Origin of the sequence: Paenibacillus sp. EKM301P (assembly GCF_011800295.1) — a bacterium.
In the GTDB taxonomy this organism is placed as follows: Bacteria; Bacillota; Bacilli; order Paenibacillales; family Paenibacillaceae; genus Paenibacillus; species Paenibacillus polymyxa.
Genome location: NZ_JAALFM010000001.1, coordinates 519,045 through 980,417 on the forward strand (window position 1 = coordinate 519,045; position 461,373 = coordinate 980,417).

At 44.9% G+C, this 461,373-nt stretch carries 389 protein-coding genes, 2 tRNA genes, 1 other RNA gene, 5 pseudogenes and 2 other annotated features (2 of these 399 running past the window's edge); of the genes and pseudogenes, 64 read left to right on the forward strand and 333 right to left on the reverse strand.

The window, feature by feature from the left end; genetic code table 11:
- The 11 genes from HFD99_RS02465 to HFD99_RS02515 all read right to left on the reverse strand — a co-directional run.
- Positions 1-3,007 carry the start of an SDR family NAD(P)-dependent oxidoreductase gene (locus HFD99_RS02465; RefSeq protein WP_167440795.1) on the reverse strand. Its footprint begins 10,400 nt before the window's first position, so the window shows 3,007 of its 13,407 coding nt (coding positions 1-3,007); the start codon lies at positions 3,005-3,007; its stop codon lies off the left edge, out of view.
- A gap of 50 nt (positions 3,008-3,057) precedes the next feature.
- Positions 3,058-22,797: an SDR family NAD(P)-dependent oxidoreductase gene (locus HFD99_RS02470; RefSeq protein WP_167440796.1), complete on the reverse strand. Its 19,740-nt coding sequence runs from the start codon at positions 22,795-22,797 to the stop codon at positions 3,058-3,060.
- The gene (locus tag HFD99_RS02475) at positions 22,781-33,910 is read right to left on the reverse strand and encodes a non-ribosomal peptide synthetase (protein ID WP_123797381.1); all 11,130 of its coding nucleotides are present in this window, start codon (positions 33,908-33,910) and stop codon (positions 22,781-22,783) included. Before HFD99_RS02475 ends, HFD99_RS02470 begins: the two co-directional genes overlap by 17 nt.
- Before the next feature lie 232 nt (positions 33,911-34,142).
- Complete coding sequence (locus tag HFD99_RS02480) at positions 34,143-34,892, reverse strand: polyketide synthase (RefSeq protein WP_031461756.1); 750 nt, start codon at positions 34,890-34,892, stop codon at positions 34,143-34,145.
- Between the two features lie 46 nt (positions 34,893-34,938).
- Entirely contained in the window at positions 34,939-35,700 is a 762-nt protein-coding gene (locus HFD99_RS02485; protein WP_019687993.1) for an enoyl-CoA hydratase/isomerase, read from the reverse strand.
- The gene (locus HFD99_RS02490; protein WP_016821483.1) at positions 35,697-36,959 is read right to left on the reverse strand and encodes a hydroxymethylglutaryl-CoA synthase family protein; all 1,263 of its coding nucleotides are present in this window, start codon (positions 36,957-36,959) and stop codon (positions 35,697-35,699) included. The genes HFD99_RS02485 and HFD99_RS02490 overlap by 4 nt, the downstream gene beginning before the upstream one ends.
- A 15-nt stretch (positions 36,960-36,974) precedes the next feature.
- Positions 36,975-38,222, reverse strand: coding sequence for a beta-ketoacyl synthase N-terminal-like domain-containing protein (locus tag HFD99_RS02495; RefSeq protein WP_019687994.1), 1,248 nt, complete (start codon positions 38,220-38,222; stop codon positions 36,975-36,977).
- Positions 38,200-38,439, reverse strand: coding sequence for an acyl carrier protein (locus HFD99_RS02500; protein ID WP_016821485.1), 240 nt, complete (start codon positions 38,437-38,439; stop codon positions 38,200-38,202). Before HFD99_RS02500 ends, HFD99_RS02495 begins: the two co-directional genes overlap by 23 nt.
- A gap of 25 nt (positions 38,440-38,464) precedes the next feature.
- Complete coding sequence (locus HFD99_RS02505; RefSeq protein ID WP_225164909.1) at positions 38,465-39,220, reverse strand: 4'-phosphopantetheinyl transferase family protein; 756 nt, start codon at positions 39,218-39,220, stop codon at positions 38,465-38,467.
- A 113-nt stretch (positions 39,221-39,333) separates the two neighbouring features.
- Complete coding sequence (loaP, locus tag HFD99_RS02510) at positions 39,334-39,855, reverse strand: antiterminator LoaP (RefSeq protein ID WP_016821487.1); 522 nt, start codon at positions 39,853-39,855, stop codon at positions 39,334-39,336.
- A 327-nt stretch (positions 39,856-40,182) separates the two neighbouring features.
- Positions 40,183-40,818: an MBL fold metallo-hydrolase gene (locus HFD99_RS02515; protein WP_019687996.1), complete on the reverse strand. Its 636-nt coding sequence runs from the start codon at positions 40,816-40,818 to the stop codon at positions 40,183-40,185.
- Between the two features lie 464 nt (positions 40,819-41,282).
- Between HFD99_RS02515 and HFD99_RS02520 the strand changes: the two genes are divergently transcribed.
- Entirely contained in the window at positions 41,283-41,843 is a 561-nt protein-coding gene (locus tag HFD99_RS02520; protein ID WP_019687997.1) for a carbohydrate binding domain-containing protein, read from the forward strand.
- 221 nt (positions 41,844-42,064) lie between these two features.
- Here HFD99_RS02520 and HFD99_RS02525 read toward each other — a convergent pair whose 3' ends face one another.
- From HFD99_RS02525 to HFD99_RS02535, 3 genes are read right to left on the reverse strand one after another with little or no spacing between them, the layout of a single operon-like run.
- Positions 42,065-42,337: a barstar family protein gene (locus HFD99_RS02525; RefSeq protein ID WP_016821490.1), complete on the reverse strand. Its 273-nt coding sequence runs from the start codon at positions 42,335-42,337 to the stop codon at positions 42,065-42,067.
- 13 nt (positions 42,338-42,350) lie between these two features.
- Complete coding sequence (locus tag HFD99_RS02530; RefSeq protein ID WP_017428096.1) at positions 42,351-42,791, reverse strand: ribonuclease domain-containing protein; 441 nt, start codon at positions 42,789-42,791, stop codon at positions 42,351-42,353.
- Positions 42,792-42,842: 51 nt separating this feature from the next.
- Positions 42,843-43,280 carry a GNAT family N-acetyltransferase gene (locus HFD99_RS02535; RefSeq protein ID WP_031461761.1) on the reverse strand — a complete coding sequence of 146 codons (438 nt, stop codon included), beginning with the start codon at positions 43,278-43,280 and terminating at the stop codon, positions 42,843-42,845.
- An 84-nt stretch (positions 43,281-43,364) separates the two neighbouring features.
- On the opposite strand from HFD99_RS02535, the pseudogene HFD99_RS02540 reads away from it, so the two are divergent.
- Positions 43,365-44,182: pseudogene (locus tag HFD99_RS02540) on the forward strand (MerR family transcriptional regulator).
- A gap of 394 nt (positions 44,183-44,576) precedes the next feature.
- Here HFD99_RS02540 and HFD99_RS02545 read toward each other — a convergent pair.
- Positions 44,577-44,662: transfer RNA gene (locus HFD99_RS02545), tRNA-Leu, on the reverse strand.
- Between the two features lie 248 nt (positions 44,663-44,910).
- On the opposite strand from HFD99_RS02545, the gene HFD99_RS02550 reads away from it, so the two are divergent.
- Together HFD99_RS02550 and HFD99_RS02555 are read left to right on the forward strand one after the other, a co-directional pair.
- Positions 44,911-45,069, forward strand: a complete 159-nt coding sequence (locus HFD99_RS02550) for a hypothetical protein (protein WP_013311032.1) — start codon at positions 44,911-44,913, stop codon at positions 45,067-45,069.
- A gap of 125 nt (positions 45,070-45,194) precedes the next feature.
- A complete protein-coding gene (locus HFD99_RS02555; RefSeq protein ID WP_025365320.1) occupies positions 45,195-45,386 on the forward strand; it encodes a hypothetical protein in 192 nt (63 codons plus the stop codon).
- A gap of 35 nt (positions 45,387-45,421) precedes the next feature.
- On the opposite strand, the gene HFD99_RS02560 is transcribed toward HFD99_RS02555, so the two are convergent.
- From HFD99_RS02560 to HFD99_RS02570, 3 genes are all read right to left on the reverse strand, one after another.
- Positions 45,422-45,574 carry a hypothetical protein gene (locus HFD99_RS02560; protein WP_164964474.1) on the reverse strand — a complete coding sequence of 51 codons (153 nt, stop codon included), beginning with the start codon at positions 45,572-45,574 and terminating at the stop codon, positions 45,422-45,424.
- A gap of 95 nt (positions 45,575-45,669) precedes the next feature.
- Positions 45,670-45,996 (reverse strand): YnfA family protein, encoded by a 327-nt coding sequence (locus tag HFD99_RS02565; RefSeq protein ID WP_013371956.1) that lies wholly within the window; start codon positions 45,994-45,996, stop codon positions 45,670-45,672.
- Between the two features lie 43 nt (positions 45,997-46,039).
- Entirely contained in the window at positions 46,040-46,222 is a 183-nt protein-coding gene (locus HFD99_RS02570) for a hypothetical protein (protein WP_016821496.1), read from the reverse strand.
- 663 nt (positions 46,223-46,885) lie between these two features.
- Here HFD99_RS02570 and HFD99_RS02580 point away from each other — a divergent pair.
- Complete coding sequence (locus tag HFD99_RS02580; protein ID WP_044785305.1) at positions 46,886-47,917, forward strand: glycosyl hydrolase; 1,032 nt, start codon at positions 46,886-46,888, stop codon at positions 47,915-47,917.
- 71 nt (positions 47,918-47,988) lie between these two features.
- On the opposite strand, the gene HFD99_RS02585 is transcribed toward HFD99_RS02580, so the two are convergent.
- From HFD99_RS02585 to HFD99_RS02610, 6 genes are all read right to left on the reverse strand, one after another.
- Complete coding sequence (locus HFD99_RS02585) at positions 47,989-48,204, reverse strand: hypothetical protein (RefSeq protein ID WP_013371960.1); 216 nt, start codon at positions 48,202-48,204, stop codon at positions 47,989-47,991.
- Between the two features lie 189 nt (positions 48,205-48,393).
- The gene (locus HFD99_RS02590) at positions 48,394-49,494 is read right to left on the reverse strand and encodes a glycerol dehydrogenase (protein ID WP_167440797.1); all 1,101 of its coding nucleotides are present in this window, start codon (positions 49,492-49,494) and stop codon (positions 48,394-48,396) included.
- A gap of 133 nt (positions 49,495-49,627) precedes the next feature.
- Positions 49,628-50,161, reverse strand: a complete 534-nt coding sequence (locus HFD99_RS02595; RefSeq protein WP_016821500.1) for a GNAT family N-acetyltransferase — start codon at positions 50,159-50,161, stop codon at positions 49,628-49,630.
- A gap of 216 nt (positions 50,162-50,377) precedes the next feature.
- Positions 50,378-51,364: a ketoacyl-ACP synthase III gene (locus tag HFD99_RS02600; RefSeq protein ID WP_016821501.1), complete on the reverse strand. Its 987-nt coding sequence runs from the start codon at positions 51,362-51,364 to the stop codon at positions 50,378-50,380.
- A gap of 31 nt (positions 51,365-51,395) precedes the next feature.
- Positions 51,396-51,746 (reverse strand): hypothetical protein, encoded by a 351-nt coding sequence (locus HFD99_RS02605; RefSeq protein WP_016821502.1) that lies wholly within the window; start codon positions 51,744-51,746, stop codon positions 51,396-51,398.
- Between the two features lie 186 nt (positions 51,747-51,932).
- A complete protein-coding gene (locus tag HFD99_RS02610) occupies positions 51,933-52,586 on the reverse strand; it encodes a cell wall hydrolase (protein ID WP_016821503.1) in 654 nt (217 codons plus the stop codon).
- Positions 52,587-53,042: 456 nt separating this feature from the next.
- Here HFD99_RS02610 and HFD99_RS02615 point away from each other — a divergent pair, with 456 nt between their 5' ends.
- Together HFD99_RS02615 and HFD99_RS02620 are read left to right on the forward strand one after the other, a co-directional pair.
- Positions 53,043-53,714: a cupin domain-containing protein gene (locus tag HFD99_RS02615; RefSeq protein WP_031461763.1), complete on the forward strand. Its 672-nt coding sequence runs from the start codon at positions 53,043-53,045 to the stop codon at positions 53,712-53,714.
- A 109-nt stretch (positions 53,715-53,823) separates the two neighbouring features.
- Positions 53,824-54,051 (forward strand): hypothetical protein, encoded by a 228-nt coding sequence (locus tag HFD99_RS02620; protein ID WP_016821505.1) that lies wholly within the window; start codon positions 53,824-53,826, stop codon positions 54,049-54,051.
- 187 nt (positions 54,052-54,238) lie between these two features.
- Here HFD99_RS02620 and HFD99_RS25890 read toward each other — a convergent pair whose 3' ends face one another.
- On the reverse strand, positions 54,239-54,367 hold the full coding sequence (locus HFD99_RS25890) for a hypothetical protein (protein ID WP_016821506.1): 129 nt from the start codon (positions 54,365-54,367) through the stop codon (positions 54,239-54,241).
- Positions 54,368-54,536: 169 nt separating this feature from the next.
- On the opposite strand from HFD99_RS25890, the gene HFD99_RS02625 reads away from it, so the two are divergent.
- Positions 54,537-54,803, forward strand: coding sequence for a DUF2642 domain-containing protein (locus HFD99_RS02625; RefSeq protein WP_016821507.1), 267 nt, complete (start codon positions 54,537-54,539; stop codon positions 54,801-54,803).
- Positions 54,804-54,873: 70 nt separating this feature from the next.
- On the opposite strand, the gene HFD99_RS02630 is transcribed toward HFD99_RS02625, so the two are convergent.
- Both HFD99_RS02630 and HFD99_RS02635 read right to left on the reverse strand, forming a co-directional pair.
- Entirely contained in the window at positions 54,874-56,418 is a 1,545-nt protein-coding gene (locus tag HFD99_RS02630; RefSeq protein WP_167440798.1) for a GH25 family lysozyme, read from the reverse strand.
- Positions 56,419-56,653: 235 nt separating this feature from the next.
- A complete protein-coding gene (locus tag HFD99_RS02635; protein ID WP_117288984.1) occupies positions 56,654-57,679 on the reverse strand; it encodes a YeiH family protein in 1,026 nt (341 codons plus the stop codon).
- Positions 57,680-57,796: 117 nt separating this feature from the next.
- Here HFD99_RS02635 and HFD99_RS02640 point away from each other — a divergent pair, with 117 nt between their 5' ends.
- On the forward strand, positions 57,797-58,684 hold the full coding sequence (locus HFD99_RS02640) for a LysR family transcriptional regulator (protein ID WP_031461764.1): 888 nt from the start codon (positions 57,797-57,799) through the stop codon (positions 58,682-58,684).
- Between the two features lie 58 nt (positions 58,685-58,742).
- On the opposite strand, the gene HFD99_RS02645 is transcribed toward HFD99_RS02640, so the two are convergent.
- The 7 genes from HFD99_RS02645 to HFD99_RS02675 form a co-directional block, all read right to left on the reverse strand.
- A complete protein-coding gene (locus HFD99_RS02645; protein ID WP_031461765.1) occupies positions 58,743-60,320 on the reverse strand; it encodes a glycoside hydrolase family 43 protein in 1,578 nt (525 codons plus the stop codon).
- A complete protein-coding gene (locus HFD99_RS02650; protein WP_025365330.1) occupies positions 60,314-61,294 on the reverse strand; it encodes a pectinesterase family protein in 981 nt (326 codons plus the stop codon). The genes HFD99_RS02645 and HFD99_RS02650 overlap by 7 nt, the downstream gene beginning before the upstream one ends.
- A gap of 25 nt (positions 61,295-61,319) precedes the next feature.
- Positions 61,320-62,204 carry a dienelactone hydrolase family protein gene (locus HFD99_RS02655; RefSeq protein WP_044785317.1) on the reverse strand — a complete coding sequence of 295 codons (885 nt, stop codon included), beginning with the start codon at positions 62,202-62,204 and terminating at the stop codon, positions 61,320-61,322.
- A 24-nt stretch (positions 62,205-62,228) separates the two neighbouring features.
- Entirely contained in the window at positions 62,229-63,590 is a 1,362-nt protein-coding gene (locus HFD99_RS02660) for a glycoside hydrolase family 28 protein (RefSeq protein ID WP_167440799.1), read from the reverse strand.
- Between the two features lie 134 nt (positions 63,591-63,724).
- On the reverse strand, positions 63,725-65,245 hold the full coding sequence (locus HFD99_RS02665; protein ID WP_019688014.1) for an extracellular solute-binding protein: 1,521 nt from the start codon (positions 65,243-65,245) through the stop codon (positions 63,725-63,727).
- Between the two features lie 28 nt (positions 65,246-65,273).
- Entirely contained in the window at positions 65,274-65,897 is a 624-nt protein-coding gene (locus HFD99_RS02670) for a YesL family protein (protein ID WP_016821516.1), read from the reverse strand.
- A gap of 21 nt (positions 65,898-65,918) precedes the next feature.
- The gene (locus HFD99_RS02675; RefSeq protein ID WP_016821517.1) at positions 65,919-66,884 is read right to left on the reverse strand and encodes an ABC transporter permease; all 966 of its coding nucleotides are present in this window, start codon (positions 66,882-66,884) and stop codon (positions 65,919-65,921) included.
- 269 nt (positions 66,885-67,153) lie between these two features.
- On the opposite strand from HFD99_RS02675, the gene HFD99_RS02680 reads away from it, so the two are divergent.
- Positions 67,154-68,053 carry a carbohydrate ABC transporter permease gene (locus HFD99_RS02680; protein ID WP_016821518.1) on the forward strand — a complete coding sequence of 300 codons (900 nt, stop codon included), beginning with the start codon at positions 67,154-67,156 and terminating at the stop codon, positions 68,051-68,053.
- Here HFD99_RS02680 and HFD99_RS02685 read toward each other — a convergent pair.
- Positions 68,050-70,311 carry a helix-turn-helix transcriptional regulator gene (locus HFD99_RS02685; protein WP_167440800.1) on the reverse strand — a complete coding sequence of 754 codons (2,262 nt, stop codon included), beginning with the start codon at positions 70,309-70,311 and terminating at the stop codon, positions 68,050-68,052. The two genes, HFD99_RS02680 and HFD99_RS02685, sit on opposite strands and share 4 nt — an antisense overlap.
- Before the next feature lie 165 nt (positions 70,312-70,476).
- Between HFD99_RS02685 and HFD99_RS02690 the strand changes: the two genes are divergently transcribed.
- From HFD99_RS02690 to HFD99_RS02700, 3 genes are all read left to right on the forward strand, one after another.
- Positions 70,477-71,973: a GDSL-type esterase/lipase family protein gene (locus HFD99_RS02690; RefSeq protein WP_123797383.1), complete on the forward strand. Its 1,497-nt coding sequence runs from the start codon at positions 70,477-70,479 to the stop codon at positions 71,971-71,973.
- 286 nt (positions 71,974-72,259) lie between these two features.
- Positions 72,260-72,592, forward strand: coding sequence for a hypothetical protein (locus tag HFD99_RS02695; protein ID WP_123797384.1), 333 nt, complete (start codon positions 72,260-72,262; stop codon positions 72,590-72,592).
- 429 nt (positions 72,593-73,021) lie between these two features.
- On the forward strand, positions 73,022-73,576 hold the full coding sequence (locus tag HFD99_RS02700) for a hypothetical protein (RefSeq protein ID WP_123797385.1): 555 nt from the start codon (positions 73,022-73,024) through the stop codon (positions 73,574-73,576).
- A gap of 71 nt (positions 73,577-73,647) precedes the next feature.
- On the opposite strand, the gene HFD99_RS25590 is transcribed toward HFD99_RS02700, so the two are convergent.
- The 13 genes from HFD99_RS25590 to lspA all read right to left on the reverse strand — a co-directional run bounded on the left by HFD99_RS25590 (position 73,648) and on the right by lspA (position 88,155).
- The gene (locus tag HFD99_RS25590; protein WP_238797207.1) at positions 73,648-74,595 is read right to left on the reverse strand and encodes a hypothetical protein; all 948 of its coding nucleotides are present in this window, start codon (positions 74,593-74,595) and stop codon (positions 73,648-73,650) included.
- 183 nt (positions 74,596-74,778) lie between these two features.
- Positions 74,779-75,843 (reverse strand): fibronectin type III domain-containing protein, encoded by a 1,065-nt coding sequence (locus tag HFD99_RS02710; protein WP_123797386.1) that lies wholly within the window; start codon positions 75,841-75,843, stop codon positions 74,779-74,781.
- A 1,050-nt stretch (positions 75,844-76,893) separates the two neighbouring features.
- A tRNA-Ile gene (locus HFD99_RS02715) sits at positions 76,894-76,967 on the reverse strand.
- A gap of 123 nt (positions 76,968-77,090) precedes the next feature.
- Positions 77,091-77,255, reverse strand: a complete 165-nt coding sequence (locus HFD99_RS02720) for a hypothetical protein (RefSeq protein ID WP_010345444.1) — start codon at positions 77,253-77,255, stop codon at positions 77,091-77,093.
- Between the two features lie 150 nt (positions 77,256-77,405).
- On the reverse strand, positions 77,406-78,047 hold the full coding sequence (gene pyrE / locus HFD99_RS02725) for an orotate phosphoribosyltransferase (RefSeq protein WP_123797387.1): 642 nt from the start codon (positions 78,045-78,047) through the stop codon (positions 77,406-77,408).
- Positions 78,044-78,838, reverse strand: a complete 795-nt coding sequence (pyrF, locus tag HFD99_RS02730; protein ID WP_123797388.1) for an orotidine-5'-phosphate decarboxylase — start codon at positions 78,836-78,838, stop codon at positions 78,044-78,046. The genes pyrE and pyrF overlap by 4 nt, the downstream gene beginning before the upstream one ends.
- A 66-nt stretch (positions 78,839-78,904) precedes the next feature.
- The gene (carB, locus tag HFD99_RS02735) at positions 78,905-82,120 is read right to left on the reverse strand and encodes a carbamoyl-phosphate synthase large subunit (protein WP_016821525.1); all 3,216 of its coding nucleotides are present in this window, start codon (positions 82,118-82,120) and stop codon (positions 78,905-78,907) included.
- Position 82,121: 1 nt separating this feature from the next.
- Positions 82,122-83,258: a glutamine-hydrolyzing carbamoyl-phosphate synthase small subunit gene (carA, locus tag HFD99_RS02740; RefSeq protein WP_016821526.1), complete on the reverse strand. Its 1,137-nt coding sequence runs from the start codon at positions 83,256-83,258 to the stop codon at positions 82,122-82,124.
- 61 nt (positions 83,259-83,319) lie between these two features.
- Positions 83,320-84,642, reverse strand: coding sequence for a dihydroorotase (locus HFD99_RS02745; protein ID WP_123797389.1), 1,323 nt, complete (start codon positions 84,640-84,642; stop codon positions 83,320-83,322).
- A gap of 60 nt (positions 84,643-84,702) precedes the next feature.
- Complete coding sequence (locus tag HFD99_RS02750; RefSeq protein ID WP_123797390.1) at positions 84,703-85,617, reverse strand: aspartate carbamoyltransferase catalytic subunit; 915 nt, start codon at positions 85,615-85,617, stop codon at positions 84,703-84,705.
- Positions 85,618-85,619: 2 nt separating this feature from the next.
- The gene (gene pyrR, locus HFD99_RS02755) at positions 85,620-86,180 is read right to left on the reverse strand and encodes a bifunctional pyr operon transcriptional regulator/uracil phosphoribosyltransferase PyrR (RefSeq protein WP_016821529.1); all 561 of its coding nucleotides are present in this window, start codon (positions 86,178-86,180) and stop codon (positions 85,620-85,622) included.
- A gap of 510 nt (positions 86,181-86,690) precedes the next feature.
- A complete protein-coding gene (locus HFD99_RS02760) occupies positions 86,691-87,662 on the reverse strand; it encodes an RluA family pseudouridine synthase (protein ID WP_123797391.1) in 972 nt (323 codons plus the stop codon).
- Between the two features lies 1 nt (position 87,663).
- The gene (lspA, locus tag HFD99_RS02765) at positions 87,664-88,155 is read right to left on the reverse strand and encodes a signal peptidase II (protein WP_123797392.1); all 492 of its coding nucleotides are present in this window, start codon (positions 88,153-88,155) and stop codon (positions 87,664-87,666) included.
- A 234-nt stretch (positions 88,156-88,389) separates the two neighbouring features.
- Here lspA and HFD99_RS02770 point away from each other — a divergent pair, with 234 nt between their 5' ends.
- Entirely contained in the window at positions 88,390-89,130 is a 741-nt protein-coding gene (locus HFD99_RS02770) for a TraR/DksA C4-type zinc finger protein (protein ID WP_016821531.1), read from the forward strand.
- 12 nt (positions 89,131-89,142) lie between these two features.
- Here HFD99_RS02770 and HFD99_RS02775 read toward each other — a convergent pair whose 3' ends face one another.
- From HFD99_RS02775 to HFD99_RS02955, 37 genes are all read right to left on the reverse strand, one after another.
- Positions 89,143-89,535: a DUF5665 domain-containing protein gene (locus HFD99_RS02775; RefSeq protein WP_026065489.1), complete on the reverse strand. Its 393-nt coding sequence runs from the start codon at positions 89,533-89,535 to the stop codon at positions 89,143-89,145.
- 140 nt (positions 89,536-89,675) lie between these two features.
- Positions 89,676-92,765 (reverse strand): isoleucine--tRNA ligase, encoded by a 3,090-nt coding sequence (gene ileS, locus HFD99_RS02780; protein WP_016821534.1) that lies wholly within the window; start codon positions 92,763-92,765, stop codon positions 89,676-89,678.
- Positions 92,766-92,843: 78 nt separating this feature from the next.
- Positions 92,844-93,122: a binding site (T-box leader), on the reverse strand.
- A 170-nt stretch (positions 93,123-93,292) separates the two neighbouring features.
- On the reverse strand, positions 93,293-93,802 hold the full coding sequence (locus tag HFD99_RS02785) for a DivIVA domain-containing protein (protein ID WP_013311075.1): 510 nt from the start codon (positions 93,800-93,802) through the stop codon (positions 93,293-93,295).
- A gap of 173 nt (positions 93,803-93,975) precedes the next feature.
- Positions 93,976-94,758, reverse strand: a complete 783-nt coding sequence (locus tag HFD99_RS02790) for a YlmH family RNA-binding protein (RefSeq protein ID WP_017428125.1) — start codon at positions 94,756-94,758, stop codon at positions 93,976-93,978.
- Positions 94,759-94,766: 8 nt separating this feature from the next.
- Entirely contained in the window at positions 94,767-95,024 is a 258-nt protein-coding gene (locus tag HFD99_RS02795; RefSeq protein ID WP_013372075.1) for a YggT family protein, read from the reverse strand.
- A 7-nt stretch (positions 95,025-95,031) separates the two neighbouring features.
- Positions 95,032-95,484, reverse strand: coding sequence for a cell division protein SepF (locus tag HFD99_RS02800; RefSeq protein WP_013372076.1), 453 nt, complete (start codon positions 95,482-95,484; stop codon positions 95,032-95,034).
- Complete coding sequence (locus tag HFD99_RS02805; protein ID WP_017428126.1) at positions 95,475-96,176, reverse strand: YggS family pyridoxal phosphate-dependent enzyme; 702 nt, start codon at positions 96,174-96,176, stop codon at positions 95,475-95,477. The genes HFD99_RS02800 and HFD99_RS02805 overlap by 10 nt, the downstream gene beginning before the upstream one ends.
- 8 nt (positions 96,177-96,184) lie before the next feature.
- Positions 96,185-97,069 carry a peptidoglycan editing factor PgeF gene (gene pgeF / locus HFD99_RS02810; protein WP_123797393.1) on the reverse strand — a complete coding sequence of 295 codons (885 nt, stop codon included), beginning with the start codon at positions 97,067-97,069 and terminating at the stop codon, positions 96,185-96,187.
- A gap of 82 nt (positions 97,070-97,151) precedes the next feature.
- Positions 97,152-97,496 carry a YlmC/YmxH family sporulation protein gene (locus HFD99_RS02815; protein ID WP_173426158.1) on the reverse strand — a complete coding sequence of 115 codons (345 nt, stop codon included), beginning with the start codon at positions 97,494-97,496 and terminating at the stop codon, positions 97,152-97,154.
- A gap of 112 nt (positions 97,497-97,608) precedes the next feature.
- Positions 97,609-98,391, reverse strand: a complete 783-nt coding sequence (gene sigG / locus HFD99_RS02820) for an RNA polymerase sporulation sigma factor SigG (RefSeq protein WP_013372080.1) — start codon at positions 98,389-98,391, stop codon at positions 97,609-97,611.
- A 96-nt stretch (positions 98,392-98,487) separates the two neighbouring features.
- On the reverse strand, positions 98,488-99,228 hold the full coding sequence (gene sigE, locus HFD99_RS02825; protein ID WP_123797394.1) for an RNA polymerase sporulation sigma factor SigE: 741 nt from the start codon (positions 99,226-99,228) through the stop codon (positions 98,488-98,490).
- A 104-nt stretch (positions 99,229-99,332) separates the two neighbouring features.
- The gene (gene spoIIGA, locus HFD99_RS02830) at positions 99,333-100,319 is read right to left on the reverse strand and encodes a sigma-E processing peptidase SpoIIGA (protein ID WP_123797395.1); all 987 of its coding nucleotides are present in this window, start codon (positions 100,317-100,319) and stop codon (positions 99,333-99,335) included.
- Between the two features lie 191 nt (positions 100,320-100,510).
- Positions 100,511-101,635 carry a cell division protein FtsZ gene (gene ftsZ, locus HFD99_RS02835; protein ID WP_013372084.1) on the reverse strand — a complete coding sequence of 375 codons (1,125 nt, stop codon included), beginning with the start codon at positions 101,633-101,635 and terminating at the stop codon, positions 100,511-100,513.
- Positions 101,636-101,702: 67 nt separating this feature from the next.
- Positions 101,703-102,974, reverse strand: coding sequence for a cell division protein FtsA (gene ftsA / locus HFD99_RS02840; protein ID WP_016821540.1), 1,272 nt, complete (start codon positions 102,972-102,974; stop codon positions 101,703-101,705).
- Positions 102,975-103,173: 199 nt separating this feature from the next.
- Complete coding sequence (locus tag HFD99_RS02845) at positions 103,174-103,938, reverse strand: cell division protein FtsQ/DivIB (protein ID WP_123797396.1); 765 nt, start codon at positions 103,936-103,938, stop codon at positions 103,174-103,176.
- Between the two features lie 56 nt (positions 103,939-103,994).
- The gene (murA, locus tag HFD99_RS02850; protein WP_013372087.1) at positions 103,995-105,305 is read right to left on the reverse strand and encodes a UDP-N-acetylglucosamine 1-carboxyvinyltransferase; all 1,311 of its coding nucleotides are present in this window, start codon (positions 105,303-105,305) and stop codon (positions 103,995-103,997) included.
- The gene (gene murB / locus HFD99_RS02855; protein WP_016821542.1) at positions 105,295-106,200 is read right to left on the reverse strand and encodes a UDP-N-acetylmuramate dehydrogenase; all 906 of its coding nucleotides are present in this window, start codon (positions 106,198-106,200) and stop codon (positions 105,295-105,297) included. The genes murA and murB overlap by 11 nt, the downstream gene beginning before the upstream one ends.
- A gap of 146 nt (positions 106,201-106,346) precedes the next feature.
- A complete protein-coding gene (murG, locus tag HFD99_RS02860) occupies positions 106,347-107,456 on the reverse strand; it encodes an undecaprenyldiphospho-muramoylpentapeptide beta-N-acetylglucosaminyltransferase (RefSeq protein ID WP_016821543.1) in 1,110 nt (369 codons plus the stop codon).
- Positions 107,457-107,462: 6 nt separating this feature from the next.
- On the reverse strand, positions 107,463-108,560 hold the full coding sequence (gene spoVE, locus HFD99_RS02865; protein ID WP_167440802.1) for a stage V sporulation protein E: 1,098 nt from the start codon (positions 108,558-108,560) through the stop codon (positions 107,463-107,465).
- A gap of 49 nt (positions 108,561-108,609) precedes the next feature.
- Positions 108,610-110,031: a UDP-N-acetylmuramoyl-L-alanine--D-glutamate ligase gene (gene murD, locus HFD99_RS02870; protein ID WP_123797397.1), complete on the reverse strand. Its 1,422-nt coding sequence runs from the start codon at positions 110,029-110,031 to the stop codon at positions 108,610-108,612.
- Between the two features lie 4 nt (positions 110,032-110,035).
- Positions 110,036-111,004, reverse strand: coding sequence for a phospho-N-acetylmuramoyl-pentapeptide-transferase (gene mraY, locus HFD99_RS02875; RefSeq protein WP_013372092.1), 969 nt, complete (start codon positions 111,002-111,004; stop codon positions 110,036-110,038).
- A gap of 22 nt (positions 111,005-111,026) precedes the next feature.
- On the reverse strand, positions 111,027-112,430 hold the full coding sequence (locus HFD99_RS02880; RefSeq protein ID WP_123797538.1) for a UDP-N-acetylmuramoyl-tripeptide--D-alanyl-D-alanine ligase: 1,404 nt from the start codon (positions 112,428-112,430) through the stop codon (positions 111,027-111,029).
- Positions 112,430-113,917: a UDP-N-acetylmuramoyl-L-alanyl-D-glutamate--2,6-diaminopimelate ligase gene (locus tag HFD99_RS02885; protein WP_019688028.1), complete on the reverse strand. Its 1,488-nt coding sequence runs from the start codon at positions 113,915-113,917 to the stop codon at positions 112,430-112,432. Before HFD99_RS02885 ends, HFD99_RS02880 begins: the two co-directional genes overlap by 1 nt.
- 55 nt (positions 113,918-113,972) lie before the next feature.
- Positions 113,973-115,889, reverse strand: coding sequence for a stage V sporulation protein D (locus tag HFD99_RS02890; RefSeq protein ID WP_016821547.1), 1,917 nt, complete (start codon positions 115,887-115,889; stop codon positions 113,973-113,975).
- A gap of 81 nt (positions 115,890-115,970) precedes the next feature.
- Entirely contained in the window at positions 115,971-118,325 is a 2,355-nt protein-coding gene (locus tag HFD99_RS02895; RefSeq protein WP_123797398.1) for a penicillin-binding transpeptidase domain-containing protein, read from the reverse strand.
- A 60-nt stretch (positions 118,326-118,385) separates the two neighbouring features.
- A complete protein-coding gene (locus tag HFD99_RS02900; RefSeq protein ID WP_013372097.1) occupies positions 118,386-118,766 on the reverse strand; it encodes a hypothetical protein in 381 nt (126 codons plus the stop codon).
- Between the two features lie 24 nt (positions 118,767-118,790).
- Positions 118,791-119,741 (reverse strand): 16S rRNA (cytosine(1402)-N(4))-methyltransferase RsmH, encoded by a 951-nt coding sequence (rsmH, locus tag HFD99_RS02905; RefSeq protein ID WP_025365345.1) that lies wholly within the window; start codon positions 119,739-119,741, stop codon positions 118,791-118,793.
- A 17-nt stretch (positions 119,742-119,758) separates the two neighbouring features.
- On the reverse strand, positions 119,759-120,196 hold the full coding sequence (mraZ, locus tag HFD99_RS02910) for a division/cell wall cluster transcriptional repressor MraZ (protein ID WP_013311099.1): 438 nt from the start codon (positions 120,194-120,196) through the stop codon (positions 119,759-119,761).
- 329 nt (positions 120,197-120,525) lie between these two features.
- Complete coding sequence (locus HFD99_RS02915; protein ID WP_017428137.1) at positions 120,526-121,791, reverse strand: adenosylhomocysteinase; 1,266 nt, start codon at positions 121,789-121,791, stop codon at positions 120,526-120,528.
- 43 nt (positions 121,792-121,834) lie between these two features.
- Positions 121,835-123,466 carry a bacillithiol biosynthesis cysteine-adding enzyme BshC gene (bshC, locus tag HFD99_RS02920; RefSeq protein ID WP_045244389.1) on the reverse strand — a complete coding sequence of 544 codons (1,632 nt, stop codon included), beginning with the start codon at positions 123,464-123,466 and terminating at the stop codon, positions 121,835-121,837.
- A 122-nt stretch (positions 123,467-123,588) separates the two neighbouring features.
- A complete protein-coding gene (locus HFD99_RS02925; RefSeq protein ID WP_016821552.1) occupies positions 123,589-124,527 on the reverse strand; it encodes an ABC transporter ATP-binding protein in 939 nt (312 codons plus the stop codon).
- A gap of 11 nt (positions 124,528-124,538) precedes the next feature.
- Positions 124,539-125,489, reverse strand: a complete 951-nt coding sequence (locus HFD99_RS02930) for an ABC transporter permease (RefSeq protein ID WP_016821553.1) — start codon at positions 125,487-125,489, stop codon at positions 124,539-124,541.
- Positions 125,490-125,493: 4 nt separating this feature from the next.
- Positions 125,494-126,426, reverse strand: coding sequence for an ABC transporter permease (locus HFD99_RS02935; RefSeq protein ID WP_016821554.1), 933 nt, complete (start codon positions 126,424-126,426; stop codon positions 125,494-125,496).
- Between the two features lie 197 nt (positions 126,427-126,623).
- Positions 126,624-128,324 carry a peptide ABC transporter substrate-binding protein gene (locus HFD99_RS02940; protein WP_016821555.1) on the reverse strand — a complete coding sequence of 567 codons (1,701 nt, stop codon included), beginning with the start codon at positions 128,322-128,324 and terminating at the stop codon, positions 126,624-126,626.
- A 153-nt stretch (positions 128,325-128,477) separates the two neighbouring features.
- Complete coding sequence (locus HFD99_RS02945; RefSeq protein ID WP_013372105.1) at positions 128,478-128,867, reverse strand: DUF3397 domain-containing protein; 390 nt, start codon at positions 128,865-128,867, stop codon at positions 128,478-128,480.
- 4 nt (positions 128,868-128,871) lie between these two features.
- On the reverse strand, positions 128,872-129,852 hold the full coding sequence (locus HFD99_RS02950) for a ketopantoate reductase family protein (RefSeq protein ID WP_123797399.1): 981 nt from the start codon (positions 129,850-129,852) through the stop codon (positions 128,872-128,874).
- 103 nt (positions 129,853-129,955) lie between these two features.
- On the reverse strand, positions 129,956-130,606 hold the full coding sequence (locus HFD99_RS02955) for an RsfA family transcriptional regulator (protein WP_016821557.1): 651 nt from the start codon (positions 130,604-130,606) through the stop codon (positions 129,956-129,958).
- 296 nt (positions 130,607-130,902) lie between these two features.
- Between HFD99_RS02955 and HFD99_RS02960 the strand changes: the two genes are divergently transcribed.
- Positions 130,903-131,988 (forward strand): coiled-coil domain-containing protein, encoded by a 1,086-nt coding sequence (locus HFD99_RS02960; RefSeq protein ID WP_025365348.1) that lies wholly within the window; start codon positions 130,903-130,905, stop codon positions 131,986-131,988.
- Between the two features lie 99 nt (positions 131,989-132,087).
- On the opposite strand, the gene HFD99_RS02965 is transcribed toward HFD99_RS02960, so the two are convergent.
- The 5 genes from HFD99_RS02965 to HFD99_RS02985 form a co-directional block, all read right to left on the reverse strand.
- Positions 132,088-133,419, reverse strand: coding sequence for a PhoH family protein (locus tag HFD99_RS02965; protein WP_019688036.1), 1,332 nt, complete (start codon positions 133,417-133,419; stop codon positions 132,088-132,090).
- Between the two features lie 301 nt (positions 133,420-133,720).
- Entirely contained in the window at positions 133,721-134,782 is a 1,062-nt protein-coding gene (locus HFD99_RS02970; RefSeq protein WP_123797400.1) for an LCP family protein, read from the reverse strand.
- Positions 134,783-134,907: 125 nt separating this feature from the next.
- A complete protein-coding gene (typA, locus tag HFD99_RS02975; protein ID WP_016821562.1) occupies positions 134,908-136,749 on the reverse strand; it encodes a translational GTPase TypA in 1,842 nt (613 codons plus the stop codon).
- A gap of 294 nt (positions 136,750-137,043) precedes the next feature.
- A complete protein-coding gene (locus HFD99_RS02980; RefSeq protein ID WP_016821563.1) occupies positions 137,044-137,535 on the reverse strand; it encodes a hypothetical protein in 492 nt (163 codons plus the stop codon).
- Between the two features lie 162 nt (positions 137,536-137,697).
- Positions 137,698-138,357, reverse strand: coding sequence for a TerC family protein (locus HFD99_RS02985; RefSeq protein WP_025365349.1), 660 nt, complete (start codon positions 138,355-138,357; stop codon positions 137,698-137,700).
- 217 nt (positions 138,358-138,574) lie between these two features.
- On the opposite strand from HFD99_RS02985, the gene HFD99_RS02990 reads away from it, so the two are divergent.
- The gene (locus tag HFD99_RS02990) at positions 138,575-139,270 is read left to right on the forward strand and encodes a TerC family protein (RefSeq protein WP_019688039.1); all 696 of its coding nucleotides are present in this window, start codon (positions 138,575-138,577) and stop codon (positions 139,268-139,270) included.
- A 68-nt stretch (positions 139,271-139,338) separates the two neighbouring features.
- Here the strand turns inward: HFD99_RS02990 and thiI are convergent, their stop codons facing one another.
- The 6 genes from thiI to HFD99_RS03020 all read right to left on the reverse strand — a co-directional run bounded on the left by thiI (position 139,339) and on the right by HFD99_RS03020 (position 144,093).
- A complete protein-coding gene (gene thiI, locus HFD99_RS02995; RefSeq protein ID WP_123797401.1) occupies positions 139,339-140,565 on the reverse strand; it encodes a tRNA uracil 4-sulfurtransferase ThiI in 1,227 nt (408 codons plus the stop codon).
- Position 140,566: 1 nt separating this feature from the next.
- Positions 140,567-141,715 (reverse strand): cysteine desulfurase family protein, encoded by a 1,149-nt coding sequence (locus HFD99_RS03000; RefSeq protein ID WP_123797402.1) that lies wholly within the window; start codon positions 141,713-141,715, stop codon positions 140,567-140,569.
- A gap of 155 nt (positions 141,716-141,870) precedes the next feature.
- Positions 141,871-142,569 (reverse strand): lytic transglycosylase domain-containing protein, encoded by a 699-nt coding sequence (locus HFD99_RS03005; protein WP_016821568.1) that lies wholly within the window; start codon positions 142,567-142,569, stop codon positions 141,871-141,873.
- Positions 142,570-142,732: 163 nt separating this feature from the next.
- Entirely contained in the window at positions 142,733-143,128 is a 396-nt protein-coding gene (locus tag HFD99_RS03010) for a hypothetical protein (RefSeq protein ID WP_016821569.1), read from the reverse strand.
- 41 nt (positions 143,129-143,169) lie between these two features.
- Positions 143,170-143,397: a DUF1540 domain-containing protein gene (locus tag HFD99_RS03015; RefSeq protein WP_025365350.1), complete on the reverse strand. Its 228-nt coding sequence runs from the start codon at positions 143,395-143,397 to the stop codon at positions 143,170-143,172.
- Positions 143,398-143,586: 189 nt separating this feature from the next.
- A complete protein-coding gene (locus tag HFD99_RS03020) occupies positions 143,587-144,093 on the reverse strand; it encodes a YpuI family protein (protein WP_016821571.1) in 507 nt (168 codons plus the stop codon).
- 185 nt (positions 144,094-144,278) lie between these two features.
- Here HFD99_RS03020 and HFD99_RS03025 point away from each other — a divergent pair, with 185 nt between their 5' ends.
- Positions 144,279-146,159, forward strand: coding sequence for a S8 family peptidase (locus tag HFD99_RS03025; protein ID WP_123797403.1), 1,881 nt, complete (start codon positions 144,279-144,281; stop codon positions 146,157-146,159).
- Positions 146,160-146,212: 53 nt separating this feature from the next.
- On the opposite strand, the gene HFD99_RS03030 is transcribed toward HFD99_RS03025, so the two are convergent.
- Together HFD99_RS03030 and pdxR are read right to left on the reverse strand one after the other, a co-directional pair.
- Positions 146,213-146,443, reverse strand: a complete 231-nt coding sequence (locus HFD99_RS03030; RefSeq protein WP_123797404.1) for a hypothetical protein — start codon at positions 146,441-146,443, stop codon at positions 146,213-146,215.
- Positions 146,444-146,531: 88 nt separating this feature from the next.
- Positions 146,532-148,007 (reverse strand): MocR-like pyridoxine biosynthesis transcription factor PdxR, encoded by a 1,476-nt coding sequence (pdxR, locus tag HFD99_RS03035; RefSeq protein WP_123797405.1) that lies wholly within the window; start codon positions 148,005-148,007, stop codon positions 146,532-146,534.
- 116 nt (positions 148,008-148,123) lie between these two features.
- Between pdxR and HFD99_RS03040 the strand changes: the two genes are divergently transcribed.
- Complete coding sequence (locus HFD99_RS03040) at positions 148,124-149,344, forward strand: aminotransferase-like domain-containing protein (RefSeq protein WP_019688045.1); 1,221 nt, start codon at positions 148,124-148,126, stop codon at positions 149,342-149,344.
- Positions 149,345-149,620: 276 nt separating this feature from the next.
- On the opposite strand, the gene rnpB is transcribed toward HFD99_RS03040, so the two are convergent.
- The 34 genes from rnpB to HFD99_RS03210 all read right to left on the reverse strand — a co-directional run bounded on the left by rnpB (position 149,621) and on the right by HFD99_RS03210 (position 191,582).
- An RNA gene (rnpB, locus tag HFD99_RS03045) (RNase P RNA component class A) lies at positions 149,621-150,019 on the reverse strand.
- Positions 150,020-150,098: 79 nt separating this feature from the next.
- Positions 150,099-150,665, reverse strand: a complete 567-nt coding sequence (locus HFD99_RS03050) for a flavin reductase family protein (protein ID WP_016821575.1) — start codon at positions 150,663-150,665, stop codon at positions 150,099-150,101.
- 62 nt (positions 150,666-150,727) lie between these two features.
- A complete protein-coding gene (locus HFD99_RS03055; RefSeq protein WP_025365353.1) occupies positions 150,728-151,843 on the reverse strand; it encodes a Nif3-like dinuclear metal center hexameric protein in 1,116 nt (371 codons plus the stop codon).
- Complete coding sequence (locus HFD99_RS03060; protein WP_025365354.1) at positions 151,819-152,580, reverse strand: tRNA (adenine(22)-N(1))-methyltransferase; 762 nt, start codon at positions 152,578-152,580, stop codon at positions 151,819-151,821. Before HFD99_RS03060 ends, HFD99_RS03055 begins: the two co-directional genes overlap by 25 nt.
- Positions 152,577-153,416 (reverse strand): hypothetical protein, encoded by an 840-nt coding sequence (locus tag HFD99_RS03065; protein ID WP_016821578.1) that lies wholly within the window; start codon positions 153,414-153,416, stop codon positions 152,577-152,579. Before HFD99_RS03065 ends, HFD99_RS03060 begins: the two co-directional genes overlap by 4 nt.
- 87 nt (positions 153,417-153,503) lie before the next feature.
- Positions 153,504-154,637 carry an RNA polymerase sigma factor RpoD gene (gene rpoD, locus HFD99_RS03070; RefSeq protein ID WP_007431230.1) on the reverse strand — a complete coding sequence of 378 codons (1,134 nt, stop codon included), beginning with the start codon at positions 154,635-154,637 and terminating at the stop codon, positions 153,504-153,506.
- 42 nt (positions 154,638-154,679) lie between these two features.
- Positions 154,680-156,554 (reverse strand): DNA primase, encoded by a 1,875-nt coding sequence (gene dnaG, locus HFD99_RS03075; RefSeq protein ID WP_017428152.1) that lies wholly within the window; start codon positions 156,552-156,554, stop codon positions 154,680-154,682.
- Positions 156,547-157,023 (reverse strand): YaiI/YqxD family protein, encoded by a 477-nt coding sequence (locus HFD99_RS03080; protein WP_016821580.1) that lies wholly within the window; start codon positions 157,021-157,023, stop codon positions 156,547-156,549. The genes dnaG and HFD99_RS03080 overlap by 8 nt, the downstream gene beginning before the upstream one ends.
- Before the next feature lie 122 nt (positions 157,024-157,145).
- Positions 157,146-159,221, reverse strand: coding sequence for a glycine--tRNA ligase subunit beta (gene glyS / locus HFD99_RS03085; RefSeq protein ID WP_016821581.1), 2,076 nt, complete (start codon positions 159,219-159,221; stop codon positions 157,146-157,148).
- Positions 159,214-160,101: a glycine--tRNA ligase subunit alpha gene (gene glyQ / locus HFD99_RS03090; protein ID WP_016821582.1), complete on the reverse strand. Its 888-nt coding sequence runs from the start codon at positions 160,099-160,101 to the stop codon at positions 159,214-159,216. The genes glyS and glyQ overlap by 8 nt, the downstream gene beginning before the upstream one ends.
- A 118-nt stretch (positions 160,102-160,219) precedes the next feature.
- Positions 160,220-160,366 (reverse strand): hypothetical protein, encoded by a 147-nt coding sequence (locus HFD99_RS03095; RefSeq protein WP_155399770.1) that lies wholly within the window; start codon positions 160,364-160,366, stop codon positions 160,220-160,222.
- Positions 160,367-160,504: 138 nt separating this feature from the next.
- A complete protein-coding gene (recO, locus tag HFD99_RS03100; protein ID WP_123797406.1) occupies positions 160,505-161,257 on the reverse strand; it encodes a DNA repair protein RecO in 753 nt (250 codons plus the stop codon).
- A 42-nt stretch (positions 161,258-161,299) separates the two neighbouring features.
- Entirely contained in the window at positions 161,300-161,437 is a 138-nt protein-coding gene (locus HFD99_RS03105; RefSeq protein WP_090889398.1) for a YqzL family protein, read from the reverse strand.
- A gap of 417 nt (positions 161,438-161,854) precedes the next feature.
- Positions 161,855-162,757, reverse strand: a complete 903-nt coding sequence (era, locus tag HFD99_RS03110; protein ID WP_016821584.1) for a GTPase Era — start codon at positions 162,755-162,757, stop codon at positions 161,855-161,857.
- A 56-nt stretch (positions 162,758-162,813) separates the two neighbouring features.
- Positions 162,814-163,188 (reverse strand): diacylglycerol kinase family protein, encoded by a 375-nt coding sequence (locus HFD99_RS03115; protein ID WP_016821585.1) that lies wholly within the window; start codon positions 163,186-163,188, stop codon positions 162,814-162,816.
- The gene (gene ybeY, locus HFD99_RS03120; protein WP_016821586.1) at positions 163,188-163,685 is read right to left on the reverse strand and encodes an rRNA maturation RNase YbeY; all 498 of its coding nucleotides are present in this window, start codon (positions 163,683-163,685) and stop codon (positions 163,188-163,190) included. The genes HFD99_RS03115 and ybeY overlap by 1 nt, the downstream gene beginning before the upstream one ends.
- Before the next feature lie 55 nt (positions 163,686-163,740).
- Positions 163,741-165,987 (reverse strand): HD family phosphohydrolase, encoded by a 2,247-nt coding sequence (locus HFD99_RS03125; RefSeq protein ID WP_123797407.1) that lies wholly within the window; start codon positions 165,985-165,987, stop codon positions 163,741-163,743.
- A gap of 95 nt (positions 165,988-166,082) precedes the next feature.
- Positions 166,083-167,054: a PhoH family protein gene (locus HFD99_RS03130; protein ID WP_016821588.1), complete on the reverse strand. Its 972-nt coding sequence runs from the start codon at positions 167,052-167,054 to the stop codon at positions 166,083-166,085.
- A 6-nt stretch (positions 167,055-167,060) separates the two neighbouring features.
- A complete protein-coding gene (gene yqfD / locus HFD99_RS03135; protein ID WP_167440803.1) occupies positions 167,061-168,254 on the reverse strand; it encodes a sporulation protein YqfD in 1,194 nt (397 codons plus the stop codon).
- Entirely contained in the window at positions 168,251-168,544 is a 294-nt protein-coding gene (yqfC, locus tag HFD99_RS03140; RefSeq protein ID WP_016821590.1) for a sporulation protein YqfC, read from the reverse strand. Before yqfC ends, yqfD begins: the two co-directional genes overlap by 4 nt.
- A gap of 403 nt (positions 168,545-168,947) precedes the next feature.
- Entirely contained in the window at positions 168,948-170,357 is a 1,410-nt protein-coding gene (locus HFD99_RS03145) for an amino acid permease (protein ID WP_017428159.1), read from the reverse strand.
- A gap of 422 nt (positions 170,358-170,779) precedes the next feature.
- The gene (locus tag HFD99_RS03150; RefSeq protein WP_031461799.1) at positions 170,780-171,358 is read right to left on the reverse strand and encodes a hypothetical protein; all 579 of its coding nucleotides are present in this window, start codon (positions 171,356-171,358) and stop codon (positions 170,780-170,782) included.
- 43 nt (positions 171,359-171,401) lie between these two features.
- Positions 171,402-172,403 carry a flotillin-like protein FloA gene (gene floA / locus HFD99_RS03155; RefSeq protein ID WP_016821594.1) on the reverse strand — a complete coding sequence of 334 codons (1,002 nt, stop codon included), beginning with the start codon at positions 172,401-172,403 and terminating at the stop codon, positions 171,402-171,404.
- 42 nt (positions 172,404-172,445) lie between these two features.
- Entirely contained in the window at positions 172,446-173,813 is a 1,368-nt protein-coding gene (locus HFD99_RS03160; protein WP_031461801.1) for an NfeD family protein, read from the reverse strand.
- Between the two features lie 280 nt (positions 173,814-174,093).
- Positions 174,094-174,537 (reverse strand): GatB/YqeY domain-containing protein, encoded by a 444-nt coding sequence (locus HFD99_RS03165; RefSeq protein WP_013372151.1) that lies wholly within the window; start codon positions 174,535-174,537, stop codon positions 174,094-174,096.
- Between the two features lie 16 nt (positions 174,538-174,553).
- Positions 174,554-174,727, reverse strand: a complete 174-nt coding sequence (gene rpsU, locus HFD99_RS03170) for a 30S ribosomal protein S21 (RefSeq protein WP_005547957.1) — start codon at positions 174,725-174,727, stop codon at positions 174,554-174,556.
- A gap of 170 nt (positions 174,728-174,897) precedes the next feature.
- The gene (locus HFD99_RS03175; protein WP_013372152.1) at positions 174,898-175,257 is read right to left on the reverse strand and encodes a histidine triad nucleotide-binding protein; all 360 of its coding nucleotides are present in this window, start codon (positions 175,255-175,257) and stop codon (positions 174,898-174,900) included.
- A 162-nt stretch (positions 175,258-175,419) separates the two neighbouring features.
- Positions 175,420-176,763 (reverse strand): aminotransferase-like domain-containing protein, encoded by a 1,344-nt coding sequence (locus HFD99_RS03180; protein WP_038978045.1) that lies wholly within the window; start codon positions 176,761-176,763, stop codon positions 175,420-175,422.
- 351 nt (positions 176,764-177,114) lie between these two features.
- The gene (locus tag HFD99_RS03185) at positions 177,115-177,519 is read right to left on the reverse strand and encodes a hypothetical protein (protein WP_017428162.1); all 405 of its coding nucleotides are present in this window, start codon (positions 177,517-177,519) and stop codon (positions 177,115-177,117) included.
- A 260-nt stretch (positions 177,520-177,779) separates the two neighbouring features.
- Positions 177,780-181,169 carry an AAA family ATPase gene (locus HFD99_RS03190; RefSeq protein ID WP_123797408.1) on the reverse strand — a complete coding sequence of 1,130 codons (3,390 nt, stop codon included), beginning with the start codon at positions 181,167-181,169 and terminating at the stop codon, positions 177,780-177,782.
- Positions 181,166-182,350, reverse strand: a complete 1,185-nt coding sequence (locus tag HFD99_RS03195) for an exonuclease SbcCD subunit D (protein WP_016821599.1) — start codon at positions 182,348-182,350, stop codon at positions 181,166-181,168. Before HFD99_RS03195 ends, HFD99_RS03190 begins: the two co-directional genes overlap by 4 nt.
- 28 nt (positions 182,351-182,378) lie before the next feature.
- Positions 182,379-186,398 (reverse strand): helicase-exonuclease AddAB subunit AddA, encoded by a 4,020-nt coding sequence (addA, locus tag HFD99_RS03200; RefSeq protein WP_123797409.1) that lies wholly within the window; start codon positions 186,396-186,398, stop codon positions 182,379-182,381.
- Entirely contained in the window at positions 186,395-189,961 is a 3,567-nt protein-coding gene (addB, locus tag HFD99_RS03205) for a helicase-exonuclease AddAB subunit AddB (protein WP_123797410.1), read from the reverse strand. Before addB ends, addA begins: the two co-directional genes overlap by 4 nt.
- A 241-nt stretch (positions 189,962-190,202) precedes the next feature.
- Positions 190,203-191,582 carry a class I SAM-dependent rRNA methyltransferase gene (locus HFD99_RS03210; RefSeq protein ID WP_090889417.1) on the reverse strand — a complete coding sequence of 460 codons (1,380 nt, stop codon included), beginning with the start codon at positions 191,580-191,582 and terminating at the stop codon, positions 190,203-190,205.
- 297 nt (positions 191,583-191,879) lie between these two features.
- On the opposite strand from HFD99_RS03210, the gene HFD99_RS03215 reads away from it, so the two are divergent.
- Entirely contained in the window at positions 191,880-192,902 is a 1,023-nt protein-coding gene (locus HFD99_RS03215) for a Na/Pi cotransporter family protein (RefSeq protein ID WP_102998824.1), read from the forward strand.
- Here the strand turns inward: HFD99_RS03215 and HFD99_RS03220 are convergent.
- The 21 genes from HFD99_RS03220 to gpr form a co-directional block, all read right to left on the reverse strand.
- A complete protein-coding gene (locus HFD99_RS03220) occupies positions 192,892-193,326 on the reverse strand; it encodes an NUDIX hydrolase (protein ID WP_016821604.1) in 435 nt (144 codons plus the stop codon). The two genes, HFD99_RS03215 and HFD99_RS03220, sit on opposite strands and share 11 nt — an antisense overlap.
- A gap of 103 nt (positions 193,327-193,429) precedes the next feature.
- A complete protein-coding gene (gene mtaB, locus HFD99_RS03225) occupies positions 193,430-194,773 on the reverse strand; it encodes a tRNA (N(6)-L-threonylcarbamoyladenosine(37)-C(2))-methylthiotransferase MtaB (RefSeq protein WP_039276144.1) in 1,344 nt (447 codons plus the stop codon).
- 1 nt (position 194,774) lies between these two features.
- Positions 194,775-195,539 (reverse strand): 16S rRNA (uracil(1498)-N(3))-methyltransferase, encoded by a 765-nt coding sequence (locus HFD99_RS03230; protein ID WP_039276146.1) that lies wholly within the window; start codon positions 195,537-195,539, stop codon positions 194,775-194,777.
- Between the two features lie 159 nt (positions 195,540-195,698).
- The gene (locus HFD99_RS03235) at positions 195,699-196,391 is read right to left on the reverse strand and encodes a site-2 protease family protein (protein ID WP_039276147.1); all 693 of its coding nucleotides are present in this window, start codon (positions 196,389-196,391) and stop codon (positions 195,699-195,701) included.
- 2 nt (positions 196,392-196,393) lie between these two features.
- Positions 196,394-197,359: a 50S ribosomal protein L11 methyltransferase gene (gene prmA / locus HFD99_RS03240; protein WP_039276149.1), complete on the reverse strand. Its 966-nt coding sequence runs from the start codon at positions 197,357-197,359 to the stop codon at positions 196,394-196,396.
- Between the two features lie 230 nt (positions 197,360-197,589).
- Positions 197,590-197,775: a YfhD family protein gene (locus HFD99_RS03245; protein WP_016821609.1), complete on the reverse strand. Its 186-nt coding sequence runs from the start codon at positions 197,773-197,775 to the stop codon at positions 197,590-197,592.
- A 24-nt stretch (positions 197,776-197,799) separates the two neighbouring features.
- Positions 197,800-198,174 (reverse strand): hypothetical protein, encoded by a 375-nt coding sequence (locus HFD99_RS03250; RefSeq protein WP_039276150.1) that lies wholly within the window; start codon positions 198,172-198,174, stop codon positions 197,800-197,802.
- 185 nt (positions 198,175-198,359) lie between these two features.
- Positions 198,360-199,556: an NAD(P)-dependent malic enzyme gene (locus HFD99_RS03255; protein WP_019688067.1), complete on the reverse strand. Its 1,197-nt coding sequence runs from the start codon at positions 199,554-199,556 to the stop codon at positions 198,360-198,362.
- A gap of 62 nt (positions 199,557-199,618) precedes the next feature.
- Positions 199,619-200,965: a 2-hydroxycarboxylate transporter family protein gene (locus HFD99_RS03260; protein WP_123797411.1), complete on the reverse strand. Its 1,347-nt coding sequence runs from the start codon at positions 200,963-200,965 to the stop codon at positions 199,619-199,621.
- A gap of 120 nt (positions 200,966-201,085) precedes the next feature.
- On the reverse strand, positions 201,086-201,793 hold the full coding sequence (dcuR, locus tag HFD99_RS03265) for a two-component system response regulator DcuR (RefSeq protein WP_044785372.1): 708 nt from the start codon (positions 201,791-201,793) through the stop codon (positions 201,086-201,088).
- Positions 201,786-203,441, reverse strand: coding sequence for a DcuS/MalK family sensor histidine kinase (dcuS, locus tag HFD99_RS03270; RefSeq protein WP_123797412.1), 1,656 nt, complete (start codon positions 203,439-203,441; stop codon positions 201,786-201,788). The genes dcuR and dcuS overlap by 8 nt, the downstream gene beginning before the upstream one ends.
- Positions 203,442-203,593: 152 nt before the next feature.
- Entirely contained in the window at positions 203,594-204,718 is a 1,125-nt protein-coding gene (gene dnaJ, locus HFD99_RS03275) for a molecular chaperone DnaJ (protein WP_016821615.1), read from the reverse strand.
- A gap of 248 nt (positions 204,719-204,966) precedes the next feature.
- Positions 204,967-206,802, reverse strand: coding sequence for a molecular chaperone DnaK (gene dnaK, locus HFD99_RS03280; protein ID WP_013372176.1), 1,836 nt, complete (start codon positions 206,800-206,802; stop codon positions 204,967-204,969).
- 87 nt (positions 206,803-206,889) lie between these two features.
- Positions 206,890-207,462 (reverse strand): nucleotide exchange factor GrpE, encoded by a 573-nt coding sequence (gene grpE, locus HFD99_RS03285; RefSeq protein ID WP_016821616.1) that lies wholly within the window; start codon positions 207,460-207,462, stop codon positions 206,890-206,892.
- 120 nt (positions 207,463-207,582) lie between these two features.
- Positions 207,583-208,614, reverse strand: a complete 1,032-nt coding sequence (hrcA, locus tag HFD99_RS03290) for a heat-inducible transcriptional repressor HrcA (RefSeq protein WP_013372178.1) — start codon at positions 208,612-208,614, stop codon at positions 207,583-207,585.
- 978 nt (positions 208,615-209,592) lie between these two features.
- On the reverse strand, positions 209,593-210,069 hold the full coding sequence (locus HFD99_RS03295; protein ID WP_017428176.1) for an N-acetyltransferase: 477 nt from the start codon (positions 210,067-210,069) through the stop codon (positions 209,593-209,595).
- 156 nt (positions 210,070-210,225) lie between these two features.
- A complete protein-coding gene (gene hemW, locus HFD99_RS03300) occupies positions 210,226-211,413 on the reverse strand; it encodes a radical SAM family heme chaperone HemW (RefSeq protein ID WP_016821619.1) in 1,188 nt (395 codons plus the stop codon).
- Positions 211,414-211,826: 413 nt separating this feature from the next.
- Complete coding sequence (gene lepA / locus HFD99_RS03305) at positions 211,827-213,641, reverse strand: translation elongation factor 4 (RefSeq protein ID WP_016821621.1); 1,815 nt, start codon at positions 213,639-213,641, stop codon at positions 211,827-211,829.
- Positions 213,642-213,712: 71 nt separating this feature from the next.
- Positions 213,713-214,222: a hypothetical protein gene (locus HFD99_RS03310; RefSeq protein WP_016821622.1), complete on the reverse strand. Its 510-nt coding sequence runs from the start codon at positions 214,220-214,222 to the stop codon at positions 213,713-213,715.
- Positions 214,223-214,249: 27 nt separating this feature from the next.
- On the reverse strand, positions 214,250-215,509 hold the full coding sequence (locus HFD99_RS03315; RefSeq protein WP_123797413.1) for a stage II sporulation protein P: 1,260 nt from the start codon (positions 215,507-215,509) through the stop codon (positions 214,250-214,252).
- Between the two features lie 232 nt (positions 215,510-215,741).
- Positions 215,742-216,743, reverse strand: coding sequence for a GPR endopeptidase (gpr, locus tag HFD99_RS03320; RefSeq protein ID WP_123797414.1), 1,002 nt, complete (start codon positions 216,741-216,743; stop codon positions 215,742-215,744).
- Positions 216,744-216,941: 198 nt separating this feature from the next.
- Here gpr and rpsT point away from each other — a divergent pair, with 198 nt between their 5' ends.
- Complete coding sequence (gene rpsT, locus HFD99_RS03325) at positions 216,942-217,220, forward strand: 30S ribosomal protein S20 (RefSeq protein WP_167440804.1); 279 nt, start codon at positions 216,942-216,944, stop codon at positions 217,218-217,220.
- An 83-nt stretch (positions 217,221-217,303) separates the two neighbouring features.
- On the opposite strand, the gene holA is transcribed toward rpsT, so the two are convergent.
- The 6 genes from holA to HFD99_RS03355 form a co-directional block, all read right to left on the reverse strand.
- Complete coding sequence (gene holA / locus HFD99_RS03330; protein ID WP_017428180.1) at positions 217,304-218,335, reverse strand: DNA polymerase III subunit delta; 1,032 nt, start codon at positions 218,333-218,335, stop codon at positions 217,304-217,306.
- A gap of 213 nt (positions 218,336-218,548) precedes the next feature.
- Positions 218,549-220,012 (reverse strand): anti-sigma factor, encoded by a 1,464-nt coding sequence (locus HFD99_RS03335; RefSeq protein WP_044785378.1) that lies wholly within the window; start codon positions 220,010-220,012, stop codon positions 218,549-218,551.
- The gene (locus HFD99_RS03340; protein WP_013311184.1) at positions 220,009-220,557 is read right to left on the reverse strand and encodes an RNA polymerase sigma factor; all 549 of its coding nucleotides are present in this window, start codon (positions 220,555-220,557) and stop codon (positions 220,009-220,011) included. The genes HFD99_RS03335 and HFD99_RS03340 overlap by 4 nt, the downstream gene beginning before the upstream one ends.
- Before the next feature lie 407 nt (positions 220,558-220,964).
- Positions 220,965-223,583: a ComEC/Rec2 family competence protein gene (locus HFD99_RS03345; RefSeq protein ID WP_123797415.1), complete on the reverse strand. Its 2,619-nt coding sequence runs from the start codon at positions 223,581-223,583 to the stop codon at positions 220,965-220,967.
- A gap of 202 nt (positions 223,584-223,785) precedes the next feature.
- Positions 223,786-224,304: a deoxycytidylate deaminase gene (locus HFD99_RS03350; protein WP_016821629.1), complete on the reverse strand. Its 519-nt coding sequence runs from the start codon at positions 224,302-224,304 to the stop codon at positions 223,786-223,788.
- A gap of 85 nt (positions 224,305-224,389) precedes the next feature.
- Positions 224,390-225,046 carry a ComEA family DNA-binding protein gene (locus HFD99_RS03355; protein ID WP_016821630.1) on the reverse strand — a complete coding sequence of 219 codons (657 nt, stop codon included), beginning with the start codon at positions 225,044-225,046 and terminating at the stop codon, positions 224,390-224,392.
- A gap of 289 nt (positions 225,047-225,335) precedes the next feature.
- Between HFD99_RS03355 and comER the strand changes: the two genes are divergently transcribed.
- Positions 225,336-226,181, forward strand: coding sequence for a late competence protein ComER (gene comER, locus HFD99_RS03360; protein WP_016821631.1), 846 nt, complete (start codon positions 225,336-225,338; stop codon positions 226,179-226,181).
- On the opposite strand, the gene leuS is transcribed toward comER, so the two are convergent.
- A complete protein-coding gene (gene leuS, locus HFD99_RS03365; RefSeq protein WP_016821632.1) occupies positions 226,162-228,600 on the reverse strand; it encodes a leucine--tRNA ligase in 2,439 nt (812 codons plus the stop codon). The genes comER and leuS overlap by 20 nt on opposite strands.
- Before the next feature lie 60 nt (positions 228,601-228,660).
- Positions 228,661-228,919 (reverse strand) — a binding site (T-box leader).
- Positions 228,920-229,098: 179 nt separating this feature from the next.
- Here leuS and HFD99_RS03370 point away from each other — a divergent pair.
- On the forward strand, positions 229,099-229,488 hold the full coding sequence (locus HFD99_RS03370; RefSeq protein WP_031461817.1) for a tautomerase family protein: 390 nt from the start codon (positions 229,099-229,101) through the stop codon (positions 229,486-229,488).
- A 72-nt stretch (positions 229,489-229,560) separates the two neighbouring features.
- On the opposite strand, the gene HFD99_RS03375 is transcribed toward HFD99_RS03370, so the two are convergent.
- The 15 genes from HFD99_RS03375 to spoVAC all read right to left on the reverse strand — a co-directional run bounded on the left by HFD99_RS03375 (position 229,561) and on the right by spoVAC (position 242,451).
- Positions 229,561-230,334: a class I SAM-dependent DNA methyltransferase gene (locus HFD99_RS03375; RefSeq protein ID WP_025365379.1), complete on the reverse strand. Its 774-nt coding sequence runs from the start codon at positions 230,332-230,334 to the stop codon at positions 229,561-229,563.
- 2 nt (positions 230,335-230,336) lie between these two features.
- Positions 230,337-231,245 carry a CvfB family protein gene (locus HFD99_RS03380; RefSeq protein ID WP_016821635.1) on the reverse strand — a complete coding sequence of 303 codons (909 nt, stop codon included), beginning with the start codon at positions 231,243-231,245 and terminating at the stop codon, positions 230,337-230,339.
- On the reverse strand, positions 231,242-231,589 hold the full coding sequence (gene rsfS / locus HFD99_RS03385) for a ribosome silencing factor (RefSeq protein WP_013372199.1): 348 nt from the start codon (positions 231,587-231,589) through the stop codon (positions 231,242-231,244). The genes HFD99_RS03380 and rsfS overlap by 4 nt, the downstream gene beginning before the upstream one ends.
- Positions 231,586-232,182, reverse strand: a complete 597-nt coding sequence (yqeK, locus tag HFD99_RS03390) for a bis(5'-nucleosyl)-tetraphosphatase (symmetrical) YqeK (protein ID WP_016821637.1) — start codon at positions 232,180-232,182, stop codon at positions 231,586-231,588. The genes rsfS and yqeK overlap by 4 nt, the downstream gene beginning before the upstream one ends.
- Entirely contained in the window at positions 232,166-232,756 is a 591-nt protein-coding gene (nadD, locus tag HFD99_RS03395) for a nicotinate-nucleotide adenylyltransferase (RefSeq protein ID WP_025365380.1), read from the reverse strand. Before nadD ends, yqeK begins: the two co-directional genes overlap by 17 nt.
- Positions 232,757-232,773: 17 nt before the next feature.
- The gene (yhbY, locus tag HFD99_RS03400; RefSeq protein ID WP_013372202.1) at positions 232,774-233,070 is read right to left on the reverse strand and encodes a ribosome assembly RNA-binding protein YhbY; all 297 of its coding nucleotides are present in this window, start codon (positions 233,068-233,070) and stop codon (positions 232,774-232,776) included.
- Positions 233,071-233,137: 67 nt separating this feature from the next.
- Positions 233,138-234,007 (reverse strand): shikimate dehydrogenase, encoded by an 870-nt coding sequence (aroE, locus tag HFD99_RS03405; RefSeq protein WP_016821639.1) that lies wholly within the window; start codon positions 234,005-234,007, stop codon positions 233,138-233,140.
- Between the two features lie 105 nt (positions 234,008-234,112).
- Positions 234,113-235,240 carry a ribosome biogenesis GTPase YqeH gene (gene yqeH, locus HFD99_RS03410; RefSeq protein ID WP_019688083.1) on the reverse strand — a complete coding sequence of 376 codons (1,128 nt, stop codon included), beginning with the start codon at positions 235,238-235,240 and terminating at the stop codon, positions 234,113-234,115.
- On the reverse strand, positions 235,233-235,763 hold the full coding sequence (locus HFD99_RS03415; protein WP_013372205.1) for a YqeG family HAD IIIA-type phosphatase: 531 nt from the start codon (positions 235,761-235,763) through the stop codon (positions 235,233-235,235). Before HFD99_RS03415 ends, yqeH begins: the two co-directional genes overlap by 8 nt.
- A 141-nt stretch (positions 235,764-235,904) precedes the next feature.
- Complete coding sequence (locus HFD99_RS03420) at positions 235,905-238,151, reverse strand: transglutaminase domain-containing protein (protein ID WP_123797416.1); 2,247 nt, start codon at positions 238,149-238,151, stop codon at positions 235,905-235,907.
- Positions 238,148-239,395, reverse strand: coding sequence for a DUF58 domain-containing protein (locus tag HFD99_RS03425; protein ID WP_025365384.1), 1,248 nt, complete (start codon positions 239,393-239,395; stop codon positions 238,148-238,150). The genes HFD99_RS03420 and HFD99_RS03425 overlap by 4 nt, the downstream gene beginning before the upstream one ends.
- 2 nt (positions 239,396-239,397) lie before the next feature.
- Positions 239,398-240,357: an AAA family ATPase gene (locus HFD99_RS03430; protein WP_016821643.1), complete on the reverse strand. Its 960-nt coding sequence runs from the start codon at positions 240,355-240,357 to the stop codon at positions 239,398-239,400.
- A gap of 215 nt (positions 240,358-240,572) precedes the next feature.
- Positions 240,573-240,929: a stage V sporulation protein AE gene (spoVAE, locus tag HFD99_RS03435; protein ID WP_016821644.1), complete on the reverse strand. Its 357-nt coding sequence runs from the start codon at positions 240,927-240,929 to the stop codon at positions 240,573-240,575.
- Entirely contained in the window at positions 240,926-241,948 is a 1,023-nt protein-coding gene (gene spoVAD / locus HFD99_RS03440) for a stage V sporulation protein AD (RefSeq protein ID WP_016821645.1), read from the reverse strand. Before spoVAD ends, spoVAE begins: the two co-directional genes overlap by 4 nt.
- Positions 241,945-242,451: a stage V sporulation protein AC gene (spoVAC, locus tag HFD99_RS03445; RefSeq protein WP_016821646.1), complete on the reverse strand. Its 507-nt coding sequence runs from the start codon at positions 242,449-242,451 to the stop codon at positions 241,945-241,947. The genes spoVAD and spoVAC overlap by 4 nt, the downstream gene beginning before the upstream one ends.
- 184 nt (positions 242,452-242,635) lie before the next feature.
- Between spoVAC and HFD99_RS03450 the strand changes: the two genes are divergently transcribed.
- Positions 242,636-243,715 carry a M42 family metallopeptidase gene (locus HFD99_RS03450; RefSeq protein WP_167440805.1) on the forward strand — a complete coding sequence of 360 codons (1,080 nt, stop codon included), beginning with the start codon at positions 242,636-242,638 and terminating at the stop codon, positions 243,713-243,715.
- Between the two features lie 95 nt (positions 243,716-243,810).
- Here HFD99_RS03450 and HFD99_RS03455 read toward each other — a convergent pair whose 3' ends face one another.
- Positions 243,811-244,527 carry a metal-dependent hydrolase gene (locus tag HFD99_RS03455; protein ID WP_025365385.1) on the reverse strand — a complete coding sequence of 239 codons (717 nt, stop codon included), beginning with the start codon at positions 244,525-244,527 and terminating at the stop codon, positions 243,811-243,813.
- A gap of 350 nt (positions 244,528-244,877) precedes the next feature.
- Between HFD99_RS03455 and HFD99_RS03460 the strand changes: the two genes are divergently transcribed.
- A complete protein-coding gene (locus tag HFD99_RS03460; protein ID WP_016821649.1) occupies positions 244,878-245,591 on the forward strand; it encodes an expansin EXLX1 family cellulose-binding protein in 714 nt (237 codons plus the stop codon).
- 230 nt (positions 245,592-245,821) lie between these two features.
- Positions 245,822-248,083 (forward strand): AraC family transcriptional regulator, encoded by a 2,262-nt coding sequence (locus HFD99_RS03465; protein WP_090889455.1) that lies wholly within the window; start codon positions 245,822-245,824, stop codon positions 248,081-248,083.
- Between the two features lie 71 nt (positions 248,084-248,154).
- Here the strand turns inward: HFD99_RS03465 and HFD99_RS03470 are convergent, their stop codons facing one another.
- The 5 genes from HFD99_RS03470 to HFD99_RS03490 all read right to left on the reverse strand — a co-directional run bounded on the left by HFD99_RS03470 (position 248,155) and on the right by HFD99_RS03490 (position 253,774).
- Entirely contained in the window at positions 248,155-249,696 is a 1,542-nt protein-coding gene (locus HFD99_RS03470) for an extracellular solute-binding protein (protein ID WP_123797417.1), read from the reverse strand.
- A gap of 109 nt (positions 249,697-249,805) precedes the next feature.
- Positions 249,806-250,699 (reverse strand): carbohydrate ABC transporter permease, encoded by an 894-nt coding sequence (locus HFD99_RS03475; RefSeq protein ID WP_016821652.1) that lies wholly within the window; start codon positions 250,697-250,699, stop codon positions 249,806-249,808.
- 18 nt (positions 250,700-250,717) lie between these two features.
- Complete coding sequence (locus HFD99_RS03480; RefSeq protein WP_016821653.1) at positions 250,718-251,710, reverse strand: ABC transporter permease; 993 nt, start codon at positions 251,708-251,710, stop codon at positions 250,718-250,720.
- A 232-nt stretch (positions 251,711-251,942) separates the two neighbouring features.
- Positions 251,943-252,719, reverse strand: a complete 777-nt coding sequence (locus HFD99_RS03485) for an NAD-dependent epimerase/dehydratase family protein (protein WP_123797418.1) — start codon at positions 252,717-252,719, stop codon at positions 251,943-251,945.
- A gap of 167 nt (positions 252,720-252,886) precedes the next feature.
- Complete coding sequence (locus HFD99_RS03490) at positions 252,887-253,774, reverse strand: DMT family transporter (RefSeq protein WP_123797419.1); 888 nt, start codon at positions 253,772-253,774, stop codon at positions 252,887-252,889.
- Positions 253,775-253,921: 147 nt separating this feature from the next.
- Here HFD99_RS03490 and HFD99_RS03495 point away from each other — a divergent pair, with 147 nt between their 5' ends.
- Entirely contained in the window at positions 253,922-254,671 is a 750-nt protein-coding gene (locus HFD99_RS03495; protein WP_123797420.1) for a YdcF family protein, read from the forward strand.
- 93 nt (positions 254,672-254,764) lie between these two features.
- Here the strand turns inward: HFD99_RS03495 and HFD99_RS03500 are convergent, their stop codons facing one another.
- Entirely contained in the window at positions 254,765-255,235 is a 471-nt protein-coding gene (locus HFD99_RS03500) for a DUF523 domain-containing protein (RefSeq protein WP_123797421.1), read from the reverse strand.
- A 155-nt stretch (positions 255,236-255,390) separates the two neighbouring features.
- Positions 255,391-255,617: pseudogene (locus HFD99_RS03505) on the reverse strand (sigma factor); the annotation flags it as partial.
- Positions 255,618-255,838: 221 nt separating this feature from the next.
- Here HFD99_RS03505 and HFD99_RS03510 point away from each other — a divergent pair.
- Together HFD99_RS03510 and HFD99_RS03515 are read left to right on the forward strand one after the other, a co-directional pair.
- Positions 255,839-256,468, forward strand: a complete 630-nt coding sequence (locus HFD99_RS03510; RefSeq protein WP_025365392.1) for a TetR/AcrR family transcriptional regulator — start codon at positions 255,839-255,841, stop codon at positions 256,466-256,468.
- Complete coding sequence (locus HFD99_RS03515) at positions 256,465-257,439, forward strand: alpha/beta hydrolase (protein WP_025365393.1); 975 nt, start codon at positions 256,465-256,467, stop codon at positions 257,437-257,439. Before HFD99_RS03510 ends, HFD99_RS03515 begins: the two co-directional genes overlap by 4 nt.
- Positions 257,440-257,782: 343 nt before the next feature.
- On the opposite strand, the gene sigK is transcribed toward HFD99_RS03515, so the two are convergent.
- A complete protein-coding gene (gene sigK, locus HFD99_RS03520; RefSeq protein WP_025365394.1) occupies positions 257,783-258,484 on the reverse strand; it encodes an RNA polymerase sporulation sigma factor SigK in 702 nt (233 codons plus the stop codon).
- Positions 258,485-258,762: 278 nt separating this feature from the next.
- Positions 258,763-259,134 carry a hypothetical protein gene (locus tag HFD99_RS03525; protein ID WP_123797422.1) on the reverse strand — a complete coding sequence of 124 codons (372 nt, stop codon included), beginning with the start codon at positions 259,132-259,134 and terminating at the stop codon, positions 258,763-258,765.
- A gap of 313 nt (positions 259,135-259,447) precedes the next feature.
- On the opposite strand from HFD99_RS03525, the gene HFD99_RS03530 reads away from it, so the two are divergent.
- Positions 259,448-259,915 (forward strand): discoidin domain-containing protein, encoded by a 468-nt coding sequence (locus HFD99_RS03530; RefSeq protein WP_225164785.1) that lies wholly within the window; start codon positions 259,448-259,450, stop codon positions 259,913-259,915.
- Between the two features lie 881 nt (positions 259,916-260,796).
- Here HFD99_RS03530 and HFD99_RS03535 read toward each other — a convergent pair.
- The 3 genes from HFD99_RS03535 to HFD99_RS03545 form a co-directional block, all read right to left on the reverse strand.
- On the reverse strand, positions 260,797-261,039 hold the full coding sequence (locus HFD99_RS03535; protein ID WP_167440709.1) for a hypothetical protein: 243 nt from the start codon (positions 261,037-261,039) through the stop codon (positions 260,797-260,799).
- Between the two features lie 56 nt (positions 261,040-261,095).
- Entirely contained in the window at positions 261,096-261,413 is a 318-nt protein-coding gene (locus HFD99_RS03540) for a hypothetical protein (RefSeq protein WP_225164786.1), read from the reverse strand.
- Between the two features lie 143 nt (positions 261,414-261,556).
- Positions 261,557-261,793, reverse strand: a complete 237-nt coding sequence (locus HFD99_RS03545) for a hypothetical protein (protein WP_238797211.1) — start codon at positions 261,791-261,793, stop codon at positions 261,557-261,559.
- Between the two features lie 175 nt (positions 261,794-261,968).
- Here HFD99_RS03545 and aiiA point away from each other — a divergent pair, with 175 nt between their 5' ends.
- The 5 genes from aiiA (at position 261,969) to HFD99_RS03570 (ending at position 266,490) form a co-directional block, all read left to right on the forward strand.
- Positions 261,969-262,727 carry a quorum-quenching N-acyl homoserine lactonase AiiA gene (gene aiiA / locus HFD99_RS03550; protein ID WP_123797423.1) on the forward strand — a complete coding sequence of 253 codons (759 nt, stop codon included), beginning with the start codon at positions 261,969-261,971 and terminating at the stop codon, positions 262,725-262,727.
- Positions 262,728-262,741: 14 nt separating this feature from the next.
- Entirely contained in the window at positions 262,742-264,064 is a 1,323-nt protein-coding gene (locus HFD99_RS03555) for an MFS transporter (RefSeq protein ID WP_123797424.1), read from the forward strand.
- Between the two features lie 45 nt (positions 264,065-264,109).
- On the forward strand, positions 264,110-265,498 hold the full coding sequence (locus tag HFD99_RS03560; RefSeq protein WP_123797425.1) for an amidase: 1,389 nt from the start codon (positions 264,110-264,112) through the stop codon (positions 265,496-265,498).
- Positions 265,499-265,527: 29 nt separating this feature from the next.
- On the forward strand, positions 265,528-265,746 hold the full coding sequence (locus HFD99_RS03565; protein WP_039276151.1) for a hypothetical protein: 219 nt from the start codon (positions 265,528-265,530) through the stop codon (positions 265,744-265,746).
- A 132-nt stretch (positions 265,747-265,878) separates the two neighbouring features.
- On the forward strand, positions 265,879-266,490 hold the full coding sequence (locus tag HFD99_RS03570; protein ID WP_167440806.1) for a TetR/AcrR family transcriptional regulator: 612 nt from the start codon (positions 265,879-265,881) through the stop codon (positions 266,488-266,490).
- 1,488 nt (positions 266,491-267,978) lie between these two features.
- On the opposite strand, the gene HFD99_RS03575 is transcribed toward HFD99_RS03570, so the two are convergent.
- The 3 genes from HFD99_RS03575 to HFD99_RS03585 form a co-directional block, all read right to left on the reverse strand.
- Positions 267,979-272,568 (reverse strand): fibronectin type III domain-containing protein, encoded by a 4,590-nt coding sequence (locus HFD99_RS03575; RefSeq protein ID WP_167440807.1) that lies wholly within the window; start codon positions 272,566-272,568, stop codon positions 267,979-267,981.
- Between the two features lie 231 nt (positions 272,569-272,799).
- Entirely contained in the window at positions 272,800-273,678 is an 879-nt protein-coding gene (locus tag HFD99_RS03580; protein ID WP_123797427.1) for a hypothetical protein, read from the reverse strand.
- A gap of 211 nt (positions 273,679-273,889) precedes the next feature.
- On the reverse strand, positions 273,890-275,356 hold the full coding sequence (locus HFD99_RS03585; protein WP_123797428.1) for an Ig-like domain-containing protein: 1,467 nt from the start codon (positions 275,354-275,356) through the stop codon (positions 273,890-273,892).
- Between the two features lie 337 nt (positions 275,357-275,693).
- On the opposite strand from HFD99_RS03585, the gene HFD99_RS03590 reads away from it, so the two are divergent.
- Positions 275,694-276,182, forward strand: coding sequence for a hypothetical protein (locus tag HFD99_RS03590; RefSeq protein WP_019688100.1), 489 nt, complete (start codon positions 275,694-275,696; stop codon positions 276,180-276,182).
- 37 nt (positions 276,183-276,219) lie between these two features.
- On the opposite strand, the gene HFD99_RS03595 is transcribed toward HFD99_RS03590, so the two are convergent.
- The 11 genes from HFD99_RS03595 to moaA (HFD99_RS03645) all read right to left on the reverse strand — a co-directional run bounded on the left by HFD99_RS03595 (position 276,220) and on the right by moaA (HFD99_RS03645) (position 284,659).
- On the reverse strand, positions 276,220-277,050 hold the full coding sequence (locus tag HFD99_RS03595; protein ID WP_123797429.1) for a siderophore biosynthesis protein: 831 nt from the start codon (positions 277,048-277,050) through the stop codon (positions 276,220-276,222).
- Between the two features lie 26 nt (positions 277,051-277,076).
- The gene (locus HFD99_RS03600; protein ID WP_013372243.1) at positions 277,077-277,514 is read right to left on the reverse strand and encodes an AAA family ATPase; all 438 of its coding nucleotides are present in this window, start codon (positions 277,512-277,514) and stop codon (positions 277,077-277,079) included.
- A 3-nt stretch (positions 277,515-277,517) separates the two neighbouring features.
- The gene (locus HFD99_RS03605) at positions 277,518-278,255 is read right to left on the reverse strand and encodes a tRNA(His) guanylyltransferase Thg1 family protein (protein WP_123797430.1); all 738 of its coding nucleotides are present in this window, start codon (positions 278,253-278,255) and stop codon (positions 277,518-277,520) included.
- Positions 278,256-278,354: 99 nt separating this feature from the next.
- Entirely contained in the window at positions 278,355-278,702 is a 348-nt protein-coding gene (locus HFD99_RS03610; protein ID WP_016821668.1) for a DUF2294 domain-containing protein, read from the reverse strand.
- A gap of 185 nt (positions 278,703-278,887) precedes the next feature.
- A complete protein-coding gene (gene modB, locus HFD99_RS03615) occupies positions 278,888-279,553 on the reverse strand; it encodes a molybdate ABC transporter permease subunit (protein WP_016821669.1) in 666 nt (221 codons plus the stop codon).
- A gap of 27 nt (positions 279,554-279,580) precedes the next feature.
- Positions 279,581-280,402, reverse strand: coding sequence for a molybdate ABC transporter substrate-binding protein (gene modA, locus HFD99_RS03620; RefSeq protein WP_123797431.1), 822 nt, complete (start codon positions 280,400-280,402; stop codon positions 279,581-279,583).
- A 75-nt stretch (positions 280,403-280,477) separates the two neighbouring features.
- Positions 280,478-281,557 (reverse strand): thiazole biosynthesis adenylyltransferase ThiF, encoded by a 1,080-nt coding sequence (locus tag HFD99_RS03625; protein ID WP_375761843.1) that lies wholly within the window; start codon positions 281,555-281,557, stop codon positions 280,478-280,480.
- 90 nt (positions 281,558-281,647) lie between these two features.
- A complete protein-coding gene (locus tag HFD99_RS03630; protein WP_123797432.1) occupies positions 281,648-282,352 on the reverse strand; it encodes a molybdenum cofactor biosynthesis protein in 705 nt (234 codons plus the stop codon).
- Positions 282,353-282,411: 59 nt separating this feature from the next.
- Positions 282,412-282,660: a MoaD/ThiS family protein gene (locus HFD99_RS03635; protein ID WP_123797433.1), complete on the reverse strand. Its 249-nt coding sequence runs from the start codon at positions 282,658-282,660 to the stop codon at positions 282,412-282,414.
- Positions 282,661-282,793: 133 nt separating this feature from the next.
- Positions 282,794-283,606, reverse strand: coding sequence for a formate dehydrogenase accessory sulfurtransferase FdhD (gene fdhD, locus HFD99_RS03640; RefSeq protein ID WP_123797434.1), 813 nt, complete (start codon positions 283,604-283,606; stop codon positions 282,794-282,796).
- A 39-nt stretch (positions 283,607-283,645) separates the two neighbouring features.
- The gene (gene moaA / locus HFD99_RS03645) at positions 283,646-284,659 is read right to left on the reverse strand and encodes a GTP 3',8-cyclase MoaA (protein WP_026065494.1); all 1,014 of its coding nucleotides are present in this window, start codon (positions 284,657-284,659) and stop codon (positions 283,646-283,648) included.
- 602 nt (positions 284,660-285,261) lie between these two features.
- Here moaA (HFD99_RS03645) and fdhF point away from each other — a divergent pair.
- Both fdhF and HFD99_RS03655 read left to right on the forward strand, forming a co-directional pair.
- Positions 285,262-288,204: a formate dehydrogenase subunit alpha gene (gene fdhF / locus HFD99_RS03650; RefSeq protein ID WP_039276153.1), complete on the forward strand. Its 2,943-nt coding sequence runs from the start codon at positions 285,262-285,264 to the stop codon at positions 288,202-288,204.
- 12 nt (positions 288,205-288,216) lie between these two features.
- The gene (locus HFD99_RS03655) at positions 288,217-288,699 is read left to right on the forward strand and encodes a DUF1641 domain-containing protein (RefSeq protein WP_025365415.1); all 483 of its coding nucleotides are present in this window, start codon (positions 288,217-288,219) and stop codon (positions 288,697-288,699) included.
- An 84-nt stretch (positions 288,700-288,783) separates the two neighbouring features.
- Here the strand turns inward: HFD99_RS03655 and HFD99_RS03660 are convergent, their stop codons facing one another.
- From HFD99_RS03660 to HFD99_RS03685, 6 genes are all read right to left on the reverse strand, one after another.
- A complete protein-coding gene (locus HFD99_RS03660; protein ID WP_016821678.1) occupies positions 288,784-289,137 on the reverse strand; it encodes a hypothetical protein in 354 nt (117 codons plus the stop codon).
- 170 nt (positions 289,138-289,307) lie between these two features.
- Positions 289,308-290,309 carry a 2-keto-3-deoxygluconate transporter gene (kdgT, locus tag HFD99_RS03665; RefSeq protein WP_017428226.1) on the reverse strand — a complete coding sequence of 334 codons (1,002 nt, stop codon included), beginning with the start codon at positions 290,307-290,309 and terminating at the stop codon, positions 289,308-289,310.
- Positions 290,310-290,357: 48 nt separating this feature from the next.
- The gene (locus HFD99_RS03670; protein ID WP_123797435.1) at positions 290,358-291,365 is read right to left on the reverse strand and encodes a tripartite tricarboxylate transporter substrate binding protein; all 1,008 of its coding nucleotides are present in this window, start codon (positions 291,363-291,365) and stop codon (positions 290,358-290,360) included.
- A gap of 126 nt (positions 291,366-291,491) precedes the next feature.
- Complete coding sequence (locus HFD99_RS03675) at positions 291,492-293,933, reverse strand: AraC family transcriptional regulator (protein ID WP_123797436.1); 2,442 nt, start codon at positions 293,931-293,933, stop codon at positions 291,492-291,494.
- Between the two features lie 198 nt (positions 293,934-294,131).
- Complete coding sequence (locus HFD99_RS03680; protein WP_123797437.1) at positions 294,132-295,805, reverse strand: methyl-accepting chemotaxis protein; 1,674 nt, start codon at positions 295,803-295,805, stop codon at positions 294,132-294,134.
- 27 nt (positions 295,806-295,832) lie between these two features.
- Positions 295,833-296,837 (reverse strand): BMP family lipoprotein, encoded by a 1,005-nt coding sequence (locus HFD99_RS03685; RefSeq protein WP_025365418.1) that lies wholly within the window; start codon positions 296,835-296,837, stop codon positions 295,833-295,835.
- A 289-nt stretch (positions 296,838-297,126) separates the two neighbouring features.
- Between HFD99_RS03685 and HFD99_RS03690 the strand changes: the two genes are divergently transcribed.
- Together HFD99_RS03690 and HFD99_RS25895 are read left to right on the forward strand one after the other, a co-directional pair.
- Positions 297,127-300,096 carry a bifunctional cytochrome P450/NADPH--P450 reductase gene (locus HFD99_RS03690; RefSeq protein ID WP_260148813.1) on the forward strand — a complete coding sequence of 990 codons (2,970 nt, stop codon included), beginning with the start codon at positions 297,127-297,129 and terminating at the stop codon, positions 300,094-300,096.
- Positions 299,990-300,304 carry a hypothetical protein gene (locus tag HFD99_RS25895; RefSeq protein WP_260148843.1) on the forward strand — a complete coding sequence of 105 codons (315 nt, stop codon included), beginning with the start codon at positions 299,990-299,992 and terminating at the stop codon, positions 300,302-300,304. The genes HFD99_RS03690 and HFD99_RS25895 overlap by 107 nt, the downstream gene beginning before the upstream one ends.
- Before the next feature lie 94 nt (positions 300,305-300,398).
- Here the strand turns inward: HFD99_RS25895 and HFD99_RS03695 are convergent, their stop codons facing one another.
- The 9 genes from HFD99_RS03695 to HFD99_RS03735 form a co-directional block, all read right to left on the reverse strand.
- Positions 300,399-300,986, reverse strand: coding sequence for a restriction endonuclease (locus HFD99_RS03695; protein ID WP_123797438.1), 588 nt, complete (start codon positions 300,984-300,986; stop codon positions 300,399-300,401).
- Between the two features lie 468 nt (positions 300,987-301,454).
- On the reverse strand, positions 301,455-302,837 hold the full coding sequence (locus HFD99_RS03700) for a lanthionine synthetase C family protein (RefSeq protein WP_123797439.1): 1,383 nt from the start codon (positions 302,835-302,837) through the stop codon (positions 301,455-301,457).
- A complete protein-coding gene (locus HFD99_RS03705) occupies positions 302,834-304,711 on the reverse strand; it encodes an ABC transporter ATP-binding protein (RefSeq protein WP_123797440.1) in 1,878 nt (625 codons plus the stop codon). Before HFD99_RS03705 ends, HFD99_RS03700 begins: the two co-directional genes overlap by 4 nt.
- A complete protein-coding gene (locus tag HFD99_RS03710; RefSeq protein WP_123797441.1) occupies positions 304,708-307,902 on the reverse strand; it encodes a lantibiotic dehydratase in 3,195 nt (1,064 codons plus the stop codon). The genes HFD99_RS03705 and HFD99_RS03710 overlap by 4 nt, the downstream gene beginning before the upstream one ends.
- Before the next feature lie 145 nt (positions 307,903-308,047).
- A complete protein-coding gene (locus HFD99_RS03715) occupies positions 308,048-308,224 on the reverse strand; it encodes an FDLD family class I lanthipeptide (protein ID WP_167440710.1) in 177 nt (58 codons plus the stop codon).
- Positions 308,225-308,749: 525 nt separating this feature from the next.
- Positions 308,750-309,340, reverse strand: coding sequence for a restriction endonuclease (locus HFD99_RS03720; RefSeq protein ID WP_123797442.1), 591 nt, complete (start codon positions 309,338-309,340; stop codon positions 308,750-308,752).
- Positions 309,341-309,506: 166 nt separating this feature from the next.
- A complete protein-coding gene (gene aspA / locus HFD99_RS03725) occupies positions 309,507-310,916 on the reverse strand; it encodes an aspartate ammonia-lyase (RefSeq protein ID WP_016821686.1) in 1,410 nt (469 codons plus the stop codon).
- A 199-nt stretch (positions 310,917-311,115) separates the two neighbouring features.
- A complete protein-coding gene (locus HFD99_RS03730; protein ID WP_031461863.1) occupies positions 311,116-311,646 on the reverse strand; it encodes a GNAT family N-acetyltransferase in 531 nt (176 codons plus the stop codon).
- Positions 311,647-311,752: 106 nt separating this feature from the next.
- Positions 311,753-312,157, reverse strand: coding sequence for a VOC family protein (locus HFD99_RS03735; RefSeq protein WP_044788053.1), 405 nt, complete (start codon positions 312,155-312,157; stop codon positions 311,753-311,755).
- A gap of 295 nt (positions 312,158-312,452) precedes the next feature.
- Between HFD99_RS03735 and HFD99_RS03740 the strand changes: the two genes are divergently transcribed.
- Positions 312,453-313,607: an aminotransferase A gene (locus HFD99_RS03740; RefSeq protein WP_019688116.1), complete on the forward strand. Its 1,155-nt coding sequence runs from the start codon at positions 312,453-312,455 to the stop codon at positions 313,605-313,607.
- A 526-nt stretch (positions 313,608-314,133) separates the two neighbouring features.
- On the opposite strand, the gene HFD99_RS03745 is transcribed toward HFD99_RS03740, so the two are convergent.
- The 7 genes from HFD99_RS03745 to HFD99_RS03775 form a co-directional block, all read right to left on the reverse strand.
- The gene (locus HFD99_RS03745) at positions 314,134-315,207 is read right to left on the reverse strand and encodes an ABC transporter substrate-binding protein (protein ID WP_123797443.1); all 1,074 of its coding nucleotides are present in this window, start codon (positions 315,205-315,207) and stop codon (positions 314,134-314,136) included.
- On the reverse strand, positions 315,204-316,025 hold the full coding sequence (locus HFD99_RS03750; protein WP_017428237.1) for an ABC transporter permease: 822 nt from the start codon (positions 316,023-316,025) through the stop codon (positions 315,204-315,206). The genes HFD99_RS03745 and HFD99_RS03750 overlap by 4 nt, the downstream gene beginning before the upstream one ends.
- The gene (locus HFD99_RS03755; protein WP_016821692.1) at positions 316,015-316,827 is read right to left on the reverse strand and encodes an ABC transporter permease; all 813 of its coding nucleotides are present in this window, start codon (positions 316,825-316,827) and stop codon (positions 316,015-316,017) included. The genes HFD99_RS03750 and HFD99_RS03755 overlap by 11 nt, the downstream gene beginning before the upstream one ends.
- Positions 316,817-317,926, reverse strand: coding sequence for an ABC transporter ATP-binding protein (locus tag HFD99_RS03760; RefSeq protein WP_016821693.1), 1,110 nt, complete (start codon positions 317,924-317,926; stop codon positions 316,817-316,819). Before HFD99_RS03760 ends, HFD99_RS03755 begins: the two co-directional genes overlap by 11 nt.
- A 75-nt stretch (positions 317,927-318,001) precedes the next feature.
- The gene (locus HFD99_RS03765) at positions 318,002-319,138 is read right to left on the reverse strand and encodes an N-acetyldiaminopimelate deacetylase (RefSeq protein WP_025365425.1); all 1,137 of its coding nucleotides are present in this window, start codon (positions 319,136-319,138) and stop codon (positions 318,002-318,004) included.
- A gap of 182 nt (positions 319,139-319,320) precedes the next feature.
- Positions 319,321-320,034: a 2,3,4,5-tetrahydropyridine-2,6-dicarboxylate N-acetyltransferase gene (gene dapD, locus HFD99_RS03770; protein WP_013372273.1), complete on the reverse strand. Its 714-nt coding sequence runs from the start codon at positions 320,032-320,034 to the stop codon at positions 319,321-319,323.
- A gap of 212 nt (positions 320,035-320,246) precedes the next feature.
- Positions 320,247-321,152 (reverse strand): hypothetical protein, encoded by a 906-nt coding sequence (locus HFD99_RS03775; RefSeq protein WP_123797444.1) that lies wholly within the window; start codon positions 321,150-321,152, stop codon positions 320,247-320,249.
- 232 nt (positions 321,153-321,384) lie between these two features.
- Between HFD99_RS03775 and HFD99_RS03780 the strand changes: the two genes are divergently transcribed.
- Together HFD99_RS03780 and HFD99_RS03785 are read left to right on the forward strand one after the other, a co-directional pair.
- Positions 321,385-322,329, forward strand: coding sequence for a DMT family transporter (locus HFD99_RS03780; RefSeq protein WP_019688120.1), 945 nt, complete (start codon positions 321,385-321,387; stop codon positions 322,327-322,329).
- A 79-nt stretch (positions 322,330-322,408) separates the two neighbouring features.
- Positions 322,409-323,272: a sulfurtransferase gene (locus HFD99_RS03785; protein ID WP_039276154.1), complete on the forward strand. Its 864-nt coding sequence runs from the start codon at positions 322,409-322,411 to the stop codon at positions 323,270-323,272.
- A gap of 142 nt (positions 323,273-323,414) precedes the next feature.
- On the opposite strand, the gene HFD99_RS03790 is transcribed toward HFD99_RS03785, so the two are convergent.
- The 19 genes and pseudogenes from HFD99_RS03790 to HFD99_RS26000 form a co-directional block, all read right to left on the reverse strand.
- The gene (locus HFD99_RS03790) at positions 323,415-324,419 is read right to left on the reverse strand and encodes a phosphotransferase enzyme family protein (protein WP_039276155.1); all 1,005 of its coding nucleotides are present in this window, start codon (positions 324,417-324,419) and stop codon (positions 323,415-323,417) included.
- 36 nt (positions 324,420-324,455) lie between these two features.
- On the reverse strand, positions 324,456-325,055 hold the full coding sequence (locus HFD99_RS03795; protein ID WP_102998871.1) for a YdeI/OmpD-associated family protein: 600 nt from the start codon (positions 325,053-325,055) through the stop codon (positions 324,456-324,458).
- A 203-nt stretch (positions 325,056-325,258) separates the two neighbouring features.
- Complete coding sequence (locus tag HFD99_RS03800; RefSeq protein ID WP_017428245.1) at positions 325,259-325,519, reverse strand: hypothetical protein; 261 nt, start codon at positions 325,517-325,519, stop codon at positions 325,259-325,261.
- A 146-nt stretch (positions 325,520-325,665) separates the two neighbouring features.
- The gene (locus HFD99_RS03805; RefSeq protein ID WP_123797445.1) at positions 325,666-326,289 is read right to left on the reverse strand and encodes a class I SAM-dependent methyltransferase; all 624 of its coding nucleotides are present in this window, start codon (positions 326,287-326,289) and stop codon (positions 325,666-325,668) included.
- A gap of 158 nt (positions 326,290-326,447) precedes the next feature.
- The gene (locus tag HFD99_RS03810) at positions 326,448-326,765 is read right to left on the reverse strand and encodes a hypothetical protein (protein ID WP_225164787.1); all 318 of its coding nucleotides are present in this window, start codon (positions 326,763-326,765) and stop codon (positions 326,448-326,450) included.
- A 79-nt stretch (positions 326,766-326,844) separates the two neighbouring features.
- Complete coding sequence (locus tag HFD99_RS03815) at positions 326,845-327,066, reverse strand: hypothetical protein (protein WP_123797446.1); 222 nt, start codon at positions 327,064-327,066, stop codon at positions 326,845-326,847.
- Between the two features lie 48 nt (positions 327,067-327,114).
- A complete protein-coding gene (locus HFD99_RS03820; protein ID WP_123797447.1) occupies positions 327,115-327,990 on the reverse strand; it encodes a class I SAM-dependent methyltransferase in 876 nt (291 codons plus the stop codon).
- Positions 327,991-328,038: 48 nt separating this feature from the next.
- Positions 328,039-328,536 (reverse strand): hypothetical protein, encoded by a 498-nt coding sequence (locus HFD99_RS03825; protein ID WP_123797448.1) that lies wholly within the window; start codon positions 328,534-328,536, stop codon positions 328,039-328,041.
- A gap of 87 nt (positions 328,537-328,623) precedes the next feature.
- Positions 328,624-329,064 (reverse strand): hypothetical protein, encoded by a 441-nt coding sequence (locus HFD99_RS03830; protein WP_031461876.1) that lies wholly within the window; start codon positions 329,062-329,064, stop codon positions 328,624-328,626.
- A gap of 71 nt (positions 329,065-329,135) precedes the next feature.
- Positions 329,136-329,759, reverse strand: coding sequence for a hypothetical protein (locus tag HFD99_RS03835; protein ID WP_123797449.1), 624 nt, complete (start codon positions 329,757-329,759; stop codon positions 329,136-329,138).
- A gap of 19 nt (positions 329,760-329,778) precedes the next feature.
- Complete coding sequence (locus HFD99_RS03840) at positions 329,779-330,273, reverse strand: hypothetical protein (RefSeq protein WP_225164788.1); 495 nt, start codon at positions 330,271-330,273, stop codon at positions 329,779-329,781.
- Between the two features lie 271 nt (positions 330,274-330,544).
- Positions 330,545-330,742, reverse strand: a complete 198-nt coding sequence (locus HFD99_RS03845; protein WP_225164789.1) for a hypothetical protein — start codon at positions 330,740-330,742, stop codon at positions 330,545-330,547.
- Positions 330,743-331,531: 789 nt separating this feature from the next.
- The gene (locus HFD99_RS03850; protein ID WP_123797450.1) at positions 331,532-332,317 is read right to left on the reverse strand and encodes an aminoglycoside phosphotransferase family protein; all 786 of its coding nucleotides are present in this window, start codon (positions 332,315-332,317) and stop codon (positions 331,532-331,534) included.
- 50 nt (positions 332,318-332,367) lie between these two features.
- A complete protein-coding gene (locus HFD99_RS03855; RefSeq protein ID WP_038978047.1) occupies positions 332,368-332,817 on the reverse strand; it encodes a hypothetical protein in 450 nt (149 codons plus the stop codon).
- A 108-nt stretch (positions 332,818-332,925) separates the two neighbouring features.
- Complete coding sequence (locus tag HFD99_RS03860) at positions 332,926-333,816, reverse strand: toll/interleukin-1 receptor domain-containing protein (protein WP_167440808.1); 891 nt, start codon at positions 333,814-333,816, stop codon at positions 332,926-332,928.
- A gap of 138 nt (positions 333,817-333,954) precedes the next feature.
- A complete protein-coding gene (locus HFD99_RS03865) occupies positions 333,955-334,401 on the reverse strand; it encodes a hypothetical protein (RefSeq protein WP_017428262.1) in 447 nt (148 codons plus the stop codon).
- A gap of 206 nt (positions 334,402-334,607) precedes the next feature.
- Entirely contained in the window at positions 334,608-335,210 is a 603-nt protein-coding gene (locus tag HFD99_RS03870; protein WP_225164790.1) for a DMP19 family protein, read from the reverse strand.
- A gap of 124 nt (positions 335,211-335,334) precedes the next feature.
- Entirely contained in the window at positions 335,335-335,748 is a 414-nt protein-coding gene (locus HFD99_RS03875) for a GNAT family N-acetyltransferase (protein ID WP_090889564.1), read from the reverse strand.
- A gap of 88 nt (positions 335,749-335,836) precedes the next feature.
- A pseudogene (locus HFD99_RS26000) lies at positions 335,837-336,285 on the reverse strand (GNAT family N-acetyltransferase).
- Positions 336,286-336,796: 511 nt separating this feature from the next.
- On the opposite strand from HFD99_RS26000, the gene HFD99_RS03885 reads away from it, so the two are divergent.
- The gene (locus tag HFD99_RS03885; RefSeq protein WP_017428266.1) at positions 336,797-337,204 is read left to right on the forward strand and encodes a hypothetical protein; all 408 of its coding nucleotides are present in this window, start codon (positions 336,797-336,799) and stop codon (positions 337,202-337,204) included.
- Positions 337,205-337,298: 94 nt separating this feature from the next.
- On the opposite strand, the gene HFD99_RS03890 is transcribed toward HFD99_RS03885, so the two are convergent.
- On the reverse strand, positions 337,299-337,868 hold the full coding sequence (locus HFD99_RS03890; protein WP_113049945.1) for a TetR/AcrR family transcriptional regulator: 570 nt from the start codon (positions 337,866-337,868) through the stop codon (positions 337,299-337,301).
- A gap of 241 nt (positions 337,869-338,109) precedes the next feature.
- Here HFD99_RS03890 and HFD99_RS03895 point away from each other — a divergent pair, with 241 nt between their 5' ends.
- Positions 338,110-338,859, forward strand: coding sequence for an SDR family oxidoreductase (locus HFD99_RS03895; RefSeq protein WP_167440809.1), 750 nt, complete (start codon positions 338,110-338,112; stop codon positions 338,857-338,859).
- A 378-nt stretch (positions 338,860-339,237) separates the two neighbouring features.
- On the opposite strand, the gene HFD99_RS03900 is transcribed toward HFD99_RS03895, so the two are convergent.
- From HFD99_RS03900 to HFD99_RS03935, 8 genes are all read right to left on the reverse strand, one after another.
- A complete protein-coding gene (locus HFD99_RS03900) occupies positions 339,238-339,588 on the reverse strand; it encodes a hypothetical protein (protein ID WP_123797452.1) in 351 nt (116 codons plus the stop codon).
- Positions 339,589-340,365: 777 nt separating this feature from the next.
- Positions 340,366-342,087, reverse strand: a complete 1,722-nt coding sequence (locus HFD99_RS03905; protein ID WP_123797453.1) for a helix-turn-helix domain-containing protein — start codon at positions 342,085-342,087, stop codon at positions 340,366-340,368.
- 108 nt (positions 342,088-342,195) lie between these two features.
- Positions 342,196-342,972, reverse strand: a complete 777-nt coding sequence (locus HFD99_RS03910; RefSeq protein ID WP_123797454.1) for a (2Fe-2S)-binding protein — start codon at positions 342,970-342,972, stop codon at positions 342,196-342,198.
- A gap of 1 nt (position 342,973) precedes the next feature.
- Positions 342,974-344,014 (reverse strand): ABC transporter substrate-binding protein, encoded by a 1,041-nt coding sequence (locus HFD99_RS03915; RefSeq protein WP_113049948.1) that lies wholly within the window; start codon positions 344,012-344,014, stop codon positions 342,974-342,976.
- 699 nt (positions 344,015-344,713) lie between these two features.
- A complete protein-coding gene (locus tag HFD99_RS03920) occupies positions 344,714-345,214 on the reverse strand; it encodes a hypothetical protein (protein WP_016821718.1) in 501 nt (166 codons plus the stop codon).
- Positions 345,215-345,439: 225 nt separating this feature from the next.
- Positions 345,440-345,868: a hypothetical protein gene (locus tag HFD99_RS03925; protein ID WP_107733220.1), complete on the reverse strand. Its 429-nt coding sequence runs from the start codon at positions 345,866-345,868 to the stop codon at positions 345,440-345,442.
- A 640-nt stretch (positions 345,869-346,508) separates the two neighbouring features.
- Complete coding sequence (locus tag HFD99_RS03930; RefSeq protein ID WP_107733219.1) at positions 346,509-346,841, reverse strand: hypothetical protein; 333 nt, start codon at positions 346,839-346,841, stop codon at positions 346,509-346,511.
- Between the two features lie 330 nt (positions 346,842-347,171).
- Complete coding sequence (locus tag HFD99_RS03935; RefSeq protein WP_010345194.1) at positions 347,172-347,375, reverse strand: helix-turn-helix domain-containing protein; 204 nt, start codon at positions 347,373-347,375, stop codon at positions 347,172-347,174.
- 170 nt (positions 347,376-347,545) lie between these two features.
- On the opposite strand from HFD99_RS03935, the gene HFD99_RS25605 reads away from it, so the two are divergent.
- Entirely contained in the window at positions 347,546-347,833 is a 288-nt protein-coding gene (locus tag HFD99_RS25605; RefSeq protein ID WP_107733218.1) for a hypothetical protein, read from the forward strand.
- Positions 347,834-347,965: 132 nt separating this feature from the next.
- Here HFD99_RS25605 and HFD99_RS03940 read toward each other — a convergent pair whose 3' ends face one another.
- The 9 genes and pseudogenes from HFD99_RS03940 to HFD99_RS03980 all read right to left on the reverse strand — a co-directional run bounded on the left by HFD99_RS03940 (position 347,966) and on the right by HFD99_RS03980 (position 356,812).
- A complete protein-coding gene (locus HFD99_RS03940; protein WP_107733217.1) occupies positions 347,966-348,559 on the reverse strand; it encodes a hypothetical protein in 594 nt (197 codons plus the stop codon).
- Between the two features lie 152 nt (positions 348,560-348,711).
- Entirely contained in the window at positions 348,712-349,278 is a 567-nt protein-coding gene (locus HFD99_RS03945; RefSeq protein WP_107733216.1) for a hypothetical protein, read from the reverse strand.
- A gap of 219 nt (positions 349,279-349,497) precedes the next feature.
- A complete protein-coding gene (locus HFD99_RS03950) occupies positions 349,498-349,914 on the reverse strand; it encodes a DUF2569 family protein (protein ID WP_058829979.1) in 417 nt (138 codons plus the stop codon).
- 169 nt (positions 349,915-350,083) lie between these two features.
- Positions 350,084-350,586, reverse strand: a pseudogene (locus HFD99_RS25610) (tyrosine-type recombinase/integrase).
- A gap of 23 nt (positions 350,587-350,609) precedes the next feature.
- Positions 350,610-350,879, reverse strand: a complete 270-nt coding sequence (locus tag HFD99_RS03960; protein ID WP_123797456.1) for a phage integrase N-terminal SAM-like domain-containing protein — start codon at positions 350,877-350,879, stop codon at positions 350,610-350,612.
- A gap of 79 nt (positions 350,880-350,958) precedes the next feature.
- Complete coding sequence (locus tag HFD99_RS03965; protein WP_167440810.1) at positions 350,959-351,114, reverse strand: hypothetical protein; 156 nt, start codon at positions 351,112-351,114, stop codon at positions 350,959-350,961.
- 218 nt (positions 351,115-351,332) lie between these two features.
- Entirely contained in the window at positions 351,333-353,396 is a 2,064-nt protein-coding gene (locus HFD99_RS03970; RefSeq protein WP_123797457.1) for a methyl-accepting chemotaxis protein, read from the reverse strand.
- 353 nt (positions 353,397-353,749) lie between these two features.
- Positions 353,750-354,289 carry a CueP family metal-binding protein gene (locus tag HFD99_RS03975; RefSeq protein WP_013372333.1) on the reverse strand — a complete coding sequence of 180 codons (540 nt, stop codon included), beginning with the start codon at positions 354,287-354,289 and terminating at the stop codon, positions 353,750-353,752.
- 135 nt (positions 354,290-354,424) lie between these two features.
- Positions 354,425-356,812, reverse strand: coding sequence for a polyprenyl synthetase family protein (locus tag HFD99_RS03980; protein WP_123797458.1), 2,388 nt, complete (start codon positions 356,810-356,812; stop codon positions 354,425-354,427).
- 178 nt (positions 356,813-356,990) lie between these two features.
- Between HFD99_RS03980 and HFD99_RS03985 the strand changes: the two genes are divergently transcribed.
- On the forward strand, positions 356,991-357,560 hold the full coding sequence (locus tag HFD99_RS03985; protein ID WP_123797459.1) for a TerD family protein: 570 nt from the start codon (positions 356,991-356,993) through the stop codon (positions 357,558-357,560).
- Between the two features lie 43 nt (positions 357,561-357,603).
- On the opposite strand, the gene HFD99_RS03990 is transcribed toward HFD99_RS03985, so the two are convergent.
- The 4 genes from HFD99_RS03990 to HFD99_RS04005 all read right to left on the reverse strand — a co-directional run bounded on the left by HFD99_RS03990 (position 357,604) and on the right by HFD99_RS04005 (position 361,845).
- Positions 357,604-358,524, reverse strand: a complete 921-nt coding sequence (locus tag HFD99_RS03990) for a hypothetical protein (RefSeq protein WP_123797460.1) — start codon at positions 358,522-358,524, stop codon at positions 357,604-357,606.
- 212 nt (positions 358,525-358,736) lie between these two features.
- The gene (locus HFD99_RS03995) at positions 358,737-359,678 is read right to left on the reverse strand and encodes an ADP-ribosylglycohydrolase family protein (protein ID WP_123797461.1); all 942 of its coding nucleotides are present in this window, start codon (positions 359,676-359,678) and stop codon (positions 358,737-358,739) included.
- Positions 359,679-359,761: 83 nt separating this feature from the next.
- On the reverse strand, positions 359,762-360,853 hold the full coding sequence (locus HFD99_RS04000) for a hypothetical protein (protein ID WP_225164794.1): 1,092 nt from the start codon (positions 360,851-360,853) through the stop codon (positions 359,762-359,764).
- Positions 360,850-361,845 (reverse strand): hypothetical protein, encoded by a 996-nt coding sequence (locus tag HFD99_RS04005; protein WP_123797462.1) that lies wholly within the window; start codon positions 361,843-361,845, stop codon positions 360,850-360,852. The genes HFD99_RS04000 and HFD99_RS04005 overlap by 4 nt, the downstream gene beginning before the upstream one ends.
- Positions 361,846-362,026: 181 nt before the next feature.
- Here HFD99_RS04005 and HFD99_RS04010 point away from each other — a divergent pair, with 181 nt between their 5' ends.
- Entirely contained in the window at positions 362,027-362,677 is a 651-nt protein-coding gene (locus HFD99_RS04010; protein WP_123797463.1) for a hypothetical protein, read from the forward strand.
- 34 nt (positions 362,678-362,711) lie between these two features.
- Entirely contained in the window at positions 362,712-363,281 is a 570-nt protein-coding gene (locus HFD99_RS04015) for a DUF1697 domain-containing protein (RefSeq protein WP_123797464.1), read from the forward strand.
- Positions 363,282-363,392: 111 nt separating this feature from the next.
- Here HFD99_RS04015 and HFD99_RS04020 read toward each other — a convergent pair whose 3' ends face one another.
- Complete coding sequence (locus HFD99_RS04020; RefSeq protein WP_123797465.1) at positions 363,393-365,138, reverse strand: methyl-accepting chemotaxis protein; 1,746 nt, start codon at positions 365,136-365,138, stop codon at positions 363,393-363,395.
- Between the two features lie 349 nt (positions 365,139-365,487).
- Between HFD99_RS04020 and HFD99_RS04025 the strand changes: the two genes are divergently transcribed.
- Entirely contained in the window at positions 365,488-366,072 is a 585-nt protein-coding gene (locus HFD99_RS04025; RefSeq protein WP_123797466.1) for an RBBP9/YdeN family alpha/beta hydrolase, read from the forward strand.
- Positions 366,073-366,221: 149 nt separating this feature from the next.
- Here HFD99_RS04025 and HFD99_RS04030 read toward each other — a convergent pair whose 3' ends face one another.
- From HFD99_RS04030 to HFD99_RS04075, 10 genes are all read right to left on the reverse strand, one after another.
- Complete coding sequence (locus HFD99_RS04030) at positions 366,222-369,014, reverse strand: alpha-mannosidase (protein ID WP_123797467.1); 2,793 nt, start codon at positions 369,012-369,014, stop codon at positions 366,222-366,224.
- A 38-nt stretch (positions 369,015-369,052) separates the two neighbouring features.
- Positions 369,053-372,208 carry a beta-galactosidase gene (locus HFD99_RS04035; protein ID WP_123797468.1) on the reverse strand — a complete coding sequence of 1,052 codons (3,156 nt, stop codon included), beginning with the start codon at positions 372,206-372,208 and terminating at the stop codon, positions 369,053-369,055.
- Positions 372,205-373,524 carry a glycoside hydrolase family 125 protein gene (locus tag HFD99_RS04040; protein WP_123797469.1) on the reverse strand — a complete coding sequence of 440 codons (1,320 nt, stop codon included), beginning with the start codon at positions 373,522-373,524 and terminating at the stop codon, positions 372,205-372,207. Before HFD99_RS04040 ends, HFD99_RS04035 begins: the two co-directional genes overlap by 4 nt.
- A gap of 67 nt (positions 373,525-373,591) precedes the next feature.
- Positions 373,592-376,705: an alpha-mannosidase gene (locus tag HFD99_RS04045; RefSeq protein ID WP_123797470.1), complete on the reverse strand. Its 3,114-nt coding sequence runs from the start codon at positions 376,703-376,705 to the stop codon at positions 373,592-373,594.
- Positions 376,705-379,008 carry a glycoside hydrolase family 3 N-terminal domain-containing protein gene (locus tag HFD99_RS04050; protein ID WP_123797471.1) on the reverse strand — a complete coding sequence of 768 codons (2,304 nt, stop codon included), beginning with the start codon at positions 379,006-379,008 and terminating at the stop codon, positions 376,705-376,707. The genes HFD99_RS04045 and HFD99_RS04050 overlap by 1 nt, the downstream gene beginning before the upstream one ends.
- 21 nt (positions 379,009-379,029) lie before the next feature.
- Complete coding sequence (locus tag HFD99_RS04055) at positions 379,030-379,950, reverse strand: carbohydrate ABC transporter permease (protein WP_117289288.1); 921 nt, start codon at positions 379,948-379,950, stop codon at positions 379,030-379,032.
- A gap of 23 nt (positions 379,951-379,973) precedes the next feature.
- On the reverse strand, positions 379,974-380,903 hold the full coding sequence (locus HFD99_RS04060; RefSeq protein ID WP_090889623.1) for an ABC transporter permease: 930 nt from the start codon (positions 380,901-380,903) through the stop codon (positions 379,974-379,976).
- 111 nt (positions 380,904-381,014) lie between these two features.
- Positions 381,015-382,493, reverse strand: a complete 1,479-nt coding sequence (locus HFD99_RS04065) for an ABC transporter substrate-binding protein (RefSeq protein WP_123797472.1) — start codon at positions 382,491-382,493, stop codon at positions 381,015-381,017.
- Positions 382,494-382,678: 185 nt separating this feature from the next.
- A complete protein-coding gene (locus tag HFD99_RS04070) occupies positions 382,679-384,202 on the reverse strand; it encodes a response regulator transcription factor (protein ID WP_123797473.1) in 1,524 nt (507 codons plus the stop codon).
- Complete coding sequence (locus HFD99_RS04075) at positions 384,195-386,039, reverse strand: sensor histidine kinase (protein WP_025365483.1); 1,845 nt, start codon at positions 386,037-386,039, stop codon at positions 384,195-384,197. The genes HFD99_RS04070 and HFD99_RS04075 overlap by 8 nt, the downstream gene beginning before the upstream one ends.
- Before the next feature lie 189 nt (positions 386,040-386,228).
- On the opposite strand from HFD99_RS04075, the gene HFD99_RS04080 reads away from it, so the two are divergent.
- Positions 386,229-388,976, forward strand: coding sequence for an endo-beta-N-acetylglucosaminidase (locus HFD99_RS04080; RefSeq protein ID WP_123797474.1), 2,748 nt, complete (start codon positions 386,229-386,231; stop codon positions 388,974-388,976).
- Positions 388,977-389,129: 153 nt separating this feature from the next.
- On the opposite strand, the gene HFD99_RS04085 is transcribed toward HFD99_RS04080, so the two are convergent.
- From HFD99_RS04085 to HFD99_RS04125, 9 genes are all read right to left on the reverse strand, one after another.
- Positions 389,130-389,666, reverse strand: coding sequence for an SMI1/KNR4 family protein (locus HFD99_RS04085; protein ID WP_123797475.1), 537 nt, complete (start codon positions 389,664-389,666; stop codon positions 389,130-389,132).
- Between the two features lie 53 nt (positions 389,667-389,719).
- A complete protein-coding gene (locus HFD99_RS04090) occupies positions 389,720-390,154 on the reverse strand; it encodes a hypothetical protein (protein ID WP_019688168.1) in 435 nt (144 codons plus the stop codon).
- 28 nt (positions 390,155-390,182) lie between these two features.
- The gene (locus HFD99_RS04095) at positions 390,183-390,842 is read right to left on the reverse strand and encodes a DUF2625 domain-containing protein (protein ID WP_019688169.1); all 660 of its coding nucleotides are present in this window, start codon (positions 390,840-390,842) and stop codon (positions 390,183-390,185) included.
- A gap of 35 nt (positions 390,843-390,877) precedes the next feature.
- A complete protein-coding gene (locus tag HFD99_RS04100) occupies positions 390,878-391,396 on the reverse strand; it encodes a hypothetical protein (protein ID WP_123797476.1) in 519 nt (172 codons plus the stop codon).
- 30 nt (positions 391,397-391,426) lie between these two features.
- Positions 391,427-392,587, reverse strand: coding sequence for an immunity 26/phosphotriesterase HocA family protein (locus HFD99_RS04105; protein ID WP_123797477.1), 1,161 nt, complete (start codon positions 392,585-392,587; stop codon positions 391,427-391,429).
- A gap of 56 nt (positions 392,588-392,643) precedes the next feature.
- The gene (locus tag HFD99_RS04110) at positions 392,644-393,678 is read right to left on the reverse strand and encodes a phosphotransferase (protein WP_019688172.1); all 1,035 of its coding nucleotides are present in this window, start codon (positions 393,676-393,678) and stop codon (positions 392,644-392,646) included.
- A 90-nt stretch (positions 393,679-393,768) separates the two neighbouring features.
- Positions 393,769-394,767: an AraC family transcriptional regulator gene (locus HFD99_RS04115; protein WP_123797478.1), complete on the reverse strand. Its 999-nt coding sequence runs from the start codon at positions 394,765-394,767 to the stop codon at positions 393,769-393,771.
- Between the two features lie 28 nt (positions 394,768-394,795).
- On the reverse strand, positions 394,796-395,989 hold the full coding sequence (locus HFD99_RS04120) for an MFS transporter (protein WP_123797479.1): 1,194 nt from the start codon (positions 395,987-395,989) through the stop codon (positions 394,796-394,798).
- A gap of 14 nt (positions 395,990-396,003) precedes the next feature.
- Positions 396,004-398,766 carry an alpha-L-rhamnosidase gene (locus HFD99_RS04125; protein ID WP_123797480.1) on the reverse strand — a complete coding sequence of 921 codons (2,763 nt, stop codon included), beginning with the start codon at positions 398,764-398,766 and terminating at the stop codon, positions 396,004-396,006.
- 278 nt (positions 398,767-399,044) lie between these two features.
- On the opposite strand from HFD99_RS04125, the gene HFD99_RS04130 reads away from it, so the two are divergent.
- A complete protein-coding gene (locus HFD99_RS04130; protein ID WP_017428311.1) occupies positions 399,045-400,046 on the forward strand; it encodes a hypothetical protein in 1,002 nt (333 codons plus the stop codon).
- A 130-nt stretch (positions 400,047-400,176) separates the two neighbouring features.
- On the opposite strand, the gene HFD99_RS04135 is transcribed toward HFD99_RS04130, so the two are convergent.
- From HFD99_RS04135 to HFD99_RS04145, 3 genes are all read right to left on the reverse strand, one after another.
- The gene (locus HFD99_RS04135) at positions 400,177-400,578 is read right to left on the reverse strand and encodes a hypothetical protein (RefSeq protein WP_017428312.1); all 402 of its coding nucleotides are present in this window, start codon (positions 400,576-400,578) and stop codon (positions 400,177-400,179) included.
- A gap of 22 nt (positions 400,579-400,600) precedes the next feature.
- A complete protein-coding gene (locus HFD99_RS04140) occupies positions 400,601-400,927 on the reverse strand; it encodes a hypothetical protein (RefSeq protein WP_017428313.1) in 327 nt (108 codons plus the stop codon).
- A gap of 220 nt (positions 400,928-401,147) precedes the next feature.
- Positions 401,148-402,347, reverse strand: coding sequence for an MFS transporter (locus HFD99_RS04145; protein ID WP_017428314.1), 1,200 nt, complete (start codon positions 402,345-402,347; stop codon positions 401,148-401,150).
- Positions 402,348-402,598: 251 nt separating this feature from the next.
- On the opposite strand from HFD99_RS04145, the gene HFD99_RS04150 reads away from it, so the two are divergent.
- Positions 402,599-404,359, forward strand: coding sequence for a methyl-accepting chemotaxis protein (locus tag HFD99_RS04150; RefSeq protein WP_123797481.1), 1,761 nt, complete (start codon positions 402,599-402,601; stop codon positions 404,357-404,359).
- Between the two features lie 302 nt (positions 404,360-404,661).
- Positions 404,662-406,239 carry an S-layer homology domain-containing protein gene (locus HFD99_RS04155; RefSeq protein WP_090889651.1) on the forward strand — a complete coding sequence of 526 codons (1,578 nt, stop codon included), beginning with the start codon at positions 404,662-404,664 and terminating at the stop codon, positions 406,237-406,239.
- Between the two features lie 88 nt (positions 406,240-406,327).
- Here HFD99_RS04155 and HFD99_RS04160 read toward each other — a convergent pair whose 3' ends face one another.
- The 30 genes and pseudogenes from HFD99_RS04160 to HFD99_RS04305 all read right to left on the reverse strand — a co-directional run bounded on the left by HFD99_RS04160 (position 406,328) and on the right by HFD99_RS04305 (position 436,974).
- The gene (locus HFD99_RS04160; protein ID WP_017426874.1) at positions 406,328-407,290 is read right to left on the reverse strand and encodes a helix-turn-helix domain-containing protein; all 963 of its coding nucleotides are present in this window, start codon (positions 407,288-407,290) and stop codon (positions 406,328-406,330) included.
- Between the two features lie 130 nt (positions 407,291-407,420).
- Positions 407,421-407,816: a hypothetical protein gene (locus HFD99_RS04165; protein ID WP_017426873.1), complete on the reverse strand. Its 396-nt coding sequence runs from the start codon at positions 407,814-407,816 to the stop codon at positions 407,421-407,423.
- A 39-nt stretch (positions 407,817-407,855) separates the two neighbouring features.
- Positions 407,856-408,839, reverse strand: coding sequence for a sensor domain-containing diguanylate cyclase (locus tag HFD99_RS04170; RefSeq protein WP_017426872.1), 984 nt, complete (start codon positions 408,837-408,839; stop codon positions 407,856-407,858).
- 24 nt (positions 408,840-408,863) lie between these two features.
- Positions 408,864-409,670: an alpha/beta fold hydrolase gene (locus HFD99_RS04175; protein WP_017426871.1), complete on the reverse strand. Its 807-nt coding sequence runs from the start codon at positions 409,668-409,670 to the stop codon at positions 408,864-408,866.
- 86 nt (positions 409,671-409,756) lie between these two features.
- Positions 409,757-410,107: a hypothetical protein gene (locus HFD99_RS04180; RefSeq protein WP_206704146.1), complete on the reverse strand. Its 351-nt coding sequence runs from the start codon at positions 410,105-410,107 to the stop codon at positions 409,757-409,759.
- Between the two features lie 106 nt (positions 410,108-410,213).
- A complete protein-coding gene (locus HFD99_RS04185; protein ID WP_017426869.1) occupies positions 410,214-411,050 on the reverse strand; it encodes a methyl-accepting chemotaxis protein in 837 nt (278 codons plus the stop codon).
- 227 nt (positions 411,051-411,277) lie between these two features.
- Positions 411,278-412,735: pseudogene (locus HFD99_RS04190) on the reverse strand (glycoside hydrolase family 1 protein).
- A gap of 28 nt (positions 412,736-412,763) precedes the next feature.
- Positions 412,764-414,680, reverse strand: coding sequence for a beta-glucoside-specific PTS transporter subunit IIABC (locus tag HFD99_RS04195; protein ID WP_017426867.1), 1,917 nt, complete (start codon positions 414,678-414,680; stop codon positions 412,764-412,766).
- A 116-nt stretch (positions 414,681-414,796) separates the two neighbouring features.
- Positions 414,797-415,624 carry a BglG family transcription antiterminator LicT gene (licT, locus tag HFD99_RS04200; RefSeq protein ID WP_016821780.1) on the reverse strand — a complete coding sequence of 276 codons (828 nt, stop codon included), beginning with the start codon at positions 415,622-415,624 and terminating at the stop codon, positions 414,797-414,799.
- Between the two features lie 397 nt (positions 415,625-416,021).
- Positions 416,022-417,038: a GTP 3',8-cyclase MoaA gene (gene moaA, locus HFD99_RS04205; protein WP_016821781.1), complete on the reverse strand. Its 1,017-nt coding sequence runs from the start codon at positions 417,036-417,038 to the stop codon at positions 416,022-416,024.
- Positions 417,039-417,107: 69 nt separating this feature from the next.
- A complete protein-coding gene (locus HFD99_RS04210) occupies positions 417,108-417,341 on the reverse strand; it encodes a MoaD/ThiS family protein (protein ID WP_016821782.1) in 234 nt (77 codons plus the stop codon).
- Positions 417,334-417,777: a molybdenum cofactor biosynthesis protein MoaE gene (locus tag HFD99_RS04215; RefSeq protein WP_026065414.1), complete on the reverse strand. Its 444-nt coding sequence runs from the start codon at positions 417,775-417,777 to the stop codon at positions 417,334-417,336. The genes HFD99_RS04210 and HFD99_RS04215 overlap by 8 nt, the downstream gene beginning before the upstream one ends.
- A gap of 86 nt (positions 417,778-417,863) precedes the next feature.
- Complete coding sequence (locus HFD99_RS04220) at positions 417,864-418,883, reverse strand: ThiF family adenylyltransferase (protein ID WP_017426865.1); 1,020 nt, start codon at positions 418,881-418,883, stop codon at positions 417,864-417,866.
- 108 nt (positions 418,884-418,991) lie between these two features.
- Positions 418,992-420,188 carry a nitrate/nitrite transporter gene (locus HFD99_RS04225; RefSeq protein WP_025365500.1) on the reverse strand — a complete coding sequence of 399 codons (1,197 nt, stop codon included), beginning with the start codon at positions 420,186-420,188 and terminating at the stop codon, positions 418,992-418,994.
- A 207-nt stretch (positions 420,189-420,395) separates the two neighbouring features.
- Positions 420,396-421,043, reverse strand: coding sequence for a response regulator transcription factor (locus HFD99_RS04230; RefSeq protein WP_038978085.1), 648 nt, complete (start codon positions 421,041-421,043; stop codon positions 420,396-420,398).
- A gap of 7 nt (positions 421,044-421,050) precedes the next feature.
- Positions 421,051-422,115 carry a PAS domain-containing sensor histidine kinase gene (locus HFD99_RS04235; RefSeq protein ID WP_017426863.1) on the reverse strand — a complete coding sequence of 355 codons (1,065 nt, stop codon included), beginning with the start codon at positions 422,113-422,115 and terminating at the stop codon, positions 421,051-421,053.
- A 1-nt stretch (position 422,116) separates the two neighbouring features.
- The gene (locus tag HFD99_RS04240; RefSeq protein ID WP_016821790.1) at positions 422,117-422,569 is read right to left on the reverse strand and encodes a GAF domain-containing protein; all 453 of its coding nucleotides are present in this window, start codon (positions 422,567-422,569) and stop codon (positions 422,117-422,119) included.
- A gap of 45 nt (positions 422,570-422,614) precedes the next feature.
- Positions 422,615-423,298, reverse strand: a complete 684-nt coding sequence (narI, locus tag HFD99_RS04245; RefSeq protein ID WP_013372381.1) for a respiratory nitrate reductase subunit gamma — start codon at positions 423,296-423,298, stop codon at positions 422,615-422,617.
- Entirely contained in the window at positions 423,295-423,861 is a 567-nt protein-coding gene (narJ, locus tag HFD99_RS04250; RefSeq protein ID WP_039276164.1) for a nitrate reductase molybdenum cofactor assembly chaperone, read from the reverse strand. Before narJ ends, narI begins: the two co-directional genes overlap by 4 nt.
- Complete coding sequence (gene narH / locus HFD99_RS04255) at positions 423,854-425,443, reverse strand: nitrate reductase subunit beta (RefSeq protein WP_016821792.1); 1,590 nt, start codon at positions 425,441-425,443, stop codon at positions 423,854-423,856. Before narH ends, narJ begins: the two co-directional genes overlap by 8 nt.
- Positions 425,433-429,107, reverse strand: a complete 3,675-nt coding sequence (locus HFD99_RS04260) for a nitrate reductase subunit alpha (RefSeq protein WP_123797483.1) — start codon at positions 429,105-429,107, stop codon at positions 425,433-425,435. The genes narH and HFD99_RS04260 overlap by 11 nt, the downstream gene beginning before the upstream one ends.
- Positions 429,108-429,306: 199 nt before the next feature.
- Complete coding sequence (gene modB, locus HFD99_RS04265) at positions 429,307-429,984, reverse strand: molybdate ABC transporter permease subunit (RefSeq protein ID WP_016821794.1); 678 nt, start codon at positions 429,982-429,984, stop codon at positions 429,307-429,309.
- Entirely contained in the window at positions 429,981-430,832 is an 852-nt protein-coding gene (modA, locus tag HFD99_RS04270; protein ID WP_031461948.1) for a molybdate ABC transporter substrate-binding protein, read from the reverse strand. The genes modB (HFD99_RS04265) and modA (HFD99_RS04270) overlap by 4 nt, the downstream gene beginning before the upstream one ends.
- A gap of 48 nt (positions 430,833-430,880) precedes the next feature.
- Entirely contained in the window at positions 430,881-431,588 is a 708-nt protein-coding gene (locus HFD99_RS04275; protein ID WP_017426859.1) for a DUF542 domain-containing protein, read from the reverse strand.
- A 108-nt stretch (positions 431,589-431,696) separates the two neighbouring features.
- Entirely contained in the window at positions 431,697-433,118 is a 1,422-nt protein-coding gene (gene hemY / locus HFD99_RS04280) for a protoporphyrinogen oxidase (protein WP_090889674.1), read from the reverse strand.
- Entirely contained in the window at positions 433,111-434,217 is a 1,107-nt protein-coding gene (locus HFD99_RS04285) for a TIGR04053 family radical SAM/SPASM domain-containing protein (protein ID WP_016821798.1), read from the reverse strand. Before HFD99_RS04285 ends, hemY begins: the two co-directional genes overlap by 8 nt.
- Before the next feature lie 15 nt (positions 434,218-434,232).
- Positions 434,233-435,021 carry a YwiC-like family protein gene (locus HFD99_RS04290; protein WP_044787712.1) on the reverse strand — a complete coding sequence of 263 codons (789 nt, stop codon included), beginning with the start codon at positions 435,019-435,021 and terminating at the stop codon, positions 434,233-434,235.
- 123 nt (positions 435,022-435,144) lie between these two features.
- Complete coding sequence (locus HFD99_RS04295) at positions 435,145-435,939, reverse strand: hypothetical protein (protein WP_044787713.1); 795 nt, start codon at positions 435,937-435,939, stop codon at positions 435,145-435,147.
- A 44-nt stretch (positions 435,940-435,983) separates the two neighbouring features.
- Positions 435,984-436,451, reverse strand: coding sequence for a hypothetical protein (locus HFD99_RS04300; protein ID WP_016821800.1), 468 nt, complete (start codon positions 436,449-436,451; stop codon positions 435,984-435,986).
- Positions 436,452-436,497: 46 nt separating this feature from the next.
- The gene (locus HFD99_RS04305; RefSeq protein WP_016821801.1) at positions 436,498-436,974 is read right to left on the reverse strand and encodes a DUF6097 family protein; all 477 of its coding nucleotides are present in this window, start codon (positions 436,972-436,974) and stop codon (positions 436,498-436,500) included.
- Between the two features lie 132 nt (positions 436,975-437,106).
- Here HFD99_RS04305 and HFD99_RS04310 point away from each other — a divergent pair, with 132 nt between their 5' ends.
- Positions 437,107-437,838 carry a hypothetical protein gene (locus HFD99_RS04310; protein WP_123797484.1) on the forward strand — a complete coding sequence of 244 codons (732 nt, stop codon included), beginning with the start codon at positions 437,107-437,109 and terminating at the stop codon, positions 437,836-437,838.
- A gap of 5 nt (positions 437,839-437,843) precedes the next feature.
- Here HFD99_RS04310 and HFD99_RS04315 read toward each other — a convergent pair whose 3' ends face one another.
- Complete coding sequence (locus tag HFD99_RS04315; RefSeq protein WP_031461955.1) at positions 437,844-438,545, reverse strand: DUF1963 domain-containing protein; 702 nt, start codon at positions 438,543-438,545, stop codon at positions 437,844-437,846.
- Between the two features lie 20 nt (positions 438,546-438,565).
- Positions 438,566-439,492 carry a cell division protein ZipA C-terminal FtsZ-binding domain-containing protein gene (locus HFD99_RS04320; protein ID WP_045244296.1) on the reverse strand — a complete coding sequence of 309 codons (927 nt, stop codon included), beginning with the start codon at positions 439,490-439,492 and terminating at the stop codon, positions 438,566-438,568.
- Positions 439,493-439,651: 159 nt separating this feature from the next.
- Here HFD99_RS04320 and HFD99_RS04325 point away from each other — a divergent pair, with 159 nt between their 5' ends.
- From HFD99_RS04325 to HFD99_RS04340, 4 genes are all read left to right on the forward strand, one after another.
- The gene (locus tag HFD99_RS04325; RefSeq protein ID WP_019688199.1) at positions 439,652-440,398 is read left to right on the forward strand and encodes a hypothetical protein; all 747 of its coding nucleotides are present in this window, start codon (positions 439,652-439,654) and stop codon (positions 440,396-440,398) included.
- A gap of 275 nt (positions 440,399-440,673) precedes the next feature.
- Positions 440,674-441,759 carry a WXG100 family type VII secretion target gene (locus HFD99_RS04330; RefSeq protein ID WP_123797485.1) on the forward strand — a complete coding sequence of 362 codons (1,086 nt, stop codon included), beginning with the start codon at positions 440,674-440,676 and terminating at the stop codon, positions 441,757-441,759.
- A 33-nt stretch (positions 441,760-441,792) separates the two neighbouring features.
- Positions 441,793-442,629 carry a hypothetical protein gene (locus HFD99_RS04335; RefSeq protein ID WP_045244295.1) on the forward strand — a complete coding sequence of 279 codons (837 nt, stop codon included), beginning with the start codon at positions 441,793-441,795 and terminating at the stop codon, positions 442,627-442,629.
- Positions 442,622-443,107: a DUF5381 family protein gene (locus tag HFD99_RS04340; RefSeq protein WP_090889697.1), complete on the forward strand. Its 486-nt coding sequence runs from the start codon at positions 442,622-442,624 to the stop codon at positions 443,105-443,107. Before HFD99_RS04335 ends, HFD99_RS04340 begins: the two co-directional genes overlap by 8 nt.
- Positions 443,108-443,151: 44 nt before the next feature.
- Here the strand turns inward: HFD99_RS04340 and HFD99_RS04345 are convergent, their stop codons facing one another.
- Together HFD99_RS04345 and HFD99_RS04350 are read right to left on the reverse strand one after the other, a co-directional pair.
- Positions 443,152-444,327 (reverse strand): aminotransferase class I/II-fold pyridoxal phosphate-dependent enzyme, encoded by a 1,176-nt coding sequence (locus HFD99_RS04345; protein WP_123797486.1) that lies wholly within the window; start codon positions 444,325-444,327, stop codon positions 443,152-443,154.
- A gap of 67 nt (positions 444,328-444,394) precedes the next feature.
- Positions 444,395-445,234 (reverse strand): MetQ/NlpA family ABC transporter substrate-binding protein, encoded by an 840-nt coding sequence (locus HFD99_RS04350; protein ID WP_123797487.1) that lies wholly within the window; start codon positions 445,232-445,234, stop codon positions 444,395-444,397.
- A gap of 288 nt (positions 445,235-445,522) precedes the next feature.
- On the opposite strand from HFD99_RS04350, the gene HFD99_RS04355 reads away from it, so the two are divergent.
- Positions 445,523-446,080 carry a YdhK family protein gene (locus HFD99_RS04355; protein WP_113049992.1) on the forward strand — a complete coding sequence of 186 codons (558 nt, stop codon included), beginning with the start codon at positions 445,523-445,525 and terminating at the stop codon, positions 446,078-446,080.
- Between the two features lie 147 nt (positions 446,081-446,227).
- Here HFD99_RS04355 and HFD99_RS04360 read toward each other — a convergent pair whose 3' ends face one another.
- The 5 genes from HFD99_RS04360 to HFD99_RS04380 all read right to left on the reverse strand — a co-directional run bounded on the left by HFD99_RS04360 (position 446,228) and on the right by HFD99_RS04380 (position 449,314).
- Complete coding sequence (locus tag HFD99_RS04360; protein WP_113049991.1) at positions 446,228-446,515, reverse strand: antitoxin Xre/MbcA/ParS toxin-binding domain-containing protein; 288 nt, start codon at positions 446,513-446,515, stop codon at positions 446,228-446,230.
- Positions 446,516-446,528: 13 nt separating this feature from the next.
- Positions 446,529-447,014, reverse strand: a complete 486-nt coding sequence (locus HFD99_RS04365; RefSeq protein ID WP_044787736.1) for a methylated-DNA--[protein]-cysteine S-methyltransferase — start codon at positions 447,012-447,014, stop codon at positions 446,529-446,531.
- 22 nt (positions 447,015-447,036) lie between these two features.
- Positions 447,037-447,597: a bifunctional transcriptional activator/DNA repair enzyme AdaA gene (locus HFD99_RS04370; RefSeq protein ID WP_019688208.1), complete on the reverse strand. Its 561-nt coding sequence runs from the start codon at positions 447,595-447,597 to the stop codon at positions 447,037-447,039.
- 131 nt (positions 447,598-447,728) lie between these two features.
- Positions 447,729-448,514, reverse strand: a complete 786-nt coding sequence (locus HFD99_RS04375) for an isocitrate lyase/PEP mutase family protein (protein ID WP_123797489.1) — start codon at positions 448,512-448,514, stop codon at positions 447,729-447,731.
- Between the two features lie 428 nt (positions 448,515-448,942).
- Positions 448,943-449,314, reverse strand: a complete 372-nt coding sequence (locus HFD99_RS04380; RefSeq protein WP_016821817.1) for a hypothetical protein — start codon at positions 449,312-449,314, stop codon at positions 448,943-448,945.
- Between the two features lie 183 nt (positions 449,315-449,497).
- Between HFD99_RS04380 and HFD99_RS04385 the strand changes: the two genes are divergently transcribed.
- Both HFD99_RS04385 and HFD99_RS04390 read left to right on the forward strand, forming a co-directional pair.
- Positions 449,498-449,677: a hypothetical protein gene (locus HFD99_RS04385; protein WP_013311365.1), complete on the forward strand. Its 180-nt coding sequence runs from the start codon at positions 449,498-449,500 to the stop codon at positions 449,675-449,677.
- 90 nt (positions 449,678-449,767) lie between these two features.
- Positions 449,768-450,577, forward strand: coding sequence for a GNAT family N-acetyltransferase (locus tag HFD99_RS04390; protein ID WP_017426840.1), 810 nt, complete (start codon positions 449,768-449,770; stop codon positions 450,575-450,577).
- Positions 450,578-450,670: 93 nt separating this feature from the next.
- Here the strand turns inward: HFD99_RS04390 and HFD99_RS04395 are convergent, their stop codons facing one another.
- The 3 genes from HFD99_RS04395 to HFD99_RS04405 form a co-directional block, all read right to left on the reverse strand.
- Entirely contained in the window at positions 450,671-451,843 is a 1,173-nt protein-coding gene (locus HFD99_RS04395; RefSeq protein ID WP_017426839.1) for an MFS transporter, read from the reverse strand.
- 77 nt (positions 451,844-451,920) lie between these two features.
- Positions 451,921-452,199 (reverse strand): ArsR/SmtB family transcription factor, encoded by a 279-nt coding sequence (locus HFD99_RS04400; protein WP_016821820.1) that lies wholly within the window; start codon positions 452,197-452,199, stop codon positions 451,921-451,923.
- A gap of 235 nt (positions 452,200-452,434) precedes the next feature.
- Positions 452,435-453,172 carry an SDR family oxidoreductase gene (locus HFD99_RS04405; protein WP_016821821.1) on the reverse strand — a complete coding sequence of 246 codons (738 nt, stop codon included), beginning with the start codon at positions 453,170-453,172 and terminating at the stop codon, positions 452,435-452,437.
- A gap of 258 nt (positions 453,173-453,430) precedes the next feature.
- Here HFD99_RS04405 and HFD99_RS04410 point away from each other — a divergent pair, with 258 nt between their 5' ends.
- Positions 453,431-454,360, forward strand: a complete 930-nt coding sequence (locus HFD99_RS04410; protein ID WP_123797490.1) for an AraC family transcriptional regulator — start codon at positions 453,431-453,433, stop codon at positions 454,358-454,360.
- Positions 454,361-454,457: 97 nt separating this feature from the next.
- Here the strand turns inward: HFD99_RS04410 and HFD99_RS04415 are convergent, their stop codons facing one another.
- Together HFD99_RS04415 and HFD99_RS04420 are read right to left on the reverse strand one after the other, a co-directional pair.
- Positions 454,458-455,102, reverse strand: coding sequence for a hypothetical protein (locus tag HFD99_RS04415; protein WP_123797491.1), 645 nt, complete (start codon positions 455,100-455,102; stop codon positions 454,458-454,460).
- 85 nt (positions 455,103-455,187) lie between these two features.
- Complete coding sequence (locus tag HFD99_RS04420) at positions 455,188-456,225, reverse strand: LacI family DNA-binding transcriptional regulator (protein ID WP_016821824.1); 1,038 nt, start codon at positions 456,223-456,225, stop codon at positions 455,188-455,190.
- A gap of 341 nt (positions 456,226-456,566) precedes the next feature.
- Between HFD99_RS04420 and HFD99_RS04425 the strand changes: the two genes are divergently transcribed.
- Positions 456,567-457,619 (forward strand): 2,3-butanediol dehydrogenase, encoded by a 1,053-nt coding sequence (locus HFD99_RS04425; RefSeq protein ID WP_016821825.1) that lies wholly within the window; start codon positions 456,567-456,569, stop codon positions 457,617-457,619.
- A 169-nt stretch (positions 457,620-457,788) separates the two neighbouring features.
- Here the strand turns inward: HFD99_RS04425 and HFD99_RS04430 are convergent, their stop codons facing one another.
- On the reverse strand, positions 457,789-459,783 hold the full coding sequence (locus HFD99_RS04430) for an AraC family transcriptional regulator (protein WP_123797492.1): 1,995 nt from the start codon (positions 459,781-459,783) through the stop codon (positions 457,789-457,791).
- Between the two features lie 332 nt (positions 459,784-460,115).
- On the opposite strand from HFD99_RS04430, the gene HFD99_RS04435 reads away from it, so the two are divergent.
- Positions 460,116-461,373, forward strand: the 5' portion of a protein-coding gene (locus tag HFD99_RS04435) for an amino acid permease (protein WP_016821827.1). Its footprint extends 86 nt past the window's final position; the window shows 1,258 of its 1,344 coding nt (coding positions 1-1,258); it begins with the start codon at positions 460,116-460,118; its stop codon lies beyond the right edge, outside the window.

The window sequence follows — 461,373 nt, forward strand, 5'->3', positions numbered from 1 at the left end:
CCCCAGGTAATGTCGGTTGGCCTATGACTCGGTGATCTGCTAGGAAAAATTCCCGGCCTGTAAAGGTGGAGTCGTAGCGCTGCCCGGAGAGATCGGAAGTATTTTGATGCAGCAAAGGGTGAATTTGGGCGGTCATAGCCGGGTTTATATTCTCCTGGCCCATGTCTGTCTCAGACAACCAATAGTGTTCCCTCTCGAAAGGATAGGTCGGCAGACTGATTCGCTGGGGCTTGGTTGCTCCATAAAGTGCATCCCATTCAATAGTTGCGCCATTAGTCCATAATTTGGCTACTTTATCAATTCTTTTATTCTGAAGCCAGGTCCGAACGAGGGTTCCAGTATCTTCGTCAGAATCAAAAAGTTCAATTTCGCCTCTAGCATCGTCCACTTGTCCAGTTAACACCTTGTCCGACGAGTTGCCATTCACAAAATGTTCCAGCTCATCGACCAGATTTTCTCTTGAATCCGCCAAAAACGCGAGGCGCCAGTTCATAGCCTCTCTGCCCACTTGCAGGGTATAAGTCAGGTCTGACAGCTTAGTGCTTTCGTGCAATTTAACAAATTCCATCATGTCGGCGGCATAGGATTTCAGGGCTTGTTCGCTTTTGGCAGAAAGTACAAATAGCACTGGGTTATCTTGATCGACTGGGTTCAGCTGCACCTCAGAGGCTACAGGCACATATTCTTCAATAACCATATGCGCATTAGTACCGCTAAACCCGAAAGCACTGACGCTTGCACGTCGAGGTATCCCCGGTTTGGACTCCCACTTTTGTAGCCCGGTGTTAATGTAAAACGGGCTTTCCTCCAAAGGAATATGTTCATTTAGGGATTCAAAATTGATGGTTGGCGGCAATTGCCGATGTTTCATGGCGAGGAGCACTTTCATTACGCCAGCTACTCCGGCCGCTGTTAGCATATGTCCCATATTGCTTTTCAGCGATCCCAGCGCACAATAGCCCTTTTTGTTCGTATAGGATCGGAAAGCTTCGGTAAGCCCTTCCACTTCGATCGGATCGCCCAGTTTGGTACCTGTCCCATGGGCCTCTACCATAGAGATCGTTTCAGGATTAATATTGAACCGCTGGTAAATCTCACTTTCAAGCGAAATCTGTGAATTTACACTTGGAGCGGTAATGCCGTTGGTTTTCCCATCCTGGTTCATTCCCCATCCCCGGATAACTCCATAGATGGAGTCCTTGTCCCTGATTGCATCAGAGAGCCGTTTTAATAAAATAACGCCAACCCCTTCTCCAGGGACAAACCCGTTTGCACGGGCGTCAAAAGTAAAGCATCGTCCATCCTTGGACAGCATTCCTGCTTTGCTGGTCATGACATGCATCCCTGGCCCTGCCATGATCATTACTCCGCCCGCCAAAGCAAGATCGCTTGTTTCTAAAACAAGGCTGTTGCAAGCTTCAGCTATAGCTACCAGAGAGGAAGAGCATGCGGTATCAATCGCCAGAGAAGGGCCCTTCAAATTAAGCAAATACGAAATCCGAGCCGATAAAATGGAAGGCGCTCCTCCCATAAGAACCTGCGCATTCAATCCCTGTCCGCTCATGGACCTTCCATAATCACTAGCTGCACAACCTACAAAAACACCGCAACGGCTCCCCGACAGTGAGGCTGGATTCAATCCAGCATCTTCAATGCATTTCCAGCTACTTTCCAGAAATAAACGCTGTTGAGGGTCCATCATCTCTGCTTCCGCAGGAGAAATATTAAAGAACAACGGGTCAAATCGATCTATATCCTCTAGCACACCCATCCACTTGCTATAGGTTTTCCCCTCAGCCTTGGGATCAGTATCATAATATTCATCAATGGACCAGCGTGTTGAAGGAATTTCCGATATACAATCCCTGCCCTGAGCCAGGTTATCCCAGAACTCAGTCAATGTCTTAGATTTGGGGAACTGACCCGCCATGCCAATAATTGCGATAGAATCCTTCTCCTGACCATGCGGCATACTGGGCACAGATTTTTTCATATCCGCCTGCTTGAGCAGTTTGTGCGTACCATCGCTATTCGGAAGTTGTCCGTAGGCCGTCTGAATCCGTTCCTTGACCTCTTGCTGATTCACAAACGTTTTGTCCTGCATTTTTATTTCTTTCTCAATCGTAGCCGCCAGCTTTTCTCTAATCGGCTGAGCCATATGGTTTTTCAGCTCAATCAATGACTCTCTTGGCGACTCGGACAGTTTCCTTGCCAGCTGCATTGCGTACGGCACCACTTCATTTCTCGGCAGAACAGGAAAAGGAGTCCCTTTGGACTCCAGCTCTGAACCGCTATATCTAGTACCAGTGAATAAAATTTCCTGCGCCATGCTAACTCCGAATTTTTCAGGAAAAATGAGGGTTGAGCCCGCACCGGGAGTAAAGCCGTATTTCATAAAATTAGTGGTGTAGATGCTTTCTCTACTCATCACGATAAAATCGCAAAACATCCCCATGCACCAGCCTGCGCCAATTCCATGTCCCTGCATAGCAGCAATGACTGGCAGCTTGCAATCCAGTGCAATCTTGTAAACATTGGTATCGCTATATTTCGCCTTTCCCTCATGAATGGCTAGCAATCCCTTCTGCGTACCCCCTGTGGCAAAATAGGTGTCATATCCCGTCAGAATCACGACTTTATAGTTCTCGTTAGCCTGCACCGTAGCGAACGCCTGGTTCAGGCCCACAATCAGTTCATCGGAAAATGTATTTTTGTGCACGGTATCCTTCATTGTTAACAGGACAATGCCATGCTCAAATTCCTGCAATTGAACCACCGGCGGCACTTCCGTTTCGCCGTTGCTCTCCTTCTCCGGTCCGTGAAAGCTGTCCAATGGCTGTAGCGAAAGAGACAATTCCTCTGAAGTTGATTCCTGTGACCGGACTTCCAATGATTCTTCCAAAGATTCATCCGAAAGCCCGCCCATCAATTGGCGCAATCGTGCTTCGGCATCTTCAGAATTTATTTCTCCTGTTTGTACCGCACGAAAAATATCTTTTGGATCCATAGAAATGCCCTCCTAGCCGTATGAAATAGGACGAATATCGTGTCGGCAATTTACGAGTGTAATTGCTTGAACAACTGATCGGCCTGCTCAACATTTAATTCACCTTGCAGCACCTTCTGGATCAACGCTTGCATGGGCTGCGTAGAAGTTGACTCTACAGGTACTTGGTTTGAGGCTCCCGCCGATTTGCTTAATTCCTTTGCTAAATATTTGGAAAATTCTTTGATGTTAGGATAGTCATATACTCTGGTTGCTGAAATAGCCGTTCCAAACCGTTTATTCACGTCCTGTACCCACTCTACGCCTATAATAGAATCCAGTCCCATATCGATAAATTTATCGTCTCGGCCAATATCCTTTTCATCCATACTCAAGGATTTAGCGAGACTTTTAATTAGTTCCTTCTCCAATGCATCCACCCGTACAGCCGTAGGTCCGTTAGCAGGTCGCTTGGCCTCATCCCTGACAGCGGGCTGCGGTGTAGAATTGATAGGTTTAGGCTGCGGGGGAGCAGGCTTCAATTCTGCAGGCTTAGCTGCCTTTTTGGGTGCGTCGGCTACCTTCTCGATATCAGAGACTGAGCGCAGCAAAATACCCTGCGGCTTTTCAGGTACCTTTGCCAATGTCTGTACCTGCACATTAGCGTTGACAGTAGGAGGGCTGAAAACAACGGGCTCTTGCTTTTGTGCTGGAATATCAACTACAGGGAGCTCCGTCTTGACTTCCTTGGACTGGCTTCCAAACGTAGAGATCCAATAGCTTTCCTTGGCAAATGGATAGGTTGGCAGACTCATCCGACGAGGTCTAACCTTTCCGTAAAGCCTGTTCCAATCAAATAGTAATCCCTGAACCCACAGCTCTGCCAGCTTTGAATACTTGCTCTTGCTTATCCAGATATCCACCAATTGTTCCATGTCCTCGTCTGCTTCAAGAACCATCAGAATATCTTTATTTTTCTTTGCCTGACCCGAATAGAGTCCGTCGATATCCTCGTTCCCCGCTAGGAAGCTCTCCAGCTTTCCTTCAAGCTCCGTCGTAGACTTAGCTATGACTGCTAACCGTTCCTCCATAGCTTCCCGTCCCACCTGAAGGGTAAATGCTATATCCTCCAAACTGGCATCCGCGTATTCCGGCGCTCTGAGTGCAGAAAGCAATCTTTGCACCTGCTCGTACAATCGCTCCTGATTTTTGGCTGACAGCACGACTATGGCCGAGTTTTGCAATATCATAGGAGCTTGTCTAGTCTCCTGTACCTCAGGGATGTATTCCTCAATAAGCACATGTGCGTTGGAGCCTCCAGCACCGAAAGAAGAAATACCTGCAATTCTTGGGTACTCAACGGTCTTCCCATTTATCGTGGCGACCGGTCTTTTCCAATCTTCAAGCTCCTGCTGAACTATAAAAGGGCTATTGCTAAAGTCGATGTTCGGGTTGAGTGTGCTTGAATGCAGCGAAGGTGCGATCTGTCCGTATTTGAGCTGCAGGAGCACCTTAGTCACTCCTGCAATCCCTGCTGCACTCTCGCAATGCCCTATATTGGATTTTGCCGAACCAATGGCGCAGAACTGGGTGTCTTCCGTGTATTCCTGGAAAACCTTTTGCAATCCAGCGATTTCAATGGGATCACCTAAAGATGTCCCGGTGCCGTGTGCTTCAATGTAACTGATTGTTCTGGGGTTTATACCAGCTTTCTTAAAGACCCTTCCAATTACACTAGCCTGCGCCTTAGGATTTGGAACTGAAAAGCCATTGGTCTTCCCGCCGTGATTCACAGCGGTTCCCTTGATGACCCCGTATATGTGATCGCCGTCTGCTATTGCTTTGGTCAGCGGTTTGAGCAACACGGCCCCTACGCCTTCACCCGGCACATACCCATCTCCGCCTTCTCCGAAGCTTTCGCATCGTCCCTTGCTTGATACGAATCTTCCCTGCCCAAGCATCAGGTATTTGTTCGGATGAATGGAGACATTGACACCGCCAGCAACGGCAAGCTCACACTCGTCTTGCTGTAAGCTCTGGCAGGCAAGATGTATGGTCGTCAATGAGGATGAGCACATCGTATCCACAGCCATGCTTGGTCCGTGGAAATTACAGAAATAAGAAACACGGTTTGCAATGGAGGCCGGATTCCCCGGAACGGCAATCATTTTGCCTCTAGCCTGCTCCTGCGCCCCGTAAAGCTGATATTCTTCGTACATAACGCCGACAAAAACGCCTACATTCCTTTCCAGTCCAAGCCCTTCCCGTGTATAACCTGCATCCTCGATCGTTTCATAGACGCATTTCAGAAACAAGCGCTCCTGTGGATCGATGATTTCTGCTTCCCTAGGAGAAATGTTGAAAAACTTCGGATCAAATTGATCCACGCCTTTGATAAAGCCTCCCCACTTGCTGTAAGCTTTTCCAGACTTGTTCCCTTCCTCGTCAAAGTATATGCTGTGATCCCAGCGCTCTTTGGGAATTTCCGTAATGCAGTCCTTTCCATTACGCAGATTGTTCCAGAATTCCTCAACATTCTCGGCCTCAGGATACATGCCTGACAAGCCGATAATAGCAATATCCCCCGTACCACCTGCTGCTTCCGGCTGCGGTTGGAGTTTTTTCTGATCCAGCAATTTTGCCTGAGCCGGCATTTCACGAGCTTGTCTTCGGCTGCTGGAAAGCGGCCTTTCCGGGTTCTCTTTCACAGTGGAAGACGTAAACGCTTGGACGGCGTTGACCTCTTCCTCCATTCCAAGCAGTTGAATCAGCTGCTTCTGGTGAACTTCAAGAAAATATTGGGTCAGCTCCCGGATACTCTGGTATTCAAAAAACAACGTTTTGGGTAATGTGCCGAATGTTTTCTCCAATTCACGTGTCAGCTGTCTGATCATAATGGAATCAATTCCATACTTCTCCATAGGGGCATCGGCTTCAATCTGCCTTGCTGGCAGTCTGATGGATGTTGCGAGCAATTGCTTTAAATAATTTGCAGCTTTTTCGACAAGCAGGTCTTGACCGATTCCCGACTCCTTTCTGCTCTCCATGATCATAGAGGAGGCATCTTCAACCTGATTCAGGGATGGCTGCTGCAGGAGCGTTTCTCTGAGCTGGCTGGCATGCCCTTCCAATACCATGACTTGATCTTTTCCAGAAGCCAGACTCTGGTACAAAGCCCGCATTCCTGTGTCGGTCCCCATAGCGAACATCCCCATTTCCTCCATGATTTGTTCCGTTTCACTATCAATACGCATTCCGCCTTCCTTCCATAGCGGCCAGTTGATTGAAAGCGTCTGCCCATAACGTTGCTTCTGTTCTACAAGTGTATTGCGATATCTGGCATAGGCATCCATAAAGGCATTGGCAGCAGCATAGTCAGCCTGTCCTATATTCCCAAGACTGCCTGCAACAGATGAAAATAGAATGAAAAAGTCCAGCGGAATATCCTTGCAGGCCTGATCCAGATTCGTTAACCCTGTAACCTTTGGCGCCAATACTTTCTGCAATTCCTCTTCTGTTTTTTTAATCATAAAATTATCGCTGGTTACTCCTGCACCGTGAATAATTCCGTCCAGTTTCCCAAACTCTTCCCGAATATCCCGAACCAAATCCTCAACCGCTCTGTTATCGTCGACATCGGCCTGCCGAAATACGACTCTTGCTCCTAGAGCCTCTATTTCCTCAATCCTTGCTTTGATGTGACCACGGAGCATAGATCGTCCGACGAGAATTAACGCGACATCTTTAGCCTGTCGTGCCATTTCTTCAGCCAGAATCAAACCGAGGCTGCCGGTTCCGCCAGTAATCAAATAAACCCCTTTGTCCTTCCAAGGAATACGGTTCACTTCCTGCGAGGATTTGATTTCCGTCCATGCGGCAGCATATTGTCTGCCCCACTGGTAGCGGATATGTGTACTCATGAAGTTGCGGCTATTTTCTTGCAGGATATTTATAATACCTGCTGCATCTTCCTCCATATCCACTTCGATCAGTTGGCCCACTAGTGTGGGATTCTCAAGCTGCGCTGTTTGCAAGAGTCCGTAAAGTCCGGAGAATACCTGTCTGTAATCCTGTACCGGAATGATAAGCTGAACCAATGTTTTGTGTTTGGATTGGGTTTTAAGCACCTGTTGAATTTGCTCAAACACCTGTGCTGCATAAGTTCTAAAGCGTGCATCCATGCTTCCCTCGTCGGATTGCAGGATAAGACAATGCACCCCGTTCATCTGTGATTCAATCATTTCCCCGGAAATATGAGCTGGTTCACATAAAATGACCAAATGCTGCCGATATTCAGGTGCTGTTCCTCCCGGGACAAGGGCTTGTTCCTCCCATACAGGCTCAAGCATCAAAGTCTCAGGTATCGTCCATTCATCTGATCCCCCTGTTCCTCCTTCTGCAATTCGTGATGAGAAGCCCTTCATGCTTACACAAACATTCCCCTGCATGTCGCACAAATCAATATCCAGTTTTTGCACTGGACCATCCTGTCTGCTACCTTCACGATTACGGACCCAAGCCCACATCTCTGATGTGCATCCACTAAACACCTCAAGCTCTTCCACAGCAAACGGTAAAGCCGGCTTTATTAAAACTTTACCGTCAGACATGGCAGCGCCGTATGTGTCCATCATCAGGCCTATGGACGCCTGCAAAGCGGAATCCATCAAGCTAGGATGCATCACAAACTGTCCCATGGTCTGGTAAACAGAGGTAGGCAAGGACAATTTGACAAGTACCTGGTCCACGCCAGTGTAGATCTTTTCAATTGCTTGATGCCCTGGCCCATAGGAAACCTGCATGGCTGCAAACGCCTCATAACACTGCTGGGATGAATAGGTACCCAGATTGCACTGCTCCAGCAGAGCTTCAATATCTATGGCAGGAATCTCAGCCAACGGAGCAATTGCTGCGCTGCCTTCACTATGCACAACTAACTCTGTATCCACTGATTCAGACTTGCTGTAGATTTCATAGGCAATTTCTCCGCCGTCTTGCGGGTAGAGCCCGATATTTATAGCAATCGGCCGCTCCCCAGCTACCACAGGCCGGAGCCATAATACATCTTTTAAACGAACACAAATCCGACTTTCTTCCGAAGATGTAGCGACTTGCTCTACTGCCGCTCGCGCCATTTCAAGGTAGGCCACTCCAGGCAAAAGCTTCTGTCCCTTGATCACATGGTCAGCGAGGAAAAATTCTCTTCCCGTAAATGTGGAGCTGAACTGAAGTCCATAAATATCGGACGTATTTCGCTGAAGCAAAGGATGAATGATGGCTGACTTCTCCTGCTTTGGCCCAATATCGTTTGCTCCACTCAGGTTATTGGTATCGGTTACGCAATATCGTTCTTTGGCAAAAGGATAGGTAGGCAGGCTGATACGGTTTGGCTTATGCTTTTCGTACAGCACGTCCCAGTCAAAAAATGCGCCTTTTACCCAAAGATGTGCGATTTGGGCGTAGTCGCTTTCACTAGCCAGCGACTCAATCGTCTCGGCCGCGCCCGCTCTTGTTTCCTGTTCTCTATAGCGTTTTGCCTGCCCTACATATAAGCTAGGGATGCCTTCTCGCCCTTCAACAAATCCCTTTAGCTTCTCCTCTAACTCAGAGAGAGACACCGCAGTGAAGGCCAAACGTTCTTCCATCGCTTCGCGCCCCATCTGCAGGGTATATGCTATATCTCCCAGACTGCCGTCTGTGAACTGGCGCTCCCGGATTGCAGACAACAATTGCCGTGCCTGATCTTGCAGCTGTCCTTCAGTCTTGGCTGACAGTACAACAATAGCCGGCTTTTGGGCACTGAAGGTAACTGGATCTTTCTCCTGATTTTCCGGAACATATTCCTCGATGATCAAATGAGCATTGACGCCGCCGAATCCAAAAGAGCTGACACCTGCTCTCCGAGGAATATTGTGCCCAGAAGCATCTTGCTGCTGCTTCCATTCACTCGTCTCCTGGACGATATAGAAAGGACTGTCTTCAAGTTTGATATAGGGATTAATGGCATGGCAATGAAGGCTTTTAACAAGCTTTTTATGCTTCAACTGAAGCAGAACTTTGATGACACCAGCGATTCCGGCAGCCAGCTCCAGATGTCCAACATTGGTCTTCACCGAACCTAGGCCACAATGGGGCTCTTTGATCCCGGGTCCCTTTGTACTCTCATATAGCTCTTTAAAGGCTGCTTTCAGTCCGTTGATTTCAATAGGATCACCCAACTCGGTGCCTGTCCCATGGGCCTCAATGTAAGAGACTGTTCTTGGGTCGATACCAGCCTTTGTATATGCATTTACCAGTAAATCCGCCTGTGCCCTCGGATTAGGTGCTGTCAGGGAATTAGCCCGGCCACCATGATTGACAGCTGTGCCTCGGATTACGCCGTAAATATGGTCTCCAGCCTTTTCTGCGTCCTTCAGCTTTTTCAGGAAAACCATGCCTGCCCCTTCACCACGCACATAACCGTTGGCTTGATCAGAGAAGGTTTTGCACCGGCCATCCTCACACAGCATCCCTGCTTTATTGAAACTGATATGAAGCTCAGGTGTGATAATCACATTGACACCACCTGCAATGGCCATTTCGCAGCTTCCATCTTCTATAGCCTTTACGGCCCGGTGAATGGCCACCAGCGAACTGGAGCAGGCAGTTTCGACAGGCTCGCTCGGACCATGAATATTAAGGAAATAGCTCATACGATTGGGTCCTACCGACGGCGCCATTCCGCTAGAGGAATACGCCTCCACACCCACATCTCCCTGATAGATCATTCCGCTGTAGCCGCTGTTTGCGGTTCCTGCAAAGATACCTGTATGGGTTCCAGATAACCCTGCTGCCGGAATCCCAGCATCTTCAATTGCCTTCCAAATATAAGTCATCAACAAACGCTGCTGCGGGTCCATGAGTGCAGCTTCCCTCGGTGAAATTCCAAAAAATAAAGGGTCAAACTCATAGATCCCGTCAATAAACCCGCCCCACTTGATGTTTGTTTTATTGGTCTCTTCCGCAGGGTCACCGTAATACGCCTTCCAATCCCAGCGATCTTCAGGTATTTCAGTGATACAATCCCTGCCTTCCTCAAGATTTTTCCAAAACTCATCTACATCCCGGGCCATGGGAAAGACACCGCTTATGCCTACAATTGCAATAGGTTCAGAACCAGCCTGGGTCTGTTGCGGCATAGCTAGCACATTCTCGTTTGCAAATCGGGAACGCTGGCTTCTACTGCGGATGCTGTCTTCCCTATCATCCTCTTCATTCTGCACGGCAGGCTCAGTCCGGGTCTGGACGACAAACTGCTCACCAAGCAAGGTGGCATATTCCTCCACTAAATACCTGCAGAAGTCATGAAGTGTAGTGTATTCAAAGAATACGGCAGGAGTCAGCTCAAGCCGATACAAGTGATTGATGTTGTTGGCAAATTGCGTGAGCAAGATCGAATCGAAGCCATACTCACTCAGTTCTACATAGGCATCAATATCTTCAAGCTTGACTTTCAGCAATTTCGATACCGCCTGCATCATGGCGATCTGCACCTTGTCCAGCAGGTCCGGCGCGGCATTCCCGTCAGTCGTGGAAATGGCTGAAATACTTGCTGAAGCACCCGCCGCCTTTTCAAGCTGTCTGGTTTCGGGAATCTCTAAGCCTATTGTTCTTTTCATTTTCTCGAGATTGCCTTCCAGCACCATAACCTGATTAGCATCCGTAAGCATGGCACGGTACAAAGCCTGAATACCAGAAGAAGTTGAAATACTGCCCATACCTGTGTGCTGCTTTACCAGCTTCTCTGTCTCCTCATCAATATGCATCCCGCCTTCTTTCCATAGTGGCCAATTGATGGATAGCGTTTGCCCCTGGCGTTGCTGTGATCCTGTCAATGTGCTCCGGTATCTGGCATAAGCATCCATAAACGCATTAGCGGTAGAATAGTCTGCCTGTCCCTGATTGCCCAGCCCTCCGGCAACCGACGAAAACATAATGAAGAAGTCAAGAGGCAGGTGCTTGCTCGCCTGATCCAAGTTCACTACTCCTAAAACTTTAGGAGCGAGAACCTCCAGCATTTCCTCGCTATTTTTTTGGAGTATGCGGTTGTCACGAATTACTCCTGCACTGTGAATGATGCCATTCAGGCTTCCGAATTCTGCCTCAATTCCCCGAATTAAATCAGCCACCACCTGCTCCCGGGTCACATCGGCCTGCTTATATGCTATTCGTGCTCCTAATGACTCCAATTTCTTTATCTCTGCCCGCTTGCCCTCATCCAGTGCTGAACGCCCCGTTAAAATCAACACGACATTATGAACTTTATTCGCTATCTCTTTGGCAAAAATAAGTCCCAAGCCACCGGCACCACCGGTAATGAGATATACTCCGTTCTCCTTCCACGGCATGTCCGCCGTTTCCGGAGAAAATGGAATCTCGTTCCAGCTGAAAATCCACCGTTTACCTTTCCCATACCGGATCTGGATGTCTCCAGGACTCCAGCTGTTTTCTTTTAAAATATCTATGATTGTATTCGGGGCCTTATCCTGTTCAAGTTCTATCAACTGCCCCACCAGTTTTGGATGTTCTATTCTGGAGGTTTTTAAAAGACCTGAGAGCCCTGATACAAGCTGCTGCTCCTCCTGGTCGTTAGTAACAATCTGGATTAACACCTTGCCATGGTTTTTTTCTCTAAAAATTCTTTGTATTAGCTCAAGTATCTGAACGGCGTAATACTGAAACTGTTCCCCGATTCCGTTTTGATCAGGTTGCAATATTATGCACTTTGCGCCGCTTATTTGAGCTTCTACTTGTTCACGAGAAATCTGGGACGGCTGGCAAAGGATCACGACATGGCGATCATATACAGGTAAATCGCCCTCTATGCTAACTCCCTGCTCTTTCCACACGGGTTCAAGCATCAAGGTACCAGAATTGGACTGCGCGTCTGTGGGAATAGAGTCTATATCCAGAATTCTTGATGAATAACCCTTTATCCTCACGCAGATCTCTCCGGTTTCGTCGCTCAGGTCAATATCTAGTTTCTGTGCCTTATCTCCTGCTGTACCATCTGCACTGTATCGAATCAGCGCCCACATGGTGGAGCTGCAATGTTTTATAATTTCAACTTCCTGAATGGCATACGGCAGAGCAGGCTTAATCTCGCGAGAGCCCAGCGTCAAGCCTATGGATGCCTGGAAAGCTGAATCAATCATGCTTGGATGCAGGACAAATTGACCGTGATTGTCAGAGACTGAGGAGGGCAAGGATAGCTTCGCCAGCACTTGACCCTCTCCGGCATATACCATCTCAATCCCCTGATGCCCAGGACCATAATCAATCCCCAGCTCTCTGAAAAGGTTATACAATGCTGCCGGATGGAAGCTTCTGCTGCATGTATCCTGCAAATCTTTAATATTCAATGCAGGAGCCCCCACCCCTGATCTCCGAACCGCATTGCCGTAGCTATATACCATAAGCTCTGTATCATCGGCTCCGTTATTTCCATAAATCTCATATGAAATTTCTTGATCTTCATTCTGGAAAAGCCCGATATGCAGCTGTATTGGGCCATCCTCTATCGCAATAGGCCGTGCCCAAACCACGTTTTTAAGGCACATTCCGACCAGGTCACCCTCATCCGTGCCTAGTGACTGCTCCACTGCCGCCCGGGCCATTTCAAGGGATGCGGCCCCAGACAGCACCTTGCGCCCATTCACCACATGATCCTTCAGGAAAAACTCCTGGCCTGTAAAGCTAGAACTGAATCGCTGCTCCGAAAAATCGGAGGTGTTTTGGTGCAGCAAAGGATGAATCGTTGCAGCCATGACAGAAGTTGTACCTTTGCCAACCTTACTGTCTAGCTCGGGCGCCCAGCACCGTTCTTTTGCAAAAGGATAGGTAGGCAGACTCATCCGGCGAGGCTTGATGTTCCCATACAGCTTGTTCCAGTCCATCGTTAGCCCCTGTACCCACAGCTCTGCAATTTTCCCCAATTTTCTCTTCTTGATCCAGGTTTCAAGCAAGGATTTGGCATCTTCATCTGCCTCAAAGAGCACGATCCCGTCCTTGCCCTTTTTCACCTGAGCCGTCAGGACTCCAGCTGGCCGTTGGTGATGAACCAAGCCATCCAGCGCTTGTAGTAGATTCTCTTTTGAATCTGCCACAAAAGCCAGACGGTGGTTCATCGGCTCACGGCTTACTTGCAGCGTATACCCCATATCTGTCAAGTTAAGGTTGGGCTGAGTGGCAATAAAGTTTCTCATGTTTTCGGCATAAGTTACTAGTTGCTGCTCATTTTTGGCAGACAAGACGAAAAGAACGGGACTATGTGACTCGTCGTCTGCTGGTGAAATTGCAGCCTCTGGACGATATTCTTCAATAATAAGATGGGCATTGGTACCGCTAAAACCAAAAGAGCTCACAGCGGCCCGCCTTTTGTTACCTTGAGAAGGTTGCCAGTCCTTCAATTGTGTATTTACATAAAATGGAGAATCATCGAAATCAAAATGTTCATTCGGGTTCTTGAAATTCAGTGTCGGTACCAGTTTCTTATGCTTCATGCATAACAGCACCTTTTGCATGCTTGCTACGCCTGCTGCTGCCGAAGTATGCCCGATATTACTCTTTACCGAGCCTATGGCACAGAACTTCTTCTGATCTGTTTTTTCTTTGAAAGCTGTGCATAAAGCCTCCAATTCAATAGGATCGCCCAGCTTGGTGCCTGTCCCATGCATTTCAACATAGCTAATACTTTCGGGTTCAATCTGATACTTATTGTATATCTCCTGCTCAAGCTCTATTTGGCTGTTCGTGCTTGGAGCGGTAATCCCGTTGGTTTTTCCATCCTGATTAATCCCAGTTCCGATAATAACCCCATAGATGTGATCCCGGTCAGCTTCCGCATCCTTTAGCCGCTTCAGAACCAGCACCCCTGCTCCTTCGCCTGGAACAAAGCCGTTGGCACTATTGTCAAATGTCTTACACTGACCATCTGGTGACAACATTCCGGATGCAGACATACCTATATAGGATTCAGGAGTCAGGTATAAGGACACACCGCCGACCAGCGCCATTTCAATCTCTTTATTTGATAAAGCCTGGCAAGCAAGGTGAGTTGCCACCAGCGATGAGGAGCATGCCGTATCTACGGATATGGCGGGTCCTTTCAAATTAAGGAAATAGGAAATACGAGCCGCTGCAATAGCGTTGCTGTTCCCGGTAGTATTGCTGAACTGTGCTTCATTTTTGTAGCGCATCATACTGTACTCATTATTTAAAATGCCAAGATAAACACCGCATTTTTTATTTCCCAACTGTGAGCCGCTATAACCTGCATCCTCAAAGGCTTTATAGGCTTCCTGCAAAAAGATGCGCTGCTGCGGGTCCATCCCTTCCGCCTCGGTAGGAGATATATTAAAAAATAACGGATCAAAATATTCTATATCCTTCAAGGCACCCAGCCACTTGCAATTTACTTTCCCCTCTTGTGCCGGACGCGGATCATACAACGGGTCTACGTCCCAGCGGTTCTTCGGGATTTCAACAATGGAGTTTTGACCTTGAGCGAGATTTTTCCAATATTGCTGTACATCTTCGGCACCAGGATATCTTCCCGAAATCCCAACAATTGCAATTGCATCTTGATTTTCCGAAGTTGCTGGCACTGATTCCTCTTCTGCTTTTACCCGACGCAATGGCACCGTTTCCTCCTTAGGGAGCTGCGCTGGAGAGCATTGGATCGTGTCTGGTCGCGGTAAATGGACTTCTGCTATAGGTTTGACCGTGTCCGAGACTGTGTTCAAGGGCTGCTGAATGAAGCTTTTCTTGCCCCCGTGCTTATTGATTTCTTGTGCCAAAAACTCGGTAAATTGCAGAATAGTCGGATAGTCGTAGACCTTGGTAGCTGCAATGGATGTGCCGTAGCGCTTATTCAAATTTCGAATCCATTCTACGCCTATAATCGAATCCAAACCGATGTCTATAAAGTTTCTATCTGCCTCAATCTCGCTTTGCTCCATGTACAAGGCTTCAGCTAGGCTTGCCGTCAGTTCTTTCCGTAATTGCTCTGTAGAGACACCAGACGGAATCGTGCCGAATTGCGGCTGCTTTTCAGGCGATATCGGCATTAAATTAATCTGAAGTGAGGCCTCTGTCTGCTTATCCGTTTCCAATGATACGAGCGGCGGTAAATGCTTTGCAGGCGCCTGATCCAGAATAGACGCAGCAGAAGACGGCATGATTAATTGGGCTACACGATTGCCCAATTCCTTTTCTAAAAATTTGCTAAACTCCCGTATGGTTGGATAATCGTAGACTTTTGTCGCTGTTATGGATGTGTCGTAATGTTTATTAATGTTTCGAATCCACTCTACGCCTATAATGGAATCCAATCCAAGATCAACAAAGTTTTTATCCTCATCGATCTCGTCCCGATCTATATATAAAGCTTGCGCCAGACTTGTTGTCAGCTCCTCCTGCAATATTTCTGACGATATGGATAGGGCAGAACTAGCAGGCACCTGCTCTTCCGTCTCGTTGTCATTATCTGACGTGTGCATTACCCCTTCCGGGGAAGTTAAAATAATCGGTGCTGTCTGCTGATTGGCAGACTTGCTAAGCTGCGGCTGACTGTCTGACAAATTCCGTAAAGAAATCCCGCTTGGTTTTTCAGAACTACTCGAAAAACTGGATGGCATTAAAGCTTCAGGAGGAGCAGACTGCATTACTTGAGACTGAACAAGAACTGCTTTTTCCTGAGATTCCATTGGAATTTTTTCTACAGATGGGATCGTAATATCTGTGACCCAATACCGCTCCTTTGCAAAAGGATAGGCTGGCAGGCTCATTCGCTGCGGCTTGGCATCTCCGTAAAGCATGCTCCAGTCCATCGCCAGTCCCTTCACCCACAGATCCACTATCTTCGCGTATTTCCGTTTCCCGATCCAGGCAGCGATTGTTTTCCCCATGTCTTCATCTTCTACCAGTGCGGATAGCGCATCTTTGTTTCGCTTGACCTGTCCTCGATACAGCTCGGAGATCCCCGTCTGGTCTTTCATGAATCCTTCCAGCTTTTCCACCAGCGCTGGCATCGATTCGGCAATGACTGCCAGGCGTTCTTCCATCGCTTCGCGCCCAACCTGAAGCGTGTAGGCTGCATCCGCCAGATTGCTTTCTGTGACCTCTCCTTTCTCGATCACGGACAGCAATCTCTCGACCTGCTGCTTCAGCCGTTCCTCATTTTTGGCTGACAATACGATAATCACAGGATTGTGAGCTGTCACACAGATTGGCGCCTGTTCTTCCGGAACGTACTCTTCGATGATGACATGAGCATTGGCGCCTCCTGCTCCAAACGATGAAATCCCCGCCATTCTCGGGTATTCCCGTGTCTCTCCATCGAGCTCAACCACTGGCCGCTTCCATTCCGCCAGCTCCTGCTGGACGACAAACGGCGTCTGCTCAAAAGGAATGTTCGGATTCAGTTCCTGGGCATGCAGACTGGGAACCAGTGTCCGGTTTTTCATCTGCAGGACAATTTTCCCAATCCCTGCGATGCCCGCTGCCGCCTCCAAATGTCCGATGTTGGACTTCACAGAGCCCACGGCGCAAAATCCCTTGTCTGCCGTGTCCTTTCTGAAGGCCTGGGTCAAACCGGTCACTTCAATGGGATCTCCCATTTCTGTGCCAGTTCCGTGAGCTTCGATATAGCTGATGGTCCGGGCATGTACCCCGGCTCGTTCCAGAGCCGACCGGATTAGCTCCCCTTGAGCAATCGGGTTAGGCACGGTATACCCGTTGGTCTTGCCTCCATGGTTGATGCTCGTTCCCCGGATGACCGCATGGATCGGGTCCCCATCTGCTATCGCCTTCGACAACGGCTTCAATAGCACAACCCCCACACCTTCTCCTGGGACAAAGCCGTTGCCTCCCTTTCCGAAGCTCTTGCACTGTCCGTCTACGGACAGCATCTGATTCGCACAAAGTCCGACATAACTCAGCGGATGCAGATACAGGTTCACTCCTCCTGCCATGGCCAACTCGCATTCTCCGCGGTACAGATGCTCACACGCTTCATGAATCGCGGTCAATGAGGATGAACACATCGTATCCACTGGCATGCTCGGCCCCTGCAAATTAAACAGGTACGAAATCCGGTTGGCTACTGAGCTAAAGGAAGTGTGAGGGAATATTTGCGCTCCCTTCCTCCACAGATCAAGACCATATAAATCAAATCCTGTTTTGGTAATTCCCGCAAACACACCTACACGGCTGTTATGTCGTACCGCAAGCTGTTCTCTGGTGTAGCCCGCGTCCTCCATCGCTTCCCAGCAGGCTTCAATAAACAGCCGTTCCTGAGGATCCATGCTAAGGGCTTCCCGCGGTGCAATATTGAAAAACAATGGGTCGAATTCAGCAAATCCCTCGATAAAGCCACCCCACTTGCTATAGCTTTTGCCATGTGAAGCCGCTTCCTCTTTATCAGGATGGAAGAATCCTTCTAGTTTCCAGCGTTCCTGCGGGATTTCGCTGACACAATCCTTCCCTGCCTTGAGATTTTCCCAATATTCATTCATATCCCTCGAACCTGGATACTTTCCTGCCATACCAATGATGGCGATCGGCTCTCGTGTTTCCTCTGCGACAGACTCCGCACAACTTCGAACAGGCTTCACATAGCTACGGCTGGACTTCGTTGCCACCGTCTCCGCAATCGTTTGCTCCGCAACTGGCGTGCTTTCTTCTTCAGCGTACCGGGCTGTCGCAGCCGTTTCCTCTACCCGTTCCTTGTCCGTGCTCATTCCAACCCACTGCATGCACTCCGGTGCGTATTCCGACACCAAATATTCCGCCAAGGCACGCAAGGTCTGATACTCATAAAACAGCGTCTTGGATAGCTCGCCAAAGGATTCTGCCAGCTTGGCATTGAGCTGGGTAATCATAATCGAATCAATCCCATAACGCTCTAGCGGTTCTTGGGCTTCAATGCTACCGACGCTCAGACGGGTCACCTCTCCCAATAGCGCCTTGAGATGATACAAGGTTTTATCGTACAGTAAACCCGCATCCAGCTTCGGCGCAGATGCCTGTATCGCACGGATACCGGCCTGCGAGACGGCTTTCGCCAGATAGGCCTCGATTTTCTCAGGCTCTCCTTCCAAGACCATCACCTGATCCTTGCTTGAGGTCAGGCATTGGTACAACGCCTGAATGCCCGACTCGGTCTGTAGAGGCGTAATGCCCATATTTTGTCTCATGAGCTTTTCCGTGTCCGCGTCAATCCTCATTCCGCCTTCTTTCCACAGCGGCCAGCGGATGGATAGCGTCCGGCCCCGCCGTTGCTGGGCTTCCACCAGGGTATTCCGGTATGCTGCGTACGCATCCATAAAGGCGTTGGCGGTGGCATAATCGGCCTGTCCCGGATTGCCCATACTGCCCGAGATGGAGGAAAAGAGCACAAAGAAGTCCAAATCCTGACCGCTGCTCACCTCATCTAGATGAACCAGCCCTTTAACCTTCGGACCCAGCACCTCGATAAATTCTTCCCTGCTTTTCTTGAGAATGAAGTTATCGTGAATGACCCCAGCGCAGTGAATAATCCCGTGAACACACCCGAATTCTTCCTGAATGCTTTCCAACAAGCTGGTAACCGTGTTCCTGTCGGTGATATCCCCCTGCTTGTACACTACTCTGGCTCCTGAGGACTCCAGCTCCTTCAGCCGGGTTTGTCTGTTGCCGTCCAGTGGCGAGCGGCCTGTCAGGATTAAGGTTGCTGCTCGGGTGCGCCGAACCAGTTCTTCGGCAACAAGCAGCCCCAGGCCGCCAGAGCCGCCGGTAATGAGATACACGCCACCGTCTCTCCATGGCAGCTTCTCTTCTGGCCGAGACGACTCGAACCTGCTCCAGCAAGCGGTTTTGCGTTGACCACCCTCATAGCGAATCCATCCATCCACCGGACTGCGGCTGTTTTCCTCCAGCTTCGCCAGTAGGCTTTCCGCAGATTCTCCCTGTTCCACTTCGATCAATTGGCCGATGAGTTTTGGATTTTCCAGTCGGGCAGTCTTCAGCAGACCCGAAAGTCCTGAAAAGAGCCGCCCTTCTCCAGCCGCCGTCACGACAAGCTGAACCAGCACCCTTCCGGCAGGCTTGTCTTTGAGCAGGCCTTGGATGCTCTCAAAGGCCTGAACTGCATAGGCCTGAAACCGCTCATCCACACGGCTCTTCCCAGATGAGAAAGCCAAGATCTGCGCTGCTCCGTTCACTCGCGCTTCGAGCCGTTCAGGTAAAGCCTTGTCCGGCTCACACAGCAAGATGATACGGCGGTCGTAGGTAGGTGCTTCCACCTCTGGCGATACGTCCTGCTCCTTCCAAACTGGCTCTAGCAACAGGGTATGACTAGCTGTAGCCACAGGTTTTGCCTCTGCTCTGGAAATCGTTGATTTGGTTTCACTTTCTATACTTATGCTTTTAGCCATTTGGGTTTCATTCCCAGGCGCCCAATACCGCTCTTTTGCAAAAGGATAAGTCGGTAGTGGGATTCTGCAATACGGTTCATTTGAAAACAAACGCTCAAAGTCTAACGGATATCCCTGAACATATAAATCCGCAATCGTAGTTAAAAGCTCCAAATACTCGCGGGCTTCACCTGCATTTTGACAGTTTTGAATACATTCATTTCCATATCTCTTCAATGACGTTTGAATGCGTTGGTCTTTTTCGTGTAGTTCAGAATAATAAACTTGAGAAGAATTGCCTTTTTCCAGCCACCTTTTAAGGGACATGACAAGCTCACCTTGATTGCGGGCAACACATGCAAGCCGATGATTGCAGTGCTTTCTCCCAAGCAATAATGTATAACTCATGTTACCGCAGTCTGCCTCAGGCTCCTGTTCGCAATAGGCAATCAGTTGCTCCACCTGACGGCGTAATTGTTGTGAAGTCCGGGCGGACAGCGGAATGAAATAAGCCGGCTTTTCGCAATGTCTTCGTTTCGTATGTGGAGCCTCTCCGATGACCAGGTGGGCATTAGTACCACTGGCACCAAAGGAGCTGACCGCAGCACAGCGTCTGGCTTCAGGCTCAATCAGCCAATTCTGCAACTGCGTATTGACATAAAAAGGACTGTCCGCAAACTGAATATTAGAATTGCCTGATTGGAAATGAAGTGAAGGCGGAATCTGCTCATGCTTTAATGACAATAACAGCTTAATTACTCCTGTGATTCCTGCCGCAATTTGCGTATGACCGATATTCGTTTTAATGGACCCGATCGCGCAAAATCCCTTCTTGTCCGTATACTTTCTAAATGTTCGCGTCAATGCCTGATATTCAATTGGATCTCCTAGCTTGGTACCAGTGCCATGTGCTTCCACCAATTGGATTTGCTCTGGATGGATATGAAAAGTATCGTACACATATTGCTCCAGTCGCTCCTGAGACTTCTGGCTTGGTGCAGTAAGTCCATTCGTGGTACCGTCCTGATTGATTCCTGAGCCTAAAATTACCCCATAGATGTGGTCACCATCGGCAACTGCTTCCTCAAGCCGTTTGAGTACAACAGCGCCAACAGCCTCTCCTGGAACCATTCCGTCCGCCCTGTCATCAAAGGTATAACAGTGCCCTGTGTGAGACAGCATTCCTGCTCTGTCACCGTATAAATAGCAACGAGGGGTTGTATGAATATACACCCCGCCAGCTAAAGCCATATCCGTTTCTCCAGACCATAAGCTTTGGCAAGCAAGATGGGTGGCAACTAGCGAACTCGAACAAGCTGTATCTACAGCTATTGCCGGTCCGTGAAGATTCAAGTAGTAGGAAATTCTGGCGGGAATCACGGAGCCCATATGGCCCCACAGTGCTTGCGGAGGCAGGTCTTCACCCAGCAATCGCTGGTAATCGCCTTCGGCACAGCCTACATAAACTCCGCACCGACGCCCATCCATCCCTGTACCCGCATAACCTGCATCCTCTAGAGCATGCCATGCTTCCTCGAGAAACAACCGCTGCTGCGGATCCATGTAAGTTGCTTCCAGTCCGGAAATATTGAAAAAAAGCGGATCGAACTTATCAACATCCTCCAAAAAGCTTCCATAATTGCAGTAACTCGCATTTTTTTCCTGGTATTTCGAAAGATCCCACCGAGTTACCTCTTTTACTAAATCGTCGCCATTCTTAAGGTGATTCCAAAGCTCATCTACATTGTCAGACCCGGCAAACCGCCCGCTCATTCCAATAATCGCAATCGGCTCTCTTTGCGCCAATCTTTTTCCTGTATTCTCCTGTTTAGGTCTTTCTGGCTCAATCGATGCACTTGCCGTTTGAACCGGATTAAACATATATTCCTTTTCCTTAGGCGCTTGGGTTTCACGGCTTGTATCTTTCCCATCCTCTATTGGATCAGCATTGTGTCCCAAAACTGGTAAAACGATGTCGCCGAATTGGCCTAAAATGTATAACGTCAGTTGTTTGACCGAACTGTAATCAAAGATGTCTGTAGTCTGCAAATGAATGCCCAGCCCCTGATTAACATCCTGTACAAAGTTGACGCCAAGAATAGAGTCCAGGCCATAATCTGCAAATGACTCATGGACATCAATCATAGAAAAGTCCACATTCAAGGCCTCTGCTAACTTCTCTACAATAAGCTCCCTGACATGCTCTTCAGCCATCTCATTGGATACATCAGCAGCTGATTGAATCCCTGTGTCACGCTGTTTCAATGGAGGCTTGCCAGGTTCAAGCTTCTGTTGATCCCGAAGTATACCATCGCTTTCAGCCACAATAATTTGCTGGCCTACTTCATGCGCTTCCTGAGCGGGGAAGAAGACCGACCGGAACCCCTCGCTTTCCAATACCTCCTGCCAACGTTCAGGGTATAAACCGGGAGAGCCTGGAATACGCAGCTCGGGGTCATTATAAAGCCACCATCCCTCCAACAGGCCAAAGGTCAGGTGGTTTAACAGCGAGTTTCCACTGATTTCATTGATAAGAATCAGGCCGTTTTTTCGCAGCGCTGCTTTGACATTGCCTAATGTCTGCCGAATGTTCCTCGTGGCGTGCAGGACATTGGTGGCAATTGCAATATCATATCCGCCCGTTTCGATGTCTTGTCCCACAGCCGACTCTTCCACATTAAAAATTTTATAAGTCAGGTAAGGATTTTGCGGGCCGTACTCTTTTTGCGCATGCAATAAAAATGCTCTTGATTTATCGGTATAGCAGTATTCACGAATATGCTCCTGATAAGGTCGAAGCTTCCGGAAGAGCATAGCGCTGGTTCCTCCAGTGCCTGCACCAATTTCAATAATTCGAATCGACCCTGACGGGTCATGCTTAAGCCGTTCATTCAAGTAGGAAACTACAATATCCCCCAGCACTTCATTAAAGTAATCTGCTGCAGGACTATTTTTATATATACCTTCTACCAGCTTCATAGAGGACTGAGGAAAAACAATGTCAGTGGCAGGTATGTTTCCGGTCAAAATTTCCGGTAGCTTGCGCAATGTTGATTCTACGAGTACAACCCAGGCCGAGAGATCCGGATTTTTCAGCCATTCCCCTTTCTTCAATTCCCATTCCTTCCATACAGCCTGCAGATCAACCAAAGCTGTATCCGTTACGCTATAAGAGTCTCCTTTACGGTAAAAATAATGATTCCGCGCCAATACCTCTATGCTTTCTTCAAGCCAGCGATCGTATAAATTCAGCAATGCTGTTTTGGTTTTAAAATCATTAATCATAGCTTTCTTGTCCATATGTGCATAGGGGCATAATCCCATCAACTGCAAATAACCCCATAGCAATTTGCATAAGACATCATTCATTTCCTTCATCTGTAAGCCTCCTCATCCGATTAGTCCCTCGCGTCGTCCCATCCTGTTTCGAGTAAGCTTGGTTGTCGACCATAGTCGAAGGAATTCTTTCGTATTCAGCCGCTAGATAAGAAATATCTGGCATCTTCTTCATTTTGACACTGGTGGAAATATGGCTCTGAATATTCTGGATATACGAAGGAATAGCTTCGGAATTTGGATCTTCGCTTTCTTTTCTATACTTTTGCGAAATATTTGCCGCTGTCTCAGGTGTTCTTTGATCAACAAATATATCTGTTGACTGTACAGATTTGGTAGATTCAATGGAAGCCTGCTTGGTTTTAATATCCGTGATCCAATACCGCTCCTTTGCAAAAGGATAGGCTGGCAAGCTTATTCTCTGCGGCTTGGCATCTCCATAAAGCATGCTCCAGTCCATCGCCAGTCCCTTTACCCACAGATCCACTATCTTCGCGTATTTCCGTTTCCCGATCCAGGCAGCGATCGTTTTTTCCATATCTTCATCTTCTAACAGTGCGGACAGTGCCTCTTTGTTTCGCTTGACCTGTCCTCGATACAGCTCGGAAATCCCGTCGTGGCCTTCCAAGAATCTTTGCAGCTTTTCCACCAGTTTCGGTAGCGATTCAGCAATGACCGCTAGGCGTTCTTCCATCGCTTCACGTCCTACCTGGAGCGTGTAGGCTGCATCGGCCAGATTGCCCTCTGTGACCTCTCCTTTCTCGATCACGGACAGCAATCTCTCGACCTGCTGCTTCAGCCGTTCCTCATTTTTGGCCGACAATACGATAATCACAGGATGGTGAGCTGTTACACGAATGGGCATCTTCTCTTCCGGAACGTACTCTTTGATGATGACATGAGCATTGGCGCCTCCTGCTCCAAACGATGAAATCCCTGCCATTCTCGGGTATTCCCGTGTCTCTCCATCGAGCTCAACCACCGGCCGCTTCCATTCCTCCAGCTCCTGCTGGACAACAAACGGCGTCTGCTCAAAAGGAATGTTCGGATTCAGTTCCTGGGCATGCAGACTGGGAACCAGCGTCCGGTTTTTCATCTGCAGGACAATTTTCCCAATCCCTGCGATGCCCGCTGCCGCCTCCAAATGTCCGATGTTGGACTTCACAGAGCCCACGGCGCAAAATCCCTTGTCTGCCGTGTCCTTTCTGAAGGCCTGGGTCAAACCGGTCACTTCAATGGGATCTCCCAATTCTGTGCCAGTTCCGTGAGCTTCGATATAGCTGATGGTCCGGGCATGTACCCCGGCTCGTTCCAAAGCCGACCGGATTAGCTCCCCTTGAGCAGTCGGGTTAGGCACGGTATACCCGTTGGTCTTGCCTCCATGGTTGATGCTCGTTCCCCGGATGACCGCATGGATCGGGTCCCCATCTGCTATCGCCTTTGACAACGGCTTCAATAGCACGACCCCCACACCTTCTCCTGGGACAAAGCCGTTGCCTCCCTTTCCGAAGCTCTTGCACTGTCCGTCTACGGACAGCATCTGATTCGCACAAAGTCCGACATAGCTCAGCGGATGCAGATACAGGTTCACTCCTCCTGCCATAGCCAGCTCGCATTCTCCGCGGTACAGATGCTCACACGCTTCATGAATCGCAGTCAACGAGGACGAACACATCGTATCCACCGGCATGCTCGGCCCTTGCAAATTAAACAGGTACGAAATCCGGTTGGCTACCGAGCTAAAGGATATTTGGGGAAATATTTTGGCCCCCATCTTCCATAATTCCGGCCCATAAAGCTCGTAGCCCGTTTTGGTAATTCCCGCAAACACACCTACACGGCTGTTATGTCGTACCGCAAGCTGTTCTCTGGTGTAGCCTGCGTCCTCCATCGCTTCCCAGCAAGCTTCAATAAACAGCCTTTCCTGAGGATCCATGCTGAGGGCTTCTCGCGGTGCAATATTGAAAAACAATGGGTCGAATTCCGCAAAGCCTTCGATAAAGCCGCCCCACTTGCTGTAGCTTTTGCCATCAGCTACCGCTTCCTGTTTGTCAGGCTGGAAGAATCCTTCCAGTTTCCAGCGTTCCTGCGGGATTTCGCTGACACAATCCTTTCCTGCCTTGAGATTTTCCCAATATTCGTTCATGTCCCTCGAACCTGGATACTTTCCTGCCATGCCAATGATGGCGATCGGTTCTCGTGTTTCCTCTGCGCCAAGCTCCGCGTAGCTTCGAATCGGCTCCACGTAGCTTCTGGACTTCGCTGTCGCCTCCTCCGCTATCGTCTGCCTCGCAATTTGCGTGCTTTCTTCTTCAGCGTACCGGGTTGTCGCAGCCGTTTCCTCTACCCGTTCCTTGTCCATGCTCATTCCAACCCACTGCATGCATTCCGGTGTGTATTCCGACACCAAATATTCCGCCAAGGCACGCAAGGTCTGGTACTCATAAAATAGCGTCTTGGATAGCTCGCCAAAAGACTCTGCCAGCTTGGCATTGAGTTGGGTAATCATAATCGAATCAATCCCATAACGCTCTAGCGGTTCTTGGGCTTCAATGCTACCGACGCTCAGCCGGGTCACCTCTCCCAATAGCTCCTTGAGATGATACAAGGTTTTATCGTACAGTAAACCCGCATCCAGCTTCGATCCAGCTGCCTCTACCGCACAGATGCCGGCCTGCGAGACGGCTTTCGCCAGATAGGCCTCGATTTTCTCTGGCTCTCCTTCCATGACCATCACCTGATCCTTGCTTGAGGTCAGGCATTGGTACAACGCCTGAATGCCCGACTCGGTCTGTAGGGGCGTAATGCCCATGTTCTGTCTCATGAGTTTTTCTGTGTCCGGATCAATCCGCATCCCGCCCTCTTTCCACAGCGGCCAGCGGATGGATAGCGTCCGGCCCCGCCGTTGCTGGGCTTCCACCAGGGTATTCCGGTATGCTGTGTACGCATCCATAAAGGCGTTGGCGGTGGCATAATCGGCCTGTCCCAGATTTCCCATACTGCCCGAGATGGAGGAAAAGAGCACGAAGAAGTCCAGATCCTGACCGCTGCTCGCCTCATCTAGATGAACCAGCCCTTGGACCTTCGGTCCCAGCACCTCGATAAATTCTTCCCTGCTTTTCTTGAGAATGAAGTTATCGTGAATGATCCCAGCGCAGTGGATAATCCCGTGAACACGCCCGAATTCTTCCTGAATGCTTTCCAGCAAGCTGGTAACCGTGTTCCTGTCAGTGATATCCCCCTGCTTATACACCACTCTGGCTCCTGAGGACTCCAGTTCCTTCAGCCGAGTTTGTCTGTTGCCGTCCAGTGTCGACCGCCCTGTCAGGATTAAGGTCGCTGCTCGGGTGCGCCGAACCAGTTCTTCGGCAACAAGCAGCCCCAGGCCGCCAGAGCCGCCGGTGATGAGATACACGCCCCCATCTCTCCATGGCAGCTCCTCATCTGACCGAGATGGCTCCAACCTGTTCCAGCAAGCGGTTTTGCGTTGACCACCCTCATAGCGAATCCATCCATCCAACGGACTGCGGCTGTTTTCTTCCAATTTCGCCAGCAGGCTTTCCGCAGATTCTCCCTGTTCCACTTCGATCAATTGCCCGATGAATTTTGGATTTTCCAGCCGGGCGGTCTTCAGCAGACCCGAAAGCCCTGAAAAGAGCTGTCCTTCTCCAGCCGCCGTCACGACAAGCTGAACCAGCACCCTTCCGGCAGGCTTGTCTTTGAGTAGGCTTTGGATGCTCTCAAAGGCCTGAACGGCATAGGTCTGAAACCGCTCATCCACCCGGCTCTTCCCAGATGAGAAGGCCAAGACCTGTGCCGCTCCGTTCACTCGCGCTTCAAGCCGTTCAGGTAAAGCCTCGTCCGGCTCACACAGTAAGATGATACGGCGGTCGTAGGCAGGGGCTTCGACCTCTGGAGGTACGTCCTGCTCCTTCCAGACTGGCTCAAACATCAGAGTTTGGCTGGCTGCAGTCGCAGGTGCTTCCGCCACTGCTCTGACCCTTGCTGCTCCAGCCTCAACCTCAGGAGCCCAGCAGCGTTGCTGAGCAAAAGGATACGTAGGCAGACTGATTCTTTTCGGTCGCATATCGTAATACAGCAATTTCCAATCGATATAGAAGCCTTTGGCCCATAGCTCTGCCAGCTTGTTCATTTCACGATTTGAGATCCATTTGCTCACTAATTCCTTGAACACTTCTTCCTGTTCAAACCATTGCATTGAATCTTGCTGGTTATTTTCTCCCCTCCAGCAATTCTCGATATGTTCTTGTCCATTCGCGAACGAATCCAATTTTTGCACCAGCTCGCTCGTATTCTTGACGATAAACGCTACCCGACATTTCATTGCCATTCGTCCTGTTTGAAGCGTAAAAGATACATCCGACAAATTGATTTCTTGAGAAGCTGTCAAGAAAGCCGAGAGGTCCCCAGCATATGCCTTAAGGCGCTGATCATTTTTGGCAGACAAAGGAACAAGATACTTAGCAGCATCGTTCACCAAACTGGATTTAGAACGTTCGGGTTCATCATTAGCTACAAATTGTTCGAAAATGGCATGAGCATTCGTTCCGCCTATGCCAAAAGAGCTCAGCGCCGCTCGATGGGGAGCCGACGCTTGTTCCCATTTCCGCAGTTTATCAACAACATAAAAAGGCGATTCAGACAAATGGATATCGGTATTGGGTGTATCATAATTAAGCGTAGGAGGAATCTCATTATGGTATAAGCTTAAAGCGACTTTAATACACCCCGCCAAACCTGCTGCAGTGTCCAAATGTCCGATATTGGTTTTGACCGATCCAATACCACAAAACTGTTTTTTGGCTGTATACTGCCTGAATGTATCATTCAGGGCAGCAAATTCAACCGGATCGCCCAATTTGGTTCCGGTTCCATGTGTCTCAATATAACTGATCGTTTCGGGATGAATTCCGGTTGATTCGATCGTCTTCTGAATAACTTCAGACTGACCCTTAACACTTGGAGCATAAAACCCTAGTTTGTCAGTCCCATCGTTGTTCACGCTAACCCCTCGTAAAATCGTATAAATATGGTCACCGTCTCTAATGGCATCCAGCGTTTTTTTCAGTAGAACAACTCCAACCCCTTCTCCGCCAATCATTCCGTCTGCCGAATCGTCAAAAGCTCTAATATGGCCATCACTAGAAAAGTTCAAGCCAGGCTGATACACATAACCTAAGCTGTTGAAAGGAAAGATTGTTGACGCTCCAACCAAGGCGTATTTTGCTTCACCAGACAACAGGCTTTGCGAAGCTAGACGAAGTCCGACTAACGAAGAAGAACAGTTGGAATGCACAAATAAGCTGGGACCTTTAAATCCTAATTTATGAGAGATCATAGTAGGAATGGTCCCGCCTTGTGCCAAAATCCAGGTTACATATTCATCCGCATTCCTCAGGACATTAGGTGATTGCGATGCCAAATTAGGAATAAAGGCTTGATAAAAGCTGCTGCTCGCCGACATATACACGCTGGTTTCAGGAATCTCTTTGGAAACATAGCCAGCATCTTCAACGGCCTTCCATGCATGCTGTAGCAGCAATTTCATCTGAGGATCCATAAATTCTGCATTTTTCTGGGACAAATTAAAAAACTCAGGGTCGAAATACTCTTTTCCCTCAATCGTGCATTGTCCGGGCACATAGTTTGGATGCTCGACAATCTCTCTCTCCAGCCCTAACTGGGCTAGTTCTTCCTCAGAAAAGTACCGGACACTTTCCACCCCTGCCCTCAAATTGCTCCAAAACTCAATGTGGTTTTTTGCACCCGGGAAATGGGACGAAATTCCTATAATTGCGATACTATCCTCATAATAATCAGGGTAGGATGGTTTATGTTCATCTTCCTCCGAGTCTAATCCCTGTGAAATGGTATTTTTAGCAGTATCTGTTTGTTCTGTTGCAGAAGCTGGTGCCTCGCCTTTTACTTTCGTAATATAGGCACTAAGTTCCCTAACCGTTGGATACTTGAACAATGCTGTCACCGAAATATCACATTCCAGCTTGTCCTTGATCCTTCTAATCATCTCTGCGGCTGAAAAAGAATTTCCGCCCACGTCGAAAAAAGCATCATCCGTACTTAGATGATCGATATCCAGAAGCTTTTTCCATATTGTTAAAACTTGTTGTTCAACATCCGATTGCGGCAAATGGATTTTTCTTGTTGCTGTCGCCAGCTCGACCCTACGACCCATTAATTCCTTCCGATCTATTTTGCCATTCGGGGTCAATGGCAGCTTGTCCAGTTCGATAAAGAATGCTGGAATCATATAATAAGGCAAGAATGCTTTTAAATAATTTCGTACTTCTTTCGGATCAAGTGAGGATTCCCCGAACTGAGAGTTGTTGCGTAAATAGTAGGCGACAAGCTGCTTATCCCCTCCTTGTTCCTTGGCGATCACGACACATTCATCAATTCCCGGATATGTTCTGACCTGACCTTCAACTTCACTTAGCTCAATTCGAAACCCGCGGATTTTCACTTGATAATCCATCCGACCCAAATATTCAATGGAACCGTCAGAAAGCCACTTGCATAAATCTCCGGTTCTATAGAGCTTAGTTCCGGGCTTGAATGGGTTGTCAATAAACTTTTCATCCGTAAGCACCGGCTGATTCAGATAGCCTCTGGCCAAGCCATTGCCCGAAATGAAAAGCTCACCCGGAAATCCGATAGGTACAGGTCTAAGAAGCTGATCCAAAATATAAATCTGGGTGTTGGCAATAGGCTTACCGATCGAAATCGGCTTGTCGGCGGTAATCGTTTGAATTGTAGACCAAATCGTCGTCTCAGTCGGACCGAACATATTCCATGCGTCACCGTTGTTATGCACAAAATAAGATTTCAATGTTTCCGAAAGTGCTTCTCCGCCACAGAGCATTTTCATATTTTCTTCGTTCTTCCAGCCAGCTTGAAAAAGCATGGTCCAAGTCACAGGTGTTGCCTGCATCATTGTCGGTTTTATTTTTTGAATCTCCTGCTTGAGTCTTTCGGCATCCTTAGCTTTTTCAGAACTGCAAACATAGCATTGAGCGCCTTTAATCAAAGGTAGATATAACTCCAGTCCCGCGATGTCAAAGCAATACGTTGTCACTGCAAGCAGTTTATCCTGCTCTGTTATGCCTGGCTTTTCTCCCATGGAAAGAAGAAAGTTGGTCAACGCTTTGTGTGGGATCATGACCCCTTTGGGTTTCCCTGTACTTCCAGAGGTATATATCACATATGCCAAATGGCTAGGCTGCACTTCCCGTTTGAGTGTCTTTCTCCCCTTTATACTACTTGTAAGAAGATCCCAATCGTTATCAAGAACAATGCAGTTCACATGACTCCCTGCCAGCCGAGATACTTTTTCCAACAATCCCGATTGCGTAATGACAAGGGATGCATTGGAATCCTGCAGCATATACTCCAATCGATCCTCGGGATAGTCCGGATCAAGCGGCACATAGGCTCCTCCCGCCAGAAGGATTCCCAACAGCCCAATGACCATTTCTAAAGACCGTTCCATGCAAATTCCTACCAGCGTATCAGGGGTAACGCCCTGATTTTGCAAATATAGAGCGAGCAATGTGCTCTTTTCTTTTAATTCCCGATAGGTAAGCGATTGTTCTTCATACACGACTGCAATAGCGTCAGGCGTTTTCCTTGCCTGTTTTATGAATAATTCAGGGAAGCATTTATCTGGATAACTTATTTCGGTCGCATTCCAGTCATAAAGGACGCTGTTCTTTTCCTCTTGCAAAAGTAATGAATAGTCCTGCAGGGCAGCTGTAGGATTGCTCATAAGTGCTTCCGCTAATCCGATGTAACGCTCAGCCATCTGTACGATGGTTGATTCATCGAACAAACCGGAACGGTATTTGATATTTAATGTCAGCTCTTCTTCCTGCTCCAGCAGCTCCAATACCAGCTCATATTCACCTTCCTGGTGAATTTCCTCTACCAACTCAACGGTAAAGCTATCGCTATACGGCGCACAAAGCTGCTGCAAGCTTGAAGTTTGCAGAAAATTTTGGTAAGAAAAAACTGCCTGAAAAACAGGCGAGCTCGCCTGCAAACGTGGCACATTTAATGCTCGAACCAGAGCCGGAAAAGGATAAGGAGCATGATCCATCCCATTGACTACGGTGATTTGCAATTTTTTCATAAAATCCAGGAATGTCTCTGTTTCCGACACTTGGCTGCGTATTGGAAGCATATTGACAAAATATCCGATTAATTGATCAAAACGCTCCTCTGGTCGTACCATAACTGGCATTCCAACGATGATGTCTTCCTGTTTCGAATACTGGTTAAGCAATATCACATACATACCTAACAAGACGGTAGACAAGCTCATATATTGCGTACGGGCGAAAGATTTTACCCGATTGACCCAATCAACTGGAAGCCGCTTGGTGTATGTTTGTCCTTCCATGCTCGGAGTCAGAAAACCTGAGCGGTTATATGGAAGCTCTAGAGTCGGTAAAGCATCCGACAGTTGTTGCTTCCAATAGGAAAAATGCTTTTCCCCTTCTGCACTCGCCAGCATCGTTTGTTCCCATTCCACAAAATCGTTATAGCTCGCGGCAGGTGGTAAAACGACTGGTCTCTTTCCTTGTCCCAAGTCCTTATATGCATCTAAAAAGCTTTGAATAAAAAGGATGAAAGAACTACCATCAAAAATAATATGATGGATGACCACCAGTATGAAATGTTCTTGTTCGGACCTGGACATCAGATAAACACGCATCAAAGGGTCCTGTTCCAGCGCGAATGGCTGCTTTGCCTTGCTCCGAATAAAGGGAATGATTTCATCCGCTTTCAAGCTTGAAATATCCTCTATCTGCATATTGAACGGCTGAGCAGACTCCAGCTTTTGATAAGGTGTCCCATTATCCTCTTCAATCACACTTTTTAGAATAGGATATTGCTCTAAAACGGTGTGGAAAGCCTGTTTAACGTTCTCTATCTCAACTTTCGTATTAAATCGGAGACATATTGGTACATTGTAAGCATTTATTTCAGGATACATTTTATGTAATAGCCACAACCCTTTTTGAACTTCAGAAAGTGGATTCTGTTGCAAACCATGCAGGATTGTTTCGGTCTTGATCTCTACAACCGGTTTATCTTTTTCAATCTTTTTGGCTAAATAAGCCGATAGTAGTTGAATCGTTGGGTACTCTAGAATTTCTCTTGCATTAACCTTGATCGGATAAGATTTTTCAATGCCGCGTATGAGCTTCATGATAAGAATGGAATCGATGCCATAACCGTGAATATTTTTATTCAAATCCATTGCCTCGGACTCCAAATTCAGTTCCCGTTGCAAAAATTGCACCATATATTCCTGAATCTTCAGCTGTATCAACGAAACAGCGTCTACAGTAGCATCCGTTTCTCCAATACCCGAATACGCTGTTGAGAGTGCACTCCGATATTGATAAAGTGCCCTAAGCTCTTGTTTGATGTAAGCATTACGGCAAACCTTTCTTTGGATTTTCCCGCTCCCCGTTTTGGGAATACTACCTTTTGGCAGCAAATATATATCATAAATCTCAAGTTGATGTGTCCCAGATACGGCATTTAACATCTTTTCGACCAGTCGTTTATATTCCTGCTTATGAAGGGACGTTTCAATCTCTTGTACGACGATTACCTTTTCCTGGCCTTTGACTTCAGAGGCAAATACAGCGATAGGCAAGGTCAACTCCGGCATATTCTTTTGGATGGTCCATTCAATATCGACAGCATGATGATTTTTGCCGTGAATGATAATGACTTCCTTCTCTCTGCCGATGACATAAATATGATTGTCTGCAATAAAGCCAAGGTCACCTGTACGGAAAAAACCGCCTTCTCGTGTACTGGAAAGTACCGCCTCAAAAGTGCTGTCCGTTTCTTGCTTCCTATTTAAATAACCCTCTGCCATCCGATCGGATTTAATCCAAATCTCGCCGATTTCCTCTGGCAGGCATAGCATATGACTTTCAGGATGAACAATCCGTATTTCTGTCGGAGCTTCGATCTCCCCGCAACTGACAACGGACTTCGATGGGTTCTTCTCATCTGTGTATTGGACTCTTCTTTGCTCCAAGCTAGGAATATCCAAATTAAGAAATCTCATCGACTGGCCCGGTTTTACACTGGTAACAGGACACAGCTCAGATAAGCCAAGAAGAGGACAAAATATATCTTCTTTAAGCCCCAATGCCCGGAAATGATGGACAAAATTTTCGTAACTTTCCTTCCGAATGGGCTCACCTGCACATATAATAGCTTGAAGATGGTGCAAAGAATATTCCTGTAGTAAAGCTACGTCCAAGGTGGAGCAGCAGTAATCGAATGCAAAGTTTGGCGCAGCCGTATGGGTAGCCTGATACTTGTCAATCATCTGAATCCAGTGCTCCGGATTTTTAGCAAAGCTTTCTGGCGGGAGAATAATGCTTGAGGCGCCATTCAATAGCGGTACCAAAATATTGTTTTGCAGTCCAAAAGCATGGAATTGCGGCATCCAGGAAACGATACGGCTATTTTGGTCAATTCTCCATTGCTCAGCCTTAACCTGATTCATCAAACATCTATGGCTGAGAATTACACCTTTAGGCAGTGATGTAGAGCCTGATGTGTACAGCAAAAGGGCCATATCTTCAGGTGCTGGCATTCTCATCTTTATATCTTCGTGGGCGGCGCTCTCTTGAAGAATCTCATCAATATTTAGGATACGAAACGTTCTATACTCCGGTTGTGTTTGGAGAAAAGCTTTGAAGGCAGTATTTGTTATGATACATACAGCCCCGGAATCCGTTTGAATAGGCTTTATTTTCTCAAGCATTTTTTCATCTGGCTCTGCTGCTGTAATGGGTGTAGGGATGGCTACGATGTTTGCATAAAAACATGCCAGCATGCTGCTGATATATCCCAGACCCTGAGGAAATACAAGGAGCGCTCTTTCCTGCGCAGCCAGTTCTTTCATTAGAATGTTGCCCAAAGTTTGCACTTGCAGCAAAAGCGTGGTCCCCGTAAGAACGTGAGGATGCTCTCCTTCATTCTCAAAAGTAAACAACTCTGTTTCAGGAAATTGCCGGCAAGTTTCCATAAAAGAAAGGATCGGGATATTAAAGTCTGATCTTTGATCATGTTTACGTGTCATTCATCCACCAACTCCTCAAACACAAAATTTAAATACAACATGAGCCAAATGCTTATCACGATGTCTATTTTGAGCTACTGTTTCACGCTTGAAGCGTTGCCTAACGAAAGTAGCAAAGAAAAAACGAGTGATGAGAAAGGCTATGCGCCCCTTTCACACTCGTTTCCAGATTCCCATGAAAAACCGTAAAAGCGTCCAACAAATATAAATAAATAAGGATGTGAAAAAGTTATTATTTTCCAAACAGGTTGATGATTCGTTCTTTAACCTCGGCTTGGTGAAAGGTCTTCTCATGCATAATCAGCTCTTGTTCTACGATTTTGGGAAGCTGAGCACGGAGTGAAGCAACCAGATGATCCTTTAATGTGATTAATGAAAATCTGGGTTTCTCGGCCAGCTGTCTAGCAAGATCCAATCCATAGCTCATCACTTCTTTGCGAGGCAAAACTGGAAACGGCACTCCTCGCTTCTCCAGTTCTGCGCCTCGGTAATTCCCCCCATTTAACAATAATTCTTCTCCCAGGCTGAACCCGAGTTTTTGGGGAAGAATGAACGTCGCACCCATTCCTGGTGTAAATCCGTATCTCATAAAATTAGTCGTGTACATACTTTCCTTACTCAGGATTACGAAATCAGAAAATAGCCCCATGACAAAGCCCCCACCAACCGCATGGCCCTGCATAGCAGCTATCACTGGAACTTTGCAGTTCAATGCTAGAGAGTAAATATTTTCATCAGTAAACTTTGATGTTCCTTCATGTATAGCCAATAGTCCTTCTTGCGTTCCACCCGTGGCGAAGTAGTTGTCATACCCTGTTATAATTACGACTTTGCAGGTCGAGTCATCCTGGATCGTACGGAACGCTTCTCTAAGTCCATGAGTCATTTCAAGTGTAAATGTATTTTTATGAACTCTATCTTGCATTGTTACTTGGATAATCCCTCGCTCGATCTCAAGTAACTCAACCACAGATTGTGACATGATGATCTACTTCCCCCTCAGCATCCCGTCTTGTGGCAAACGCCCATCAGTCCATCCACGGAAATTGACCTGTTTCGACATATCGGAAAATGCCCTTCAGATTTTGAGCGTCTGAAAACACCTCTTGATTGGACGCCAGCGCCAGTGATTTATACTGACGCAAATCGCTGAGTTCGTCCATAAAGCGTTTGTAGCGTAAAATACCCGTTTTGGACAATCGTCTGAGGCGTAATAAATGCTTGCGCAGCACCGTATCACTCTGGGCATCATATGCATCGACTAATCCCCATGTAAGAGCCTGCTCAACCATAATCGGCTGTGTCATTAATGTCAAATAATTCGCTTTTTGGAATCCAATTCTGCGTACTAAAAAGGGCAGAACACAAGCAGGGAAAAGCCCAAATAACAATTCCGACAGACTGAACTGTGCTGTCTGATCTGCTATCACAATGTCGCTGGCAGCAATAAATCCAATGCCGCCAGCGTTTGCCTTTCCTCGCACATGAGAAATCGTGATATAGGGCCCTGTCGCCAGTTTTAACCACAGATCATATAGAGGTTCTGGATTCTGTGCATGCTCATGTTCATTTGCCATTTTTTCGTACATTCCTTGAAAATCCGCTCCAAGACAAAACACCTCCGGCAGGCCTTCCAAAACAACGATCGTAACCGACTCCTCACACAGTGCAAGCGCATGCATGCATTCCTCAATGAGGGTGTTATTAATCGTGTTATTTGCCTCTGGTCGGTAAAACCGTAAGTAACAAATCGATTCTTGAAACCGAACCTGAATTGTTTGATAATTCATGATTCCCACCGATATTTGCGGTGGAATTCATAGATTTCCTCCAGATATAATCGCTGTCTCCCTTTCCCGGAATCGATCACTCCAGGAACCAATTGAAAATCAAGTTTGGTGTTGCGGGTTCCAAAACGTACAGCGCCACTGCCTTTCAGCAAGGATTCATATTCATCCATGGATAATTGATACCGATCATTCAAATTACGCTCGATCTCAAAACGACGCAGATATTCCTGGCTTTGCGGCATCACTACCCCGCTATAAAATTCCGAGCAGCAGCCTGATCCATAGGAAAAGCAACCAATCCGCTTCGGAGAATCAAATGTGCCCTTATCAATCGTGCCTGCCAAGGACAGGTACAAGGTCGCACCCATAATATTGCCGACTCGTTGGCAATACTCCAATCCTGGCTTGACACGTTGTACATAATCCGCCTCAATCTCATTGGGCTTGGCCTGAGTAATCCTTCGCATCATCGTGCGATGAGCTCCTTTTACCATTCCACCGAATGGAGTATGGAAGGAAAGATACTGGAAGGTATCTTTATAGTCCACTCCTTGTACCCGTTTCTGGTATTCCAAAAATGCTTGCTCGCAGCAGTCCAGATAGGACATTAAAGACAAGTCCGCATCTCCGGCCTCGCTATCTGGTATCGGCCGGCAAGTATCCATCACCTCATAGCCATAATATCCATTAGCGCCCGCATCGACTTGGAATATATGAGGATTTTCACTAATGAGCATGGCCACAGCCCCTGCCCCTCCGCTTGGTTCAGCGTAAGACCAATCCTCACTCAAAACATCCCCGCCTTCAGCGGCAATAAATCGTGAGATATCACTGGCAATAACAAGCGCTTTGGCCCCTGGCGAGACTTGGGATAAAATAAAATTCACCGCCATTTGGAGTCCGGCAGTACCTGAATAGCAGGCTTGCTTGAGTTCAAATAGCCTGCAATTCCGATTCAGTCCCAAATAGTGGTGAATATATGTACTGATTGATTTTCCAAAATCAATTCCTGATTCTGTACAGGTGATGAGCATTTCGATGCGGTTTTTTTCCGCTTCAGAGAGGGCGTCCACCAGCGGTTTTGCCGCATTGACTCCAAAGGTAACCGGATCTTCATAGGGCAGGGCAACAGCCTTTTCTTTCATTAATAAATTTTCAAATCTCGCAGGGTCCAACTGTCTGTGCTGCGCTAATTGCATGACATCTAGATAGGCTGAGCCCCCAAAAACATTCATTGCTTCTATTCCTACCAATACCATAATGCTCCCCCTTTCTTAAATGCCCGACTCATACTTTTGCATACAGATGGCCGTATTGATCCCGCCAAATCCCATGCTCAAATTCATAGTATTGTGAATAACCGCTGGGATGGACTCATTTTTCACCCAGTTGCAATCCACTTTGATCGGCTCCTCCAAATTGCGGGTAGGATGAAGTTTCGACTCTTTCATTTGTAGAAGAGTAGCAATAATTTCAACCGTCCCGGCTGCGCTCAGACCATGCCCGATAATGGATTTGGTTGCATTGATGTAAGCATGTGATAATTGGCAATCCTGTATTGCCTTTATTTCGATCTCGTCCCCAATTACAGAGCCTGTCCCATGGGGATTAATATAATCAATTTTTTCCGGCGACAGTTTCGCTTTCTCTAAGGCCCTTTTAATCACTCGAACCTCGCCCTCATAAGAAGGATTGGGGTTCCGGTTCCGATCCATCCCCATATCCCAGCCTGCAAGCTTTGCATAAGGTTTCCCCTGCCGCTTCATTGCAAAATCCGACCGCTCTATGACGATAACTCCGCAAGATTCCCCGTATATAAATCCATCGTGCATCTTATCAAAGGGGCGACACGCCATTGCTGGTTGGTCGGCATATCGGTCGCTTCCCATGGCTCCCAAAGATCGCAATGCCTGGCATTCCAAATACGAAATATCCATCAACGCCCCCATCGCAATGCACACATCAACCCGATTTGCTTGAATTGCCTCAATCGCTTGAATGATGGCGACTTGTCCGCTCGCGGAAGCCCCGCCGACAGTATACGCTAACCCTTGAATACCGAATTGCTCAGTGCATAATCCGCACAAATCAGTATCCATAAAGGACAGCCCATAGGTCGGAGATACAAAGTGCATTTTTTCCCGATAAGCCTCATAGGTTTGAAATAATTCCCGTTGCTGAAAATTGGAGCCTCCAATCACCAATCCTATGCAGCTAGGGTCCACGTCATCCAATTGAGCATCATCCCAGGCCTCTTGAAGGGTAACCATTGCCACCTGTCCTGAAAATGATGCGGTTCGTAACATTCGTTTGGAAATGGTCTCCGGATAAGACAGAGATGGCAGCTCCGCACCTATAAATGAAGCTTCTCCCTTTCTGCCTGGACGTTGCATAACTCCAAATGCATGTTGCCCTTTGAACAGCGCCGAAGCAAAGGCAGTCTTCCCTTGCCCAATCGACGAAGTAACACCAACTCCCGTAATAACTAACTCAGGCTCTTTATAATTTGGCATAGAGCGCATCTGCCAACTCTCCTACATTTTTAACGCCAGATAACTCAACGCGCGGAATATTAAGAGATAATGCTTCCATAGACTTCATTACAATATCGGCTCGATCTACCGAATCCGCACCCAAATCTACCAAGCGATCGTCATACTGAAACTGGTGATCGTTTAATTCCGGTAGAACTTCACAAATACAACCTTTAACGATTTCGAATACTTCTTCTTTACGCATGTATATCCTCCTAAAATTGGGTTATTTACAAACAGCTTGGATGGAAAATCGGATTAAATTGCTCATACAATTGAGACATATTGATACTCCATTCCGTCTTCCTTGGCGCTGCAATAGTAAAGATGTAGTTACCCAACCGATACGACTGGGCGGCATATTGCGGAAAATGCGAAAATGTACTCCGAAAGCATCCACTATTAAATCTGATCTCGTTAATTTCAAGCACTTGCAATGATGCGGTAAAGCCTGTGCGCAATATTTTCGAAATCGCCTCCTTTACCGTCCAAGAAACCGTCAATAAAACAGAGTATTCCTCTACTCCTCGCACGGCTGCGATTCTTTCCCTTTCTTCCGTCGTCAATTGGCTTTCCATGGTCTTATTTCGGTTAGGACTTATCCTCTCAATATCAATCCCCATAGGATGCGCTTCTGGAAAAACAACAGCGGTCCCGATTTCATCACAGTGGGCAATGCTCACTTGGTAACCAGGGACTCCGGTAGTTCGAAGCAAGGGCTGGCCGAAAACACCTGTCTCCACGCTTATGTTGCGTAGGTTCTGCTCCCTTAACAGCACGGATGCTGCTTGTTTTGCACTTAGCCTGCCAAGCAGAAAGTTGGATTTTCGGCGCTGGAATAGCAGGCTCTCAAAGTAGCTACACTCATCTGAATGAAAAATCTCCGGATCGAGAGCAGCATCGTCACGGCAAACTGCATGTACAAAACTAACAGCCGCCTTCATCACGATATCTTCCCGCTTCAACATGAGCTGTTCCGTATACATGGTCACATGCATATCCCCCTATGAATAGGCAAGCACAAACCAAAAAAACCTTCAAATGCCTTAAGGGCTCTGAAAGCTTCCAAATGGAGAAGATATCCCCACGATTATTCTATTTAAACTTTACTAATAATTTCTAAAGCTACGTTCACTAGTCTGATATCACCCATAAATTCTAGCTGAATAACCGCCTGTCTTTTATGTCTGTCTATCTTCTTAACTATGCTGCTTCTTCCTTTAAGCGGCCCTTCTATGATACGTATATTGTCTCCTTCAATAATTCCAGTTGAGCATTCTATACAATATCTATCATTGCATAAACTCTCTAAAACTTGTCTCTCGCAATCTCGCATAGAAGCTTCTAACTTCGAATATCTCAATAAACGAATGATATCGCTGGAAGTATAAATCATTGAATTTGTACTTGTTACGAACTGCAAGTCAGGTAAGTTGGACTCAATAAACACATAACTGGGGAACAAAGGCGCTAATTCTTTCTTGACTGTTCCTGCTACTTTAAAAAGCCTCTCTTGGAGCGGTATAAATGGTTTGTAAACTTCAGAATCAAACCACTTATTAAAAAGTTGTTTAACCCTTTCTTCCCTACCCGTTCGCACAAAAAGCACGTACCAATTCACTCCGCTCATCTCCTAACAAAACATACTGCCAAAATCAACCCCTATAATGTCTGCTGCCAGTGTATGCATAGCTTCGCCCTTTCACTTATCCTGCTTGATAAGCTACAATCTCTCACGATATGTCCCTCATCAGTGGTTAACGTGACCCGCCAGCGATTAACCGCAAACAAGTTCCTTTATTTTTCATATAATCATATAATTGGAATAGTATATTTCCATTATAATCCTCTGCTCAAACAGTGTCAATTGCCATTTTGGCAACAACCCGGTCTATCTTTAAGGGGATAGAGGCCCCATCACCCTTTAGAACTGCCCCCTTTTACCAACTCATTTAAAATTGAATAAACCTTTTTGGTTGGGGCGCATTCTGAAATTAATAAACGGCTTCATGCTCGTAAATTGAAAATAAATATTTTCATCCATAAGGTGACTGAGTGGGAACCCAGGTGCTTTACCATATGAATGAGCAGGATAAATTTGAATGGAGCTATCAACCTCTCGCTTTATTTTTTGAACGCTATGATATAAGTCTTTCGGATCTCCTCCATTCGGATCACAAAAGCCACAACCTTCAATGAAAATGGTATCCCCCGTAAACAAGTGATTGGATAAAAGATAGCATACACTTCCCACGGTATGTCCTGGGGTCAAAAGACTTCTAATTTCTGTTTCTCCAAGTTTGATAATATCCCCATCTTTAACGGGATGTAAATTATCACATCTAAAATGGTAATAATCGATTTCTTGTATTGACATGAATACGTGCGGTCTATACTTTTCCAGGAGCGGATTTACCAAATTAACATGATCTAAATGTGAATGGGTTAATAGTATGACTCTGAGATTACCATTCAACTGTCGAAGATATGACTCTATTTTCGATAAATCCCATGACGGATCGACAATAGCAATGTCTCCTGTTTTCTTATCCATTACAATATATACATAGTTAATAAAATTCATAAAACAGACTCTTAACTGTTCCATATGGTATGTCAGACTCATATCAGCTTCACTGAACCCACCTTCCCATGGCCAAATCCAAATTTGTGCGTCAAATTCACAGTTCAAATGCGGCTGAATTGATCTACATCACTATGCGTTTGCTATGTTGTAGTCTTTGCTAAGAGTTCCTGAATAACAAGCATTTCTGCGCTTTTCGGGATAATTCTCGTCTCCGATGTCTTTCTGTCAAAAGTTGCTGTACCAATGATTATACCAACTTATGCAATAGAAAGGCTTCGGCCCTCTGTTACAAGATTTTGCTCTATAAAGTCGTAAAACTCTTTCTCGCTGTAATTACGTAACTAAAAAAAATACCGCCATACGGCGGTATTTTTGGTTTCTCTTAATATGAACACTATTATTCACACTTTCATAAACTACTAATACAAAATACATTTTTTACTGAAAGAGAGTTGGCTGAGATGAAACCTAAAAAAACTGGAAAAAGTACAGCTACTGTCCGTAGAGGGATGAATAGATCCCCTATACAATCTCAACCTCACGCATTGAAGAAGAAAAGAATATTGCCTACTCAGGCTGTTGTTAGAAACGGCGGCTTTGAAGATCAGGATTTGACACCTTGGATTGCAAACGTCAGCAACGTGACAGGTCAAATCTTTATTACCAGAACCAACCCGCACAGTGGCAATCAAGCCGTCAGAATCTCAGCTAACCCGGGGCACAGCGTCTCGCTTAGACAAACGATTTCCGATCTGAGAAGAGGAAGAAGATACCGTGTGACCTTCTGGGTACGTAATTTGATCAGTCCTTTCGGTGGTCGGCTTCAAATTAGTTTAGGAGAGCAAACCTACACGATCCAGCTTAACTCGCTACCTTCATCACAATATGAGAGAGTCTCCCGTACCTTCTCAATCTCAGGGAATTCGGGGACAGTCTCTAGAGATTTAGTGTTCCGCGTTACAGCACAGGATACTTTTGCAACCATTCTTTTGGATGATGTATCTATATCCAGATTAAGATAATAAATCATTTGGTAGCAGAATTATCATTACAAAACACAAAACTAAACTGAATTTTATAGCATGTAATTTTTCCAAAATTAAAGCGCCTCTTCCGCATATTAACGGTGAGGCGCTCGTTGGTCCTGTGTACCTACGACTACTGTGATCTATATAAAATACCAGAGTCTGTCCCCAATTCGTCTTTGTTCTCCTAACTAAAAGTGGAAATTTTAAAAAGATAATTATACTTTCACGTCAAAAGTAAAATTCTCCACCTCTTCTTCGGCTTCACGCATTAAATCCAACAAACGATCGGCGTATTCTCCAAGGGATTTCCTGCTTGCGTGAAAATCAAGCCATTGAATTGTAAGTGGCATCGGGATGGAGCCAGTTAAGCAATCCCATAATGCATCCAAATTTCGACCGTAAGTTTGGTCTAATCCAAGCTGGGCTTGAAGTGTATCATGTAATTCTTCTTTTCCATGAATGTTATTTCCATTTATAATTACAACCATCATAAAGCCTCCTTCATTCTTTTAGTTGCTCAAACGTACGGTAATGATCAGTTGTTTTATAGATTAAGCCATCATTGGAGTAGAGAATTCGATCGCTCCCCCTAGTTCCGCCTGAGTAATTAATGTCTGCTTCGTACCAAATTCTCCCTTTTTTCTCGGGCAACAAGCCTTCTCGATTTCGAAATACATCACCGCCTATGCTTTTGCCTGGGGCTACTTTTTCCAAATTTCCTTCACTAGGCTCCCAGCCTAATTTTCTGGCCTCTTTCTTGGTTATATAATTCCCGGGAAGATCATTATGCTCCGAAATATATTTAGCGACTTCATCAAATTGCGTTAGAACAGAACTGCTGTGTGTCGAGTCCTTTAATGAGACCGTTTGGAGCGAACAGCCTGTAAACAGGATGGTCACTAAAATAAAAAGCAAGACACCTAAATATTTTTTAACATTCATTACATTTAATCTCCTTTGATAGTTACATCCTATGTTCAAAACTTATCAATCTCATTGATTTCTTTTATTCATTATTTTTTCTTTTGGTGTATAAAAGTCACCTGTGAAAGTAAATCCAAATTGTTTATATAATTGAATTGCATGGATATTATTTTCATAAACACTTAAATAAATATGGTGGCCAGGGTACTCATTTTCTAAAAATGAAATAAGCTTTTCCATAAAATATTTGCCCAAGCCCATTCCCTGAAATCGCTCATCTATTAGAAACCGATCGAACCAGACTTCGTCTTCAAATTTACCGTACATAGCAAAACCCACTGGTATACCATTTTTATACAGACCTACTGGTACAAAACGAGTATCCTCCCTAGCCTCTTGTAAACACTGTGAGATGGATTCTACAAACTGTCGCTGATCCTTAGCTATGCTTAAGGAAAGTACTTCTTTTTCATTCGAGCTCGTTACAACCCGAATTTCGCTAAACATAATAACAAAACCTTTCCATTTAGTTTGTCTACAAAACGATCATATGGTATATAGTAACTATATAGTCAAGGGAGGCACTCAAAAATGAATGAAAAGTACTTTACTCCGAGGGAATTTTCCGATCTATGTAAAGTTAATAAACAGACATTACTCTATTACGATCAAATTGGCCTTTTTTCTCCGATTTACAAAAACGATAAAGGATATCGTTTTTATTCTATTCGTCAATTAGAATGGTTCAACGTGATTGAATTGTTAAAAGATCTTGGAATGTCACTCAAAGAAATCCAGCAGTATATGAAACACAAATCACCTGCCAGCTTTTTATCTTTAATGCACCAACAGAAAGAGAACATTGTTAAAAAAGAAAAGAAATTGAAATGACGGAAAGGATCATTGACGCAAAAATAGAACTCATGGAAGAGGCATTGCGGTTAGATTTTCATCAGATTTCTCTTGAAGAACACGCAGAAGCAACACTTTATCTTAGTAAAAATATAAAAAATATTTCGGAAGAAGATTTTGTGAGAGTGGTTTCAGAATTTGTTGACGAATTATATGTATCATTTCTCGATACAGGATATCCTATTGGGGGTATCACAAAAAAAGAGCAAGTATTAAAGGGTGAATATACGAACTACAGTTATCTGTACATAAAGCAACCTAATCCTCGGGAGGACTATCCTTATTTGAAAACTAAGAAAGGATATTTTCTAACGGGCTACCATATTGGTGAAGAAAAGAGCATCCATGAAACCTATGATCGACTTTTTTCGGAAATGGATCGACTAAACTTATCTTTAGGAGATTATGTTTATGAAGAATATATATATGATGCCGTGGTAAAATACCGGGAAAAAGATTATATTACCAAAATTATGATGGAAGTCATATTAGAATAAGGGTAGGCTCCTACTTTACCTCAATCTCTCCTTCATCAGGCTACGAAAAATAATCCTCTAGCGGATATTAGTAACGAGGATAAGAAAGGCGTAAAGAGAACAGAAAAACTATTTTGAGGAAGAAGCAACCAAAGTTATTGATGCGTTAATCAAGAGCGACTCAGTCTGAAGACTTTACCTTTCCATAAAAAATGAAGCCTATGAGGTATGCAGATATGCATATAGAGGAAGTATCCACTCATGTCAAAGCTATGCGTAAATCCAAAAATTTGTCCCCAATCCGTCCCCAAAAGTGAAAATGGCACTCGCCCCTTATGATATGGGTTTTAGATCTCAACCCCTAAAAAAAGCAAAAAGCCCCTGATTATCAAGGGCTTCATGCAATAAACTAGGATGCCGAGGACCGGGATCGAACCGGTACGGTAGTCACCTACCGCAGGATTTTAAGTCCTGTGCGTCTGCCAATTCCGCCACCCCGGCAAGCATTTAGGAACGCTATTTTACACTTACTTGTTCTTGTCTTACAAGTATCTGAGAAGCTTACTTACTAAGAAGTGTTCTCGTTATGTAAATGTCGTTCATCTGGGCACCAACTTATAATACGATATTTTTATCAAATTGTAAAGTGTTTTTTTAAAAAATAATAAAATTTCTCTTTTTGTATAACTTGTGCACATTTGAACTACACTAATAAACGTCTTTCCAAACCACCAGAAGGGGTGTTACGAATGCGTGAAGGTATGATTCCAGCTGTTCTTGGGACGGTAGTATCGGCTTCAGGCGCTGTGTTGCTGAGCAGTAAGTACAAACTTGCAGCTACAGGCATTCTCGGTTTCGGACTGGCTCATGTTGTTCTGGGAGCGATTGATTTGATTGAGCATCGCTAGTTGTTTGGAAAGTACCGGGCGGGATTTATCCTTCCCGGTTTATTTTATAAGCGTTTAATATGGAGCATAAGCGTTTATGTAAAGTGTAGAACTGACCATGCCTAAGAAGGAGCGTGTAATGTGCTATGAAAAAACATAATTCAAAAAAAAAGAGTCTTACTGACGATCAAATCGAATATAAACAATCTCTGGATAAGCGTGAACCAGGATTTGATCGGATTCCTGACCCTGGTGCCGATTCACCTGCAGCTACCGATATGATTGATGAAGCCGTAGGCCGTGGAATAGACAAACTACGTAATGATTTTACAAAATAAAGCATGAATTATAAGTCACAGGTTTTTGTTAAGCATCACTTGAAGATAAGCATGATCCAACCAATAATTGAGATCCACAGCACAATGCTGATGGAGAGTCCACACAAGAGACCAAAAGAGAAATTACCTTCACTCTTCGGCATAGCACTGCCAAATTTCAATCTAAGCTTCATTTGATTCCAGTTCATAGAACCCCCTCCTTAAGTTCTATTTCGGAATATGAAGCTTATTTTTGTAGACCTATAGTCATGTTTTTAAAAATAAAAAAGGGGTTTTTGTCCTATCAACCTGAGCGCGGCAACAGAATTACAGCTATGCCTACTAAACAAATCAATCCACCAATGAAATCGTACAAGTCAGGTGTCTTTTTATCAATCCACCAGCCCCATGCAATGGAAAGAACAATAAAGACACCTCCGTATGCTGCATATACACGCCCAAAGGAGGAGAAAACCTGGAAGGTGGCAATGACTCCATAGACAGCTAAAATCACTCCGCCGCAAAGTCCGACATACCATGTCTTGCCTTCTCGCAGCCACTGCCAGATCAAATATCCACCTCCGATTTCGGCGATGCCAGCCAAAATAAAAAGTAAAGCTGCCTTTAACACTCCATTTCACATCCCTAATCTTTTTGACTTTTCAGTCATCTCATTAAAGTAATCGGCCTATAATAATAATCAATGCAATTACGCCAACCAGAATAAGCAGATTACTGACCTGACGCCAAAGGCTTGAAGCTCCCTCGGAGTGAAGCTTCCGCTGATTGGCATCAAAGTTTGCTTTGGTTCCCTCAGCATCTGCTGGACTAGAAAATGGTCTGTTTTCTTCATTCATATGAAAACCTCCTTTGCAATCCACTTTAATCATACCAAACTTTTCCGTCGATTTCGCGTTGCATTTATGCTTATACTTTACCGCCATTTCCAAACGGAGCTTCATATGTACGTAGTGTACAAACCATATGTCGATATTTCACTGAATATAAAGTATGATGGCGAATCAAGGTAGAGTGGGTATTTAGACGCCTTTCATTGCAGGACGGTAGTTATGGTATAATTTAGTCAACTTGTTCAAGATCATAACCAGAGCACAACAGTTACTCACCCTGTCCTAAAACTTGCATCTAAGAATCCACATCTGCGGTTACAACCTGCATATTCTGTTTGTAGACCTAGGAGGAGGATACGGATGTCCCCTATTTTTATAGCTAGTTTAATGATAATGGGTATATTTTTATTTCAGGCAGCCATCATTTTGGGCATCATACATTGGGTTTCTAAACGTACCAAGCGTCCAGCACAAACCAAAATGTACCTTATAGTGGGTTTGCTTGTTTTTATATCAGGCTTCCTTGTGTGGGACAATTGGATACAATCGCAGGAACTCAATGGGTGGACTATGATTAGTCTGATAATGATCATGATTAGCGCCTACATACAACTTAGAAAACACAAAGAAAAACACTAATCCCATTACCAGCATCAAAGGAGGAGCGCCATGAAATCTCACTCAACACGCTTTTGGTTACAGAGGGTGCTACTGCTAATGCTTGTTTTACTCTTTAGCGGCTCTCAACAATCGTTCATTGTTGCCGATGCCGCCCCGCCAATTAATGCTCATGCCTCTGCCAAAGCCAGGCAATTACTTGCCTATTTAACTAATGTACCGGATGGTATGCTAATTTCTGGACAGCATGATTATTTAGAGGCACCGGATGAACAAAATAACAAGCTGCAACAAATCAGCGGACAATTCGCAGGACTTCACGGCTATGAGTTTGGTGGGTTGGCTAATCAGTCCCGTACTGCTTTACGAGAGCAACGTCAGCGCGTTGTGAATAGTGCTATTGAATGGAGCCAGGACGGCGGAATCGTAGCTATCACCTTTCATCAGGCGTTACCGGGCAAGCCAAAAACGTGGAAAAACGTACAAGCAAAAATTACTCAAGCTGAATTTAATCGTTACATCACGCCGGGTACCCCGCAATATAAGCAGCTCATCGCTGATTTGGACGAGGCGGCTCTGTCCCTTAAGACCTTACGGGATGCGGATGTACCAGTTTTATGGAGACCCTATCATGAAATGAACGGCAACTGGTTTTGGTGGGGGAACAAACAAAATTACGCTAAGCTGTGGGATCTAATGTATGATCGGTTCGTACATGTCCATCATTTAGATAACCTATTGTGGGTCTGGAGTCCCAATGCCCCGAACGCATACAGCACGCCCTATAATCTGTCCTTTCCAGGCATTAACCGGGTAGATGTGCTTGCAGCCGATATCTATAATAATGATTACAAATCCTCCTACTACACTGAATTGCTAAAGCTTGCACAAGGCAAGCCTATGGGAATCGGAGAAAGCGATATTCTGCCAAGTGCGAAGGTGCTACAGAATCAGCCAGCCTGGGCTTATGCTATGACATGGGGAAAGGAACTGTCGGCAACTAATTCGCAGGCAACCATTAGACATTTTATGAACCAAAATAATATTATCACACGAGATCTTCTCCATGAGTCCCTCCGCTGAAAGAAAAAAGCTTGTACTTTGCTCCTAGAGCGAAATACAAGCTTTTTTCATACCCAGTCAAAAGAAACTCTCTAACTATTTCTGATTACCTCTTCAAGATCAAGATCGGCATACGCCTCTTCACCAAGATGTACGGATACAATGGTGTAGATCCGCTTGGTTAATCTAGACATCAGCCGATCACCTGGTGCTACGGAATATTCTTCCCGAAAATCCCCAATCTTGTGAAAACCGCTGGACATGTGGATGTACAAGTTGCCCCTACGTGTTTTACCATGTACCAACATCAAATCTCCTCCTGCTGTGTGACCAACCTAATTTCCCTGTTATATCTATATCGGTCAGAACAAGATAGGATATAAGTCCCTGGTCCCTTCTTTCGTTTCACTCGTTAGTGCACATAAACGAAACGGGCCTGTCAGTGTTATGACAGACCCGTCTTTGTAAAGTTCACTTTTCTAATTAGAAAGAAACTATTATTGATAGGATTCTGCAATCGCATTGGCTGCGATGATTGCATTATACACATCATCAGGACTAACCGGGAACGGCATGTTGATCATCGTATCATTTGCCGCACAAGCAGCTTCAGCCACCTGGCGCCATTCAGCCTCAACAAATTCCTCTACACCCAGGTCACGAAGAGTTAATGGAAGCCCTACATCCTTAACCAGCTTAATCACAGTCTCCAGCTCTTCTTTTGGCGCGTTTTCCAGCACCAGCTGAGTTAACAAGCCAAAAGTAACTTTCTCACCATGCTGTGCTTTGTGGAGCGAAGGAACAGCCGTCATACCATTATGAATAGCATGTGCCGCTGCCAATCCACCTGATTCTGCTCCCACACCACTCAGATAAATAGTCGCTTCAATCGTATCCTCAACCGCACGAGTATACACTTTACGATCCACTGCGCGTTTGGCCTTCACAGCATTTTCCAGCAATGTATCATAACAAAGGCGAGCAAGTCCCAGACCTGTAGTGGAAGGCTTGTTCAGCACCAGATTGTCCCCGTTGGCCTGATAGCAGGCACGAGCTTCAAAATAAGTTGCCAGTGCATCACCAATTCCTGCTGCAAAGAAACGTGCAGGCGCCGCTGCCAAAATACCTGTATCCGCAAGTACTACATCTGGATTCGTAGGCAGGAACAAATATTCATCAAAAGAGCCATCCTTCTTGTAAATAACCGCAAGCGCGGTACAAGGAGCATCTGTAGAAGCAATCGTTGGAAAAATAACAACAGGCAGCTTTTCATAATATGCTGTTGCCTTGGCGGTATCCAGCGTTTTTCCCCCGCCAATCCCTATAATGATGTTCGAACCATGTTTACGTACTAATTCACGGTTACGATCAATCTCTTCTTTTGTACATTCATATTGGAATTTCTCGAAGACCACTTGGTTACCAGCTGCTTCAATCGAAGCACCTGCCTCCTTTTGGGCTCTTTCAAGTATAAACTCATCGCAAATAACATAGGCTTTATCGCCATAATTCTTGATGTAGTCATTTAACGACGAGAGCAGATTTTGTCCAGAAATAAATTTCTTGGGTGAAGTGACGGACCTTACAACATTTGTCATGTAAATTCCTCCTCAGCTTTGACTCATACTCAAATTAATAATGATTTGGGCATGTGACCCCTTAACTATAAACCTCTTTCCACATTATTAAAAGGCTTATTATGGAATATTTTATGAACAAATTGTGTATCTATTATTCTTGAAGAGTCGAAATCCATTCAGAGTACAGGATGCCCATCATAATACGATCATAGCTGTTGCCATCACGGAGAACAGCGGAACGAACTCTACCCTCCAGCTGGAACCCTGCCTTTTCATAGGTACGGATCGCTTGTGTATTATACTCAATCACATCCAAGCCGACCCGATTAAGATTCAGCTCATAAAACGCATAACGAAGAATGAGACGTATAGCTTCCGCTCCAAACCCCTTGCCACGGTAGTCTGTATTACCTATACCTACTGCCAGCTGCCCGCAGCGATTATTCCACTCAATCCCATGAATAGCAACAAATCCGATCAAGACATCGTCTGCCAATGTTCTTAACCGAAAATAGATCTCGTTAGAGCTAGGAGATCCTTCCGATTCCATCTGTTTCAACGTGTAGGGGAGTGCCAAATCCGTATCTACATTTCGCAAATACTTCGCATCCTCGCCCCATTTGAACATCAGTTCAGCATCTTCTTCCCTAACTGCCGCCAGTTTTATTCGTTCCCCGTAAAACAAATTTTCGATTTTAATAACCCTTCAGCTCCTATTATGAATTGTGTACGATGTTTTCCGTCATCATTGTCATGTTATCCAATGTCCGCAATATGAGCTCTCCCTTATGAATTCAATGTTTAAATTTTACAAAATAATCACCCCTAACACAACCAAATCATTACAATTATCATGGTGGGAAATACAAAAAGACCTTGCAGCTGCAAGGTCTTCGTATTCCTAATATTTGAACAACATAGCAACCAGTTGATATCCAGCTCCGATCGTCCAGAATAGCACATGATCGCCACGCCGGATACGACCTGATCCAATACCTTCATATAGAGCAATGAACGGGCTGCTGGTACCTGTATAACCATAACGATCACCCACATAAATCATCTGATCATCCTCTAGCTCCAAATGATCCTGGATCTTCAACACATTGGCCAATGAAAACTGCGACAGACAATAAGCCCGCACATCCTGAGGCGTCAGCCCATTCTTTTTTATAATGCGTTCAAGCAGCTCAAATGTTGGAGGCAGGGCCATATTGGCGTCGAACGGAAGCCATTGAATATATTTTCCGGGCGCGTTCCTTTGAAGTGTCGCCGCTAACCCCTGAGCTGGGTACAAAATTTTATCTATATTGACGGGGTCCGTAAAATACAGGGAATCTATGAATCCAGTTTCCTCTTCAGTACGCTCCAAAATAACTGCGCACGCAGCATCCCCATAGTTCGCATAAGTAATCTCATCCGCAGGATCGGAAATGAGCGAATTATAATCTGAGCCGATAATAAGCGCTGTCCGTACATCGGGATTAGATAACATCGACCGACTGGCTTGATCGACAGCTACTGTCATCCCTGCACAATTCGCATTGGAATCCATCACTGCCACATCATGTCTGGCCCCAATCGCCTGGTGAACAAACAAGGCATTCATCGGAAACAGCGACTCAGGAACTTGAGTGGAGAACACGATCATATCCACATCACGACCTGTCATACCAGCTTGCTCCAATGCTTTTTGCGCAGCTGCTATCCCCATAGTTAGACCGTTTTCGTTGGGGTCATCAATGATATAGCGGTGTTTTCTTCCCATATGCTCCATGAAGCGCCGGATATCTTTTCCCCGCTCGTCAAAATGGCGAATATAATATTCGTTATTCAACGAGTGGGACGGATGATACGCTCCCAGTGCTTTTATTCTGATATGGCTCATCAGGTTTCCCCCTTACTCATACGTCAGCGCATTATTGTACTACAATATCTACGTTGTTTAATCCTGCTTCACGTGCTACGCGACCAAGCTGCATTTTAATAATCGTTTGCTGGAGGCTGATAACAAAAATTATTTTGGCAAATCCAGTTTCTTTATAACGTGCAAAAGAACCCTTCAGTTTCTCTACTTCACCTGGTCCCAAAAGTGCCATTTGGGTGCAGTCTACCTTGAGTGTAAAGCTCGATGCCTGAATAGATGAAGTTTTGGCGATATAATCCTTTACAAAGCTGTCGTACTCCTCTTGGCTAAAAACTCCATTCACTGCCATATGTACCGTTTTAATGACTTGATCCACTTCGATGGTATAAGGATGTTGACTCATTTTAGAAAGACTCCTTTGATTTCATTTTTTGTCTATTAAGAGTATCGGAATAATAGGTAGAATTTTTAATATAAAACGAGATACATCACCCCTAATATATTACAAAATTGTGAATACACAAAAAGCCGTCACCACTTCTAGAAGAAGCTACTGACGGCTGAAAAAATTACAAATGCTCATATGGAATTAATTCGTAAATGTATGACGACCAAGTGAGATGACAGCCGGACGGCTTTTACTCCATTTGGCTGTGGCAATCGCTGGGTTGTAATAAAACAAGGACCCATTGGTCGGATCAGCCCCATTAAGTGCCTGTCTGGCTGCTCGGTACGCAGTCTTGTTGGGCTTCAGGCGGTATTGACCATCCTGTACAGCGGTGAATTGACCCGGCTGTAAAATAACGTCGGGAATCGAGCTTGGAAACTCGCCGGACTGCACACGGTTTAATACTACAGCGCCAACAGCTACTTGTCCTTCAAACGATTCCCCACGCGCCTCGGAATAAATGATCCGTGCCAGTTGATCCAACGCGGTTACGCGGACCTTTCCGAACGAATCCAGCTTGGCCTGTGTTGCCGCTCCCGCTATACCATCAGGCGTCAGACCGTTATCCCGCTGAAAACGAGCCACCGCTTTGCTGGTCAAAGAGCCATAGTATCCCGTAAAACCAGCTTTGAAGTAACCGAGTGAATGAAGCTGCTGTTGAAGCTCCAGCACCCGTTCGCTTTGAATCCCTTTCTTTAAAGCTGACGATTGTGCCTGTGCTTGTCCTGGTGCGACTGATAATACTGTACCTAACATGCATGCGCAGGACAGGATTAAAATAGATAATTTTTTCATATTCCAGACAACCTCCTCTTTCATGTTCTGTCCGGTGCAACCATTCCGGCCTGTACAACTCAGGGACGTTTATCCGATGATGCTTCTTTTGCCATAACTTATGACTAGCTGCGGAAATGACGCGTGGCTATATATGGAATCGGATATTGATGCATTCACACGTCCGTTGCAGTATACCACAAGCCGCATTTACGTATCATCCGGCTCTGGTCCTAAGAATAACTAAGCTAATAAAACACCATTCCTAAGGGGCTGACGTGTATGAGAGGGCAATAGACCACATTTCGACTACACTTGAATACGTGACTTTTTTCGCTATTTTTCGATTCAATCTACCCAGGACCTGAATCTGACATTTGCTTTTTCAAACCACATTTTGTGCACATAAATATAGGCGAATGCATAGGGTAGCGTACGATCATTCATTTCGAGTAACAGAAAGGCAGGAAAGGACACGTGAATTCATATATGGATTACACCTCTCCCACTGTACAGTTCACCTATGATTTAAGCGACAATATTTTGTTTCAGAAAGATGCTCAGAACTCAATCAACGAGCTGTCGATCCAGCAGCTGAATACATTAGCAAATGTATCGCTACTGGATATCCGTCTCAGCACTGCTAATGTTGTAGAGCCTCACTACCATCAAAATGCCACAGAACTAATATACTGTATTTCTGGAGCAGTGACCGTGTCACTGATTAATCCCTTTACTCGCGAGTTACGACATTTTCCGATTACACCTGGACAGGTGGCTAACGTCCCTCAGGGATGGTGGCATTATCTAGTCGCCACGGTGGACAACACTCACTTGTTGGCGATTTTTAACGCTCCAGTCCCTGAATTCATTTTAGGCTCCGATGTTTTGCGGCTAACGCCGAGTAACATTATGGCTCATACTTACTGCCTGGATGAGAAAAAGGTTCAGGAAGCGCTCGCCCCTATTAAAAAACCTGTCATCATCGGTCCTCCCAATGACTGCAAGCAGCAGCCACCTCGAAAACCAGGAATTCATGTAAGGCTAAACGATACTTCATCACATCGTCAGATCGCCCCCCAAAGAGGTTACACCTATACTCATGGATACCCTGGCTTTTCCTTTAATCCCTATCAAGAGCAAGATTAACCCTAGTCAGACCTGATGTACGCCGGAATCCCCCTTCCCTGTATGTTCGCCGTTACCATAAGACTTTCCCTCTCATAAAATGCCAATGTGTATAAGAGGGGGTGATTGAATGGACGCTTACTACAACTGTTTGAACTGTATGAATAAAAAGGTGCGTATTCTCACCATTGACGGAAAACAGTACGAAGGAACCATTACGGATGTGGATCGTAAAAATGTGTACTTAAAAACCGAGCGGAACGGACGTGTACAAACGTCTGCCTTTTATCCTTATGGGTATGGTGATCAAATCTTAACTTTGAGCCTATTTACCCTATTAGCGATTGCTTTAATTTAATCCTCATCCATCTCCCGTTTCGGCTTATTGATGCCAAAACACCCCATTTGACAGCTCCCCAGCCCTGCACAGTTGTGTTGGGCTTGTGCGCTGTTATTTGGGGTGTTTTATCATACAATCCATTCTCTAAAGCACTTAACCCCCCACCGGTAATATACCAATGAGGGGTTAAGCTACTCAATTGAATTTAGATCCAGAAAGACTTTGTAATGATAACGAGCAGAATGAACAATACCAGAATAGCTCCTGTCGATGTCCAAACGCCTGGGTAGCCCCCTACCGAACCGCCACCGCAACCTCTTTCACATTCACTCATGGATCATTGCCTCCTTTAATTCAAGGTACAACATAGCTTATGTATGGAGCTTTCCTATGGACCGGGCTTTTTGGCAATGTTATGAATATTTTCACGGATGGGCATTAGCCTACACCTTTCCTAGGCAGGAGCATAGGATATCACAACTAATCCTGAAGGAGTGAAGCAATTGAATTCAAATCAAATGTTTAATTATAACGTTAACCAACCTTTTCCTCACCATCCTACCTCCCACCATGTCGTGGTACACCCCGTAGATCCATATGTCGTAGAGACATTAAAATCAATGATCGGCAAGTACGTTGTACTTGAAACAACACGTGGCAGAATTGATGGATGTGTAGTAGATAGTAAGCCTGACCATGTCATCTTGGATGTATACGGAAAAAAATTCTTTGTTCGAATCAGCGAAATCGTATGGATCATGCCCAACTAAACAAATCAGACATTAAAAATCCTCGCAGATCCTATCCGGATTCGCGAGGATTAATCATGACATGAACCTTCTAATCAAGCGAGCCTGCCAATGAAGCACGAAGTTCATCTATCGTTCCATTGTACTCATCTAGATCGACTTGGCCGCTAATACCTGGAACACTGCCTGTGCTACTGTATTGCCAAGCCCACCAGCTATTCCAAGCTGGAACTGCGGTCGGCTTTTGCGTAGTGCTGTATCGCGCTACCCACAATTTATACATAGAAAACGTAGGATCAAACTTGGAAGCAAAGACATTTCCCGTGTATACGATCGGCTCACGTCCGGTAAGCTTCTCCATTTCATCCAAAAATGCATGAGCCACTTCACTGATCTGTGCGGAAGTAAGACCTTTAGGATTATTTTCATAATCCATCACAGGGGGCAGATCCAGCCTTCCTCCTGCTGAATCTAGAGCCCTGGCGAAATTAGCTGCTTCCTGGCGAGCTCCATCTACGGTAGTTGCGTTTAAAAAGTGATAAGCGCCAACCAGGATGTTAGCATCTCTGGCCCCCTGAACATTTGCTAAAAATTGATTATCTTGATACTTGGTGCCCTCTGTAGCTTTAATAAAAGCAAATGTCTTGCCTGCTGCCGCCACCTGCTGCCAATCAATATTGCCATTATGGTGCGAGACGTCAATCCCCTGCGCGTGTCCGTCAGAAGAAATCGTAGGCTCAACAGGTATAGTAGATATAACAGTATCGGTAGATGCTGACTCCTCCGAAGCCTGATCCAACGCTATGACAAATTTACCATCATCTGCATTAATAAGATGAAAGGGTGTGCTGTGATCAAGATCAACCACAATACGTGCCGAGGCTGGGTTTGTGCTAAACATGGAGTATCTTACCTTGGAAGCATCTAGATCTTCTGTGACTAGAAAGCTTCCTTGTCCACCATTGTTAATAGATTGCGAAGCTGGAAATTCCTCGCCAAACTTCGAATCAGGTATATCTATAACAATACGATCTGGTTGAGTCAATGTGGTTACTTTGGGGCTTACCTTTCCATCCACCGTTATCATCAATTCGTGATTGTTGAAGTTAATTTGGTGTATAGCTGTACGCTCACTCTCTGTAGCATCACTTGCAGCTTGAGTAGCAGAGTGATCACGGGTGGTCACGCTGTTTCCGCTTGAAGCAGACGGAGTCGTCAAAAATACGGTTTTAAGTTCGTTGTTCCAGACCACTTCAACTCCTGTCTGTTCAGATACAAAACGAAGTGGAACATAAGTCGTCCCCCCGTTCAGCAAAGGAGCTACAGCCAGCCCCATCGGTTGATCATTAACTGAGGCAATGGGATTGTTGACCTGAAGGCTCAGGTTGAGATTTTGTTTATGTATAGTTATGGTACCTGTCTTGGATTCCCAATTCACACGATAACCCAATTCCTCTACAATAAGACGGAGTGGAACCAGCACATTGCCCTTTACTTCCTGAATCTGCGCACCCTTGCTGACACTTATATCTTTACCGTCCAGCTGAATATGTGAATTTGAAGACGCAGCGTGACTTTCTCTTGGAAATGCTAATAGAAACAGAAACAAAAAAGCAAATAAACTAATTTTCTTCATATGTACCCTACCAATCTCTAATTTTTCACTATGAAAATTTTACATTTTATGCACCTCTGAAGCCTCCATTTTGATAGACGCGACTCCTATGTAAAAAGTTACGATTCATTCATTATATATTTCAGCCTTGTAATACGAAAGCACTAAAAAGCTCCGCCAGCTATACGCAAGCAGAGCTCTTTCCAGTTTATTAATCTCATTTGCTACAATCTCATCACAAGCACATACTTCCAATTTATACAGTTACAAACGTTAGCCCTACAAGAATGATCGAAGTAACAGACAGTACAAGTAAGGGCAGCATTGCTTTCTCTCTTAAAGTCTTAAAGCTCACATTCAGCCCCATGCCTACCATAGCCATCGTTAACATAAAGGTAGTAAGCTGAGAAAGTTCGTTCATTAGATTAGGTGGAACTACAATATATTTTCCAAAAACATAACTTCCCAAAATACTTGCCGCAATAAAGCCAATGAGGAACCAGGGGAACTCCACTTTAGTACCTGTACGAATCTTTCCGGTTCGTTTCATCCAATACATTAAAATAAAGCTAAGCGGTATGAGTAAGAAGACACGCCCCAGTTTGGCTAATAAACCCATAGCAAGAGCATCCTGTCCGGCAGGCGCTGCTGCTAAGGCCACATGTGCAATTTCATGTAAGCTGATGCCCGACCAGATTCCATATTGCATATCCGTCAGAGGAAGCCAAGGTCGAAGCACTGTAAACAAAATAGCAAATACCGTTCCGACCAAGGCAATGAGTCCAACTCCTATGGCTGTATCCTCATCGTCCGACTTTAACAAGGGAGATACAGCTGCTATTGCTGCTGCACCGCAAACTCCTGTTCCAATCCCTAGAAGTAGAGAAAGCGAAGCATCTGCCTTACATCGTTTGGCCAGCCAAACCGTAAAAAAAATGGCGAACACCACAGTGCCTACATCACGTAAAAGCAACCCCAGCCCCTGATGAATAACAACATCCATATTCAGCTTCAGTCCATATAACACAATAGCTCCGCGCAGTATTTTCTTAGCTGAAAATTCAATTCCTGAGCGTACAGCTTCAGGATATCCCCACAACTGTCGGTATAGTATAGCGAGAAACATCGCACATGCCAATGGACCTACATAATGAAAGCCTGGTACTTCATTCAGGACGTATCCCGCCAGTGCGAAGATCATCGTTAGCACAATGCCGAATAAAAACCGAAACAATCGACCTTTGTTCAATAAAAGTTTGCTGTGTTGAATATGACTTTTCATGCTGATTCCCTCCAATTCTACATGCATACAGCTTAATATGTATTTTGTCATAAGAAAAATAAATCATTACAATAATGATAATAAGTAAATAGCATGATTAAATTGGAGGAACAAGCTTTGGATCAATCTTTAATCGTTTTTGTTAAGGTTGCGGAGAAACAAAACTTCACACGAGCTGCTGAGGCACTACATATGACCCAACCTGCGGTAAGTCAATATATTCAAACGCTGGAACGCAGTATAGGAACCCGGCTCTTGGAGCGAAGTAATAAATATGTGCGCTTAACTAAAGCAGGTGAAATTGTGTATCATCATGCCCAGGAGATTATCCGACTCCATACACGTATGCAGTACTTGGTGGATGAGCTAATGCATACGGCAAAGGGTAACCTGTCTATTGGTGCAAGCTACACGTATGGTGAATATGTACTACCACATGTAATTGCGCAAATGAGAATTCAGTACCCACTCATTCAGCCCTCCATTACCATCGGCAATACATTGGAAATTGAAAAGCTCGTGATCCATAATCAACTGGATGTGGGCATTATCGAAGGAGAATTTCAGCATGACCATTTGCACATTGAATCCTTCGCCGATGATGAAATGGTTATTGTCGTTCCGCAAAATCATCGTTTGGCCGGTAAATCTCAAGTGGATATAAATGAGCTGCATGAGGACATCTGGATTCTGCGGGAAGAAGGCTCTGGAACCCGGGAGGCGGCTGAAAAGATGTTTGCACAGCTTCGATTTTATCCTTCTCATATGATGAATTTTGGCAGTACACAGATCATCAAAGAGTCGGTAGAAGCAGGCTTGGGGATTTCTTTGCTGTCCCAATGGGTAATTCAAAAGGAACTTGCTTTGGGAACATTAGAAGTATTGGATATTCTCAATCTCCCGTTCATTCGGAAATTTTCTTTTCTGACCCCTTCTGCGATATTTGAGACGAAAGCAACCACTGCTTTTTTGGAGATTTTGCGAGATTATAATGTGAAAAGGTAATCTGCGAAAGAAAAAAAGCACCCATTAAGGTGCTTGCAGTATAGTCAGTATTATATTTTTATGAGGAGAGATGGTCCTTACCATGGTATAAGAAGTGGGAGAAATCAGCATGGCTTCCTTGGAATTGTTGCATATCATGAGCTGCAATACCTACAAAATTCCCTGTAAATCCTCCAGACAAAAAGCTGATATCCTGTATTTCAAAAAGTCGCGTCCAGGAAGGTTCATCTCCGACTCCATAATAAAATTGTGCATGGGATGCATGAACCTCTACAGCCAAATGTACAGGAAAATCATTCTGAAGGGCAATCACTTGCGGAATTAGCGTAAATGAATTAGCTTCACAGCGCATCATGCGCAGCACTTTTCCCACTCCCTCTTCATAGCTAACATACGCATACAAATAGTCTTCTTCATTGAGATACAGCAAAAGTCCCGCCATTTGCAAATAGCTGGTTGGCTGATACTCCAGTGCTGTTTCTACCCGGAAATGATGATCCGTTTGCCGAATGGCAAGCACGTGATGCTGGAACAGACTTTGTATGGATTCTCCAGCATGGATTCGAAGATAGCCTGGGCGTTGACTTAATGAACACCAGCTATCGTCCGCCAGGATACGCAATGTGTTCCACGTTTTGTCAAGTGTGGGGCCCTCGAAAAAGTCTTCGAAAATATACTTCTGCTGCTCTTGCTGAACCAAAATTGTCCCTTGAGGCGCAGGCACCTCCAATTGGGGTGTATGGCCCCCGGCGGTTAATCGCAGCCAGCCTTCATCATTCCAATATACTTGCTGTAACGCTGTCTCGCGCCCTAAAATGGCGTATTTCCCCTCCACTGGACGTGTACATAAATGAGCCATATACCATTCTCCGTCCGGTGTTTCCACAAGACTGCCATGTCCTGCGCATTGTAAAGGGAAATTCAGCAGATCACGAGACGTAAGCATCGGGTTATGCGGGTCCACTTCATACGGGCCGGTTATCTGCTTGGAGCGTGCTACGGTAACTGCATGCCCCGTACCCGTTCCACCTTCCGCTGTAACAAGATAATAATAACCGTTCTGCCTGTAGATGTGGGGCGCTTCTGTCTTCTTCAATGGAGTGCAATCAAAAATTTTAATAGGCTCGCCAACAAGCCGCTGTTGACTGCTGTCATACTCCTGCATGACAATACCCGATGACTTATTACTTTCCAACATGCGGTAATCCCACAACGCGTTCAGCAGCCATTTTCGTCCATCCTCATCATGAAATAAAGATGGATCAAATCCACTACTATTCAGATAAACGGGTTCCGACCACGGTCCGTTGATCGTGGGTGCCGTTATCACAAAATTATGAACGTCCTTGAACGGACGCTTGGTGCTTTTCACATCCGTATAGAGCAGATAAAAAAGGTTATCCGCATAGCTTAATTGCGGTGCCCAAATACTGCAATTTTTCGGATTCCCTCTCAAATCAATCTGGTCAGTCAAAATATCCGTGCAGTGCTCCCAATGAGCCAAATCTTTGGACTGATACACCCGTACTCCAGGCAGCCACTCAAATGATGACACTACAATATAGTAAGTATCTTCGACTCGCGTAATACACGGATCGGGATTAAAGCCTTTTAATATAGGGTTTTGGATCAACATGAGACATCACTTCTCCTTACTTTCCAAAATGTGACTCCCTCAAAAACCTGCTCCTTGCTCCATGCTTTTGTCCTCGCTTCAAAGCAATCCGCCCACGGAACACGCTGCTTACGTAATAAAGCTATTTCATCAGATCCGCCATATTCCTGATAGCAGACGGTTTTCTCATTCGCGACATTGTCCCAATTGTCCCAGCCGCGCGGGTCGATATGGTCGCCCATTTTACAATCGACAAATACGGTTTTGGCATATTCCCGCCATGGACGGCCCAAAAAAACAGGAGTAATATCAGGCTCTGCGGTTAAATAGCAATGATCGAATACATAGCCGTACGTTTGTCCTTGCGGTGTAGAGGCGGCTGTAACGTAGCTTGTATGGTTCTTATGATGACGCAAACTACGAATCTCGCAATCTTCAAAGTAAGCGGTAGCCCCGCCAAAAATGAAATCTATCGTACCCTCGATGTAACAATGCTGATAAAGCTGGCGATAGTGTGCATGGTGTTCTTTCAAAGGAATTCCGCCAAACTTTAATCGTTCTTTGGGTGCAGGAGGCAGAGGGCCTGTAAATAACGTGTCCTGGTACCCTTTAAAGGTGCAGTTTCTAAAGACGGTTTGATCACAATGAGCGTATACCGCAACGGCCTGCCCAATGTGTTCTCCCTGTCCGGCCGTGTTGGAAATGATGAGATTTTCCAAGATCAGATGGCTGCCGCCTATAAATAAAGTCGGAGTCGCAAAGGTTCCTATTTCCTCACCTGCTTCATTCCGCTCCTTGGCATACCGGTCCATACGAATCTCTACCTGCCCGATGCCTATGATATGTAGATTTGAACGGTAAATCCGCACTTCTTCCTCATAGGTACCCGATAAAATAGTTAGCGTTTCCATTTCGTTGGAAGGCGATTGCTCCAATACATGAATCGCCTCCTGAATGGTGTGGAAATCACAAAAGGATTCTTTTCCGACTAGCATGGTTACCCCAATCCTTTCATTTGATTTACAAGTGTTCAGCTAAAAATGACTGCCAAGCCGTTCGCATTTCCAATGTCTCCATATGGCCACCGCCCGCAATCACAGGCTGCCAATGCTCAGGGTGACCTGCTTTCTGATAAGCTTCCAACAACCCCTTGGCCAAATGCTCGACTCCTTCTATAGGACACATCCGATCATTTTGACCTGTTATACTCATCCGTGGACGAGGTGCGATCCGCTTTTGAATATCCAGCGTGGTGAAATGCTTCAACAAGCCGGGGACATAGGAATAGAAGCCATGATGATCCAATCCCCTTTTAGCGATCAGCGTATGGGCATCTACCTGTCCGCAGATATCCACCGTGACCTGTATTCGTTCATCTAAAGCAGCCATCCACCATGCCATAAGTCCACCCATCGACATACCGATCGTTGCGATACGGGAAGCATCAATGTCCTCACGCTGACACATATAATCTACCAAACGACGGTTATCATACAGCATCATGCCCCACAGCACCTGACCCTGCCAGAGCATTTCTTTTACCAGCTCGCTCTCGGTTTTGCCTCCACGCTCGTTGAAGCCCCACATGTCGATACAGCACACGCAATACCCCATGTCTGTCAGGGTTGTAGCAAACGAAGGCTGCTGCAGGTAAGAACTGCTATGAAGCAGTTCCTTACGTCCATTCGTATAGTTGCCCCCATGCGAATGGTTAAATACGACCAATGGGAACGGACCGTCCCCTTGTAAGGGTGTAGCTACATAAGCGGGTACAGACTCGATCCCGTTCAAGTCCAGCAGGAGACACTCCAGTCGATAACCCTCCCGCTCTTCTTGATTCAGTAGAGTCGCCGTTATAGGGCGATCTGCCGGAAGGTCTCCCAACAATGCTTGCAACTTATCCACGTTTTATGCTCCTTTCATCCCCTCCTATTTCACAACATTTTGTTCAGAAGGTTGTATCGTTACTTGTTCTATCAGCTTTTCAGGCTGAGCTGTATTCTTCGAATGACAACGATTGATTTCAACATCTTCCCCATTTTCAATGTAAAAGGCAGGACCTTCATGATTTTCAATCGTAACCTGTTGAAAACGAATATCCCTCACATTACCTAGATAAAAACCACGGTTATTCATATCTTCAATCCCTGTCATCATGGCCGGACGACCGGGAATCGCATTTTTAGCCATAGATATATCAATATTGGAAAATGTAATTTCAGCAATATATTGTTCTGCAAGTCCGTATAAGAAACCAGCCGCCGCATGAACCTGACGTGCCGTGATATTGGAAAAATGGATTCTTCTAAAGCACGGAGTTTCATCAGTAATTGGATAGGGATTTTTATCCCACACATATTTGTCCTTGCCCCGAGGTCCGCAGAAATAATACAGGTTTAGAATAAATGGACAAATGACCTCCTCCATCACAATGTTGCTGATACGAATATCCTCGATGGTTCCACCGCGTCCCCGTCTTGATTTCAGACGTATGCCCCGATCCGTTTGCTTGAACACGCAATTGCTGATCGTAACATTACGAATATCTCCGCTCATTTCGCTTCCCAGTACGACAGCACCATGACCATGCACCATTGTACAGTTGGTAATCGTAATATTTTCACAAGGAATCCGCTCATGGGTATCTTCGGTTCCTGCTTTGATCGCAATACAATCATCGCCTACATCAATATTGCAGTTGCTAATACGAACATTGGAACAGGATTCGGGATTAATACCATCCGTATTGGGAGAGTCGGCCGGGTTAAAAATGGACAAATTGTCAATCGTAACGTTATAGCAAGCAATGGGGTTTACAGTCCAACTGGGGGAATTTTTTAACATGAGGTCTTTAATGGTGACCCGTTGACAGCGGTCAAAGCTGATTAATTTGGGTCTTGGATACTGCAACTCTTCAGGGTGATTCCGATGCTTTTCCCACCACGGTTGACCATTTCCGTCCAATGTTCCGCTGCCTGTAATCGAAATATTCTCAAGGTTCTCTCCATAAATGCACGATGCATGTACTTCCCGCTGAACGCCTTCCCATCTGGATTCTACTACAGGGTAATCTGCCAGTTCCGTACTGAAGGAAAGAATTGCACCGGGGCTTAAATGCAGCTCAATGTTACTTTTCAGAATAATAGCACCCGTCAGGTATGTTCCAGACGGAACAAAAACGGTGCCTCCACCAGCATTACTTGCTGCTTCAATGGCAGCCGCAATCGCCTCTGTCGCCATCGTCGTACCATCCTGAACTGCTCCATAATCTACAATGTTATATAATTGCATTTCGTTCTCTCCTGTCTTTATTTTAAGTGAATAAAACGCAGTAGGCGGAATGGTGCTGGACAAGTGTCAGCGATGTTAAGCACCATCCGCCTGCGTAGTGACAATTCATGTCCACTAATGTTCAGCCTATATCTTTATTTTTTCGTTTTCTTATACGCTTCTTCATACTCAGTGGTAATTCGTGCTCCGCCTGACTTTTTCCAGTTTTCTACAGCTGCTTTAAATCCGGCTTCATCAATTTCACCCATAATAAATTTGAAGGAGGCGTCGGTAATGATTTTCTCCAGCTCTGTTCCTTGTTCATTAGCGGTGGCTGAATCCAGTGGCACTGTCGGGTCCAGAACAGCAAATTTATTATTTTCTCGCACTAACTCATTAGCCATTTCCTTTTCCGGATTGGCATCCTTTAAGTTATAGGTCACTTCACTTGGTCTGGAGCTTGAAAATGGCTGAACGTCTGCTTGCCACAAATCTGTATTCGTAATTTTAAAGGAACCATCTTTTTCGATTTTATAATGAGTACCTTCAATACCACCGGTCATGTACATATATACATCTTTGTCAATTAAATCATCTACAAATTGCAGCAGTCTCTTCAACTCAGCTTCTGTCTTTACTTCAGATTTCGGAAATGCCAGCAAGCCTCCTACCCCGCTTCCTTCAGACCATACGTGATATTGGCCATCTCCATTCGAAATCTTGTTAACAGGTACCAGCTTCAGCCCTTTTTGTAAGCCTTGAGACAAGGTTCTAAGGTTAGAGATATCGATCATGCCTGTATAAATCCCTGCTTTACCTTGTGCAAATTGTTGTTGCTGGTCCGTTTTAGCGGTTACAGCAAAGTCTTTGGAGAGATACCCGTTTTTGTATAATTTATTGGAATACTTTAAGGTCTCCAAATATTGAGGAGTATCAAATTCCGGCGTAAACTTGCCGTTTTCATCTACTTTCCAGCCATTAGGTGTCCCAAAGTAGGAGCTTAATGTTTTGAAGCTGCTGTAACGCAGATCCGATCTGTCAACAAACCCAGTCGTATCATTTTTTCCATTGCCATCTGGATCATCTTCTGTAAACGCTCTCGCAACTTCATACAACTCATCCAGTGTGGTAGGCACTTTCAGTCCTAAGCGATCGAGCCAATCCTGACGAATGACCAGACCCGCCCGAGCCAGATTTTTCTGGAACGGAACACCATACAGTACCCCTTCAATAGAAGCAGCTTCGCGCACTTCAGGCGGGATCTTCTTCAAATTTTCATAATCATCCAAGTATTTGCCTACATCCCAGAATAGTCCTGATTTCAATGAACTACGCACTGATGAATTTGTCATCATCGTCAAAGTCACCATGTCTGCCAATTCACCAGAAGCCAGTGCGGTGGTAATTCTCTCTTCCTTGGAAGCATCCGGCACCCAGTTGAACGTAATTTTGGAATTGGTGTATTCTTCGATTTTGCTTTTAATCGTTTCTGTAGGCGGAGAGGCTGTATGCAATACGTTTAGCCAGGTAAATTCCAGTTTGGATTTGGGATCATAGGTTTGGCTGGCTTGATCCTCAGTCCCCTTGTCACCACAAGCAGTTAGAAAAACACTCATGACCATAAGTCCGGCAAGAAGACCCGATACTCCCTTTTTCATCGCGGTTCTTTTTTTCATCGTGTTTGCTCCTTTTTCGTTTGTATATTCATGCCATATCTTCCTCTTTCACCAGAACCTCTCGCTCTATTTTGCTGAATACCTGGTGCGTCATCCACATCACGAGATAACCGATGATGCTCGCTCCGGCAAAAGTTAGAATTCCTGGGTATAAGCCTAGAATTAATGCATAAAGCACGACAATGGCTACAAAAAGAACAAGTGTATATTGTAAATACGAAAATCCAATTACGATCGACATCTTGATCTTCAGCTTGATGCCTTTCCAATCATAGTGAGCCAGTAACGGAAAAATGTATGCCAAAGAGATAAGATACAAAAAGGCACCCATCAGTGTCACCACACGAACATACCAGGATGAGCTGTTGACGATATCCACGTAGAGCACGTAACCCACAAGGCTGTATAGCCCGCCAATGATGGCTGCTTCCTTAAAGCTTTCTTTAAAGTAACGTACAAACGTCGAGAAAATGGCGACTTCCTCATTGCCCCGAATCCACTGCCTTAAAATACTAAGCATAGCAACGGTTGCAGGCCCTACACCTATAAAACCCAAGCCCAGGATTGTCGCAATCGTCCACAGCAAGTTAAGGTAGACCAGGCGTAGCAGGCGCATGCACCATTTGTTCATGTTTTCTACAAACCGTACCATTTTGCATCCTTCCCGTCGTCATTAGTAAACGCCGTCCTCACCAAATTTCTTAGCGAGTCGATTGGAGAACATAATCAGAATTAAACCTACTACACCTTTGAAAAGTCCTACCGTCGTACTGAAACTTAATTGTCCATTCTTTAAGCCCGCAGTATAAATATAGGTGTCAAAAATTTCGGCAACCTCGCGGTTTAATGAGTTCAATAGCAGATACATATGTTCAAAGCCCAAATCCAGCGTGCTACCGATTTTCAAAATTAACAAAGTAATAATAACCGGGCGGATCGCTGGCAACGTCACGTGCCATGTCTTTCTCAAACGTCCGGCGCCGTCCATCTCTGCTGCCTCATACAATTGTGTATCCACCACTGTAATTGCAGATAAATAAATGATGGTAGACCAGCCAAGTTCCTTCCAAATCACTTGCCCGATATAGACCGTTCGCAGCCACTGCGGAGATGTCAAGAAGCTGATCTTCTCACCACCCAGCGCGGCAATCAGTTCATTCAGCACACCGCCGTCCACCGTCAGGAATACATAAGAAATCGAAACGATGATAACCCATGACATAAAGTGCGGAATGTAGATGATGGTTTGAATTATATTTTTGAAAAACATCTTCCTAACCTCGTTCAGCATGAGCGCCAATATAATGGGCAATGGAAAAAAGATTACAATATTCAGTGCAAATAAAACCAGCGTATTGCGAAGCAACATAAAAAACGTAGGCTCTGTAAACAAACGAATAAAATGCTTCATTCCTACCCATGGACTGCCTGTAATTCCCTGAAAGGCTTGATAATCCTGAAATGCAATTACCAATCCTCCCATAGGGAAGTACTTGAAAATAATGAAGTACACCAACCCGGGTAAAACCATCAGATAGAGCAGCTTGTGTTTCTGCATTCGTAAAAGGCTTTCCGTCGTTCTTTTGTTCTTTTTCATTTTCATCTTCATGTTTGGTGCGGGGACACTTGAAACTTTCATTAGTTCGACCTCCTTCAAACGTTCCTGTATACGCTTTCAAGAGTACGTTATTTTCGTCATTCCGCATATAATCATCAAATGATAGCGTTTACAAAAGTAGGCGAACAGCCTACTTTACAGCCTTTTCACCTTAGCTAATGATTACTACACAACTTAATGATCATCCTCTTTTTTCCACGCTTAGAGAACACCTCAAGATTTGATTATATACGGAATTCTTTCCTCTTGATAAGGTTTACATGTAAACGATTACAAGGAGGTCACCCACATTGGAACAACCATTAATCAAACCAAAATCACGAAAAAAAGAATCTCTGGGCAGTCGTATTTTCAACATTGTAAACAGTACACTCTTGATTCTCATTGCCCTCACTTGTCTCTTGCCTTTTTTGAATATCATCGCCAGCTCATTTGCTTCAACTGAGGAAGTAGTGGCCAAGAAGTTCATTTTATTCCCTGTAACTTTCTCACTGGATGCTTATCGCTATATCCTATCCACTCCAACGATTTTTAGAGGACTTGGGGTTTCAGTCGGAGTAACGATCGTGGGTACAGTTGTAAGTATGATTTTTACCGCTTTTATGGCTTATGGATTATCCCGAAAATATCTGCTTGGCCGCAATACGATTAACTTCATTGTCGTGTTTTCTATGTTGTTTAGCGGGGGGATGATTCCGACATTCCTCGTTGTCAAAAGCATGGGACTGATCAATTCGTATTGGTCCTTGATTCTGCCCGTAGCTATTAATGCATTTAACCTGATTATCATGCGTAACTTTTTTCAGGCATTGCCGGATGATTTGGAGGAATCGGCCAAGATGGACGGGTGCAACGATTTTGGTATCTTCTTTAAAATTATGTTGCCATTAGCCCTGCCTTCTATTGCAACCATTTCTTTATTCTACGCTGTTGCCTACTGGAATACGTATATGCACGCCATTCTCTATATCAATGACTCTGCCAAATGGCCAATTCAAGTCTTACTTCGCCAAATTGTTATCGTCTCCAGTGGTATGCAGGCAGAAGGAACTGCGGTAGATGTCATCCCGCCTGCGCAGACGATTAAGATGGCGGTCATTGTTATAGCGACCGTTCCAATGTTAATCGTGTATCCATTTGTGCAAAAGCACTTTGTCAAAGGAGCCTTGCTGGGGGCGGTTAAAGGTTAATTGGCTTGCTTCATCTTTCGATAAGCCCCTGGTGTAACCTGTTCTTTTTTCCGAAAAGAGCGGATAAAGTTTTGCGAATTATGATATTGAAGCCGCTCGGCGATTTCTTTAATCGTCATATCTGTCTCAACGAGCCATTTCTTGCTCATTTGCAGGCGATAGCCCATCAGATATTCACTAAACGTCGTTCCGTATTCTTTTTTGAAAATACTGCTTAAATAATTTGGATTGTAATGCAGTCGATCTCCAATGAGTTCTAATGATAATTCCTGGTCATATTCAGCACGGATAATCGCCGCAATTTTCTCAGAGAGACAGCGGAATTGCTGGTTGGTCTTCTCCTTCATGCTTTTTACCATGGGGAAAATAACCTGTTCTAACAGCATGCGTTCTATCTCCTCCGGGTTACGGATATCCAGCAAACGGTGATACAAGGCATGATTGTCTTGCGTTAGCAGTACTTCAATCCCTAATAGCTGCTCTAATTGGATGAGGTTATTGACAAAGCGTACCAGCAGCACTTCAAAGTTCATGGAATGGTTGTTCTTTGTCATCATTTCCGCCAACAAAGAGTGCACGGTATGATATACCTGCTCTTCATCTCCTATGCGGATGGCATCAAACAGTTTGGATTCCAATTCCGCAGGATAATGCAGCAGCACCGGACCTGAAATGACCATGGAAATATCCTCATAAAAAATAATCGACTCTTTACCTAGGTTTAAACGGTGATGCAATGCTTGCTTGCTCATCTCACAAGCTTCTTTACTTTCTAATAAGTTATCATACGCTGTGCTAATACCGATGCTGATGGATACATTCAAATACTCTTTTACACTCTGAATCAAAAGGGTCGCATGATCCAGCACTTGCTTTCTCATTTCCTGTGCACTCTTACCTGCCAAAATTAATATGGTAGCCTGGGTGTTATCGTTCAAAATGATGGGAAGCATACGCTGCTGCTCAGGAATCGTTTCTTCTACGATTTTGTTAATAGCCAGCAGTAAAACATCTTTATCCGAAGGTTCTCGATCTCCCAGATTATCCAGTTGAACCAACAAGGTAATATACACTTGATTCTCGATCTGCGGGTAGCCCAAGCGTGGCATTTTTCGTGCCAATTCCTCTGCGGAAACACGTTTGCGAAACAGGTTGAGAATCAATTGCGTTTCCAACTGTGGCATTTCGGACTGAATGAGACTTTCCAAGCTTTCCTTCTCTGTTACAATGTTGTCGATGGAATTAATAATCCACTCAATTTCATTTTTAGAAGGTTCATTTTTGAAAGCGAAATTGGGATTTTTCGGTAAGCTGCGTTTTATTTGCTGGAATGGCTTGGTAAAGTAAATGGCAATGATGTATGCCACCACCACCATTAAAAGCGTTAATACAAGGCCCATCATGATAATCCCAAATTTGGTCGTTTGAAACGCGTTTGCAATCTCTTTTTTATCTAATACCGTTAAGTAAGTCCAATTGTTGTAAGCAGATTTAGCATAAATGATTTGCCGCGCTGGCTGATGCTCCGTTTTCTCCAATGTCAGCATGCCTGTGTTGTTTGATTTAGCAGTAACCTCTGAAATGTGCTGAAGCTGCTGAGTAGACAATAAGGGAGTAGCAGGCTCAGTTTCGTACATTAAGTCGCCTTTTTTATTCAAAATAAACACAGGCATATGATCCTCTGTTTGAATGGTATGGCTTAACGTCTGCGACGAAATATCAGATAGCGCGATGGCCTGTTTCTTTTTGGAAAACACAGGCAAGGTATTCACAAAACGGATTCCTTTATCTGTTTTAATCCAGAATAGTCCCTTATCCTGGTGGTCGATATAGGTACTAATCAGCTTTTCTCGTTCCGTTTTCGTCAAATAAGACAGGCTTCCATTGGAGATTCTCCAATTCTGATTTAGACTTATTAGTGAATACTCGGTTCCTTCTAATCCCATCGTAGCAATATAATTGAGCTGGGTATTTACATTCCGATACGCTACAAAATCTTTTTCTGTAATGGGATTTTTGACAACTTCATTAAAGGAACTGGTCGTGCTATACGTATTAAAAGCGTATTCAATGGTTTGGATTTTCTGTTCCAGGCTATTTCTGATCTGCGCCATGTAGCTTTGCTTGGTATTGGAAACTCTCTCCACAACGGAGCTAATTGTTGTAAAATAGATATAGCTGCCAAAGCTGGCCACCAATCCTATTCCCAAAACCAGAATCGTAATAAAAATAGTGTAGAACATTCTTCCTTTTTTCATTGCGCTCCCCCTTTGGTTCTTGGTATCACACCAAATTATAGCGCTTTCATAACAAGGTTTAAATCATTTTTTTCACGTGTGCATTATTTTTTACATCCGTATCATTCCAATTTAAGTTGATTTTATTTGGTTTGCGGCAGTTAAAAAGAAATTTGGAGGTCTCTTATGTTACATGTCGTTAGTTCTAAAGAACAGATTGTAAAAGAAGAATTTCCGTTAGACACTTCCTTTCTCTCCCTCTATCCCGTAGTGGCTCGTGAAGCTCGTCCTTTTGTATTGGTGTTACCTGGCGGTGGCTACGAGCATTTGGCCTCACATGAAGGAGAGCCGATCGCCCGGTGGTTAAATGATCTAGGTATTCATGCGGGTGTGCTGGAGTATCAGGTCGGGGATTTCGAGATTACCTCCTTGCTGGAGGATGTAGAACATGCCCTGCAATGGATTCGCCAAACACCGCATGACTGGCTAGTGATCCCTGATCAAGTGGGTCTCATCGGTTTTTCAGCAGGCGGTCACCTGGCCTCCATTGTCTCCACGATCGGAGCGGAAAAACCAAATCTTCTGATGTTGGGATACCCTGTCATTTCATTTCATGATCCTTATACGCATCTTGGAAGCCGTACGCACTTTTTAGGGGAACAGCCGACCCTGGAGCAGCTTCAAGCCTTTTCATCCGATCGGCAAGTGACTGCACAGACACCTCCGACTTTTATGTGGACAACGGCCAATGATGGCGCTGTACCGGTAGAAAATAGCCTGTTGTTCGCTTTCTCATTATCCAGAGAGCGTATTCCGTTTGAACTGCATGTATTTGAGGAAGGACGACACGGCTTGGGACTATCCGAGGACAACCTTGAATGCAGACAATGGCTCGACCTGGCGGAAACATGGCTACAAAAACATGGATATGCGCAGGCAAGACAACAGATGACAACTCGACTGTTTATCGCAGGGGACTCTACTGCAGCCCAAAAAGGGGCAACCGAAAAACCGATGACAGGCTGGGGCGAACATTTGCAAGCTCATTTGGACTCTACTGTTCATGTGGATAATCGTGCCGTCAACGGACGAAGCACCAAATCTTTTATAGCAGAAGGGCGATTAGCTGATATTGAAAAAGATATTCAAGCTGGCGATTATTTGTTTATTCAATTTGGACATAACGACGAGAAAAAAGAAGACCCTGCACGCTACACCGATCCTGATGGAGAGTACCGTCTAAACTTAATTCAATACATTCAGTCCGCTCGGGAACGTGGCGGAATTCCAGTGCTGTTAACCTCTGTAAGCCGCCGCCGCTTTACCGCAAACGGTGAACCTGATCCGCTGGCCGTAGGAGCCTATCCCGCTGCCATGAGACAAGTAGCCAAGGAAACTCAGACACCGTTGCTCGATATTTTCGAAGCATCACAGCAGCTTTATCGTTCCATGGGCGAAAAAGAGTCCCAGCTTCTATTTATGCATTTGCCTGAAAAAACGCACCCTAATTACCCAGCTGGTGTAGCCGATAATACCCATTTTTCTGACGAAGGCGCAAGGAAGATCGCCCAGTTGGTGGCGGAAGCGATTCGTCAAAATACGGAGCTGTCTGCATTAAAACAACGCATGGTCGAAAGAAATCTAGATAGTAGCAAGAAGCTTGCACATCAACTTGTCAACTGATATCAAGTGCCATACATGCACATACGAAAAACGGATCTCGGACGAATCACTCCGACGTCCGTTTTTATTTTGTTATGCAAAGATGGCCCAGCTATAGAGAATAGCTCAAAAATACAGTATATTAAATGAGTTTCTTTAATTGTCATATTTTAATTATTTTGTATCTTATAAGACTATAGAATCGTTTCATTGTATTATTTTTACAATATTTATCGAATGAAGTGAAAGCAACCATTTTACATGGTATATTTTAGGAGCTCATATCATACATAAGGAGGATTTTTTTATGAATACTAAGAAAATATTATTATCAACAGCTATGTCTTTGGGACTCATTGGGAGTATTATTGTCCCTAGTGCGTCCGCAGCAGTAGGCCCTTCTCCAGAAATTACACCCGTTGTACAAGTAAACGGAGTATCCTACAGAACGGCTACGTTGCAAAGTAATTATTCTTATGCGTTGTCAAATTACCCTGGAGATACTTATAAAGTGGCGAGCGGAAATGTCACTGTTTCTGCTTCCGGTGTGGTAACCACCACTACTGCAACGAATGCAAGAGTTGAGATTTACGCCGGTAACGGTAAATTGAGAATGGTGTATACCATTAAGGTAAACTAGGAAAAACGGACGGGCTGAGGTTACCTCTCCTGATTGCTACTCAATGTCCCGTTCTTTGAACTTTAAAAGATCACTGGTGCTTCCCATGACCAGCGATCTTTTTTTATTTCCACTTATGATATTTGGCCCACTCTTTAGCAGTCTCTTGATAACTCATTTGTTTGTTCCATAAAGTATGGTTGATTTCCCAATCATGCATGGCTTACTGATACGTTTCAAGAATTCTAAAGTCTAATACATACGCATAAAAAACACCTGAATGACTTTTACCAGCAGGATATCAACCATACTTTTGAAAGTATAATTCATCTGGTCTATTCTGTAATTATTAATAGAAAAATTTCCTTAGGTCTGATAGACTACTATAAAACATGATTTTCTTTCAAAAAAAATCTGATCAGCTAACAATCTAAAATTGAGGAGATTTCTATGAGAACCGCTATTTTCCAGTTAATATTCATTACCTTATTTCTATTATCTTCAAACTGGGCTTTTGCTTCTTCCGATCCCAAAGCCCAGTTTAACCAAAGGTACCCTAATGAAAAAATCGCTTTAATTAAAACAGAAGATATCAATTCTGATAAGAAAACAGAAAGTTTTATTCTAACGAAATCAGGAAAATTTTATCTTATAAATTCAAAAGGTATAATAGTATTTATACAAGATGAAATATATTCGGATGAGTCTTTTGAAGAACCTAATATTCAAATATTTTCACCTGCTAAAAACGAAAAACACGTAGCTGTAACTTATAATTATGCCCCATCAAATACAAAATTGTATATCTACAAACTGGAAGATGGGACATTGAAACAAAAACTGTCTATTATGGGGGATTTAGAAGTTCGCATAGAATCAGATGGTGAGGTATTAGAATTTTGGAAGAATTACCGCCCGGTTGTAGGTGGATGGGATTTAGCACTTGCAACATACAAATGGGATGCTAAATATGGTAAGTATAGAGGCAATGGACAATTACCTTGAGTTATATCAACTGCCAGTCATTTTAATTAAACACAAAAAATACCCTGCCACTATAAGCAGGGTATTTTATTTTATTTAGAGTATTCACTTACTTCAAACGTTAGGATACGATCATACAGCATATAATCCTTTCGGCTGCTGAATGGGCCTTTATTGTTATCATGCTTATTAATAGCATATAAAGCAGATCCTGAACCAGCCTGTTTGCCTTTATACCAAGCAATAAAGTCATTTACCTCTTTCATGCTTAGGTCAAATTCCTTTTCTAAACCAGTTGTCATGGTGACTACCAGGATGGCACGGTTACCAGAAGGTTGTTCTGGATCTGGTTGAGACGGATTTTCTGTACCTGGATCAGGCTGAGACGGATTTTCTGTACCTGGATCAGGCTGAGACGGATTACCTGTACCTGGATCAGGCTGAGACGGATTACCTGTACCTGGATCAGGCTGAGACGGATTACCTGTACCTGGGTCAGGCTGAGACGGATTACCTGTACCTGGATCAGTTGAGTAACCAAATACATTGAATTCATGAATTGTATAAGGGTGTCCATTTTCATGAGTGAAAATAATATAGGAAACCTTTTTAGCTTGAACATCCAAAGAAACTTCAGTTGGAACTTGGTAACCTAATCTAGTAGAGTAAACTTTGCTTCCATCTGAATTGAAGACTTGAAGTAAAGTAGTTGCGCCAGTCGTCTGGTAATCTAGGCGAATTTGAGAGACATCAGTTGGAGTATCAAACTTATAATAGACTCGTTGTCCACTTATCGTTTCTCCAGTATCCATGTTATTGTCAGTCAAATTATTAGTAATCCTTGCTATTCCTGTATTTCGTAAATTCATTATAGATATTGATTTGTTATCTAGTAAGCCCCCTTGATATATATTGGCATTAGCCTGTACATTGTTAGGCGAAAGCAAAACTAAAAAATAAAGCAGAGCTAAAGTTCCACAAAATATCCTAACCGCACAGCTTTTTATAAGACCTTTTTCCTTATTCACCATTGCTGTCATCCATTTTCATCCTCTATAAGATTTATAATACATCAATCACATGAAATCATATCTAAAACACATAAAAAAGACTTCCTAATATACAATATGCACCAAATGAAGACCCTTCTCTATATCCACTCATTCAAACAATTTAGAGTATATAAGATTCGAGCCAACCAACACAGGTTAGCGAGGATTTTTCTATTTAGAGTATTCACTTACCTCAAACGTCAGGATGCGATCATACAACATATAATTATTACGACTGCTGAATGGCCCTTTATTGTTGTCATGTTTATTAATAGCATATGAAGCCGATCCAGTTCCTGCTTGTTTTCCTTCATACCAGGCAATAAAGTCATTTACCTCTTTTATACTCAGGTCAAATTCTTTCTCCAAACCAGTTGTCAAGGTAACCATCAGAATTGCACGATTGCCTGTTGGTTGCTCAGGGACTGTTTGCCCATCTCCTTCTGGAGTTGCAGATGCTTCATTAGAGTATTTGGAGTCCACACCATTTACTTTAGCACTCACAATAAAGTAGTATTTTATTCCATTGGTTAGGCTCGGAATAACGAAGTTGCCATATGCATCTTTTGTTGCTGTTACCGTTTCAGTGTATTTGCCTGATTCTGTTCCATATTTTACTGTATAGTTTTCTGAGTCTTTAATCTGATTCCACTTCAATGTAACCTGACTATTCCCTGCCTCGGCATTTAGATTAATTTGTGAAACATTGTAATCAATGAGCTTTCCATCAGAGTCTATATCTATAGCATCAAATCGGTAATCGTAAACGACATAGTTTTCTGACGGAGTCTCAGTCCAAATTTTAACGACGTGTACACCTTTTTTTAGACCTATTTTCTCATAAGCTAAGCGTTGGTGCGACCAAGACTCTCTATACGCAGTAAAGTATTCTACATTACCATCTATGCTAATCCCTACTTTTTTAGTATATGAATCTGACATATTGATAATTAGTCTAATTTTTGTTCCATCGAATTTAAAATTAATAGTACTTGGCTTATTATGAGCAGCTCCTAACACTGTCTTGTTATAGTCTTCTGCATCCTCTATTTTAACCATGTCATTACCATAAATTAATTCTGGTGATCGATCGTCATACCGAGTCCATCCAGGTTCAGGTGTATCCAAGCGTTCTCCAACTTTTGCTGCAAAGACGCTCATGTTAGAAAAGAGAATCGATGCAAAGAAAAATATACCTGCAACAACACCTATTTTTTTAAAAGAAATCCATTTCATTTTATAATCCCCCCAGTGATCTATTGAACAGATACTAAGGTAATATATTCCTAAAATTATGTCTAAACATACATTTACTGATTTATAAATATAATACATATATTCTCATATATATTTTTTATTGGATATAAAATTAGATTTCTACCCGCTACTAAACTGATTAGTCCTTTGCCTTATCTCACCATGAATCTTACCTTTGCGTCATCAGCATACTATTTAATTAACTTCAAGGGAGCGTTGATCCCAATCTGCCTAAGAACTAAACTGCCTTATTGCTTCTTTAGTAGTGATAAGAATGAAATCTTATTAGAAACCGAAATACCCCAGTTTATATGTTGCTTTGGGAGTCAAGTTCTTAACAACTGAAATCATAAATATGTTTCTCAAATCATGAATAAAATCCGTTTAATTCCTCTGCGGAAGATTGCAAAGCGAATTCAACATAACTACTAATCTCGACGATCTAAGTAAGTTATTAATAAATGTGGAAGATCAATTGAAAATCACCTTACTTGAAGCCATAAGCATTATGTAAAATACCATCGTGAACATACCTTTAAGATTTTTTGTGTATTATAAAATTATATATGAGGTGTTGGCGATGAAATCAGTTACGACAGTCTTTATTCACAACGATGGCGAATACTTAATCACCAGACGAATCCCGATTAAAAACTAGCTGATACAAGTGGGAGTTTCCTAGAGGAAAGTGATTCAATGAAACACTTGGAGAATCTGTTAATTCATATGGTGATGGTTCATTAAAATTAATTGCATTTTGGGCTACATGGATATCTGGTGAAATTCAATTAATAGATCATGATCAATTACGTTGGGTCAACAAAGAAACAATACTCCAATATGATTTCTTACCTGCAGATTTACCATTTGTGAAACAGCTTAGTAGAGGCGATAAACCTCGAAAATAAATTCATGATATCAAATACGTTAGCAAATTATAATCGCTCCCTTATAAATGCTACTTCCCTCCATTTTTTCACCCTCTACAAACAACAAAAAACCCTTGCTTAGCAAGGGTTTTTGAGGAAATGGGCCCTGAGGGACTCGAACCCCCGACCAATCGGTTATGAGCCGACCGCTCTAACCAACTGAGCTAAGGGCCCTCAAAAAAACATGTATATTCACGCTACATATTCGTAACAGCAACGTTAATTAATATACAACATTTTCTTGTGTTTCGTCAATAGTTTTTAGAAATTTTCTTTTTAAAAATTATTTTTGTAAACCTATGGAATAAATCGGACACCATAACGACCTTTGCGCGAGCGGTACACCTCCACTGCGCGGGGATCATTGTAGCCGTACATCCAGCCGTCGTGCTCCAGCCTTTTTGCCAAACATCCTGCCTGAAATTTAGTCGTGTACAGTCTGCCATAGTAAACCCAATACATCCGAACTCCCTCTTTTCACATGTATAGTAGGAGTTAGTGTAACCGGATCGAATTCGATTTACACAGCTTGATTTCTAACAATCTGCACTGGATGTCAGTGAGTCTGTGGCGCACTACTTATTGGCTCCGTTGTCTCTCTAATACTCAGCCTTATTTGCCAAAAGAAGCTGGGTCCTGACGCCAGGAACGCAGCAGTTCCATTTCTTCCTCCTGAATGGTTCCTTCACGCAAGGCAACCTCCATCAAGGCGGTGTAATTGGACAAGGTTTGCAGCTTCACACCTGCTTCTTCAAAAGCTTGAGTAGCTTTGTCCAGCTGGTAGCTGAAAATAGCCAGTACAGCTAACGGCTGAGCGCCTGCTTGCTCTACGGCCTGTGCTGCTTTAATGGAGCTTCCCCCGGTAGAGATGAGGTCTTCGATAACCACAACCTTTTGTCCGGCGCTGATGCGGCCTTCGATTTGATTCTCTTTCCCGTGTCCTTTAGCTTTGTCTCTGACATAAGCCATTGGCAGATTTAGCTTTTGTGCCACCCAGGCGGCATGAGGAATTCCTGCTGTGGCTGTACCAGCAATGACCTCGGTTTCAGGGTATTGTTCACGGATGAGAGCCGCAAAAGAATCTGCGATTAGTTCACGCACCTCTGGGTAAGACATGGTCAGGCGATTGTCACAGTAGATAGGGGATTTAATACCGGATGTCCATGTGAAAGGCTGCTGTGGACGCAATGCCACTGCCTGAATGCGTAACAGATGGGATGCAATTTGCTCTGGGATATTGTTTAATGTAGTCATACTTGTATCATCTCCTCAATAATATGTTTCGCTGCGGCGCGTGGGTCTGGTGCCGCCGTGATCGGCCGTCCAACGACGATATAGCTGCTGCCCTGGGCAATGGCTTTTCCGGGTGTAAGCACACGCGACTGATCACCTGTAGCACTGCCTGCCGGGCGTATGCCAGGAGTTATGGTTTTAAAGTCCGCTCCACATACCGCACGAATCGCAGGCACTTCTAATGGGGATGCGACCACACCGTCCAGTCCAGCCTCACGCGTCAATTGTGCATAACGAACGACAGCATCCTGCACCGTGCCCGGAATGCCTAACTCCGTATTCATAGTCGTTTGATCCGTGCTGGTCAGCTGTGTAACTGCAATAATGAGCGGCATGGCAAGTGAGCTGTCTGCGGAAATCGCTGCTTCAGCTCCGGCTCTGGCGGCCGACATCATACTGCGGCCTCCAGCAGCGTGTACGTTAAACATATCCACCCCTAGACGGGTAATGCTCTCTGCCCCTCCCCGTACCGTGTTAGGGATATCGTGCATTTTCAAATCCAGAAATACGGAGTATCCTCTTGATTTTAATTGTTCTACAAAAGCTGGCCCTGCGCTATAAAACAGCTGCATCCCCACTTTTATATAACAAGGAATTCCCTCCAGCTGCCGAATTAACTGCTCTGCTTGTTGTGCATCCGGGTAATCTAGCGCAACCATCAGCCGTCCTGCCATCTGCTGAAATGCTTCGTTCACCGTTCTACCGCCCCTTTTCACATCAATTCGGGTATATTTGCCCGTGATAAAGGACATCCGTCAGCAAATGCTGATGAATGTCCTTCCCATTACCACTTATTTTGCTTATCTATTCATAACGCGTTAGTTGCTTAGAACTGGCATCGATTCGGATGTGAAGTTAATCGTCTCCAGCATTTTTAACAGAGCGCGCACTGTATCCAGCGAGGTCATGCAGACAATGCCGTTTTCAACTGCTTCGCGGCGGATGCGGAATCCGTCACGCTCTGGCGTTTTGCCTTTGGTGAGCGTGTTGAAGACAAAGTTGGCTTCACCTGTACGGATCATATCCAGAATATTCGGATTGCCCTCACTTAGCTTGTTAACAGTGTTCACTGGAATGTGGGCCTGTTCCAAGGCTGCTGCCGTTCCACCTGTAGCAATAATTTTGTAGCCCAGTCTATAAAAGCCCTGCATCAGCTCGACCGCTTCTTCCTTATCCTTATCCGCTACTGTGATGATGATCGCCCCAGTAGATGGAATTTTCATACCTGCGCCTACGAGTCCTTTGTACAATGCTTTCGCATACTGGATATCGCGTCCCATAACTTCACCTGTAGATTTCATTTCAGGCCCCAGTGTTGGCTCTACACGACGCAGCTTGGCAAAGGAGAATACAGGAACCTTAACCGAGACATAATTACTTTCAGGCCATAGCCCTTCTGTGTAGCCTGCATCTTTGAGCTTACCGCCCAAAATGGCCTGTGTCGCCAGGTTAGCCATCGGAATATTCGTTACTTTGCTTAGGAAAGGAACCGTCCGTGAGGAACGAGGGTTAACCTCGATGACATACACCTCATCCTGATGAATGACGAACTGAATGTTTACCAGACCAATCGTTTTCAATTCCTTGGCGATGCTGATCGTAATGTCCACGACTTTTTGCTTCAGCTCGTCAGACAAGTGTTGTGGCGGATACACTGCGATCGAGTCACCCGAGTGAACCCCTGCCCGTTCCACATGTTCCATAATCCCAGGTACCAAGACCGTTTCACCGTCACAGATGGCGTCAACCTCAACTTCTTTTCCCAGCATATAACGGTCGATGAGCACAGGATGTTCCGGATTGATTTTAACCGCTTCTTCCATGTACCGCAGCAATTCCGTATCTGAGTACACAATTTCCATAGCGCGTCCGCCCAGGACGTAGGATGGACGTACCAGAACTGGGTACCCCAATGCTTGGGCAGTTCCTACCGCTTCATCTACCGACGTGACCGTATTGCCTTTAGGCTGGGCGATAGCAAGGCGAGACAGCAGCTGTTCGAACTTTTTCCGGTCTTCTGCTTCATCGATACTTTCCAGACTCGTACCCAAAATATTCACGCCTGCCGCACTAAGTGGTGCTGCGAGGTTAATCGCCGTTTGACCGCCGAACTGGACGATGACACCAATCGGTTTTTCCTGCTCGATGACATTCATTACATCCTCGAAGAAAAGTGGCTCAAAGTAGAGACGGTCAGATGTGTTGAAGTCTGTAGATACAGTCTCCGGATTGTTATTAATAATTACCGCTTCGTAACCCGCTTTTTGAATAGCCCACACCGCATGCACAGTGGAGTAGTCAAATTCAATCCCCTGCCCGATTCGGATGGGTCCTGAGCCGAGTACGATGACTTTCTCTTTGTTAGATGGAATCACTTCGTTTTCCACCTCATAAGAGGAGTAGTAGTACGGAGTTGTGGCTTCAAACTCGGCCGCACACGTATCTACCATTTTGTAGACAGGACGCAGGTTTTGATTTAGACGGAATTCACGAACCTCGGGTTCGGTTGTCATACTCTTGCGTTGACCCATACTGCGAATCTCAGCAATGGAGCGGTCAGTAAATCCTTTTCGTTTGGCCTGATAGAGTGTTTCATAAGTCAACTCAGACTCTTCTGCGATAGTGGATTCAAATTTGACAATTCCCTCTACCTTGTCGAGGAACCACCAATCAATTTTAGTTATATCCTGAATATCTTGTTGCTTCCAGCCACGACGGAATGCCTCGGCTACCAAGAACAAGCGTTCATCATCTGCTTTACTCAGACGATCCTTAAGCACCTCATCAGATAGTTGATCGGCACCCTTTAGATGCAGGCGATGTACACCAATTTCCAGAGAACGAACCGCTTTATGGATTGACTCTTCAAATGTACGTCCGATGGCCATGACTTCACCGGTTGCTTTCATTTGTGTGCCAAGTTTGCGGTTGGCAGAAATGAACTTGTCAAATGGCCAGCGTGGTATTTTACTCACGATGTAATCCAATGTCGGCTCAAAGCAAGCATACGTTTGTCCCGTTACCGGATTCACAATTTCATCCAGTGTGTAGCCTAGTGCAATTTTGGCCGCCATTTTGGCAATCGGATATCCGGTCGCCTTGGAAGCCAGTGCCGAGGAACGACTCACCCGTGGGTTGACCTCAATCACGTAGTATTGATAGCTGTGCGGATCCAGTGCAAACTGTACATTACAGCCGCCTTCGATATTGAGGGCGCGGATAATTTTGAGAGAAGCGGAGCGCAGCATCTGATACTCACGATCTGACAGCGTCTGGCTCGGCGCTACGACGATACTGTCACCAGTGTGCACGCCGACCGGATCGAAGTTTTCCATATTGCAGACCACGATACAGTTGTCATTGCCGTCACGCATGACTTCATATTCGACTTCCTTCATACCTGCGATACTTTTTTCCACTAAACATTGTCCGATTGGACTGTAACGCAAGCCAGAGCTTACGGTTTCACGCAATTCTTCTTCTGTGGCGCAGATCCCACCGCCTGTACCTCCCAGCGTATAAGCCGGTCGAACGATAATGGGATAACCGATTTCGTTAGCAAATTCCAGCGATTCTTCCAATGTCGTTACAATTACACTCTCCGGCACGGGCTGTTCCAACTCACGCATCAGGTCGCGGAACAAGTCCCGGTCTTCGGCTTTTTCAATTGAATTCAGTTGAGTTCCCAGCAGCTTAACGTTTTCGCGCTCCAACACCCCTGCGCGAGCCAGTTCCACTGCCATATTCAGACCTGTCTGTCCTCCCAGTGTAGGAAGTAGACCATCTGGACGCTCCTGACGGATAATCTGTGTTACAAAATCCAGTGTAATCGGCTCGATATATACTTTGTCTGCCATATTGGTGTCTGTCATGATGGTTGCCGGGTTACTGTTAATCAGTACTACCTCGACGCCTTCTTCTTTGAGCGCTTGACAAGCTTGTGTACCAGCGTAATCGAATTCTGCTGCCTGACCAATAACGATAGGACCGGAACCGATCACGAGTATTTTTTTAAGTTCTGTATTTTTCGGCATATTAGCGCTCTCCTCTCACTGCGGCGGCGATAGCAGCCTGACGCGGTTGCTTTGGTTGATTTCTTTTGTGTTCACGAATCATATCCAGAAAGCGGTCAAACAGGTAGCCATTGTCGTAAGGGCCAGGTGCAGCCTCTGGGTGATATTGCACCGAAAACGCAGGATATTTAGTATGTTTAAGACCCTCGATCGTTTTATCGTTGTTATTAATATGCGTCACTTCAAGCTCAGTTCCTTGGATCGAATCCTCATTCACTGTGTACCCGTGATTTTGTGATGTAATGAAGCAACGGCCGCTCTCCAGTTCTTTCACCGGATGGTTACCACCGCGATGTCCAAATTTCAGCTTTTCCGTATCTGCTCCCGAAGCTAAGGCAAACAACTGGTGTCCCAAGCAAATCCCGAAAATAGGGTATTCTCCTAGCAGTTCAGCCACCGTACGGACAGCATGTGGTACGTCTTTCGGATCTCCAGGACCGTTGGACAGCTGTATACCGTCTGGATCTAAGCGACGAATTTCTTCGGCCGTCGTATCATGCGGAACGACAACCACATCGCAGTCCCGTTTATTCAGTTCGCGCAGGATGCCGCTCTTGGCACCATAGTCAATCAATACGATCCGTTCTCCGTTGCCAGGGCTGCTGTACGGATGAGGTGTAGAAGTCAAAGGAACCTGATTGCGCAGTTCTTCTATGGTCATGTCGGACATCATTTCTTTTAGTTCTTCCACCGGCTGGGAACCAGTCGTCAAAATGCCCTTCATTGTGCCGTGATGGCGAATAATCCGGGTGAGCATGCGGGTGTCGATGTCGCTAATGCCAATGATGCCATATTCCTTCAGCAAATCGCCCACGCTGTATTGAGCACGCCAGTTACTTGGCGCCGGCTCGTAATGTCGAACAGCAAAGCCATGAACATAAGGCCGTACCGATTCAAAATCATCACGAGTAATTCCATAATTACCAATCAGCGGGTAAGTCATGGTTACGATTTGTCCGCAATAAGAGGGATCCGTCAGCACCTCTTGATAGCCTGTAATCCCTGTGTTGAAAACGACCTCGCCTGTTTTTTCACCTTCCGCACCAAATGATGTGCCTGTAAACAGCGTGCCGTCCTGAAGTAACAATCTTGCCTGCATCCCGTCTCACTCCTCTATTTTGTTTCCTGCTATAAGGTTCTATTTTTTAAGTAGTTGTGTATTATTTTGCTTCGTCAGCAGACCATACCAGTTTGCCGTCTACCCAAGTTTTTACCGGCCAGCCTTTGAGCTTCCAGCCTGTAAAAGGAGTGTTGCGTCCTTTGCTGGCAAACGTTTGTGGATCAACTGCCTGCTCCTGCTCCAGATCAATCATGGTCAGGTCAGCGGGTGCTCCCTCTTCCAGACGTCCTGTATCAAGGCGGAAGACACGCGCTGGGTCAGTCGTCATACGGCGCACCAGAAAGTCCAGCGTCCATTTCCCGGTAGCTACGAATTTGGTGTACAGCAGTGGAAAGGCCGTTTCAAATCCGACGATTCCAAATGGCGCCAGCTCCAACCCTTTTGCCTTCTCTTCCTCACTGTGTGCTGCATGGTCAGTTACGATGATATCAATCGTTCCGTCCTCCAGCCCCTCGATGCATGCCTGTACATCACGCGGGGAACGTAGTGGAGGATTCATTTTCCAGTTGGCATCCAGCCCAGGAATGTCCTCATCGGACAGTACCAAGTGATGCGGGCATACCTCAGCAGTGACTTTGATGCCAAAAGATTTTGCATGGCGAATCAACCGCACCGATTGCTCTGTGCTGACATGGCATACATGATAATGTGCCCCGGTTGCCTCGGATAGCAGGATGTCACGCCCAACATGGATCGCCTCGGATTCATTGGGGATACCTTTAAGTCCGTGACGCTTGGCAAATTCACCGTCCGTCACCGCTGCTCCTACAACAAGTGTGTTATCTTCACAATGTGCAATGACTGGCATATCCAGCGCTTTGGCTCGTGACATGGCATCTTTCATCATTTGCGCACTCTGCACTCCGACTCCGTCATCAGTAAAGCCGATTGCACCTGCTGCTTTGAGCGCTTCAAAATCCGTCAGTTCTCGTCCCAGTTCGTTTTTCGTGATGGCTGCGTAAGGAAGTACCTTGGCCAGCCCAGCCTCTTGCCCCTTTTTCAGCACCAGCTGAACCGTGTCTACATTGTCAGTAACCGGACGTGTGTTCGGCATGCAGGCAATCGTGGTAAATCCACCTTTCACCGCAGCGCGGCTACCTGTTTCAATGGTTTCTTTATATTCAAAGCCAGGTTCTCTCAGATGCACATGCATGTCGATTAGACCGGGGATGACCAGTTTTCCCTGGGCGTCGATTTTTTCGACTTCGAGCTCTTCCCCAGATGCCCCTTCTTCCACAAGTAGGCTAACTCCGGCATCCGCATTGGCGATAGCTAAAATTTTTCCGTCGGCAATTAGGATGGATTTCAATTCAGCCTCGCCCTGCTCGTTCAATACGCTTGCATTCATAATTAATTGTTTCATCTGAAATATTCCTCCGCTCAGGTTTTTTGCAACTTTTTCCTACGATCCTGCTGACAGCTTCTACAGCTTCATTGCCCGTTCCATAACCGCCATGCGGATCGGAACCCCGTTGGCCATTTGCGGAAAAATTCGCGATTGCTCGCTTTCCACAACTGCACTGTCGATCTCCACGTTTCGATTCACTGGAGCCGGGTGCATGATAATTGTTCCGGACTTAAGGCTTGCTGCTCTTTCTTCTGTCAAACCGTACTGCTCTCGGTACTCATCCGCTGAGCGCAACATTCCTTCGGCATGCCGTTCCAGCTGGACCCGCAGCATCATGACTACGTCTGCCTGCAATGCTACTTGCATCGGCACATAAGGCGCGTACGTTGCAAGATCAGATGCCTGCATATTGTCTGGTGCACAGAAGCTAACCTCGGCTCCGAATTTTTGCAAGGCCCACAGATTCGAGCGAGCTACACGGCTGTGCAAAATGTCTCCTATGATGGATACTCTCAAGCCTTTAAGCTCACCGAAAGTTTTGCGCATGGTGTAGAGGTCTAGCAAAGCCTGCGTTGGATGCTCATTGTTGCCGTCTCCCGCATTAACCAGCGGAACACTGACCTTCTCAGCAAGCTCTTGCAGCACTCCTGCTGGCTTTAAGCGAATGACTCCAGCATCAATGCCCATGGATTCAAGCGTACGCACAGTATCGTAAATGGACTCCCCTTTTTCCACACTGGAAGCCGCAGCGGAAAAGTTCAAAACCTGAGCGCCGAGCCGCTTCTCCGCCATTTCAAAAGAAAAGCGTGTGCGTGTACTATTTTCAAAAAACATGTTGGCCGCGAAGCGTGACTGTAGGACTGGAATCAGTTTTTGCGGCTGTGATTCCCAATACTGAGCACGATCCAGAATCGACTCAATTTCATTTCGGCTAAGTTCTTTTAATCCGAGCAGGCTACGTTCTCTAAGTTGACTGGCTGTTGTGATCATACCTATTCCCCCCGGTTCTGAATGATCGTCACTTCGTCCTTACCGTCCGTCTCCTGAAGTGCAACTACGATTTCCTCAGATTTGGAGGTCGGGATGTTCTTGCCGATGTAATCCGGACGAATCGGAAGCTCACGGTGTCCGCGATCTGCTAGCACAGCCAGCTGGATCATTTGCGGTCGTCCGCAGTCCATCAATGCATCCATCGCCGCGCGAATAGTACGGCCTGTGTACAGCACATCGTCAAAGAGAATGACTTTCTTATCATGAACCGATACGTCAGCGGGATTCATCAAAAGCTCTTTTCCATTTCCTTTAGCCTCGGCAACGCTGCTCCGGTCATCCCGGTAGGCTGTGACATCTAGCTCTCCCCATGGAATTGGTGCGCCTTCAATTTCAGCAATTTTTTCAGCCAAGCGCTGCGCCAGATGAACTCCGCGTGTTCGAATACCTACGAGTACGCAATCGTCAATACCCTTGTTTTTCTCCAAAATTTCATGTGCAATCCGCGTTAATGCCCGACGAATCGCAATTTCATCCATCAGTACATGTGTTTCAATACTCATGCTTCCAGCCTCCTCAGGTGATGTTCCCTTCAGACCTGGTCCCGTGTTCGGATACAAAAAAGACTCCTTGCCCAAGTTTGGCAAGGAGTCTCGTATGAACAGTCTTCCACTGTTCTCCGATCTGTCGGACACACTGAAGACATACCGCCGCAGCGGATGCACTGATCAGTGATCCATTCACGTTACCTTGCCAGCCTCACGGGACTGATTTAAAGGTGCTATTCAGGATTTCCTTTGTCCTGTTTCTCATAGTGTGAGATGGTTAACCATCTCTCGGACAAAGTCCATCGCAACTACAAGAAGTATGACAGATTGAAAATCTCGTGTCAACACCCGTTCAACCGGAACCACCGGAAGCACTTTAATAATTATACATCCTAACTGTATAATTATCCATAGTTGTTTTTACCCATTCCTATTCAAACAATAAAAAAAACCGCCATTTAGGCGGTTATACTTAATAATTTATTCAAGTTTTTGAATAGGAAAGCAGAGCAAATCATCATTATTTTAGCGACTACGCAAGGACGTTAATACGTCCTCCATATCAGGAGGGATCGGTCTGCTAAATTCTAAGTACTCTCCAGTAGTTGGATGCTTAAATCCCAGAACCGCTGCATGCAGCGCTTGGCCATCCATACGAACCCCTTTACTGCGTCCATACATAGGGTCGCCAACCAATGGATGTCCAATGAATTTCATGTGAACACGAATTTGGTGTGTCCGTCCTGTCTCCAATTGAAGTTCAAGCAGGGTATAATCACCTAACCGTTCAATGACGAGAAAATGGGTAACTGCATGCTTGCTGTTGCGTTCCGTAACCGTGAACAATTTACGGTCACCTGAATCACGACCAATCGGAGCATCTACGGTTCCCTGATCGTGACTCAAATGACCGTGGACCAATGCTATATATTTCCGAGTCACGCTATGATCCTTCAGCTGTGCTGCAAGTGATGCGTGGGCCTGATCATTTTTAGCTGCCATCAGCAGTCCTGATGTATCCTTATCAATACGGTGAACAATACCGGGACGTAATTCCCCGTTAATGCCGGAAAGGTCATGGCAGTGGTACATCAGTGCGTTGACCAGTGTTCCCGAGGAGTGTCCTGGTGCAGGATGCACAACTAGACCACGTTGCTTGTTAATGACAATAACGTCCGAATCCTCGTATACGACATCTAGCGGAATATTTTCCGGCAAAATATCTACACTTTCTGGTTCAGGTACTGATAGTACGATATGATCTTCTTCAGCCAGCTTGTAGTTCGCTTTGACCGCCGCACCGTTCACCAGTACGCGGCCATTCCCGATCCACAGCTGGATCTGGGAACGAGACACTTCCTTCATTTCTTCGGCGATGTATTTGTCTATACGTGTTTTGACATCCCCTGAATCCGCTGTCCATTCCAGAGATTCACCCTCCAGTTCGTCCTCATAAGACAGACCTATGGCTTCGCCGTTTTCATTCACTTCGTTCATGCTATGACTTCCCTTCAACGCTATCATTGCCATTCCCTTTTTCCCGACGCGATTCCAGCAATGTATCCAAAATAATCAGTGCAACACCGACGACAATTGCCGAGTCTGCCACATTAAAAATCGGGAATGTGTAGCTTCCAAAATTGAACTGTGCAAAATCAACTACTTCTCCAGAAATAGCTCGATCCAAAAAATTACCAACCGCTCCCCCAAGCACCAAACTTAGCGCAACAGGAAGTAGTTTTTGCCCAGCTCTGACCGTTTTTCTCAGGTACCATACGATACCGATCACAACTACAATTGTAATCACGATAAAAAGCCAGCGTTGCCCTTCCAAAATCCCAAAAGCGGCTCCGCGATTACGATGAGAGGTGATTAAAAAGAAATTGCCGATGACTGGTATTTGCTCGTACAATTCCATCCGCGTAGCCACCAAATATTTGACACCCTGATCAATCAAAAAAATAATTAGCGCAATACCAAAATAAATCACAGTCCTTCGTCACTCCGATCCGCTTATATCCGTTGTCGAACCCATTTATTGTAGCATAAGCCTTCTCAGATCGTCCACGAGTCCTGCAGGCTATCGAGCATAGTCCTTAAATGGAATGAACTCAATCACATTTGATTAGAATTTCCTATGTAAAAGAGGTCTTCCCGGTGCACACTACAAGGAGCATACCTGACACATTGCATGCATGTAAATCTAGAACAAGGAGAGGATTCCATGTCCCCATTGACGGAGCAACAATTGCAGGGCTTGCGTAACGAACTGCTGGAACGCAAAAAGGAAATTGAGCATCGTTTGCAAAACAACGACCATTATGGACTCGGCGATTCTCAACGCGACCAAACCGGTGAGCTTTCTCCCATCGATAACCATCCAGGCGATCTAGCTACCGAAACCTATGAGCGAGCCAAAGATATTTCCTTACTGGAGCATGACGAGTTTCAATTGGAACGTATCAAATCAGCCTTGATGGCTATGGATAAGGGAACCTATGGCATTTGCGCCGCCAGCGGCAAACCCATCCCCTATGAACGCCTGTTGGCTGTTCCCTATACCATTTATTGCAAAGAATACAGTCCTGAGACAGAAGTATCCAACAACCGTCCGGTGGAGGAAGAATTTCTCGCTCCCGCGTTCGGTAGAACAAGCCTGGATGAGCGTGAAGAACAAAACGGCTTTGACGGTGAAGATGCTTGGCAGATCGTTGAAAATTGGGGAACCTCTAACACCCCGGCCATGGCTGAAAGTGGTGAAATCCACCGCTATGATGATATGGAAATTGAAGCTGGCGATGATAATATGGGCTTCGTAGAGCCATATGAAAGCTTTGTCGCTACTGACATTTATGGCAGAAATGTATCCATTGTCCGCAGTTCTATTTATCAGCGTTATATAGAAGATGGCGAGGGTGAAGGTCTGCTGGAGCCAGATTTGCACGAGGACGAATCGGAAGCTTAAAAGTGAAACGCCCTAGTAGGTAGTAAGCTCTAATTGTCGCTGTACGATCCGTACAATATCAGCGATATAATCACCGATAATCGGCAAATTCAACGCTCCGAGCACTTGCAGCACATAAATTATGGTAGCGGCAAAAAAAGTAAACCCTAGCGCAATGCCGATTCCACGGGAAACACCTGATATTAGGTTTAGCCAAAGTAATCGCCAAGGCTTATTCAGCAGCAAAGCGTAATCTGCAATACGTGTTCGTTCCATCTGCTCTGATACAGCTTGCACCAGCTTTTCCACACGACTTAGTTTCTCTGCCTGGTCACCTGCTATTCCCTTATCTGAGGCTATGGCGGCCCCTTCTCCGTTCATCCCTCGGAGACTCCTTCCCAGTCTGCGCCTTGACCGTGCTGTCATATGCACAATCCCCCTTTTCCCATGGCTGCCCCGAAAGCAGCAAACGAGCCGAAGCACGTAACGGAGGAAACCCGTTTCCGATGCTTAGGCTCGTTTTTATATGCTGCCTGTTATTGTATTATGGGGCAGGGGGCTTGTAATTATTCCCCAATATGAACGCCGATCGTTTTGCCATTCACTTCTACATGTTCCGCTGGTTCGGCTTGACCAAATGTCACCGTGGTTACCAATACGTTCTCACGCAACACAGAGTCGAAGCTTTCGATCGCCTGACGCAAATCGTTGTCTACATCCAACGTCAATGCTACATACTTTTCAATCGGCAGATCCAGCTTTTTGCGGTAGTCTTGTACCGCACGAACCACTTCACGTACCCAGCCCTCTTGCTCAAGCTCCGGTGTAATGTCTGTGTTCAACGCTACCGTTAAGCCATAGCCAGAAGCAGAAGCGAAGCCTTCTTTCGCTTTTTTCTCCACCAGCAATTCCTCAGCTGTAACTTGCAACTCTTCTCCTTCTGGAGAAGCCACGTTCAGTACCCCTTTTTCTACAACAGAACGAGTTTCTTCAGCAGACATTCCCTTGAAAAGATTTTGTAGGAATCCGACATTTTTGCCGTATTTCTTGCCTGCCACTTTCAAATTCAGCTTCAATGTAAAATCTACAAATCCGCTATCGTCCGTCTCAACATGAATATGCTTCACATTGATCTCATCTTTGATGATTTCCTCATAGCCACCCAGGTCAAAATCCTGATCCATAGACAGAATCAACTCAGACAACGGTTGACGTGTTTTCAAACCCGTTTCGTTACGGACATTACGTGCTAATTCAACGACGCGACGTGCCGTTTCCATATCTCGCTCCAGTTCCAGATCAATTAAGGATTCATTGGCAGACGGATAGTCATCCAGATGAACACTTTCCCCATTGCTCAGGTTGAGGTAAATATCCTCAGCAAGCAGCGGTGTGAACGGTGCAAGCAGCTTCGCCGTCGTTAACAGCACCTCCGTCAGTGTGCGGTACGCATCCAGCTTATCTTCTGTAAGCCCGTTACCCCAGAATCGATCACGTGAACGACGGATATACCAGTTACTCAGTTCATCCACAAACGACTCAATCGCTTTGGCAGAGTTCAGGAAGTCATTGACAGACAATGCTTTGTCCACAACCAAAATTAAGCTGTTCAGACGGGACAAAATCCAGCGATCCAATTTGTGTGCCGATGGCTTGAACGGATGCTGTGCCGGATCAAATCCGTCAATATCTGCATACAAAGTCAGAAATGCGTGTGTATTGACAAGCGTATCTACCAGCTTCGATTTAGCTTCGCCTACGATGCCTTTGGAAAAACGTTTGCTATTCCATGGTGCGCTATCGGAGAGCAATGCCCAGCGGAAAGCGTCTGTACCGTACTCGTCAATTACTTCCCACGGATCGATAACATTGCCCTTCGATTTGGACATTTTCTGACCCTGCTCATCCAGTACATGGCCTGTTGCCATGACAGCTTTGTAAGGAGCTTTGCCAGTCAGCATAGTCGAAACCGCAAGCAAGCTATAGAACCAGCCACGAGTCTGGTCAATCCCTTCACAGATCATATCTGCTGGAAATTGCTGCTCGAACGTTTCATTATTCTCAAAAGGATAATGATGCTGTGCAAACGGCATAGAACCGCTATCGAACCATACGTCGATGACTTCCGGTGTGCGAGTCATTTCGTATTTACCGCATTGGCTACGAACCTTGATATCATCTACATATGGTTTATGTAGCTCGATATCCGCCGGCACGTCCCCAATCGCACGTTCTCTCAACTCAGCAATACTGTGGGGTGCGAACTGTTCTCCAGTTTCCTCACAAACCCAGATATTAAGCGGTGTACCCCAATAGCGATCACGACTGATGTTCCAGTCCACCAGTTCCTCCAAAAACTTGCCAAAGCGTCCTTCGCGTACATGACCTGGGTACCATTCAACTTCGCTGTTGTTGGCAATCAGTTGATCCTTGATCGCAGTTGTTTTGATAAACCAGCTGTCCATAGCATAGTACAGTAATGGAGTATCGCAGCGCCAGCAGAACGGATAGCTATGCTCGTATTTTTCCTTGCTGTACAGCAAACCTTTTTCGGATAGCATTTTCACAATATCTACATCGCAATCTTTCACAAAACGGCCTGCAAAATCAGTGATTTCAGCTACATAGTTACCTTGAAGATCCACTACGTTGATAAACCCAACGCCATTTTCACGACATACGCGATAGTCATCCTCACCATGTGCCGGAGCCATATGAACGATACCTGTACCGCTGGAGTCTGTTACGAACTTCGCACCCAGAATTTGGTTACCCTTTTCCACCTGAAAATAAGTAAATGGCGGGGTATAGGTTTGGCCTACCAGTTCAGAACCCGATAGCGTGCCAATCACTTCATGATCACCTTTAATTACGGTCTCAACCAGATTTTTAGCAACGATGTATACACCATCTTCTTGCTTCACACGTGCGTATTCCAGCTCAGGGTTGACAGCGAGCGCCACGTGGCTCGGCAAGGTCCAAGGTGTTGTCGTCCAGGCCAGTACATATTCACCACTGCTATGCAGCTTGAATTTGGCCGTGGCACTCAGATCCTTTACATCTTTGTAGCCCTGTGCTACTTCATGGGAACTTAGCGTCGTCTGACAATCCGGGCAATACGGACTCACACGATGACCACGATACAGCAGGTCTTTCTCATGAATCGTCGCCAAAATGTTCCATACGCTCTCGATATAGTTATTGTCCAAGGTAATGTACGGGTGATCAAGGTCTGTCCAGTATCCGATCGCTTCGGTTAAATCGCGCCATTGCTGCTCGTATTCAAACACGCTCGCTTTACATTTTTTAATAAATTTCTCAACACCATATTCTTCAATTTCAGGTTTGTGGGAGATCCCCAGTTGCTTTTGCACACCCAGTTCCACCGGCAGGCCATGCGTATCCCAACCCGCCTTCCGTACGACACGATATCCCTTCATAGTCTGATAGCGGCCGACGAAATCCTTAATTACGCGACCCAGCACATGACCGATGTGTGGTTTGCCGTTAGCTGTTGGTGGGCCCTCATAAAACACAAAATTGGGCTTTCCTTCACGATTGGTAATGGATTTACGGAATGTGTCCTCCTGTTTCCATTTGCTCAGGATGCGTAGGTCACGTGACCGTGCTTTTTCTTTAACATCCACTCTGTTCATAACGTTATACTTCCTCTCTGCTCATCATTAATTGTTCTAGCGCACTTAAAAAAGCAACAAAAAAAGCCCCATCCCTGTAAAAGGGACGAGACTGTGCTCGCGTTACCACCCTGATTCCGTAAATAGACCAATCTAAAAAGACGATCTTGTCACGACTCTCTGAGCCCTACTCTACTTCAGCAGGGCGCCATTATAACGCATGGCAAACGGTGATCGCTTACACACGCCCCAAGTTTAAGCGCTTCAGCTCACTTCTCCGGGAGGATCTTCAGTCATGTTCTGAACGTTGGCTTGCACCGGTAGGCCAACTCTCTGAGGGACAAATCATGACGTACTCGTTCCCATCAACGAATTAAACATGTTAAATTCATCGAAATCTTAAATCAGCAACATCGTTGCCTTGAATAACAACCATCAACCGATAGACGGATAATCGTTGAATTCAGTATAGTATTTACAGTTATAGCCTGTTTAAAGATAAAAGTCAACCCTAACAAGACCTAATAAAAGCTTGTCAGAAATCAAAATTAGTAAATTTCTTTCATTTCACGCTCGCGCTCCAGCACTTCGCGTTCCCGGTTTTCAAGTGCTTCCCAGCCATCTTGGCTTAACAAGTCGAGCTGCGCTTCCACCAATGTACGAAACCGTGCTCGGTAAATTGAAGCCTGTTTCTTCAGCTCTTCAACCTCCAACGCGATTTTACGGGATTTGGACAATGCTTCGTTCACAATACGATCCGCATTTTTTTCCGCTTCCTTCACGATCAGTTGAGATTCTTTCTTGGCGTTGTTGCGAACTTCATCAGCTGCTTCCTGCGCGACAATAATTGTCTTGCTCAGTGTATCCTCAATCGTCGCGAAATGATCGAGCTTCTCCTGTACGTTCAACAACTGGGTGCTCAATTCTTTATTTTCACGGATAACGCCCTCGTAGTCCTTGATCACCTGATCCAAAAATTCATTAACCTGATCCTCGTCATAACCGCGAAGCCGGCGGGCAAATTCCTTATTATGTATATCCAATGGCGTTAATGGCATGCCGTCCACCTCCTATAAGATTGACAAAAAAATTCATTTTCCGCGTCACGACGCTCAATATCATCTATCGGTCATCATACCCCGTTTTGTGAATACTGTACAGAGCAAAATCGTTCCAGTTCAACGCTATAAGTTAATTCTTTCGACAGAAATCTCATGAATCCTGCCTTCCGCTATACAAACTTACCAATTTTGACACGGAATCTACCCTTTTTTGTCATCCCGTCTGTTTCAAGCACTTTAAAACGCCCAAATCCCTGCATGGAAATAACATCTCCAACTTTAAGTGAAGTCGATGGATTCTCCTCCACCTTCCAGTTTACCCGACATCGTCCCGCTCGAATCGGTGTTAATATTTTACTGCGGCTCAATTTGTAGACGTCACTAGCAATCCCGTCCAGACGCAAAGAAGCCACCGTCAGATCCATCGCCTCTAATGCAACTTCCTTCGTTCGGAGACTTGCTACTGGCAACAGTTCTGTCCATACATGAACACGATGTACCTGCTGCAAATGCATGGTCATAAAATCTCCAATCTCTGACGCCACCAATACATGACACCCATCATCCAGCACGTGAATGTCGCCGATTTTGCCACGCTTGATTCCAAGCCCCAAAATGGCACCTAGATAATCACCGTGCTCAAGGGTATTGATTTTATGATCATCAGAAGTGATGGAAAGGACCTGAATTCCCATTTCCTCATCGTCCAAATACGAATAATCGGGCGCAATCAGCGCCCGCTTTCGTTCCGAAGCCATGTATCCGCCATCTACCCTAATCGTGACCTTGTCTTCCTTCGAAGCAAGTGTCTCCAATATGTACTGTTGTCGCGGATCCAAAAAATCAGTCAGCTTCTGCTCATGATAAGCTCCCGCATGACTGATCCATTCGGAAGCACGATCCACATAATCCCGTTCATCCGGGTGAAAATGCTCATAAATCTCAGTCCGCATAAATCCTCCTAGACGAAATTGCCGATTAAAGAAATCAAACCGTACGATGCAAAACGCAGAGCAATCAACGCTACGATAGGTGAAATATCAATCATCCCGAAGATTGGCGGTATAAACCTGCGGAAAGGAGACAAATATGGCTCCACAAATCTGGCAAGTAAATCACCGATCACACTCTCTCTGGCATTAGGAAGCCATGACAGCAGGACATATGCAATGATCATGTACGAATAAATCTGAAATAGCCAGTAAATTACCTCGATCAAGAAAAGCTCACCTCATTCTGTTAAGTTCTTGTTCAGTGTCAGCCAGTATCTCCGTAATGGAGCCTTGAATTTCAACCGTATCCGGTGTGCACAGAAAAATATTGTTACCGACCTTCGAAATGCCGCCACTCAGTGCATACACAGTGCCACTCAAAAAATCAATGATGCGTAGCGCCTGATCCTTGCGAATTCGTTGCAAGTTAACCACGACGGTCCGGTGGGAACGGATATGGTCGGCGATTTCCTGTGCTTCATCGTAAGAACGCGGCTCATACAGAACAACTTTCACATTTTTTTGTGAATGGATGCTGACAACATTCGTGCCCTTCTGGTTCTTACGTTTATCAAAGCTTGGGGTTTCAATTTCTTGATCTTCCGGCGTATTCATAACCTCTCGCTCTATAACTTCCTCTTCTTCCTGAAGGCCCAGAAAGTTCATGAACTTATTCATTACGCCCACTGAAAATCCTCCTCTCGTCCGACCAGTACGGAACCAAGCCGCAACCAAGTCGCTCCTTCTTCAACCGCCACTTCAAAATCATTGGACATCCCCATAGACAAGTGAACGATAGGTTCTCTAGTCAAAGCTTGTCCATTTAACCGATCACGCAGTTCACGTAATCCCCGAAACACAGGTCGAGTATGTTCTGGGTTTTCCTCATGAGGAGCCATGGTCATCAGGCCGATTACATCCACATGTTCCAACTCGCGAATTTGTTCTAGGAAAGGGGCAACTGCCTCGGAGGATAAGCCGTATTTTGAAATTTCCCCAGAAATATTGACTTGCACAAAAGCTTTGACTCGCAGTCCCAAAGCGGCTGCCTTCTTGTCCAATTCCTGAGCAAGCGATAAGCGATCAAGCGAATGTATAAATTTAAATTTTCCAATTACATCTTTAACCTTATTCGTTTGGAGATGACCAATAAAATGCCACGTTCCCCGATCACCCAACTTGCTCCATTTATCCGCAGCATCCTGCCAGCGATTTTCGCCCACATGCTCCAAGTCGTTATCCAATACGGATGCCATTGCCGCCGCCGAAACATATTTCGTGACAGCGATCACATTTACTTCATCACGCGAACGTCCGCTACGGGCACATGCCGCTTCGATACGGGCGTTAACTTCTTTAATTCGTTCCTCCAAAGACACGGGAGGACTCACCTCTCTTCCAGACCAATCCAACTCGCCATTCTTCCTGTAACGCCGCCTTCCTTGCGATATGAAAAAAATAAATCGCTGCGGCTACTCGTGCACAAGGTAGTACATTCGATATGGCTCGGCAATATTCCTGCTTTCATCATAATGTGTCGATTGCATTGTTTCAAGTCGAGTAGTGTTTTTCCACCAGTTAAGGGGAAATAAACAGAACCTTCCCATTTATCATTACCCGGGCAATCATGCTCTAAAACCCGGATTTGATTCATCACATGCTCATCTACCTCATAGGATTCAGGACCAATAGAAGGACCAATAGCTGCTAGTATATCGGACGGCTGAGATCCATATTCAGTTTGCATGGTCTGTACCATTTTCAACGCAATCTCCGCAACTGTTCCCTTCCAGCCTGCATGCGCCAATCCAATCACACGATGCACGGGATCACAAAAATATAAGGGTACACAGTCCGCATAAAAGGACGTCAGCAAAATGCCTGGTATATTCGTCAGAAGTCCATCTGTGTCCTGAAAAGCTGATGCACGATCCATAAAGCCTCGCCCACGATCAGCAGCGTGGACAACAGCAACATGATTACCGTGGACCTGTTCGCCGCACGTCCACGCTTCAGCAGCAAAACCAAGCTGCTCAGCAATTAATTGGCGATTGCGAATGACTTTCTCCGGGTCATCCCCTACATGAAACGCACAGTTCAGACTATCGTATGGCGCTTCGCTGACACCGCCATGACGCCCTGTAAACCCCACTGTTAATCCCTGAACCTGCCGCTCCCAAGATTGGATATATAACAACTCTGGCACGGGACGTCCGCCATCTTGCATGGGCGTAGTCCCTCTAGCCTCGGTATTCACTATAAACGGTTCCATTTCGTTCTCACCTCTACTGCCCAGTGTACCAAAAAGCCGCCGCTGTGTCTTCACAACATACTAAATTACGTGTACCTGCTGTTCAAAAGCCCCGTCGGTCATTCCGCTCCTGACGTTCGATATAAGACTTTTCCTCCCTCTCATCCGGCGGCTCATGCAATCCCTCCAGTCGAACAAGCACAACATCCGAACCAATTTTCACAATGTTGCGCCACGGAATAACCAATTCGCTTCCCCCTCCAAACCAACCCATGAATCGGCTGCTGCCCGGAACCACAATAGCTTCAATTTTCCCTTGTCGTACGTCAATCTCCAGATCACTGATTTGTCCTAGACGTCGTCCATCTACAATGTTAATGACATCCTTGGTTTGAAACTCGGAAATTTTCATGGCTCTTACTGACGTTTCCGGTGCATTCACACGCATCACATCCTTTATTTCACTATATGAGTGGGAGAGCCCAAAAAATGTCCTGCAAACGCAAAAACGATCCGCACGGGATCGTTTTTATCACTGAATCATTCAAGCATTCATTTCATTAGGACTTTACATGTTTTTGCATTTGCTGTATAGCCGACTTCTCTAATCTCGAAACCTGGGCTTGAGAGATACCGATTTCGTCGGCAACCTCCATTTGCGTCTTTCCTTCATAAAAACGCATAGACAATATCATCTTTTCACGCTGGCCCAGGCGATGCATCGCTTCCCGGAGAGCGATTTCCTCAATCCATGAGACGTCTTTATTTCTGTCATCACTGATCTGATCCATCACATAGATTGGGTCGCCCCCGTCGTGATATATCGGCTCGAACAGCGAAACTGGATCCTGAATCGCATCCAATGCGAACACAACATCTTCTTTAGGCACGTTCAGCACCTCTGATATTTCAAAAATCGTTGGTTCCCGCGAGTTCAGATTTGTCAGACTGTCCCGCACCTGAAGCGCCTTATATGCAATATCCCGCAACGAACGGGACACACGGATCGGATTGTTATCCCGCAAATAACGGCGGATCTCTCCGATGATCATCGGCACCGCATAAGTGGAGAACTTTACGTTTTGCGAAAGGTCAAAATTATCAATCGCCTTCATCAGGCCGATGCATCCTACCTGGAACAAATCGTCCACAAACTCCCCCCGATTGTTAAAACGCTGAATCACACTCAGGACGAGCCGGAGATTGCCGTTGACCAATTTTTCTCTGGCTGATCGTTCATTATTTTGCTGAAGTGATGTGAACAACTCGCGCATCTCTGCATTGGTTAATACCGGCAGTTTGGCGGTATCCACACCGCAAATTTCCACTTTGTTTCGGGTCATCGTGTCTTACCTCCCAAGGAGCAACATTAATGTACATTATCTCCTGAGGGCATTTTTTTATTCGCCGTTTCCATCGCTTCCGGATATCCCCAAGCATTATACCATTTTATTGAATTCTTTTCGTAAGCGCTTTATAATTCGTTTTTCCAGACGCGAAATATACGATTGCGATATACCCAGCAGGTCAGCAACATCCTTCTGTGTCTTCTCTTCTCCGTCTTGTAAGCCGAAGCGCAGTTCCATAATCAAACGCTCTCGATCCGTCAACTTATCCAGTGCCTTATGCAATAATTTACGATCTACTTGCTCCTCAATATTACGGTAAATGGTATCACTTTCCGTGCCCATCACATCGGAAAGCAACAACTCATTACCATCCCAATCGATATTCAGAGGCTCATCAAAAGAAACTTCCGTTCTCGTTTTGCTATTACGACGCAAATACATTAAAATCTCATTTTCAATGCATCGAGATGCATAGGTGGCAAGTTTGATTTTCTTCTCTGGATCAAAAGTGTTCACCGCTTTGATCAGCCCAATAGCACCGATGGATACGAGATCCTCAATGTTGATTCCCGTATTTTCAAATTTACGGGCGATATACACGACTAACCGCAAGTTTCTCTCAATTAGCATCGACCTCACTGCTGCATCTCCAGAAGAAAGCTTTCCAAGCAAATACTCTTCCTCGTCTCTTGTTAATGGAGGGGGGAGCGCCTCGCTACCGCCAATATAATAAATTTCTTCACTTTTCAGCCCGAATAAAAATAAAATACGATAATATTGCAGTTGCCATGCTAGCCTAAATTTCATCTTTAAATTCATTTGTTCCCTCATATCATTCTCCCCCTTTTGGAAATAGTACAAGTCTTACTGGCTCCGTCCATTTCAGCATCGAATGTTTCTCCTCGTCTTTAAACCTTGTCCTGTACTCTTCTCCATTATCCTGATTCTGTAAAATGATCACTAGCATATGCTTCTCGTTTCAAGCTTGAATCAGCACCCCCCTCTTCGTGTGCCGTCACATCTGGATGGATGATGGCATGGTATTTGCCCTCTGCCGACAACTTTCCCCCGTCCAAGCCAATCAGCACTCGATGATGTACAAAATGAATCCCATTCATCACCACCTCTACTCGATCTGGTTTGAGTGCGAGCATAAAGGAATGACTTTTGTTAATTCCACGATAGGGAACGAGACGAACACGATCCTGCCAGTTGAACGGTTCCTCCCCCAGATCCATCACTAGTTGATCAGCATTACCCTCAGAACATTTTTGGAGCCAGGAAGCGGGTAAATACGATTCCCACAAAGCCGCCTCCATCACCATTACTGGGGTTCGGGTCAAAGGATCATGCAGTTGGTTACCTGTATCCAACAAGCCTGTACACTCAATATGATCCTGCCCAATCCACACCTGTACTTGCCCCAAAAAGCCACTCATCCTTTCTGTGCGCTGCTTCGAGGACTGCACAATACGAAAGAAAAGCATCACTCCGCCAAATGCGCATAAAATAAACCAGAATGCGATTTTCAATTCAAAAGACATTCCACCTGATGCGGTATACCAGATGCCATTAAACAATTCCCCCGTATTTTGGAGAAAATAATGCATCCCCAAAATGCCACCTGCTGCTACAAAATTGATCATGTAAAAGGCACCCATTGTACGAAGATACTTTTGCATGCTTCCAAAACCAAATGCCACCAGCAGCATGATGACCGATAAGGCCAGCTTGACTAGAAACGTAAATAAAAATGACAGTTCCGGCACAAACATCATGACTACATACATTGCGCCAATTCCAGCTGAAGTCATCAATCGCCACCACACTGGACGAATCTTTCTCATCCAGGCGGTGGCCATTAGCAACACAGCATCAATGAACAAATTGGCCAAGAAAATTAAATCGATATAAACAACCAAGGATTCACCCGCCCAGCATTTTGCAGGATAGGCTTAAGTATAGTAGTCATATGGTTCAAAGTCTGTCTAACGGTGGGGACGGTGTCCGACTAATTTTGTCGGAAAGAGGAGAAGCACTGGCCGTGCGGGATGCGGAGAAAACAGAAAGAAGCCCGCATCTCCAAGGAAGATGCGGGCTGTCTAGATATAAACTAGTTATCGTTATTATTATTGCGTGAACGGTTACGTAAGAATGTCGGAATATCCAATTGGTCACTGCTTTGAGTGTTACCGAATGGACGCAAGTTAGGAGAGGACTTTTCCGTTGCTTCGGAAGCCGCTGGGTTAGCTGCTGGTCTACGTCCCGGTGCTGGTTGGCTCGGCTTACCTTCAAAACCAGTGGCGATCACGGTAACCTTAATCTCTTCTTTCAAGTCTTCATCAATGATAGCACCGAAAATCATGTTCACTTCCGGATCGGAAGCTGATGTTACAATTTCAGCCGCCTCATTGACTTCGTATAGAGACAAATTGGTGCCGCCAGTGATGTTCATAATGACACCACGCGCACCTTCTATGGATGTCTCTAGCAACGGACTCATGATAGCCTTGCGCGCTGCTTCAGCCGCACGATTTTCACCCGTCGCTTCGCCAATCCCCATCAACGCGGAACCACGCTCCGTCATGATCGTTTTTACGTCAGCGAAGTCAAGATTGATCAGACCCGGTACAGCGATCAAATCCGAAATACCTTGTACGGCCTGACGCAGAACATTATCTGCTTCACGGAATGCTTCCAGCATTGGGGTTTTCTTATCCACAATCTCAAGCAAGCGATCATTCGGGATTACAATCAAGGTATCTACTTTTTCTTTCAATCCCTCAATGCCAAGTTCAGCTTGATTGGAGCGTTTACGCCCTTCAAATGTGAATGGTCGGGTTACCACGCCTACAGTCAGCGCACCGCACTCCTTAGCAATTTCAGCAATGACAGGGGCCGCTCCGGTTCCTGTACCGCCACCCATTCCCGCAGTTACGAATACCATATCCGCGCCTTTGAGCGTATTCATAATGAGCTCACGCGACTCTTCAGCCGCTTTTTTACCCACGTCAGGGTTAGCCCCGGCACCCAAACCACGAGTCAGCTTATCGCCAATTTGAAGCTTATGCTCAGACTTCGCCAAGTGAAGCGCCTGGGCATCTGTATTGACAGTAATGAATTCTACACCCTGAACTCCATTTTCGATCATTCGGTTAACTGCATTGCTGCCGCCGCCTCCGACGCCGATCACTTTAATTTGAGCCAAGCTCTCCATTTCAAAATCAAATTCCAACATACTATTCCATCTCCCCCTCAATGTGCATGGATGGCCCGTCCATGATTGGCATAATTAGCAATGAACGTTATATAAATTCACTGAACATATTTTTTAAGCGTTCAATCAACCCCTGCTTCTGCTCGCCTTCCGCAACGGGACTGCTGCTCTTGGTTCGGTTAGTCGGCTTCTTGGTACTACCGCCACTGTTGCTAACACTAGTCGATCTCCCGCGATAGTAACGAATAGCATTATGCAAGATACCAACTCCGCTCGTGTATCCCGGATCCCTTACACCGATAAAATCAGGTACAGCGATCCTTACGGAAGCGGCCAGTTCGCTTTGTGCCACCTGAAGTACACCAGGCATGGAGACGGTGCCTCCGGTAAGTATATAACCCCCCGGAAGCTCTGTGTAACCCAAGCGCTTAACTTCCGCCTGAATGAGTTGAAAAATTTCCTGTACTCTCGGCTCAATAATAGCAGCCAAATCCTGTTGGTTGAACTCCTTATCTACATTACTGCCGATACGGGTCACTTTAAAGACGACATCGGCTGCTGCATCATCATACCAAGCGCAACCGTATTTGAGTTTAACTTTTTCGGCTTGATCGGTAAGGGTTCTCAGTCCGTAGGCAATATCATTGGTTACAAATTCTCCGCCGATTGGGAGTGTTGATGTGGCAACAATCGTTCCTTCCTGGAAAATGGCCACATTCGTAGAACCTGCACCAATATCCACCAGCACGGAACCCATCACCTTTTCATCCTTCGAAAGAGACAACTGTCCAGCTCCGAGAGGCAACAAGACGAGATCTTTAATCCTCAGGCCAGCTTTCTCAACGCAGCGCAACAGATTATGTATTGGGGTTTTGCCTCCAGTAACAATCGTAGCCTCTACTTCGAGACGAACACCGATCATACCACGAGGGTCCTGAATTCCTTCAAGGCCATCCACGACATACTGCTTGGCTACCACGTCAATGATTTCTCTCTCCGGTGGTACGGCAATTACTTCTGCTGCCTTCAGTACACGTTCAATGTCCTCCTCACCGATTTCACGGTCCTCGTTGGACACGGCTACTACGCCATGACTATTTTGCAGACCAATATGGTTGCCTGAGATCCCCACATACACTTCTGTTATTTGAATACCAACCATGCGTTCTGCGTGATCCACGGCGTTACGGATTGATTGCACGGTTTGATCAATGTCTACAATTGCACCTTTGCGAATCCCTTCCGAGTCGGCAGATCCAACTCCAATAATATTAAAGGTTCCATTATTCATTTCCCCAATAATAGCCCGAACTTTGGATGTACCGATGTCCAAACTAACAATGATGTCATTGTTGCTCAAGTCTGTGGCACCTCCTGACTCCAAAATGAATTTCGTTCTTTAAACACACTCTGTACATATTCAACATACTCCATGCTTTCCCTCTTTTTTCTACAAATTTTTTAGAAGCCAATTTATGGTTGCAGTCACATAAAAATTTGAAGAAAAAAGAAGGAGGCAAGTCTATTACCCATAAAATCAATTCTAGCATTTTTTCACATCACTGAGTAGTATCTTTTTCTTGGCCCTCTTCGCTCGTATCGGGTTTGAATGGAACGTAGGAATCCGCCTCCAGCATTGTGATCACACCAGGCTCTTCTGTTTCTAGCACTTGGTTCAGATAGCTGATTTTAGAGTTCAACAGTGAAACAGTTGTAATAACCTCAAACTGGGAACGCGTGTACATTTTTATACGGTCTGGAAAAGAAGCAATCGGCGCCGGAATGATTTCCGAAATATCAGCTGTCCATTCTCCCGGAATGCGTGATAAAGCATCACAAAGCTTCGCTTTGTAGGGATCATCTGATTTCCATTTAGTCAAAATAGGCTTTTCAACCGCTATCCCACTGCTTCCTACGCCCACGCTTGTCCCATTTGCTAGAATAGCACGCAGGCTACCGTCACTTTGCAACTCGTAAGCTACTGTAGCAAACTCCTTAATGTGAATCGTAATGATGCCCGGAAACTGCTTGTCCACTGTGACTTGCTGAATCGACTGAATTTCCCGCAGCTTCTCAGAGACGTCGGAAGCACTGACTCCGAAATATTGATCTCCGACAGCGAGACCACTTCGATTGAGAAGTTGCTCCCGGGTCGAAAATACATTACCATCAAAACGAATTTCAGAAACCTGACTCAACGAAGAACGGAAAAAGAGAACAGCGAGCAGTACAATAAACAACAAAATGAGAAGAATAGCAATCTTCCGGCTTGTTCTTTTTTTCGTTCTGTTCTTTTTAAGAACAGGTATTTGAGCATTTGGCATAGCTTCTCTCCACAAAAGCCCTTTGTCCCCCCGTTAACGGAGGGACATTATAGGCATTAATTTACGAAATCCAGCTGCTCGGGCACCGGAGACTGACGGCTCATTCGGGCACCCAATCCCTGGAAAAGACGTTCGATCCGGTCATACCCTCTGTCAATGTGATGAACCTGCTCGACAATGGTACGTCCTTGAGCGGCTAGACCGGCTATAACCAGTGCAGCTCCTGCCCGCAGATCGGTAGCCTCTACTGTAGCCCCGTACAGACGAGAAACCCCTCTTATAAAAGCAGCATTCGCATCGACCGTAATATCAGCACCCATTACATTCAGTTCATCTACATGCTTAAATCGGCTTTCGAAGACAGTCTCTTTCATCACACTGAAGCCGTCCGCCAAAGAAAGCAAAACCATGACCTGAGATTGCAAATCCGTCGGAAATGACGGATAAGGTGAGGTAACGATCCTCTCCACTGCTTTGGGACGACTCATACAACTTACGGTCATTATATCATTCAAGATGCCAATTTGAACACCAGCCCGCCTGAGGACGTGAATCAGAGCAGACAAGTGGGAAGGATTGCAGTGTGTCAACGACACACTACCTCGTGTAGCTGCCGCTGCAATCATAACCGTTCCAGCTACTATGCGGTCAGGAATGACCTCATACGTACAAGGATTGAGTTGACTGACCCCCGTGATTGTAATTGTGTCTGTTCCAGCACCGATAATATGGGCTCCCATGGCATTCAGAAAGTTTTGAAGATCCTGAATCTCTGGTTCCCTCGCTGCATTGGTAATCGTTGTTCGTCCTTCGGCCAGCGCGGCAGCCATCATAATATTTTCTGTTGCGCCTACGCTCGGAAAATCCATGTGGATGTCCGAGCCGATCAGCTTGCGGGCTCGAAACGTAATTTGCTCGTCTTTCTCCTCGATCTCTGCGCCAAGAGCTTTTAAGCCCTCCAGGTGAAGATCAATTTTGCGCTCGCCTATGGCGCAGCCTCCGGGCTGATAAATGGAAACTTCTCCGTATCTAGCGAGCAACGGTCCCATTAGAAAGATAGATGACCGCATTTGCTTCATCAAATCCTCAGGAATTTGGAACGTTCGGACGGACGATGTATCCACATATACCGTTTCCTCTTCATGTCGGCATGTGCAACCAAGTCTTTCTAGGATGTGCAGCATGACCTTAATGTCTAAAAGATGGGGGACATTCCGAATTTCCACCTTACCTTGTGCAAGCAAACTTGCTGCAAGAATAGGTAGTGCCGCATTTTTTGCCCCATGGATACGTATGGTGCCTGACAGGGGACGGCCTCCCTCAATCACCAATTTGTCCAATGTATCACCTCCGAGTTTACCGCTCACCCACTACGAAAACCTCCGGAATTAGCTTGATGCCGGTTTGAGATGATATTGTACTTTGAATATGCTTCATTAGGGTAAGCACGTCCTCTGCTGTCGCTTGACCGGTATTTACAATGAAATTAGCATGCTGTACTGATACCTCAGCGCCTCCCGCCTTCAAACCTTTGAGACCTGCGCTTTCAATAAGCCGGGCAGCATAGTCTCCTGGTGGATTACGGAACACGCTTCCTGCACAAGCTAACTGTAGCGGCTGGGTCAACCTACGGCGGTCTTTAAAAGCCGCAAGCGCTGTTGAGATTTCCTCTCGGTCCCCCCGCTTCATCTGGAACACTGCCTCTGTCACCATTCCACGTTGCTCATGCAGCACGGAGTGACGATAGCTAAAGTGCATATCCTCGGCATTGTACACAGCCAATTCCCCTGTATCCAGCACAATCTCAGCGGACTGGAATATTCGTGACACATCAGACCCGTGGGCACCGGCGTTCATGTAGACAGCCCCACCGACCGATCCTGGAATACCACCAGCAAACTCAAGGCCTGACAGACCCTGCTTGCTAGCCATAACACATAGTTTAACCAGTGAAACGCCTCCACCAGCAACGATCTGTTCATCCTCAAAACGAACATAATCAAATCCTGGTCCAAGCTTGATCACCAGTCCCCGAATCCCTTTGTCAGAGACGAGCATGTTGGAGCCCCGCCCCAACTGCATCCAGGGAATTCCATGCTCGCTAGCCAGCTTCAAAATCCTTGCCAACTGCTCTTTGGTATCCGGGATCACAAGAGCATCGGCAGGGCCTCCGATCTTCCAGGTCGTATATTTGGACAGCGGCTCATGCTCCAGCACTTTTCCGATATCATGCTCCGCTAATAATGGCATCCATTGCTGCATTGTACTGAAACCTCCTTGTTGCTTGCCCCGCATCGTTATAAGGCTCTCACCTAACAACCGGCAGCCTGGGTGATGGTCACAATCTATAGGGTATCCTATGTAAATACCGTCCAGTGTGTGACAACCGCCCAAATCTGCGCTGCGGACTACCTATTATGGGCAAGACGCTCCATTTCTTTTACTAAAATATCTGCTGAGTCAGGCTTGCCAAGCGCAGATGCCAGCTCCGCCATTTGGCTCCGCCTTGCCTCATCCTTCATAATTTCTGCTATAGATTGAAACAGAGCCGGGCCACTTAATTCCTTTTCTGTGATCATGACAGAAGCTCCTGCCTTTTCAAGTGTACGAGCATTAGCCTCCTGATGGTTATTCGTCACATTCGGTGATGGAATCAGAATGGACGGAATGCCGAGCGATGTAATCTCTGCCAAGAAGGACGCACCTGCACGATTAACAATTAAAGAGGTACAAGCCAGCACCTCAGGCATATTGTGAATATAGGGAAGCACATGTAGATGATTGGGCAATGAGCCGATCTGATTTCGTATGCTGTCCAGCGTTTGCTCATAATAAGATTCGCCGGTTACATATACAAAATGGACGTCTTTCAGTTGCGAAAGTTGCGGAACCATTGCAATCATGGCATCGTTAATGGCCTTTGCCCCTCTGCTGCCGCCAACCACCAGGACCACAGAGCTGTTCATAGGAACCCCTATAGTTGCAAATCCCCGATCCCGGTTAGCCAGACGAACTGTTGTAGCACGCGGGTTCCCAGTGTATAGTACATTTTTAGCTTTGGGAAAAGCTCCTTCCGAGCCTTCAAAGCTAACAGCCACTGTATCCACATAGCGACTCAAAAATGCATTGGTCAATCCAGGAATTGCATTTTGTTCATGAATAATGCTGGGGATTCCCAACTTGGAAGCTGCATAAACGACAGGGCCGCATACATATCCTCCGGTGCCAATCACGATATCTGGCTTAAATTTCTTTAATAATGCTTTGGACCTGCGAACTCCTTTGAAAAAGCGCATGATCGTTTTTATATTTTCCACAGACAAGCTGCGACGAAATCCTGTGATATCAATAGCCTCAAATGGAATTTTTTCCTGAGGAACCAATTTACTTTCAAGTCCTCGTTGACCGCCAATGTATAAAAATTCAGCGTCCGGATCTATTTCTTCGCACTGTCTGGCTACGGCCAGTGCTGGATATATATGTCCTCCAGTACCGCCGCCGCTCAACACGACGCGCATAAACGTTCACCTCGCATAACGTGATAAATTTAATAAAATACCCAGAGCAGTTAAAATTAAGGTCAGTGAAGAACCTCCATAGCTGATTAAGGGCAGTGTTATTCCTGTCACTGGCATTAAACCGATAACAACACCAATATTAATAACGACCTGTACCGCCACCATTCCGACAATACCGACTGCAAGCAAACTGCCATAGGTATCCGGGATGGTAATAGCGACACGCATCCCTCTCCAAACAAGGACCAAAAAAAGCCCCAGTACCGTCATTCCACCGATAAAACCAAGCTCCTCCGCCAGTATAGAGAAGATAAAGTCCGTCTGTGGCTCAGGAACGTAGCTGTATTTTTGCCGACTCATGCCAAGCCCCAGGCCCGCCAATCCGCCAGGACCAATAGCATATAGCGATTGAATAATTTGATAACCCGCACCAAGCGGATCAGACCAAGGATCCAGAAATGCGGTAATACGCTGGAGTCGATAAGGAGCAGCTGCAATCAGTGCAGCAAACCCCGCTGCCCCCGACAAGGCCAGTAGACCCAGATGCTTCATACGCGCGCCTGCCGTAAATACGATCAGCATGGATGCTCCCATCATTACGGTGCCTGTGCCCAAATCGGGCTGGAGCATGATGAGCCCAAAGGCCAGTCCCATGAGCCCAAGCGGAGGCAACAGCCCGCGCGTAAAAGAGCTAATATCATAGTCAGGACGACTGAGCCATTGAGACAGAAAAAGAATCATACCCAGCTTCATAAACTCGGAAGGCTGAATGCCAAAAGAGCTAATACCAAGCCAGCTTCGTGCTCCACCTCTTACTACACCAATGCCAGGAATTAAAACGGCAACCAGTAGAGCCAAACAGATCAACAATACGACCTTGGCATATTTCTGCCAAATCCGATAGTCCGTTCTGGCCGTAAAGTACATGGCTACAAGGCCGAGCCCCGCAAACAACAATTGTCGTTTAACAAAATAGTAGGAGTCCCCGTACTCGTGAAAAGCGAGGACGGCGCCCGCGCTGTATACCATAACCATGCCGATGGCTAACAAGCTTACAATACAGACGAAAAGCCATATATCTGGCGCCGGACGAGATTGCTTCATCAGGAGGCCACCCCTTGCATAAAAGTAGGGGCTTATCCAACCCCCCTACTTACAATTTATGCGCCGCCTCTTTAAAAATACGTCCACGCTCTTCATAGGATTGGAACATATCCCAACTTGCACAGGCGGGTGAGAGTAATACCACATCTCCCGTCTCAGCAAATTCAGCTGCCTTGTTTACAGCCTCCACGAGCGTAGCGGCGGCATCCTCCCCATTATCGACGACCTTGACATGCTCTATTCCAGCCTGACGGGCCCGATCTGCCAGCTTATCCCGTGTCTCACCCAAGAGCACAACGGCTTTCACACCTTCCTGCAAGGACGGTACAAGCTCCGCATAATCAGAGCCACGGTCCAATCCTCCAGCAATGAGTACGATGGGTTGCTTAAAGGAAGATAAGGCCATCATTGTCGCTTTGGAATTGGTTGCTTTGGAATTGTTGTAATAAGCTACTCCACCGTGTTCTAAAACATATTCAAGCCGATGTTCTACACCGCGAAAAGAGCTTAATGGTTCCACCAATTTTGCTGGTTCTGCGCCTGCGGCTATGGCGATTGCGCAAGCAGCTAGAGCATTTTCTACGTTAAAACGACCCGGAAGCCCAATATCGTTCACGCCTATAATGGGTTGCAGTACCCCATTTCCATCACGGTATACGATGTTTCTTTCAATATCATCCGTTACATCCGGTATGTATGGCGGGTCAGCGAACACCCCTTCCTGCAAACGTTCCGTCATTGAGAAAGGAAGCTGCTTCGCTTGAATATAGGGCACAAGTTCCCGGCAGACGGGATCATCCCAGTTCACCACCGCGGTATCCGAGGCTGTTTGATTGGCAAATAGACGTGCCTTGGATGCAACATAGTCCTCCATGCCTCCGTGGTAGTCCAAATGGGTCTCAGCTACATTGAGCAAGCAGGCTACAGCGGGCTTGAAATCCTTTGTTCCTTTTAACTGAAAGCTGCTCAGCTCCACAACCATCCACTCGTCCGACTTGGCGTCCACAGCCGCCTCGCATAACGGCGTACCGATATTACCAGCCACGATCGGATTCATGCCGGATGCCTCCAACAACTTGCCCACCCAAGTGGTCGTGGTCGTCTTTCCGTTGGAGCCAGTAATTCCGATAATCGGAGCTTTACATAGATGGTAGGCGACCTCAACCTCGGTCACGACCTCAATGCCGAGCTCGACAGCTTTCTGTACGGGAGGGGCCGTGTAAGGAATTCCTGGATTTTTGACAACCAGTTTCACTCCAGGGTGAATCAGCCCTTCCGGGTGACCCCCGCATAAAACGGAAATTCCCAAAGCCTCTAATTCAGAAGCTTCGGGACATTGTTCCCTATCTTTTTTATCATTGACTGTGAGCTTTGCCCCGGCCTGATGTAGCACCTTGGCCACTTGTACGCCGCTTTTGGCCAGACCGATAATGACGACTTCCTGATCTCGGTATGCGTCTGGATGATTCATTTGTCTACAACCCCTTGTTGAGATAAAGTCCGAGTCCTGCCAACAGCAGTCCTACAGCCCAGAATGTGATAACTACGCGCCATTCGGACCAGCCGGACAGCTCGAAATGATGATGAATCGGGCTCATTTTGAAAATACGCTTGCCACGGGTTTTAAAGGAAGCTACCTGCAAGACCACGGACAGCATTTCAATCACGAATACACCACCGATGATGAGGAACAAAATTTCGCTTTTCGTAACAATGGCAATGGCACCAATGGCTCCGCCGATTCCCAGCGAGCCTGTGTCTCCCATAAATACCTTGGCAGGATGAGCATTATATACGAGAAAACCAAGTACAGCACCAATCATGGCCGCTGCGCAAACGGCAGCCGGAAGCGAGGTTGCTTGAATCGCCACAATGGCATAAGCAGCAAATGCAATCGCACTTGTACCGGACAGCAGCCCGTCCAGCCCATCTGTAAAATTGACAGCGTTGCTGATCGCCAACATCATGATAATAATGAACGGATAATAGAACCAGCCGCCCCAATCAAATGACCATGAGGTGCCTGGGATACCGATCGCCGTGCTGTGATCATTGCTAATCAGAAGCCAGCACATAATCGCGCCAAACAATAACTGCCCGAACAGCTTTTGACGCGCCGTCAGACCGAGCGAGCGTTTGAATACGATTTTAATATAGTCGTCCAAAAAGCCGATCAGCCCAAAACCGAGCGTAGCAACCAGTAGAACGTAAAAGTCCGTATTTTTGATAGCTGAAAACTTAAGAAAGGTCAGCGTAAAAGCCAGCAAGATTACGATACCGCCCATTGTAGGCGTACCTATCTTTTTAAGATGGCTTTGTGGCCCGTCATCCCGGACCTGCTGGCCGAATTTCATTCGCCGCAGCAGCGGAATGAGCAGTGGAGCGGCAATGACCGCCAGTATAAACGATACGACGATCGTCAGCAGTAATAATTGAATATCCATGGGAGTCTCCCTCTCGTCAACATCAGTTCTGTAGCGGACCGTTTTTCAGCGCATCCACAATTTCTTCTAATCGCATCCCTCTGGATGCCTTAACCAGCACAATATCATCGGCATGGAGATAAGACCTCAAATGCTGGATCAGCTTTTGCTTATCAGTATAAGCGTGTACGTTAGCAGTTGGCATTGTTCCTTGCGCACCCTGCGCAATCGAAGCGCCTAACGCACCATAGGTAAACAGTGCCTCTATGTTATGCTTTGCAGCAAAACGCCCAATTTCCTCATGAAATTGCTTTTCCTCAGCGCCCAGCTCCAGCATATCCCCAAGCACGGCAATTTTACGTCCACCCGTTTGATATGCAGACAACGTCTGAATAGCAGCCTTCATTGAAGCAGGACTGGCATTGTAAGCGTCATTTAGCACGGTAAGTCCATCCGAACACTTCACGACCTCAATGCGCATGCCCGTCAGCTTTAAAGACGACAATCCTTTACGTATATGGTCTGCATCCACATTGAAATGACGTGCTACCGCCAGCGCTGCCAATCCGTTTACAACATTGTGCTGTCCGAGCAAGGGAAGCCGGAAAGCCTCTTGGCCGGATTGGGCTGTTATGAATGAGCTACCTTCTTCATCCGAAGTGATTTCAATTGGATAATCATCATTGTCCGCAGCTAACCCGAACGTGAATAATTTTAATCCTTCAGGCTTGACCGTTTCAGGTTCTGCCAACACTTGTGGAAGTAGTGGTTCATCCCCATTATAAATAAGCAATCCACCAGGTTTAATCCCACTTGCAATTTCCAGCTTTGCACGAGCAATTTCAGCGCGAGAACCAAGCTGAAGTAAATGCGATTCGCCAATGTTAGTTATGACAGCTACATCTGGTTGGGCAATATTAGCCAACAGACGGATTTCCCCGCGTCCACTCATGCCCATCTCCAGAATCAGGATATCTGTATCCTCCGGCATGGACAGTACTGTTAAAGGCAACCCGATATGATTGTTATAATTTCCTTCGGTTTTGTGTACTTTAAAAGTCGTGCCCAATAGAGCATTTACAATATCTTTCGTCGTCGTCTTACCGTTGCTTCCCGTGATTCCGACGACAGAAACGTCAGTTTCGCGCAAGTATGCGGCCGCTAGATGCTGAAGGGCTTCTAACGTATCCTCGACCTCAATAGCATTTACGGACGGAGGTGTTCCATGATCCTTTTGCCATAAATATGCTGTTGCCCCTCCCTCGCTTACGATCTGCTGAACATAATGATGTCCATCAAATCGTTCACCCGCGAGTGGAACGAACAGTCCCAGACTCTGCGGCCTGCGTGAGTCTGTAAAAACGCCCTCAACCATCCGTTCAGCGTCCGCCTCTGCGTGAAGTGTTCCTCCACACATGGATGCAATCTGACCGATTGTTCTTTTCATCACTTGGATAAACCCCTTATCGCTTCTTTGGCTACGATGCGATCATCGAATTCATGCACCGTTTTTCCGATTAACTGGTAAGTCTCGTGACCTTTTCCCGCAATCAATACTACATCGTCAGGGCTTGCCATTTCAACAGCTTTATGAATTGCAGTTCTGCGATCCACGATCAGTTCGTAACGTTCGGCAGGCACACCTTCATCAATCAACCCTTGTTCGATGTCTTTCAAAATCAATATCGGGTCTTCTGTTCGCGGGTTGTCGGAAGTAATAAACGAATGATCGCTGTATCGTGCAGCAATTTTCCCCATCAACGGACGTTTCGTACGATCCCGATCTCCGCCGCATCCAAATACACACCATACTTTACCAATCGCAAATTCCTTTACGGTACGAAGGACATTTTCCAATCCGTCTGGCGTATGGGCATAATCAACGATTACAGCAAAGGGTTGACCCGCATCAACAGGCTCTACGCGCCCATCTACGCCTGCGATGGATTCCAGACTCCGCTTGATATCCACCAACGAGATTCCTTCCAGCAGAGCAGCTGAAATGGCTGCTAGTGCGTTGTACACATTAAACTTGCCTACCATCCGAAGCTCAATATCGGTATCTCCTTTAAAAGTGGAGACATGGAAGGAGGTTCCCTTGGCACTTATAGTGATACGAGACGCTTGCACATCCGAATCCTTTTCCACGCCGTAGGTAATCACTTGGGCCGCAGTTTGAGCCTGCAAATAGGAAGAGGCCGGATCGTCTGCATTCAGAACAGCATATTTACTATTGGATGCATCACGCGAGAAGGCATTTCCCAATCTGGAAAATAAAAGTCCCTTGGCAGCGCGGTACTCCTCCATCGTGTTGTGATAGTCCAAATGGTCCTGCGTTAGGTTTGTAAATATAGCGGTACGAAAATCTGTTCCTTTGACACGGCCCTGCTCCAAAGCATGTGAGGATACCTCCATGACACAGCATTGAACCCCTTGCTCTGCCATATTCCCGAGATAACGTTGCAGTTCTACTGCTTCAGGCGTAGTGCCGGACATAGGATAAGACTGGCCATTGTAACGCATTTGGATGGTACCAATCAGCCCGGTGTTCACCCCGGCGTCCTTCATAATTTTTTCAAGCAGGTATGTTATCGTTGTTTTCCCGTTCGTTCCGGTTATGCCGATCATACGCATACGGCGGCTTGGCGAATCAAACATATAATCCGCCAAAACCGCCATGGCATGTCGCGCATCCTTAACGACAAGCTGCGGGACAGGCACATCCAGTTCTCTCTCTACGACCAAAGCCGCCGCCCCAGACGCAACGGCCTGCTCAGCATAATCATGTCCGTCCACTGTAAAACCAGGCAAGCACAGAAATAAGTCTCCCGGCTGGACACGACGTGAATCCGCCCCGATTCCTCGGCAATCCACTGTACCGTCACCCACCACTCGGGAAACGGCCAGCAGTGAAGCCAATTGTTGAAGCTGCATCTTACATTCCTCCATTGCTCTCTCGTTATTCATAGTATGGTATAAAAAGAACCTATCAATCCCCCATATATATACGGATCGTTGATCCTCGTTCCAATCGAGAGCCTGGCTTCGGTGCCTGACTTACGACCGTCTTGCCTGACCCAGATTTCACGAGCATAAAGTTCATATTCATATCTTCATATAAATCAGCTGCAGTGGCACCTACCAGATCAGGTACCGTTTCAATCGGATTTTCGCCATACTTGTACTCTTTGGCAATTTGGTTGGTACGAGGTGGTATTTTCAAGGCAATCAGTGCATCCTTTAAAATATTTTGCACGATTGGAGCAGCAACCACACCGCCGAATTGAATCCCTTTCGGATTATCGACAGCAGTATAGACGACGATTTGCGGATCATCCGCCGGAGCAAAACCAATAAAGGATACAATATGCTCCGAGGAAGAATAACGTCCGTTAATTACCTTTTGTGCTGTCCCCGTTTTACCTCCAACCCGGTAACCCTCAATAAAGGCAGGGCGACCTGTACCTTTAGCGACGACACTTTCCAGCGCTTCCCTTACCTGTCGAGAGGTATCCTCTGAAACAACTCTACGCACCAGTTCCGGCTCCACTTTTTCGAGAACCTTTCCAGTTCCGGGCTGAATCCAGCCTTTTGTAATGTGAGGCTTATAAAGATTGCCACCATTGATTGCTGCCGATACAGCCGTAACCTGCTGAATCGGAGTGACAGATACCCCTTGACCAAAGGCCGTAGTAGCCAGCTCTACAGGTCCGACCTGAGGTAGCTTGAACAAAATGCCATTGCCCTCACCAATCATGTCAATTCCTGTTTTGCTGCCGAAGCCGAAATTGCGAATGTACTTGAACAGTGTTTCTTTGCCCAGACGTTGTCCCAACGTTACAAAACCGGGATTGCATGAATTTTCCACCACTTGAAGAAAGGTTTGGCTGCCATGCCCGCCTTTTTTCCAACAACGCAGACGTGCTCCACCAACTTCAATATATCCCGGATCAAAGAAACGGTCATTTTTGAGATTGACCTTCTTTTCTTCCAAGGCAGCGGCAAGTGTAATAATTTTAAAAGTAGACCCAGGTTCATATGTCATCCAAATCGGCAGATTGCGATTATAAATTTCAGGCGCATATTGCTTGTAAAGCGCTGGCTCATAGCTTGGCCGTCCAGCCATGCCTAATATTTCACCCGTCTTCGGGTTCATCGCAATAGACAGCGCGGACTTCGCCTGAAATTTGACCATGGCTTGGTCAAGCTCTCGTTCCATAATGGATTGCACCGATTTATCAATGGTTAATTGTAAATTCAGTCCATCCTTCGGTTCAATGTACTTTTCAGAAGAACCAGGCATCAGACGGCCACCTGCGTCTGATAAATACGCGATGCTTCCATCGATTCCCCGAAGCTTACTGTTTTGCTGCTTCTCTACGCCTGTCAGCCCTTGATTATCAATTCCGGTAAATCCAAGAATATGAGCCGCTAGATCACCATAAGGATAATAACGTTTGTTGTCTTCAGCAACAACGATACCCGGCAGCTTCAAATCACGAATTTTCTGGGCTTTCTCCATCGTAATTTTTCGTCCACCGGGCTGAAGTTTTTGGCTTGCTGTTCGTTTGGTAATCAGCTTGAGCACTTTATCCTCACTCATATCTAGCAACGGCGCCAGCCTGCGAGCCGTTTCTTCCGGCTCCTTAATCTGTACTGGTATCGCCATGACAGTCGGCGAACTGACATTATAGGTCAGCGCAGTACCCTGTCGATCCAAAATTTCGCCACGCTTGGCGGCAAAAGGAATATTGCGGCGCCACGAATCCTCAGCCTTGGCTGAGAGCTCGCCTCCTTTACCCAATTGAACATAGGCGAGCCGGATCGACAAGGCCGCAAACAGTACAAACAATCCCAGTAGCCCCCATACCAGCCTACGCCGCATGGTCACGTTAGATTTTTTCAAACGCGCCCCCTCCGTTCCTCAAATACTCATGACATGTCTTACCTCATGAATATTCAAAAGAACGGACATTAGAACAAGCTATCAGTTATCTTCGCCTTTAATCGCGGCAGCACTTTTCTCATCTGCTACAGCAGATATTCCTCCCTTTGGAGTTCCCGCATTTGTTTCAGTATTCGCAGTAGTATCGGCTTTGGTTTTAGTATCGGCTTCCGTTTTCGTTGCATTGCCTGTCTCGTTAGCTGCAACTCCAGTAATCGAGTCCTGTGTTTCCTCCGGCTTCACTCCGGTCACTGTTTCTTTGGCCGGCTGAAGCGTCACACTGACGACCCGCTTGCCATTTACCATTTGTGCCTTTTGAGAGACAACATACCCTTCCCCGCTTACCTGAACACCAACCTTCATAAGCGTCAGAACTTGAAGTGTGTCACGCAACGAGACACCTGTAAAATCGGGAATCGTCATGTTGGCACTATCCTCTGTCAGCAAATAGATGCGCTGTCCCGGTTTCATTTTGACGCCTGCTTCAGGATACTGACGAACAATTTTGGAGCCTTTACCTACCGTTTCGTAAGCAATCCCCTGTTTGAGCAATGCGTTTTGCGCATCCTTCTTCACTTGGCCTGTTAATTGTGGTACCGTTGGCAAATTCACCGTTTTCGCTGCAGCCCCACCTGATTTATTCGTTTTGGTTCCCGTTTTGGGAACCCCCATATATTGCAGCGATTGGGACACGATTTTTTTAAACACAGGTGCTGCTGCTGTACCGCCGCCTACCGATTTGTTAGGTTCATCCATAACAACCAAGACAGCTATTTTCGGATCATTTACTGGTGCAAAACCAATAAAAGACACGACATCCTTCGAATGATCGTAAACTTTTCCGACGACTTTCGTCGCTGTCCCTGTTTTACCAGCAACACGATATCCGTCAATATAAGCTAGACGTCCCGTACCAATTTCCTGGTCAGAGACGACCTGCTCCAGATAGCTGCTTGTCTGAGTTGCAGATTCCTGAGTAATCACTTGGCGGACTTCCTTCGGTTGAATCGTCTGCACTTCGCCTGTATCTGGGTTTATAATTTCCTTCACCAGATGAGGCTGCATCAACTTCCCACCGTTAGCAATCGCCGAGATCGCTGCCACCTGCTGAATTGGCGTTACCTGAACCCGTCCGTGTCCATATGAAGCCGTCGCGACTTCGGATTTGTACTGGGTATGGAATGTAATAGCTCCGGTAGACTCACTCGGAAGGTCAATACCTGTTTTGACACCAAATCCAAAGTTATTGATATATCTCTTCAGCCTCTCGCCACCCAGCTTATCCAGCCCCAAATGAACAAAACCGACGTTACTTGAACGCTTGACCCCTTGAAGATAGGTTAACGTTCCCCAGCTACGGCTTACGTCACGAATATCCCAGCCTCCGACGCGAATCATACCAGATTGATAGGTCTCATTCGGATTAAATACCTTTTCTTGAACCGCAGCAGCCAAGGTTACTATCTTAAACGTGGAGCCCGGTTCGTAGATAGACTGAGTAGCATTATTACGGAAATTTTCCAAAGGTGTACTCCCATATGTATTGGGATTAAAATTCGGATAAGTCGCCAAACCGAGAACATCCATCGTTTTGGGATCAGCTGCTACGACAGTCATCGTTTTGGGATTATACTTTGCGATAGCTTCCTGCATGGCATCCTCTATATAATACTGAATCGTATCATCAATCGTCAGCTTTAAATTTTTACCATTTTGTGCCGGCTCATAGACACTTTCCGATCCCTGAAGAGGAACTCCCTTTCGGTCCCGCTGATATAGAAGCTTTCCAGCCGTGCCGGAGAGCTCTTTATTGTAATAAGCTTCCAACCCCATACCTGCTGTACCATCTTTTCGCAAATAGCCAAGGACATGAGAAGCCAGCTTATTTTCTGGATAATAGCGTTTGGATTCCTGAACAGTGTCCACAGCTCCAACTACCTCATACTTATCCTTCAAATACTCTTTGAATGTATCCACCTGTGCCTTCACCTCAGGGTCTACCTTCCAGCCTCCATTACGAATCTCACGGTTTTTTAAATAGTTACCCTTTTTATCCTTTGCAGATAGATGTCTTCTCAGTTCATCCTCAGGCGTTTTGAGAAGCTGATGCAGCTTGGCTACAACCTCATTCTCCAGATCATACTCCTGAATGATGCTAGGGTTGACAACCACCGTGTAAGCCGGTGCATCCGTAGCTAGTACATTCCCTTTACGGTCCATTATAGTTCCACGCTTGGGCTGAATCACCTGGTCTCTTTCTATCTGTGCAACTACCTGATTATGCCAGTATTCCCCACTCACAACTTGAATCCAAAATACTTTAAGTAGCAGAACAAGAAAAAAGAGGGTAATACATCCCCCTATCAGCAGTGTGCGAAGCTTTATTCTTTTGACCATAGCTCAAACCTCTCTGCAAAAAAATATACGTCAGAGCATAGCTTGATGCTATGCTCTTAACTATTTGGCAGCCTGCTTTTCCACACGAATGGGCTCTCTTGTTGGTTCGATATATCCCTGTTCCTTTGCAGTAGGCACAATCTGATTCTCCAGACGTTCCTTCTGAATCTTCAATTGGGCGATATTGGTCTGTAATTTGGAAATGTCCTTGCTGGCTGTATTAATCGCATAATTAATTTGATAAATGTGCGCATATCTGCCAATCAACGTCCCCGCAATGACAATGCATGCTACAAGTGTCAATAGATACAGCAGCTTTTCTCGAATCGGCAGCTCTCTGCGGCGTGTAACGACTTTAGTGGTCTCACGATACCGTTGTTGCTGAACCTGTTCCTGACGGGCTCTTTCTTTTACAGCCAAATTACCGCGTGTATAAGCCATGTCGCCTCTCCTTCTCCATTAAATTTACAATTTTTCGGCAACTCTCAGCTTGGCTGACCGGGATCGTGGATTAAGCTCTAACTCTTCTTCTGATGCCACAATCGGCTTACGATTCACCAGCTTTAAATCGCCTACCATTTTGTCATCCAGAATCGGCAAGTCAGACGGATAGATGCTTTTCGCCAAATACTCCTTGAAAATATGCTTGCATATCCGATCCTCCAAGGAATGAAACGTAATAACCGAAATTCTGCCCCCTGGAGCCAGACATCTTACTGCCTGATGCAAAGTATCTTCCAGTGCACCCAACTCATCATTCACAGCAATCCGCAAAGCCTGAAAACTGCGTTTAGCCGGATGTCCCCCGGTTCTGCGTGCCGCAGCCGGAATTCCTTCTTTGATAATATCGACAAGTTCCCCCGTTGTGTGAATAGGCTTGTTCATTCTACGTTCAACCATGATCTTCGCGATCCGCCTGGAGAACTTCTCTTCTCCATATTGAAACAGAATACGCGCAATCTCCGCTTCCGGCCATTCATTAACAATTTCATATGCCGTAAGCGAACTGCTCTGATCCATCCGCATATCTAGCGGTGCATCATGATTGTAACTGAATCCCCGCTCCCCCTCATCGAACTGGGGCGAGGATACACCCAGGTCGAACAAAATACCCTGGACCTGCGGGACGCCGTCTTTTTCGGGCAATCCCAGTTCGGCCAGCTTGTCCTGCAAGTGGCGGAAGTTGGATTTCACTAATGAAATCTTTCCTTCATAGGCTGACAGCTTCTCTCGTGCATTGTTCAATGCCCAGTCGTCCTGATCAAAGGCAATAAGCCTCCCCTCAGGGCCAAGCTGTGATGCAATGACGGAACTGTGTCCTGCCCCTCCCAACGTGCAGTCCACATAAATCCCGTCCTGCCTGATGTTTAGTGCCTGTGTTGCTTCTTCCTTGAGTACGGTAATGTGGTGAAACAAACGGCTGACCTCCTAAATTACAATTCAAAGTTGAAATCAACCAATTTCTCAGCAATGTCGTTAAATGCTTCTTCTGATTGGTTGAAATATTGCTCCCAAGTGTGCTTACTCCAAATCTCTACCCGGGTGGACACTCCCAATACGACGCACTCTTTTGTAAGCTTGGCGTATTCGCACAAATTCCCCGGTAAATTTACCCTGCCCTGTTTGTCCAATTCGCATTCAGTCGCTCCCGAGAAAAAAAACCGGGTAAACGCACGCGCATCAGCCTTCATCAAAGGCAGTGCTTTAAGTTTTTTCTCCATGACAGCCCACTCATCCATAGGATACACGAAGAGGCATTGGTCCAGCCCGCGGGTAACCACGAACGAGGCACCGAGAAGTTCACGAAACTTGGCCGGGACAGTAAGCCGACCCTTCTCATCAATGCTATGTTGGAACTCCCCCATAAACATTGGTTTCGTCACCCCTTACCCCATTCTCCCACTTTGGCCCACTTTCCACCACCTAAGCATAATAGATTCGCTTTAAAAAATCAAAGACCTCTTTTTCATTACGAAAAAGTGATAAACCTAGAACTCGGGCATAATGTCTGTTATTGTTGCCCCACGTCATAAGATGCCAAAAAGCCCCTTATCCAATGAAGTCGAACCCCCGACAATATGCATCAGGTTTCGAAACAACACGGAATAAAGGGCTTATTCTCTATCCATCATGTCAACCTATACAAGCACTTGCTTAAAAATGCACCCTTTCTGCAGCGGACATCGTGACCGAAAATAGATTAGGCGTTCCAGCTGTCCAGATAGACCTTTTGGTCTTCTGTTAATGTATCAATCTTGATTCCCAGACTATCAAGCTTGAATCGAGCCACTTGCTCATCAATTTCATAAGGTACATTAATCACAGCTTTACCCAGCTCGTTGTAACGATCATTCACATATTTCAAGCCAAGTGCCTGAAGAGCAAATGTCGTATCCATAATCTCTGCTGGATGACCGTCAGCGGCAGCTAGATTCACGAGGCGTCCTTCTGCGAGCAAATACATTTTACGTCCATCTTTAAAGCGGTATTCTTCGATATTGCGACGCACTGTGCGAATGGATTCGGAGCGTTTAGCAAGCTCAGGCTTGCTAACCTCCACATCAAAATGCCCTGCGTTACACAGCACAGCTCCATCCTTCATAACATCAAAGTGTTCCCCTGTAATTACAGCTTTATTTCCAGTTACTGTAATGAAGAAGTCGCCCAGTTTGGCAGCTTCCACCATTGGCAATACATGAAAACCATCCATATGGGCTTCTACAGCCTTGATTGGATCAACTTCCGTTACAACCACGTTGGCTCCCAGCCCTTTCGCACGCATTGCAACCCCCTTGCCGCACCATCCATAACCCACCACAACCACTGTACTTCCTGCCACAACCAGATTAGTCGTACGAATAATACCGTCGAAAGCTGACTGGCCTGTACCATAGCGATTGTCGAACAAATATTTACAGTAAGCATCATTTACAGCTACCATCGGAAAGTGAAGTTGCCCTTCTTTTTCCAAGGCCTTCAAACGAATAATCCCTGTAGTGGTCTCCTCTGCTCCTCCACGGATCGTAGAAATCAGATCAGGCCGTTCAGATTGCAACAGAGTAACCAGGTCACCACCGTCATCTATAATGAGATCTGGCTTAGTTTCCAGAGCCTTGATTTGCAAATTCTTGAATTCCTCTGGATCTGGATTGTATTTAGCTAATACCGTAACGCCATCTTCTACTAATGCGGCGCAAACATCATCTTGTGTCGACAAAGGATTACTACCCGTAATGGTGACCTGTGCTCCACCTGCTTGTACCACTTTAGCTAGGTAAGCCGTTTTGGCCTCCAGATGTAAACAAATCGTTACCTTCAGACCAGCAAAAGGCTGCTCTTGCTCGAATTGTTGACGTATACGGTTCAATACCGGCATATGGGCTTCTACCCAATCAATTTTCAAATGACCTTCAGGGGCCAAGTTAAGATCGTGAATAATGCTATTTTGCAGAGAATGGGAAGTCATATGTTATTTCCTCCTAAATATTAGTTAAATTCGTTTATGATCATTATACATAAATCACACGATGCGTTCCCGACAGATCCAATGGTACGTTCATAATCATATTCATCAGGTCGAGACCATAACGATTCAGAAAATGATAGATCGTAAATGCACGCTCCTGCGGCTGTCCAAATGGGAAAAGCGACCACTCGATATGATCCCAGTGGCGAAGTGCTGTTCCATTTTGCCGAAGCAGCGCTTCCTCCACCTTTGCCTCCAGATAGGAAATCTGCCCCAGAATTTTCTCGCAGTTGGTTTCTCCGAGCTGTAGCAAACCTTTCTCTATCATCCCTGTCTGCTGTATAAGCGGTTTATAGATGCGGACAAAAGCATCCTTAGCCTCGGAAAACTGATCCTGCATTCCAAGCTGATCTTGAGTGGCGATCCATTGCTTTTTTCGTTCCTCAAGCCCGTCTCTAACTTGGCCAAAAGTTAGTTCGTACTTAAGCATATGCTTTTCCACGCCCGGCTCCAGTAATGTAAAAGACATACGCGGCAGCAGTATCGGCATCTGCATCCCGAGCACTTCGAAAGCGTCCCGTGTAATTGCCCAGTAGGCAATTTCTCCTAGACCCAGCACAGACCCCAGTACCGGGAACAGCGAATCCTGCATGAGCGGACGAGTTAGTACATTGTTACTAAAACGTTCGGGGTGTCTATCTATCTCTTCAAGCAGTTCAACCGCTGTAAATGCCACCAAACCGCGTCGATCTGTGAATAATCCAGCTTTTTTGAAAAGCAGTAGGCGTTCCTCTTCATGAATGTAAAAAAGGTTCGCACCACCTTCATGCACATCCGCTTGTAAGTGATAACCATAGTCCACGATCCGCGTAGCGGTTGTCCTATACGCTGTCTCCAACTCATCATTGTGCTGAACCAACTGTCTAAAAACGGATGCCTCTAGCTTGCGCAGCAAAGGATCTGCAGAATCCATGAGCACCAATCCATAGGTACCAAACAAACGACCCATCAGCTTGGCAAAGGCATCACTTAGTCCATATGACTCTGTCAAACCCTGCTCAATCATGTGCATAATATCGGTCTTATGTTCTGAATCTGGCAAGCATTGCTCTATATCCGCCATCGCTTGCTTCCACTCAACCGTATCGACTTTAATAGCACTAACTGAAGAACGACGTTCAGGCTGCTTATTCAGCTTGATTTTAACTGCTTGCGGGTCTTTTGCCATTACGTATGTATGATTGACCTCGTCCCAGTCATGATCTTCACCAGCAATCCAGAAAATTGGAATAACCGGACGTCCAAGCCGTTCTTCAGCTTCTCTAGCTGCTTTAATAATCGTAGCGGCTTTATAAATGACCAGCATCGGGCCTGTGAACAGTCCACTTTGCTGTCCGCCAACTACTACTAAAGCATCTGGGCTTTCCAAACGGTCCAATGAAGTATGAACCGCCTCATGCGAATTGTGTTGCTCATTGTATATACGAAGACATGCTACGACATCCTTACGGTTTAATCGCAGATGCTCCGTCTTATCCAGCCACTTCGCCCGTTGGGCATAAGCATCGGCGTGCAGAATATCATATTCATACAAATCGCTTGCGCGTCCTGTACCCTGTATATAGTCTTCTGCCAAAGCCGACCCTCCGCGAAGCGTTTCCGGAACTATTTTCATGGGTCTGCCTCCTGTCTCCACCAAAACCTTACTGCTTGATTGTACCGAAAGCCCATGTCCACGTCAAAGCTTCCTACAAAAAAAACCGCCGAATAACTCGGCGGTTGGTATATAGAACAAGATCAAGCGTAAGGTTCAGCTACAAAATGCCCTTTAGACACTTCGATAAGCGTGGCATTTTCCAGGTTATAAGCCCCTGCCTTATTATCGGACGCGTTATGAATCGGTCCGCCTTGATCGTCAGGCATAATAATTCGCTTTTTGTTGGCTTCGACTTCCGGGTCAGGAAGTGGAATCGCCGACAAAAGCATTTTCGTATACGGATGAATCGGATTGGCATATAATTCAGAGCTTTCAGCAAGCTCCACCATTCTGCCTCTATACATTACAGCTACCCGATCACTGATGTGCTTGACCATCGACAGATCATGTGCAATGAACAGGTACGTCAGACCAAGACGTTCTTGAAGCTCTTTCAACAGGTTGACAACTTGAGCCTGAATAGATACGTCAAGCGCTGAAATCGGCTCATCACAAATGATGAACTTAGGATTAACAGCCAATGCACGGGCAATACCGATCCGCTGACGTTGACCACCAGAAAACTCATGCGGATAGCGTGTTGCATGGTCAGGGTTCAAACCAACCAGATCGAGTAATTCCTCAATCCGTTTCTTACGTTCTGCACGGCTACCTGCCATATTGTGAATATCCAGTGCCTCACCAATAATATCAGACACGGTAAAACGTGGGTTCAATGATGCATACGGATCTTGAAAGATCATCTGCATATCACGACGCATTGCTTTCATTTTCCCCGGTGATAATTTGTAAATATCTGTGCCGTTAAAACGTACGCTACCTGCTGTAGGCTCATACAAGCGCAAAATAGTACGACCCGCTGTAGACTTACCACAACCGGATTCGCCAACCATACCCAGCGTTTCACCCTCACGAATATAGAAATTCAGGTTATCCACCGCTTTGAGCACACGGTTTTTGCCAACATTAAAATACTTTTTAAGGCCTTCAACTTCAATTAAATTGTTGCTACTCACCATGATCTCACCTCCTATTTCTTCAACTTCGGATCAAGCGCATCACGCAAGCCGTCGCCAAAAAGGTTGAACGCAAGCATAATCAAACTGATCAAACCTGCTGGGAAAAGCATCCGCCAAGGGTAATACATCCACCCTGTCAGAGCTGATTCAATCATTGAACCCAGCGATGCCTGAGGAGCCTGTACCCCTAATCCAAGGAAGCTCAGGAATGCCTCGGAGAAAATAGCACTTGGAACCGTCAAGGTCAATGTGACAATGATTGGTCCTACCGCGTTAGGCAACAAGTGACGGAACAACAAACGACCTGCACCAGCACCCATTGAACGGGAAGCAAGTACGAATTCTCGGTTTTTAAGTTGCAGCATTTCACCACGTACAATCCACGACATGTTAATCCACCCTGTTACACAGAGCGCAATAATAATGGTGGTGATACTTGGCTCCAGTACAACCAGCAACAGAATTGTAACAAGCAAGTAAGGAATGGAATACAAGATTTCAGAAAATTTATTCATGATTTCATCAACGCGGCCACCAAAGTAACCCATAATTCCACCATAAATTACACCAATCATCAAGTCAATCATTGCAGCAGCCAAACCAATAATCAATGAAATCCGAGCGCCCATCCAAGTACGTACAAACATATCACGCCCCAGATCATCTGTTCCGAACCAATGTTCCGCCGATGGAGGAAGATTGGTGCTCAACAAATCATTCGTGCGGTCATCGTATGGCGACAGCATCGGACCAATAATTGAAGCAAGCACTATGAGAACCAAAACGCTTAAGCTCGTCATAGCCAATTTATTTTTACGAAGACGCTCCCAAGCATCTCGCCAAGCGGATAAGCTTTCACGCTGAATAACTTCAGACTGCTTTTCATCCGCTCCGACCCTCTGGAAATCTTCCGGTTTCACCTGAAGTTTATCCAAGTTCACAGCATTATCTTTAACAGACATAAAGTTATCCCTCCTTCCCGCCAGTAAGCTTAATCCGCGGATCAATAAATCCATATGCAATATCCGTAATAAAACGTGCCACCATCAACAAAATACCGTAAAAAATAGTAACTCCCATAATCATCGTATAATCACGGGTTGTAATACTATCTACGAACACCTTACCGATACCGCCAATCCCGAAGATTCGTTCAATAACAACCGAACCCGTAATAATATTGGCTGTCATTGGTCCTACATAGGTAACAACTGGAAGAATGGCATTACGTATAACGTGTTTGAACATAATTGTAATGGATTTCAAACCTTTAGCCTTGGCAGTCTTAATGTAATCTGCATGGAGTACTTCCAGCATGCTGGAACGCGTTAGTCGAGCGATAAACGCAATCGGTGAAGCAGATAGAGCCGCAACTGGCAAGAAGTAATCCATCGGGCCTTCAAAGCCCATAACATTAAACCAGCCTAACTGTTGAGCAAAGAAAAATTGAATTAACGATGCCAGAACGAAGCTGGGAACCGCAATCCCCATGATAGCTAATACCATAGCGACGTTATCTATGAGCCTACGATGATACAAAGCTGCTAGCATTCCTAGCAAGATACCGACAATTATCGACACGATTATGGCAACAAAACCGAGTTTGAGGGAAACCGTAAACGTTTGTCCGATAATGTCAGTTACACTTTGATTCAGCTTTTTCATAGAAATACCAAAATCACCTGAAGCAATATCACCTAAGTATTTAAAATATTGGACATATACAGGCTTATCCAGCCCATATTGCTCCATTAACCGGGCTTGAATCTCAGGAGAAGTCGCTTTTTCACTCATGAAGGGGTTACCCGGAATTGCTTTCATGAGAAAAAACGTCGCAGAGATCAGAATGAACAAAGACAGCAACATATAGAAAAATTTACTGATCAAATAACGCGTCATTGCCCGTTTACACCCCCCATAAATTATTTTCGACACCATTCGATTTTATCGAAATAGAATTGGACTGTCCAATCTACTTATTTGCATGGTTACATGATGATGGAAAAGACTAGGACACACAAAAAAAACGGGATATATATGGTTCAATCCACATATATATCCCGAAGTAACTATCAAACTTCAGAATTAAGCTTCAGTTACTGTGTAATATACGCTCTTGTGAAATCAATTGCTCCACTAAAGTCAAGTCCAATGTCTTTAACATTCGGTTTCGTTAAAGAAACATTTGAATAGTAATAGATCGGAAGCATTACCATATCATCTTGAACCAAAATCTTCTCTGCTTTCGCAAAATCTTCCATGCGTTTAGCTGGATCAGTTTCTGTTTTAGCAGCTTTAATCAATTCATCATACGCAGGGTTAGCATAACCTGAGTTGTTGTTACCATTGCCTGTTGTCCACATATCCAGGAATGTCATTGGATCATTATAGTCAGCAGACCAACCACCACGAGCGATTTGGAAATTCAGCTTGTTACGTGTTTGGATAAATACGCCCCACTCTTGGTTTTGAGTTTTAACATCTACACCAAGATTTTTCTTCCACATATCAGCTACTGCCAAAGCAATCTTTTGGTGACTTTCACTGGAGTTGTACAGCATAGTTATTGTAGGAAGCGTAGTCATGCCTTCTTCTTTCATACCTTCTTGAAGCAATTTTTTCGCTTCAGTGAAATCTTCTTTGAAGAAATCATCTTTATGCTCACTACGGAATTCTTGAGAAACTCCTTTTATGCCTGGAGGTACAAAGCCGTAAGCAGGAATTTGACCGCCCATTGTTACACGTTCAACGATCGGTTGGCGTTGAATAGCCATCGCAAACGCTTTACGGATTTTAGCATTGTTAAATGGTTTTTCTGTTACATTAAACAGATAGTAGTACGTACTTGCAATTCCTTTAGCCTTAAATTCATTAGGCAATTCGTTTTTCACAGCCGTAATTTGGTCAGTAGGAATTTCACCTGTTGGCATACCTGAATAATCAAGTTGTCCACTTCTGTACGAAGCCAGTTCAGTTGCACCACTATTTACAAGGGACATAGTGATTTTGCTCAACTTGATCTCGTCTTTACCCCAATAGTTTTCGTTCTTGGAAACTTCGATCTTTTGACCGCTATCCCAAGCCGTTAATGTGAAAGGTCCGTTAGTAATCATGCTATCTTTCTGAACTGCCCACTTATCATTACCTTTAATAGAAGGGTTTACAGGATAGAAAGTGTAGAAAGAAGTCAATCCCAAGAAGTAAGGAGTTGGATGTTCCAGCTCTACTTGCAATGTATGGTCATCAACAGCTTTGACACCTACATCTTTAAAGTCTGTAATTTTTGTTCCTTTATAAGATTTCGAAGTGCTCAGGTTGTAGCCCTCAGCATTCTTGATATAGTACAATTGGTAAGCATATGGAGGTGCAGGAGCCGTTGAAGGATCCAATACCCGTTGCCAAGCGAATACGAAGTCGCTTGCTTTGACTGGGTCGCCATTACTCCATTTTGCAGTATCACGAAGTTTGAACGTGTAGGTTTTGCCGTCATCGGAGATTTTCCAAGATTCAGCAACGCCAGGGATTTCTTTGCCGTCAGGACCCATACGTACGAGACCTTCATACAAAGTTTTCAGAACCGCGTTGGTTTGACTATCCTGAGCTTGTGCCGGATCGAAGGTTGGCGGCTCGGAAGAAAGGTTAACGCGCAAAATTTGCTTGTCGGCCGGGGCCGGCGTAGTCGAGGTGTTTTCTTGTGCGCCCTTACCATTGGTATCATTCTTGCCGCCGCAACCTGCGAGCAGTGCGCCAACTGCAAGAACGAGTGTCAAAAGGACTAAAAAGCTTTTCCTTTTCATCTAGCGTTTTCCCCCTAGTTCTAAAGTGGTATATGTTTATAGATTATACAACCAGCGGTCAAAAAAATCTACATTACATTTCTTCAAATTGAGCTTTTTTTTCAAAAAAACATGATTAATTCATATTTTCTCATCATTTCATGTCATATTTCATCACATAGAGTTGAATATATTTTTAAATATACCAACAACAGTCAACAAAGTATACGCCAATGTCATCGCCATAAAAGTTAATCTCCAGACCGCTCTACATAATCTTTTACCATCAACCTTTCCTTTTATTCGGTTTTGAGCTCCTCCAATTAAACCCAATGCCAGTAACAAGAGCAGTAGAATCAAATAAAAACCGAATCGGGATGTAAATAGGACATTAAAGAGTGCTGCGACGGAAAATATCAGAAAAAAAGTGGTAATATCCATAGAAGTAAGCAATGATTTCTTCTTTTCCATTTTAAGAATGTAGCGACAAACCGCAAACACGATCAAAAACGGAAAAAAGGGAAGAATACTGAAAGTGATAATAGTACCTTGTATAAGACTCAACTGATCACCCCTCTTTTAGCCGCATTCCTTCAATTAATTGCCACAATACCTCATGAGTTGGCGCACTAATCCCAGCTCGCTTTGCCATCTGCACCAGTTGCCCGTTAATGGAAGCAACTTCGGTCATGGAATGTGCAAGTACATCAGCTAGCATAGACGAGTGATTCTCTGCCGTTGCCTGGCAAACATCCATAATTTGATCCCACCATGCGCTTTCCCAGCGGATACCATGAGCTTCATATACTTGAATGCCTTCATCATACAGCTTACGCATCATATGTATTCGAACAGGCTCCGATAGCAGCTCGCCATTCCGAACTCGCCATACGGCTGTCAGTGGATTGATCACAGCGTTAATCAACAACTTGCGATAAATCCCTTTCTCGATTTCTTTCGACAAGCAAACGTCAAATCCTGCTGCAAGCAGCCGATTTAACACATATTGTTTGAAATCAGTGTTGTGCTCTCCCTCTACTTCCTCAGAATATCCAATTTCAGTCACGCCCGATCCTGCATGCACAATGGATGCTGCGCCTTGTTTCTTGGCTCCTTCGGTTGTCACAGCAGGATATACTACAGCTTTAGGCCACGCCTGCCTGATGCGTTCTATATGACCGATTCCATTCTGCAAACAAATAATCCCTGTACCTGTTTCCGTTTGAGCCACAGGCTGAATCTGCTCCAATACTTCTTCTATCGCCCCCTGTTTGGTCAAAAACATGATCCACCGTGCCGAAGTCTGTGAATTTAACCGTTGCCAATCTGCCAATGGCGCTACCTTTAATTGGTCCCCCGATACATGAACAGCCACCTGTCCCTCCTTATCAAGCACAGTAATCCCTTCACGAGCAATGGTGTGTGCCTGTTCAAGTGTTCGTGTCCACAGCCTTACTGTAGCACCCGAGGCCGATAATCTCCCGGCAAACAGCAATCCCAGCGAACCCGCTCCAATAATATCAATCACTTTGTATCGTCTCGCTTCCATCTTTTTTTCTACTATATCATATGCACTCCAATGTAATAACAAAAAACGCCAACTACGGCCAAGCGATAGTTGACGTTTTATTTAGATAGCTATTGTAATCTTGCTACTCAATGCGCTCCAGATTCCCATTAGCGTCCATTTTGAACCTGGATTTAAGCTCTTCCTCATCTTCAGTGATTAAAGCCAAACGCCGGGCACGGTCCATAATCTGAATCAGAGCTTTATAATCATCATTTACAACACGATAGTCGGTCTGCACATCATTCACTTCTTTGGACAGCCGGTCATTAATGGAGCGAAGCTGATTTAATTCTTCTTCCTTTTCCCGCAAATCTTTCTCCAGCATCTTAATCTGCCGATTAGTCTCCTGCACAGATCCCTTCCATTGACGCAAGAAGCGAATTACGGCATCAATAGATAACGTATCTTCACTCGTGCCATCGGTTCTGTATCCCCCTTCGACTGTATCGAGCGTGGCAAAGGCTGCTACCTGCGATACACCTACTGGGCTCTGCTTGCGAATATAACTGCGCTTCTGGCGCTGCGCTTTGGCAATGCTAATCGCTTCATCGTAACGTTTGCGCACGCAGCTATTCCAACGAAAGCCGCATGCTGCAGAGGTTCTACCTATTTTTTGTCCAACCTCCTCAAACGCAGCGAGCTGTGTTCCACCTTCCCGGATATGCCGCAATGTCACCTCCGCCAATATCAAGTCATCTTCCGCACTCCATGCATCTTGTCTTATTGCAGTCATGCCTCTAGCCCTCCTAACAACATCCTGAAATAACCGTCTTCATGAACCGATCTTGCCGGTATTTGAATAGGGTATAAAAGCTGTTTATTCATTCCTATGCCTCTCGTAGAGTTCATAGAATCTATTTGATACTAAATTGTATTTCCATTTCTGCCAGAACTCATACGTGAAGTAAACAGTTTCGGGTTTCACGCATGCTCTGACTGCTGTACAATAAAATGAATGGTTAAAGAATAAAAAAGGATCATATACATTACCATTAGTCTTTTTCTGGAATACATAAAAGGGGAAACTAAATGAATAAACGAATAAAAATCGCGATCTGCACCCTGCTGGTCCTCATAATGATGCTGACTTCCATATATGTACGTCCTACTTTGGCCGCTCCCTCTCCTGAAGAAAATCAGATTTTACAAGATAGCCTGTCTATCGTGGAGATCGACCATGAAATCGAGCGGATTAGTCAGGAACAGCAGGCTCTTTTACAGCGTCAGCAGGAACTGCGTAGTAGTCTAGCTGATCAACAGGAGCAAATGAACCTACAACGTAAGCGTGCAGGTTCTGTGCTGCGATCTTACTATATGGGAGAAAGGGACAAGCTGCTGAGTGTAGTGCTAGGGGCTAAAAGTATAAAGCAACTTCTCTCTTTGTACGATTATTACTTATTATTGATTAGTCACGATCAGGATGTGCTTCAAGAATACGAATCCAATTATCAATTTATGCGAAAAACAGAGCAGCAAGTCGCCCAAGCCACGACGGAATTGGGGACGGTTAAAACAAACCTACTGGCACAACGTAAACGGATTCTCCAACTCCAGTCGCGTGTAGATGACGGCGTTAACGCCAGCGATAACCCTGATACTCTACGCAAGTTAATTGGCGAAATGACAGCTTATTGGGAGAATGTAGGGGTATACGAGGTAAATAAACACTTTAAAGCATTAGCTCAAGCAATGCAGGATTTACCCCAATTCATTCAACAGCAGCAAGGTGCCATGATTACAAATGGAAAAATCATTACGATAAGCATTCGTGAAGAAGAATTTAACCGTTTTTTAAAGTCAGAGAATGAATTGTTTAATCACTTCAACTTTTCCTTCGTGCAGGATCAGATTGTGGTAGAAGGTCAGCAAGGAACGATGAAATTGAGGGTAGAAGGTCACTATACAGTAGAGAATGAACCCAAAAATGCCATTCTATTTCATGTAGATCGACTGGTATTTAACGGACTGGAATTGCCGGACACGACTCGCAACAAACTGGAAGAAGATTTTGATCTCGGCTTCTATCCACAGCAGCTTATATCATACGTCAAAGCTACAGAAGTACATGCTTTAAAAGGTATTCTTGAAGTTAAGCTCGAATTAAGTTTTAAGTAAGTTTTTGCTCACCTACATTGTTCTGATTTTTGATATGAACAAAACAAAAGACCTCGGAATGTTCCCGAGGTCTTCATTATTTGTAATAACGATCAGGGATTATAACAGATCAGCTGCCAACTGCGCGAGCTTGGAGCGTTCTCCTTTTTCCAACATAATATGTCCGCTAATCCCTTCTTGCTTAAACCGCTCCACCACATAGGTCAAGCCATTACTGGCTGCATCTAGGTAAGGATGATCAATTTGCTCCGGATCTCCCATCAGAATGATTTTACTTCCCTCACCTACCCGAGACACAATCGTTTTGATCTCATGTCGGGATAAATTTTGCGCCTCATCGATAATAATAAATTGCCCAGGTATCGAACGTCCGCGAATATAAGTGAGCGCCTCCACCTGAATACTGCCCAAGCCCATCAAAATTTTGTCGATATCCCCAGATTTTTTGGCATCAAACAGATACTCCAGATTGTCGTAGATTGGCTGCATCCAGGGGCGAAGCTTTTCTTCCTTTTCTCCCGGTAAATAACCGATATCCTTGCCCATAGGAACAACAGGCCGAGCAATTAACAGTTTCTTGAAGCGATGCTCATCCTCTACTTTAAGCAGCCCCGCCGCCAGTGCCAGTAGCGTTTTGCCTGTACCTGCTTTTCCAGTAATCGTCACAAGAGGGATATCATCATTAAGCAAAAGCTCCAATGCCATCCGTTGTTGAGCATTACGCGCGCTGATTCCCCACACCGATTCGTTACTTAAGTACAAAGGTTCTAATCGCTCTGCCTCCTGATTTACTTTCAGCAGTGCTGATTTTCCAGTGCCCATTTCATCTTTCAAAATAACAAATTCATGTGGATACAGCGTATAAGGTAGTTTCAGTGGTTTGATTGGTAAAAAACGGTTAGAGTAAAATTCATCTATGATGGACGGATGCACCTGTATCGCCGAGTATCCGGGGTACAACTCACTTGGATCACCTGTTCTATCGGATAGGTAGTCTTCAGTCAGCAGCCCCAATACATCTGCCTTGATTCTGACCAATACGTCTTTACTAACCAACACCACTGAACGCGGATCAGATTGCTCCTGTTCTTCCAAATGATAATTTAAAGCAACTGCCAAAATCCGGTTGTCGTTCGAAACTTCCCCGAACATCTCCTGGACTTTCAAAAAACTCCGGTGGTTTAACTCAACCTTAAGCCTTCCCCCTTGGGGAAGTGGAACGCCGCTGTGAAGATGCCCCACTTCTCTCAACCCGTCCAACAATCGCGATACATTACGGGCATTCCGTCCAATCTCATCCGCGTTGCGTTTTTTGGAGTCGATTTCTTCCAGAACAACAGCTGGAATAACAACTTCATGTTCTTTGAAGGTAAAAATGGCTTTCGGATCATGCAGTAGCACATTCGTATCCAGCACAAAAATTTTCTTCATTAAATCCCCTCCAAAGCGGCGTGGACAATCTCATGTTTCATACCTATACCTATTCACTGGCTACCCAATACTTGCTGATTCCCTGAAAAAAGAACCCCAAAACAGCATAATGCAACGAAAAGTGTAGCTGAAGATAGCCTCAGAGCCTGTACATTTTTAAAATTAGACACAAAAGGCCCAGTGATTGCTCACTGGACCTAGACTGGGTTCACTTTAAATTTAGACATACCTCAACCCCCTTATGCTATATAAGAGCTTTACTCGCTGCGAGTATAACATAAGCGGGGAAAAAGATACATACTCAGGAATTGGAAGAAGATTCAGTGCTGTCGCTTGCTTTTTTGGCTAATTCCTCTTGTAGCGCTTGTTTGGCCAAATCGAGCTGTTGCTCATCAATGTACACATAAGGGCTACGCCACGTTCCTGATACAGGATTGTATTTTACATTTTGCTTGGAAATATTCCAATAGGTTTGTACGATATTTTTCATTTGCTGTGACTCGATATCAGTCATCATATTCTTATCAACCGATTTAATAATTGCACTAAATTTGGTCAAAGCATTAAAGGATTGCATTTGGTCAATTAGGGAATGAAGCACCTGATTTTGTCGACGATTGCGATCAAAGTCGTCAGATTCTGCCGTTCTCGGACGACAATTCGACTTGCGGTAGCGAACAAAATCAAGAGCTTGGTCACCGTTCAAATGCTTGGCCCCAGCTGTCAAGTTAATATCGGTGCCATCAGCACGGTCTCGATAACACATATTTTTATCAACCGTTACATCTACGCCACCTAGATTATCTACAACATCTCTAAAGCCCTGGAAGTTAATAACCGTTACATAATCAATATTAATGTTTAAATATTTGCCGATCATCTTCTTCATTTGCTCTTCAGCAACTTCACCAGAGTCTTTCTCTCTAGCCTTAAACACCGGATAATACTCATTCAGCTTGCGTGGTTTATACCCATCCATTTCTAGACGCGTATCACGAGGCAAGGACACAATGGTAGACGATTTTGTACTAGGGTTCAATGTAGCTACCATAATAACATCTGACAAATACGTCGGATGGTCAGGGCGATAGTCGGTTCCAAGCAATAAAATAGTCAAAGGCTTAGCCTCAGCCAGTTGCGTTTTGGGCACTTCCTTGTTGATTCCAGTATCCAAAACTTCCTCTACCTGATTGTAAATATAGTAGGTATAACCACCTGCTGCCAAGATACCTATAATGAGTAGAAATAAGACAAACTTCATAAACGATCTGAAAAAGCTTTTTTTCTTTTTCGTTTTTTTCGGTTTGGCGGATTTTTTCCCGCTTTGTGTCCGGGGAGGCAATCCATTCGAAAGATTACTCATGCTTCAACACCTTTTCCTGCGTTTTGAGAAATATAGCTTTCTCCAAGTTTACAATCCTAAAACACATACAGCGGCGCATCCCATTTCCGGGCGTCGCCGCTGTGGCCAAAGACCAATCCTATGAATTAACTATTTGCTTGTGCTGTTTTACGTTGTTTCTCCGCACGCTCGCGCTCACCTTTGTTCAAGATCTTTTTACGCAAACGAATGGATTTAGGAGTGATTTCACAATACTCATCATCATTCAGGTATTCAAGCGCCTGCTCCAGAGAGAAGATAACAGGTGTTTTTAATTTAACTGTATCATCTTTTGTTGCGGAGCGAACGTTTGTCAATTGTTTTTCCTTACAGATGTTAACGACAATGTCGTTATCACGGGTGTGCTCACCAACGATCATACCCTCATAAATTTCAGTCCCTGGCTCCAAGAACAAAATACCACGATCTTCTACGCCCAGCATACCATAAAATGTAGAGGTGCCGTTTTCCGTGGATACGAGTACACCTTGATGACGTCCACCTACTTGACCGCCAACAAATGGTCCATAGCTGTCAAATGCATGGTTCATTACACCGTAGCCACGAGTCAAAGTCAGGAAGTTTGTAGTGTAACCGATCAAACCACGTGCAGGGATCAGGAATTCCAAGCGAACCTGTCCAGTACCGTTATTAATCATGTTGACCATTTCGGCTTTACGGGAGCCCAGGCTTTCCATAACTGCACCCATGCTTTCTTCCGGAATATCAATGAGGAGACGTTCGATTGGCTCCATTTTTTTACCGTCAATTTCCTTAACGATAACTTCCGGTTTGGACACTTGCAGTTCGTAACCTTCACGACGCATGTTTTCAATCAGGATTCCCAAATGCAATTCACCACGTCCAGATACAATAAAGGCATCCGGGCTATCGGTTTCATCAACACGCAAGCTGACATCTGTTTCGAGTTCTTTCAGAAGACGCTCACGCAATTTACGAGATGTTACCCACTTACCATCGCGACCTGCGAATGGACTGTTGTTAACCAAGAAGGTCATTTGCAGTGTAGGTTCATCAATTTTCAGTACAGGCAACGCTTCAGGATGATTTGGATCGGCAATGGTTTCACCAATGTTGATGTCCTTAATCCCCGCGATCGCCACAATGTCACCAGCGCCTGCTTGATCGGTTTCAATCCGTTTCAGTCCTTGGAAGCCGAACAACTTCTCAATACGCGCTGATTTACTGCTGCCATCACGTTGGATAACTGTGACCGCTTGTCCCTGCTTGATGATACCGCGGTTCACCCGACCTACTGCAATTCGGCCCAGGTATTCGTTATAGTCCATCAGTGTTACGAGGAATTGAAGAGGCTCATCTACTTTCTCAGTTGGAGATGGAATATGCTCTACCACTGTTTCGTACAATGCTTGCATGTTGTCATCTTGCTTTTCAGCATCCAAGCTGGAGGTTCCGTTCAGTGCCGAAGCGTACACAACAGGGAATTCTAATTGATCATCATTTGCACCCAGCTCGATGAACAGATCCAGTACTTCGTCAATGACTTCTGCTGGACGAGCTGCCGGACGGTCAATTTTATTGACTACAACGATAGGCGTCAGATTTTGTTCCAGCGCTTTACGCAGTACGAATTTCGTTTGCGGCATGCAGCCTTCGTAAGCATCAACGACGAGCAAAACGCCATCAACCATTTTCATGATCCGTTCCACTTCACCACCAAAGTCGGCGTGTCCCGGTGTATCTACAATGTTAATCAGGTAATCTTTGTAAGTGATAGCTGTATTTTTAGCCAAAATCGTAATACCGCGTTCACGTTCCAGATCGTTGGAGTCCATGGCGCGCTCCTGAACAGCCTCGTGTTCTCTAAATGTTCCAGACTGTTGAAGCAACTTATCGACAAGTGTCGTTTTTCCGTGGTCGACGTGGGCAATAATCGCAATATTGCGAATGTTCTCTCTTGCATGCATGGTTTGTATCCATATCCTTTCCGTATATCAAAATAGTGTCTCTATCCTGAAGCAATGCTCATTCAAGGCTAACAATCGTTCTTTAGGCCCACTCCCTGCCAGCCTTCTATAATGTTTCAGGCTTTATACAGACAGCTTCTCTCTCCGATTCGCGTGAAAACCTTAAAATAAGCGTCAGAAATCATTCCGACGCTCTTTTCATATCCATTATATTATAGTAGAAATATGTCATAAAGCAAGACATTATTGCCTGTTCCGTAATTTACCGCCATGAAATCTGCACAGCTTGTCGGTTTACCAGTTGCGTTTGCTACGGTTGTTTATGACCAACCAGATTCCAGCTCCAATCAGCAAAACGGCAATAATATACATGATGCCTGTACTTAGCAAGGTAATAATTAATAATAGCACCGATATCAAGCCTAATAGCACGCTCCCTGTGTATACATTGCGAGATAGCGAAATATCATTAATGGCATACTCCCATAATCCAATCGCCACACCTAGAAGGAACATAGGCCATAAGTAAACCATTAAATGCCATCCCCAAGTATTGCAGAGAAAAAAGAGGAAGCCGTATACCGACAAAATCCCTGCCGGCAGCAACATAAAGGGTGATACCTTGCGCATCATATACATTGCATGCAGCACGATTCCAGGTATTAAAATCAGCAAGGGCCAAAGGTTGCGTCCCAAGAAGGAGAACGTCCCCAATTTCCCCAACAAAATAATCAGTCCTACGGCAACAATGCCTACTCCGATCATACGCTCTTTTCCGGAATTCATCGTGGTCTCCTTTGTTTGCTGGATTTGTTTTTGAGTCATTAAATGTAGTTATTTTTAAGTACACTTTTATGAATATAGAGTTTTTACAAAAACCGAGCAAACTCCCCGGCATCTGCAAAACCCTATGTCTAGTTTAGCCGATGTTTTCCAAAAAAACCACGTTCAAATATGACGGGTCCGTAGCTGTCGATATATTCCTGCAATGACAACCGCTACGGCCAGCAAGAGCGGTAACCATGCATGTATAACCTCACCCATGACTGCTAACCATATGCCCAATTTGGGATCACGCAGTAGCATTTCTCCTGCCGTAAAGGCCAGAATGGCAGATCCCAGCAGAACAAGGATCGGGAATCGATGAAGCCAGATTGCTATCACATTGCTGCCCCAGACGACAATCGGAATACTAATTGCGATACCAATGACTATAATAGCAATGTCCCCATTGGCTAGAGCTGCAATAGCTAATACGTTATCTAGACTCATTACAAAGTCTGCTACTAATATCACTTGTATTGCCTTCCAAATGGTTGTTTCCGCTCTTACTCCTACATGATCATCATTCTCATACAGCAACTTGAATGCAATCCATAACAGAAGTAAACCGCCCGCCGCCTGAATAAAAGGTATGCCCAGCAAAATAACAGCTACAAAAGTCAACACACAGCGCAGAAGGACCGCACCGACTGCCCCCCACCATATTGCTTGACTTCGCTGCCTTGCAGGCAAGTTTTTGCTCGCCATGGCTATAACAACTGCATTATCACCGCTTAGCACCAAATTAATCATTAATATTTTCAATAGCAAAATGATATGCTCCATATGTACAAACACCCCCATCCTACATGTATGCGAAATCGGACGAGGCTATGCTTGCAGGCATTTCAAATAAGTCATCATTTATTAATAACTGATATCCAATTTGTTGAGTATATACCTTGAATTCAATAACAAACAGCAATATAATGAATCGTATTTCCGAAAAACGGGTATTAACATAAACAACATGCAATGTTTTTGATGATGTTTAATCAGGGAGATGAGAACGATTGACATGTCTGTACTTCAGTTCTTTTGGCTATTGCTTAATGTAATATTTATTGACCTTCTACTCGCAGGAGATAATGCGATTGTAATTGGGCTTGCCGCCAGAAAGCTGCCTCCTGCAATGCAAAAAAAAGCGATTCTATACGGCACCGGGGGTGCCCTTCTCATCCGCATAGCAGCCACTATTGTGGTACTCTGGTTGCTCCAAGTACCGTGGTTGTTACTCATTGGGGGTATGATGCTAGTCTGGATCGCGTATAAGTTGCTTGTGGACCAAGAGGATCATGCTGAAGTTAAAGCAGGCACAACTCTATGGGGTGCTATCCGCACCATTATTATCGCCGATGCGGCAATGGGTCTGGACAACGTGATTGCTGTTGCTGGCGCGGCCCAGCAACATTTGATACTTGTAGTGCTGGGCCTGTTAATCAGTGTGCCGATCGTTGTATGGGGAAGCACTCTTTTTATCAAGCTGATCAACAAATTCCCCTGGATCATCTATTTAGGATCGGCTGTGCTTGGTTATACGGCCTCTAATATGATCACTGAAGAACGTAAGCTGGCACCATACTTTACGGAGCATCCGGCGCTGCGTATCTTGTTTATTGCCACCGTTATGGCTGGCATTTTGCTCACAGGGTATCTTCAAAATCGCAGAGCAGTATCCCGTCGAGAAAAAGCCATCTGAAAGAGGTTCAAAAGAACCTCACCCAAATAAAAGCAGACCCCAACATTGTTGCGGGTCTGCCTTTTTTATTAAAACCAATCTTCCTGTATAACTTCCTCTTTACGCCCCTCTACAGCTCCACCTGCCTCAAGGACAACCGTCTCCGTTGTAGCTACAGCCTGATCGATCAAAGCATTTAAATCCCGGATAGAGGCTTCAATCTTCTGCACTACCCACAAATTCGGATTGGTCGTGGGAGATTTGGGAACAAACAATGTACAGCAATCCTCATACGGGAGAATGGATAAATCGTAGGTGCCAATTTGCTTAGCGATTTCTGTGATCTCCTGCTTATCCATCATGACGAGAGGTCGCAGCAAGGGGAGTTCCGTCGAACGACCAATCACATTCATGCTGGGTAGCGTTTGACTAGCAACTTGACCCAGACTGTCGCCCGTCACGAGTGCCAATGCTCCTTCACGCTCTGCCAGCATTGTTGCAATTCGCAGCATAGACCGCCTCATTAGCGTAATAATCAAATTATCCTGCCCAGTGCGAGTAAAGGCCGTCTGCACCTCTGTAAACGGCACAAGGTGGATTTTGATTCGGCCCGCGTAGCCTGCTAATACTTTTGCCAAATCAATAACCTTTTCTTTCGCACGCTCACTTGTAAATGGATAGCTATAAAAATGTACACATTCGATTTCCAAGCCTCTACGCATGGATGACCATCCTGCTACCGGACTGTCAATTCCACCGGACAGCAGCAGCATAGCTTTGCCGTTCGTCCCTAACGGAAAGCCCCCTACAGCCATAATAACATCACTAAAAATATATGCCGCCTGCTCTCTTACCTCCACACGCAGCTCAATATTAGGTTGACGTACATCGACCCTCAGCGCCGGAAAATTCCGCAATAGAGGAGAACCAATTAAATGATTCATCTCTTGTGAAGAATGGGGAAACTCCTTCCATACTCTGCGGGCATTTACCTTGAATGTTGTTCCCTCGTCTACGTTCAGCTCATGCATTAAAGCTACAGCCGTCTCAATGATAGCATCCAACTCAACAGGAGCCATTTTGACAGGACTAATCGTCGTGATGCCAAACACCTTTTGCAATACTTGAATGATCTGTTCATAAGGCTCTCCCCCGAGAACCACATAAATCCGTCCAAATTCCTTGCGCAAAGAGGCACCTGGAAAAGGCTTAAGCAGCAGTTTTACGTGTTTCAGTACAGCCTTTTCAAAACGAGCACGATTCTTCCCTTTTAATGTAAATTCGCCGAAGCGAAGTAACAGCATATCATAGTGCATTTTAACGTTTCCACCTTTCAAGGGATTCCAGCTTGGCTACAGCCTGTCGAAGTGCGAGTATGAGCTCGTCGATATCCTGTTCCGTATGTTCATCACCAAAGCTGATACGAATGCCGCCGGCTGCTTCTGCCTCATTGCGGCCCATCGCCAGCAGTACCCGGCTGGGCTCGGCTAATTTTGAAGAGCAAGCCGATTTGGTGGACACTGCCACACCCAATTGCTCCAGCGTATGCAGCAGTACCTCGGCCTTCATACCCGGATACGAAAAGTGGACAATATGCGGCGCTTCTTTCCCACTGTTCAGCCGCAGTTGAGGGATTGTTTTCACTTCTGCAACCACCCGTTCTCTCCACTCGATCATGCGCCGTGCAGTCTCTGCTTGTCGTTCGCCCGCCAGCCGTACCGCCTTAGACATACCGACAAGCAGTGGTACATTTTCGGTACCCGCACGAACCCCTTGTTCCTGAGAGCCGCCACTAAGCAGTGGGAAAAGCTCTATCCCCTCCCGAACGAATAGCAACCCAGCACCTTTGGGTCCACGCAGCTTATGCGCCGAAAGGCTGTACAGATCAGCTTGCCAGTCTCGGATATCAACCGGCAACTTTCCAAACCCCTGTACACCGTCAATATGAAATAGGACTCGGGGGAACCGCTTTTTCAGCGCAGCTCCGATATCATGTAATGGTTGCACTCTTCCCGTCTCATTATTGACATGCATGATACTGACTAAAATCGTATCTTTACGAACAGCTGCACAAACCTGTTCGGCAGTCACATGACCTTCCTCATCCACAGGTAAAAAAGTAACCTCAAATCCCAAATTTGTTAGCTGTTTGCATGCTTCATACACAGACGGATGCTCTGTCGATACAGTAACGATATGTTTGCCTCTGGTCTGATACTGCAAAGCTGCTCCCTTAACGGCAAGATTATTACTTTCCGTTGCCCCCGATGTGAAGACAATCTCCGAAGGAGATACTCCCAAAGATGCAGCGCATACTTCGCGCGAGCGCTTAATCAACTTATCCGCGTCCTCTCCATACCGATGCATGGAAGATGGATTGCCATAATGGCGTCTCATTACCTCGGCAACGGTTGTAATCACCTCTTCAAAAGGCGGAGTTGTCGCGGCATAATCAAAATATTTCATCAAACTCCCCTTTCTGCCCCACAACTGCTACAACAAAAAAAGACCAAAACAGGGAAAGGCCGCTTCATTACAGCGACACCCTTTCCCCATATTGATCCTGTCTGCGGACCTAATCGAATTGAAATTACGCACTTTTATGCTATAAGCTATAGGGCTTAGATGGTATATTTTTCACGTGCATTCTGAATTTTGGAAATATATCTTTGCGTTTCTACCGGAAGCTTGTCCAGTACAGACATCAACTGCTCATCACTACTTACTCCAAGCCGCTGCACCCGTCCAGGACCTGCATTGTACGCAGCCAGCGCCATATTTTCCTGTCCGTTAAAACGTTTAATCTGGTAAGACAAATAGCGTACGCCAGCATCAATATTTTGTGCAGGATCATAGGGGTCACTAACTCCCAGACCTTGAGCTGTAGCATCCATCAACTGCATAAGTCCTTTGGCTCCGGCCGAAGAAGTAACCGATGGATTAAATGAAGATTCCGTATCAATAACTGCTTTAATCAAAGCTACCGGAACGCCGTATTTCTGACTTGCCTCATTAATCAAACTATCATACGCTGTAGCTTTTGTAGGTCCGTCCGTTGCCGCATTGGAAGAAGCTGGATATACTGCCAATGGTGAAGCCGTTCCCCTCGAAGGTCCCAGTTGAAGCCAGAGCAAGCCGTTTTCATCTCTGGTAACATCGCCTGAATTTTCTTGAGTGACAGCATCATCTGTTTCCAGCTGACCTACTTGTTCCAGCAATCCAGAAAAAGCATCCGCTGTACCCGTCTGGGTCGTAGCACTCATATTATTTAACAGCTGCATGTCTAACATGGATTTGGACACGCGCGGATCAATTTGCATGTGGTGTTCCCAACTTTCTATAGTTGTTATATCCCAAATAGCTTGTCGTTATTGCTATGATACAACTTTTTACTATGTACTTCCATACTTTTTAATGAAAAAAAGCTCCGTTTCTGTCGAAAAGACAGCGGAGCTAAGATATCGGAACCTTTACCCAACAGGGTTAGCGCACAAACGGGATAAAAGCAAAATAACTCAAGGTTGCCAATGCGCCAAGACCAATCGACCAAATACCGGTTGTTTTACTGCCATTTACATAAGCAAAAAATCCTAAAACTGCCGCAATGGGTCCCAGCACAATAGACCACATAAACAATGATGCGATACCAGCAGCCAGCCCAATATAGCCGGAAATACGACCACTATTGTTTATAACCTGCTCTTCACCCTTGTTCTCATGTTTGGTCACAACTGGCGAGCCAGGAGCAACCTCTGCGGCATATTCCTCACGATGATGGCGGCGCTTGGCAGAGCGCTCCTGAACGTGACGAGGATAATCTACACGTTCACGGCTAACATGCTCTTCATTCTTATGCTTATCGTTTTCATGATCTTCCATAATTCCTGCACCTCCAAATGGAAATGAATCGCGTAATAAATCTAGAGAGACTTCGGCTTAAAGGTGTGGCAACAGGTTGCAGCAGACGTTGCAGCCTTATCACGTTCTTCTGAACTAAAGCTTTCCCCCGCATATTCTTCTTTAAATTTTTTCCCGGCATGACCATCTACTTCAATCATGATCAAATCTGCCTTGCAAAAGTTGTTTTCTCCCCAATAATGGCAATTGGCTACACTGCACTTTACGATTGGCTTGGCCTCTTGGCTCATGATCATCACCTCGGATTCATTGTCCCCCCGCTCGTCTGCACCTATGCGTTCATGGCATATGGCAGTTGGTGACATACGAAAAAAGCCGCTTCCCTTCGTCTCCTCCAAACTGGCAGGAAACAAGTAGAAAACGGCTTGCTTGTCTTGTTTTGAGTTTTTGATTAGAAATGAATTTCTGGATTGAATGCTTTAGGCATGAGTACGACGAGTCTGCATCCGGCGCTGTGTCAAATAATCACTTTCATAATAAGTCAGATCATCACGCAATTCTTCAAAGTTTTTCGTAATGTCCATGATCACTTCGCGTGCGGCTGGCACTGGCGTTTTACGGAAGCGGATAGCATCTTGTCCCGTATAAGCATAGCGTCCGTCCTCTGCGTAAGATTCATTTTTGGGATAAAAAAAGCTGTTCACGCAGTCATGGTATACGTTATACAATGCCTTTTCCGCAAAATCGACGTCAAAGTTGGCACGGCGCAAAGCCACACCCAGCTTTTCATAGGATACTTCGGAAAAAACAAGGACATGGCGGAGATCCGACAAAAAACCTTTGTAAAAAAGTACGGACTCCTCATTGCCATCCACAGCCAGCTGCGGCAGAGCATGCTCATTGAGGAATGTTTCCACACGTTTTACGGCAGTTTTCAGTCTCTCCTGCGCCGACTCACATAATTTTTGTACGTTGACTGCTGACATCAAGGCAGCTCCCCCTTATTTGTTGCTTGTTCATCAATTTGGTTACCCGAAAATAGTCCCTTCTAACCGAAAGAGCTGTAATTTTCAGTATTTATCCTACCACAAATAAGCATTGAAAGGTATAAAAACATGCCAACCTCCTCACGCTAAACCATAAATTTATGAATACTTAAGGAGGACGGTCCATGTCTCGGCGAAAATGGTTAAAACCCCTGCTTGGAGCAGCTGCCGGGGTGCTTCTGATCACACTGATGCTGCCTTCACGCGATCACCGCCACACACCACAGCCCGAATATACGACCAAGATGGTACCACAGCAGGAGAAGCAGCTTAAAAAAGGAATGTTGGCTTTGGACCTGTCCGCTACAGATACCCTCACACGGATGGACGCAAGACAGGATATTCAATACGTAATGCGGGAGCTGAATGGTAAAACTGCCGATCAGAAAAGACAGTTCACCCACACATTGCAGCAATCACACAGTCATCTTCATACGCTCCAGTGGATTCACATTAGGGACGGAAAGACTAACACCTATACAGGTAGCAAAGCACAGACAAGTCTGCTGAGCCATCCTCAAATTCAAAGCAGCTTGGCTGCAGCTCGTCGTTCTGTCATGCAAAATAAATCCTATGAATCCGCTGCTTTTCAGGTGGAGGACGGTAAATATTTCGTCATGGCTGAACCATCGGCTGATGGAACATGCGGCGTTGCTGCTCTAGTCAGTCAGCAAGTATTGCGTGACGTGGAGAAGCACCAGCGCAAAAATTTGCGTTTAATTCCCTATCCAAAAGAAGGTAGCTACAAAATCGAATCCGTACATCCCGACACATTGCACGATATCACGGTCAAAACGGGACACGACAACGAAAATGCAAGCCATTATTTTGAAAACGAAATTGTCGTTCGCTTCCGTCACAATCCTGATTCACGACAACTGCAGGAAATTGCAGCAGACTTACACTGTGAGCCAGGTCGCAAGCTTGGTTATACTTATGTATTTCATTCGGATAAGATGAACTTTAAAGAGCTAAAGCAATACTTTTCACGAAAGTGGAATCCACTTTATGCTGAGCCTCACTATATGTATCTGACTAATGAGAAAGCACCTATCAAAGCGGACAGCTCTATTCCTAATGATCTGCTTTTTTCTCGCTATCAATGGAACCTGCCTGCTACCGAAACCAACAGAGGTTGGAAACTAAGCAAAGGCAGCAAGGATGTAATTGTCGCGGTTGTAGATACGGGAGTGGATTTGGATCATCCTGATCTAAAAGGTCAAATTCTTTCAGGGCATAACGTGGTCAACCCGTCTGAAAAGCCTTATGATGACGTCGGTCACGGAACGCATGTCGCTGGCATCATTTCTGCGCTCGTAAATAACGGTGAGGGAGTCGCCGGTATGACGTGGTACAACAAGGTCATGCCGATCAAGGTACTTGACCAATCTGGCTCCGGTACGACTTACTCGGTTGCAGAAGGTATTATATGGGCAGCTGATCACGGGGCCAAGGTCATCAATTTGAGTCTCGGCAACTATGCACAAGCTTCATTTTTGCATGATGCAATCAAATACGCTTATGACAAAGATGTTGTATTAGTTGCAGCCACAGGCAATGATAATACGGAGCGACCTGGTTATCCAGCAGCATACCCTGAAGTATTTGCCGTTTCTGCTACAGATTCTTCTATGCACCGCGCATCCTTTTCTAACTACGGCGATTACGTGGACGTCATGGCTCCAGGTGCAAGTATTGCCAGTACGTATCCAGGGAATCAATATGCTGCGCTGTCGGGTACTTCAATGGCCAGTCCACATGTATCAGCGCTAGCTGCCCTGATTCGATCCATTAACCCTGATCTAACCAATAAAGAGGTAATGGATTTAATGAGAGACAGCGTAATTGATTTGGGCACACCAGGACATGACAAATATTTTGGGTATGGTCAAATCGACGTGTATAAAGCATTGAAAGCAGCACAACGTCCGTATGTTCCCCTGCAATTCTATCCACAGCATTTCAGTGACAAGTTAAAATCCCTATTGAGGAAACTGGAAGCCTAGGATACCCCAGAAAAAGCAGCCATGTTGCTCCATGGCTGCCTTTTTAGGCTTTCTTAACGCTTGGAACTGGTACGGACAGGCCGCTTTCCATAACTGCGAGTATGACAGCATGGGTCACCAGGATCCTTGACAACCACCGGAAATACGTGGTGGGGCACAGGTATAACATGCGCCTGATTAATAATTTCAATCGGATGAACAACAGGCACCACCTGTGGGTAAAATTGATGATTTACAAATTGGATCGGCGGGCACACAACCGGGTCGTAATGGCAATGACTCATAATGTGCAACTCCTTTCGGTGAATTAGTACAGCATATTAAGAAGGCGTATGCTGTGCTTGGATGTTTACCCCCTAATACATTTATCCCTTATAAAATAGGCTTTCGTTCCACAATGACCGAATGATCAAGAATTTCGCCTAACAAAGTACATAACTTGCGCAGACCTGATTTAAGTGTTTCCTTGTCCGCATACGAAAAAGAAATACGGATATGATTACTATCCATACCACCTGCATAGCACACCGCACCAGACAAAAAGGAAATGCCTTCACGGTCAGCTACCCGCTCCAATTCTGGAATATCCACCATAGAGGGAAGTTTAATCCATAGATTGAGACCACCTTCAGGAGCATACCAGGCAACCTCTGGCGGAGCATAGCGCTGGAGCGTATTCAATGCGACAGTTAGACGATCACGAATTTGTTCTCGCAATGAAACAAAATGCTGATCAAGTCGATTTCTGATAAAGGGTAGCAGTGCTTTTTGCGTTAATAGAGGGCTCCCCAAATCTGTAGTTGACTTGGCAGCCACTAAACGATCCATTACGCTCCCAGTTGCCGCTACACAAGCTATGCGGCAGCCGGGAGCAACGGTTTTGCTGAAGCTTTTGATATAGACAACATGCCCGGATTGATCATGCGCCTTGATAGAAAGCGGTGGTTTTGCTTTGTAATACAGGTCGGAAAATGGATCATCCTCAACAATGAGACAGTGATAACTTTGAGCCAGATCCAGTAATTGCGTGCGTCTGGCCACCGTCAAAGTTACGCCAGTAGGATTGTGGAAGGTAGGTATCGTATAGATCAATTTTGGGGGATGGGTATCACAGAGACGTGTCAAAATATCAATCCGCATCCCCTCCTCGTCCATCGGAATCATAATTACTTTAGCACCACGACTAGTGAACACATCAATGGCCCCAGTATAGGTAGGAGCTTCCATGTAGACCACATCTCCCGGGCCAACAAACGTACGCGCCACCAGGTCAATCCCCTGTTGAGCTCCGCTGGTCACAAGCAGTTGCTCTGCCACTGTAGGTATACCACGTTCACTCAAGTGGTCTGCGAACACTTCTCTTAGTTCTAAATCACCTTCAAAAGTCCCATATGCAGCCATTACATTGGAATTTTCAGAGGATAAACGTTGAGTATCTGCGATGATTTCGCGCGTGGGAAGAAGCTCCGGTTGTATTGCGGCTATATGAAAAGAATAGGTAGCCTTTCGGCTGTGGTTAAAGTTTCTCCATAATTGTGCGCGCGGCAAATAATCGATGAGCGACATCTGCCAAGACAAATCCTGCGCCCCCTCACGATAAATCGGTACTGAAGCTTCCGCCACATAGCAACCTTTTCCCTGTGTGCACGTAACCAAATTCATGGACTCTAGCTCGGCATACGCCTTGCTTACAGTTACAGGACTCACTGCAAGCAGACTGGACAGATGACGGATAGAGGGAAGCTTCGTACCCTGAGGTAGTAGCCCTGACTGAATGCGATCCGCTAATGTTTTGGTAATCTGTAAATATAATTTGACACTGCTGTTGCGGCTGAGATCAATATGCATCGGAACCCTTCCCTCCAAAAATCAACTGTTACATTTAGACGTTTACTGTTATACTTCATTATCGATATAATACAACAAATTTCTTAGCACAGTATAGAACACAGGAGATGATTGGATTGGAATACAAATTTTCGGGTATGGCTCGTACTCAGGGCTCGTCCATGGTAAGGGACATTTTGAAGCTGACACAGGGAACAGATGTATTATCTCTCGCAGGTGGCCTTCCGGCCGATGCCTTCTTTCCCGTCGAAGCGGTTGCTAAAGCCTATGAGCGGGTATTCCGCCTCGGCGGTACTACCGCACTTCAATACGGCCTAACCGAGGGATACATTCCTCTACGGGAACGTCTGGCAGCAATCATGTCATCCCAAGGCATCTCCGTCACCAGAGATAACATCCTCATGACAACAGGCTCGCAGCAGACCATTGATCTAGTTTCACGTGTGTTGCTTGATCCGCAGGATACTGTATTGGTGGAGTCCCCTACTTATTTGGCTGCTCTTCAGGTATTCAATTCCTATGGCGCTAACATTGTAAGTGTAAATACAGACGCTAACGGTATGCAATTAGATGATCTTGAGGCCAAAATCAAACTGCATCAGCCAAAATTTGTGTATGTCATCCCTACCTTCTCTAACCCAGCAGGAAGTGTATGGAGTATGGAACGCAGAACAGGCGTTGTTGAGCTATGCCGTAAATACGGAACTTTAATTTTTGAAGACGATCCTTACGGGCGACTCAAATTTGATGAGAACCTTAACTTCCCATCCCTATTTTCTATTGATCAACAGCTAGGTGGCGACGGTCATGTAATGTACACTTCTACATTCTCTAAAACTGTCGCTCCAGGTGTTCGCTCTGGATGGTTGGTAGCTGATCAAGCGATCGTCGTTAAGACCGCGAATGCCAAACAATCTGCTGATTTGCACTCCAGCAGTATTGACCAGCGTGCTTTGAATGAACTGTTGGACTTCTTTGATTTGGAGGGACATATACGTACCGTGTCCGCTGAGTATCACACTCGTATGCTGCGTCTTACATCGTTAATGAAAGAACGCCAATGGGAAGGAATCACTTGGAATGATGCACTTGGTGGCATGTTTATGTGGGTTACCTTACCTGAAGGCTTCCGTTCTGAGCAGTTGCTGCAACTCGCGATTCAGGAAGGAGTCGCATTTGTGCCTGGACAAGTTTTCTATGCTGACCTGAGCGGCAGCAACCATATGCGAATCAACTTCACGCATACCGATCCAAGCCTGCTTCCAAAAGCAGTTGACCGATTGGATCGGGCGTTGAAGATGTATATGGAGGAAAATGTAGTAAGAAACGCGCGTTAATAGAGTGCTGATTGCAAGTCTCATCCTCGCACGTTTATACGACACAGGATTTGTAAGTCAAAAAAACAGAATGAAGCCTCCAGTGCTATGCTGGGGGCTTCATTCTATAAATGTACGGATTTTGCGCAATCCGGCTGTGCATTAAAAAGGGTGCTTCATCATTCCCACAGGAATATGACGCACCCTTTTTAATGCAATAAATACATTTGGATTAAAGATTTCTCATGCAAACAGGTTATTAATAAAATAGATTCATACATTTTAAGGTGTTGCAGTGGGGAAAGTTTTCCGTAAGCCGGGTTCTGTGCTATTCGTGGTACAGACGGGAACTACCCTCCCACTAAAAGCGACAATCATCTATCTAGGCCGAACATTGCTATCCAGCTCCAGCGACCAACCTAGACACACCTCGGGCTAAGGCTGCTTCGCGAAGAAGCTGTGTCCCTTTAGGTCTTGCTCCAGATGGGGTTTACCAGGAACGAAGTCACCAGCGTTCCTCGGGGTCTCTTACACCTCGGTTCCATCCTTGCCTGTGCCGCAAGCGGCCATCGGCGGTCCATTTCTGTGGCACTATCCTTCAACTCGCGCTGACTGGACGTTATCCAGCATCCTGCCCTATGGAGCCCGGACTTTCCTCTCGTGGCTTACGCCACCAGCGATTGTCTGTTAAACTTTCCGAACAACATTACATAGTATACAGGGAACGCGTGCATGATACAACCCTGAAAATATTGTAAATTATAGAGCACTCTTTTTACTTGCTCAAATAAAACGGATGTACCTTTCTCTGTAATGAATCATCTGCCACGTAATAAGCAGACCTTCCCACGTATAACGGAATTGAAAGCTTACTAAAATCAGGAACGTCCTCATCTAGGAATAGTTCATCATCCCGGTAGGTCTGCTGTATTTCGCCGACAATCCAGTCATGATCTCCGTAAGTATGAATATCCACTACTTTACACTCATAAGCGAGATACGCTTCCAGCAATATAGGCACATCCACTGAAATTCCGTCTTCATATGCAATCCCAAACTGCTGAAACTTATCTACATCTCTACCACTAAAGGTACCTACAGCCTGAATCCATTCCGATCTGTGCGCAGGCAGAAACTGAACACCAAAGCCTCCGCTTTTCTTAATCAGTCCGTAAGAATACGTTTCCTTCCTCAATGAAATGCCATACATGCCCGGTGATGATCCGATATATGTATGCCAGCCTGAGGCCATTACATTATTTACTCCCTCATAACGGGAAGTAACAATTGCAACCATGCCTGGATAGGCATGAATCGCAGAATCGGCTATCATCGTTCGCATACAACCTCTCCCTACGAAAAAATGTAATAGTACGCCTTTATTTTCTCATAGATGTGAAGGTTTTACAAAAATTGAAAAGGATCGGTGTCTACTTCAGATACATATACTTCCGTTGAGTATCGACCTTCTGCCAAGCGTTTGCGCATCCATTCTGCGGTTTTAGGCTTCATAATCTTTTCTGCGTTATGTCCAGGGTCAATAATAGCAATGCCGGCCATCAGGGCATCGTGAGCCGTGTGATAGTCGATATCCCCCGTCACTAATACGTCAGCGCCTTTAAAAAGCGACTTATTTACATAGCGACTGCCAGAGCCTCCAAGCACGGCTGCTTTTTTGATCCTACGGTCCAAGTCACCCACCACACGTACATGCTCAACGTTGAGACCGTTTTTCACAACATCTACAAACTCCCGCAACGTGCGGGCTTCCTTGAGCTTGCCCACTCGTCCCAATCCAAAGGTACGGCCTTTCAAATCCATAGAGTAAAGGTCATAAGCCACCTCTTCATAAGGATGAGCCTTCAGCATCGCTTGGACAACTTTATTGCGTACACCCTGCGGTACAATAGTCTCAATACGAACCTCTTCACTACGTTCCATTTTACCTGGCTCACCCAAAAACGGCTGTGTGCCTTTACCCGGTACAAAAGTTCCATAACCATCGATGTTAAAGCTGCAATGGCTGTAGTTACCGATATGTCCAGCTCCCGCATTCAGTACGGCATCCAGTACACGTTGATGATGTGTTTTGGGTACGAAAACGACAAGCTTAAATAATTGCTCGGTGTGAACATCCTCCAGCGTACCTTCACTTTGAATACCCAGTGCTTCTGCCATCCAATCATTCATGCCATCCTCTGCCGTATCCAGATTCGTATGACTGATGTAGACAGCAATATCATTCTTGATCAGCTTTTCATACAATCTGCCTGCAGGCTGGTCCGTGTTCAAAGCTTTAAGTGGGCGGAATATAATCGCATGATGCGCAATAATGAGATCAGCTTTTATGCGGATCGCCTCTTCAACAACCTCATCATTGACATCCAGGGCTACTAATATGCTTTTGATTTCCTTTTGCAGGCTACCCAGTTGAAGACCAATTTTATCGTCTGGAACTGCCAAGTATTTCGGAGCCAGCTGCTCCATATAGCTAATTACTGTCTGTCCTTTGGCAAACATGCAAGTACCTCCTTCAGCTGTTCAATTTGCTTGCGCAATTGCTCCTGCTTATGCTGCGCGGATGCCTGATCTGACCGTGCCACTTGCGCCAGCACATCCTGAAGCTTGCGAATCTCCAATTGCCATTTAGAAAAAAAGATTTCATTGGGTGCTTTGACCAATAACGGTCCGAGTAGTATCAACAAATCCTCTGTCAGCACCAGCGAACTACCAGGAAGTTCCCATGGCCGATACAGCTCGTCCTGTTTCAGTGCGCTTTCGGAAGCAGGTACTGCTGTCAGAACTTCATATATTTTACCGTCTTCTTCCATAATATGTTCGTTTATTAATACCCATTGATGCTTGATTAGCCAGCGTCGTAAAATATCCTCGCCTACGTTGGGCTGTAAAACAAGCTGTTTCACTGAAACAAGCTTGTCTTTCCCTTGCTCCAAAATGGAAGCGATCAAGGCACCACCCATGCCCGCTATCGTAATAACATCTACCTCATTGACCTTAACTACAGCCAAGCCATCCCCTTTTCTAACCGCAATGCGATCTGTAAGGCCTGCTTCAGCCACCTGCTTTTGAGCCGCACGCAATGGTCCATCGTTGACCTCACCCGCTACGGCTTGTGATACTCTGCCAGAGCGCACTGCAGCCACAGGGAGTAATCCGTGATCCGAGCCAATATCAGCCAGTCTGCTACCGGCAGGAATTTGTTCCAAAATATATTGTAATCGCTGAGAAAGTTTCATGACGTCACCCACGTAATCCATTTTTTTCGAGTCCAAAATAAAATCCCTACGACAAAAGCCAACTTCAGTATGCTAAAAAACATCACTTCGCCTGCTGCTTGATGGCGCAGGACGACCGTGTCTGCTTCCGCCATAAACACAAGGGTCAGTCCTATAGTAAAATAAACCAACGCGAGACGGGGAAAGCGGCGATGTACCCACCAGCTTAATCCAATCAACAATACTGCGTGTAAAATCCAAAATACCTCAAGCATCACTAAAGTAGCTGTAGGCCAATAGCGGCCTATAAGCACCGCATACACTAAAAGCAGCCCAGCAAGACCACAGTAATGAAGCAAGCTGATGCGCAAAGTTAATCCTACGAGACACCATATCAAACCGCACAGGCCCACCAGCACTAGAAACCAAACCTTAGCTTCACCCTGATGAAGCTGAATGATCCATACACCTGAACCCAGCATAATTGCACTGCCTAAAGTGCTCAACATTGCACTCATACTCTTTTCGGAAGACCGCCAAACCGCGGCCATTCCATAGCAAATGGCAGTAACTGCACTTGCCGAGCATATTTGCATTGCCAACGGAAAAGCGGTAAAATAAAAACCGATCAAACAAATGCAGGAAATAATGACAAAACCAAGAAGCCAGGCGATCCCATGCCCGTGTCTAAGATATGTAAGCAGCCCAGTGTTGTTACGGTTCTGGCTTTGTGCCGGATTTTCATCGTCCCGATACAGGTTGGATAGAAAATCGCAATATTGCTCAGGGAGCAGTCGACTCTGCCGCCAATGCTCAATTTCATGTAACAGTATTGTCCGTTTTTTCTCCTGGTCCAAGCTTCTTCCCCTCCACCAAGGCTGCCATGAGATAAAAAAAGACCTTCTGCGCGCTTCAAGCCGCAGAAGGTCCGCAATGTTACGCTTCTATTCGAGGAAATCCTTCAGTCGCTTACTGCGGCTTGGATGGCGCAACTTACGCAGCGCTTTGGCCTCAATCTGACGAATACGTTCACGTGTAACACCGAACACTTTACCCACTTCTTCAAGAGTTCTGGTTCTTCCGTCGTCCAAACCAAAACGGAGACGCAAAACATTCTCTTCCCGTTCGGTCAACGTATCCAGTACATCCTCGAGTTGTTCCTTCAGAAGCTCATAGGCAGCTGCGTCTGCAGGCGCCAATGCTTCCTGATCCTCAATGAAATCCCCCAGATGTGAGTCATCCTCTTCACCAATTGGTGTTTCCAATGAAACCGGTTCTTGGGCAATTTTCATGATTTCCCGTACTTTTTCCACGCTTAGCTCCATCTCGGCAGCCACTTCTTCCGGCGTAGGTTCGCGCCCCAGCTCTTGCAACAGTTGACGCGATACACGAATTAGCTTGTTGATCGTTTCCACCATATGCACCGGAATACGGATCGTTCTAGCCTGATCGGCAATTGCGCGTGTAATCGCCTGACGAATCCACCAGGTTGCGTACGTACTGAATTTAAAGCCTTTTTCGTAATCAAATTTTTCTACTGCCTTAATCAAACCCATATTACCTTCTTGAATTAGATCTAGGAAAAGCATGCCACGACCAACATAACGTTTGGCAATACTTACAACCAGGCGCAAGTTAGCTTCAGCCAACCGACGCTTAGCTTCTTCATCGCCGTTATTGATCCGTTTGGCAAGCTCCACCTCATCATCAGCAGAAAGCAGCGGTACACGACCGATTTCCTTCAAGTACATCCGGACTGGGTCATTAATTTTAATACCGGGAGGCAGGCTCAGATCGTCATCGAAATTAAAATCATCCCCGTCATTGTTTTCCGGGTCGTCATTTTGACGCAATCTGGTAACTTCTTCGTCGTTGTCATTTACAACCTCAATCCCCAAGTCACCCAGCTGCTCATAAAACTCATCCATTTGCTCGGGGTCCTGATCAAACGGCGACAGTTTTTCCATGATATCTTTGTAGTTCAGAGAGGAACTTTTTTTACCCAACTCAATCAGTTGATCTTTGACCTGATCCAGTGTTAATTCCGTCTCCAGTTCAGTATGCTGATCATTCGCCATCTTTCGACTCCCTCCTCCTAGAAACATCCGACCTCTGTGTGTTCATTGTCTCTCTAGGGCTATAATCTCACTTGCAATTTGTGCTGCACGCAAAAAATCACCTAAGCGCTCAGCGGTTCTCATTTCTTCCCTTTTCAAATCCAGTTGCTCCTGCAATGGAAATTTTCGCACTTGACGAATATAATCATCCAAAATGTGCGGTGCCCATACGCCTGGAGCATCCATCATCATGATCGAACTTACGTTCTTCTCCAGTCGGTCGTCTTGCAAAGATGAAATAAAACGGCTTGTATCCGGTAACTTCCCTTGCGCGTAATAGGCATATAGATAAGCAGCAATTGCTGCATGATCCTCAATATTAAAGGCGTCCCCCAGATGCTTCTCTACATACTCTGCAGCTTCTAAATCCTGCATCATCCAGTGAAGCAGCCTACGTTCAGCCACATGGTAAGCCGGCAACAGATTGGGCGTAGAAACCTGCCCTTTTTTATGCCTACCATTATTCCACCCATTTTCGTTATTATCCCCAAAGTTCTGTTTTTTTTGCAGGGTTTGGCGGAGTAAATTGCATTCTTGCTTTAAGGTTTCAAAATCAACCTTGACTTCGGCTGAAACTTCGCGCAGATACACTTCCCGCTCAGTCGGGGATGACAGAGGTGCAATGACATTTAATGCTTCGCGGGAATACGCGATTCTTCCTTCTTCCTCTTGCAGTATATGGTTTTTTTTCAGATATATAAGCTTAAATTTCACCGTTGAAACAGCACTTTCGATAATTTGGCGCTGAAATCGTTCGGCGCCGTATTGCCGGATAAAATCATCCGGGTCCATACCGTCGCTGACCAACGCTACTTTTACGTGAAGTCCCGCATTTTCCAACAGCGGAAAATTTTTAAGCGCTGCCGCTTGTCCTGCCCGGTCACCATCATAACAAATAATAACCTCGTCGCACAGTCCCTTTAACATCGTAGCATGATGCTCCGTTAGAGCAGTCCCCATGGCGGCCACTCCATTTTGTACGCCAGCTTCCCATGCCGAGATGACATCGCCATAACCTTCAAAAAGAACACTTTGACGAAGCTTGCGAATTGAGGTTTTAGCATGATGGAGATTGTACAGCGTTCGGCTTTTGTTAAATAGCTTGGTCTCCGGTGAGTTCAAATACTTCGGCTGCCCCTCGCCAAGTATACGGCCCGCAAAGGCAATAACTTTTCCGTTTCGATTCCAAATGGGAAACATGATACGATCTCTGAATCGATCTACATATCCGTCACCCTCATGTCGGGGAGAAATAAGCCCTCCCTTCTCCATCTCGACAGGATCAAAAGAACGCTTCTCAAGAAACTGAACGATCGTATCCCATCGGTTGGGTGCATAGCCAATTTGGAATTGGTCAATGATCTTGTCACTGAATCCCCGTGAACGCAAATATTCCATGGCTGGTTTGCCGTGCTCCGTATTTTTAAGCAAAAAATGGTACATCTTAGATGTTAGTTCATACGCTTGCAACAGCCTGTCCAACTCAGGATGCTGATGCGATGAATCACGTCCCTGCCATTCGCCGAGCGGAATATGACTTTCTTCTGCCATTGTCCTGACAGCTTCGGGAAAGGATAGTCCTTCGATTTCCATCATGAACTTGATGGCATTGCCTCCCGCGCCGCAGCCGTAGCAGTAAAAAATCTGACGATCCGGTGTCACGGTGAATGAAGGGGTTTTTTCGGAATGAAAAGGACAGAGGCCTTTCATATATTTCCCCTGTTTGGTCAAATGCACGTACTTGCTTACCGTATCTACAATATCATGATGTTGTAAAACTGACTCGATGATATCGTCCGGTATGTTACCTTGTCCGGCACTCATATTAACCACCTTCATCTCTTTAGCACGTAAATATAATTCGATACCGTTATTCATTCTCCTGCAAGCGAAGTAAAAGTTTTGTCAGTTTATGTTGAAAAACTTCACGATCCTCTAATGTAAACGGTTTAGGACCTTTTCCATAACGTCCTTTTTTCCGTTCTTTGGCAGAAGTGTGGCGTCGGTCCAGCATGAAGTCTATCGAATCGTTTCGATACATCGTTCCGCGAAAAGACATCACTTCACACCCTTTTGCCAAGGCAAGTGCAGCAAGACCATAGTCGTTGGTTGTTACAATATCTCCGCAGCGGATATGATTGGCAATATAGAGATCGGCACTCTGGTCGCTTCGGTCTACTTTAACAACGCTTACGCCTTTGCTGCCCTGAATGAGATGATCATATGAAGATACCATAATAACGTCAATATGAAAACGGGAAGCTGTCTCTGCTATTTCACTTTTAACCGGACAAGCGTCCCCGTCAACAACGATCCGTATATCCGGGAAATTTCCGGACCCTCCCATGAACATCCCCCATCTCGCATCCGCATTCGAGTAAAATACGGAACGGCTGCAAGATCACTCTTACACCGTTCCGTATATTTATACCCATTTTTTCAAGTTGTTCATACTACCACAACCGACGTTTAAACTACAAGCTTGGAAAAATCAGCAAAACGCTTCAATTCTGAGTCAATAGCAGCCAGCAATGCCAAACGATTATTACGTACAGCATCATCCTCAGCCATAACCATAACGGAATCAAAGAACGCCGTCACCGCAGGAGTAATGGATGAAGCAAGCGTCAATGCTTGTGTCGCATCACCTTCCTGTAAAGCTGTACAATAAGACTCATAGGCGCCATACCATGCTTCATATAGGTTTTTCTCGCCCTGTTCCGTAAATTCACCCGTATTCACTGACTTATGAACTGCTTTAGCAGCCAAATTACCTACGCGATTAAAAGACTCGACTGTTGCCTTGAAGGCATCCCCTGTTTGTACAGCAGTCATTAACGCAGCTCCGCGGTTAACAACGGAAGCAACATCGTCATATCCAGCTGAAAGCACAGCATCCACAACGTCATAACGAAGTGTCTCGGACAATAGTTTCTTCACGCGTAATCCGAAAAACTCATGTAATTCTTTACGTATTTCATCTGCGGAACGTTTCATATTTCCAAAGTTGCTGTGCACATCAAGCGCGATATTGAACACATCAGACAACGTAGCCGAAAGCTTACGATCTAACAGGATCTGCACGATACCCGCTGCCTGGCGACGAAGCGCGTAAGGGTCCTGTGAACCTGTCGGAATAATGCCGATGGAGAAGCAGCCTGTAATGGTATCTATCTTGTCTGCGATACTTACAATCGCTCCAGCGTTCGTTGAAGGAACCGTTTCACCTGCGAATCGCGGCTGGTAATGCTCAAACACCGCTCTTGCCACTTCTTCCTTCTCTCCAGCCTTACGAGCATAATCTTCGCCCATAACCCCTTGCAGTTCCGGAAATTCATAGACCATTTGTGTTACAAGGTCAAATTTACAAATATCTGCTGCTCGGCTAACCGATTCCTGTGTATCTTGGGAAACACGTAGCTTCTCTGCCAGAGCATCGGCAATGCGGCGAATCCGGCGCACTTTGTCTCCAACCGTTCCCAGCTCTTCGTGGAAAACGATGCTTTCCAGCTTGGAGAGTGCATCCTTAATTTCCAGCTTCTGATCTTCTTCATAGAAGAATTTGGCATCAGACAGCCGCGCACGCAATACTTTTTCGTTTCCTTTTGCAATGACTTCCAGCGATTGACTGCCACCATTACGTACCGTAACAAAGTATGGCAGCAGCTTTCCTGTGCGATCCAGCACTGGGAAATAGCGTTGATGTTCACGCATGGAAGTAATCAATACATCCTTCGGAATGTTCAGGAACGCAGGGTCAAAGCCTCCGAACAGCACTGTTGGAGTTTCCACCAGATACAGCACTTCTTCCAGCAAATCGTCCTTGACCGCAATCGTCCAGTCTTTTTCGGCTGCAAGTGCTTCAATCTGCTTCACAATAAGCGACTGACGTTCCTCAATGTCCACAATGACATGCTGCTTGCGAAGTACTTCGACATAGTCCGCCGGGCTTTCTACAACGGCCTCCTGTCCAAGGAAACGATGTCCTCTTGTCACATTCCCTGACTGTACGCCAGCAATCTCCAAATTAACAATATCGTTGCCAAACAAGGCTACCAACCAGCGGATTGGACGAACAAATTTAAAGTCATAACTCGCCCAGCGCATAAATTTAGGGAATGTCATGGCATGTAAAATGTGTAGTAAACCTTCGGACAGCACATCTGCCGTTGGTACACCTATGCTGCTCTTGGTCGCGTAAATATATTCCACGCCTCCAAGTTCTTTGAACGTAAACTGTTCAGGATCAACACCTTGGCTACGAGCAAAGCCTAGAGCAGCCTTACTCCAGTTACCGGCTTCATCAAGTGCGATTTTGCGGGAAGGTCCTTTAACTTCTTCGTTAATATCTTCTTGCTTCTCTGCCACTTCCTTAACAAGTACTGCCAAACGACGAGGTGTAGCATAAGCCTCTACAGCACTGTAAGCAATACGCGAGCTGTCGAGCCACGCTGTCATACGTTCCTTCAACTGCTGAATCGCATTCGGGATAAACCGTGCAGGCACTTCTTCCAGCCCGATTTCAAACAATAAATCCTTAGACATTTGCCGCACCTCCTTTCTTCAACAGCGGGAAGCCCAGCTTCTCGCGCTCCTCTAGATAGGTCGCAGCGACCTGGCGCGCCAAATTGCGTACTCGTATAATAAAGCCAGTCCGTTCCGTTACACTGATTGCTCCGCGAGCGTCCAGCAAGTTGAACGTGTGAGAACATTTCAGCACATAATCATAGGCTGGGAATACAAGATGCTGCGCCATCGCTTTATTCGCCTCTTCTTCATACATATTAAAAAGAGTAAATAGCATTTTGACATCAGATACTTCAAACGTATACTTGGAATGTTCGAATTCTGGTTGATGGAAAACATCACCGTACGAGATTCCATTGACCCATTCCAAATCGAACACATTTTCCTTGTCCTGGATGTAGGAAGCAAGACGCTCCATACCGTAGGTAATTTCAACCGCAACCGGACTGGCATCAATACCACCCACTTGCTGGAAGTAGGTGAATTGGGTAATTTCCATACCGTCCAGCCATACTTCCCAACCTAACCCCCAGGCTCCCAGCGTCGGTGCTTCCCAGTTGTCTTCCACGAAACGAATATCATGCTCCAGTGGGTTAATCCCCAAACGGTTCAAACTCTCCAAATACAATTCCTGAATATTATCAGGTGAAGGCTTCAAAACCACTTGAAACTGATGATGCTGATACAGGCGGTTCGGGTTCTCACCATAACGTCCGTCAGACGGACGGCGAGAAGGCTCAACGTAAGCTACGTTCCACGGCTCAGGTCCAATTGAACGTAAATACGTCATCGGGTTCATCGTACCTGCCCCTTTTTCCGTATCATAAGGCTGTACAATAATACAGTTGTGTTCAGACCAAAATTGTTGCAGCGTTAAAATCATCTGCTGAAAATTCATGGGCACACGCTTCCTTTCCAATTCCCTAAAATGTTGGTGATTTCTAAACATTAAGCTCATATGTACAGGGCTAATTTATCCCATAAGCCTTGCTAGAGACAGCAAAAAGCCCCCGCCTCTACGCCTGTACAGACGTAGGGACGAGAGCTGACTCCCGCGGTTCCACCCTACTTGATTGCGATCCTACATCACCAGTCAGATCGTAATCCTCTTTTCCGTGTCCATTCAGACGCTCCAGAGTGCCATGTTCACGAACAATTCCCACTGGGCTTACACCGTCCCCAACTCGCTAACTACAGAGAATACGTCTCGTTACTTTCTCGTTCAATGCATCTGCTCCCAAAGGAGATATATAGTAGGATATTACACGTTTTCAGGGATACAGTCAAGAGAACACCGTATTTCACATATCGTACTTATCAAGCTGATCCAGGAAATTACGGGATTTCAGCTTAACCTCCAACTGCATATCCATGAACTGACGCATGACATGTTTGATCTCCAGCTTGGTGGAGTCCTTCACGTCGATATTGCCGAGTCGATTTAGATCCATTTGGGCGAACAAGCGCAGCAGCTTCAACGTACGTGGAGCAACACTCAACGCAGCTGGATCAAAATGCTTGTAGCCCCGACACAAAACCCCACCTAACCTCGGACTGATAAACATATCCTCATCAGCACATTGTTGACCGCTTGAAATACAAGCATCAAGCTGAGGTGCATATCCGGCCGCCTGCAATATTTTAAATTCATAAATACTCATGACGATCAGCGGATCCTTGCCACTCTTCAATGCCTCCAAACAGGCTTTGAGCTGCTTAAACCAAAATGCACCTGTTTCCTCATCCTGTAATACCCGATCAAGCAGTTCACAAGCATAGGAAGCATAAGCAGCCTTTGTAATATCCTCGCGCAGTGTATGGTGGGATTGGATAATTTCACCGGCATTCAGTGTGCCTAAGCCTGTGTTACGAAAAAAAACAAATTCACCGTACGTAAACGGCTGCGTTAAAGCAGCATGACGGCTTTTGGATTTTTTCGCGCCTCTGACCAGCACACCTACTTTGCCTCCGCTTTCGGTGCAAAGCGTAATAATTTTGTTCCCCTCACCGTAATCCATGCTGCGGATGACGATTCCTTCCATCCTGTAAAGCATGCTTCTTCCCCCAAACATTCGCGAAGAAGCCAGTGGTTCGCTCTATTCACGGGCTTCTTCATGCTCGTCCGACTCTCCTTCATCCCTGTCTTGCTCCCTTGTCACGGCGCTCTCCCTGTATAACAGATACGCACCGACATCTCCAGTCATCGCAAAATACTTCCACGAAAAATCTCGCATTCGTATTCATCCTTTCTTCGGAAATGACGTCTGCATCTCAAAAATAGGATGATGCGAAGAGGGAAGAAGTATGCGATGAAATTAATGGATTACGTTGAAAAAGGCTACTGTGTACGGTCTGGACACCGCTTCGCGAATGATTTGATCTTACGAACGCTGACGCTTCTTCAGATTCAAATTCTTCGCTCCGCTACAACGTGCATACAGTTACAATAACTCTTTTAAAAAGCACTCCTTATTTCATCGCTGGAAGAAAGGGTAAGAGCAAGAAGTTAAGCGCCGCTTATGCGCGGCGCTCGTAGAGGTCGAGACGGCTTTTTTATGATACTTACAACAACTATACATATTATTTAACATCAATCTTAGCCTCAATAGACCTTTGATGACCAAAGTGATGGTAGATATCGATATCTGCTTTTAAGCGTCGCGATGGAAGCCCAGATCACGAAGGACACGTTCCTGGTTACGCCAGTCTTTTTTGACTTTAACCCAAAGTTCCAAGAAAATTTTGGATCCTAGCAAATTTTGGATATCCTGGCGAGCTTGTTTGCCCACCTCTTTGAGCATGGCTCCCTGTTTGCCGATAATGATCCCCTTCTGGGAATCACGCTCTACAAAAATAACCGCCATAATATGCACTACACCATTATCCTGTACTTTCATGTCTTCAATCATAACCGCAATAGAATGGGGTACTTCCTCACGTGTCATGTGCAAAATCTTTTCCCGAACCAGCTCGGCAATGACAAACTGCTCTGGATGGTCGGTAATTTGGTCATCAGGATAATATTGCGGACCTTCTGGCAAGTATTTTTGAATCTGGTCCAACAGAGTGTTTACATTATTGCCCATTTTGGCCGAGATCGGCACAATTTCCGCAAAGTCATACAACTTGCGATACTGCTCAATCAGGGGCAACAATGCCTCCGGCTCAATGCGGTCAATTTTATTCAACACCAATATAACTGGTGTTTTGACTTGTTTAAGCTGTTCCGCAATAAAACGGTCGCCTCCGCCCAAACCTTCAGCAGCGTCAATAAGAAAAAGTACCGCTTCTACCTCACCCAATGTATTAAAAGCGGTCTGATTCATATAATCGCCCAGTTTTGACTGGCGCTTGTGAATCCCCGGTGTATCCAAAAATACAATTTGTGTGTCCTCTGTGGTGTATACACCGTGAATTTTATTCCGTGTCGTTTGGGGTTTGTCTGACATGATGGCAATCTTCTGCCCAATGACATGGTTCATCAATGTTGATTTTCCGACATTGGGTCTGCCAACAATTGCGACAAAGCCGGATTTAAACTGTTTCTTAGCCATTTTTTTTATTTCCTCCAGCGCGATTAAGCACCTAATTTTTATTTTTGTTTTTTTCATTAAAGCAGCTGACTCATTAACGTCAACAAAGGTCTATAAAATACAAATATGCCAATAATTACAGCAAAAACCGCTGCCAGGAGCACGGCTCCGGCGGCGGTGTCTTTAGCCGCTTTGGCCAGCGGATGAATATCAGGTGAGATTAGATCCACCGCTGCTTCAACAGCGGTGTTGATCAGTTCGGCTACCATGACTATGGCAATGGCCATGCACACGAATAACCAGTCGAGCCGGGAGATGCGCAGAGTTAACCCTGCCACAATGACAAGGAGCGCCACGACCGCATGTATCCGCATATTTACTTGCGTACGCAGAGCGTATACCACGCCTTCTGCGGCATAGCGAAAGGTCATTCTCCAAGGCTGACGTCTCATTACCGTGTCAACCCCACTTGAGCCAGCACAGCTTCCTGCTTACCCATCATTTCCGCTTCACTTGCATCGTCTTGATGATCATAGCCTAACAGATGCAGAAAACCGTGAACAAACAAAAAACCGATTTCACGCTCAATCGAATGTCCATATTCTTCGCTTTGAGCTTGGGCTGTCTGTACAGAAATAATAATATCTCCTAGAACATCCGGTACATCGTTTAAAGGATTTTCTTCCGTCGGTTCGTAAATTATTTCAAGCTCTTCATCTAGTGTTTCCTTCATAGCAAAAGACAACACATCAGTAGGACGATCAATTCCGCGATAATCCCTGTTCAACTCATGTATTTGATCATCATTCACGAAAGTAAGGGCAACCTCACCGTCCATAACCCCTTCCGCTTTGCCAGCCTCCTCTAATAAGGTGTTCAGCAGCGTGATCAACGATTCGTTAATTACCATATCGTTTTGTTCATTATTCCAAGCTAATTGAAGGCCCATGCCAACCGCTCCTTTTAATTCTAATGCTTTAGCTGTGCTTCATGCACAAGTAATATTAAGCTTTTCCACTTTCGGGCTTAGGTCTTTCCTCTGGATATTCAATACGGGAATGAAAAATTCCCATTACTGTTTCCTTGAGCGTTTGGGCCACGATATCAAGCTCCCTCATGGTCAGTTCACAGTCGTTAAACTGGTGATCATCAAGACGGCTCTTAATTATTTTTTCAATCATGGATTCTACCTGCTCCACCGTAGGTTTTCGCAAGGATCGAACTGCTGCTTCCACACTATCAGCAATTCCTACTACAGCAGCCTCTTTCGACTGAGCCTTCGGTCCCGGATAACGGAAATCATCCTCTGTGAAGTCAGGCTCCACCCCCCGTTCTTCCGCCTCACGCAATGCCTTATGGTAAAAATAATGCAGAAATGTCGTTCCGTGGTGTTGTTCGGCTATATCACGAATCGGCTTGGGTAGCTTGTAATCCAATTGCATTTCCACACCATCACGGGCATGGGCTATAATGATGGATTTACTAAGCTTGGGCTCTATTGTATCATGCGGATTTTCCATCCCATTTTGATTTTCAATGAAGTACGAAGGCCTTTTGGTTTTACCAATGTCATGATAATACGAACCAACCCGGCACAACAACCCATTTGCTCCTATAGCCTCCGCAGCGGCCTCCGACAGATTACCTACCATTACACTATGATGATATGTTCCGGGAGTCTCGGTAAGTAGCTTGCGGAGCAATGGATGATTGGGATTTGACAATTCGACAAGCTTCAGTGCCGACAAGATGCCAAAGGTGGATTCAAAAAATGGCATTAGCCCTATAACAAGGATCGCTGTAACCAGACCACCTGCAAAAGCAAAGGCTACCCCATAGAGTGTCGTTGTTTGAGTCCAGTTCCCTTGGTCAATCAGCGCCAAAGAAAAAACAGCCAGAGCCCCGAACAGGCATACCATAATAGATCCCTTGAACAGCGTTGAACGCTGGCTGGCCCGGTGGGTAGAAAAAATCGACGCCAGACAGACCACAAGGGCAAAAAAACCAAAATTAAAATCAAAAATTTGTCCCTGACGAACATTCAAAATAACACTTGCCAATATACTGAATATAACGGCACATACGAATGCCAGCGACATATCAAGCAACAACGTTACAAGCATAGCTCCAAGTGCGATAGGTGCCAGATAGCCGAGGTAGGATCGTTCACTAGTCTGCAGTATAGAAATTAACAGCATAGCTCCCACTGTAATCACAAAGATTAACACCAGCATGAGCAACTGTGCATTATTATACTTGAAGTTTCGTGTTCGTGATTGAAATTGACGAATATACATAAACAGACCCAATGCCAGCATCATAGACAGCATCAGCAAGCCAAATTGTGGCCAATAGTTGATCTTATCCTTGAGCAGCTCATTCTCATCAAGCAGTGTATAGATTTCCTGGGTAATAATCTCACCCTTTTTAACAAGTACTTCACCCTGTTTAATGTAAACTGTCGGTGTATCTTCACGAGCCTGTACTTTAGCGTCCTTCGTAGCTGTATCATCATAAAACTTGTTGGCTGTAATCACAAGCCTTGCAAGTTCCTGAACAACCTCCCGGGAGGTACGTTTAGTAAGAGAGCTTGTACTCACCCGTTCAGCTACCTTGGCTCGAGCCGTCTGGGCATCCGTAATTTGATCATTCATCAATCCTGTTACAATCTCACGGGCTACGGGCCGCATTTCGGCAATATCCTCAGATGTAAGTCGCGGAATTTTGATGTATGTCTCCTCTGGAATTCGGTACGTTTGCTCTTTCGTTTTTTCCAGCACCTCATCCAGCAATTTATCTGGGTAGGCATCCGCATTACGGCTGTTGTTCACAAAATTTTGCACGAATTCCCGTGCACGTTGAGGAATCTCATCCTTATAAATCGAAATCTTATCTGCTCTGGAGACCTGATCATCCTGATTGAGCCGTTCAATTCGATCCAAAATACCGGTAATCAGGTTATCGTTGCGGATCGGTACAATGGTATACATGGGCTGCACGCGCTCAGCAGATTCCTCTTGGGCCTTCAAAGTCGCCTTACTGTTAGGAAGCTGCATTGGAGCGACAATTTCCTTTTCACTCGGTTGATTCACCCGGATGTCATAGCGTTCGGGAAGCAGCTTGGACGCAAAACCCACATAAAAAAGAACCACCAAAAATAAAAACAGAAGATAGCGTGTCGCCACGCTATACTTCCATCCATTCATTCTATGCTGGAACGTTTTTCCTTTAGATAATTCCTTCGAGGTCATCTAAAACAATCCCTCTCCATCATCTTTTTCAAGGCAGCTATGCTGCTCATTTTGTTCGTTTTCTGATCATACCCACTATACTCGTGCTCAAGGGCTTATGCTTGATTTTCAGCAACACGGTCATAAGCGACGATGATTTTTTGAACCAGGGAATGACGGACAACATCCTCTTCCGCAAACTGGACAAAGCCTATTTCCTCAATCCCTTTTAAAATCGCATTTGCTTCAATTAGACCGGATTTTTTGCCACGAGGTAAATCAATTTGTGTAACATCGCCGGTAATAACCATTTTGGAACCGAAGCCAAGTCGAGTCAAAAACATTTTCATTTGTTCTGGTGTGGTATTTTGGGCTTCATCCAAAATAATAAATGAGTCATCCAGCGTACGACCCCGCATATAAGCCAGTGGCGCAATTTCTATCAACCCGCGCTCCAACGCTTTTGCCGTCTGCTCAGGACCCATCACATCGTATAGGGCATCATACAACGGGCGTAAATACGGATCAACCTTTTCCTGTAAATCCCCGGGCAAAAAGCCCAAGTTTTCACCAGCTTCTACCGCAGGACGGGTCAGTACAATACGCTTGACTGAACCTTCCTTTAGAGCAGCTACGGCCAGCACTACAGCCAGATAGGTTTTACCAGTACCCGCTGGGCCAATCCCAAATACAATATCGCGTTTTTTAATCGTGGTTACATAGTGCTTCTGTCCAATCGTTTTGACACGAATCGGTTTGCCCCGAAACGTTGTCGTAATTTCTCCCTTGAACAAATCAAGCAACTGATCGGCGCGCAGATCTTTTGCCAGCTCAATCGCATAATGGACATCCCTTTCGGTCAGTATATACCCATTACGAATTAACTGGAGCAAAACATCGAACAATTGTTCGAGCACTTCCACTTCGTGAGCATCTCCAAAAACATTAATTTCCGCCTCACGAGATGCTATTTTTGCAGGAATAGCTGCTTCGATCAATTTTAAAAAGGAATCCTGCGGGCCGAATAACGCCTGACCTTCTCCCGCACTGTTCAATGCAATTTGTATGCTGCGTTGTTGTTCTGCCAAATAGCCTCATTCTCCTTGGTTATGAACTAACGGAAGTTCTTCCGCAATATCCTGTTCCACTTCAAAAAGTACTTTCATATAAACTTTACCATTCTCTCTCTTCTCATGCAAAATTTTTTGGCTCATTATTTTCGTTCCTTTGCCGTATTTAGCTAAAATATCCGCGCGTGCGCCTTCTATTCCTGACATTTTGGCTTCTGTTTCCGTTAACTTCTGCTCTTGTATCTTGGTCTCCCTCACACTTTCATTCATCCAACCCATCGGAAGTTTGTAAGAACGCCATGTTAGCGGATCAAGTTCAACGGTCGTTTTATGTGTAGAATAAGGTATTTTCCCATATCCCCACAATTGTATCGCACGGTTGCCTAGCACCAGATACAAGCGATCGTGGCTATTCCCCGTATATGTGCTGCTGCGTCGTACCATGGGACTACTAATTTCATATTCATGCCACACAAGCCCCTTAATCTCTCCTTTGGCTACGACCTGTTGCTGATTCTCCTCATCTCCAAGCGTTCCTGAAATGAGAATAGCTCCTTTTTTGACCCGTGTATTTTTATGCACAACAGGACGTCCCTGCTCGGCAAAAATTTCAGTGACTACCGCGTCCGCCTTACTGATGAGATGACGTGGACTGTAGAGCGGCGGGGGAGTAGGCTGTGAAGCTTCAACGACCTGAATTGTCACCAAGGTTCCCTGCCTTTCCACACCGATCCAGGATGCCTCTGGAAGCTTCTGCATGAGTGCGCGCGAAAGCTTGTCCTGGCTGGAAAGGCGAAAACTCCATTGAAACGGATAAAGCCCCTCCTGTCGGGCTGCTTTGAGAACAGCTTCCGTTGGGAGCTTGTCATTCCCCTTCACTTCAATGTCCCAGATGAGCGATGACATCAGCAGGAGTCCTATCCAGAACAAGGCCAGTCCTGCGAGAAAAAATTTACGTTTGGCGAGTCGTACAGCAGTAAAAGGAAGTCCTTGACGTTTGAGAACATGCATTTTGCAGCCTGTCCTTCTCAAAAGCGGACGCAACAGGAAGACGTGCGGCAGCAGAAGGTTCATTTCTGCAAGTCTAGTACCCATCGGCCGCACGTTCCAAACAGGTATATGGTGATCAGTGAGTAAATTAATGAAAGCTTCCACACTTTCGCCCTCGACAGCTAGGGTAACCGTGCCACGCAGCTTTGCTAAAGCGGGATGTTTCACGAGCCTTCCTCCGTTCCTTCCAATTGAATATCCGTAATATGTCCCTCTACACTTACCTGGTCTGGCAGGATAGACGTAATGATTAGATCATGGCCTGACACTCTTAGCCTGCCTTGCGCAAGTGCAAGTACGAGCTGGTCTGGTGTAAAATCCACCACACCCCGGTGATTTTCTACATAAAGCTGGCGGCTGCCGATGAGGGTTAACCGCGGCAGATCAAATAGAATATCCTGCGGAAGCTCCAACGTCTCGCTGGCCCACTTTCGCAGTTTGCGGCTCATCCGGCTCATACGGCGAAATCTCCTTTCCTGTCATCAGAACAACTGTTATCCAACGGCTAATAGTTGTTTTGATGGCAGCTATGCTGCTTTTTTTATAATCTTCTGTTATTACCACTAGCACTCCATCGTTGTTACGACAGCAGCTATGCTGCTTTTTTAATCGCTTGTTATGACTATTCGGTTTATCCTATGTCTCGATCATCACTGGACACTGTTACACCAGCGTCACAGATATCTGTACTGTACATTTTATGATCCAGTCATCGCATTTATGAGGCTAAACTTACAATTCGTAGCAACTGCAATATTAAAGAGGAAAAAGACCATGCTTTATAAAAATTCACATAAAAAAAGACAACCTCGTTTTCATATCAAAACAAGGCTGTCTTTTTAGTTTCACAGTATGAAATGGTTAGTTTTCGGAATCCTGATTCAAAAGAGAGTTTTTTCGGGAGTATAAAAAGTAAATAACCATACCAATAACAAGCCAAATGATAAAACGAATAAACGTTTGACCATTCAGATTAAGAATAAGAACCCCACATGAAATGATAGCCAGAATAGGAATAAATGGAACCCCAGGACATCGGAAGGCTCTTGGCAAATCAGGTTGTGTTTTTCTCATCACTATGACAGCGACTGAAATCAGAATAAATGCTGATAAGGTTCCAATGTTCACCAAGCTTGCTAACTCATCCAGCGGGATCAACCCACCCATTAATGCAGATAAAGTACCAAAAAACAACGTGTTAATATAGGGTGTTTTATATTTGGAATGAACCTTTGACAATACTTTAGGTACTAAGCCATCACGTGACATCGCAAACATAATACGGGTTTGACCATATAACATTACCAGCATGACCGTTGTCATCCCCAAGATGGCTCCGATATCCACAATACCCGCCACCCAATTCTGACCGGCAACCTGCAAAACTAATGACACCGGATGGGAGATACCTTCAAATTGCATAAACGGCACAATACCTGTCATAATCGCGCTAACGATCACATACAAAAGCGTACAAATAGCAAGCGAGAAAATAATGCCACGTGGTAAATCACGAGCTGGATTTTTGGTTTCTTCAGCAGCTGATGAAACAGCATCAAAGCCAATGAAAGCAAAAAACACAAGGGCTGCGGCTCCAAACACCCCACTGAACCCAAACGGCATAAATGGTGTCCAGTTGTCTGGCTTCACATATTTAACAGCAACAATAATAAACAATAAAACGACAACAATTTTTACAATAACCATGATGTTGTTAATTCGTTTGGATTCTTTTATTCCAAAATAAAGCAAGAATGTGATAGCCATCAAAATTAAAAAAGCTGGAAGGTTAAAATAAGTAGTTTGGTCTTTTAAAGCTCCTGGCGCAGCAGTGAATTCAACCGGGATATGAAGACCAATTCCTTTCAAAAAGGATACAAAATAACCCGACCAACCTGCTGAAACAGCGCTGGCAGCCAACATATATTCCAAAATTAAATCCCATCCGATAATAAAAGCCAATAGCTCTCCCATCGTAGCATATGTAAAAGTGTAAACAGAACCGGATACTGGAACGGTGGAAGCAAACTCAGCATAAGCCAATGCTGCGAACAAACAAGCGAGCCCCGCAATCACAAAAGACATTACCAAACCCGGACCAGCCGTAACTGCTCCCGTACCTGTCAAAACAAAAATTCCCGTTCCGATAATGGCTCCAATCCCAAGCATTGTTAAATCAAACGCACCCAATTCCCTTTTAAGTGCTTTTTCCCCACGTGTAGCAGCGATCAGTTGATCAATGTTCTTCTTTCTGAACAAGCTATTCCCCATCCATCCCATCCTCCTAAACATAAATTTTTACTTTTTGTATAACCCTGTGACATCACCTCGATATAAATCAAATTTTAGCTAAATATGGGGTAAATTTTCATAAGTTCTATCGTTGAGAACATTATATATAAAAAAGAAAAAATGAAAACGACTTTTGGAAGGCTTCGTTCATATTGTTACATTTGATCATTTTTTACATAAGTATTTTCACAAATGAGATTCTAAATTAGACAAAATGCCGTCTTTTTAGATGACAGTAAATGTGAGAAAAATGTAGCATATATAAGATCATCACATTCGTTGTTAGGTAATTTGAGCATTTGTCGTTAGGTCTTTTTTTATTCTAGCAAGTTTATGTATTGCTAAAAACATCGCAAAAAAAAGATCCGCCACAGCCAAAGCCGTGACGGATCACTATCATTTTAACGTCTTCCTCCACCCATGTAACGCTTGGAACGCGGAGGGCCTAATATCTCTGCCCAAATTACACCTCTGCGTAGGTCAGCTGCATTCACGGTACCCCGTTCTTGAGAAGTTTGCTCTAGCCCATCTGTAATTTCCTCCGAATCACTCGCATTGGATATACGATCGAGTCGGGCTAAAACCATCCTTCGCTCTTCTTCCATAATACGAATCCGATCCTCTAAAGTCGTACCGTTATCTAATGAATCTTGGTCCATCTGTTCTTCCTTTTTCAGCCCGTCTCCCACTTCTTCTATAGGACGAGCTTCCATCTCCGCCCGTCGCTCATTAGGAAATTGACGTTGCAGCTCTCCAGTAACATCTTGCTGACGTCGCTCTATCTCAGGTTCCGTTGTGAAAGGTCTGGACGACGTCGAGGACCCGCGCGAACCATGATCACCACCAAAGGTAGGCATACCTTGCCGCGGGGAAGATTTCCGATCTCCACCTTGAATGCTTTTCCCCAAAAAGGACACCAGTGCAAAGCCAATCACGATCAAGATATACAAATGGTCAAAGATCCAGCTGATAAAATTCATTACTCACCGCCTAACTGCTATAGTTCATCGGCCCGTCCGTTAGTTAATCCCGGTTCTTGTTATCATTCCCCGAGTTCTCATTCGGTTTGCCTAAGGAACTACGCATTTGCGTATCTGCCTCAATATTTTTTAAATTCATATAGTCCATGACGCCAAGTTTACCGCTACGTAGCGCTTCAGCCATTGCCAGAGGCACTTCGGATTCGGATTCCACCACGCGTGCTCTCATTTCTACAACACGCGCCTTCATTTCCTGCTCCTGCGCTACAGCCATCGCACGCCGCTCTTCGGCTTTTGCCTGCGCAATACGTTTGTCTGCTTCCGCCTGCTCTGTTTGCAGGAAGGCACCGATATTTTTACCTACATCAACATCTGCAATATCAATCGACAGAATCTCAAATGCTGTCCCTGCATCCAAACCTTTGGATAGTACGGTTCTCGAAATGGAATCTGGATTTTCCAGCACGTCTTTATGCGAGTTACTGGAACCAACCGTTGTTACGATACCTTCACCAACCCGAGCAATAATCGTTTCTTCTCCTGCACCACCAACGAGTCGATCAATGTTGGCACGCACCGTAACACGAGCTTTAACCTTCACTTCGATACCATCCTTGGCGACCGCAGCAACAATAGGCGTCTCAATAACACGCGGATTAACGCTCATTTGGACCGCTTGCAGAACATCCCGTCCCGCAAGATCAATCGCAGCCGCACGTTCAAATTCAAGCGGAATGTTAGCGCGCTGCGCGGCAATCAACGCATTGATCACTCGGTCTACATTCCCCCCTGCGAGAAAATGACTTTCCAGCTGATTGATATTCAAGCCCAGACCAGCTTTGGTAGCCTTAATGAGGGGATTGACAATTCGGCTTGGTGTGACGCGCCGCAACCGCATAGCTACTAGCGTAATGATACCGATCCGCACACCCGAAGCCAGCGCCGAAATCCACAGCATCACCGGGAAGAAACTAAAAAACACACTCAATACAATAATCACTACTACGGCAATCAGCAAAATACTGACAATACCCGATTCGAACACTCGCATCATCCTCCATTAATCTAATTCTTCGTTGTTAGCTCGCTAGACGCTCGCGTCTGCCTTGACTACAATTCGCCCGCCTTCTACTTTGGATACGATAATCGGCATATCCGGGGCGATAAACTCCCCATTCGTTACGACATCCACTCGCTCGTCAGCAATTAGCACCGTTCCAGCTGGACGTAACGGGGTCAGACTGACCCCCCTCTGACCTAGTAACGTTTCCCGATTCACAACCGAAGAAAACCCTTGGTCAGCCGTTAAACGTTCCTGAAGTATAAAACGGTTCCATATCCCTCGGTCCTTAAAGACAACCGCGATGATCGCCACCACGGCAACAGCCGCTGCAAAAGCAATCCCCAAAGATATAAACGCATGCTGCATGTTGTATGCTGCACGGACTACACCCGCGACAAGGCTGATGGAACCCAAAATACCCAGAATGCCAAAGCTTGGAATGAACATTTCAAGTATAAGCAGTGCCAGACCGATAATGAACAACAGCCACGTCTCCGAACCTGCAAAGCCAGCGATATAATTACCAAAGAAATACAAACCAAATCCAAGTACACCTAAAATTCCCGGTACACCAAAGCCAGGTACAAGCAGTTCAATAACTACACCCGCGATACCAACAAATAAAAGCAATGTCTGCACGATCGGGTTGGTCAATATCTCGGCTGCTTTTTCAGCCCATGTGCGCTCCACATGGATTACATCATCTGTACTGTAGCCCATCCACTGGATAACTTCTTGTTCCGAAGACGCGATGTGATCCGCGTACCCCAATTTCAGCGCTTCCTCACTGGTTAAAGAAATGATCTGGCCATTTTCCTTATTAAAATTCATCTCCGGGATAGATACAGTCGATTTGGAGTCGACCATGCCTCTAGCAATATCGGGATTGCGCCCGCCAGCTTCTGCGGCAGATGCCATGCTGCTCTTCCACCAAGCTATCGTTTTTGGGTCTGTAATAGCATTCCCCCTGCCGTCTACTAACGCTGCTGCTCCGATAATACTCCCCGGTTTCATAGCAATCTTGTTAGCACTCAACGCAATATAGCTACCCGCTGAGGCCGCTTCTCCCTTTATATAGGCTACGGTCGGTATGGGACTGTCTTTAATCAGTTTGCCCAGCTTCTCCGCTGTATCTACCCGTCCGCCGGGAGTGTTAATATCCAGTAAAATCAGACCTGCTTTGGAATCAACCGCTTCTGCAAATCCACGCTCCATAAATTTGCCCAGACCCTGTTCAATTTCCTGATCAACTGGTATAACAAACACAGCTCCGCCCTTTGTTTGAGCCGCCGCTGATCCAGAATGAACTAAGGGTAACAACAGAACGGATATCATAATCCACAACGTTAAAAAGACCAATTTGCGGCTGGAGTGGTGATGCTCTCTATGCATTTCTTTCCCCCCTTTCGATCTTTCCTTGTTACAGCATACCAAACTTTGTTAGACAAACTAAACAGTTTTCAGGATTTAATGTGAAATTATTGGGTATATTGCTAATCCTGACGCCTGTCAAATACTTTACGCCCCTAATGGACATCACGTTTCACACAATTACAGGAAGCGCCTTCATGAAGGCGTTTTCCACCATTCTCTTTTATGGCAGGCATCACACATATAGAAATAACACCCTCTGTAAACAGAGGGTGTTGTGTTTTCCTGTTTGTCGCAGGGTTTATTGCAGAAATTGCTGAACCGCCTGGTTCACGAGCTTACCGTCAGCACGACCTTTTACCTTAGGCATTAAGGCCGTCATTACTTTCCCCATCTCGGCTTTCGAAGAAGCACCGGTTTCCTGGATGGTCTGCTGTACAATAACTTTAATTTCTTCTTCAGAAAGTTGTTCAGGAAGGTACTGAGCGATGATCTCTATTTCTGCTTTAGTGCTTGTCGCAAGTTCATCACGACCGGCTTTTTCAAACTCATGGAGGGCATCTTTTCGCTGTTTGATCTCACGACTCAGAATATCAAGCACTTCGTTGTCGTCCAAATTCCGTTTCAAATCTATTTCAAGATTTTTAATCGTAGAACGAACCATTCGAATGGTGGAGAGTTTGAACTTGTCCTTACTCTTCATTGCTTGCTTCATATCTTCGTTCAATCGTTCGCTCAAATTCATGATTACTTAGATCCTCCTAGAACTTTCTCTTACGAGCAGCCTCGGACTTTTTCTTGCGCTTTACGCTTGGCTTTTCATAATGCTTGCGTTTCTTCACCTCAGCCAATACGCCATCCTTAGCAATGGAGCGTTTAAAGCGACGAAGTGCAGCATCAATTGTCTCGTTTTTGCGAACTTTAGTTTCAGACACCAGTTTTCCCTCCCTCCGACCAGACCGTCCAAGAGCAATAACACGGTTCATCAAATTTTATTATAGGTGAAACGGAAACCAGGTGTCAACCTATAAGAAAAAATGAGTACATAGAAGGAACTTTTTTTCCCGTCACTTCCGCATTACTGAAAAGACTAGCTCTGTCATTTTTAAGAATGCGAGTCCGAAATACCTGTCAGGGCACCTAATTTGGCGCCGCCCAGCAAGTGATAATGCAGATGGCCTACCGCTTGTCCACTATCCGGTCCACAGTTGTTAATCAACCGATAACCAGACTCAGCGATTCCCAACTTTTTCGCAACCTCAACCGCAACACGATGTATCTCCGCGATAAGAGGAAGATCCTCCTCCGTTACAGCATTCATTGAAGGAATGTATTTTTTTGGAATAATGAGCACGTGTACTGGCGCCGCAGGTTGGATGTCATGAAATGCGAGCACATTGTCGGTTTCCAACACCTTTTTGCTGGGGATGCTTCCATCCACAATTTTCAAAAACAGATCGTCCATTCAAAACCCTCCTTTGGCAGTGAGCCGATCATAAGCAATTAAACATCAGCAGTCCTTGCTCTCGGCATTCAAAGTTATGTATTTTCCACACCAAACAGAAACATAACCAATCATGATTGGTTATGCCTATGTTTCTATATGTATCATAACGGAAAATGGGGCTTAATACCAGTTTCCCTTACTAACTTCCTCTATTATAGATTTAACTCCTTTATCAATTAGATCCGGCTGTGCACGCGAAATACTTATACGCAAAAATTTTTCTTGTTCCCTGTAGCTTGATAAATAAAAACCTTTGCCAGCTACAACTTGGATGCTTCTCGCGTTAAGACTGTGTACCAAACGTTCCAAATTCACCGTCCTCGGCAGCTTAAACTGCGTATAAACACCTGAGGTTACAGCTGGAGTTTGAATGTACCCGGACTGATTGTATCGTTCCACCGCCTTGTTCAGAATACGAACGCGCTCCGAATACAGTTTGGATATCGTGTGTTTATGGCGTTCATACATTCCATTTTTAATATAGATATCAAGTGCTGCCTGAGACAAAATGGATGTGTCAACATATCTTTTATAGGTACTGAACGTCTTTAATAAGTTTTCTGGCAGTACCGCAACCCCTAATCGCAAGCCAGGGAAAATGATTTTTGAGAAGCTTTTCAAGTAAATAGTGTGCTCTGTCTGATCGTATGCATAAATGGGATCAACAAGATGATCAACTCCCAAATCAGCCATATAGTCATCTTCTACGATGTACACATCATATTTGGCAGCCAAGGCAGCTATCGTTTTTCGTTCTTCCGTGTTATATGAGATACCAAGAGGATTATGATGCCTTGACATGGTATAAAAAAATTTGATGTTACCCTGCTTAAATTGGTTCTCCAACTCATAAAAATCTAGACCTTCCGCTGTCCGTGCAATCGCATTGACGGGTATGCTCTCTTCCTCCAAAAAACGCAAATAAATATCGTAGCTGGGCTGCTCGACCAAAATCTTTTCTTTGCCATTGGGAAACGGCATTTTCGCGAGTATTTCTAATGCTTGTTGAACACCTGAAGTAACGATAATCCGATCTGTTTTTGCAAACACCTGAGTATCAGCCAAATGAGAGACGAGCGTATGTCGCAATGTTTCCAATCCTTGCGAATCCCCATATGTGAACAGATGATATTTGTAAGTGTCAATAGCCTGATTTAGACAATGCTGAAAATCTAGATATGGAAATACATTTAAATCCGGGGATGCTGAAGCAAAATCAACGTAGTCGGAAATATGGCTATGGTGTACGTCACTGGGGTTTTCCACTACATAGTATCCGCTTTGCGGTATGGAATAAATGGCATGCTTCCTTTCAAGTTCAGCATAGGCTCGCAGAATTGTGCTTTTGCTGCACTTGTATAGCTCCGAAGCATCACGGACCGATGGCAGCTTGTAACCAGATCTATATTGTCCCTCGCGAATTTTAAGCTCTATATCTAATAAAACCGAAACATATTTTTTCACGATATCCTCCTGCCTGTTCAGTACATCCTCTTTATATGCTTATTCCTTCTTATGTTTCTGTACACGCTTGATGTTAACATGGTTTTTAGATAAACAGGATACCTCTTTTCACTAAACTGTACCCATACAGTCTCCATTCATAAATCATTGTAACCTCGATAAAGGCTGTAAGCGTTATAGCTCATTAACATATTGAGACGGTAGATGTGAAAAAGAGGCTGTTTCTTCATGCTGGAAGAAACAGCCTTACTTAGTGATGATGTATGGATACGCCTATATAGCCACTTATACTGTACAAGGGCTGTAGGCGGGAGAGAGTAGAACGATGGTCAGGTAACGAAGAAGATCGGATTAGTAGTAAGGCAGTAAACTAATCGCTGTCAACGCAGCAAGTGGCAGAATCAAGCGATTAAAGCGGCGACGTCCGTATGGGAATCCATACGCATAGGCGGGTACTGGGACCGGGTAAGGGTACGGATAAGGGTACGGAGGATAAGATGCATAGCCGCCATAAGCACGGGAGCCGCATCCACAATTGTTGGGCGGATAGGGGAGATTAACATTCTCCATTTCTTCTCCACCCATAGGAACGGCTAAGTATATCTTTTCATCATCCACATGCTCTACTATTCCGTCATACATTGTCCCATCCTTTACCCATACGCATACATAACGATGCATATGCTGTTGACATAGTGTTTTAGCATCCATCTGTTGCGATGCTGTAACATTTTCGGTTATCATGCTTTTTTCCATGGTTGTTTCCTCCTAGACTCTTGCATGTATACCGTATGTTATTCAAAAACGGGCTATGTGCTACATCAAATTGGGCGAATTCCGGCTACAAAAAAAAGAAGCACCCCGGGAGCTCTTGGCAGAGCCCCTCTGAACGGACGTATGACGGGAAGACTTCTTCCGCAGCATACGTCCGCCGGGGTGCTGTATGATTAACTTGTCGGCTTAGCTGTATTATAACAACAGTTTGAAACTGTATCTGTGATCCGTATCACATTGTTTCAAAATGTTTCCATAACTACACGAGAGCCTCCACCAGCCTGCTCTGCGGGAAGAACAACCAGCTTGCGTGGGAGCCGGGCCCGCAATTCAGGCACATGGCTAATCACACCAACAGATAATTGATCGTGATGCAGCTTTTCTAGCGAGGTAATCACTGTGTCAAGCAGTTCGGGGTCCAACGTTCCAAATCCTTCATCCAGAAAGAAAAATTGTAGAGGGTATTGGCCCCGCAATTGAATTTGAGCCGACAGCGCAAGCGCAAGCGACAAAGAGGTCAGGAACGTTTCGCCGCCGGACAAGGTCGATACCGGACGTTTGACCCCACCGTTGGCATCATCACTAATGACAAAACCACCGCTGGAATCTACTTCTAGCGCATAACGCTGCTTAGTCAGAAAACGTAGGCGGCGTGAAGCGGATTGGCTGACCTGCATGAGCTGCTCTTCGGCAATATATTCAACGAAGGCATTGCCTCGAAAAACAGACTGGAGCTTGGACATTTTTTCTGCCTCGCTACGCAGATGTAAACGATTGGACTCCAGCTCCATCCAGCGGACGTGCCGACGCTGCAAGTCCTCTAAATCACGTTCGGCCTTGGCGCGATTCTGAAGCGCCTCTTCGTCGCGTGCACGGCAATCACGCAGCCTCGCAGTGGTCGTTTCCCACTGTTCCTCTGTTATTGTTGCTCCATTCAACTGCTCTTCGACATGTTTTAAGCGGGAAGACAGCTCCTTCTCCCGTTCTCGGTGCAAATTCACTTCACGCTCATAGCGTGTGGCTTCTTCCGGTCCCAAGCAGCATTCCAAGACCTCTGCTTCCGTAGCAAAAGAGGAAGCTTCCAGACGGATGCCCCAACGGGATGCTGCTGTCTGCCGTCTTTCTTCTGCCGAGTCGGAGGCCTGCCGCGCTATCAGTGAAGCATGAACAGCCTGATGCTTGCGTTCTTCCGCTTCGGTACGGCGGCGTGCAGCGGCTTCGGCTCCGTTTTTCAGTCCCAACAAGCGTGAGGTCGCTTCTTCCAGCAATGAGGCTGCTTGGCCTTCTCCAACCCACTTTCGGAGCTGTTCTTGCTTTTCACGCAGCAAATCATCTTTACTTTGCAGCCCTGTACGACGGGCAATAATGATTTTGTCCTCCTCGATGATGCTTTGCTGTATCTGCTGTACACGCGCTGCCTTTTCTTCGAGGAAAGTCACGCTCGTCTCCAGTCGGGATCGCAGCTCCTCCGCACGCCGGTCGCGCTCCTGCATGGCGCGATAACGCTCCGCAGCTTGGTCGGGGCCGACATCCGGCAGCTGCGCTGCCCATTCGGCGCGCAGCCCCTCGCTGCGCGTGGTACATGCCTCGCGCTTGCTCCGCGCCTGCGCCAGGGCTGCAACCGCCGCTTCCTGCTCGGCGGCTGCACGGATACGCCGCTGCTGTCCGGCGGCGTCCGCCTCACGCAGTGCCTGTGCCTCGGCAGGCAGCGTATGCGCACGCGCTGCCAGCTCAGCCGCTGCACGCTCCAGCGCTGCACAGCGCTCCGCCCATACGGCGACACCACGAGGCACAGTAGCCGCAGGCGTAAAAGGCTCGCCCGTGGCGGCAGCGCCGCTGTCTGCGGCGGCGGGCTGCGTCAGCAGGCTGCGTTGCTCGTGCAACTGCTGGCGCAGTGTGAGACGCAGCTCCTGTAAGCCGAGCCGCAGGCGGTGCAGCTCATCCGGCGCAGCGGAATCCGCGCCATGGGCCGCAACAGCGGCAGGCGCGGGATGATGCAGAGAGCCACACACTGCGCATGGCTCTCCTTCGCGCAGCTCGGCAGCGAGATGCTGCGCGAGACGTCCGAGCTCCTCGGCACGAAGCTCGTGACGCAGCTGCTCCTCCTCGGCAGCCAGTGCCGACACGTCGGCTGTAATTTCCGCCTCTAGCGCCAGCAATGCCTCGATGCCTTCAGCCGCCTGTGCAGCAAGGACAGAACGTCGTGCCACCGTCTCCTGTATCTCCTGCTCCATTAGCTTTAGACGTTCGTCTGCTAGCGCAAGCCGTTTCTCCTGAGCTAAATACTCCTGTTCAGCTTCACGCCATTGCTCATGCGCTGTCTCCAGCTGTTGTAGCCGCTGCACAGCCTCTTGCAGCATACGCCGCTCATCTGCCCGCACTTCATTTTGCTTCAACTCCTGCTGAAGCTCCTGCTGCCGCTTTAAACCTCGTGTCTGTAACTCTTGTTCCTTTGCGAGACCTGCGGCATGCTCTGCAAGGGTTTGTTCGCTATGCGCCAGTTCGGCCGCCAAACGTTCTCTTTCGGTCCACAGCACTTCCGTATCACGTTCCAGTTGAAGTGCCTGCTCCAGTTGGTCGATCCGAAGCAATAGCTTCGGTTCTTCAGCACTGAGTGCTTGTCGCGCCTGCTCATCTGCTTGCACAGATACAAGCGCTGTCTCCGCTGCGGAGGCAGCCTGGACTGCCATCTGTTCAGCATTCTTTTGCCGTTTTTCTGCTTCGGCAACGGCTTCCTTCCAATCTGTCAGTGCAGGCAGCAACGCCTCCGCTGCAGAGGCTTGTCGCAGCTTGCGCTCCAGCAAAGCAATGCCTGGTTCCTGTCTTGCCATATCCTCCAACTCATTCACTCTTTGGCTAAGCTCCATGACCAGTTCCCGTGTTTTGTTCAGCACCTCCGCTTCCCGTGAAACACGCTCTAGCTCGCGGCGCGAGGCCTCTGCATGGTCCATCGCTTCTTGGAGGCGCAGCTTTACAAGCTCAAGCGCTTCAGCACTCGCATCCCCCAGCCCTTGCTGCTCCGCTTCCAACGACTTCAAGGCGATGTCGTTATCCTTCACACGACGGCTCAGCTTCTGAGCAAGTTGATCTCCGTACTTCTCCAGATGGAACAAACGCTGAAGCATCTGTCTACGTTCACTGCCCTTTAAGGATAAAAATTCCGCAAACTTCCCCTGCGGTAATACGACAGCGCGCGTAAAATCGTCCATTTTCAGGCCGATGTACTCCTCCACACAGCGCGTCACATCCTGTACTTTGTCAGCAAGTACTTCCTCGCCGTCTTCTGTATATGCAATAAAACGGCTAAGCGTATTATTAACCGATACGCCTCCTGCACGTTTGAAACGTCGTTCTACACGGTAACGGCGAGGTCCTTGAGCTGACATTAATTCAAATGTAAATGCTACAGACAGCGTATCCTCGGCATGATTCATGATGCCTTGTGTACCATTCACCGCCCGCTCCACTTTACCGTACATGGCCAACGTAATAGCATCTAGCAATGTTGATTTACCACTACCCGTTGGACCAAAAATTCCGAACAGCCCCGTTTCGGTCAAATCGTCAAAGCGAATTTCCTGCGACTCCCGGTAGCTTTGCAATCCCGCCAGTTTCAGAAGGATCGGCTTCATACCTCATCCTCCTCAGCGTGGTCTCTTGCATCATCCTGTTCTACCAATTCTAGAAACAACTGTACTAATCCTTCATCCGGCTGTGCTCCGCCCGTCTGTCGTTGGTAAAACGCCCGGAACAGCTCATGAACCGGCAGTTCTGAACGTTGCTGTTCCAACTGTGCCGCAGCCATTTCTGGGTACACGGGGCGAATATGAATGATGCCTTCACGGCTTTTGCGCAACCGTTGAATATCTCCCATTGACATTGCTTCATCCAGCGTAATTTCCAGGTCAATAAAGGCATCAGCATCCAGTCCTTCATCCAGCCAGCGATATACTTCCTCCAGACCTCCCCGTGCTCGCCACCTCACTAATGGGCGTCCACTGGTAATATACAGTTCCTCAACCTGTGCTGGCTTGCCGGCAATCACGTCAATTAACGTAACTGATTTGGCTTGTCCAGCTTCGGAAAAGCTATAAGCCAGCGGAGAACCACTATAACGCATCAGTCCATCGCCCTTCACATATTGGGGACGATGCAAATGCCCCAGAGCCGTATACTGCGCTCCAATGCTCAAAGCAGACGGATCTACGGTATAGGCTCCCCCGACCTGAATCGGACGTTCCGAATCCGACTCCAGCCCGCCAAGCACATATATATGGCTCATCGACAAATTAACAGTATCGGGCCGAAACGCTGTACCCAGCTGTGACATCAGCATCCCTACACGACGGCTATATGCCTCGCGTAATATGGTTTCATCCCCGTCTTCAGACAATAGCTCATTCAGACGAGACTCAGACGGATATGGCAAGGCCGCAATACATGCCATTTCGCCCGTTCGCGGTGTACGAACGCGCACTGCTTCCCCATGAGGCAGTCCCAGCAATGTAATTCCACGCCCGCTCACCAGCGGGGTGACCGAGGATACTCTTTCCGGCTGATCATGATTGCCGGCAATGACGACTAGCGGTCTTCCTCCAGCCGTAAGACGAGCAGATGCTTCATAAAACAATTGCTCTGCGGCGGCCGAAGGATTGACTGAGTCGTACACATCCCCAGCCATCATAATCAAATCAGCCTGCTGGTCGTCAGCCATTTTCACCAATTCTTCCAAAAACGCCTCCTGCTCCTTCAGACGGCTTCGACCTTCCAATGTGCGACCCAAATGCCAATCCCCTGTATGCAAAATCCGCATGCTATTCCCCCTCTCCCTATCTATATCACTACAGCTGCACACTCTCTCCAGCTTCTATAAAATACAACCATTTCTCAGCAACCTTTTTGCCTGTAATCTCTTTAATCACACGGGCATACAGCTCCAATTGAAAACGATATTGGTCTGTTAAATGTGACAGCGTACGATATTCGGTTATCCGGTCTGTTTTATAATCCAGCAGCACAAGCCCTTCGGGAGTTTCAAACAAACAGTCAATGATCCCGTTCATCAGCACTTTATCGTCCTGCCCGCTTTCCGTAACTGTCTTCTGTTCTGGCAACACCGCAGGTAAACTGTGGTTCCAGTAATCGGTTGCCCGCATGGTATAAGTAAACGGAAGCTCACGCTGAATACGGGATGAACCCAGCATTCTCTCCCCTAGCTCACTAGAGAAAAACCGTAATATTTTATTCGTATCCAGCGCCTTTGCATGAACATCCAGTAAGATACGTTGATTCAGCAAACGAGCTTTGGTTTCCTCAATAACCTCAGCGCTCATGACTCCATCTAGGGGCACATGCAGCATCAACGTATGATAGACCGTCCCTCGTTCTGTAGGAGTCAGTCGCTGATTTCCCATAAACTTAGGTCTGCGCAAGTGTAATTGACTGCCCCTAGTGTCAGAATCTTCGCGATCCTCTGGTAAGTCTGATTGTTGGGAGATAGAAGATAGATTCAGCCAATCATCAGATTCTATCTCCTGCATCTCCAGCCATCTTTTCATCTCTGTGACCGATGTATTGGCTGCTGTCTTGCCCGCCCGTTCATACGGGTAGGTCCAGGAAAGAGCCGCAGCAATATCCGTTTCACTTTCTTCGTCTAATTCGATTAGCTCAACATTTCTCAGTGCTTCTGTTTTCTTTTGGCGTTCTTCGGCCGATACCTCTTCTCCACGATCCGAGTTCACACGAGAGCCAGAAAGTGTTTCTGAGGCTACGATTTTAAATAACCAGTCTGCCCCCGGCATGTGTTCCAGTCTATGATAGTACCCCTCCTGATCCCCTGCCGCTTCCCTCAGCGAAGTTGCAGAAGGATGCCGAATCAATGCAGGACCTACCCAGTCCAGATAGCTGCGACCTGCCGCCAGCATATAGTCGGGTAGTACTGTTTCCGCATGTTCCTTGGCACGTGCCCAACCTGCTGCGCGGGAAGCGAGATCCTTCACGGTTCCGGTCATAATCAGCTTTTCACGCGGACGAGTAAGCGCTACGTATAGCACACGCATTTCTTCAGCCAAAAGCTCCAGCTGTGAGCGTCGACGGATCGCTAAATTAGGCAGCGTAGGGTAGCTAACGCGGTTTTGTTCCTCCACATATTTAGGACCAAATCCCAACTCCTTGTGCATAAGAAACGGCGCATTCAGATCCTGCTGATTGAACATTTTTGCCGTCCCGGCAATAAACACGACAGGAAATTCAAGTCCTTTACTTTTATGAATAGTCATAATGCGGACAGCTTGATCGGGTTCAGTCCCCCCGCTGATGGATCCTAAATCACCGCCTCGCTCCCGCAGACGGGAAATAAAGGTCAGGAATCGAAACAAGCCTCGGTTGGACGTAGAAGTCTCATACTGTCTCGCTCGGTCATATAAAGCCCGTAGGTTGCTTTGACGCTGTGAGCCGCCAGGGAGTCCACCCACCCAATCCAGATATCCTGTTTCCTCCAGCACATTCCAAATCAATACACTTAAGCTGCCTTGTCTGGCTTCCTGCCGCCATGCGTCCAAATTACGCAAAAATGAACGTAGTCGGGTAGACAACGTATTCCCGTCATTCCTATGGACTGGGTCAGGTGAAGATAGCGGGTCCTCAGTGAAAAGATCCATCTCCATAACATCAGCAGAGGTCTCTTTTAAACTCTCCTCAACTTGTTCAGTCTGTGCCGCCGCCAGCAATGCATCATAAAACATTCCATCCGGCTTCTCTAGACGAATTTGTGCCAGTTCATCTTCGGTCAAGCCGACAATTGGCGAACGAAGCACGGATGCAAGCGGGATGTCCTGCTGCGGATTATCAATAATGTGCAGCAGGGACAACATTACCTCAACTTCCGTTGCTTTAAAAAAGCCTGTCGTCTGCTCTCCAGAGGCTGGGATGCCCTCAAGCCGCAATTCTTCCACAATTAAGGGAGCCCATACGCTTGCTGAACGAAGCAATATGACAATATCACCGTAGACTGCTGGACGCATCGCTTTTAGTCCCCTGTCATAAATCAACAGTGGCTGTCCAGTATCTCCAGTCAGCTCCTTGATCCGTTGAGCGATTGCACGAGCCTCCAACTGAGCCGTTTCAAGCTCCGCAAGCTCGGCCAGCTCACTTTCCTGTAAAGCCGATTCGTCCCCCGTTTCAGACAACTCCGAAACCTCAGAAAGACCACGCCCGCCTTTATCAACTAACAGCAGCTCAGGTGCGTATGCAGATGTAGCGTCCTGCTCTGTCTTTTCGGGATAGGACGCGCCATGTACAAGCCACGCTCGTTCATCGTACTCAATTTCCGCCACATCCACACTCATAATCTGGCGGAACACCAAATTAACCGCATCGACAACTTCCTCCCGACTGCGGAAATTACGCGCCAGATCAATCAAAAAGCCATCTTCCTGTTCCTGCATGCCGTATCGTTGATACTTATTCAGAAACAGCCCTGGCTCTGCCAGCCGAAACCGATAAATACTCTGTTTCACGTCTCCCACCATAAAACGGTTACCCGGTTCCTCGCGCGATACCAGTCTAACGATATCTTCCTGTACGGTATTCGTATCTTGATACTCATCCAGCAGTACCTCGTCGAACTGCGCCTTGTATTCAAGTGCAGCATCGGAAGGTAACAGCTTGTACGGAGTAGAGTCGGGGTGTCTTAATATTTTCAAACAATAATGCTCCAAATCCCCGAAATCCACCAGTCCTTTTGACTGCTTGTGCTGTTGAAATCGTTCCCCGAAAGCAATCACAGTCTCCACCAGTTCGTCCATCAGAGGAGCGGTCGCATGCAGTTCCTCCAAATAAGCTTCTGCTCTCCGACCGAACAGGGAAGCCTTCATATCTGTAATCATTTTTTTGGCAGCCTCGCGCAGCGTCTTAACCCGTTCCTGCAATGCAGGCTCGGTTTGATCTTTTTTAACTGGCTTGAGCTTGCCAAAGGATGCTGCTTGAAATTGATCATACAAGGATGCCCACGGCTGTGTCTCGAGCTCTTGCAGTAATTCCTTCACCATCGCCGTATCCTCTTGCAATGTCATGGCATAGGGTGCAGGTCCGCCAGGCTGCATAGCTGTTTCATGCGCCTGTTCCAGCAAACTCGCTGCTCCGCGCAACGAAAGGGCAGCATCCGTCAAAATACTACGAACCCAGGGAGTCTCCCCCAAAGCTACTACATCCTGTACACGAAATGCTGCTGCCGTCTCGCGCAGCCAATGCTCCGGCCAAGGATGACTTTGAGAAAAATCATACAAACGCTGAACAAGCACATACATGGCATCATCGGTGCGTTCTCCACTAAACCAGTCGACCAGTCTGCGGAATGTGCTGCCTTCATCATGAAGCTCATATTTCTCCTCAAACAGTTCTTCTAAAAGCTCTTGGCGCAGCAATTCTGTTTCATGCTCATTCATAATCCGAAAGCCGGGATCAAGAGGAATGGCCTGATAATGCCTGCGGATGACCTCCATACAAAAAGAGTGAAGCGTCGTAATCGATGCTCGATTCAACAACGATAGCTGGCGACGTACATGTTCACTTTCCGGTTCCTGTTCCAGCACACGTTCCAGCGCTTCGCGTATCCGTTGACGCATTTCTGCGGCTGCAGCCTTCGTAAAGGTCGCCACCAGTAACCGATCTACACTGAAGCCGAGCTGAGAATCAACAATTTTGCGAATAATACGCTCTACGAGCACCGCTGTTTTACCAGACCCTGCCGCTGCCGCAACCAGCATGTTGTTACCGGATTCCGAAATGGCACGCCACTGATCATCGCTCCACATGCTTCCTTCCGGCTTCGGCAAGCCTTTAGCATTTGACGTGCTTATCATTGCTTCATTCCTCCTTTCCCTTCCTGTGTATGACTCAGCAGATCCCAGACCTGATCCTTACCCGGTTTCCCCCATTGGTTGTAACCACTGCCTTCCAGACTGTCGTCAAATTGACAAACAGGCTTAAAAGAACAGAAGGTACATGCCGTTTCTTGCTGGATGCGATAAGGTTCAATGGCAACATCGCCTTCCGTCATCCGTGTGCCAATCGTCCGAATATTGTTGCGCACCGACGCTAACAGGCTATCCCACTGTTCAGGCGAAGCAACGGAAGCACTGCTATAAAAACTGCCGTCTGCTTTCACTGCAACAGGTAAAATAGAGGAATATCCTTTGTCCAATGCTGTATCCATTTGCCCAACTACATCCCGATCCGCGAGCAATAATCCCTTCATCTTAAAACGTTTCAATAGCTCCTGACGCGCCTGTTCTGTGCTAAGACCGTTAGGCGATTGCAGCATCGGATTGTGGACGTGAAAATACAGTGTACCCGCCGGATAAGCAGTCTCGCCCAACCATTCCTCCGCCGCATTCAGCAGCACATCCAGGTAGGTGAGCATTTGCAAAGACAAGCCATAATACACCTCATGCAGTTTAAGATCCTTTTGACTGGACTTATAATCAATGACACGCAAAAGTAATCCTTTTTCTCCTTCTGCCACATCGACACGGTCAATCCGTCCGACGATTTCCATCACCACGCCGTTATCTAACCGGAAGCTTAAGGGAGGAAGCGGCTGACCTGGTCCGAAGTCCAACTCCAGCCCAATCGGCTCAAAGCTACCTCTCCGTGCATGTTCACCCAAAATTAACGAAGCACGGCTCACAATGTCTTTTAACTTGCGCAAAATATAGCCATACCGCTTGGAGCTCATTAAAATCTCGCCTTGCAGGCGAGGAGCAAGACGCTCCACCGTACTTTCCGCCTCTTGGCGACATTCCTCGGTAGTGAGGCTTCCCCAACTGACATTACGTTCACGCAGATTGATCGCCATCTCACCAAGCGCTGCATGGAATAATTGTCCGATATCCGGAGCCTTCAGACGATACATTTGACGTTCCTTCAAACGAAGACCATGAGAGGCAAAGTGAGAAAATGGACATGCGACAAAACGTTCCATCCGAGATACGCTGGTACGCAGCTTGCTGCCATACAGACGGCGGCTCGTTTCCTTCTGCATTTCGGCATGATTCTCGTAAAAAAGTGAGGTCAACAGCTGACGCAACTTGTCCTTCTCACCTCCCTGCTGGCTGGCATACCAGTTATATACCTCCCACCAGGGAGATAAAATATCACCGCCACGCCGCCAATGCCGTAATTGCGCAATGAGCTGCGGCAATGCCTCAGACGGATGGGAAGCATACTCCCATTGCGTCGTCCAAGCGTCTTCAGGCAGAGGGTATCCAGCCAGTGGACGTTCGTTCAGGCCAGGAAACAGTTGCCGCACATGTCGCACTAACTCTGACGGCAGCAATGGCTTGCCTTCTTCATCAGTCACTGCATAGCTCATCCACAGGCTTTTACCAGCAGAGGTAAGGGCCGTATAAGCGAGAAATCGTTCGTCCAACAGACGTCTTGTCATATCTGGCGCCAGGTCTACGCCTTGTTCATTTAATGCCGTACGTTCCTGCTCATTGAGCACCCCATCCTCATGGAACACAGCCGGCATTACACCTTCGTTCATCCCTATCACAAAGGCATGTTGAATACCGGATACACGCGTACGGTCCGTGTTTCCGACCAGTACCTGATCCAGAGCCGGTGGAACAAGCCCCATACGGAACTCAGCTAATCCCGTTTCCAGCACTCCCGCAAACAAAGCAGTATCCAGTCTCTCATCACCCATCATTTCGACGATTTGATCCAGCAGTTCAAGCACCGCATCCCATACCTGACGGTGCTCCTTCGCCTGCTCGGGATTTCCAGCTTCTTCTGCCTGATGAATGAAGGCGTCCAGCTTGTGACCGATTTCTGCATCCTCCAGCAACAGATATATGGCTTCACACTTCTCAAGCGCCGTTCGTGCCTTACCTATACGCTTCTCAAACGCATGTAAAGGCGTCACAATCACATCTCGGCACAACTCCATCAAATCCAGCGTTTCATCCCGTTGACGGTTACGTTCCTGTTCCTCCAGCTCCAGCGACAAACTGGGCACAGCCTGCCACGCCCGGCCATCTGTCCAGCGACTGCCTTGTATTCCGCAGGCCAGCACATAGTTTTCCAGACGGTCCATCTGCTCGCGGCTCACTCGACCGTCCAGCGGCAATAGAAGGTCTGTTTTGACCGCACGAAATACATCCTCATATCGCCAGCGTCGCTGCACAATATCCAGTGAAGCCCGAATCAATTCCACCAAGGGATGATGAAGTATACTTCTCCGCTGATCCAAAAATACTGGAACCTGATATTGCTTGAATATCGGTTCCACCCATGGCTCATAATCTTCAATATGACGCACAAACAGGGCCATTTCCCGATAACGCGCACCTTCATCGCGGGCCAGGCGGCGCATTTCGCGTACGGCTCCTTCCAGCTCGGCACGACGACTTGCCGCAGCATGCAGTTTTATGCCCTCAGGTTGTGTACCTGTCCATTGCTCTCGTAGCTGCTGTAGCCGCAGCCGCTGTTCCTGATTCCGCAGCCCTGTACGATGTTCGAAACTAGCCTCCAAATACGCCAACGCTGGACGTTCCTTAAACCTCGGCATCAGATCGGGGCGTAATAACTGTGTCTGCGTTTCAATCATCAGCTCCTCTGCCATTCCTTTAAGCTTGACGTAGGTAGCCGCTGAAGGATGAAACAAATCCAGCTCATGCGGAAGCTGTCCACTTTCGTAGCTTCGGTTACAGGTCAGCGCCACTGTCAGCGAAGAGGCGTGCAGCATAAGCTGCTCCACCACCTTGTATTCATGTGGTGTAAACCTCCGGTAGCCATCCATCCAAATGTCTGCTCCGCGCACGAGGGAAGACTGTGCAATCTGTTCTGTCAGCATGCGAAGCGTATCTTCACCATCGATATATTTAAGCGTCAGCTCCCGTTCAAAATCCTCATAGATTAGACTGATATCCTTGAGCTTGCCTCTTAATATCGGAGTGGACTCCCCCGCAGCATGCATTCTATCCAGTTGCTCCGGTACAGACCGAGCATCATTTCCGTACTGCTTTAGCTCTGTGAACAACGTATTCAACCGATCCACAAAACCGAGTTGGTCTCCCGAATCTTTAAATAAACTCAGTTCATCCTTGCGACGACGAATAATTTTATATAAAAGCATCTTCTTGCCTTCTTCTGTTACAGGCACCAGTGCTGAACCCCCTGTTTCCTGCATGACTAAATAGGCAAGACGATGGAATCCCATCACTTGGGCGCGCACCGACCCCTGAATACCGTTTCCGACTTCGGTGAGCAACGCATGCTCTGAAGCAAATGACGATTGCTCAGGCACAAGTAACAGCATAGGCTTACCTAGCGGCTCCTCGCGTAACATAGAGGTCATTTCATTACGGATTAACGTGCTTTTACCACTACCAGAGCGGCCAATCAATAAGCGGACCGACATGATGCCGCCTCCTTTCTAACCAACAACATTCTATTAAACAGTATAGCATATCAGGCAAAGGAGAAAAGAACGTACGTTTGCCATGTTGTAGCAATTGGGCTCTTCTCAAAAACAAAGAGTCCCGCAGGATGGCTTGGTGCAAGCCTTCTCTACAGGACTGATGTATACTAAAAATGAGTTTGTTTTCACCTATTTATCTTTATCGCCTAATAGTAGATTAATTTTGACAAGGGTATGAAATCTACAGCTGTGTCCGGCTGCGTACCTCAAAGATGGCAAATTTCAAATAATGACCTTCCTCCACACCTAAAATTTGGGGATGGTCCTTCCCTGCCGCTCTCCAATCTACCAGTCGGAGGATTTTGCCAGCATCTGCAGCCGCTTCCTTAATCGTGTCCAAAAACAGCTCCGGCCGCATATGGAACGAACAACTCGCCGTTACCAAATAACCGCCCTCATTGACGAGCTTCATTCCGTGAAGGTTGATATCTTTATATCCACGTGTAGCTCCTTTGACAGCACTCTTCGTTTTGGCAAAAGCCGGCGGATCCAGAATAACGACGTCAAAGGTACGTCCGCCACCCGCAGTCAGCGGCTTAGATGTATCTCCTTTGCCGCCCGCTCGCGCGGTGCGTTCCTCTACACCTTTAACCTGATTACGTAAATATTGAAAAGCATCGTCGACGACAAACTCGACGCGATCCTCAAAACCGTTCAGCTTCACATTATCCCGAGCACTTTCAATCGCATGTTCAGAAATATCAAGACAAGTTACTTTTTTCGCACCATGTTTACACGCATTGAGCGTAAAGCTACCTGTATGTGAAAAACATTCCAATACAGTTGCACCGTCCCAGAATGGGAATTCAACAACCTTACCACTTTTATTCACAGGCTTTATGACGGTTGTGCCGTCATCCCCTGGGTTTGCAGCTACTTCTTGCAACGTAATTCCGCTACGCGCTCCCCAACCTGTCATCAACGGCGCGATGGCCGCACGATTTTCACGCTGGTCAAAGAAATACCCCGTCTTTTGTCCCTCTTCGATATCGACCTTGATTTGTAAGCCATTTTCCGTCACCACCACATGGCGCGGGCAATCGCCGTACAAAGGACCCTTCGTCTGTTCCAACCCTTCCAGCTCACGGATGGATACATCACTACGCTCATATATACCAACTGGCCCCATTACTTCAACAAGTGCATCTCTGATTTCTTCCCTGCGCCGATCCATGCCAAGCGTTAACAGCTGAACGACCAATACATCACCAAAACGGTCTACAATCAGCCCAGGCAAAAAATCAGCCTCGCCGTACACCAAACGATAAGCGTTTCCTCCGGTCACAAAGCGTTCGCGGTGCTCCAAGCAATTGCGGAAACGTTGGGCAAAGAAGCTTTGGTCCATCACTTCTAGCGGCTCATAGGACATCACACGCACTGTAATTTGTGAAGCAGGATTATAGTAACCTGTCGCCAAATAACGCCCCTGATGGTTCAGGATGCTGACCAAATCACCGGCTTCTGGATCACCCTCAATCTTGGCTATTTCATTTTTAAACACCCAAGGGTGTGATTGCTCCAGCCTTTTTTTACGGCTACGCTCTAATATTACTGAAGGCAAAATCCTTCACTCCTATTCTTGGATTACTCAAAGTGTTAAAACATTTTGTTCGATAGGGGCGCGGCTCCGCCGATTCATTTGGTCTTACGATCGCTGGCGCTTCTCCAGCTTCAAATGAACCGCTTCGCTACTGCCCGCCTGTATGTCGACGTCACGCTTTAAAAGCTTGTGAAGATACTACAAAATGTTCGTTCCATAAAAAACTGCTCGGCCATGCTTGTCATGGCTGTCCTAGGTAGATCATAGGCTGTTACATAAGTATTCTCATTTTCACCTAGAAAAGGGGGGGCTAAAGCCGTGTTTATACATGTTATATTGCCGCTGTGCGGTGGGCTGCTTATTTTTTTAGGTGGAATGAAGCTGATGGAAGCTGCCCTCCGGCATTTGGCCGGCCCCTTCCTTACTCGCTGGCTAAACCGGGCTACGGTTTCCCCTTGGCGGGGTATGTTGTTTAGCTCAGGCATTACCGCCCTACTGCAAAGCAGCACCGCCGTAACGGTGCTGACGATCGGACTGGTCAATGCCGGGCTGTTGACCTACGGCCGCACGCTCGGCATCATTCTTGGTACCAATATTGGTACCTGCCTGACGACCGAGCTGATGGGCCTCCAGCTCGGCAAGCTGGCTGCTCCACTGCTATGTGGATCACTGCTATGCTGGGGCACTGCTGTTCTGTGGGGGGAAACGGTCGCTGGCCGTCAGTATGCAGCTGCCGGAGCTTCAGCCACCTCCAATGGGCTTAGCCGCCCACAGGCTGTACAATTTATCAGCCTCGTCTTTGCCGGATTTTCGCTGATTCTCGCAGGTATCCGCGTGATGCAAGCCGTTGGCCCCTGGATTGAGCAGGCCGGACTATTCCGCTGGTTTCTTGATCATGCTGCAGCCAACATGTGGTGGGCCTTCGCTGCTGGAGCCTGCCTAACCGCGCTGGTTCACAGCAGCGCAGCTGTCATTGGTATGGCGATTAGCCTGGCTGCTGCGGGTGCCTTGCCAGTTGATGTAGGAATCGCCATCGTCATCGGCTCCAATGTGGGCACCTGCGTGACTGCCCTGATTGCCGCTGTTGGCGGCAGCGTGTCTGGCAAATTTGTGGCCTGGTCCCACGTGCTGCTGAACGTAGGCGGGGCATTGCTCTTTATGCCGTTAATCCCCGGGCTGGATATGGCCGCTTCTTGGATATCTACTGAGCCCGGAGCCAAGGTAGCGCATGCCCAAACCCTGTTTAACGTCATCAGTTCTCTGCTTGCCTTGCCCCTCTGCTATTTACCTGTATGGACTCGTATAGAGGAGCAAGTGTCTTCCCATAGGATTAAACGTTAATTCCTAGCATAGACAGCGCCTTGCTCAGAATGACATCATTGTTGTCATATCCACCCTGACGCTGGAGACGCCATGCTTCTTCGGGCGTATGCCACGCGACGCCTTTGATTTCTTCTATCTGTGCCTGCAAATTCCCATCCAGTGCCTCTACGAGATAATAATGAACTTCCTTGTCCACTTCCCCATATTCAGGGTGCTGGTACGTATAAGCAATCATATCCACATGCTGAATAATCCGCCCGTTCAGCCCTGTTTCCTCACGAATTTCACGTAGAGCGGTTTGTTCGATTGTTTCACCTGGCTCCATTTTGCCTTTAGCCAGAGATGTCTTACCATATCGGTCGGTAATCAGCTGAATTTCAAGCTGCTCCCCCTGTTTGCGAAACACTACGCCACCTGCGGAAATTTCCTTTTTTGCTGCCATCCTGTAATCTCCTTTCCTTGCGCAACAAGGATTCCGTCCTCTCTGTAGGGAAAGGCGAAATCCTTGTTGGCCATCGCTATTGCCTGTTCAGGCTCTTTTTATTTTACAAAGCTGTTTGCAGCCCGTTCTCCAATACGCGGACCAATTGGCCTTCACTTTCATTAACGCCCGCCTTCGTCAGCTTCACGCGGCACACCTTGCCAACTAGATCCTTATTACCTTCAAACACCAGTTGAATGTAATTGTCACTATAACCATAAAGTATACCGCTATCTTCCGTCCCTTTAGGGGCTACTTCAGGAATAACCTCCAGCACCTGACCAACAAACTTTTCAGCATATGCCAGCTGCATTTGCTCTGACAATGCAATCAGGTCACGCACACGCGCATTTTTCACGTCCTCGTCCACCTGATCCTCCATACGTGCCGCAGGCGTGCCAGTACGCTTGGAATACGGAAACACGTGCATTTCCGAGAAGCCGATTTTTTTCATCAGCTCATAGCCATTACGGAACATTTCGTCCGTTTCTCCAGGGAAGCCGACAATTACGTCTGTTGTAATTGCTACATCTGGCATCGCTTTACGAATCATGAGCAATTTGTTATAAAACTCTTCTGTCGTGTACTTGCGGCGCATCCGTTTCAGCACGGTATCGTCCCCTGCTTGAAGCGGTATGTGGAAATGGCGAACCAGCTTATTGGAGCGTTTCAGTACATCCAGCATTTTTTCATCAATCTGACTGGCTTCAATCGAGCTGATACGGATACGTTCCAGCCCTTCCACTTTCTCCAGATCCCACAGCAGATCGGACAGGTCATAATTATCCATATCGTCGCCATAACCACCAGTATGGATACCCGTGAGTACGATTTCCTTGTAGCCTGCGTGCACCAGTTGACGCGCCTGTGTAATAATGCTCGCGGCATCACGGCTGCGGGATAAGCCCCGCGACCACGGGATAATGCAGAAGGTGCAGAAGTTGTTACAGCCATCCTGAATTTTTAGAAACGCACGGGTATGATGAGCAAAATCAGGCACATCCATTTCCTCAAACACACGGGTCTTCATTATATTACGCACAGCGTTTACAGGTTGACGCGACTCTTGGATCTCCTTCACAAACGGAATAATCTTATCTCGATCCTGCGTACCAATAACAAGATCAACACCTGGAATATCCATAATTTCGGCCGGAGAAGTTTGAGCGTAACAGCCCGTCACTGCCACAATGGCATCTGGATTTCGGCGAATCGCACGACGAATGATCTGACGGCTCTTCTTATCACCGGTATTCGTAACCGTACATGTATTAATTAAATAGACATCAGCAGTCTGCTCGTCAAAATCCACCTGCTCATAACCTTCTTTTTTGAACAGCTGCCAGATCGCTTCTGTATCATAAAAGTTTACTTTACAACCTAATGTGTAAAATGCCACTGATGGCATATTAAACCCCTCCCATTTCTCCTGTCTCATATAAAATGCATGCCAATGCAACCATACCTGCGGTTTCCGCACGTAAAATACGTCTTCCCAGTCCTGTAGACTGTGCCCCGGCCTGCTCAGCCTCTAGGCTTTCCGCTTCAGTAAAGCCGCCTTCCGGGCCCACCACCACCAGCACACGCGGCTTGTCTGTGGACACCCATTGTCCTGCGAAAGGCTGGATTACATTCCGTAGCTGCCGCCCCTGCTCTTTTTCATAACAATAACATATCAAATCATACCCAGCAAAAGAAGCCAGAAGTTCTTTCCACGTCAGGGGTGCGCTAATTTCCGGAATCCGGTTACGATGGCTTTGCTCAGCCGCTTCCTTTACAATCTTGCGCCAACGCTCCAGTCGCTTGCCTTCCTTTTTGGCATCATACTGTACGACCGTACGCTCGGATAAAAACGGTACGAACCCGGTGGCTCCGATTTCCGTACATTTTTGCATCACCGTCTCCATCTTGTCCCCTTTAGGAAGACTCTGCGCGATGGTGATCTGAACATGCGGTTCAGAGGTCATCTCCAGCGGTTCGATAATCGTCGCCTTCACATGGTCCTGCTCAATCGTATCCAATGCAGCCAGCGCTTCCCTGGATGCCCCGTCACTGACTATAATTTTGTCACCACTACGACCTCGCATGACTTTGGCGATATGTCGCGCGTCCTCACCCGTAACAATTACGTGATCTTCTAGAAATTGCTCTGCCGGAATAAAATAACGCTGCATTCTCTCACACCTATTCTAAAAATAACTATTATCCACTAACGTTCCGTACAAAATCCGATGAAATCACCAAGCACCATCATATCATCTTTTGCGCCTGTATGACCAGTCTGTTCCCTTTTCCGTTTATGTTATACCAATTCTCGTAAAAAAAAGGAGCCCTTAGGCTCCAAACAATCCGGTAATGTAAAAAGAGAACTGTAAAAACTGTATATAAATCATCTGAGACAGCGTGTAAAGAGGTTCAATCGTTACAGCTCGTACTTGCGGAATTACCAGTATAAGCAGAAAAATAAAGATCGACCATTGCTCAAACTGCTGAAGCTTGCGGCGCACAGGAGTCGGAGCCACGTCCTCCACAATCCGGTAGCCATCGAGTGGAGGCAGTGGGATCAGATTAAAGATGAACAAAAACAAATTTAAATTGATTAGCGCATTGATAAACAAATAGATTGCCTGAGCCACCCGCTGGTTCTCCATTCCCGGCAATACTTGAAAATGAAGAAGCACAGCATAGATCAGTGTAGTCACAAATGCAAGCAGCAGATTGCTCAGCGGACCAGCAGCCGATACAATAATGCCCATAAGGCGCGGGCGGCTAAAATTGTCACGATTGACCGGGACTGGCTTGGCCCAACCAAAGCCTCCGATCAACAGTAACAGCGTACCCAGCAGATCAATATGCACTGCCGGATTTAAAGTCACGCGCCCCAGTAGCTTGGCCGTAGGGTCGCCAAATTTATTGGCATAATACGCATGCGCAAATTCATGCACCGTAAACGATATGATCACAGCCAACAAGTAAAATGGAAGGACATTTAAATTTACACGAAAAATACTTTGTAAAAAATCCATGCTTACCTCTTTCTCGCCACAAACGTCAGCCAATCTTCATCCCGGTTGATTTCGGTAATCTCAAAGCCAGCAGCTTTCAATGCGGTTTCGACAGCCTCTTCTTTGTTCTTCCAAATTCCTGATGCAATATAAATACCGCCTGGCTGTAGGGCATTATATACATCATCAATGAACAACAAAATGATCTCGGCTAAAATATTAGCTACCACCAGCTTGACTGGCAGTTGAATACCCAGCGTTGGATCGCTTGCATTAAGCACGGAGAGCAAATCGCTTTCTTTAATGGTGATGCGCTCCTCCAGTTCGTTCAAACGCGTATTTTCACGCGCACTGGATACCGCTACCGGGTCAAGATCCAAGGCAAGTACATGCTTTGCTCCCAGCTTTACAGCTCCAATCGCTAAGATACCGGAGCCCGTACCAACATCAATCACTTCTTCTCCACCCTGAATCACGGATTCCAGCGTTCTCAGACAAAGGGACGTCGTCGGATGTGTTCCAGTGCCGAAGGCCATACCCGGATCAAGCTCAATAATTTTTTCATCTTCACTCGCAGGCTCATACTCTTCCCAAGTCGGTTTGATGGTCAAACGATCCGATACACGTAAAGGCTTAAAATATTGCTTCCAGGCATTAGCCCAGTCATCCTCGTGGACCGTTTTCAGCTCATACCGAACCTCGCCAGGGTCAATATCAAAAGTTCTCAATTGTTCAACCCGCGGCTCAATTTGTGCACGCACGCTGTCCATGTCTACTTCTTCGGCAAAATAGCCCTTGATGATCGCTTGTCCTTCAGGAATGTCGTTCAAAGGACGATCGTACCATTGTCCATAAGACGTGTCCCGGGGCTTATTAAGCGAACCGGATTCTTCAATGGAAACCCCTCCCGCACCTGCTTCGTGCAGAAAATTCGAAATCATTTCGACGGCTTCTTCACTTGTATGTATTGTAATTTCATTCCACAACATGGTTTACATTTCCTCCTCATTTCACATGCATACATTACATTGTACTATATACTCGCATAGGAGTTCAAAAAAGCCAGTATGACAAAGACAATATTAGATTATAATGCTAGTTATTGTTACGGCTATCATCTGGTATAAGTCTACTAATGAATAGAACAAAGGAGAAACATAAATAAGACGGGCTATCCCACAAATCACCTTTATAGGTGGGATACCCGTCTTATTGTATTCTACTCGTTGTCGTTTATGATCCGTTGCTGACGGCGGTCAGCTACTTCACTACGTCGGATCGCTTCCAGATCCTCAGCATCTGCCTGCTCTGCCGAGAACTCAACATCTTCGTTTTTGGCAGATTGCATGCGTTTGATTTTCTCGGTTTTGGTCAGCACTTTATCGAACCGTTTGTTTTTAGACATCGGTCACTGCTCCTTCCAAACTTGTCACAGCATTCCACCCGCTTGTTCCACAATCGATATCGCCTGATGATGAATGGATTCGTCCACCACCGCAGTCAACAAAATATCGCGGCCTGTCGGTCCACCTTGTCCTCCATCACTCATGCCACTGGCAGCAGGATCAGCCGCAGCCAGTATCGCTGGAGAAGCATCTGTAAAATCCACGCCCTGTGTGAGTGAGGACAAGCTGCTAATCTGTCCTGAAAACACAGGCAGTCCGGCGTTGCCTGTAGACTGCCGCGGATACCGGCTAAAACGATCTATCGACATATCCGTTACCCGGAGAGCTTCCAGTTTTCTCGCGGCTCCCTGTGCTTCCTCAGGACTTTTGAAATACGCCAAAATATTTTTTTCGCCCATCCCAAAATCTCCCTGTGTAGTATTGAGCGCAACTCGTGTTTGAGAACATAGATCGTTACGCTTTGTTATATCCTGCTCATTGGCAAGACTTTATATTCTCCACGAAAGCTTAACGGATACAGACATTGCATTGTCATGAACAGCAGGGCAAGACGGTGAACTAAAGTTTGTGAAGAACATAACTTTTACGGACGTAAAGTAGCAGCCGGAGCTTCACCTGACATGGCTACTCCTGTCTCCCAGGCTGCGTGAATAACAGCATCCCGTACCTTTTGCACCACCTTTGGATTAAAAACATCCGGTATGATATAAGTTTCACTTAGCTCCTCAGGGCAAATTGCATCAGCGATGGCAAGCCCGGCAGCCAGTTTCATCTCCTCGTTAATCGTCTTCGCATGGCAATCCAGAGCGCCCCGGAAAATTCCCGGAAAGCACAACACGTTATTAATCTGATTAGGAAAATCGGAGCGACCGGTAGCAAGCACACGTACATAAGGTGAAGCTATTGCCGGATCAATTTCTGGCTTCGGATTCGCCATGGCGAACACTATAGGATCAGTTGCCATGCTCTGTATGTCTTCCACAGTCAGTATATCTGGACCCGACACACCGATGAACACATCAGCTCCCACAATTACCTCAGATAAGCTTCCACTTAGATTATGCGGGTTAGTCATGTTCGCATACTCTGTCCAATGTGGGTTACTGTATTCCACATCGCGGTGAATGGCTCCTTGCCGATCGACCCCAATCAGATTACGTACCCCTGCCTTGAGCAGCATGCGCGAGCAAGCCATACCCGCCGCACCGATACCGGCAAAAACTACTTTGACATCTTCCATTTTTTTGCCGCATACCTTTAATGCATTGACCAAACCCGCTAATACCACGACTGCCGTACCATGCTGATCATCATGAAACACTGGAATGTCGAGTTCCTGCTTCAACCGTCTCTCGATCTCAAAACAGCGTGGTGAAGATATATCTTCCAAGTTAATGCCGCCAAAGGCAGGAGCGATCATTTTGACAATTTGAACAATCTCATCAGGGTCCTTCGTATTGAGACAGATTGGGAATGCGTCGACACCTGCAAATTGTTTGAACAGTACTGCCTTCCCCTCCATCACAGGCATAGCTGCCTCCGGCCCGATATCTCCTAATCCAAGTACCGCTGTTCCATCTGAAACGACTGCTACTGTATTTTTTTTGATCGTTAATTGAAACGCTTTGGCTGGATCATTGGCAATTTCCATGCAAATTTGAGCCACACCTGGCGTATAAACTTTGGACAACCCCTCCATCGTTTCAATTCGCTTCTTGGGTAAGGTCTCCATTTTGCCACCTTCGTGTAATTCTCTGATTTCATCTCTTAAACTGCCCATATATTTCTCCATCCTTTCATGACTGTATATGATATGAATTTTATAGCTTGGTCTAAAACTCATCAGCTCCAGAATTGTAGTAACAAGGTGGCTAAAATGACGGTGCCTGCTCCACCAATCCGTGTTGCAATTTGGGCAAAAGGCATCAGTTCCATCCGATTGGATGCAGACAGAATGGCTACATCGCCCGTGCCCCCCAATCCGCCGCGACAGCTGGTCACCAAGGCAGCTTCTACGGGATACATATGAATCCATTTTCCTGTGAAGTACCCAGTAACAATCAATGCAACCACTACAGATGCACAGGTGATCGCATAAGGAATCGTTAGAATCCCAACTACACTATCTAATGGCACATACAAAATGCCTAACCCCACCATCAAGGGCCACGTCAAACTAGCGGTTATACATTTGTACAAATGAAAAGCTCCCTGCTCCAATGTGTTCGGCATGATCTGAATACACTTTATTAATGCGGCCGCCAGAATCATGAGAATCGGCCCTGGAATATGGAGATACGGCTCTAGCAGCTTACCCACAATAAAGAAAGTACAGGCCAACAGCAGACCACCACCCATTAATGGAAAAGAAACGGATTGCCCCAAATTTACCGGAGCTAACTTGTCTTCGTCCTTTTCTAGTTTTAACAACCTTCCGTTACCAGAAGTTTTTGGTTTTTTCTCCGCTAATCTCTTCAAGACGCCTGCACCTATAATTGCAACAATGTTACCGATAATGGCAGCCGGGATAAACTGGGATACGAATTCCGCAGAATCCTTGCCCAGTACCATTCCATACGAAATGGACAACGGTAAAATACCTTCTCCAATCCCACCGGAAATAATCGGAATGATGATGAAAAAAAATGTATGATAAGCACTGTAGCCAAAAGCCATACCCACCACCATACCGACAACAACAGCAGCAATAGATCCTATGATAATGGGGGCAAAAATTTTGACAATTCCATTCATCAGCATTTTGCGATCCATGCCAAGAATGCTTCCTGTTACTAGACATGCGATGTAAAAATAAAGAAAATTCGAGGTTTTCATAAGCGTGTGCACAGCCCCCATTGCAGATGGACTGAACATATTCCAAAATACCATTAACGATGGAACCATAAGGGATAAAATGGCTGGACCACCTATATGTTTGAGCAGTGGAAGTTTGGCCCCTAGATCACTGAGCAGTATACCTAAAATCATGATGACGGCAAACCCGCCCAATAGATCGTTCGGAAGTCTTTCTGTAATTGCAGCCGCATAAACAATTAGCGCAATCACGGCATATAGCGGAAGAGGAATAACTCCCACCTTTATCCTGCCCAGCATCCTAAACCCATCTACAGTATTTTTACTCCATCTTTGCCCCCTTTGAATGACAGGCTGGTTCGTAGCATTTTCCATAAATCTCCCTCCATAAAGTGAAGAATGATGATCATGTTCCCATTCTACACCTTGGAAAACGCTTTATTTGGTTTTAAAACTAAGAACTAACTTTAGTAACTAAAGTAATCAGAAATAGGGTTAAATATAACTATTCATGATTCCTTCTGCCTGCGGCAACACCTGGTATTGGTAAACAGGACGTCCAATGGTACCATATATAGTTTCCATAGAAAGCACTTCAATCTCTGTCATAAAAGCCAGATACTTGCGCATAGACACCCTGGAGATCCCTGCACTCTCCGCAATATCCTCGGTGGAAAACAGAACCTTATGATGCTGCTGGATACAATTCCATATCATAGCCAGCGTGGATTTCGTTATCCCCTTAGGCAACCGTGCCAAGTCTTTAGTCAAGCTTTTATGATAAATCAGTCGGTCCAGCTCCTCCTGCGACAGTAGACTACGCTCACGAACAATACTAATATGTTCTCGGTACCCGGTAAGGGCCTCTAAAAAACGGTTAAAGTGGAAAGGCTTGATTAAATAATCCACCGCGCCAAAGTTCATCGCTTTTTTGATGCTACTCATGTCACTTGCAGCTGAGATGACAATAACGTCCACATTCACTCCAGCCTCCCGTATAAATGACAGTAAATCGAGGCCATTACTTTCTTGCATATACACATCCAGCAATATCAGATCAATGGCTTGTTCAGCTATATATTTCTTAGCCTCTTCCACCGAAGAAGCCCAACCACCACATTGGAAACCCTCTACCTGCTCCGTATATTTGCGGTTGAATTCCGCAACCATCGGATCATCTTCTACAATCAGGACATTAATCATGTTCATCATTCCCCGCTATAATGTATGGAATCTTAATCTGAAAACAGCACCCCTGCTCGACTGGGATCAACTTTACACTACCTTGTAGCCTTTTCACGCTTTGCGACACTAGGTAAAGTCCCATCCCTCGCGACTCTCCCTTGGTCGAAAAACCTTTTTCAAAAATGGCCTTCCCAAGGCCCTCCGGTATACCTGGACCATTGTCGCACATGATACAGGTCAGACAGCCATTTTTCTGGTTTTCTTCATAATAAAGTGAAAGGGTAATCCGCTTGTGCTCCAGAGATTCCATCGCCTCCACTGCATTATCAAACAGATTGCCAAGAATAGTAATCAGTTCATGAGTCGTTTGAGTTTGACTGGATTCAGGCAAGTAACTACCCGGAGTCAGTTCAAAATTTACCCCTGCCTCTCTGGCCCGGCTTAATTTCCCTAACACAAACCCCGCCATCACTGGGTCCTTAAGCTGCCGAGTAATGGAGCCAATCTCTACTTGATGATGCTCGACAGCATCCATAATATAGTGCTCCAGTTTATCATACATTCGCAAATGCACCATCCCCATAATGACATGCAACTTGTTCATAAATTCATGAGCCTGCGCGCGTAGTGCTTCCGTGTACAGAGAAACTCCTGTCAAACGTTCAGCAAGCTGTTTCATCTCCGTCTTATCCCGAAAGGTTACAATGGCTCCGACAATTTTTCCTTTGACCCGTATCGGAACACTGGTGGTCAGCAAGGTGATCCCACCCAGCTCCATTTCCTCATCCATCAGTGGAGTGCTTACTTCCAAGACCTCTTGTAATCGGAAAGCAGATAAATACACAGTAATTTCCTGTCCAGAGAATGAGAAATCTTCAATCCCCGCTTGCCTCAGTAGACGGATCGCTTCTGCATTCATCAGCATGATACGACCGCATTCATCCACCGCAATGACGCCTTCCTTGATGGACTGTAACATCGCGCTGCGTTCCTCCAGCAAACGTGCGATTTCCGGCGGCTCCAGACCGACCAGCATATTTTTGATTTTACGAGCCAGCACAACCGCTCCTCCTGTGCCAATCAACATTCCGATCCCAATGGCGATAGCAATAAGACGGGTGTTGCCTTCCTGGGCCCGCTGTACATCCTGCATGGATATACCGACAACAATCGCACCTACCTGTTTTCCCGTCACACTAAACACGGGGGAGAAGGCCCGCATGGACATGCCCAATGTCCCCTTTGCAACGGACACGCTCTCCTGACCATGAAGTGCAGTATACTCGTCCCCTCCGACAAAGGCTTTGCCGATCCTCCTAGCATCCGGGTGCGTTTTACGAATTCCCTTCATATCCATAACCACGACAAATTGGATATGATTCGCCGTTGAGACCTTCTTCACATACTCCTGCATGGAAGGAGAAGAACCTGTCTGTTGCAATTGCTCAATAATAAGCGGTGTATGGGCTAGTGTACGCGCAATGGACATTGCCTTTTCCTCGAGTCCCTTCTCCGTTTCATGCTCAACTCTCTCGGCAAATAACAGTGTTACTGGCAGGAGCACAAGTGCCATAACCAGACATACGAGCAGCGTTATTAGACCTCTAAGCTTTAATAGCGGCTTACCTCGACGCAGACTTGCCCGTGTTTTTTCGATGGAACTCACCCCTTTCTAGTTGATAGAAGCTCAATTGTTAACTCTGGTTATACAAAAATGGCTATGTATGTGTTTACGTGAATATAAAAAAAGGGACTATCCCGCAATTGCGGAATAGTCCCTCGGATTCATAATTGAAGCTCCGCGATTTCGACTTTGGCTTAGTCGCCTCGGAAAGCCCGCTTCACACGGTCAAAAAAGGACTGCTCATTCTCATGTGTCTGCTCTCCACTAAGCGAAGAGAACTGACGCAGCAAATCCTTCTGTTCCTCACTCAGCTTGCTAGGCGTTACCACAACTACCTTAATATGCTGGTCACCTTGACCTACGCCGCGCAGTTTTGGTACACCCTTTCCTTTAAGACGGAAATAAGTCCCTGTTTGCGTGCCTGCTGGAACTTTCAGCTTCACTTTCTCGGTCAACGTTGGGATCTCAACTTCATCTCCCAAGGCTGCCTGTGAGAACGTCAGCGGAATTTCACAGTAGATATCGTCTCCCTCACGCTCAAAGAAGTCGTGCGACTTCACGCGGAATACGACGTACAGGTCACCTGCCGGTCCTCCGTTGACACCGCCTTCGCCTTCACCGTTGATACGCATTTGTGCGCCGTCATCCACACCCGCCGGAATGCGAATATGAATTTTACGTTTCTTGCGGACACGGCCTGATCCGCTACAAGTCGTACATTTTTCTTTGATGATTTTACCGGAACCGCCGCAATTGGAGCAGGCGCGTCGATTAACCATGCGGCCAAACGGTGTATTCTGCACCACTTCTTCCTGTCCACTGCCGTGGCAGACGGAACAGGTCTGTGGTTGAGTGCCCGCTTTGGCTCCTGTACCATGACACGTATCACATGTTTCCGTACGTTCAATTTGAATGTCGGTTTCTTTACCAAACACCGCTTCTTTGAATTCGATTGTCATCGTATATTGAAGATCGTTCCCTCGTTGCGGTGCATTCGGGTCACGTCGACCATTACCGCCACCAAAGAACATATCAAAAATATCACCAAATCCGCCACCGAAGTCGGCACCACCGAAGCCGCCTCCCATGCCCTGATTCGGGTCTACATGACCGTATTGGTCGTATCTTGCCCGCTTCTGACCATCACTGAGGACATCGTAAGCTTCTTTAACTTCTTTGAATTTAGTTTCTGCGTCCGCAGCCTTGTTCACGTCCGGATGATACTGACGCGCAAGCTTACGGTAAGCCTTTTTGACTTCTTCATCCGAAGCGCCTTTTGCGACACCCAGCACCTCATAATAATCACGCTTATCAGCCAATGTTCCACCCCCATGCCTACAACGTGTCTGCACTACATATAAAAGGAAAGCCAAAGGCACGGGATGACCCGGCTTTGACCTTCCCATCATTTCAAGGCAGTACAACCCGTAATATGCTTATTTATCTTGGAAATAACAGTTACCCTTAGGCTAATTGTTATTTATCAAGGCAGCTACGCTGCTAATTATTGTTCAGTATATCATAACGTACCGGTATACCGTAAAGTTGCCACTATCCGATCCGTTGCTTAGTCTTTCTTCTGATCTTCGTCAACAACTTCATAGTCCGCATCAACTACATTGTCACGGCCTTTGCTGTCTGCTGCTCCGTCTTGAGCTTGCGCTGCTTGAGCAGCTTGCTCATACAATTTCACAGACAATTGCTGAACAATCTCAGTCAGCTCTTCAGTAGCTTTTTTGATGTCTTCCAGGTTATCGGATTCCAGCGTTTTTTGCAGATTTTCTTTAGCTGCATTTGCTTTTTCGACTTCACCTGCATCCGCTTTTTCGCCCAGATCTTTAATCGTTTTGTCTACGGAGTAGATCAGTTGGTCTGCAGCGTTTTTCGCTTCTACCAACTCTTTACGTTTCTTATCTTCTTCCGCATGCAACTCGGCATCCTTCATCATACGTTCTACTTCTTCGTCACTCAAGCCGCTAGAAGAAGTGATCGTAATTTTTTGGCTTTTGCCTGTGCCTTTATCTGTAGCAGATACGTTCACGATACCGTTCGCATCCAGATCGAAAGTAACTTCGATTTGCGGTACACCACGTGGTGCTGGAGGGATATCTCCCAATTGGAAACGGCCCAGTGTTTTGTTGCCTGCTGCCATTTCGCGTTCACCTTGCAGCACGTGAATTTCTACGCTAGGCTGATTGTCGGCATACGTCGAGAATACTTGCGATTTGCTCGTAGGGATTGTCGTGTTACGATCAATCATTTTAGTGAATACGCCACCTGCGGTTTCAATACCGAGGGACAGTGGAGTTACGTCAAGGAGAACGACGTCTTTCACATCACCTGTCAATACACCTGCTTGAACTGCCGCGCCCAAAGCTACCACTTCATCAGGGTTTACGCCTTTGTGAGGCTCTTTACCTGTCAGTTTTTTGATTGCTTCTTGTACAGCTGGAATACGTGTGGAGCCGCCGACCAAAACGATTTTATCGATGTCGCTAGCACTCATGCCTGCATCTTTCATCGCTTGACGAGTAGGTCCCAAAGTACGTTCTACCAGACCTGCGGACAATTCTTCAAACTTCGCACGAGTCAGGTTCAACTCCAAATGCTGTGGAACGCCATCAGCTACTGTGATAAACGGCAAGGAAATTGTCGTTGTCAGCACGCCGGACAGTTCTTTTTTCGCTTTTTCTGCTGCATCTTTCAGACGTTGTACAGCTGCTTTATCTTTGCTCAGGTCAATACCTTGATCTTTCTTGAACTCATTTACGAGGTAATCAATAATCACTTGGTCAAAGTCATCGCCACCCAGCTTGTTGTCGCCGCTTGTTGCTTTAACTTCGAAGAAACCATCGCCCAGTTCCAAAATGGATACGTCGAATGTACCGCCGCCCAAGTCATATACGAGGATGGTTTGGTCTTCGGATTTTTCCATACCATATGCTAATGCAGCTGCTGTTGGCTCATTGACAATCCGCAGAACTTCCAGACCGGCAATTTTACCTGCATCCTTAGTTGCTTGACGTTGACCATCATTGAAGTATGCTGGAACAGTGATAACCGCTTGAGAAACCGTTTGGCCCAGGTAAGCTTCAGCGTCAGCTTTCAGCTTTTGCAAAATCATAGCGGAAATTTCCTGTGCGGAATATTCCTTACCGTCAATGTTTTCTTTATGATTAGTACCCATGTGGCGCTTGATGGACATGATTGTACGATCCGGGTTCGTAATTGCTTGGCGTTTTGCCGTTTCCCCTACAGTACGCTCCCCATCTTTTTTGAAACCGACAACGGAAGGGGTTGTGCGCGCGCCTTCCGGATTTGGAATAACGACGGCTTCGCCGCCCTCCATAACAGCCACACAAGAGTTGGTTGTACCTAAGTCAATACCGATTACTTTGCTCATCGGACAATTCCTCCTTCTGTATATACGAGGCCCTCAGGCCAGAATGGTTGAATCAAAATGATGTAATTCTAATGTATATAGAAAAAGTTACATGCTAACTTTTACCATCGCTGGACGAAGCACCTTGTCCTTCAGCATGTATCCTTTTTGTACCTCTTCAACGACGATGCCTTCATCATGCTCTTCGCTCTCCACCTGCATAATAGCCTGATGGAAATCAGGATTAAACGGTTGTCCCACTGCATTCATGGCCGTCACTCCCTCTGCCTGAAGCACACTCTCAAACTGGCGGAAAATCATTTCCACGCCTTTGGTGAATGACTCAGACTCCGCTCCTTGCGTTGCTGTTGCCAGCGCTCGCTCGAAGTTATCCAGAACAGGCACCAACTCGGTAACAAGCTTCATAGACGCATATTTAGCAAGGTCTTCCTTTTCTTTCAGCGTACGGCGACGAAAATTATCAAAATCCGCCTGTGCGCGCAAAAACCGTTGCTGATGCTCCTCCGCCTCTGCACGAAGTTTTGCCACCTCTGTGTTTTCTTCCTCGGCTTCCAGTGCTGCCGCTTCATTCACCAGCTCGTCCTGCTGGCTCGTTTCGGCGGCTTCCTCTGTGCTTACATTTTGTTGTTTGTCATCTTGGAACGCTTGTTCTTCCTTCAAAATGTTTCACCTCCTTCAAGTTGTAACTCCCCTATAAAAGCACGCAACAATGCACCCGCGCAGGATACAAACCGTATCCCAGCGCGGAACATGTAGGACCGCAACCTATGCGATCTTATTTTATTTAAACCGTTGCGTTAGCATTGCGGTCAAATCCTTAGACAGGATACCCAAAATATTAATAACTCTCGCATACTCCATCCGCGTCGGACCCAATATACCTATAGTACCCAACGCTTCTCCGTCTACTGCATATGTAGCAGTAATCAGGCTGCAATTGGCAAATGCTTCATGATCATTTTCTGTGCCGATGCGGACTTGAATTTCAGGTGCTCCGGCTACAGGAGTCATCAGTTTAAGTAGCGTTGGCGTTTCCTCCAGCAGATCGAGAATATGTTTAACCTTTTCTACATCTTTAAATTCAGGCTGATTCAGCATGTTCGTCGCACCGCTTAAATATAGGCGCTGATCTGATTCATTATCGAGTGCTTTATCCAGCACCTTCATAGCGTCCTCAAAATGAGATACATGCTTCTCCATTTCCTGACCCAGCGCGGTGTAAAGGCGTGATTTAAGCTGATAAATCGGTACACCGACCAGCTTGCTGTTCAGTAAATTCACAACCTTTTCCATCTCGGAGATTGAAATTCCAGGCGGAATATCCACCGTTTTATTCTCCACCTGACCGGTATTGGTCACGATAATCGCCACAGCCGTCGTTTCGTTGAGCGGCAACAGCTGAAAATGACGCAACGAAGTATGAAAAACCTCCGGCCCAAGCAGGATGGAAGTATAATTGGTCATATGGGACAAAATGCCTGATGCATGCTGGATCACTTGCTCCATTACATTCAGCTTTTCGGCGTAAAAGGCTTTTAGTTCCCGCATTTCCATAGGCTTCAGTGTATTTAGCGGCACCAAATGGTCCACATAATAACGATAGCCTTTATGAGACGGGATGCGTCCCGCAGAAGTATGGGGTTGCTCCAGATAGCCCTGTTCCTCCAAATCCGACATTTCATTACGGATTGTGGCTGGGCTGAATCCGACATCCTGCCTTTTGGATATGCTGCGGGAACCCACTGGCTCAGCCGAACGAATGTAGTCATCAATAATCGCATTCAAAATGAGTCTCTGACGTTCGGTTAACAAGCGAATCCCCCCTTGTCATTTATCCATAATAGCATGATTGTTAAATGGAATCATTAGCACTCGTTCGCGATGAGTGCTAACTGATAATACAAAAATACCAAACCGACCTGATCATTGTCAAGTCAGATCAGTATTTTCAATAAACCAGATTTATTACATCCATTTGGATGACTACAATGAAACAGACTATTTGCACTTTTTCACGGAAAACCTCATTATTCATCATATCCAAACCGTATTTATGTATAGGCAACAGAAAACTGAAAAATTTGAGACTGTGTCTACAAACTGTATAACTTTATTGCCTTTAAGGAGGAATGGGATCTGAGAAGCAAGCGCCGCAACCTTTTATACGCATTAATCGCTCTTTTACCTACAATTTGTATGTTTTACATTTTAATCGAATTGTTTCCGTACACAGGACTAGGAAGAATACTTGCTTTGCCACTAGTTTTTATTCTGAACGCTGCCCTTATCATTTCGGTGATCCACTTAATTCGTAAATTAAGACCCCTATGGTGTGTGCCTTAATTTTGGTCCCTACAATTCTGTTAAGCATGTGGAATACCATTTTATTTTACCCACAAGAATTCAGTCCAAGCATTCCCAAGCAAATCAAATATAGTGTGGCAGCTATACTGCATTATGATGATGTAACACCAGCCGACTGGGAAGGATACACATATCGTCCAAGCCGAACCGGAGAGTCTGAAAAATATGTTGTCGCCTTGTATAAATACAAACGTCAGGTTCCGTTAGATGGCACTACATACTTTTATAATGTTACGGATTACCATAAGGACCATCCCATAAGAAGCTTGAATGATTACCTTCGGAACTGGAGCCTCATCATCAATTCATTTGGTGGTTACTCCAAACATTTGAGAAATAAACAGGGGCACAATAATGTAAGCTGTAACACATACACACGGCTACGTCCTGATAAAAAAACACTGAACTGACCTCATTATTGACAGGTCAGTTCAGTACTTTCAACACTGCGATTTCATCGCAATTGTTTTGCTTACTGCAGTGAATGCAGTCGGTCCATACCTTCTCAGGAAAAATCTCTTTGCTAACTACATCAAAACCGTTTTTTATAAAAAAGGATACCTCATAGGTCAGTGCCATAATTTTAGGAATACGTTGCCGCCGTGCTTCTATAATAAGGCCTTCCACAAGCTTGGAGCCTATTCCCATTCCTTTATGCCCCTCAGAGATGCCAAGGGAGCGAATCTCTACCAAATCAGCCCCCAATTTGCATAAAGAACCACAGCCAACGACTTGGCCGTCCACCTCTGCAACAATAAACAGCTCCAGTTGGCGCGTAAGCACTTCCCTTGAACGTGGCAGCATAATCCCCCGCTCTGCATAGCCACTAATCATTTGATATAAAGGCTCCACATCCTCAGGAACCGCACTTCTGCACAATACATCTTTACACACTGAAGCCATCTTGCTCTCCTCCTGCCGCTTGCCGCATATAATGAATAAATATACAACATAACGCATAGAATCGCAATACTCCATTTACCCTGCTGTGGCAGAATGGTGTAATAAAATGATAGCCCAGCTTACGATGTCAAAATGTATTGTATTGAAACCTGCAACTTATGAATTTACCGTGATAGAACCGATGAACTCTGCAAATACGTCATTTCCGAATAAAATACCGCGTTCGCTCAAACGATACCCATCCTCGATTGATTCAATTAATCCCGCATTCAGCATTTTTCTGAGAGGAACTGTAAACGTGTCTTCCAATGTCTGACCAAATTGAGCTTCAAAGCGGGATTTAGACACACCTTCCAGCATTCTCAAACCGACCATGAGGAAATCCTCCATGGCTTCCGCCGTCGGCACCTCAAAACTGTCCAAACGTGGTAAACCATTCCGAGTAGCCTCCACATAAGGGTTAATGCCCTTAATGTTCATATGACGCTCTCTGCCAACATAACCATGTGCCCCAGCGCCAAGACCGTAATAATCCTCATTACGCCAATAAGTCATATTGTGCTTACTTCCCAAACCTGGTTTAGCGAAATTGCTAATTTCATACTGTTCATAACCCGCTTCTTTCATGCGACGCATGAGGAGCAAATACATTTCCAGCTCGTCATCTTCATGTGGAAGCGGCAGCTGATTTTTCTGGTACAACGTATGGAAGAGCGTATTCTCTTCAACCTTCAAACTGTAGATAGAGTAATGAGGAAGTCCCAACTCTAGGGCTCTACTGACGCTTTCATCCAGCATGTCCACCGTTTGGTTCGGCAAACCGAACATCAGGTCAATCGACAGATTGTCCAAGCCGGCCTTACGTGCGTTTTCCAAACTACGATAGACGTCATCTGTACTATGAATACGACCTATGCCTGTAAGCAGTTCATTCTGGAAAGCCTGCACACCAAAGCTGAGTCGATTGACGCCGCCTTCTTTCATCACAGAAAGTTTTTCAAAATCAGTTGTGCCTGGATTGGCTTCCATAGAAAACTCAATATCTTCCGCCCAGTTTGGAAAATAGGTACGAACGCTCTTCAGGAAATATTCCATTTCCTTCGGATTGAGGGTTGTTGGTGTTCCGCCCCCGACAAAAATGGTTTTTATCTGTCCTGGCGGGTGAAGTTTGACCGTATGTTCCATCTCCCGTTCCAAGGCATACAGATATTCCATAACAGGCTGATCCTTGAGCACATAAGAGTTAAAGTCACAGTAAAAGCATTTATTCGTGCAAAAAGGTATATGCAGATAAACCGCTTGAGGCGCGGATGAATATTCATGTTTTTGTATGGATGCGGTCATACCGATCCTCCTTGTCGATTCAGGGTTTAGTGAGAAAATGAGCCGAGGTCGAGACCAACCGCTTCGTGTTCCATTTGATCTTCTGATCGCTGTTACTCCCCAATTTTCCATTATATAAGCACTCTTAGGGATAAAATTGGGGAGTAAAGGCGAACGCTACGCTTCTCCAGATTCAAATGGCCCCCTCCGCTGCTGCCCACCACGAAGTCGGCCCATTTTTGTGGTGTAGGTGTTGCAGTAAAAGAGACACTGCTTTAAGAAATACTCTAAAGTTTTAATGATACTATGCTTTGTTACGCTGATTGTAACTTGAACGAGCTCTCTGTCCTGAATAGCTTGCTCAAATAAAGAACGTCCATTCTCCATGCATGGCAAATGCCCCATGAAAGAATGGACGAATACTTCAAACTGCTTTACTCATCTATCTTCAGTACCGCCATAAATGCTTCCTGTGGTACTTCTACGTTACCGACCTGCTTCATACGCTTCTTGCCTTCTTTTTGCTTCTCAAGCAGCTTCCGTTTACGGGAAATATCGCCGCCATAACATTTGGCCAAGACGTTTTTACGCATAGCCTTAACGGTTTCACGCGCAACAACCTTTGTTCCTACAGATGCCTGGATTGGCACCTCGAACATTTGCCGCGGGATCAACTCGCGCAGCTTCTCACAAATGATACGTCCGCGGTGGTAAGCTCGATCTCTATGCACGATGAACGACAGCGCATCGACCTGCTCACCATTCAACAGAATATCCATCTTCACCAGATTAGATTGGCGATAGCCTGAAATCTCATAGTCAAAGGAAGCATAGCCTTTGGTGCTGGATTTAAGCTGATCAAAGAAATCATATACGATTTCAGACAAAGGAATCTGGTACGTAATTGTTACCCGTGTTGTATCTAGGTACTCCATGTTCACGTACTCACCACGCTTGTTCTGACAAAGCTCCATAACCGTACCTACATAATCATTTGGCACGATGATGCCCGCCTTAACATATGGCTCTTGTACATGTTCAATACGCCCTACTTCTGGGTAGTTGGACGGGTTATCGATTTCGATCGTTTCCCCATTAGTCAATTGTACACGGTAAATTACGCTTGGTGCCGTTGTAATCAACGGAATATTGAATTCACGTTCAATACGTTCCTGAATAACGTCCATATGCAGCAGACCAAGGAAACCGCAACGGAAACCGAAGCCCAGCGCACTGGATGTTTCCGGTTCAAAGCTGAGCGAAGCATCGTTCAGCTGCAGCTTTTCAAGCGCCTCACGCAGATCGTTGTATTCCGATGTTTCAATCGGATACAGACCGCAATACACCATCGGATTAATTTTCCGATAGCCTGGCATCGGTTCTGGTGTTGGATTTTTGGCATCCGTTACCGTATCCCCGACACGAGTGTCGCCCACATGCTTGATTCCGGCCACGATAAAACCAACATCACCGATATTTAGCTCATCCACGATCGTCATACGTGGCATGAAAGCTCCAACCTCGATAACCTCAAACGTTTTGTCAGTCGCCATCATTTTAATTTTCGAACCCGCACGGATACTGCCGTCCACAACACGTACATATACGATTACGCCTTTATAAGGATCATAATGCGAATCGAAAATAAGCGCCTTAAGCGGATTATCCGGATTTCCTTGCGGAGCAGGCACACTTCTGACCACCTGTTCCAAAATTTCCTTGATACCGATTCCAGCTTTGGCTGAAGCATGTACAGTTTCACTCGTGTCCAAACCGATAACATCCTCGATTTCCTGCTTTACCCGTTCAGGATCAGCACTTGGCAAATCAATCTTGTTAAGCACTGGCAAAATCTCCAGATTGTTGTCGAGCGCCAAATAAACATTAGCCAATGTCTGCGCCTCAATCCCCTGCGCTGCGTCTACGACCAGCAAAGCACCTTCGCAGGCTGCCAAACTACGAGATACCTCATAGGTAAAATCGACGTGTCCCGGTGTATCAATCAAATTCAAAATGTACTCTTCGCCGTCATCGGCCTTATAGGTGAGTCGCACTGCCTGGAGCTTAATTGTAATCCCGCGCTCCCGCTCCAGTTCCATCTGGTCAAGCACTTGCTCCTGCATTTCGCGGGAAGTGAGTGCACCGGTGTACTCCAAGATCCGGTCAGCCAGCGTGGATTTACCATGGTCTATATGTGCAATGATACTAAAGTTCCGAATTTTACGTTGTCTTGCCAAAATGTCAGTCATGCCTTACCCCCACACAATGCCTAGTATCAATCAGCTTATTATAGCAGTTGTAAGGGGGGGCAGCAATATTTCTATTCTGTTACCCCGTCAAATACAGATACAACCCAGCGAATACCTTGTCTTGACAGGTTTTGAAGCAGCCCAGCCGTTTTATCGGCCATGGTATCCACCGAAGCCTGCTGCGCCTTTACGGCTAGCAGCTCACGAGGCGTCTCTAGGCCCTGCCGAATATTGTCATTCTGAGCAGTCTTCGTATCCCATTCATGTGTCCAGCGTGCGGTCTGCTCCTCACTTCGTTCGTTTGTTTTTCCTTCATTCGTGTCCGTTTGTGGCTCAAACTCGACCTTTCCACTTGTATTATACGTACGATTATACGCTCGGGCATTAGCTGCCGGGGTATCTTCAATCACCGTCTGCTCATAATCAACTTTCTGTTGATTCACCGATGAAACTGGATTCTCGTCCCATTCCGGGCCATAGACTGAGCGCAGGCCAGAGCCTGCCAGCTGCATGCCAAGTAATACGCCTGCTCCGATCAGAAGCACAAATCCAAGCGCTTTTTTACGAAAATGTCCGGTCATTATATCCCCCCCTAACTGCTACCTTATTTAATTACCGCTGTTGTTCTTTTTGGTGTCAGATACGTTGGTACCCGCCTTCTGTGCTTTCTGATCCTCCCAATACACTTCACTGATCATGTCCGCCAGAACGTCGGAAGTTCGTTTTAACTCCTCCTCGGTGTTGTCAATCCCTCCGATTTCGATCAAAATGCTATGAGAAGACAAGCTTTGATTGTATTCACCATTGTTTCCTTTGCCGCCATCTTTTCCCCATACACCGCGCGATACGCCGTGATATGATTTTTCCAGCTTTTCATGAATGCGAGCAGCAAAAGCTTCATTTTTGCGCCAATTTTTGTTGTCATGTCCGATAATAAAATACACTTTGGCATAAGAAAGTCCATTAATCGTGGCTGTTGTTTTTCCATGACGTTGGGAATCACGATGAATATCGAGCAGATAAGTTAAACCTTTATTTTGAGCCAAAGCCTCCTTGACTGTTGTGCGTGAATATTTATAGGAGTAGTTCCAATTGTAATTTTGAACTGTGGTGGCATAATCCTTGTTTACATGCAGTGTAGATATCCCTTGCTTTTCCAGTCTCTTCTTTACAAAGTCTCCTACCCTTGATACATTAGCTGACTTAGAGCCTGAATTGGGGTTGGAACTGGTTTTGCTCAGTAATGGGTTATATGCTTCTCTGGGATGAGAATGGTAGATTAATATACGCTTCTCCCCTTTGGCGGCATCACCTGGATCATCCTCACGTGCAGGGTCTGTTTCCGGTGTTGTCGGAATATCCGGCGTAGTAGACGGCGGGTTCTCAGCTGCGTTTGAGCTCTCAGGGGTATCTGTCGTTCCCTGATCAGGCTGATAATCCGTAGGACCCTCTACCTTGATGTTCCCCGAACCCTTGCGCAGCAAGACAGGCGCTCCAGCAGCCATGCCAGGAATTTCACGAGAAATGAGACTTTTGGGATCTTGCGGATTAATACCTGTAAGCATCTGAAAAACAAATGGCGACCATTGTTCACCCGACAACGAAGAATGCTGTTTTTTTTGTGCCAAATGAGGTACCTCCATACCTAGCATATCCGCGAAAAAACCGCTGGACACCGAGCCTGCCAATCCTTTCATCGAAGAAACAGGAGAAGTTTGCAAACGATTTTCTGCCAGCCCTCCTAGTCCCAAAACGACAAATAAAAGCGCCGAGCCCATGATGAGCAGCACAAGCGTATGTCCCATTGCCAAAATTTCGATACCTTTTCTTCTCCATCTTCCGACGTTCCAGGTCTGAATTTTTTTCATGTGAGCCTTGTCCTCCTTCGTCCCGTCGAAACCCGCTTATTACATTCAGAACACAGGGTTCCTATCTGTTTCGGAAATCTCTTATACTTCAACTCTATGAACGGAGAACAATTACTAGAACACAAAAATCTCTATCTACAGGACAAGCCCATCCCTTTTTGAAAGAGATAGGCTACCTGTTAAATAGAGATTTTCTGTCGTGTCTTAGAAAGATGGTTTTGCTAGCCTTTCATTAATGCGTATAAGCGGCGACATTGTCGGGATCAACAGCCTCATGTAGAGCTGCGTTCAAACCGGTCGCAATGATATTCGCGATATCTTCAATAAATTCATCGATCTCTTTTGGAGTCACAATCAAATCATGCCCCAGCGGTTGAAGTACCTCTCTCACCAGCCCGAGTCTCTCAGGTTCTGAAATATCATCCAACATTCCCAGAATTACTTTGGTAGAAGCCTTTTCTTTGGTAAAATGCGTTTTCATCAGTTCGATTACATTATTGACGATGGTCGAAGCATAGCATACCGTTGGAACGCCGATAGCAATACACGGAACCCCCATAATATCCTTGGTGATACCGCGGCGCTTGTTGCCAATACCTGAACCCGGATGTATTCCGATATCCGCCACCTGGATGGTCGTATTGACACGCTCCAATGAACGTGACGCCAAAGCATCAATAGCAATAATAAGCTCTGGTTTTGTGCGGTCCACAATGCCTTGAACGATCTCACTGGATTCGATTCCCGTGATACCAAGAACACCCGGCGCAATCGCACTCACATCCCGATATCCAGGGTTGATCTGATCAGGTGTCAGTTCAAAATATTGACGGGTGACCATTAAATTTTCAACGACAAGCGGACCCAGCGAATCAGGAGTCACGTTCCAATTCCCCAGCCCTACCACCAGCACCCTTGCCACCTTAGAGATCCCTATTTTTTGTATAAAATGCTCCATTTCTTTTGCAAAGGCAATGGCTACCCGTTGTTGGAGTCCAGTGTCGCCTTCACGCAAGCCAGGTACTTCGAGCGTAATGTAATGCCCTTGTACCCGCCCAATACGGTTGGCTCCTTCCTCATTTAATACATCCAGCCGCGTAATTTTAATCCCGTTATCTTCCTCCACATTCTCATTTATACCCGCCAGCGGTACAGGCTGATTCCGTTCTGCCAGCTCTCTTGCCTCTAATGCCAAATCCGTGCGTACCGCATACTTCTGCAAATCCAGATCCATCTGTTAAACCTCCTTGTATACCATCTCTGGCTATAGTGTGCGAGACACCCAACAGGTTTATGCACATCCATTTTCATCCTGTAATTTGCATCGTCTTAGAATGTTTTCTTATTGCAATTTGAGGTGTGGCATGCTAAAATATTTTAAGTTGTGAAACGTTTGTGTTCATAAGTAATGCCTTTACAGGAGGTGAATGTAATGCCAAACATCAAATCCGCTATCAAACGCGTTAAAACTAGCGACAAACGCCGTGCGTTGAACGCTTCCCAAAAATCCGCGCTTCGTACAGCAGTTAAAGCTGCCGATACAGCGTTGGTAGGTAACGAAGCTGAAGCTGAAGCTGCTGCTGCTGCTTTCAAAGTGGCTTCCCAAAAGCTGGACAAGGCTGTAACTAAAGGTCTGATCCACAAAAATGCAGCTGCTCGCAAGAAATCCCGCTTGGCGAAAAAACTTAACGCTCTTACAGCTCAAGCGTAAGCAAGAGCTACTTTTATACGTTAATGAAAAAATCCTGACCAGCCTTGGCTGATCAGGATTTTTTAGTTTATAACTTTATGAGATTAGATTGAAGCGCCTGCCCCCATTTTCATTAAAAACAGTTCCAGTCCCAGCACCTTGTCAACGACACCTGTCTTCATATGATAGTCCAGTTCGCCCAGTTCATAGAGAAGCTGGCGCAGCTGCTCAGAACGGAAGCGTCGTGCTTGATCTCCTGCAACTTTCACCCCATAAGGATGCAAGCTGAGCTGACTCGCAATTTGTTGCTGAGAATAGCTTTGACCTGCCAGCTCTTTGACCTGCAACATAATACGAAACTGCCGTGTGATCAAAGCTGCTATCTTGATTGGTTCTTCTTTTTGCTTAAGCAATTCATAAAAAATACTGAGCGCCTTATCCAGCCGCAAATTAGCCAGATCCTCAACCATCGCAAATACGTTCTGCTCTGTATTACGAGGCACAAGGGATTCAATGTCAGCGGATGAGATCGTTCCCTGCGCTCCTGCGTACAAGCACAGCTTATCTATCTCGGCTGCCAAGGATTGAAGCCCGACACCCGTGTATTGAATGAGTCTCTCAGCCGCTCCTGCTGCCAACTGCACTTCTCTTTCTGCTGCACGCTTATGGACCCAAGCCACAAGATCATCTCCACCCATAGGGGCGAAAGCAATAACTGAGGCATCACTTTTCAGTTTCTTGACGATCTTTTTCCGTTCATCCAACTTTTCAGCCTGAACCGTAAAAACGATGACGCTATAGTCAGTCGGGTTATCCATGTAAGTCAACAGCGTCTCAAGACGGTGCTCTATTTTGCCGTTATCTTTGCCTGCTGCAAATACACTGGTATCCCGTACAATAATTAGCTTCTTTGGCACCAGAAAAGGCGCTGTTTCTGCGTCCTCTACAACCACCTCAATTGGCGTCTCGGTTAAATCATAAGAACTAATGGCGAAGTCACGATGCTCCTCCTCGACCACCTTCTCTTTTAGCATCTCAACAAACTGCTTCATTTGATATTTTTCATTGCCATATAACAGATACACTGGCGAAATATCACCTTTACGAATAGCCTTAGAGGCTGTTTTTACATCCATTTTCCGTTCCCCCCACCCACTGATCGTACCTGACATCCGACCGGAAGGCAAGTCATGACACAAACAAAGGGACCCCACCTTTAGGCAGAATCCCTTCACCACCATCTATATCAACACGGCAGCAGAAAGCTCTAGAAACTTTCGGCCGTCGGGATACGACGTCGGTTCATATAGTTTATTCTCTGTTTCTAAAAAGTGTGCCACTTACGAAAACTATTTTCCAGTGCCACGCGGAACGGTGTACGTATATTTACTTGCAGTCCCATCCTGCTCTGTCTCATACATAAAGGTCTGGCTGTCATCTGACCAGCTTCCTTTGACCCAAGCACCCTTCAGGGTACGGACTTCCAGTGTTGTTCGGTCTACACCGTTATCGGAAAGCTTATACACTTTCAGCTTTTTGCCCTCAATAGCCACCGCATAGCTACCATCAGGCGAGTTGAACTGATCTGTAGAGGCCGACTGGGCACCATAGGTGGAAGCATTATTACTGTCCGGAGAGACCAGCGAATTAGATACAAAGCCTTCTCTACGAACCGGGTCTTGTGACACAGATGATTGCTGATCATTAGAATCGGCATTGCTGCTATCCGCCCCTAAAGAGTTCCCCGCATCCTTGGTGACACTTTTGGATGTCGCATCTTTCGAAGTTTCATTTGAGGCAATTCGACTCTGTACCTTTAATTCCTGACTAAGCGACGAAGATGCATCATTTGTACTTGTATCATCGCTATTATCCTCCTGAGCGGTACTCGTACCCGCTAAAGGTGCCTTTTCCATTTTCGGATCCAGCTGTTCATCAGGAGCAATCGTGGGTTGATCAGATTTTTTCTGTTTTAGCTGTTTGTCATCGGATGTAGGAGCATCTGCAGGCGAGTCATCCTTTGTCGCCTGACGATCGACGTTCGGCTGTCCCTGCTTTTCATCCTGATGGGATGAATGCTTAGTCGGTGCAGACTTTGTTGAAGGTTCCTCGCCAGCTTGCTGGTCATCAACCTTCCCAGCATCCTGTTTGGAAGGATTCTTTTCGCTATCTGAACTGTCTGTTCCCTGGTTGCCCAGGTCAGGTTCCTTATCTGCAGGTGTCAGAGAGGAATCAGCACCTTGTCCCTGTTCAGATGGCTGCTTGGTCGATTCCGCTCCAATGGCTGCATCACGTCCTCCACTCCCATTGGTCGTACCTGGAATTTCCGTCTGAGTCTGCTGGCTTGTCACCTCGGGTGACTGGGATGTAAGTATACCTTCCGCATCCTGCACTGTTTTAGGCTCAAAGTTGAATACTACAATCCCCAGTACAACGGCAGCGGCAGCCACGCCCATGGCAGCACGCCCTCCCACCCGGTTCCACCAAGGTATAGGCTGAGTACGTTGTCTAGGCCCTGCTCCAGACTCTGGATCAGCAGCCACAGGCTGCATTTCCTGAAGCGCGCTTCCCTGCTCTTCACGTGCGCGGTCAATGGCATCAAGCTGAGGCATGATGGAATCCACCAGGCTGAACGCCGGGGAAACCGCAGGCAATTCCTCCAGCTCGCGAGAGAGTGTCTGAAGAATATGGAATTTTTCCGCACAGTCCGGGCAAGTCGCAATATGGTTCATTAATTGGGACGTCTCTTCTTCGCCCAGTTCATGATCCACATAACGCTGCATCCAATCCATCACCTCTTCTCCACACTTCATCCTGATACACCACCTTTCTGATATTCCTGAAGTAGCCCTTGCAATTGCTGTCTTGCACGATACAAGTATGACTTGACCGTATTTAGCGGCAAATCCAGAGAATCGGCAATCTCGTTATAAGAGAAATCCTGCAAATATCTCAGGACAATTACCGTCCGGTGGTGTTCTGGGAGCTGTTGTATAGCCTCACGAACATCCTGTGCCATGTAAGAGGTTAACACCTCAACCTCCACGTTTTGGGGGTCGTTAAATATCATGTCATGCTCGTCAATGGAAACCGAAGGCTTTGTTCTTCTGAATTTGTCGATGCATATGTTCGTTACAATGCGCTGGACCCAGGTTTTAAACTGTGCTTTTTCCTCATAAGAGTTAATTTTGGAATATATTCGTATGAGGGCTTCTTGTGAAGCATCCATGGCGTCCTGCTCATTATTTAGAATGTAATATGCCGTACGGTACACATGCTGTTCTATCTCTCTTAATAGGGTAATGAGAGCGTCGCGATCGCCCGATTGAGCGGCTCGGATGAGTCCCTGCTCTACCACAAAGGATCCCCCTCTCCCTGCAATATTACAGACGTATCCCTTTTGCAAATTGTTGCAGGATAGACGTCTGACGCTAATTTTATTTTTTTAATAAAAAAAATTATAACAAAATGCCCAGAATCCCCATTGTATCCTCCCTTAGAATAACAGAAAAAGGGAAGGTAGTCACCTTCCCTCAGCCCCTACATACATCTAAATACTAGACCTATTAAACTGCATGAAACATTTTGTCACTTCTTAGAAATCAGAAAATCAGATATGAGTTGTAATCGATAAGATAGAGCAATCGGATCTTGAAAATAAAAATCGTCGATTAAGAATTGATATACCTTATCTGATTTAACGGCAGGCAGGTTCTTGGCTGTTACAAGCCTGCTTTTTTGTAGTTGAAGATGATTTTAACAAAATCATTTTGAATTCGTCTGTTCACGTCTGCGTTGATACCGAACACTCAGCTTACCTTGCTGCGCACGAATCTGCACCTCTCCCATTGTATCTGTTCGATATATGGCAGAATCAACCTCCGCCAAACGTTCCAATACTGCTTGATTCGGATGTCCATAAGTGTTGCTTGCACCAACTGAAATGACGGATACTTTCGGCTGCCAATAGGACAACCACTCTTCCGAGGTGGAATACTTACTTCCGTGATGTGCCACTTTCATAACGTCTACAGCTTTCCTTGCAGCTCCTATTGCTCCCTGAGCTTTCACATGGGATGAAGAATGGGTTAATTCAGAAATCAACAGCGACTCTGCGGCATCATCCATATCTCCTGTGAATAAAAACGAGACCCCCTCCATCTCTAAAATCATGGCAACGGAATAATGATTCTGTTCCTTCATAACAGGCAACTGCCCAGATTCGTTCTCCTCCAGCTTAAACGGATAGAGAAAGCGAATTGTCGTATCCCGGTCTGGTTCCCACTCCATGCTATGATGTGCACCGTACAGCTTGATCTGCTTGTTCAAAGCCGTGTTTAACAACTTTCGAAATGGAGCTTTGTCTGTTAGGGTACCATTAAAAAACAAGGTGGTTACGGGAATCTGGTCAAATATAGCCTGTAGTCCTCCGGCATGATCATGGTCTCCATGCGTTAAAATGACAGCGTCCAGCCGATGCACCCCACGTTGCTTTAGCAAAGGGACAATCGTATCCGCGCCAACCTCGTAGGGATCTATACGCTTGCGCCAAGCATTTTTCCCTGTTGCAAAGTCCATCGTACCCCCGCCATCTACCAAAATATGTTTTCCTCCCGGCGTTGTAATTAAAATGCTATCACCTTGGCCCACATCCAGATATTGAACAACTCCCGTGTTTCTTTCACTAGGAGATTGGTACCCTATACATAGTATGCCAAGCCAGGCAATACCACTTAAAGCCAGTGCCACATGACGATATCCATCCCACTGTCGATGCGCAAATTTCCCTGCACCCTTCGGTTCATGATCCGTTTGCAAAATAGCCGCCCACTCGGCAGAAGCCGCTAGTCCTGTATGCACAGGTGAAGCTATGGGATTAGATTTCACATCGGAAATGTCGCCTGTTTGCCTTCGAGATATCAACCATGTTTTGAGCCAGTACAGAACGCTGTACAAAGCTGCGTAATATGCCAGAACCCACAGAATAGAAGAAGACGGCCAAATACTCACATAAGCATCATCCACATTCATCCATTTCACAAGCGAAAAGGTTAGATCGTTTAATTGCTCCGCTGGCCACGCAAGGATGCGAGCCCCCTCCCCCCATAAAAAGGCCATTCCCATTGCCACCGTACCTAGTGGAAGCACGATATATGTAATTAGGGGGACAAGTAAAAAATTAGCCGCAAATGATAATATCGAAAATTGATTAAAGTAGAACACCGTCATTGGAAACGAAACAAGCTGTGCCGTAATTGTGATCGCAACTTCACCACCGATCAGGAGGGGCCATTTGGCGAAAAACGGCTTCATAAGCGGCATATATATGAGCAACCCACCTGTCACCAAAAAGGAAAGCTGAAAGCTGACGCTAAGCAGGTAGTATGGATTCCATAGCAGCATAAGCAACGCAGATACACTTAAAATATTAAGTCCGTCTTTGAGCAACCCTCGCCGAGCTGCAAACAAGCCGATCATCGCCATAATCCCTGCTCTTACAACAGAGGGAGAAGCACCTGTCAGCAGCACATAAGCCGGAATCAGTACCATCACAATCGTAAGGGAGGTTTCACGGCTAACTCGTAACAGCTTGAGTAAATATAATAATGTGGCCGCATATACCGCCACATGCATACCTGATATCGCCAAAATATGCGTTAAACCAAGCTGCGTAAATTCATTATACGTTGCTGGGTCCAGCTCATCTGTAACCCCAAGTATCAGACCTTTCATATATCCTGCGTGAAGAAGTGATGTAAAAGCAGATTCCATTTTCTGACCTAACTGCTCTCTAAGCTGATCATTCCATCTCAATAATGTGTAGCGGTTCCACAGTGAAGCCTTCTGCCTCTGTAACGAGGCGGCTCCAGCCCCCTTGATAAGCCAGTGAATTTCCTGCGTGTGCAGGTACTCACTGTAATCAAAGCTACCAAAGTTCCCCGCTTTTGCTGGTGCCTTTAAGCTGCCACGCAGCAGGATTGCATCCCCACGCTGCCATGCTGCCGCAAGTTGCTGTTCCTGCTTCGCAGCCAACTTGATATGAACAATGGCCTGTTCAGAAATAGACCCCCGATGTTCATCCTTATTGGAATGACTGGCAAAGTGATGAATTGAAGTAACTCTCATCTCAAACTGCGCGCGATCACCATCAATCTCAACTTCTGAAGCAATAAACCCTGCTGCTTGAACAGGCATGTCTTCTATGACAGAAGAAGATACATGAAGTGCACCAGGAATACTGCTCACGTTATGCGTATCATGCCAAAACCAATGAAATCCACCACCACTCAATGCAATCCATAGCAATACCATATGTCGGATAGGAATTTTCATCAATAAAGCTATAAGCGGGAAAACCAGAGTAATTCCCGCCCACAGCACCAAAAGTATACGTCCCGAATACAGACACGCTCCCGCACTTCCTATAATCCAACAAACAGTGAGGCTTAATATAGGCCTAGCAAACACAAGTTGGGCTTGAATACAATCACCTTCCCATTAGCAAACATTGCTTTCTGTCAACACACAAAACAAAAAAAGAACCCCTGACAAAATAACATTGTCAGAGGTTCTTCCTCGTTATTATTTAATCCTTAACATCCATCAGCGTTTCCTGCGGTGGATGATAAGTCTCCAGCATGCGAAAGGCGATTCCCTTTTCCTCCATCATAGCTCGAACCTTGTCGGCATCTTTTGGATAAGGTCGGTGATATACAATCTCCACAATGCCGCTGTTCGCCAGCATATTGGCACACGTCCAGCACGGCTGGTCGGTGACATATACTGAGGAGCCTTCACGGTCAATCCGGTCAGTAAACAGCAGCAGGTTCTGCTCCGCATGAATAGTGCGAATACAACGCTGCTTCTTAACCATTTCCTCCCGTCCATCACGGTGAACGACCTCATATTCCTCCGAGATCATACAGCCTGCCTCAGAACAGTCAGGCACCCCGGATGGTGCTCCATTATAGGCCGTCCCCAATAGCTTCTTACCTTGCACAAGTACGGCTCCAACATGACGCCGCGAGCAGCGCGAACGGGTGGATACCATATAAGCGATATCCATGAAATAGGTGTCCCAGTCCTTGCGTACATCTGCACTCATTTCCATCTCTCCCGTATAAACAAGTTAAACGTAAAACATATCCGTTACAGCCACTCTCAAAGCCTACACCGTAAACTTAAATAAGTTATAAGCTAACATACGGCTTCATTTTCGCTAACATTTTAGCTCCGATTCCCTTTACATGATCCAAATCGTTCACACGTTTGAACAGCCCGTGCTGATTACGATAGTTCAAAATAGCCTCGGCCTTTTTAGCCCCAACTCCCGGCAGCTCCATTAACTCGGCAGCAGTCGCTGTGTTAATGTTCACCTTTTTTTCACCGGAAACGGATGGAGTAGCCGAATCATTCACCGTATTTGTCCTACTCGTCGTTGCAGCATTCGAACTGGCAACAGCTGTGTCTGATCTCGAATCCGCAACATCTGACTGCTTTACGGTACTTGAATTCCCCGCCATGGAGTGTTCAGAGTTTTCACTTAAATCAGCAGATATACCCGTAGAACTCTGCTTAGTATTATGCTTCACATTGTCAACAGCTTCGTCATTCGCACTGCGTTCAGCTTGGTCTGAAGCCTCTTTTACAGCATGCTTTCCTTCGGCATACTCACTGCTGCGCTGTGACTCAATTGGCTGCGACTCTATCGCCAAAGCCTGCTCCACCTTATGGTTAAGCAAACTCCACTCTTCTTGTGGCTCAGTTCGCTGCCCTCCAGCAAACAAAATAAGTCCACTCCCGATTACAGCAAGCGTTATTGCCGTTCCTGTCCATACGCGTTTCATTTTTCGTATCGTCCCCTACTCCACATGGATTTCGAGAATTTTGAGCCGACTGAAAACACCGTCTCAATTAAACAGAGCAAGTCTGTTCAATTCCCGTCAAACCGGAGGTTGTAAACACCTCCATACGGTATCGCTGTGAGTATTTATACACAAGGGTGGTACGACCCCAGGCACGATCTAATGTGCTCAGACATAAAATTCGTCATGTCGGCCAAGACCAAGTGCATACACTAAGAAGAATGACAGCACAGCGTCTATACCGCAAAGTATGAAAGGAGGACGTTGAACAATGAAAGTTGGATTTATCGGGACTGGCAGCATGGGAAGTCTGCTAATCGAATCTTTTATTCATTCGGACGCACTCAAACCGCAGCAAATATTAGCAAGCAACCGAACGTATTCCAAGGTAACCGAGCTAGCCCGTCGTTATCCAGGTTTGCATGCAGCCCAAAGCAACCGTGAGACGGCAGCGGAAAGCGATATCCTATTTATCTGCGTGAAGCCGCTGGAATCAAAAACCGTAACGGATGAAATACGCAATGTCATTACAGAAGAGCAGATCGTCGTTTCTATCACAAGTCCAGTACAGATCCGTATTTTGGAGCATGCACTGAAAGCCAAGGTGTCCAAAATTATTCCGAGTATCACTCACCAGATTGGAAGCGGAGCCTCACTGTGCATCCATGGAAACCGGATTACAGAGGAGGATCGCTCCCTTCTGGAAGAGCTTATGTCCCACATCAGCAGGCCAATTCGGGTTAAAGAGTCTCACACACGGATCACATCGGATTTTTCGAGCTGCGGCCCTGCTTTCTTGGCCTTTTTTATGGACCAGTGGATTCAAGCCGCAGTTCAAGCTACGGGTATAGACCGTACAGAACTATGCGCATTGGCCGGTGAAATGATCATCGGCACTGGAAAGCTGCTCACGGAAGGCGGGATGACACCAGCCGAGTTACAAGCAAGAGTAGCGGTTCCCGGAGGTATAACCGCTGAAGCTCTTGCGTTGTTAGACATCAGCCTGCATAGTGTCTTCCCTGAGCTAATACGGGTCACGCACAACAAGTATGAAGAGGACATGCAAAAGATAGATGCCTCCTTCGGCTTAAAGCCGATTAACCGGCAACAATATTAACCAGCTTACCCGGAACAGCAATTACCTTGCGAACCGTTTTACCAGCCAGTGCTTCCTGAACGCTGTCCAGCGACAATGCAAAAGTTTCCATCGCTTTGGCATCAAGATCTTTGGCAATCGTTGCACGCTGTACGATTTTACCATTCATCTGAATGACAATTTCCACTTCAGCGTCTACCGTCCATGCTTCATCATAGGCAGGCCAAGCCGCGTAGGTAATGCTCTCGTTGTGTCCCAGCAGCTGCCACAGTTCCTCGGCTAGATGCGGTGCAAGCGGCGACAGCATTTGCACGAAGTTTTCCATCGCTGCACGCGGCAGAAGGTCTGCTTTGTATGCATCATTGGTGAAGATCATCAGCTGGCTGATCGCTGTATTGAAACGCAATGCATCCAGGTCCTCGGTTACCTTTTTCAGCGTTTTATGCCAGGTCCGTTTGAACTCGTCGCTACCGCCGTCATTTTTAATTTTTTCGTTCAGGCTACCATCCTCGGAAACAAACAGGCGCCATACGCGGGACAGAAAACGATGCGCTCCCTCTACCCCATTCTCATTCCATGGCTTGGTCGCTTCCAGCGGCCCCATAAACATCTCATAAATACGCAGCGTATCGGCGCCAAACGTATTTACAATATCGTCAGGATTGATGACATTACCGCGTGATTTACTCATTTTTTCATTATTGTTGCCCAGAATCATACCCTGGTTGACCAACTTATAGAAAGGCTCTTTAGTTTCCACTACGCCGATATCATACAGCACCTTGTGCCAGAAACGGGCATACAGCAAGTGAAGAACCGCATGTTCCGCTCCGCCAATATACAGGTCAACAGGCATCCATTCGCGCTGTTTCTCTTTGGACACAAGCTCTTTATCATTTTTTGGATCAATAAAGCGCAGGTAGTACCAGCAGCTTCCTGCCCATTGCGGCATCGTATTTGTCTCGCGACGTGCTTTCATACCTGTTTCAGGATCAACGGTTTCTACCCAATCTGTCGCATTCGCCAGTGGGGATTCACCTGTACCTGAAGGCTTGATATTGTCCATCTCTGGCAGTACGAGCGGCAGTTGATCCTCAGGAACTGTTTTAATCGTTCCATCTTCTAGATGAATTACTGGAATCGGCTCGCCCCAATAACGTTGGCGGCTGAACAGCCAGTCACGCAGACGATAGGTTACTTTGCCCTGCCCCTTACCCTCAGCTTCGAGCCATTCAATCATTTTCGGAATAGCTTCCTCATTGGTAAGTCCATTCAGCAGGCCTGAATTGACATGCGGACCATCCTCGGTGTATGGCTCTTTGTCCACGTCTCCACCTTGAACGACCTCAGTGATTTTCAATCCGAACTTCTTGGCAAATTCCCAGTCACGTGTATCATGGCCCGGTACTGCCATAATTGCACCTGTTCCGTAGCCTGCAAGTACATAGTCGGCAATCCAGATTGGCAGCTTTTCGCCGTTCACCGGATTCACTGCATAAGCTCCTGTGAATACGCCTGTTTTATCTTTGGCCAGATCCGTACGCTCCAGGTCACTTTTCCGAGCAGCTTGTTCACGATACTGTTGTACAGCGTCCTTTTGCTCAGGTGTAGTGATCATATCCACCAATTCCTGCTCTGGGGCCAGCACACAGTAGCTTGCACCGAACAATGTATCTGGACGGGTTGTAAATACTGTGAGTTGTTCGTCATAGCCTTCAATTGGAAAATGAACCTCTGCCCCGGTAGACTTACCAATCCAGTTCCGCTGCATATCCTTAATGCTTTCGGACCAGTCCAGTTCCTCCAGATCGTCAAGCAAACGATCGGCGTATTCCGTAATTTTCAGCATCCATTGACGCATGGGTTTGCGGATAACCGGATGACCGCCACGCTCACTCTTACCATCAATTACTTCTTCATTCGCCAGTACCGTTCCCAGTGCTGGGCACCAGTTCACGGGCACTTCAGCTACATAAGCGAGGCCACGCTTGTACAGCTGGATGAAAATCCACTGTGTCCATTTGTAATAATCAGGATCAGTTGTGCTGATTTCACGATCCCAGTCATATGAAAAGCCTAGTGATTTGATTTGACGGCGGAAGTTATTTACGTTCTTCACCGTAATTTCGCGTGGGTGCTCGCCTGTATCCAGCGCATGCTGTTCGGCAGGCAGACCAAAGGCGTCCCAACCCATCGGATGCAGTACGTTGTAGCCACGCATTCTTTTATAACGTGAAACAATATCTGTAGCTGTATATCCCTCCGGGTGGCCTACATGCAGACCAGCTCCAGACGGATACGGAAACATATCCAAAGCATAAAACTTCGGTTTACCCGGTTCTTCCCCAGTGCGGAACGTTTTGTTCTCATCCCAATATTTCTGCCATTTTGGTTCAATACTTTGCGGTTGATAGCCGTGCTTCGGCTGTGTGTCTGTCATTGTCTTTTCCTCCTCAAACGGTATGCAACAAAAAACCTCTGCATCCCGTAGCGTGTCAGCGCTAGGGACGAGAGGTTATATTCCCGTGGTACCACCCTAGTTAGCAGAAAGCGTTCTTCGCATTCTACTCCCTTTGCACCTGATAACGGAGGTGATCCGATGCGTATTAATAACAGGATACTGACACCTATATAGGTGCTTTCCTGCGTTGGACGCATATCTCCGAGGTGAGTTCGCTTTGCACTGTCAACCGGCTTGCACCACCCGCCGGCTCTCTACATGTCCAGACAAAACTACTATTCCTCATCAGCGATTATTTAACCGTTAATAATGGCACTATTATATTGAAAACCGCGAAAAAAGTCAAATAAGGACTACATTTGATACGAAGCGCCATCTTCATACTAGTTGTCCATGACACATGAATACGAATGTTTTATAATAACTCCAAGTTGCAATGGTTCAAGTTGAGATGAGATAAGAAAGGTGAGTGGAGACATGGCACAGATTAAAATTTTCGGGACAAAAGAAAAGCTAAATCCGATCAAAAAGCAACTTTCAGAGGTGATTCACTCTGCCGTGGTGGATGCGTTCAATTATCCTCCAGACAAGAGGTTTCATCGTTTTTTCCCTATGAATCATGAAGATTTTATATATGCAGATGGTCGCTCCGACGCATACACCATTATTGAAATCAGTATCTTCGAAGGCAGAACGACAGAAGCTAAGAAGCAACTCATCAATCTGTTATTTCAAAGAATTAACGATCTTTTGGGTATTTCTCCACAGGATCTTGAAATTACTATATTTGAAACCCCGAAACAGAATTGGGGCATTCGGGGTGTACCGGGTGATGAACTTCAGCTGAACTATAAAGTGAATATATGAGAGCAAAAAGACGCCCTTCATGACTTCATGAAAAGCGTCTTTCTTTTTCTATATTAGCTCAATGAATCCTAGCTATTTTACAGCGACATAAAAAAGTCTCGCCGCGTCATCTGCTGCTTCTACCCATTCAAAATCTGCATATACCTTCACATCACGAAAACCCGCTTTGGACAATTCTGCCTTCATCCAGGCTGGATCATAAGCACGCTGTACATGAATTTCCTCAAAACGCTGGTACAGATCGCGTCCTTCATGTTCTGCTTTCGCAAAGATACTGAGATGATGCTCAATTTCACAACGGGGAGTGTCCAATGCGCATGTCCAGATATACGAAATAGAGCGTTCATCCAGTACGAATGGTTGTTCTTCATCATAACGCAAAAATGTCTGGGGATGATGTACATCAAACAGAAAGGTTCCACCAGGCTTCAGACCAGCATACGTTCTGCGAAAAGTAGAAATGATATCTTCTTCCTCAAGTAAATAATTCAGGCAATCGCAAAAAGAAATGACAGAATCCACGGGCTCCGGTAAAATCCATTCTCGCATATCCTGCTGTATCCAGCGAACGCTCCCCTCACGAAACAATCGCTGCCCTTGAGGAGTAGTTTCCATTTTGCGACGGGCTACTGCCAGCATGTCAGAGGACAAATCGATGCCAGCCACCTCGAAGCCTGAGTTAACCAGTGGAATCGTAATTGAGCCCGTTCCGCAGCCCAGCTCGGCCACTGTATGTGGCATACCGTATCGATCCCAAGCCTGCCGTGCAAAGCGCAACCAGTCCGGGTACGGCATGTCCTGCATTAGCTCATCATACACATAGGCAAACTTGCGGTAAGAAGCCATCTTTATTCCCCATTCCCGTCCTTCGGTTTAGGCATCTTCTCCACCAGGTAGGTCCAGTTTTCTTTTTGTGTAACCAGCCCTTCCTTCATCAGCTTGCCCATCGCACGCTTGAAGGCGGATTTACTGATACCAAACCGTTGCTTGATAATATCCGGCGGCGTTGCGTCAGAATATGGCATACCGCCACCCGGACGTTCCTTCAGAAATGCAATCAACCGATCCGCATCCTCATCACGGCCTACTTCCTTGCGTGGCGACATCGCCAGATTGACCCGACCGTCTTCACGAACAAGCGTGACCCGTACCTTAACCTCCTCGCCCAAGCGAAGCATGCGGTTACGTTCCGACGAATGAATCATTCCTATTGCACCAAAACCAAGCACACCCCCGTCCACCAGGACGAATGTGCCCATCTGAAGCGGCTTGTACACCGTCGCCTGCACCCATGTATTAAGCCACGAACTAGGAGCATGGAAACACAATGGAGCCAGTTCCTGCTCCCCTGCCAGCTTAGCTCGCAGTCTGCCTTGTTTGTCATGTTCCATAATGGCATACACGTAGTCACCCACCCGAGGATGCAGATCACGGTTTTCTGGCAACTCACGAATCGGCAGCAAAAGTTGGCGCCCCAATCCCATCTCCAGGAAGCATCCCAACCGCGGATGCACATCGGCCACCTCAAGCTTGGCCATTTCCCCCAGAGACAAGAACGGCTTTTTCATAGTTGCAGCCAAACGGTCCTCTGTATCATGGAAGATAAATACCTCCAGCCGTTCACCTACCTCGATTTCACGAGTAAGCTCGGTATAATGCAGCAGAACATCCTGCTCACCGACGGTAAGAAAGTAGCCGAAAGGAGATACCTCACGATCCACCATAATGGTGACATAAGTACCAGCGATCAAACTCATACCTTCTCCACAACCTTAGCATCCGACCAGAGTCGCTCAATGTTATAATATTCGCGTTCGTCGCGATGGAAGACATGCACTACGACATCCCCCAAATCCATTAGAACCCAGCGAGCGGAATCCATTCCTTCGATTCCTTTGATGGCTACACCTTCATCATGAGCGCGTTTGCGAATTTCTGTTACAATCGCCTGTACTTGTGTATCCGAATTACCATGGCAAATTACAAAGTAATCCGCGACTAGCGATACTCCACGCAAATCCAGTGCGACAATATTCATTGCCTTTTTATCATTAGCGGCCTCAACCGCCGTTTGCATTAATTTCTCATTCGTTAGGGTCATTCATGAACCTCCGTTTTTTTCTGTTTTAGCTGTCGAATCAAGTCATTGCGCGACAAGACCGTCAGCGGAAAAATAACCTTTTGCTTTTCCAGCAACAAAGAAATCGTAGAATCAAATCCAGCGATAAGGCCCTGCTCCAAACTTTTCTTTGCCTGTTTACGAATATGTTCAACCCCGGGAAAATCCCGCCCCGGTTCGATGTAATCAGCCAGACACACGACTTTATCCAGCAGGCTCATACCTACGCGGCCTGACGTATGCCAGCGGATCGCATTCCTTATTTCCGGATCATCCACTCCGTAATCTCTTGCCGCGACGCAGTACCCTACCTCTGAATGCCAGAGCTGCTTGTCATGCTCCAATAGCGCCTGATCACATTCGGGATAGTTACGAATCACTTCCTCCATCTGCTGAACAGGCCAATATTTCGCTACATCATGCAAAATAGCCGCCAGTTCTGCCTTATCCGGGTCTGCTCCATAACGCTTCGCAAGCTCAACAGAGGTATGCATAACACCCAGCGTGTGCTTCCAGCGTTTTTCAGGCATCTGGCCTGATACGACTTCCATTAGCTGCTCACGGCTGTACTTCATACAAACCGCCCCTTGTAATATAGTCATGAACACGATCAGGCACAAGATAACGAATAGTGCGGCCTTCTGTCACACGCTCCCGTATATCCGTCGAAGAAATGTCCACCACTGGCATATCCGCCAGCAGTACCTTGTCCTGCAAATAATATGGCAACTCATCCAGCGCAAGCTCGAAGCCCGGTCGCCGCACCCCAATAAAACAAATCCGATGCGCCAATTCCTCAATCCCCTGCCAATGAGGCAAGTAGTTCACCATATCTGCACCAATAATAAAATAAAAATCTACAGCAGGATGCAGCTCCTGAAGCTTCTTGATCGTGTCAATGGTATAGGATACCCCCCCGCGAAGCACTTCAATATCCAGCACTTCAAAAGCAGGATGACCCGCCACCGCTTCACTCGTCATCTCCAGACGCTCCTTGCCGCTTGCCCCCGCTTGATGCTTGTGCGGAGGAATATGAGAAGGCATAAACCATACTTGATCCAGCCCATAGGCATCTCTTGCCGCTTCTCCAGCCAGCAGATGTCCAATATGAATGGGATCAAATGTACCACCCATAATACCGATTTTCATAATTTTCTCCCCGCGTATTATCCTCTAGGCAACTCGATTTGCTTATGATCACGAGATTCCTTGTACAAAATAATGGTGCTCCCAATAAGCTGTACAAGCTCGGAACCCGTCTCTGCTGCCAGTTCTTCCGCAATTTCATGTTTGTCGTCTAAACAGTTGTTCAAAATTTGTACTTTCATCAGCTCACGCTTTTCAATCGCATCATTGATGTGACGCATAAGATGCTCATTCGTACCGTTTTTACCTACTTGAAAAACTGGGTCCAAATGATGCGCCATGGAGCGCAGATATCTTTTTTGTTTACCTGTTAACATGTATATTTAACCCCTTCGTCGCCACATATACAATGCGGCATTTCCATAATTTTAATGTATATCCGACTTACGTTAGGCTTCTCAGCACAGCCGCTCTCATTTGGTCTACTGCAGGGGCCACTCCCGTAAAATACTCAAAAGCCACTGCCCCTTGGTACACAAACATGCCTAAACCTCCATGTACAGTGCAGCCACGCTGTTCACGACTTTCGCGTAAAAGCCTCGTTTCCAGCGGGTTGTAGATCAAATCGCTCACAATGATTCCCTGCGGAATCAGATTCGTTTCCAGTGGAAGCTCATCAGATAAAGGAGACATTCCCACCGAGGTTGTATTAATCAATACATCCACTGTCATGAGCACATTCTTGGCTTCCTCGTTGGAATAGCCCATTACTGGAATTGCTTCTGTCGTCCACTCCAATGCCAGTTGTTCAGCTTTGTCACGAGTTCGGTTCAGAATAATGACCGATTCAGGTCGCTCCTCCAACAAAGCATGAATCACGCCCCGAGCAGCCCCACCGGCTCCTAGAACAGCAATTCTTGCACCCTTTAACTCAACAGAAGTCTCTTCTTTAAGGGAACGCACATAGCCAATTCCGTCCGTATTATAGCCCTTGAGCCGTCCATTGTCATTCACTATCGTATTGACAGCGCCGATGAGCCGGGCCCCTTCATCAATCTCATCCAGATATTTCATAACCTCAACCTTATGGGGAATCGTCACATTGACTCCGCGGAAATGCAAAGCCCGAATCCCCTTCACAGCATCCTCCAGCTGATCCGGTGTGACATGAAGAGGTACAAAATCTCCCTCAATCCCCGCTGCCTGTAAAGCTATTTTATGCATAAGAGGCGATTTGGAGTGCTTGATCGGATCACCCAATACGCCCAATAGTACAAGATCTCGTTCGGTCGCTCCAGACTCCCCGCTGTTCATCGTTGCTCTCCCCCATATTGCAAAATATTAGGCCGCTCAAATACATGAATGGCGGCAGGAACCCGTATGTGTTCCTTGCCGCCCTATAGCTTGGTTACAGCATTGTTAAATCAACGCAGGCCGCAAAAGCACACGGACTCCCCGAGGAGCATGAACCGCTACCAGAGCTCCGTTCTCACTATTCACCCTAATCCATCCCAAACCGGATATATAGATGTCCGATGGAGATTTGCGTGGAACGCGGAACTCATGTCTGGTCCATTCTGGCATCTCTGCCAATTGATCGCGTGTTGGTGGAGACAATAGCTCCCCGGCATGATCAGCGAACAACTGATCAGCTCGCTCCAGCTTCGTGCGATGTATTTTAAGACCACCGTTAATGTAGCAGGTAAAAGATTGGTGCTGACCGTCTACAAAATCAAATCGGGCCATACCGCCGAAAAACAATGTTTGTCCTGCATCAAGCTGATATGCAGCAGGCTTCAGCGGCTTGTCCGGCATAATAGCACTCAAGTCCTGACGGGAGACAATTTCACTGAACCGCCAAGGGTACACAATACCCGGAGTATCAATAATGTGCTTGCCGTCGTCGAGCGGAATATTCACCATATCGAGTGTAGTTCCTGGGTAACGGGATGTTGTGAGTTCCTGCTCCATATCGCTATAATCACGAATCAAGCGGTTAATGAGCGTGGATTTACCCACATTTGTGGCTCCGACTACATATACATCACGGTTACCACGCAGTTCAGATACCACATCCAGCAGACGGTCAAAGCCCTGATTTTTTTTAGCAGAGCACAGTACGATTTCTTCCGTGCGTAGCCCTTGCTCCTTCGCTTGCTTTTGTACCCAGTTACGTACCTTGTTCCAGTTTGTGACCTTAGGCAACAAATCAGTCTTATTGACTGCCAGTACAACAGGATTCGAACCTACAAAACGCTGTAGGCCGGAAATCAAGCTACCTTCAAAATCAAAAATATCTACAATGTGGATGACGAGCGCATCCTTGTCCCCAATCTGACTAAGCAGCTTCAAGAATTCATCTTGATCTACCGTCACCGAAGAGGTTTCATTATAGTTTTTGATCCGGAAGCAACGCTGACAGATGACCGGTTCACGAGTTAATAATTTTTCCGGAATATATCCCGGAAGGTCCGGGCTAGTGGTCTGCATGGCGATACCGCAACCACTACATTTGACGGCAGTTCCACCGTCAGGTCTTTCAGTCATTCTTCTTTTCCTCCTCAAGCCATAAGCCTTTCTTACGTAACCTTGTGAGCGCGATTCGCTCCAACCGTCGATTAAATCGGGTCATGACTCCTTCATCATGAATGGATATCGGCAGCACCAAAACGGTATGCAAACCCATTCGGTTGCCTCCCAATACGTCCGTCAACATTTGATCCCCGACCATAATAGTCTCTTCCGGAGTAAGCCCCATCATACGAATGGCTCTACGAAAGGACGAGTTGGATGGCTTCCGGGCGGCATGTATAAATTCAATGTCCAAAGGCGTAGCAAACACGGATACACGGTCCATATTGTTATTAGACACGATGACAAGCTTAAAACCCGCCTGTTTGACCTTTTCAAACCAGGCCACCAGCTCGGGAGTTGCGTTCGGCGCTTTTGCACCGACCAGCGTGTTATCCAGATCCGTAATAATGCCGCGATATCCTTGAGCATACAAGCCTTCAAGATCAATATCAAAGACGGTATTCACCCGTAATTTGGGCATCAGCATTTCAAACAACGTCGGTCACCTCAGTTTCATACGACAAACTATACCATATTACTATGGCTTAGTAAAAAGCTATCCGCAACAAACGGACAGCTTTTTACTAAACATATAGATTAAGATTAAAAATTGCGACACCAAACCTAGTAAAAATGACTAGCCTTCATCCTTCTGGTCAGACTTGGCTCTTCGCCCAGCCCATCGTTTTATCCATGGTTCCTTTTGCAACAGGGTAGCTTGCTGGCGAACACTGCGCCAATCCTCGGCGGTTACCGACGAAGGACTATAACGCGCTTGTTCAAAGCGTCCTAGTAACTGATGTAAAATCACAGCGCGTTCCGGTGCTTCTTGTGACCATCTGTCGACTGATTCCCTCAGTGTCTCATGGCTTGCGCGGACATAGCCTTTCCTTCGCATGTACCGTAACCAGTGTTCCGTTTCGACGATCACCTTTTCATCTGGGGTCAGCGGTTTACCTGTGCGTAAACGCAGCAGGTAAAAGTGAATGTCTGCCCGATTACGCCAAATGATATAAGCAGCCCACAGCAGAAGAATGGCAACAGCAGAGCCTATGATTACAGGATGAATCTCTAAGCCTTCCCCTGGATCCGTCTGCGGAGTCTGCTCAGGCTGCTCTGATTCTGGCTGATCCTTGACCTCTGGGGCGGCTGGAGTCTTTGAATCCTCCTGCTCTGTAAGTAACGGCATATCAAAGCCAGGCGTAGCTTCTACCGGAACCCAGCCATATTCGCCTAAATATACCTCTGCCCAGGAATGAGCGTCCGCGTTTGTCACGGAATAAGAGGACATGTTTTCGTCACCATCGCCCGTGGTTGCATCATCTGAAAACGTCTGCTGGCCAGGAGCATACCCTTTGACCCAACGGGCTGGAACCCCAACGGAGCGAGCCATCATGACTAATGAAGTGGAATAATAATCGCAATAGCCCTCCCGAATCTCAAACAGAAAGGCATCCACGAAATCCCTGCTTCTTTTCCGTGAGAGATCCGGATTGTTCGTATATGCATAATTTTGCTGTAGATACTGCTGTAGCAATCCGACTTTTTCATACGGCGTTTTGGCCGTCGCCGTAACATTGCGAGCCAAATCGCGAACCCGCTGCGGCAATTCCTCTGGAATTTGTAAGTAGGCCTCCTGTTTATTTTTTCCATACAACTCATTAAAACTTTTTCTACGCAGTTCTTTCTCAGGGATCACTGGGACATGCGATACCAAAGTATACGTTTTAGGATAAGCAGTTCTTCGAGAGGCTGGATTCCAAAGCAGTTCTGCCTGTTCCGGATTCCAACGCAACCCGTTTGCCCGTGAATCTCTGTCCACCGATTGAACACGATGCACCGAATAGGCGCCAAACAGAACGGGATAGCTCTGATCATTTTGCATGGTAACGGTCTGCACGACCTGCTCAGTAGAGTGTCTCGTTTCTTGTGCGTTTTCAAGCTCTGCGGTCATCGACACCTCATTTGGTGCTGGATCATCGTTGCCCACGTCGACCCAACCTGTACCGGAATAGGTTCGTTTCGTTTCTCCTCGCCAATAGCTTCGCTGATTAGTTGTGATAGTCATGACAGGCGAATAATCAAAATTAAAACCTCCACCCAATCGATTATCCTGGCGACTATAACCAGATGCGGTGTTCATGCGCTGATTCAGTGCCCCAGATCCATTGGTGGTTCCTGCGGTGGTTGAGCTAATGCGCTGGGTCCACGCTGTATAGGGGTCCGTCAAAGCTGGCTGTACCTCGGGCATATTCACACCCGCCATAATTATAAGCGCAAAAATGACAGCAATATTGGCCGCAATTTTATACGGATAACGCCGAATATGCTTCCATCCTTGAGGATAATGCTGACGAAAATACTGCAGATGCTGTGTCACTAGCCATCCCATACCAGCAAAGACGATCCAGGCAACCTCCTCCCACAGCACAGTTGGTGTGAAGGAATCAAGCACCGCCAGAGCTGCAACGTTGATGCCCACAAAAACTAGAATCCGCTGCTTCGTGGTAACGATGAGCGGCACCATTTCAATGACTAGCCAAGCAATGAGGGAAAACCAAACATAAGGAGACATATTAGATATAAACTGATCCAGACGATTGGCTGCCCCGCCAAAGGGGATAATGATGGAGTAAGACACTAATGTCCGATACAAAATAAAGAACAGCGTTACCGCCTTAACGACAAATTCAATCCATGGACGGAATGGTAGTAAAATCTTCACCAGCGCCAGCATTGTAATGGTCATCAGTACAAGTGCCCTCGTCTCTTCCAGCCATAATTCAGAAGCAAAAGACACCCATTGCATAGCAATAATAATAATCCACAAGAACGTAAAGGCGGGAGCCCAGGAGCTCTTTAACGATTGTAACCAGCTTTTCATTGTGTCCCTCCCCCCATTACAGCCGGGAGCTCTTCGAGGCTCTCAACATCGTAGCCCTTAATTCCCCTTGCACGAAGCATACTCATCCACTTTTCAGCTTCTCCCTCGGCAGAGCCTTCGCCGATATAGACATGGCACGGAGTCATCCCCCGGGTATCGGCCCAGCGAAGAAGTTCCAGCGCCTGATGATCCTTCAGCGGACTAATCAGTATAAAATAACAGCCTTGCGGAAACTGGCGCACACAGCTTTCTACAGCAGTCATCAAGCTGCCTTGCGAAGTGGTGTGGATGTCTACCAAGTGATGCATCATTCGTTGTCGTTCCATCATCTGCTCACTTGGCTGAAAAACAGTCCCCTTCCCTCCAGCTGTACACAGTCCGACTCCCATCCGCTCCCGTCCACCATATTCCAGCAATGAAGCGGTAGAAGATACAGCTAGCTCAAACTGGTCGGCGTTTACATAATGCTTTGTTTGTACGTCGAGCACAAGCATCGTTTTGGGAACCGTCTCATGCTCAAATTCCTTGGATTTCCAACTACCTGTACGAGCCGTCGCATTCCAGTGGATGCGTGAAAACCGATCTCCATATACATAATCCCGTACACCGTTAATTTGCGTCGTTTCACGACGCGTTCGAGTTTGAACGGTCTGCGGTCCAGACATCCTTGAGCGGCGATCATTGATCTGCCAATATGGAATGAATGCCGTGCGAGGAAGCACCCGAAATTCACCGCGTGCATTCAACCTGCCCTTGTGCTCCAACAGGCCAAAGATGTCCTCACTCACACATTCGGTTTCCTCAAAATAGTAGCTTCCTCGTTCTAAAGCAGGGGTTTGAAATGTAAGCTGGCCGCCACCTTTCATACTAGGGATAACACTGTCTTCAAACGACCAGGATTCCCCCGTATGTCGCTTGAGCACCTCGCGAACAATGACATAGGGTAACGGAAGAAAGCCAGGAATGCTCAGACTGAGCTTTACGTGTACCTGATCTCCCGCATGCAGCAGCTCGCCAAACTCCGAGCCTTGCGAAAGCTGACGATGGCCCTGGACGCGACGAACTCCACTCAGACCAACCATCCATAAATAAACGATTAACAACGTAACCATAGAAAACAGCATGACCGATGTCTTTCCACCCTGAAACAACAAATAAAGCAGGCACACTACCCATATACATAGCATAAGCCAGATGCGACTTGATAGCCGGGGAAGCCTGCGCTTCCTTTTGACCATGTTCATTCCTAAGGACGCTCCATTCGTACGGGTACATGAACCTGTCGGAGCACGGACTGCAGCACGGACTGGGCGTTGGAGCTATCGAGGCGTGCTTCGGGACGCAGCAACAAACGGTGCGTCAGCACATAAGGTGCCAGCGCCTTCACATCATCAGGCAACACATAGTCACGGTTATCCTGAAAAGCGAATGCCTTGGCAGCCATGACAAAAGCAAGTGCGGCCCGTGGACTAGCTCCCAGTAGCACTGATGGATGTTCTCTCGTCGCACGCACGATATCGAGTAAATAGGACGTCACCGCTTCGTCCATATAGATATCTCTGATTTCCTGCTGGATGTCAGCAATCTGTTCCATATGCGCTACAGCCTCCAGACGATCTGCTGGCTGGCCCGTCTGATGATGAAGCAGCATGTTGCGCTCTGTCTCCAAATCAGGATAGCCCAGGCTGATTTTGAGCATAAAACGATCTAATTGTGCTTCCGGCAGCATATAAGTGCCTTCAAAATCAATTGGATTTTGAGTGGCACACAACATAAAAGGATGAGGCAACATATGAGTGTCCCCATCCACCGTCACACTTCGTTCCTCCATAACCTCCAGCAGAGCTGACTGGGTTTTCGTCGTCGCTCGGTTAATTTCGTCTGCCAGCAAAATGTTAGTCATAACCGGACCCGGACGGAAATAAAAACGCTCGTCCCGTGGATGAAATATAGATACCCCTGTAATATCACTCGGTAGAATATCAGGATTACATTGAACACGGCGATAATCACCACGCATGGATTTTGCAAGAGCCTTGATCATTTGCGTTTTCCCCGTACCCGGAACGTCTTCGATCAGAATGTGTCCACCCGCCAGCATAGCCGTAAGCAATAATTTTATTTCAAAGGATTTCCCTAATATGCATGATTCCAGATTAGAACGGATTGCAGATACAATCTGCACAGATTCTTGACGCACGGGCATAACTCTGTAAACCTCCTAGATAGCAACATGTTTCCTATTATTGTACATGAAGGTGGACATAGAGTACACTTAACTCCTTGCCCATATTATTCAAGCTCCATCTTCTCTTATAGGTACATATTTTTTGGAACAGTCAAAAACCCTTCGGTTATCAAATCCGAAGGGTTCACGTATACAATTTATTTTACTTTTTATCCTATTTAAAGCACCCTGCTTTATATGCTTCCTTTTGGACGAACAAACAAGCATGCCAGAAAAGAGAAAATAATCGCCGAGGAAATCCCTGCGCTTGTCAGACTAAAGATCCCTGTAATAACACCAAGCCATCCGTCCTTTTCCAATTCGGTTAGTGCACCATGTACGAGTGAGTTACCAAAGCTGGTAATTGGAATCGTCGCACCCGCTCCAGCAAATTTGATAAGGGGATCATATATTCCGACAGCGTCGGCAATTGCACCTGCTACCACCAACGTACTCATTGTGTGTGCCGGGGTCAATTTGATTACATCCATCATCAACTGACCCACGACACAAATGGCACCGCCCACTAAAAAAGCCCATAGAAATATCATACTTTTCCTCCCGCTTCAAAAGCTACAGCATGTGCAACACATGGAATGCTTTCACCCTGCTGTGTAGTCAAAGGAGACAATAACGCTCCGGTCGCCACGACCAGCACCTTTTGTAGTTCTCCCTTTTCGATCCGCTTTAACAGATGTCCATAGGTTACAACAGCTGAGCATCCGCAACCACTTCCACCTGCAATGACCTTCTTTTGCTTATTGATGTCGTAAATCAGTAAACCGCAATCATTAAATTCCGTTTGATTCATATCGAATCCATCTTTTTTAAGCAGCTCCTTGGCAATCGGCAGCCCTACGGAGGCTAAATCCCCTGTTACAATAAGATCATAGTAGCCTGGGTCCCTGCCTGTATCTCGAAAATGAGACAAAAGCGTGTCCGCCGCCGCTGGAGCCATGGCTCCGCCCATATTAAAGGGGTCTTTAATGCCCATATCCATTACACGCCCAATAGTAGCACAATCTACCACCGTCCCTGACTTCGCATGTCCCACAATGGCCGCACCGGAACCGGTAACCGTATACTGAGCTGTGGGGGGCTTCTGTGCTCCGTATTCATTAGGATAGCGGAATTGTTTTTCCACAGTACAGTTATGGCTGGTTGTACCCGCCATCACGTAGTCGCCCGCCTCTGAATCCACGATAAGTGCTGCTAAAGCCAAGCTTTCCATCGACGTTGAGCAGGCTCCGAAAACACCTAAATAAGGAATAGCAAGCTTGCTAGCCGAAAATGAGCTGCTGATAATCTGATTCATCAGATCACCACTTATGAAAAATTGCACTTCCTCTTTGTTTAAATTGGAATTAATTAACGCAAGCTCTGTAGAATGCTCAATTAACCTTCGTTCCGCTTTTTCCCATGTTTTCTCGTTTATTTCGATATTGTCATAAATATAATCGAAATCTGTGGACAACGGCCCCTCTCCTTCATCCGGGCCTACAACAGTTGCACTCCCAATGATGCGCGGTCTCGACTCGAACTTCCAGGTTTGTCCTCCCTGTCTTCTCATAAGTGATTGCCCCCCACACCGAGGATTGCGTATATAACGCCCACGATAAATGCGGCCACAACACCAAATACAACAACGGAGCCTGCCAGCTTGAACATATTTGCACCCACTCCAAGTACCAATCCCTCGGAACGATACTCCAATGCAGCTGAACACATTGAGTTCGCAAAACCTGTGATGGGTACAGCGGTTCCCGCTCCTGCCCATTGGGCAATCTTATCGTAGACCCCGATGCAGGTTAATATAACAGACAAGAGGATCATCATGGATGCAGTTGGTGCCGCAGCTTCTTTGGCTGGAATATGCATCCCTGCCATAAAGGCTTCCTGAATCGCCTGCCCAATCACACAGATGACGCCACCAACCAGAAAAGCACGCACACAATTGGCAAATACTTTTCTGGAAGGTTCATGCTTTTGGGAAACACTTTGATAGTCTTTCTCATTTATGGACAACGGCGACGAATTGGTACGAAAACCGCGCTGTCCTGACTTAGCTGGCATCATTCACCACCCCTTATTCAAAAGTTCCGCGCTTGGCGGTTCAGATTGCTTGGCTCCTTAACATTATGAGCTTTTTGGGGAAATGTTATGTCAGGAAAATGATATCGTGGACATTCCGTACAAATCCATTCATACTGAATACATGACGACCACTGGTTAATTAATAAGGAGTGAGGTATACATCATGGAAGCAAAAACATTGGAATTGTTTAAAACCTTAACAGAGTTCCCTTCCATTTCTGGACATGAGCGAGATCTGCGGGCATGGGTTAAAGAACGAATATCCGGTTATACGGATGAAATCGTGCAGGACCGTTTGGGCAGTCTTTTTGGTGTACTGCGCGGGCAAGAAAGTGGCCCACGTGTAATGGTGGCAGGACATCTGGATGAAGTTGGTTTTATTGTAAATGGCATTACGGAAAATGGAATGATTCGTTTTCAGCCGGTTGGAGGCTGGTGGAGCCAAGCCATCATGTCACAACGTCTTCAAGTATTGACCCCAAATGGCCCTATCATTGGTGTAGTTGGATCTGTCTCACCACATTTGCTTGATGAAGCGCAACGCAGCAAGCCGATGGACATCAAGCATATGTACCTGGATATCGGCGTAGACAGCAAACAGGAGGCGCAAGATCTGGGGATTGTACCCGGAACGGCTATCGCTCCGATCTGTGATTTCACTCCACTTGCGAATCCCAAAAAAATCATAGCTAAAGCATGGGACAATCGATATGGTGTAGGCCTGGCGCTTGAGCTGTTGGAGGCATTACATAAGGAAAAGGACCAGCTTCCAAATACATTGTATGCAGGAGCTACGGTTCAGGAGGAAGTGGGGCTGCGCGGTGCACGCACAGCTGCCAATCTGATTCAGCCGGATATTTTCTTTGCACTGGATTGCAGTGCTGCCAACGATATGGGTGGAGATCCGAACGCATACGGACAGCTTGGTAAAGGCGCACTGTTGCGGGTTTTTGATCCAGGTATGATTACACACCGTGGAATTGTGGAGTATGTGCAGGACATGGCGGAAACTCACAAAATTAAGTACCAATATTTTATCTCCACTGGGGGAACGGATGCTGGTCAAGTGCACTTGAGCGGAATTGGTGTGCCATCTACCGTCATCGGCATATGTGGACGATACATCCACACTTCCTCGTCCATTATTCACACCGATGATTATGATGCGGCCAAGGAACTGATCATTAAGTTGGTTCAAAATCTGGATCGCACAACACTGAATACCATTATTGAACGAGCTTAAGAAGTAACAGAGAATAAGAATCTATAAAAAAACAGTCAAGACACATACGTGTGCTTGACTGTTTTTTAATTTAATAGAAGAAAAAATAGAAGTTCTCAAATTAAATGCTTGTACCGAAGCAAAGCAATCACTACAAGTACAGCTGTTAAGGTGATACAGACATTTTCTACCTTTGCTCCCTTCCGGGTTCCGGTGCTCATTAATCTAAATCTTAGCTTCCATTTGAATGGCGGCAAAGGCTTAATTCCGTTATTCGTCAAGGAATCTGCCAATAAATGTAGCAAGTACGCTATACCTCCAGCCAGCCATATGCTGTCGCCATGCAAACGTGTCGTTCCGTAAAGCAGCGCGGTCCATGCTACTGTCCCATATACCGTATGCGTCAATCCTCGGTGCGGAACAAGCGTACATATGATAAGCAGACACCCGGCGATATAATTCCACGGTGCATATGATTCCCCATACCAGGCAAGGCCGATACCAATTAGAAAAATGATAACTTTACGCATAGACCGTGACGGCATAAAAGAAGCGCTGATCATCAGCAAAGCCAAAACAAGATTCCAGGGTGGCGGAGCCAAACGGGTAAAAAACACCCAACCCGCAGCCCCAATCATTAGAAGCTGTATGAGCCTAAGCATTTTGTTAGGCAACGCACGGCTCACAAGCATGGAGTTAGGCTCGTCAATATCCGGCAGCAATGAACCAACCACAGCGGCTGCCACGGCAGCCGGAGTCACTTCGAATCCACTTAAGGCTAATACCGATAGGGAGACCCCGGTTCCAATAATTAAATGGGCTCTTCCCATCATGATGCATAACATCCTTTCTTGCAGTATACACAGAGTCGACATTACTCTATTTGAATCAGCATGATTCGATTGTATACGACAATCAAAACGAGAACAATAGTTCGCTTATTCTATTTAAAAGACTTCATCCAAAAGTCCTAGTTTCGCCCCCCATTACTTGACCCTCCCCTTATTCTTTATCTGTACAGCCATTTCTCAAAAAACACGCCATATGACCTATGGGTATGTTGACAAATATCTTCAACATTTTCTTTTTGCCTCAAAGTCCTATTGTACAATTTGGAATATTAGGTAATATAGTGTTTATATTTACTATATAAATCTATTAAATGAACAAGGAGGAAATGATTATGCAAGAAAAATCTCTGTTCCGAAAGTTCAAAACGATTGGTCTGACGTCGTTGCTAAGTGTCGTATTGTTCGCACTTCCCGCTTCAGCTGCTTGGAATGATACATACACGGGGTACGCCACATATACAGGATCAGGTTACTCTGGAGGAGCATTACTGCTTGATCCTATCCCTTCTGATGCCAAAATTACAGCGCTTAACCCCACACAATTGAATTATAACGGAATTAAAGCCGCATTAGCTGGAGCCTATTTGGAGGTTCAAGGCCCCAAAGGAAAAACAACCGTCTATGTAACAGATCTATACCCTGAGGGTCCGAGTGGCGCACTTGATCTGTCTCCGAATGCCTTCAACCTGATTGGCAATCAAAAGGATGGAAAAATCAATATTTCATGGAAAGTTGTCAAAGCTCCGGTTAGTGGTAATGTCTCCTACCGCATTAAAGAAGGCAGCAGCCAATGGTGGGCAGCCATTCAAGTACGCAATCATAAATATCCAGTCTTAAAAATGGAGGTCCAACAAAACGGGCAATGGCTCAATCTCGAAAAACAGGATTACAACCATTTTCTGGGTACTAACTTAGGAAAACAGCCTCTGAAAATACGGATTACGGACATTCGCGGTGTCGTACTGAATGATACCATCCCAGCTCTAGCGGAAAATGGCACAGGCCAAGCCTATATCGTTAAAGGTAATGTTCAATTTCCTGACTAATTGAAATGCCGCCTCATCTTTGCTTCTTTTCATTTGAACCAATAAAACAGGCCGGGAACCGACGCAATCTAGTTTGCGTATCCGTGTTCCCGGTCTTTTTACGAAAAAATCATTATTTTTCACAAAGAATCGGTTTGTTCACTGTCCTGTTCATAAAATCATACGTATAATGAATACATAAATAGGGTGTACTTTACAGCTACGTGCACACAGACAGGAGGCCTGTTCATATGAGCAATTTCAAAAAGCATCACAAGCTACACAGCAAATTGCTGGTCAGCATTACGTTATGTATAACACTAACGTTGCTGGTATCCACCACTGTATATTATTTCTACTATATTCGCGTGGAAAAGGAGCAGGCGTTCGAAGCCAATCACAATAGCTTAACGTTGAGAAGCAAAGAGGTCATCAACATGACATCTATTGCTCAATCGTTGGCATTTCAAATGTATCGCAGCAGTACCCTATCCAAGCTGTTGTATTATCCCAAGCCCAATGTATATGATGTAACCGCTGCCATGACCGAATTAAATAATTATCTTAACTCCATGCCGTATATTGAATCCATCTACGTGTATAACCCTAAAAGTGACACCTTCTACATTGCGTCCTCACAAGGCCAAAACGGGTTATTCAGCAAGCATGAACTGGCTGATACAGACATCATTCGCGTGCTGGATCATTATCAGGACTACAAACCCTTTACGCCTATTCCACGCACGTATCCGTTGCTGTCTGCCTCAGACTCCGAAGCTGGCGTAGAGCAAGCAAGCCCAGACATCGCAGCCTATACGTATTTATGTTATGACGCAATCAACTCGAACGAAGCGATAAATTCGGCTGTGATTGTGAACGTGTCAGCGGCCTGGATGAACAAGGAAATGGCGTCGACCCCCATCTCAGGTGGGACTGCTTATATTTTAGACGATCAAGGCAGATTGTTATCTGGTACAACGTTGACAGACGAAGCTTTGAACGAAAAAGAACAGCTATGGCTGCACACTAGAGTCAAAAAACAGGAAACAGGCTATTTTGTAGAAGACTTTCATGGTAAAAGATCACTGATTTCCTATACTTCCCCGGATGGACTAGGTTGGCAGTATATTAGTGTCACACCTTATGAAAGCGTTATCAAAATGGCGAGTGTTATTCGTAATGCCATGGTACTGATCGCGGCCATCATCGGAATGGCAGGATTTGTAGCTTCCTGGCTGCTGTCCAAAATGCTGTATACGCCTATTGGTCAAATTGTTGTGCATATGAATTCACTGGAATCGGAGAAACGCAACAGTATGTACACGATTCGGCAAAACATTTTACGGAATGTGATTCGGGGAATCCGAAATCTTCCTGCTGGTGAAGAACCGGAACGACTGCGCGAGCTTGGGATTACATTTCAGTTCGACAAAGACTATCGGCTTGTACTCCTGCGCATAGATGAATATGCCCGCTGGCAAAGCGAGCGTGGACCTGATCTGCTACCTTACAAGTTTGCCATCATGAATATCGCTTCTGAAATATGCGGGCAAACATATCGGGTGGAGACCGTTGATATGGATGAGGATAGCGTCCTGCTGATGCTCAACATTTTAGACCCTGCGGAACATACAGACACGGTACTACTGGAGACCTTATTACGCCAAATACGTGAAGCTTGTCTCGAATATTTGAAGCTAAGTGTATCACTAACCTACAGCGTAATTACAAGTCAACCAGAACAGTTGCATCTGCTATACCGCCAGGTAGACAACGCATCTATGCACCGTTTTTTTCAGGGTCATGGCTGTATTATTAATGCGCGAAGCACTACAGATGAAGATGTCCAAAATACTTATGTATTTCCATCGGATAAAGAAAAAAAATTGCTGGATACGCTGCTATCTGGTCATACGGAGGATGCACACCGGATGTTCCAAGATCTGTTGATGCATATGGAGCAATATCCGTTTTCCTCTGTGCGGGTGGCAATATCTCGGCTTATCATGAGTGTGAATAATGCCGTTCGGCATATAAGTGAGCTCAATGGATTTGCTATCGAATCTAAACCTGAATTACCATCCGCAGATCGATTAGAGACCGCCGAGGATCTTATTGCTCATTACCAATTGGTCTTTGAACAGGTTCGCTCCAATCTGGCGGAAAAACGAAATACAAAGCAAGAACGATTGGTACAACAAATCAACGAACGAATGGAGCAAGCTTATACGGACCCTAATTTCTGTCTCAATCAGATTGCGGAAGAGCTGGATATGTCGCCAATTTATGTCAGCAGGCTTTATAAGCAACAAACCATGTCCACCATCGTAGACGTCATCCAGCAGCTTCGTATTCGCAAGGCCTGTGAGCTGCTGGAACAGACCGACTGGTCGGTGGCTGACGTGGCAGAACAAACCGGGTTTGCGAGTAGCTCTTATTTCCACCGTATGTTTAAACGCAGTTTAGGCGTGACACCCACAGATTTTCGCCGTTCTAAAGCGAATGCGCAATAGGCGATATCAAAAAAGCAAGCCTCCAACTTTCTGGAGACTTGCTTTTACTTTAGATCACAGCTCTTAACGTTTTACTTGATCCCCTTCTCCTTCACATAGGCTTCCCATTGTTTTGTATATTCGGTTTGAATCTTCTCCAAACCAGCTTGGTTCGCCTTTTGCATGAAAGTCTCAAGACCTTGATCAACATTGTCGATCAGTCCAGCTTGAAGTGGGTACAGGTATTGCTTCTCGACCTGTTCCAATGCCGCTTTTTCTGCTTGGTAGGTCGTATAGTCCTCTGCAAAGCCAGTAAACAGGTCAGGCTTCTGGATTTTATCCAGCTCCGCAAAAATCTTCTTCACACGGTCAAAGCCTGAATCAAACAGCATGTATTCCGGGTTACGCCAAGCCCAGCTGTTCATTCCTTCCCGTGAAAATCCATTCGTACTGCCGCTACCTATCATATGATAGTAACCATCTTTGACTTCGTAGTTTTTGCCTTCGATACCATATTGCGTAAGCAGGTTATAGCGTTTGTCCGTTACAAGCTTTTCATAAAAGGCCAGCGCGCGGGCTGGGTTCGGGCTGCTTTTTGGAATTGCAAAGCCATTATGAATCGGATGCACCGGAGTTGCATAGCCCGTTGTCAGCGGGAATGGATAGTACTCAAGCTTCCAGTCCGGGTGGGATGCTTTGAGCTTAATGACCATATCATTAAACCGGGTTGGGTTGTCGCCAAAAATACTCGCTGCTTTACCAGAAGTGACTTGATCCTGAAGCGTATCTTTTACGTTTAATACGTTTTTGGGAATAAACCCTTTATCAGCCCAGCGTTTGTAAGTATTCAGCTCTTCTTTTTGTTCATCTGAGCCCCAATACTTATATACCTCTGTTGGTTTTTCATATTTGATACCAATGCCATAAGGCAAAGCACCTACACTCTTCGTTACTAATTCGGTATAACGATCATGCAGATTTCCCTTGATATCACTGTTCAAAGATACCGTTTTCATACTAGGCTCATGCTGACGTATCCCGTCCATGTAAGCCTCGTAACTTTTGATGTCTGTTGGTTTAGGCAAATTGTACTTTTCGCGTAAATCCTCACGCCATACAAAACCGTTTGTGACATATTCTTTATACGTGCCAGGCACGGTATAAATTTTGCCTCCGATTTTAACCCCATCCCACATGTCCTGAGGCACGAATTTTTGCAAGGCAGGTGCGGCCTTAGGCAGCAGATCGTCTAGCGGCAGGAATGCCCCCTTCTTGGCATAGGCCTGATACTGCGTCCAATCTGCAGTGAAGATCAGGTCGATAGGCTGACCCGAAGACAATAACAGCTTATATTTTTGATCCCAGTCTGTCCACGTCGTATAGTTAAATTTGACGGTGGCATTCAGATCTTTTTCTGCCAACTTATTAATCTCTGCCTCAATGGTAGACAGATCCTTAGGAGCATCACCCAGCATATAAAATTGCAGCTGTACTTTCTGGGCTTTATCATCCTCTCCATTTGCTTTTTGTGCGCTGTTTCCGCTACCGCCCCCACATCCGGCTAAGAGCGCCATGATAACCATTACTGCAATCAGGATGGACATGCGTTGTTTTCTTTTCTTTGTGAATGTCATGTGAATCCTCCCTTTGAAATGGTAGTCCGTTTAAATAAAACGCTTACAAAAAGTGCTGCTTGGATGGCACAATGTCAGCACATTATGCCATCTCAGCCTTTAGTGCCGCTTATCCTTTTACCGCACCAATCGTCAGCCCCTTGACAAAGTAACGCTGAATGAACGGGTACAGGAGTAAAATGGGACCCGTAACCACGATCGCCATTGCCATTTTGGTCGACTCTGTCGGCATATCGTTGGACAGGGACACGCCGGTACCTGCACCCATTTGAGCAATAAATTGCATGGAGTTAATGACATTATACAGATAGTATTGCAACTGGTATTTATGCGGGTCATTAATAAAGAGTGAGGATGAAAACCAGTCATTCCAGTAAGCCAAAGCCAGAAACAGCCCCACAGTGGCAATACCCGGTGTAGATAAAGGCAGTACAATTCGGTAGTAAATTTTAAAATCACCCGCACCGTCTATTTTAGCGGACTCGAACAGTTCTTCCGGCATGGAGGAACGAATGAAGTTTTTCATCAAAATGATTAGAAATGGAGTCATTAATCCCGGGAAAATAAGCACTGTATACGTATCTAGCAGCCCCAAATACTTCGTGAGCATAATGTACCAAGGTACTAATCCGCCTCCAAACAACGTCGTAAAGTAAATATAGAATGAAAACGCGTTGCGGTATTTAAAATCTTTGCGTGCCAGCACATATCCGGCCATCGTCATCAGGAACAGGCCCAGCGTCGTACCTACAACCGTGGTAAAAATCGTCACCCCATATGCCCGCAACACCTCTTCAGGAAAGGTGAACACCGTCCGGTATCCTTCCAGCGAGAATTGCTGTGGAATGAAGTGATAGCCATCCCTGATAATCGATTCATTACTGGTTAGTGAAGCCGAAATAATAAGTAGGAACGGGAGTAAACAAGCAATGGATGCCACAATGATAATCACATAAGAGATAATTTTAAAAAGTCGAGTGTATACATCCTCTTTGATCGCCATCCGTTTCGGTCCTCCTTTCTAGAATAAGGCATATTCGTCGTTCAGCTTGCGAATGATATAGTTCACGGTCATGATCAGTACAAATCCGAACAGGGATTGATACACGCCTGCGGCCGAAGCCATACCCACATCAAAAGTTACTTTCAAGGAACGATATACATAAGTGTCCAAAATATCCGTCGTATTGTACAGCACACCGTTGTTACCGATTAACTGATAGAACAGATCAAATTGTCCTTTCATAATACTACCCAGTGCAAATAACAGCAGCACAACGAATGTTGACTTGAGCATAGGAACGGTAATGTACCAAATTCGTTGAAAAATGTTGGCTCCGTCTATTTTAGCTGCCTCATAATACTCGTCACTGATCCCTGTGATCGCTGCCAGGTAGATCACCATACTGTAGCCGAGATTTTTCCACAAATAGAACAGGATAATCAGGAAAATCCACACCCATGGTTTGTTATACACATCCACGCGTTCACCACCGAATTGCACAAGCAACGTGTTCAGAAAACCATTATCATAATTAAATATGTTATACACGATGACACTTAGAATGACGAAGGAAACAAAATATGGAAGAAACATCACAGATTGAGTGATCTTTTTAAAGTAGCGGCCTCGCAACTCATTCAGTAAAATAGCGAGGACAATCGCTAACACGTTGCCGAGTAAAATAAACGCCGCGTTATATCCAACCGTGTTCAATGTCAATTTGGTCAGCGTACCAGATTGCCATAGAAAGCGAAAATTCTGGAGTCCGACGAACTGGGCCTCAAAAAGGCTGGTATTAAAGTCAAACTGGGTAAATGCATAATAAATGCCGACCATAGGAATGTACGAATTTATGAAGAAAAAGATTAAAGTGGGCAACAACATCAGAAATAATACTCGATTGCGGATCAGTTCATAGAAAAAACCGTGTTTCTTGCCTGTTCCCAGCCTACCGTTCAAGCGGGAATCCGTCGTAAGCATTGCAGAATTTTTGGGCATAGGCTGATTCAATGTGAGTCACTCCCCCTCTATATACATACCGACTGCAAGGTTTGTAGCATCGCCGCCGTATAACTATATATTATGTAAGCGCATTCAAAATGAAAAGTGAAGCCTCTCATGCTTCATGAACAAAGGAGTGTCCAGAGGAGTGAACAATTCGGATATTTGTGAAGTTTTATGTGATATGAGGCGCCTGATCGACGCCTTCAGCCCATTCGCAAGCATATTTGGACGATCTGCTCTATTCCTTTTGCCCACCCTGAAAAATGGTTTCATCCTGTTTTACTCGAAATCCGTTTTTCTTGGCCTGCTCCAGCAACTCAGCGGCATTATCCTGCGGCTTATATCCGATTCGTTCTTCCAAGTAACCAATGTCATAATAATTATCCGTATTGGCTGACGTACCGTACAAATTAAGATAACTTATCTTCGAAGTGGCCTCGATACAGCTGACGGTCAGATGAATCATATCGCGCTCAGAAATCCAAATATGAGCAGCTCGCTCCGAATGTGGCCGATCATCCCCAGGAAAATTGCCGATGCGGATATTTATTGAGGATATTTTGCCCTGATCGGCATATAGCCGTCCCAGCAGTTCAATGTAGCACTTACTCAATCCATAAAAACTATCGGGTCGATAGGGATCTTCTACATCTATGGCCTCGCCTACTTTATAAAACCCTGTGGCATGATTGGAACTGGCAAAAATAATGCGCTTTACCCCATTTCTGACCGCAGCTTCATACAGCTTATACGCTCCGCTTACATTGCCAGACAGTACTTTACCGAGGAAATCCCCCTCATCCTTAATCCATGCAAAATGCAATACCGTATCCACTCCATGTGTAAGCTCAGCCAATCTTGCAGCATCATGTATATCCAGTTCGACAATCCCTGTTTCTTCATCCCTCTTCACATCGGCGGCGGTTATTTCATATTTCCCTTCCGCTTTTAGCCCTTCGTAGAGTACTTTTCCAATTGTGCCCGCTGCTCCTGTTATCAATAATTTCCGTGCCATCGTCCGCATCTCCCTTCTTTATGTGACAGTGTGCTGTCATCCATAGCTTAACCAACTCCCTAAAGAGGGAACCTTGATACCATCATTCGCTGCATTCTGTCAGCTATAAAAAAGGACTCTGCTACCTAAGCAGAGTCCTTACTTATTACTTTTTTAAGATATTAATTTCAAGCTTGCTGTACTACCCTCACTCTGCGATTAACCAGATAGATGCTAAAACCGATCAATACCAGACCAATCAACAGAAAAGCCGTAATCGATTCGTGAAGCAGCATAGAACTGACAAATACCGAAATCACCGGCACCAAAAACGTATAGGAAGCGACCTTACTAGCATCTCCCGAATTGACCAGCGTGAAATACAGCAGCCAGGATAGTGAAATTCCCAGCACAGTCCCGAACACCAGTCCTGACACATATGGAACATTCCATACGATGTCTGACCAGCTTTCCGTTACCGATCCAGCCCCTGTCAACACGATGCCTCCAAGTGTACATTGAAATGCGACCAGCCACAACGAATCCACACGCTTGTTAACCTTTTTCACATACACGGTTCCTAACGCCCAGCTCACCGCTGTAATAATGGCAATAATTACACCTGCAATAGCCACATGTCCTGAAAAGCCTCCGATACTGACAGCTGCCACGCCCAGAAATCCAATGATCAATCCAATCACTTTGAGCTTGGACATTGCTTCCCCCAGCCACATCCATGCAAAAATGCCAACCAGCACAGGCTGAAGATATACCAGTACAGAGAACAGACCTGATGGAACGTACATGAGCCCCACGGTTTGCAAGCCATAAAACAGAACTACGTTAAAAATACCTGAAATAGCATACACCCGCCAATTTTCTTTCCAGCGAATGCGATTCCATCTCGGTGCTAAAATCGCTCCCAATAGCAGACCACCCAACAGTGTACGTAGCCCTGCAAACAAAAGGGGCGGTGTGAATTCCAGTGCAACTTTATAGATGGGCCAAGAAATGCCCCACAATACAACCAGTAGCGCGATCATCATTATCCGCTTGGCTGTCGTCAACTCTCCCATGATGCTCTCGCTCCTCTATGAAAAAAATCACTAGATTTTATATATTACGCCTATGGGACAACTTTATCAACAGAGGAATCCAGTCAATTGCCTATGTTACAATGTACCCAATAGATAAAGCTTATTAGGATAGGAGGTTGTCTGCACTTGATTTATTTCATCAAATTTCTATACAGCTTTGTGCTTCCTCCCGGTTTGTTCATCCTCGTGATGGCAGGGCTTGTAATCTGGCTATGGAAACGGGCGCGTAAACCTGCTGTCGTACTGCTCCTTGTTACATTGCTGCTGTATGTTTCATCGACCAATTTGGCTGGAGATTTGTTAATCCGTAGTCTGGAAAAGCAGTATCCACAGCCCCGTACCGTTCAAGGTGATGTTATTATCGTACTTGGGGGCGGAGCTACAGAGGGAACTCCCGACATCAACGGGCAAGGTAATATGCTAGGGTCTGCAGCCAACCGACTGCTCACTGCGGCCAGACTGCATGAAGCAACAGGTCTACCTATCCTTTTTTCCGGTGGACAAGTGTTTGGAGACAGTGGTAATGAAGCGAATATTGCGCAGAGGCAGCTAATAGGACTCGGTATTCCGGCAAAGGACATCTTCATCGAAAACCGTTCCTTAAATACACAGCAAAATGCCGTATATACCTCCCAAATTTTAAAACAGCACCAGCTCACAAAACCTATTCTGGTGACCTCAGCATTCCATATGCCCCGTGCTGCACTGGAATTTCAGCGTGCAGGTATGCAAGCCACAGCTTATCCAACCGACTATCTGGCAAGTGAAAAGCTGTCACTATATGCTGCCAAGCTCTCACCGTCTGCTGGAGCCATATCTACAACCGGGACAGCCCTCAAGGAGTATTTGGGGATTTTGGCATTAAAGCTCAAATAATGTGATACACAGGTGTAAAAGGAACACAGCACAAACAAGCGTCTTGCGCTTACCGCTATAAGCCAGTAAGCGATTAAGACGCTTGTTTTATCATTACATATTCTCATGCAAGAAAATTTCCGATATTTGTTCTTCTGATATGACCTTAAAGCCCTCCCTTTTTAACAAGGCGGAGGTTACCCCATTGCCTGCAATTTTACGGTTTTCGAATGCCCCACTATAGATCGCTGCCGATCCGCAGGACGGACTGTTTTCTTTTAAAACAATAAGTGACGCGTTAACCTCTCTGGCTATATGTAAAGCTTCGTGCGCACCTCTAATGTACATATCACTGACATCATTGCCTGAATACTCGATCACCTTGGCGGTGCCAGTCAGCACATCCTCCCCTGTCCCTCCAACAATCTCAGCAGGGTCTCTCGGCGTCGTAAAGCCCCCAAGTAGCTCAGGGCAGATCGTCATTGCCTTTTTTTCCTCTACCAACTTCTGAATATGTACATCCAGGCTATCCGTCCCGTTATATCGCACCTTCATGCCTGCCAAACATGAACTTACCAGAATCATTAGTTCACCTCATATCCATTGCTTTCATATTAAGTAATTAAAGTATAAACAAATTTTCTCAAAGAGTCATCGTGCGAAAATTTAGACTCGCCACTACGTCCGCGCTCCGTCAGGATATTCGTCCAGCTGATGACATAATCATAATCCTGTATTCAAATCTCGTTGCCTTCCTTTCAGTCCCTATAGGATCATGGAGTGATACGTATTTGCGTGTTTTTTTCAGAGATTGCAAATGCATCAGGATCTCATTTTCTATACAACGAGCTGCAAATATTGCTAACTTGGTGCCTTTCCCATTCTGAAAGCTTTTAATGACCTTGATCAGTCCGATGGTACCGATGGATATAAGATCCTTCAAATCTTCGCCGGTGTTATCGAATTTAAGGAAGGCGGAACGTTTAACTCATCCAAAATAATCTGATAAAAACAAGCCTGAGGCGCATATTGGGCAGCACTCCGGCTTATTTTTATATGTTGAGGTTCATCCTGCTCGTAAATAAAATAAATTCACTCTTGCTATAAGTCGTAATTTTAGATATATTATTAATTAAATAATTAATCATTTAATTAATGAAAGTTTAGTTTAAAGAAAGGGGAATACATTTGGCAAGACCCATCAATGAAGAAAAAAGACTGGAGCGGCGTAAACGTATCCTAGAAGAAGCTGTTGTCCTGTTCGCAGAAAGTGGATATTCTAATACCACAATGGCTATCATTGCTCAGAGTGTGGGAGTGACTCCTGGAACCATTTTTCAATATTTTCCTAGCAAAGAAGCTTTATTCTACGCCGCAGTCCTTGAGCCGCTTGCTGATATTCAGGTGAAATCGCTTGCTTGTCTAAAAAAAGGAGGGACACCAGGCGTATTGATTAAGAGCATGGTGGCAGAACAATTCAACCATATCTACTCCTATATAAATGAATTGCGGCTTGTTCAATCTGTCTTAGGACAACGAATAAGATTCCCTGAACTTACACAGAAGGTCCTTGAAAGTGTAAAGGTAATGACAGATGCGATCGAATGCATCTATGCCAAGGGACAGTTAATGGGAGAATTCAACAAATGCTTTTCTCCAGCAATGATCTCTCGTGCCTATATCTCTTTCTTAAATGGAGTGGGCTTAACTCTTGGAGAAAGTATTATTCAGCATCCGGAGTGGGAAAATCTGAAGGAGCATGCCTTTTATTTGTTCGCACCCATACAACCTAAAGAAAAACCGGAGGAGTCTGAATGAGTCAAACATCATTACAACCCGATCTGACATTTAACGTTCGTGTGAAAAAACGGAAGAAAATTTTATGGAGCCTAGGAATCGTGCTTCTGCTTGTAATGGCTCTTGTATTTTTTATATCTTATAAAGTAGTAGACACCTTGTTGCACCATCCTAGAGACACTAATGTCAGCTACGAATTGAATATCGATAAAACACCCTACGAAGAGATCGAGTTCAAGAGTTTGAAAAATGATAATACGATTAGAGGTACTTTCTTTCCTGCAAATGGTCTTTCTGGTAAACCAAGTGATAAGACGATTGTTGTCGTCCATGGATATACGAGCAATCGTTTAGTCAAAGGGCGGACCCAAAAGTTAGTAGAGCATTTCGTTCCGAAAGGCTACAATGTATTGGCATTTGACCTCAGCTCGCAAGGTAAATCCGATGGTGACTTGATTACACTGGGCCTCAATGAAAAATACGATTTGCTAGGAGCTGTAAGCTACTTAAAATCCAGAGACCATACGGGTGATAACATTGGAGTTATCGGCTTTTCAATGGGTGCTGCTACTTCTCTGCTAGCCGCAAGTGAAAGTGATGACATCAAAGCCGTAATTGCGGATAGTCCTTTTCGTAATGCTGGTCTATTTCTGAGAGAGGGTTTGCCCTACTTTTCAGGTCTACCTGCATTTCCATTCAGTTATACATCGACATGGATGGCAAATTGGGTCTTTAAGGTTGATCTTGATTCCATATCTCCTATGAATGCGGTAAAAAAGATGCAAGACAAGCCAGTTATGCTCATTCATGGTACTGGAGATCAGCAAATCAGTTATAAAAATACAGAAATTATTTACGAGTCCTTAAAAGATAACCCAAAAGCAGAAGTATGGTACCCGCAAAATACGGAGCACATCGATGCCATCAACCATTACCCCACTGAATATTTCAAAACAGTAGATCGCTTTTTGGATGAGTATGTAGGAAAATAAATTCACTCCAAGAGAGCCGACTAGCGAAAAAGCTTGTCCTGACGAAGTAAAAATACCCAATAATATCAAGCATTTTTAGCCTGTAGTGCAGAAAACCACTACAGGCTTTTATTTGCGTTTTAAATGAAAATACATAGCAAAATAGCTATTATTTAAGCGAAAAAAACGGTAGTACGAGTACAGAGCATGTTGATAAAGACAAAAGACAAGTGTATGCTGTTTGCTGGTCAGGAGAAGATCCTTTTTGGAGATCATTTGAATAAAGACTCGGAATTGAATAAATGAACTAGAAAACAACGCGTTCTCTACAAGAGCAACGCGGCTTCAAATATCTCCTTATCCATTATCCCTTCTGCTTGTAAAATTCATGGTACAACTTCATCAGCGCGCGCTTTTCAATTCGTGACACATACGAGCGTGAAATTCCCAGTTCTCGTGCAATTTCCCTCTGTGTTCGTTCTTCTCCTCCAGCTTCCAGACCAAATCGGCCAATCACCACTTCTTTTTCACGGTCATCTAAAATATCCAGATTGCGATAGATTTTGCTCTTCTCGATTTTGAGCTGTACCTTATCTACAATATCGTCCGCCTCGGAACCAAGGATATCAATTAAAGTAATCTCGTTTCCTTCCTTGTCAGTCCCTATAGGATCGTGGAGAGATACGTCTTTGCGTGTCTTTTTCAGGGACCTTAAATGCATCAGAATCTCATTTTCTATACAACGGGCTGCAAATGTTGCCAGTTTTGTTCCTTTTCCGGTCTGAAAGCTTTCAATAGCTTTGATCAGTCCAATGGTGCCGATGGATATAAGATCCTCCAAATCTTCGCCGGTGTTATCGAATTTTTTTACAATATGGGCCACCAGCCTTAGGTTATGTTCAATAAGTGTGTTACGGGAATGTGCGTTGCCTTCGGCAAACAGCTTTAGGTGTCGAGCTTCCTCTTTTTCAGTCAATGGCTGCGGAAAGGCGTTGTTTTTCACATAGGAAACGAGTAGCGTCAATTCCTTGATGAACAGAGCGATAGCACTAAATAGTCCGGGCACGGATGACACCTCCTGAGGTAGTTGCGAACTTACCGGCCTTTGTTACTTACCGGGCTTGCGGTCTGTTTATTGTATGTAGGCAGGTGCCCATCCGTGCCTGTACTCCGAAAACTGCTCCGTAACAATTTGCCGGATATCTTTCTGGAGCAATCTCCAATACTTAATTTGAAACTTAGAGATCTCTTCGACAAATCAACGCACTCCTATAGCCAGAGGGAAACACGGGATAGCTTTACATTATTCATCACTTGATTTCCCCATTTTCTTTCAGTAGAGTATTAACTTTTTTCTAAATATGACATCGGAAGTGGGGAATAGACTATCGTATCTCCATCTTCATCTCGTTTTAAAATAATAGCGAACTCAGCACCATTACTCTCATCGCCTCTTGGCAACGGGAAGATCATTGCGGGACAACGCAACTCATAATTATGAGGAAATTCTTTTTGAAAATCCTCTAAAGCATAATTCAGAATTGCATCTATTTTATCGGTAAGCACATGAAATCCACCTATTACAAAATCATTGGACTCTTGGGAAGCGGTATACTTCTCAAATAACTGGGTCTTGTATTCCTCAACAGTGCTAAAACAAACTTCCCAATCCAAAGGGAATACGCCATTTGCCAAATAATAAGTGTATATTTTCATATTCTATACATCTCCTTCTCGCACCTAAAATAGTTATTTATATTGTTTCTCTCAATCTTTTTCGATATAAATTAGCCTAGCCTTTAGAATGAGCTTGTTAAAGACCCGAAAATAGCACCCTTTTCTTATTTCCTCCTATATCGTTTGAATTTTTTAATTACGTAGGTTCTTATCCCGTCCATTGCTAGTATAGTCATGAAATAACTGGTTGCTATTATAATGCTTGGCCACTCATTTATGATTATGCCTTTTTTAATTAAGGAATACATTCATTGAGAGTTTCATACAAAATCCAGATAGTTATTCGTTTTCCATGGAACCTGTCGTTATAGCTGAAGATAACGTTTCAACGAATGGAGATACCAAAAATACTTTTCCGAAAAATGTTTTGATCGATAATAATCTTTATTGGGAGAGCAGCTTAAGTGGTAAAGGTGGGGAAATCATCTTCAAATTAGATACGGGAAAAACGATCAATGATATCCTCTTAGCCCAGCCACCTTCTCGCGCTTTTATACTTTCGTTTTCGTTTCATGGCTCGAGTGACGGAGAAAACTGGTATAGGTTAGGACAAGTCGAGGCTGTACCAAGCACTGCAAAAATAACCTATCAGTTTAGTAATGAAATTCCTTTTTCATATTATAAAATAGCTGTACTTTCCTCTGGATTGAATAATACAACCACCTATTATGGTATCCGATACATTCAACTAAGAACCGCGCTAATCAATGGCGTTCCTGCCTACAGAGCGTCCAATATAAATCCCGCTATTGCGGAATAAGCCAGTACAAAATACAAAAAAGGGGGCTGGACAACGCCCCTATGAGTAAAGGCTATACTTGAGACAAAAGTTATTCTTACATTCCTAAAATTTCTAGTTATAAGTGATACTTTCTTGCTTTATAACTGAGACTTATCCTCCAACAATAACATAATCACACCCTAATATGATCACTCGTCATTCTATAACTGTGAAGAGAAATGAGAACCAGTAGATTCCTTTTAGCTACTGGTTCTACCTGAACCGCAACAGCGACACAACATCCGTTTGAGTAAACTGTAGGCGATCTGCCCGGCTAAAAAAGTCTCAGACATATACCAAAAAAAGTATAGCCAAATTCGTCTCATGTATTACCGTAACTCATACCTGCGTCAATATGCCGGAAGTGTATTCAATAAGATATCCTTTTTCACGAGCATATTTGATTGTGTTTCTAATCCGACGCTGAAACTCCATTGGTGATTTAACCTTTCCGATATGAATTTCTATCGTATTATCCCACCGAAAATAGCCGTAAATATTCGTCCCTTTACCAGGAACTCGTAGCCACCGGACTATTCGTGTTAAAGCTAAGCAATCCAAGAAGAATGCCATAATGTCGATTGACAACCATGAAACCTGGTGCATGACCTAAATACAAGAATAATCCAACGAGAAAACTAAATATAAAACTTATGCAAACAGTTTCAAGCGAACGCCCTTGATAAAGCCTGAAGCAAAATTTGAATCTCTTAAACATTTCATCCCACCAATCCTTAAATCTCTGCAGTTGTCTCCATGCCGTGGATTTTCCACCATTTGATCACAGTAACCGCTGACTCCCCAAGATCCTGTAAGTCAGTAACGTGTACAGCATGACAACATTCAAGCTTTTACCCGGACTAGATGCCCCTCATGGATCGAAATCCATTCGTGCCGAGAGGAGTGAATTCTAATCGGGCTACTTTCTCAAATGACCACTCGTATCTCCCTGGTATCCAGCCGCCCCCAAATTTAACCTCCATGTAGCTACCCGCTTGGATCGGCTTACCGGCAACAAAATGCCGCAGGCCATTGCTGCTGCCTTTGTGTCCAAGTGTAATCAGATCTTCAATCATTCCATTTTTTTTCGGCTGCGGAGTCATCGGGTCCTTCTCCCCAACCCACTTCCTGACTTTCAGTTCCAGCCCAGGGATCGGTTCTATCCAATCCGCATCCTAATAATATGTTCCGGTGTGATTCCGAAGTTATCCGCTGTAAATAGTATTCTAAGCTGACTAAAAGAGGGCACTGTCACAATTTCCTCTCCTACTTCGGGGTACCGTCGTAAGATTAAATCGGACCACATTTCAGATACAAATTCATCGTTGCTTTTCAATTCAAATCGTGGCAGATGACTAATAAACTCGGATCGCTTTTTGCCAACTGCCTCTGCATCTTCTTCTTGCTTCCGGGATGCGTAAGGGTAGAGCAGATACATACCAAAATGATATAGATGAATATCTATCTTATTGTCCATGAGCTCGTCCACCAGGTACTTGAGCATTACGAGACAGTCAGGCTTCTTTTCGGCATTCAAAAAGATATCATATCTGTGTCTCAGGTTTCGAAAGAATCTTTCCGGGTATTGGTATACATATAAAAAATCCCCTTTTCAAGTCCTCAATTATTGGCATACATATCGACCTGCACCCGGCTGCAGGCTAGCCACTTCTCCAATCGATCAAAAACCTTAATTTCAAATCCCGATTCATTTCTCAATACTTCAAACCGGATGTTCTCCTCTACCGCCGGCCCTCCAATTGTAACTTGATCTCCTATCAGCATACCTTCAAGATTAGCTTTTCGACTTAGGCTTAGTTTCATAAAACTCATTCTTTCCTTATTAATTAAGTCCAACTGATCGACTCCACAGCCCGTAGCAGTTGTTCAATCAATCTTTACTTGTTGCAGGTGTAAGGCTTTTGCCGAAGCCCAACCGCCGATGACAAATTGACATCGGACAATTTGTCCGATATAATGAAAACAAAACGGACAAACTGTCCGAATCTATAATCTGAAGGGTGAAACTGGGATGTATATCAAAAAGTTGTATTTTTTACCCGTAGGTGAATGTTTCCTAGATCAATCGGCAGTTAATCGAACCCTTGCCCCCGGGAAATTAGTCGGAATGCCTGTGTGGTCTTTTCTATTGGAAACGACCAGCGGGCCGATACTCATCGATACGGGAATGCCCGACGCTTTTATCAACAATCCCGATTACTACAAGGGGACTAGACGTGAAGGGCGCGTCGTCCCCAGCATGTCTGACGGCGACTCGATCGTAAATGTGTTAAAGCGTGTCGGTTATCGACCTGACGATATTCAAATGGTCATTAGCTCCCATTTACACTTGGATCATTCTGGGGGAAACGGGCATTTCCGCAATACGCCGATCCTTATTCAAAGGGCAGAGTATGATGCGGCCATAAACAATGAGGATTACTCTCCATTAGAGTGCAGGCTGCCCGATTTACAATATCAAATCATTGAGGGTGACCATGAATTAATTCCGGGGGTTCAAATTTTATTCACTCCGGGTCATTCCCCTGGCCATCAATCAGTCCTTGTCACAACGGAAAAGTCGGGCCCAGTGCTACTGACATTTGATGTTGCTTATACTAGGGAGAACTTTGAGAATAGCGTACCGTTCTTGACATTCGATCAAGAGATGGCTGCCAAATCGATTACTCGCATGCAGGAGTTAATTCAGGATGTTAGGCCGTCCTATGTTTTCTTGGGACACGATAGAGATCAGGCGCAAAAATGCCGCACCTTTCCTGACTTCCTGTAATGGAGGGACAGGCTATGGATACTCAATCAATGGCTTTATCCGGCAATGAGCGGAAATTAATGGGGACACTTTGCTTGCTCATTATTTTCGGAAACATCAATATGACCATGTTTAATTTGTCTATACCTTCGATTTCCGCTGACTTTGCCCTGACCTCCTCGCAGGTGAGCTGGGTTATGGTCGGTTACAGCATTTTGATGGCTATCGGCGCCGGTACTTACGGCAAGTTAACGGAGTCCTTTTCCTTTCGCCAGCTGTATGTCATTGGTTTAATCCTTTTAGCTTTCGGCTCTATGATCGGCTTTTTTGCAGCTTCATACTTGCAAGTCATCATTGGAAGACTGCTGCAGGCAGCAGGGGCCTCATCCATCTCTCCCCTGTCTTATGCGGCAGTAACCCTGTATTTTAAGCCTACAGTCAAGGGACGGGTGCTGGGAACCTTATCCGCCACAATTGCCTTTGCTTCCGGCTTCGGGCCTGTGTTCGGCGGTTTCGTGGAGCAATACTTTGGCTGGCGTGCTTTGTTCATCGTGTCCAGTCTGAGCCTATTTGTTATCCCTTTGATATTCAAGTATGTTCCTGACAAGAAACACGACCGCGGTTCATTCGATTTTCTCGGAGCTGTTTTGTTCTCCGCGGGACTGGCGTTGGTGTTGCTAGGGGTTACGAACTATTGGTTTATGCTCATTGCAGGAGCAGCAGTTCTTCTATGGTTCGGTACTCATATTCAGAAAAAAGAACATCCATTTATCGATGCATCTTTCATGAAAAATGCTCCTTACCGACGAATTCTAGGGATTGGATTCCTTACCTTCGTATGCAACACGGGGTTAACCTTTACTCTTCCTGTCATGATGAAGAATTCCTTTCATTTACCAACTAGTAAAATCGGTCTGCTGATGCTTCCCGGTGCCGCCTGTGCAGCCTTGCTCGGATCCCGGATCAGAGGTTGGACAGATCGTTTCGGAAGCTCCCGCGTGCTTGTCATATCGCAAAGTCTCGTCATCAGCGGATTTATACTACTGGGGGTATCTGTACATTTGCCGCCATGGATCGACGCTTTATTGATCATTATCCTTATGATTGGATTCAACGGTGTCCTCACCTCTAGCAGCAATTTAGTTTCGACGACACTCCGTTCGGCTGAGCTGGGTGTGGGGATGGGTATTTTCACACTGGCCTATCTCCTAGGCGGAGCATTCGGCCCTGCGCTGGTCGGCCGACTGATTGATCTAAAGATGCCTTTTTTTGTTGTTTATTTTACCATTTCCCTGTTGGCAATCCTGACATACTTATTCGCAAGAAAAGCAAATCCTAGCGGAAGCTATGGTAATTAGTTTGGTAGACTTACGACATGTCCGAAAGATATGGAGGATGAATAGATGAGTAAATTAAATTTCCAACTGTCCTTTGCTGCTATTCATGAGCTGGCCGAGGGGATCCGAACAAGGAAAATATCCCCCGTAGAGATTACAGAACATGCGCTTCACCGCATCGAACGTTTGAATCCGAAACTGAACGTTTTCGTTACCCAAACGTCCGAACTGGCGATTGAACAAGCGAAGCAATCGGAACGCGATATTATGCATGGTCGGTACAAAGGGCCCCTTCACGGGATTCCCATCGTTCATAAGGATCTATATTACACTAAAGGGATCCGAACAACTGCCGGTTCAAAAATATTGAGCAGCTTCGTCCCCGATTACGATTCGACGGTTGCAGCTAAGCTACATGAGGCTGGAACAGTTCTGCTAGGCAAAGTACAGACTCACGAGTTCGCTGCGGGATTGACAACAACTAGCCCGCACTTTGGTCCTTGCCTCAATCCGTGGAACACTGAACTTGTAGCGGGAGGTTCAAGCGGCGGTTCGGCTTCTGCTTTAGCGGCTGGACTTACTTATCTGGGAACAGGCTCGGATACCGGAGGTTCGATCCGCATACCCGCTGCTTTGTGCGGTGTCGTAGGGATGAAGCCGACGTACGGTCGGGTCAGTCGTTATGGTATCATTCCAATGGCCTGGTCATTGGACCACTCGGGTCCGTTGACCCGCTGTGTCATGGATGCGTCCCTGTGCTTGGATGTGATGTCTGGCTTCGATCCAAAGGATGAATCGACTGTCGATCTGCCTGCGCCAGGTATCAAGATGTATCCGAATGGTCTCAGAGGTGTGCGTATCGGATTGCCGACAAGCTACTATTATGAGGATTTGATGCCGGAAGTGGAAGCTGCGATGAAGGCCGCTATCAATAAATTCCGAGAACTGGGAGCAGAAATCATCGAAGTTAGCCTGCCCCTGATCAAACATGTTAGAAGTGCGACGATGGCCATTATGATGACGGAAATGTACTCGTACCACGAGAAGTGGCTTGAGACAGAATTGGAACAGTATGGACCGGACGTCCGAATGTTTCTTGAAAGCAGTAGAGATATTCCGGCTTCCATTTACCTTCAGTCTCAGCGGGCCCGGCAACTAATTGTCAATGATTTTTTGAATGCATTGTCCGGAATCGACATCTTGTTGACGCCGGCAACACCGATCACTGCGCCGCGTGCAGATGATGATGCTAGTGTATTCAGATTGAACTCATTTACGCTTCCGACCAATTTGACTGGCTTGCCTAGCCTGAGCATGCCTTGCGGCTTCTCACCTTCCGGTCTGCCGATTAATATGCAATTGATTGGCCGCCCCTTCGAAGAAGCGACAGTACTAGGTATCGGCAATACTTATGAAATGAATACAGACTGGCACAAGAGACATCCGGATTTGTAAGCCTGACTATATTTGATGGAGGGTAATCTATGGATCAAAAGCAACTTAACTCTGAAGTTAGCAGGAAAGCATCAACCGTAACCGGAACAGATACGACGAGCGACAAGAAAAAAGCATACGAGCAGTTTATTCATACGATCGCAAGTTTAAAGGAACTGGACCTATCGGGCATTGAACCGCATTTGCCTCCAATTTACAAAAAGCACTATACCAAGAAATTAAAAAAAGCTCATCGGTCACCCAAATGAATGTATTTTTAATTTTTCACGAAATGTATTATAATTATGAAGACGGACAACATGTCCTATACACGAAAAACGGACATATTGTCCGTTTTTCGTGTTAAATAACAGTTAAATTAATGATGAGGGGAGATATTTATGGTAAATTCAGAATCGCAATCTGTCTCTCTGAAAATTCCCAGAGAGGAGTTAAACCGAAGACGAATTTTGGCGGCGGCTAGAGAACTTTTCATCAAAAACGGTGTTTACAATGTCAATATGCATCAGATTGCGAAGACTGCTGGAGTAGGACAAGCAAGCCTATACCGCCGCTACTCGGATAAGGGCGACATATGTCAGGAGATCGCGTATGAAGAATACCAACCTTTGTTTGATGAAGTTCAAGCATTTCTTGATCAATCCCCAGAAACCGCTGCCTTGGACCGGCTTTACCATGTAATCGTAAGATATGTCTCTTTTTTAGAGGCGAAAGTTCCTTGGCTCTGTGAGGTCAGCCGGGCCTCAACCGGGCATCGTCCGTTACAATCTCCGTTATGTCAATGGATGCGCAATATAAGCAGAAATCTGCTAAATGAGGCCGTTGAACAGGGAGACGTATCCGGGGTGGACATTTCATATACTATTGAAGCCCTGCTGACCGTGCTTCACAATATCGATTACCATCTCCAAGATGAAGGCTTTACAAGCCAACGAGTTCTTGATGGATTACACCGCATATTTATTGAAGGTTTAAGAGCTAATAGACATTAATTGAGGGGCTGGCCACAAAGCCACATAACATGGATGAGGGATAGTCCTGCGTAACTCCTCTTTTTATCTCATAATGGTATATTGAATGTACAAAGAAACCATATCCTTTCAAATGGTCGGGTGGTACCTCCATTTTACCCAGGAACGGTTTCTTATTGTTTTACAATTGGAGAATAGGACGTCCCTAGTCATTTTTATGACTTATGGGACAACCCTTTTTTTCTGCCTATGGCTGCTATGCGAGTTGAAGAGATTTGTACAGCACTTGGGGATTTTATTAAAATTTAGTCTATCTTTCTCCTTACGGATATACAGTAATACTTCGTGCATAGATTTATATAAAGTATGGTAAGATACCCCCGTGTATTCTAATACTGTACAAACTGTTATCCGGCCGGCTTTTTGGAGCAAATCGGAAATCACGAAGTCTACATCAGCCTTATATTTATTGATTCTTTCCTGTCTTAGTTTCTCTTTAGTTTCTTCTATTTTTGAAGTTATTTTATTGTTTAATTCGTTATAATTCGTGATTATATTGCTATAAGACATCCCTAAAAATGTGACTACATCCCTTAATGTAATTTGTTCATGATCGTGTGTTTTGATGTACTCATTTGCAAGTGACCAAAGGTATTTTTCCTTTAACTTTTTCTTGTTGTGGTTTTGCTTTCTAATTGCTTTAGAGATTCTATTACCCAGTCCGTGCTCCCAAGGCAGAAAATGGAATTTTTAGATATCGAGCAATTGCCTTATGAGATATTTTAAGATTTTCATACACAAATGTTTGAAGAGCTTTCTCCAATTGATCTACAAGTTCAGCACTGTTATAATTCTGACGTTCTATTGTTTTCCTTTGATAATGTTCTTTATCAAATAGGGCATTAAATATAAAATACCGTTGCACAGCAGGATCAAATAAATAATAGTAGAACGTTAATATTCCAACCTAAAATCGCTCTTGAGTTCTGAAGTAATCCGAGTTTACCCTTCCAATTTAAAAGCCCTCTAAAAATCTGTACCAAATCACTACTACATGTTCTGGTTGGACCGAATTTTTTAGATAACTCCCTTGACAAAAGCTTATTTTTATTTAAATATCCCATGATCTTGTACACAGTATTATTGGACCTTTCTAGTCGACGTGCTATTTCACTCACCGATTGTGTATTCTTTAGAATCTCCCGTGTTCTCTCAATCATACCAACCCAGTCATTAATTGATTTCCACATGTTATCTGAGGTATCAATCCCGTATTCCATCCAACATACTGTACAGATGGAATGCCTATTATATTTCTGACCTTGTACCATATGTTAGCATATATAGAATATATATAGTAAATAGAAACACAAAAAAACCAATAGAAACAAGGGGTTTTGTTTCTATTGGTTTAAAAATGTCTCAAACATATACCCAAAAATGTCTCAGTTATCAACCATATCAGTCTCAATTATTACCGTTACTCACAGCCCCCCTCCCTTATTTTGGCTACTTCATTTGAAGCATATTATAAATCATCTCAGCCGCTTCCGCACGCGTAACTTCCTGTTTGGCACGAAAGCTGCCGTCTGGATATCCTTGTACTAAATTAATCTCAGTTAGACCAAGTACATCCTTTCTGGCCCACTCTACAATTTGAGAGGAATCTGAGTATACACTGCTTTCTTGCTGTGGTGTAGCCTTGATAATGTTATTCACCATTTTAGCGGCCTGCTCCCGATTTATGACCCGATCTGGACCGAAGGCTTTGTTACTAAAACCTCGAGCGACTTGATCCTTAATTGCTGTTTTGAGCAGATCAACATACCATGCAGATAGATCAATATCCTCGAAGTCTAGAGTCACATCTGTTTCGAGCGGTAATTTAAGAGAACGAACAAGCATCGAAGTAAATTCCATACGTGTTACGGGTCTATTCGGTTCAAAAAGCGTGCTGGATCTCCCCTTCACTACGCCCAAATCGGCAAGCGCATTTATTTTCTCTCTATTAAATACCCGATCAATGTCACTAAAATGATTTGGCTTCGTCTCGATTGTCGAGCCTTGAAAGAACTCTGTTTTTGTTTCTATCGGCTCCTCTACAACAGTCTGAATCGGTTTTACACCCCCCGCGCCTCCTGCTCCAACACCTGTGTCCACAGCATTCCCTGTAGTTTTACCACTCGCTTCTTTTGCCTCTGTGCGTTTTCCTTGACTATTTTCTGCCCAAAGTTGAACGGTATACAATTGCTTTTCTCTCAGCTGTCTCCAGATAAAAGCTCGATCCTTACCACGATATAGGACTACTCCTTCACTAGCGAGAACAAAAATATCATTTTCATGCTCTGACTCCCAATGGATGATAAATTCACTATTGGTTGTTTCTGTCTTCGAAAACGCAAATGCTGAAGACGGTAACGTCTCGACCTGACCTTCTGACTGCTTACCTTCACCGCTTGTGTTCACTGGCTTAACAGTAATACGATACAATGTAGAACTATCTAATCCGTCTACTTTAAACTCTTGAGTAGTCGTATGGCCGATAAGCATCTCGTTTTTGTAGACATTGTAAGCATCTGCACCCGGAGCTTCTGGCCATGTAATAAGCAAATCGGTATCCGTTACGCTTTTCACAACCAACCTATGATTTGGTATTTGACCTGGCAATGTACGATACGTAAAGGGAGCAACGTCGCCTTCTCCCGTAGTATTCATCGCCTGTATACCAAACGAGTAAATTATACCAGGCTGGATATCTGAAAGTATGATGCAAGCTTCTCTAGTGTCAAAAACTTCCCCTGTATCTTTGCGGATTACTGCATATTGGGAAGCACTCTTGATTTCATTCCATGTCAGCGAAATCTGTCCATTCCCAAGTTCCGTAACTTTTACATTTTGTACTTGAGGCGGGAGTGTCAGCAGTTCACCCAACGCTGGCGGGCTGTAACCACTGCTGTTCCCACTACTCACTTGAAAAGTGTAGTTTTTCCCACCTGTTAAACCAGATACAACTATCCGTGGTTCCGTACTATAATAATTTTGACCGTTGATTGTTACCTTATATTGAGTTGCCCCATCAACCGGAGCCCATATCAATGTGGCATCGTGCTCGCGAACATCTACAGCTGCAAGTTGTACAGCCAAATCAGGTAGCGTTAATACGTTGATAGATGTATCTAAGCCCGTACCACTTCGATTGTAAGCCCGAATTTTTATATTGGCAGATCTACCTGCTGGCAAACCTTCAAAAGTATAAGAATGGATACCACGCGGAATTTGCACCTTTGGTTCATCGTTAACATTCAAAATGTACCCTTCAGCCCCCTGCACATCTTGCCACGCTACACCAACAGAATATACATCCTTCGTTACACTTGAAAGTGTAGTTACCCGTTCTGGTAATGTCATAACGCCGAGATGAGCATAGTCTCCAAATCCTGTTTCATTTTCAGCAGATATACGATAGTTATACTCCGTTCCCGCCTGAAGCCCAGTATCGGTGAATTCTGTATACACATCGTTATAAACCGAGACCTTATCTCGCTCTAGAGCATAGTAGGTGGCAGTGATTACAGAATTCCACTTCAAGTCGATTCCATCTTCTCTTACGGTTACATTCCGGAATCCGCTTGGGCTGTCTGGTAGACTTAAAAAAGATACATGTTTTGCTGCCCCCTCTCCCATGGCGTTTATAGCGGATACAGAAACTTCATAATACTTACCAGGCTCCATCCCCTTAATCGGATTATACACATCCTGTGTAACCGTATCCTTAAATATGATTTCTCCCGTGCTTGCGTCCGCTGCTGTAATAATATATTTATTAGCTGAAAAAACTGGCGTAAAGTCGGCCATGATTTCTGCTGAATGACGAGAGACCGGTCGCAACTGAACATGCTCAGGGGCATCAGGTAACGTTAATACACGGACTCGATTAGAATATGCATTGCCTCCTACATGATTACTGCAACGCAGTTCATACTCATATTCATGTCCTCCTAATAGCCCTGTATCTGTAAATGAATTTGTCGGATGGTTAACATCCCAAACCTCATTTGTTGTTAGATTTCGGACTGTATAGACATAACCATCATCAAGACCGGAGGGGAGAGTCCATTGCAAATCAACCTCTGTGTTGCGTACAGATGTTGCCGAAAGCTCAACCGGCTTCGGTTGCTTTTGAATGCGAAGTGCACTGCTGACCGTTTCATACATGTTTCCTGCCTGGTCTTTCACCTTCGCATGGACATACCATTCGCCTTCATTTGAGAGATCCAGCTGGACTATAGGATCGGCGGCAGCCTCCCAGTTTTCGGGTGAATCGGAGCTGTTCGTGATTTTATACTGCCTTGTCGATGGATCAATCTCCGAGTGCTGGTCAGTATATTGTATGTTCACATGAATATTAGTATCTTTCCATTCACGCATATTGGGTGTCAGTTGAATGCTCGGCGGCTCCAAATCGATATAAGACATTGCGTTCACCGGAACGCTTCGATTTCCAGCTGCATCTACAGCTTGAGCAGTTACTTTTACAATTCCGGAACTATTTAATATTCCCGATGAACCAGGCACATAAGCGCCAGAACCCAATTGATATTCATAATGCACTGCTGTAGTATCCGTTGCACCCGAGAGTGTAAACTGTACTGGTTTATTGATATATCGGTTAGGATTCGTTACCTCAGAAAATATAACTTTCGGAGGGGTGGGTTTGGTTCGATCAATCATAACCGATTGAGTCACAATGGGACTAGACACATCAAGATTATTGATCGTCCGCGCTGATAGTTCGTAACTCCCTTCTGCATTTAATGTAAAAATGCCATTGTATGTCAGCCACTCCCCAGTTGGACTCAAACGATACTGTGTCTTCTTAATTCCATTTGTAGAGTCACTTCCCGACTCAATGGCAATGTCCACATCACGGTTCGTTGGACCCGTTTCGCTAGCCCGTATAACAGGAGCCGTCGGCCCCTTTTTATCAATCGTGATCTCTTTGCTTACCTCCAGGCTCACATTACCGACATTATCAATGGAACGAGCATAAATCGTGCTTTTGCCATCTTGGTTCACATGAAACACTCCACCATAATCCTGCCAAGCCTGATTCACAACACCGGACAATCGAAATTGAGTATGGGCTAGTCCAGAATAATCGTCTGCGCCCGGTTGTAATGAAATGGTATATTCATTACTGTTTCCTGTTGCATCTATAATGGGGGGAGTTGGTGGCATCCTGTCTATTCGGACATTGGCGGAAAAAAGACCACTATACTGGTTATTGACGTCCACTGTTCGGGCATAAATTGTATTTACACCATGATCATTGACAGTGAAGGGACCAATATATTGCTGAAATGCTCCTCCATTCAGGCTATATTCATAGTACTTTAATCCTTCAGGAGCCACATCCCCATCAATCCACACGGTTACAGGCTCTTTGGTCCACCCTGTAAACACCTGTCCCTCTGCGCCAGCATGTATCTGGGGTGGTTTAGGCATCAAGTCCGATTTGGGAATAATACGGATTCCAAACTTGGATATTTCATTACTTGTCTGTTGACTAGTTCCCATCGCTCTGAAATATCGTACATCCCTTAATGTAATAGAGTCAGTGATATCTATCCATTTCCCCTGGTAATAGCTATCGGCATAGAATTTCGTTACATTGGTCCATGTATATAAATTCGTTCCGTTGGGTCTCCAGCTGTCGCCTGCGGCGGCATTAGATGTATATATATCTGTATGATAAGATCCCTCAATGTAAACAAAAATCCTGTAATCCGAAGTCTTAATAGATCTTCCAATATCAATAAAACGATTTGTCGGCTGTTTAGTTCCATCACATGTATACCTTGCCGACCCCATGCCAGTGTATACTTCCGTTGCTCCTACTCCACTTCCTGACCAAGAGCCCCAACTATCGCCTCCACCTGGCAAATTATTTTGGCAAAAAGGACCTCCGATGATTTCTTCTGTAGCAGCTGATACCCTTTCCGGGAATATGGGAATGGTCATTAATAAGAGGAGTAAAGCCAGTACTCCATACACCCATTTATTGTGCTTCCTAACCTTTCGTTTATTTTTTCGATACATACACTTCTCCTTACTTTATTTTATTTTCAAAGAGTTCTACGTACTCGCTTTGGCTAAAATAGAAAAAGCACCTCAAACGAAGGCATTAATGCCTAAGTTCGAGGTGCTTCCTCAAGTTCACGAGTATGTTTTGAAGCTATTATACTTCGTTCCAAACAGGATGTAAACAGAACAGCAAAATGAACTGAAATAAATTTTCGAAACACTCATCCCAGAGACCCTTTTGAAACTTTAATTGGCCTGAACACCCAAGTTCCGAAAAAATCCCCGCATATTCTGCATGTAAGAATCCTCAGGAGCAGAAGATTCCTTAAGAAGATTTTGCATACTATTCATAAACGCGGAAGCTGAGGATGTATCCGCTTTGTCAAACCGATTCGTTAACTGTGGTTTATTTAACAGCTCTTCAGTCTGTTCTGTACGTTCCTTGTATTTATTAATCCAATCGGGGTTTTGAGGAACCTTTTGTGCAAAACTCAACAGCTGGCTTAATCCATTTCCTCCACCCTTAATGTCATTCATGAACGCAGTATATTTTTGAGGATCGACCTGTTTCATCACTTCCGACAGCTTGACGTAGTCCTCAGGGGCACCTATCGGACGATCTGTAGGAGTCGTGTAGCTAATATCTCCGGTCTCTGAATCAATGGTTCGTGTCAAGGCAATACCAGCTATCTGGTTCATGGTTTGCATAAATTCCTTGGCTTTATCGCCTTCCATGTAATGATCCGCAATATACTTGGACTGGGAAACTCCCATCTCCAGCAATACCGCGCGCTGCTTCTCATCCGTTACCGTTCCATCGACGATAAAATTGGATTGAATCATATTGTACACAGCATCGGATACTTCTTCCGGTTTGCCCTCCAAAACCCGGTTTAATGCATCGTTGATCTGAGTTGTGCCAAAATACTTGGCAGCATGTGACACGATATCCCCCTCAGCCAGCTTTCTGCCAGCTTCACTAATCTCCACGGTGTCCTGAACGACGAACCTGGACACTTTTTCTTCATGTAGCTGGGGGGACGGAACTTGCTTGCTTGTCGGATTGATCCGTAAGCTACCAGAGCTAAGAACCGCTTGTTGTGCTTTAAGAGGTTCAAAATTCATTCTACTTCCTCCTGTCATGTTTGTAACAGGCAATCTAAGGCGTATGTACGATGTAATGTAACCCTGTTGCTATATATATCGGACAAAGCATATATGGAATGAATATATGCTTTGTCCTAAAAATGAACAATTTTTGAAGCAAGATCCTGACTCTGAATATAAATTGTTAAAATAAACAATCTGACGTTGTCATTGCTTTATAGACAGTACATCAACCACCATAAATGCTATAAGCAAAGTGATATACAATATCTGTAGCTGTAAGTGAAGTACCTGACACCTGGGCAGCTACACCTGAAAGATCATAGTAATGTGTAAAGCTTATGGGACCAGACAAGTATTCTGCAATACTTCCCGTAGAATGCGGCAGGGAAAGGGTCACACTAAAGGCTCCATTTTGATCCGTATAACCAGTACCTGTACGAGTTCGATTCCCGCTGCTTTCAGTCCAGTTCTGGTTCAACCATGTCACATTAACTGGTGCATTTCCTACTGGAAAATTATCCGTTGTAGTAACAACACCCTTTACAGTCAGGCTGGTGTTTCCATTAACCCGATAATGGCGACCATAAGAGTAGGATGGATAGTCATTCGGACCGTTTTTAGAGTCATAACCGTTAATTACAATTTTTCCAGCCCGAAGTACTGGTTTAAGTGTGAGTGCATATAAATGGTCGGGTGAATACTGGTTTGTGGTGTACACTCGCACATAGTAGGTTCCCGTATTCAAAGTGACATTATGATTGGTTTGCGGCAGAAGCACCATTTGGTTGCCACTAAGAGCCCCATAAACTTCCGCTTTGTAACCGTAGCTTTCCGAAGTGCTGTCCAGTTTAACATTCAAACCATCATAATTGCGATTCGCAGGAATTGTGATTTGATACCAATCGTTGTCAATTCCTGAATGAATGGAGCGTGAATTCAGGGTAGAGCCCCCTGTACTAAATGTAAAGTTATAGGCATGAAAAGCACTCTCATCCGGTTCATAGGCATCATATTGAGAGCTTATATCCACAGTTAAATAGAAAGGGTCATTTATGCTTGATCCCTTTTTGGAATGGACTGCAATTGCGTAAGCTTTCTCAGATCCGGTAGCATTGCGGCTTCCTACGTTTTCAGGAAGTGATGCAGACCCATGTTCATACTTGTTAAAATAGGTTCCATAGGTGGAGGCGTCAATAGCATTGGGGTTAATATCCCCTGTCGTCATATCAAATTCGTACAAATATAAGTCATAGTCAAGCTGTTCTGAAAATGGACCATCCAACTGTGCCTGCAACAATTCACCTGGCTTCACATAAATCGGATATAAAAACTGTGTGCCTCCCTCTTCCGTAATTGTACCTGAATACGTAGCAGAAGAAGCTGTGGCTGCCGTTGGACTAGCTTTCAGGGAAGGAAGGGTCTCCCTTTTCAAAGAGAATGTCTCTGGTGCTTTAAAATTGATATTTTCCTGCATGTTATAAACGGAGGATGTAATACCTTCAGGCTTGTCCACCCGGGTTAAATGCTCAATAACATCTTCGTTGTTCGTTGTTAGCTGAAAACTAGAATCAGCTTCAATAGCTTGTTTTTCCTTGTTCATCTCTGTGCCTTGACTCGCGTTTGCAGTCATCCCAAAAGCAAACAGGAGCATCAAGCTTAGCATAACTGAAATAGCCTTTCTGAACCTCTTCATACTGAAATCCCCTCTCAAATGGTTTAAGGAATTCCCGCTATTCCCTGGAGAATCAGGGTATCTTCTAGGCTGTTGTCTCTATCATAAAACATTCTTGGTTCTAATGGAATATATTGTAGTAAATATTTTTAGTCGTCATTTCCTAAAATAGAAAGCTCTAGAATCCATAGATTAAATGATAATACTAGGATAATAGACTTACTTTAGACACCTTTTTACCATAAAAATCCTACCATTCTCTTATTCATACGATATAATAAACTGATATGGGTAGTTCTTTTAGACTAAGTAATATATCTAATTACCCATAAACATACATAGAAAAAGGGGAATACAGATGAAAAAACTTAGTATATTTATGTTAGTATTGTGTTGCTTTTCAATTTTGGCAGCTTGCTCTACCGATCCGGTAAAAAAAGATTTAATTACCTATGTGAATGATGGAATGCTTCCGTTAACACAAGATGAAAAAGCAGTAACTGAAAAATATGAATCTGTGACCGGGGATAACTTCACAGATGATGAAACACTATATAATACGTTACGAGATGATATTATCCCAGAATACACCAAATACCTCGATAAAGTTGAAGCAGTAAAGACGGAAACTCCTGAGGTACGGGCCGTCCACGAAACCTACATCAAGGCGGTTAGCACTCAAAAAGAAGCACTCATTACGATGATCGATGCGTTGGAAAAAGGAGATCTAAACTTAATTAATGAAAGTAACACCAAGCTTAGCGAGGGTAAAAAGCTCTTCAGAGATTTTGGTGAACAGGTTAACACACTGGCTAAAGAGCACGATGTGAAGATCAATAAGAAATAAATTTTAAAGCTCCCATCTCGGGAGCTTTTTCTATATCCTAGGAATACTCGAAGCAAATTATCGCTTTCCTTAATTCTCTATCATAAAATAAGTATACCTTATCGGCTCCAAACGCTTGAAAATAATATCCGGTGAAAGAACCGATATAGGTAAATGTCTCACCATTGGCACGTTTAGGCACATGAAGCAGATTGGTTTGCTCGAACTTGAGCATTTCTTCCAAGGATTCGTCATATTCCTTGATGTAGCTTTGGGCCTCTTCAGACTGAAATGCGATGTCATCCAGAATACCGTTGACTTCGGGAAAGCTTAGCCCCCAACCACTGGATTGCTTTTCCTCAAAATCGTGGGTGAGCTCTTCCACTGACTTTTTGGCCTCTCCAAAGGAGGAATAAGGATAGATTTTATTATTTTCTAAGAAAAATGCTTTGCGAGCTTCGTAATCTTGTTCATTAGCTGTGTACACCTGCTCCAGTCCGTCCAACGCCATGACTTCTCTCTTCATACGTAGATACGCTTTATCCCCGGTAGATTTCAGCGCCTCATAGGTGGCTTCTAATTGCTCTTTCTGATGAAGACTAAAATAATTCCAGTCTGCTTCAAATTTGTATTTGCCGTCAATTACATCGAATCCCAGCATATCTTCCTTGGTATATAAGGTATGAAATTGCTGAGTATTTTCACCCACACAGCCTTCGTGGATTTCTTTTACGGAAACAAAATGAAGCCACTCGTCCTGCTCTGGAAATAAGAACTGGAGATTAATCGAGCAAATTGGCAGAAAGTGCTTGCGGTGATGTTCAAGATCGCTGGCAAATACGTCCTCGTATGCTGGAAAACGTTTGATAAATCTCTCTGGTATGTTCATGGATGCTCCTCCTAAATTGTACGGTTCTATGGTTGCTTTTCGATCCGAAACGTCCCCTCACTCGAAATCACGCTGTAAATTTCATCAAATCCTTCTTCGTAACTTGGGACCTCTAGTTTACTCATTACACTTTTAATACCGATTTCAGGAATATACTCTTTGCCTGTGCGCTGCTCATTACGCTTAATAGATTCAGCATAATCAGGTTCAAAGTAGTAGCCAATGATTTTAAATCCCTTGTTTTTACAAGCATCTATATATTTCTTTCGTTCTTCGACTGTGGGATTGGTATTGTCCACTACAAAACGCTGCATCGTTTCGATGGAGGTCTGAAGGTACATATTTTCCCTATTCCGTGTTTTAAGCATATCAAGATTTATCCGCATATGTGTTTTGAAGAATCGTTCTTTATAAAAAGTCGACTTGCCCGAAGCCTGAATTCCTATAAAAATGACACACTCCAAACCTCACACATCCTTGTCCAGGTATACATATTGGTTAATATAATCTCTATTTTGTGAAAAGATTGGTGTGTCATGATCAACATCCCACTTGCTTCTGACGGCTTCTCCTTTGTTATACTGTTGTTTGGTAATGCAGATTCCCCGCTTTTGCCAGACCGGAAGGTCATTCCAGTTCAGCCCTTTTTCCACAAAAAGCTTGTCTTGAAGCTGATTTCCGTTCAATCCTTGTAGTTCTGAATGCCTGAAATGAGCTTGAGCTACCATAGAAATGCTGTTTTTAGTAGCGTCTTGTTGTCTCCATAGAAAGTAGTTTGCAACCTCATCGTGAGGCAAAACCCATGCTCTTGCATCAAAAGTAGCTAGAGGCTTATCCGGATAAACTTTCTGGATTTCCTCGTTAAATTTGGCAGTAGCCAGAGAGGCAGATATAGACACCATCTTTTGAAGATTATTTTCAAACCATGATTGTGTCGTTAATTTGTCGTAATTCGTAAGAAGCAGAGAGATTTCATCACTCTGATGGTACACCAGTTTACATCCCATAATATTATAGGCCAGATATTTGCACGTCTCCCATAACGCAAAGATTAGCTTCTCATCAAAAGGTTTCGCCATCCCACGTGTAAAGGTATGAAAATGAGCACCATCGATTCTGATAATTACGGGTAAACGGCGGGGTAAACTTAATCTATAAGCATTTTCATATTCCTTCATTCTATTTCCAAAATCATCTTTTTTCATAAACTATGTAGCTCCTTCGCTTTTCATAGTATCTATTAATCAAAGGTGCTGCTGAACTCCCCAACAATATACAATCCAATGTCGGTTCACCTTCTCTTTTTATTTCACAGCAATATTATCCTCAAAAACAAAAACGGAGATGGCTATATCTTCTTCCACTTTAATATCTGAAAATAAATGCAGTAAGCGGGAATCCATATAATCCTCCAGTTCTTTATTGAACTGTACAGGATAGATTTTTTGTACCATTTTAGTTCGAGCTGCATGCACCATCTCTCTTCCTGCATCCTCTTGCGCAAGAAACTTTTCGGATGGAGTTAAATTACCGTATAGCATTGTGATGGCCATATTATCTACAAAGGTTGTATGTATGCGTTCCGGGCCTTTTCCAAATAGCTCTTTACGTACTTTTCGAATAATTTCGTTAAAACCCGTTTCCTTTCTCATATCGCACCGCTCTCCTAAATCTACTAAAATCCTTGTTACTATTTCCATCATAACCGATTCCTATCATATAAAACAGAGATGAAGCGAAAGTGATTCTTGGAACATGCTTACCATTGAACGTCATAGAAAAGAAAACGCAGCCCGCCCGATCGGACAGACTGCGTATATTACTGAATCCAAACGGACTAGTCCTTCACCAGTCGATTCGATAGCATCAACATGATAAAAGAGAATAGGATAATGACGGCTACCCAGCTCCAGGAGAGTGTCATATTTCCGACCTCGGACGCGGTGTAAATCGCCGTAGGCAGGGTTTGAGTCTGTTCAGGAATATTACCCGCAAGCATCAGTGTAGCACCAAATTCCCCTAACCCTCGGGCAAATCCGAGAATGTACCCTGAAATAAGCGGTCGGTAGGCAAGGGGCATCGTAATATGGCGAAACACTTGCCATTCGTTGGCACCTTGCGCACGTGCAGCCTGCTCTACTTCGGGTTCTACAGCTTCAAAACCTGCTTTGATCGTCCGATAAGCCAGTGGAAAAGCAACAACTACCGCCGCCACCACTGCGGCTCCCCATGTAAATACAATCGTCTGCTGGAACAGGCTTTCAAAGGCAGCGCCAATCCAACTTTTCCTTCCCAGCAAGATGAGCAATATAAAGCCGACAACAGTGGGAGGCAAAACAAGTGGAAGAAGTAGAACGGTCTCAATCACACTGATTCCTCTCCGCAGCTTGCAGTTCGCCATCATCCGAGCTACCACAGTTGCTAATAAAAAGACAATGATACTGGCAACGACAGCGACTTTAACAGATACGATAACCGGAGGAAGAAAAGCCGACCAATCCAACGGGACCCCCTCCTTTATCTGTGAATTCTATTTCCCGGTTGTTTCTGCTGGAGCTGAAAATCCATCTTTACTAAATACGCTCATGGCTTCATCTGTACGCAGAAAATCAACAAACTCGCCTGCTTCCTTGCTGTGCTTGGTTGCCTTTACGATGCCTTCTGGATACAGGATAGGTGCGTGCAATTCCTCAGGTACTTCTAGCGCTACGACCGTTTTATCGGATGATTTGGCATCTGTCAAATAAACGAGTCCAGCATCGGCATTGCCTGTTTCAACATAATTTAATACCTGTCTTACGTCTTTGGCGAATACCATTTTCGGTTCCAGCTTGTCCCATAATCCGGCCTTTGTCAGCGATTCTTTGGAATACTGTCCGGCCGGAACAGTAGTAGGTTCCCCAACGGCAAGCTTCATGTAAGAAGGACTTGTCAGATCATTGAGCGTAATACCCTTGTTGTCTGTGCTCTTGGCTTTATCTTGCGGAACAACCACAACCAGTTTATTTTGAAGCAGTACGCTATCTTTTTCCACTAATGATGCATCGGTTAAAGCCTTCATTTGCTTCATACCTGCCGAAATAAATACGTCAGCGGGTGCACCCTGCTCAATTTGTTTTTGTAAAGTACCGGATGACGCATAGTTAAAGGTAAGCTTGATATCTGGGTGCTGCTTTTCATACTGTTCCTTGAGCGTATTCAGACTATCTTGAAGACTCGCAGCGGCAGATACGATCAACTCTGTTTTAGGCGCAGACGCTGTCGACTGTACAGCAGCTTGAGACGAGCATCCAGCCAGAACCCATGCCAACAATCCAACGAATGTGAATATGTACCCGAATTTCTTTTTCAACTTGTTCTTCCCCTGTCCTCTATATTCCGTAATGAGGTGACAGTGCGCAGCTCATTAAGGTCTGAATCTATTGGGTTAACCCAAATATTTGTGATAAATAGACCTCGCCTCGGCGATATCCTTGGTGCCATGGATCAGAACGCGTCCATCCTGAAAAAGAACCAACCGATGCGCTCCAATGACAACGGACACTAGATATGGATTATGCTCCACTTGGCCCCCCTGACGGGATAGCAGACGGGCCGCTTCGTTCAGATTGCGTACAGCGCCCGTGACCGGTCGGATCTGAACCGTATCACGTCCGCACAGTACAGCCGTTTTAGCCTGATGCTCCAATTGTAGAAATGGATACACCGGATGCTCTCCACACGTCGGGCAATCCGTTTTTTTCATGGCGCTGATTTGGATCGCCTGATGTTGATTATTCCATAGATCGAAGGAAATCAGCTTGCCCTGCAAGGCTGAATTGTCCCCAGTGAGCAGCTTCAATGCTTCGGCACTTTGGTAAGCTGCCACCATCTGTACAGCCGGGCTGATCACACCGACCGTATCACAGGTTGCGCCGCCAAGCGGTACGGTTCCGAGCAGGCAATGCAGACAGGGTGTCTGTCCTGGAACGATCGTAAAGGTTGTTCCGTAACTACCTACACACGCTCCATATATCCAGGGGATTTGGTGCTTGACGGCGTAATCGTTAATAAGCAGACGTGTATCGAAATTGTCAGTGGCATCTACGATGAGGTCCACTCCTGCTGCAATGTCGCCGATTTCCTCTAGTGATACGTCTTGGACTAGCGCACGGATGTCCACGTCCGAATTGATTTGCTGCAATCGCCTCTGGGCGGCCACTGCCTTGGGTATCTGTTCACGAGCATCTGCTTCGTCGTAGAGCTGCTGGCGTTGTAGGTTACTCCAGTCTACATAATCTCGATCTACCAGCGTCAACCGTCCGATGCCCGCTCGCACCAGCATGTCCGCATTGGCCGTTCCTAGTGCTCCAGCACCTACCATTAACACATGCTTGCTGCGGATATTTTGTTGTCCTGTCAGCCCGATCTTTCCGAATAATTCTTGTCTTGAATATCTGGCGTGGGACGCCTGCATGTGTGCTTCTGCATCCGCATCCGTTGTTGGGTCCTTTTTCATTTCAGACATCGTTATTTACGCCCCCATACTTCTAATCCATTAATTGCTGCAAGTCGATCAGACAAGATAAAAGTTCAGATGTCCCGCCTAACTCAAAAGTTATGGGGTGTTATGAGGATTCCAGCCACCCAGTTGGTGCCCCTTCCACTCGGAGCCATCCTCCCACACTTCCTTTTTCCAAATTGGTACGATTTGCTTCAAGCGTTCAATAGCATGGCGACTGGCCTCGTAGCAAGTATCACGGTGTGCAGCAGAAACAGCAATCACGACACTGGTCTCTCCAATCCTTACCGTACCAAGCCGATGTGTAATGGCAGTGCGCGTTGACGGCCAGCGATCAGCAATTTCGTCGCCAATTTGCTTCATCGTGTTCATCGCCATCGGCACATATGCTTCATATTCAAGCAGCACCGTTCGCTGACCTTGTGTAAATTCCCGGGTCGTACCATTAAAGGTTAATGAAGCCCCATGCGAAGGGTCGTGTACCTTAGAGGTTACCTCATCGGCATCAATCGGGTCGTAGGTAATAGCATATAATCCGCATTTAGAAACGACCGTCTCCATTCCGGGAGCTGACTGATGAAGAGCAATTGCGTCTGTTGGAAGCACAAGTTCATCTGGAGAAGCCAACTTTTGATGATGGGTAAAAAAACAACTAGACAGTTGTGAAGCTATCTCCGGGTACAACTCATTCAGCCTTGTTCGAATGTCTGCAATGGTCACCGTTTCCTGTGAAAGTTCCACAGTGAGCACGTCACCAAATTGCTCCGCCATACCTGCGAATAATTGAATATGGTATTGCAAATGCATCTGACCCCCTTTGTTCCCTTATCTATCGAATTCACCTAGCCTGTTACTGGAGCTTATCCTCCTGAAACCGGAGGAATAATCGCAATTTCATCATGTATACTAACCAGATCCTCAGGAGCGGCATAGGCTTGATTTCTGGCAACAAAAGCTCCCTGCAACTGGGCCGCTGCTTCAGGGAAATATTTGGACAGCAAGTCTTTTAATGCGTTGACGGTCATCGTCTCCTGATCAGCAGGCACCGTAATCATAGGCCTTCCCATCAGTTCTGCAAGTCCGGCAAATACTTGAATATGATAGTTCATTAAGTAGGTTCCCCCCTTTCAGTACAAGGACTAACCATCGCATATACACCAAGAAAAACCAACATGAACTAATACCTCGAAAGGTTTTATTCCATGCTGGTTAACTATGATGGTCTACATTGATATTTTTATATTATATTTTAGATTCAACCAGTTCATCAATCCGCTCCGTGTGCGTATACACATTCAAAGAACGACTTCGTATAAAACCGATGGTAGTAATCCCCAGATCCTCTGCCAATTCAAGTGCAAGCTCTGTGGGAGCTGACTTGGACAAAACAACCTCACAACCAATTTTCGCAACCTTCAACAAGATTTCAGACGAGATGCGCCCACTGAATACGATGATTTTATCTTGTAATATAATATCATGCTTTAGGCAGTACCCATAGATTTTATCAAGCGCATTGTGGCGGCCGATATCCATTCTGGACAGGATTATTCCGTCTTTGTCACACAGCGCAGCATTGTGAACGCCACCCGTCTCCTGAAAGGTATGTGCCGAGATTTGCATCAAATTCATCAGGCGGAAACAGTCATCAAAAGACACCGTAACATGGGCATCATTCATTCTTTTTGCCACTTTAGCATCATTTATAAAGTAAAATCCCTGTCTACTTTTTCCGCAGCAGGAGGTAATGTATCGTTTGGAATGAAAGTTTTGATAAAACTCATTCATCCGACGGGTTTTAATATGAACAAAACCTTCTTTTTCCTGAACCCAAATATCTTCGATATCATCATACCGTTGAATGACGCCTTCAGAGGCCAAAAAGCCTACTACCATATCCTCTACATACTCTGGTGTACAAACCATGGTGGCAAATTCCTGCTGATTGATTTTAATGGTCACTGGATACTCCGTCACCACTGTGTCTTCAAAACGCTTGATCTGACCGTCCCGATAACGTAGGATCTCGCGTTTTACCTCAGCCGGCTTTTCCATGTGCTCAACTCCCTTGTTTCTGACAGGCTGGCTCTTCGGTCACCCGCCGATATGTGACATTTCAATTTTGGACGATGCTTGCTTCGTATGAGTCAATCGTTCCTCTGAATAGCGGTCGGTACGTCCTCTCCAAACACGCTCAATGTAAGATCTAATCTCATCATCGGATTGCTCGGACCGCAGCATCGTGCGAAGCTTGTACCCTTTAGACGCAAACAGGCATGTGTACAAGGAGCCCTCAGCAGAAATTCTCGCCCGTGTACATGTGGAGCAGAAAGCATCCGTAACGGATGAAATGATGCCGATTTCCCCGTCTCTGTCCAGATACCTGTAGCGCGTCGCCACCTCACCTTTGTATTGGGGTGGAACAGGTTCTAACGGCATGTGCTCATGGATGGTTTCGATGATTTGCTGCTTGGAAACAACCTGATCCAATTTCCAGCCATTGGTGTTACCTACATCCATAAACTCAACAAAGCGCAAAATATGCTTTTTCTTTTGAAAATAGTCGGCCATAGGCACAATATCCTGATCGTTAAAGCCCTTTTGCACGACCATATTTATTTTTACCTGCATTCCCGCTTGAGCTGCAGCTTCAATACCTTCCAGCACTGCCTTTACACTGCTTCTCCCCCCGTTCATGCGGCGGAATCGACCGTCATCCAGCGAATCCAGACTAACCGTCACTCTCTTCAGCCCCGCCTCCCGTAGTGACGCTGCATATTTAGGCAAAAATACACCGTTCGTCGTCATAGCAATATCTTCAACCCCATCGAGTTGAGTTAGCGAATGAATGAGCGAGGACAAATCTTTCCTCAGCAACGGCTCACCCCCAGTAATACGCAGCTTTGTAACGCCGAGCGAGACAAAGATACGAGAGAGGCGGGTAATTTCCGCAAAAGTCAATATTTTTTCTTTTGGCAAAAACGGATAGTCATGGCCAAATATTTCTTCAGGCATACAATATCGGCACCGAAAATTACATCGGTCTATGACGGATATTCTCAAGTCCCGTAACGGACGATTCCATTGATCGTCGCTGCGGTTCGCCATCCCGTTCACCTCAATCCGTCTTCATTAATAAATCTCTTTTAACTGTAAACTGAACCAAAAAACCGGCATCACAACAACTTCTTCGCTTATGAATATCGAAGAATCTGCTAAATGCCGGTTAATTTATCTACATCAGGATTTTACGAATCCTCACATCATGTGATATAGAAAAATCAAACTAACAAGCGCTGCGCCAAATAAAATATACGCGATTCCCACGTACACTCCATTCACGAATGCTCTCAAATAGATACATTCCTATTGTTAGCAATCCTGGAACGTTTGTCAATGATTTTTCGCTTTCTCAATTGATAATCATTATCAATTAAAAATTTTAATAAATCACCGTTGAACTATCTTAAATTTTACGCTATAGTTACACCAGATGACATGCAGAAAATGACATATTCAATTTATTGATATACAGGCGGTGCGTACTGTCTGATATTAATACATACTCCAATGGCGGATTGGCCTCCAGGACCTAGAGCTTGGTCACTACTCCACCATAAACACAAGTGCTTAAACACGAGCACTTGTGTTTATGGTGGAGTTTTTTTGTTCCCAATTTTAAAATTCAAAATCTGAAAGGAGCCTGAACCGTGGCGGATAATACGATCAAAATTACATTAAACGGACAGGAACTGAAAACGAATAGCAGCGCAACCATTCTTGAAGTGATCAACGAAAACAATATTGCCCACCCCCAACTGTGTTACGTTCGCGAAGTGGATCCAATCCGCACCTGTGACACATGTATTGTGGAAGTGGACGGAAAGCTTATGCGTTCCTGCTCAACGCTTGCTACAAATGGAATGGATATTCATTTACATTCAGATCGCGCAAAAGCGGCACAAACCGAGGCTATGGACCGTTTGCTGGAGAATCACCTCCTCTACTGCACGGTGTGCGATAACAACAACGGTAATTGTAAACTGCATAACACCGCAGAGCTTATGGAAATTGAACATCAAAAATATCCATATCGACCGAAGGTTGATCCCACAGAAGTGGATATGTCCCACCCTTTTTACCGCTATGACCCCAATCAATGTATTGCATGCGGCCAATGCGTAGAGGTATGTCAGAACCTGCAGGTCAATGAAACACTGTCCCTCGACTGGGAGGCTGAACGCCCTCGCGTGATCTGGGACGATGGAGTTGCAATTAACGATTCCTCCTGCGTCAGCTGCGGTCAGTGTGTAACGGTTTGCCCATGTAACGCCTTGATGGAAAAGTCCATGCTGGGAGAGGCCGGCTTCATGAGCGGCATAAATAAGGATTTATTAAATCCAATGGTTGATCTAATTAAGGAAGTGGAGCCAGGCTACAGCGGTATTTTTGCAATTTCGGAAGCTGAAGCAGCGATGCGTGAAACACGTACGAAAAAAACTAAAACCGTCTGCACGTTTTGCGGTGTAGGTTGCAGCTTTGAGGTTTGGACCAAAGGCCGCAAAATTTTGAAGGTACAGCCTACCTCTGAGGGGCCTGTTAACGGCATTTCGACATGCGTCAAAGGGAAATTCGGCTGGGATTTTGTGAATAGCGATCAACGTTTGACCTCGCCTTTAATTCGTCAAGGAGACGAATTCGTGGAAGCAACCTGGGAAGAAGCCTTGAGCCTGATGGCCAGCAAAATGGGAGCTATCAAAGAAACCTACGGAGGCGAGGCACTCGGTTTTATTTCTTCATCCAAATTTACCAACGAAGAAAATTATCTGATGCAAAAGCTGGCTCGTCAGGTGTTCCAAACGAATAACGTTGATAACTGCTCACGGTATTGCCAATCTCCTGCATCATGGGGGCTACAATATACCGGAGGCATCGGCGGCGACAGTGGCACGATTAAAGACATTGCCTCTTCAGGTTTGGTCATACTAGTCGGCTGTGCGCCGGGAGAAGGACATCCTGTGCTGGCTACCCGCATCAAACGTGCGCATAAGCTGCATGGTCAAAAGTTGATCTCGGTAGACCTGCGCAAGCATGAAATGGCAGAACGCGCAGATTTGTTCATGCGTCCGAAGCAAGGTACTGATTATGTATGGTTATCCGCTGTAGCCAAATACATCATTGAGCAAAACTGGCATGATGCTAAATTCATTGAGAAACATGTAAATTTCTATCCTGAGTATTTGAAATTGCTGGAGAACTTCACCCTGGAATTCGCTGAGCAGGAAACTGGTATTTCCCAAGAGACGCTCATTCAGGTAGCGACCATGATTCACGAAGCCGATGGCACGGCCATTTGCTGGGGCATGGGCGTGACGCAAAACATCGCAGGCTCTTACACTTCGATCGCGATTGCCAACCTGCTGCTGGTGACTGGCAACTTTATGCGTCCAGGTGCAGGCGCATATCCGCTTCGAGGACATAACAATGTTCAGGGTGCTGCCGATATGGGTACCATGCCAGATATTTTTCCTGGCTATCAGCCCGTAACGAACGATGCCATTCGGTCCAAGTTCGAAGCGGCCTACGGCGTACAAATTCCAAGCCAGCGCGGACTGGACAACATTCAAATGCTGGAAGCCATTGAGACGGGTAAGCTCAAAGGTATGTATATCGCTGGAGAAGAAATGGCATGGGTGGATGCAGACTCCAATAATACCCAAGAAATGCTGGCGAATTTGGATTTCCTTGTCGTTCAGGATGTATTTCTGAGCAAGACAGCTGAATTCGCTGATGTCATTTTGCCAGCTGTACCTTCACTCGAAAAGGACGGTACCTTTACGAACACCGAACGTCGTGTACAGCGTTTATATGAGGCCCTCCGCCCTGTAGGAGACAGCAAACCGGATTGGTGGATTTTCAGCCAATTTGCCAAGCACATGGGATTTGATTGGGATTACAGTCATCCGAGTGAAATTTTTGAGGAAATGGCGGCGCTCACTCCATTTTTCTCCCAATGTAATTATGACGTATTGGAAGGCTGGAACAGCTTCCATTGGGGATCGCCGGATGGTAGCAACACTCCGCTTCTGCATACCAACGGCTTTAACTTTCCAGATAAAAAAGCACGCTTGGGACTCTTCGAATATGTACCACCAAAAGAGTATCCCGCTGAATTCGATCTGACCTTAAATAATGGCCGACTGCTCGAACAGTTTCACGAAGGGAATATGACGACAAAGTCAACAGGCCTTCAGCTCAAACTCCCAAAAGTATTTGTGGAAGTGTCCCCTGAGTTGGCAGAGGAGCGCGGAGTTACAGACGGATCGCTGGTTCGACTGGAATCTCCCTATGGGGCGGTCAAGCTGCATGTTCTGGTGACGGACCGGGTACAAGGAACAGAAATTTATGTACCGATGCACTCTACCAGTCATGAGGGTGCTGTCAATCTATTAACTGGTGGAGCATTTGATGTAGTCACCCGTACACCTGCCTATAAACAAACCAAAGTACGGATGCAAGTTTTGGAATTCGATGGTCAAAATCCACTCCCACATATCAATCCACGTTATAAAAAGCGGCATCCGCAAAATGGGGTTGAAGTGAACCGTAAGTGGAATCGTCCCGGTTACATCGATTTGGTAGATCAAAAATAAGGAGGTCGAACCATGGCTAAGCCTATTTCAATTGTGAGAAAACGTATATTGACAGCAGAAGAACGGCAAAAACAATCGCTGGATCAACTTACTGCCGACCTGGCAGACAATGGGGTAGCATTGCAGAAGACGCTTGAAATTGTACGTGAACTGCATGACAGTGGTCTTCTCGAAGCAGCTCAGTCTATGCTAAAAGCCAAAGAAACCATTGCCAAAATCGCTGTAGGACAAGCGACGCGCAAGCCTGTGACGAACATCATCAATAATCTGATGGGTGCAGCAGGGATGCTGTCCGAGGTAGACCCTGAGCTGATGAAAAAACTGGCAAGCAGCGTCACTACGGGCCTGAATGAAGCCGAAGAGCACCTAAAGCGGAATAAAAAGACGCGGCTGCGTGATCTTATGAAGGCAATGAATGATCCAGATGTAAACCGGGCAATGGGGTTCGGTATTCATTTTCTCAAGGGCGTGGGAAAAGGTTTGTCTGATAAATAGCTTAATAGATATGAAAGTGGAAGGCTACTAACCACAGATAATAAAAAGAGCTGGCTCCGAAAAAAACGGGGCAGCTCTTTTTATTTATTTTTTATCCACCTGCAACAAGGTCACTGTTTTAAGAGAAACGGCATCTTTTATTTGCTCCTCCGCGATAACCTTAAGTTTTAGCAAGCTGGAAATTTTTGAAGTGTCCGGCTTGGAAAACAAACGCCATAATTGAGGATCAGGCAATGAATCATACAATTTCGCATGATCGTATTCCTTGCGGTGCTGCTGTACAATCCTGACTCGGTAGTTGCCAATTTCCCAATCGGATACTTCCTGCTCTGCACAATGGGCGGTAATGTCATTGCGTAAATCAGCCAGTTCACCTTCAATTTCTTTTTGCTTTTGCTTTAACTGGTAATAGCGACGCACCTTGTCTTCCAATTCCATCACGCTCCTCTGCTTACATATGTATGTTGGCAGATGCGTTTTAGGACAAGTTTTATCATGTTAGGATGGAAGGTGTATCTATCACTGTAACAGCATTTCCCGGGTAATGGTAACGTCGACCAATTGAGTCCTCGTCATACAAATTTTATTTCAGGGTTTTTGCAAAATCCTCATTTAGGTACATTCGCCCCTGGAGTTACAGGCCCCGCTCCTTTTGACTTCCCCTTGCGCTTCATATAATTGGCCCAGTATGCCGTCAGAATTGGCACCAAAATGGAGGTCACTATGACCGAAGCGGCTACTAATGCCGTTGCAGATTGGGCAACAGGTAAAAATTCAGGCTTAATATTGGCAACAATGACTGGATTCGCTACTGCTGCACCTGCGGTGCTGGAGGCTGCAATCCCTGCCGTACCGTTGCCACCCCCGATATATTTGTCCGCCAGAATCAATGGAATACCTGTAAAGATAATTACAAAAACACCCAACAAAATACCTAACACACCTGTCTGGACAATAACACTCAGGTCAATGGAACACCCCAACGCAAATCCAAAAAATGGAATAAGAGCTTGTGTCGCGTTTCCAAAATATTTACGGAAATCATGATCCAGATTGCCCAACATAAAGCCGACCAAAAACGGTAATACGGCCCCGACAAATGTTTGCGGTTCAAAAACGGCCAGCCCGGTACTCCCTAGAATAAGCATAGTCACCAGTGGACCTGATTCCAGTGACATCAGCACGAATGCTCCTGCCTCTTCCTTGGAGCCATACTGCTGCATAATGGAGGCGTAGAGACCGCCGTTCGTCATATCCATAGCCGAGATCAGCGCCAGCACCGACAAACCTGCAAATAGCCCACTTTCTACGCCGCCAACAGGCAGCAATCTAGACGCAATGATCGCCACGACCCAAGCGACTGCGATTTTAGTCAATACGAGCGTTCCTGATTTACGCAATACGGTGCCTGTCGCTCGCACATCTATGGAAGCACCCATACAAAAAAACCACACTGCCAAAATGGGCACCGTACCGGTCATCAATCCCTTGGTAAAAGATCCAAAATAGTCGCCTGCCCATGGAGTAAATGTATGAAAAAGTGCGCCGATAAACAGCGGCACCAGCATAATGCCCCCTGGAATTTTATCGATGTTTTGTTTGATTTTCATAACTTCATTCAACCCTTTCGTTTTTGCCAATGCAAAAACAAGGCCGTTTTACTTGCGGCTTAAGCCGAGCTCAGGAATCAGTTTTGCGAAAGTATCATGACTATCCTTCAGTTGACGCGCGAATGCCTCTGCATCCTGGACACGCAATCCCAATCCATGTTTTCGCATTTCCTCCCTAAATTCCTCGTCTTTCGCCCCCTTGATCAGTGCATCCGCCAGCGTTTGAGCCACTTCATTCGGTGTATCCTTAGGTACAGCCAGCCCTCTCCAGGTGCCTATAAAATGGACACGCAGCCCAGTCGCCTGCTGAAGTGTCGGCACTTTTGGAAACGCTTCCGAAATGGTGTCTGCCTGGATCGCCAGTATGCGAAGTTTTCCTTCGTCCACGTATTTCTTCACCTCTGCGGGACTGACAGGTACAGCGTCCACGAATCCGCTCATTAAAGCAGAAACTGCTGGGCCTGCTCCCTCATAAGGGATATGGGTGAAGCGGACTCCGCTTTTCTGCTCCAGCATCGCGGCAGCTAGGTGCCATATACTACCTGTGCCTGCATTCCCCATTTTCAGCTTGCCTGGATGGGCCCTAGCATCCTCCAGAAATGCCTCCGCTGTCTTCCACGGCGCATCCGCCCGAACCGTAATGGCAGAAGGGTCCATATTGGTTTGAAGCAGCGGCTTAAAACGCTCATAGGTGATGGGTAGCAGTCCCAAATGTGGTAATGTAGTCAGTTCAGCGACCAGATACGTTACGGTGTAACCGTCTGCCTGCGCCTCAGCTCCCTCCATCAGGCCGACAGAACCGCCGCCACCTGTTCGATTAACGACGATGATCGGCTGCCCGAGATGCTTTTCGGCGGCTTTTGCCAACGCTCTTGCGGTAATATCTGTACCGCCCCCCGCCGCATACGGAACGACAAGCGTTACTGGCTTCGCAGGAAATATACGACTGTGATCCTGCAGGGCGCGGTGATCCACATATTCACTGATACTCAAGGCAGAAAGCATAGCCACTCCTGCCGCAACCAGCACATATTTTTGCCATGGCTTTTTCTTCATTACGCTTCCTCTTCTCTACAAATAAACTGGGCCTATTACGCCCGCCGTCACCTCCAACGTTTTCGGTCATTTGTTCGCGCTTACATGAAGTCAATGTACCGCAACGTGGAGGCCCACATCTATCGTCTAATCTTCGTGTTTATCTTCTATTTCACCAAAGCGCCGATCTTTTGACCGATTTGCATATTCATTAGAAGATTTGTTGATTTGTCTGAATTTCCCTGGGGTCACTTGCTTATACTTGCGGAATACACGAATAAAACTGTTCTCGTTTCGGTACCCGACCTGCTCTGCAATTTCACCAATTTTCAAATGCGTTTCACACAGCAATATGCATGCCTTTTTGACACGTAATCCAGTCAAATAATCATATACGGTAGTCCCCGTTTCCTCTTTGAACATACTGCTCACCGAAGACACGCTCATGTGAACATGATCCGCAATTTCCTGAAGCCCGATATTCAAATGCAAGTGATGTTCCATATAGTCGATCATCTCTTGTACACGTACAAAATCTTTGGACTGTTGGCGTCCATGCCATTTCTCTTCAATATCAGTCAACATGATGGCCAGCAGCGCCTCAATGTCTTGAAGGTCTAGCGTCAGAATCTGATTCCAATGATAATCAGCGAGCTGATCTGGCGGAGTCACGCTTTGAGTGGTACACCATTTTAACAAATCTTCCAGTAGTTCATGAACAAATAGGTAGACCTGGTTTGGAGATGTCCTAAAGAGTCGAAGTTCTTCTACCCACTGGCTGACTAGCTTTGCACTTGCACCAGATTCCTGCAACTCCACAGCACGAATCAGATCCACACGCCGATGGTCCAGTAATCTTGCATCCTGAGCCTGATCCTGTGACTGCACATCCACTATGCAATCCTGTATCACATTTGTGCTGCTGTTCATATTCATATGTGAACGTCCATATCCCTCATACAAACGTAAATTAAGCGCCTCTTTTCCTTTTATAAAAGACGTCCGTGCCTCTTGAATATCTGTGACCCTATGGCCAATCCCTACCGAAATCGTCAAAGGAAGATGCTCAGCAACAACCTGAATTAGCCTGTCAACGCTGTTGCGAAGCCATGCTCTCTCTTTAGCAGCCCCCTCCGCTTCAACTTCATATATGCTTTCCCTGAACTGCAGCAGTACAACCAAACCACTCTCTTCCTCCGGCGCACTAACTGCTTTCCAACGAGGCTCAAGCATCTCCAGCAAAATATTGTTCAGCGCATATTTAAGTAGCATTTTATCCTCTTCCGGAAAGCTTGCGCTCCACGTAGAATACCGATCAATCGACACGATCATAACAACCAAAGAATTATGGTCCCAATCGGAAAAATACTGTTCCCATTTCGTACGCATTTCCTGTACACCCATTCTACGCTGGAAGACATCTTCTATATATTTGGAACGCAGCTCCGGCAAGCTTCGCTCTACCACCAATGATTTGCGGTGAAATTCTCCAACCAACTTGCTAATCACGGGTTCCAGATCATACAATCCTCCCTGACGCGTTCCCTTGTTGCCTGAATTCAAGAGACTATTAATTTTTTTCATAGGGCGAAAAGCGGCATAACTGTAATAGTATACCGCCGAGCACCCAGCCAGGATAGAGATCAAGGCCAGCCACAACATCATATTGCGCGCAAGTTTTACATTTTTCAGTAGCTTGTCCATCGGTACGAGGGAGACTAGACGCCAGCCTGTAACATCGGAGAAGGTCTGGTTCGCCATATATTCCATATCTCCAATTTCTACATAAGCATAAGGATTCACATCCAACTCTTTCAAAACCCTGCCCATATCATTTAAGGGTATGGACGATCTCAGTTTGGGATAGATCAGCTCGCCCTCCAGATCATAGACGTATTGCGAGTTGGATAAATGAATATACAGTTTGGAGAAAAAACGGTCGTAATCCAGATTGATTAACACCGCACCCCTGACCTGTCCATTCTCTACTATAGGTCTAGCCAGCGAGAGCAGCTCTATCGTGCCATGCTGTTGATCAGTACCATACCATCTCCGCTTAATCAATAGCGGCTTTTTTTGAATGTCCTGAATCCAGGGAACCCAGGTTGTATCCGGTGCTTGATTCCAATCGGGCAAATAACCATAATTGCTGGACACGAGAGCATGATTATCCAAAGAAATGACTTCAATCGAATAAATTTCTTCGTGTGAAGAAAGGGTTTTCAAATATTTCTGAAGTCGTTCGATAACGGAGGCTTTGTTGGATACCGATTTTCCATCCGCATAAATACGTATAAAAGACTCTACATCCGGATAATAAGCCGCATCCAGTGCCTTGTTATCCGACTCACGAAAAGCCCGATTAGTCACATCCAGATTGATTTGCAACAATTCTATATTAGGTGTATTCAGCTCGGTATCCAAACCTTCACGGTATCTTGAATACGATAGTAAGCCGATCACGCTGATCACGAGCGACACGCACAGCGTGAGCAGCAGAATCAGTCTTGTCTGCTTATTTTTCAGTATCAATCGAAGCTTAAGTCGCAACATTCCTGTAACTTCATCCTTCCGGACTACGTTGTCCATCTTCCTCTTACTCAATATTAGATGACATATTACCTTTACATCTATTTGACACATGAAGTGGAATTTCCTGCCTTTACAAATCAAACTTAACAGGAGTCATATCATTAATAATAAAAAAAGAAGAAGTCTCCCTGTACAAGGTAGAACTTCTTCTTACGTGCTGCTTGCATCCATTGTTCAGCAGCATAGATATTCGTATTAAAGTGTTTGGCTCGTCTTTTCCACCTGAAAACGATTCAGTTCCCGCTGCATCTCCTCGCGAATCTGGCGAAGCTCCTTTACCTTCTCAGCCGATTCCTCGAAGGAACGCTTCTGCTCCACCGTGGAAGCCGTAATCTCTTCACTGCCTGCGGCGGACTGCTGAGTGATTGCGCTAATATTCTCAATAGCTTGCTGCACCTGTACACTCAGTTCTCGTGATACATTCATGTCTATGGATAATTTGCTGACTTGGCCGGCAATTTGCTGCACTTTGCCACTAATCTCTCTAAACGATTCTCCGGTGGAGGAGGTTGCCTTCTCCTGCTCGCGGAACAACTCCTGACTTTGCGCCACAGAAGTCTTCACCTTATCCATAGCCTGCGTGATCCCCTCAACAGCGGTATAAATTTTCTTTACAGCAGATTCAGATTGACTCGCCAGCTTTTTCACTTCATTGGCAACAACAGCAAAGCCTTTTCCCGCTTCACCCGCACGTGCAGCCTCAATCGAGGCATTCAAGGACAACAGCGACGTTTGGCTGGCAATTTCAGATACATAACCGGTCATAGTTGTGATCTCAGCTGCATTAGATTCCAGATCTCTAACGGTTTGTTCCACTTCGGACATTGCCGAACGGTTCTCTGCAACAATTCGCATTTGATCACTCATGACACGCGCACCCTGCTCAATGACACGCAAAGCATCCTCACTATACGTGGTTGATTGCGTAGTCTCCAGCAAATTAGATTCAAACTTCTGCTGCATATCATCCACCACGCTAACTGTCGATGACAGGTCCTCAGCAATTTTCTGACTTCCTATCGCAAGTTCCTCTGTTGATGTGCTGACTTGTGTCACAATTTCCTTCATGGCCTCATTGTGCTGATCAATATCCCGAGCCATCAGATCGACACGATTACCCGCCTGATCAATGGAAAGTACAATGCTGCGCAAGTTCCCGATCATAACACGGAAAGATTCATTGAGCTCGTCCAGCTCGTCTCGGCCCTTTGTTTGAGGAAGTTGAACAGTTAAATTCCCCTCGGCAATTTGCTTCGCTGCATCCGTTAACTTACGGGTTCTAAGGGCAAGCTGCCTGGAGGTATATGTATTATATAGCCCAACCGCCACCAGAAGTAGAACTGCACCTGCCAAGGCTAATTGCCAAGTAAAACGAATACTTTTGGTCAAGTCTTCTGTGTATTGGTCGTAACGCGCCTTGGTCAGCAGATCCAGCATAAATACATCGTTCTGAATCCCCTGGGCACGCATGGCCTCTCGTTTGGATTCTGGGCTGTTCTGAGCACTCATCGCTTTTTCCGTTGCTACTTTCAATTGGCTGAATTTTATTTTAATCGAATCCAGTCGCTTTTGCTGTGCTTCGGTCTGCATCATGCCCTGTGAAAGCAAAGTAATCGTTTTTTCAGACTGAGTTAGCTGATTTTGCACATCGGCTTTGTTGCTCTCCGTCATGGAAGTAGAATAATTTTGCAGTGCCTGCCCCGACTGAATCAAATAGGCATTAAGCTGCTGTACATTCAACATAGCTGGAACAAGATTACTGCTTTGAGCGTTAATACGTAACAATTCAAAAATGATATAAGCTACTAAAGCCAGGCAAGCGATCAGGGAAATCATCGCGTTAAGCACCAGTTTACCTTGCAGTTTCATCAGCATTCATCCTCCGTTTGCGAAAATTTATTGGGTGGGTACAGTAAGTGTGCCGGATTTGATTTTTTCCATTAAATCATCCATTACCTTTTGCTGATCCGGATTCAGTGTCACGACACGAATAGGCGCCAAACCTATACCTTCTTCCGCAAGTCCAAACACCATATCCTTCTCCGTAAATTTTCTTTGATGGTCTGCAAAGCCTTTGACTACTGTATAAATTGCACTGTCTACGTTTTTAATCATTGAGGTCACCACCGCTTTTTCTGCAATAAAAAACTGGTCGCTATCGACCCCGATGGCGAATTTGTGCTGCTTCTGCGCTTCCTGTAGCGCACCTACACCGGTTAGCCCTGCTGCTGCAAAAATGACATCAATCTGGTCCTGATTGATCATGTCATCCGCAATTTTCGTACCCAGCTCCGGTTTGCCAAAATCTCCTGCATACGTTGCCGTAACTTTGGCATTAGGCTTGACTGATTGCACCCCTGCACGATACCCAATTTCAAACTTTTTCAACAGAGGAGATTCCGCACCTCCGAGAAAACCCACCTGTTCCGTACGACTCGTCAAACCGGCAACAACCCCGGCCATAAAACTGCCCTCTTCTGCTTTGAAGGTAATGGAGGCCACATTCGGCAATTCTGATGTTTCATCCACGATTAAAAATTTACGGTCTGGATTCTTTTTGGCAACGGCCTCCAAACTGTCCTTCACCATGTAACCCAATCCAATGATTAAATCCGCTTTTTCTTGAACAAGCTGATTAAAAGCAGCATCATACGTCTTGGTCTCAGTTATTTCCCGGTATTCAAAAACAATCTTCCCCTCATCCCGTGCCTTGACCAAACCTCGAAAAGCCGCGTCGCTGTAAGATTGATCACCCAGACCAATATCTGACAGCACGATTCCCACCTTAATGGGTTCGGCCTTGGTTTGTACGTCTGATTGCCCACATGCACTTAGCAATAATGCAAAGATCGTGACAATGGGAATCCACCTAAAAGTTAATAATACAGCTCGTTTCTTCATGACATATCACCTCAACATAAAATGCAAATCCCCAACATCTTTATATCGGTTATAGAGGTGAATTTGTTCATAAATTTTTCTGTAAATTCATTGTAAATGGATAATGACAATGGGTTCATCTTCTTCTACATGTAATAAGCGTCTCTTTTCGTACTGCTTTTATTGTACGAACTGTCTAAAATTATTTATTTCGTTTATCCGGAAAGAATAAAGTGTAATTTTTATGGTAAACGTAGGAACCCCCTTCAACCATCACTCTATGTTGAAACTGAAAGGAGCTACATTTAGAATGACTTCAACAAATTCAATTCCCCAGCCTAAAACATACGGTCCCTTAGGAAATCTGCCCTTGATCGATACCCATGCCCCTGTCCAGTCGCTGGTTAAGCTTGCCAATGAGTACGGTCCCATATTTCGCATGGATCTGCCTGAAGGAACGAACATTTATATTTCGGGTCATAAGCTGGTGGCAGATGCTTGTGATGAAACTCGTTTCGATAAACAGGTATGGGCTCCCTTACAAAAAGTACGAGCTTTTGCCGGAGACGGACTATTCACAAGCTGGACTGAGGAACCGAACTGGCGCAAGGCCCATCAAATATTGCTGCCTAGCTTTAGTCAGCGGGCCATGAAGGGTTACCACAATATGATGCTTGATCTTGCTGTTCAGCTGGTGCAAAAATGGTCTCGGCTCAATCCAGATGAAAGTGTAGAGGTACCGGAGGATATGACCCGCCTGACTTTGGATACTATCGGGTTATGCGGCTTTAATTATCGTTTTAACAGCTTTTACCGCGACCAGCCCCATCCGTTCGTGACCAGTATGACACGCGCTCTGGATGAAGCAATGGGTCAGTTGCAACGTCTCAATTTGCAAAACAAGCTGATGTTATCGAAGAAAAAACAGTTTAAACACGACATCGAAACGATGTTCTCTCTGGTGGACAGCATTATTCAAGAACGCAAAACCACGGGCAACCAAGGTGAAGAGGATTTACTGGCACGTATGCTGGAAGGCAAGGACCCGGAAACAGGTGAAACGCTGGATGATGAAAATATCCGCTATCAGATCATTACCTTTCTCATCGCCGGTCATGAAACGACCAGTGGGCTTTTATCCTTTGCCATTTACTATTTGCTTAAAAATCCACGAACACTAACCAAAGCCTATGAAGAAGTAGATCGCGTGCTCACCGATTCGCTGCCTTCCTATACTCAGGTGCGTGAACTCAAGTACATAAGGATGATACTGAATGAAGCCCTGCGGCTATGGCCGACAGCGCCCGCCTTCTCTCTCTTCGCCAAAGAAGATACGCTGCTCAACGGAACCTATCCGCTTAAAAAAGGCGACAGTGTCAATGTACTCATCCCGAAATTGCACCGTGATACCGAGGCTTGGGGTGAAGATGTTGAGGAATTTAGACCCGAACGCTTTGAGGACCCATCCGCCATTCCGCAAGATGCCTACAAACCGTTTGGCAACGGTCAACGTGCTTGTATCGGACAACAGTTTGCCTTACAGGAGGCCACTCTTGTGCTGGGTATGGTACTGAAACATTTTGAGCTGATTGACCATACTCATTATGAGTTGAAAGTCAAAGAAACGCTCACGCTCAAGCCGGAAGGCTTCACCATTCAAGTACGGCCACGCAGTACACAGACTGCCGTCATGCTGCCAGGTGCCGCTCAAGAACTTCATGAAAAAGAGGAACAAAAAGTTGCAGCCCCCCATGCCGAAAAGCATGATACATCTTTGCTATCTTTGTACGGCTCGAATCTGGGTACAGCTGAGGGACTTGCAGGTGAACTAGCCGATTTAGGCCGGAATTGGGGTTTCAACAGTAGCATTGCAACTCTAAATGATCGTGTGGACCATTTGCCTAAAGAAGGCGTGGTACTTATTACGACCGCATCTTATAATGGGCATCCGCCAGATAATGCAGATGCCTTCGTAGAATGGTTGAAGCAGGTAGACGAGGGACAATTGGCAGGCATAAGGTATGCTGTCTTTGGTTGCGGTGACCGGAATTGGGCCAGCACGTATCAGCGCATTCCAAGGATGATTGATGAACTGATGGCTGCCAAAGGGGCAGAGCGACTGTATGATCGGGGTGAGGGCGACGCCAGTGGTGATTTCGAGAAGGATTGGGAAGTCTGGAACCACGGCTTATGGCCGGAATTGCTGAATGCTTTCGGGATAGAGCACAGTGATACAGAACCTCAGGACACCAGCAGTCTGAGCATAGAGTTTGTAAGCGACGTACTAAGCGCTCCGCTGGCGGCCAACTATGAGGCAGCTACTGCCATTGTTACCGCGAATCGTGAACTGCACGCTGCTGAAAGTGAACGCAGTACACGACATCTGGAGATCCAATTACCAACCGGATTGTCCTATCGCGAGGGTGATCATCTTGGTGTTTTGCCGCGTAATCCTGCTTCGCTGGTTAATAGGGTGATGCAACGCTTTAAGTTACAGGATCAGGACTACATCGTATTAAAAGGCAGTGACCGGGATGCGGCGCATCTCCCCTTGGATCGGCCTGTCAGCGTAGGAGATTTGCTCACTCTCAGTGTGGAACTGCAAGAATCGGCAACCAGAGCCCAGCTAAGGCAACTGGCATCCTTTACAGTGTGTCCACCGCATAAGAAAGAAATCGAAGCTTTGCTCGAGGATACTACTTTCGATCAAGAGATACGAAAGAAGCGCGTCACGATGCTGGATATTCTGGAGAAGTATCCAGCCTGCGAGCTGCCATTTGAAAACTTCATCTCGCTGTTACCACCACTCAAGCCTAGATACTACTCCATCTCCAGTTCTCCGCTTGAGTCGGAGAATTCAGCGAGTATAACCGTGAGCGTCGTGCGTGGACCAGCCCGTAGCGGAAAGGGCGAATATCTCGGTATCGCCTCCAATTATTTGGCACAGCTCCAACCAGATGATCCGGTTGTCATTTTTGTGCGAAAGCCTCAGTCTGGCTTCCGTTTGCCGGAAGACCCGACCGTGCCTGTGATCATGGTCGGTCCAGGGACTGGTATTGCTCCATTCCGCGGATTTCTCCAAACACGCCATGTGCTTAAGGAGAGAGGAGAACAGCTCGGCGAGGCGCATCTATACTATGGCTGCCGTGATCCAAAGCTCGATTATCTATACAATCAAAGAGCTGGAGGCCTGGGAGCAGGAAGGAATCGTTACGGTTCATACAGCCTTTTCACGTCTGCCTGGTCAACCCAAAAGGTATGTACAGCATGTCATGAATGAAGATGCAGACACTCTGATTCACTTGCTTGATGAAGGAGCGCATTTGTATGTATGCGGCGACGGTAGCCGGATGGCCCCCGACGTTGAAGACACGCTCTGTGCGGCCTATGCGGATGTACACCATACAAGTAAAGAAGAAGCGCAGCAATGGTTGGAGCAGCTCCAACAGGATAAACGCTATGCCAAGGATGTCTGGACAGGCATCTGATGATAACGGTATAAGAGCAGCATCATATTCAATAATAAAAGGGACTGATTACTAGGCTTCAAGCTTGCCGCCAGTAGTTCAGTCCCTTTTATAATTATTTTTTACTCCATTTGGAAGCGATCACCTCTGCCCTACTTTCTATTACATCCATAACCTCCTCGCGGCGCTTTGACTTGAACAAATCAATCATGTCTTCCAAATCATTGCGATCCAATAATTTAACCCCGTTGACAGCAGCAAGTGTTTTACAGGATTCTGTATAACGACCGGAGGTGATAACGATGGACTTGTCGGCTGCGTAATAACGCATAGAAGTGTAAATTTCCTGTACTGCGCCCAAGCCGACCGGATGTTGTACAGCATAACGCTTGGCTTGAATTACGACTCTGGCGCCTTCACGGTCTGTAAATACCAGATCCGCTCCAAAATCCCGGCTGCTGGTTGTTTTATAAATGTCCTTATAGCCAAGTGCGGATAACAACCGCTGCAAATAAAACTCAAATTCCGAGCCATCCTCCATACGATCTATATCCTGAATTCCAATTTTGCGTGGGTCTAGCTCACGTAAAATCCGATTGCGGCGACCACGCATCAGCCCCCTGATGATGAGCACAAGCAACAATAGTAATACAATAAGTCCTATTCCTAATTCCTTATATGCCGATAATTGCTCCAGCAGCATTCCTCTTCCCCTTTTCTACAGCAGGCATGCAAGCGGTATATTCCTTAGTAGGGTTACCGTTACTACCTATCACACTGACACAACTTCACACAAAAGCAACCCCGCCGAATTCGACGGGGCTGCCTTCATTTTATCTCAAAGTTGCCAACTTACTTGGTTTGTGCGGCCGATTGCCCACATGCACTTAGCAATAATGCAAAGATTATAACCATGGGAATCCACCTAAAAGTTAATATACGACTTGCTTTTTCATGACTTATCACTTCATCCTAATTTGGAAATTTCCAACACCTTTATATCGGTTATTAAAAGCATATTTATCATAAGAGTTTCTCTGTAAACTTGTTGTAACAAGTAAAAACAATTTAGGGAAAGAGATTGCGAGCATATTTTTCTTCTGAATCACTTGTACTATGCATAAAACAAAAAAACTGACACGGTTTTGTGTCAGTTTATCTAACAATTAGGTTAACGAATCATTAATACAGCATCCCATTCTGGACTTCTATCACTAATCAATGAGGCGAGAACAAGAGCAATACCTGCAGTCCCCGTTAAAAATCCCGCTTCATCTATGTTTTTATAGTCTCCATTCAGAAAATTTACATCGTAATAACCAAAAATAGAGTTTGGATCAAACATATCTAATACTCTCTCCACAAGCAGATCACGCAGTGCTTCTAGCCTTTCGTTGCCTGTATCGGAGTACATCCGTTGAAGCAGATGGAGCAAGCCACCAAGACCGTGACATACTGTAGCGGAAGCCATCCCACCATTACGCTCTATTCGATTTTCGATATCCAGATAAGCTTTCAACCCCAAGGATATCCATTCCTCCTTTTGTAAAGCTTTTCCGGCCAACCAAATTGAGCGCGCAATTCCTGGAGCACCATAGCACCAAGAATCCCTTTGATATTGAGCGTTTTCAACGGATAATTCAGATTGTTCCCATTCTTCAAATGATACCTTTCCAGGCCATATAGTTCCTACCTGGCTTTCAAACTGCCATTTAGCGAGCCATTCCGCCAACGTGGCTATTTCCTTTTTTACTTGTTCAGTGGTAATCCCCTGTAAGACAGATATACTCATTAATGCTAGTGGTCCTGCTATACCATGGGATAAGCTTAGATTAAAATTACCTTTAGGATATTGCCTCTTCTCATCCTGTAAAAACTGATTTTCTGCACGAATATGCCAAGCGGGAATACATTGTCCCTCCCAATTTTTATCTCCACAAAAAAGCTGAAACCATACAACAATTTGCTCCCATAGCTCTTTCATTTTTGGCCGTTCGTAAAAAAAAAGAACAATACGACCGATACCTGTAAAGCCTAAAATTGTATCATAATCACTCATTTTCAGGTATCCCGAATGCCATTGTTTCATATATAATGGTATTCTTTCAGCCGCTAATTCTTCAAACCATGAGGCCACTTGATCCAACATGGATTTGTATCGTGTTCCCCCCCGTGATAACGCCCGAATGCCCATCAGCACGCCTGCTAATCCACTATATAGGGATAAATCATACATCCCCATTTCTTCCATATGCTTTTGAAGCTTTTCTAAATACATATGTCCAGTCTGATCCCATCCATCCTCCGGGTATAATGAATCCAACTGAGCTAGTAATAAACAAATTCCTGGATAACCATTACTTAAAATCCCATCATTCCATCTTTCTATTTCAAATCCGTCCACTTCTAATGTAGGTATACTTTTAGAACGTAAACAAACCTCTTCCGGATTCCTATACCGTTCTCCGATGGAATCCAATACCTTGACCACTCGTTCTCTTATTTCACCTGACAAGGGACGCCATGAACTAAATGGCAATTGAGCAGATGTCATGACTGAAAGACACCTCCCATGTTCGTCACAGCATCAGCTGCAAATGAACTGGCTTGTACCTGATACATTTCTAAATAGACACCACCTAATCTTACAAGGTACTCATGGGTTCCCTGCTCTATGATTTGTCCATCCTCCATAACAACAATGTGATGAGCAAGCCTTGCTGAGGAAATACGATGTGTAATAAAGATTCCAATTCTATCCTTCATTAAATCCAAAAACAGTTCTAGCAAATCACGTTCGGCTACAGGATCTAAAAAAGAGCTTGGCTCATCCAAGATATACACATCCGCCTTCCTAACAAAAGCACGCGCTATCGCCAGCCGCTGCCATTGACCTCCTGAAAGCTGGTGCCCCTCCTCAAACCATTTACCAAGTTGAGTATTCAGGCCATGTGGTAGCTTTTGGATCACGTCATCCATAGCAGCATACCTCGCGGCATCCATCAATGTCCCATCCTCCTCAAGTTGTCCCAAATCGCCAAAGCCTATATTATGGCGAGCAGACATTTCATACTGCATAAAATCCTGAAACACTACTCCTATTTTTCGTTGAATGTCCGCTAGTTCATAGTTCTTAATATTACAACCATTTACACTAATTGTTCCGCTGTAATCTGCATACAATTGCATCAAAATTTTCATTAAAGTCGTCTTACCTGATCCGTTTTTACCTACAATTGCAACTGTCTCACCTTTGGACAATGACAACCTAACTGTGTTTAATGCATATCTAGACTGTCCTGGATATTTGAAAGAGACCCCTTCAAATGCAATTTGTTCAATATGGAAATCCTGCCCGACTCCCGAAGGTTGCATGTAACTCAGGTCTTTTTGATGATATACAGGATCTGAGGTGGGTAGTTTCAAAAACAAAAACAATTGTTCAATATAAAGATTATTTTGCGAAAATTGTGAAATACCACGCATCATCATCTGAATTTGGCTTTGCGTTAACATTATGGCTTGAATATACCCGTATAAGCTACCAATCATTATATTAGTAAGCAAAGTTTCTTTCATTGCCATCCATACAAACCATAACATTACTCCGAGCTCAAGCATGTTATACATCAGAGTAAACCCGGTAAGCTTGCCTAACATTCGACGATCTACCCTAAAAAAACTTTCCAGTAAGTTGGAGTAACGCTCTAATAAGTATGAGCCTAATTGAAAAATTTTCACTTCTTTTACAGCACGATCATTTGTCAATAAATAAGTCATATACCAAGATTGTCGATACTGGGGAGTTCGATCCATGTATATTTGAAACTGCTGACGATTAATTTTGAATAAAGAATACATAGATACCACTGATACAATTAATAGAACAAGAACAATCCACCATTTCCATAAAACTAACCAAATTGCAGAGGATATCATAGTAATAAGGCTTGATACAATTCCCGCCATTTGAGTGTAGAGCTGATATGGGCGATAAGAAGCCTCTTGAGAAGCGCGCTTTAACTGGTCATTGATAGTCGCATTTTCATAATCGGCTAATCCCAAGCGAGTTGATTTTTCACAAATCATAATATTTAACGATTTGGAAAGGAGTGATTCCAGAGTTCCTTCTACATAACCCTGTGCAGCATTTACTATATTTTTCACAACGTAAACCAGCACAAACCATCCAAACGGAACAATTACTAAACCAGCTCCTTGTTGCAAAGCAATTGAAACCTTGTTTAGTACATTTTGCATAACAGCTAGGATGAGAATCGGCGTAACCCCTTGAATAGAGTAGAACATAATACTAAGAATGAGATAACGCTTGTTAGTACTAAAAATTAGCAGAAGCAACCTAAGACCATTCCCCATTGATTCCCAAGCAGAGTGAAATCCATTTTTTTTATTATGCATATCTTTCATATTACTTTCCTGTGATAGTGAACGAGGCTATTCATCGCATGACGAGCCATGATCATGATTTTCCGTTCTCTATATCGATCAATTCCAAGTAAGCGATTCAAATGCATGTGAATGATACTGAATAAAATATCCTCTTTAGTATTCATTAAAGAACTCTGCTTCTCTTGTTCTAAAATTTTTTGTTGATAACAATAAGCTGTTGTTTCTCTGATTTTAAATAAATCTAGAATATCATTGATTTGATTCTGAGATTGACCTTCGCCCTGTGCAAATGCTTTATCCAATAGATCCAAATAAAACCTACGTTCCTTGCGAAATTCACCTAGGAACTCCCTTACGTCATATTTTTGATTAAGAACGTCGTAACTTTCGACTTCGTTAAAACCTAATTGACGCAACAAATGGATTACACTCAAAACAGCTACAATATCTAAATCTAATTTATTTTGTTTAAAACGGTTCAAACGAATAAGTTTAGCGGCAACCTCGCTATCATCAGCGAACATAGACTCCGCTAACCCCATTAATTCTGGCCCGCCATAGCGCTCGATTTCCGGTTCATAGGTATCAATAACAAATTTAGTTATCAATCCTTCTCGTATCCATACTTTTGCCCAATCATGAAACATGGTAAAAAAATCAGGAACCAATTTCTCACTAGACATTTTGAATCTTACACGAATATGGGATTCTGGATCTGCATAACGAATATAATAAGCATATTCAACTATACCCATCTCCTTAGCTTGCCGAATACACTCATCCCAATACAAACCAATAAACTCATTTTGTCTGCTTTCCATTCCGTACAGTTTCGCATAGAACCATACACCACCTGGAAAATGTACACGTTGAGCCGAACTTACTATCTGCATGGAAGGAGCTAGTCCCACATCTTCTGAAGCTGCCGCAATCTCCTGAAGAGTTCCCGAAGAAATAACTGGCCGTCGAACTAGAGGAAATACGAATTCCGCTGTCAGTCTACCTTCACTACAATAAATAGGTAATTCTTCAAATCCACCAATGTGTTCAATGAGGGCAATTGAGTTGCCAGATTTTAATTCTTTACATAGCTCTTCGATGTGTAAGGGGTGCTCCAAATCTAACAAAATACGATGGTCAGATTGAATCAGGTAGACGTGTCGAGGTACCTTCCATTCTAAACAAAATTGGGCAACCGCTTTTTTCAGGGCTTCCGCACCTAGTGGTTTTTCTTTGTCCTGACGAAACCACATTCTCCATGTCGCTGGAGCAAAAATGATATTGTTGTACCGCAAACGAGGGGTAAACGGAGCCTGCGCCATGATTCCCCAGTTTATTGTGTTCCATTGTCCGAATCCAGCTAGACCAACCTCAATTAAGAAACGGTATACATTAGGAGCATGGTGGTAGTTGAGCATATGTCCGGTTGTCGGTATGACTTCTCGATTGTGCTTGCGTGATTTTAAGTAGAAATGATCGTCACGTAGCCCCACAACTAAATCCGATACTTGAATTTGCTGATCATCCGGCAGAGCATGGCTGGTCCCGATCGCAATCTCATAGTCTCGAAAATTTTCAACAAGAATAACATTCGTTGTTCTTCCAGAGCTGGGTAAATAAGATACTTCAGCCCAAATTTTCTCGGGATACAGACTTTTCTCCTCCTGATGAATAGCTTGGAATTCATCTTCAAACGGTTTACCAAGCAAATCCATAAAACGTCCAAACGTTTTTCCCGCACCGTTCGAACCAGGATTTGGCCCGAGCAGCAATGTATATTCTCCTCGATCAAGTGCTTGCTGGTCGCGGGTATTCAATAAGAAGTACAGTTCCATTGAAGGTAATGCCGGACGTGTTATGGAATCCTCCGTATATGCAAGTTGCGCTGTCATTTCATCCGTAAGGTTCATTTCATATTTGCCTTTATGTATGGAGGATATAAACCATTGAAAGAGAAGCTGTTCTCGATCAGCTTGCGTTTTGGCAATTTTCCCTGTTTTTAAGGATCTGCGTCGGCTCTGCGGATGACGGTAGGTCGCAGGCGCGCCTAAACCCATTTCTTCATCTAACAGTTCAAGCAACGGTACCTCCCGCCTATATCCATATTTTTCCAAAAACTCGTCAGCATATTCCTTGAGATGATCATCCGTTTTGGAAGCGAGCTGGGAAAATAATTCGGCCACCCGTTCAACATCCTTACGGATATATTCATTCAGAACGATAGAATGATCCTCCAGCGATAAATCGACCTGTAAAGTGGACATTTCAATGTCCGAAACTTCACTCATCACTTGTCGCAGCAGATTTAGGCGCTCCTCACCTTCCCCAATAGGAAGCTCATTGTACAGCAGGATATCCTGATGAATACTTTGCAACAGCAACTTTAGATCCTCCATACCGTATAACGGATTGACAATCGCCAAAATGTGGCCAAAAGGATCTGATTTTATAGTCGAGGGTCGTAGCTCCGAAATAAGAAACTCTTGCTCAAAAAGCTGCCGAATATAGGGATCAACTCTTTCTTCACCCGCTTCCGAAAAACGCCGCATAACAAGCTTAACCAATGTTGAATATAATACTGGTTGTGCGCAGACCTCCATAATATAATCAAATACAGCGGATGCCTTCACCGATACGCTATCGTTTTCCCCGTTTACTAATTTTCCGTATCTGGTTGTATAAGGAATTTTCGCCCGGTTTCCTTGCCGATAGATTAAAGGATTGCTCTGTAGACGAAGCTGGCATAACACTTCTGGAATGCTTTCTATCTTTTCAATAATTTTTAATATCCATTCCATATCGGGTCTAGCGCGTTTACGATGAGCATTCGTATTCTTGAGATACAATTGAGAAGTCTCACCAAAATGTCCCACAGTAACACCTGAAAATAAACCAAATGGCGTGGGACGAGTCATCATTCTTAGTACATACCGCATGAGTCCTTTAAGCACCTGCTCTTGCTTGCGCGGATCATCTTCTTCTTGTAAACGAAATAGGGACTCATGTAAGCGCGGACTGGAAACGGAAATTGCTTCCTTGATTGCGGGATCGTTGGATAACTCAATCATACGTTGCACGGTGTAAGATTTGAGATATTCCTTGTTTTCACACTTTTCAGGAAAAAAAGACTTATACATATCAAAAGAAATTACAGGCGTTCGCAGTAAAAAAAAATTGAGTGCTTTATATGCATATCGCTGACGCTTCATTAATTCCTCGCCCCCGGACTATCTTGTATATATGCACTTTCGAAGGATAATTCACCTTACAATAAAAGAGAAAAGGGACTTGAAAGCCCCTTTTCTCTTTTATTTTTCTGTTCCACAGTCAATCAAATAGCAAAAGTATAATATCTCAGCACCAATTTCCAATATTTGATATACAATTTCCTTGAGTTTTACCACAATGTTCCGTGCGTTCACCCCCGCACGCAGCAGCAGAACATGCTGCTATGCTTGTCAAAACTTGTGGTTCTATAGATCCCTTAGACTTATTCACTTGTACATCCAAATCAAAAGCATCGTTTGCCATGTTGTTTTCCTCCTCTCATTCAACTTGTTTTCATAGATGTGATGATTATCACTAATGATTTCTTTATGCTATCTCTTAGAAGCTAATTTATATGAACAATATCCCAACTGATCGTCATCTGTTGGAATATTCTCATATACATCTTTACTTTTATGCTTGTTTAGGCTATCAACTGCTAGTTACTTATGTAAAATCCATAACCTAAACTTCTGTAAAATTTGTATATAATTTATATACAAACAAAAATATATAACTCTATGCTCAAGGAATGCAAAGTTGATTTTACACATTATTATATTTTTTGAAAATATAAAGAACAAAATACATTTATATCAATTTTTATTTTTATAAATATAGCTTAAAACTTTCTAGTTCCAAGCACATTACTTGATTACCTCTCCCATCTTTATCGTCTACACCGTTCAAACCCAATTATTTATATGTATCTAGCCAGATAGTTAAGAGTATTTCAGAAAGGGGACAGGAACACCTGTCCCTAATCCCCGTTTCACTCCTCATATACTTTTATTTGGTTTTACTCCATTTGGAAACGACCACCTCTGCCCTACTTTCTATACGTTCCATGACCTCCTCACGACGTTTGGCTTTGAACAGGTCAATCATATCTATCAAATCATTGCGATCCAATAATTTAACTCCGTTAACAGCAGCAAGTGTTTTACAGGATTCTGTATAACGACCGGAGGTGATAACGATGGACTTGTCGGCCGCGTAATAACGCATAGAGGTGTAAATTTCCTGCACTGCGCCCAAGCCGACCGGATGTTGTACAGCATAACGCTTGGCCTGAATTACGACTCTGGCGCCTTCACGGTCTGTAAATACCAGATCTGCTCCAAAATCCCGGCTGCTGGTTGTTTTATAAATGTCCTTATAGCCTAATGCGGATAACAACCGCTGTAAGTAAAGCTCAAATTCCGAGCCATCTTCCATACGATCAATATCCTGAATTCCAATTTTGCGTGGGTCCAGATCACGTAAAATCCGATTCCGACGACCACGTATCATTCCCCTGATGATGAGCACAAGCAGTAATAGTAGTACAATAAGTCCTATTCCTAATTCCTTATATGCTGATAATTGCTCCAGCAGCATTCCTCTTCCCCTTTTCTACAGCAGGCTGCAAGCGGTATATTCCATAGCAGGGTTAGCGTTACCACCTATCACACTGACACGGTTTTACACAAAAGCAACCCCGCCGAATTCGACGGGGCTGCCTTCATTTTATCTCAAAGTTGCCTACATTCTAAACTCCGCAATATTATTCGCGATTCAGCAAAGATTCTCCGGCAATACCAGGCTGAGTCATTTGGTACGGGTCCAATATAATGTCCAATTCTTCCTCAGTCAGTACATTATATAGCAGACACAGCTCACGTACCGATTTGCCAGTCGTAATTGCTTCGCGGGCAATGCGTGATACGACCTCATATCCGAGGTGCGGATTGAGCGCTGTAATAATACCTACACTGTTCTCCACATATTCACGGCACCGCTCCACATTTGCTTCAATTCCTTCCACACAGTGAACACGGAAAACGTGGAAGCCCTGCTTCATAATTTCCAGTGATTGCAGCAAATTGTAGACAAGTACAGGCTCCATCACGTTCAGCTCCAGTTGGCCTGCCTCCGAAGCCAAGCAGATTGTATGATCATTACCAATGACCTGAAAGGCAATTTGATTAATGACTTCACACATCACTGGATTTACCTTGCCCGGCATAATGGATGATCCTGGCTGACGAGCAGGCAGACTCAGTTCTCCCAGACCAGCGCGTGGTCCAGAAGCCATCAAACGGATGTCATTGGCCACCTTGGACATATTCATCATACAAATTTTCAAGGCAGCGGACACTTCGGTATAGGCATCCGTATTTTGTGTGGCATCTACGAGGTTTTCGTCTGCTTCCACAGGAAAGCCACTAACCTCAGCCAGTACCTCAGCGACACGCTGAATATAACGACGGTCTGCATTCAGGCCGGTACCCACTGCAGTTGCGCCCATATTAATGGTTAGCAGGTGATCTTTGGTTGCACGAACGCGTCCGATATCACGGCCCAGCACACGAGCATAAGCCTGAAACTCCTGCCCTAATCGGATCGGCACTGCATCCTGCAAGTGGGTTCTACCCATTTTGATCACACTATCAAACTCAGTGGCCTTGCGGGAAAAAGCTTCCTGAAGCTCACTCATGGTGACTAACAGCTTATCTATCATACTTAATACAGCCAAATGTACAGCCGTAGGAAAAGCATCGTTCGTCGATTGCGCCATATTAACGTGATTATTAGGACTGATCTCCTGATAGTCTCCTCGCTGCTTACCGATCAGCTCCAGCGCCCTGTTTGCAATCACTTCATTTGTATTCATATTAATGGACGTGCCTGCGCCGCCCTGAATCGGATCGACGATAAAATGATCATGCAACTGTCCTTGAATAATCTCGTCAGCAGCCTGAATAATGGCCTCTGCTTTGGGGCGATGTAAACGGGTTAGTTCCATGTTTACCGTCGCTGCTCCCTTTTTTACGATCGCCATGGCTTTAATCAACTCAGGATGCAATCGTTGGCCTGTAATTGGAAAATTTTCTTTTGCTCTTAGAGTTTGTACACCGTAATAAGCATCTGACGGCACTTCCTTGGTTCCTAAAAAATCATGCTCCAGCCTCATATTCTTTGATTCCTCCGCTGTGTTTGCTACGTTCTTCAATTCAGTACAGTCAAATGACATAAAAAGATCTTTTCTGATTTCCTCTTCATTATACGTTCCGATTCCCGTGCTTTACCAGTCGAATAAACGCGGAAAAAGGTTATGTAATCCTATGACAAGTTATGATTTCCCGCAAATACCACGGTTATTCGGCAAATGCTCAGCTATGACTGGAATACGGATTTAATGGCTTATAATAATATCGAGTGGCGTGCAGCTGACCATCGGCTGATTGAGCGTAGTTCGGAATAACACCAGCTTCCACAAACCCGATCGACTCATATAATCTATTAGAAGGATCTCCCACCCGCGTATCCAGCACCAGTAGAGTTCTGTTATGACGCACTGCCTCTTCTTCGGCTGCCTTCATTAACTGTCGTGCGATCCCAAGCCTGCGTCCGGACGGATGCACCATAAGCTTTGCAATTTCTGCACGATGTGTAGCGTTCGCTTTTTGAGCCAACTGAAGCTGAACCGTCCCAACAGGTATTCCGTCCTTCTCGGCAATCCACAGAACTACACCGTCCTCAAGCACACTGTTCCAATAAGCTGCTGCCTCCTGATACCTCAGTGGCGGTAAGAAACCTATAGATGCACCATCAGCAACCACGTCGATCAACAGTCGGCTTAGTGAATCTGACAATACTTCGCTGAGCACTTGAACAGAGTATATTCTCACTTCGTTAGACATTGTAATTCCTCCTGATGAGTTCAATCACATGCAAGAAAGAAAGTAAACTATCTTTTTAGGATAGATTACTTTCCATGATACTTCGTTTGCTTAATCATCCTTACTTCTATGACTGCTCTGCCATATAAAAGAACTCCCATAGATGACCATCCAAATCCTGAAAACTCCAGCCATACATAAAACCATGATCTTGAGGCTCATTTGAGGGTTTGCCGCCTGCTTTCAAAGCTTTGTGAACGATCTCATCCACCTTTTCTCGGCTCTCCACCGATAGGGCAACAATCGCTTCTGTGCTTTTCGTGGCATCTGAAATTTCCTTTGAAGTGAACGCTTTAAAACGTTCTTCAACCAACAGCATGACAAAAATATGTTCACTAACAACCATGCAGGTTGCATGTTCATCTGTGAACTGAGCGTTGAATTCAAATCCGATGGTAGTGAAAAAATCAATGGAGTGTTGCAAGTTTTTAACTGGTAAATTCACAAAAATTTGTTTAGCTGTTACTCCCACGACATTTCACCTCTTCATTCTATTCATTCTACTTCTCCACAAAAGATAACTTAACTATCTTACAAAGTCAATCAAGCTGACATTTATCTAGTTCTGTGATCGTTAAGTCAATTGGCTTTGATCACTCCCCATTTTCCTTATGATTACGCTTACAAACATACCCTATATTTAAGATACCACAAATTAGCCAATTTAGTACCTGAATTATGTAAAAATGAATTCTTCTTGCCGTAGCAAAATCAGATCATATTATTGTAAACTTGTTCTAATACAGAAAAAGGTGGCATTACACACTATGGAGCATTTGCTTAACGATCAGGTTAAAAATATTCAAATCAGCGGCATCCGCAAAATCGCCAATAAAGTTGCCGCATTACCCGGAACTCTGTCATTAACGATTGGGCAGCCAGATTTCCCCACCCCTGCACATATTATGGAGGCTGCCCATCGGGCGATTGATGAAGGTCGGACCACGTATACACCTAATCCGGGACTACCGGAATTACGCGAAGCCGCAGCAGCGTTTGTAGATCGCAAATACGGCCTGAATTACCGAGGACAGGATGAGGTTATCGTGACGAACGGAGCCAGTGAAGCGCTGGATATTACCCTGCGCACGATTTTGTCACCCGGAGACGAAGTCATTCTACCTGTGCCGATCTACCCAGGATATGAGCCATTGATCCGTTTGTCAGGTGGGATTCCAGTGTTGGCTGACACCCGCAACAGCGGCTTCAAGCTAACGGCCGAGGTACTAGAGCCTTATCTGACTGAGCGGACAAAAGCAGTCATTCTCGGGTATCCTTCGAATCCAACCGGACGAGTAATGAGCCGCGAAGAGCTGGAAGCCGTCGCAGATTTGCTCAAGGAACGCGATTTGTTTATCATCTCGGATGAAATATACAGTGAACTGATTTACGATACACCGCACGTATCTATTGCAGTTCTTCCAGGTATGCGGGAGCGTACAGTCGTCATTAACGGTCTGTCCAAATCACATTCCATGACAGGATGGCGCATTGGTTTTACACTTGCACCTGCTGAAATCACACAGCACATGGTCAAAGTGCATCAATACAACGTGACCTGTGCTAGCTCAATTAGCCAATATGCAGCACTAGAAGCCCTGACCGCTGGGGTGGATGATGCACTTCCGATGCGCGATGAGTACCGCCGACGTCGCGACTATGTACACGGAAGACTGACTGATATGGGAATTCCACTGGAGAAGCCCGAAGGAGCCTTTTATCTTTTCCCTTCCATCGCCCATTTTGGATTAAGCTCGATGGACTTCACCTTAAAGCTGCTGGAAGAGCAAGGAGTGGCCGTCGTGCCGGGAGATGCCTTTTCTTCCTATGGCGAAGGTTACATTCGCTTATCTTACGCCTACGGACAGGATGTGCTGGAGCAAGGGTTGGATAAAATAGAGAGGTTTGTTAGAGGGTTGTAGGGAGTTAAGGTGGTTAGGGGCGCTACGCAGTCCATTTGATCTTCCAATCGCTGTTGCTGGGGGATTCTTTAATTGTATAAAACATTTATAGGTAAGAATCCCTCAGCAAAGGCGAACGCTGCCGCTTCTCCAGATTCAATTGGCCCGCTTCGCTCGCTGCCCGCCTTAAAGTCCCACAATTTTCTAAGGTATGTGAAGTGGTAGGGTTAAAGACATTACTTACCGCTTCGCGCGGTGAGTACACAAAAAAGGCCCTAGAACCACCTACGTTGGTGGTTCTAGGGCCTTTTCACTCTTCCCCTACTCCCTTACCGTCGGCGTGGGGGATTCATAGGTACGTGGCTTTAAGCACGGCGCAGCGGAGGGGGCGGAATGGTGCTGGACAAGCGAAGCGGTCGCCTTTAAATTCCGATTTTCACCTTTACATATTCAATCATAAAAATCGGAATTTAACAGCGATGGTAAGCACCATCCGCCTCCGCAGCGGCCTCTAAAGCACCATTCCCTGATCCACAACGCCACTCCCCTACTTTAAATGCATTTTGAATTGCAGGAACAATTCATTATAGTGAGCGAGCATTCGCTTACCCAGATTGTTGTATACTTCCAGCTTATCTGTAATTTCAGATGGAGGATAGAAACGCTCATCGCCAGAAATATCCTCAGGCAGCAATTTCTTTGCATCCTTGTTTGGCGTGGAGTAACCTACAAACTCGGCATTTTGAGCGGCTACATCGGGCTGCATCATAAAATTGATAAATTTATGAGCCGCGTCCACATGGGTGGCCGTTTTTGGAATAACTATATTATCGAACCACAGGTTGGACCCTTCATCTGGCACGACGTAATCCAGCTTATCATTCTGATCCATGATTTCGGAAGCATCACCGGACCATACAACTCCAGCAGCAGCTTCCTCGTTGGCCAGCAGCATTTTAATCTCATCGCCAACCACTGCCTTGACATTGGGTGCTAGCTTCTCCAGCTTCGTCAAAGCTTGCTGCAAATGCGCCTGGTTCGTATCATTCAAGGAATAGTGGAGACTGTTCAGCGACATGCCCATAATCTCCCTAGCTCCATCAACTAGCAACAGATTATTACGCAGCTTCGGGTCCCATAGGCCATCCCAGCTATGAAAATCAATGCCCTTCGTTAGCTCCGGGTTAAAGACAATCCCGACTGTACCCCAAAAATACGGAACCGAATATTGGTTATCCGGATCAAACGAAAGGTTTAGATAATGAGCATCTACATGCTTCAAATTCGGTAGTTTGCTGTGGTCCAATGGGAGCAACAGATGCTCCTGCTTCATTTTAGCCAACGCGTATTCCGAGGGAACCGCTACATCAAATGAAGTTCCCCCCTGCTCGATTTTCGTCAGCATCGCTTCATTGGAATCAAATGTTTGATAAATGACGGTAATGCCCGTCTCCTTCTGAAACCGTTCCAGCAGCTCAGGATCAATGTAGTCTCCCCAGTTGTACACCGTCAGTGTGTTACCACCGGAGTAGCCTTGGCTGGAGTTCAGCCACGCTGCCACGCCCATCAGACCAAACGAGATAATGAAAATGGACAGAAACACGCGCACAAGCGACTTCATCTAGGCACCCCCATTTCCGCCGCAGGCTCTTTTTTACTATTACGATTCGCCTTGCGCATGATAAAGTAGTAGCCCACCACCAGCAGCACAGTAAACAGGAATATGAGCGTGGACAGCGCATTGATGGACAAGGAAACCCCTTGACGGGCACGTGAGTATATTTCCACTGATAAGGTCGAATAGCCACTGCCAGTCACAAAAAAGGTCACCGCAAAATCATCCAGCGAGTACGTTAACGCCATAAAAAAGCCTGCATAAATTCCTGGCTTGATAAAGGGCAAAATCACCTTGGTTAGCACATCCAGCCGGCTGGCACCCAAATCACGCGCGGCATCGACCAGAGATGGACTCATTTCCTGAAGCCGTGGCAAAATCATAATGACCGCAATCGGCACACTAAACGCAATATGGGATAACAAAACAGAGTAAAAACCCAGCTTAATCCCAACCATCGTGAACAAAATGAGGAAGGAAGCGCCAATAATAACGTCCGGGTTCACGATTAGTACATTGTTGAGCGACAGCAGCGTATTTTTGACTCGACGGTTCTGCATCTGATGAATAGCCAGCGCACCCATGATCCCAATTATCGTAGCCAATGCAGACGACAGCAAAGCAATCACCAAAGTGTTAATGACAATAATGATCAAACGGGTGTCTGCGAACACCTCTTTGTAATATTGAAGTGTAAAGCCTTCAAACTCGTGCATGGTCCCGCCGCTGTTGAAGGAATAGTACATCAAATACAAAATAGGTGCATACAACACGAGAAAAACTATCACCAAATAAATATTTCCGAATCGGTTTTTATTTGCCATGCCGCACCCTCCGTTTCGTTCGCGAGGTGAGCAGCATAATGATCGCCATCGCCAAAATCAGGAACACAGCAACTGTAGAGCCCATACCCCAGTCCTGAGTAACCAGAAAATGCTGCTCTATCGCCGTTCCCAGCGTAATCACACGGTTACCCGCAATCAGACGGGTAATCATAAACAGCGACAGCGCTGGAATAAACACAGCCATACAGCCGGATCGCACACCCGAAAGTGTTAACGGGAAAATAACCCTGCGAAACGCGGTCCATTTGGAGGCTCCCAAATCACGGGCAGCGTCCAGCAGTGAAGGATTCAAGCCTTCCAACGCGTTATAGATGGGCAAAATCATAAAAGGCACAAAAATATACACAGATACAAACACAAAGCTGGAGCTGGTAAACAATATTTGCTGACCACCCAACCCAACCATTCCTAGCACCGCATTCACCGGACCATAGGTTCCGAAAATCCCGATAAAAGCATACGTTTTGAGCAACAAGTTAATCCAGGTTGGCAAAATAATGAGCAACAGCCACAGCTGCTTATGCTTGGTGCGAGTAAGTAAATAGGCCGCCGGATACGCCACGAGCAGTGAACATACCGTAATCAGAAATGCATACCAAAACGAGCTAAGCGTCATGCTTAAGTAAACAGGTGTCAGAAACTGAGCGTAGTTGCTGAATGTGAGATGACCATCCACATCAAATAGTGAATAGTAAAATACAAGGACAACTGGCGCCGCCACGAACAGCACAATCCATAAATAGTAAGGCAGCAGATACGCTGCTCTTGTATTACCGGACATGCTGATCCACCTCTTCATAGGCTTCCAGACGTCGATCAAATTCTTCCTCTGTCTCCCCAAAGCGCATGACATGAATGGCTTCCGGGTCAAATTTCAGGCCGATTTCACTTCCCAGCTCCGCCTTTTTGGTAGAATGCACGAGCCATTCCTGTCCTGAATCATCATAGCAGCTTATTTCATAGTGAACACCACGGAACAATTGAGTATCCACCTTTACCCGCAGCTTGCCTTCAGCAACACTCGTAATCTCCAAATCCTCGGGCCGGATCACAATTTCAATCGGTTCGTTCGGACGCAATCCTCCGTCAACACATTCAAACTGTCGACCGTTAAATTCCACTTGATAATCCGCGATCATACGTCCAGGAACAATATTCGATTCGCCGATAAAGTCAGCCACAAATCGATTAATCGGCTCATCATAGATATCATTTGGCGTGCCGCTCTGCTCAATCTTGCCTTTGTTCATGACAAAAATTTCGTCTGACATGGCCAGCGCTTCCTCCTGATCATGCGTAACGAATATAAAAGTGATTCCCAGGCGCTGCTGCATTTCACGCAAAATATACTGCATTTCTGTCCGCAGCTTTAAATCCAGTGCCGACAAAGGTTCATCCAGTAAGAGAACATCAGGCTCATTGACGATAGCCCGTGCAATCGCTACACGCTGACGCTGCCCCCCGGACATCTCGGAAATTTCCCGTTCACCGTAGCCTTCCAGATTGACAAAGGACAACGCCTGTGTCACCTTTTCCTGAATGTCCTTTTTGTTCATCTTTTTGATTCGCAGACCAAAGGCGACATTTTCAAACACGTTCAGATGTGGAAATAGCGCATAATCCTGAAAAACCGTATTGACCTGCCGCTCATTGGCCGGAACACGATTAATGAGTTTATCATTCAAATAAATAGAGCCTTCTGTCGGCTCTGCAAAACCTGCAATCATACGCAAAATTGTCGTTTTACCACAACCGGAAGGGCCCAGCAGTGTATAAAACTTACCACGCTCAATCTCAAAGCTGACATCCGCCAGCACTGGGGGATCGTTGTCATATTGTTTGGTCACCCGCTCAAATCGGATGATGGTTTGCTCTCCCATAACACCCTCCTTCAAAAATTCGACTTCATTCCATTACATTCTCTTCATTAAACATAATTATTCAGACCGTATCATTCACCCTTGAGACTTCCATGTAAAATAGTCTGTCAGCACGCGGATGGCTACCTCAATGGCTTCCTCTGCAGGCTCCAGCTTGGCATGATGCAAGCCATAAGGCGTATCCACGCCAAGCCAGAACATCAGACCGGGAATTCGCTCCAGGAAATACCCGAAGTCCTCTCCCGTCATCGCTTCTCCGCATTCAACAAGCTGCACATCCTGCCGATTACTAACCCATTTCATGAATTCCTCAGTCACCTTGGCTTCATTGTACACTTGCAAATAATTGGAGCCATAATGAATCTCCGCTTGACATTCAAACCCAGCTTCCACACCGCGCACCAGCGCCTCAATCCGCGATTTAACCAGCGTCATCGTATCGGCAGACAGCGTACGGATTGTACCTTCCAAACGAGCGGTTTCCGCAATAATGTTCTGCTTCGTGCCTCCACTAACCTTGCCAACGGTAATGACTGCTGCATCCAGTGGGTTCACGTTACGGGCTACCACCGTCTGTAATTGCCCTACCAGCTGGCAAGCAGCTACTACCATATCATTCGCCTTGTGTGGATAAGCAGCATGTCCGCCCGTACCCTTGAGATCGATGAAAAGCTCTGATGTATTGGCAAACAGGATACCCGGGCGAGTAGCAATTGTGCCTACAGGATATTCTGGTGCAACATGCAATGCGACAATTTCATCCGGCATCCAGTCGGCCAACTCCGTGCTGTCCCGCATAGGCAAGGCTCCACCAGGTCCTTCCTCCGCAGGTTGAAACAACACGACCAGATCATCCTTCATCGGATGACTCGCAAAGTGAGTCACAATTCCCAATCCAATCGTCATATGTAAGTCGTGTCCACAAGCATGCATGTAGCCAGGATGGGTCGAACGGAAATCGTAACCCGTCTCTTCCTCAATCGGTAAACCATCCATATCACAACGATATCCATAGCGACGCTTAGGAGCCGTTCCATGAATGAATACTAACACGCCCGTACGCCATGTACGAATCTCCAGCCGCTCCTGAGGGAGCGTTTCCAAGTAGTTCAGCAAGTATCGTTGTGTTTTATATTCCTCAAATCCTGGTTCGGGAATTTGATGCAGATCCCTTCGTATTTGAACAAAAGAACGATAATCGGCTGTGCTCATTTTGCTGCTACGCCTCCTCTTTATAGCTCATCAGCTCTTATCTGGCAAAAGAATAAAAGGACAAAAGCCCGGCGCAGCCGCCGAGCCTTGTCCGTTGTGCTTCGTCCCTAAGTTATGCTGTCAGTGCATCATGCTCCTGACAAGGAATCGTTCACCTTTGGTACATAAAGAACTTTGCCTTCTTACAGAACGCGCAGTTCTTTCAAAATCTCAGTTTTGGATTTGGTCTTGTCATCGACCTGTTTGATTACACGTGCAGGTGTACCCGCTACTACGGAGTATGGAGGCACATCTTCAGTTACAACCGCTCCGGCTGCGACAACTGCACCTTTACCAATGCGTACGCCTTCCAGTACAACCGAGTTCGCACCGATCAATACTTCGTCTTCTACGATTACAGGCTGTGCGGATGGTGGCTCAATGACACCTGCAAGGACAACGCCTGCACCGATGTGGCACATGTTGCCTACTTTAACACGACCGCCAAGTACAGCATTCATATCAATCATGGTGCCTTCACCAATCGTAACGCCAATGTTAATCACTGCACCCATCATAATGACTGCGTTGTTACCGATGCCTACCATATCGCGGATATAGGCGCCTGGCTCAATGCGTGCATTAATGCCTTTCAGATCCAGCATAGGAACAGCGGAGTTACGGCGGTCATTTTCCACCACATAATCTTCTTCTTTAGCGTTTGCGCTATCCAGTACCGGCTTGATATCGGCCCAATCACCAAATACCACACCGCTGTCTCCAGAAATAAAAGCTTGAACGTTCTCGCCAAAAGATGCGGAAGCCAAAGCCCCTTTTACATATACTTTAACAGGCGTCTTTTTCTTGCTGTTTTTAATCACGTTGATGACTTCTTGTGTATTCATTTCGATGGACATATTAAATCTAACAACTCCTTCATCGCTTCATACGACTTCGCAAGCCGGAATGATCTTATTCTCTCATCCTTTATAGCACAAAAGTGCAGGTCTCGCAATTACAGATTAGATCTTTGAAGCGCTAACCTTGTACCTAAAACAACAAGCTTCAGCAATTTGGCAGCCTTAAATTCATGATTATCGGCCAGCGATCATCCTAATTTTAATCAGGATTATTTATTAGCTTGCAGGCTCTCCAGCGATGTATAAATGAAGGATTCGAATCCTTCAGCAGGCTCCCCTTGTGGAATATTCACTTTCACGCTGAAAGCGCCCGTAGTATTTTCCACAACAATATACTGTTGTGTAATCTTCGAACCGTTCGCTTGCAAGAACAGACGGCTGCTGGTCAGCGCTTTAGGCACGTCTGCTTTGTCCAGCTTTTGCACCTTGCCAATGGAAGCCAACTCCTTCTCGCCTTCTTTTTGAAGCTCATCTAAATTAAAGTTGGAGGGCAACTTCGTAATTTCGGCGTAATAGTTATCATCCACCGCTAAGGCGACACGGTTTTGATCTGGGAACAGGGACATCGGATCAAACACATACAGCGAATAGCCCTCTCCCTTTGCCAAGGTTGCTGTCTGCTTTTCCTTTTTCCCTTCAAGGGTAAGCTCAAAAGTTTGAGTTTTCGCGCGTTCCCCGCCTACTTGTTGACCAGAACTTCCGTTTTGATTGCCATCTGTTGCAGCCTCTGTCTTTTGTATTTTCGTTAAAGTCAGTTGCTTCGCTGTCGCGTCGCCCTCTACTGCTTGTTCGTTATATTCAAACGCTACTGGATCACCTTCTTTAAGTCCAGCTATTACCGTATCCATCCCCTCCCCTAATTGGAAGGATTGGGCTTCGCCGTTGGTTTCAATCTCTACCGTATGTGGGTCAGCAGCTCCGTTGTATACACCTGTGCCTTTTTTAACCTGCGGTTCAGCAACCGGCTCTGGTGCGACTTGCGGCTGTTGCGTTTGCGGTTGGTCTGCCCCTGAAGGTGCATTGTTATTGGTTTGCGGTTTCGTACCACAGGCTGATAGAGCCAGCACTGCCACGACAGTCAGTAGTATGATTGAAAATGTGTTATGTTTTTTCATAAAATCCACCTCCACTATGTTAGACGAGCTTGTGCAGCAAAAGTTCTATGCAGCATCTCACTTAAAATCCTCCCTCTCGCTCCCGTTGATTATATTCTCAGTATTTTGCAAAATCCTAATACCATGGGAATGCCAGGTACGGTATAATGAGCTATATTAAACCTCATTTTCGAGATACCGTTAGAAAGAATTTTAACGTATTTATTTTCTTTCATACGGATGGAGCTGCCACATGAATCAAGCACACAAACCGTCGTTTTCCTTTGAATTATTGTACATCATAGGTATTATCGCTATTTCGTTCTCCTCGATCTTCGTCAGATGGTCTGAAGCCGAGGTGTCCGTCATCGCTATGTACCGTCTGTACCTGACCAATCTTCTGATGCTGCCATTGGTCTGGAAATACCGCACCGAGCTATTCAGCCTCACTCGCAAGCAATGGATGCTGATCCTCTGGTCCGGAATCGCGCTAGGGCTGCATTTCTTGCTGTGGATGGGCTCGCTGCGACTGACCACCGTTGCAAGCTCTACCGTTATTATGACATTGGAACCGATCCTTGTCATGCTCGGTTCTTTTTTGTTTTTCCGGACAGGCACGAATCGCGCTATGCTCTTCGGAATGGGTATGGCCTTTGTCGGCTCACTGGCCATCGGCGCAGGGGATTTTCATGTCTCAGGACAAGCTCTGCTCGGAGATGCACTGTCCTTCTTGGGCATGATCGCCGTGTCCATCCACATGCTAATGGGCAAGCATCTACGCGAGCATTTGAGCGCTTTTGTCTATAACTTTTGGGTTTTTATCATCGCAGCCACATCGCTTGCGCTGTATAATGTGGTCAATGCTATACCTTTTACTGGATATGCGCCACGGGAATGGGGGCTGTTCCTGCTGCTTGCCATAGTGCCTACGCTGTTCGGACATTACCTGTTTAACTGGCTTCTCAAATACATAAACGCCACCGCGGTGTCGATGGCGGTACTCGGTGAGCCTGTTATTTCTTCCCTGCTGGCATGGGTGCTGCTCGGGGAAAGGCTGTCTGCCTTGCAGTTTGGTGCAGGCTTTTTCATTCTGTTTGGAGTATGGGTTTTCATCCGATACGGAACGGATTTTAAAAAGCAAGTTGTCCACCAAAGTGAAATGCCTGACAATGAGCCCCCCCTGAAGGTTAGCTCTTAGCTTATTACCCCATTTTCATAAACCATACTCATTGTAATGGATTAAATTTACTGATAAAAAAAGGAAGGCGGAATCCTCTATGAAATCCATCGTATCCAAACGCTGGCTGCTGGCCCGATTGTATGAACCAGACATAATCATTGCTGACTGCCGTTCCGTGCTCGGACAAGCCGGGGCTGGACGGACCGAATTTAATGAAGACCACATTCCTGGGGCGGTTCACTTCGATTTGGAAGAAGACCTCACCGCTCCTCTAGGCGAGCATGGTGGTCGCCATCCACTACCTGATGTAGATACACTTGCTGCACGTCTGAGCCGTGCCGGGATCAATGCAGGTTCACGCATCGTCGCTTATGATGACCAAGGGGGGATGATGGCCTCCCGCTTCTGGTGGCTGCTGCGCTACCTTGGTCATGAGCAGGTATACGTACTGGAAGAAAGCTACAGCGCTTGGAAGGAAGCAAAATTCCCCGTTACGGCAGACCAGCCGATTCGCATTCCCTCGACCTTTGTGGCAAATATTCAGCCACAAATGCTCACAAGTATGAAAGAAATACAACGTATATCCGAAGCTTCTGTTCCTGTTGGCTCCTATATCGGTTTTTCACCTATATTGATCGACTCCAGAGAACGACCGCGCTACCTGGGACTGGAAGAGCCTATAGATCAAGCAGCGGGGCATATCCCCGGTGCGGTGAATTTCTTCTGGAAAGAGGTCTTGGACGAAAAGGGGGTATTTAAAAATGCAGAGCAGTTGAAACAGCATTTCTCTGATCTTGATCAGGATGCTGAGATCATCGTATATTGCGGATCAGGCGTATCCGCCTGCCCGAATGTTCTGGCCTTGAATGAGGCAGGATTTAGTAATGTGAGACTCTATCCAGGAAGCTGGAGCGATTGGATCAGCTATGAGGAAAATCCGGTGGCGACCGGAGAGGAATAATCCGTTTTTAACGGATATAAAGGTTTTAAAGACAAACCCACTGCCTTAAGCGGTTAGACTCATGGCAGTGGGTTTGCTTTATTTATGTAAAGGATCTCTAGGTTGATTTCGGAATATAGTTATCATTAGCTTTGCATACTAATTAAAATATAGGGTTTAATTCCAACCACTTTTGAAGCAGTTTAATATCTTCATCTACATTTCTGATGACAGCAGAATCTCCCCAAGTATTTGGAAGATAAGAAATGTATAGAGTGCCAATATTAAATATTCTTCTGAAGGGAATAAAGAGAGCAATAGAATCTACTTCACTTTGGCTCATAGCTCTAATCTTGTTATATCCATTTAAGAATTGATATTTTCGTTCTTCTCTCTTTTTTAATTTCGTTTCGTCACATCCCATGCCAAATGGGAAAGCATACATAGATATGTCATATGCTCTCCATCCATTTCCACAGAAATCAAAATCAAAAAGGATAGGATTGCAGTTAGCGTCAACTCGGATATTCCCACTATATATGTCGCCGTGGCATATACCATATTGCGGTTTTCCAACAGTTAAACACTCTAGTTTATCGCTCACATTCTTTGCAACTTCCTCTAAAAAATGCAGGTCAAAATCATGAATGGTTGAGAACTGTCTGATAGCATCCATAGAATTATCTATAAATGAGGCAGCATCTAGATTCCATCGTTTTTTTCCAAGCTCATATTTGTCCCAAGCATTATGAATTGTAGCGATATAACTACCTAATCTCTCATTTAATTCAGCCGTTTCCTCAATTTGATTAAACTCATGTTTTCCAACAGACGTATATAGCACTCCATACCTTATCCCATTTGCAGTGTTGAACTGTGAAATAAATTTTCCATCATGTCTTGTAACTGGTGTAGTGATTTCAATGCCTGATAATTTTAGGTGATTGAGCAAATCTACCTCTGCTTGTATTTCTTCCATGCCCCTGATCCCTTTACGGTATACCTTAAAGAAATACTCTTTTTCGTCTGTACTAACTCTATATATGTCATGTATGCCTCTATAAAATAACCGGCATTTAAGTAAGCTATAAGAAAAATATTCCCTTGAAATGTACTCACGAAGTGCATCGGCAGATAGTACAGATATCTCCAACGGAAAAATATCCAAATGAATATCTCCCTTCAATTTTATTTCTCATCGAATTTATCGATCATTTAATCCCTTTCCTGCGAGAATGTCCTGCATACATTTTTCAATCCTCGATTCCCGAGTTTTAGATTGTTTGGGCGCAGAAAAATGCATAATGTATGCTCTTTGTCGTCCCGGCGTCAATGCAGCAAAAGCAGTTTTCAAAGCAGGATTTTCATCTAATTTAGCTTGAAATTCTTCAGGAAAAATAAGTTCTGTATTCTTTTTAAAATCCACTTTCAAACCGGCTTTTTCCACTTCAACGGCTTCAATAATATAGGCTTTCAAGATGGTTTCCATCTCAACAATTTCTTCAACATTCGTGAACCGAATCTGCCGCCCTGCCTGCGTATCCTCCCCAGGTTTGATCAGAATACCATTAGGGTCTTTTAACAAAGCACCTTTGAAAAACATAAGCGCACAGTGTTCTTTAAAGCCTTGTATTATAGCTATGTTACTATTCTGAAACATGTAACAAGGTTTACCCCACTTCAGTTCTTCAGTGAGCTGGCAGTCAAGCATGATTGCTCTCAACTTCTCCATTTCCGCCTTCCATTTGTTCACTTTTCCTAAATACACATCAACCTTAGGATTCATTTCCTCTCTATTTGTCATGTTAGCTCCCCCCTTATGTTTTTGCTCATCATGTTTATGTATAAATATTTACAGAAAATTGATTTTCGATACGAATACAGAAGAAATCACGATATCAAGGGCAAAGCCGAAACGTATATTTTTTATTATACGAATTCAGTCAATCGAAGAATAGCCGTCACATTGCTATATTTATTATATGTTCACCTCATCCCATCTATAAATTACATAACCCAAACTTCTTCGTTCACTTCTCTTGTCTTTATTTTCTCACTCCAACTCATTATTCTTGAGAATTCTACCGCACCCAATACTCCCCATAGCAATGGAAAGAATAGAAATATGGCATTTACCAAAGACAATAATATACCCATCCCTACATCATCCATTGTTCTTATTGATTTAAAACAAATGTGCACCACTAGTGTCAGACTAAATAATCCCAAGCCTATAATACTTACTATTGGTTTGTCTTGCATTCTCATTTTTTTATTCCCTTCGGTTCTTCGGTTCCAATTACATATAACGATCTGTATGCACGATGTCCTAGCGTTTAAGGACTAACAGTCCGGCTGCCACTTGCGGCAGTTAAGCGGTAGGGTGTGTCTGTTGAATTACTTTCCCGAAATGGCTAATCAATATTTTGAACAACTATATATCTTAATTTATATTCTTGTTGTTTTTCTGCATGTGTCAGATATTCTTTTATGGAACCCGTTTCTAATATATTCAAATCATTAAAATGTTCAATTAAATTTTCTTCAGTAAAGAAGTGAGCATATTTCCCTTTCTTGTATTCATATGTTCCTTCCTCAACTTTTCTACCCACACCATTATTAAAATCGCGATCAGAAAAACACGTAAAAAACATCACCCCCTGTTCCTTCAAATGCATCACACAATTCTGTATCAGTTTTTTTCGGTCTTCCAACAAAAATAAATGTAATAAATCATAACAATATATGCCGTCATACCTTTTGCTTGTACGAAACTCTAACACCGATTCTCGAATAAAATTCGTTTTTAAATCCCATTCTTTTGCTAGATCTATAGCTGAACTAGATATCTCAATTCCATCAACCTGAAAACAAGAAGAGAACATCTTAGTATTTCTCCCATATCCAGCACCAGGAACCAATATATGATGTGCATTATTCTTTTTGAACAAATCTATAGCTTGCGTTACAGTTTGACTTGGTTCACAACCCCAAATCATTCCTTCTTCAGCAAACCTTTTGTTCCAATAATCTCTCATATTATTCACCTGCCTATATACTCACATAGCTCTTCTTTTAAGCTCATCAATCTGTCTTATATGATGTTGATCATGCCAGATAAAATCTCTTAGATAAGATATTACAGTAAACTTCCCGTCAGCATATTCTTTAGTAAACTTATCATCTTCCAAACTCTCTATGCTCTGCAATTCATGTTACGGTACTGAATAGTCATTTCAATTAATTCTTCCTTCGTTTTTGTTTTTCCAAATTCAACAGCATCCTGATTAAATTGATTAAAATCAATATGTGTTAATGTCAAAGGCGTATTGTTTAATATCGGATGTATGGCTGCTTCATAAAAGTATTTATCCCACAGCAATATATGACTTACGATATCGTGAACTGACCATTTATCTTCGGCAATCTTTATTTGCCAATCCATTTCACGAATCTCAGAAACAAAACATATCCATTCCTTAAACTCCTCTAGTAACTGCGACTTTTCATTCATGGTTTCCACACCCCTCTTTTCAGATTTGCGTTAGTTAGAATAACGTATTTGTATTCATGGACCCCAAAGAGGCTGTTTGCTAAATATCTGTTTTATGAATTCTATAATGATTATATCTTTCAGCATCTATTTCTATCTCACCAACAAACTTAAAATTACTTTTTTGAATAACTCTATTGGATGATCCATTCTCAAGTAATGCAATTGCATTTAACTCTTTATTCTCCGTATTTTCAAATAAATACTGAATGTCTTCACATTCTATAGCCAGGCTATACGTGGAATTCTCTTTAGAGTGCATAGCGCTTCACCTTTGATTGTATTGGTATTATAATGATTTGCACTAATTTCATTTAACTGTACCAAAAGAAATCTTCATATTAGGCGCGTATACTAACCAAGATTTATCACTGAACTCTTCAGAAAAAGTTGCTTCTGCTTCATATTGTTTTTGAGCTTCCATTTCGTTTAATCCTCTGGCCAATAAATTTTTGAGCACCTCTGAAATATCATTAGGTTCTTGTCCCAAGCCTTCTTCTTTCAAAGAACTATAAAGCATGTTTTTACTTTCCGTGTCCATGTTCTGATCAAGAAAGTTCACCTTATCGCTAACCCTACACCCTACATTTCTTAAGCCTAGCTGGCTTAGCATGATCGGTATTTGGATGCCTATATTTCCGTCCTTAGCCGTACGCTTATGATCTCTCTCATATAACTCCTGTAGAATCCCTAACCGGATGACATCGCTTGGTTCGATTCCGTCTAGATAATAATCCGCCATATTACCAATCCAATGTGGTTCAAAACAGATAACCATTCCATTATCCTGGACACTATCAAGCATCTTTTGTAAAACACTCTTTGGATTAGGCATATGTAATAAAAAAGCATGACTGACTGCTATGTCATACTTCTTTTCTAATTCCACTTTTTCAATATCACACTCTATAAATTCAGCATTATAAGAGAGTTTCGAAAATATTTCATTGGCTTGCTTTATTAATTCCATGCCTTTGTCAATGCCAGTATATGTTGATCCATTTGGTAGCAATGGAAGAAGCTTTAGTCCCAAATATCCAAATCCGCATCCATAATCTACGATCTCTACAGGTTTATTTATCTTCCACATCTTTTGTATAAGAAATTCCAAATAATCATCGTTATAGTACAACCAGCGGGTATTTCTTAGGTAATCAATTTTAATGTCCCAGTAGTATTCAGACATAAAAATCCCCCTAGTTATTTGATTACGTCGCTTCTCCCATAACTTGCTCTAATGACTAAATTCCTTTCTAATCATGTCCTTCTTCTCATCTATTATGTCCTTTAACTTAAAAGCCTCTTTTTCTGTTATTTCTCCATTTATTCTTTCAGCTTCTATTTCTTCTTTAATATCCTCTAATAAGGCTCTTGTCTGATATAACCTCAATCCAGTCCATTCAGAAATAAAAAAATCATCCTCTACCGTACCATCTAGATTGAAGATCAGCCTGTAATAACCTATATGATTTGTTCGATACTCGATTCTAATTTTCACTTCAACATACTCAAGATCTCTATTAATTGGGTCTAAATATTCCAAGCTCTTGATATGTAAGGAAACATCCTCTATTAAGATCTTTAAATAATCTTTATCATAATCCCAAAATAACTCATCAAATTGCTCAGGCTCCTCGAGCCTATAGTTATTTAAATTAAGCCAAAAAGCCTCTAATGCCCGACTTCTTATATTGTGTTTGTCTACCCAATCTCTTAGCTTTTTTACATCCATAAGATTCATCACTCCATAAAGTATTTTGCTGTATTTCAGATAAAGTTTCGTGGCCAAGGAAGCAAAAGCGACCACAGTGTGAATTACTTAATTCAATTTCCCTTTAGGCTCTACTCGAACTAGCACCTCTTCCATAGTCATCTCTGGGGTAATAATTATCGTTTTGTTTAGTTTTCGACTTAGGCTTTTTAGGAAGTTCATGAGTATATCTATTTTTTTCTCTGAGTCTATCTGTATTGGTGAAATATCAAATTCAATAACGCTTCCTTCATAAAAATACCCACAAATATCAATTTCACTATATTCAATAGTTATCCCAATACTTGCTTCTTTTTTAATTCTTAACAATTCAGCAATATCCCTAATTCTTGTAATTAGCCCATCTATAGTCACTCGATAATTAATTTCGTTACTTTCCAAATACTCAAAAATTATAGCCCATATTTGGATGTCTGTATCCAATATATAAATGTCCCTTAGACTTCCATCTTCAAAGAATACTTCATTCGCTACTTCATCGTAATTCATGCAAACCTCCTAACACTCCGCGTTTCACCTAACGTGCTTATATTTCACGAGTCCTCACTATCTATTTGCTTCTAATCTTCGTTCATTCTATCTGCTCGTATCCAACTCATTTCCTCAATGTTTAATAATTCTTTAAACTCTTCTACTAATTCATGCTCAGATTCTAATTGTGTATAGTAACTATTATTTAAAATATCCTCTAATTGTTTTATTTGTTCATTATCCAGTTCAAAAAATCTAAATGTTTCTAAATTGCAATTTGTAAACTGTTTTGCTATTTTCTCATTGTATTCATTAGATCTCAGAACTTCTTCAATTAATTCAATTCTGATTTTGTCCCCTCTAGGGTCGACATATAAAAATTCAATGTGATCTTCCTCTGGATATCTTTGTTCTGCAAGCTTAATAATTGAAGTATCTAATAAAACATATGATATATGAAGACTTGCTATCTCTTGTGAATTGTAAACTACACGGCATCCCCAACAGTGATCTTCAAAATTATAAAAATATAACACTGGGATTTTCTCTGAAATTTGAAATAGACTTTCCGGAATTTCTTCACTTTCTTCTGTGTCTTTGGTTATAAAAACAAACCATTTTTCATTTAAATCCTCCGCGTATACAGGATGATGCTCAAGAATTGCCTCTTTATATTTCAATAGTGATAAGCTTCCTGAAGTCAATTCACTCATTGTTTTGGCTCCTTTTTAGTCATACAAATTTATATTTTGTTAATTTATTTAATTCGATCACTTGTTCTTGATTAAAATAGCCCACTAGGCAGCCCTGATCTAAATTTGAAATATACAATTTCATGGATTGTTCAGTCTTTGTTAACTCATTAAATTTCTTGAATATCTCCATATCCAACCAATCATCCTCTACTTTCATTTCCCATCTTATAAATTCATTCATATATTCAAAAGAGACCCATGCAGTGCTATTCTGAATATCTACGTAATCCGTTATCTTATTTAAATTAAGTTTTGTCATGTTTTCTAATCGCATAATTACTCTTGCATAGTCCCCATGATCCTCAATACATTCCGTATCCAAATACCAAATCTTATCAGATACATTTATAAATTCATCATTTACTTCAACTTCTCCACCTAAAGTAAGTAGTAGCAAGTTGTAGAGATCTTCTTCATATTCACTTCTTGAAGTTTCTTCTAAAAGTAATTCTTTCTTTAAACCTGCCCTCATGAAGATGCCCAATTCAGAAAGTTGGTTTAGTTGATCTTCAAATATTATCTTCTTTTTCTTAAATAACCAAACAACTTAAACACCTTCTTTTTATAGTTTGCGTCCCTTTTGTATAACGTTCTTGTATTCGTCTCCCCCAGGTTGTCTACTGAAAACTCCCCTTCGAAATTCATCCCACAGACCTAGGCTCCAATGCAGCTTTAGCTTGAATATTATGTTAAATGTTGTTAATGATCTCTTTAAATCAACTTATTCACAATTATGTTGTTCTCTAATAATAAGGCTTATAAAGTCTATCAGTGTCAGTATCAATTACCATATCTACTTTAATTTCTTTGTTTTTATTAACTTCAATCATGTTGTAATATTTACAAAGTTCTTTTGGCAATTTATCGATTATTTGTATCTTATTTTTTATATCTAAATAAATCTTTTCGATCTCTTTTAAGGAATAAGGAATAATTTTCATCAGCTTGAAGCACCGTTTGATTAAAGTAACCTTCTATTTATCTATTCTCATTTAATAATTCCCTTCCCATTAACTCTATCTTAGAGGGATGAATGTCTTTCCCTGATTCAACTTCTTAGAAATCTCATCTGGCACCACACAGACTGAAGCGCGTTCATGTTATTAGAAGTTCATTTTTTCCCAAAATACTCCTAAGATGTTGACTCTATATATTCTTTATTCTACTTTTTTTCGTATTATTCAAGTCGATCTGTTGCATGCAACTCATTATTAAAACTATCAATAAAGAAATTATAACTTCCCATTTCAATATCAATAATGTTTCTGGATCAGGATGTAATATACTTTGAGAGGATAGCCCCCAATTCATGTAGTTTAGGGCATGCGATAGTAATGTTGAAGTTGATATTAATATCCAGTTCTCTATAAAGTAATAATTGTTATGATCTTTATTGAACCATCCATTAATGACTACCAAACAAAAAGGAATAATTATGGTTATTCCCATTGCAGAAAAGAAAGTAACAATCCATAATTCTTCAAAAACATTTATCAACATCGAAATGGGGAACAAACTTAGATGAAATATAACTATTGGCAATATGTTAATGGTAAAAAGGTTTCTTCGTATAATTGCAACTAGTTTTGTAATTTCTATCCCTCTTTCTATTGTGTTTTGAGGACTAGAGAATTTCTGATAACGTTTTTGTACCTACGAACCCGAGAGGCTTAAGTTGCAATAGGGCTAACTCTTCAAATACAGACAGGGCGTAGGTGCACATTAATTTTTTATAATAGTTGTAATTTGTCTATAACTTCATTCCGATCTTCACCGTTTACTTCACATACTCGAGCTGCTAAAGTTGGTGCCATCCATTCCTCAAGGACTTTTTGGTTCATTCCAGATAGCATTAAATACTCTCTTAGATACTCTCTATTAAAAAATTCACGATATTCTCTCTTAATTAGCCAACCGGGAGCATTAGACGGTAGTGCATGTGATTGAATCATCATCGAAGTTCTAGTAACATCCGCCGCTTGATTACCAACCACAACATTCATCCAATCAATAATTATAGGTCCATTGGATGAAAGAATGATGTTGCCGGGGTGAAAATCATAATGACAAAGTGCATTACCTTCAGGTAATGCATTAAGAACATTTATAGCAAATTGCTTCTCATATTCTTTAATCACTTCCGCAGTATTAATTTTGTTGGTTAATTCAGTTTTTAGATTTGAGTTAATTTTGATCTCAATGTTATGCATTTCAAAATGAAGTTGCGCCATTAGCTTAGCATAATGAGAAATACTTACTTTCGTTGGTTCTATTTGTTTTAGCATTGTTGGCCCATCAATTTTCTCATAAATAAGACATGACGTGCCCTCATACTCCAACAGGCCAGAATGATTAGGTGCTCTAAGATTTAAGTTATTTATAATCTTAGCATTTTTTGCTTCCTTTTTTGCCTCGTGCATTGAGCGGCTTTGATCATGGAAAATCTTTATTACTTCGGTTTTCCCCCATTCATAGACACTTGCAGTATTACCAATACCAAGTAATTCACCTATCATAATTTGTCCCTTTCTTCGAGTAACAGGACGTTGCGTTTGCTCTCTCCAAATTAACATTCCAACGCTTTGCTTGCTTCTGTTAATTCATCATTGGCCTCTAAATATTTTAATATTTTTTCAATATCATCGTTTTCCATTGTTTTCGTTATAATTAGATGTTTAATATTAAATCCTGGTATTTCCATTTCTATATTAAAGTGATTTACTAATTTTTGAGGGGTTGTCACCAAACTCCATCGTTCACTTCCATCTGAAAAAGTAAGGGTCACCTCCACCAAATCAAACTCCTTTGGATCATCATCAAACTTCCATTTTTCTAAATAAGGCACTTCAATATTTCCTTCAATAAAATGAGCTTTTGATATCCATACTGCTTTTCCATGGTTTCCAATAATTCTATACTTGTCCCCATCTTCTTTTTTTACGATGTATTTATTGCCTCTTGTAAGTGCATGAGCATAAACGCCTATACTCAAACAAGTTATGATTGGTCCCTCCATCAATTCACTTCCATACTGTATTTAATTTAATGAGGTTTCGCATAACGTTTTGTGGATCAAAAGTTGCCAGGTTTGAAGTGTAAATACAATGTTCTTGACTTTTTGAATCTAAAAGAGTTTATCTCCCTTATACCAATTAAATTTACTTATTAATTCTTTTGCAGCTTCATGTATTTCATCACCTCTTGAAAACCTTTGCGTAGAATGTTCAGATTTTTCATTAGAGACACCGTACTGTTTTTTGAATTCTTCCATCAATCTCCATACATACTCATCACATGCATCAACTGAATTTCCTACATACAAATCAAAATCGGTTACTCTCAAATGGTTCGGATTATAAGCTTCCTTAAATGTAGCCATATAAGCGTTTTTATCTCCAACTAATTTAATAGAGATTGATTTCTTTCCAGTTTCAGTCCGTGTATGGAGTGTAATGGAATATTCATTAGCTGTTCCTCCGACCCAAGTTGACCAGTTATAATCAACAGCTCTATCAACTAGCGTTGTTACCAGATTTTCAAATTCTATTATCTTAAATTTCCTCCAATTAACCTTTCTAGACTTAGTAAACTTTCTCCAATTATCTTGGGTGATCGCTTCTGTCTCTTCAATGCCAAATATACTTGCTAATTCGCTGAACCCTTGCTCGTAATTTGTTCTAAAGTCAGCAAACTTTCTATCTGATAAAAAAAGAGGGATACTACATTCCCTATAATAAATGGGCAAAACAAATACTTTTCTAAGTTGCATTTGTTTTGCCCATGCAGCACCTAATTCACTTTTCACCCATTCTGAGTTTAATGCTTCAGGTGATAAAACAATTCCAAGATATTCATTTTCACGAATTCCCTCTTCGATTCGCCATGTAATTGATTCCCCCATCTTTATTTCCCACTTATCAAACCAAACATTGACACCAATTCGTTTTAAATCCCTAGCTAATTTTTCAACAAATGGTTTATCAATACTAGTATGACTCAAAAAAATACTAGACAAATTAACCTTCCTCCTTTTAATAAATTCAATTTTCGTTCCTGTATCTATATATCCCAAGGATTTTTTTGGTAAAATCCCACCTCGAAATCCACCCACAGACCAAGGTATGATGTCTTTGCTTCTTCGAAGCAGTGTACATTATTGTTTTTCTAATATTCCAAAAGTATCATGAATGACTCTTTCATAGTTTGCCCATTCAAAATAAAAGGGACCTATATTTATTGGTTTGTTCTCATGCTCCAATTTGAAATCCTTCCATATTACAATTTCTTCTTCCCTGTCAATTTTCACTGAGATATAACCACACTCTTCATCTCCACACCAAGGACATACAAGTATTGGATATCTATAGTACATATCCTCATGTGGTTTCTTTAGTAAAAAGTATTGAATCATTTCTTTTTGTTGATCTTCGCTTCCCCATCCTAAGGATGGAACAAGATCGTGTTTCTTGAGCATTTGGTAAAGTGATCTTCCATCAATAATTAAATCTGCAAACTTTGTGTTTTTATTTCCATCTTGTTCTGGGTCAAATTCATCATATCGGCTGGAAAGTTTAGTTTGTAGAGTGTTTATCGTTGTCATTGGTTTCTCTCCTTGTTGATTATCTAGATTTCACATAACGTTCTTGTATTCACGAACCCTCACTGGCTTAAGGACCAAAGGACTGGCGTGATGCGCTTAATCAGTGCAGGATTGTTCTGATGCACTTCATCAAGGCCTCGACTGGACCAGGGAATTCATGATGCCCAGCGATCCCGGGTTAGATAATACCAACGCACTTCTGCGAATTACTTACGAACATCCTTAAGCTCTTGCAACAATACAATCCAGTTGTCAGAGAGATAACCAATTAAGTAATCAAAAATATCTCTATCTATTGAATATATGTACAGTCCATCGGCCAATTCTTTAATTCTTTCAAGCAGCCTTTTATTAATTTCATGTCTCTCTTCAAATGGTGTAACTTGATATTGTTCTAATTTTATTTTTCCATTAAGATTAATACCTTCAATAAGATCCCTTATTCCCTCCATAATAGACGAATCTTCTTCCGCTCTAATTAGCTTTAAAGCAGCAATTGTTCCATTCAAGTACTTTCCAGTGGCATTTTCCAGAAATCCGAAAACTCCATTCATTGATAATTCTGTATCAAAATCTATTAACAAAATAATAGTCCGCAAAGATTCTGGTACCTCATAAATTATGCCTCGTATTGAGCTAGCCTCTTCTCCGTAGATAACACTACCCATGTGTTCCACAAGATCTGTAGCCGAAAAGTTATTATGGGGCGGAATTAATAGCTTTATAACATGATTTAGGGTGCTCATCATATTCACCTTGATTTCATAGTTTTGGTTTCGCATGGTTTCGTCTAATATTTCTGTATCCATGAACCCAAAGGGGGCGTCTGCTGAAATCTCTCTTCGAAACCCAACTCATAGACCTAGGCTCCATTGGAGACGCAGCTTGAATATTATATTTTAAAGGTCACTTCCTTCAATGATTTCCTCAACGTTAATTTTGGTTCAACTCCTTTGTCAGTATTATTTCCAGAGGTTCGTTCTCAAGCATTAAGCATCCAGCATCTCTATATCCAAGCTTCCTATAAAAATGTTGAGCTCCTTCATTCGATTGTGTTGAGGTCATGACCATTTCAAATCCTTTTTGTTTCATTAATTCCTCCCAATACTGGACAACTTCTTTACCAATACCTGTTCCTCTGTACTCCTCATCTATCCATATCATATTCATAAATGGTGTGTTGTCCCAAAAAAATCCGTATCTCATCCAACCTATTTCTTGATTGTATTTTCTGATTATAAGGATTTCATTTTCTTTTATTTTTGGTCTTATCAGTGTTTTATGTATGTGCTTGTCTCTTAACGAGATATACTCATAATCTGATTCAATTGCAAAATCAATCTGCATTGTAAGTCCTCCCTTTCATGCTTTTCATTAAATATCTTCTTGGTAACACTTAGCACTGATGTCTCATAACGTTGTACATTACATAAGTTTATAAAGTCTTCTTAAAAATGTATAAGTCACCTTCTTCTCTAACCTTAGTAAACCCACACTTTGAATAAAAGTGATGATTCTTCACACTCCAGCTAGGAGTATCCAGCCACCATTCAGTGCTATCTGGAAATTCAATTTCAATTTTCTCCATCACCTTCGTTCCGATTCCTTGATTTTTAAAATTGGGATCAATAAAGATTCTTCCTAGATTATACACTTGATTACATTCTACAAATATCATAGCTCCCCGATTATTTTTCCATTAAAGAGTATCTTGAAATATTCGCAATTTTGCATCATCTCTTCTTGCCAACTTATGGAATCATATCCTATGGGCCCAACGGTTCCGTTAATATTAAAATGCTTTGATTCATCCTCAAAACTGGCCTTTTGTATTTCAGCAAGTTTTTGTGCATCATTTTTTCTAGCTTTTTCTAATGTCAGCACCCAACATACCTCCATTATTTTTTGTTTTTTATTTTTTTCTTGCACAGGTTTCGTCTAACCTTCCCGTATTCATGAATTCCAAAGGGGTTGTCTGCTGAAACCCTCCTCGAACTCTCCCAGCAGGTCAAAGCTCTGTGAGAATTCTTAAGCTTGAATATTATGTTATCAGAAGTTACCGAACTTCTTCATTATGTATTCAAAATCAATCTGCAATTTTTTGACTCCAAACTGACATCAGTGCTTAACGTAAAGGATAAGGATGAAAATGGAATAACTTCGTCAAACACTAACTTTTAAGTCGAGCTTTTTTATTTTTTATTTTAAAACTTTTACATATTGGAATTATCTCAAGAATATAATCGTATCGATTAGAACAATTAAAAGAGTATAATTTTGGCATATATAATTATTATTGGAGATTATTTCTTTGAAACAGAAGCCTTTCGGTAACAAAATAATTTAGTCCATGGTCGATTTTTTGACAGGGAATTAGTCATAAGGAGATGTAGAAATGGCTGTGATGCTTGAAGTAACATTAATCGGAATTTCTTATGGGCACAACTTGGATGGAGGATCTTTAGAAATATCCGGTGATCTTTATGTGAAAACAATAAATCAAAACCAGACGGAAAAAGAATCTTTTGTTATGTTTTCTACAAATACACCTGTGACAATAGGCGTTGGAGAGATGTATAGAATTGGTACAGCGGTGAGAATTGCTATTTCTCATGATCAACCCACAATATTTGCTAGGTATATAAGACTTGGTGGTTTCTTAAGCATCGGAAGTCCTAAGTATATAGATATAGACTATGTTTATTCTGCAGCTACTCAATATTATAGGGTTATTTTTCCTAATCAAGATGTTAGTAAATCTGCTGTAGCTCAATATTCGATTAGATGGTTACATTATATTTGATACTATTTTCCTAATATTAGTATAAAATGAAAACCTTATTTTTTATTATCTTCATTATGGGTGTCAGTCTCAAACAAACCTCTACATTAGAGGCTCATCTGGACGATTTTCGTTCGTGCCCCTCGACACCACGGTTCAGCAAATTCCAAAATTGTTCAACCATGACCGCTGACGGATATGGCATTGAACGGGTAATCCACCATTCCAATACCCCCACTGCTGCTGAAATTAAAAATTGCACCGTAATGTCCCTGTTCATTTCCTGATCAAGGTTGATCGAATCCAGATGCGCGCTCAGACTTTGCCGAAACATTGTCTCCATTTGGTTCCGAAAAACCGTACTTCCCTTGTTCGTCAGCATTCTTGAATAGAATGAAGCATGCTGCTCCAAATATTCAAACGTGCGCAGTAGTGCGGTTTTGGAAGGGACATGAAAGAAATTATCTTCAGACATACAATTGCGTAGTAACTCGTTAATTTGAGCTTCCATACATTGATCGCGCAGATCGTACTTGTCAGTGAAATGCAAATAAACCGTTCCACGATTGACATTCGCTTCCTCCGCAATTTGATTGATCGTAATTCTCTCGAATTCCTTTTCTGACATCAGCCTCATAAAAGCATCAATAATGGCTTGCCTCGATTTTTGAATACGCCTGTCCATATCCTTCTCCCCTTTGTACCATCCGAAAAAATGAACATTTGGAAGTCCTATGTTGAAAAATCAACAACCACGCTTGTTTTAACCATTGAACCCCATATACCGCTCTGATACATTCACTTTATAAAATTTATGTTGATGATTCAACATATGTTCAATTTTAAAGAAGCCATAATCATGAAAGCTATTGTTTTAACAATCTTTGAGATGAATTTATCCACAAGAATTAGGAGGGTTTTAAAAATTGAAACTTACAGGAAACACGATTTTTATTACAGGCGGTGGTTCAGGGATTGGACGTGCGTTAGCAATAGCTCTCCACAAGCTTGGAAACAAAGTTATTATCTCCGGTCGACGTAAAGAGCGTCTGGAGGAGACGATCAAAGCGAATCCCGGCATGTCTGCAGTGGAATTGAATGTACAAGATCCTGCCAGCATAAAGGCGGTCGCCAAGCAGTTAATCGAAGAATACCCGGATGTTAATGTCTTGATTAACAACGCCGGCATCATACAGTCCGATGACTCGGCGGGCGTGATTGATGAGGATGTTTTGATTTCGACTGTCACGACAAACTTGCTAGGTCCCATTCGGTTAACTTCTGCATTCATCGAACATTTGAAGTCCAAAGAAGAAGCGGTTGTCATCAACACGACTTCAATACTTGGATTTGTACCATTAGCGACAACTGCTGTATATTCCGCGACGAAGGCAGCACTTCATACCTATACGCTGTCCCAAAGGTACATGCTTAAAGACACATCGGTAAAAGTAATAGAAATTGTACCCCCATGGGTTCAAAGCAACAACGATGAACCACGGGCGATGCCGCTTGCTTCATTCATTGATGCAACAATAAAGATACTCGGCACGGATACAGACGAAATTTTGGTGGATGAAGCGAAAATGTTTCGAAATAACCCTGGCCCGAACGAAAATGTTTTTGTGACCCAGCTTAACGATACGATGAATTCTGAACCTACAAAGATCCATTGATCCATCTGTAATTTAATTTTCAAAAATTTAAGCGAACATGAAGTAAACACTCATCTCCGTCTACTTCATGTTCATTTTACTGCAACTTGTACGTGGAATAAGAAAAAGTGCCAAGCGGGCACACCCATGTTTATTTCTTAAATAATTTTGTTGATTTCACATAACGTTGGGTATTCCCGAAGTTCAAACAGCTTAAGGCACGTAATGCCGGGTGGCTCTGCCACTTAGCTGGTTGAATTTGTCCGGTGAATTTGCTCTTCCGAAATGCCTTTTCTGGACCAAGGGTCGGGCTTGTCTCGGCCCGATGCTTGAATGTAATGTTATGCAAAGGTACCATGAATTCATTGAATCTACTTAGAAATCCTGTTTAATTCACGATCACCATTCTCTCCATTCTTCTGTAATATCTTGATCCTCCTCAATTTCTAATCCAGCTAATCTTGCTGCCTTGTCTATAAATTCAGCCAATTCTTCACGTTCCATCGTTTCAATAAAATAATCGTTCGATTCATTCAATTCATTAAAAGAAATTACAATTTCTTCTACAGCCTTCATAATACTTTCAGGATATTTAGTTTCTTGTAATAATATTAATTGGTTTAGATAGTTATCCAGGACTTTATCAGACATTAATAATCTCTCTTCCGTAAAAAGATCATCTCCGTATTCAACCATTCTTTTGTTCCACAATTGAGTTGGTTTTTCATTAAATAGGTCCTGTAATGTCATTGGGCATATCCCTCATTTTCTTGTTTTTGTTTTAATAGATTTTTAAAATTGTTGCATAGTATTTCGCATATGAGTTTGCTTACTAACTTGCTTTTCACTTCACTTATCTAATTTTTTCTTTGATTCCTCTTTTTTCATCTGTTAGTACACCCTTAATGAAAGATCAAGTACGGTCAACATCTGGTCAGTACAATTGGCTTGGAGGGTTTATTCCCTTCTAAGTCTCAGATAATAAAAACCCACCTTCGGCTCTTAACCTTTAGGTGATTTTTTACCTTCTCTTGTTGTTATTGAGGCATGTTAAAAATGCAAGAATAGATGTCCAAAATAGTAACATTAGAGTCATCGCATCTTTTACTTCCATGGTCTCACTTTTCGAAGGAAAACCATGCCCACCCAAGAGTCAATTGTATCTATATTTTACCTGTATTCACATTCGCAAACAAGTGTTCTCATTTATTTACTTGTATTTTTCTTTTATTCTATTTGTTATCCATCATTTCTAGCATATAACGCTTCTGTGTTCACGATGTCCCTCTGACTTATGCGAACGAAATGAGCGGCCGCGGTGCGTATGTGTCCGCCTGCCCCCACTCCCTGGCAATCCTCTTTGCCGGACCGAGGAACCGCCAAGCTCCGATGCGTGGATTTGATGTTATCTGATGGATTGGCCATAAAAAAACAGTTCAACTTTCCCTCTATGACATAAGGCAAAGATGAACTGTCTTTAGTTCCTGTTAAAATCTCTATGCGCACAAGTAGCAACTTCTTCTCCCATCAAGCCAACAAAGCCTGAGCGATCTGATCCACAATGCCATTGATGCCTGTGGGTCCATAACAGCCGATCCATGTCGCGGCATCGACCGAGTATATGTGCTGGCGCTCAACGGTATCAAGCATTCCCCAGACACGTTGCTCTGTCGCGGATATTCCCTCCTGCATGAGTTCATGGCTAAGCAAGAAGTAATGGCTAGCATGTACAGCCGGTAGTCTGTCCACTGAGATGTGATAGGCCGTGTCGGAGGTATCTGCCACAAATAACGGAACAGGCAGACCTAGATCATGGTACAGCACAGCCCCTGTACGATGAGAGGCAGAATGCACGCGAACCAGAGAATCCAGCGGACGGATCAGTGCCACGCTCTTGCCTGCCAGTACGGGAGCAAGTTCTTCGGACAGCAATGTGGTTCGTCGGTGATAATCCGCTATAATACGCTTTGCCTCTTCTCGTTTGCCTGTCAGTTCACCGAACAGAGTCAGAATAGTCTGCCAGTTTTCATTGCGCTTAAACATGAGAACTGGAGCGATCCGGCTTAACTGTTCATAGTGCTGATCATGCACCTCGGTGCAAATAATCAGATCTGGAGACAGTCGTTCCAATGCAAGCAGGTCGGGATACTCATATGTTCCGAGTAATTCGGTATTCTGAAGTCCTGCCCTGATCATTTGAGGGAAATGTAACACTGCACTTCCTAGTCCTACACTACCTGCTGGAGAGAGCCCCAGCGCAAGCAAATGATCGGCATATTGCACATCGAGTACAGCGATACGCTTCGGAGATCCGATAACATAGTATTCCCCTCGCATATGGCATATCACCGAGCCTTGAGCCGACTCATATGAAGAAGCTGTGTGGTTCCGCTGCAAGGAATGGGCATAGTCTATATCTGCTTTCGAAGCGGCATCAAGCCTATAACGCAGCGGAGGGACGCCATAATATTTCTTAAACGCCCTACTGAAATAATACATGTCACGATAGCCCATTCTGTCAGCAATTTCACCGATGGGAGCATCCGTATGACGCAGCATCCGCGATGCACTCTCCATGCGCAACTGAATGACATACTCAATCAGTCCGAGCTGCTTCTCTTGTTTGAATCGTCGCTGCAGCTGTCTTAAGCTGCATCCAGCAAGGGCTGCCAGCTCTTTAAGCTTCAGATTCTGGCGATAATGCGACGCTATATATGAAGCGACAACATCCACCATGTCAGACGCTTCTCCTCCATGACCACGTTCGTAATCCATGATCAGTTCGTAGATCATACCCTGAAGCAACGCATTGGCATGAAAACGTTCCATCCCTTCGCCACGACGCCATTTGGCAACGATTTTTTCTGCATTCTCAATCCATACTGCTTGGGTTACCGAATTTTGCACAAATGAAGTGCGCAACGGGTGTTTGCGATATGAAGGCAAAACAAGAGAGGCTCCCTCCATGGAAGAAGCCTTGTACATGATCACGATATAATAAATGTTGTCTGATCTGGCCGTCAGCGTTAAGGATGTCCCCTTAACAACATGACCAGCAAAAGAAGCTCCAATGTGGCAAACCTCACCATTCATTGCAAGCTCCCCTTCCCCTCCGTATGCCAGCAACAACACATTCGAAGTTAATTCCGTTTCACGAAGAACACTGCCTGTCTGCAAAGTACCGCTATACTCGTCAAGCATCTTGATCGTTGTATCACTCCATAGACTTGTCTGTTCTTGTAGCGGCATTTCTCTCATCTCCTGACAATAGCATCCTTTGCTAGAGTGACTCACATGACTGGGCTTAACCAATTAACTACAACCAGGCCTGTTAGCAAAGTAAAATTGTTGCTGTTGTCATTTTAATTGAGATTTATTCTCATTGTCAATTTTCGGACATTTTTTGCAATATTCCCCTGACATCTGGTAATAAAAACAACAGGTGGTACGCTTGCTTTTCACGGCTGGAATGCTGTCCTTATTTTTTATGAACCGAGTGAACGGATTTCTTTTTACACCGAACAAATGCCCGGGCGCTCCTTGCGTCAGATATGAAAAATCTGCCTGGATGTGCTGACTTTCTTGCTCAGCATTGTCTACTTCAGGAGTATATAATGGGACAATGCGTATCATGATATTCTCCCAAAGGATACTCATCGAAAGAGGAGCAATCGCAGCAAGCGTCTTTAACAGCGGTGCAAGGCGTAACGCAAACATCTCCTTTACCACCTTTTCCCGCCATACTTCCCTGTCTCCCGTTAGTGCTTCTGCCCGAAGCCCGTTCATAGCCAGAAAAGGAAAACGCGTCTCCCCCTCATTAGCTGTGAGCGTCGGATGATAGAGAAAGCTGTTGTCTAGCCGAAAAGAAACATGCTGATGATGAACGGTCATCGCGGTCAGTAACGGAGCAATCCACAGGTAGCCGATTCGCTTAGCTAACATCGAAGCAGCTACCCTCATGTCAGGCGCACCAATATACTCTTGAAGCCAGCTTAAATACTCTCGGCATGCAGCTTCTTCATGTAGTTGACTCAAAGCAATAATACGGACATTATCTTCAGACGGCTCACCAAGCCGAATCGAGTGTTCATCCATTGTTTGCTCCCATAAGTCAGTCGATAGATAATGGTCCATTTTAATTCGATCCCAACAGTGCTTCCGATGCCTGATCTACAATAATATTAATTGCAAGTGGGCCATAATAAGCGATCCAAAGTGTAGAATTAACATCATATGCACGGTTATTTTTGACTGCATCAAGGGATTTCCATACTGAACTGCTATCCAAAGCCTCTGCCTCTGCCGCAAACAACTCATCAGACAGAACAAAATAATGATCTGCTCCAATCTCAGGAACTTTCTCCATCGAGATTTCAACGGAGGTATCATCTTTGATCTTCTGGACTAATGCAGGCATTTTTAAGCCCAAATCCTCATACAGAATGCCGCCTGTACGATGCTCAAGACCATGAACACGAATGCCTTCTTTTCTCGGACGAATAAGTGCTACCGTTTCCTCTCCCAACTTCTCCGACAGCTTCTCCTTCAGTCCTGCAATTTTGTCCTCATAAGCCTTACGCACAGTTTCTGCCTCTGCCTGCTTACCTGTGATCGCAGCCACCGTAGCTAACGTATCTCGCCAGTCCTCGTAGAAGTCAAGTACAATTGTGGGCGCTATTTTGCTTACACTCTCATACTCTTTCTCTTGAAAATCAGTCATTAAAATAAGATCCGGGTCCAATGCTACAATCGCTTCCAGATTGGGCTTGTCCCGTGTACCTAAAACCTGTACGTCACCCGGCTTATCGCCTAAATATTCTGGAAATGTGGTATTGCCTTCAGCGATAACACTGCCTGCCGGCTGCTCGCCAATGGCTAGCAATTGATCCAGAAATTTGACATCAAGCACAGCAATTTTCTTTGGTTTTTCGTTAAGCGTATACTGACCCTTCATATGCGAGATCGTAACCGGGAAGGCTCCGGCAGTCTGAGACGCTCCATTCGAAGGCGTGTCCGTTGGAGTTGTAGCAGACTCATTGCCGCCATTTGTACCTGCTCCGGCACCGCAAGCCGTCAGTACTAGAACAAGGGCCAGCATCCAGCCCATTAAAAATCGTGATTTATGGTCAGCATGTGCCATGCTTCCGGCAGCTTGCCTCTTTGTTCCTTTATTCATGGTGAATCCTCCTTATGTATGATAATGATTTTCATTATCGAAATATAAGGCGAGTATAATATATCTCCACATCGCGTTACCATGTACTTTTGCGACATTTCAGCCGGACTAATGCGACATGTAAACCGCTATATCTTCATTTACAATTCTATCAGCTCTTTTACTAATTACTGCATAATCATCGTCTAACGTATCAAGCCAACAAAACCAAGAATCTCCCATTTTTTCTTTCCATTCATTTGGGAGTTCCGTTATTTCTAATCTAGCAACAACTATTTGATCTTTATTTTCTTCAAAAGAATATTTTTCTTTTCATTGGTTTCTACCTCTTGCATCAATGTACATTCCATATCCATTTGTTCCATTGAAACTACAACAGAGGTTTGTATGATAAATTTGTGGGTACTCTTCATTAAATTCTGAATGTGGAAACTCATAAAATGTTCCTTTGGATTCATAAGCCATTTTCGGTGAAACATCTATCTTTAATACCCTTTCATCCGCAGATATTTCTAAAACATTTTGCTTTCTCCTTTTATCAAGTATTTCCTATAACGTTCTTGTATTTATGAACCCGTTAGGGGGTGTCTGCTGAAATTTCTCTCCGACACCCTTCTATCAGACCCAGGCTCCAAAGGAGCCGTAGCTTGAATATTATGTTATGTGATGCCACATCTTCTTCGAACTTTCTACCTACAATTATTTATGGATTTGAACTTTGATTTTAGATATTTGTTTATCTATTAAATTATAGATTTTTTCGATTTCATCTTCTTTGATCTTATTTTTTACCAATTCATTTTTAATTTCTTGTTGAAGTTCAATTAACGCTTTAAGTTTCAATGTTATATACCAGCCTGTCCATTCCGTAACTAGGCTATCGTCAAAGCATTCGCCATCGGTATAAAAGAACATTCTATAATAACCTATTCTCTTTTTTTTGTAGTAAATGTCTAACGTAGATATAACCTGCTGGGAATAGTGACTGTCTGCAATCTGATAATCGGAATGAAAAATAGTTTTATACTCAATTGTATCTATTGAAGGCTTAATATCTTCTAGATTCAATTCATCAAAAAACAAACTAATTTCTTCTGGACATTCTTTCATGTAGTTATTGAATGTTACCCAAAAACCTTCTAAGGTCCTATCCATAATTTTATGTGTATCAATCCAGCTCTCTAGCGCTAAATTATCCAATTGAATCATCCATCCTTTAAAATCTTATGTGATTTCACATAACGTTTCTGTATTCATGAACCCGAGAACCTTAAGCCCCAACGGGGCGGCCGCGACGCGGTTAGGTTCGCAGGTTTTGTCCGCCTAGATCCACTCCATTGAAAATTCCTCGGGAGGATCAAGGAGCCGTCAGGTTCCGCAGCGTGAATAAGATGTTATGTGATGTCGACAACTTCCTCAAATTAGCTAAATGCCTAGTACTGAAATATAATTTTGGGATTTCAATCGCTCTTTAATCCATGTTTGAAATTCGTTAATTAATTTCCTCAGTTTTTCAATGTTATTTTCATAGTCTTTTATAAATTCATCTTCACTACATCCAAAGAAAAAGCCAATATGCTCTTTAAGTGTATTCATTTCGGGTTGTCCTTCAAGAAGATTTATTACTCTTTCTAATCTCCCTAGGATTCTCCACCAAATTTCCTTTTGAATCTCATTAAAAGCATAGTGATCATAAGTAGTATATTCACTTTCAATTGATTTCTCTATAAAACCAAATACTTCTTCGGTCAAAAAGATTGAAGTATCATTCCAACATTGACCAAGATATCTACCCGGCAAAATTTCAATATAACAAGTGCCTTCAAGTTCTTCTTTATTTCTTATTATCTTCATTGTGCTTACCTCTTAAATAATATCGTCGATTTCACATAACGTTCCTGTATTCACGACCCAGCACATGCTGGGTGTCCGGCGAATGCCGGACCTAGGACGAAAGTCCGCAGCGTGAATATTATGTTAGGCGATGGTATTCGTTCTTGAATTATTGTTTAGTTTCTAAAGCCATTAAGTTAATATCATTCAACCGAATATAAGGCTTATCATTTTTATTAAAGTATAATGTTGCTATAAAAATACAATAAACGCCTTTATTCCAGAGTATCTTTTTCAATTTGGAACTATTAGAGATGCTCTCGCTTAATAAAACAGAAAATTCATATCCTTTTCCATCCCATGCGCCACAGTTTAAAAATTGTTTATTCGATGAGATTGAATTAACTTCGCCCCAAAATATTCTTTTTTCTCCTTTGAGTGAATGATCTGCACTTTTAAAATCTATAATTAAATCAAAAGGATCTTTGTAGTTTTACCTTCAAAAATTATTGGGATATCAATATCATCTAAAAGATTATGAATCGCATACTTTAATAGTTTTTTCAATGTAATTTTACAGGACTTATGTTAAGCGTTGCTTCTGTCTTCCTGAGTTGACTTCATTTTGATCCTTTACTGACATAAATCTAATTTCTTGGTTCTAATTCTTGGCATACCAATTTAAAATCTCTTTATGCGTTCTTTCAATCTTTCTGTTAAATCGTTCTTTGTGCTCTTCTTTAATATCGTTGGGATCATATCCATACCATATCTCACAATTGATCAAAAGATCCCGAATCCCATCCATCGACTCCTGAAAAAGCAACATTAATATTTCCGTAGTTAAACGATCATGTTCGTCATCAGGAGCACCACCTTCAACTAAATTCACAGGATCAAATCTGTTAACGATTTCTCTTAGTTCTAAAAATGTCTTTGAATCTTTTGAGATCTTTATTTCACGATTCTCTTTAGAATTATTTCCGAAATCCATATATTCCCTCCGTGATAAATCTTTAAGTCCACTTTAACGTTTAACAGGCTTAAAACCTGTAAAGTGTTTGCTTTGTAGATTACACCTCTTGTTCGAATCCGCTTCGTCGATCTTGGTAATTCCTCGACTTTGAATCGTTCTTAAATGCGCTCTTCTAGAAGTTGCGCTTAACGTTCCTGTATTCATGAACCCGTAGGGTTGTCTGCTGAAATGCCTCCCTGAAACCCATCCAGCAGACCAAGGCTCCATCTGGAGCCGCTGCTTGAATATTATGTTATACGATGGAATCACTTCTTCGATTAACCAGCATCCATTCTTGATTCTAATCTTTCATTGTTCTGCTATATGTTCCAATAAATCTCCTGGCTGACAACCTAAAGCCGCACATAATTTATCAATCACTTCTAACGACACATATTCGTTCGTATTGAGTTTCGCCATTGTAGCAGACGAAATACCTGTCATTTTCAATAAATCCTGCTTCTTAATCTCCCTGTCGATCAATAATTTTTGAAAAGGTTTATAACTAATCATCTGATATTCCTTTCACACATCAAGTGAATTTTCTTTAATTATATGAAAGTATATTTTCTTTATCAAAAACATCTTCAACATGTATTGACTTAATTATTTAATATGATAAAATTATATTTAATAAGTTGAAGTTTTATTCATAAAATCAAATACATTGAATGGTGTTCAAAATGCATAATTCTTTAGAACTCTTACTTGATTCACTGATTCATACTCGAATTGAATCTTTATATGGCGAGCTTATCAAAAACAACTCCAGCTACAACCAAATCTCATCCGAACGGAATCTTTACTTCAAGCAGTTACATGAAGGAGTACCGGAGAATATACAGAAGACCCTATTCCTTTACGATGATGCTGAGCTTTCTGTTCAAGCTATTTTAGAACGTGAAATTTATTTGCAAGGTTTTAAGGACGCTCTTCACCTGCATAACGAATTACATATATCTTTAGATTGAGAGCCTTCTGGCTCTTTTTCATTTTGATTCTGTCGTATAACGTTCCTGTATTTACGACCCAGCGTATGCTGGGTGTACGGCTTCTGCCGGACCAAGGGCGCCCGTAGCGTGAATATATTGTTATCGGATGTTCTATTTTTCCAGCGAAAACCCTCTCAGAATTTCATTGTCTAATTTTTCTTCTAAGAGTTTATTAAGAGGTTTGTCTCTAGGTTCTATACATATTTCATCTATAATTATTTTAATAATATCTTTAAATTGTTCTTGTATAGTTGTAAATGGTATATACTTACTAGTGGTTTCATTGATCTGTATTTCTTCCCCATCTCTTGTGATTAAGATCGCCTCAAATTTATACTTATTCCAAATATTAATATATACTCCAAACCGATATTCAAGTGGTTCCTTCATCCAATCCTCTTTGAGCTTAATTATATCTAGTCGCTTATCATGAGGATTTTTCTTAACCTCAACAACTAAAAAATTAAATTTATTTGTTCTTCTTTTATGAAAAATAATATCGGGTCTTTTATTTTCATAATTTCGTTTTGTTACATCAACTTCTTTATTCAACCAAAAAATATACTTACTAAGTTCGTTACACAAATGATAAGTTAAGTTCCATTCTGTCATGCCTGTTTGACTTGTATAATCAAAGAAGTCATGCTCATTCTCAAAAAAGTTTTGGATAGACGAATAGATTATATTTTTCACTAGGTTTTCCATGAATTTCACTCCTTTATGGAATTTCCGATAACGTTCCTGTATTCATGGCGTCCGACGAAGTCGGATGTGTCTGCTGAAATACCTTCCCGAAATGCATCCAGCAGACCAAGGCTCTGTGAGGAGCCGCTGCTTGAATATTATGTTAAGTGAAGTTACGGGTTTGATCTCTTGGCTTCAACTTTGTGTTTCAAATTTCTTGAAAATTCTTGTGCAGAATTTTGGACATTTCCTGTGTACTCTATCTCAGTTGCCAATTCAAAAATATAATCCTCTAAAATTTCTTTTAATTCATCTCCACTGCAAGTAACTTCTTCTCCTAGAAAGTATGTAATGACAGCTTCTTGCTGAGTGTCAAAAGTTAATTGCCATATCTCTTTACATTTCTCTTCTGCTCTATCCATCAATATACGTAAAGCATTTTCAGCATGATTCACTGAGTCAATTGCTTCATCTAATTCATCATCATTGATATGCCCTTCTTGTGTTATCTCCATCCAACTAGCTGGATAAAAACACTCAAGACTTTCATCTAAGTTTGAATTCAAATCCGAAAGCCTGCCCCAATATTCGCAAAAATCAATATACTCGGCGGTGACCATTTCAATTGCCTCTATCCAATCTTCCTTCTTATTAAAATCAAAAGGATAACTTCGATGCTTCATTCCAAGTATATGATTCAGTTGCTTTATTTTTTCTTGTTGGTCTTTTGAAATAAACATGATTATTTACCTCCATAAATAAGAGTTTAGTAATTTCACTTAACGTTCTTGTATTCACGAACCCTCACTGGCTTAAGGAGCGAACGCGCCGGGTCCGACGGACTTAGCCAGTGCAGGGTTGTCCGGCTGCTTCCACTCCCCCAAAATGTCTCTGCCGGACCGAGGGCCGAATGGCCCGATGCGTGAATATTTTGTTATCTGGTGCCAATGCCTTCTTGATTAACTTTCAAATGTTGCTTTGACTCGTTTTGAGTTTTTAAAATACAAAATCCATATTGATCCAAAAATAATTGTAGAGATTAAACTTGGGAGTTCATCTATTTTGTTAATTGTGAGAATGAAGTTTAAAAATCCAAATATTATAGTGATTATTTCAATTTGAATTATTATATTTGGTCCTTTCCTTTTCTTCTTCAATATAAGCACTAGAGAAACAATAATTAAGACTTCAGAAAATAAATAGATTCCGACAGAAATAGTTCTAGCAAGATTCCAACCAATTGTTCCAACTAACATATAAATATAAAATTCGAAATAAAGACCTATTAAATTACTTATAAGTAGATAAAAAGAATAGATCACAAAGAAAAGCAGCCAGCCTTTAATTCCACTCATACTATTCTGAGATAATTGCATTATTGGCTCCTTAATCTTTGTCTTTTATTTGCATTGAGCATTGGTTTCAGATAACGTCTTATTTACGAACTTCCGAAAGAATACTCTCTTCGTCATATTCACGAACTTCGTGAATCCTGCACTTTTCTCCTTATTCCCGCACTTTCTGCGTTTCAATCCTCCAGCCCGCTCATCCGATCCAACGGACTTTAAATCTGCCAATGTCCCGCCTACTCACATGTGTATACCGCTCCGTCGTTCGCACACTCTGATGCCCTAGCAGTTCCTGAATATAGCGAAGATCAACCCCATTCTCCAGCAAGTGGGTCGCAAAGGAATGCCTTAGCGAATGGATACTCACCTGTTTGCGAATGCCCGCTTCAGCCAGCACTTTTTCAAACACTTTCTGCGCTGAACGTTCAGTCAGGTGGCGGCCTTCCCTCTGCCCTGGAAACAGCCAGTCTGCTGGCTGCTCCCCCCTATATACTGCTCGACCACCGCAAAAGCCGCTTCGGATAGCAGCGTTTGCCGATCCTTCCTGCCCTTTCCCTGACGAACTTTCAGTACTTTCCGTTTACGGTCGCAGTCTTCAAGACGCAACCTCACCACTTCGCTTACCCGTAGCCCGGATGTATACGTCAGGTACAGAATAGCCTTATGCTTTGGATTTTTCACTGCTTTCAACAGACGCATAACCTCATTCAGGGACAGCACATCTAGCAGTTACTCTCCTTTTTCGGACGAACATAGGCGGCGGATTTGGGCTGCTTTAGCACATCGCGAAAGTAAAATTTCAGCGCGCTGATCGCTTGGTTAACATAAGCGTGCGAAAGGCCTTTTTCGAGCAGCGCCAACGCGTATTTTTGCACCGTCGCATCATTTATGCTTGCTTCGTTCCCTTGCAATCCGGCAAAAAAACGTTCCGTTTGCGATATGTATGCTTTAATCGTCTTGCTGCTGTAGCCCCTTGCCGCCGATCCAGCCATTCCCGGATGAACGGCAGCTCTTTATCCAAGCGCTCGTCGCACTCGAACTTGCAGCTCCGATACGCTTCCAACATGCTTTCTACAGCTGAGATCTATAAGGAATGGTCCATATTTTTTCGTCTGGAACCCATTTCCTGCTCGGTATGGATCGAATCCCTTCTCGCTCCTTGACTCCGTATCGCTCCAACCGTACGCCGATCGTTTTTTCATCCCGATAAAGTAGGTTTATCTTCATCTCACTTGCCTCCTTAGTATATCAGCCGTTCAAAAAATTGGAAATCTAATTTTACACAAAAAAAGGGACTTAAGACGGGTATTCATCTTAAGAACCTGATTCTTTCAGAGTAAATTATTGATCCTTAAAGTTCAATTTTCATCATCATAAAGTGTCTTGTCTTTACTTGTCCAGTTCCTCCGTCACATCATCCCATAGCATCGCCGCCACCTACCATGTTACTCAACCTTAAACTGTTTTAATTCGTCTTGAAGCTTAGTGGACAATTGGTTTAATTGTTTGGATAGTTCAGCAACCTGTTCGAAGCTCTCCAATTGTTCCTGCGTGCTGGCGCTGACCTCTTCGGTTGAAGCGGAATTCTCTTCTGTGGTGGAAGAGATGATTTCCAGCGCCTGCAAAATCTCATCTTTGTGCTTGTGGACTTTGGAGGTGTTCGTGCTGATCTGGATCATTCGCAATTTCAAATCTTCCAAATCCTTGTTAATACTAAAGAACACTTGCTTCGTGTCCTCCACCGATCTGGCATTTTCTTCTGCGATTTTAAGACCGTGAACGGTATGCTCAACCGATACACTGGTTTTTTCTTCGATGACACGGACCTTCTTGTAGATTTCCTGTGTCGCCAGCGCCGTCTGCTCAGCCAGCTTGCGAACCTCCCCGGCAACCACGGCAAACCCTTTGCCCTGTTCGCCTGCACGCGCAGCTTCAATAGAAGCATTGAGCGCCAGCAGGTTGGTCTGCGTTGCAATTTGGTTAACCGTATCCACGATGCTCGAAATCTCATGACGGCTCAGATCGATATCCTGAATGATGGCCGACATCGCTTGTGTGGAATTATGATTTTCTTCCGCCCATTTGGATAGCTGGTCTACTACCGCAAGCCCTTGTCCGCTTTGTTCGACCGAGGTTTGCACCATAGATTCGATGGCTTTTGTATCATTGGCAATTTCGTCAATTTGTCCAGATAATGCTCCAGTTTTCTGCAAAATGTTATCTGTTTCAGTGGACTGGTAGTTCGTCGCATTGGCAATTTCATTGATTGCTGTCGCCGTATCGTTCATCGTGATTGCAGTTCTGGAAGAAATGGATTGCAAATCATGAGAAGACTGATTCAAGACTTGGGCTGATCCACCAACCATTTGGAGCATACCTTGAATTTTTTGAATCATATTGTAAACTCCTTGATGAATTTGCCCGATTTCGTTGTTGGAATGCGTATCAAACTGAACGGTCATATCTCCATTCTCAATCATCTTGATTTTGGCGAGCAATTTCGGGATTGCTCTTAACTGATAGCGGAGCGTTATATAACAAATCACAACGAGCATAATGGTGGCTGCCGAAAAACCGCCGATAATAATTTGGGTAAACGCTTTTAATTCTGCGAGCGCCTCTTGTTGAGAAATGGTTAAGCCTACAGACCACCCTGTATCTTTACTGGTTCCATACCCGATATAACGAGGTTCCCCATTATCATAAATCAACTGTACTCCGGACTCACCGGCAATCATTTTCTTGCCAATCTCGCCAAGATCTCCTGTGTTTTCGTTAATCTTTTCTTTCAGCACTTTATTTTGATCAGGGTGATACAAAATATCACCTGTTTTGGATGCAAGAATCGAATAGCCTGTGCTTCCAAGCGAATAGCTTTGCATAATGGCAGGGATGTCTTTTAAGGCAATATCAACAACTGCAAATCCGATTAATTGGTTACTGTTATCCTTGATTGGATAGAAAATGCCCATTATCATATTACCCGAATTGACGTCCTTATAGGGTTCTGAGTAGTATAAACCGTCTGCTTCAACAGCTGGCTTGAAGTATGGGCGTGTATGAATATCGAAGTCGGGCTTGGAAGTAATACCATCATTCTGTAAATAGAAACCTTTGCCAGCTATTCCCGCAATCCAAGCATCGGCAAAAGATGGCTCTGCCTTTACAATCGCTGCTAGGGTCGCTTCGGTTTCCGCAGCATATGGAGAAGTTTTCACCATCTCAGCCGATTCAGTAGTCTCTATATATTTCTTAAAGAGATTATTGGTTGACATTTGTTGGACAAGCGAGCCCTTTTCCTTAAATAACGCATCAAATTGACTGACGACCGCTTGCGTCTTGGCCTGAAGCATGGCCTCTTGCTGCTTGACAAGCATGCTTTGCGTGCTTGAATACATGAACGTCCCCAAGGTTGCAAAAACGAGAACGATAATGACTAACAAGACCATGGCCAATGTGTTGGCCATGCTCAATGATTTGAATAGGCGATTCTTAATACTTTGTAACATGGTTTCATCTCCCAAAGAATAGTGAGCGAAAAGCTCTTAAATAATATGTCGGAAGTTTACAGTTGTATTAATATACTTTCCATTGAATTTTAATTAATTTTTAATAAACGCAATTTAAAGTTTCGTATCTTAGTCTTAAGCTATTGCTCCAAAGAAAAGCTTGGCTTAACAACTTTAGTTGCCAGTTGACCCCTCATAGACTCCCTCAAAATTTGTTCTACAACCTAACAAAAGCAGCACAAAGAGCCTCCGTCAGACGCAGGCTCTTTACTAAAAGCTATGTATGAGAACGCAGGGTTTTGCGGACTTAGAGCGTTTCAGCGATCCATAAGCTCAACCCTCATCCTCCGTCGTTAACCCAACTGCATCGTTGTGATACATGTATCGTTTTTCTCATATGTAGAGAATTCCGTTTGGGCCGTTTTACCTTCATGGTTCACACTAATGCGGTAGGTTTTATCTCTTGGCAGCCATAGATCAATAAAACCATTGGGTTGTGATTTCATGGCAGCATTCTCCATGATGATATTCCCTTCGGAGTCGTGAACAGTCACATTGAACGCCCCATTTTTTATTTCGCCTTGGCAACCGGTTAGACTATGAGTTGCACAAGGGTGGGTCTGGTCTACATATGGCGCAATCGAAACAAAAAACTCGTTGTCAGGCAAATTATAAGTTATGGGTTGTGTATTGTTCCCGGTGACTATCAACTGACTGGAATTAATAGAAGCGGATTGGGCTGTTGCCTTGCCTGCACTGATATCATGCACCAATTGCTTGATATCTGTTGTCCCGAGCTTGTCCGCTCCTTCTTTCTGAAAATTTCCTGCAATCAGGTACGTGCCTAATGCCGCAACAACCAACCCTGAAGCGACCAAGATTCCTTTTTTCATCTGGAGTTCATCTCCTTGTCCGTTTTTAAACATTATAATGTAGAACGCATCGTAACGGACAAAATACAGCACTGAAGTCACCAGATATTCACATCTTTGCTTGTTTATTCAGACATATCTGGGGCACAATTCTTTTTAACGATCCCGGTTCACAATATAATTCATTAGATGCTTCAGAAAAGCGATATTGCGTGGCACCTCTTTTAATGCTTCCATGGCAAGGCAGTAGTGCTCCCACATCTCTTTACTGGCACCTTCGTAGCCAAGGATGGACACAAAATTCGAATTATTGTTATCTGAATCCTGACCCACAGGTTTTCCAAGTAAGAGCGTATCTCCTTCCACATCAAGCAAATCATCTTTGATCTGAAAAGCAATCCCCATATGATAGGCGAATTTCTGCAAAGCGGCAATCTCCGACTCCTCGGCCTGTGCAAGCATGGCTGGCATAACGAGACAAGCCTCGAACGCCACTCCTGTTTTGTAAAAGCACATCATATTCAGCTGCTCCAATGTCAAAGCCTTTCCTTTGGAATCCAGATCCATCGCCTGACCCATACACATATCCTCTGCCTTACGGGCCGAGTATTGGATCAAGGCAAGCACAGTCTCAGCATTGAACTGACTCAGTGATGCTTGCTCCCCGATGGCCTTCTGGATCAGATATAGTCCGGTTAATTCCGCAGTAGCGCTATTGTGCACCTGATGTAATGTCTGACGCCCTCTACGGGTAGAAGCGTTATCCTGGGAAGGCAAATCATCAAAAATCAGGGAGGCTGTATGCATATATTCCAATGATCTTAGAAGAGGCACGATTGCCAATGCGTCTAAGCCATATTCGTTCACACCCATGACCCAAGTCAAAATAGGTCGTATCCTTTTCCCATCCCCCTCGAGACTATAATTTGCAGCATCAATAAGCTGTTCTTTCATGGCCTCGATCCCAGAAGGCTTGGTAATTTTCAATTGGTTGTTAATCTGGTCACGGACTGTTTTGACCGTATTCATAAAGTCTTCCTTTTCCCTCGAATCGTTTTTCAGATGGGTAATCATCTGGTCCCGAAGCAGCTTATCGAAGAATTCTACATCCTCTGCTTTGCCCACCATCTTCTGAATGAGACGATTAAATTCAGGATTTCCGGATGCCAAAATCTCCATTATTTCATTGTACTTTTCTGCACCTACCCGTTCTTTATAACGTTTGAGTCCATTTATTGCACGGTCCAGTATCACCTCGCGAGCCATAGCATCCGAGTCATATACGTTATGGATCAAATTAGAAATGACCGCCCAGTATAGTTCGAAGGGATTGATCAAATCCGATCTTTGATGATGATATTTTAAATAATAGGTATAGGGTGTTACTGCACCGTCTCTCATATCGTCAGCCATATCCGCAAAATCATCAGCAAGCTGGTTATAGATACCATAATAGAATGTTCGTTGCTCAAACCCTTCATCCTCAGGAGCACTAATGACGGAACGGACAATCAAGCGGGAAGAAGCAGATTTTAAAATAACGGGTATATAAAGTTCTTCATTGGTGTAATGAGTTCGCGTTAGATCCTTATCCCGGTCGATATCTTGAGAATGAAAGAAAACGTAGGACTGCTCGAAAAAGGTTTGCTGTGTGTCTGACCGCTGATGTGCCTTAATATACTCAAAAGCATCCGAGAGCTCCGAATGGATATAGCGAATGAACTTCATATGCTCGCCAGTCCAGTCGCCCAGCTCTGGCACAGATCCGGTAAGAAGCGCGGTACGTATCATATGGGAGTATTGTTCTTTCTCTTGAACGGTCAACAGCTGAGAATCGAGAAGATCATCAATAAAAGGATAGGTCAACCCATAGGAATACCCAAGCCTAATCGCTTCATCCAGTCTGCGCGAACGTTCAACAGGTGACACGGCTTCGTCCATTTCTTCCATCACATGCAGAATAACCCCAATGATGATTTTAATCAGTTTGCGCTGGGCGTGCTCTGCATCCATTTCCTCGGGAATATGAGAAGATACAGAGTTAAGCTTGTTGATTAGCCAAATTACAGTGGCTTCGATCCCTTCCTTTTGAGACCACCGATACACCCCGGCTATATTCATAAACTCCGGTTGATTTCTTCTGTTAGCACGGGAGGGTTGAAGCAAATATCTTTTCACGTCAGCAATGACGCGCTGAATCCGGGTCTGTGTGTCCGCAGAATCTAGAGCCTTGCCTAGATCCCTCATGTAAATATAAGAGACACTTCGCTTCAGATAATCATCCAATTTCCCTGTGTAACTCAGCCATTGAATGTATCTGTCATAATCCCGAGTATCCGGCTTGCTCTTTTTCCGCGAAATGAAGGATAACCATGAAGAAGGACGGATATGATTCCTTTTCCATATATGGATATCTTCTGTAAGAGAAGTCACATAAGTCTTATCCTTGACTTGATTATAGAGTGATGCAAAATACTGAAGCGCCTTCTGCTCAGCCAGTTGGTATCCTGTATCGGCTCGAAATTTTTCATTCATATGATGCATTACCTCAACTTCTCATTTTGTTTAAACATGGTTGCATTTCTCCCTGAGGGAACGAGTTTGGATCATGTTTTTATCTTTATACGGAAAAAAGTCTGTGAAGTTACGAATAGATTATATCCTTCTATATATATGCTACAATTTCAGAGTAGAACAAAAATAATGATAGGGAGGCATAACGTTGAGTATTAGTCTAGTTAAAGGACAGAAGGTAGACCTAACCAAAAATAATCCACACTTATCCGTGCTGAAAGTAGGGCTTGGATGGGACCCTATGAGGGGTAGAAGCATGGATATTGATGCGTCAGCGCTGCTTCTTAATGAGAACGGCAAGCTAACCCAGACGAAAAATCTAGTATATTTCGGAAACAAAAATAGCCCTTGCGGGGCCGTCGTACATAGTGGTGACAACTTGACAGGACATGGTGCCGGTGATGATGAAGTCATTACTGTATCCCTTCAACAACTACCACCTGAAGTGCATAGAGTCGTATTTATTGTGAATATATTCCGTTTTTTCAGCTTTGGTAGACGTAAGGATTTCAGTATGGTGAACAATGCTTATATTCGAGTATTGGATGCGTCGCAAGATGAAGAGATTCTCCGATACAATTTGACAGAGGACTATAAAGGGATGTGTAGCATCCGTGTAGGTGAAGTATACCGCTATGGAGGGGAATGGAAATTCGGTGCTATTGGGGAAGGAAGTACCATTACCTCCCTGAATGATCTTGTCAAAACGTATGAATAAGTATTTTTGGTGTTAAGGAAAAACCCACGTCTGACGTGGGTTTTTATACTATCTCTTCAACAGCCGCCTGATACAGCAGAGAACCTTCACGGAGCAGCAGGCGGTCTTTTCTGAAATCCTGTTCATGCGGTTGAAGGAACTTTTGATCGTCATTTAAAAAGCGAATGTGTTGTCCTTTGCTCAAGTTGCCTGGCTTCACATTCTTTTTCAAGACATATTGTCCATTCTTGCCATACCCGCCGTCGAACAAAAAGTGATACCCATCTGTAGCCACCCCGGAGCAGCCGGAAATCCTCGGATTCACAAACGTAATATTCGTACGGTCGCTACCGGAAATATACCCTAATGAAAAGTCTGAATAGTAATAAAACCAGATTTCCTGTTCGCTGATCACGTTCAAAGCATAGCAATCATGAATATCTGCCGCTTGGTTCTCATATATTTTGTGTCCCTCTTTATTCCAGGCGACAAGGCCGGAGGACCCCACAGGCTCATTCCAACCATAATTCCCGAATATACCTTCATCAAAATAACTGGTCCAGATCGTACCTTCTTTTGTAACCTGAACACTCTGGATACCGTCTCCAAGCAGTAGTTCATTCACAGTACGACCTTCATAATCAATAATTTTACCATTTAGATCGTATTGATCAGGTCCGTAATAATGGCATCGTGCTCCGACGAGTAACAAATAATCTTGTAGAGGCTGTACATAATGATAGTTGAACTGCTGCCCCTCCAAACACACCTCTTGAATGTGATCGTCTAGAATGAGTACCTTGTAAGTACGTCTCTCTTTAAGAGAGGCAGGCGTGAACATCCCCCGCACTCGTTCTGGGACTTTATCAATGAGCAAAATATACACGCGTCCATCAGGACCAAATTGGGTCGAAACGATCTCAAACCCTTCTATATTATTGGAAATATCGACAAATGAATGAAGCTGTTTATCTAGATGTGACAATGTAGTTCCTCCTCTAAAAGATCAGTAAAGTGAAGTATGATTTGTACTTGACTTCATTTTGTCATAACGACATGTAGCTGAGGAGGGCGGAAGTATGGCGATATGAGTAGTAGTCCCAAGAGATGAGTCATCGGCAAAATATAGTAAACCAAAAAAGCTAGGTTCTGCTTCATAAGAAAAGCAACCCAGCTTGATCTTTATAGATGTTCCCCTTAGAGTGTCTGGCCCTTGTCGGCCTTCTGCCATAAAGCTTCAGTCAGCTCATCAATCGTCTCTTTCATTGCCAGCTTCTCGCGCCAGTGACTCGGGATACCGCTTAGCCCGTAATAAGCCCCTGCAATCTGGCCGTACACTGCCCCGGTCGTATCTGCATCATCCCCCAGATTTACCGCCAGCAGTGCCCCCTCTTCAAATGAAGCCGAATGGTGAAAGGCCCACAGCGCAGCCTCAAGGGAACGAATAACATAACCGCTTCCTTGGATTTCAGGCGGCTCCTTATGCTTGTAAGATCCCTGAATGATTTCTTCAATGGCTGCCGAATAAGCTGACTGGTCCTGCCGCCGCCACTTATAGCAGACATCGGGTGATAACATGGATTCTTTGTCCGCTCCCCGCAGACCTGCCACAAGAATTGAAGCAAGCGCGGCACAGGCCTCCACACTTTCGACTGCTCCATGGGTGGTGCGCGAGCTCAGCTCAGCGTACATCACGGCCTCTTCCGGGCGGTTCGCATAGGCCATGGCGACAGGTGCAAGCCTCATAATCGAGCCATTACCGGCAGTCATGGGGTCAACGGACCCGCTATACGGATCTCCAGTGGCTTCGAAGCGATGCAGTGCTGTTCTCGTCGCACCACCGATATCAAAGCACGTTCCCGTGCTGCTCATATATCCCAGGTGGTACCAATTGGTGTAGCGACGCATCTGGTCCGCTGGATCAAAGCTATCTTTTCGCACCATGCTCTCGGCCAAACAGAGCGCCATAGACGTATCGTCTGTCCACTGCCCTGCCTTCAACCCAAATACACCACCGCCTACAATATCCGTTACAGGTTCAAATGTGCCTGGACTGCTAAATTCTACTGTGGTTCCCAAAGCATCCCCTACGGCCAGTCCAGCGAGACATCCATAAAAACAATCCTTGTTAAGTGCCATTTTGATGTACACTCCTTTGTAATTGTTATAACTAATGCATATATTTCCATATCACTAGGAAGGAAGAATATCTGGTACGCCATTTATTCGTCGTAGCTCAAGGCTGTACAACCGCTATCTGGATTTAATTCAACGAAAATTCCTGCCTCTTGATGATAAATGAGTGGAAATCGCTCCGTATCTACATATTCACGCACACCGCTTGAAAGCCGCCATACCTGAAGCGGAACTCCTTTTCCCCACAAGAATAATCGGTCGCCGCAAACGGTCATATCCGCTTGGGGATATGGGTAAATCCCGTATTCATCAGGCTTGCAGTTTAGAGGCGGGATCGCAGAAAGCACACGTCGGTACCCTGGCTGAGTCATATCGAATAGGACAACCGCTGGTTCCACTCCCTCCTCTCCCCAATCTTCCTCCTCCAGTAAATCGGCATCCATCTGTCCCCATACCGCCAATGTATCAGGTCCTGTCCAGCATATTGGCCCATCCCAATCTATGGTTTGCCAAAGATGGCGAACTGACGGACCATTTTCCGATTCCCATGGGTTCAGTAGCCAATCAGATAATGACCAAGTTCGGACCACCCCCAAGGGAGCCCATACCCATCCCGTATCCGCAATCCACTTTCCCTCTGGAGAAGCCAGCAGCCTCCCATGAAAATAATCTAGATAATGCTCATCCTTGTTTTCATTGTTATAAACTGGGGTAGGTCTTGCAGTCAAAAGCCTCCCTGTTTCTATATACGTCAGATCCAGCCGGTTCCATTCCGTTCCATGAACAAGGATACACATACCGTCTTGATGTACAAATGCCAGGGGAAACATACTTTTATCATAGTGGTATTCGTCCCGCGATAATTGCATTTTTTCTTGAGCATGGACTAAATCATACACTGCCGCATGCCGGCCAAAACGATTGGATATGGCTACGTACTTCTCGTCAGGACTGGTCACCATTTGGACAGGTTGCATGGGATTAAAATCAGGGATACAAATACGTGTACATAATTCTGCGTTACCAGAATACAGCTCTAGCCTCCACAGTTCTGCTTGTGTGTTTAGTGCTAGCAGGGTTATGCTGCCCTGAGAGCCACCTTTTACAGGATGAATGGCCGTAAGGCGTCCGATAGACGATGGTAAATCAGGTAAAGAAACGTGAGAGAATGGCATCATTTAACCCCTTTTACTCTGGATAAATCATAATGTATACCCGCATTTGCGAAGATAGTATTATCGACAAAAAATCCGAGTTCAAGCAATGCAGTCAATACTTTCATAAAAACTCCCGGTTTTTTCTTGCAGAATAATTTAAAATATGTAATTTCGCTAGGATTACTTTTGAGAACAAAATAGGAGTAATTCATCAAGATCAAATGGGAGATAAACTGCTCTGTTGGAGATTGATGCTCATTGATACAGTCGATCAGCACCTCTAATGCCCTATTTTTATTAGAGTTATAGGCTTGTATAAATATCTTTGCTTCTGCAAACGACTTGTTGAAATCATCATACGGAAAATCATATACATCATGACTGCCCAAGATGAAGTTGACCAACTGGCCTTGCAAATTTTTTATTTTTCTCAGCGTTGCTCGGGTATCCATATCCATCTTATTTTTGTTAATATGCTCATGCAAAATATCGATTAGAATGTGCAAATCATACTGCTGTCCGTCTTCCATACTGTACAGTATCTTATTATTTTCAATCGTTAGACGATCATAAATGTCATCTCCTAAACCCAATTCAAATAAGAGAAGGTGAAGAAAAAATAGCCTATCCTGAGTAAGTGAGAATTCATTCCCTCTCTCTGCTAGATGTGAAACTTGATATTGATAATAAACACAACATAAGTTTTTTCTGCAATAAGCAACATCTTTATGTATATCAAACATGTTAAAAATAAGCGCAAGCAATCGAATCAGACGTTCAGCATCCGTTACGCTTAGAATGGGATGATCCATTTTGGTAAATAGCGACCTGTCAAATAAATCATGCCATCGCACTAAAGAAATATGATCCTGCTCATTTATATTCAGAGTTAATATTCTTAAATCTTGCTCTTGATCAGGATAGGAATAAAATAGACCTTCATGACTTAAATCAGAAATGCGCTCATTAAAGTAGGCTCTTAATTTGTAATCGTATATTTCAGAAAAAGACATTTCTCTCCTCCTTGCACCTTATCTTCGAACTCCTATATTTTAAAATTATTCTGGATCGACTGGCAAGGTAGCATAATTACAGAAACATATGTTCTTCATTTCTATATTATGATATCTTAATCCTAAAAGTAAAACGTGATGTCGCAGGTCATAGCCTACGACTAGAAAGGAATACACACCTATGAAACAGTTAAGCGAAGCGCTTACCCGGTTTGTACACCAGCAAAACTTGTATAATGAAGCCTACGGGCTGTTCCAAGACCACGATATCCAGCCCCGTTCAGAGAGTATAACAGATTGCTGGGATAAGCGGGTTCCTGTATCCCCTGAGCTGGAGTATCTGTATAGCTACTATGAAATGATCGATGCCAAGGCAGCGGGAACACACAAATTAAAAAACGCGGCAGTTGAAATCGGGGATGCTGCGGTTCTCTTTTTTGTCGCACCAGAACATCTGTATCGCCAACAGCTGGGTTATCGCTTCATTACGTCTGGTGAGCTTGTTCATGAGTCATCTTCATGGCCCTCCCATCATGTTGTAATTGCCACGTTTAATGACGATCCACTCATTGTCGATACTAGCGCACCCGATTCTCCTGTATATGCTGCAATTGAAGGTGGCGCAGCGCAGCAGGTTGCCGACTCTTTAGCTAACTTCTTTACGGCTCTTTCCATCCTGATTGAAGGTGCCTGTACCTTTAAGGGAGAATTGGTAGATGAAGATACATACGAAACCAAAGCAGCATATATCGAGCACGTAAAACCATTGCTGCATCACTTACTGGGCGAGAACCAAACCACGTATTTGCTGAAATACCTATCCTTCTGTTAGAAATCCTATTTGTTAAAGAGAGGTGGGGCTTTTTATGATCTATATCGCATTACTGCGGGGCATCAATGTCGGCGGCAACAACAAGATTGAGATGAAGAAGCTCAAGCAAACGTTTGAACATGCAGGTATGGGGCATGTGACGACTTACATCAATTCTGGAAATATCATATTTTCCAGTCAGGAGCGGTCCAACCAGGAGCTATCGCTCGTATTGGAACAGGCGATTCTGGAGGATTTTAGCTTACCCATCCGTGTCATCGTCCGTAATATAAAGGAGATTCAGAGCATTATGGAGGCACTACCGAATGAATGGGCTAATGATACACAGATGAAAAGTGATGTAATGTTTCTGTGGGATGAAATTAACGATATTTCCGTTTTGGACAAGCTTCCTTTGAAACCGGGAATCGGGCATGTCATATATACGCCCGGGGCCGTACTGTTTTCTGTCAGCAAGGAACAAGTCACCAAAAGCGGGTTAACGAAATTAGTCGGCACCAAGCTGTATCAGCAAATGACGGTGCGGAATGTGAACACAACCCGACAGATTTACAAGCTGATGCAAATGGCTGAACAGGAAGAGTTACGAGATTTGGACTCCTGACTGGATGACGAAAGCAATCTAGTAGAGTCTGCTCAAAAAGGGAGCCTTCTTACGGCTCCCAACTGTTTTTCTTCGTCCTTCATTTAAATACCCATCACCGTATGGTCCTCGTTAAATTTTAAAGCCTTCGACCAGCTCATTCAGTCGAGCTGCGCTTTCCTTCACCTGATCAGACTGGTGTGCCACTTCACGAGATTTTTCCGTTGATGACACCATATTCTCAGCAATGTGCTGAGTAGATATAGCAGACTGCTCGCTGGCGGTTGCAATCTCATGGATCGCTCTCACCATAGTTTGGATGGTTTCATTTACCTGCTTAGAGGTGGCGTTCAAATCATTGACTGTGTTCGTATGCTCAACAGCATCAGTGTAATATTGTCCCGCTGTGTCCTCAAGCAGCTGATAATCCTTGCCAACCTGGGTTTGCAGGAAGTGCAGTAATTCTTCGGCATTGGTAGTCAGATTTTCTACAGACTGCACAACCTCTTGAGTAACACTCTGAATTTGGTCTACCGCGTGTTTGGAGCCGTCTGCCAACTTACGAATCTCGTTAGCTACAACCGCAAACCCTCGACCTGACTCACCGGCACGAGCCGCTTCAATAGATGCATTTAGGGCCAGCAAATTGGTTTGTGCCGTAATTTCCAAGATAGACTGAGAAAGTATACGAATTTGATCTACTGCCTTGGCTCGTTCTAATGCTTCTGTCATCTTTGCATTAGCCTTCTGGTAAATTTCCTTGGCCGCTTTATTGGATTGACTAGCCGCTTGCTTCAACGTTTCGGCCTTTACACTTGTATCATAGGCAGACTGAGCTCTTTCTTGAGTTTTGACTGAGATGTACTCTGCTGCCCGCTGCATTTCATCCGCAGAATGATTCATATTTTCGGTGTATGCTGAAGTCTCCTCCATAGCTGCTGACAGCTGTTCGACCGTGGCGGATACATCGCGAATCCGTTCATTGAGATCTGTCATATTCAGATTCGTCTGATCGCTAAGCTGGTTAATTTGGCGCGACTCATTGATCACTCCCGTAATGACCATTGAGGTTGAATCTGTCATTTGCTGAATAGCACGAGCAATGACAGCGATCTCATTATTTCCTTTGAGCAAGGCTGGATCAAGTGCTGCCGTTAAATTGCCTTGGGTAATCTCTTCACAGTATTTCGTAATGGTGCTCATCCGGGAACGGATATTTCGGATGGCCGCAAAAGAGATCGTGATCAGAACAACCAGCACAAGAGCCAGAACCGTGATCAACACAATTGTGCGCATTTTAATCTCATTTTGCGTATTTTGATATAGGTTGGCGGATTGCTCATTGTTATAATCTGAAATGGTAGTCAGCATCGTAACTATGGCCGTACTAGATTTATTAATCCGACCTCTCTCTTCTGTGTCATAAGTTCCAGTATTTTTTTTGACGGCCATGATCTGTTCAATATCCTGAAAATACGTGTCTATACTGCCTCTTAGTTCCTCATACAATTTCTGTTCCTTTGCATCCAATGTCCTTTGTGAAAATTCATTTAGCCCGGTTGTAACACTATCCTTTCCTTTCTGTACCTGCTTATATTGTTTATCTGTATACTCTTTATTGTCGAGTATTTTTGTATAATTGGCCCGCATATTGTAGAAATCACTTTTGACTTCAAGAATATTGGTTTGGTGTTGAAAGCGATCCACATACAAAATACCTTGACCCTCTTTAGCTTGATACATGCCGATAACCCCTACCAACGATACAATGAGCAAACCCACCAAGCTGATCACAATCATGGAGATCATCGTTGTTGTGACCTTTAAATCTCTAAGCCCTTTTCCTTTTTTCGTCCTGTCCGATAGCTTGTTACTCATCCAAACCCCTCCAGCTCGTCTATGGATAATAGTTCACGCTGCTCTCAACTTTCACGAGTACTCCGATCCCCCCTTGATGCTGCCCTCCAAACAACAATATGAAGTAGATTACAAAACGTGATGCTATATATATCGGTAGAAAGCGCTTAAATTTATAAGTCAAATTACAGTACTGCAAAAATAATGAATATTATAACAGGCAAATTTATACATGGACTTGCTACGTAAATCCACAATTTTAGTACTTATAAGCATGGGGAGTTTGGTAAACTAGAGGGGAATGCCTGCATGAAGTGAGGCACATATGCAAATTAAGTTCTAAACACTGGATGATGGGAGAGAACGTATTGTGACAAACATACAAAATCAAAAGCAAGTATATATAATCCATGGATACACCGCTTCGCCAGCAGATCATTGGTTTCCTTGGTTACAAGACAAATTACAGGAAGATGGGGTTTCGGTAGATATACTAGAAATGCCCAACTCGCAAGCGCCCAAGCTTAATGAGTGGATTGAGTATCTATTGCAAAATATTAAAGTTCTACATAAAGACACCTATTTTATTGGTCATAGCTTGGGATGTGTATCCATATTAAGGTACCTGCAGCAAGTAAATATCTCGGAACCGCTGGGGGGCGCCGTGTTCGTTTCCGGTTTTACTGACCCAGTGCCAAGCCTACCATCATTAGATGAGTTTACAATTGACCAATTGGATGATCAGCAAATTATGGATTCACTAAAGGCACGTGCAGCTATAGCTTCAAAGGACGATACGATTGTCCCCTTTGCACTTAGTAAGAAACTAGCGGAAGATATGCAGGCTGATTTTCACGAAGTAGATCATGGGGGGCACTTTTTGCAAAGTGACGGTTTTACCACCTTACCGATGGTATATCAAGTGTTACTTGAGATGATAAATGCAAATGAATAGCATGTCAGGAGAGCCTTGTGTCAAAAAAGCAACGCGGATTGAATCCGTAAACCTAGCTACTATTTACTTTTAGCAAACGATAACAAGCCCCGATGATAAGCTATTCCATCGGGGCTTGTTAATTTGCTATGGCCTTCTTTACTTTATTGTTAGGTCTTCAATTTAAAACCCAGTGTGATAATTTCATGCGGCTTTACAGACTGAAGCAACTCATTAGAAGAATCCACTACGATGTCTTCTCCTGGTTCTTCGAGGATATTACTTTTATAAAAATCGCACTGGTGCGGCCCGGGCTTGATAATTAATTCGGCTATACTATTGCTCATATTGTACCAGCGTAGCAGCACATCCCCCGACAGCTCATTCATTTTCATAGAGGAAAAGGCAAGCTCCGTGCTTTGCCATTCAAACGGCGCATAATCTGAAGCAACTGTACCCGCATGAATCCCCGTTTGTTTTACAATCCAAGGAATTTGGTATTGATAGGCTTCTGTATACGCGCCGGACTGAATACCGTCGCCATCATGTGGAATGATTTCCAGACGAGCGGTGTGCTCACCTGGGCACTGCGCTTCCGGCGTCGGGAACCATCCCCAATCCCCCAGCTCGCCAACTGAGCGAAGCAGCGTTATTGCAATCGTGTTACGACCATCACGCATGATTTCATATTCATTCAACCCGAGATTGGCTACGGTCAGACCGGTTTGTTCTCCGCTTACATCCACAAACGCCTGCTGATGCTGTGTGTTGCTTGGGTTTTCCCACTCAGGTGCAGGTTCATTGTCCCGGATTGCAATTTCAAACATCGAGTCCACCCGATGCTCACCGGTTTCTATATCTGTCGGAAACAGAGCGCGAAGTCGGTGATCCTTGGCTTGGTTGTTAAAGATGGTTTCCATGGAAACCCCTCTGCTGTTCCTAGATAAAGAAATGATGGTCCGTATCGTCAGCGGAACGGTCTGCCGGGAGCGCTGAGCCTTGCGGTATGGATAATAAACCAGCTCTCGCTGCTCCTGCTCCAGCGTTTCATCCGCAGAGGCCGGGATTCCCCAATGATGGATAATCTCGATGGATGCCAGAAAAGGTGTATCTTCAAGCACACGAATGTCAGCAATCAAATCTTTGGTAGTCAGTGCCTGCTCTCCCTCGGGCTGTCTGAACATATACTCGTTGCCGATATCACCCACATTTTCATATACGCCAAGGTCTTTGTAGCTACGGGCTGTACGCTTATCTGTCAGGGTAAAAGAGCCATTATCCGCAATTTCGACGTGAAGCAGATCATTTTCCATACTGCGACTGCCATGAAAGAGGGAAGAGGAGTCCATCTCGACACTACTTCTCAGCCAAGCATAGGTTTTTAAGCCTAGCAGGGGCACACGTTCAACCTCAAAGGTAAGGCGAACCCGACGAGACATGTAAGGCTGGCGGAATCGGTCATCCGGCAAATCATAACCGAACTGGAGCCCGAGGTCCTCCATCTTGCATGCCACCGGACTCCCTTCACTGTCCACCAGTATACGCCCGGAAAGATCAACGTTCTTCGCTTGATGAGCAGCCTCCTCAAGCGTGTATCCTTCACGGAAGTACAGACGCACCACTTCCAGTTCTGCCGACACTATACCACTGCGCTCCCAGCCTGACGTATTAAAAATCACGAGTGGCAACGCATCTGCTCCAAAGCGACTGAAGCCCGTCGTATCCACGGCTTGCGCAATGACCTCAATGCTTTCATCCACAATACTCTCGGCTACATGACGGCTCTTATCAAACCGGGTCACCATCTCACGGTGCACCTCGTCCACACTACAACCGCAAATACTGTCATGCGGATGGTTCTGCATCAGTGTTTTCCAGGCATAGGTGAACAAATGGTGAGGATAAGCCTGCCCCAGCAGATGGGCAAAGGTCGCAAGCGGCTCTGCCACTTTTTCCAGCATCACTTGACCCAACTGGTTCATCTGTTTCAAATACACCCGGGCAGAAGCCGTATTCACCAGCGTTCCCCAGCCGTCCGCGCGCTGACTGCGAAACTCTCCCTTCACTGAAGAGAGTTGCCTTTGGGAAGTCTGTTTCAGAGAAGTCAGATAATCGTTGAAATTGGAATGAACAAACTCGATATCCGGATAAAGCTTCTGTGCCGTACGGATTGCTTCCGGTAAATCAAGCTGTAAAGGCTGATGATCGCAACCGTTCATGAACAGCAGTTCACCCGTTGAAGCATATTTTTGCGCATCATCCAGTTTACGCTTCCAATAAATCTTGGCTTCCGCCTCATCTATAGGAACCTCATTGCCGTTGGAATACCAGTTGGCGAATAAAATACCGAGTACCTCTGATCCGTCTGGCCCCGTCCATAACAGTTCCGAAAAGGAAGACTCGTAGCCTCTATCCGACACTGTATTGTTAAACCCTGTCGGCTTTACGCCCCTTCCGAAGAAAACATTCGTAACCCCCGACTGTTGCATGAACTGCGGAGTCTGCCCAACCAGGCCAAACGTATCGGGGAAGTATCCGATCTTGGACGGACTGCCGTAACGTTCGGCATCGCGGTGACCAATCTGCATATTGCGTACATTGGCTTCGCCGCTGGTCAGAAAAGCATCTTGCAAAATGTACCAGGGTCCGATAAAAATACGATCATTGCGAATAAGCTGCTCCAAACGTTCCTTATGCTCGGGCCGAACCTGTAGATAATCCTCCAGAATGATCGTCTGCCCGTCCAGATAAAAGCTTTTATAATCCGGGTCCTGCTCCAGCTTATCCAGCAGAGAATCCATCAGGCTAATCAGGCGCATATGGTGCTTCTCATAAGGCAAATACCACTCCCGATCCCAGTGGGTATGCGAAATAATATGTGCTGTCGTCTTGCTGCCCGTGTATGTGTCTACTTCCCTGCTTATCGCTTGATTGTTGATTGATTCATCCCTTTGCTCGCTCATCGCATATCTCCTCACCGTATGTCTTGACCTGCCATTGTTCACTGTATCACTTCAATCGTCACGTCCTCGGGACGATATACTGCTAGCAACTGACCTTCTCGACCCACAGCAAACAAGATAGAGCGGCTCCTTGGCAACAGAAAAGCGTAGGATAATCCAGTCTCCTTATCCCGAACACGCACTTGGGTATCCCGGGAAAACTCCGATACGAAAATATATAGGCCCCCATTCTTGAAATTCAGCTTACGTCCATATAGCCCCGGCTGATCGCCACCGTCTATCCATTCCAGCTCTCGCTCCACCCCGGCAGCAGCGAAGGCGTAACGATACAATTCGGCAATCGGCTCATCTCTGCCATTCAACTCCAGTGGAAGCGGACTCCAGATCAAGCGCCCCTTGCCAAGCGGCAGGTTCACGACTTCATCACCCATCGCTCCATCCGCTTCCGGTGACAGTTGTTCCTCCTTAGCGACCTCAGCAATTCGCCGCTGTCCGAATGAGACAGGGAAGGTTTGACCCTCCAGACTCAGTACTTCCTCCCGTTGGACGTTCCCCAGCGTACGCTGCCCAATAATGGCATCAACCCGTTCGGTCATTTTCCAGTAAGGATCAAGCCCCAGTGGTCCGGTGACTAGTAGCGTCACACCGAAGGCTCGCACCATTTCCAGAAGATGCTCCAGCGATGTACTATCGAAATTGTGCGCGCTGGGGATCATAATCAGTTTCGGTAACTGCCGCTTGAGTGAGTCCAGATGATACTCGGAGACGGCACGGAACGGCTGCTTGAGATTATAGGACATCACCCGGGTAAGCCGTGTCGTGGCATCGAAGGCAAGTGATCGGTTAGAGAAATCATTGGAATACGGGAATACAACAGCCGTTTCTTCCAGCTTCCGGTCTGTAAACAGATCGCGAATTTCATTCATAAAACGCCCAAAATCGTAAGATACCTCTGCTTCCGGCTTCTCGGTCCCATCCGCACGTAACGCACCGATGTGCGATTCATTGGCATTATCCATATAAAAGTTCGTATTCCAGATCCAATGAATCGCACCCGCTCCGCCAGTCGAAAAGGCATACGCATACTTGAGCTCCAGCATGTCGCGCAGCTCCTCCTCCGAACGCTTGGCTCGACCATCTGGCGTCTCAACATACATGATCCCGGTTTCCTGAACGAGATTCGGTTTGTCTGGTGTTTTGGCAAAAATACCGTCCCACACCAAATGATCATTCAGCCACCATGAATGCACCGTCGTATAATCCACCACAGCCTCATAAAAAAACGGAGATGGCCGTTGCGCGCCCAGTGCCTCGTCCTGACCTACAGTTACCAAATGTCCGGGACAAAGCTCCCGAATCGTAGTCGCCAATTGCTCGGCCCACAGATTGTGCATTTCCATCGAAAATAGACAGTAATCCAGCCATTTGGCTCCCTTTTTGGCCTGATGCATATCCTGAACGTCGAAGTTGATCTCCTCCGGCTCGGGGATTGTGGCAGAAGAAAAGCAGGAAAGCTGCTGTGGCGTCATATTCCAGGCTTCCTGCAAAGCCTCAATGCTGCCATGGCGTTGCTCCAGCCATGTACTAAACGCCGCCTGTTCCCATGAGTCCCTCGCAGAGCGTGGACCGTCTGCGAAAATACGCGACGGATCAAACATCGAAGGCTCGTTAATTAGATCCCAATCCACATGGGTTGTAGCCGTGTGACGACTGACAATACTGCGAATGAATCGCTTTTGTGCTTCCACGCTTTGCGGATCAAGATAAGGGTTAACCCCTTCCCATGTTTCCGGTGTAAAAGAAAAGAACGTGAACGTCACCTGCAGGCCATGCCTTTTGGCTGTCAGCAAAAAAGCATCAATTGCACGAAGCACCTCTTCCGAAGCGTGTCCGTCTATCTGCATCATGTTGCGATATGCCGTCCATACGCCTGTACGAATCCAGTTGATGCCAGCTTTGGCCATCTGGGCCATATCCCGATCCCAAATTGCTGCATTGGGCAAAAACAAAAATTTCCGTGCCACATCTGAGGTCATATAGGTCATGCCAACAACAGGTAACGGGCGCCCGTCCTTTATAAAATAATCCCGACTACGCATGATGATCTGTCCTTCAGCCAGCAGTTCGGCATCCTGCCCCCAAAAGCCCTGTCGCAATATACGTACTTCACCATTCGATGATTCAGCTCGGCAAATGACCCGATATAAACCGCTTAGAATGGAAAAACCAAGGGGAATACGTACAAAGTTCTGTTCTTTGCTAACCTCAATCTGCAAGCGATTGCTCCATACCTGCTGATTGTACTCATCCAATATTAGCTCCACCGTCAGGTCAAAGCTCCATACCTCGTGATTTCTGGGCGTGGCTCCTTCTCGCTGCAATCTCTGGGTTTGAAGTGTCAGTATGGCTCGTTCCCCGGACTCATAAGCAGCATAGTTTGGCTTGATAGATAGCTCCGTCATCCCCTTGGCGCAAAAACGTGCCCATTGGGCAAGCAACTGCTCACCATCCTGTTCCCAAAAGGAAGCTATCAACGGCACATGGATAAACATCCAGCGTGCGCCAGCAAACAGACCTCGGGCATGCTCCCATAGCACCCCCGGGGCAGCAATATCACGCCCGTCCTTACTTACTCCCTTGAGCAAAGGATAAATTTGCGTATTCATCGGCCCGGCAGAGCCCATTTGGTGTGGTAGATCGCTACTTTTGGTCGTATGTGGAACGAGATTCCACGTATCCGCCACCTGGAACAGAGACTCCTGACCACACAGCACAGGAATATCCTCTGATGCGACCAGCGAAGCTACCTTCGACGCATCCACTCGCAGCACCTCATGAATATGCAGCTCCTGATGATATGCAGTCTGCTCAGTCTCAATCCACCAATCTCCATGCTCATCAGCAGGATTGCGGACCGGAATCTTAAAGGGTGCTCCCCCGACGTTAAGCAGCCCCCCTCCCCTGTGGAGAAATGCCACGATTTCGGTCCAGGCAGACTTGGGGAAATACGGCGCATGCAGATTGACAAAGCAACCGTTGTCCATATGCTTTAGCGTTTCAGCCAGTTCATCGGCTCCTACGACCACCACCTCTGCAACTCCCTGAAATGCCTCATCTGGCAACAGGCTCCCTATAGTGGGAAAGCCTTGCTCACTGAAAACAACGATGGATGGGTTTACTATGATTCCATTCATAACAAGCCATCCTTCATAGCCTTATACACAAGCTGGGCAAACAGACTGTTAGACCAAGCGAACCATTTTCGCGTATAAACCGTAGGATCCTCGGCATGAAAACCTTCATGCATGTAGCCAGTGTCCCCATCTGTTGCTTCCAGCATCTGGATCATCTCCAGCTTTTCTTCTGCGGTCCGGGCCGTTAATCCTTGCATAGACAGGGCCATATGCCAGATGTAACCTGGCAGCGTGTGCGGACTTCCGATGCCTTTAGCCGCCTTGCCCTCAAAGTAAAACGGATTCTCCTGACTTAAAGCGAAGCGTCTCGTATTTTGATAGATAGGATCGTCCGCCGTCGTATAGCCCAAATACGGAATGGACATCAATCCCGGTGTACCCGCGTCATCCATCAGGCAGTAGTTGCCAAATCCGTCCGTTTCATAAGCATATATAGGCCCAAATACCGGATGGCGGTAAATGCCGTACAAGCGGATACCGTGCTCCACCTCAGCCTCCAGCTCCTTCAGCTCGTTCAGAAAGTCCATATCACGGAATACCCACTCCGCAAACTCCTGCATCTGCCGCAAAGCAACCACTGCAAACATATTGCCGGGTATATTGTAGTGAAAATCGCAAGCATCATCACTGGAACGGAAGCCCGACCAAATCATCCCTGTATAATTTACAGGCATACCGAGTCCCTGATTGCGCAAGGAATCTGTGGGAATGCCGTTATTACGCGTAAACCGATACGCAGACTGCTCTTGATGACGCTGCTCCGTTTTGAACACATCCACTATTTTGCGCAGAGCCGACTTGAATTTTGAATCAAAAATATCGGTAAGCTCCGTTTCCTTCCAGTACATATAAGCTAGCCGAATGACAAAGCACAGCGAGTCGATTTCAAATTTTCGTTCCCACACCCATGGTGACATCTCCGTCTCATCGGTCGCATTCCAGTGCCAGTCATTCGCTGTCTCATTGAACGCATTCGCATACGGGTCTATGAGGACATAATGAATATGGCGCTTGATCAGCCCCCCAATGATGCGCTGTAAATCAGCATCCTCCCTGGCTAACGGCACATAATGAATGACCTGCTCTACAGAATCCCGCAACCAAAGAGCTGGAATATCCCCTGTAATGAGAAACGTTGTCCCATCATCCATTAGCTTGGTCGTCGTCTCCAGTGAATTTGGAAAACAGTTTTTAAACAGCTTCAGCAGCTTCGGCCTGTGAGCCAGTGCTTGCTCCGCTTCCTTGAGTACGTCCTGAACAGCCTGCGGCAAGTCAAGGTCGGGCATTGGTATTTTGGGAAGTCTGAATTGTTCCAATAGCTTTTTCGCTCCTTTATCTGTCGGGAAACACCCGTGCGGTTATAGTCATTCCAATTCTGCATATCTATTGCAAACGTATCGTTTTAATTTCATAAGGTGTAAAAGACAATGTGAGACAGCTGCCTTCTAGCTCAAGCGGCTGCAGGGGTTCCTCTAGCGCATTCGACACGTAGGCTGCTTTGAACGTGTAAGACCAGGTCAGCTTGATCGTTTCCCGCCCCCCAGAAGATTCATACAAACGAAGAATCGTCCCCAGTCCATCTTCGGCCGGCTTGATCGTATCCAGCACAACGTGACGGCTATCAAAGTTAATGAACGATCCACTGCTCGGTAGCACTCCGCTATTGTGCTTTTGCTGCTGTACAACAGGCATATCTTGATTCAGCTCAGCCGCATGACGCAAAGTATGAGCGCTGCGCCAATCTCCAACATGTGGATAAAGCGAATACGTAAAATCGTGCTCGCCCAGATCGGCATCTTTATCCGGCCATTTGGGTGCTCGTAGCAGAGACAGACGGATGGTACTGTCTTGAATGTCGTAGCCATATTTGCAATCATTGAGCAGACTCACGCCATACCCGTGCTCGGAAATATCCGCAAATCGGTGTCCACATACTTCGTACTGCGCCTGCTCCCAGCTCGTATTCCGATGGGTCGGCCGTTCCAAGGCACCGAACGGAATTTCATAAGTCGCCTTGTCCGTAACCACATCTATAGGAAAGCCTACCTTTAGCAGCTTGTGCGCTTCATTCCAGCTCACATGCGTCTTGAAATCAATTCGCCGCTCATGATGATAAAAGATTACATCCTGTGTCATTTCAGATTGATGAATTCGCCATCGGAAGCGCAGCACATCCTTCGTTTTTCCCTGAAGCACTACTTGTTTTTCCAGCAACTCGGCTTCTCCTGCTACCTGTTCCTCATAGCGGTCATCCAAATCCCAGGCATCCCACAGCGTCGGACGGTCATGGAAAAAATAAAAACGGTTTGCCCGTTCCCCTTGCTTCAAAATTTCACGGTTTGCCGCTTTATCCAGCAGGCGAATCATTTCGCCCCGCTCGTTAAATTGCACCTTATAAAATGCCGTCTCCCAGATGTCCCCCAGCGGTCCGGATATCATAGCGATCCCGGGCTTCTCACCTGCTTGAGCCTGTTCTCGCTCCAACCAAATCGTTTTGTAGCCCAGCGCAGGAATATCCGGAATACACACCGAAATGCCGCCTTCCTCCATATCGGTGTCCAGCCGCTCGGCTTCATCATTAGCGTAGTGGTAGACATACAATCCCTGTGCCGATTCCGTAGCAATATGAATCACAGCATTACGGCTCCAGCCCAGGCTGTTAAACACCAGGTACGGTGTTCCTGTTCTCGATCCTTCCGTGTTCACTTGAGCCGCCAGCGTCGTAATCCCCTGTTGAAGCCCGACATGTCCCCATTCGAAAATTTGCTGATACTCCTTATCCGAAGTGCCGTACACCTCGGTAATCGCCGAGCCAGGGATAATATCGTGGAACTGATTCAACAAAATCAGCTTCCAGCCCTCATGCAATGCCGAACAGATATCCTCCACCTGCTCCGGCTCCAGCTGTGGTAATGCCAGCGTGCTCCACAGTTCTGCCTCGCGGTAGACTCCCTCCGCTTTCCGGTTATTGCGTTTGTTGCGGGCGTGGGTCGTGTAGGTTCCTCGGTGCAACTCAAGGTACAAATCACCATGCCATTTGGGAAACTTCGGATGTGCCTGATCTATGCCTGCGAAAAACTGTCCCGCCGTGCTGAACTGACTCGCAGGCAATCCTACCATTAGCGAAGAACGCTCTATATATTCCAGCATTTCACGCGTAACTCCGCCCCCGCCGTCTCCATGCCCGTAAAGCAACATGTGCTCAGGATGCGCTGATTTTTCACGATAAGACTGCCAATGGTCATGAATGTCCTGGGGCCGTGTATTTTCATTCACGCCATGATTGAGGTAGGACAACATCGAAGTCCCATCGATGCCCACCCAGTGGAACAAATCGTAAGGAAACACATTCGTATCATTCCAGCCAAGCTTGGTCGTCATAAAATAGTCTATCTTCCCATGCTTTAAAATCTGCGGCAGGGACGCACAGTAGCCAAACGTATCCGGCAGCCATTCGATATGAGAGGTTTGGCCAAATTCCTGTTGGTAAAAACGCTGACCATACAGCATTTGGCGGATGAGTGATTCGCCACTGGGCAGGTTCAAATCAGGCTCTACCCACATCCCCCCGACCAGTTCCCACCGTCCTTCAGCGACTCTCGCTTTGACTCGTTCATACAGCTCTGGATCATTTTCCTTTACAAAAGAGAACAGCAGCGGCTGGCTCTGTGCATATTGATAGGCCGGGTATTCATCCATCAGCGCATCCACCGTTGAGAAGGTTCGGCTTGTTTTCCGTACGGTCTCGCGCATCGGCCACAGCCAAGCAATGTCGATGTGCGACTGTCCTACCATGTGCTCCAAAGCTTGCGCATTTCCGCCGATCTCCTGAACCTGACGAATCAGCTCCTTTTCTGTGGCTGAGATCGCTCCTCCTGCTCGAATGGCGTCTTCCTCCAAATTCGCAAAGCAATCCATCACCTCATACAGGGCTTTCAGCAAGCGTATGCTACGGATGTCGCCCTCCGGCAGCAGTACAGCGGCTTCGCTAACAACGGTAACGGTATACATCAGGCTTTGCACAGGCTTATTGGGCCGTACAAGATAGCTTGTAACAGAAGAAATCGGAGGTTGAATGACAGCCTGCCGATTGAGCGGATCTACGGGCTCAGGTACCGGATCAAACAGCTCAATCTCCAGTTCAGGGGAAGACCCGATGAGCTCTGGATTTAGCGTGACATAGGTATGATTGCGATCAAGCCCGTGATAGGAAGCACCATTGACTCGCAGCAACCCTTCCCCCCCGGACTCAAACACCAATCCAAAAGGCTCTCTCAACCACGCTGTTGGTACATTCAGCCGCATTCGAAAAAAATAAGTCGTCCCCTGACTGCTGGGGAATCGCTTGAGATCCAGTCCTTCCGATAAAGGTGCGGCGTCTTCGTATTGACCTGGTGTTAGGTAAGTGGAGCGTGTGATGTTCCAGCTCCGCAAATCCAGCTTCTCCAGCCATTGGCATTCCGACAATTCCCGAATCAGGCGTTTGATACGCTCCATTATTCATCCTCCCGTACGATCAACTCGGCACACAGGGTATCTTTGGAGTGCCTGCCTACTTGAATTGAAAATCGCCCAGCCTCAACGACTGGCTGAAGATCATGCCCTATATATTGCAGCTTGTCGGAGCCTACTACAAACACCACCGTCCGTGTTTCTCCCGGCTGTAATACAAGCTTGCAAAAGCCCTTAAGTTCCCTGATTGGACGGGTCACCGAGCTCACCACGTCCGAGATATACAACTGAACTACTTCAGCCCCTTCCCGGTCGCCCGTGTTGGTTACATCGACTGTAACCGTAACGGATTCGCCCGCTCGGATCGAATTGGCGCTTAGTGTAAGCCTTTCATAGCTAAACGTCGTGTAGCTAAGACCATAGCCAAACGGATAGCGCGGCTCGGCATCGTCTTCCAGATACCGCTTGCCCCGGGAACGCTTGCCGTTGTAATATACCGGCAACTGCCCCACATGTTTAGGGATGGAAAGAGTCAAACGTCCCGAAGGGTTCACATCCCCAAATAAAATATCCGCGATTGCATGCCCTCCCTCCTGACCGGGATACCATGCTTCCACAATGGCATGTGCGTGCTCCTCCACCCATGGCTCAGCAATCGGTCGCCCGTTCATATAAACGACGACAAGCTCCTTCCCCAGCCTGTAGACTTCCTGCATGAGTTGAAGCTGTACGCCTGCAAGCCCCAACGTCATCCGGTCAATGCCTTCGCCGCATTCCATGTCGTTCCAATCGTGATCTGATACCTTCGAGGCGCCGGTTTTCAGGTCAATCGTCCCTTCCCCGAAATCGCGGGCGCTGGACCCTCCAACCACCATCACCACGGTATCGGCCTCAGCCGCACATGCCAGTGCGTTATCAAAGCCTTCCCGGGACTCTCCCTTGATCCGGCAGCCAGGTGCATACAGAACACCGTCCTGATGCTTGCTTAATTTGCTACGGATGCCATCAAGCACAGTAACCACACGGGATCTCTGCTGCGGTGATGTATAATCGCCCAGTTGGTTGTAGATCTGATCTGCATTTGGGCCAATGACTGCAATACGCTTGAAGGTTTTCGGCAGGGGGAGCGTGCTATTGACGTTTTTAAGCAGTACAATCCCTTCGGTCGCAAGCTGACGAGCTAAGCGAATATGCTCCACCTGACCAATTACCTGCTCCGCTCGTTCTGCATTCACATACGGTTTGTCAAACAGACCGAGCCTGAATTTTAACGTGAGCACCCTGCGAACCGCCCGATCCAGCACGCTCGTCTCCAGCTTGCCAGCATGAACCGCCTCGACCAGATGGCTGCCGAACATTTCCCCGGACATTTCCATATCAATTCCTGCGCGAATTGCCTGCACAGCGGCATCCAATCCATTTTCGGCCACATCATGTCCGCTCGCTAACATTTCAATTGCGCCACAATCTGTAATGATCAGACCGTCAAATCCCCACGCCTGACGAAGAATATCGTCCAATAGCTCAGTATTCACTGTACACGGGACCCCGTCGATTTCGTTATAGGCTGGCATAACAGATTGCGCCCCTGCTTCCACTGCTTTTTGGAATGGATACAGATCGATTTCCAAAAGCTCGCGCCAGCCCATATGCACAGGTCCGGCATTACGTCCGCCTTCCGAGCTGCCATAGCCTGCAAAATGCTTTAGTGTGGCAGCTACGCTATGTTCGCTGAATAAGCTTTCCCCCTGAAGCCCCTCCACTGCGGCAACAGCAAATTCGCCGATGAGATAAGGGTCTTCGCCAAAGCATTCCTCCGTGCGTCCCCAGCGCGGATCACGCACAACATCAAGCACGGGCGAATACGTGACCGCCCCGCCCTGAGCGCGGGTTTCACTCGCAACCGCACGGCACATATCGCGGTACAAATCAACATTCCATGTGCTGCCGATGGACAGCGGAACCGGAAACACAGTGCCGTCAATCGCCATATGCCCATGAGAGCATTCCTCACCGATCAGTATCGGGATACCCAGCCGGGAATGCTCTATCGCATAACGTTGGATCATATTCACAGCCTCCGCCCCTTGTTTGGCAGATAAGCCATTCTCCAAGGTCACTCCGGTCCACGGATCAGCGCGAAGTACCCCGTATAAGGAGCCGACTCCTCCATTTTGTACCTGCTGCTTGAAATCATGATGTAGGGACAATTCCCCGTCTATGTGCTCATACACTTGCCAGCCAAAGGGCTGCACAAGCTGCCCCACCTTTTCTTCTAACGTCATCAAACCGATTAAGTGCTTAACCCGTTCTTCGATCGGTTTGCTTTTGTCTTTATAAATCAACATGTTCATGTCTCTCCTTCCCTGTTATTCCTTCACAGCCCCAACCGTAAGTCCCTGCACAAAGTAACGCTGGAAAAAAGGATAAGCGAATATAATAGGCAGCGTCGCCAGCACCACCATCGCCATCCGCGAGGTATCCTGCGGAATGGATTGAAGTGCAGCCAGACTCATAGAGCTGTTTTGCGAATTTTGCTGGATGAACTGAATGCTGGATTCAATCCGCATCAACATAGACTGAAGCGGCACCAGATTGGGATTGTCAATATACAACAGGGCATTAAACCAGTCATTCCAGTAACCAAGCGTGCTGAATAAGCCAATGGTGGCAAGTCCAGGCAGAGAGAGTGGAAGCACGATTTTTAAAAAGGTGTAAAACTCGCCTGCCCCATCTATTTTGGCTGATTCGACAATGGCATCAGGCACACTGGTGCTATAAAATGTGCGCAGGATCATAATATAAAAGGCATTCATGGCAAGCGGCAAAATCAAAGCCCAAATCGTATCCTTAAGCCCGAGCAATTGGGAAACGACCATATAGGTCGGGATCATTCCACCATTAAAGAGCATGGTTAAAATCGCAAAAATGGAAAAGAATCTCCGGTAACGAAAGCTCTTTCGTGAAATGGCGTACGCATATAACGAAATAAGAATGAGACTGATCACCGTACCGATGACCGTTACAGCAATCGTCACCCCATAGGAGCGCAGTAGCGTATCACTGGTACGAAATATGAAGCGGTAGGCTTCCAGACTCCATTGAGCCGGGAGCAAACGATATCCGTCCCGCGCCAGCGTTTTCTCATCGGTTAGGGAAATAATGACGACAAACAAAAACGGAAACACACATAGGAACGCGAACATCCCTGCTATCCCATTCAGAACAACATTCCAGCCCCGTGAAATATGATGGAAATCTCGTTTTTTTCTTTTTTTTCCAGCAGCCATAGTCCACACCCCTCTCCTCTTTTTTAGAACAAAGCGCTGTCTTTATCTATTTTTCGCACAACATAATTGGATAGGATGACGAGAACGAAGCCAACCACCGACTGATACAAACCTGCCGCCGTGCTCATCCCGATTTCGCCTGTCGTTTTCAAACCGCGATATACATAAGTGTCGATAACGTTCGTTACTGAATATAAGGTGCCCGAATCCCTCGGAACCTGATAGAACAAACCAAAATCCGCATAAAAAATCCGTCCGACTGCAAGCAGCGTCATAATGATAATGATCGGCGAGAGCAAAGGGATCGTCACATTACGAATTTGCTGCCACTTGCTGGCTCCATCTATCATGGCTGCTTCATACAAGGATTTATCGATCCCCAAAATTGAAGCCAGATAAACGACACTGTTATAACCGATCGCCTTCCATAGACTGACTAGAATCAAGATATAAGGCCAATAGGCGGCCTCTGAATACCACTGAATCGGCTCGATGCCAAACCCTGCGAGAACTTGATTCAGCATTCCCCGATCCATGCTCAGAAAGCTGAAGGCAAAGTAGCCCACGATGACCCACGATAGAAAATATGGGAGAAACATGCCTGTCTGGTACAGCTTCGCCAACCGTTTATTAATCAGCTCGGAGAGCAGAATAGCCATAACGACTGAAAACACAAGTCCAAGAATAATAAAGACCAGGTTATACAAAAGGGTATTTCGCGTGATGACATAGGCATCATTGTTATTGAACAGAAACTTGAAGTTATCCCAGCCCACCCATTTGCTCGTATAAATACTGGCCCAGAATCCTTCCCTGTTAAAACGATATTGCTTGAAGGCAGCCACAGTACCAACCAACGGCAGATATGAAAAGAAAAAGAACCAGATAGCGCCAGGCAGCACCATGAACAGCATAACTTTGTTTCGAATCACATTTCTGAAAAATGCGGCCATAGGTATCCCCTCCCAATCTGTAATGAGAAAATCAGCTAAAATAGCTATTGGAAAAAGACCGGGCGTAACTTACACCCGCCCGATCTCGCTTTTATTTCACAACCTAAAGGATTATTTGCGGTTTTGTGCCTTCCAGGCATCAAGCTGGGATTGCGCTTCCGCCATCACCTTATCCAGCCCAGCCTGCTTGAATTTCTCAATTACTTTCGGGAGATTCGTTTCCGGTTCCAGCGTGCCTGTCATCAGCGAAGCCCAAAATTGCTCTTTGACGTTCTGCACCGCTGCCATCTCCGTGGATACTTTACTGCTGTCAAAGTTGAAGCTCAGGATGGGAGAGTTTTTTCCTTCCGAGTTGAACTTCTTGAATTGCTCCCATTTGTCAGCAGGATCATTCGGATTCAGATACAGCAGCATATTGTTACCGAGTGAATACGAAGGCATATCATAATTTTTGGAATCAGCCAGATTTTCGATATATTGGCCATCTGTTTTTTTGTAATGCACTCCTTCAATACCAGAGTCAACCATATTACGTAATACTGGATCTGTATTCAGCAGGTTCAGGAACTGCATCGCCTTTTCAGGGTTTGCCGAGTTAGCCGAAATTGCCATAATGGAGCCCTGAACAGACGTATTGGTCACAATTGGATCACTGGCAGGTGTCGATATCACCGGATAGCCGTAGCTGGCAGACCATAGATTATCGGCTAGTGGTTGAGTTTGCGCACGATCCAGAAACCAGTTTCCGGACGTAGTTAAATCATTAGTCGAGCCTGTAGTTGCAGCTTCCGGTGATACATATCCGGCCTTGTAATACTTATGCATCGTCGTCAGCGCCTGCTTCATTTCAGGTGTTTCCAAGATGTTTACGATTTTATAGTCCGTAGTATCCAGTTTGACAGCCATCGGCAGGTTTTGAATGATATAGTCATATGGAACATAGGGAACATAGTTTTTGTCCATACCGAATGCCGTTACGCCGGGCTCGTTTTCTTTAATCGTTTTGAGCAGTGGCTCCAGGCTATCCAGCGAGCGGACATTGGAAAGGTCCAGCTTGTATTGGGTTAGCAATTTTTTATTGAACCGCCATACCTCTTGCTGTGGAAGCTCCTTGTTGGCAGGAATGCCATAATGATGACCATCCACCTTGGAGCCTTCCAGAAACGCAGGATTAATCGTCTTTTTAATATCCTGACCGTACTTGTCAAGCAAGTCGTCCAGCTCCATGAATGCGCCCTTTCTGGCATTTTGTACATAATCAAAACCACCGGAAGCCGTAAATACAATATCCATGGGCTCTCCCGAAGCCACATTCACCTGCATTTTTTGTGGGTAGTCGCCCCAATCGACCATTTTCATTTTGATCGTGGCGTTGATTTTCTTTTGGGTGTACTTGCTAACCTCTTCCATCACCCGATCTACATCTTTTTGAGGTGTACCAATGGTATACCAGATCAGCTCTACCGGCTTTTCCGCTCCCTCATTCGTCGTTTCCCCGCCACCGCTGCTTCCTCCACATGCACTGAGAATGAGCGTCAAAACCATACACATCACTAGAACAAACGAGTAGCTTCTTTTGCTTTTACCCATGTATGATCCTCCCTTATGAAATGGAATCTGACCCTGTCGTTTCATTCATTTCTGTTTCAGGATTTTTGCGAAATCCTCATTGATGAAGCAACTACGTTAACCTTAACTAATGTAAGCACTTTCATAAAGAAGATAAACTTAATAAACCAAGGTACAAATTAAAGAAATCCATGTACACCTGGTATTTATCCCAATCCTTTATAGTCTGTCGGGGAAATGCCCACATATTTTCTGAACTGCTTATAAAAATATCCCGTTTCCCAATACCCTACGTTCCGCGCAATTTCGTTTACCTTGAGATTTGTGCTTTTAAGCTGCTCCTTGGCTTTTTTAATCCGGTATTGATTGATATATTCAGCAAAGGTTTCGCCCGTTTCCTTATGAAATAACTGACCGAGATAAACGGGATGAAGGTTGTACTGGTATCCTAATATTTTTAACGATAGCTCCTTGGCATAATGAACATGGATATAGGACAACACCTGACTTACAATAGGGTTTTTCATATCTTGCAGTAGTGAATTCACCGTCTCTGTCGCCACATGCTGAAGCGCGCTCACCAGCTCTGCCCATGTCGTACAGCATTTTATCTGGTGCAACCCCTGCTGAAACCGCTCCGACTCATTGGAATGCTTGATGCTCTCCAGTTCCATCTTGAACCGGATCACCAGTTCCAGCGCCATATTCCGCAATTCATCCGGGGTAACCCTTTCAAGATGCTGGATTTGCTCAAAATCACTCTGAATCCGTGCGGTAAGCGCATCTAGGTCTCTTGCTATAATCAGCTTCGCATAATCCTTCCATTCGATGGAACAAGTCTCGCCAGCATTTCCCCCGCCCTCCTCTAGCAACGTATAGTCAATGATCCGGCGGTCATCATATAGCATAAAATATTCCAGTGATTTTTTAGCTTCATTATAGCTGCGTGGAGTAGCAACAAGCGAACCGGCGCTGCCTATCCCGATATAAACTGTTTCTTCCCCGTCCGTTGACCACTGAACAGAAAAATCCTCCAACTGCATAATCAAGTCCTGTCTGCCCTCATCATAATTCGGCAGTGCGGCAATGAGCACACTATCCGCATCAACATCGAGAAACAATGTTAAGTTGGGCTGATGCTGAATGTACTGCCTTAACTGTTGATGCATTCCTACCGAATCCCCCTCCGTCCGTAACACGGCTACCGCCATGAAGGGGATATTTAACGAAAAACCTATCAATTCAGCACGTTCCTGAAATTCGGTAGGCGCAATCTGCCCTGTCAGCCAACGGTACAACGTATTTTCCTTAAGCACCTGCACCCCGAACGTCTCATGTCGTTGATCCATCTGGAACCTGTCCAGCTTCTCCTTTGTATTGCATAAAGTGGATTCCAGTTCATCCACATTAATCGGCTTCAGAAGATAATTTTCGATGCCCAGCTTCATGCCTTCCTTCAAGTAATCAAATTCATTAAATCCACTCAAAATAATCACCTTCAAGTCAGCATGCAGCTTTCTCGCCTCACGAATCAGCCTGAGACCATTCATCGTTGGCATGGAAATGTCCGTAATAAGTATGTCCACGGGCCTGGAGGCCAGCGCTTCCAGCGCCAAAGAGCCATTTTCCGCATGTCCGACAATTTCTAGCCCAAAAGAGGTCCAATCCACAATATCGTATAATCCTTCAATGATAAAAGGCTCATCGTCTACAATAAATACTTTATACATATATGGCATCCATCCCTTCCCTGTTGGGGCATCGTACCCGAATCGTCGTTCCCTCACCGCTGCGGCTCTCCAGTTCAATCCCGTAATCGGCTCCGTGTAGAAACCGAAGTCGGGTGTGCACACTGCGTAGTCCAAACATTTGTCCGTTTTCCTCCTGGCGTTCCAGTTCCTCCAAAATCTCTTTCAAACGCTTCTCTTTAATGCCCTTCCCATTGTCACGGATCTCAACCAGCAGAACCTCCCCCGTTTCCCGCACATCAATGGTCAGCACATTATCATTCCGGTCGCTTTGGATACCATGAACAATATAATTCTCAATGATGGGTTGAAGCATCAGCTTCATGACAGAGCGGGTATACAACTCGGGGTCGACCGTAATCGTGTAATTGAACCTTTCCTTGTAGCGTATTCTGAACAACTCAAGATATAATCTGCAAGCCTCCAATTCATCTTTAAGCGTGTATATTTTTTTCTGCTGAACCAGGCTTTTGAACAACACGGATAAGCTATAGATCATTTCTCCTACATCCTTGGCCCCCTGGGAAATGGCCCTCATACGTATCACTTCAAGCGTGTTATACAAAAAATGTGGATGAATACGCGCCTGCAAGGCAACCAGCTCCGTTTGCTTTTGTTTGATCTCTGCTTTATACACCCGTTCAATATATAGATTAAGTTCGTCCAGCATATCGTTGAAGCTTCGAGAGATTTGTCCCAACTCATCCTCTCGGAGGTCCTGAATGCGAGCTGTGAGGTCACCATTTTTTACTTGACGAGTGAATTTAATAATCCGATTCGTTCGTTTAGCAAAGTTAATGACGAAGAATGCAGGGAACAGCACAGCAAACAGAATACAGATGACACTGATGGTCAAAATCGTATTACGAATGCCCCGGTACGATTGAGCCATTTCCTCATGGGGGACTGCCCCAATCACGACATATCCTTCGTCCGGAGAAATCAGCTTGTTAATATACATATTTTTCTTCGTCTGAATGATCCCGGCATCGGAATCCACATCGTCATATAATGATCGGGTCACTTCGACATAAGGGTACGTTTTTCCGTAATAGTTATTCCTTGAATCGAACAGAACGGTTCCATTGCTGGACAGAACGATAATTTCTCCCTTCAGGTTGTTCCCGTAGCTGGCAAGTGCATTGGAGATACTTTTGGAATTTAGAAATACTAGAAGCTGACCGGTATTTTTGAGTGTTTGCTTATTGTTAATGGGGACTTGTAACGAATATAACGAGGGGCTCCACTGATCGACCGCCTTCCGAATCCAGTAATTCGGAGTAGAGACGCTTTTGCTTTCTGCAGCCATCACATCCGGTACAAAGGAACGCGCCGCATGCACCGGGAATTGCTTGAATTGCTTGTTCTCATTGAAAGTAGACAGATATTGCTGGTCGGCACTGTACAAAATCAAATTGCTGATATCGCTATTTTCATCCAACCAATTTTTAAAATAGGTGAGTACATCTGTTGAGTAATCATGACTCTCCATGTACATTTCGTCCATGCGGTGCTGTACATATTCGGAATACGCGTGGTCCATAAAAAAGGAAACATTCATTGAGAGAACCTCATTCCGGTACATATCTCGCACCATGTTCTGGACGGATTCATGCCGGAGATGGATATAACGGTCAATACTTTCCATAGCTGCTTTCTGGGTATCCAGTTCCCGCCGAACAATGGATTGCGAAATGGATACATACGTGACATATGCAATTGTAATGATGGACAAAATCGCAATACAGGAGAACAACACTAGTATCCTCAGGAACATGTTGTTTTTAAAATAAGCAGTGTATCTAGTACCCCTTTTCATGGTATAAGCCCTCCAGAATCGTGATGCGTGAATAAAGTATACCATGTCCTTCGCAGGAGATAAGTAAGCGCATTCATGAAAAACGCGATTTTCTTTAATTTAAACGCTATATCTTTAATTTATCCTCTATGTAAAAACCGTTTTATTGATTATCTTTAGGGGGATAAATACTCGTTAGGGGGATGAGCTATGAAACGTAACAAGGTTCACAAGTTCGCTTTAAAATGGACTGCTCTGGTTTTGACTTCTGTCCTGTTCAGTCAAACCCTCTCTCCATCCGTGTATGCAGGCGATACCCTCCCGTATAAAGGAGAAAGCGCCAAAGGACCGAATCAGCCTTATCAGCATGGATACGCCAGCTCACATATTTTGGACTGGACTCCCACCCAAGATGTCTATGGAGATATGCTTCGCGCCCGTGTCCCACTGCAACAACGAAACAGCCCCTTTGCAGCCACACAGGCTCAGCCTGCTTTAAGCCCTGACACGCAAATGTTTACACTCAGCGGGGATTATGGCAACGCTTTCTTCGATAGCTATCCCTATACCAATAAATTCAGCCAATATTTGTTCAATTACTGGCAGTATACCGACTATTACGGCTACTGGCATGGCATGCCTACCGCTCATGTCCCTGAAGAGCTATACGATCCCCAAAAGGATTGGACGGAAAAGTGGTTTGAGTTCGGCATTCTGAACATTCCAAATCCGGGTTATACGAATGCGGCGCACAAAAACGGCGTTCTCTCCATCGCCTGTATCTTTTTCTCGGATAATGACCGTGGACCGCAAACGTATAAGCAAATGCTCGTACAGGATGCTCAGGGAGAATTTCCGGTAGCCAGAAAATTGATCGAAATGGCGAAATATTATGGCTATGACGGCTACTTCATCAACCAGGAGGAAGCTTCAAAAGGCGTAGCTACAGAGGATATCCCCCGGTACAAACAGTTTATGAAATACTTACGGGATCAGGGTATGTATGTGCAATGGTACGACTCCACCGTAAACGAAACCGGGAAAATTGCTTATCAAAATGAGTTTAATGCCGTGAACAGCCCGTTTGTCAAAGACAAGCAATATGGACAGGTGTCCGATTCTATTTTTCTGAATTATTGGTGGGACAAAGCGAAGCTGAAAAGCTCCCGCGACCATGCCAAGCAATTGGGTCTGAACCCTCTTCAAACTGTTTTTGCCGGGATTGAGGGCGGGAATGGTGACTTTGGCAGATGGAAGCAAAAATACGACCTTCGTCTGAACATTGGTGATAACGGGCAGCCGATGAACAGTATCGCAACGTTGGGAGCCGATTTCACACATAATGCGCTGGATGAAGAGCTTGGCGGGCAGGACACCAATCGCAGAGCTGACAATGCCTATCAATGGATGACCTTTATCCGCGACCGTGTCTGGTGGTCCGGTCCGAATCAAAATCCCGTCCGTGCACAAAGAAACTCAAGTGTAGATTTGTCTGATGTAAAAGCTTCAGGCGCAAACTGGGACGGTATCGCAGCATATATCGCTGAACGTTCTGTCATCCGTGGCTCCCATTTTAACACCAGCTTCAATACCGGCCATGGCTTGCAGTATGTAGTGAATGGAGTTGTTTCCAATCCGAAGGAATGGTCCAACATTAATATTCAGGATATCCCGGTGACCTGGCAATGGTGGCTCGATACCAAAGGTAAACCGCTCTCGGTTGACTACGACTATGGCCCGAATTATACCAAAGGTACTCGGTTTACCTATCAGCCTGTGGGCGCTTATCAGGGCGGCAGCTCCCTTGTCGTGAACGGAGAGCTGAATTCAGATAACTTTTTACGCCTGTATAAAACGGATCTGTCGATTAATCAGAATTCAAACTTATCCATCACGTACAATAAGCCTTCCTCTGATGACAGCTCAGTACTGAGCATCGGACTTATGTTCAAGGATAACCCTGGCCAAGTCGTAAAAGTCAGCATCCCTAACTCTGGTAAACAAACCACAGGCTGGGTTAGCCGCAATTTGGACTTGAGCCCCTATCAAGGAAAAACAATTGCAGCTTTCGGTTTATCTTTTGATAATACGAATAAAACAATCAAAAACTATCAGATGAATATCGGCCAAATCAAGATAACAGACGGTTCTGCCCGGAAACCATCCGCGCCGACAGGATTTAAAATCACCAAGGCACTGACCGATACGAACGAAATGCTCGTAGCCTGGGACCTTGAGGATTACTCCAAAGTTAAACAATACAATCTGTATGAGAACGGCTCCTATATCGGCGGAATTTATGACTCAACCTATTATATTAAATCCCTAAACCATAAATCCGGTGAATTAATGCTTACCGCAGTTGGGGCTGATGGAACGGAAAGCGAACCGGCTCGATTAAGCTACGATCTGAATGCTGCCGTCAGTCATATTAAGGTGGAGACGAAAAAAAACGGGGATGCCACAGTAACGTGGAAAAATCCATCTAAAGCAGACGGAACGGTTAAATTGACCTTAATCACCGACTATACGGACACCGTATTCCAGAAAACCATTACGGCGGACAATGGCGATGAAACGGCTACGTTTACCGATCTGCCCACAAATGGTGATCGCTACACCCTACGTATCGCCATCGGCAATCATGAACCTGTAGCCTATACCGGGCAGCTCGCAGACACGATGATAGAGCCTTATGCAAAAGAGAATGTGACAGTCACCGGATCAACCTATACGCTTGCTCTACCCACCTTGAAGGACTGGCATTATTTATATGTATACGAAAACGATGTGCCCAAACTATTTGGTGTAACTTATGTATCAAAAAAGTTTCCTTACATTGTCCGGGGAAGAACAAAATTAAGTGAACTCACTTTTACCCCTACTTCTCGTACCAGCTCGCTAAAGATCGTGCTTGAAGATTACGCTGGCAATCAGGCCACCACATATGTAAGATAGCTTGGTGCAAGAATTCCGAGACCGTCGATTCGTTGTTCGAACAACTAGCTCAAATTCAGCTATAGGGACGTGAGCATACGGCACAATAGCGAGAAAATCCAATTCAATGGACTTCTCGCTATTGGCTATATATTGGGCAGAATCATGTACCTATCAATATAATGCCCATTTTTCCGTACACAGCTCTATAAATGAATGGGCAACCTGTTCACATTCGTCATACCCCAAGCTACCAGAATGAGCAAAAAGAATGGGATATTCGTTGTTTCTTTTTTCTTCTCTCATATCAAACATATAGTGATTTCCACTACCATCCATCGCAAACGACACGGCTCCGGCCATATACTCTGGCAGCTCGTAGGCGAGGTTCATTTCTCTCAAATCCTCGGTATTGAAAAATTGAAAATAACGTTCTCCATTTTGAAATTCCCCGCCATTAGAGTATTTCAGCAATTCTATGTAACTATCAGGAAATTGTTCTTGGGGCAGATGCCAGCCCACAGGATCTAGCGGTTTATATTGATCATAAAATGGAGACGATTTCGGGAAAGGGTTCACTTGTCTTTGTTGGATTTCGTGAATTTCCTGCTCCGATAGCTTGATGTTCCATGTGCTCAAAAAATCCCCGATTTGTTCACCAGTTGCTTCCGGGCATTTTACAAACTGTTGCTCAAAATGAATTCTCCACATAATAACCAACCTCCCTGCCTTGACGTCTCTAAAAGTTGTTGTTGCTACCTTTTTCAACCTTCTCCATCTTTTTCAACCCATTCAGCCACACTTTCATGAGGTTGAAGGTTCTCACGTTTATAGTAAAAAACGGTCTTGAGCTCGTAATCCAAGCTTTCAGCAGCAATAAAAAATCGAGTGCCGAACGTTTGATCCTCCATACAAATCACAGGCCCCTCATGAAATCCGTAAGAGACGGTTTTTAACATTTCCAATTCCTTGTCATTAGCCAGTCTAAAGCATTCAATTGAAAATACACCGCCCGGACAGGAAAGAAACGAGACCTCGTAAAATGTAATCTCTATGTTGTGATAATAGCTAAAGTCAAAGCTCCCTGCTAGTACCAGCTTGGGGCGACTTGTATAATCATAAATGTAGTAATGATCAATGTTATTTTGAGAAAGTATTTCATTCAGCTGCACCAGTTTGGATTGAATGGAATGATTCATGATCTTATGTCCCCCTCCCCACTCGCGGCTATTCCCGATCCGTCACCGCCTGCCACGCTTCTGTTATGGCTATAGGTGATTTGTGGCTGGTCTCTCCGCCACCTTCCTGAGTCCATAGCGGCGGATAATAAGCAAATACCTCTCCTGGCTGAAGTTGCTCCATATCCGACTGCCAACCATTCCAACGGAATGTCTGGTAGAACAAGCCCAAATCTCCCTCAGCCAACCAGCTCAAGAAACCGGAATAGGCCAGTTCAGTGGATTCCCACTCCAATGCATCCGGTGCAAAATAGTAGATGTGGCCGCTGCGTCCAAACTTCCCTGTATCCAATCCAAAGAAGCCACCTGCTGCATCATAGGCCACAATCAGCATTCCCCCAAGTGCAGGGACGCTCACTGGCTCTTGCAGCCCGTTCCACGAAGCCAAACTACCGTAAATTTCAGGCCCACCTGCACCCAGTAAGGTGATCCATCCGTGGTCAAATATGATCCCTCCTGTTTCATAGGCAACCGTTCCCAAGTACGATTTTGTGCTCACTTGCAAACGGTAGAGCGAATCTCCCCTAGCAGATTCCGATTCTGCCAGTACAATACGATATGGATTATTCCCTTCTTGCAGAATATTTCTGACCTCTTCCCATGCATGGTTGTCCTGATCCACCAGCTCATCAACCGTTAACGTATGCATATCCATTCTCCTTCCTGTATTCCGATATCCATCTTTCAACCTGTGAACTGATTTTCGAAAACCTGCGTTTGCTCTAAAATCACCCACTGATTCAGCTCGTCGTAGCCTTGGACAATCGCCGTGATCTCATGCCTCGGATACATCCACTCAGATGGGGTCTTTTCCGCATATGAATGGGTGTCTGCCAATCCGACTGCATTGTGCTGGAAAATATGAATAAGTGTTCCGTGTGGAAAAAATGCTTCAATATATCCGCTTACCTTAATCCCAACCGGCAGTACGGTTTTGACTTGATGCCATTCCTTGTTAAAGGTGTGAAGATTGCTAGACCAGATTTCTTCAAACTCTTTTTTTGTAATTTTCGTATAATAGGGCTCTGTATCATCAATTGCTTTCTCGGCTAACAAGAAATGATATTGCTCGTGCTTACGATTAGAAGCAATAAAAGTACCGTCATCTTGGATCACAATTTGCCGATAGGCTACACCGTCTGAGTCTATTTCAAAATACCAGGTTCCCATGCCTGGTTCCGGACAATCTTTAAGATATTTCATTGGTCCCTCCTAAAAGGATGTATAACCGTGTCATTTCTTCTTTCTTTTTCCGCTATAGATTCTTGTCAAGTATGCGAGATATTCCGAACGCGTCAGGCCTCCCGTTTGGCGGTTGAACTCATCGTACGAAATGTCTTCCGGGAATCCGAATTCGGCCAGTGCTTTTCGACGCTCCTCTCGATACAACGGATTATCCAGCGTTTTGTGCCACTCCCGCTCTTCCCAAGGACCAAAACAGTCCGTAATAATACCTGAATACACACCGTTATTTAAAAATTCCCGCGAAGACTTGAACACTGTCTCCCCTTCCGGTTTGGAAATCGTGCCCGTTCCCCAGGACAGCCTATATATTCTTTCTTTACTGCTATCCGTGCTAATGCCGTAACCCATCGGAAACACAATATCCTCTTCTACCAATGCTTTATGCCCTACCCACTCGTAGGACCCTCGCATAAAGGAATCATCCATAACAATCCAGGTTGTATCCGATAACGGGGCGGCTGTGATGGATTCCAAAGTTATTGAACGGTCACGACTTGTACACAAATACGGACGTACGAATAAAGGCATCGTCATGACACTGTTCCATATGCTCTCCTTTGCAAACAACTGATCCTTTTGCATTTGGCGCAAATCACCGACGACCAATACATACCCATCTGTAAAAAGGTCTATTTCCACACGAAAGATGTCTCCCGGGATGGTTTTATAACGCTGGTTTTTCATATGCTTTAATCGATCCAGCTTTCGATCATAATCGTTAGGCACAAGTGACGGGTAACGTTGAAGCCAATCCATGATCTCTTCTTTACTATGTAAATGCTCACATCCAGTGATGGGCAATCTCACGCCAGTTTTGCTATTCACAGCAGTAACATAACTAATAGGACGATCTCTTCGAATGCCTGCTGAAAAGGTCACACCTTCTGCTGAGATGCTCGAAACACTTGTATAGTTCAGTTTTTTCTCTTTGCCACGAGCCGTTTTAGGCAGAACAACTGCCCGATCACGGGTAAAAATCTCTACATCAGCTTCTCCATAAGCATCCTCTTTAGAAGAAATTCGCTTGCGAATAACATCTCCATCCATACAAATAAAATATCCTTCTTTAATTTCTACCACGTCCCAATGTTCTTCCAGCGTCTCCAGCCCAAAATAGGGTCGTAACGCGTTGGTTAACCAACTATTCATATGCTCCTCCTGTTCCGAGTTTAATTCAATAGACTTCATTTCTGTTATTCCAGAAATTATAACATAACACGGCATGTAGCTCGTTTATTCATACATTGTTCCGCTTGGGCCAACTCCTCCTGAATCCAGCTACTGCTGGTAGACAGTTGGAGCAAGTCGGCTGTGATCTGTTTGGCCTGTTCTTGCAATACGTGTGGCTGATCTGTTCCTTCCAGAAAGCGACTCACAAAATGAAGAAATACGTCTACCTTTCTAAGCAGCATCAACACAGGCAAAGCGTCGATCTCGGGTTGGCTTAAACGGATCTGGCGGCTGAAGCCCCGACAAAAATCACGAACAGCCGTTGTCTCCTCCGGTTGCCCCAAAAATCCTGATAAGATGACCGCCGGTTCCATCACCCGAACGTCTAACGTGCAAAATTCAAAATCAAGCAGTGCAGCCACCTGGCTATGATCAGAATCCTTTACTAATAAATTAGAAGCGTTCAAATCTCCATGTACAAGCTGATGCGGCAACTCTTCCAATGCTTGAAGTGAATCTGTAATCTCTTCATATACTTTTCCTATCAGGCGCAGCTCTTCATGTAAATTCTTGAGAGGCTCCGGCGGGTTTAAACAAAAGCCTTGGATTACTTCCGGGCTACATAATGGATAGGATTGCTGCAAAGCATAATACGGCCGATAGACTGGGGTCATATCAAGATTAAGTGTTGCAAGTACAGCAGATAGTTCACCAGCAGCCTCGCCAAAAGAATGGGCAAAGCTAGGGTCCTGCTCCAAGGGTGATATACCTTCTATGTATTCGAATAGACACACATATTTGCCACTATCCTTGTCAACCTGTGCAAGTGTCTCTCCTGTAATCGTTCGAATTGGCATTGGAACCCTGAAGGATAGAGATTGCTTGCTCAGCGCCTGCAAAACCGCATGCTCAAATTCAATTTTGTCCCGATCCCTGTGTGTATCGTAGACGCGCAGCACCCCGCTTCGCCCACCGCTCTTAACAAAATACGTCGTATTATTCCAGCCCCCGGTTCGTCTTTGCAATGTTCCATTCCACTCTGGCCAGTTCCGTCTTAGTACCGCTTCCAAGGATATCCCCCTTTACATTACTAGCTTATGAATTTGCCGATATTATAACATATAGACGCCCAATTCAAATTGGACGTCCTTGTGTATTCTTCATTTTCTCATTTGTTTGTTTCGGATATTTTGCGGGGTGGCACCATACGCGGTCTTAAATTTTTTATAGAAAAAACTCATGCTGTTATATCCAACCTGCTTAAATATCATTTCAAACGGCAGGTTGGTATTCACAACCAAAGAATAGGCGGCATTAAGCTTAATGTTGGCAATGAGCTGAGTGTAAGTAAGACCCGTTACTTTTTTTAACTTGTTACTTAAATACGTGCTATTGTAATTAAAATGGTTAGATAATTGCTGAAGGCTTAAATGCTGATAATGCTCTTCCATATAATTCAGAATAGAGGTAATATGATTTTCCTGTTGGTTTACATGAATATTATGCTCGCTTTCCAATACACGAACCAATTCTCCAAATACAATTGGCAAATAAGCCTTGACCAACTCCATAGAGTCCTCTTGCCTGGAAAAATATTCGATTAAGATTCTACGCAATATATACTGAAGGTTCTCATTATGCTGCGACTCAAAAATAATAAAGTGATTATGATGCTGATGCTGGAGGACAGAGTTGGCGAGAAACTCGCCGATCAAACTTTTTTTCTTGGATAGCCGCTGTAGAAAGAGGGACGAGATCGTTTCTTTTTGCAGCAGGATATTAATCAGTATATCGTTTTCTCCCAAAGGAGAGATGCTGTGCGGCACATCCTTATCCAGAACACACACTTGACCTTCACAAAGCTGAATCTCTTTGCCCGCTATAATTTGGTTGCATTTACCTGAGTAAACATAGTTTAATTCAATAAATTCATGCATGTGCTCTAGCATCGGAGCAAACCTGTTGTGCTTGCTAATATAAATATCATGTTCTCCGAAAAAGAATAAAGCGGGCATTCGATACATATTCAGATTCATATCAAAAAATCGCTCATTCTCCGATTCTTTGGAGAGATCATTAATCACCTGATTGCTTTGTTGTTGCAGAAGCTCAATTTCAGTTTTACTTCTCAGCAACTGATCCAACTCATGCAGGTTCATAAACACAGACTCCTCCTTCAGACTCCCATTAACTGTGAACTGCCGTCTGTGTTTTGCTTTCCTTTCCTCTAATAGTGATTCCCAGACAGAGGAGCGCAGCAATCATAAATACAATCGCTGAAACGAGAAAGGCAAACGAGGCAGTTTCATTCCCAAACAACACCCCAACTAACTTGATGATATAAGGCGAAGCAAACGCTCCCAAATTGGAGCCCACCATTGCAATTGAAATAGATATCGTCTCACTGCCCTTAGGTACGATTTTAGTTAGTATGGTAAAAATATAGGGAATAAACAGTGCAAAGCTAAAGCCAATGATCAGCATGGCAACCGTAACCATCGTCACACTCTGAGCAAACCAGAGCAAGACAAAACCTGTTGCTGTTAATAAACTGGAGATAAAAGGAGCGTAATTTCTGAACCATTTATATATTCTACCAAACAAGAAGCCTGCAATCATAGTCGACAAGGAGAACAGCGTCAAAGCGGTCCCTAAAAATCCTGCATTAGGCATACTCTTCTCAGCAATCATAATGCCTGTTTTGGTATACACAATCATAATAAAGGTCATAAACAGAAAAAGTGCAGCTCCTAATCCAAGTACAGATAGAGATATTCCCCCACCTCTGTGACCCGTTCCTATGGAGCTCACTGTAGGCTCCTCGCGCTCTGGTTCAGGGATGATAAAAAAGAATAACAGTGCGATCGGAATCGTGATCGCATAGCATAAAAAGGCAAACGGCCAGTCGATTAGGGCAAGCTGTCCTGCCACAAAGGTAGCCAGGCTACTTCCGAGCCCTTGTACAGCGCTTTGAAAGCCTACCAATTGAGCACGTTCGTCCCCTTCAAAAAAATCACTAATTAAACTGACAGCCAGTGAATTGAACATCCCCAGACCTGCTCCTAGCACCAAACGCAACGCGAGAATCCATGTAATGTTCGTAGTGAGCATAGGAAGTATTCCGCCGATGACCACGAGCAAAAGTCCTAGCAGGACTGTATTTTTTTTACCCAGGCGAGAAGAGATCGGACCACTCAGCAGCACAAACAGCATCATCGAGAAGGACGGGATCGTAACTACGCTTTCAATCAGCGAACTGGAGACTCCCGGTAATTGGTTCAGCATCATCGGGATGACAGCCGAAATAGCACTCGCTGATGTCAGGACTAAGGAAATGGACAGCAACGCCGTTTTAAACCATATTTTGTTTTTAATATTCATCAAGCTTCTCACCTCTAGTCTATGTTATTTAGTCTCTGGTTGTATTTGTATTGGAACGTATACTGTCCAGACCCGGCGGTAAACGTCAATTCATGGTCTCCACTTTTTTGGAAAGTCGCCTGTTCTCCGGTAGAACCTAATTCCCCGGCCAGCTCTTGTGGCACATTACCAGGCGGATACTGAATGGACGGGTATTGTGTGGTAATGGTCTGTTGTAGCGTATCCAGCTCCATAACGCCTGGAAGCGTAATCTCAGCCGTCGTATTATGTGGTACGTGAACCGTCATCTGCATTTCTTCATTCACGATTTTCCAATGGACAGCAAGCGCACCATATGGTGTCTCCAGCTTGCCATGGGCCGAAGTAAGATTAATAGGCGGTTTGGGTGCTAACCGTGACTTTTTGTAGCCCGCTTCAAGCACATCGATACCGGCAATATTTTGGTACATAAAGTCTCCAACTGAACCGTACGAATAGTGATTGAACGAATTCATATCAGTGCTCCAGAAGGAGCCGTCCACTTTGATGCTGTCCCAATGCTCCCACATGGTCGTGGCCCCACGTTCAACCTGATAGAGCCAGGAAGGATAATCTTTCTGGAATAAAATTTTATAAGCTACATCTGTATAGCCGTTGTCGGATAAAACTAGGCATAGATAGGGTGTGCCCACAAAGCCGGTATCCAGATGCATATCATTTTTTTCTATCAGCCGTACGAGCTCCTGGATCACTTGCTTTTTATACCTTTCCGGTACCAATCCGAAGTGCAAAGCCACAACCTGTGCAGTTTGGGTATTCGAAGTCAGCTTGCCAGCGTCATCAAAATAACGGTCCGCAAAAGCGGCTTTAATCCCTTCATGCAAGCTTTGATAGGTGTTGTAATCGGTATAGCGATTCAGCAGTTTGGCCGTCTGCGCCAAAATATGAGTCGAATACGCAAAGTATGCAGTCGCTACCAGCGTTCCATCGGTCGCTCCAAAATAGCTTCCTTCCTCGCTGTCCAGCGCCAACCAGTCTCCCAGTTGCAAACCACTATCCCACAGATGCTCCTCAGTCCCCTGTGCACGGATATAATCGACCCATGCTTTCATACTGTCATACTGCTGGGCTAAAATTTGCTTATCCCCATAACATTGATAGATCGTCCACGGACATATGACCGCCGCGTCTCCCCATGCTGCCGTCGTTTTGTCCATATTGTCAGCAAAGGTTCCTTTGAGGACATCCGGCACGACAAAAGGCACAGCCCCATTCTCCAACTGGTTGTAAGCCAAATCTTTCAGCCACTTTCGGAAGAAGGAAGCACTATTCATATTGAAGCTGGCCGTTCTGGCAAAAATCTGTGCATCGCCGGTCCAGCCTAATCGCTCATCACGCTGCGGGCAATCGGTCGGCACATCCAGGAAATTCCCCTTTTGCCCCCATACAATATTGTGCTGGAGTTGATTGAGCTTTGGATCGGATGTCTCGAACAAGCCAATTGTCTCCATATCTGAATGCAAAACAACGCCCGTAAAATCTTCAATGTCTACGCCAGCCGGAAAGCCCTCAAGTTTCACATATTGGAAGCCTTGAAAAGTGAAATGCGGCCTAAATATCTCCGTCCCCTTGCCGCTGCAAATGTACGTAATCTGCTGCGCTGCATCCCGAATGTTATCTCGGTAAAAATTCCCTTGCTGATCCAGCACTTCACCATGTATCAAATTCAGAACCGTACCCTCAGGAGCTTCAACTTTAAATTCCAGCCAGCCTACCATATTTTGACCCAAGTTAAGGACCAGCTCGCCTTTAGGCGTTTGAATCAGTTCAACAGGCTTTAATCGGTTCATTACACGGACAGGCTCGTTCTCCTGAGCAACCAGATGACTTAACGGAAACGGGACGACCTGCATCATTTTCCGTTCATTCAAGGAGCGATGCTCGCCTGCCTGCTGCTCCAATCGGGCATCATAGATTTCGCCGTTATAAATGTCCGACATCAAAATGGCACAGCTCGTTTCCTCCCAGGAAGAATCTGAGCAAATGAGTTCTGAACGGCCATCTTCATAGCTAATCTTCATTTGAAATAACAAAGCATTCGTGTTCCCATAGGTATCCTTGCGCTTTTGCCAGCCTAGATAGCCGCTGTACCAGCCTTCTCCTACCGTGGCTGTGATGCGATTATGTTGTTCTCGAATGGTAGAAGTCACATCATAGGCTTGCACCTGGACACGATCGTTATAATCTGTCCATCCCGGGGTAAAATAGGCATCGCCTACTCTTTGTCCATTTAGCTCCAACTCATACAAACCAAGGCTTGTGGCATAAATGACTGCTTTTTTCACTTTTCCCTCAACTGAAAAACACTTGGAAGCGGCAAAAGGGGCTCTCGTCTGAAACTGTTCATGGAGGCTTCGCTCCTTCACTGTAATCCATTCTGCCTTCCAGTCCTGCTCAGAAAGCAGCCCCATTTCCCAAAAGCCAAACTCACTCCATTCCGATTCCTCCGGTTCGATGTCACCTGCTCCCTGAGCCCATACTTTTACCCGGTAATAATATCGTTGTCCGGATTCCAGTGGAGGACCTCCATAGGGAAACAAAATGGATTGCTCCGAATAGGAAAAATGATTCCAAATCAGCGGTTCAAAAGTAGGATGTATGGATACTTGCAATTGGAAGCGTTTTTGGAAAACGTATATGTTGTCAGATTCAATTTGCCAGCTTAGTCGCGGCTTTAGGCAGCCCAGTCCAATCGGATTGTTTAAATGTTCACATCTAAGCGCTTTCACTTTTAGCATTCGTATGTCCTCCCTGAGGTCTTCTTTTGTGTTTCTATACTCAAATTAAAACGCTTCCAATAGTTGTGCGCAATGTTGTATCCCTGCATGTTGTATGCTTGATTTACAGGTGTTGAATGTCCAACCCTTATATTGAATCTTAAAATGGGTCTATTAGAAAAATATGTACGTGTATACATCGCTGCTACACTAAGCGATCCCGTCTCAAAAGGAAATCGCTTGTTTTATATACATATGGATTGTAGTATTAAGCCGATCAAGAAAGGAGAATCACAGTATTGGAAACGAACTACAAAAGGCTGCTGGATCAGATGATGGCACCCTATGATGAAATGCTGCAGAGTCTAGTAAGTGATCACGCCGATTTTTCGAAGGTTGACTATTTGGAGCAACACAATGAGGAATATGGAAAAAGTGATGCCAATTATACCAATCGCCTGAAGGTGCTTTTGGCTATGTATAATCGTGAGGATCGAGATGCCCCGCATTACGAACCGATTGTGAGAAGGCTGCTCGTGAATGAGATTATAGACAGGGAAACGAACAGTTTTCAGGGGATTGGCGATGCTCTGTATTACGCCATTTTTTTACTGCAAAAGTATGAGCGTGAGCAGGACCAAATTTTGTTCCAGCAGGCCAAGAAGGCCAATTTCGATACATATGCCGGGTTTGACCCTGAGTTGATTTTGGAAACATATTTGTTCAGCAAAGATACAGCTGATCTTGAGGATTGCATCAATATCGCGAGTGAGCTCGGAGAAGATATGTATCTATCATTATTTATCGATTTGTGGATCAGAGAGCAGACGGATTGGAACAAAGAAAATTTACAGGCACTCGTTTATCATGAGAGATGGCGCAACCATCCAGAAGGTGAAATTGAAGCCCTTAAAAAGCTGGCCGAAATGGAAAAAACAGAAGGAAATCATCATAATTACTGTTCTACTGCATCTAACTTGGCAGAGAAGTTCATTGAAACAGGTCGATTGGATGAAGCGTGGGAAACGATGGTCACCATTATTCCGCTTATTACGAAGGAAAAAGAATGGTTCCTGTACGGACTTGGTCGCAATATTATTACCTCCTGTATCCATATCATCTTGCATTTTGGGGCAGAAAGCCTGCAGGCCTCTTCATTATGGCAAACAATAAAAGGGATTCTTCAACCTGCCGCTAACAATATGGGCACCAATCAATATCAGCTTGCTGTATCTGCCAGCAAATTTATGGCAGATACCGAATTGGAGCAAACGTTAATCAGAAACCAAAAGCACCGTTAATAATCCAGTTGCAACAAGGAGACTGTCGCGTGTACTGCAAAGAACCAGGCACTCGACTCAGTGGCTCGCCGTCCGGTCGCCCCTCGAAGCGAGGGGCAGCAAAAATACGGATTGCAGTGCATGGCCTTCTCTACAGATTTCCGGTCACGATAATACCATCTGCTTGCTTCAGATGCGCTCTGACCCATGCTGTAAAGGAATCGATAAACAGGCGTAATTCTGACTCCTTGGTAGGCCAAGTATCCAATTGTGTTAATATTTCATGCCATACCGACGCCTGAATCGGATTATCCCAGCAGGGGTCAAAAGCCTCATACGTTTCTCCCGTATCAGGATCGACAAGTGGATATTTGGACTTTAACGCAGACAGCACGATATCAAAGTCATCTGCGTAGATGAATATCATCTCCTCCAGCTTCGGTTCATCAGCATCCCCATAACGCAACGGTTCAAAAGTATATCCAATATTGGCTCGTGGACCGCTATAGCGATAGATTAGTGTCTGAATCTCTTTTTTGTCCTTCTTACTCAATCTCACCCACTCCTTTCTTCGGCTATAACTCGAACCAATCCGCAGCGCATTTCTCTTCTTCCAGCACCCTGCACATTCCTTCCCTCAACCTCATCGCATCTCCGCCGCCGATATGAAATAGACAATAGATATAAGGTTCATCATCTTCTAAATATTCAATATTTCTTGCCTCTTCCAATGAAATCTGGAGCGCTTCAGGCCAATCAGAATTATTCTGAAGCAGGACAAAACCATCCTCATCCCTTTGCATCCGATATCCGTCAATCCTAGGCAATGCTTCAGCTAAGCGTTCCATTAGCGCTTTAATATCCTTAACATTTGCGACCTTAATTCCATACTCCCAACCCATCTGCATTCCTCCAACACGTTTTCAAAAAACCTGACTTAAAGACCTGAGTGCGTACAAGCTATATTTTTTGTTTAATGCCGCCCATTTTGGCCGGATTTCCATAAGCTCTTCACTCCCTTCTGATTTTCCTGAAATTTCTTATAACTTATTATAATAGATATAGGCTTCCGATGAGTATACTCCGGAAGCCTATGGATTCATCTAACCACTCTTTTATTTATCATGCCTTGTCAGGCACAGGCTTACTATTCCCGTCTCCCTTTTTTACCCCCAGCATAACGATAGCCATACAAGCAACCAGAACCGCTATAAGAATAAAGGGAATATATTTGTCTACTCGATATAAAGTGGTCGTCAAAATAGGAGCAATGATCGCGGAAATTCCCTGTATCGCAGCTACCAGCCCTGCTGCTCCCCCTTGCTGTTCTTGACTGACCGAAAGCGAAGCACCTGCCATAAATCCGGGCATCAGTAAGCCCGTGCCTATGCCAAACATAAAGAACGCTGCATAGTAAAGGACCAAGCTGGCTGAAATCAGAAAAAATGCCATTCCAGCAATCAGGAATAGAGAACCGAGCAAAATCATCGGCTTAGGCTGCCATTTAAGCCATTTCATTTGGATGATCTGCACGATCAGCATCGCTGCTCCGGAGAACATAAGTCCAAAGGAAACAACTCTTGCTGTTTCTTCGGATGTAAGACCTAACTGATCTTGAAAATAAAAACCACCTATAACCTGAATAGTCACAATACTAATCATCGTAACCAAGCCTGCAAACAAATACATTCTTAGACCTGGCTGGAGGGGATTAATTCGAGCAGGTTTTTGCTGAATAACAGGCTGGGCGGCCGGAATCGCCAGTAGAGACACCACGAATGCAACAGCGGCAATGACAATTCCAAAATATAAGGGCCATAACAGTCCTATTAAAGTAAAGGCACCTGCAATCGCGGGGCCAAATACCAGCCCAAGCCCATTCGCCGCACTAATAATAGCCATACCACTTCCACGCTCTTCACCCTCCGTTACATCCCCCATATAAGCTTGGGAAGATGACAACACCGCCGGGATAAAGCCGCCAATTAAGCCGCGTGTAACAATCAGCAGGACTAACAGCAGTCCCCCACTGAGCCAACCCTTTAATCCTGCAAAAAGAGTAAGCGTAAACAACAGACAGCTTACACACATCCCTATAAACCCAAGCAAAATCACAGGCTTGCGGCCCTTTGCATCACTCAGATTTCCCCATACTGGAGCCATTAAGGCCATCGTTATAGAACCAAGCGATATAATTATTCCGGAATGGCTTTCTCTTAAGCCTAATTCACGAATAAGGGGCGGCATAATTGGAGCAATGAGCATGAGCCCTAGCATAGCCACAAAAACACTGAAAAAGATGCTCCCTTTTATTCTATTCATCCTCGCACACTCCTCTGTTATAGATTCTCTCTATGCAGAAGTATACGGAGCATACCAAAAAGCTACTGCCTATAGACGGATAAATTTGCGGTTAAACGGATTTAATTTAGCCTATAAAATAGCAGCCAGGCTGAAAGGGCTTAATTTCCTGACGAGTTTTTACGATATATGATGTACAGTCTTTTTACCTTTAGTAACAAAATGCAGTTGTGGGTTGAGTCTGTATATCGATCTCTAAGGGGGAAATCACAGTGAAAACAAAGATAGGATCAATCATGAAGGTGAGATCGTTAAGGGCGAAGTTAACCATAATGTGCTTGATTATTTTAATTGTACCTACTTTTGTGATTGGAAGCAGTTCTTATGTTGTTTCCAAGAATGAAATGAATGAATCAGGCAAAGTGGCACTTAAGAATAGTGTGCAAATGGTAATTGGTATGATTAGTTTCCTCAATGGGCAAGTCGAAGCCGGTAATTTAACATTGGAGGAAGCACAGGAAAAACTGCGCATCGAACTGCTCGGTGTAAAAGATGCTAATAACAAAAGACCGGTAAAGATTAAATATACTGTAGGTAAAACAGGTTATCCGTGGGCAGTCAACCAAGATGCGGTTTCAGTGATGAACCCTTCAAATGAAGGCCAGGATTTAATAAATGCCGTATCCGAAGACGGTGTGCATGTGGGAAAAGAGTTTGTAGAAGCCGGCACAAACGGCGGGGGATTCGTCACTTATAAATGGGCTTTACCTGGTACAGATCAAGTAGAGACGAAAATCTCGTACGTTGAAAAGGATCCTTATTGGGGGTGGATCATCGGTTCTGGAGCATATTTTAACGAATTTAACAGCGGAGCGACCAAAGTCCTTTATATTGTCCTGATTATTACGGCTGTTGCGGTTATTCTGGGAGCAGTTATCGTAAGCTTTGTTTCGGGACGTTTTACGAAACCTATTATCACGATTGCAAAGCGGCTTAACTCAGTTGCGGACGGTGATTTAACAGTCCAAGAAGTCAAAATGAATTCAAAAGATGAGATCGGTGAGCTTGCACAGGACTTCAATTATATGATTAAAAATATTCGATTTCTGATCGGTGAGGTAAACCTGTCCACCAAGCAGGTCGCTGCTTCCTCAAAAGAATTGACCCTTGGAGCAGAGCACACTGGACAGGCAACCGAGCATATCACCATTGCGATTCAGGAATCGGCGGCCGGTGCGAAGGAGCAGCAACTGATGCTTCAGAAGACAACCAGCTCGCTTGAGGAAATTTCAATAGGTATGCAACGGATCACGGATAGCTCCTTGACTATTGCTGAATCGTCTGCAGACGCGATGGAAATGGCGAGCCTTGGCGGTACTGCTGTACAACATACAGTGAAGCAAATGGACTTGATTAACCATTCCGTCAATGAAACCGATGCGGTTATGAGAATGTTGGATGAACGCACTCAACAGATCGACACGATGCTACATGCCATTACGGATATCGCACAGCAGACCAATCTGCTTGCCTTAAATGCTTCGATTGAGGCTGCCCGTGCAGGCGAAGAAGGCCGCGGTTTCTCCGTAGTTGCTTCAGAGGTAAGAAAGCTGGCCGAACAATCGAATCAGTCTTCCGGGCAGATTTCTGAGTTGATTCAGAATATGCGCAAAGATATGGAGCATTCGCTTCAGACCATGGAACGCGTAAAACAGGATGTCGACTCCGGCATTAAAATTGCCAATGAGATGGAGCAGCAGTTTAACAAAATTGTGGCGTCCACCAATCATATCGCACAGCAAACGGAAGAGCTTGCAAGCATCACGGAGCAAATAACCGCAAGTGTCCAGGAAATTTCAGCAAGTGGAGAAAACGTTTCGAGTCTGGCGCTCCAAGCGGCGGACAACTCGCAGAATATTGCAGCGTCTGCAGAAGAACAGCTAGCTTCGATGCAGCAGATCACCAGCCTGGCAACGACCTTGTCGGATATGTCACAGAAATTACAGGATCTAACGGTCAAATTTAAATACTAACGGAATAAGTCTTTCCAAAATATCACGCTAAACTGTCATTCATATTATGAGGTCAACCATTTCTTTCTGGTTGACCCTTTTTGCATTTGCTCTGAGAAATTACGGAAAAGGCTCGCAAATCGTGATCCCCTTCTAGCGATGTGAATTGGGCACGGTTTTTGTCGATTTGGTTCAGAATTGGTTCAGAGGCATTTAGTATAGTAAATCAGTAGTGTAAGAAAGAAAAATTATATTAGTAGGTTAGTCATCATGGAGGATCCTAGTAAGTTCATCGTGACACCGGAATTTTATGGAGGAAATTTATGCGTAAAATCAAGTCTTTTTGTTTATCTTATCTTGCTATTATCGTTTTATTTGGAACCTGGACATGGAGTTTTTCCGAGAGTGCTGTGTATGCAACCTCCTCACCAGTACCTAGTGTAACGGATGCTGTGTATGCTACTGAAACCACAGTAACGAGTTGGACAAATCCTTCTAAACAAGGTCAATCCGTAACGTTTAGCATCAAAACCATCTCAACTCCACAAATTACGAAGGATTTAACCGGCACGGTGGTCCTTATGGATGGTACGGATATATTAGATACGCTGACGATGAGGCCAAATGGCATTGCGAATGGATATGCCACTGCCACTTACACCACAAGTAATCTAAGTGTGGGAAGTCACCCGATTACGGCTTTATATAGTGGGGATGCTCGTTTTATTCCCAGTACATCTGAGCCATACATTCAGGTCGTAAATGCATCTGCACCTGCGCCTACACCTTCACTGAGACCTACAGTAACTACAGTATTGAGTTCGACGAATCCGTCTAGTCAAGGTCAAGAAGTAAGGTTTAGCGTGAGGACAACTTCAAACCCACAAACTTCGGGCGATTTAACTGGAACGGTCATTCTTATGGACGGCACGAATGTATTAGATACGCTGACGATGGAGCCGGTGGGCATTTCGAACGGCTATGCCAATGGGTACTACACTACAAGAGACTTAAGTGTGGGAAGCCACGCGATCACTGCTATATACAGCGGGGATGCTCGATTTGCCCCGAGTACATCTGAAGCGTATATACAGGTTGTAAATGGAAATGCAAGCACTGGCGGAACTGGTGATACTAGCAATAACGACAGCAGCAGTAGCAATAAAAAAGATAAGAAGGATAACACGGATAGCAGTGATTCATCTTCTTCCAGTGAAACAACCACACCTTCATCACCATCGGTTTCTTCAACGGTTTTACCGACTCCAGAAATCATGCCAGTAGAGCAATCCGAGGTTGCGCATGAAAAATATATAACGGGTTATCAGGATGGTACTTTCCGACCGGACCAGTCGATTACACGGGCTGAAACCGCTGCGATGATGGCTAGGATTATGAAGTTGGAGACAAAAGAAGGCTCAACGACATACAAAGATGTACCTAGCACGTATTGGGCAAAGGATTCGATTATAGCACTTACGACACAGCACCTCATGAATGGGTATGCAGATGGAACATTTCGACCAGAGCAACCCATTACCCGTGCAGAAATGGCAGCAATACTCGCATCCTGGAAGCAGCTTAAAGGAACACAAACCACAGCTTCTCCTTATACCGATATCGAAAAACATTGGGCAAGAGATTCCATTGTAGCGTTAGCTAATGCAGGATGGATTACCGGCTATAATGATGGAAGCTTCCAACCCAATAAATATATAACACGCGTAGAAACCGTTACAATTTTGAACACAATCTTAAAACGAGGACCCCTGGAAGGAACCATTCAGGCTACATGGAAGGATGTACCAACAGATTACTGGGCATTCAAAAATATTGAAGAAGCGTCTCGTACCCATACTTCAACCATCGATACAGATGGCATTGAAACTTTCGTGAAATAAGCACCAAATAAAAAGGCTGGAATCCTATCTATACGGGTTCCAGCTTTTTGTTTACTTAATATTTTTTAACATGGTCAAAACAGAATTTTTAAAATACTTTCTTTAAAGATGATGGCTTCACTCCGTATTCCCGGAAAAATTGCTCTGAAAATGCACTCACATTACTGTATCCTACAGCCATCGCAGCTTCTGTTACATTGCTTTCCTGGCTTCGAAGCAGCTTCATCGCATATTCAAGACGAATTTGGCGCAAATGTTCAAATACAGTTGTTCCAAAACATGCTTTGAATCCTTTTTTTAATTTAAAATCATTTAATCCAACCTTTTTTGATAATGCGATCAGTGAAGGAGGATCAATCATGCTGGATTCAAGGATTTGCCGAGCCATATGCAACTTTCTGACATCTTCTTTAGATAAGCCTTCGGGCATGGGAGTTAAATCAAATAATTGAATCATAAACCTATTCAAAATCTCTAGTGCCGCTGCTTCCATTAATAAAGGCGATTTATGCACACTTTTCAAGTCTTTGATCAAATGTTCAATCATCACTATACTTCTGTGATCCAGTTCAAAACTAAGATGATGGAACGCAGCACCCTTCAGAATTTGATTAAATTCAATAGCTACCTGTCGACGAGCTGCCAACTGTGAAGCTGCATAATTAAACAACGAGACAGGAATGCCAAGCGCAAAGGATTGGTATTGTTCGTTAACGGGAGGATGGAAATATGCTTTGAAATCCTGTAAAAAAATAAGAGCACCCCGCCCTATCGGGAGCGTATAGTCCAGACCAGCTATATTTACATGACGTTGACCCGAAAGTGCAAATTGAAGTTCAATCATTTGTCCTCTGGAGGCAAAGTTCGTCGGATAAGGCTCGTGATATTGAATATGCGAATACACAATCTCGATTCCGCTGTAAGTCGTAACTCGGTAAATATGTCCGTCGCCCGCTTCCGGTAACATCATATACGTATGCTCGTTTTGTTTTCTAAACGGAGTTTTTTCTAAATAATGCTGATATATTAATGATAACGAATTTGAATTCACAGGCGTTCACCTCAAAGGTTTTCATTCATTCTGATACCACAAATGAGAATCGTTATCATTAATATTAGCTGAATTTGACTGGTTTGACCAGGCTTATTGGAGTATGCTGTGGAGATATTCGGGGAATCTATTAATCCCAATCCATATAAAACGTTGCCTTCAATTTACCCTTCTCACATGCTGGGCAGCTCAAATGAACCGGCACATTGTTTTCAATGTGTTCCTGCTGCATAACACTCGCGCATCTAGGACAAGCATGAGAAATTTTATACTGTGATGAGTCCGATTCCATCTCAATAAACAATTCATTGCGGATGGCCTGACAGACCGGGCACACATACAGAGCGTCATAAGCATCATATCTCGCCGAAGGGTTGCCTATGAATTCCTCAATACGCCGTTTAAGGGCAGCATCCTGTACAAACGAAGCAATGGATTCCAAACGCATATACAATAAACCAAACCCCACAAATATGTTCTCAGTATAAGCACAGATATCACAGTCCAGCTTGTACGCTTCGCCCATTTTATCCTCCAGCTCTTCATATAGTTATGAAGCCTCTATCTATCTCTTTATAAGACTTGCTGCATGCGTGACCCGGTTTCTCCCGCCACTCTTGGAAGCATACAGTGCCAAATCTGCTTGATGAACTATCGATTGTTCCGTATCCGCTTGCGTAACCGTTGCCACGCCAATACTCACAGTAATGCTGTAATCTCCCCAATCCCTTGAGGCCGTCGTGGAGCGATATCTTTCTGCTGCACGAATGGCTTCCTCTGCGTCGTTGCCCGGAAGAATAATGACAAACTCCTCGCCACCATAACGAGCGACAATATCCATCTCCTGTGACATGGATTGTAGTAACTCAGCCAGATTAGTGAGCACCAGGTCGCCCACCGGATGACCATAAGTGTCGTTAATGTTTTTGAAACGATCAATATCAATGATCAGCAACGAGAAAGGTATTCCGGTCTCTTGAAAGGAGGCTAGGCTGATTTGTAATTGATCTTGAAAATATCTTCTATTTTTAAGCCCAGTTAACGGGTCGGTTGACGCCATCGTTTCTAGCTGGTGATTAATCCGCACTAGTTCCTGCTGTTTGATTTCATATTCTTCGTGCAACCGTTCAAGCTTCTGGTTTGCTTCATTCGTCGCCTGATATAATTCCTGAAGCTTGGTTTTGGTCTGTAGTATATCTTTCTCATGTTCAATCCGCTTACGCATCATAAGCACTACACAATCAATAACAGCTTCTCCATTGCGTTCCTGCCGAACTCCGTTTAGAAGTACAGGCACATCCTGTCGATCACTTGTGCGAAACGAGAAGTACATCTCATCAACATGCCCGTACAACTGGATGTAGGGATAAAAATAAGTATGAAAAAATAGCTTGTTCGTAACAGACATTGTCGTTTCAATCGGCCGCCCGAGCAATTGATCACGTTCATAAAGAAGCATGTCCAATAAAGTTTGATTTACCGATTGAATGATCCCAGCGTCCGAAATTGAAAAGTATCCACAGGGAGCTTTATCTAATTGAATATCCATTGCATGACTGCCTTTCTTTCGATATTACACACTGGCTAAATATTCTTTGATTAAATCGCTCGTTTCTCCTGGTTGGCTTAAATGAGGATAATGCCCCTTTGCTCTCATCTGCTGAAGTCTGCTATTTCTAAGATGGGTATGCAAATAATCCCCTACCTCAATTGGAGCAATACTATCGTCTGAGCACTGGAGAATAAGCGTAGGAACCGAAGCATGCGGAAGATCGACACGGCAATCTGAAAAAAATGTAACCTCTGCGAATTGCCGTGCAATATGAGGATCTCTGGAGCAAAATGCCTTTTCCAACTCTTCGGTTAAGTCCCCTCGCTCGGGATTTTGCATAGCAATGGGCGCCATGTAACTAGCCCAGCCAATAAAGTTCATTTGCATCATATCCAGTAATTCATCAATATCACTCTTATCGAAACCTCCATAATAAAAAGGCAGGTCATTCACATAGCGTGGAGAAGGACCGAGCATGACAATGCGTTCAAAATATTGAGGGCTTCGGATGGATGCGAGCATTCCGATCATGCTGCTAACGGAGTGTCCGACGAATATGATATTCCGTAACTCTAACGCTTCCATAATATCCAGCACATCTTGGGCATATCCTTGCAAGTCACTGTATTTTTGGGAATCATAGTATTTTATTTGGGAATCTCCAGAACCAACGTAATCAAATAAGACGATTTGGTAGTTGTCGATAAAGCTAGGGACGATATAACGCCACATATCCTGATCGCATCCAAAGCCGTGAGCAAATACAATCGTCTGGCTGCCTGTACCCAACACTTTTACATTATTACGTCGGAGAATATCAACGGTCATTGTAAATCACCTCTCTGAGGTAGTATCTGTTCTATGGCTTCTCTTCCCTATTATATCGGAAAAGATTTGATTATGGATAATGGATCTCATTCATAAATCCAGCGTTTAATGATCCCCTTTACCTTGTGCACATGTTGCTGTGATGGGGAACAAATAATAACTAATTCGTTTTTCCCATTCGTATCTAACCAATAGTGAACGTCATCCCCCTCATTAACCGTTTCATGAATGATTCTGATGGATTTATGACTTATTTTCGATTTAGCCGAAAAAATGGGGTTCATATCCATAACTTTCTGACCATTAGAAAAGGATGTGTTGTAATAAGGAATCACCCAGTTCTCTTTATCCTGATCTTGTACTAAATTTAGAAATACACGCACCCAATAATCCTCTAGTTCTGTGTAACTCTGTTCATTCAACCCATTCAAATTCATATATGTATCCACTCCAAATGATTTAATAAACTTAAAAAAGCCTCGCCCTGTGATCACATTTCCATGACGGAATGCACAATTCACAGACCGAGACTTCTTCCAATCTTTATTTTACATCCACATCATTCGTGATTTTCTCTATTAAACCTCTCAAGCCTTGGTTGGTATCATTTAATTGATCAATAATATTCATGAACTCCGACACAAGCTTGGCCTGCTCTTGGGAAGATACAGTAATCTGCGTAATCTCTTGTTCCATACTATAAACCGATTGTCTGACAGCTTGCAAGGATTGCTCGATTCGCCCAGTGGCTTCCTTGGTGCCCGTAGACATCTTGCGGATTTCTGCGGCAACAACCCCAAATCCTGCTCCTGCCTCACCCACCCGAGCAGCTTCAATGGCTGCATTTAGTCCAAGCAAGTTTGTCTGCTCTGAAATTTCCTTGATGTAGCCAGCCACCTCAGTCACATTACCAGAGTCCTCAACCGCCTTTTTCGTATTGCTTAAAATTTCCTCGGCTGTCGCACTAAGCTCCTCCGAATGGGCTGCTACATGCTGAATCCCTTCCACTAGCTTGCTTGTAACATCCTCTGCTTGGCTCATCAACTTCTTCAGTTGATCCTGATTATCCATACTATAGGTGATGCACATTACTGCCTCAATCTCATTCTGTTCATTCTTTATCGGATGAAAGTATGAATCAGCAGCAAACCCGAAAACTTCGGCATCATAGCGAACTCGGGTCTTTTCTCCGTCTACTAGCATTTTGAAGTTCTTGTGTACATCAGGGAGAGGGTCGCCTGCCTTGAAATCATAGACTAAACTTTTCCCCGACTGAAAGAATAGAAATTTTTCTTTATCCATTACAGATATTAAAACATCATGTCGTGCAGCTTCTCTAATAAACGGCATGGCAGACAAAACAGCTTCTACTTGATTCATAATATGTATCCACTTCCTTATATTTTGTTATCCACCCTACCCTTTATTTCGACATTTTCAACCCATGTGTTTAGTAAAATTAACATACTATTGACTATGGTGATCTCCTAATCTGTATACATTCACCGTAGTTTCCTGAAGGGAAGCTGGTTTTAAATCCAAACAGCGCATACCTACTGAATAGGCATGCGCTGACTGCATCACTTTTTGAAGACACACACTAATATTTAGTCCAGCTGTTCCCCATTAGTTTCGATCACACTCTTATACCAATAGAAGCTCTTCTTTCTGGATCTGGCAAGTGTTCCTTTACCTTCATTATCCTTATCGACGTATATGAATCCATAGCGTTTTTTCATTTCACCGGTTCCCGCACTTACTAGATCAATACATCCCCAAGGTGTATAACCTATTAAATCTACTCCATCAGCAATGGCTTCTTTCATTTGCTCAATATGCTGCTTTAGATAATCAATTCGATAAGCATCTTGAATGGAGCCGTCTTCTTTCACTGTATCCACAGCGCCCAGACCATTTTCCACAACCATTAACGGGATTTCATATCGATTATAAATGTTATTGAGGGACCATCTCAATCCCTGCGGATCGATTTGCCAGTCCCAGGCGCTTGCTTTTAAATAGGGATTCTTTAATCCCATGGATAAATTCCCACCCACCTTCTCCTGATTGGGGTCTGCACTGACACAAGTGGATGAATAATAACTGAAAGTATAAAAATCTACGCATCCTTCTTTTAAGACGTCCTCATCATTGTCCTGCATCGTAATTTGGATATTATGTTCTTTAAAATATCGTTTGGCAAATCCGGGATAAGCACCTCTTACTTGAACATCTGAACATAGGAAATTACTCAAGTTATCCTTTTGTTGAGCGAGCAAAACATCATCGGGGTTACAGGTAAGTGGGTATGAACACATATAAGCAATCATACAGCCAATTTTAAAATCCTTATTGATTTCATGCCCCAGCTTTACTGCCTTTGCACTGGCTACAAATTGATGATGCAAAGCTTAATACAGGACCTGCTCATCCTTCACTGTAGCATGGGCAAGCTCTCCATTCCCCTCTGGCATCATCGCTCCAGCCATGAACGCCCCAAAAGACAAGGTTAAGATATTGATTTCATTAAAGGTGAGCCAGTATTTTACGACATCTTTGTATCTGTTAAAAAGTACTTCACAATATCTTACATAAAAATCTACCACTCTGCGATCTGACCAGCCGTTATATTTTTGGGTTAAATGAAACGGTGCTTCATAATGTGAGATCGTAACCAACGGCTCAATGTTGTACTTTTTTAATTCTGCGAACACACGATCATAGAACTGCAAGCCTTGCTCATTCGGCTCTGTATCATCTCCGTTCGGAAATATTCTGGACCAAGCGATGGACATTCTAAAAACCTTGAAACCCATTTCAGCAAATAATCGGATATCGTCTTTATAATGATGGTAGAAATCAATAGCCTCGTGACTTGGATAGTTCATTCCTTCTTCCAATACAGGCGTAATTCTTCGGGAAATAGTATGCGTCCCGGCTGTTATTACATCAGCAGTGCTTAGTCCCTTACCATCCACGTTATACCCACCTTCAAATTGGTTAGCAGCCGTGGCCCCTCCCCATAAAAATCCTTGTGGAAACTCCTTGGTTATATTATTGTTCATTGTTTATTCCTCCTAAAATATAGGTATCTTAGACCATGACCGTCAACAAATCCTCTTTATAACCAATCGTCTTCTTCTCCGTTTCAATAACATCCAAGTAACTAGCAGTGTTGGCAACAATTACAGGAGTAGTCAGAACATAACCAGCCTCTTGGATAGCCTCCAGATCAAACTCCATGAGCAATTGTCCCTTTTTGACGGCTTCCCCTTGTTTTACTTTGGGATAAAAATGTTTACCTTTTAATTTGACTGTATCCTTACCTACATGGATGAGAATTTCCACGCCCTGATCACTGGTAATTCCGATCGCATGACCTGACGAAAATAAGGATGTTAAGACACCATCTACAGGTGAAACGACCTTGCCTTCGGAAGGCTCAATGGCAATCCCTTTACCCAGAGCACCTGTCGAAAAGGCTTCATCAGTTACCTCAGATAAAGGTTTTACATCACCCTTTAACGGACTAATTACCGTCTCCTGTCTTATTAAGACTTCTCCTCCTTTTGCTGCTCCCGTTGAACTAACTTCTTTTTTCGTTTCTTTCACCTCATCATCTTTAAATCCGCCAAAAAACATAAGCAAGAAGCCTAATACGAAACTTACCAGGATACCAATAACAGCCCCATAAAATCCGCTGTCTATTCCTGACGGATTAATATAGCTCGGAATCGCGAAAATGCCTAAGCCGCCAATGATATAGCCTTTCGTTCCCATCATTCCGATAATACCGCCACCTACTGCAGACGCTATACAGCTTAAAATGAATGGTTTCTTACGTGGTAATGTAATCCCGTAAATCGCGGGTTCTGTTACACCAAAGATCCCGGAGATAACAGCTGGAATGGAAAGGGATCTCAGCTTTACATTTTTGGTTTTGAACAAAATCGCCAGTACGACACCTGTTTGAGCAAAGGAGGCTCCCAGCGTTGCAGCAAGGATCGGATCGAATTTGAGCACCGCCAAGTTGTTCATAGCGATAGGAACAAGACCCCAATGTAACCCAAAAATAACAAATACTTGCCAGAAAGCGCCCATGATAATACCTTCAATCATCGGGCTTAAGTTATACACAAAGAGGGTGGCTGCGCCAAGCAGTTGACCTGCCCAAGTCGAGAGTGGTCCAATCACAATCAGCGCTAAGGGTACAATAACTAACAAAGTGAAAAACGGAACCAAGAATGTTCTCACTACGCTAGGGATGACCTTTTTAAAGAAATTTTCTATTTTTGAGCCTACATAGGTGGATACGATAATCGGAAGAACCGTTGATGCATAGCTCATCAGAATGACCGGAATACCTAAGAAGGTGATATATACCGGTGACTCAAATATAGTGCCGCTAAATAAAGTGTATAGCGGTTTACCCGAGGCTGTTATCGTGCTAAAGGTTGGATAAACAAGTGACGCCCCGATCGCCATACCTATAAAAATGTTGGCATTGAATTTTTTAGCTGATGTATACCCCAGGAAAATAGGGAAGAAGTAGAACAAGCAGTCTCCTAAAGCATTGAGAATTTGATAGGTACCCGATGTAACAGTCAGCCAGCCTATAGCTACAAACAAGGCCGTAAAACCCTTAATCATACCCGTGGCACTCAAGACACCCAGCGTGGGTGTAAATACACCTGAAATGGTATCAATAAACCTATTGAACAAACTGACTTTTTCACCAGATGTTTCTTCTGAATCGCCTGCCTGGAAGCCGCCTATCGCAGCAACATCCGCATAAACCTCGGGCACATGATTACCGATCACAACTTGGTATTGTCCCCCGCTTTTTACCACAGTGACGACACCATCCATATTTTTCAGAACCTCTGTATTGGCCTTATTTTCATCCTTTAGCTTGAAGCGCAAGCGTGTAATACAATGAGTTAGACTATTTACATTTTCTTTGCCGCCGACATTTCTGATGATGTCTTTTGCTAATGTCTCATACTTCATTGTAACTGCCCCTTTATTTGTATTTATAAAAAAAGGCAAAACCAAAATAGATCAAATTCGATCTAGGTTGGTTTCGCCTGCATTACCAGTAACAATCCAAGGAGTTATTCAATTGGTCATTGAGTTACGCGTTGAATATGAATCGTTATATACAGTTTTTCTTCATCTGACAATACCGTGTCCAAGTATTTCTCAATCTTTAGCATACAGTTGTAAGCTTTTTTGTACTTTGCTTTCACTTGCCTTAATAGAAAATCATCTTCCAGTGCTAATTTTTTTTCTTTTTGAATTAATCGCTGAAAGAAAAACCTTAAATGTGTAATAAATCGTTCATAGCTGGTCGAGTGTTCATCCAGAGTTATATTGTAAGAATATTTAATAATATTTAAGATATCCTGTATTTTTTGAGTTTGCTGAGCGACATCCGCTACTTTATGGTAGGAGCTGTTGACTTGAGCATTGATTAAATGAAGAGCTATATTACCTGCTTCATCTTCAGACAATCGTTTACCTGTTTCGTCTTCAATAAACTCCAGCGCTTTTAAGCCAACTCCAAACTCTTTAGGATAAAATTTTTTAATTTCCCAGATGAGCGGATTTGCATTTTTAAACCCTTCATCAAACATTTTAAATGCATTGTTCATGTGATCTGTAAGCGAAACATATACATAGTCGCTCAGCTGTGCTTCCAATATGCTCTTTCCATATTCAATGATGTCATAGCATAACGAAACATATTCTGTAGGGACATCCTCTAACAGTAATTTAAATTTCTCTGAAGCATCTTTTTGTTTAAGTACAAACACCTTTTCAATTAAATGCTCTTCTACTTGTTCTCCTGCATTCTTTTTGAATGCAATTCCACGACCCATAACAACAAATTCATGCCTTTTTGAATCTTTGGCTATTATGGCGTTATTATTAAATATCTTTGTTATGATCATTCTGGCTGCCCCCCTGATCCCGCAATAATCTAAAAAAGGATTTAGATGCTGGGCGATATTTCAGATAGGTCACAAGACGGTAATAGCCGATCAAGCTTTCGCTGTAAGCCAAACTATAATGTGTAGATTTATAAACCCATTAAAATGAAAGCGTATTCATAAAGAGGAATAAGCCCTACACTATCACTCACCTTTCTACGTTATTGCAAATCTGTATACAAAAAGAAAAGGCAAAACCCAACACATGGAAGTCCAGTTCCATGTCCCGGGTTTTGCCTTTTCAGTAACAATCCCAAGATCATAATAACATCGAATTTAAGTTTTGCCAACAAAAATGTTTGCGCTTTCTTTTCGGGAATATCCACATCGAACACGGCACATTACCAGGATAAAAATGTCAGCCGCCAATGTAGGACATGTTAATTTTTTTTCTGTTGTTTGCAGTCTGTTCTGTACGTTCATCGGAATACCGATCTATGCGTTGTTCCCATACTGAAGTAATCGCATCAAGTAATTCCTGATCATTCGCCCCGTTACGAAGCATCTGGCGCAAATCAAATCCGTCTGAAGCAAACAAACACGTATAAAACTTACCATCAGAAGATAAACGGGCACGCGTGCAGGATGAGCAAAACGAATCAGAAACCGAAGTAATAAAGCCAACTTGCGCGTCGCTGTCTTTATAACGGTAACGTTTTGCCACTTCTCCAAAGTAATTCTGATCTACCGGCTCCAACTCGTACTCATTCTTAAGTCGCTCCATAATTTCTTCTTTTGTTACTACCTTTTTGAAGCTCCATCCGGTATCGTTACCTACATCCATAAATTCAATAAAACGAAGAGTTATTCCCTGGTCCTTAAAATAAGCAGCCATCGGCAAAATCTCAGAATCATTAACACCTTTTTGAACCACCATATTGACCTTAATCTCAAAACCGATTTCTCTTGCAAAATCGATCTGCTTCAAAATAAACGCAGGCTTAATGCCCCGTCCATTCATCTGCCCAAATAGCTCGGGGTTCAGAGCGTCTACACTGACATTAAGCCGTCGCAGTCCCGCGTCATAGAGGCGTTGCGCCTGTTGCCCTAGTAGCAAACCATTTGTAGTCAACCCTATATCCTCAACTCCACTGATAGACAAAATACTAGAGACAAGGTCGGGAAGGTTCGGTCGCATTAACGGCTCACCACCTGTGAGTCGTATTTTTTTGACCCCAAGGCCTACAAAGAGCTCCGTAAGCCGATGAATCTCTTCAAACGATAGGCATTCGCTTTTGGGAAGAAAGGCAAAATCGTCGCCGAAAATTTCTTTTGGCATACAGTAGGAACAGCGAAAATTGCAGCGATCCGTAACAGATATACGTAAATCACGAATCGGACGCCGCAATGGGTCCTTCAGCGGATGTGAACTCATGTGACCACCTTCTTTTTTTCATTAGCTGTATTTGACGTTGCGGACATGGACACATGACAAGCACTTTCACTAGCCGCCGCTGACAGGCGGAATAAAAGCTGCGATATCTCCATCCTGCAGTACATCTGTAAGCAACGCGTACTCCTCGTTTACTGCAATTCTTGTAGAATTGATCGGCATATCCGGGTATTTATCTGTGATCCAACTGTATAATTCCCCTACAGTTTGGCCTGCCAAATCTGCCATTTCTTCGAATTTTCCTGTTACTTCACGGAGTCCCGCAAAATAGTACAGCTTAATCATGACTGATTTCCTCCGGCTTTTTCTTTTGTTGTCCGATCCATTGTGTTCCGTTTTCCCATATCTCTCGCTTCCAGATCGGAACGATTTCCTTGATTCGTTCGATTGCGTATTCATTCGCCTTATACGCATCCGAGCGGTGTGGTGAAGAAACAGCGATGACAACGGCAATATCACCGATCTGAAGCTCACCAATCCGATGTGCAATTGCTACTCTTGTCCCTTCCCATTTCTGTTCAATTTCGTGGCCAATCTCTGCAAGCTTTTTCTCAGCCATAGGCACATAGGCCTCGTAAGCAAGATATAATGTCCGTACGCCTTGGGTCCACTCTCTTACGTGCCCTGTAAACACGGTCACCGCTCCCGCTTCTGGTCTTAAGACATAATCTGCATAAATCTGCGGAAGAATGGGCTCCGTCACGATTTCAAATACACTCATCTTTTCCACCTTCCAGCCACCTGGCAAGCTACTCTGCTATGAAAACTCTGCTCACTATTTATATTTCCTGGATCTATATCCCTTGTTTAACCGAACAACTGATGGTATAGCTTTTGACCTCTGGCAATACTTCCAATACCGTGAATGAGGAGCCTTCCGTTTTTAAATAAAATCATTCGGTGCTCAAAGGCATAAAATTCAACGAAATAAGGGGTCCTTTTTACACGTTCCGCCATAAGCCTGCCCATTTTCTCTGCATCGTCCAACGTAATCGGACGATGAGGGTCTGGAAGAACCTGCACTACATCCCGTCCGCACAGCGAAGCATACGCCGAGCGACGGGATGCGGTCAGTGCAGGAAACACAGGATGCTCTCCACAGGTCGGACAATTCTGATTGCGGATGCGGGAAATCCCTATGTCCATCTGCGTATTTTCCCATAGATCAAATAAATGAACCTTGCTGCGCATTTTATCACGTTTACCGCTCAGCCACTTCATGGCTTCTGCACTTTGGAGAGCAGCCGTCACTTGAACTGCGGGCGAGATGATTCCAGCCGTATCGCAGGTCTGATTGATTGCCGGCAGCGATGGCAGTAGGCAACGAAAACAAGCTGACTTGCCCGGCACGAACGGAAAAACAACGCCTGTGCTTCCAACACAGGCGCCGTAAATCCATGGAATTTCAGCCTTTCGTGCAGCATCGTTTATAAGCAGCCGGGTTTCAAAATTATCCGTTGCATCCATCAGCAATGTGCTTTTACCAGCAAGCTCTTGAGCAAGCCCGGTATCCAAGCTGTCGAGATAGGTATACAAGCGTACGTCTTCTCGTATCGCCTTTAACCTTTTTTCAGCAGCCGTTACCTTGGGGAGCATTTGCGCAGCATCCTGCTCCGTGAATAACTGCTGGCGTTGCAGATTCGACGTCTCCACATAATCACGGTCAACCAGGTGAATCTCTCCGACGCCCGCTCTTACTAATGTTTCAGCGATGGCGGAGCCTAGTGCCCCGCAGCCGATAATGGTAACAACAGCTTCAGACAGATTACGTTGTCCTTCACTGCCGATGGGTCTAAATAAGATCTGTCTTGAATAACGTTCCTTCATCACAATGTCCCCCTAACGTTGAAGAGCGATCGTTAACTTTGTGCTTTTTCCTGTGGCTCTCGCTAGAAACGTTAAAGGTGTCTTTATAATTTCTCCACTCTTAATGCTTTACTGCTGAAGTTCCTTTTGTTTCTCAAAGCGGTTCTGCTCGGCAGCTACAGGGAAACGTCCTTGATAATATAGCCATATGACGAGAATCAGGCTAGCCAGTGCCACTTGGGAGAGTAACATGAACCCAATGGAATATTGGCCAGTAGCCGCATGAATCGTCGATAACAAGATGGGAGGGAAAAAGCCACCCAGGCCACCCATCATGGATACAATTCCGTTCACTATGCCTGCCTGTTTATTAAAATAAAATGGAACTAGCTTGAAAATGACACCGTTCCCGATTCCCGCACTCACAGCGATAGCCAAGCACCCTACGGTATACAGAGTGATGTCTGGTGAAAAAGCCAGAAGAATCGCAGCGACCGTATACACAGCAAACGTACCTACCAGCAGAAACAAGGGCTGAAAACGATCCGCCAGCCAGCCACCGATCGGGCGGAAGAATGTAGCAATTGCGATAAAGCCTGCTGTACGCATCCCTGCATCCACTTTATCCAGCTCAAAGTTCGATACGAGAAAATTCGGTAGATACACCGTAAACGCTACAAATGAACCAAACGTAATAAAATAAAAGAGCGAGAAAAACCAAAGCTTTTCATTTTTGTAAACCCCTTTGATTTGCTCCATAATGGGCGTCTTGACTTTAGCTTCATGACGGTCCCCAAAGAAGAAATTCAAAACGATAAAAACAAGCAATAGGATAAGATACAGCTTGACTGTAAGTGCCCATCCTACCTGTGTCGCTACAATCGGAGCGGAGAAGGTCGTTACTGCTGTCCCCAGGTTGCCCACACCATACATCCCGTTGACAAAGCCATGTCTTTCTTTCGGATAGTACTTGGGCAGTGAAGTTACTCCAACCGAGAACACCGCTCCCCCAATCCCAAGGAACAAGCCACCGATAATTAAATCCGTCATCGTCGAAGCTTCACTGATATAGTAGACCGGAAACAAAAGCAAAACAAAGCTAACGAGGAAAACGATTCTCGCCCCGAAGATATTGGCATAATAACCAAGCGGAATGCGCAGAATCGATCCAAGCACGACCGGAATCGCCGTAACCATGGCCAGTTTTCCGGGTGGAATCGCAATATCCTCCGTAATGAACGGCATGAGGGAAGAAATGATGACCCACACCATGAATCCAAGAATCAGGTTCAATGTTTGTAGCGGCAACTGCATTTTTCTAATCATTTAACTCACCTTTTCAACTTTATTCTGTCGAATGTTTGATTTGTATTTTTCTGTTCCCATTGTAGCCGCTAGCCGTTCCTTTCGAATATAGGGGACTCCCCTTTCCCGGTCAGGGGAGTCCCTGAAAATAAAAAAGCCGCTTCTCGTAAGAAGCTGCTTGATTCATTGTAGATATATTATTGGATTAATAATAATCTTCTTCATAAACTAGAAATCCAGCATTTTTTTCTTTAAAGCATATTGGACCAGCTCGGGCCGGCTTTTTAAGTTCAACTTCTCCATGATTTTAGCTTTATTCGCTTCCACGGTTTTGACAGAAATGAACAGCTTTTCGGCAACTTCCTTGTTACCGTATCCCTTTGCAACCAAAGGGAGAATCTCCAGCTCGCGCTTGGACAGAATCTCATACGGATCTTCGGTTTGTGATGTTGTGTCTTTCTTAATGAACTCACGCACGAGAGAAGTGGCCATTTTAGGATGGATATAAGTCCCGCCCCCATGAATGGTTCGTATGGCAAGCAATAGCTCCTCATCTGGTGCATTTTTCAAAACGTACCCTGAAGCACCATTCTTCAAAATATGAAATAGATATTCTTCGTCGTCATGCATGGTCAGTATCAGAATTTTAGTGTCAGGGTGGTCCTCTTTAATCTTGCCTGTGGCGATCAAACCACTTTCGCCTGGAGGCATGCTGAGGTCCATAATTAGAATATCCGGCTGATGTTTGGCTACCATAGTATACGCTTCAATCCCGTCCGCAGCCGTTCCGACAACCTCCATATCCGATTGGAAGTTGAGAATCATGGAAAATCCGCTTCGTACAATGGCATGATCATCCGCTAATACAATTTTGATCAAGTTTCTATTCCTCCTCGTGTCCAATCGGAATTTGTAAAAAGACTTTGGTTCCTTGGCCAACATTCGAAAGGACGCCAAAACTTCCACCTACCAGTTCTGCTCGCTCCTGCATACCATACAAGCCTAGTCCTGTCCCAATAGGCTTGCCCCCCTTATCAAAGCCAATCCCATTATCCTCTACAGTCAAACGAAGCGCGTGTTCGTGCTCCGACAAAGTAACTTTAACGGTATCCACCTGGGCATACTTCAACGCATTGAGCACAGCCTCCTGACAGACGCGATAAATGACTGTTTCTTTTTCGCTTCCATACCGCTTCTGGGGAAGATCAGATACGAACTCAACCACTAGACCAAAACTTTGCTCGACCCGCTTAAAGTGGGAACGGAATGCCGCCTCAAGTCCAAAATCATCAAGGGTAGCAGGACGAAGATCCACAGACAGGTTGCGGATATCATCCAGCAAGCGTGTCATGGATGCTTCTGTTTGTTTCATGTTTTTAATGAGCTGCTCATCATTCGTCATGTATTTTAATACCCGTAGTTCAACAACCGCGCTCATCAATTCCTGGGCGACGCTGTCGTGCAGCTCTCTGGAAAGCCGTTTACGCTCGTTTTCCTGTGCTTCAATAACATGTTTCATCATTTTGTTCTGATACAATTTCTCCTGCGTCTGAAATTGCGGGGTCAAATCTCTCAGCATCAGCACCCGGATTCCATTTGTAGAATCAATCGTATGAAAAGAAGCTGCATAGGGAACCATTCCGTTGCTTTTCGTCTCCAGATAAACCTGAAAAGAAGCAAAATTGTTGGATTCAGGCACATTGAAATAACAGTCAAGGCAGGTACGGGGCTCTGTGTCGCTTGTATAGCCTCTGCATGTTCCACATAAGGCCCTGTCCTGTCCTTCATAGAGTTGAATGAGAACGTCATCGTCTACAATCTCCTCAGCCGCCGGGTTCATGGCTAGGGTTTTCCCTTCCCTATCAAAAAAGAAGATAGCTTCTGTACTGTTCTCAAACATCTTCACCATTAGCGCACTCAAAGAGTCTGTCCCTATAGACAATGTCAATTCAGATCACTTCCTTCCCGTTCAACTCTCCAATTCCCCTATGTGCCAAGGTTTCCAAATCACGCATCATAGCTTCGGTCATCAGCTGTTCTTCTCGAAATCCACCCAGCAGTACACCCGCGACGCGAGCATCATTCCACAGGGGTACAGCGCCGAGACTCTTGAGCTTCTCGGATTGAACGATTGGATAGTTAAACAGGTTGTCTGCCCCAACAAATTGATGAACAGATGGAATAAAGATAGATTTCCCGGTTTTAAACACGACTCCTGCTATACCCTTTCCAGATTGCAGTACAATCCGCTTAAATCGATCATTCAAATTGCCAGCGGCGTTTTTCCATTTAATGACGTATTGATATTCGGCCGGTTCAACCAGAGCAAGTGCCATAAAATCATAACCGAAATGTTCGCGTATTCGCTCAAGCTCCCTTTGATAATCCATCTTATTATTCATCACTCTCTCCTAATAAAACTAGGAAAGAAGGCAGAGCCCGCTTTCCTAGTTTGATTTATGTCTTCTGTAAAGGATATAACTTCTGCGCACATAATTCAACGGAACACTCCACACATGTACAAGCCGGGTAAACGGCCAGAATGCAAAAATCGCAAAACCCATAAGTACATGAAGCTTGAAAGAAATCGGTACATCTCTCATCAGTGTAGGGTCAACACGGAATATGAACAAACCGCGGAACCAGATCGAGATTGTCTCCCGATAATCAAATTCCGGCTGAACCGCATTCGTTACGAGTGTGGCAAACATCCCCATGCACACAAGCGCCAACAGCAATACGTTTACGATCAAATCAGAAGCTGTACTTAAACGGCGCACATTACGAATTGTAAAACGTCGAGAGGTAAGTATCAACATCCCAAGGAACGTCATGGCTCCAAATATTCCACCAATATAGACTGCTCCAATGTGATATAGATGATCGTTTACCCCCAGTGCATGCATCCAGGTTTTGGGTATACCCAGACCAGACACATGACCGAAAATAACTGGAATGATCCCCAGGTGGAATAAGAGGCTTCCGATCATCAATTGTTTCTTTTCAATAAATTCACTTGATTTTGCCGTCCAATTGAACTGGTCCGTTCTATAGCGGAAGATATGGCCTACGATAAAAATGACCACACACATATAAGGGAAAATGACCCATAAAAACTGCTCCATCATCATAGCGTGGCTGCCTCCTGTTCTACGCAAGCTTTAAGCGTTTCGCGCAGTCCCTTGACCAGATGAAAATACGGGCTTTCCATTTTTTCCAGCGCTTTAAGCAAATGATAAGTGCCGTCTTCCAAAATCGCGATCGGCATGCGGAAATTTTCTGTCGTCTTTGCATCCTGTACCCATTCGGCGGCATACAGGAATTCACACATGAGCGGTAGGTAATCCGGCAGCTCACCATCTGGCATTTCAAGACCATACATTTCATAGAGAACCTTTAACTTGACCAGCATTTGTCCTCTTTCTTTTGCATCTTCAAACTTGAAGTAAGTCATATATAGTGCGCAATTTTTTTGAAAATCGAAGGTTTCTGTATACAGTTCCTGGATCTCTTCCATACTAAACTCTTGCATAAGAGACCAGTACTTATGAGCATGCGTATACGCAGGATGATCCGAATCAAATGATGCTTCCAGAAAAGCCGGATGAAAATCCAGCTTTTCCGGGTACATGAGTTGTTGGGCGAAAAACCCGAATGAAGGCTTGAATTCATACAGTTTCGCTACATTAATCACGCCAAATACCTCCGTAGAAGTTTTCTTCATACATTTGCTTGCCTGATTTCGAAGGCTCTTCCATTCCCGTGGAGCTTGCCAGGCTACAACCGCTACAGCCAGCTCCTCCAACTCCACAACCTTCCATATTCCCTAAGGTATCACCGTAACCAGCAGCTCCTTGGGCGCGATATGGATTAGAATAACCCTCTTTATGCGATGTTGGAATAACGAAACGGTCCTCGTATTTGGCAATGGCCAGAAGCCGGTACATCTGCTCGGCCTGACGTGCTGTCATGCCGGTGCGTTCCAGACGGCTTTCATCGAAAGATTGTCCTGTGGACTGGGCACGCATATAGGAGCGCATCATAGCCATCCGCTGCAGCGATTCTTTCACCGTCTGGGTGTCGCCCGCCGTCAACATATTGGCAAGATACTGAATAGGCGTGCGCATTTCTTCGATAGCTGGAAAGATCATATCTGGATTCTCGATGGAGTCTTTCCCTTCAAAGTAATTCATGATCGGACTAAGTGGTGGTACATACCAGACCATCGGCAGCGTGCGGTATTCCGGATGAAGCGGGAATGCCAGCTTATACTCAATAGCAAGCTTGTAGACCGGTGAGTTCTGCGCAGCCTCAATCCAATCTTGCGAGATCCCATCTTTTTTTGCCTGCGCAATTACCGCTGGATCACTTGGGTCCAAGAACAAATCACACTGTGCTTTATACAGATCTTTCTCATCCTCTTTAGAAGCAGCCTCCTGCACCTTATCCGCGTCATACAATAGAACGCCAAGGTAACGAATTCGTCCGGTACACGTCTCGGAGCAGACGGTTGGCAACCCGGCTTCTACGCGCGGGAAGCAGAAGGTACATTTCTCTGCTTTGTTCGTCTGCCAGTTGAAGTACACTTTCTTATATGGACAACCCGTCATGCAATATCTCCAGCCGCGACATGCTTCCTGATCCACAAGCACGATGCCATCCTCGTCCCGTTTGTACATGGCACCTGAAGGGCAGGATGCGACACAGCTTGGATTCAGACAGTGTTCGCAAAGCCGAGGAAGATACAGCATGAACGACTTCTCGAAATTGAATTTAATCTCTTCTTCAATTTTCTGAATATTGGGATCGAGAGGTCCTGTCACATGCGTACCTGCCAAATCATCCTCCCAGTTTGGCCCCCAATTCAGATCCATTTTTTCGCCTGTTACAGCAGATTGTGCACGCGCGACCGGAGAATGCTTCTGCTCTTTGGCGTTGGTCAAATGTTCATAATTGTAAGTCCAGGGTTCATAATAATCCTTCATTTCAGGCATATCGGGATTGTAGAAAATTTTACCGAGCGCTATCTTGGACAGCTTGTTCCCTGACTTCAGTTCAAGCTTCCCTTTGCGAAGCTGCCAGCCCCCCTTATACTGTTCCTGGTCTTCCCAGCGTTTTGGATAACCAATACCGGGCTTCGTTTCCACGTTGTTGAACCACATATATTCCGCACCTTTGCGGTTTGTCCAAGTTGTTTTGCACGTCACGCTGCACGTATGGCAGCCAATACATTTATCCAGGTTCATTACCATGGCAATTTGAGCTTTAATCTTCAAGCCAGTTAACCTCCTTCATTTTACGTACCGCTACGTACACATCGCGCTGGTTGCCGATTGGACCGTAATAGTTGAACCCGTAGCTAAGCTGAGCGTATCCGCCAACCATCTGGGTCGGTTTGAGATGAATTCTTGTTGGCGCATTATGACTGCCCCCGCGTGTATCCGTGATTTCGGAGCCTGGCACTTGAATGTGCTTATCTTGTGCATGGTACATAAACATCGTCCCTCTTGGCATCCGGTGGCTGACAACTGCCCTGGCGGTAACGACACCGTTACGGTTGTATACCTCTACCCAGTCATTGTCGGCGAGATCATGAGCTGCTGCGTCTTCGTTATTGATCCATACCGTTGGCCCTCCACGGAACAGCGTAAGCATATGCTGGTTATCCTGATAGGTGGAGTGAATATTCCATTTCCCGTGTGGAGTCAGATAACGAAGCACAAGTGAATCCTGGCCACCCTTGATTTCCCGATCACGTGTACCGAATACCATCGGTGGCAAAGTCGGTTTATAGATAGGCAGCGACTCCCCAAACTGCTGGAAGATTTCATGATCGATATAGAAATGCTGTCTTCCTGTCAAAGTCCGGAACGGAACGAGACGCTCAATATTCGTGGTAAATGGCGAGTAGCGACGTCCCTGTTTGTTAGAGCCACTGAATACCGGTGTCGGTATAACTTCACGCGGCTGCGCTGTAATGCTTTGGAACGTGATCTTTTCGGCGGCGCGGTCGGCTGAGATGTCCATTAGCTTCACACCGTGATCCTTTTCCGCCTCTGCGTAGGCTTTTTGGGAGACACGACCATTCGTTGCAGACGAAAGATGAAGAATCGTATCAGCCACTTGACGGGCTGTCTGGATCTTCGGCAGTCCATCTTTAATGGACTCATCGTAATAAACCCCGTTCAGCTTCTTCAATTCCTCATATTCATCCGCTACCGAGAAGCTAACGCCATGCGCGCCCGTTTTTCCAGTAGCCAAATTTGGACCGAGCGAGACATATTTATCGTAAATTTTGGTGTAATCGCGTTCTACGATGCTGAAATTAGGCATGGTTTTACCCGGCACAGCTTCGGCCTCGCCTTTTGTCCAGTCCTTTATAAGCCCCATCGGTTGCGCAATTTCGCCTATGGAATCATGCCCAAGCGGTGCAGTTACAAGGTCTTTATATATTCCCGGTAGATGCTCTTTGGCCATGTTCGAGAAGGTTTCAGACAGCTGACGGTAAATATCCCAGTCCGAGCGGGATTCCCAAAGCGGATTCACCGCAGGATTAAATGGATGCACGAACGGATGCATGTCTGTCGAGGACAAATCCGTCTTCTCATACCAGGTTGCCGCCGGAAGTACGACATCCGCGTACAACGGTGTTGTGGTCATCCGGAAATCAAGTGCGACCATCAAATCAAGCTTTCCTTCCACATCTTCCCGCCAGACGATTTCCTCAGGCTTCTGATCTTCGTTCGGCCGGGCAAGCAGCGCGTCGGAGGCTCCGAGCAAATGCTTCATGAAATATTCCTGTCCCTTGGCCGAGCTGGAAATGAGGTTGGACCGCCAAATAAAGAGCGAACGCGGGAAGTTCTCCGCTGCCCCTGGATCTTCAATAGCAAAACGGGTCTTACGCGATTTAATCTCTTCCACAGTGTGGTTAATGATTTCCTCGTTTGACTTCTTGCCTAATTGCGCCGCCTCTTCGGCGAATAGCAGGCTGTTTTTATTAAACTGCGGGTAAGAAGGCATCCAGCCCAACCGTGCAGCAAGTACATTGTAGTCCGCCGGATGTTGGTAACTGACCTCTCCCCCAGTCGGCGATTTCAATGTGTCGGTGCCGCTTTCTTCATACCGCCACTGTTCTGTTGCAAAATAGAAAAACGAAGTAGCATTTTGCAACCGAGCCGGTCCCTGCCAGTCTTTTGCAAAGGCAATCGTTGACCAGCCTTCAATAGGACGGCACTTCTCTTGACCTACATAATGCGCCCAGCCTCCACCGTTAACACCTTGGGAAGCCGTCAGCACGACCAGGTTCAAGATGGAGCGATAAATGGTGTCACTGTTAAACCAGTGATTGATCCCCGCCCCCATAATGATCATGGAACGTCCTTGAGTGTCGATGGCGTTCTGAGCAAATTCGCGAGCAACTTGCACTACGACCGATGCCTTGACTCCCGTGATCTTCTCCTGCCAGGCAGGAGTGTAATGAGAAGCTGCATCGTAATAATCCTTTGCATTATGAGGGCTATCATTGCGAGCGACACCATACTGACTCATCATCAAGTCATATACGGTGGCTACGAAGCGCTCTGAGCCATCAGCCAGACGTACTTTTTTCGCCGGAATGACACGTTTGAATGTTCCGTTACCTGTATTATCAAAATAAGGGAATACGATTTCTTCCCATTGCTCGTCATGACCTTCCACCGTGAGCGCAGGCTCAACCTTGGTTCCATCTTCCCGTTCCAGGATCAGGTTCCATTTCTTATCCTGCTCCCAGCGCTGTCCCATTGTACCGTTCGGGACCATCATTTCCCCTGCTACTTCATCGAAAATGACTGGTTTCCAATCTGCATGCTGTGAAGCATCCCCCAGATCACTCGCCCGCAGAAAACGCCCACCTTTCCAGGCTCCTTCGTGGGGGTCAAGCAGAATCATGAATGGCATATCTGTATATTGCTTGGCATAGTTAATGAACATGGGTTCCTGACGTTCCTGGTAGAACTCATCCAGAATGACATGGGTCATCGCCTGTGCCACAGCGGCGTCTGTACCCGGATTGGGTGCAAGCCAGTTGTCAGCGAACTTCACATTTTCCGCCAAATCCGGAGCCACGGATACGACCTTGGTTCCTTTATAGCGTACTTCCGTCATAAAGTGGGCATCCGGCGTCCGGGTAAGCGGCACATTCGAGCCCCACATGATCAGGTAGCCCGCGTTGTACCAATCTGAGGATTCAGGTACGTCCGTTTGCTCACCCCAAATTTGAGGAGAAGCAGGCGGAAGATCGGCATACCAATCGTAAAAGCTCAACATCTCCCCACCAAGCAATGAAATAAACCGCGCTCCTGAGGCATAGCTTATCATTGACATTGCTGGAATAGGGGTGAAGCCTGCAATCCGGTCAGGACCGTATTTGCGAATGGTGTAAATTAATTGCGCCGAAATCAGATGCAGAACATCATCCCAAGTCACACGAACATGCCCGCCTTTGCCGCGAGCCGATTTGTAGAGCTTGGCTTTCTCCGGGTCTTCCACAATGCTGGCCCATGCGTCTACCGGATTGCTATGCTCCTTGAGGGCAGCTTGCCAGAGTCGCAATAACTTACCGCGCATATATGGGTATTTCACACGTAACGGACTGTATTCATACCAGGAAAATGAAGCACCACGCGGGCATCCACGCGGCTCAAATTCCGGCATGTCCGCACCGCAGGAGGGATAATCGATTTGCTGATTTTCCCAAGTGATGATGCCATTCTTAACAAAAACCTTCCAGCTACAGGAGCCGGTACAGTTAACACCATGCGTCGTACGAATCACTTTGTCATGAGACCAACGCTGGCGGTACACGTTTTCCCATTCTCTATTTTTTTCTTCAAGGATTGACCAATTTCCAGAATAGCTCTCGATTGGCTTGAAGAAGTTGAGACTATATTTTTTTTTCATCGGTGATCAACGCTCCTTTTCAGAATAAATCAGCCCGTTGCAAACCCACGGAGAGGATTCATTCGCTTACTCTCATTATGTAATTCATTCCTCTCCGTTCCCATTAGGGAATGTCCTATAGCGCTATAGAAAATCCCTCGTTCTAAGGAAAGATACAAAAAAAGCCCCCCTCTACCAGAGGGAAGCTTGTATGAATAGATTAATTGTTCTTTTGACCTGTTAACAGGAGCATTATAAAGGAAATGAATATGATAGAGCATGTCCAAGCCCAGGCCATAGGAAGATGACCAGAATCCACTGCAATATAGATGGCTGTAGGGATCGTTTGTGTTTTACCCGGAATATTTCCGGCAATCATCAGAGTAGCACCGAATTCTCCCAGCCCACGGGCAAAACCAAGTATAAAGGCCGCTTTAAAAGAAGGGAAAATCAAAGGAAAGGTGATATATCGGAAGACCTGCCATTCATTTGCCCCCATCGAGCGCCCCGCGTTTTCCAAGTCACGATCCACTGCAGCGAATCCCATTCTCAGTGTCCGATAGACTAGGGGAAAAGCCACAACCACCGCGGCCACGACCCCAGCCCACCATGAGAATACAATAGGCTCGCCAAACCAATGCTCCACCAAACGTCCAAATCCACTTTTTCGTCCGAGTAAGATTAGCAGTAAAAATCCAACTACCGTCGGCGGGAGCACCAAAGGCAGCATAAGCACGGTTTCAACGAGTGTTTTCCCTTTAAATAATCCTAACCGCGACATGGACCATGCCGCAAACAAGCCTAATAGGATCACCAAAACGCTGGATAACAGTGCAATCTGTAACGATAAACGAATCGGAGGCCAATATTCGCTCCAATCTATAGCCTGCATGCTCACTTCGGTATGGTAAATCCATACTTAGCCATAATGTTCAGAGATTCTTGCGATTGAAGGTATTCATAGAAGCTTTCGGCTTCTTGGATGTGTTTGGAAGCTTTGATGATCCCGATAGGGTACTCAACCGTTGAATAAGTTTTAGAGTCCACCTCAAAAGCAATTTTCGCCTTTTGCGAAGTTAACGCATCTGTCTTATACACAAATCCGACATCTGCGTTACCCGTTTCTACATATTGCAGCACTTGTCTAACATCTTTTGCCTGAACAAGCTTGTCTTGTAACACATCCCAAAGCTTAACGTTCGTCAGTGCTTCCTGTGCATATTTGCCTGCAGGAACACTCTCAGGAATACCGATTGCTACCTTTTTCACTTCTTTTTGCATTAAATCCTTTACACTCGTGATGCTCGTCGTCCCGTCAGCAGGGATCACCGCTACCAACTCGTTCGTCAGCCATGTTTTTTGTTTATTGCTCTCTATTAAATGCTGATCTACGAGAGACTTCATGTTTTTCTTCGAAGCAGACAAAAACAAGTCCGATGGAGCTCCTTGCTCAATCTGCTTTTCCAGTGCACCAGAACCACCAAAGTTGAAATTCAATTGAATACCTTTATGGGATGATTCGTACAATGTCTGGATTTCTTTAAGTGCATCTGTTAAGCTCGCAGCCGCGGAAATGGTCAGTTCTACAGTTTCAGTCTTTTTCGATGAATCCTGGCCGGAGACCTCGTTCTGGACCGCGCTGCTACCACTTGAAGCTGATTGTTGCCCCGCACCGCACCCTGCTAGTAATAACACAACACAAAAAGCAAAAAAGAGTGCCTGGCTATGTTTAATAATTTTTTTCATTTTTGTTTGACTCCTTACGTCTAGCCTGTCATGAAGTGATAGGTTTCATTATGAATGGGGTTGTGCCTGTCTGGTACGTTCAACTAGTGTACAATTCTCAAGAAGAATATGATTGTAAATGTCCGCTTCCAGATCCTCCAAACGCTTCAATACAAGTCGATGTGTGCCACAAGCTTCCTGTAACGGCTCAAAGCCATTGGTAATCAAACGCAGCTCCTGCAGTAAATCCACAACCGCTTGGTGCTCGTCTTGCAACTCGGATAAGTGAAAAAGAAGTGCGTCCACACGCTCAAACGTCGAGTCCTGAAAAAACGCTTGAATCAACGGAAACAGAAGACTTTCCTTGAATTGAATATGTACCGTTAACTTCTGTTTAAGCAAGGTATAAAGTTCATTCACTCGCTTCAGGTGCGAATAACGTTCGCCATGAACCCGTGTTAGCTTGGTAATATACGGTGTGAGCGCCGCTAGTTCTTCACACAACTTTGTGTGATACTCATCCTGAATATAGGCGATCAGTTCTTTGGGTTCTAGTGAGGAAGGTTGCATTTGCTTATGCTGTGCCTGATTTTCCTCTACTTCATGCACCCGCGCCAGCAATTCATCAGCATGAAGACCTCGGCTCTCCGCTGCTTCACGGAGCGGTATTTTCCCGCCACAGCAGAAGTCAATCCGTAGTTTGCGGAACAAGTCACTTGTTTTGGGTACTTCTTTTACAATGTCCGCTACCCATGTTTCTTCCGTTAACTGACTCATTTTTCATTCCCCCATCTACTTCATTTGTATACATAATTCTCATTTTATGCCTCTCTCAAGGCTGAACCAATTAGGGCGATCCCTTTTTCACTCGTGGAAAGAGCCTGATTATAAAAAACCTGAGACCAGCTGTTCAGCTGCTTCTTTGCCTTGAGCGATACAATCCGGAATGCCAACCCCTCCATAACCAGCACCACATAAAAATACACGCGGAAAATCCTGTGACAAATCATGTCTCACCTTCGCCATCTGCTCTTTGTGTCCTATCGGATATTGTGGCATGGATTGATTACACCGACTGACTTCAGTTAATTCAGGTTCAGCATCGATTCCCATTAAATCCTTCAGGTCTTTGCGCGCCGCAGCTACAAGTTCATCGTCTGTCATCTGAACCCATCCCTGTGCGCCTGCATGCCCAATGTAAGTCCGTAAGAGTGTATACCCTTCAGGTGCGGTATGGCTCCACTTTGTCGATGACCAAGTACAGGCCGTAATCATTTTTCCTTCTTTGCGGGGAACTAAAAATCCAGTTCCCTCATAGGCAAGATGAAGGTCTGAATTTTTATACGCCAGGGAAATATTCGCTACCGAAACGTAGTTAATCTTATGGAGCCAGCTCACACTTGCGATATCGGAAAATAATGTAGCCGCCTCAAAGGCTGGAACTGCACAAATCACTGCATCTGCATCTATGATTTGCCCATGGTCTAGTACTACTTGATAACCGTCCTCTTTTCTCACCTCAGCCACACGCTGTCCCATCACAAAATGGACGGTGTCGAGCTTTTCCTTTAACCGATCCACAATGGTCGATAATCCATGTCGATAGGAAAGAAACATGCTTTTCTTGGCGATATCCGGCAATTTGTTAGGTGCACCCGACTTTCTCCCCGCTCCTTTAGCCATACCTATAATCAAACTTCCATGCTTTTGTTCCATCTGCTTAAATTGAGGGAAGGTTGACTTGAGGCTAAGAGAATACGTATCGCCAGCGTAAATACCAGATAGCAAAGGCTCAGTAATCTGCTCCAACACCTCTTTACCTAGACGCCGCTTGATAAAATCCCCCAGAGATTCATCCATATCGCCTTGCTTGGCTGGAATAATTAAATCCAGAGCTGCGCGCGCTTTTCCCAGTGGAGAGATTAGCCCTGTTCGAATGAAGGGAGTTAACTTTGTTGGAATGCCTAAAATAAAGCCCATTGGCATAGTATGCAGCTTGCCTTTATGCAAAATGGAGGCCGACTTGGCCTTCGGGTTTGTTGACACCAAATCGGCTTCCAGCCCCAATTCTATAGTCAGATCCAATATAGCCGTCTTTCTGGCCAGAAAAGCATCCGGTCCTTTTTCGATCATAAAATGGTTTTGGCGAACCGTTTGCAGCTTTCCTCCCAGACGGTCGCTTTTCTCCACCAGTGTAATCTCCACTTCAAGCTGCCTATCCTCCGCCAGCTTTTTCACATAAAAGGCAGCACTTAAACCGCTTATTCCTCCACCAAGGATCACAACTCTTTTAGCATTTTTATTCATGAGCACACGTTTCCTTCCCCACTCCAGGCATATATGCACAATAAGGGTCACTCTCCAAATAGTCTCCTGTGATGGCAAAAGCCCTTGCTCTGGAGCCTCCACAGACTGTATTGAATTCGCAAACTCCACATTTGCCTTTAAGCAGAGATTTATCCCGAAGATGGTTCATAATCGGAGAGTGCCGATAAATATGGGCCAAACTATCCTTTCGTACATTCCCGCAAGTTAGCGGTAGGAAACCACTCGGGTACACTTCGCCGATATGACTGATAAAAACAAATCCATCTCCATCATTTACGCCTTTCGGGGCGCGTCCCAAGACATCTGCCCTTTTTTGTTCGGACGTTGTGTTATGCTGTCCTGCTTTGTGCTTTTCCTGTAGGACAACCCTTCGATAATGAGGTGCTTCGGTAGCCTTTACACCGTAGGGCATCTGTTGCTGTATCTGATACAACCACTTCATTACAGCCTCATGCTCATCAGGAGTAATCATATCTTTTTCCATCCCACGCCCGGTTGGAACGAGAAAAAACAAGCTCCATAACACCGCCTGCATTTCCTTTACCTTTTCTGCAATTCGCTCCAGATCGTGAAGATTGTATCGGGACACGGTGGTGTTCACTTGGATAGGGATGTTCAATTCCTTCAAATATCCAATTCCCCGCATGGTCGTATTGTAAGAACCCACAGTCCCGCGAAAATGATCATGAATGTCCGCGCATGAACCGTCCAGGCTAAAAGCCCATCGTGATAAGCCAACCTGCTTTGCTTTTTCGACCGCTGCTCTTGTCACTTTTGGGGTAGCACTGGGAGTCATGGAAACCGATAGCTTTTTCTCCTCAATTGCATATTGAGCCAACTCAAATAAATCAGGACGCGATAACGGATCTCCACCTGTGAAAACCACCAGTGGTTGATTCATTTCAGCGATTTGATCGAGCAGCTTTTTGCCCTCTTCAAATGTCAGCTGACGAGGGTCAGGCTTATATTGGGCTTCCGCTCTACAGTGAAGACATTTTAATGCGCAAGCTCTCGTTACCTCCCAAATGACGATAAACGGGTCTACGCGATAATCTCGTGGCGTTTGCAAAGATATCATTGATGTCTCTCCTTTTTAAAAATATAAAAACAGCACAGATACATAGAGCATCAATGAAAATCCAATTTCAGCCATGCCTACATGCTTTGCCTTTAACTCGAATTTAGGAAGCCATATAGCTCGTATGAACAAAATCAAAAATGGAATAACCAAAAACACCTTGATCCAGGCGGCCAACAGCACAATGATCAGATGATAGATAATAGACGCATAATAGTAACGTGGATTTTTTCTTTCACGGATGATCGTTTTAACATAAAGAGCCGTTCCTATGAAATAACATACCAACAGCAAAAATAGCTCTGTGGTTAATGTCCAATCTCCACCTTCTCCAATATGAACAACAGGGTATATAAAAGAACAGAAAAGCAGAATCGCGGTAATGTCATTTAACAAAGCACGCTCATTCTTCATTTTGGCGTAATACATATTAGCCATAAAAAAGAACAGGAGCAGAACTCCGTACCAGATCAACGCAGGTTTAACCCATACTAGAGAAGCCAAAAGAGGAAGGAGTATTGCTCCGTATATAACAACAGGTTTACGGTATCTTTTACTGTTTCCCGTTTTGATCCATTGGAGAACAGGAAAACTAAATAAATAGATAAAAAACCAGCATACGAATAGAGGTATATGAATGAATTGTTTTGGAGAAGCAGCTAAGCCAAACAAAAATGGAAGAATGAGCATTGCCCAGGCTCCATGCTGATTGGGGATGTATCTACTAATCCCTTTCAAAGTCTTGATCCTTTTTTCACAATGTGTAACATCTTTATAGCTTCGGTTAATCGACTCATCATCCATTCCCCCAAAATTCAATTTTTCACCCTACTTTAATTCTAAGTATTCTGTCCAATTGAACCAATCAGGGAGTTCCCTTTTTTGTTTGGGGGAATAGCCTAACCTGAAGATAAACCTTCACTTTCTTTATAAAAACGTACCAAAATAATAGTCCAGCGCTTCCTGGGAGTATCCGTCATCTCCTTGCCAGGCTGCTACCGAATAAAAATCATCATTGCCGCCGCGGCGTCTACGAGGTGTGTCCCGTGGTGCCAGCAAGCCAGCATATCCCCATACCTCCATAACCACGTCGCGTTCATTTTTGCTGGATGGGAACACATCTTTCCAGCGCTTCTCCAATTGCCGCGCACCATTCTGAGCCTCACAGTCCTGAACGGCTTCCAGCATGTTATGAAGGATAGCCAGATCCTCATCCGAAACCTGGAACTCCTCTTCTTGACTAAACAATTCAAGGTCCATCCAGCAGTAAAGAAGGTGATTCAGCCGAATACCGCCCCATTTGATCCGTTCAAAATTCAGCACATTCAAATCCTTATTGACGTATTCCTTATCGGACATTAGTTTATGAAAATTACAATCCCCACAGCTGCTGTAATTGGGCAGGACAACAGGTCGCTCCCCATAGGTATGCATAGGCAGTTTTGCGGTTAATGCCCAGCTCGATAAGGCGCTTCGCAAATGAACCTTTTTCGTGGAAAGACTGTGCAGAAACGCCGCTGCCACTCGCTCTTTTGTAGCCTTTTGCTGGTGCAACTCATGTAACCTATTTATCATCTCATCATGCGTAATGGTGATCGGATCGAACATCAAGCCCTTGCTTTTGGCATATTCAAAATCCTCACCCGAAAAGGGTCCTCGCTCCTGCTTCCAGCCGCTGGACCAGAAAGTGTTCATGAGTATTTTCTTTGCTTTTTTATCCATCACACTTCTCCTTACTTATCCCAACAGTCTCACCTACAAGATCGCTATTCACCTTTATACTTAAAAGCAACGGCCGTATTTCCCGACCGCGGGTCAAAATAAGAAGAGATTTTCCCCCAGTCAAGTTCATATTCCATATAGGGGTAAGGCTTGGTTTGACGATAGTTTGGCTTTACGGACAAATGTTGTTGTAACAAACGATCATGCTCCCTTTGACGCTTTCTTTCCCCTTCTTCAGACCAATTATCCCATGAAGTTGGAAATTCATTGCCTTGGAGCGAAATCTCCACAACCACTAGACTCGTATCCTTAAAGCATACAGACACAAAAAAATACCGGTGCAGCAGAGGAACTTGATCAAAATGATACCAAATGTAATCATTCCCTAGCTTTCTTACAGAATGAAAATATTTCGTGTACAAATCGGTCTCTAACAACTGCTCTTCTGTTAAAGAAGAATAAATCGCGTGCTCATTATCAACTTGAATGATGCCCGATTCCCAGTCATTCATTGCTGCCACTCCTTAAACTGATATGCCAATCTTCTACAGCTACTCTTTATCCTCGTTTGTCCACATGATGGAAAATGGCCTGCCAGGACCGATCCAGCACACGCGTATGTAATCGTCTGGCATAAACATTTCTCACGATGGCAAGAACGATCACACCCACAAATACAACACTAAGTATCGTAATAGAGGGAACCCAGTGGTCAAACATGGCATTCGCCAACACTTGCAGCAGATGCCGCTCCGGCTGCAAATATTCCACCACTGCAACGATAACTGCTGCCAGCAATATAATCACAGATAGGATCATAAGCATTGCATTGATTACTTTGTATCTGGCAAGCCCTTGCTGAAAAATGCGAGTGCCAGCATATTGCTCCAGCAAGATAATTTGCTTGTGAAAATCATCTTCCACCTGCTCTACAGGCAGGTCGTGCTTTTGAATCAATGCATGTGCTTTCTTCAGTTCGGATTGAATAAATAGGCTGCTCTGGATAGCAGATCCTAACTGACCTAAAACATTCATATCTTTTTACCTCATTTCAATAGTTTCTAAATTACGAGTATATCGTTTCACACTGAACATGACAATGTATGGAAAATTATAAACAAATGATAAGATAGGATAGTCTAATATAAAACAGAAGGGAGATTGGTCATGCAGTCTGTTGATCACCAACTCTATCTGGCTGAAAGCCATCGTATTCCTAAATTATCCATGTCACGGTACATTCAATATTTTAATATAAATGTCAAACCATTTTTGGAACAATGTATGGTTGAGCATACGATCCAAGGCTATGAAGTCTACAGATTCAGATTGACGGCAGAAAAGCGCGGAGAATTCGATTCATGGAACTTCCTGCTGCTTCTACAAGTTGAAAGCAAATCGGTCGCCGAGCAATATGTGAAGTTAAAGCAACAGCTGACAGGCTTCCCAAAAGAAATAGAGGTACGCAGCGAATTGATGATCAGCACGCCCCAATCGAATTACCCCACACCACCGCAACATGTACAGCGACGTGCATTCAAACCCTTTTTTGCTGTTGAATATGTAGATGTGCAAGCCCCATATTTGGATGAATTTCGGCACATTATGATTCACAATAACGGCCCTGCCATGCGAAACATTCTTGAGCATAAAAAGTGGTGCTACATGATGATTGCCCTTGAAACATTGGAAGTGTGGTACCATCATGACGCCTTTCCGACATGGAATCAAATTCATATCATTGGCCTTTACCCAGAAGCTATGCTCCATTATAAAAAAGATTTCGAAGAAGGCTTGCAACAACATGCCGGAGTTACTTTTCAGGAAAACTTCGATAGACTCAAAAGTATTCGAACCATGCTGTACAAAACGATCGCTTCCAGGCTCTTCCCTACATGAGCTTATTAATAGAAATCAAAGTAACCTCGCCAGGTTCCTTCATTCTGATGCTTGGCAAAATAAAAGCTACCCCCATCGACAATATTCAATTCGGCTTTGGCATCTGACGCAATCTGAAACACAAATTCACAGCCTTCGCCAAAGTCGATGCCTGGTTGAATAAAGCTGGGATAGCCGCCCATTTTGTGAACCGCATATATGTCCTCTACGATGTCCTCGAAATAGTCGGGCTCCTCCTCGTCCATATCTTTGAGGGCATTGCCGTATTCCTCAGGAATATCTTCACCGTCCCAGACCGGATAATCATTCTCTATGAGCTCGGGGAACAGCGGAAATGCTTTGATTTGCATAAATGCCGGACCAAAATCTTTTTCAACCAAATCCTCTACCGACGTATACTCACGAATACACATATATCCTTCCATATCCTCATGATCCAGTACATCGGGAGACAGGAAGACTGTCAACAGCTTGATATCACGTATAGCCTGAGGAACAAAAGGCATAGCAGGCAGATACAATTGCATGATCGGAGCCATAACATTTCCCTGTACATCAATCGGCTGTTCCTCTGTCGGTAAAGCTACTGTGACTCTACCGATCCAGCTCTGATCAAGGGAACCCGACGGTCTGCGTCCCCCTGTATGAAAAATAGTAGCTTTACGTCTTAAAATCGTTCTTAGCTTCTCAATGGAGTTGCTGGACAACGAAATCACTCCTTTCTAACCTAGAATAGAAACATCACAACATCCTCGCCTGCTCTACAACCAAACTCACTTAAGCGGTCTTCCATCTCTTGAATCTGGCGCAGATAGTCTTCCTGTACAGCTGGCAGCTCCTGTTCATTCACTAATGTCCCACCGAGTCTGGCGCGCGCATATTCGGCACCTTTCCACATCGCCTCAAACACAGCTTGCGGCTGCACCGTTCGTACCGCATCCATACTGAAAATCAAATCTGCAAAGCGATCCTCTGCGAGTGTACTCAACCAAAAGAAGCCGGGATCGGTTCCCGTATGTACGCTAAATAGTTCATCATAGCCTCCCGGACCGTGATGGTGTGCATGGAAAATATCCATATCTCCCCACTCCATTCCAAGGCTGAGCATGACATCCCAGATGTCCACTCCACGGTAAGATTGACCTTGATCTGCTACCAGCCTAAGCATGACAGTGTGTTCCCTCTCACCTTCCTGATCTACAAATGCTTGAAGTTTTTCCGCTTTTGCACGTGCATGAGCAGCGTCCTCCCGAGGAAGCACACGAACGGTACCCTTCTCCTGAAATCGCGCTGGCAGTGTGTTCATAAAGTCAGTAACTTTGGCTTCTTCCAATCGAATCTGCATCTCTACATTATCGAATATATCCATACAAATACAGATTTTATCATAATGGCATTCGCCTGCCGGTCTGCGTCCCACACTAGTCCATATCTGCAAATCATGGACGTGCCCATACACAATATACCCCTTAAGCAATTGCAAAATATCTTCATCTGACAACGTAAAACCACTGAATTCCACATCAATCAGCCAATAGATATTAGCATCTGGCTCCACTTGATGGATTCCTTTTATGGTCTTCACAGGCTTCTGTACCAACTCTACGGCAAGAATGCTAGATACATCCTCACTCCCATGTTCTGGTAAATTCAAGAATTCCCCTCCTTATTACCTGTTTTCACTTAACAGTTTCCTATAATTCTCAATCTATATTAAACTATAAATCACCAAGCACAAAATAGTATAAAAACGGTGCTGGGTCGTTGAACATGATTCGTAGAAACTCAAAGCTTCGAAAGGGGAGAACTCATGATGCAAAAACTTTGGCAAAAAGGAAAGGCTTTGTCCCTGCCTATTATGGTGTCTGCATCGCTGATTTCTGGAGCGCTGTTGGTAAATATACCTGCAGCGAATGCAGCTGCAACCAAGGAATTGCTTCAGTTATCCGGGCAGGCTACTTACTATGGAGAGGTTGAGAATGGTCAGCCACACGGGCGCGGTACGATCAAATGGAGCGAATATAAGCAGTATTCGGGTGATTTTGTGAATGGCAAGCGATCAGGTACTGGGAAATATATAAATCAATACACGGATGCAGATGGACAACATCATAAAGTCGTATATAGCGGAACGTGGAGCAATGACACCATAAGTGGCAAGGGTACGCAGACTGATAAAGTGACGCAAACGGACGGAACGATACGTTCGAATGAAATCCAAGTCGGTACTTTTCAGAACAATGGATTACAGAACGGCTACCAAGTGATCCATGCTGTAGCCGATCCAGACTACAGCTTTACTTATAAAAATGGTAAAGAAGTGCTAAATATTTTGCACAGTAATCAGGATCTGGTCCAAAGGTGGCAGCAAGGAGAGCTTTTCTCCGTAAATTATAAAAATGGCTCCGTTCAAAAGGAATACTCCATGTTCCCTGAAGAGGTCGCAACCAAAGAACGTCAAAGACAAGCGGCCATCAAATATCTCAAAGGGATTACCGCCAAGATCACCCCTCACTTGCAGCAGTTTGAAAAGCTGTCCAAGCAGGTTCCTTTAAAATAAGCTAGAGTGTCGCACATTATATAGTAGCTTCTATGCATGATGGCCTCTCATTCTTATGGAAAGCTCCATTTGAACAGAGAGGCTTTTTTTCATCTTCTTTATGAGTAACATGTAAGAATTTCGAATCATAACAACTCCTACTATTTTCCCTTATACCCCCTCATGAACTCATACAAATGACTTATTTTTAACAAAAACCCCCTCCTTTTTTTGCTAACCACAACTAGAATCACTAAAATATTAAGTAATTATTTTAATCATCCGAGGTGGACATCATGGCTAAAATTATGGTTCCTCCTGAGAAACTAGAGGCGGTTTCCAGGCAGTTCGCACAGGCACGTGAACTGGGAGCACAAATTTGCGGACAACTGTCACAGCAAATCCAAATGCTAGAGAATAGCTGGGCAGGAACGACACAGCAGCGCTTTTATCAGGATTTTCATAAAGCACGTGGACAAATGGATGCTTTTACTCAAACGGTCGGTTCTGTCAGCACAGAGCTGCGTTCCATTGCAGTAAAATTCAAGGAAACAGATACCCAAGCAGACACAGGGACTAACCAAGGAGATCAGAGCGGACAGATTAAGAGCAATGAAGGAGCAACTTCTGGGAAAAAAGGGAACGACCCAGCAGATATAGCCATTAACAGCCTGTCAGAAGCCAATAAATGGCGGGGACAATTGGGCTTTGCCGGGACAGCGATCTATAGTGGTCTGGCTTCCACACTTGTGCTCACCAAAACAGTAGAATTCAAAAAAAGTCTGAAAAATCCCACTCGGGCGGTTATACATAATGCGGCATGGGTGAAAGGCAAAGGTAACAATGCTTTTATGCGTAATTTGGGCAAAAGCATAAACCGCCAATTCGCTAAACCAGGTATTGTCATGAAAGGCTTGAAGGGCTTTGACCGTTTAGCCGGAAAGCTGCAAATGGGTAAGCTCGGCCTTGGATTCAACAAAGCCAATAGCTTTCCTCAGTGGACGCGCAACGTCATCGCCGGGGTGGAAAAAGGACGTTATGGCATAGCCACCCGCCAAATTCCCGGCATGATCGCCAAAAAGCTGTACCCTATTAATGCCACCATGAATATTGTGGGCGAGGGCATCAGTCTGGCTGGAAAATGGAAAAGTGGGAAGCTTACCGGAACGGATGTGGCTGTATCTGCTTCTAACGTAGCGATCAAAACTGCCGCAACTTATGGCGGTGCTGTCGTTTTGGGGTCCGTAGGCGGTGCTATCGGCGGTCCGGTTGGTGCAGCCGTCGGTGCATACGTTGGCGGTACAGTGGGAAGCTGGGCAGGTGGAAAAGTCGCCAAGTTCGCCGAAAAAGGGATACGCTGGGCCAGCAAACTATTTAAATAACATACACTTAACAGAGAGAGAAGGAGCCTGACTATGGACAAACAAACGGTAATTTTAACGCTTGAGGAACTAGGCTTTGCCTTGACTGCACTGGGTGCAGAGGATATGGCTTCGGGTCTGCTCCAATCCTATTACGGGGAACTAACGGAGGATCGCTGGGAACTGCTTTTTCATGCTGCAACACATAGCCTGGTATCCAAGGGCTTGTTGGAACAGCAGGATGACGGGCAACAGCAGCTTGAATTTGATACGTTCATTGTTGACATGCTGGCTCATCTGGTACAAAGCCGCCAAATGCTGCGTGGATACAAGGAGCAACAGGACAAGCAAAATACATTAACGATACACCATGGAAATGGCCGTTTTTTGTATCACCTCTCCAGCCACAATGAACTCCATTTCTTTCGCTGGTCTTCCCCAGAAGACTGGCATCACGACATTGATCAATTATTCGACCTGTTTTCCCCAAACTTCAATGCACACTGCCGATACGTCGATCTGACAGAAGAACAGTGGAATGAGTTAACCTCATCTAACTTCACGATGCAGCAAATGGCAACGTGGAAGCTTCAAGAGTCGGCTGAGCAAATGATACAAGACTGGCGAGAGGATTTTAATCGTAATCACTGCAACCTCGATAATTTGAGCCAGATGGTATACACGGACACGGATGAAGAGGGGCCTTCCGTTACAAATCTGCTATTTGTTCTTAAAGGAACGAATGATGTGTGGATCGTAAGAAATACAGCACTGGATATGCAGGCCACCCCATGTCTGCGCATTGAAAGTGTGACTGAATCAGACTGGAGAGAACGGATAACTCAGTTCATTCAGGCGTTTGTACCCGACGAGGCGGTATTCCGTGGATAAAATTGTATATCGCAGATCTCTGGCATTTTGGAAAGCCCTTGGTAGCTTGATGTTTGTGCTGATTTGTCTGTTTTTACTGTTGCTCATTTTTATCGACGAAGATATCTCTGCTCTGCAAATCTTCTTCTTTATTACGTCCGCTATGATTGGACTTCCTTTTTTTGGTAGTTATTTGGTGGTCTGTTTGAACAGAACGCTTCGTAAGGATACCTTCCTGTTCATCTTTGATGAACACAGTATTTCCGACGGTATTCGAACTGTCCCGTGGTCTGCAATCACTAAAGTTGAATTCGAGGGAGCCTCCATCCGCAAATGGTTGCGCCCTCGTTTCCCCACCTTTATTTTTTATCTGAATGACCGCAGCACCTGGGAAGTCAGCACCGATTATGTGCTGAACGATATGGAACTGAATCAAGCCGGGAAACAACTTCGAACTCTCATTAACCAGTATGGCAAGCCGAAGAAAAAACGTTTCTGATTTGCGCTCTCATTCCATGAATTTCTTTTATTCCAGCTTATTCTTTATGCTTGAAAGACACCCGTTGCTGCGATGCGCTGTACCGCTTCTAGCAGTCTTTCTTCACTGTTCACCAGGCTGACCCTCACATAAGAAGCTCCTGCACGACCAAACCCTTCTCCAGGGGCAACCGCAACTTGCGCCTCGTCCAATAAAAAGTTTGCAAAGGAAGCCGATGTATACCCTTCCGGCACCTTGAACCAGGCAAAAAAAGACCCTTGGGGAGCGGCAACATCCCAGCCAATATTTCGTAACGCTGCAATGAGAACATCACGTCGCCGCTCATATAACGCCGCGAGCTTCCGTACTGGCTCCTGGGTGCCCAGCAATGCGACAGCTCCCGCATCTTGTACCGCGCCAAAAACAGTACTGTAGGCATGCGTATGATAATGCTTGAGCGCACCAATAACGGACGCATTTCCAACCGCAAAGCCAAAGCGCCATCCAGCCATGTTATACGTTTTGGAAGCTGTATACGTCTCGACACCATATTCCTTGCCGCCAGGGATTTGCAATAGACTAATTGGCTTATGCCCGCCAAATCCAAGAGCACCATATGCAAAGTCATTCATAACCGGAAACTGGTGCCGAGCAGCATAATCCAGTGTCTTCGTCAGGAAATCTGCGGAAGCTACCGCTCCTGTCGGATTGTTCGGATAATTAATCATGAGCAGTTTGACCTGCTTTGCGATTTCTTCCGGTACGGTTGTATAGTCCGGCAAGAATCCATGTTTCTCATCCAGAGGAATCGTATGAATACGAGCTCTTGCCAGCGCAGCAGCGGAATAATATTGGGGATATGCCGGATCGGTGGTCAACAACCAATCACCGGGATTCAGCAACGCCTGCGGAATCCCCATTACACCTATGGCTGAGCCATTGAATACAGCAACTTCCCGGTCAGGGTCCAGCTCCACCTGATACTCCCGTTGATAGAACGCAGCGACAGCCTCCAGCGTGCTTCTTTTCCCATGAAAAGGCGGGTAGCCCTGATTGATCGGTTGATCGACCGCTTCCTTCAAAGCGTTGATGATATGCGGTGGTGTTGGCTGATCTGGGTTGCCGGCTGCCAAATTAATTACATCTATTCCTTTGCTTTTATACAGATTCACTTTGTCATCAATTGCGCTAAAATAGTTGTCAGGCAGAGCCTTGACCAGATCAGAGGATGAAAAAATCACGTTATCTCCACCTTCTATCCATAAGATACAGACTAGGTAAGTCAGCCCACATAAGATAATACCTCAGTTATTTAAAATAGCTTGGCAGCTTGTAGCCTTCATACACAGGATTCGATTGGATGTACTTTTGGAATTCATCGGAATGATATCCCTCAATAATGTCTTTGACGAAGGGCTTGTCCTTATTCTTGCTGTCCACAGCTACCACATTTGTGAATGGATCTGTCAGTTTTTCAAGCTTTAATGCTGAGGTTAACTTCATTCCATTCGATACAGCAAAATTCCCTTGTATAGCCGCAAAATCAACATCCTCCAATGCACGTGGCCCTTGTGCCGGGTCGGTAGCAACAAATTGTAGATGATGCGGATTAGAGGTGATGTCGTTCACCGAAGTTTGCAATGGATCGATATTGTCCTTTAAGGTAATCCAACCTACTTCCTTCAAAATGTTCAGCGCCCGCAGCATATTGACTGGCTCGTTGGGCAGATTGATTTGGGCTCCAGCACTGATTTCGTCAAGGCTGGTATGCTTGCTGGAGTACAATCCCATTGGAGGAGTCGGAACTTGCACAGCACCAATCAGATCAATATTCTCCCGCTTATTCATTGAATCCAGATAGAGCGAGTGCTGGAACACATTGGCATCAATATCTCCATTAGCCACGGCTACATTGGGCTGAACCCCGTCTGTAAACTCTTTATATGTAATCTTATACCCCTTCTTCTCCAAATATGGAGCCACACCATTCTTAAACTGATCGCTATATGGACCGGGATTAAAGCCGATATGCAGTGTTTTCTTTTCTTCGTCCACAGCGCTGCCCGACGTATTCTTGCTGCCACAGCCTGAAATAAAAAGCACAACTACGCCCAGCAGCAATATAAATGAAATCCATTGTTTCTTCATTTGATGTCTCCCCCTGCTCCTTGATATGGTCTAGTTTTGGTGATTTAAAATATTTAAAGCTTTTAAAACATAGTAATTTGATATGTTTTGTAGATATTACAATGATTTTTTATTCACTGTCAACAACATTTAAATTACGTATCTTCCGCAAAACTAAAAAGGGGGTCGCTTCGGGCGCTCCACTTGAAAACAAAGCACTTCACAAGTTTGTAAAATAATTCCGTTTCAAACATACCCCCTATGGGTATATTTGAATGTGAGAATATAACCCTAAAGGAGCTATTGAATATGAGAATACAATGGACTTTACTTGCTGGTGCAGTCATGATTATTTTGAGTGGGTGCGGGAACAGTAACACGCCAGCCCAGGAGCATACGACAAGCAGCAGTCAACAGCATGACGCATCAGATATGAACCATTCCACATCCAGTGAGCTTCCTGCTGGACTAAAAGAAGCTGAAAACCCAGCCTTCAAAATTGGCAGCCAAGCGACCATTCAAGCCGATCATATGGCAGGCATGAAGGGCGCTACGGCCACGGTTGTGGGTGCTTATACGACTACTGCTTATACAGTCTCCTATACACCAACTACTGGAGGAGAAAAAGTGAATAATCATAAGTGGGTTATTCATGAAGAGATTAAGGATGCGGGCAGCGAGCCCTATGCACCTGGCACAGAAGTTATTCTGGCGGCAGACCACATGAAGGGGATGGATGGGGCTAAGGCTATCATAGATTCCGCCGAGCCAACGACCGTATATATGGTAGACTATACGCCGACTACAGGAGGAGAGCCTGTCAAAAATCATAAATGGGTGACGGAGAGTGAGCTTTCAACCAAGTAGAACTCTTTTATTACAGGTTGCTTGTGATCGCCAAAGGGAGCCGGTCAACGGCTCCCTTTGAACGGCTTTATGGGATTTGGACAAACCTTGTTGGCTTTACCTCTAGTCAATGTTCAATGTTATATGTATTTCCTTGAGTCAGTTGGTTTAACGCGGCATACGCAGAATGGCTGCCTTCAGTGCCTTGATCCCTTCTTCGCTTTTTAAATAATCTGACGGTGTTTCGTGACCAAGTGCGGGAACCTTTTGATCCATCCAAGTCAGCAAATACTCGCCCATGTCGGGCAGCAGCACAATCTGAATCTCCTTTGGAATTTCACTTTTGGCCACCTTTGCCCTTATCACCGGATCTACCTGATCATATCGCTCCTGATAGACCTGAACCATGTTGACCCAGCTTTCCGGCTTAAACTCTTTTAAATATGTCTCTCTCATCCATGAACCCTCCTTATGATCTCAGACAACGCTTCTCATGCTGGAGCAACCATTCTTTTCTCCATAGGCCCCCTGCATAGCCAGTTAGTTTCTGATTTGATCCGATAATTCGGTGACATGGAATCACAATGCTCAGCTTATTTTTGCCATTCGCACTGCCAACGGCTCGGATTGCTTTTTCGTTTCCAATAGCGAGAGCAATATCTTTATAAGCTGTCGTTGTACCGTAACCCACGGTAACTAGCGCATTCCATACTTTTTGCTGGAAGTCCGTACCTTCAAAAGCATAAGGAAACGAAAATTCAAAGCGCTCACCTTTAAAATACTCGTCAAGCTGGCTGGCGCATTCCTCTAATACTTGGATTGGAGCTTCTTCTGTAAGCATCGTTAAAGGCTCATTCCGATTAGAGAACATAATGGAATAGACAGCCTCATTGGTGCCCCGTATCTCTATCTCTCCAATCGGCGATACATAATTTAATACGTATAACTTGCTCATTAAGGATATCCACCTTCCTTTTCTAATCCTTATTCAAATTTCTATACTCACTAGGAGAACATTGGTTCAAGTTGCGAAACGACTTATAGAAATTGGAGGGACTTTGGAAGCCTGTCTCATAGCAAATTTCAAGATTCGTAAGATCTGTATTTTTAAGAAGATAAGCTGCCTTATCTACTCTTATTTTTTCCAAATACATACGCGGGGTTTCCGAGGTTTCTTGTTTAAAGATCCGATCCAAATAAAAAGTGCTTATTCCAACATGATCCGCAATATCCTGCAATACTAGTTTTTCTTTATAATGGTTGATTAAAAAAGCTATCACATTCTGGACAAGCCTGATATACGGCGAATGATCTGTATGAGGCTGGCATCTTTTGCAAGCGCGAAAACCCGCTTTTTCCACGGTGTCCACATCAAAGTAAAACTCGACATTGATTTTTTTCGGCTTTCGGGATCGACAGGAAGGTCGGCAATATATACGGGTTGTTTTCACAGCGGTAAAAAACACCCCGTCATATTTACGATCACATGCTATGATTTTCTCCCACATTTCCTCAAAAGAAAGACTAGGTTTAGCCATGATCAAAAATTCCGTCCTTTCCCTAGTTCATATAGTTCAGGATTTTGTAAAATTCGATTCCAGTCGCTCCGAAGTGCAATATATAGACGAACTAAACCATTTCGATTTATATGTTGTTCATTGGAAGTCGCTTATGGGATTTTTGCAAAATCCTCATATAAATCTGACGTATCTTGAAGGTTGATCAACTGTTCCGCATTCTTTTGCAAAACAACTATTATCTTATCAGAAAACGCATTTCCAAAGCTAAACCGTTTGACTCCTAACTGCTGAAGCTGGCGGACATTCGTCAGACCTGGCAAAGATAAAACATTAAGCGGAGCATGTATATGAAATACAACCTCTCTGATCTCTTCATCACTCTTTAAACCTGGAACAAAAATTCCGTCCGCACCACTATCCACATACGCTTTGGCCCTTTCTATGGTCTCCGAAAGTGGAGTCTCCATCTGCAAAAATGCATCCGTTCTTGCATTTATAAAAAACTCTTTAAACCCATGAACATCCAAGGCAGCTCTTATTTTGGACAGCAGGTCACTGTGCGCCCTCACTTCTCGAAGTCCCTTTTGCTGTTTTAATGAATCCTCAATATTAATCCCCGCCACTCCGACATCGGCTGTCCTTAATACATGCTCGACAATCGTTGCCGCATCCTCCCCATATCCTGCTTCAATATCTGCCGACACAGGAACTTGAACATGCTCTGCAATAGTGCGAATGATGCTTACATGCTGGTCAAAATCAATAAGCTCTCCATCTGCAAACCCAAGTGTATTGGCAATCCCCCAACTCGTTGTACCTATCGCCTTAAAGCCTGCCTTCTCCAGAGCCACGGCAGATAGCAAATCCCAAGCATTCCCTAAAAATAAAGGTTCCTTTGAAGTATGAAGTGCATGAAATTGCTGGATTTTGTTCATAAAAATAGCCTCCTAATAGGTGATGTGTCTCATTCTATCAAGAGGCTGTATTTGTTTCGTCCTCATTCTTGCACATATGGTCTGTGAAATTGCTTTTTATGTTAACGAAGCTATTGGAAAACAGGATACTTTTTAAACCAATTCATAGACAAGCCTTCCCTTCATTCCATACTATATTTAAAATTTAAATTTCATTTTAAAGAAGTATGCCATAAGCTTAAAATGTATTATTTCACATTATAAGTAAAATGCGATTGTTTTCATCGCCGACATGAGTGTACATCGTTGACTTGTCCATGATTTTGTTTTACTTTTAAAGTATTACTCATATTTTCCAGTTCCATCATACAAAGACCGTTCCAGAAGCCCAAAACCTGCAAGCTTCTGAAACAGTCTAGTAAAATAGCGTATTTATAAACTAAAGACCGTTAGATGATCCGATAGCCGGATGGCAGTCTGCCAGTACTGCGGATATTACGGATTTGCTGCAACGTCAAACGTTGATTGGTAGAGATAATAGATTCCACATCATTCCCGCGAATCAGATCATCCAGGTCGGCGATGCTGCGATTGCCTCTATACACACGGAAGTTACCTCTAAACCGCGTGCCAGTAAAGAGTACAAGTGTAGCATTGCTGCTGGTAGAAAAGAAACGCAGACTTTCGATGCCGTCGAGAATATTATCGGTGTTGCGGATACCTAGGTTTCCTCTGAATACTCTGCTAGAACCCCGAAAATTTTCTTCATTGTAGACTGTAAGGCGTGGATACGTTTGAGATACGTATGCTTTATTAGTCATGTTGTAAATTCCTCCTTTCAACTTTAGCATATGCTTCCCTATTCAATTGGCGCGGGCCTCACAGCATTCATCTAAAAATGGTTATGTGTTGAATAGAGTAGACGCAGACTTGAAAAAGGAACATACGTTCTGTATAATTTATCTTAGTAATTTGGAAAATCCTGAACTAACGGAGATGCAGACATGGACGATAAATTTATTGAGGAACTACGTGAAATTAGCAGGAACGACAAGCGAAGATCCGAATTTCTCATTAAAGGGATGAAGGAAACGCTTCAGGAAAGAAAAGAAAAAAACTTTATCGAAAGATGGATTTGGCGACAAAAGAATAAGAAGCTTATAGCGCGGAAGTTTAAATCCTAGTAGATATAACAACAGCTCTTCGTAGCAGTTTATTTTCATAGCATATACAAGTACATTAGATCAAACCTCATTTTTTAGGGAGGCAAAGCCATGATTGAGCAGCTTGTCCCATTCGATGATCTATTAAATCACAATCCATTTTTGATTGATGAGGTTCGATATAATTTGCTTCATCGAATATGTGAGTCAGAAGAATCAACATGCCTTAAAACGTCTGATGGAAATATGATTTTCGCTCAATCACCCGGACATAAGGCTTGGCTATGGATTTCGCAGCAAATCATCGGCAACCATAAGTTAACCTATATCGAAGAACTCTTACATTATTTAGAAGGAACCAACCTATCAGGTGTATGTGGTGATGTCGAAACAGCCGAGAATTTCGCACATGCTTACGCCGAGCGGCATACTGCTCAGGTACATACTCATATGGTTATGGAATCTTATTTCTGTCCTGAATACAACAAACCTTCCGGCGTTGAGGGGATCATACGACAAGCCACTTCAGAGGACGTACAGGTAGTTGCCCAGCTTCTAGCTGGTTTTTCAAAAGATGCTTTAGACCGTTCAGTTGATCCGACTAGTCAAATATCAGCTGCGAAGGCAGCGATCGAGACAGGGAATTTATATCTTTGGATTGTAAATAGTATGCCCGTGTCCATGGCTAACATTGCTCATCGTTCTCCAAGGCATGGCCGTATTAATGCTGTTTATACTCCCCCTACCTGGCGAAAAAAAGGTTGTGCCAGCGCAATTGTATCGGGGTTATGTTCCATTTTAAAAAATGAGCAGCTAACCCCCATGCTTTACGCAGATGTAAAAAATTCAGTTTCCAATCAAGTTTATAAAAATATCGGTTTTAAAGAAGGCGGCAAAATTACTGATATTGCGTTTGGATAGACCCTCCTGCTGTCAGAGAGCATATGATTGCTCATTCAAAACAAACAAGCCCAGCGATGCCATCTACCGCTGAGCTCATTTTTCTATAATTCTTTATTCTGTTACACCCAATTCCGTGTGAACCGAAGATCTTCGTGAAAGTAAATATACAGCTACCATGGCGATAGCGACACCAGCTGCTCCAAACCAAGGGATGGAGGCCAGCGTAACCTGACCAACAACTACACCGCCAATTCCGGCTCCCGCTGCCATAGCAAGCTGCATGGTAGACTGGTTGAGACTCAGCATCACACCGGAAGATTCCGGTACGAGAGTGACCAAGTTATATTGTTGAGTAGGTCCGGTTGTCCAGGCTGCGAACGACCATAGAATCAATAAAGCAAATACTGCCATCAAAGAATGAGCGGCAAAAGGAAGTAAGAGTAAGGAAATACCGTGCAACATCATGCCCCCTAATAATGTAAAGGGTATACCCTTTTTATCCGCACTGTATCCACCAATTTTTGACCCGATTAGACTGGCAATTCCGAAGGCGAGTAATACTGAGCTTAGCATATCCTCTCCTACACCTGATACATTCAGCAAGTACGGTGAGATGTAAGTATACGCGAGTGAATAACCTCCTAGCCAAAAAAAGGTAATGCCTAATCCCAAGGCAACTTCAGGCTTTTTCAGAAGTGCAAACTGCTGCAGTAAAGGGATCGGTTGATCTCCTTTCAAGCGAGGGATTGTCATAGCGATAACGATCAAGGCAATAATCCCCGCTAAAGCGATGCCGAGAAATACGGTTTTCCAGCCATATGCAGAAGAGATCATTCTCCCAAGCGGCACCCCTATAATCAGCGAGGCTGTAAAACCCATAGTGACTGTAGCAATAGAACTGGCCTGCTTGCCAACTGGGGCTATTTTTGCAGCAATGCTCAGTGCAGTAACCACGACCATCCCCGCCCCGAGGGCCATCAGAATACGTGCGGCAATAAACATCCCAAAACCTGGCAAGACAAAGGAGAGCATATTGGCTACTGCAAATAATCCTAAGGAACTCAAGAGCAGGTTGCGTCTGTCCCATTTAGCGGTTACTGCCATCAGAATCGGCGTGCCTATCGCGTAAGCAAGAGAAAAGACGGTAATCAACTGGCCCGCTGCGGACACCGTAATCCCCATGGTTGTCGCAATCTGATCCAAAATACCTGAGATAATGTACTCAGATGTACCTACCAAAAAACTGACAATGGCCAAAATGTACACCTTCCACGTGCTCTGCATTTTAAAAAACGCCTCTTTTCTTTAGTTTTTTTATATTTTTGTATTTTTACAAATATCGAAATTAAGACTAAAAAAAATTATGTCAACAGGAACGGGGCATATTTCTGTGCTGCTTCCACATCCAAGCTGTAATAAATAAACGTCCCCTCTTTGCGGTATGTGAGCAGTCCCGATTCTGCCATTTGCTTCAAATGGTGTGATAGCGTTGAAATCGCTACACTGTTCAGCTTCTCGCCCAGTACAGAGCAGCATTGATCACTTTCCTCTTTTAGCAGAAGTGCTATCTTGAGACGAGTCGGTTCTCCAAGTGCTTTATATATTTTTACAGCTTGCTGCATCTCTGTTGTCTCTTTCACCCTGTTCGTCTCCCTTCGGTTCCAGTCTTAATTTCGATGTTTGTCGAAATCAACTTAACACAAACATTGGTAAAAGTAAACCCGATTATGTTAAAGTCGCATCTTTTTTGGACTCTATAGTGTGAATAATGGTCTTCCTCATCTTATAATAAAAATAATCCCCCATCGGCAAAGAAGGATAGGGGACAAAACAATCTGAATGCAGAGATGGAACCACGGATTTTATTGCATGGAGTTAATTTGTGCTTGCCGTGGGTCTGACAATGATTTCATTCACATCTACATCCGCAGGCTGCTCCATGGCATACACAATGGAACGAGCAATGGCATCCGGCGAAATCGAAATACGGCGGTATTCTTTCATTCCCTGCCGAGCCTCTTCATCTGAAATACTGTCGGCAAGCTCGGATTCGGTTACTCCCGGTGATACCAGCGTTACACGAATATCCCCACCAACCTCCATACGCAACCCCTCAGAAATCGCCCGAACTGCATACTTCGTTGCGCAGTATACTGCTGCAGTCGGCGTTACACTATACGCGCCAATAGAAGCAATATTGATAAACTGACCAAATCCTTGTTTTTTCATGATGGGAAGCCCTGCCGCGATCCCATGCAGAACGCCTCGTATATTAACATCAATCATGCGGTCCCATTCTTCTACTTTCAGGGCTTCCAATTTTGAAAGAGGCATCACTCCTGCATTGTTCACAATGACATCCACACGTCCAAACCGTTTTTCAGCGTACTTAATGAACGCTTCCATCTGCTCCCTTTGGGTCACATCCAGTTGCATATAATCAGCCGATCCCCCTTTTGAACGAATTTCGGAGGTAAGAGCCTCCAGTCGTTCTGTGCGTCTGGCTCCTAATACAACATGAGCCCCATGTTGAGCAAGTAAACGAGCAGTAGCTTCACCGATTCCACTGCTTGCTCCTGTAATAGCTGCAACTTTCCCTTTAATATCTAACATGCTTATTCCTCCTTTAGTTAAGAAATTATTGAAGTAGATGCTTTCCCTTTTCACATGTTTATTGAGCATTGTTTCTACATCTTTATTATGAGACGATGGTGATTGGAGATGGTAGAAGAATCAGAGCAAATTATTGCCTAATCCTCCAAAGACACTTAATATGAATTCAAATCCATATCGAAAAACAAAGCGCATCTCAAAGTAAATTTGTCCACTGAAGAGTGAAGATTACTACGGTGTAAAAAAGGGAGGGGCATAGTGAAAGCAACCGAAATTGAGAGTTCTACCACGGAAAAGCAAGCCGAATTGACCAGTCTCATAGAACAATTTACAAGTCACGACGGAGTTCACGCTACAGATATCCCTTCACTTCACTTCGTCCGAAGTTCGACTACCACCGTTCCAATTTATCAGGTCCATGAACCCGCCTTATGCATTGTGGCTCAGGGAAAAAAAGTCGTGATACTCACAGAGGAAAGTTACTATTACGGCACATCCGACTACCTTGTGGTTTCGGTAGATTTACCAATTTCCGGGCAGGTGATACAAGCCTCAGCAGAAGCCCCGTATTTGTGCTTCCGGCTCAATTTTGATCCGTATCAGGTTTTGAATCTCATCAAGGAGTCTACTTTTCCTACTACCTCAATACCTGATTCCAGGCGAGGCTTGTATGTAAGTCAAACCAACTCCCTACTGTTGGATGCCGTGGTAAGGCTCGTACGTCTTTTGGAAAGACCGCAGGATATTCCGGTGTTGGCTCCATTAGTTATACGTGAGATATTGTATAGGATTTTACAGGGGAAGCAGGGAGAGTCCTTAAAACAACTGGTCATGACTGGTAGCCATTCAAACCGGATCGCAGAAGTCATAAAGCGAATTAAACAAGATTATGATAAGCCGTTGCGAATTGAGGAATTGTCCCAACTGGCTAATATGAGTCCTTCGTCGCTACATCGTCATTTTAAAGAGGTTACAGCTATGAGCCCAATGCAATATCAAAAACAATTACGTCTGCAAGAAGCCCGTCGCCTGTTGTTATCTGAATCAGCAGATGCGGCAGATGTCGGTTTTCAGGTAGGCTACGAGAGTCCCTCTCAATTCAGTCGTGAATACGCTCGTTTGTTCGGCCTCCCTCCAATTCGTGACATCAAGCGCTTGCGTGTAGATCAGGATCACCTCCAATCATAATCGCAGGATGTACAAACAGCACAAAAAAGCTGCCTCGGGTAGAGAAGCAGCTTTTCATTTTATATACTTCTAGGCAAAGCTCATCACTCATTCAGCATCAGTACGGATTATCCAGCTTGGCGAACAGAGCACGAATAACATCCTTCTCTGCCGTAGTAAGCTGTTGTCCTGCCTGCCATTGTTGAATCTCTTTCTTGACTTCCTTCGGGTCTCTATAGCTGAGAGCATACCCGATGCCCCCTATACCTTGTACGCGGTTGGTTTTGTCCATATTTGCCAATACTCGGATCATCGTAGTTTTGTCCCTTGTAAACAAATCTTCCATAAGATTATCGTATTCTTCAGTTAGCGCTCCATCCAAGCCAGCAGTGCCCTTGATCACATTCGGGAAACTTTCCGAAGGAACCAAAGCGCGCTGTTTATAGAGATAATCAATGATTTCCATGCTTTGATGTTCACTAATTTCGTTCATCTTCCCCCAATGGATACCTGCCAAATGGTCCGTAATATGACGTACTTTTGCTTCATCACTGAGGGATGAATCCTTATAAAAGGACAGTACAAGTTCCTCTTTACTTTGCTGGGTATGCTGCGTACTGGTTGCACTGGCCGCACTTTGCTTGGGCTCCTCATTGCTTGCTCCAGACGGCGACGCAGGGTCAGCATGGGGAGTACATCCTAGGATTACAGCCAGCAATAATGTAGTACAAGCTCCAGAAATGAACACGCTACCTTTTGACATGAATCCACTCTCCTATCCATATCTATTACGCCTGCAGCCATTCATCCATGGTTATAACGGAATAGGGTTCAGAGCTAGACTTACTTTACTCGTCATGCCCAACCGTAGGCTTACGGATCACGGAGACGCTGGATTCCCTGACAATCAAACGAGGCTCAAACTGTATACGCTCATAATCCCCCACGGTCTGTTCCTGAATTCGCTTAAGCAGCAGTTCCGCAGCCAGGCGTGCCACCTCTTCCCCCATGATAGAAACTGAGCTGATCTGCGGGGTCGTTACCGTAGCCCACAAATTGTTATCAATACCGACCACTGCAACCTCTTGCGGTACTTTTACACCCAAATCCTTAAAGCGGTTTACGATTCCTATGGCCACCATATCATTAACTGCATAAATCGCATCCGGCATATTTTTCAAGCTGTAAAAATAATCGGCTGCCCGTAGCCCGGTCTCGAAGGAAAAGTCATCGCCAAAGTATACAAGCGAGGGGTCCACATGCTGGAGAGACTGCTCATAAGCAAAGTATCTCTCTTCGATTTTGTCCTTCGCCGCACCTGCATAAGCAATTCTCGTTCTTCCGATTTTAAGCAAATGCTCCATCACAAGTCTTCCCTCTTGCCGGGCCAGACTGACGATATCCGCTTTGACGTCTTCACCCAGCTTCTTGCCATAGTTAATAATAGACACGGGAACGTTCGCTTTGTTAATCAGATCAACCAACATTTTGGGATACGCCAGCGGCATAATGATGAGCCCGTCTACATGCAGCTTCTTAACCTCACGCACCGTTTCAAGCTCCATTCTGGCATTCCCGGCCGTATTGATCTGCACGACACGATAACCGTGCTGCTTGGCGGCCTGTTCTACGGACCAAGCAATCTCTGGAATGATCGCGTTACGGATATCCGGTACAGCCAGCGCAATTTGGCGTGTCTGCCGCACCTTTAGACTCTGAGCTGAAGTGTTAGGCGTAAAGCCCATTTCTTCAATCACTTGCAAAATAAATGCCTTCGTCTTGGGGCTGATGCCCTCGCTATCGTTAATAGCCCTGGAGACAGTCGCAATACCGACCCCTGCCCGCTTGGCTACATCCTCTATGGTTACTTTCTTTTGCTCTGACACACCCAAAATCCTTTCACGCTCGGAATCGTTTTCTCTCTATGAACATAAACTCTCTAATATAGATATTATACCACAGAATGGGTCTCTAAAAATTGAATTCGTTTTCTTCTAGTCTCTTCCTCGCCTGAATAATTCGTAAAAACTCTTTTGTACAGAGCAGTAAGTCAAATATAGCGCCATAGTCACAAGTGATTATATTCACAAAAAAATCAAGTGCTTTTTGCATTAATTTGGTTTGACAATGTGTAAAAATTGTGACATATTATTTTTCGGAAACGTTTCCTTATTCATTCACTTTTATAGCGGCAATGATCATATATTCATCAAGGAGATGACAAGACATGCAAGCATTGAGATGGCATGGAGTAAAAGATTTACGTTTGGAAAACATTGAGCAACCCGCTGCTCTTCCGGGGAAAGTAAAAATTAAAGTGGAATGGTGTGGCATTTGCGGAAGTGATCTTCACGAATATGTAGCAGGACCGATCTTCATTCCTGAAAACGCTCAGCATCCACTGACTGGCGAAAAAGCTCCGATTGTGATGGGACATGAATTTTCTGGACAAGTCGTTGAAATCGGTGAAGGCGTAACCAAGATTCAGGTTGGCGACCGTGTAGTCGTAGAACCGGTTTTTGCATGTGGAGAATGTGATGCATGTAGACAAGGCAAATATAACCTTTGCGATAAAATGGGCTTCCTCGGTTTGGCAGGCGGCGGCGGTGGATTTTCTGAATATGTCGCAGCTGACGAGCACATGGTCCACAAAATTCCAGAAAGCGTATCTTTCGAGCAAGGCGCTTTGGTAGAGCCTTCGGCCGTTGCTTTGTACGCTGTACGTCAAAGCCAACTGAAAGTCGGCGACAAAGCTGTCGTGTTTGGCGCTGGTCCTATCGGATTGCTGGTTATTGAAGCGTTGAAAGCTTCGGGCGCATCTGAGATTTATGCAGTAGAGCTTTCCGAGGAGCGTAAAGCTAAAGCTGAAGAGCTGGGTGCTATTGTGCTTGATCCTAAAACTTATGATGTTGTGGAAGAGCTGCACAAACGGACTAACGGTGGCGTAGATGTAGCCTATGAAGTCACTGGAGTACCTCCTGTGCTGACTCAAGCTATTGAATCCACTAAAATTAGCGGACAAATCATGATCGTCAGCATTTTTGAAAAAGAAGCTCCGATTAAACCGAACAATATCGTTATGAAGGAACGCAATCTGACTGGTATTATCGGCTACCGCGATGTATTCCCGGCTGTCATCAGCTTGATGGAAAAAGGGTATTTCCCTGCTGACAAGCTTGTGACCAAACGTATTAAGCTCGAAGAAGTGATCGAGCAAGGTTTTGAAGGTCTCCTGAAAGAGAAAAATCAGGTTAAAATCCTGGTATCTCCGAAAGCCTAATATCGAAAAAAACAGATGTCTGCCCTGTGCAGGCATCTTTTATTATAAAACCAGGTTGCACGGCAAGCGTCCATGTAAATGAAAAGACAAAACAGCGCTCTCCTACTATGGTCTCTGCCGTGAAGTAAGAATAGCGCTGTTTTATTATAATCTAGATGATTGAGTTACATTATTTCATTACATTTTTCAGAACATCATCAATCATTTGACTGTTTGCAATTGTACCTGTATACAGCCAGCTGGAATCCTTGCCAAAGTCGTATACATGGCCTTCTTTGACTGCCGGAATTCCTGCCCAGACTGGATCTTTAATAATCTCATCCTTGCTCACATTTTTGCTGTTCACGATAAAGATATAATCAGCGTTCAGCTCAGCCAATTTTTCCAGGGATAAATTGCTCCAGTTCGCCTTGGCCGTTTTGGAAATTTCCTGTACGACCTGTGGAATCTTGAATCCCAAATCCTTGTACAATACATCACCGCTGGATAAATTCTGGTTCACCACATATACGTTTTTATCCGTTACCCACAATGCCGCAGCCGTTTTTTGTCCTACCGTCTGACTGAGCTTGGCTTTCGCCTCTGCTGCTTTTTTGTCGTAATTGCTTAATGCCTGCTTCGCTTCACTGCTCTTATTCAGCACCTCACCCACGGTCAGCAGCTCTTGGCGCCAATCATTATTCATATTACTGCCCACAACGTAGGTTGGAGCAATTTTGGAGTATTGATCATATTTGTCGCCTTCCACCATGCTCGCACTGTCCATAATGATCAAGTCAGGCTTGAAGTTCAGAACCGCCTCGAACGGAAGATCTGAAGCGATGGCAGGAACATCTTTCAGTTCTTTTTGCAGGTAAGCTTGAACTGAATTTTTACCCACCGACCATTGGGCTACCGGTTTAACACCCAACGCCACCAGATGATCCTCCAGATAAGAAGCGAGCACACGCTGAGGCTGAGCCGGAACCTTCACCTCATGCCCAAGTGCATCCTTCAGTACCCTTTCCTGTGATGCTGGTTCTGCTGATGTATTATTGTTCCCTTGCGAAGCGCCATCGGTTGCCGTAGGACTGGATGTGCCTGAGCACGCGCTCAGCAGCAAGGTAAAACTAAGCAATACAATAAATGCCATGGAATGCTTTGTGTTTCTATTCATTTGTAAAATCCCTTCGTCATGGTTTTGATAATGATTATTATCCTCAATACCAGTATGCAGGGCGTCACTTATCGAATCAATGGAACATTCAGACAGTCTTGATGGATTATCCAGACGCATATCACTAACAAAAGCAGATGAATATAAGCTGTCCCGATAATGAACCGGGGATACGCCAGTATATTTTTTGAATGCCCGGCTAAAGAAATAGACATCTGAATACCCCACACTCACAGCAATATCCTGCAAAGTGGCATCCGTCTTCCGTAAAAGCTCCTTCGCCTTGTCCATCCGTAATTGAATCAAGTACGTAATCGGGCTACTATCCGTTTGTTTTTTAAATAACCGGGTCAGGTGTCGCGGACTACATTCCAATAATCCGGCCAGACGTTCCAGCGTGATGGACTCCGCATAATGAGCCTGTATAAACCGAATCGCCTGTGCCACCACGTCTCGCGTAGAAGTCCGAGCCTGCGGTTCCTGCGATTGGCGCATACATTCATATGCAAAATCATAGAACCGACCCTGCGCCTGAACTTTGGATAACGCCTCTTGATCTTGCCAGGCGTCGGCCAGTAGTTGCAGCTTTTGATATAGTATAGCCGGATAGGGCGGTATGAAACCATAAACTGATGAAGGTTGGTGATACACTGTGTGTCTTGATAAAGAAGTCGCTTTATATAGTACAAGAATATATTCGATCCCGCATGATGAAGGCTTTATATTCAGTTCAAAGCCTTTGCTGCCATGCAGTACATATCCTGAATGGGATGCATCCTTCCAATCATCAGCCAAGCGCACGCTACCCTGTAGCATAAACACAAAAGCATGCGCTGGGAGACGATATAATTGAACCAGCTCTTCCGCTTCCAGTCGAATGTGCCGGACATCCATGACACGGATCGACGAATGAAGCCATACGGACAGCAGCTTGTTCAGTTCATCAGCTTCATGCCCCTTGCTCATCCCGGAATGAGAACCTGTCTGCTTTTGCCGATCCTGCTTCACGTATCAAAGCCTCCGCTTCATAAATTCATACTTTTTTCCAAACCAACCTCATTATATATCATCCTTTACTTTGGCTACCATGAAACAATTATTCCCGCGCGAAACAAGGTGAATATAACATAAAGACAGAATGATATCGATATTACAACAATCGTCAACAATATCATTCTGCCTCTGCTTCTACATTTTTTCCTCTATCTATTTTAATCTCCCTACCAGATCCTATTTCTTTCATTTCCTAATTGGATATTTTCATGTAGTATAAGTCTAATTGAAGTAACCCTGCTTGGGCTATGCTGAAGCTGTACACTATGATGAAGGAGGATTTCATATTGAAATCAAATGAAGCAACTTTACACAAAAAGCTTCGACCACGGCATATTACCTTTATGGCTATGGGTGGAGTCATCGGGACGGGTATTTTTAAGGGGAGTACCGAAACGATTAGCTTGGCAGGACCTGGAGTTATTTTATCCTATGTCTTCGCAGGACTGCTGCTCTTGGTCGTTATGGGTGCGATTGCCGAGATGGCTACCGTCTACCCCAACATGAATATGAAGGATTTTATTCGCAAGGCTTTTGGAGAACGACTTTCTTTTATTATCGGCTGGTTGTATTGCTTCATGTGGCTGGCTGTCTGTGTCATTGAGGTCATTGCCGCGGGAAGCTTCCTGCAATATTGGCTGCCAGATGTCCCTCTATGGCTCCTCAGTTTAGCGAGTGCGGCTTTCATTATTGTCGTCAACATGCTGAGTGTCGGCGGTTTAGGGGAGCTGGAGTTTTGGCTGGCAGGCATTAAAATTGCCATGATTATTATCTTCATTGCCTTGGGTGGCTGTATACTGTTTGGGATTATCCCCACTGAAACTCCACCTTATTTAAGCAACTACGCTCAGCACGGCGGGTTTTTCCCCAATGGCTGGCTGGCAATCTTTTCGGCATTGCTGGTCGTTACCTTTTCTTACGGAGGGTCTGAGCTGATCGGATTGACGTTGACGGAGACTGAAAATCCAGAAAAGGTACTGCCTAAAGTGGTTAAAAGCTTTATTCTTCGGGTTGTTTTGTTCTATACGCTGCCTATTCTCATTATTTGTGGCTTGATTCCCTGGAACCAACTGGATGCAAGTACCAGCCCGTTTGTACAGGTATTGTCTTCTGTAGGGCTTCAAGGCTCAGCTCATGTCATGAACTTTATTCTGATCACTGCTGTACTGTCAGCCGCCAATTCGGGAATTTACGGGGCTACACGCATGCTCCATTCGCTGGCGATTAATGGAGAAGGTCCCAAGTCACTCGCTCGCCTGTCTTCAAATGGAGTTCCGGTGAACAGTCTCAAACTGTGCGCGGTCATCCTGATTGTTGGCTCCATGGTCGCATACGTCGCTCAGGACGGGCTGTTCCGTATTTTGATGGCTGTACCTGGCTTTGTCGTGCTACTCGTCTGGAGCTGCATCTGCCTGTCCCAATTGAAACTGCGCAAATCTTATCCAGTGGAGCCTACCTTCAAGATATGGGGATTCCCTTATGTGACGGCGGTTACGGTCGGATGCCTATGGGTCATTGCCTTCCTGTTCTTGATTGACCCGCAAA

What these genes read in the sequence shown, in the direction of transcription:
- HFD99_RS04035 (WP_123797468.1), bottom strand. Translation starts at nt 372,208, where the DNA reads ATGAATGGAATCATAGTAAACCCATCCATCGTTGTTTTCAGTGAGCAA.
- HFD99_RS04350 (WP_123797487.1), bottom strand. Translation starts at nt 445,234, where the DNA reads ATGAAGAAACAATGGATTTCATTTATATTGCTGCTGGGCGTAGTTGTG.
- HFD99_RS03025 (WP_123797403.1), top strand. Translation starts at nt 144,279, where the DNA reads ATGTCTCGGCGAAAATGGTTAAAACCCCTGCTTGGAGCAGCTGCCGGG.
- HFD99_RS04090 (WP_019688168.1), bottom strand. Translation starts at nt 390,154, where the DNA reads ATGAATCATTCCATTCAATCCAAACTGGTGCAGCTGAATGAAATACTT.
- moaA (WP_026065494.1), bottom strand. Translation starts at nt 284,659, where the DNA reads ATGGCGAACCGCAGCGACGATCAATGGAATCGTCCGTTACGGGACTTG.
- HFD99_RS04115 (WP_123797478.1), bottom strand. Translation starts at nt 394,767, where the DNA reads ATGAACCTGCATGAGTTGGATCAGTTGCTGAGAAGTAAAACTGAAATT.
- HFD99_RS03775 (WP_123797444.1), bottom strand. Translation starts at nt 321,152, where the DNA reads ATGAAAAAACATAACACATTTTCAATCATACTACTGACTGTCGTGGCA.
- gpr (WP_123797414.1), bottom strand. Translation starts at nt 216,743, where the DNA reads ATGGATCTGGATTTGCAGAAGTATGCGGTACGCACGGATTTGGCATTA.
- HFD99_RS03795 (WP_102998871.1), bottom strand. Translation starts at nt 325,055, where the DNA reads ATGACAAATAGAGAGGAAATGAATCCTAAGGTTGATGTGTATTTAGGA.
- HFD99_RS04125 (WP_123797480.1), bottom strand. Translation starts at nt 398,766, where the DNA reads ATGCTAAAAGTGAAAGCGCTTAGATGTGAACATTTAAACAATCCGATT.
- HFD99_RS02530 (WP_017428096.1), bottom strand. Translation starts at nt 42,791, where the DNA reads ATGAATGTTAAAAAATATTTAGGTGTCTTGCTTTTTATTTTAGTGACC.
- HFD99_RS03560 (WP_123797425.1), top strand. Translation starts at nt 264,110, where the DNA reads ATGAGTAAATTAAATTTCCAACTGTCCTTTGCTGCTATTCATGAGCTG.
- HFD99_RS03555 (WP_123797424.1), top strand. Translation starts at nt 262,742, where the DNA reads ATGGATACTCAATCAATGGCTTTATCCGGCAATGAGCGGAAATTAATG.
- HFD99_RS03995 (WP_123797461.1), bottom strand. Translation starts at nt 359,678, where the DNA reads ATGGCACTTAACAAGGATTGTTTTTATGGATGTCTCGCTGGACTGGCC.
- HFD99_RS02785 (WP_013311075.1), bottom strand. Translation starts at nt 93,802, where the DNA reads ATGCCATTAACGCCATTGGATATACATAATAAGGAATTTGCCCGCCGG.
- spoVE (WP_167440802.1), bottom strand. Translation starts at nt 108,560, where the DNA reads ATGAAGCAATCTCGTCCGGCGCCAGATATATGGCTTTTCGTCTGTATT.
- HFD99_RS02955 (WP_016821557.1), bottom strand. Translation starts at nt 130,606, where the DNA reads ATGACTGCAATAAGACAAGATGCATGGAGTGCGGAAGATGACTTGATA.
- HFD99_RS25890 (WP_016821506.1), bottom strand. Translation starts at nt 54,367, where the DNA reads ATGAGTGAATGTGAAAGAGGTTGCGGTGGCGGTTCGGTAGGGGGCTAC.
- murG (WP_016821543.1), bottom strand. Translation starts at nt 107,456, where the DNA reads ATGCGCGTCGTGTTGAGCGGCGGCGGTACTGGAGGACATATATATCCA.
- HFD99_RS03755 (WP_016821692.1), bottom strand. Translation starts at nt 316,827, where the DNA reads ATGTCCGGTAATACAAGAGCAGCGTATCTGCTGCCTTACTATTTATGG.
- HFD99_RS03145 (WP_017428159.1), bottom strand. Translation starts at nt 170,357, where the DNA reads ATGGGGAATAGCTTGTTCAGAAAGAAGAACATTGATCAACTGATCGCT.
- HFD99_RS03685 (WP_025365418.1), bottom strand. Translation starts at nt 296,837, where the DNA reads ATGAAGAAACGAGCTGTATTATTAACTTTTAGGTGGATTCCCATTGTC.
- HFD99_RS02515 (WP_019687996.1), bottom strand. Translation starts at nt 40,818, where the DNA reads ATGAATTTTATTAACTATGTATATATTGTAATGGATAAGAAAACAGGA.
- recO (WP_123797406.1), bottom strand. Translation starts at nt 161,257, where the DNA reads ATGCTTTACAGGATGGAAGGAATCGTCATCCGCAGCATGGATTACGGT.
- HFD99_RS02775 (WP_026065489.1), bottom strand. Translation starts at nt 89,535, where the DNA reads ATGACAGCACGGTCAAGGCGCAGACTGGGAAGGAGTCTCCGAGGGATG.
- typA (WP_016821562.1), bottom strand. Translation starts at nt 136,749, where the DNA reads ATGCATGCAAGAGAGAACATTCGCAATATTGCGATTATTGCCCACGTC.
- kdgT (WP_017428226.1), bottom strand. Translation starts at nt 290,309, where the DNA reads ATGAAAATCAAACAAAACATCGATAAAATTCCAGGGGGCATTATGCTG.
- HFD99_RS04225 (WP_025365500.1), bottom strand. Translation starts at nt 420,188, where the DNA reads ATGATTAGAAAAATGCAGTTGCCGCTACAAACATTGAACCTGATTCTT.
- HFD99_RS04030 (WP_123797467.1), bottom strand. Translation starts at nt 369,014, where the DNA reads ATGAGCGAGCAAAGGGATGAATCAATCAACAATCAAGCGATAAGCAGG.
- HFD99_RS25605 (WP_107733218.1), top strand. Translation starts at nt 347,546, where the DNA reads ATGCATAATTCTTTAGAACTCTTACTTGATTCACTGATTCATACTCGA.
- HFD99_RS02980 (WP_016821563.1), bottom strand. Translation starts at nt 137,535, where the DNA reads ATGAATTCCGGAAAAGAGCGTATGATCGGAGTAGGCATTGTTGCCGTA.
- sigG (WP_013372080.1), bottom strand. Translation starts at nt 98,391, where the DNA reads ATGACCCGAAACAAAGTGGAAATTTGCGGTGTGGATACCGCCAAACTG.
- spoVAD (WP_016821645.1), bottom strand. Translation starts at nt 241,948, where the DNA reads ATGAGAAGACAGGGAGGACAAACCTGGAAGTTCGAGTCGAGACCGCGC.
- aspA (WP_016821686.1), bottom strand. Translation starts at nt 310,916, where the DNA reads ATGAGGCTGGAGCATGATTTTTTAGGAACCAAGGAAGTGCCGTCAGAT.
- HFD99_RS03945 (WP_107733216.1), bottom strand. Translation starts at nt 349,278, where the DNA reads ATGTTTATTTCAAAAGACCAACAAGAAAAAATAAAGCAACTGAATCAT.
- HFD99_RS04395 (WP_017426839.1), bottom strand. Translation starts at nt 451,843, where the DNA reads ATGCAGAGCACGTGGAAGGTGTACATTTTGGCCATTGTCAGTTTTTTG.
- HFD99_RS03715 (WP_167440710.1), bottom strand. Translation starts at nt 308,224, where the DNA reads ATGGCAAACGATGCTTTTGATTTGGATGTACAAGTGAATAAGTCTAAG.
- HFD99_RS03380 (WP_016821635.1), bottom strand. Translation starts at nt 231,245, where the DNA reads ATGAGTTTGATCGCTGGTACTTATGTCACCATTATGGTGGATCGTGAG.
- HFD99_RS03525 (WP_123797422.1), bottom strand. Translation starts at nt 259,134, where the DNA reads ATGAAAATATACACTTATTATTTGGCAAATGGCGTATTCCCTTTGGAT.
- HFD99_RS04360 (WP_113049991.1), bottom strand. Translation starts at nt 446,515, where the DNA reads ATGAGAGAGACATATTTAAAAGAGTTTAAGCCGGAAAGCTGGGTCAAC.
- HFD99_RS02690 (WP_123797383.1), top strand. Translation starts at nt 70,477, where the DNA reads ATGTTACATGTCGTTAGTTCTAAAGAACAGATTGTAAAAGAAGAATTT.
- HFD99_RS04010 (WP_123797463.1), top strand. Translation starts at nt 362,027, where the DNA reads ATGAAACAGTTAAGCGAAGCGCTTACCCGGTTTGTACACCAGCAAAAC.
- HFD99_RS02650 (WP_025365330.1), bottom strand. Translation starts at nt 61,294, where the DNA reads ATGCTAGTCGGAAAAGAATCCTTTTGTGATTTCCACACCATTCAGGAG.
- HFD99_RS02600 (WP_016821501.1), bottom strand. Translation starts at nt 51,364, where the DNA reads ATGAGCCATATCAGAATAAAAGCACTGGGAGCGTATCATCCGTCCCAC.
- HFD99_RS03925 (WP_107733220.1), bottom strand. Translation starts at nt 345,868, where the DNA reads ATGAAGATAATAAGAAATAAAGAAGAACTTGAAGGCACTTGTTATATT.
- HFD99_RS04260 (WP_123797483.1), bottom strand. Translation starts at nt 429,107, where the DNA reads ATGAAAAAAAAATATAGTCTCAACTTCTTCAAGCCAATCGAGAGCTAT.
- HFD99_RS03655 (WP_025365415.1), top strand. Translation starts at nt 288,217, where the DNA reads ATGGCTAAGCCTATTTCAATTGTGAGAAAACGTATATTGACAGCAGAA.
- HFD99_RS03565 (WP_039276151.1), top strand. Translation starts at nt 265,528, where the DNA reads ATGGATCAAAAGCAACTTAACTCTGAAGTTAGCAGGAAAGCATCAACC.
- HFD99_RS02720 (WP_010345444.1), bottom strand. Translation starts at nt 77,255, where the DNA reads ATGTATTGGGTTTACTATGGCAGACTGTACACGACTAAATTTCAGGCA.
- HFD99_RS04070 (WP_123797473.1), bottom strand. Translation starts at nt 384,202, where the DNA reads ATGTATAAAGTATTTATTGTAGACGATGAGCCTTTTATCATTGAAGGA.
- HFD99_RS03250 (WP_039276150.1), bottom strand. Translation starts at nt 198,174, where the DNA reads ATGGGCGAAAAAAATATTTTGGCGTATTTCAAAAGTCCTGAGGAAGCA.
- HFD99_RS04140 (WP_017428313.1), bottom strand. Translation starts at nt 400,927, where the DNA reads ATGGGTTGGGAGTATGGAATTAAGGTCGCAAATGTTAAGGATATTAAA.
- lepA (WP_016821621.1), bottom strand. Translation starts at nt 213,641, where the DNA reads ATGACTGACATTTTGGCAAGACAACGTAAAATTCGGAACTTTAGTATC.
- HFD99_RS02675 (WP_016821517.1), bottom strand. Translation starts at nt 66,884, where the DNA reads ATGAAAGTTTCAAGTGTCCCCGCACCAAACATGAAGATGAAAATGAAA.
- HFD99_RS03060 (WP_025365354.1), bottom strand. Translation starts at nt 152,580, where the DNA reads ATGAAACTTTCTCAGCGATTACAATATATTTTGGAACAAATTCCTGCC.
- HFD99_RS02990 (WP_019688039.1), top strand. Translation starts at nt 138,575, where the DNA reads ATGAGAACGATTGACATGTCTGTACTTCAGTTCTTTTGGCTATTGCTT.
- leuS (WP_016821632.1), bottom strand. Translation starts at nt 228,600, where the DNA reads ATGACAGACACACAGCCGAAGCACGGCTATCAACCGCAAAGTATTGAA.
- HFD99_RS02750 (WP_123797390.1), bottom strand. Translation starts at nt 85,617, where the DNA reads ATGATCACAACAGCCAGTCAACTTAGAGAACGTAGCCTGCTCGGATTA.
- HFD99_RS02470 (WP_167440796.1), bottom strand. Translation starts at nt 22,797, where the DNA reads ATGAAGGAAATGAATGATGTCTTATGCAAATTGCTATGGGGTTATTTG.
- HFD99_RS03970 (WP_123797457.1), bottom strand. Translation starts at nt 353,396, where the DNA reads ATGTTACAAAGTATTAAGAATCGCCTATTCAAATCATTGAGCATGGCC.
- HFD99_RS04020 (WP_123797465.1), bottom strand. Translation starts at nt 365,138, where the DNA reads ATGAGTAACAAGCTATCGGACAGGACGAAAAAAGGAAAAGGGCTTAGA.
- pyrR (WP_016821529.1), bottom strand. Translation starts at nt 86,180, where the DNA reads ATGAGTATTGAAACACATGTACTGATGGATGAAATTGCGATTCGTCGG.
- pgeF (WP_123797393.1), bottom strand. Translation starts at nt 97,069, where the DNA reads ATGGAACCGTTTATAGTGAATACCGAGGCTAGAGGGACTACGCCCATG.
- fdhD (WP_123797434.1), bottom strand. Translation starts at nt 283,606, where the DNA reads ATGGAAAAGCCGGCTGAGGTAAAACGCGAGATCCTACGTTATCGGGAC.
- HFD99_RS03885 (WP_017428266.1), top strand. Translation starts at nt 336,797, where the DNA reads ATGGCTGTGATGCTTGAAGTAACATTAATCGGAATTTCTTATGGGCAC.
- HFD99_RS03160 (WP_031461801.1), bottom strand. Translation starts at nt 173,813, where the DNA reads ATGCATAGAGAGCATCACCACTCCAGCCGCAAATTGGTCTTTTTAACG.
- HFD99_RS03425 (WP_025365384.1), bottom strand. Translation starts at nt 239,395, where the DNA reads ATGAACATGGTCAAAAGGAAGCGCAGGCTTCCCCGGCTATCAAGTCGC.
- HFD99_RS02660 (WP_167440799.1), bottom strand. Translation starts at nt 63,590, where the DNA reads ATGCAATTATATAACATTGTAGATTATGGAGCAGTTCAGGATGGTACG.
- HFD99_RS03730 (WP_031461863.1), bottom strand. Translation starts at nt 311,646, where the DNA reads ATGTCTAACGAAGTGAGAATATACTCTGTTCAAGTGCTCAGCGAAGTA.
- HFD99_RS03030 (WP_123797404.1), bottom strand. Translation starts at nt 146,443, where the DNA reads ATGAGTCATTGCCATTACGACCCGGTTGTGTGCCCGCCGATCCAATTT.
- HFD99_RS02485 (WP_019687993.1), bottom strand. Translation starts at nt 35,700, where the DNA reads ATGAATTATCAAACAATTCAGGTTCGGTTTCAAGAATCGATTTGTTAC.
- HFD99_RS02880 (WP_123797538.1), bottom strand. Translation starts at nt 112,430, where the DNA reads ATGAAAAGAACAATCGGTCAGATTGCATCCATGTGTGGAGGAACACTT.
- HFD99_RS03450 (WP_167440805.1), top strand. Translation starts at nt 242,636, where the DNA reads ATGGAAGCAAAAACATTGGAATTGTTTAAAACCTTAACAGAGTTCCCT.
- HFD99_RS02525 (WP_016821490.1), bottom strand. Translation starts at nt 42,337, where the DNA reads ATGGTTGTAATTATAAATGGAAATAACATTCATGGAAAAGAAGAATTA.
- HFD99_RS04285 (WP_016821798.1), bottom strand. Translation starts at nt 434,217, where the DNA reads ATGATATCTTTGCAAACGCCACGAGATTATCGCGTAGACCCGTTTATC.
- HFD99_RS03865 (WP_017428262.1), bottom strand. Translation starts at nt 334,401, where the DNA reads ATGACAACGATAAACACTCTACAAACTAAACTTTCCAGCCGATATGAT.
- HFD99_RS03000 (WP_123797402.1), bottom strand. Translation starts at nt 141,715, where the DNA reads ATGAAATATTTTGATTATGCCGCGACAACTCCGCCTTTTGAAGAGGTG.
- HFD99_RS02790 (WP_017428125.1), bottom strand. Translation starts at nt 94,758, where the DNA reads ATGCGGACTGAGATTTATGAGCATTTTCACCCGGATGAACGGGATTAT.
- addA (WP_123797409.1), bottom strand. Translation starts at nt 186,398, where the DNA reads ATGATAAGCACGTCAAATGCTAAAGGCTTGCCGAAGCCGGAAGGAAGC.
- HFD99_RS03175 (WP_013372152.1), bottom strand. Translation starts at nt 175,257, where the DNA reads ATGGACGATCTGTTTTTGAAAATTGTGGATGGAAGCATCCCCAGCAAA.
- HFD99_RS04365 (WP_044787736.1), bottom strand. Translation starts at nt 447,014, where the DNA reads ATGAGCAAGTTATACGTATTAAATTATGTATCGCCGATTGGAGAGATA.
- HFD99_RS04015 (WP_123797464.1), top strand. Translation starts at nt 362,712, where the DNA reads ATGATCTATATCGCATTACTGCGGGGCATCAATGTCGGCGGCAACAAC.
- HFD99_RS02670 (WP_016821516.1), bottom strand. Translation starts at nt 65,897, where the DNA reads ATGGTACGGTTTGTAGAAAACATGAACAAATGGTGCATGCGCCTGCTA.
- HFD99_RS04165 (WP_017426873.1), bottom strand. Translation starts at nt 407,816, where the DNA reads ATGGGCGAAGCGTACAAGCTGGACTGTGATATCTGTGCTTATACTGAG.
- HFD99_RS03015 (WP_025365350.1), bottom strand. Translation starts at nt 143,397, where the DNA reads ATGAGCCAAGAGGCCAAGCCAATCGTAAAGTGCAGTGTAGCCAATTGC.
- yqeK (WP_016821637.1), bottom strand. Translation starts at nt 232,182, where the DNA reads ATGAAGTACAGCCGTGAGCAGCTAATGGAAGTCGTATCAGGCCAGATG.
- HFD99_RS03125 (WP_123797407.1), bottom strand. Translation starts at nt 165,987, where the DNA reads ATGACCTCGAAGGAATTATCTAAAGGAAAAACGTTCCAGCATAGAATG.
- HFD99_RS03570 (WP_167440806.1), top strand. Translation starts at nt 265,879, where the DNA reads ATGGTAAATTCAGAATCGCAATCTGTCTCTCTGAAAATTCCCAGAGAG.
- HFD99_RS03430 (WP_016821643.1), bottom strand. Translation starts at nt 240,357, where the DNA reads ATGCCCGTGCGTCAAGAATCTGTGCAGATTGTATCTGCAATCCGTTCT.
- HFD99_RS02845 (WP_123797396.1), bottom strand. Translation starts at nt 103,938, where the DNA reads ATGCCAAATGCTCAAATACCTGTTCTTAAAAAGAACAGAACGAAAAAA.
- HFD99_RS03850 (WP_123797450.1), bottom strand. Translation starts at nt 332,317, where the DNA reads ATGATAGGTGAATTACTTGGTATTGGTAATACTGCAAGTGTCTATGAA.
- HFD99_RS04065 (WP_123797472.1), bottom strand. Translation starts at nt 382,493, where the DNA reads ATGGGTAAAAGCAAAAGAAGCTACTCGTTTGTTCTAGTGATGTGTATG.
- modA (WP_031461948.1), bottom strand. Translation starts at nt 430,832, where the DNA reads ATGAAAAAAATTATTAAACATAGCCAGGCACTCTTTTTTGCTTTTTGT.
- HFD99_RS03575 (WP_167440807.1), bottom strand. Translation starts at nt 272,568, where the DNA reads ATGTATCGAAAAAATAAACGAAAGGTTAGGAAGCACAATAAATGGGTG.
- HFD99_RS04380 (WP_016821817.1), bottom strand. Translation starts at nt 449,314, where the DNA reads ATGACTAATAAAGCATACGTATCTCAAACGTATCCACGCCTTACAGTC.
- HFD99_RS03165 (WP_013372151.1), bottom strand. Translation starts at nt 174,537, where the DNA reads ATGAATTTGAGCGAACGATTGAACGAAGATATGAAGCAAGCAATGAAG.
- HFD99_RS02630 (WP_167440798.1), bottom strand. Translation starts at nt 56,418, where the DNA reads ATGAAGAAAATTAGTTTATTTGCTTTTTTGTTTCTGTTTCTATTAGCA.
- HFD99_RS04425 (WP_016821825.1), top strand. Translation starts at nt 456,567, where the DNA reads ATGCAAGCATTGAGATGGCATGGAGTAAAAGATTTACGTTTGGAAAAC.
- HFD99_RS03080 (WP_016821580.1), bottom strand. Translation starts at nt 157,023, where the DNA reads ATGGGAGGGTCCGGAAATTTCCCGGATATACGGATCGTTGTTGACGGG.
- HFD99_RS03960 (WP_123797456.1), bottom strand. Translation starts at nt 350,879, where the DNA reads ATGGCTGGATCGGCGGCAAGGGGCTACAGCAGCAAGACGATTAAAGCA.
- HFD99_RS03905 (WP_123797453.1), bottom strand. Translation starts at nt 342,087, where the DNA reads ATGCCGCTACAAGAACAGACAAGTCTATGGAGTGATACAACGATCAAG.
- HFD99_RS03845 (WP_225164789.1), bottom strand. Translation starts at nt 330,742, where the DNA reads ATGAAAATTATTCCTTATTCCTTAAAAGAGATCGAAAAGATTTATTTA.
- HFD99_RS02930 (WP_016821553.1), bottom strand. Translation starts at nt 125,489, where the DNA reads ATGTCTGTTAAAGATAATGCTGTGAACTTGGATAAACTTCAGGTGAAA.
- spoVAE (WP_016821644.1), bottom strand. Translation starts at nt 240,929, where the DNA reads ATGATATTTCTATGGGCTTTTTTAGTGGGCGGTGCCATTTGTGTCGTG.
- HFD99_RS02960 (WP_025365348.1), top strand. Translation starts at nt 130,903, where the DNA reads ATGAATAAACGAATAAAAATCGCGATCTGCACCCTGCTGGTCCTCATA.
- HFD99_RS04085 (WP_123797475.1), bottom strand. Translation starts at nt 389,666, where the DNA reads ATGTGGAGAATTCATTTTGAGCAACAGTTTGTAAAATGCCCGGAAGCA.
- HFD99_RS02570 (WP_016821496.1), bottom strand. Translation starts at nt 46,222, where the DNA reads ATGAATGAAGAAAACAGACCATTTTCTAGTCCAGCAGATGCTGAGGGA.
- HFD99_RS03740 (WP_019688116.1), top strand. Translation starts at nt 312,453, where the DNA reads ATGGAGCATTTGCTTAACGATCAGGTTAAAAATATTCAAATCAGCGGC.
- HFD99_RS03420 (WP_123797416.1), bottom strand. Translation starts at nt 238,151, where the DNA reads ATGAAAAGCTGGTTACAATCGTTAAAGAGCTCCTGGGCTCCCGCCTTT.
- HFD99_RS03935 (WP_010345194.1), bottom strand. Translation starts at nt 347,375, where the DNA reads ATGATTAGTTATAAACCTTTTCAAAAATTATTGATCGACAGGGAGATT.
- HFD99_RS02950 (WP_123797399.1), bottom strand. Translation starts at nt 129,852, where the DNA reads ATGGAAGCGAGACGATACAAAGTGATTGATATTATTGGAGCGGGTTCG.
- HFD99_RS03585 (WP_123797428.1), bottom strand. Translation starts at nt 275,356, where the DNA reads ATGAAGAGGTTCAGAAAGGCTATTTCAGTTATGCTAAGCTTGATGCTC.
- HFD99_RS03675 (WP_123797436.1), bottom strand. Translation starts at nt 293,933, where the DNA reads ATGGACAACGTAGTCCGGAAGGATGAAGTTACAGGAATGTTGCGACTT.
- mtaB (WP_039276144.1), bottom strand. Translation starts at nt 194,773, where the DNA reads ATGCCATCAGTGGCATTTTACACATTAGGTTGTAAAGTAAACTTTTAT.
- HFD99_RS03515 (WP_025365393.1), top strand. Translation starts at nt 256,465, where the DNA reads ATGAGTCAAACATCATTACAACCCGATCTGACATTTAACGTTCGTGTG.
- era (WP_016821584.1), bottom strand. Translation starts at nt 162,757, where the DNA reads ATGGCTAAGAAACAGTTTAAATCCGGCTTTGTCGCAATTGTTGGCAGA.
- HFD99_RS03805 (WP_123797445.1), bottom strand. Translation starts at nt 326,289, where the DNA reads ATGAGAGATTATTGGAACAAAAGGTTTGCTGAAGAAGGAATGATTTGG.
- HFD99_RS03940 (WP_107733217.1), bottom strand. Translation starts at nt 348,559, where the DNA reads ATGGAAAACCTAGTGAAAAATATAATCTATTCGTCTATCCAAAACTTT.
- HFD99_RS03605 (WP_123797430.1), bottom strand. Translation starts at nt 278,255, where the DNA reads ATGAAAAAAGATGATTTTGGAAATAGAATGAAGGAATATGAAAATGCT.
- HFD99_RS02645 (WP_031461765.1), bottom strand. Translation starts at nt 60,320, where the DNA reads ATGTTGATCCAAAACCCTATATTAAAAGGCTTTAATCCCGATCCGTGT.
- HFD99_RS03670 (WP_123797435.1), bottom strand. Translation starts at nt 291,365, where the DNA reads ATGAAGAAAAAGCCATGGCAAAAATATGTGCTGGTTGCGGCAGGAGTG.
- HFD99_RS02685 (WP_167440800.1), bottom strand. Translation starts at nt 70,311, where the DNA reads ATGAAAAAAGGAAGAATGTTCTACACTATTTTTATTACGATTCTGGTT.
- HFD99_RS02885 (WP_019688028.1), bottom strand. Translation starts at nt 113,917, where the DNA reads ATGCAGCTTCAACAATTGGCTTCACTGCTGGCCGTTTCCCGAGTGGTG.
- HFD99_RS02605 (WP_016821502.1), bottom strand. Translation starts at nt 51,746, where the DNA reads ATGAGTCAACATCCTTATACCATCGAAGTGGATCAAGTCATTAAAACG.
- HFD99_RS03975 (WP_013372333.1), bottom strand. Translation starts at nt 354,289, where the DNA reads ATGAAAAAAGGAATCTTGGTCGCTTCAGGGTTGGTTGTTGCGGCATTA.
- HFD99_RS03950 (WP_058829979.1), bottom strand. Translation starts at nt 349,914, where the DNA reads ATGCAATTATCTCAGAATAGTATGAGTGGAATTAAAGGCTGGCTGCTT.
- hemY (WP_090889674.1), bottom strand. Translation starts at nt 433,118, where the DNA reads ATGAATAAAAATGCTAAAAGAGTTGTGATCCTTGGTGGAGGAATAAGC.
- HFD99_RS03230 (WP_039276146.1), bottom strand. Translation starts at nt 195,539, where the DNA reads ATGCAGCGTTATTTTATTCCGGCAGAGCAATTTCTAGAAGATCACGTA.
- dnaG (WP_017428152.1), bottom strand. Translation starts at nt 156,554, where the DNA reads ATGAATAACGGTATCGAATTATATTTACGTGCTAAAGAGATGAAGGTG.
- holA (WP_017428180.1), bottom strand. Translation starts at nt 218,335, where the DNA reads ATGGATGTAAAAACAGCCTCTAAGGCTATTCGTAAAGGTGATATTTCG.
- HFD99_RS02965 (WP_019688036.1), bottom strand. Translation starts at nt 133,419, where the DNA reads ATGAAGAAAATTTTTGTGCTGGATACGAATGTGCTACTGCATGATCCG.
- HFD99_RS03690 (WP_260148813.1), top strand. Translation starts at nt 297,127, where the DNA reads ATGACTTCAACAAATTCAATTCCCCAGCCTAAAACATACGGTCCCTTA.
- spoVAC (WP_016821646.1), bottom strand. Translation starts at nt 242,451, where the DNA reads ATGCCAGCTAAGTCAGGACAGCGCGGTTTTCGTACCAATTCGTCGCCG.
- HFD99_RS03825 (WP_123797448.1), bottom strand. Translation starts at nt 328,536, where the DNA reads ATGGATGTAAAAAAGCTAAGAGATTGGGTAGACAAACACAATATAAGA.
- HFD99_RS03105 (WP_090889398.1), bottom strand. Translation starts at nt 161,437, where the DNA reads ATGCGAGATTTTTCGTGGAAGTATTTTGCGATGACTGGAGATGTCGGT.
- HFD99_RS02555 (WP_025365320.1), top strand. Translation starts at nt 45,195, where the DNA reads ATGAAAAAACATAATTCAAAAAAAAAGAGTCTTACTGACGATCAAATC.
- HFD99_RS04105 (WP_123797477.1), bottom strand. Translation starts at nt 392,587, where the DNA reads ATGAATAGTTGGTTAACCAACGCGTTACGACCCTATTTTGGGCTGGAG.
- ybeY (WP_016821586.1), bottom strand. Translation starts at nt 163,685, where the DNA reads ATGGGCCTTCAATTAGCTTGGAATAATGAACAAAACGATATGGTAATT.
- comER (WP_016821631.1), top strand. Translation starts at nt 225,336, where the DNA reads ATGAAAGTTGGATTTATCGGGACTGGCAGCATGGGAAGTCTGCTAATC.
- HFD99_RS03460 (WP_016821649.1), top strand. Translation starts at nt 244,878, where the DNA reads ATGCAAGAAAAATCTCTGTTCCGAAAGTTCAAAACGATTGGTCTGACG.
- HFD99_RS03590 (WP_019688100.1), top strand. Translation starts at nt 275,694, where the DNA reads ATGAAAAAACTTAGTATATTTATGTTAGTATTGTGTTGCTTTTCAATT.
- mraZ (WP_013311099.1), bottom strand. Translation starts at nt 120,196, where the DNA reads ATGTTTATGGGGGAGTTCCAACATAGCATTGATGAGAAGGGTCGGCTT.
- HFD99_RS25590 (WP_238797207.1), bottom strand. Translation starts at nt 74,595, where the DNA reads ATGACAGCAATGGTGAATAAGGAAAAAGGTCTTATAAAAAGCTGTGCG.
- HFD99_RS02520 (WP_019687997.1), top strand. Translation starts at nt 41,283, where the DNA reads ATGAAACCTAAAAAAACTGGAAAAAGTACAGCTACTGTCCGTAGAGGG.
- HFD99_RS03980 (WP_123797458.1), bottom strand. Translation starts at nt 356,812, where the DNA reads ATGCATCATATGAATGAAAAATTTCGAGCCGATACAGGATACCAACTG.
- yhbY (WP_013372202.1), bottom strand. Translation starts at nt 233,070, where the DNA reads ATGTTAACAGGTAAACAAAAAAGATATCTGCGCTCCATGGCGCATCAT.
- HFD99_RS04045 (WP_123797470.1), bottom strand. Translation starts at nt 376,705, where the DNA reads ATGGAGCGTATCAAACGCCTGATTCGGGAATTGTCGGAATGCCAATGG.
- HFD99_RS03815 (WP_123797446.1), bottom strand. Translation starts at nt 327,066, where the DNA reads ATGCACTCTAAAGAGAATTCCACGTATAGCCTGGCTATAGAATGTGAA.
- HFD99_RS04100 (WP_123797476.1), bottom strand. Translation starts at nt 391,396, where the DNA reads ATGAAATATCTTAAAGATTGTCCGGAACCAGGCATGGGAACCTGGTAT.
- HFD99_RS02970 (WP_123797400.1), bottom strand. Translation starts at nt 134,782, where the DNA reads ATGAGTAATCTTTCGAATGGATTGCCTCCCCGGACACAAAGCGGGAAA.
- glyQ (WP_016821582.1), bottom strand. Translation starts at nt 160,101, where the DNA reads ATGAATTTTCAGCAGATGATTTTAACGCTGCAACAATTTTGGTCTGAA.
- aroE (WP_016821639.1), bottom strand. Translation starts at nt 234,007, where the DNA reads ATGAACAGCGGGGAGTCTGGAGCGACCGAACGAGATCTTGTACTATTG.
- murD (WP_123797397.1), bottom strand. Translation starts at nt 110,031, where the DNA reads ATGAATCATCCAGACGCATACCGAGATCAGGAAGTCGTCATTATCGGT.
- HFD99_RS04180 (WP_206704146.1), bottom strand. Translation starts at nt 410,107, where the DNA reads ATGAATTTGAATGGGTTGAATGAACAGAGTTACACAGAACTAGAGGAT.
- HFD99_RS03475 (WP_016821652.1), bottom strand. Translation starts at nt 250,699, where the DNA reads ATGGCGATCAAAGAGGATGTATACACTCGACTTTTTAAAATTATCTCT.
- HFD99_RS03295 (WP_017428176.1), bottom strand. Translation starts at nt 210,069, where the DNA reads ATGGCTTCAGTGTGTAAAGATGTATTGTGCAGAAGTGCGGTTCCTGAG.
- HFD99_RS02710 (WP_123797386.1), bottom strand. Translation starts at nt 75,843, where the DNA reads ATGAAATGGATTTCTTTTAAAAAAATAGGTGTTGTTGCAGGTATATTT.
- ileS (WP_016821534.1), bottom strand. Translation starts at nt 92,765, where the DNA reads ATGAACAGAGTGGATGTTAAAGAAAAAGCACGGTCACGTGACCTACGC.
- HFD99_RS03965 (WP_167440810.1), bottom strand. Translation starts at nt 351,114, where the DNA reads ATGAAGATAAACCTACTTTATCGGGATGAAAAAACGATCGGCGTACGG.
- HFD99_RS02925 (WP_016821552.1), bottom strand. Translation starts at nt 124,527, where the DNA reads ATGGTGAGTAGCAACAATTTAATTGAAGTTGAAGGCCTTAAAAAGTAT.
- HFD99_RS03315 (WP_123797413.1), bottom strand. Translation starts at nt 215,509, where the DNA reads ATGAAAAAAATTCAGACCTGGAACGTCGGAAGATGGAGAAGAAAAGGT.
- HFD99_RS04210 (WP_016821782.1), bottom strand. Translation starts at nt 417,341, where the DNA reads ATGATTAAGCTGTACTATTTTGCGGGACTCCGTGAAGTAACAGGAAAA.
- HFD99_RS03005 (WP_016821568.1), bottom strand. Translation starts at nt 142,569, where the DNA reads ATGCAAATTGATCCGCGCGTGTCCAAATCCATGTTAGACATGCAGCTG.
- hemW (WP_016821619.1), bottom strand. Translation starts at nt 211,413, where the DNA reads ATGACCGCATCCATACAAAAACATGAATATTCATCCGCGCCTCAAGCG.
- HFD99_RS04060 (WP_090889623.1), bottom strand. Translation starts at nt 380,903, where the DNA reads ATGGCCGCATTTTTCAGAAATGTGATTCGAAACAAAGTTATGCTGTTC.
- HFD99_RS03500 (WP_123797421.1), bottom strand. Translation starts at nt 255,235, where the DNA reads ATGATTCTGGTAAGTTCATGTTTGGCAGGCATGAAGGTGCGATATAAC.
- yqfC (WP_016821590.1), bottom strand. Translation starts at nt 168,544, where the DNA reads ATGAGCCGGATGAGCCGCAAACTGCGAAAGTGGGCCAGCGAGACGTTG.
- HFD99_RS03465 (WP_090889455.1), top strand. Translation starts at nt 245,822, where the DNA reads ATGAGCAATTTCAAAAAGCATCACAAGCTACACAGCAAATTGCTGGTC.
- HFD99_RS03890 (WP_113049945.1), bottom strand. Translation starts at nt 337,868, where the DNA reads ATGGACAGGCGTATTCAAAAATCGAGGCAAGCCATTATTGATGCTTTT.
- HFD99_RS03840 (WP_225164788.1), bottom strand. Translation starts at nt 330,273, where the DNA reads ATGAGGGCAGGTTTAAAGAAAGAATTACTTTTAGAAGAAACTTCAAGA.
- HFD99_RS02940 (WP_016821555.1), bottom strand. Translation starts at nt 128,324, where the DNA reads ATGAAAAGGAAAAGCTTTTTAGTCCTTTTGACACTCGTTCTTGCAGTT.
- HFD99_RS03190 (WP_123797408.1), bottom strand. Translation starts at nt 181,169, where the DNA reads ATGAAGCCGATCCTTCTGAAACTGGCGGGATTGCAAAGCTACCGGGAG.
- HFD99_RS03875 (WP_090889564.1), bottom strand. Translation starts at nt 335,748, where the DNA reads ATGCAGATTGATTTTGCAATTGAATCAGATTATGAGTATATCTCGTTA.
- HFD99_RS03055 (WP_025365353.1), bottom strand. Translation starts at nt 151,843, where the DNA reads ATGTTTGCCAAAGGACAGACAGTAATTAGCTATATGGAGCAGCTGGCT.
- HFD99_RS04415 (WP_123797491.1), bottom strand. Translation starts at nt 455,102, where the DNA reads ATGTCAAAAGGTAGCGTGTTCATTTCTGGAGCTTGTACTACATTATTG.
- carB (WP_016821525.1), bottom strand. Translation starts at nt 82,120, where the DNA reads ATGCCGAAAAATACAGAACTTAAAAAAATACTCGTGATCGGTTCCGGT.
- ftsZ (WP_013372084.1), bottom strand. Translation starts at nt 101,635, where the DNA reads ATGTTGGAATTTGATTTTGAAATGGAGAGCTTGGCTCAAATTAAAGTG.
- HFD99_RS03195 (WP_016821599.1), bottom strand. Translation starts at nt 182,350, where the DNA reads ATGCGGATTTTGCATACAGGGGATTGGCATTTGGGTCGCACATTGGAA.
- HFD99_RS04310 (WP_123797484.1), top strand. Translation starts at nt 437,107, where the DNA reads ATGCAGTCTGTTGATCACCAACTCTATCTGGCTGAAAGCCATCGTATT.
- HFD99_RS03220 (WP_016821604.1), bottom strand. Translation starts at nt 193,326, where the DNA reads ATGGCAGCAAAAAAGGAAATTTCCGCAGGTGGCGTAGTGTTTCGCAAA.
- HFD99_RS03785 (WP_039276154.1), top strand. Translation starts at nt 322,409, where the DNA reads ATGAAATCCATCGTATCCAAACGCTGGCTGCTGGCCCGATTGTATGAA.
- HFD99_RS03245 (WP_016821609.1), bottom strand. Translation starts at nt 197,775, where the DNA reads ATGTCTAAAAACAAACGGTTCGATAAAGTGCTGACCAAAACCGAGAAA.
- licT (WP_016821780.1), bottom strand. Translation starts at nt 415,624, where the DNA reads ATGATCATAACAAAGATATTTAATAATAACGCCATAATAGCCAAAGAT.
- HFD99_RS03455 (WP_025365385.1), bottom strand. Translation starts at nt 244,527, where the DNA reads ATGATGGGAAGAGCCCATTTAATTATTGGAACCGGGGTCTCCCTATCG.
- HFD99_RS03350 (WP_016821629.1), bottom strand. Translation starts at nt 224,304, where the DNA reads ATGAGTGCAGATGTACGCAAGGACTGGGACACCTATTTCATGGATATC.
- HFD99_RS03530 (WP_225164785.1), top strand. Translation starts at nt 259,448, where the DNA reads ATGGAACCTGTCGTTATAGCTGAAGATAACGTTTCAACGAATGGAGAT.
- carA (WP_016821526.1), bottom strand. Translation starts at nt 83,258, where the DNA reads ATGCAGGCAAGATTGTTACTTCAGGACGGCACGCTGTTTACAGGCACA.
- HFD99_RS03580 (WP_123797427.1), bottom strand. Translation starts at nt 273,678, where the DNA reads ATGAATTTTGAACCTCTTAAAGCACAACAAGCGGTTCTTAGCTCTGGT.
- HFD99_RS04055 (WP_117289288.1), bottom strand. Translation starts at nt 379,950, where the DNA reads ATGGCTGCTGGAAAAAAAAGAAAAAAACGAGATTTCCATCATATTTCA.
- HFD99_RS04195 (WP_017426867.1), bottom strand. Translation starts at nt 414,680, where the DNA reads ATGAAGTATGAGACATTAGCAAAAGACATCATCAGAAATGTCGGCGGC.
- HFD99_RS03375 (WP_025365379.1), bottom strand. Translation starts at nt 230,334, where the DNA reads ATGGCTTCTTACCGCAAGTTTGCCTATGTGTATGATGAGCTAATGCAG.
- pyrF (WP_123797388.1), bottom strand. Translation starts at nt 78,838, where the DNA reads ATGTCCTTTATCACGGGCAAATATACCCGAATTGATGTGAAAAGGGGC.
- HFD99_RS02635 (WP_117288984.1), bottom strand. Translation starts at nt 57,679, where the DNA reads ATGAAAAGTCATATTCAACACAGCAAACTTTTATTGAACAAAGGTCGA.
- HFD99_RS02535 (WP_031461761.1), bottom strand. Translation starts at nt 43,280, where the DNA reads ATGTTTAGCGAAATTCGGGTTGTAACGAGCTCGAATGAAAAAGAAGTA.
- HFD99_RS04375 (WP_123797489.1), bottom strand. Translation starts at nt 448,514, where the DNA reads ATGAACAAAATCCAGCAATTTCATGCACTTCATACTTCAAAGGAACCT.
- nadD (WP_025365380.1), bottom strand. Translation starts at nt 232,756, where the DNA reads ATGAAAATCGGTATTATGGGTGGTACATTTGATCCCATTCATATTGGA.
- HFD99_RS03765 (WP_025365425.1), bottom strand. Translation starts at nt 319,138, where the DNA reads ATGAGCACAGCCGATTATCGTTCTTTTGTTCAAATACGAAGGGATCTG.
- HFD99_RS03710 (WP_123797441.1), bottom strand. Translation starts at nt 307,902, where the DNA reads ATGAAGCGTCAGCGATATGCATATAAAGCACTCAATTTTTTTTTACTG.
- HFD99_RS03535 (WP_167440709.1), bottom strand. Translation starts at nt 261,039, where the DNA reads ATGACTCCGCAGCCGAAAAAAAATGGAATGATTGAAGATCTGATTACA.
- HFD99_RS03260 (WP_123797411.1), bottom strand. Translation starts at nt 200,965, where the DNA reads ATGGAAAATGCTACGAACCAGCCTGTCATTCAAAGGGGGCAAAGATGG.
- HFD99_RS03595 (WP_123797429.1), bottom strand. Translation starts at nt 277,050, where the DNA reads ATGAACATACCAGAGAGATTTATCAAACGTTTTCCAGCATACGAGGAC.
- HFD99_RS03370 (WP_031461817.1), top strand. Translation starts at nt 229,099, where the DNA reads ATGGCACAGATTAAAATTTTCGGGACAAAAGAAAAGCTAAATCCGATC.
- HFD99_RS03695 (WP_123797438.1), bottom strand. Translation starts at nt 300,986, where the DNA reads ATGCTGCTGGAGCAATTATCGGCATATAAGGAATTAGGAATAGGACTT.
- dapD (WP_013372273.1), bottom strand. Translation starts at nt 320,034, where the DNA reads ATGTCCATCGAAATGAATACACAAGAAGTCATCAACGTGATTAAAAAC.
- HFD99_RS02620 (WP_016821505.1), top strand. Translation starts at nt 53,824, where the DNA reads ATGGACGCTTACTACAACTGTTTGAACTGTATGAATAAAAAGGTGCGT.
- HFD99_RS04080 (WP_123797474.1), top strand. Translation starts at nt 386,229, where the DNA reads ATGAAACGTAACAAGGTTCACAAGTTCGCTTTAAAATGGACTGCTCTG.
- HFD99_RS02490 (WP_016821483.1), bottom strand. Translation starts at nt 36,959, where the DNA reads ATGGTATTGGTAGGAATAGAAGCAATGAATGTTTTTGGGGGCTCAGCC.
- HFD99_RS03235 (WP_039276147.1), bottom strand. Translation starts at nt 196,391, where the DNA reads ATGGATTTTTTACAAAGTATTTTTCGTGTAAATTTAAATGTCCTTCCA.
- HFD99_RS04355 (WP_113049992.1), top strand. Translation starts at nt 445,523, where the DNA reads ATGAGAATACAATGGACTTTACTTGCTGGTGCAGTCATGATTATTTTG.
- HFD99_RS03255 (WP_019688067.1), bottom strand. Translation starts at nt 199,556, where the DNA reads ATGGGCAGTTTAAGAGATGAAATCAGAGAATTACACGAAGGTGGCAAA.
- aiiA (WP_123797423.1), top strand. Translation starts at nt 261,969, where the DNA reads ATGTATATCAAAAAGTTGTATTTTTTACCCGTAGGTGAATGTTTCCTA.
- dnaK (WP_013372176.1), bottom strand. Translation starts at nt 206,802, where the DNA reads ATGAGCAAAGTAATCGGTATTGACTTAGGTACAACCAACTCTTGTGTG.
- HFD99_RS02500 (WP_016821485.1), bottom strand. Translation starts at nt 38,439, where the DNA reads ATGCGTAAAGAAGAAGTATTCGAAATCGTTAAAGGTTGTATTTGTGAA.
- sigE (WP_123797394.1), bottom strand. Translation starts at nt 99,228, where the DNA reads ATGAGGGAACAAATGAATTTAAAGATGAAATTTAGGCTAGCATGGCAA.
- HFD99_RS04050 (WP_123797471.1), bottom strand. Translation starts at nt 379,008, where the DNA reads ATGTTGATTTATAAAGACAAAAGCAAACCGATCGAAGAACGGGTTAAG.
- HFD99_RS02505 (WP_225164909.1), bottom strand. Translation starts at nt 39,220, where the DNA reads ATGTATACGGAACAGCTCATGTTGAAGCGGGAAGATATCGTGATGAAG.
- rsfS (WP_013372199.1), bottom strand. Translation starts at nt 231,589, where the DNA reads ATGACCCTAACGAATGAGAAATTAATGCAAACGGCGGTTGAGGCCGCT.
- HFD99_RS03870 (WP_225164790.1), bottom strand. Translation starts at nt 335,210, where the DNA reads ATGGATACAGAAATATTAGACGAAACCATGCGAAACCAAAACTATGAA.
- HFD99_RS03855 (WP_038978047.1), bottom strand. Translation starts at nt 332,817, where the DNA reads ATGGAGGGACCAATCATAACTTGTTTGAGTATAGGCGTTTATGCTCAT.
- pdxR (WP_123797405.1), bottom strand. Translation starts at nt 148,007, where the DNA reads ATGCATATTGATCTCAGCCGCAACAGCAGTGTCAAATTATATTTACAG.
- HFD99_RS04300 (WP_016821800.1), bottom strand. Translation starts at nt 436,451, where the DNA reads ATGAATGACTGGGAATCGGGCATCATTCAAGTTGATAATGAGCACGCG.
- HFD99_RS04240 (WP_016821790.1), bottom strand. Translation starts at nt 422,569, where the DNA reads ATGAATAATAAGATGGATTATCAAAGGGAGCTTGAGCGAATACGCGAA.
- HFD99_RS02695 (WP_123797384.1), top strand. Translation starts at nt 72,260, where the DNA reads ATGAATACTAAGAAAATATTATTATCAACAGCTATGTCTTTGGGACTC.
- HFD99_RS02745 (WP_123797389.1), bottom strand. Translation starts at nt 84,642, where the DNA reads ATGAAACAATTAATTATGAATGCAAGCGTATTGAACGAGCAGGGCGAG.
- HFD99_RS04295 (WP_044787713.1), bottom strand. Translation starts at nt 435,939, where the DNA reads ATGGATAAAAAAGCAAAGAAAATACTCATGAACACTTTCTGGTCCAGC.
- HFD99_RS02665 (WP_019688014.1), bottom strand. Translation starts at nt 65,245, where the DNA reads ATGAAAAAAAGAACCGCGATGAAAAAGGGAGTATCGGGTCTTCTTGCC.
- HFD99_RS04275 (WP_017426859.1), bottom strand. Translation starts at nt 431,588, where the DNA reads ATGAGTCAGTTAACGGAAGAAACATGGGTAGCGGACATTGTAAAAGAA.
- HFD99_RS03720 (WP_123797442.1), bottom strand. Translation starts at nt 309,340, where the DNA reads ATGCTGCTGGAGCAATTATCAGCATATAAGGAATTAGGAATAGGACTT.
- HFD99_RS04325 (WP_019688199.1), top strand. Translation starts at nt 439,652, where the DNA reads ATGCAAAAACTTTGGCAAAAAGGAAAGGCTTTGTCCCTGCCTATTATG.
- HFD99_RS03915 (WP_113049948.1), bottom strand. Translation starts at nt 344,014, where the DNA reads ATGAATAAAGGAACAAAGAGGCAAGCTGCCGGAAGCATGGCACATGCT.
- rpoD (WP_007431230.1), bottom strand. Translation starts at nt 154,637, where the DNA reads ATGGCGAATGATCAGCATACTGAACTGGAGACGGAATTAACACTGGAT.
- HFD99_RS03010 (WP_016821569.1), bottom strand. Translation starts at nt 143,128, where the DNA reads ATGGAAGATCATGAAAACGATAAGCATAAGAATGAAGAGCATGTTAGC.
- HFD99_RS04005 (WP_123797462.1), bottom strand. Translation starts at nt 361,845, where the DNA reads ATGTCTTTTTCTGAAATATACGATTACAAATTAAGAGCCTACTTTAAT.
- HFD99_RS03830 (WP_031461876.1), bottom strand. Translation starts at nt 329,064, where the DNA reads ATGAATTACGATGAAGTAGCGAATGAAGTATTCTTTGAAGATGGAAGT.
- HFD99_RS02480 (WP_031461756.1), bottom strand. Translation starts at nt 34,892, where the DNA reads ATGTCACAATCTGTGGTTGAGTTACTTGAGATCGAGCGAGGGATTATC.
- HFD99_RS03310 (WP_016821622.1), bottom strand. Translation starts at nt 214,222, where the DNA reads ATGACCGGACATTTTCGTAAAAAAGCGCTTGGATTTGTGCTTCTGATC.
- HFD99_RS02495 (WP_019687994.1), bottom strand. Translation starts at nt 38,222, where the DNA reads ATGCGCTCTATGCCAAATTATAAAGAGCCTGAGTTAGTTATTACGGGA.
- HFD99_RS03540 (WP_225164786.1), bottom strand. Translation starts at nt 261,413, where the DNA reads ATGGACAATAAGATAGATATTCATCTATATCATTTTGGTATGTATCTG.
- HFD99_RS03700 (WP_123797439.1), bottom strand. Translation starts at nt 302,837, where the DNA reads ATGACATCTGCTCAATTGCCATTTAGTTCATGGCGTCCCTTGTCAGGT.
- HFD99_RS03150 (WP_031461799.1), bottom strand. Translation starts at nt 171,358, where the DNA reads ATGAATTTTATCAGCTGGATCTTTGACCATTTGTATATCTTGATCGTG.
- HFD99_RS02700 (WP_123797385.1), top strand. Translation starts at nt 73,022, where the DNA reads ATGAGAACCGCTATTTTCCAGTTAATATTCATTACCTTATTTCTATTA.
- bshC (WP_045244389.1), bottom strand. Translation starts at nt 123,466, where the DNA reads ATGAAAATAGTTCCGGAAACGCTTCGCGGAGGGTCGGCTTTGGCAGAA.
- pyrE (WP_123797387.1), bottom strand. Translation starts at nt 78,047, where the DNA reads ATGACTACATTAAACAATATCCCAGAGCAAATTGCATCCCATCTGTTA.
- rpsT (WP_167440804.1), top strand. Translation starts at nt 216,942, where the DNA reads ATGCCAAACATCAAATCCGCTATCAAACGCGTTAAAACTAGCGACAAA.
- mraY (WP_013372092.1), bottom strand. Translation starts at nt 111,004, where the DNA reads ATGGATATTCAATTATTACTGCTGACGATCGTCGTATCGTTTATACTG.
- HFD99_RS02985 (WP_025365349.1), bottom strand. Translation starts at nt 138,357, where the DNA reads ATGGAGCATATCATTTTGCTATTGAAAATATTAATGATTAATTTGGTG.
- HFD99_RS02935 (WP_016821554.1), bottom strand. Translation starts at nt 126,426, where the DNA reads ATGACGCGTTATTTGATCAGTAAATTTTTCTATATGTTGCTGTCTTTG.
- HFD99_RS03335 (WP_044785378.1), bottom strand. Translation starts at nt 220,012, where the DNA reads ATGAAGTGTGGAGAAGAGGTGATGGATTGGATGCAGCGTTATGTGGAT.
- HFD99_RS02550 (WP_013311032.1), top strand. Translation starts at nt 44,911, where the DNA reads ATGCGTGAAGGTATGATTCCAGCTGTTCTTGGGACGGTAGTATCGGCT.
- HFD99_RS02585 (WP_013371960.1), bottom strand. Translation starts at nt 48,204, where the DNA reads ATGTTGGTACATGGTAAAACACGTAGGGGCAACTTGTACATCCACATG.
- HFD99_RS02900 (WP_013372097.1), bottom strand. Translation starts at nt 118,766, where the DNA reads ATGGCTTATACACGCGGTAATTTGGCTGTAAAAGAAAGAGCCCGTCAG.
- HFD99_RS03635 (WP_123797433.1), bottom strand. Translation starts at nt 282,660, where the DNA reads ATGAACTATCATATTCAAGTATTTGCCGGACTTGCAGAACTGATGGGA.
- HFD99_RS04075 (WP_025365483.1), bottom strand. Translation starts at nt 386,039, where the DNA reads ATGAAAAGGGGTACTAGATACACTGCTTATTTTAAAAACAACATGTTC.
- HFD99_RS03660 (WP_016821678.1), bottom strand. Translation starts at nt 289,137, where the DNA reads ATGGAATTGGAAGACAAGGTGCGTCGCTATTACCAGTTAAAGCAAAAG.
- HFD99_RS03115 (WP_016821585.1), bottom strand. Translation starts at nt 163,188, where the DNA reads ATGAGACGTCAGCCTTGGAGAATGACCTTTCGCTATGCCGCAGAAGGC.
- HFD99_RS02760 (WP_123797391.1), bottom strand. Translation starts at nt 87,662, where the DNA reads ATGAACGAAGTGAATGAAAACGGCGAAGCCATAGGTCTGTCTTATGAG.
- HFD99_RS04305 (WP_016821801.1), bottom strand. Translation starts at nt 436,974, where the DNA reads ATGAATGTTTTAGGTCAGTTAGGATCTGCTATCCAGAGCAGCCTATTT.
- HFD99_RS04215 (WP_026065414.1), bottom strand. Translation starts at nt 417,777, where the DNA reads ATGAGTGTATTTGAAATCGTGACGGAGCCCATTCTTCCGCAGATTTAT.
- HFD99_RS04095 (WP_019688169.1), bottom strand. Translation starts at nt 390,842, where the DNA reads ATGCATACGTTAACGGTTGATGAGCTGGTGGATCAGGACAACCATGCA.
- HFD99_RS04335 (WP_045244295.1), top strand. Translation starts at nt 441,793, where the DNA reads ATGGACAAACAAACGGTAATTTTAACGCTTGAGGAACTAGGCTTTGCC.
- murB (WP_016821542.1), bottom strand. Translation starts at nt 106,200, where the DNA reads ATGCAGCAATGGATGCCATTATTAGCGGAGCATGATATCGGAAAAGTG.
- HFD99_RS03625 (WP_375761843.1), bottom strand. Translation starts at nt 281,557, where the DNA reads ATGTCTGAAATGAAAAAGGACCCAACAACGGATGCGGATGCAGAAGCA.
- narI (WP_013372381.1), bottom strand. Translation starts at nt 423,298, where the DNA reads ATGATGATGGAGCAGTTTTTATGGGTCATTTTCCCTTATATGTGTGTG.
- HFD99_RS04370 (WP_019688208.1), bottom strand. Translation starts at nt 447,597, where the DNA reads ATGGCTAAACCTAGTCTTTCTTTTGAGGAAATGTGGGAGAAAATCATA.
- HFD99_RS03900 (WP_123797452.1), bottom strand. Translation starts at nt 339,588, where the DNA reads ATGACATTACAGGACCTATTTAATGAAAAACCAACTCAATTGTGGAAC.
- HFD99_RS03800 (WP_017428245.1), bottom strand. Translation starts at nt 325,519, where the DNA reads ATGAGAATGCAAGACAAACCAATAGTAAGTATTATAGGCTTGGGATTA.
- HFD99_RS03485 (WP_123797418.1), bottom strand. Translation starts at nt 252,719, where the DNA reads ATGGCACGGAAATTATTGATAACAGGAGCAGCGGGCACAATTGGAAAA.
- HFD99_RS03910 (WP_123797454.1), bottom strand. Translation starts at nt 342,972, where the DNA reads ATGGACCATTATCTATCGACTGACTTATGGGAGCAAACAATGGATGAA.
- HFD99_RS03820 (WP_123797447.1), bottom strand. Translation starts at nt 327,990, where the DNA reads ATGTCTGAATACTACTGGGACATTAAAATTGATTACCTAAGAAATACC.
- HFD99_RS03490 (WP_123797419.1), bottom strand. Translation starts at nt 253,774, where the DNA reads ATGGGAGAGTTGACGACAGCCAAGCGGATAATGATGATCGCGCTACTG.
- HFD99_RS03020 (WP_016821571.1), bottom strand. Translation starts at nt 144,093, where the DNA reads ATGTCAGCAGTCAACGTACAAAAATTATGTGAGTCGGCGCAGGAGAGA.
- HFD99_RS04390 (WP_017426840.1), top strand. Translation starts at nt 449,768, where the DNA reads ATGATTGAGCAGCTTGTCCCATTCGATGATCTATTAAATCACAATCCA.
- HFD99_RS03610 (WP_016821668.1), bottom strand. Translation starts at nt 278,702, where the DNA reads ATGAGAAAGGAAACGGGTTTTAACGAAATTATTCGAAAAGTACGTAAA.
- HFD99_RS03680 (WP_123797437.1), bottom strand. Translation starts at nt 295,805, where the DNA reads ATGAAACTGCAAGGTAAACTGGTGCTTAACGCGATGATTTCCCTGATC.
- HFD99_RS02895 (WP_123797398.1), bottom strand. Translation starts at nt 118,325, where the DNA reads ATGGTCAAAAGAATAAAGCTTCGCACACTGCTGATAGGGGGATGTATT.
- HFD99_RS03760 (WP_016821693.1), bottom strand. Translation starts at nt 317,926, where the DNA reads ATGGGAGAGCAAACCATCATCCGATTTGAGCGGGTGACCAAACAATAT.
- HFD99_RS04145 (WP_017428314.1), bottom strand. Translation starts at nt 402,347, where the DNA reads ATGAATAGAATAAAAGGGAGCATCTTTTTCAGTGTTTTTGTGGCTATG.
- HFD99_RS03355 (WP_016821630.1), bottom strand. Translation starts at nt 225,046, where the DNA reads ATGAAACGCGTATGGACAGGAACGGCAATAACGCTTGCTGTAATCGGG.
- HFD99_RS03705 (WP_123797440.1), bottom strand. Translation starts at nt 304,711, where the DNA reads ATGAAAGATATGCATAATAAAAAAAATGGATTTCACTCTGCTTGGGAA.
- HFD99_RS03470 (WP_123797417.1), bottom strand. Translation starts at nt 249,696, where the DNA reads ATGACATTCACAAAGAAAAGAAAACAACGCATGTCCATCCTGATTGCA.
- HFD99_RS04405 (WP_016821821.1), bottom strand. Translation starts at nt 453,172, where the DNA reads ATGTTAGATATTAAAGGGAAAGTTGCAGCTATTACAGGAGCAAGCAGT.
- HFD99_RS04155 (WP_090889651.1), top strand. Translation starts at nt 404,662, where the DNA reads ATGCGTAAAATCAAGTCTTTTTGTTTATCTTATCTTGCTATTATCGTT.
- HFD99_RS03185 (WP_017428162.1), bottom strand. Translation starts at nt 177,519, where the DNA reads ATGGAAAAAAGCATGATAACCGAAAATGTTACAGCATCGCAACAGATG.
- HFD99_RS02475 (WP_123797381.1), bottom strand. Translation starts at nt 33,910, where the DNA reads ATGACACGTAAACATGATCAAAGATCAGACTTTAATATCCCGATCCTT.
- HFD99_RS04120 (WP_123797479.1), bottom strand. Translation starts at nt 395,989, where the DNA reads ATGAATATTAAAAACAAAATATGGTTTAAAACGGCGTTGCTGTCCATT.
- HFD99_RS03930 (WP_107733219.1), bottom strand. Translation starts at nt 346,841, where the DNA reads ATGGATTTCGGAAATAATTCTAAAGAGAATCGTGAAATAAAGATCTCA.
- yqeH (WP_019688083.1), bottom strand. Translation starts at nt 235,240, where the DNA reads ATGACTGAAAGACCTGACGGTGGAACTGCCGTCAAATGTAGTGGTTGC.
- HFD99_RS03810 (WP_225164787.1), bottom strand. Translation starts at nt 326,765, where the DNA reads ATGAATGAAAAGTCGCAGTTACTAGAGGAGTTTAAGGAATGGATATGT.
- HFD99_RS04385 (WP_013311365.1), top strand. Translation starts at nt 449,498, where the DNA reads ATGGACGATAAATTTATTGAGGAACTACGTGAAATTAGCAGGAACGAC.
- HFD99_RS03780 (WP_019688120.1), top strand. Translation starts at nt 321,385, where the DNA reads ATGAATCAAGCACACAAACCGTCGTTTTCCTTTGAATTATTGTACATC.
- HFD99_RS04170 (WP_017426872.1), bottom strand. Translation starts at nt 408,839, where the DNA reads ATGGATATTCAATTAGATAAAGCTCCCTGTGGATACTTTTCAATTTCG.
- thiI (WP_123797401.1), bottom strand. Translation starts at nt 140,565, where the DNA reads ATGCACTATGATATGCTGTTACTTCGCTTCGGCGAATTTACATTAAAA.
- addB (WP_123797410.1), bottom strand. Translation starts at nt 189,961, where the DNA reads ATGTCGGTCCGCTTATTGATTGGCCGCTCTGGTAGTGGTAAAAGCACG.
- HFD99_RS03745 (WP_123797443.1), bottom strand. Translation starts at nt 315,207, where the DNA reads ATGAAGTCGCTTGTGCGCGTGTTTCTGTCCATTTTCATTATCTCGTTT.
- HFD99_RS04290 (WP_044787712.1), bottom strand. Translation starts at nt 435,021, where the DNA reads ATGGATGATGAGTCGATTAACCGAAGCTATAAAGATGTTACACATTGT.
- HFD99_RS02590 (WP_167440797.1), bottom strand. Translation starts at nt 49,494, where the DNA reads ATGACAAATGTTGTAAGGTCCGTCACTTCACCCAAGAAATTTATTTCT.
- HFD99_RS02915 (WP_017428137.1), bottom strand. Translation starts at nt 121,791, where the DNA reads ATGACTTCCCATTCTCTGCAAAATAGCATTATTCACGATCTTAACTTG.
- HFD99_RS03750 (WP_017428237.1), bottom strand. Translation starts at nt 316,025, where the DNA reads ATGGCAAATAAAAACCGATTCGGAAATATTTATTTGGTGATAGTTTTT.
- HFD99_RS04220 (WP_017426865.1), bottom strand. Translation starts at nt 418,883, where the DNA reads ATGAAGGAACGTTATTCAAGACAGATCTTATTTAGACCCATCGGCAGT.
- HFD99_RS04175 (WP_017426871.1), bottom strand. Translation starts at nt 409,670, where the DNA reads ATGACCGTTGATATTCTCCGACGTAATAATGTAAAAGTGTTGGGTACA.
- HFD99_RS02815 (WP_173426158.1), bottom strand. Translation starts at nt 97,496, where the DNA reads ATGCGTGTGAATGCACCGGAAACGTCAGTAAGAGCCATGAAAATTTCC.
- HFD99_RS02610 (WP_016821503.1), bottom strand. Translation starts at nt 52,586, where the DNA reads ATGAAAAAATTATCTATTTTAATCCTGTCCTGCGCATGCATGTTAGGT.
- HFD99_RS04330 (WP_123797485.1), top strand. Translation starts at nt 440,674, where the DNA reads ATGGCTAAAATTATGGTTCCTCCTGAGAAACTAGAGGCGGTTTCCAGG.
- moaA (WP_016821781.1), bottom strand. Translation starts at nt 417,038, where the DNA reads ATGAGTTCACATCCGCTGAAGGACCCATTGCGGCGTCCGATTCGTGAT.
- HFD99_RS04185 (WP_017426869.1), bottom strand. Translation starts at nt 411,050, where the DNA reads ATGAATCAAGTAGAAGCTGTTTTGTCTGCCATGCCGTTTATTAGAGAA.
- HFD99_RS02580 (WP_044785305.1), top strand. Translation starts at nt 46,886, where the DNA reads ATGAAATCTCACTCAACACGCTTTTGGTTACAGAGGGTGCTACTGCTA.
- HFD99_RS04000 (WP_225164794.1), bottom strand. Translation starts at nt 360,853, where the DNA reads ATGATGCCATTCTCTCACGTTTCTTTACCTGATTTACCATCGTCTATC.
- HFD99_RS03835 (WP_123797449.1), bottom strand. Translation starts at nt 329,759, where the DNA reads ATGAGTGAATTGACTTCAGGAAGCTTATCACTATTGAAATATAAAGAG.
- dcuR (WP_044785372.1), bottom strand. Translation starts at nt 201,793, where the DNA reads ATGATTAATGTCCTGATTGTAGAAGATGATCCGATGGTTGCGGAATTC.
- glyS (WP_016821581.1), bottom strand. Translation starts at nt 159,221, where the DNA reads ATGTCTAAGGATTTATTGTTTGAAATCGGGCTGGAAGAAGTGCCTGCA.
- prmA (WP_039276149.1), bottom strand. Translation starts at nt 197,359, where the DNA reads ATGTTGTGGAATGAAATTACAATACATACAAGTGAAGAAGCCGTCGAA.
- HFD99_RS03050 (WP_016821575.1), bottom strand. Translation starts at nt 150,665, where the DNA reads ATGCGAACGATGATAGCCGATTCTGCGATTCATGCCTATCCAGGCATG.
- HFD99_RS02560 (WP_164964474.1), bottom strand. Translation starts at nt 45,574, where the DNA reads ATGAACTGGAATCAAATGAAGCTTAGATTGAAATTTGGCAGTGCTATG.
- HFD99_RS02770 (WP_016821531.1), top strand. Translation starts at nt 88,390, where the DNA reads ATGTCCCCATTGACGGAGCAACAATTGCAGGGCTTGCGTAACGAACTG.